The sequence below is a fragment of the Winogradskyella maritima genome (genome assembly GCF_042650215.1).
GTDB lineage: Bacteria > Bacteroidota > Bacteroidia > Flavobacteriales > Flavobacteriaceae > Winogradskyella > Winogradskyella maritima.
Genome location: NZ_JBHSAT010000023.1, coordinates 57,672 through 383,658 on the forward strand (window position 1 = coordinate 57,672; position 325,987 = coordinate 383,658).

Here is a 325,987-nt window from a genome sequence, read left to right on the forward strand (position 1 = left end):
AAATGAATTATTCGGGATAAACAAGAGCACCTCAGGAAGCATCAATATTCAGATTGAAGATAACGATATTGAGGAAATACGACTCATACAAAGCGTCGATGGGGAGATTCTACCTGAAGCCGACTTTCCCAAAAACGCACGAAAACTTAGAGGTTTTGATTGGCGCGAAGACGAACAACCAACGTCTGTGGAAGATTTATTTAAAGATGACCCGCCGTTGATTTTACCTATTATTAAAGGTTTGGAAGATTACGTGCCGCAAGAAGATTTCTTTGATGACGATTTAAATGAGCGCATTGAAGACGCCGGCAAAACGGCAGTTAACACACCGAATAAAGCGGCATGGCAATTACCAAAAAATGCGTCGGACTCCACCAAGACAAAGGTAAAGCCCGTTCCCAAGCAAAAGCCAAAACTTATAAAACCCGTGTCTAGCGAGGATAAGAAATCAGGGAATTAATGTTAGATGATTTTTTAAAATATCAAGCACAAACGACACCACATCCTTTGGCTATGGAAGTGTCGCATGCAGAAGGGTCATACATCTATGACACCACTGGTAAAGCATATCTTGATTTTGTAGCTGGTATCTCAGCATGTAGTCTCGGACATCGCTATCCCAAAGTGGTTAGCGCCATTAAAGACCAATTAGACAAATACATGCACGTCATGGTTTATGGTGAATATGCTCAGCAACCTGCTGTAGAATTATCAAAACTATTGGCAAGTCAGTTGCCAGAACAATTACAAACCACTTACTTAACTAACTCTGGTACCGAAGCCATAGACGGTGCCATTAAATTGGCCAAGCGCGCAACAGGCCGTAGTGAAATCATTGCCGCCAATCATGCGTATCATGGTAATACCATTGGCGCATTAAGTATAATGGGCTTTGAAGAACGAAAAAAATCATTTAGACCTTTAATGCCAGATGTTCGGTTTATTGATTTTAATTCTGAAGCGCAACTTTCTCAAATTACTGAGAAAACCGCTGGTGTCGTTTTAGAAACCATACAAGGTGGTGCTGGTTTTATTGAACCTATAAATAATTACCTTGAAAAAGTCAGAGCTCGATGTACCGAAATTGGTGCGCTGCTAATTTTAGATGAAATACAACCTGGTATCGGGAGAACCGGAAAGCTCTTCGGGTTTGAACATTATAGTTGCGTGCCAGATATTTTAGTTATCGGGAAAGGCCTCGGTGGCGGTATGCCTATTGGTGCTTTTACAGCGTCGGAAGAGTTAATGAGCCAATTGAGCGACAATCCTAAATTGGGCCACATCACTACCTTTGGTGGCCACCCAGTTATTGCGGCGGCCGCATTGGCAACGCTTCAAGAGATTATATCATCAGACCTCATGTCTCAAACATTAGAAAAAGAACAATTAATCCGAAAACACCTGCAACATAAACATATTAAAGAAATTCGCGGGCGTGGTTTAATGCTGGCTGCGATGACGGAATCTTCAGAAATTACCAATCAAGTCGTCCTTCAAGCTAAGGAAAAAGGATTGATTCTATTTTGGCTCCTTTTTGAACCAAAAGCTATAAGAATCACGCCACCCTTGACCATTTCAAACGAAGAAATTATCGAAGGTTGTTCAATAATGTATTCCATCTTGGATAGTATTTCTCAGTAATTCCGACGAATAAAACTTAAGCCACAATAAGGCTGAACGGCATTTCATAATGAAATGTTAACTACTTTGTTGAAAACAATGGCACTATAATTGACAATCTTCTATCTATAACTGTAAATTTATTTCAACCTAACAGACGCTTATGCAATACGACCCAAATAATGAACCTAACGATGTTTCGATTTCACGATTCGAATCTATGTTAAAAACAAATGATGTTTTATTTTTTGACTCTGGTGAATTTGAGTCCATCATTCATCATTATTTGGAAAATGGAAAAGTCGCTTTAGCTAAGAAAGCGATTAAAATGGGCTTGCAACAGCATCCAACTTCTATTAATCTTCAACTTTTTAAAATTGAAATCTTTGTTCTGGAAAATAAGTTCGATGAAGCCAATGCGCTTTTAGATGAACTTTATAATTTGGAACCTGGAAACGAAGAAATCTTTATTCAGAAAGCCAATGTACTGTCTAAGCAAGACTTGCATGAGGAGGCCATTCGCATACTTTTAATGGCTTTGGATTTATCGGAAAATCCTGATGAAGACAGCGATATTTTTGCATTGATTGGTATGGAATATCTCTTCCTCGACCAATTTGAAAATGCCCTACTCTACTTCAGAAAATGTATAGATGCCGACCCAACAGACTATGCTGCCTTACATAATGTCATCTATTGCTACGATTTCTTGGATAATAATGAAGAAGCAATTGATTTTTTAAATAATTACCTTGATGGCAACCCTTATTGCGAAGTGGCGTGGCACCAATTGGGGCGTCAATATTTTGCGACCAAGGACTATAAACGTGCAAGTGCAGCTTTTGACTTTGCCATCATTTCCGATGATACCTTTATCGGAGCCTATTTAGAAAAAGGCAAAGTGCTGGAAAAGCAAAACGAATATGCTGAGGCCATTGAAAATTACAAAATAACACTGGCTCTAGATGATCCAACATCTTTTGCACTATTACGCATTGGGCACTGTTATGAAAAATTGGGAAATGATGATTTGGCCGTGCAGTTTTTTGACCGCTGTGTAGAGGAAGACCCATTATTAGACAAAGGATGGATTGCCATCACTAAGTTTTATCTTAAAAAACAAGATTACCAAAAGGCTTTGTACTTCATAAATAAAGCAGTGAATATTGATGCCGATAATGTCTTGTACTGGAAATTATACGCCAAAATCAACCAACGCCTCAACTTTTTAGAAGAAGCTGAACGTGGCTACAAACGCACGTTAGAACTAGGTAATTACGAATTGGATACGTGGTTGAACAGAGCTGATATCCTAATCAGCCTTGGCGAATATGATGCATCTATATATAATCTGCTACAAGCTGTTGAATTCTACCCTGAATCTGCCGAAATTGAATATAGATTGGGAGGCCTTTATTTTAAAACGCTTCAAAGTGATAAAGGACGTTATCATCTTAAAAATGCCTTACGCCTCAATGACGAATATGACTTTATTCTATCGGAATTATTTCCGCACGTCATTAAAAAACCAATGGTTAAGGCAATAATTTCAAGTTCTAAAAAAAGAGCCGAGTAAAATCCATACCTTAGCAATCCTGTTTAAAACAAGATATGCAAAGAAACTTTTTGAATTATCTAGTCATTACGCTTAAAGGACTAGCCATGGGCGCTGCGGATGTTGTTCCTGGTGTTTCTGGTGGTACAATTGCCTTTATTTCTGGGATTTACGAAGAACTTATTGAAAGTATTGATAATCTCAATTTTGGGTTTTTCAAAGTTTGGAAAACTAAAGGCTTTAAAACTGCATGGACAAGTATCAATGGCAACTTTTTATTGGCCTTATTTACAGGAATTGCCATTAGCATTCTCTCATTGGCCAAACTGATAAAATGGTTGTTGCTGAATGAACCTGTTTTGCTATGGTCTTTTTTCTTCGGATTGGTTTTAGCTAGTATTTTGTACATCGGGAAGCAAATAAAAGGCTGGTCTCCAAAAATCGTTTTTGCCGTCATCTTTTTTGCCATCATCTCTTATTATATAACCTTAGCTGAACCCTTTGCTTCCCCTGAAAGTCCATTTTATTTACTGTTTTGTGGATTCATTGCCATTATCGCCATGATACTTCCTGGTGTTTCAGGCTCTTTTATTTTATTGATTCTCGGTGCTTATGAAACGGCTATCAATACTGTCAATAATTTGGTGGAAGGCGTCACCACTGGCAATATGGATTTATTAAAAGATGCGTTACTCAAATTTACCATGTTAGGTATTGGTGCTATTATTGGTATAAAGGTTTTTAGTCGTGCCTTGACGTGGATGTTCAAACATCATAAAAACTTAACCTTGGCGATTCTCACTGGTTTTATGATTGGTTCTTTAAACAAAATATGGCCATGGAAAGAAGTGCTTACAACCCGCATGAATTCCGAAGGCATTGAAGTTGCCTTGTTAGAAAATAGCGTATTACCCTCCAACTTTCCTGGAGAACCTAAATTGATGATGGCCCTTGTATTCATGCTCATTGGCTTCGTTCTTATTTTAGTATTGGAGCGTTTGGGCAGTAAAAAATCAGAAGTGTAAATGGAAAGCACCAGAAGTCTCAAAGACAAGATTTTTTTGGTGGTTAAAGGTTTGGCCATGGGTGCGGCCAACAAAGTTCCTGGTGTCTCTGGTGGCGTTGTCGCATTTGTAGCAGGATTTTACGAAGAGTTTATTTATAGCTTGCAACGCGTCAACAAAACAGCATTTAAACTTCTTTTGGGTGGTCGTTTCAGAAGCTTTTACCACTATGTCAACGGACGCTTTCTCGGATTACTCTTTCTTGGCATGGTCATTAGCTATTTCAGCGTTTCCAAAATACTGGATTACCTCATCGTTCACTATCAGCTCTATGTTTGGAGTTTATTTTTCGGAATGATTTTAGGCTCAATTTATTATATCAATAAGGATTTTAAAACGTGGAATCGGGCTACGGTTATTGCTTTAATTTCGGGAATTGTAGTCGGAATAGCCATTAGTTTGCTAGACCCCGCTAAAGAAAATGACAATCTTATTTTTGTATTTATCTGTGGCATTATAAGTGTTTCTGGGATGACTTTACCAGGGTTTTCTGGGTCATTTATATTGATTCTCTTAGGAAATTATGTATTACTCCTCGTCGATTCCGTAAATGCACTATTCGACACGATTTATGATATCTTTAAATGGGACTTCAGCTTTTTTAACGACCCCAAGCGAACACGACTCTTACAAGTCTTAGGCGTTTTTACCTTAGGTTCGGTAACTGGTTTGGTTACTTTTTCGCATGTATTGAACTACATTTTAAAGCATTACAAAGCTATCACCATGGCGACTATCATTGGATTTATCATTGGTTCTTTGGGCGTAGTTTGGCCGTGGAAAGAAACCGTATACAAAACAGATAATGAAGGCACATTGGTTTTGGATAGTGTTGGCAATCAGATTGTTGAGAATTACCATCGGTACATTCCAGAGTTAACAAATCAAACATTTATCGCCATCGCATTTATAATCCTCGGTATTTTCGTAGTATTGGCACTAGACTGGTATGGACAACGCACACAACGCATTACGATATAAATTTGGTTTGGTCGGGAAGAATATCGATTATTCGTTTTCCCGTGGCTATTTCGCACAGAAGTTCAAGACAGAAGCTTTACCGCATTCTTATGTCAATTTTGATTTAAACCATATCGAAGACATTATAACCGTTTTTGAATCCACCGAAAACCTGAAAGGTCTTAACGTTACCATTCCGTACAAAGAAACCATCATCCCATATCTAGACAGACTAAGCAAAAAAGCAAAGGCCATTGGCGCGGTAAACACGATTAGATTTACCAAAACCGGAAAGCGCATCGGTTACAATACCGATTGTTATGGGTTTAAAAAAGCCTTAAAACCACACTTAAAGAGTCATCATAAAAAAGCATTGATTCTCGGTACTGGCGGTGCTTCAAAAGCTGTGGCGTACACGCTGGGAAATCTTGGTATTGCTTTCAAGTATGTCTCCAGAACTTCAAAAGGGTCAAACACATTATCCTACGATTCGCTTTCAAACTCAATTGTAAAAGACCATCGAATTATTATTAATTGTACGCCTTTGGGGACATTTCCGAATGTGGAGGACTGTCCAAATATTCCGTATGAAGGCATTTCAGAACATCATATTCTTTTCGATTTAATCTACAATCCAGAAGTAACGTCGTTTATGCAAAAAGGCCTTCAGAATTATGCCACCGTCCTCAACGGTTTAGAGATGCTAAAAGGCCAAGCTGAAAAATCTTGGGCTATCTGGAACAGACCTTAGTCCTCGCCCACTTTGTAAGTCCTAGGCATTTGTTATCTTTAAGGCTCATTAAAATTTACGACGTATGTCAGAGCACGATAACCTGCAGGATGCAGATGGAAAAAACAAAGCGGATTTAGAAAAAAATGACGCTGTTGAAACACATGATATTCAATCAGATACCGCTGATGCAATACAAGCCGAATCGGAAAAAAAGACCGAGAAACTTGATTCAGATGCGATTGAATTGAAACATAAGGTGGAAGCGTCTATTGAAGATGATGCTGAAGACGACCTTGAAGTTGAAACCGAGGCTGAAGTTGAGGACAAAATTGAAAGTGAAGACGAAGCTGAAAGCGAATCGAAAACTGGTGAAGACCATGTTGATGAAATCGAAGCTTCAAACGCCGAAGACGCTGAGGATGAGTCTAATGCTGAGCGCCACACCATAGAAGACAAGGACTATTCTACCCTTTCTATGGAAAAGTTGGTTCAGGAGATGGAAGGTCTTTTGAAGCATCATAAGGTTCAAAATATTTCCAAAAAAATCAATGAGATTAAGTCGGAATTCAATTCAAAATTCTCTGCCCTTCTCGAAGAAAAGAAAGAAGAATTTATTGAAGCCGGTGGCAACATCATCGACTTTTACTATACCAGCGATGCCAAGAAGAATTTTGGGGCGGTTTATAAGAAGTACAAGCATGATATTAATGCGTACTACAACGACCGTGAAAAACAGCTAAAGGAAAACCTTAAAAATCGATTGGAGATTATCGAGAATATCAAAGGCCTTCTTAATGTTGAAGAACACATCAACACCACTTACAAAACCTTTAAGGATTTACAGGAACAATGGCGAAATGCCGGACCCATTCCGCGCGATAAGTATAATAATGCTTGGAATACATACCACCATCATGTAGAGCGATTCTACGATTTCTTACATCTCAACAGGGATTTAAGGGATATGGATTTTAAGCATAACTACGAGCAAAAACTGAAAATAATTGAGCAGGCCGAAGCTTTGGCGCAGGACAATAATATCAATCGTGCGTTCAGGGAATTACAAGTGCTTCATAAATTATGGAAAGAGGAGTTAGGACCGGTAGCCCAGGAATTCAGGGAAACCATTTGGGAGCGTTTTAGCGAAGCTACCAAAGCGATTCACGATAAACGCCAAGAGTACTATGCCGATTTAGACAAGGCTCATGAAAAGAACTTAGAGAAGAAAGAGGCGATTATTGAGCAGATACACGCGGTCAATAAAGATGAAAGCAATTCTCACGGCGCTTGGCAGAAGAAAATAAAGCAGATTGAAGCCCTGCGGGAAGAATTTTTCAACGCAGGTAAAGTTCCTCTAAAGAAAAACGAAGCGACATGGACCAAGTTTAAATCTGCGGTCAGAGATTTCAATAGGAATAAGAACAAATTCTATAAGAATCTGAAAAAAGACCAGTACGACAACCTTCAGAAAAAGTTAGACTTAATTAAAGTCGCCGAAGACAATAAAGATTCGGACGATTTTGAAACGGTAACGCCACTGATGAAGCGTATTCAAAACGAATGGAAAAAGATTGGCCATGTGCCAAGAAAAGACTCTGATAAAATCTGGAAGCAATTCAAAAATGCATGTAATGCGTATTTTGATAAACTTCATGCGGAGAAGAAGGCTGAAAATCAGGAATTGTATGACAATTTTGATAAGAAGTCAGCTTTATTGGACGAAATTAAAGCCTTTGAAACCACAGATGATGCTAAAGCAGATATTGAAACCTTAAAGGCTAAAGTCAACGCTTACCGAAGTATAGGTTACGTGCCACAAAACAAGCGTTTTATTGATGGAAAGTTCAATAAAGCCATAGATGGTGCTTTTGCCAAGTTAGATGTGGACAAATCGAAATTGGAGATGATTCGTTTTGACAATAAACTAAAAAACTTGTCGCAAGGCGAAGACACCAGATTGTTGGATAACGAGCAAAATTTTATCCGTAAGCGTATAGATGAAATCAAAGGGGAAATCACACAGTTGGAAAACAATCTTCAGTTTTTCTCTAATGTTGATGACGATAATCCTTTGGTTAAAGACGTCCATAAAAATATTGCCAACCACAAAAAAGACTTGGAGACATGGAAGTCTAAGCTAAAGAAGGTTAGGGATATGTATGCTTAATATGAATACCGAAACCTTATTACCAATTCTTACAATAACATTAACCCTGTTAGGTGGTGGTGTTGGGTATCTACTAAAAAGCTATTTTGAAAAAAAGAAATCTCTTACTAATGAAGTTACCAAAGAACGTCGCGAAATATACCAGCAGTACGTCAATCTTATAATTAGTCTTTTTGAAAATTCAAAATTAAAGAAGAGCGACTCATCAAACACAATGATGACAGAGCTTTATGAATTTTATAAAAAATATGTACTATATGCTTCTCCAAAGGTGATAAAAGCTTTTTCGGACTACTTCCAACTTATGTACCGCAGAATTGATGGAGAAGATATTAATACCAAATTACACCTTCAAGCAATGACAAAAATCATGCTTGAAATGAGAAATGATTTAGGCTTAAAAAATGATGGCCTAGGGTCAAATGGCGAGATGCTAATGAGAGCCCTGATTAAAGATTATGATTCAATTTGGAATCAATAATTCTAGATAAAAATATCAAAACCCACTTGCTTTAACAAGTGGGTTTTGCCCTAACTAAACTAAATTAACCTTTATTACAACCGCTTAATTCATAATAAAGATTCCTACTAAGATTATGAAACTTTGAAAGCTTCATACTCTATAAATACGTTGGGATTTAATTCTTGGATGTTTTGGATTGAAAAAAGTTTATTTTTTTCGATTTGGCGTTTGTATTTACTTTGGACTTCGACTGTTCTTACGCTAAAGCTTCAGCGACACGCGTGCGCTCTCCCGAAGTTTCGGGACTGACATCTAAACTATATTTGAAATTTAGTCTATTTCGAAAACAAACAAGTTTGAAATAAATCCTAAAGCTTTTTCGCTTCGTTCCAATACACATCCATTTCAGACAGGGTCATGTCCTTTAATGGCTTGTTGATTTCCTTGGATTTCGCCTCGAGGTATTGAAAACGCTTTATGAATTTTTTATTGGTTCGCTCTAGAGCATTTTCTGGATTCACATTTAAGAATCTCGCGTAGTTTATCATGGAAAATAGCACGTCGCCAAATTCGCTTTCAATTTTGTCTTGGTTGGCTGAAGCGACTTCGTCTTTCAATTCCTGCAGTTCCTCCTCCACTTTTTCAAAAACTTGATGCGACTCTTCCCAATCAAACCCAACACCAGCAACTTTATCTTGAATCCGGTTTGCTTTGACCATGGCAGGTAAACTTTTCGGAACGCCTTCTAAAACGCTCTTTTTGCCTTCCTTTAATTTTAATTCTTCCCAATTCCGCTTTACGTCTTCCTCGTCGTTTACTTTAACGTCGCCGTAGATGTGCGGATGGCGGTCGACTAATTTGTCGCAGATGGAATGGCAGACATCGGCAATATCAAAATCTTTGGTTTCGCTACCAATTTTAGCGTAGAACACAATGTGTAGCAAAACATCACCCAACTCTTTTTTAACCTCGTCTAAATCCTTTTCTAGGATAGCATCGCCAAGTTCATATACCTCCTCAATGGTAAGATGACGAAGTGATTCCATGGTTTGCTTTTTATCCCATGGGCACTGCTCACGCAACTCATCCATTATGGTGAGTAGACGGTCGAAAGCTTGTAACTGAGTAGTTCTATCGGCCATAGATTCAGGTTGAAAGTCCCCGACGACTCGTAAACTCGTGTCGGGGTTATTTATTCCTCTTCAGACGTATCAGCATCTTCGTCGTCAGCGTTTAAAGCGTCCAACAAATTGTTTTTCTGAAGAATATTGTACCACTGAATGATTTTTTTGATATCCGAAGCGTAAACGCGGTCTTCATCATAATCCGGAAGGACTTCAAAGAGATACTCCTCTAGCTTAATCTTACTGTCCTTGTGAGAAATCGACGTTAGTTCGCCGTTTTCCTTATCCATCACTTTTTTAAGAACGTCTTTTAATGGCACTTCCTCTGTTAAGGTATAGATAGCAATTTCACTTAAAATACTGATGTTGCTATGCGCTCCAACAGTAATTCGCTTACCATCTAAAAGTGATGCAACCACAGCACCGGTTCTGGTCTGGGTCACTATTTTATAAAGTCCTGGTTTTCCTGAAATGGAAAGTATCTTGTCTAATGTCATAATCTATGCTTAACGTTTTTTGCTCATGGCCGGAAAACGCATTCTGTAATCAATATTAATTTTTCCTTTTGAAATGTTTGTAAGCTTTCCTTTTATCAATCGTTTTTTAAATGACGATAGTTTGTCTGTAAAGAGCACACCTTCAACATGGTCATACTCATGTTGAATTACACGAGCAATCAACCCATCGAATTCTTTAACGTGGGTGTCGAAGTTTTCGTCTTGGAATTCAATCTTTATTTTTGGTTTTCTGAAGACATCCTCACGCACATCCGGAATACTCAAACAGCCTTCATTAAAGGCCCACTCCTCGCCTTCTTCTTCAAGAATAACAGGATTGATAAAGGTTTGCTTAAAGGTCCGTAGTTCTTCACGCTCTTCGTCGGATAGTTCTTCGTCATCAGAAAACGGCTCCGTATCCACCAAAAACAAACGGATAGCCAAACCAATCTGCGGTGCGGCCAAACCTACACCAAAAGCACCGTACATGGTCTCATACATATTATCTATTAGCTCAGAAAGCTTCGGATAATTCGCATCAATTTCCACCGCTTTTTTCTTTAAAACTGGGTCGCCGTATGCTACAATTGGTAAAATCATTTCTGTTTATTTTCGATTGCAAAAATACAATTCCTGCGGGTTTGGCAAGACGATTCTGAAATAAATTCGGAATGTAGTAGTCACAACCTCGTCATATAATTCTGAAGAATCAGCGTGGCGCTAATTTCATCAATCAAGGCTTTGTTTTGGCGTTGTTTCTTTTTTAATCCGGAATCTATCATCGTCTCAAATGCCATTTTGGAGGTAAAGCGCTCATCTACCCGTTCTATGGGCATATCAGGAAATTTAGCCTTTAACTTAGGCAATAGCTTTTGAATATCAGCTTCGCTTTCAGACACTGAATTGTCCATTTGTTTTGGCTCTCCGATAATGATGACATCCACGGATTCTTTTTCAAAATACTCAGAAAGAAACTGTATGACATCCGTAGTTTCAACCGTGCACAGGCCTGATGCAATAATTTGCAATTCATCCGTCACGGCAATTCCCGTGCGTTTTTTACCAAAATCCAATGCCAATAATCGTCCCATACAGCGCAAAAATACATATAAAAAACCTACCACACTTGTGGTGTCATAGTTTATCATATTATCGAAATTTTTAAGGCTGGTTGGTTTCAAATCATCAAAATAATTTTGATTGAAAGAATAGGGTTATAAGGAGTACATCTTTTTTTGAAAAAACTTTAGTCCCACTTTTTGAGGCTGTATATTTGTAATTCAATTTTTCAAAAATGAAACAATTACAATCCCTTATAGAAAAAGCTTGGGACGACCGTTCAGAGCTAAAAAACGAAGTTACCATTGAAGCAATTAGAAGCGTCATAGACCTTATCGATGAAGGTACGTTGCGTGTCGCTGAACCTACAGATGGAGGTTGGCAAGTCAACGAATGGGTGAAAAAAGCGGTAGTACTCTATTTCCCGATACAAAAAATGGAAACCTTTGAGGTCGGCATTTTTGAATACCATGACAAAATTCCATTGAAGCGAGACTATGCTACAAAAGGCATTCGTGTGGTACCACATGCCGTGGCTAGACATGGGGCTTATATTTCATCTGGGACAATTTTAATGCCGAGTTATGTGAATATTGGAGCTTATGTGGACGAAGGGACTATGGTAGATACCTGGGCTACTGTAGGGAGTTGTGCGCAAATCGGCAAGAAGGTTCACTTGTCTGGTGGCGTTGGTATTGGTGGCGTTTTAGAGCCGTTACAAGCTTCTCCAGTAATTATTGAAGATGGTGCATTTATTGGTTCTCGCTGTATTGTTGTTGAAGGTGTCCGTGTAGAAAAAGAAGCTGTTTTGGGTGCTAATGTAGTGTTGACCATGAGTACAAAAATCATTGATGTTACTGGTGACGAGCCAAAGGAAATGAAAGGCGTTGTACCGGCACGCTCTGTTGTAATTCCTGGAAGCTACACAAAGAAATTCTCGGCTGGAGAATATCAGGTACCTTGCGCATTAATTATTGGACAGCGTAAAGAAAGTACGGATAAGAAAACCTCTTTGAATGATGCTTTACGAGAATATGATGTGGCTGTTTAAGATTTAAATTTAGGGCGTCGACCCAGTTTTCTTAATTTTTTCGTATTCTTTTTTCGCTGGAAGGCTCTACTGCTTTCCAACAACATAGCGTACACTTTTTCGAAAGGCTCTTTAGTTAAGTCTGAATAAGCTTCAGCAATAATCTTTACCATAGTTTTAGACAACCATAAACGTCTAAAATTGTGTAAGCGTTCTTGAAGATTTAACGATTTGAAACGCATTCGATTTAAGTCAATCAGAAAGAAATTGTAATTTCCGTTACCTTTTGTCTTTATCAAGGTGTTTCCAGGAGAATGATCTAAAAATTCAATATTGTTCTCGTGAAGTTTAAAGGTAAATGCGGTAAACTGTCTTAGGATATTTTCACGATCGGGGAAATTCGGCTGATGGATTAAATCCCGAAAATCGAAGTCATAATCAATATGCTTACTGACATAATAGCTATCCCCCAAACCCCAAATTGAGGTGTCTTCAAAATAAGCTATCGGCGCAGGTGTTCCAATAGTTTTAGACTCCAATAGCTTGGCGTATTCAAAACTTCGTTTTGCTTTCGATTTTCGAATATGTCGATAGACCAATGCATTAAAGACATTGGGAGTTTTAAAGCGTTTAATGTTGATTTGGGTGCCTTCCAAGTCAAAGGACTTGATTTTATTACGATCACCATCGACAATAATCTCGCCTTGAGATTCAAAATTAGCTATAAGATCGAGCAATAATGCCCGATGATTTTTATAGTCTTTATGAACCTTTAATTTCTTCATTATTACTTTAAAAAGTATAGAATTTATAATACTTTGCGAATATACTTCGAACTTGTTAATGAAAAAAATACTGATCATTCAGAACAAGCGGATTGGGGATGTTCTGCTCTCTACCGTGATCGCTGATAACATTAAAAAAGTATATCCTAAAAGTCAGGTCGACTTCTTGGCTTACGACTATTGCACTGGTGTTTTAGATCATCATGCAAATATTGACAACATCATTTCCATTGCTGAAAAGGATCTAAAAGGATTGGGCAATTTACTAAAAATGGCGCGTCAAATTCGTAAAACGAAATACGACATTATTTTTGATCCTTATGCAAAATTCCAAAGCCGTGTGTTGTGCTTGCTCTCTGGTGCCAAACAACGCATTGGTTCTGTAAAAATCGGTAAATCTGAAAAATTGGGTGCCTACACACATCCTGTAACTCTATTGGAAAAAGCAACTTTAAATTGTGGTAAATCTTTGGAAGACCGTGTGCATTTGGTGACGTCACAATTCAATATTAAAGACCCTATTTACAAGCCAAAAATACACCTTGAACCTTTAGAATTAAGCCATGATAAAGTATCAAAAATTGATGAGCCTATTTTGGTCTTCGGAATTCTAGGAAGTAATCCAAAAAAATCAATGCCATTGGATTATGTATTGAATTTGGTAAATTATGTCACCGAACATTACAAGGCCAAAATTGTATTTAATTATGCGCCATACCAAAAGGAACAAGCAAAAACACTCTATGAGCGATGCGAACGAAAAGATCAAATTTTATTTGACGTTTATGAGGAAAACATTCGCGGTTTTGTACAATTGATGAATGCTTCGACCTTATTGGTAGCTAATGAAGGTGGTTCTGTACACATCGCTAAAGCACTAAACAAACCTACGTTTACAATCTATTCGCCTTATATTCTTCGTGAGTCTTGGGCCAGTTTTGAAGACGGTAAAACACATACATCGGTACATCTGTTAGACCATAAACCAGAGTTGTTCAAAACCGATCGCGCAACACGGAAAAACATTGAAGAGAATCCTCAATTAATGTACGAAGAATTTAAACCCGAATTGATTATTCCAGAATTGAAAGCCTTTTTAGATTATCATTTGGCCTAGGCTTTCTTTATGCCATAATCCGTCCACACCTTATTTTCGGTCTTGGTCGTTGCTCTAATTTGAAGATTTTTATCAATCGACTCCTGATTCTTATAACCGCGTTTATGATCTAAATGAATACAAACGGCACTATAGCGTATCTGTTTACTCTTAATACCATAGTTCATCAAACGCTCGCCCAATTCACGATCTTGACCACCGTATTGCATGCGCTCGTCAAAACCATTAATAGCGACAATATCGTCTTTCCAGCCCGAGGCGTTATGCCCATTCCAACTGGCATTGGTAGGTGTCACAGAATTTAAAAACCATGATTTAAATCCCGAAGACGTTAATTTATTGTTCTTAAAAGAACCTGATAAACCGTGTTTTTTTAGCCATGAAACATCAAAACAACGTTCTGAATAGATATCGTCTTTAGTAATGGTTTTAGAAGTTTCCATTGGTAACATAAAATAGCCCCCTGATAAAAAATGACCTTCTTCACGGTGTTTTACATGCACCTCAACAAAGTCTTTACGAGGGATGCAATCACCGTCCGACATTATTATATAGGGTGTTTTACAGGCAACAGTCGCTTTGTTTAAAATCTGCGATTTCTGAAAGCCATTATCCTCATGCCAGATATGATTAATCTCATAAAACAAATCGCCTTTTAGTCGTTCAATTAAATCAAAAGTTTCTTGGCCTGAGCCATCGTCTGCCAAGACCAATTCAAAATTGCGGTAGGTTTGATTGTTGTAGCCGTACAAGACTTTCTCAAGCCATTCGGGAGAATTATAGGTGCTTATTATGATGGAAGTATCTATCATACGGCGCAAAGATAACTTAATTTAATACATTTGTCTGGTAAAAATTCTATGGCAAAACTTAGCGTCATCATACCAACCTACAACGAGGAAGACTATCTAGAAGATGCTCTTAAATCCGTTAGTTTTGCCGATGAAATTATTGTTGTAGATTCCCTGAGTACTGATAAAACTGTTGCCATTGCAGAAGACTATAATTGCACTGTTTTATCTCGAAAATTCGATAATTTTTCAAACCAAAAAAACCATGCTATTGAGCATGCTACGGGCGACTGGATTTTATTCTTGGATGCCGATGAACGTATAACACATTCGTTGAAACTTCAGATTGAAGAAGCCATAAGTCAGAATGAATTTTCAGGTTATAAATTAAATTTTCCGCACTTTTTTATTAACCGATTTCTCTACCATCACAATAACGATGTTTTGAGATTAGTAAAACGAAAAGGGGTTCATTTTACAGGGTTAGTACATGAAAAACTGAATGTTGAAGGTAAAATATCAAAACTAGATGCTCCCGTTTTGCATTACACATATAAAGGCATTCGACATTACATTTCAAAAAAGGATAGCTATGCGTGGTTTCAGGCGGAACAACTCTTAAAAAAAGGCAAGAAAGTCACCTATTTTCATTTAGCCTTTAAACCCTTTTACCGCTTTTTCAGTAGCTATATTTTAAGAGGTGGCATTTTAGATGGCGTTGCAGGTTTAGCCATTGCAAGTATAAATGCTTATGGTGTGTTTTCACGCTATTCTAAACTAATACTTTTACAAAAGCAGATGAACTAATGAAGATTACTGCTTTAGCCATAACGTATAATGAAGCTACACATCTACAGCGCTATTTGGATGAGATGCAGTTTGCAGATGAAATCATCATCGTAGATTCTTTCAGTACAGACGATACATTAAAAATCGCCGAAGCTAATAATGCGAAAGTTATTCAACGAGAATTCAAAAATTTCTCCGATCAAAAGAATTTTGCTTTGTCTCAGGCTTCGCATGATTGGGTGGCATTTTTTGATCCTGATGAAGCTTTATCTGAAGACCTAATCAATGAATTAAAAAGCCTGAAATCCAAAACACCTGAAGCTGCTGCTTACTCCGTAAGACGCCAATACTACTTTATGGACAAAAAGATGAAATACAGTGGTTTTCAAACGGATTGGGTTGTTCGTTTTTTCAATAGGAAATATTGTAGCTACAATGGTAACTTAGTACATGAAACTTTGGATATCAACGGAACAACTTCAAAATTAAAGCATCGCTTAGACCATTACTCCTATAAAGGTTTTGATGCCTTCAATGATAAGTTAACGCACTATGCAACGTTACAGGCTGATAAGCTCTATGAAAAAAATGTGCGTCCCAATGCTTATCATTTTTTATTTCGGCCATGGTACCGCTTTTGGCATCAATATCTCATTCGTTTAGGTATTTTAGACGGCAAGGAAGGGTTTATTCTAGCGTACTGCCAAGCCTTTTCGGTTTTTAAACGCTACCTTATCTTATGGGCAAAATACAGACGACTCCATTAATATGAAACAGGTTTTCTTAGAATCACATAATATCAAAAACGCGTATTTCGGATTTGGGCAGTTTAACAAGCATTTGATTAAAGGCTTGTATCATGCCAATATTAATGATTTTAAGATGACACTTCATGCTAAAGACATTAAGCCTTTAAAACAGCAGTATGGTGAATATTTCAACTATAAAACCTACAAGTCCATTAGTCGGTATCCGTTGTTCAGAATCCGAAAAAAATATGATGTTTGGCATTGCTTAAATCAAAATATAAAGATTGAACCTTACCATGATATCCCTTATGTCTTAACAGTTCATGACGTGAATTTTATAGACGAAGTGTCTTCAGATTTAAACCATGAGCGCAACCAGCGTTTTATTGAAAAATTGAATCGTGCTTCCGCAATTACTTATATTTCAGAATTTGCAAAAACATCTACCCATCAATATTTTGATGTGCCCGATGTACCTGAATATGTCATTTATAATGGTAACCCGATTACAGAGAATAGCATTCCCACTGGTTACAAACCAAAACTGACCACAGAAAGGCCATTCCTTTTCAGTATCGGCGAATTCACCGAACGAAAGAATTTTAATGCTCTGGTAAAGATGTTGGTCCACCTAAAAGACTTAGACCTCATCCTCGCCGGAAACAGCAGTACCTCTTATTTTGAAACGGTTTTGAAACCTTCGATTGAAGCCTTGAATCTTTCAAATCGGGTTCATATAGCAGGAAAGATTTCAGAAGTAGATAAGCAATATTACCTGCAGCAGTGTACGGCTTTCGTATTTCCATCCTGGCGAGAAGGCTTTGGGATTCCGCCTATTGAAGCTATGCGATTTGGGACACCTGTGTTTCTTTCAAACAACACTTCTCTACCCGAAATTGGCGGACCACTCGCCTATTATTGGGACCGTTATGACCCAGAATACATGGCAGACGTTTTAAACGAAGGACTTTCAGATTTCTCAAAGAATGAAGAGCAACTCTCTAAGCAACTTATACAACGTGGCACTTCCTTTAATTGGGATACCGCGGCGCTTGAATATGCTGAGGTCTATCGCAGTCTTCTTTTCTAAATCTAGCATAGCTTATTTAAAAGTTTAATTTTGCACAAAACCATTGCGCAACATGAAAACACTGATCTACATATTTCTTGGTTTGGCCATTCTTACACCTTTGGTCATTAAATTTTTACAGCATAGACATTTGTATCCGTTTATGCCGTTTAAATATAATTTTAGAAGACGACGTGTAACATTCGCAAAAGTCTTGCGCCTCTTAAATGAGCGACAAGCCAAAAGCATTATAGAAACCGGCACATCCCGCAAAGGTTTAGATGGCACAAAAAGCGACGGTGCCGCAACGATTGTATTTGGAAAATGGGCCAAACGAAATGGCGCAAAAATGCATTCTGTAGACATCAGCGAAGATTCCGTTAAGGGCTCGCGAGCTGCAGTTGAAGAAAATGGATTGAGTGATGTGGTGACTGTGTATCTCGAAGACTCCCTTACTTTTCTGGAACGTTTTAATGAACAAGTTGACTTTTTGTATTTGGACAGTTATGACTATTCCAAAACCGATACCGAGATTCAGCATAAAAGTCAGGTGCATCATCTTGAAGAATTCAAGCTAATTGAAAACCAGTTACACCAGGATAGTATTGTGTTGATTGATGACTGTGGCTTGCCTGGCGGTGGCAAAGGAAAATTAGTGGTTGAATACATGTTGGAGCGCAATTGGAAAATCTTGATTGATCGCTATCAGATTTTGTTGGTTAGAAAGTAAGGCAAATGCAAACCGAAGTAGATAAAGCATTATCCGTTTTAAATGAAGCCCAAACCCTGCTCTATCCCACAGACACAGTTTGGGGATTGGGATGTGATGCCAAAAATCCTGAAGCCGTTTCAAAAATCTACACTATAAAACAGCGTGAAGAAAGTAAGGCACTAATCTGTTTGGTAAGCTCCATGGAAATGCTACAAAATTATGTTGGACAACTTTCAGAAGACCTTAAAACCCTAATTGAAACGGCCGAACGACCAACCACAATCATATATACCACTCCAACAGGATTCGCCCAAAACCTATTGGCTGAAGATGGCTCTATTGCTATACGACTGGTCCGGGATGGTTTTGCTCATGAGCTTATTGAAACCTTAGGCTCCCCAATCGTTTCAACCTCAGCGAACATTAGTGGTGAGCCAACTCCTAAAACCTTTAAAGAAATCGATACCCGAGTTTTAAAAAGCGTGGACTATGTCGTAAATTTGCCAAAGGAAAATAGCACCTCTGTACCATCACGAATTATCAAATACAATTCTGACGGTTCCGTGACTATTTTAAGGGATTAACGCGCATTTTTGCTTCGATGAACTACAAACAAGCACTTCAACATTCTGTTTTCAAAACCATCTCCGAAGTTGCCACAGCGCTAAACATGGACGCATATGTTATTGGCGGTTACGTACGCGATTATTTTTTGGAGCGAGGTACTGCCAAGGATATTGATATTGTTGCTATAGGTAGCGGTATTGACCTCGCCACAGCCGTCGCAAATGCTTTACCGAATAAACCCAAAGTACAGGTTTTTAAAACCTACGGCACAGCGATGCTTCGTTTTCAAGACATTGAACTTGAATTCGTTGGCGCACGAAAGGAAAGTTATTCTGAAGATTCCAGAAATCCCTATGTAGAGTCTGGCACTTTGGAAGATGACCAAAATCGACGTGATTTCACCATAAATGCTTTAGCATTAAGTCTGAAAAAAGACACATTTGGCGAGTTGCTCGATCCATTTAATGGTATGGCGGATTTAGATAAAGGCTTAATTAGAACACCTCTAGATCCTGTTATTACCTATAGTGACGATCCGTTACGTATGTTGCGCGCGATAAGATTTGCGACACAGCTCAATTTTAAGATTGAAAAGGCGTCTTTGGATGCTATCACAAAAAATAAATCCCGAATCAAAATCATTACTAATGAGCGTATTGTGACTGAGCTTAATAAAATTCTGGCTAGTGACGTACCCTCAATTGGTTTTCTGCATTTGGAAAAAACGGGATTATTAGACTATATCATTCCGGAGCTGACAGCGCTTAAAGGTATTGACGAAAAAGAAGGCCAACGCCACAAGGACAATTTTTACCACACCTTAGAAGTGGTTGATAATATTTCCAAAAACACGGATAATGTTTGGTTACGCTGGGCGGCGCTATTGCATGATATTGGTAAGGCACCAACAAAACGCTTTAGCAAAAAGGTAGGTTGGACGTTTCATAACCACGAATTTGTGGGTGCACAAATGGTCTACAAACTGTTTAAACGTTTAAAGATGCCATTAAATGACAAAATGAAGTTTGTTCAAAAAATGGTGTATATGAGTTCCAGGCCAATTGTCTTGGCGACTGAGGTAACCGATTCTGCGGTGCGTCGTTTAGTGTTTGATGCAGGTGATTATGTTGAAGACCTAATGACTTTATGTGAAGCAGACATTACCACTAAAAATCCCAGAAAATTCAAGAAATACCATAATAACTTTAAAAAAGTAAGGGATAAGATTGTAGAAGTTGAAGAACGCGATAAAGTGCGGAATTTTCAACCGCCCGTTTCTGGTGAAATTATTATGAAGACCTTTGATTTAAAGCCTTCAAAAGAAATCGGGATTATTAAAGAAAAAATTAAGGAAGCCATTTTGGAAGGTGATATCCCTAATGAATATGAGGCCGCCTATGATTTGATGCTCAAAGAAGGAAAGCAACTTGGTTTAACAATCTCTGATTAATGAAACGCTACTTTAGAAAAACAGCAAAGATTGCTTTGGTTTTGATTTATCTCGTCATCGTGGCAGGGGCTGTGGTCCGTATGACAGGTTCTGGTATGGGTTGCCCCGACTGGCCAAAATGTTTTGGATACTACATTCCACCAACAGAGCTTTCTGAACTACAGTTTAAACCCAATCATGAGTACAAGAAGGGTGTTGTTATTATTGTTGATGAAACTTTACAGGTGGCAACAAAAGATTTCACATCTTCAGAGATTAGAAATGTAGAAAATTGGGAAGCCTACACCGAACACGACTATGCCAAATTTAATCCATTGCATACTTGGGTGGAATACATCAACAGATTGATTGGCGCCTTGTCCGGAATTCCGATTTTGATGTTCACCATTATGAGCTTCTGGCTGTGGAAGGATAAAAAACGTTATCTCGTCCTATCGCTATCAACCGTTTTTGGTATGGCATTCCAAGCCTGGTTAGGGAAAACGGTTGTTGATAGCAACTTGGCGCCGTACAAAATTACCATCCATATGGTTATGGCCTTAGTGATTGTGGCTTTTATTTTGTACCTCATTTTCCTATCGAAGACCAGTTTTAAGAAACAACTGTTTCATTCAAAATTTAATACTATAATGGGTGTTGCGATTGTGTTGTCGCTGATTCAAATTGTATTGGGAACCCAAGTACGTGAGTATGTGGATGAGGAAGTGAAATTAGCTGGTACTTTAGAGATGCACAATACAAGCACCTTGCCTTTGAGCTTTTACATTCATAGGACATTCTCAATTGCCATTTTGTTGGTGAATGTTTGGCTATTCAGACTGAATAGAAAACTAGGCCTTGGTTACCGAAAAATCAACCTAGTTATGCTTTGCATCATTGCTGAGATTATCACCGGTGTTTCCATGTATTATTTTGAATTTCCATTCGGTACGCAACCGCTTCACATTGTGATTGCCACCATTATGATTGGGATTCAATTTTATATCTTTATGGAAAGCAGAAAACGTGAAGCGAAAATTGAAGCCACGACTCAAGTTTAATCGTATCTTTGCGCCGAATATTTAACTATGATTTACAGATTTAGAGTTGTTTTAGACAACAATACCGATGATGTCGACGTGTTTAGAGACTTGGAAATTAGAGAGTCGGACACTATGGAAGATCTCCACAATATCATTACCCAATCCTTCGGGTTTGATGGTATGGAAATGGCTTCGTTTTATGTGAGTGATGAAGACTGGAATCAAGGCGAGGAAATTGCCATGTTTGATATGAGTGAAGCAGATAATGAAGTGCGAATGATGAGTACAACTCAGATCAATGACATTGTACACGAAGCGTCTACAAAACTGATTTATGTGTACGACTTTTTAAGTATGTGGACGTTTTATGTAGAGCTGGCTGAAATAGTTGAAGAAGCTGAAGGCACCGACTATCCCAATCTTATGTTTGTTCAAGGGCAAATCCCAGACACGGCTCCCGAGAAGCAATTTACGGCTGATGAAAATCCTGAGGATTATAATGAGTTTGAGGAAGGCTTAGACCTTGACGATTACGAAAATCTCGATTTTGACGAGAACTGGAATTAAAACTTAAAGCTAAGGCATTTCAAAAATTTGAAATGCTTTTTTTTATCATTTGTATGTAACAAACTTCTCTTAGGTTCGTCTTACTCATAACAACCAATCAATCGCCTTGTTTACGTCCAAAATAAACGAGCGATTCTAAATCAATCACATTTGGAAACCATTCTTACCATAAATAACCTTACCAAAAAGTTCGGTTATCTCACTGCAGTTAAAGACCTAAGTTTTACCATTAATAAAGGTAATGTTTATGGCATTTTAGGCCCTAACGGAAGTGGAAAATCTACAACCTTGGGTATTGTCTTAAACGTTGTTAATAGAACCAATGGCGATTTTCACTGGTTTGACGGTAATACTTCGACACATGATGCCTTAAAAAAAGTAGGTGCTATTATTGAGCGACCAAACTTTTACCCGTATATGACGGCGGCGCAAAACCTTAAATTGGTTTGCCGAATTAAAGGTGTAGACCACAGTAAAATTGAAGAAAAATTGAAAGTCGTTGGTCTTTTAGACCGAAAAGATTCTAAATTCCGAACATTTTCTTTAGGAATGAAACAGCGCTTGGCCATTGCTTCTGCCCTTCTCAATGATCCAGAAATTTTAATTTTAGATGAGCCTACCAATGGTTTAGATCCTCAGGGTATTCATCAAATTAGACAGATTATAAAAGATATTGCCGCTGGTGGCACCACTATTTTACTGGCTTCGCATTTACTGGATGAAGTTGAAAAGGTGTGTTCGCATGTGGTGGTGCTTCGTAAAGGTGAAAAATTATATTCTGGGCGTGTGGACGAAATGATAAATAGTCATGGCTTCTTCGAATTAAAAGCAGACAAGCATGACGACCTATTGGCTCTATTGGAAAGTGACAGCAACTTCGGAAACGTAAAAGTTGAAGACGGGCTCATTACCGCTTTTTTAAACGAACCGATGTCGGCATCAGAATTTAATCAGCTTTTATTTTCAAAAGGCATCGTTTTATCACATTTGGTAAAACGAAAGGAAAGTCTCGAGGAGCAATTCTTACAGTTAACTGACAATTTAAACTAATCAATCATTTCTCTGGCTCCATTGTCAGAATAACCAATCATAACATGTTACGACTTATACAATTAGAATTACAAAAACTTTGGCTGAATAGAACAAGCAAAGTCCTAATCTTTATATCTTTTATACTACCACTTTTCATAGTCCTAATTTCTTCTTTTAAGATTCCTTTTTTTGGATATTTCACATTAGAATTGGGTGAATACGGACTATTTAATTTTCCATTAATTTGGCATTTAGTAACGTTCTTTGCATCCCAATTTAAATTCTTTTTTGCTATTGTGGTGGTAAGTATGATAGGCAATGAATACAGTAATAAAACACTTAAACAAAATTTAATTGATGGTTTGAGTAAGAGAGAATTTATATTATCAAAATTCTATACTATATCATTCTTCTCCTTGGTATCAACACTAATAATAGCAATAATGACCCTTTGTATTGGCTTCTTTTATTCAAGCTACACTGAGTTTGGAATTGTTACAAGAGACTTAGAGTTCTTAGTCGGATATTTTGTAAAACTCGTTGGCTTTTTTAGTCTTTGTTTGTTTTTTGGGATGCTAGCCAAACGCTCCGCTTTTGCTTTAGCTTTTTTATTTGTGTTGTATTGCTTAGAGTGGATTGCATATGGAATTATATGGAAATTTAGCACTGAAGAGCTTGCTACGAATATTCAAAATTTCTTTCCACTCAAATCAATGTACAAATTAATCGATGTTCCTTTCTTGAGAATTGCAGCCACTGTTGTTCCTGATAACAAAGAGTTAATTCATGACTACGCTGTACACTTCCATGAAGTGGCCATTGTTTTGGGTTGGACGGCAGTTTTTATCTTTTTATCCTATCGATTATTAAAGAAAAGAGATTTGTAATATATTTGATAGCTAGCGCTATCGGATATGACCTACAGGCATCTTAGTCTTTTATTAGTCTTCTTTTCATTTGTGTCCTTTGGACAGAATGAGGCTTCTAATTGGTATTTCGGACAAAACGCCGGAGTACAATTTGATTTAGATTCAGGAACAGTAACTGCTGTAACTAATGGTCAACTTAACACCTTAGAAGGTTGTACTTCAATATCTGATACCGATGGTAACCTTTTATTTTATTCGGACGGAATAACTGTTTGGAATAGAAATCATGTGGTGATGCAAGGCGGATTTGGTTTAAAAGGTGATCCTTCAAGTACTTCATCCGGGTTAATCGTTCCACAACCCCAAAATCCTGATTTATATTACATTTTTACCGTCGATGAACCCCATCATTGGAATACCTCATCTTTTCCTGGGCAGACCGATGGAGATGGTGTTAATGATGGGTTAATGTACACATTAATTGATATTACTTTAAATAGTGGGCTTGGTGCTGTCGTTGCAGGTCAAAAAAATGTTTCTCTTGTTACTTTTGACACTACCAATCCCTTACAGTCACAGTTAAAATGTTCTGAAAAAATCACTGCTGTAAAAGCTGATGATTGCTCCTCGATTTGGGTAATTACCCACTTTGTAGACCGATTTTATGCGTTTAAAATAGATGAAAACGGGGTTAATAATTCACCAGTAGAATCTGTAGTTGGCCCTATAGTACCTGCTGAAGGCTATCGACGTAATGCTCTTGGATACCTTAAAGCCTCTCCTGACGGCTCAAAATTGGTTGCTGCACATCAAGGTTTTGCGACATCTCTAGGCCAAGATACCCCAGGTGGTGTATATCTTTTCGATTTTGATAACGATACTGGAGTAGTAACAAACAGCATGGAGTTATATAATCCCAACAGGGGGAACAGCCCTTATGGAGTAGAGTTTTCAGCTGAAAACAGAAGAGTATACGCCACCATTGGAGGTGGACCTGGGGGCGGAGGGCCGAGTCAATTAGTTCAGTGGGATTTAGAAGCAACAGACATCCCCAATTCTTTACGCGTTGTAAATACTTCTAACACCATAAGTGCTGGAGCTATTCAGTTGGGCATTGATAAGAAAATTTATAGAGCGCAGCTGGCTTTTACGAATCCTTTTTCGTCTGATGAGTATCTTGGAGTAATCAATAATCCTGAATTACTAGGGACAGCTGCTAATTATAATCAATTTGGTGTTCTTTTGGATGTAAATGGAACAGGGCAAAATAAAAGTCGTATTGGCCTACCCCCGTTTATACAATCGTTATTCAATTCCCAAATCGATATTATTCAGAATGGTGAAAGCACAACCGAGCTTCTTCTCTGTGAAGGTGATACCTATACCTTAACTGCAGAAAATATTTTAGGTGCAGATTATGCTTGGACCAAAGATGGCTTGCCATTATCTGAAGATACATTTGAATTAGAAATCAATAATTCTGGGTTCTATGAAGTTTTTATAGAACCAAATAGTGGAGATTGTCCCATTGAAGGTAATGCCGTAGTTAATGTCTTTGATGTTCCAGTTGCAAATATGACAGAAGATATTATAATTTGTGATGATAATAATGATGGTATTTCAACATTTAATTTAACTCTAAAAAACAACGAAGTACTCGGACTACAAGACCCTTCACAATTTAGTATAGATTATTTTAGAACTGAAAGCGATGCTATAGATAATCAAAATCCTCTCAATCCCAACTACATTAACACCAATAACCCAGAAGAAATATTTGCTCGGGTCAGTAATACCGACAATCTAAACTGCTTCGATATTACTTCATTTAATATCCAAGTATTTGACACCCCAGTTATTACTTTACCAAGCGATACTTCATTTTGTGACACCAAGGATGACCCTTTTGACGGAATTTCCCTAATTGAACTCGATGCACTTTCAGCAACCATTTTAGGCCCTAACCAAAGTGATGCTGATTTTACGGTAAGCTACCACAATTCTATGGCTGAAGCTGAAACAAATACTGCACCGCTTGTAAGCCCATACTGCAATACCACAGCGTTTAGTGAAGCTATTTTTATACGTTTAGAGAATAATCTAAATACAGATTGTTTTGTAGTCGATAGTTTTACCATAACAATAAATCCCTCACCGCAAGCTACTGACGCAACAATTCTCCAATGTGATGAAGACGGTGTCCCAGATGGTAGAACTGTATTTAATATCACAGAAATAGAAAGTGACATTGCCAATGGCGAACCTACAAGTTCAGTGACCTATTTTTTATCACAAACAGATGCCGAATCAGATTTGGACGAAATAGACGGGACAAACTATCCCAACACAACCAATCCTCAAACGATAATTGCAAAAATTACCAATACCACTACGTCCTGTATTAATTATGCTGAAGTGACCCTACAAGTGAGTGTCACAGATTCTAATGACGCCACCATAGAACTATGTGATGACGATGGTACTGAAGATGGTTTTCGAGAATTTGATTTGTCTGAAGCAGATGCACAAGTACTTCAAAATTTACCAGCAGGATTAGAAACGGTCTATTACGGCACTAATGATGATGCGCTCTTGGAAGTAAATCCATTAAATAATTTGTTTGTCAACACTATCCCATTTGAGCAAACCATATACGTCCGTGTTGAAAATGACAATGCCTGTTACGGTATTAGTGAAGTTTTCCTAAGAGTGAAAGAATTACCAAACGTAGAAATTGAAAACGAAACCATCTACTGTCTCAATACCTTCCCCGAACGAATTACATTAACTGGAGGTATTATCGGTGATATTCCTAATAACTATTTTTATGATTGGTCTACGGGCGAAACCACATCTGAAATTCAAGTCAACGAAGCAGGAATTTACACTGTAAGAGTGACCAATGTTGAAGGCTGTTTTAAAGATAGAAGAATAACCGTGTTGGCTTCAAACATCGCCACAATTGAAGGTTTTAATGTAATGGATGCGTCTCAAAACAATACCGTTACAGTCTTAGTTAGTGGCGAAGGGGATTATGAATATGCTTTAGACAACGTTAATGGTCCGTACCAAGACAGCAACGTATTCGATGATGTAAGACCAGGCATTTATACGGTTTATGTTCGGGATAAAAACAATTGTGGTATTTCTGAAGATTTGGTTTCCGTAGTTGGTTTTCCAAGATATTTCACGCCAAATGGTGATGGCAATCACGACTTTTGGCAAGTTCAGGGCATTTCCTCACAGTTTCAACCAAACACCATCGTCTATATTTTTGATCGATTTGGGAAACTTCTTGCCGAAATAGATCCAACGGGTTCTGGCTGGGATGGGACATACAATAACAATCCAATGCCAACAAGCGATTATTGGTTCTCCGTAAAATTGGAAGATGGACGTGAGTTTTCTAGTCATTTTACTTTAAAACGCTAAACTCAGACTATGCCCCAATTGAAGATTATTCCATTATTACTGTTTTTTGTCTTTACTTCTTTTGCGTTTGCCCAACAGCCTAACGACTGCGCATTCTCTGTAACGGTTTGCGGAAATTCGAGTATAACTATTGATGTTGATGGTATCGGCACTCAAGAGTTATCAGGATCTAATACTTGCCAAAGCCAAGAAAATAATAGCATTTGGTTTAATATTACAATCGCGACCTCAGGAACTTTGGGCTTTGTGCTTACTCCAAATAGCACAGATATCAGCGAGGATTACGACTTTTTCATATTTGGCCCAAATAGAAGTTGTGGAAACATCGGCCAGGCCATTAGGTGCTCTACTACCAATCCACAAGCGGCAGGACAAGGCAATAATTTAACAGGAATGAACGCATCGGAAACTGATCCTACCGAAGGTCCTGGTGCCGACGGTAACAGTTTTGTTAGTGAGCTCCAAGTGACTGCTGGGGAAACCTATTTTTTGGTTATAGACAGACCTATCGGTAATAGTCCTTTTTCATTGGAATGGACCGGTACGGCAACCTTTCCTGATAATCCTGTAAATCCGGTATCGCAATCGCAATTAAATCTGGAAATCTGTGACAATAAAGCACCGTTTGATGATGGGATAGCTGATTTTGATCTTAGTAACCTTCAAAATCAAATTGAAAACAATCAATCTGATATAGAAGTCTCCTTTCATGAGAATGTTAGCGATGCCAACATAAATGACAATGTACTTCCGTCTGTTTATGAGAGCCTATCTGGCTCACAAAGTATTTATGTAAGGATTGAAAATAGCACTACGGGATGTTTTATTGTTAATCAGGTTGATCTTTCAGTTGTAGACTCACCAGAATTTAATACGCCAACAGATTTTTTGGTCTGTGATGATTTAGCCGATGGCGACGATACTAACGAATCAACAACTTTTGATTTTAACATTAAGACAGCCGAAATGCTTGCAGGTATTCCATCAGCAAACTATCAGATAAGCTACCATACATCACAAAACAATGCTCAAAACAATGACCAAGCCTTACCATTATTATATACAGTCTCTACACCAAATCCTATAGAAATATTTGTTAGGATTGAAGATTTAGATGCTGGCTGTGTGGGGTTTTCATCGTTCAATATTGAAGTTATTCCTGTACCTCTGGCAACTGATCTCTCGCTATTTCAATGTGACGAATTTGGCGCTCAAGACGGTATTGCACCATTTAATCTTTCTCAATCTGGTCCTATTATAACTGATATAACAGGAAGCATTTCCGTAACGTTTTATCGTTCGTTTGCTGAAGCTGAAACGCAGAGCAACCCTTTAAATGCTACAAATTACCTCAATAACCAGCCAAGTGAAATTGTATTCGCTAGAGTTACAAATACTGATACTAATTGTTTCGCCATATCTGAAATCAGTTTAGAAGTCAGCGTTACTTCTGCCAATGACGCTCTTCTACAAGTCTGTGATGCCGATGGCGTGGAAGACGGTTTCACGGAATTTGACCTCAGCCAAGCCAATGACCAAGTTTTAAATAATTTACCTCCCAACTTAACGCTATCCTATTTTGAAACCTTGGACAATGCTTTATTGGAAGAAAACCCATTAGACGTATTGTATACTAATACAGAAATCAACAATCAAATAATTTTTGTAAGAGTAGAAAATGACAATCAATGTTACGGAATCAATGAAATTGAGCTTGAAGTGTTAGATGTGCCAAATGTTATAATTTCTGAAAATGTCATTTATTGCCTCAACAGGTTTCCCGAACCAATAACTCTCAGTGGAGGCGTCATCAACGACTTACCCAATAACTATTTCTACAATTGGTCCACGGGCGAAACTACTTCTGAGATACAAGTCAGTGAAGCTGGCGTTTTCACCGTACGTGTATCTAACACTATCGGCTGTTTTATAGACCGAACGGTAACGGTTATCGCTTCAAACATCGCCACAATTGAAGGTTTTAATGTAATGGATGCGTCTCAGAACAATACCGTTACAGTCTTAGTTAGTGGCGAAGGCGATTATGAATTTTCTTTGGATAATGTTAATGGTCCGTACCAAGACAGCAACATATTCGACGATGTAAGACCTGGCATATATACGGTTTATGTTAGAGACAAGAACAATTGTGGTATTTCTGAAGATTTGGTTTCCCTAGTTGGTTTTCCAAGATATTTTACGCCCAATGGCGATGGTAATCATGATTTTTGGCAAGTACAAGGTATTTCCTCCCAATTTCAGCCAAAAACCATTGTCTATATTTTTGATCGTTTCGGAAAGCTATTAGCAGAAATTGATCCGACCAGTTCTGGATGGGATGGCACCTATAACGACAATCCCATGCCTACAAGTGATTATTGGTTCTCTGTAAAATTGGAGGATGGCCGTCAATTTTCGAGTCACTTTACTTTAAAAAGATGAAATTACAGTCGCGTCTCCTTCAGAATTCTTCCCTGGGATACCTCCTGTTTTTTCTGTTTTCTTTAGTGGCAATAAATTTTGGATTTGCACAAGACGTCTCACTTTTCAATCAACTCAATGGGCATTATGATTATGTAGCTATCGGAAATACCATGAATCTTCAGGAAAACGGATTGTTTTCAGATTGTATAATTCAAACTGAAAGCGCTTCAGAACTCAACTTAGAGGAAAATCAGAGTATCATAGCCGCCTATTTATATTGGGCAGGTTCAGGTAATGGTGATTTTGATATTAATTTGAATGAAACTGCTCTTCTTCCGAATCGAACATTTTCTGACAGCTTAGATGATACTCGAGTCTTTTTTGCAGCATTTGCTGATGTTACTGAACAAATTTCTACAACAGGAAACGGTACCTATACGCTATCTAATTTAGATGTATCAGCCGTCATTCCGCCATATTGCCCTACGGGAACCAACTTCGCCGGCTGGGCTTTGGTAGTTGTGTATGAGGATTTGAGTTTACCCTTGAATCAAATAAATATTTATGACGGATTACAGAGTGTTCCTGACACGCTTGAAATTAACCTTACCAACCTTAATGTTTTTGATAACGAAGACGCCAAAATAGGCTTTATCGCTTGGGAAGGTGACGATGCACTTGCCGTTAATGAACAACTGACAATTAATGGCAATGTGATTAGCAATGCACCTTTGAACCCGGCGAACAATGCTTTTAATGGCACCGATAGTTTTACTGGTCAATCAGATCTTTACAATATGGATATTGATGTTTACAATATTCAGAATAATATAGCCATTGGCGATACTTCTGCGACCATCAGTTTAACCTCAGGACAGGATTTTGTAATGATTAATTCTGTCATTACCGTGCTTAATAGTCAATTGCCTGATGCAAAAATAGTCATAGACAACATCAATATCACCTGTGGTTCGCAGGACATATCGATTGATTATACGGTTTTTAATACCAACAGCACAGCGAGTTTGCATGCAAATACACCAATTGCGTTCTATGCGGATACAAGTTTAGTGGGACAAACCCTAACACAATCCGAATTACCAATAGGCGGAAGCGAATCGGGAACCATAACGCTGACAATTCCTGAAACACTCAGCCCAAATTTTGAACTAGTTGCTGTTGTCGATGACAATGGTCAAGGCATGGGAATTGTAACCGAAACCAATGAGACTAATAATACGACCATGTCTCTGGTTGAATTACTCATCATTCCTGAGATACAAAACCTTCAAGATTTGTTGGCCTGCAATGAAGGTTTCAATACAGCAACTTTTAATTTATTTGATGCCTTGACTGATTCGGGTCTAGACGAAGCCAATGCAACGTTTTATGACAATTTGAATGATTTAGAAATGGCATCAAATTCAATTTTAAATAGTCAAGACTTTCAAAACTCATCGGACCCACAATTGATTTTTGTTCGATTAGAAACTGAGCTTTGTTATGAAATTTTTCAATTTATAATAGAAACCGAAAACTGTCCCCCAGAAATTCCCGAAGGATTCTCACCCAATGGTGATTCAAAAAATGATACCTTCAATATCAGAGGACTTTATGATATATTTTTAGAGCATCGCCTCTTCATTTACAATCGATACGGTACGCTTATTTTTGAAGGTGATAATGATTTACCATGGGATGGCACCATTAATAGAGGAATTGACAACAAAGGAAATCGTGTTCCAGTTGGCACCTACTATTTTGTTCTCAACTTGAATGATCCAGAATATGAAGCAATCTCAGGCTGGGTTTATGTTAATTATTAATAAAACTGCCTTACAATCTTATCAAATATTTGACGTTTTCTATACAGATAAAGAAACAGTAATATTACATTTAATCGTATTTTTTTGCATTTAGTCTAATATTTAGTTATGTTTGGCCGTAATCCGAGATTAATAGTCATTTTACAAATCTAAAAGAGGGATTATACTAGTACTTAACCGAAACTCTATGAGATGGAAGTCTTCCATTTTAGGTATAATCTTGTGTGCCTACTGCACTGTCGGTATGGCGCAACAAATTTCCGTTGACAATTCACAAACACCACAGCAACTTGTTGAAAATCATTTAATTGAAGGTTGTGTAGAGGTTTCGAATATAAATTCTCCCGTTAATGGGACTGCTAGTGGCTTAGGCAGTTTTGGTTATTTTGAACGTGCAGGTTCAAACTTTCCGTTTGAAAATGGTATTGTACTAACTACAGGAAACGCCTTATCAGCCGGAAATACTCAGAATACCAATGTTTTAAATGAAGGAACTCCAGCTTGGGGTACCGACGCTGATTTAGAAAATACCTTAGGCATTTCAAATACGGTTAATGCCACGACCATAGAATTTGATTTTATATCAGCATCCAACCAAGTACAATTCAATTATATCTTGGCATCTGAAGAATACTTTCAGAATTTTCCTTGCCTCTACTCCGATGGATTTGCCTTTTTGATTAGACCTTCAGGTTCAACCGCGCCATATACCAATATCGCTTTGGTACCAGGTACGGCAACTGCTGTTAATACAACGACTATTCGTCCTGAAATTACGGGTCAATGTAGCGCACAAAACGAACAATATTTTCAAGGCTATAATGTTGGTGACACCAATTATAATGGGAGAACAACGGTACTATCTGCTACAGCTAGCATTATTCCAAATACATCCTATCATATCAAATTGGTTATTGCTGACCAGACGGACCAAAACTATGATTCTGCCGTTTTTATTGAAGGTGCTAGTTTTAATTCTATTGTAGAATTGGGTGATGATATTTCTACATGTTTACCGATGGTGGAGTTAGATGCAGACATTAATAATCCACAAGCCACTTACGAATGGTTTTTAGACGGCGCTCCTCTCTCAGGGCAAAATGCGCCACAATTGAGTGCCAATGCATCAGGAACTTACTCAGTTAACGTTACTGTACCTTTAAATGGTGGACCTTGTACTATTTCAGACGATGTTAATGTATTGGTTAATGACAGCCAAACACCTACGGCCATTCCAGATTTAACCCAATGTAATTATAGCGGTGGCGGTCCTCAAGAAACCTTTAATTTAGATTTAGTCATTGATGACGCCATCAATTCCGTGACCGACGGTGATTATACCATTAGTTTTCATACGAGTCAAGCAGATGCTCAATCGGGAGCTTCTCCTGTTTCTGGTAATTATCAGAATACCTCAAATCCGCAGACGATTCATATTCGGATTGAGGAAAATGGTTCAGGTTGTGTCATTTTAAATACTGTTGACCTTGTTGTGAATCCATTACCGTTTGTAAACCAACCAGATACTTTAGTGGTTTGCGATGACCAAGTTGCAGACGGCTTCACAGAGATAGATTTGACCCAAGTCGATAACGAGATTACGGGCGGGCAGGCCAATCTAGAGGTCTCCTATCATTACACACAGGCGGATGCCGATATTGGCTCCAACCCTATTCCAATGCCTTATGTGAACGACAATCCCAATGATATGGTTTTTGTCAGCGTTCAAAACACAACAACGAGCTGTATCAATACCACAACCTTAGATATTGAAGTGCTCGAAACACCTCCCGTAAACACAGACACCAATCATTATATTGATGCGTGCGATAGTGAATATGATGGATTTTCAACCTTCGATTTAACCAGTATTGCTTCAGACATCATCATCGACGGAACAAATACTACGGTGACTTACCATACTACCGAAGCCGATGCCGAATCTGGAAACAACCCAATTGCCGACCCTTCAAATTTTTCAAACACACAACAAGATGAACAAATCGTTTTTATCCGTATTGAAGATAATACCACAGGTTGTATTTCTATTGTTCCTATTGAAGTCCATTCAAACTTACTGTTAACAGGAACTAATATTCTTAATTTTTCGCTTTGTGATGAAGGCAATGACGGCGTGGAAGCCTTTAATCTTGAAACGATTGCCGAGACGATAGCATTTGATATTCCAGATTTGACTATTTCATTTTATGAAAACGAGGATGACCGTGACAATCAAGTGAATGCTTTAGACCAAAGTCAGGAGTATTTCCCACCGAATAATCCGCAAACAATATATATTGAAATCAGTAGCCCAACCTGTACGGAAGTGTCCGATTTGGAATTGTCTCTAGACGCCATAGACACATTTCCGCCAATTGGAGACCAGCTCGTTTGTGACGAAGACCAAGATGGGATGACCATTGTAGACCTCACTCAATTTGATGCCTTAGCGACAAACAATACTGATGGATTTACGGTTAGCTATTATTTAACGGAGGAAGATGCTGATTCAAATTTGAATCAACTTCCAGATTTTTATTCAAACACTACCAATCCGTTTACGGTGTTTACTAGGGTTCGCTCCAGTGCTACTTTTTGTGCGGATATCAATAGTTTTCAGATTACCGTTGGTGAAGCGCCAATGACCAATCCTCCGAATAACATTGTGGTTTGTGATGATGACCAAGACGGGTTTTCAATTGTAAATTTAAATAGTGTGACTACTGATATTATAGGTTCTGACGCCGATAGAAGTCTGAGCTTCTTTAATACACCTGAAGATGCGGAAGCCAACACCAACGTCATCCCAACACCAGAGGCCTACAACGCACAAACCGAAACCCTAACCGTAAGGGTTGAAGACACCAACTCTGGCTGTTCTTCGCTTGAAACGTTAGAAGTCATTGTAAATACACTTCCTGTTTTCCCTAGTATTTCGCCATTAAATGTCTGTGAAAACGATACAGACGATTTTGCTGATTTTATTCTGAATGTAAAGGATGATGAAATCATAAATGGCGCTACAGATAAACAAGTGCTTTATTTTGAAAATCCTACAGATGCAGACACGGGGAACAATCCTATTGATAAGGATAACGCCTACCAAAACACCAGTAACCCACAAACCATTTATGTCCGTGTCGAAAATTTAACGGATGCCTCGTGTTATGGCACCAATTCTTTTGAATTGAATGTCGGTACAAACCCAGCATTTACGGAACCTACAGATATTTTCATTTGTGACGATATGTCTAACGACACGTTTGAAACCATTAACCTCAACGATAAACGAACCGAAGTACTCCAAGGTACTACTGAATCTGTAACGATTACGTTTTATGACAATGAAATGGATGCCATAAACGGCACCAACGCATTGGCAGACGACTACACCAATAGCGTAAATCCTCAGGAGGTTTTTGTAAAGATTGATAACGGCTCATTGTGTGCCTCCATCACCTCTTTTGCCATGACCGTTGTCCCAGTTCCGATAGTGAACAACGCAGACCCATTTTCACAGTGTGATACGGATTATGATGGCAGTGTTAATTGGGATTTAACCCTTGCAGAACTTAATATTCTAGATATAAGACAAGACAATATTGCCATTGCCTATTTCGAAAATTTTGATGATATCGATAGTAATTCCAATCCTATAGACACACCTGAAGATTTTGACAATACATCAAACCCACAAACGGTTTATATCAAGGTAACCAACACGGTTTCGGATTGTTATGTAGCGTTACCGATTGAATTAATTGTAAATCTCCCACCGGCATTCAATGATTTTCAGACCTATGAAATTTGCGATAATGAGGCAAACACCTTTAATCTCGAAGACATCAACGCTGTCATTGTCGACGATGCTTCAGATGTGGAGATTGTCTATTACCCGACAAATCAAGATGCGGAAGACCAGACCAACCCTCTCGATTTAAATTATACCTACACGACAAATAGCGACACAATTCATTCGCGATTAACGACTAATTCTACTGGTTGTTTCATAGTTTATCCTTTCCAACTTATCGTCAATCTTCCACCTGTCGCGAATATGCCTGAAGACATGGAGCAATGCGATGATGATTTTGATGGTTTCAACACTTTTGATTTAGATGACCAAGAAGCAAGTATTCTCGGCGGGCAACCAGCATCCGATTATTTTGTAACTTATCATGAAAGTTTAGAGCAAGCCAATTCTGGCGACAATCCATTACCACTTAGCTATAATGCTGAAAATGGACAAACCATATTTGTCAGGGTTGAAAATATAGCGACGACCTGCTACTCAACAACATCGTTTAACACGATTGTTCATCCATTACCGTTGATAGACATTCCGACTCAGACCATATGCCCGGAAAACTTCCCCCTTGTGGTCAGTGCAGAAACTGGCTTTGATACGGATACGTATTTATGGTCGACAAATGAAGCAACTTCAGAAATTGAAATCCGAGATATTGGCACCTATAGCGTTACCGTAACTACAGAAAACGGTTGCTCAATAACAAGCACTTTTGAAGTTATAGAATCTGAACCTGCCATGATTGACGTGGTAGAAGTCGTAGATTTTTCAGACCCAAATAACATTACGGTTACTATTAGTGGTACTGGTGACTATCTGTATCAACTTGATGATTTTGAACCTCAAGAATCCAATATTTTTGAAAACGTTGGTCTCGGCTATCACACCTTAACTATTATTGACAGAAATGGATGCGCCTCCGTTACTAAAGAAATATTGGTTATTGATGCACCAAAATTCTTTACGCCAAACGATGATGGTGATTTTGACACTTGGCATATCACGGGTGTACAAACATTGCCTGGCACGATAGTTTATATTTTTGACCGTTATGGCAAACTCCTAAAAGAATTACCTCATTACTCAAGAGGCTGGGATGGTATCTACAATGGAAATAAAATGCCCGCGACCGACTATTGGTTCTCTGCAGATGTAAAACGCGGGGATATTGCTTTTACCGTTAAGGGGCATTTTGCCCTGCGTCGCTAGACTGCTTTTAACCTTATACAGTCCGTTTTCAACATTACTTATAGTTATATTTGTAGTCGATTTTTAGCAATACATGAGATACACCCTTTTACTGTTTTCTTTCTTTTTCTTATCCATAAGTTTTGCCCAAAATATTTCTGTGGACAGCCAAAGTTTTACGCCACAGCAATTGATTGAAGATATCCTTATTGATAGTGATTGCATCACGGGTGTTTCTGTTACTAATGTCGTCGGTGGAAATTTCAATGGCACTGACCAGAGTTATGGCTTTTTTGATGCAACAGGAACGACCTTTCCGTTTCAATCAGGAATTGTTATGAGTACGGGCCGACTAGCAAATGTTCCTGGTCCAAACACCACCCTTAGTGACGATAATGCTTCAAATTGGGAAGGTGATAACGATTTAGAGACCATACTCAACGAAACGGGAACTACCAATGCCACAATCATAGAATTCGATTTTACAGCTGTAGCATCAGCAGTGTCTTTTAGATACATATTTGCTTCGGAAGAATACCAAGAAAATAACCCCAACAGCTGTAATTTCTCGGACTTATTCGGATTTCTCATTAGACCTTCAGATGGACAAAACCAGTTTGAAAATATCGCCTTGGTACCTGATACGGATATTCCTGTAAAGGCAACAACTGTAACGCCTGGTGTTCCTGGGTCCTGCCCGCCACAAAACGAAACCTATTTTGGAATGTACAATGGAAATGTATCTCCTATTAATTTTAATGGCCAAACCGCGATTTTAACGGCAAACGCCGAAGTCCTTCCTGGGGAATCCTACAGCGTAAAATTGGTAATTGCCGATGAACAGAATTTCAGGTTTGATTCTGCTGTTTTTTTAGAAGCAGGCAGTTTTCAATTGTCAACAGATTTAGGGCTAAATCGTTTGGTTGCAACAAACAATCCGGTTTGTGAAGGGGAAAGCGTAATCTTAGACGCAACACTTCCAGGCCAAAACGGATACGATTGGTTTAGGGATGGTGTTCTTGTACAATCAGACCCTATCGGTTGTACAGGCTGTGGTACTTTTACAGCGACCGAAGCAGGGTTTTACAACGTAGAAGTGACCTTGGCCAATAACTGTGAAGCCTTTGGGGAAGTGACTTTGGAATATGCTGAAAACCCCATTGCTACGGATACAGCCTTGACCGAGTGCGATTTTAATCAAGATGGGCTAACCACTTACGATTTAAACGACGCGTTTTCTGTGTTAACAGGTGATAATCCTAACCTTGTCGTTTCAGGCTATTTTACAAGTTTAGCCAATGCCATGAACAATGTTGATGTCATAACCAATGTCACTACGTTTGAAAATACCTCGCCTAATCAAATCATATATGCACGTGTGATTAATCAGGCGAATTGTTTTGATATTGGTGAAGTAGAATTGAGAATTAGTACAAACACGGTTGATATTCCAGATTTAGAAGTGTGTGACCGAGACGATATTGATGGAATTAGTATTTTCGATTTAACGGATATTCAACCTTCTATTCAAAATCAGATTCCACCTGATGCGTTTCTGACGTTTTATGAAACCGCACAAGATGCTGAGCTTGCCATAAATGCTCTAGGTACCGTTTATGAGAATACAGAGCCAAACCAACAGACTATTTTTGTACGCGTTGAAAACGACTTTCAGTGTTTTGCCATTTCCGAAGCCACTCTTGTTGTCCTATTTACACCTACCCTGATGCCCGATGAAACAGTGTTCTATTGTGTGGATACATTTCCAGAACCTATCGAACTTATGGGCGGTGTACTTAACGATTTACCAAACAATTACTTCTACGATTGGGAATTTAACGGTATGCCCACTGACCTAACAACATCAACTATTGAAGTCAATGAGACAGGTACTTACACGGTAACCGTGACAGACCCTAACGGTTGTTCTTCAAGCAGAACGATTATAGTTTTACCTTCTGAACGCGCCACGATTTCAGGGGTTAATGTTGATGGGATTGGTAATACCAATACAGTGACTATTTCAGTTACAGGGTCTGGTGATTATGAATTTGCTTTAGATAATCCCAATGGCGATTATCAAGATGAAAATACCTTTATCAATATAACACCAGGATTTCATACGGTATATGTGCGAGATAAAAACGGCTGTGGCATTACAGAACAAGTCATTTCAGTATTGGGCTTTCCAAAATACTTCACACCAAACGGCGACAGCAACCACGACTTTTGGCAAGTAGCTGGCGTCAATTTTGAATTATACCCACAACTCGTCGTCACTATCTTTGACCGTTTTGGTAAATTGATTCAAGTACAGAACAGCAGAAATTCGGGATGGGATGGCTCCTACAAAGGGCTGAATCTCCCTAGTTCCGATTATTGGTTTACGGCAGAATTTGGCGATGGGCGTAGCTTTTCTGGGCATTTTGCCTTGAAACGCTAAGCACTTTTTAGTCGCTGTTCTTTATTGTAACTTTGCTTTTATGCGATTTAAAATTGAGTCCGAATTCAAACCTACAGGCGACCAGCCACAAGCCATAAAACAGTTGGCTGATGGTATCAAGTCTAACGAAAGATACCAAACACTTTTGGGCGTTACCGGTTCGGGAAAAACCTTTACCGTTGCTAATGTTATCGAAGAAGTGCAACGCCCTACGTTGGTGTTGGCGCATAACAAAACTTTGGCCGCTCAGCTCTATTCAGAATTCAAGCAGTTTTTTCCTGATAATGCCGTAGAGTACTTTGTTAGCTATTATGATTATTACCAGCCTGAAGCCTACATTCCGGTTACTGGCGTTTACATAGAAAAGGATTTATCCATCAACGAGGAGATTGAAAAAATGCGACTCAGCACTACCTCTTCTCTATTATCGGGACGACGTGATGTTTTGGTGGTCGCCTCTGTTTCGTGTTTGTATGGTATTGGGAATCCTGTGGAATTTCAAAAAAATGTTATTACGTTAGAACGCGACCAAGTGATTTCGCGCACCAAGTTGCTACATCAACTGGTTCAAAGTTTATATGCGCGGACTGAAGCGGATTTTAAAAATGGGAACTTCAGGATAAAGGGTGATACCGTCGATGTATTTCCTGGGTATTCAGATAATGCATTTAGAATCCACTTTTTCGGCGATGAGATTGAAGCGATTGAAGCCTTTGATGTGCATTCCAACGAAATTCTCGAAGAGTATGACCGTTTGAATATCTATCCTGCAAACATGTTCGTGACCTCTCCAGATGTTTTAAATGGTGCGATAAAAGATATTCAGGATGACCTTGTAGCGCAACATGATTATTTTAAGGATATCGGAAAACACCTTGAAGCTAAACGTTTGAAGGAGCGAACGGAATTCGATTTGGAAATGATTCGCGAATTAGGCTACTGTTCTGGGATTGAAAATTATTCAAGATATCTGGATGGCAGAGCGCCCGGCACTCGCCCATTCTGCTTACTCGACTATTTTCCAGATGATTATCTTATGGTGGTTGATGAAAGTCACGTCACCATTTCGCAAATCCATGCCATGTACGGTGGCGATAGAAGCCGAAAAGAAAATTTAGTAGAATACGGCTTTCGATTGCCCGCCGCTATGGACAATCGCCCGTTAAAGTTTGAAGAATTCGAAATACTTCAAAATCAAATCATTTACGTTTCCGCAACACCCGCTGATTACGAAATGCAAAAAACTGACGGTGTTTATGTGGAACAGGTGATTCGCCCAACGGGCTTGTTAGACCCGATAATCGAAGTACGTCCAAGTCTTAATCAAATTGATGATTTAATTGAAGAGATTCAGACACGTGTAGAAAAAGACGAACGCACCTTGGTTACAACATTGACCAAACGTATGGCCGAAGAGTTGGTCAAATATCTGACCAGAATTTCCATCCGATGCCGTTACATCCACAGTGACGTAGACACTTTGGAACGCGTCGAGATTATGCAAGATTTGCGAAAAGGCATTTTTGATGTGTTGGTCGGTGTTAATTTGCTCCGTGAAGGTTTAGATTTACCTGAGGTCTCCTTGGTCGCTATTTTAGACGCGGATAAAGAAGGTTTTCTAAGGTCTAACCGCTCGTTAACTCAAACAGTCGGGCGAGCCGCACGAAATTTGAACGGTATGGCAATTATGTATGCCGATACCATCACCCAAAGCATGCAAAAAACCATTGATGAGACCAATTATCGTCGTGAAAAGCAGATGGCATACAACAAAGAACATTACATTACGCCAACAGCGCTGAACAAGAGTTTGGACTCAGCCCTTGCCAAAAATTCTGTAAGTACCTATCGCACCGAACTGGATGCGAAAATTGCCGCAGAGCCAGAAAGCAAATATTTGACAAAAAGCGAATTGGAAAAGAAGATTCGTGAAAAACGAAAACTCATGGAGCAAGCAGCCAAGGCACTCGATTTTATGGAAGCTGCACGCTTTAGAGATGAGATTACGGCGTATCAGGCTAAATTGGAGGAGTTGAAGGTGAAGTAATTTTAATTGTACTGCACCTTAAAAATATCAATCAAGAAATCTGGTGGCACAATTTTATTAGGAAAGCTTTCCATTAAGTCCAATACCCTATTTATTGCATCGTGATTAAGGCCCATTCGTAAACCAAAATTGTGAATTTTTGCGAGATGCTTACGGTCAATGTTCTTTCCGAGATTCATCAATAACACCAAACGGTGAAACTGCACAATGCGCTCACTGAACGATTTAAGATGCACATAGTTTACTGGGTGCTCAAATAGATAGTCAAAATCGGCTTGTGAAATTTCCAACTGTTTGGCTACACCTAATAAAAAATTATACTCGATGGATTTTATATTTTCGTCCGTCTGGGCGAAGGCTATCATTTCTGAGAGTAAACTGAGCTTTTCAACGCGATTAATCATATCAGTCTAAAAGGGATTAATTAATAATGTAAAGTTAGGGGACATCCCATTATTATTGTCGTTGATATGGTGTATCTTGTCGAAAAATTAGTAGCATTTAGTCGTGTTTTTTAAACGTTGGTCATCGCATTCTGAATATTTAAATCAGCCAAAAAGGTTGATTTTATTAGGAGTTGCTTTATTTTTTTTATTGCAATTAACTGCACAAGAATATGTTTCTGAAAGCCTTCACTCCTTCAGCATAAACGCATCAACACTTAACACCAACAAAACCATTTGGGTTTACCTTCCTAAAAACTATACTAAAAGCAAAGCGAAGTATCCAGTCATTTACATGCATGATGCTCAAAACTTATTTGATGCTAAGGCCTCATACGCTGGCGAATGGAAAGTTGACGATTATATGGATGGTTTAGGCATTGGAGAATCCATCGTTGTCGGAATAGAGCATGGAAACGACAAACGTATCGACGAATTAACGCCCTTTAAACACGATAAATATGGCGGTGGTCAAGGAGAGGCATACTTAGATTTCATTATCAATATCGTAAAGCCAAAAATTGAAGCTGATTATCGTGTTAAAACAAATCCTTCTGACACTACAATCATGGGCTCATCCTTGGGAGGCCTGCTATCCTTTTACGCTATATTGAAATATCCAGAAGAATTTGGAAATGCCGGTGTGTTTTCGCCATCATTTTGGATAAATCCTGAGATTTTTGACTTGGTGGAAAACACTGATATTCCTTCAAGTTCAAAATTTTATATTATGGTGGGTGGCAAGGAAGGTGAATCCATGGTTGAAGATTTTGAAAAGATGGTAGAGCTTTTAAAGTCTAAAGGTTTAAGTGCTTCAAATTTAACTTCGGAAATTATTCAAGACGGAGAGCATAACGAGAAATTATGGGCTTCACAATTTCCGAAAGCGTATCAATGGTTTAATTCTTCAAATTAATTATGACAAATAACGATATATTCAAAAAATTAAGAGTCGCCCACAAATTACGTGATGACGATATTGTTAGGATTCTGGCTTTGGTCGATTTCAGAATTTCAAAAAGTGAATTGAATGCCTTTTTCAGAAAGGAAGATCATCCAAAATACATGGAGTGTGGCGACCAAATTCTTCGAAATTTCCTTAATGGATTAATCATACATCTGCGGGGTCCAATGCCAAAACCGAAAAAAAAGGAGGCATAAATTAGTAATTCTTTAAAACTCAAGGTCATTTTTTAAATTTCAAACTGTCTATAGTATCTTGCGCTCTTAATCCGTAGGATGCATGTTTGAATTTGTTCCCAAAACGTCTGAAAATCCCATAATTTCTTCAGAAGAGATTGCATTGCTTAATAAGCGATACAAATCACTTTCTGCATCTCAACGTATTGAACAGCTCTACAAAGACTTTAAATTAGAAGATGTAATGCTGACCAGCTCTTTTGCGGCGACTTCGGCTTTTTTATTGAAACTGGTGTCTTCGGTAAATAAAGCGCAACCCGTCTATTTCATAGACACAGGTTACCATTTTGAAGATACGCTTCGTTATAAAGAACAACTTACAGAGACTTACGGTCTAAATGTCATTTCCGTTTCTGCAATAAAAGAAGAGCACGAATTTACCACCAAGGATCAAACCTGGACCAAAAACCCTGATTTTTGCTGTAGCATTAACAAAGTAAAACCCTTGGACGCCATAAAATCGGAATACAAAATCTGGATGTCTGGTTTAATGGAGTGGCAATCCGACCATAGAGCGTCTCTAGATATTTTCGAATTGCGTGGCGATATCCTAAAGTTTTATCCGCTCTTGGATATTTCCAAAGAATCACGAGATGCTTATATTGAAAAGCATCAACTGCCATTTCATCCCCTAGTTGCCAAAGGCTATCATTCTATTGGTTGTAAACATTGTACAGTTCCAGGAGAAGACCGTTCTGGCCGTTGGAACAACAACCCTAAAACTGAATGTGGGTTGCATCTATAAAAAAAGCGCCTAGAATCTAGACGCTTTTCAATATATCTCAATTGCCGCTTACGACAATACTTGCTGTACTTTATCTGCTGCTTCTTGAAATTCCGTAGCACTCATGACATCCAATCCTGAATTATCAATTAACTCTTTAGCTACATCGGCATTAGTGCCTTGAAGTCTTACAATGATTGGTACTTCAATGTTTCCTATACTTTTATATGCATCAATAACTCCTTGAGCAACACGGTCACAACGTACAATACCACCGAAGATATTAATCAAGATAGCTTTTACGTTAGGGTCTCTCAAAATGATTTCGAAGGCTGCCTCTACTCTTGCGGCATCTGCTGTTCCTCCAACATCTAAGAAGTTGGCAGGGTCACCACCAGCTTGTTTTATTAGGTCCATAGTCGCCATGGCCAAACCAGCACCGTTAACCATACAACCCACATTTCCATCTAAGTCTACATAGTTAAGACCTAATTTACCGGCTTCAACTTCAATAGGGCGCTCTTCACGTAAATCACGCATTTCAGCCAAATCTTTGTGACGGAACAACGCGTTATCATCTAAAGACACTTTGGCGTCCACTGCCATGATTTTGTCATCACTTGTCTTTAAAACCGGATTGATTTCAAACAACGACGAATCAGATTCTACGTAAGCACGGTACAAGGCCGCAACAAACTTGGTCATATCCTTAAATGCCGCGCCAGACAATCCTAAGTTGAAAGCGATTTTTCGAGCTTGAAAACCCTGCAAACCAACAGCCGGATCAATTTCTTCAGTAAATATTAAGTGTGGCGTCTCCTCTGCAACAGTTTCTATATCCATACCACCTTCGGTAGAATACATAATCATGTTACGACCAGTAGACCTATTCAACAATACCGACATATAGAATTCACTGGTTTCCGAATCACCAGGATAATATACATCTTCTGCCACCAATACTTGGTGTACACGCTTACCTTCGGCCGATGTTTGCGGTGTTACCAAATCCATCCCAATAATTTGATCAGAAATGGAACGTACCTCATCTAAATTCTTAGCTAGTTTTACGCCGCCACCCTTACCACGGCCACCTGCGTGAACTTGAGCTTTAATAACATGCCAACCTGTACCAGTATCTTCAGTCAATTTTTTGGCTGCTGCCACTGCTTCATCAGGATTTTGCGCCACAATACCACGTTGGATACGTACGCCAAAACTGCTTAATAATTCTTTGCCTTGATATTCGTGTAAATTCATTATGAATAGAAATTTTTTATGTCCGTAGTGACGCTTTTTCGTCACCAAATTTATGAGTGCAAAAATAAGGATAGTTATGCGTTTCTCAAATATATTTTAATGAAGACTTGTCTAATGCTTAAGTCTGAAGGTTCTTCAATTTTAATGTAAACAACCTATATCAGAAGTTCATATTCTTATGCTGATTAGAATTTGTTAATTATATAACAAATTGTTTTAAATGTGATTTTATATGATAATAAATACTTCAAAACGTGTTGAAACTCTATTTTTGGTAAAATTCTTAGCCATGAACGAGCAACTTTTACGCATTACAGAGACTTTTGGAAGTCCAGTCTATGTATACGATTCTGAAACCATAACACGTCAATATAATCGCCTTACTAGCGCTTTTTCAAACGTGAAAAGTCTAAAACTGAATTACGCTGTAAAGGCTCTCTCAAATATTTCAATTTTAAAATTGTTCAATACTTTGGGCTCAGGATTAGATACGGTGTCAATTCAAGAAGTGCAACTTGGCCTAAAAGCTGGATTCCAACCAGAAGACATCATATTCACTCCTAATGGTGTATCCTTGGAAGAAATTGAAACTGTCGCTAAACTTGGGGTTCAAATTAATATTGACAATCTTTCAATACTAGAACAATTCGGGACTAAGCATCCAGAAGTTCCGGTTTGCATTCGTATTAATCCACATGTTATGGCTGGCGGAAACACCAATATTTCTGTGGGGCATATCGATAGTAAGTTTGGGATTTCCATCCATCAAATTCCGCTATTACTTCGTATTGTAGAAAACACTAATATGAATATTAACGGTATCCACATGCATACGGGTAGTGATATTCTAGATATTGATGTCTTTCTTTATGCTAGTGAAATTCTGTTTGAAACGGCAAAAAATTTCAAAGATTTAGAGTTTATAGACTTTGGTTCAGGTTTTAAAGTCCCTTATAAAGAAGGCGATATTGAAACCAATATTGAAGAATTGGGCGAAAAATTAGGACAACGCTTCAACGACTTCTGTAAGGCTTACGGTAGGGACTTAACCTTAGCTTTTGAACCTGGTAAGTTCTTAGTTAGCGAAGCAGGTCAATTTTTGGTAAAAGTGAATGTAGTAAAACAAACTACCTCAACGGTTTTTGCGCAGGTCGATTCGGGGTTTAATCATTTGATTCGCCCAATGCTTTACGGCTCGCAACACCAGATTGTAAATATCTCAAACCCTGAGGGGCGCGAACGTTTTTATTCCGTGGTCGGTTACATCTGCGAGACCGATACCTTCGCTAATAACCGCCGAATCAATGAAATCAATGAGGGTGACATATTAGCCTTCAAAAATGCGGGCGCCTATTGTTATTCTATGGCCAGCAACTATAACTCCAGATACCGCCCAGCTGAAGTGCTTTGGCATAATGGCGAAGCCCATTTGATAAGACAGCGCGAAACGCTAGACGATATTCTTAAAAATCAGGTTGAGATTGACTTTAGAATTGATGCGGAACTCGCTTAAATATATAATAGGTGTATATATTGAATTTGTCACTCTCGAATTTTCGAAGTGTACAGTCGAAATGAATTAAAAACCGCTATTTTAATTTTCTCGACTCCGCTCGAAATGACAGAAAATAATACATTCAAAAAGCCTCTTTTTGTAACATTTCTGTTCTGAAGCTATCTTTATTAGAAAGATTTCAATTTAGTATGAAGCATATTTTACTTTTGCTACTGTTTATCAATTTGGTATGGCATAATTCAGAAGCCCAAGCACTAAAGGTCCGTAAATATCAAGATGCGGATAGTCTAAGGTTCAAGATTATTAATACTACTATTGTACCAATGAGTTTTGAGCTTCATGCTATAGATAGCGTTAAACAGTTTACCCGTGCAAATGGCGAATTTATTGTACCGGCAAAGGATACACTTATGAACATCGCTTCCATCAGTAACTTAAAAGTTATAGACACAACTTCTTTTAATTTTAACCATTTCTTTACCTACAAAGGCTATTACGGCGACCCATCAACTATTAAACCAGACCTCAATTACAAATACACACTTCCGTTTTCAAAAAGAAAAAAGGTAAAAATCAATCAAGGCTTCAATGGCAAGAAATCGCACCAATCTGTTCGGTCTAAATATGCGCTTGACTTCGGGTTAAAAATTGGAGATACCGTTGTCGCTTCTAGAGCTGGAATGGTAGTGCGGACTATAAGTCATTTCAAGGAGAGTGGTGATATTTCGTTCATTAACAAAGCCAATAAAGTTGTGATTATGCATACCGACGGCACCTTTGGCAACTACGTTCATTTAGATTTTGAAGGGGTTTTGGTTTCCGAAGGCGACCAAGTTTCTGTCGGACAGCCCATCGGGATTTCAGGCAATACGGGCTATTCCAGCGGACCACATTTACATTTTGTGGTTCGGCGTGAAAAGGATATTGCTATCCCTATTCAGTTTGAAGGCTATTCAACAATCAAGCAAGGCAAAAAATACAAGCGCAAAGATTAACGACATTTTTCTATCTTTAAAGGCCTCAAGTCTTTTGAAACCTCATCAATCAAACTTCAAAATGACAGTCCTTAAATCAAAACGAATTGAGTCCATCGATGTGCTACGTGGTTTAGCCATGGTTATAATGGCCATTGACCACGTTCGGGATTTCTTCCATAGTGAGGCTTTTTTATCCGACCCATCCAACTTGGAAACCACGACGCCAGAATTATTCCTGACGCGATTTGTAACCCATTATTGTGCGCCAGTCTTTATACTCCTTTCTGGAACTTCCGCTTTTCTATACGGGCAACGTAGAACGAAGAAAGCGCTTTCAAAATTTTTGTTTACACGTGGACTATGGCTGGTCTTTGTAGAAATCGTTATCATGAATTTCCTCTGGTGGTTTGACCCGACCTATAGTTTTTTAAACCTACAAGTCATTTGGGCCATAGGGTTGTGTATGATGGTGATGTCTGCTATCATTTACCTGCCTCTACGATGGATTCTTATACTCGGTCTACTCTTGGTTTTTGGGCATAATCTGTTAGATGGCATTACCGTTCAGGGTTCAAATTTCGGCGAAATCATCTATGGTATTTTGCATCAACCTTTATTCATTCCATACGGCGACGGTCGTGTCGTATGTTTCCTCTACCCTATTCTACCTTGGATTGGCGTGATGAGTCTGGGATTTTGTCTCGGGCAACTCTATGTGAAGTCTTTCGATGCAAAAATTAGAAAGCGAATCCTTATTAATTTAGGGCTTATTGCCATAGGGATTTTCTTGTTACTGAGAACCTTTAATATCTATGGAGAGCCAAACCATTGGTCACCGCAAGACAACTCTATATTCTCCATATTATCCTTTATTAATGTCACAAAATATCCGCCGTCTCTGCTTTTCTTACTAATTACATTAGGGCCTTCATTGCTACTATTGGCATTTGTTGAACCTATTAAAAACCGATTGACCAATATTTTACTGGTATACGGACGAGTCCCATTTTTCTACTATGTACTTCATGTTTTGGTCATACATCTAACGGCTATCGTCGGGCTTTTAATCACGGGTGAATCTTGGAAACGTATGATTTTGACTTCAGATGTTTTTATGGAAGGTAAACTGGCAGGTTACGGGTACTCACTGGGCATCACATATCTTGTATGGCTATTTGTGATTATTATAATGTATCCACTTTGCCGATGGTATATGAACTATAAATTGAAACATAAAGATAAATGGTGGCTGAGTTATTTGTAACTTTAAGCTCACATTCATCGTCAAACTAATCAAACAAAAATCAATCGAATACCATGACTTCTAAATTTTCTCTAAAACTGGCTTTCCTATTTACAATAGCCAGCATGTTTACTTTTGCCCAAGGCACACGCTTATTAAGACAACCTAGCCTAGGAAACAACCAAGTGACCTTCGTTTATGGTGGTGATATTTGGGTTTATGATATGGGTGATAATTCAACCATTCGTATTACAAGTACACCTGCAGTAGAATCACATCCGCACTTTTCCCCTGATGGAAAAACCATTGCTTTTACCTCTAACAGAACAGGTACAAATACTATTTACACTGTTTCTAATGAGGGTGGTGAGCCTACGAGAATTACATGGCATCCATCCAATAATCTCGTAAGAGGTTGGAGCAATGATGGAACCCAAATTTTATTTGCCAGCGATAGAAATACGGCGCCCCGCCCCTATAACCGCTTGCACAAAATAGCTAAGGATGGTGGTGTTGCTGAATTATTGACTAAGCAGTGGAGTAATGATGGCGCTTACGCACCAGACGGTAAACAATTAATCGTCGATAAAATGGACCGTTGGGATGTGGAATGGCGTGCCTATCGCGGTGGACAAAATACACCACTCTATATTTTAGATGTAGCGTCTCAGTCTGAAACCCTTTTACCCAACCAAAAAACCACAGACATACAACCCAATTGGATTGGTGATAACATCTACTTTTTATCAGACCGTGATTTAGTCATGAATATTTGGTCTTATAAACCGGCATCAAAAGCCATGGAACAGCTCACCAAATTTAAAGGCTCAGATGTAAAATGGTTACCAGGAAAAGGAAACGAACTCATTTTTGAACGTGATGGCTATCTGCATATTCATAACTTGAATACAAATGACACCAAACAACTAAATATCACGGTAGTCGGTGATTTCCCTTGGGCGTCTCCACAGTGGGAAGACGTTACAAATAGAGCACGCTCAGCATCATTATCACCTAATGGAAAGCGCGCCATAATGGAAGCGCGTGGTGATATTTTTACGGTTCCTGTAGAATTTGGCGACGCTAGAAATATTACGATGACATCAGGCACGGCAGACCGAGCACCAGTTTGGTCGCCTAAAGGGGATAAATTAGCTTGGTTTTCGGATGCTGATGGCAAAGGTTATGCGCTGATGATTTCAAATCAAGATGGTATGGATGACCCAGAAGTCATTTCTATTGGGGAATCTAAAATGGCATGGAATCCAACCTGGTCGCCAGATGGTTCCCATATTGCCTTTGTGGATGATGACGTAAGAATGCGACTTGTGAATCTTTCTAACAAAAAAATAAAAACCATTGATGTCGCTGGCAATAATTTAGAGCGAGGAAGCATTAATCTCAATTGGTCGCCAGACAGCAAATGGATAGCCTATGAAAAATCTGGGAACAACAGTTTTAGACAGATTTATATCTATAATGTAGATTCGGGCAAAACGCAGTCTATTACGGATCCATTTGCAGATTCATTCTCACCCGCTTGGGACCTCAACAAAAAGCAAATGTACTTTTTAGCCAGTACAGACGTGGCATTGGGCAGTGGTTGGGCCAATACAAGTGCCATGACATCCAACCCCGAATATGCAGGCTACGTCATTAACTTAGACGCTAATGATGAGTCGCCTTTTAAACCAAAAAGCGACGAAGAAGAGGTAAAAGAAGAAGATACCGACAATGAAGATGAGAAGAAAGAAGAGAAAAAAGAAGAGGACTCAAAAGATAAAAACGATGGATTAAAAATTGATTTTGAAGACAGCGGACGACGCACAATGGCTTTACCGATTCCGGTGAGAAATTACAGCTACATCATTGCAGGACCTAAAGGGTATGCCTTTATCGGTGAGCGCATTCCAAATAGCTTTGGAACCAAACTACATAAATTCAATCTGGATGACCAAGAATTAAAAGAGTTTGCACCGAGCGCAAGTGGTGTATCCATAACTCCGAACGGAAAGCACATGTTAGCCCGAATAAATGGTAATTGGAACGTCGTAAAAACCTCGGGAGCCAATGCTAAAGGTGGAAAACGCTTGAAGATTAATCTTCAAATGAACCTAGACCGTTATGCAGAATGGAACCAAATTTTTGAAGAAGCTTGGCGCTATGAGCGCGATTATTTCTACGACCCAGATATGCACGGCCGTAATTGGAACACTGTCTATAAACGTTATGCGCCGTTAATGCCTTACGTGAAACACAGAAGTGACCTTAACTATATTCTAGACCAAATGAATGGCGAATTGTCCGTTGGGCATAGTTTTGTCAGCGGAGGCGATTATCCGCAGGTTGACCGCTCTAAAGCCGGGCTTCTAGGTGCCGATTTTGAAGACGATAACGACCGTTGGAAAATTAAACGCATCTACACCACAGAAAGCTGGAATCCTGGTTTATCAGGTCCGCTCGATGCACCTGGATTGAATGTGAAAGAAGGTTATTTTATCGTTGGAATAAATGGTAAAGAACTTAAAGCCAATGACAATATTCACAAGCACTTGGACGGAACGTCTGGTATGCAAACCGTACTTCATATTAATAGTTCTCCAAAATTTGAAGGCCATTGGACCGAAATCGTTGAACCAATTCGAAGTGAAAATGCCTTACGTCAACGCGCTTGGGTGGAAGACAACAGAAGAATGGTTGACAAATTAAGTAATGGCCGATTAGGTTATGTTTGGGTGCCAAACACTGGTGGTCCTGGCTTTGTATCTTTCAATCGTTATTATTTTGCACAGCAAGACAAAGAAGGCGCAGTCATTGATGAGCGTTTTAATGGTGGAGGATTGCTTGACGATTATATGGTAGACCTTATGACCAGAAGTCTTAGAGCGGGATTGACCAACGAAGTGCCCAACGGAAACCCCATGAAATTACCTGCGGGTATTTTAGGTCCAAAAGTATTGTTGGTTAATGAATTGGCTGGCTCTGGTGGCGACTTTTTCCCATGGGTATTCAGACAACAAAACGCTGGGAAATTAATCGGGAAAACAACTTGGGGAGGCCTTGTTAAATCATCTACGCATTATCTCTTTGTAGATGGCGGACGAATGACAGCCCCGGACAATGCGGTTTTCGACCCTATAAACAACAAATGGATTGCCGAAAATGTTGGGGTTGCACCAGATATTGAAGTGCGCCAGGATGCCAAAGGTTTATCTGAAGATAGAGACCCACAACTAGAACGTGCTGTTGATGAATTGATGAAAGAATTGGGCGTTAAACGTAAAATCACGTATCCGAAATATCCGAAACCAGCGACAGGAAACTAAACTTTTATCTACATTTATATTATGAAATACTTCTCTCTCTTATTGCTACTTACTCTTTTTTCGTCCTGCAAAACACAAATGCAAGACGTACCACTAACTGACCAACAAATTACTGAAGCCACTGTCACAAAAGCAGATATAGAAGGTCATATCTATTTTTTAGCTGATGATTTGTTAAAAGGACGCGACACAGGCACACCTGAAAACAAAATCGCCGCATCCTATTTGGCAAATACCTTAAGAAGTTATGGTGTAAAACCGAATCCAAAATCGGGCGATTACTATCAAAAAATGACGTTAGAAATTCGTTCTCGCCGTGGAGAACCTGCTAAATCCGTGAACTCTCAAAATGTGATTGGTTATGTGGAAGGTACCGACCCTACATTGAAAAATGAATTTGTAATTTTCTCTGCGCATTATGACCATGTTGGTGTGCATAAAGTACCAAACAGCACGGATAGTATTTTCAACGGTGCTAGAGATAACGCTGTTGGAACAACAACAGTTTTAAGCATGGCTAAAAGTTTAGCCAAGCACCCTGGTAAGCGTTCAGCACTTTTTATTCTCTTTACTGGTGAAGAAAAAGGCCTATTGGGCAGTCGCTATTATGTGGAGAATCCTGTATTTCCTTTAAATCAGATGGTCTACTGTTTTAATAGTGATAACGGTGGTTATAACGATACGTCAATAACGACAATTATTGGTTTGGAACGCACTACGGTTGGACAACATATTAAAGATGCATCACAAGCTTTTGGACTCACCGCCATTGACGACCCAGCTGGGGAACAAGGCTTATTTGACCGTAGTGACAATGTCAATTTTGCCAAGAAAGGTATTCCTGCACCGACATTTTCCTTAGGCTTTCGTTCGTTTGATGGTGATGTCACCAAGTATTACCACCAACCGATAGATGAAGCGCATACCTTAGATTATGACTATTTGGAAAAATTCTTCAAAGCCTATGTATTATCTGGTCGAAAAATCATCAATGACCCTAAAACACCGACTTGGACTGCAGGCGATAAATACGAAGAAGCTTCAAGAGCTTTGTATGGGAAATAATTTATTTAAATTATACATGGTACGGTTTTTGAAAATTTAGAATCCAAATCATTTATTTGAATCTTTTCGCATGAAATTCAATTTACCCATCCTCTTATTAGTATTCATCTTTTCAACAGCTTACACCCAAGAAAACGGGTTTAAAGAAGTCCAGTTGACGGATAACAATTCAAACAATCGTTATTCGAGTTATAATAAAGAAGGTACTAAGATTTTGTTTGAATCGGACCGAGACGGTCGCTGGCAAATCTATATTATGGACATTGATGGTAATGGAGAGTCTCGCGTTTTAACTAGTACTTCAAACGACCGAAGACCAACGTGGCATCCGTTTAAAAACATGATTTTATTTGAATCGGACCGCTCCGGAACCAACGAACTCTACACTTACGATATCGATACAAAGGCATTGAAAATGGTGCCGATTCCTTTAGAAGGTCATAAGTCTTATGCTGAATTCTTTTCAAACGGCGTAGAACTTATTTTTTGCCTAGAAACAGAAAAAGGCAATAAGGATATTTATCGTGTTCATAAAAAAGGGAAGCTCCTTCGGAAACTAGTCTCAAATGAGCAAAAGAATAGGTATCCCAAAGCAAGTCGTCGAGGTGATTTCGTTTTGTATACTTCAGACAAGAATAATACACAAGATACGGATGTGATATACAATTATAGTGTCTTACAAAAGAGCAACAATAAGATTTCATTTTTTAAGGATGATTGCTCCGATGCCAGTTGGCCAAACGTTACTAATCGATTAGTTTTTAGCGGTTTGATTGACAAAGAAGACCACACAACCACCGAAATTTACACCATGCAAACGGATGGTTCACGAAAATTAAGAATCACCTACAATGAGCAAGACGATTCTCTCCCACATTGGTCGCCAAATGACATCAATATTTTAGTAACGCGTAGAATGCCGAATGGTGAACAGATTTTTAAGATTTTATTGAAAGAGCCGTTATAGGAATTACAAATCCCTATAATACACCAATCCATTGCTATCTAAGTCATAAAAGCCGAATTCCTTAGTGCCCCAAGGCGTTTCTTTTAGACTCGTGTTCTTATGAAATACGTCTTGAGTTTTGTACTCATTAAATAAAGCCGTTACATTTTGGGAATAGATTCTTAGCATAGGGCGGTCAATACCAGCCTCCCACTCTTTGGCGTCATGCCATTGCAAATGAATTTCAATAGCATCTCTACGTACGCCAGCATATTTTGGATTGTCACCGGCATCTTTAAATCCGAGCTGAAAGCCCAATTTGTTGACATAGTAATTTATAGCTTCGGTCACATTTTTAACCGGAAGGACGGGGTGTATGGCTTTTAAAATTCCTTTCTCTGACATGGCAACTTTTATTGACGCACTTTACCCGTAAAGTGATTTACCTTTGGATTGATAGGATTACCACTGGCACGCCGGCTTGTAGCCATCTGTCCACAATGCCAAATAGCATCGGCTATCGGTCCGTTCACTTGATTCCAAAACGGAATCTGTTGCTCGCCGAAAATGATTTTAAATTCTGAAATATCATCACTGGCTTTTAAAATATCTGAAGCCTTTTTAAGACTCATTAGAATAGCTTTTCGTTTTTCAACATAGGTCATTTCCTCTTTGGCGCCTCGGTCATTGGCTTTCTTTAAAGTTGAATTGACGATTATTTTAGACAAGTCATAAATATGGTCAATAGTTTCGCTTACAGAACGTCCGTCTTCATTGATTTTAAAATCTAAATCGGTTGCCTTCAAATCGTGCGAAGCCCAATAAAATCGGAAACCCAAGGCATCAACCATTCTTCCAGCAACGGTTCCTGCTGTAAAATCATCGGAATACTCTGGAATTTCATAGTACGGCAAATCCTCATGAATTTCTTGAGAAAATCCAAGAAATGACGATAAAAGTAGAACGGTTAAAATTTTCGTTTTCATGTCTAATCTTTAATTGGGGAGGACTGATTGAAACCATACTTATCCACCAAATAAATAAGGGACGTCATTGTTGCGGCACCTAGTTCCAATTCGCGCTTATTAACGGCGTCAAAGGTGTCGTTTGCGGCGTGATGATGGTCAAAATAACGTTGAGAGTCTGGTCGCAATCCAGCCAAAACATTGGTATCATTCTTTAGTGGACCGATGTCTGCACCACTACCACCCAATTCAAAATAATGAATGAGGTAGGGTTTAAACAAAGACTTCCATTCTAAAATTCTCTGATAATCCTGCTCTGAAGCCTGAATGGAAAAGCCTCTAGGTGTAAAACCACCTAAATCACTTTCTAAGGCAAAGACATGATTCTCACCCTTTTCTTTGGCAACACGTGCATACTCACGACCACCTCGTAATCCGTTTTCTTCATTCATAAATAACACCACACGAATGGTTCGTTTTGGTTGTATACCTGAAAGCTTCAAGAGACGCAAAACATCCATAGATTGAACCACGCCAGCACCATCATCATGAGACCCGTCACCCAAATCCCAAGAATCTAAATGGCCTCCAACTACAATGTATTCATCTGGATATGTACTTCCTGTGATTTCTCCGATAACATTGTAAGACAAGACATCATCCATCTGTTGGCATGTCTGTCTAAAGTGTAATTCTATATCTTCAGAAGTCTTAAGCACTTCGCTTAATGCATTGGCATCATTGGTTGAGATTGCCGCCGACGGAATACGTTTCTCATTCGGTAAATCAGCATACCCCATAGACCCTGTATGCGGTAAATCATCCTGGCGTAAACTCAATGAACGCGTGATTACCCCAACCGCACCATATTTTACGGCTTCTACTGCACCGGCATAGCGATAGCTTGAGCAACCGCTATAGGCTTCAAGTGTACTAATTAAATCGGCTTGCATTGGTCGGTTGTAAAAGACAATTTTTCCTTTTATGGCGTCTTCACCAAGCTGTTCTAATTGACTAAAATCAGTGACTTCTATGACCTCAGCACGCAAGCCTTCGTTTGGTGTAGGCACAGAACCACCCAAAGCACAGATATTGACAGGCACTTTTGTTCCGTCTTCTAAAAAGTAATATCCTGTTTCCTTATCGCCCCTTACCCACTTCGGTACCATCACTGGTTGTAACCAGACCTTATCCAAGCCTAATTTTTCCAGTTCTGCTTTAGTATACTGAACCGCTTTTTCTGCGTTTTCAGAACCTGACAATCGGCCACCAATGGCATTAGATAAGTGGTCTAACCATTGGTAACTGTAACCATTATTTAAGGAGGCACTGTAAATGGTTCGGACAGTTTCTTCATCTGTTTGTCCCGATACAATAACGTTGCATACCAATGCCATTGTAAGCATTATCTGCTTTACATTGAATCTATTCATTTTCTAATTCTTGTCTATAATTATCGATATTAGCTTTGTCCTTGGCTGGCAATTCTGGCTCCTTGATATCATCGTATTGCTTTAGTGTATCATATAAAATTTTGGCAACGATATATCTTGCCGTTGGTTTGTCATCCGCTGGAATGTTAAACCAGGGTGCGTGGGATTTAGATGTTGCATTTATGGCCTCTTCATAACACTTTTGATAGTCATCCCAAAGTCGCCGTTCCTTTAAATCATCTGCTGAGAACTTCCAATTTTTTGAAGGTTTGTTCAGGCGTCTTAATAACCTGTTCTTCTGTTCACCTTTTGAAAGATTCAAGAAAAACTTAAAAATAATGGTTCCATTATCGGCAATATGCTTTTCAAAATTGTTGATTTCCTGAAATCGGCGTTGCCAAAATTCTTGAGTAGCATCTTCAGGGGCGTTAAAGCCTGGCATATTTTCATACTTGAGATATTCAGGATGAACACGCGTCACCAAGACATTTTCATAATGGGTTCTATTGAAAATCCCGAATTTACCCCTAGCTGGAAGAGCGATATAGTGACGCCAGAGATAATCGTGCTTCAACTCCAATTCAGTAGGTTTTTTAAAGCTGTGCGCCACGATACCTCGGACATTGAACTCTTTAAAGACCTCGCGTATCATACTATCCTTTCCGGCTGTGTCCATGCCTTGAATACACATCAATACAGAATATTTGCCATGAGCATACATGGTGTTTTGAATGTCCGCCAGCTTCTTGCTCAGCTTAGTCATGGCTTTTTCAATCTCCTTTTCTTCGGCTTCAAGATTAAAATTTGTAGATAGGTTTTCGATCTTTATCTGAGACGAAATCTTGAATTCATCAATGCTAGGTTGTTTCATAGTAATCTATTTTGAAGCAAAAGCCTTTACATCGGCCTCGCTCACTTCTTGTCCCCCTAAGATAATCAATCGTTCTATAACGTTACGTAGCTCACGTATGTTCCCAGTCCAGTCGTAATTCTGAAGTAATTTAACCGCCTTATCAGAAAATGTTTTATTGGCCGTTCCTTGTTCTTCTGAAATTTTCTTGGAGAAGTAGTTAATTAAGAGAGGAATATCTTCTCGCCTGTCATTTAAAGCTGGTACTTCTATAAGAATAACAGCTAATCTGTGATACAGATCCTCCCTGAATTTACCATCTTCAATCTCTTTTTTTAGATTTTTATTTGTTGCGGCTACCACACGGACATTCACTTTGATGTCCTTGTCACTACCCACACGTTGTATACGACTTTCTTGAAGCGCCCTCAACACTTTTGCTTGGGCGGATAAACTCATGTCACCGATTTCATCCAAAAAAATGGTACCGCCATTGGCAGCTTCAAACTTACCAGCACGGTCTTTTGCAGCTGATGTAAATGCGCCTTTTACGTGTCCGAAAAGCTCACTTTCAATCAATTCGCTTGGAATAGCCGCACAATTCACCTCAATCATAGGGCCTTTACTGCGCTCGCTTTTTTGATGTAACCAGTGCGCCACTAGCTCTTTTCCGGTTCCATTTGGACCAGTAATCAAAACACGAGCATCGGTTGGCGCTACTTTATCTATCATGTCCTTGATGCGCTCAATTCCATCGCTTTCACCAATCATCTGGTAATTCTTGGAAACTTTCTTTTTAAGACGTTTGTTCTCTACAACGAGCTCTTTTCTGTCTAAAGCAATTCTAACGGTGTTGAGCAATCGGTTTAAATCTGGTGGTTTTGAGATGTAGTCAAACGCTCCTAGACGCATTGTGTTTACCGCCGTATCCAAATCCCCATGACCTGAAATCATGACCATAGGTGTTTCTGGCTTTATTTTTTTCACAGCTTCTAAAACCTCGACACCGTCCATTTTTGGCATTTTAATGTCGCAGAGCACCAAATCGTAATCGTCTTTCTTTATTTTTTCAATTCCGGCCAAACCATCTTCTGCTTCCTCAACGCTATAATCATCGCTTTCTTCGGAAAGAATTTTAACCAATACACGGCGGATCGCCGCTTCATCTTCTATGATAAGAATTTTCTTCATATTATATTTTGAATTTTAAGCCCGTTCGTAAATAAAAGGCATTAACATCATCTAATTTAAATATTTCTTCCCGGTCTTTATTTCGGAATACATTATTAAGTCTAAAGGTATATCCGAAATAACTATAGGCCACAAGGTGCTTGGTAAACTGATATTCATAGCCCAAACCACCAACAGCTACAGATAAAGAAATATGATCTACTGGGCGACCATTAAGGGTTGAGGGTTCTTGAATATGGGCGTAATAACCGTCTAAGGCAATAAATGCCTGAATATTTTGATTCTCCGTGACACTTCGCTTTAAATTCATTTTTGGCACTCCTAAAGTAAACGACCACCTATCATTTATATTCCTAAAATAGCTTACAAAAGGCAGTGGTATGGGTAATCCTACCGTAGTATTATAGGTTAATCCTAAAATGATTCGATATGGTCTTTTAATATCCGTAGCCTCTGTACGGTCTTTTATAAAATACACGCCACCGTTAAGAAATAAATCATCTGCAGAAATAGATTTCGTTAAGGTCGAAGCAATTCGAGGGTTGATTTTAGCACCAAACCGCCAATACTCACTCATTTTGAAGGTATAACCCACACTAAAATCAATAATGTGGAGCGTTTCTAAAGGCGCCGTTTCAAAATTATACTTGTCATCAAAATTTAGGATGATATGATTATACTCTCCACCTATGATTAAATAACTATCATTTTTAATTTCAATTGGGTAATTAATCAAAGCACGAAGGCGTGTATATTGGTCTTCGGACTTTCGTTTGGGAATAAAAGAATACTCCAACCTAGCTAAGTCTGTCAGCTGTGCTTCGGTTTGAAAGCAAAACATAAATACGAAAGCTACTACGCCAATAATCTTTATGTTTTGTCTCATATTTAAGTTGCTTATTTCTTTGGTTCTATGATATGAATATCGCGCTGCGGGAATGGAATGGAAACATTATTTTCCCGGAAAAGCCGATCTATTTCGAATCGAATATCACTTTTTGGGAACGTTGCCTTAAAGCTATCATTTAGTGTAAATACAATTCTGAAATTCAGCGAACTATCTCCAAAGTTCGTAAATAGTACTGTTGGCTCTGGCTCAGACAATACATCTTCGTTTGTACTGGCCGCCTGAATTAAAAGACGTTTTACCAATTGCACATCACTTCCATAAGCAACGCCCACGTCTACGCTTTCGCGCGTGAGAGTTCCATTCTGAGTCCAATTGTATAAAATATTGGTGAGATAGCGATGATTGGGAATGATAAGAACACGATTATCTATGGTTACAGCACGTGTTGTCCTCAACTTGATTTCTTCAACCCGGCCAACCTTACCATCAATCTCAATAATGTCACCGACGTGTACCGATTGGTCAATGAGAATAAAAACGCCAGAAATGATATCCTGAAAAAAAGTCTGCAAGGCCAAACCAATACCAATAAGAAGCGCCGCAGAGGCTGCAAACACGGCAGTGACATCAACACCAACTGAATTCAGAGTAATCAAGAATATGATAACAAACACCAACCAACGGAAATAGCCGAAAACCACACTGAATTTACTCTTATCATCCTCTGGTAATCTTCGGGTAAGAATTCTGAATAATATTCTTAAAACAATAGTTGTAATAAAAATTGCCGTTACTACAATCAGCAAATCAAATATAGAAACTGTAATATCATCGGTAAAGTCAATATGCTGATTAAGAAAACTTTTTATATTTTCCCAAGCCGAACTTTCTGAGATTTTATCGGTTAATTCTGAAATATCCTGATACGCCATGTACTTAATATTTTAACCATTTAAACAATTCTTTATACGTTGGTTTTTTACCATACATTAAAATACCAACTCTGTATATTTTAGCAGCAAACCAAACAGTAAGGGTAAATGTCCCGATTAAAATTACCAAAGAAAGTAATTGTTGCCAAATAGGTACCCCGAACGGAATCCTCATTAACATTACGACTGGCGAAGTCAATGGTATAAATGAGAAAACCGTCGACACTGTTCCGTGCGGATCTTCTATCACAGTAAACATTCCTACATAAACCGCCAGAATCAATGGCATTAAAATCGGTAGCATAAACTGCTGGGTATCCGTTTCATTATCAACGGCTGCACCAACGGCTGCATATAGAGAACTATATAATAGATAACCACCAATAAAGAAAAACATAAAGGCGATAACCAGATTGGTCATAGGCAAATTCCCTATTGAAGTAATCACCGTTTCGGCCATAGCCTGAGCGCCTTCTGATTTCATGGCCTCATTAACCAACTCTTGCTGTGGCGTATTCATCTGTGTCATGTCAATACCAAAAATGGCAGAAACTACGGTTAGCAAAACGCCACCCAAAACGACCCAAATTGCAAATTGCGTAATCCCAGCTAAAGACGTGCCAATGATTTTTCCCATCATCAATTGAATAGGCTTTACAGAGGAAATTATGACTTCTATTATTCGGCTGGTTTTTTCTTCAATAACACTTCGCATTATCATATTTCCATAGATTATGATAAACATGAAGAGTAAATACCCGGCAATTCCCCCAAAACTCAACTTTAAAATATTATCGATTTTTGATGTTTTCTCACCTTCAAAACTTTCTTGTGAAATATCAACGCTGGTGCGTGAAGATCGAATGACCTCGATGTCCATACCATTTTCAATAAGTTTGAGGTCGTTGATTTTTCGTTCAATTTTATTTTCCAAGCCCGAAATAAAAGTTAGAGACGGTGAATCTTCTGAAAAGAATTTTACATTCTTTGCTAAGTCTTCCAGTCGTTCTGTTCGTTCAATATACAGCAGACCGTAGGAATCATCTTCTTTAACCTTGGCCTTGGCCTCTTCTAAATCATAATCATCAAGAATTTGGTAAGTCGTTCGTTCTGTGTTTTCAAAAACTGATTCTACAATTCCAGTTTGGTCCAGAATGGCGATAGTTCGTTTTTTGTCATTGTTCAACTGTGACAGATAGGCTACAACAGCTATCAGAGCAATCATAATCAACGGACTAACAAAAGTCATGATAATAAATGCTTTGTTTCGAACTTTGGTGAGATATTCACGCTTTATGATTAATGGCAGATGGTTCATATCTCGTTGTCTTTATCTTGTACAGTTTGAATAAAAATATCATTCGCCGAAGGAATCAATTCCACAAAATGATTAACCTCAGCCATAGATGTTAAAAATGATAATAGTTGGTTTGGAGAGGTCTCGTCATTAATTCTTACATTCAATTTAATGTCATCATTCAACGTTTTGAAGGTTGCTGGCTTCACTTCGAATTTATTTTGAATCGCTTCCAATACAGAATCTTTATTATCTGCATGCAACCCAATTTCATAGGTATTCGATTTAAAGTTACGCTGAATATCAGTCAACTTTCCATCGAGAATTTTGTTCGACTTGTGAATCAAAGCAATATGGTCACAAAGTTCTTCTACAGATTCCATACGATGGGTTGAAAAGATAACCGTTGAACCTTCTTCTCGTAATTGTAGAATTTCATCCTTTATAATATTGGCATTAATCGGGTCAAAACCTGAAAAAGGTTCATCAAAAATCAACAATTTTGGTCGGTGTAAAACGGTTACGATAAATTGAATTTTCTGTGCCTGACCTTTACTCAGTTCTTGTATTTTCTTATTCCACCAATCGCCGATATCTAGTTTATCGAACCAGTGTTTCAATCGAGCTTTGGCTTCAGACTTAGACATACCTTTCAATTGTGCTAAGTACAAGGCCTGTTCTCCAACTTTCATTGACTTGTATAAACCACGCTCTTCAGGCAAATAACCAATATCCCTAATATGCTCTTGTTTTAAAGGCTGACCATCTAAAAACACCTTTCCGGTATCTGGCATGGTGATTTGATTGATGATTCTAATAAGTGTGGTTTTACCTGCGCCATTTGGCCCCAGAAGACCGAAAATACTGCCTTTTGGAACAGCGATTGACACATTATTAAGAGCCTTAAAATTTCCGAAACTTTTCGAAACCGACTCTGCAACCAGAAGGTTATCCATAGTGTAATTTATGCTTGCTTGATTAAGAAGTGTAAATATATTAAATGAAATACAGTCTAAGGTGCCATATGACTTAAAAGAATGGATGATTTTAAGAAGTTTGAACAGCAGATTAGTTTTATCTGAAGACCTATTTTAAAAAACAAAACCCACCCTTATTTTTACAACAAGGATGGGAAAAAATTGCTATGAAAAAGAAAAATTATCACTGAATAGCATCAGTGATAATTCAAATATAGTCTTTTTTGTGAAAAACCCTTAAATTTTAAGAAAACATATCCTTTACCTTCTCAAAAAACGATTTATCGCTTTTTTCGGGTTTGGGCTGAAAATGCTCATCGCTTCGCATGCTTTCAAAGAAATCTTTTTGGCTTTTATCTAAGGTTTTTGGTGTCCATACATTAACATGCACCAACAAATCACCCTTGCCGTAGCCGTTGATACTCGGTATACCTTTTCCTCGTAATCTCAAGATTTTACCAGACTGAACACCAGGTTCAACTTTGATTCTTACTTTTCCGGTTACAGTATCTATTTCAAGCGATGCACCCAAAACGGCATCTGGCATACTTACATATAAGTCGTAATGTAAATTGTCGCCTTCACGCTTAAGTGTTGCATGCTCTTTTTCCTGAATGACCACCAACAAATCACCTGCAATACCGTCACCAGGCGCCGCATTACCTTTTCCGGTCACCTTTAATTGCATCCCATCAACAACACCTGCCGGAATCTTTACAGATACCATTTCTTCTTTAGCAATCATTCCTTGCGCATCAGCATCCGAAGGTTTTTTGTCTAAAATTTGCCCTGCACCACCACATGTATGACAAGGCGCAGACGTTTGCATACGCCCTAAAATAGTATTTTGAATCTTAGTGACTTGGCCTGCACCGTTACAAGTACTGCAGGTTTTATAGGTAACGCCGTCCGCTTGGACTTTGCGCTTCACTTTGATTTTCTTTTCAACACCATTGGCAACTTCCTCCAGCGTAAGATTCACGCGGATTCTAAGATTGCTTCCTTTAACGACACGGCGACCACCGCCACCGAAACCGCCGAAGCCTCCGCCACCGCCAAAAGCGCCGCCGAAAATATCCCCGAATTGGCTGAATATGTCATCCATATTCATACCGCCGCCGCCGAATCCACCGCCACCTTCAAAGGCTTGGTGACCAAACTGGTCGTAACGTTGTTTCTTTTCAGGATTACTTAAGACTTCATAAGCCTCTGCCGCTTTTTTGAACTTTTCCTCAGCTTCTTTATCATCTGGATTTTTATCCGGATGATACTTCACAGCCATTTTACGATAGGCTTTTTTTATATCTGCATCGGAAGACGATTTATTGACTCCTAATATTTCGTAATAATCTTCTTTCATATGTACTGTCCGCAATAGCGGTTATCTAATATTTATTGTCCAATAACAACTTTTGGAAAACGAATGACCTTCTCGCCCAACTTATAACCGCGCTCTATGACGTCGACAATTTTCCCTTTTAAGTCATCAGACGGAGCTGGAACTTGTGTTACAGCTTCGTGGTTATCGGCATTAAAGGTATCGCCTTGATTGACTTCAATTTTAGACAAGCCTTTTTGCTCCAAGGTGGACATCAATTTTTGGTAAATCAATAGTACGCCTTTGCGCAATTCTTCGGCTTCCTTGTCTTCTTCAATATGGGTAAGGGCACGTTCAAAATCATCCAAAACAGGCAATATGGCCACCATAACATCCTGACTTGCGGTTTTAAATAAATCCACTCGTTCCTTACTGGTGCGTTTTTTATAATTTTCAAACTCCGCAAAAAGACGCATAAACTTGTCTTTTTCCTTAGCTAAATCTTCTTGCAGTTGCTCCTCAACTGAAAGTGCATCCTGAACTTCCTCTTGTGTTTCTTGCATATTCACCTCTATTTGAGGCTCTTCAACGGTTGTATCCTTATCTTTTTTGCTCATTGTAAAGCTTATCTTTAAATTAAATCTTCGATTTAGAGTTGGCAAAAGTACTGCCATTATTTGAATAATGTCAAAATGTCATTAACATATATTTAAACCTTTTTAGAGTAATTAATGGCTAATTTTGCGACAGAACCAAAAACAAAATTATAACCAATGAAAAAATTAGTATTTAGTTTAGTTGCTATCGCAACTTTAAGTTTAACAAGTTGTAACGACAAAGCAAAAGAAGCAGAAACATCTGAAGCCGAAGAAGCGGCCGTTGCCGAAGTGACTGCCACAGCTTACACTATTTCAACTGACGATTCTACAATTATGTGGAAAGGTTTTAAGCCAACTGGAACTCACAATGGTGAGATTGCAGTTTCTGGAGGTGATTTAAGTGTTGAAGATGGCATGATTAAGAGTGGTACGGTAACCATTGATATGGGAACCATTGAGGTTAAGGACATCCCTGCCGAAGAGGAAGGTAATGCAAAATTAAAAGGCCATTTAAGTAGCCCTGATTTTTTTGATGTAGAAACATATCCTACAGCAAAATTTGTAGTGACCGGCATGTCTGAAGCTGATGGGAAAACCATGTTACAAGGAAATCTTACTTTGAAAGATGCTACGAATAATGTGAGCATTCCCGTAAGTACTTCAATGAATGGAGATGTAATGACTTTAACCAGTGAAGCCTTTACAATTGACCGTTCTAAGTGGAATGTAAAATACGGGTCTAAATCGTTTTTTGATGATTTGGGTGACTCTTTTATCAACGATGATATTGAATTACAAATTAGCGTGAAAGCCAACAAAGCTTAACATTTGAATCGATTTACAGTATGAAAAAAGCCACGCAATGCGTGGCTTTTCTTTTCATAGCTATTAATTCCCATTAGTTAGGCATTACAACTGTATCGATGACGTGGATGACACCGTTACTTGCTTTCACATCGGTAGCTACAATCTCACTGTAGTTTCCGTTTTGGTCTTTCAACCAAATTTTTCCATCCTTAGACATTACAGTAAGTTCTTGTCCATTTAAGGCTTTCACTGTGACCTTTCCATTATTCTTTTTTAGAGCAGCAACAACATCACTCGCCATCAACTTTGATGGGATCACATGATACGTTAAGATGTTGGTTAAGGCTTCCTTATTCTCAGGTTTTAATAGATTTCCTAAAGTCTTTTGGTCAATCTTGGCGAAGGCCGCATTTGTAGGAGCAAATACTGTGAAGTCACCATCGCTACTTAAAGCGCCAACTAAGTCTGCAGCTTTGACGGCGGCTACTAAAGTTGAAAAATCATCGTTCCCAGCGGCAACATCTACAATAGTGTTTTGTGCAGTAGCGAACTGTGATAAGGTTAAGGCTACAACTGTGCTTAAAATAAATACTAACTTTTTCATTTTGTTTTGTTTTGGTTAAACTAATTAGTGCAACTCTTTTCTTTTGAGGTGCTTTCAATTATATTTACACTAGTCATTTCCTGATGGATGAGAAGTCTAGGATTTTTGTGAAATGTTTAACACTAATGGAAAGCGATTTAATCCACATAAAGCAACTTCAAAATAAAAACCAAGACGGTTTTTCTGAGCTTTACGATAAATACTCAGGAGCCATTTATATGGTGATTCTAAAAATGATTAGAAATGAGGTGGTCGCTCAAGAGTTGCTTCAAGACACCTTTATGACGGTCTGGAATAAAAGTCACCAATACAATTCAGACAAAGGCCGTTTCTATACTTGGGTTTATCGCATCGCACGAAATAAAACTTTAAATCACATAAGAAAAGAGAAAAACCTCATCCAAACGGAAGATTTAGGTGTATATACTAATAAAGAAGAAAGCGTTACCATAGACCCTGAAAACCCAGAATTGCAAGGGCGCATAAAACAGTTGCAACCGCATCATCAAAAAGCTATAGAGCTTGTTTATTTCAGTGGTCTCACGCATAGAGAGGCTCATAAAGAATTGGATGTGCCTTTAGGAACATTCAAATCTTATGTTCAGCAAGCCCTGCGCGAACTGCGCAACTTGTACAAATCCTCGATGGTTCTACTTTTTTTACTTTTGAAAATGATGCAATGATAGATAAGAAGCGAATTTTAGACGAAGGTCTGTTGGAACAATATGCTCTTGGCCATTTAAATGATAAAGACCAAGCACAGATTGAATTCGCCATAACCAACGATGCTGAACTAAAGAATGCGCTGGATGAAATTGAAGAGACTATAGAATTAGTTGCTTTAGAAAACACTCAGGAACCTCCAAAATCAATAAAAGACCAACTTTTACAGTCTACCTCTACTAAGGAAACAAAAGTCGTTTCCATCGCTCCTAACCCGAACAACACCTATAAAACATACCTCGGAATTGCAGTTGCGTTAGCAACTTTTCTTATGCTGAGTAACTTTTGGATGTATTCTGAAATGCAAGAGGCAAATCAAAATATTGAGGTAGTCAATGAGCAAAATAACCAACTGATTCAAGATTTAAAATCTTTGGAAAGTCAGTTTGAAGAGAACAACAAATGGATGGCAGTACTCTCTGACCCCAATGCTGAAACTTATGTATTAAAAGGTAATGACACAGCACCGACTGCGGAAATTGTGAGTTACATTAACCATGATAAAAAATCGGTAGTTATTAATGCGAAAACCCTTCCGGAGTTAGATGACGAGCACGACTACCAGATGTGGGCCGATGTTGACGGGGTAATGATAGATATGGGCATTATTCCAAAAGGTGAAAAGCTTATAGCAATGACCTATATTGAAAATTCAGAGTCTTTAAATGTAACCATTGAACCTGCCGGTGGTAATGACCACCCGACTGTGGAGCGTTTGATTACCAATGTGTATCTAAAATAAAAACCCCAACCTTTCGGCCGGGGTTCTTTCTCAAAAAGAGATTCCTACATAAAGTAAAAATCGGATTAATAGCCTCTTTATATATTGTTAATCCACATCGCTGTGGTATATTTCCTTTGTTCATCATACTTACGTAATTATCAGAGGGTTGGTTTTATAAATTTTGAATGTTTTGCATATGTATTCAGAAAGCTCCTATTTTAAATAGTCTACCTTTGCATAAAATCAGTGATAGTATGTCTTTTAAGGATTTTCAACTTATAAAACCTTTACTAAAATCTATTGAAGCTAGTGGTTATTCACAGCCCACTTTGGTGCAAGAACGCTCTATACCTATTATTTTGGAGGGAAAGGATTTAGTTGCTTCTGCAAATACAGGCACTGGAAAAACCGCCTCATTTGTATTACCGATTTTGCAACAATTGATAGATTTTCAGGATGCTCCGAAACGCGGAAAGAAAATTAGAGCACTGATTTTGAGTCCGACACGAGAATTAGCGGTACAAACCCAGGAAACGTTTAAAGTATTAGGGCAATTTACCAATCTACGTTCCATGGTAGTTTTTGGAGGCACCTCTATTGAACCACAAATTGAGCAACTCAAAAAAGGTGTGGATATTTTAGTAGCAACTCCAGGACGACTTCTTGATTTACATAAACAGGATTACATTAACCTTGATTATATACAAACACTGGTTTTAGATGAAGCCGACTTAATGCTAAACCTGGGTTTTCTGGACGACGTTAAAAAAGTGGAACGCCTCTGTCCTAAGGACAAACAGACGCTTTTGTTCTCAGCGACTATTCCCGAAAAAATAGAACAACTCGGCGACCAACTCCTCAAAAATCCTGAACGGGTTGATGTAACAACAGAAAACTCCACCGTAAAAGAAATCAACCAATCGCTCTATTACGTCACAAAACGAAACAAAATTAGTTTGTGTCAGCATTTGTTGCGCAACCAAATCAAAGGCAATGTGCTCATCTTTAGACGTACTAAATTCGGGGTAGAAAAGCTTGAAGAACGCTTAGCAGAAGTCGGGTATAAAGTCGACACGCTTCATGGCAATAAAAATCAAAGCGAACGCCAAACCGCACTCAACAAATTTAAAAATGGATATTCCAAAATTTTAATTGCGACGGATGTGGCTTCCCGTGGGATAGATATTGATTCCCTCGATAACGTTCTTAATTTTGATTTACCCAACGTCCCAGAAACCTACGTCCACCGCATAGGTCGCACAGGTCGTGCTGGGGAAACCGGAATGTCCTTTGCTTTCTGCTCTCCCGACGAAAAAAATTATGTCAAAGCAATTGAGACCTTTACGAATCAACCAATCCCTGTTGTGGATGACCATCCGTACCCGATGGACCCAAATACAAAATCAACCGTTCATAAAAAGAAAGGGAGCAAGTATAAAAAAGGACGAAAGGGCGAAGGTGCTAAGAGTCGGAAGAAGCGGTGGTATTAGAATATTTTCAAATTTCAATAACCAAATTCCAATCGTGTCTGGCAAATCTATCTGTCCGCAGACGGGAATTTAGGGTAGTGTGAAATATACCCACTTTTCACTAAATACTACAATTGAAAACTATTCAAACTTCATCTCAAAGAGTAAATAGTGTTCAATCCCGAAGCGTTTTCCCCAGTTCTCTAAATCCTTTCCGGCGGTGCCGACTTCGCACCAAGATTTAGAGCCGTCTTCACGCTCGTAAGGTAAAATGTAGGCTAATAAATAGAAGGGTTCGTTGTAGTTGAGTTCTAAATTACTTTCTTCGGCGATGTTTCGTAAGCTGTACTCGTCCGAGTCTATGGCATCATATGCCTTGGTAATGCTGAAGCGCGGGAATTTAAAAGTCATTTTCAATTTATTATCCTGTGTCCGTTTTGAAATAATGCGCATTTTCATCAATGATTCCTTTAGGGTTTCAAATTCTTTGACACCAAAATCTTTACTATCTAAAACCACGGATTCTGACTTTAGTTTTCCATTCCAAATTTCCTTCACTTTGATTTTATAGGACTTGCCTTTTAGCTTCTCGCCTTCAAATTTTAATTTTTGATAGTCTATGCCTTCAAACTGAAGCACATCACTCATTTCTGCATTGTTGGAGCCATAATCGACTTCCATTTTCAGCCCTGATGGATTGTTAAAATCTACCTGATAGCTTTGTGCTGTTAAACCGCTGAAGCAAATCAATGCAACAGCTACTGCTTGTAATTTTTTCATGATTATTTGTTTATTATTTTAATTGAATCGTTGTGTGAATAGATGATGCCATGAACCATATCGAAAGAAATTTTACCCGAGGACGGCTCTCCAGGATGTGGCTCTTTAGTCATCATGGTGAATTTTTGAGCTTTCTTGGTGGGTTGCATATTTATTTCCATCCCGTCACTCAACAAATTCTTTGTGTTGTTACCAACCACTTTAAAACTGTGGTTTTTTTCAGGGTAGAAAAAATGGATTTTAGAATATTCAGAAAACAAATCGAATCGATTAAATGATGCTCCCCAATTGTAAAACCAATACTCGCTATTAAAGTCTGTAATGGTGTTGTTTTTAGCAATCTCCCCAATTTTGACTTTAGAGAATTCCGATGTGATTTTTGAATTTGAAAGGCTTCCAATCTTACCTGAATAAACACTATTCAAGGTGTAATTTCCTCCTGTTATATTTTCCACTTCAAAGGCGAAGACATTTTTTAATTTAAATCTGTTATAGGGATTGCTTAGTGACTTAGCTCTAAAGACACCTGTCGTCAATTCCACATTAAGCTCATTTCTAACATCTGAATTCAAATAAATCTGTGAATTCTCTGCATTGATATTCAACTTAACGAATGGAGGTACTTTAATAATGAATTTACTTTTTAAGATATCTACTTTCTTTTTGCTGACTTGGTTATACATATTATTTCTTGAATTCCCTTTGAAGAAAGCAAACTGTTCAATGATATGTTCCAAACTCGGCTTGCGGTTTTTCCGAATCACGCTCAACAATGAATCCTTAGATATTTGAACTACTGAATCTGTTTTCTTCGACACCGATTGATTGGGCTTGAGTAAAAGGTTCTTGGTATCACCTACCGAAAAATTGATAGGGTTAATCGCAGTACTACTATTTGCAGTTAGACTGATATGATTTCCGCTATACGACACTTTGGCCGTAATCTCTTTAATTGCGCTTTTTATTTGCTTGTCCGTGTAGCCTTCAAAATCTAAGCGGTACATAAAATGAACTTTGCCATCCGTAGATTCTTCTATGCCTACGGTCGTGTTTTTCAAATTAAAAACAACGCTTTTTTCTTTATTCACTTCAATGCTTTCTGAAAGAATGACCCGTGTCTCTTGCCCATAAGCCCATACAGACATAATGAGCATCAGCGAATAGAATTTATATCGTAGTTTCATCTGGTGCTGTTTTTTTATTTAATATTTTAATGTGCTCTTGTATGTCTTTCAACAATTGCAATCTGGTTTGAAGATTTTGAATCAAGGATTCCACCACCAGAATATTATTGGTATCATTTTTAAAGGCTTCGGAAATCTCTTGGTAGTCAGCATCTAAATCCTTCAGTTTTTGATCGTAACGTTTTACTAAAACCTCATCGGTGGCGAGCTGTTTAAAATTTTGCCATTCGGTTTCTATGTTTTTAAGGTATTCTGCTTCAACCGCTTCCACTTGCGCTAATAAAGGCGAGGTCTCGGTTTGCGGCCCTTCCGATTTAAAAATGAAAAAACTTACCGTTAATGCTATGACCAAAACCGCCACTAGTCTTAACCAAATGTATATACTAGACTTGTTTTGCTTATTTTCTTTAAGCTTCGCCAAGAACTCTTCTCTATGATTATTTGGTAATTGTTTTGTACCGCTTTCGTCTTCCGACTTAAAAAGGTCTCTAATGTCCTGTTTCATAATATGCTGTATTTAACAGTTCCCGCACTTGCAATTTTGCGCGACGGAGCTGTGTTCTAGATGTTCGTTTTTCAATATTTAAAATGTTTGAAATCTCTTCATGGTCGTAACCTTCAATCAAGTATAGCGTTATAACCAATCTGTATTTTTCGGGCAAGGTGTCGATGGCTTTGAGAATATCTTGCTTAATAATGGTGCTTTCAAATTGCCAATCGTCATCATCCGTAATCTGAAGGTTTTCCGTTTCTAAAGACTCAGCTTTAAACTGACGTTTCTTTAATGCGTCAATACACTGATTGATGATAATCCGTTTTAACCACGCGCCAAAAGTTGCTGTTGTTTTGTACGTTTCAATATTCAAAAATGCTTTTAAAAACCCCTCTTGCATGGCGTCTTTGGCGTCATCTTCATTCTTAAGATATCTGCAAGCCACGTTAAACATAGCATCACAGTAACTATCATAAATCTGCATCTGTGCTTTTTGGTTACCGCGCTGGCACGCCTTTATTACTTGATTGGTATTCTGCATTAAGTTGGGTTAGGGTCGCTACTATTAAAAACGAGTAAAAATGAACAGCGTTTCAAAAAGAGTGAAAAAAACTTGAAATCCCTTCAATATCTTTAAATTTACTCTTCTATAAACCTCCGACCAATGAGTAACGATTACCAAAATCCGGCCTTTAAAAAGTTATTACAGAAACTACAGGAAGAGAGTTGGCAGTTGGAGTTGCTGATTTCGGGTTTTGCTATTTTGGGATTGTTTACGGCGTATCCATATTTAGATGTTGCGTCTACCGAAGCTAATTATGAGGATAAAACACTATTGCAGATTGTGCTTATGGTGGCTTTGGTTTCTTGCTCTATTCTTATACTAAATTTAATTCTGCATGTTTTACTTCGTGGCTTATGGATTGGTGCTCTCGGATTGCGCTACGTCTCGGGTGATATTGACTACGAAGTTCTTAATTACGGCAGAAAGTTTACAAAATTCCTCAAGAAAAAAGTTGGTTCGTTCGATCGATATATTGCCACACTAGAAAATTACTGTAGTGTTATTTTTGCCATTTCGTTTTTATTGATTTTTTATGTGCTTTCCTTCGCCTTTACTATCGGGTTTATTGCACTAATCATCAATTTTCTCTTAGATGATGAAGGTATATTGGGTGAGGCAGGAGTATATGTTGGCATTCCTTTAATGCTGTTTATTGTATTTGGTATGTTCCTGACCTTCATTGACTTTATCACCCAAGGCTGGTTAAAAAAGAAGAATTGGATTAGTAGAATCTACTTTCCGATTTATTGGGTATTTAGCTTTATAACATTGTCCTTTCTATATCGGCCAATAGTTTATAATTTCCTAGACAACAAATTTGGAAGACGACTGAGTTTTGCCTTGGTACCATTATACATTTTAATCTTGGTTGGCACGAGTTATACCTACCAAAAATCGAATTATTTTAGATTCGATGAAAATTCCAGCAAGATAGTTGCTAATGCCAGAAATTACGAAGACCAGCTTGTCGATGATGATGATTTTATTAAGGATGTTGCAATTTCCTCCAAAGTGGTATCTAATAACTACCTCAAAGTTTTTCTGCTTTTTGATGAGAGTATAGAAAATGATTTATACCGATTTAATCCCGAATTAAAGCCTAGTGAAGATGGCCGAGGGATACGTTCACAAATGAGTTTTACCAATAATGACAATTGGCGAGAGACTATGACCCTGCGCCCAATATACATGAAGACTTTAAATGATGTATACACCATACAAATAGATTCTACAGACTACGAGAGCCAATTTGTAGTTAGTCAATCCGTTAAAAAACAAAATGGATTTGAAACTTATGTCGGTATAAAAGACTTACCAGAAGGAAAACACCTTTTGAAGATTTTAGAAAAACGTATCAAAAAGCAAGACACCAACAAATACATCTATAAAAATATTCCGTTTTGGTATTTTCCGGATTAAAAGTTTAAACGATTGTTGAAATAATTCTTCAAAACACCGACTTGTACACCGACCATCAAAGCGAATAAGACAGCGCTATACATTATGGTTTGAGAAAATTCTAGATTGAAATTTTTAAACGGATTAAAACTATATTGTGATACATCCAAAGCATTCAAAATTTGGGAATCTCCCGAAGAATCATTTAGAATCGTATAAGCTACAATACCTAAAACAGCAGTAAATACCAGTGCCCAAACGGGTTTTGAAATCAAAGGTTTGTAAACCGTGGCGCTCTTGGCAGGCTGAGCTTCAATCTTCGCCATAAGATTATCCATAAAGGCGTCCGACGGTTTTTCTAACCCGTCATTCTTCATCAATCTATCTACAAAATCGTCTAACTTTTTCTTTTCAGGTGCCATAATTACTAATTGTTTCTGGTTCTAAATACCGTTGTAAAATGACGGCTAATTTTTTTCGTGCTCTAAACAACTTTACTTTTAAAGTGTTAGCTGAGGCACTCATTGTTTCTGCAATTTCTTCTAAAGATAAGTCTTCAAAATAAAATAAGGTCAATATATAGGCATCATCACTTGGCAATTTGTTTACGCAGGCTTTGATGGTGTTTTGCCGTTCTGCATCAATCATGTTGGTTAGGGCGTTGTCAATTGTTTCCAACTTATGCTCCGTAAATTCATTGATTGGCACATCAGCCAAATGTTTTTTGTTCTTCTTTATTCTATCCAAGCACGTATTATAAGCGATTTTATAAATCCAGGTGGATAATTTAGCATCGCCCTTAAAGCGTTGAATCGATTTATATACTTTTAAAAAAGCATCTTGCGACACTTCTTCGGCCTCTTCCCTATTTTTTAACATCCGAAATGCCAATGTAAACACCAAGTCCTTGTACTGATGCACCAATTGCGCATAGGCTTTGGTATTGCCCTCACAAATTTGTGCGATAAGTTGGTGGTCGTTGGTGGTCATTTGTTGTTAAGACGATTTTTTCTCCTGAAAGGTTACAGAAATAAAAAAATTATTTTTTATGTAACCTCAGTGAAACTTTGGTCGTCATAAGCTATGAAACAAAAAACGAACAATTAAATTATTAACCAATTAAATCAAACATTATGGATGAAGATATTTTAATCCCAATCAGTTTATTCTTAGCCGTTTTTGGCATTGTTTATCTCTATTTCTCAACCCGAAACAAAGAACGCTTAGCCCTTATTGAAAAAGGGGCGGATGCCAGTATTTTTATGAAAGGGAAGCAACACACGGCTCCTATTTGGAAAGTGCTTATTCTAAACCTCGCCTTACTATTAATGAGTCTTGGTATTGGTGTTTTTATTGCCTCAATAATGCATTATAATTTGGGTGTTCATGACGGAATAGCTTTTCCTGGCACTTTATTACTAATGGCAGGGATTGGTCTCTTTGTTGGGTTCAACATGACCAAAAATTTAGATAAAGAATAAACTCCAACCAATCAAGCAAACTCTAAACGCCCTTTTTGGGCGTTTTTTTATGCCGTATAAAACTGTATCTTTAAATCATGAGGTATAGTCTCTTTTTCATTCTACTCGTTTTATGCGGTGCATTCTGTAACTCGCAAATAAAAATTACTGATAGTACTACCAAATACCCAGTTTCATATGCCACGGTGTCTTTCGGCAACGGGCAAGGGATTTTTGCGGATGATGAGGGTGTTTTTGTTTTTAATAAAAAACTATATCCCGATGTGGATTCACTGTTCATTTCGGCTTTAGGTTATAAAAATCTTAACCTCTCTACTGAAAATCTAAAAACAGAGCTTATTCTGAAACCACAAATTGACAAGCTAGATGAAGTGGTGATTACCACGGTCATTACGAAAGACCGAAAGTTTAAAACCGAAGAGCTCAAACCTTACTTAGACGATGATTATTATAACTGTTGGCTCCCAACTATAGAATCTGAAATCGCTGTCTTCTTCCCCAATGAAAGTGACCAAACCACACGCTTGGAAGCTATTAAATTTCCAATTGCATTAGAATCCAAAGATTGGAACAACCGAAAAAAATCAAACAGCGACAAAAAGAAATTTTCTACGCTTTTTAAAGTGAATATTTACGCAAACGCTGATGGTATCCCAGGAGATGTTCTTACTTATGAAACCTTGGTATTTCGGTCTACGGAAACAGATGGGGATTATCATGAATTGAATGTTCAGGATTTAGATATCATCATGCCAGACAATGGGATGTTTGTATCCCTACAAGTCTTGGGTTATACTGATAAAACCGGAAAGCTTCTTCCTAACAAAAAATACAAGGAGATTAAGGGTCGGGAAGGCACCGTTAAAATCCCGACGAATTTTCGGCCACTTTTGCCATTTACGGATGAGATGGATGGCCATCGCACTTTCGTAAAACGTGTGTTTATCAATGGCAACGCTTGGCTCGCCTTTAAGCCCAACAACGGTTTTAATTCCTCACTACTCAAAAAAGAACTTTTCAATTATGGCATAGGACTAACACTAAACCGATTTAAAGATGAATGAACCATGGCACTTTTACGCAATGTCCGCCTTTTATATCATAGCTGGCATAACACATTTTATTAAACCAAAATGGTACGTTGGGGTTATTCCAAAATTTCTTCCAAGCCGAAAAACCTTGGTTCTAGGCAGTGGCGTTATTGAAATTTTGCTGGGAGTTGGCTTATTATTTGATGAAACACGGGAAATTTCACTTATCGGAATCATACTTATGTTGGCGCTCTTTTTGGTCGTACACGTGCATATGCTGAATGACGAAAAGATTCTTTCAAAATTCCCAAAATGGTTATTGATTGTTAGGATTCCGCTTCAATTTGTATTGATGTATTGGGCGTATTCCTATCTTTAATCTTGAAATTAAACACGAATACCCTTTTAGTTTGAATAACCATTAAAACTTTCCATCTTGAAAAATAAAACCGGACTCATCATTTCCATTATCGGCGTGCTCATCATATTAGCTGTTGTGATTTATCAGGCAAAGACAGGAGAATCTGCATTATTGTTTATACCGTTTGGATTGGCATTAAATATTATTGGATTAATCATCCACGTAAAGCAGAATAAAAAACCTTAATTATTTAATAGGAAAGTCAAAATACGTATTCGGAAATGGCTCGCCTCGCAACGTAAAATGCCACCATTCTTTAGAGTAGCTTCTAAAGCCATGTTTATTCATAACGGTTTGAAGCAATTGCCTATTTTTCTTTTGAGATTCGGTTAAATTCGGATGATTGACCCAAGATACTTCGCCAAAAAAGTCATACGGACTTCCCATATCCAATGGCTCATTGGTTTCGCCATCAATTATGGTTAAATCTAAGGTACTTCCTCGACTATGCCCCGATTTACTGGCAATGTAACCCAGTTTAAAAAGGTGACGCTTGTTGACGTTTGGGTAGAATTCAGATTTACTTACAGTATCATTGACCTGCTTTGCCCAACGCACAAAATGATTCACAGCACGTTGCGGACGATAGCCGTCATAGACACGCAAACACAAATTTTTCGTTTGTAGTTCATCTTGAACTTTTTTCAATTGCAATGCCGACGCCTTCGTAATGAATAATCGGTTGGCATGATAACCATCGATAGTATCGCCAACAAAATTATAGTCCGTGTAGTAGCGTAATTCCACATCCAAATCCGGAATAATGGTTTTGGCATCAACAAAGCTTTCTGGGATTTCAGACTGTGGTTGACTTCCAAATAAAAAGAAAACCACACAAAAGAGCAAGATGTAATTTTTGTATATCATGGGCTATTGCTAAATTAGAGAAAAAAAGCCTTGCAACTGTTTCCTGACACAAATGAGCACCTAATTCTTCCCAATGCGGAACTAATTTATGTACCCGATTTCTTTAGCTTGAAAGCATCTGACGCCTATTTTAACAGCCTTCAAAATGATACTCCTTGGCAACATGATGATATAAAAGTCTTCGGGAAGACCTACAAACAACCGCGATTGACGGCACTTTATGGCGAAGATGACCGACCTTATTCCTATAGCAATATTACTATGCAACCCCATTCGTTTTCTTCGGACTTAAAAATAATTAAGGACAAAGTTGAAGCGTTTAGCGATGCAACATTCAATTCGGTATTACTTAATTGGTATAGAGACGGACAGGATAGTAATGGCTGGCATGCCGATAATGAAGCGTCTTTGGGCCAAAATCCCATCATTGCCTCCGTCACGTTTGGAAGCGAACGTCCGTTTCATTTTGCACACAGAACACTAAAAGACCAACGCCACAGACTAATACTAAAACATGGAAGTTTATTGATAATGAAAGGCGAAATGCAACATTATTGGCTACATCAAATTGCAAAAACGAAGAAAGATATTGGCGGTCGGATTAATTTAACCTTCAGAAAACTTATCTAATCAAGACCGATATTAAAATAAAAAGCCGAGATCCCTCAATCTCGGCTTTTCTAATAATTTGCTTTTTTAAAATGTTAGTAGATTCAGGGTCTCTAATTCCATTAACATAAGGCAAATATTAATTAATTAATCCATTGAACTAAAAACTAAATTTTAGTACACGACAAATATATAAGCCTATTTGAATTTTACAGTTTAAATACATAATTAATCGATGAAATACATATTATTTTAACATTTATCGTCAAAATAATGAGTTTTATCGATGAAATACACTCAATTTTTAGATAATCCATTCCGAATGAAACAAAACTACATCCCTTTACGTTTCTATTTTTGGAACATTATTTGCTTTAACTTAGCGATTCAAATATCTCAAATCATATGAAAATTATTCTTGCTGTTTTACTTTTTATGAGTGTTCAATTTAGTTGGTCGCAAGAGCAACCGTTTTTGTCCATGGATATTGAAGTGACGGAATGGATTGACGGAACACTCTTTTTGCCTAACGCTGTTGAAAAACCAGATTTGGTTATTATCATAGCAGGCTCTGGACCTACTAACAGGAATGGTAATCAGAATTTTTTTAAAAACAATGCACTTAAAAAACTCGCAGAAGCGCTTTCCTCTAAAGGCATTGCAACATTTAGATATGACAAGCGTATTGTCAAACAAATTAAAATGGGTAAGGTTGATAAGGACATGAGCTTTGATGATTTTGTATCCGACGCTAGCGACGTTATCGACTATTTTAAAGACAAAGAAACCTATTCTAAAATTTATGTGGCCGGACATAGTCAAGGCAGTTTGGTCGGGATGTTAGCCGGAAAAGACCAATTGGACGGTTTTATTTCCTTAGCTGGAGCAGGTCAAAATATTGGCGATGTCATCATTGAACAAGTTGATAAAACAGCACCATTCTTTACCGAGTCTACAAAAAAGGTAGTAGCAAGCTTGAAGGATGGTAAAAAAACAAAAGACTATCCTAAAGAATTGGGAAGCATGTTTCGTGAAGACCTTCAAGAATTTATGATAAGCTGGATGAAATATAATCCCACAGAAGAATTAAAAGATTTAGACATACCCATTCTTATCATTAATGGAACTAAAGACCTTCAAGTTCCTGAAACGGAAGCAGTACTTCTAAAAGAGAGTAATCCCAAAGCGGAGTTGGTAATCATTGAAAATATGAACCATGTGCTCTTTGAAATTAAGGGGAATGACCTTGAAAATTCAAAATCTTACAATGAGTCTTTTCGCCCAATTTCAGAAGAATTGGTGTCAAGTATTCTAACCTTCATTGAATCAAACCAATAGGCCATTCAACGGCATTTCTTTGCGATGTTCAGCTATTTACAGTCTAAAACAGCTGATTATCGATAGTTGAAGGCGTCTTTGGAATTAAATTCTAATTTGAGACCCTGATTATCAACCAAATCTCAGATTATGAAATTTAAAGTCCTACTTATTGGTTTACTCCTTTTTGCTATGCCTATTACCCAAGCTCAAGAATTTGGTTTTGGGATTCGTGGCGGACTTAATACCTACAGTATTGGGGATATCAATTCTCGTGGCGGGTCGATTTCTAGCGGACAGCCAGATGAACTTTTTAGTCCTGTTAAGGATATGGGCTTTCAGGCTGGCGCCTATTTTGTAGCACAGTTCGGCAAGCTTTATGTTAGACCAGAATTGAATTATGTCTCTTCAAAAAACCATTACGATTTTCCACAGCAACAAGCCAATTGGACGACCTCAAAAATAGACCTTCCTATTTTGGTGGGCTATGATATTGTTGGACCAGTGTCTGTCTATGCCGGACCAGGATTCAATTTCTTTGGAGACACCGAAATTGATGGCGTACAGCAAACTTCATTTACAACAGGAACACCAGGACCCGATTTAGAAAAAACCACTTTCAATGTGAATGTTGGTGTGACCTTCAAATTTAAATACATCGGTATTGATTTACGCTACGAAATGGGTCAGGGAGAAACTGCTGAAGAATTGGAAGATTTTGTTCGCTCATCTTACGGCGTTAATTTGGCAGATTTAAGACCGTACAAACCAAACGTTCTTAGCCTAAGTATTTTTGTGGACTTATTTAGAACAGATACGGGCAATATTGGTAATTTCTTTACGGGATTATTCAAAAGCGATAAGTGCTACTGTCCTTATAATAAATAAGACAAAATCACATCTAAATACCGGTATGGATTTACAACAAAAAAAAAGCATCTCAATTTTTGAGATGCTTTTTTACTAACTAACCAACCAATTGTAATGACTGCGTTTGTAGTATATCGGTAACCAGCCGATAGTCGCTTATGTCATTACGCATTTATATATTCAAAAGCTGTGCCAAAAACTAAATGATATCCTTTTTTATATCGAAATAAAATTTATTTAAAAAGAAAAAGCACCTTCAATCTTGAAGATGCTTTTCTAACTAACCAACCAATGTAATGACTGCGGATTAAGAATGAACGGTAACCAGCCGTTCGGCGCATTATGCCATTACGCTATCATATATTCAAAACGCGTGCCAAACTTTTAAGTATCTGAATTTTAACAATTTAAGCAAGATTTAAAGAACTAATTTGATATTTAGAAGATTGATTCAAAAAGAAAAGCACCTTCATTCCGAAGATGCTTTTACTAACTAACCAACCAATGTAATGCTAGCGTTTAAGTAAATCGGTAACCAGCCGATTTTTGCCTATTGCATTACACAGTCAGTAAGTCAAAACCTGTGCCAAAATGAAGAGATTATTTTTTTATTTCGAAAATTTAATATATCTTTATGATATCAATTTAATATCAAACTAAATTATTAACCACCTAAACCAATTATTATGAAAGAAGAAAGAATCGTCGTCCCAGCCAATGGCTACCTTATGTTGTTGTTGTTTTTGGTTTTATTTTTCGGTGGTATCGTCGCCATCGTCTTAACCCAAACCGGTTGGCCAGTCTTTGCCATTGTAGCATCGCTAATCCTCATGTTTGGATTTGTTATGGTACAACCGAACAACTCTAGAGTACTTTTATTATTCGGAAAGTATGTTGGCACCATTAAAAAGAATGGGTTCTATTGGGTAAATCCATTTTACACCAAAAAGAAAATCTCATTAAGAGCTAGCAATTTTGATAGTGAACGTCTTAAAGTGAATGACAAACTTGGTAATCCTATTATGATAAGTACCATTTTGGTTTGGCGCGTTACCAATACTTATAAAGCCGCTTTTGATGTGGATAATTTTGAAAACTTTGTCCGTGTACAAACAGATGCTGCAGTTCGAAAATTAGCAAGCATGTATCCGTATGACAATTTTGCCGATGAAGGTCATGATGAAGACATAACGCTCCGTTCTAGCGTCAACGAAGTCAGTGAAGCCTTAGAAAAAGAAATTGAAGAACGCTTACTTATTGCGGGTATTGAAGTCTTGGAAGCACGTATCGGTTATTTGGCATACGCCCAAGAAATTGCCAATGCTATGCTGAAACGTCAACAAGCCACTGCCATCGTTGCCGCACGTCATAAAATTGTAGAAGGTGCCGTTAGCATGGTAGAAATGGCCCTAGAAGAGCTGAGCAAAAAAGACATTGTTGAGTTAGACGAAGAGCGTAAAGCCGCTATGGTTAGTAACCTTATGGTTGTATTGTGCAGTGATAAGGATGCTTCACCAATAGTCAATGCCGGAACGTTAAACCATTAATCATGAATTCTAGACAAACATACGCCTTACCCATTGGTACAGCACTTGGCACTAGTTTAGGCACCACAGTTGGCGCCGTTTTAGGACATGTCGCTTTTGGCGTGATTACAGGTTCTATTGTGGGATGCATAATCGGGGTCCTTTTGGCTATGTTTGTTTTTAAGAATGAAAACGAAACTTGGTATTGACATGGACACAACTAAAGAACGTTTCATTATGACGGATGGTTATATTTCTGTGAACAACGAAAAATTGTTTATTGAAGTGAACTCTTCAAAAAAGGATTATAAAGACCGAGGTGGTTGGCTGGGCATATTGCTTGCCTTGGTTGGACTGAGTATTTTTAGAACATTAAGACGGGACAAGTTATTTTCGAGTATTTCAGACTATGTGGATTTGAGCCTTCAAGTTATTGGTGCCGTTACAATCATTGGAATTTTATACTATATATTTTTCATGAGAAAATCTCCAAAAAATCTAGTTATCAACGAGCTGAAAAAAATCGAAATTGAAGCCAAAGATTTAGAAACTGAAGTCAGTTTAATTTTTAACGACAAACGACAAAAAGATTTGGAATTCAGAACGCATGAAAACCAGTTAGAACCGTTTCTTGAAGCCTTGAAGAAACGAAACACACGACTTGAGATTAAACACATATAAATAAACATGAGCAACAACAGACCCAAAATAAAAGTACCGTTTGAAACCGCGGATTACGTCATGGAATTTATATCTATTGCAGTGCTACTAATTATGTGGGGATTGGTTATCACCCAGATTGGCACATTGCCTGAAGAAGTTCCATCGCATTTTGGAGCTAACGGCAAGCCGGATGACTATAATTCAAAAATGACACTTTGGTTGCTCCCAATAATAGCCACAGCGACTTATATAGGACTATTTATCATAAACCGATATCCACACATTCATAACTACAGGGTAAATATCACAGAGGACAATGCATTAGTACAATACCGATTTAGTACTAGAATCGTTAGAATTATCAATCTATTTTGTGCCTTAACCTTTGGGTATCTTGTATATCAGCTCATAGAAGTAGCACAGGGCGAAGCCAATGGTTTAGGGCAATTATTTCTTTATATTGTTCTGGGCGGTAGTTTTATGATTCCGATAATTCTCTTAATCCTGCAAAACCGTTTAAACAAAAAACATGGCTAAGAAAAAAGCATTTGCATTACGGATTAACGAAGAGATGCTTAAGGCTATCGAAAAGTGGGCCTCGGATGAATTCCGAAGCACAAACGGGCAGATAGAATGGATGCTGATGCAATACCTTAAACAGAACAAACGAGACCCAAAACACAAAGGAAAAAGTGATTCAGATTGAATCACTTTTTTTGGGTCTTTATTTTTGTATTTTGCGTTTCTAATTCTACTTCCATGGAAAACCAACCTTTGATTACAAACGATGCCATCGTCTTCGGGCTACTCATGATTGCCCTCGGATTTGTCTTTTACACGGAATCCCGAAAAGAGGGCTTTTGGCCAAAATTCTATCGCATTGTTCCAGGGTTGTTAATGTGTTACCTCATTCCTGCGATATTTAATTCGGTGGGTTTGATTTCTGATGAAATTTCACAAACCTATTATGTTGCCAGTCGCTATTTCTTACCAGCATCCTTGGTTTTATTGACGTTGAGCATCGACTTAAAAGCTATTTTTAATCTCGGTTGGAAAGCCTTGGTGATGTTCTTTACAGGTACGGCAGGAATCATCATCGGCGGACCAATAGCCATTCTACTCATCTCAGCCGTTTCGCCAGAAACTGTTGGTGGAGCTGGATTTGATGCCACATGGCGAGGGCTTGCCACTTTAGCTGGAAGTTGGATTGGTGGCGGTGCCAATCAGGCCGCAATGCTAGAGATTTACGAATTCAACCAGGAACTCTACGGCGGTATGGTACTCGTTGATATTGTTGTGGCCAATCTTTGGATGGCCATCATTTTATTGGGTATTGGTAAACGCAAAAAGATAGATAATTGGTTAAAGGCGGATAATACGGCGATTGACGAGCTTCAAAATAAAGTACAAGCCTTTAGCGAAAAAATAACACGGATTCCAAGTGTCACTGACCTTATGATAATACTCGCTATTGCATTTTGTGCCGTTGCCATTGCGCATTTGGGCTCTGAATATATTTCAGGATTTTTAAAAGCTAATTTTGAAGTGGTCAGTGATCCAAAAAGTGCCCTATCCTCTTTTGGAAGTGGCTTCTTTTGGCTAATTACAATTGCTACAATTATTGGTGTATTATTATCATTTACCAAAGCAAAAAATTACGAAGGTGCGGGCGCAAGCAAAATTGGGAGTGTTTTTATCTACATCCTCGTAGCGACTATCGGCATGAAAATGGATCTCGGCAAAATACTTGAAAATCCAGGACTTATTTTCATCGGGATTGTTTGGATGACCATTCACGCTGGCTTATTAATCCTTGTCGCTAAACTTATAAAAGCACCATATTTCTTTTTAGCTGTTGGTAGCCAAGCTAATGTTGGTGGCGCCGCTTCTGCTCCAGTAGTTGCAGCTGCTTTCCATCCGTCACTGGCTACGGTTGGTGCACTATTGGCTGTGTTTGGTTATGTAGTCGGAACCTACGGTGCCATACTCTGTGCAGAACTCATGAAAATTGCCGCAGGTGGCTAGTAATTTTAATTTTTAAATGGCATATTTGCGCTTCAAATTTAAGATTTCATTTATGAAACATTTGCTTAAGAACGGATGCCTAGCCTTGATGCTTATCGCTTTATTTTCGTGTAACGTAGACAGTTCAAACTTTACACTAAAAGGAAAAATAAAAGGACTTAAAAAGGGCGTAGTTTACCTCCAAAAAGAAGTTGACACTACCATCATTAATTTAGATTCTTTAGAAATTAAAGGACAGCAAGAGTTTACCTTAAGCACAAATCTTGAAGAACCAATGGTGTTGTATCTGTCGCTTCAAAAGAATGATGGTAAGGAACATTACGTTCCGTTTTTTGCCAATATGGGTGAAATGGAAATCAATACTACGCTAGATGGTTTTAATTTTGATGCGGACATTAAAGGAAGCAAACAGCAAGATGCCTTAAACCAGTACCTGAAATTAATGAAAGGGTTTAACCAAAGAAATCTAGAATTGCTTGAAGAGAATTTTAATGCCATGAAAGACAATAACATTGCCCTTTCAGACTCTTTGCAAGAAGCTTCACAAACCTTGTTTAAGCGTAAATACGCAACGACGATAAACTTTGCATTGAACCACACGGACAATGAAATTGCGCCTTATTTGGCACTCTATGAAATCCCGAATGCAACAAAAAAATATATCGACACCATCTACAATAGCCTTACGCCAGAGATTAAAGCGTCTTATTACGGACGTGAGCTGAAAGAAGCTATGGCGCGTCGGGATAGTTTATAAAATTTTCTTTTGCTAAAAATAGCCTACCACCCTATCTACAGACACCCGTTACCCCTGGGGCACAGGTTTCCGATGGGCAAGTACGAGTTATTATACGAGCAATTATTACATGAAGGTACATGTACGCCAGACAATTTTTTTGAGCCCGAAAAACCGAATCACAAACACCTTGTTGCCGTTCACGAGCCAGAGTATTTTTACGATTTACTAAACATTACCTTAGACCAACGCAAAGCTCGAAAAATAGGGTTTCCATTGAGTGAACTTTTGGTTGAGCGCGAAATGATTATAGCCGATGGCACGCTTAAGGCCAGTGATTACGCTCTTAAGAATGGGATTGCCATGAATATTGCTGGTGGTACACATCACGCCTTTACCGATCGAGGCGAGGCTTTTTGCATGTTGAATGACCAAGCGATTGGTGCACGCTATCTTCTCGATAAACAAGCTGTTTCAAAAGTGTTGATTGTTGATTTGGATGTACATCAGGGCAACGGTACGGCTGAAATTTTTAGAAACGAGCCAAAAGTCTTTACCTTTTCCACGCATGGCAAGAGCAACTATCCTTTCAAAAAAGAAAAAAGTGATTTAGACATTGCGCTTGAGGATAATACCGATGACAACACCTATCTCTCTATTTTAAAAGACACTCTGCCTAAACTCATCTCTGATGTACAACCAGACATCATTTATTACCTAAGTGGTGTAGATGTTATCGGTACCGATAAATTAGGGAAATTGAATATGACGCTCGAGGGCTGTAAAACCCGCGACCAAATTGTACTTCAAACCTGTAAAGATGAAAACATTCCAGTGATGTGTTCCATGGGAGGCGGGTATTCGCCTGATATTAAAACTATTATTGAAGCACATGCCAATACGTTTAGATTGGCGCAGGATATTTTCTTCTGAAAAAACGTTCCCTCGATTAAAGCGTATCTTTGTCCGCAAATACTTCAAATTTGGCAAAACAGAATCCTCCTAAAGACACTAAATCCCGGCTTCACCCAAGAAGTGCACATCGTAATAATTATGATTTTGACGCTTTAATTGGAAAAGAACCAGAACTGAAACTCTTTGTCGCGCCTAATAAATATGGAACTCTATCCATTGATTTTTTTAATCAGGACGCCGTCCGAAGTTTAAATAAAGCCCTTCTGAAAACACATTACGGTATTGACGATTGGACACTCCCAAAGCAATACCTGTGCCCGCCAATTCCTGGGCGCGCGGACTATATTCATTATATCGCAGATTTAATTGGTCATATCGAGCCTAATCCATATATCAAAGGGCTGGACATCGGGACAGGCGCCAATTGCATTTATCCATTGATTGGGCAAAGTGTGTATCAGTGGAACTTCGTCGGATCTGACGTTGATTCCGTTGCCATCGACAGCGCGCAAGATATCATCAAATCGAATAGTCTTTCTGATTCCATTGAACTGAGGCTTCAAATCGAGGGGAATTTCAAATTCAAAAATATCATCAAGACCAATGAAACCTTCCATTTTTCTATGTGCAACCCACCATTTCATGCATCAGCGGAAGAAGCACGAAAGCAAAATCGAAAAAAGGTTCAGAATTTAAAAGATGACAAAAATGCTAAATCATCCTTGAATTTCGGTGGACAGAGTAACGAGTTATGGTGCAAGGGTGGCGAATTTCGGTTTATAAAAGATATGCTATTTGAAAGTCGACATTACAAACATCAGGTGGAATGGTTTACAACCTTGGTCTCTAAAGGCTCTAATTTGAAACCTCTAAAAACCTTTCTGAACAAGATTGAACCGAAATCCGTAGAAATCATAGAAATGGGTCAAGGTCAAAAATCGAGTCGTATTTTGGCTTGGTCTTTTGTGAAATAGTCTTCTTATTACATTTAGTATTTTCTGCAAATAAGCACCTGTTGTTCTTATTTTATTTCGAATTTTATCATCTAAACCAATTCCTTGTCAGTATCACTTCAACATAAAATCTACAATGCCCTTAACGGAGCTTCAGCCAACGATGACGCTTTGGGTATTAGCGAACGCGCATCAAAATACGGCCAAAGTAACTACTTTAAAATTTTGTTGGCACTGACATTCACCAAACTCGGCGATGCATTAAGTAATCCCAAAACCGTTTTGACTTGGCTTATGGCTTACGTAAGTGCCCCGGTGTATCTCATCAGCCTTATTGTACCTATAAGGGAATCGGGCTCCATGTTACCGCAAATCGCCATTTCAAACTATGTGAAAACTAAAGCCATCAGAAAATGGATTTGGGTTACAGGTTCTATTCTTCAAGCTATAGCTATTGCAAGTATAGGTTTAATAGCATTACATTTTGAAGGCGCTCTCGCCGGATGGTTAATCGTACTATGTTTGATACTATTTAGTTTAGCACGAAGCCTTTGTTCAGTCACTTCAAAAGATGTCACAGGCAAGGCCATAACTAAATCAGTCCGAGGAAAACTCAGTGGTTATACTGCGTCCGTTTCGGGTGTCTTGGTGTTATTGGCGGGTCTTTACATTATATACAAATCTGAGAGCGATGCCACAATTTCGTTTTATAGCACTTTGATATTTTTTGCGGCGTCAACGTGGATTATTGCCACTATTATCTACGCATCCATTAAAGAGTTTCCAGGTGAAACTGAGGTGGAATCTATTGAGGAAAATCCCGTTTCAAAATTCGCTCTACTCAAAAACGATAAAGATTTCAGGGATTTTGTCATCGCCAGATCGCTTCTCCTCTGCTCTGCCCTTTCAGCACCGTTTTATGTAATTTTGGCTCAGACCTATTTGGGTAATAGCAGTTCAGTCTTAGGTTATTTGATTGTTGCCAATGGTATTGCGTCCATCGTCAGTTCGCCATTTTGGGGAAAACTGGCTGATACATCGAGTAAAAATACTATGAGCTACGCGATTATTATTGCGTCTGTCTTAGGGACTGTGCTGTTTATCATTGTTTCTTTTTCTGAATCTATTCGGGAGGCACAATGGCTCTATCCTTTTGTATTTTTTGTTTTGGGTATTGCTCATGGCGGTGTACGTCTTGGTAGAAAAACATATGTCGTTAATATGGCAAAAGGCAACCAACGTACAGATTATGTAGCAGTAAGTAATACAGTAATTGGTATCATCCTTCTAATTACGGGAGGTCTGAGTGCTCTCACATCTCTGTTCTCTGTGGAACTCGTAATTTTACTGCTTTCTCTGTTTGGATTAATCGGCGCCTATAAAAGTTACAGACTTAAACAGGTTGAATAACTAATCGCCAAGTAGATTCTCCAATGCAGGCTCTAAGTGGTGGTATTTAAACTGAAAACCTTCACCTTCGATTTTTGATGCACTCACGCGTTGACTTTCAACCAATATGATATGCATCTCGCCAAGTGCTAATTTCATGGCAAACTTTGGGATATTTGGCAATATCAACGGTCGATTCATAACTCGTGCGGCAGTTTTAGTGAGTTCCGTATTTGTCACTGGGTTTGGTGCCACACCATTAAATACGCCCTCTAACTCTTCTGTAACTGCAAACACAAAAAGTTTTGCTAAATCTTCTACGTGTATCCAGCTTTGCCACTGTTTTCCGGATCCAAAGGCGGCGCCTGCACCAAATTTTATGGGTTGGGTAATTTTTGGTAGCGCACCATCTTCCGATGCTAATACCAAACCGATTCTTACTTTGGCAACCGAAAGACCTAAGTTTTTAAAGTTATCAACGGCATCCTCCCAAGCGTCGACTACTTCCCCTAAAAAAGTGTCCGCCACTGTAGGATAGTCTTCCTCGTAATATTTCACTAGCGATGTTGGGTAATAACCAATAGCACTTGCCGAAACAATCTGTTTAATCGGAAACTGATGCTCTTCAAGTTTTGAATAAAGCAACTGAGCCGTCTTAGTCCTGCTCTCTAAAATGATTTTTTTATTCTCATCCGTCCAGCGTTGCGCAATGGATGCCCCAACCAAATTAATGATGGCAGAAACACCTTCAAAACATGCAATGTCAATTTCGCCTTTGTTTGGATTCCAATAGAATCCTTTATAGTTGTCTTCGGACTTTAATTTTGATTTTGAAGTCGTTAAATAATGAACAGAAATCCCTTCTTTATGGCACTGCTTTACCACTTCGCCCCCAATCAAACCCGTTGCTCCTGTTATTAAAATCGTCATCTTAAATTACTTTTTGCAAAGATACTGGAGCTTGAAGTGCCTATCTCTGGTTTTAGTTAAGATTTAACGTTTGGGGTTCCCATCTGTCCGCTTATGGCGGACATCTTCCCAAAGGGAAGAAAGTTACATATGAATTTTTTTTTCCTTTTGAAATGCCAAGAGCTTTTCTAGGGAAGACATTTAGCTCCCTGACGGTCGCTTAATGCTAAGAGATTCTTTTGGAAGCTCTTAGCATTTCACGCTTTCCGGGAGGGCCGGGCAAGCGTTCTACGGAAAAGCCGACGGCTTCCATGGCGCGTCTTACACTTCCTTTTGCTGAATATGTTACAAGGATTCCGTTAGCCTTGAGTGCATTGAACATGATTTGAAAGATATCTTCGGTCCATAATTCAGGTTGAACACGAGCGCCGAAAGCATCAAAATAAATGATATCGAATTCAGATTGAACAGTAATATCTTTAAAGAATTTTTGTTCCTTCTTGAGTTCGAAATACTTAGAAATATCCTGAAAATCTTCCCATTCGGTCTTATGTATTTTAGTAAAAATATCTGATTCGCATTCAGGAATGATATCCGTGTAATTTAACTGCTCTATCTCGGAAGCTTCAACTGGATAGGCTTCAATACCCGTATATCCAATTTTGACGAATTCTTTTTCGGCTTCAATTTGAGTCAGAATCGCATTCAAACCCGTACCAAAACCGATTTCTAATATTCGTATTGATTTAGGTCTAAACAACCTCAAATAATGATGCAACCCTGTTTTTATAAACACGTGAAGCGCCTCTTGAAGCGCTCCGTGTATGGAATGGTATTGTTCATTCCAGTCTTTTATTTGGATGGTTTTAGAACCATCAGACGTTGTTATAATCTTTCGCTCCACTATTTTTTGAGCAAGACACCATCGGCCTCAAAAGCATACGTTTTTTCAGGCGCAGTAATGGCGTCGATTTCTTCTTTTGATTTTCCTGCATCCTCGGCATAGTGCTTTAAATCGGCCACAGAGGTTTCAGACACAAAAGCCTTTCCATTCACAATAACTTCACCCGAAGCATCTAAAGGCATGAAAAAACCATAATCCTTAAAAGTCACTCTCGCAGTCTCCCCGTTGCCGATATCCATAATCATCCAGCACCCTTTCTTGGCACAAACTTCTTTAATCTCACCTTTCATTTTGGCATTGATAGTATCACCAACCGACAAACCGGCGTAATGAGTCAACATACGGTCCGAAGCTAAGGCGTCATTTGCTGAAATCTCCATTCCTATTTTGGTATATTCAACTTGAGCAATTTCCTCAGACTGGTCAACATCAGTACTTAATTGATCATCTTTGTTCTCATCTTTACAAGCGAAACACAAGGCTAGTGCAAAACTTAATATCAGTATCTTTTTCATAATAAAATGTAGTAATTCAAATTTATTTAACTTCAAAAATACAATTTTTTGAGCACAATTTTTCCTTTAATTAGATATGGTATTTGTGTAATTTTGAAAAACTAAACCCAACGTAGATAATGAGTAAAACCACTTCAAATTCGATTCATATTACCAAGGCGACACAGTCTAAAATAGATACTGTAAATTTTGACGACCTACAGTTTGGGCGCGTATTTACCGATCATATGTTTGTTTGCGATTTTGAAGATGGCCAATGGCAAAGGCCAGAAATTAAGCCCTACGGCCCCATGACTATTGATCCTTCGGCACGAGTATTTCATTATGGCCAAGCGGTTTTTGAAGGCATGAAGGCTTATAAAGATAATGATGGTCGCGTATTTTTATTTCGACCTGATGAAAATTTTCAACGTATTAACAAGTCTTCTGCTCGAATGGCTATTCCTGAATTTCCGGAATCTTACTTTTTTGAAGGTTTGGAAACGCTATTGAAATTAGATAGTGCATGGATTAAGCCAGGTATTGGAAATTCGCTCTACTTGCGCCCATTTGTTATTGCTACGGAGCCTGCAATTTCCGCCTCACCTGCAGTAACTTATCGATTTATGATTATCTGCTCTCCTGCGAAGTCGTATTACAGTGATGCCGTTAAAGTAATCTTTGCACAAAAATATAGCCGATCAGCAGATGGTGGCGTTGGTTTTGCTAAAGCTGCCGGAAATTATGGCGCACAGTTTTACCCTACGACTTTGGCTCAAAAACGAGGCTATCAGCAAATCATTTGGACGGATGCCAACACACACGAGTATCTTGAAGAAGCTGGAACGATGAATATCTTCTTTAGAGTTGGCGATAAACTTATTACAGCTCCTAATAATGATCGGATTCTTGATGGTGTGACACGAAAAAGCATTATTCAACTCGCATCAGATATGGGCATAGCATGCGAAGTGCGACGCGTCAGTGTTCAAGAAATTAAAGATGCTGCCAAAAATGGTGAACTAAAAGAAATCTTTGGTGCAGGTACCGCTGCCGTAGTGAGTCCTATTTCAGCTTTTGAACATGATGGGCAAGAATATAAGATGGCGATGGAAGACGACTCATACGCCAAAATATTTAAATCTAGACTTCTAGGCATTCAGCATAACGAACAGGATGACACACATGGTTGGCGCCATGAAGTGGTTTAAGCTGTTAAAATAATCTCTATTTTTCTAAGATGGCTTCAATATTAGGCTTAAAATAGTTAGGGCCTTTTAGGACTTTCCCATCTTCTCTGTAAATGGGTTCACCGTCTTCACCAAGCTTACTCATGTTACTTCTTTGAATTTCTTCAAAAACCTCTTCAATCTTGTGTTGTAACCCGTGTTCTATAATAGTACCACACAAAATATAGAGCATATCGCCCAAGGCATCAGCTACCTCAACCAAGTCATTATCATTTGCCGCTTCTAGATATTCTTCGTTCTCCTCGCGCATTAGTTTGTAACGAAGCATATTTTTTTCCATGCCTAAATCGGCTTTTGGAGTTTCTCTATGTCCTATTTTAAATGCGGTATGAAATGCCTTTACGGCGTTAATTTTGTCTTGCATAATATGTATTCTTTTCAGTTCATTATCCTTATTTTTGTACTATAAAACCTGACGTTAAACGTCAAATTTTATGAGTCAGCTTCCCGCATTTGCGAGAATGACAAACCCAACGGAACTTCAATGCTTTACATTGAAGAACCATTTTGCACTAAAAATAAAACAATGTTTACGACTGGTCAATTAGTATTTGGACTTTTATTTTTTATCGTTTTCGCCATTATCATCGGCGTACAGTATCGCAAGGATTTAAAACTACACAAGCGCTACTACAAAGGCACAATCTGGGTGCTTTTGGCTTTTATTGGCTTCATCGGATTGATCGCTGTGGTGAAGTTTATGTTTATGTAAATCCATAAAAAAGCCTCGATCTCTCGAGGCTTTCTAAATCATTCAATATATATTCTAGTTTTTCTCGGGTAAAAAACTATAGGTTTTACTGTAGTCCAACATTTGCTGAGGAAAACCAACAGGTTGTGTGACTTTAATGGCTGTAATTTCACCGTTACCATCCATTTCTGGAACTAATTCTGGATTTACAAAACCACTATATGGCGCCGATGTAAATTGCTCGTTGCGCTCTAAAACCTCAGCGTGGATATCTTGGTCTACTTTTACGCCATAGCCTTCAACCAAAGCTTCCACGGCTTCGTAATCCCCTTCTGACTTAATACGTTGGGTTTCTCTCAACAATTCCCCAAATAGTTCACGCAACTTCTCATAATCATTAATATTGAAATAGGTCTTGCCATCTCTGGTCACCTTTTCAATGACGTTATCCGCTTTTCCTTTCTCATAGGCCCAAGCAGATACCCACTGACGGTTACGCATATGTGCTTCTTCTACATCATCACCTAAATTTAAGCGAATCAATTGAGTCATTAAACCATTTCGAATGTATCCATCAAAAGCGGCCTTACCGACAGCTTCCCAATCCTCTACCAAACCGAGCTCTTGTAATTTGGGGCTGTATAAATAGTAAAGTCCGACTAAATCCGCTCGCCCTTCTTCCAAAGTTGATGCATAGTTTTTCAAGGTTTCCTTGGTTTCACCAACACCAGGATTTAACTGACCCGAGGCATGGCCAATCACTTCATGAAGTGCTGTATGCAATTTGTCTGCTACTTGTCCGTGTTTTTCTTCCAACTCATATTCTTCATCATCGTGAACAAATTCCTTCAAACGGCCAGAACTTCCAGCATTATTGTAGGCTTCAATGATATTTCCTAGGGAAACAGATTTACTACCTACTTCTTTTCGTATCCAGTTGGCATTTGGTAAATTCACCCCAATTGGCGTACTTGGTGAGGCATCACCAGCCTCTCCGGCAACAGTTACCACTTTATAAGTTACACCCACAACGCTATCCTTTTTATGTTCGTTCATTAAAGGTGAGTTATCTTCAAACCACTGTGCGTTGTCTGACAAGACCTTCATTTTTTGAGACATGTCAAAATCATTAATTTGAACAATATTTTCGTAACTGCCTCGGTAACCTAAGGGGTCATTGTAGACTTCTATAAAACTATTGATGTAATCCACATTACCTTCGGTGGCTTTGGTCCAAGCAACATTATAATCATCCCAGGTCTGTAAATCGCCTGTGTTGTAATACTGAATTAAAAGTCCAATGGCATCACCTTGGGCTTGGTTTTCAGCAACGCCTTGTGCTTTTTCTAACCACTTAACAATTTCATCTATGGCAGAACCATAAAGGCCACCCGATTTATAAACACGCTCTTTCAATTCGCCATTTTCTTTTACCAATTGAGAATTCAGCCCGAAAGACAACGGGCGCTCAGGGTTTGGTGATTCTTTCATTTTGTAAAAAGATTCTACATTGGCATTGGTCACGTTTGGCCCATAAAAGTTTACGGCTGAAAGCGCCACATTATCCACGCCTTTGGCCTGATTCACTTTTTTAGTATCCTTGTCATTGAAAATCACGTCAAAGGCTTCACCTTCGAGCGTAGCACCAGTATCTACCAATAATTGCTTCAAATATTCTGAAGAAAATTCTGGCTTTAACTTATCGTTGCTGTAATGGTGATGGATACCGTTGCTGAACCAAATACGTTTAAGGTAGGTTTCAAACGCTTTCCAGTCGTCCGAAGTATTATCGCCTGAGTAGTTGGCGTACACCTTTTCCAAGGCATTACGGATGGCCAAATTATGACGGTAATTTTGGTCCCACATAATGTCCCTTCCAGCTAAACCTGCCTGAGTTAAATAGTAGACTAATTTCTGCTCTTTTAGGGAAAGTTTTTCCCAACCCGGAATTTGGTATCTTAAGATTTTAATGTCGGCAAATTGCTCCACATTATAATCAAATTCTGAGGTCACCGCCTCCTCTTGACTTCCTGTTTTTTCCACACTATCCTTCTCACCTACACAAGAATGGAATACCGAAGCAAAGATTAGAAGCGCAATTATAGATTTAAATTTCATTTTGAATGTTTTTTACGATTGTCGCCCAAATATAGTATTTAATGGACGTACCATAAAATGTGTATCTTTGATTTATAACTAAATCAACATCATATTTTAGCATGAAATATTTAAAGTACATCCTATTTTTACTGCTCATCGTAGTTATTGGATTGGCCATTTACATTGCCGTACAGCCCAATTCTTTTGAAGTTACGCGAAGCAAAACCATAAACGCACCCCAAGCAGTAGTCTACAATGAAGTTATTGACTTGAAAAACTGGGAAGATTGGTCTAGTTGGAAAGAAGCTGACCCAAGCATTACGATAAGCTATCCTGGAAAAACAGAAGGTGTTGGAGGGACTTACACCTGGGAAGATGAGGATGGCGTTGGTGTGATGACTACTTTGGAAGCCAATCCTAATGCAAGCATATCACAAGAAATGCAGTTTGCCGAATTCCCAAAATCTGATGTCAATTGGACGTTTGAACCTAATGATGATGGTAGTACCGAAGTCACTTGGACGATTTCAGGTAAAGATTTACCCTTTCAATTTAAGATGTTCTCCACTTTAATGGGTGGTATGGAAAAACAAATCGGGCCACATTACGAAAGAAGTTTAACCATGCTAGACAGTGTGGTTACCAACGATATGAAAACCTACAGCATCGACGTAAAAGGAGTTACCCAGCATAGTGGTGGTTATTACCTTTACAATACAGCCTCATCCAAAATCAGTGATTACCCCGCAAAGATGCAAGAGATGTTTCCTAAGGTTGGTGCTTATGCTTTAGCCAATAATATCACTTTTGCAGGTGCACCTTTTGTGTTGATTGAAAAGTGGGATGAAGAGAATGACGCGGTGATATTTTCGTCCTGTATACCTACGCAGAACAAAATTATTTCGAATGAAGCAGATATTTTAACCGGACAGTTGGAGCCATTGCCAATGGTATTGACAGAGCTGAAAGGTGATTATTCTAATTTGCCAGAAGCTTGGGAAAAAGCCATGGCCTTTTTTGAAACCTCATCTTACGAGTTAGACCCTAATGGGCCTATGCTCGAGGTTTACCCGACGGACCCGAGCCAAGTCCCTAATCCAAAGAATTGGTTAACTCAGATTTACCTTCCAATCAAGGAATAAATGAAACAACTGCTTTTGGTTTTTTTGGGCGGTGGTGCAGGTAGTGTACTTCGTTATATAGTCGGACGTTGGCTAAACAGTCCTCAAGACGGGATTCCTTACGGAACATTTTTGGCAAATATTTTGGGAAGCTTACTCATTGGAATCATCCTAGGATTAGCCACAAAAAATAATGCCTTAAACAGCAATCAGACCCTGCTATTGGCTACAGGATTCTGCGGTGGCTTTACCACCTTTTCTACCTTTGCTTATGAAAATCATGTATTCTTGAAATCGGGCGACTTTACAAGTTTTGCTTTGTACACGATTGCAAGTTTTGTGGTGGGGTTTTTGGCTGTTTTTGCCGGGTTGTATTTGGTTAAGTAGTTCCCATCTGTCCTGCGGACATCTTCCCGAAGGGAAGAATTAAGTTTGAATAAGTAGACTATGGCTTATTTTTTATTCAAGTTGTTTTAAAATTTGGAGACGTTGCACGGAGCTTCACAAAGAAACACGGAGTTGCACGAAGAAAGAAATCTTAGAAATTAACCGTCAATCATTTTTGGAATTTAGTCCCGAGGCTTCGGGATTGAGATTTGGAATTTCTGCTTTGCGCCCCTGTCTGCTGACAGGTAGATTAGCTAGCCATAAATCACTCTTTCTTATAATCCTTCATCCCAGCCTTTACCTCAATATCCATATAGTTGATGCGTGGTACAATGGGGCAAGAGTACCGCTTGTTATAAACGCAAAGCGGATTGTAGGACTTGTTGAAATCTACAATAATTTCGTTGCCTTTAGGAATACGTAAATCTATATATCGTCCTCCACCGTAGCTTGTAACGCCGTTGGTATTATCTAGATATGGCAAAAAAAGATAGTCCTCATAGCCTTCGGTTTGCATATTTTCCTTGCCTTGATAAACGTTTAGGGAAAAGGATTGGTCGCCAATTTCAAATTGTAGAATGCCATAGACACGCTCTTCGGACAGTCGGTCGGTTGTGGTTTTCATTTTAAACCATTCGGTATTTGGGGTACGTTCTAAAAATGCATTGACGACGTAGGTGGAATCAAATTCAAAAAAATCCAATCCTTCAAACGTGCGTAAATCCTTCTTGGTCAATGGCGAGGTACTGGCATCCTTAAACTGGGCGTTCTTCTCATTTTGCCATTCCGTATCGCCTTTAAGTTCCATTTTCTTTTGGCCACAACTCCACTGAGTCACTAATACTAAGAGGATTAGAAATCTTTTCATTTTGAAAAATTTAAATGCCTAAAATACAACTTCTCAGATTTTATTGTAGTTTAGCTAAAGAATTCGAATTAAATCATGCGAAACTACGTCACATATACATCAATTATCTGGACCAAGCAACAGCCTTGGCTTCGGACTGATTATCTATTGTGACAATATAACTATACCCATTAACAATATTTAAAAGTCCGACGATAACGTCGGACTTTTTATTTTTATACAACCACCAACATGAAAAAACTATACGCCAATTATATAGAATCCTTTCAAGGACTTTCACGCGAGATTTGGTATTTATCACTCATAAGCCTTATCAACAGAGCAGGAACCATGGTCATTCCTTTTCTGTCGTTATACCTTAAAAAAGATTTGGATTTTAGCATCAGTGATGTAAGCTGGATTTTTGTATTCTTTGGTATCGGCTCAGTAATGGGGTCATGGCTCGGTGGAAAATTGACCGATATTTTTGGGTTTTATAAAGTGATGACCGTAAGCTTATTCTTAACCGGCATTTGCTTTATCATCTTACAGCATTTAGATTCGTTTTGGTCTTTTTCTATAGGTATTTTATTAACCATGTCTATTGCGGACAGTTTTAGGCCGGCCATTTTCGTTGCGATTAAGGCTTACAGTAAACCCGAAAATCAAACACGCTCCATTGGCCTCATTCGTTTGGCCATAAATGCAGGTATGGGCGTTGGACCAACCGTAGCGGGACTCATCATTGTCCTTTACGGCTATCATCTCCTATTTTGGATTGACGGGATAACATGTATAGTCGCCATTTTATTGTTTGCAAACTTGGTTAAAGCTCCCAAAACAGAAATTCCCCTAGAAGAAACACAGGTTGAGCGACCAGATAAAAACGCTGTTTATAAGGACATGTCTTTCTGGATTCATTCAGCGATATGCTTTCTTTTCGGGATGGCCTTCTTTCAGCTTTTTACTACGCTTCCATTGTATTATGATGCTGTTTTTAAATTGAATGAATTCCAAATTGGAATCATCCTCTTTTTAAACGTGGCCATCATCGTAGTGTTTGAAATGCCTTTTTTGAATTTCTTGGAGAAAAAATCAATACCCGTGACTAAGTATATTTTAACCTCCTTACTCCTTTTGGGCATTAGCTTTGTAATTCTTTACAATAACTTTTGGCTCGGTATTCTCGTTATAAGCATTGCTTTTATGACTTTTAGTGAAATGCTGGGCTTTCCTTACACTAACAAATTCGCGCTAAAACGAGCAAAAAAAGGTTTGGAAGGCAGTTATATGGCCATGTATTCTATCTCTTTTTCTCTAGCTCATATTTTTAGCCCAAAAATAAGTTTAGGTATTGTTGACGTGTATGGTTACCAAGTTAATTGGTTAGTCACTGCTGGATTTTGCGCCATGGGTGTATTACTTTCGCATTGGCTATTTAAACGAGAACAACAAAATTTGTAATAGCTTTACAGAAGATGTCAAACACAAAAGAATTAGAGGTACTCATAATCGGCGCAGGTCCCATCGGCATTGCTTGCGCTTTAGAATGTAAAAAACGAAACTGGAATTATGTAGTCATTGAAAAAGGGGCACTGACCAATTCCTTATTCAATTATCCCTTGAATATGACCTTTTTTTCAACCTCTGAAAAATTGGAAATCGATGACATTCCGTTTATCAGTAATAATCCGAAACCCTCACGGACCGAAGCTTTGGAATATTATCGTCGGGTGGTAACGTCTAATGATTTGAATATTAATTTGTATGAAACTGTTTCAGGTATTTCAAAAAGCATTTCTGAATTTACAGTTAAAACGGATAAAGGCATGTACGGTACTAAACACGTTATTATCGCAACAGGGTTCTATGATATTCCAAATTATCTAAATGTCAAGGGTGAAAATTTACCCAAAGTGATGCACTATTATAAGGAAGCGCATCCGTTTACCCTTCAAAATGTAGCTGTGGTTGGCGCGAGCAATTCTGCTGTGGATTGTGCTTTGGAAATTTATAGAAAAGGCGGAAACGTGACCATGATTGTTCGCGATGACGCAATTGGCGAACGGGTTAAGTATTGGGTGCGCCCAGATATTATCAATCGGATTGAAGAAGGCAGTATCAAGGCTTATTTTAATTCTGAAATCACGGAAATCCGAAAACACGAGATTACTATTACCACACCTGAAGGGCCTAAAACACTACAAAATGACTACGTCATCGCATTGACAGGATACCGTCCAAATTTTGAATTTTTGGCCAATGCTGGTATCACATTTTCTAAAGATGAGAAGCATATCCCAACCTATAATGCTGAAACAATGGAATCTAATGTAGAAGGGTTGTATTTAGCAGGCGTAATTTGTGGCGGAATGGAAACGCACAAATGGTTTATCGAAAATTCACGGATACATGCGAAGCTTATTGCGGAACATATTGAAAAGAAAGTTAGCTAATGGATTTAAATCAAGTAACCATACCAGCCAAGGACGTAGCTTTATCAGTGAAATTCTATCAAAATTTAGGTTTAAAATTAATCGTTGACGCCTTACCTAGATATGTTCGTTTTGAATGTCCAATTGGAAACAGCACATTTTCAATTCATCAAGCTGACACGTCCGAAAATAAAAATGGAATTACCCTCTATTTCGAAGTCAAATCCGTAGAAGAAGTTGTTGCAAATTTGAAGGCAAAAGGTGTAAATTTCGATTCAGAAATCGTGGAAGAATCTTGGTTATGGAAAGAAATAAGACTCAGTGACCCAGACCAAAATCAAATTAAAATTTATCATGCTGGTAAAAATAGAAAATCGCCACCTTGGCGCATAAAAGACTAAAAAATGAGATATTTAATAGTATTTGCATTTCTGGCTAGCTTTAGCTGTCAAAATTCAAAATCATCTGATACAACCGAAGGTACATCAACTGAAAACACCTTTGTAGAAAAGACCTTTCCAAAGTTAGAACCAAATCGATATAATGTCGGTTTCTTAATTATGGATGGTAATTATAACACAGAACTCACGGCACCATTCGATATTTTTCAGCACACCATTTTTCGAGAAAATATCAAGGCGATGAATGTCTTTACTGTTGCCAATACTGACGAGCCTATCACCACGTTTGAAGGCATGCGCATTATTCCAGATTATAACTATCTATCTGATGATGTTCCACAGATTGATATTCTCGTCGTGCCGAGTGCAGAGCATCATTTAGATACCGATTTGGAAGATGAAGAAATGATTGAATTTGTCCAAAAGGTCGATAAAACCGCACAATTTGTAACCTCGCATTGTGATGGCGCCTTTGTATTAGCCAAAGCCGGATTACTCAATGGAAAAGTCTCTACCACCTTCCCAAGTGATATTGACAAGATGCGTGAGATGTTTCCACATTTAGATATTCGTAAAGACGTCCTTTTTGTTCACGACGGCAAATACATCACCTCAGCCGGTGGCGCCAAATCTTTTGAAGCCTCCTTATATTTAGCTGAGCATCTGTATGGAAAGGAAATCGCTAAATCGCTTTCTGGTGGATTGGTCATTGATTGGGATTTGGATACCGTTCCGCACACCATTATAGAGTAGAATATTTGTTTTATTTTTAAGAAACTAATCCGCTATGTCTTTCATCATGAAAAACCTGTTCCTTGTTTTTACTTTTTTTTTCTCCCTATTGCTCATTGCGCAAGACAATCATAAGGGTGAAGGTCCTTTTCCCCAATTAATTATTAGAGGGGTGACTTTAATCAATGGTGATGGCTCACCGCCTCGTGGCCCAGTGGATGTGGTTGTGGAGAACAATACCATTGTGGATATAAGAGTTGTTGGCTATCCTGGAGTCGCTATAAAGGAAAGTAGTCGGCCTAAGTTAAAATCTGGCGGAAAAGAACTTAATGCTTCGGGCATGTACTTGCTCCCAGGGTTTGTGGATATGCACGGACATATTGGTGGAAGCGCCCAAGGTGCCGACCCCGATTATGTTTTTAAACTATGGATGGCCCATGGTGTGACTACGGTAAGGCAACCCAGTGGTATCGATGCTTCAAACTTAAAAAAGCAAAGTGCTAAAAATACCATTGTTGCACCTCGCATTTTCGATTATGTAGGTTTTGGGTCAGGAAGCGATACTGCCATCAGTACGCCAGAACAAGCGCGCGAATGGGTAAGGCAAAATGCCAAAAACGGCGCGGACGGCATCAAATTCTTTGGGGCAGAACCTGAGATTATGGCTTCAGCCTTAGATGAAAACAAAAAATTGGGTTTGGGTTCCGCCTGTCATCACGCCCAATTAAGCGTCGCCCGTTGGAATGTCCTTCACTCAGCCAGAGCTGGACTGACCTCCATGGAACATTGGTATGGATTACCGGAAGCCCTGTTTGAAGATAGAACCGTACAGGATTATCCCTTGGATTATAATTACCAAAACGAACAACATCGATTTGAAGAAGCGGGAAAACTCTGGAAACAGTCCGCCAAACCATTTTCTGACCATTGGAATGCCGTAATGAACGAACTCATAGCGCTAGACTTTACGCTAGACCCTACCTTTAATATTTACGAAGCCAGCCGAGATTTACATCGGGCGAGACGTGCCGAGTGGCATGAAGACTATACTTTACCGTCGCTTTGGAAATTCTACGAACCCAGCAAAGTCAGCCATGGCAGTTATTGGCATTTTTGGGGCACGGAACAAGAGATAGCATGGAAAGAAAATTTCCGTTTATGGATGACCTTTGTCAACGAATATAAAAATCGTGGTGGTCGAGTTACGGCAGGCTCCGATTCTGGGTTTATCTATCAGCTCTACGGTTTCGCATTTATCCGCGAACTGGAATTGCTTAGAGAAGCTGGTTTTCATCCGTTGGAAGTGATACGTTCTGCAACGCTAAATGGCGCTGAAGCCTTAGGCTGGGATGATAAAATTGGAAGTATTCAAATCGGGAAATTAGCGGATTTCGTACTTATTGAAGAAAACCCTTTAGTGAACCTGAAAGTGCTCTACGGCACGGGCGCCATTAAACTGACCGATGATAATGAGGTCGTACGCGTTGGTGGTGTAAAATATACGATTAAAGACGGCATTATCTACGACTCTAAAAAATTGTTGGCGGAAGTAAAAGCACAAGTTGATGCTGAAAAGGCAAAGGCCAATTGGGAATTGAAGCAACCTGGAGTTAAGAATTAGAATTACTTCAAAGGCTGAATCGCGCTATTCTTCACAACGTGGGAGAGTACAATCTGTGTTTTACACTCGCCATAAACAATCAATTGGTCAATAAAACTTTCAAGATGTTTCTGGTTTGTTAAGACCACTTCCATTACGATGTTTTCGTTGCCAGTTATTCGATAACAATTAATAACCTCATCGTAGGTTTTCACTTTCTCAAGAAAGGGTTTTAGCATGCCCATAAATGCTCTTAAAGTAATGATGGCTTTGAGTTGATAACCCGCTTCAAACGGCGAAATTTCGGTATTGTATTCCTCAATGAGTCCGGCATCTTCCATCTTTTTAATCCGTTCTGCAACAGCAGGCGAACTGATACCCACACGCCTACCAATCTCTGCATTGCTAAGCCGTGCATTGGCTTGAAGGTGCTTTAAAATAGACCAGTTGAGCTTATCAATTATCATTTAAGGTAAATCTTTAATTTTCGTTATTAATTAAATCAAATATACATTTTTACCTTAAAATCGAAAGTTAAAATTTTAGATTCCGTCGTAATTTTGTTGAAAACGTTTAGAAAATGAATTACGCAATGCCATTGTATCTCTCTGATATGCCACTATATAGAAAGGCGATGGACATCATTTATCTATCGCGAAACATCTCCACCTATCTTCAGCACGATTTATCTTATCTATCTGAAGACGGGCAAGAAGACCCTAATATTTATTTTACGGGAGATATCATTCAACAGTCCAATTCTTTGGCTCCTGAAATCATTAACGCCGAGCGTGAAAAATTTTCAGACAACAAATACAAGCATGTTGAAGCTTTGGAGCGATTGACTTATCTCCTTAATCGCAACTGCAAACGTCTCGAAAAATCGAACAGTAACGGGCGGGATTATTTGCCTTTGTTACGAAGTGAGCTGAAAAAGTTTAGGAAGTTGCAACGCACTTGGATGCTGACGTTGTAGTATTAAGTCGCAGTCTCTTTTCTGCGCCAAATCTAATATTCCACTTTTTAATTTATAATTACAAGAACCCTTTGGTTAAATTTCTGTTGGACTAGTCTCTCTGGGCGATGGCTTCTATGTATTTTATTAGGTTGAATACGATAAGTCGAAAGCCATCAGTACAGTTGGGTCAAGGCAAATTTACAGTTATAATTGAGCTAGGCTTAGTTTAATGACCAATTGTCTACGCTCAGTGTCAACGTCCCCTAGAGTTTTACCCTAGAGATTCCTCGACAAGCTCGGGATAAGCGATTCACACGCTTTTTCAAAAAGAAAAAGCGGTTCTCTGAGATGCCGATGTTGCAATCGGCATAAGCGATATTCACAATTTTGAATGCGCTACGCTTTTCAAAATTGGAATCCTGAGACGCCCGACGCTTCGGTCGGGGTAAGCGATTCACACGCTTTTTCAAAAAAGAAAAAGCGGTTCTCTGCTTACATATTCCGGCGATACTGCCCTCCTACTTCGAATAAAGCAGATGTAATCTGACCCAAGGATGCTTTTTTACAAACCTCCATTAATGCTTCAAAAATGTTTTCGTTATTAATAGCTCTTTTCTGAAGGTCTTTAAGCAAATCAGACACATCATTTCGCTCATGAAGCGCTTCCAACATTTTAATCTGGTATTCCTTTTCGGTTTCTGTGGCTCTGATGACCTCAGCAGGTTGAACCGTTGGCGAACCTTTACTACTCAAAAAGGTATTTACACCGATAATCGGGAATTCGCCATTGTGCTTTAAGGTTTCGTAATACAAGCTTTCCTCCTGAATCTTACTACGCTGGTACATGGTTTCCATAGCACCTAAAACGCCACCACGTTCTGTGATTCTATCGAACTCTGTCAAGACAGCTTCTTCAACCAAATCGGTTAACTCTTCAATGATGAACGCCCCTTGAATTGGGTTTTCATTCTTCGCCAAGCCTAATTCTTTATTGATAATCAATTGAATGGCCATGGCACGTCTTACCGATTCTTCAGTTGGTGTGGTAATAGCTTCATCATAGGCATTAGTATGAAGCGAATTACAGTTATCGTAAATCGCATACAGAGCCTGAAGCGTGGTACGGATATCATTGAAATCAATCTCTTGGGCATGTAAACTTCGACCCGAGGTTTGAATGTGATATTTCAACATCTGAGCACGTGGGTTGGCACCGTATTTATGCTTTAAGGCTTTAGCCCAAATCTTTCGGGCCACACGACCAATCACCGCATATTCCGGGTCGATACCGTTAGAAAAGAAGAAGGATAAGTTCGGTCCAAACTTATTGATGTCCATTCCCCTCGATAAGTAATACTCTACATAGGTAAAGCCATTTGCCAAGGTAAATGCCAATTGAGAAATAGGATTCGCACCTGCTTCCGCAATATGGTACCCTGAAATAGATACCGAATAGAAATTTCGGATTTTATTAATGATAAAATATTCCTGAACATCACCCATCAATCGAAGTGCAAACTCTGTAGAAAAAATACATGTGTTCTGCGCTTGGTCTTCTTTAAGAATATCCGCCTGAACCGTTCCCCTAACCTGAGCAATGGTTTTGGTTTTTATGTCTTCATAAATATCTTTTGGTAATACCTGGTCGCCCGTTACACCCAAAAGCATTAGACCTAAGCCATCATTCCCTTCTGGAATGTCACCTTGGTATTCTGGTCGTTTTTTGCCTTCGTATAGTTTAACAATTTTAGCTTCAACCTCGTCTTCTAGACCGTTTTCCTTGATGTAGAATTCGCATTGCTGGTCAATAGCCGTATTCATAAAGAAACCGAGTAGCATCGGTGCGGGCCCATTAATCGTCATACTTACCGAAGTCATTGGGTCAGCTAAATTAAAACCTGAATAGAGCTTTTTAGCATCATCTAAACAGCAAATACTTACACCAGCATTTCCAATTTTTCCGTAGATATCCGGTCGGTAATCTGGGTCGTTTCCGTACAGTGTAACACTGTCAAAGGCTGTAGATAAGCGCTTGGCTGGCAATCCTAAACTTACGTAGTGAAAACGTCTGTTGGTGCGCTCTGGCCCTCCTTCGCCAGCAAACATCCTGGTTGGGTCTTCACCCGTACGTTTAAATGGATAGAGTCCTGCGGTATAAGGGAATTCACCAGGCACATTCTCTTGAAGCGTCCATCGCAATATGTCGCCCCAAGCTTCATATTTTGGTAAAGCTACTTTTGGTATTTGGGTATGGGATAGGGATTCCGTATGTGTATCTATTTTGATTTCCTTATCGCGTACCTTAAAACTGTAAACTGGACTTTTATAGGTGTTTATTTTGTCTTCCCAACCCGTAATGACTTCCCAATTAAATGGGTCTAGGTTCATTTTTACACGGTCGAATTCAGCTAACAATAATTTAATCAAGTCTTTGTTTTCGCCTGTTTTTGAACTGTCAGAATCGATGTTGATTCCCGCTTTATCCAGTTGAGGCGTCGAACCTGAAACAGATTCTAACGTTTTAAAAATCCCATATAATGTCTGAGCGACGTTAACCTGGGCATCAGCTGTTTTATCATACGCACGATTATTCTCAGCAATTTCAGACAAGTAACGTGTACGTGCTGGTGGAATGACGAAAATCTTCTCGCTCATTTCCTTAGAAATCTCAAAGTTCGATTTTAAATCTGTATCCGTTTTTTCAACCAGCTCATCCATTATCGCTTTGTAAAGCGTATTCATGCCTGGGTCATTGAACTGAGAGGCAATTGTCCCGAATACAGGCATTGTATCTGGGTCTTCGTGCCATAGATTGTGATTACGCATATACTGCTTTTTCACATCGCGTAGAGCATCTAAAGCCCCTCTCTTATCGAACTTGTTGATGGCAACGAGATCCGCAAAATCGAGCATGTCGATCTTTTCAAGCTGCGTGGCCGCACCGAATTCTGGCGTCATCACATATAAGGAGACATCAGAGTGCTCTAAAATTTCTGTATCGGATTGCCCGATTCCGGAAGTTTCTAAAATGATGATATCATATTTGGCCGCTTTCAAAACTTCAACCGCCTCATTTACATATTTTGACAAGGCCAGATTAGACTGACGTGTTGCTAAACTTCGCATGTAAACGCGAGGTGAATTAATGGCATTCATACGGATACGGTCACCCAATAAGGCACCACCAGTTTTTCGTTTTGAAGGGTCTACAGAAACGAGACCGATTGTCTTTTCAGGAAAATCGATTAGGAAACGTCTCACCAATTCGTCAACTAAAGATGATTTACCAGCACCACCAGTTCCGGTGATTCCTAGTACAGGACAAGCCCCATCTTCCCGAAGTGTCGGGATTCCCGAAGGGGAAGAATTTTCACTCAACTGGGTAAATAATTCTTCAAATTTGTCATGTTTATTTTCAGCAAATGAAATTAATCGCGCTATCGTATTAACGTCTTTATCTTTTAAACTCTGAGTTATTTCCTTCCCTTTGGGAAGAATTAAGGATGGGCTTTCATAATCTGATAGTTCAACCAAATCATTAATCATACCTTGAAGTCCCATTTCACGGCCATCATCTGGTGAATAGATTCTCGTAATGCCGTAATCCATGAGTTCCTTTATTTCTTCAGGAAGAATGACGCCGCCACCGCCACCAAAAATTTTAATGTGCCCAGCTCCTTTTTCCTTCAGAAGGTCATACATGTATTTAAAGTATTCATTGTGCCCCCCTTGGTAAGAGGTCATGGCAATTGCATTGGCATCTTCTTGAATCGCTGTATTGACGACTTCCTCAACACTCCTATCATGTCCCAAATGAATAACCTCAACACCAGTGGATTGAATAATACGACGCATAATGTTTATTGCTGCATCATGCCCATCAAATAATGAGGCTGCGGTAACGATTCTAACTTTATGTTTTGGCTTGTAAGGTGTGATTTGATTCATTCGTAAAATAGCTGGATTTTAATCGTGTAAATTTAAGGGTTTTTCAAAAATTTTAAGGAATAGTTGTGAATTGTTTAAGAAGACTAAAAACAATGCGCTTTATCGGTTTAAATATTAATTTTCTTACATAAAATGTTAAAAGTTTAACAATTTTTCATTAAATTTACTTCCCTATTTATCTACTAAACAGTTTTTTTAAGAAAATTTTTTTAACATTTCTTGACTTTATTGATAATCATTTGTCGATTGTCATTTATCAACTTTACCGCTTACTAATTGTGATTAAACATTCCAGAGTCAACTGGGAAATTTGATTTATATAACCATTAACTAATTACTATTATGAAAAAGCGATTATTATTCCTTGTTACCCTAATGGCCGGTTTTGGCTATGGTAACGCACAAGACCTACCTGCAAATCCAGACCCAGGTAAATGCTATGTGAAATGTATTACCAAAGACACTTTCAAAGAGGTGACCGAAACGATACAAACGAGTCCAGCTTATACAACACTAGAGATTGTACCTGCGACCTATAAAACTGTAGAAGAGCGTGTTTTAGTAAAAGAAGCATCAAAGAAGTATACTTATGTACCCGCAGTTTATGAAACGGTTGACGTTACTTACATGAAAAAAGAAGGACGTAATAATTTAAGTGTTGTTCCTGCAACATTTGGCTCGAGTTCACAACGATTTGAAACTTATCCGCAGACTTCGGGTTGGGAATATCGTATCTTAGAAGACTGCCCATCAGTTAATAAGGACGATTGTGTAGCGGCATGTTTTGTAGAGTACCCAGCACAATTTAGAGAAGTTAGCTTCACAACCTTAGCTACTGACGCATCAACTAATGCTTCTCCAGTACCAGAACAAATGGCAACCTATAAAAAACGTGTGGTGAAGACTCCTGCTCGTATGGAAGAAATTGAAATCCCAGCTGAATACACCACCATTACTAAGCAAGTTGTAGACACACCAGCTTCAACTAGAAGTAATACGGTGCCAGCACAAACATCAACTGTGACTAGAACTGTTTTAGACCAAAAAGGTGGTATCACAACTTGGGAGCCTGTAGATTGTGAATTACTAAATCCAACTGTTTTACCAGTGTTTTACGAATTAGGTAGCGCACGTTTAACAGCAGATTCTAAAAGAGTTATTGACGAAACATTATTACCTATTTTAAATGATTCTAATGTGAATGTTGAAATTATGTCACACACAGATTCTAGAGGTAATGACTCATTTAATCAATCCCTTTCCCAGCAACGTGCTAATTCTGTTGTAAACTATTTAGTTTCTCAAGGCATAAGCAGAAGCAGATTATCTTCTAGAGGTTTTGGTGAGACACGTTTAACAAACAGATGTTCTAACGGTGTTGACTGCTCAGAAGCACAACACGCTAGAAACAGAAGAACTGAATTTAGAGTGATTAATAACTAACCATCTCATTCTATATAATTAAAAAAGCGCCTTATGGCGCTTTTTTTGTGATTCTATATACGGGATAGTCTCCCATTTTTTTCTCTACCTCAATACCGAATGAGTCGCTGAGGTCCGCCTTCATCAGTTCAAAAAATTTGTAATGAATTCGCCAATCGTGATTCTGAAAACTACGTTCGTCTTCATTATTAATAATGACTGGAACATCCAATACAAAGGCCAATTGATATGCCATGGCTTTAAGGGTAGCGTTATCTGCTTCAATTTCAGAATCACCTACCAAAAACTTTCCCGACTGTGCGCCCCAATTAATTTGGTTGATATCCCAAAATCGTGGTTCTTTTAAGTCTAAAGTCAAAACCTCTCCTTTTTTCATAGAGCGTTCCACACCATAACCGAGTTCTTTAATGAACTTGAGTGCAAGATTCTCTGATGGATTCAAGGGTTTTTTAAATATAACCTCATAATTGGTATTGGCCTTAGCGTCTATATCAATCTGGTTTTTGTAGATTTTAGCCAAATAACCTACAATAGCTTTCAAATCCCCTTTAACTTTAAGATAGTTATTCGCATCTTCAACCTGTAAATCAAAAGCCCCAGCAGGTATTGGTTTAATCTCTAAATCTTTAGTTGGTATGTAATCCGAAATATCTTCCGAAGCCACTTCTTCAATAATATTAACAAACTCATTTAAAGAACTTCTGGTTCGTTCTTGACGCAAATATCTATTGATTAAATTGACTGTTAAATCTCCAGGACTTCCCTCCCAAAGTTTTTTGCCATTGGCATTAAACAGCATACCATTGGGCAATGCTCTCACTTTATATTTTTTGAAGGTCTCTCCGTAATTATCAATGGCTACAGCTAAATCTGATGGCCTTTTTTCCAAAAAGCGTTCTACGGTTACTGGATTTTCTTCAGAAAGCGATATAATATAAAAGTCGTTAGGCACTTGTCGTTGAATAGATGACAGGTATTTTTTAGCATGAATACAAGGCCCACACCAAGTCGCCCAAAAATCAACATAATAAAGCTTGTTATCATCAGCAGAAGCAATTTTGGATGCTTGCATGAATTCTGACACATTGATTTGCCCAACGGCATTGTGCGTGAATCCCATAACCATAAGGACCAGCAATACCGATTTTAATGTATTTACAATCATAATTTTATTGATTACGACACCATCCATTCAAATATCGTGCTAAATTTACGTTTAACACCAAATTCTTAAATAACAGATGAATTATTCGTCTGATATAAAACTAAATCTAATGAAAAAAATTGCATCATTCGTATTAACGTTATTTTTATTAAGCTCTTGTGCTGAGTTGAAACAGGTTGTCAGTCAGCTACCACAAGGCGGAGTTTCGGATATTGATATCTCTAATGGCCTAAGACAAGCCTTGGATTTTGGTATTGAAAAACAAGTGACTAAACTCACCCAAAAAGATGGTTTTTTTAGAAATGAATTGGTGAAAATACTGCTCCCTGATGAATTACAAAAAGTAGACAAGGCATTACGAGATATAGGATTATCTAGCTTGGCCGATGAAGGCCTTAAAGTGTTGAACCGTGCCGCGGAAGATGCCGTTAAAGAAGCTACGCCCATTTTTGTGGATGCTGTAAAAGGCATAACCTTTAATGATGCCCGAAATATTTTATTAGGAAGTGATGATGCCGCTACGCAATACTTAACCGGCCGAACGCAAAATGCACTTTACCAGAAATTTTCTCCCGTGATTCAAAATTCTTTTCAGAAAGTTGGAGCTGACCAAATTTGGGAAAACCTTATCAATCGATATAATAGCATTCCATTTACTGCTGACGTTAATCCTGACTTGACGGACTACGTAACGGGAGAAGCTCTAGAAGGCGTTTATACCATGATTGCTGTAGAAGAAAAAGAGATTAGAAACAAGATTTCTTCGCGGACAACCGACCTTCTGAAACGTGTTTTCTCTCTACAGGATTAAGCAATGTGCTCAATCGAATTCTTATGGATAATTTTTTAATTATCAGGTCTTTACATTAAAAAATAAATCTTATATTTATAGAGCGATTAAGAATATCAACCAATGTCCACCCAACCAAAATTAAGAGAAAAGCGAGATAAATTGAAGAACAAATATGCTCAGCTTGCAGAAGACGCTTACAATTTAAGACAGACCGACCATGCCCTTAGTGATTTGTTTGAATTTAAAGCCATGAAGGTGCTTCACAAATTAAGAAAATTGAGATTCTTAGAGCGCGACTTAGTGCGTTTCAATTAATTCCTTAGCCCTTCTTTTTATACAATCCATCAAATGCCACGGTCACTGGTTTTCGTTCCGTAAAAGTTTCCCATAATTGTCGCACACTACCATCCTCATTAGCCGTCCAAGTCACCTGATGATAAAATGTTTCCCCTGCTGTATTCTTCTCGTCATCCGTACGTAAAATCATTTGGTTTCCGACCCTTTTGCCTTTGAGATGCAAGGAGCCTCCACGATTATCTATCCAAATCTGCTCCCATTGTTTTGTTTTGGCATTGTAAAAATTATAGCTCGTACCTGTGTAACCGGCAGTGGCACTCGTCCAGTTTTCCTTAACAACGCAATTACCTTCCACCTTGGTGATTTGGTTGAATCCTGCTTTGCTACCGTTAGGGTTGGTGACATCCCATTCGCCAATCCAGAAGTCAAAATCATCATGGTGTTCGGTACAGCAACTGCATGTTTGCTGTTGTTGCGCTATAGACATTTGAAGCATAAAAACGGTACAGACTAAAACGTAAACGTATTTCATGATATAAAGTTTTTCACTAATCTATTAAAGTTGAATTAATTATCTCCTAATATTATCATAACATGAAGCCAAGGAATATTAGCGATATTTGAATATCGATTTAGTTAGTCCAAATTTTCGATTGGAAAAAGTTAGTGAAGACCATGGTGAAAGCTGTGGTCTTTTAGGTTAAGGTAAGGTCTTAAAATAAGGATATGACTTTAAAAGCCGGCTTCCATACCACGAAAATAACTCCCCGTCCACCACTCTAATCTCCTTGTCAGGAAAGCGGTTTTTTAATTCGTTCACATGCTTCTCCTTAAACGGAAAGGGCTCGCTAGACAGAAGAATACAATCCGCTTTCTCCAATTCTGAAGCCTCCAATGAAATTTCAGGATAGCGTTTCCGATTTGAAAATATATTTAAGAAACCAGCGTCCTGTAGCATATAATTAATAAAGGTATCACCACCTGCAACCATGTAGGGGTCTTTCCAAATAAAGTAGACAACTGATTTTTTAGTCTGAATTGAAATCGTTTGTTTGAAGTTTTGTCTTTCAGACTGGATATTAGCAGTTAAGCGCAATGCTTTTTCAGTAACATCAAACAATTCGCCATACATTTTTATCAGTTCGAAACAAGACTCCAAGTCATAAACATCACTGATATGAATAGGCGCAAGCTGTTGTAACTCTTCCACCATCATTTTGGTGTTTTCTTCCTTGTTGCAGAGAATGATATCAGGTTTAAGCGACTCAATCAAATCTAGCTTTACCTGTTTGGTACCACCGACGATTGTTTTCTCTTTTCGAAGCGTTTCGGGATGAACGCAGAATTTTGTAATCCCAACGATTGCATCTTTCAAACCTAAATCCACTAAGAGTTCGGTTTGGCTTGGCACCAGGCTGACGATTCGTTTTGGGGTTTCCTTAAATTCTAAAATTCTATGAAGTTGGTCTTTAATTTGCATGACCAAAATACTGGTCTAAAGCCGTGTGCATCTGTTGTTGCAAATCCTTAGCCTTTTCAGCCGAAGCTTCCGCAAAATCTTCGTCATTTGAAGCGTAGATGATACCGCGAGACGAATTTACCAATAAGCCTACATCATCATTCATACCGTATTTAGCAACTTCTTTTAAGCTACCACCCTGCGCACCAACTCCTGGCACCAACAAGAAATTATTTGGAATGATTTCTCTAATCTCAGACAAATATTCGGCTTTTGTAGCACCGACAACATACATTAATTGTTCGGCATTTTTGTACTGCTTTGTGGTTTCAAGAACGTGCTGGTATAACGGTTTGCCATCAACCGTTTTTGTTTGGAAATCGAAAGCTCCTTGGTTAGAAGTTAAAGCTAAGAGAATGGTGTGCTTATCCTTAAATTCCAGAAACGGTTCAACGGAATCTTTGCCCATGTAGGGTGCGACAGTAACACTATCGAATTCTAAATCCTCGAAAAAAGCTTTGGCGTACATACTGCTTGTATTACCAATATCTCCGCGTTTGGCGTCTGCAATGGTAAACTGCTCGGGATAATTCTCGTTAAGATATGAGATGGTTTTCTCAAGTGCTTGCCAACCTTTTAAGCCGTAGGCTTCGTAAAAAGCCGTGTTTGGTTTGTATGCCACACACAAATGATGTGTGGCGTCAATAATGGCTTTATTAAACGCAAAAATTGGGTCTTCCTCCTTTAATAAATGCTTTGGGAATTTATTTAAATCTACATCCAAACCTATGCAGAGAAAGGAGCTTTTCTTTTTTATTTGGGAGGTAAGTTCTTGAGTTTGCATATCAAAATATAGTCTTGTAGTCAATTGCACTTCGACTGCGCTCAGTGTGACAAAACATTAAATTAAAAGCCTCAACAGGAGGCTTTAATTTATAACACTTCATCGTTAGCTTTCAGCAATTCTGTATTCTCCGCCAACATTAATTCATCCACAATTTTCTGGATGTCACCATCGATAATATTAGACAAATCATAAAGTGTCAGGCCAATTCTATGGTCTGTGACACGTCCTTGTGGATAATTATATGTTCTAATCTTAGCACTTCTATCACCCGATGACACCATAGACTTTCGTTTGGCTGAATCTTCGGCGCGTTGCTTTTCCAGCTCTAAATCGTATAGACGCGTACGCAATACTTTTAAAGCTTTTTCTAAATTTTTATGGGATGATTTCTGGTCCTGACAACTCACAATCATTCCGGTGGGTTCGTGATGTAACTTAATAGCCGAATAGGTTGTATTTACCGACTGACCTCCAGGGCCTGTTGATGTGGTACGTTCAATTCGCACTTCGGTCATGTCCAATTCAAAATCTATTTCTTCGGCTTCTGGCAATACCATCACTGTGGCCGCGCTGGTGTGCACTCTCCCTTGGGTTTCTGTTTGGGGTACTCGCTGTACACGGTGAACGCCAGCTTCAAACTTCATGGTGCCGTAGACATCTTCGCCATTAACTTCAAAAATAACTTCTTTGAAACCACCAGATGTGCCTTCACTCATACTCACCACATCGGTAGACCAGCCTTTAGAACTGCAATACTTGGTGTACATGCGGTATAAATCGCCCGCAAAAATACTTGCTTCATCGCCACCGGTTCCTGCTCGGACCTCAACAACAACGTTCTTTTCGTCGTCAGGGTCTTTCGGAATTAACATAAAGCGGATATCCTCTTCAATCTTTGGTAATTCCTCTTTAGCTTCCTCCAATTGCATTTTGGCCATTTCTACCATTTCGGCATCGGAGCCATCGGCAATAATCTCTTCGGCTTCAGAAATATTATCTAATAATTCCTTATAGATTTCGCCCTTATCGACGATTTGCTTTAGGTCTTTATATTCTTTGTTCAGCTTTACATAACGCTTCTGGTCCGAAATAATATCGGGCTGAATGATAAGGTCGTTTACCTCATCAAAACGTTGCTTCACTATCTGTATTTTCTCTATCATTGAGCTCTAAAATTCTAGCTTCAAAAATACGATAATTTATCAATTCTATGTGCTAATGCGACATTTGCTTCCGCTTCAAAAATAAATGGGAAAGCCCTGCGTTAAAAGGGTATGATGCAACGATTCCTAACTATACTTGCATTTTACAAGCCGTTTGTGGTTTGGTCCTTTGCGATTAATGTGTTGCTCGGTTTTTTTAACCCGCACCTTATGCCCGTCATTGTGACCAAATTATTTCTTACGGTTTTTGCATGGTATTATGTGAACGAAACCAATGCCAAGCGCAAACTGACATTTTATAAAAATTTGGGGATTTCGCCATTGACGTTGTTTTCTTCCTTATTTTTAGTAGATATAACTTTAACCATTGGATTTCTAACTGTTTTTAAGGAATTCACTTAGCCCCACCCGAAATGGTCAGAAAAGACCATTCCGACCTCTCCAAAGAGAAGGTAAATAGGGTTGCCGATGCAAGTCGGAAAGGCTTGATATTTTAAAACATGTTATTTGAACTAGACAATGTAGAACTTTACTTTAAGAACAAACGAATTTTAAACGGTATTTACCTCAAAGCAGAAACTGGAAAAGTGACTGGGATTTTGGGTAGAAATGGCTGTGGAAAAAGTAGTTTGCTCAACATCGCCTTTGGTTCTCTTAAGGCGAAATATCAGTTGATTCGGCTAGATAACACACCCGTTTTAAAGCCCCTATACCAAACCAAAAGAGTAAAGTATTTACCACAATACCATTTTGTACCCAATAGTTTTAGGCTTGCCAAGGTCTTTAAACTCTACCAATTGCAATGGGAAGATTTTGCAAAACGCTTTCCGACGATGGCGCAATTTGAAAAACACCGCTTTAAAAATTTATCTGGTGGCGAACGCCGTTTAATTGAATCTTACATCATCTTAAAAAGCGATAGCCAAATAGTGTTGCTAGATGAGCCTTTTTCTCATTTGGCACCGCTTCATATCGACGTGGTAAAAGAACTAATTGAAGAAGAGAAGCAAAATAAAGCCATTATCATCAGTGACCATATGTATCGTCACATTATTGATATGTCTGATGATTTGTATTTGCTGAAAAATGGAACCACCAAATTAATAACCAACCTCACAGAGCTCGAAGATTATCACTACCTAAGCGAGGGCACTTTATCTAATTAGTTTCTTTGGTTAAACTAGATAAATCTACAACCACACCAATTCCAAGCAATTGTTTCCACTGCAGTTTTGGACCGGCAATTAAGGTTTGCCTGTTGGTCATTTCATCAGTTTCAACTTCAGATTTAATATCATTATCGTAACGTAAATGCGAGCCAAGGATAGCGTTGACGTATTTGTTTACCTTAAAGTCAAAGCTCACTTCCCACTCCAAATCTACGTTTCCGAAGCTATTAAGATAGTCCGTGTAGAGACGTAGAAGGCTATTCATTTTTACGTTTTCGAGAATCTCGTTTTCGTATTCGTTGGTTAATAAAATCCCGAATTCACGACGAATCATCTTCCCTGGTCTAAGCACATTACCCGCCATATCGTAAATGGCTGGGTCCACACCAAATGAACCTGCATTGGCCAAGTCTTGGTCCAAAACAAATGTGGTCTTTAATGTTAATGGCGAAGCATAAAAGGAAAATTTCTCAATATGGCGTCCATACTCAATTCCCGCACCCAAAAATAAATAGCCTGGTGCCATGAATTTTGAAATCGGCGTTTCCCGGTCGGGATAATTAAACCCGTTTGCATATTGGGTATTAAAACTGAAACGGGCGGAATAGAACCAGTTGCTTTCCTCATCGGTTTCATAGCCAAAGTTGGAAATAACAGAAAGTACATCCTCAGTTTTTCTGACACCCTGACTCTCTTGTTTGTTAATGCCATATCGCGTAAGCAAAGTGCTATTCCAAAAATAATGGTCTTGCTTTAGTCGTGCCGATGCTTTTCCCGAGATGATGCCCGAAATGGAATTGGCCCCACCAGCATTCCAATTGGTAAATGACACTTGGTTGATGTACAAACCCAATTCTTCTTTTAGTTTCCATCCAAAGTCTTCGATATTCGTTTCCTTTTCGGTCAGAAAAAGGGAATCTGGCTGGGCTAGAATATCTTCTATACCAGTTAGTGTCACGGCTAGCGCAACAAGCGTAATTTTAAAAAATCTCATGGTAGTTTAGTCTGAAGGAATCTCGGTAGTTTGGTGGTTTAGCGGTTTGGTTTAGAACAATAAATTATGTAACGTTGGTATTACATTTTGTTGTTCGGCAAATTTAGGAAAGACTGAAAACTAAGCAAAAGATAGACTTAGTTTATGCCATACTTTTTTCTTACCGTGTCAATCAGCTCGTTATCTGCCAAAGGGACTCCAGATTGACTCCCAAAAATTTGATGGCCTTCTTTGATACTGTAAATCCTGTCTAGCAACATTTTCAATGGCACAACATCGAGTTCTTTGGACTTTACGGCTTTATGAATAATCGGCAAATAGGTTTCCATCATTTCTATATTTGAGTGCTGAATGACAATCCACATTGTAGATGCATACTTATCGCCGACCAAGGATGCCCCAACGTAGGTATTGTATTTTTTGAAGAGTGAATCTACAACACGCTGATTTTCTAAATCTAACGGTCGTTGTTTGCTCCAATCCGTATCCGTCAACTTTCTAAATTTACCATCGGTTTTATTGATTTTATCCATGAGCCTGACTAAATCTTCATTTAAATCGTGCTTGGCGATATAATCTTCAAGATTAAAAACAGGAGCTTTAGAAGCACTTTTTGAAGCACGACAAATAGCTATGCGTTTTTCGATTTGAGGTCTTAAACCATCAAACTTTTTCGATTTAAAAAACCCTTCAATCAAAAAATAATCGCAACTATCCTTAGATTCATAAAATTTTTTGAAGGCCAAATTTATGTGTTCCTCACTTTCATTTAAGCTCAAAAATGCCGAAAGCACATTAAAATAATCGGCACAATTGAAGTTTTCAGGCTTATTCTCTGTCGCTTTTTTGATTTCATCAATTATCATTTTACCATAATTGAAATCCTTTTCAGACACTGAATTCTTTTCGGGCTGAAATGAAAGAATATCCTGTTCAAAATTTGAATCGCTCAGTGAGGTTGATTGCGCTTGAAGAAGTACAAATGACAAGAAAAATAACACGGATAAAATTAAAGTCTTCATAACGCTTAGCTTTTTGATTCCTTTCAAAATTACCCAGAAAATATCGATGCAATAGTTATTTAATGTTAAAGATTGTCATCTCAACATCAACGTATTACAAGCCGAGTCTATTCAGTTCGTTTAAAAACATCCTTAAAATAAACGGTCCATTCACCATTTTGAAAGGTCTCGCCATATTCTACAAACTGCCCTTCATCATTTATCCCAAAAATGAATCGTTTTGTTTCCGTTGGCCAAACAATGAGTTGTCCATCCTTAAACTCTGCCCTGTACTTAGCGCTTCCTGTTTTGTAAAATGGATTGTAATAAAAAGTATCATCCGTTTCATCGTAGTATATGACGGTATGTAGTTGCAAGGCCTCAGAATCTAAATCAATAGTGAGAATATGCCCGTCTAAGCCGTAACTTATTTTTTCAAAAGCGGGTACCGTTTTAATTGCTTTTCCACCTTTATAAGTTGTTGATTGGCCAATCCATTCACCGACTAACGGATTGAGTTGACTCATTTTTTCTTGTTGAATTGATTGTGAATAAACACAAATCCCAAATAAAAAGAGGATTATACTGACCTTGAAATTTAAGCTTGGCATTAAGATATTTAATATTTTAATTAACGTGATTTTGCAACAATAAATTTGTTGTAAGTTAAAGTATTGAAATTAAATAATGGTTTGCCTATACCTACAGTTCAGAATACTATTTACCTTATGTTCATTTTGCCTTGATGCAAAACGAACGAAAAAACACAATCAAAATATAGGGAATTGCTAAAGCACCATTCGCTTTCGGAATTACGTCCTTGAAGCTTCGCTTCGCATCTACATTCCTTCGCTCATTATTCCTGAATTTTGATGCTCAATTCTTCGAATTGATTTGGGGACTTGAATTTCGAAATATACTTTCTCGTTATTCTTTATTTCTTAACATCTTGCAACATAAACAATTGAGCCAGTATTCAATATCAGAGATTTTTGCCTTAATACTCAAACGTTCCGTACTCACTCTTTATAGTCAGCTTTTTTTCGCTTGATGCTTCAACACGTCCAATAATCTGCGCGTCGACATTAAAGGATTTTGAAATCGCTATTAATTCGTCAGCAACTTTAGGATTGACATACAATTCCATTCGATGTCCACAGTTGAAAACTTGGTACATTTCCTTCCAATCGGTTTTGGACTGTTCTTGAATCAATTTGAACAACGGTGGAATCGAAAAGAGGTTATCTTTTACAATATGATGCTCATCCACAAAATGTAGAATCTTGGTTTGCGCACCTCCACTGCAATGGACCATGCCGTGAATATCTTCAGAACTGTATTTTTCTAAAATAGCTTTTATAATTGGCGCATAAGTTCGGGTTGGCGACAAGACCAGCTTGCCCGCATCGATTGGAGAATCTTCAACGGCGTCCGTTAGTTTTGCTCCACCAGAATAAACTAGGTCTTCTGGCACAGAAGCATCAAAACTTTCAGGATACTTTTCTGCAAGATATTTACTAAATACATCATGGCGCGCGGAGGTTAAACCGTTACTGCCCATACCGCCATTGTATTCCGTTTCGTAAGTCGCCTGACCAAAAGACGCCAAACCTACAATGACATCACCAGCTTTGATGTTTGCGTTGTCGATAACATCACTTCGTTTCATACGCGCAGTGACTGTAGAATCCACGATAATTGTTCTAACCAAATCACCAACATCTGCTGTCTCGCCACCGGTGGAATGAATAGTTACTCCAAAGCCTTTTAAGTCCGAAATCAGTTCTTCTGTACCATTAATTATAGCTGATAAAACCTCGCCCGGAATGAGATTCTTGTTTCGCCCTATAGTAGATGATAACATAATGTCATCAGTAGCGCCTACACATAGTAGGTCATCAATATTCATTATGAGTGCATCTTGCGCAATACCTTTCCATACAGAGAGGTCACCAGTCTCCTTCCAATACATGTAGGCTAAGGACGACTTTGTCCCGGCACCATCGGCATGCATAATAAGACAGTAGTCATCATCACCCGTTAAATGGTCGGGTACAATCTTACAGAATGCTTTTGGAAATAGGCCTTTATCTATATTCTTTATAGCGTTATGGACGTCTTCTTTCTCGGCCGATACACCACGCTGTGCATATCTATCGCTTACAGGTTTGCTCATGGAATGGATTTTCAGTTACAAAAGTAAGAATACAAATTAATTAAAACTTACTTCGTAAAGAGTAACTCACGGTATTTGGTCAAAGGCCATAATTCGTCATCAATGAGCAATTCTAATTTATCGCAATGGTATCGTATCGTATCCATAAATGGCTTAACATTTTTACAATAGTCATCTGCACGTTTACCTAAGTCTGATTTTACATTGGCCTTTTTACGCATTTCCGTCATTTCCGTTACCGCAGAATTAATAGCTTCGATATGGTCCGAAATCTCTTCAATAAGACTCATTTGCTCTTTGGCCAATTTTTTAAATCCTGTACCGTAAATCTCCTTTAAGCCTTTTACGTTTTCAATAAGCATATTCTGGTAACGTACCGCTGTTGGAACAACATGATTACGAGCAATGTCGCCTAAAACTCGACTTTCAATCTGAATATGAAGAATATACTCTTCCATTTCAATTTCATATCGCGCTTCAGATTCAATCTTATTCATAACACCCAAGGATTCAAAAAGGGCGATGTTCTTCTTTAAGGTTTTGACTTTAAGTGCTTCAGGCGTATTTTTATTGTTACTCAAACCTCTCTTCTTCGCTTCCTTTTCCCATGCTTCACCATAGCCATTTCCTTCAAATAGGATGTCTTTGGACTGCTTGATGTATTCTCGTAATACATTAAATACTGCATCGTCCTTTTTCATGGCTTTTTCGTCGATTAACGTGTCTACTTCAGATTTAAATTCCATCAATTGCTTCGCGACAATGGAATTCAATACCGTCATAGGCTTAGCACAGTTAGCGGTTGAACCTACAGCCCTGAATTCAAACTTATTTCCTGTAAAGGCAAAGGGTGATGTTCTATTTCTGTCGGTATTGTCCAGTAGAATTTCAGGAATTTTACCAACAACATTCAGTTTCAAATCTGTTTTCTCCTGAGGGGACAATTTGCCTTTGGTGACACATTCTAACTCTTCCAAAACTTTGGTGAGCTGTGCTCCTATAAAGACAGAGACAATAGCTGGTGGTGCCTCGTTAGCACCTAACCTGTGGTCATTACTGGCCGATGCAATTGAAGCACGAAGCAATTCTTCGTTCTCCCGTACCGCTTTAATTGTATTTATAAAGAAGGTTAAAAACTGTAAATTACTCATCGGGGTCTTTCCGGGAGACAGTAAATTAACGCCGGTGTCTGTACTCAAACTCCAGTTATTATGCTTACCGGAGCCATTAACGCCAGCAAACGGCTTTTCATGAAACAAGACCTTAAAGTGATGACGCTCGGCCACTTTCTTCATTACGTCCATCAACAAGGAGTTATGGTCTACGGCTAAATTGGCCTCTTCGTAAATAGGCGCTAATTCAAACTGATTTGGTGCCACCTCATTATGGCGTGTCTTTACAGGAATGCCCAACAACATACACTCATGCTCCAAATCGCGCATGTAAGCCATCGCTCTGTTTGGAATAGTTCCAAAGTAATGGTCATCTAATTGCTGTCCTTTTGCAGAGGAATGGCCTAAGAGCGTTCGGCCTGTCAGCGTTATATCTGGTCTTGACGAAGCAAGACTACTGTCAATTAAAAAATATTCCTGTTCCCAGCCCAAGGATGCATTTACTTTTTTGACGTTTTTATCAAAGTACTTACAAACCGCTACCGATGCGTTATCCACGGCTTGCAACGCTCTAAGTAACGGTGTCTTATAATCTAAAGCTTCACCTGTGTAAGCCACAAAAACCGTAGGAATACATAATGTTGTTCCGTAAATAAATGCTGGTGATGTTGGGTCCCAAGCTGTATAACCGCGTGCTTCGAAGGTATTTCTTATACCGCCATTAGGAAAACTTGAGGCGTCTGGCTCTTGTTGCACCAATTGACCTCCACCAAATTTTTCAATGGCAAAACCATCGCCAATAGTTTCAAAAAAGGCATCATGCTTTTCCGCCGTAGCGCCTGTTAATGGTTGAAACCAGTGCGTATAATGTGTTACGCCTTTAGAAATGGCCCATTCTTTCATTCCAGTAGAAATATGGTCTGCCACCGAACGGTCAATTTTAGAACCTCTTGTTGTGGCATCCATAACACTCAAAAACGCTTCTTTGGTCAAGTATTGACGCATAGTCGCTTCATTAAAAACATTCTGGCCGAATAATTCTGAGCGACGACCATTTTCTTTAATCGATATAGGCTGGTGCTTATACGATTCTTTTAAAGCTTGAAATCTCAATGTGGACATATAATAAGGGCTATAATTAGTTAAAATAAAGTTTCAGGTTAGTATCTTCATATTCAATCCTGAAGATAACCATAATATCATGGGGCAAATTTATAATTTTTTGAATTAATCAACGAGCAACCCCTAAATTTTTTAGGGGTCAAATTAATTGTTGATAACATTTTAATCAAAATACCCCTTAAATTTTTGTTCAACTATCAGAAAAGTATAATATTTGTGCTTTCATTTTTAAAACTGATATTCAAAATGAGCAAATCCAAGTTAGAGTACATTTGGTTAGACGGCTACAAACCGACCCAAAACATGAGAAGCAAGACTAAAGTCGAAGACAACTTTAGCGGTAAATTAGAAGACTGCCCTATCTGGTCGTTTGACGGTTCGTCAACACGTCAAGCAGAAGGTGGTTCATCGGACTGTTTACTAAAGCCAGTAGCTATTTATCCTGATCCTGCGCGAAAGCATGGGTATTTAGTAATGACCGAGGTGTTAAATGCAGACGGTACACCACACGAGTCCAACGGTCGTGCTACGATTGAAGATGAAGACAATGATTTTTGGTTTGGATTTGAGCAAGAATATTTTATCATGGATCGCAAAACACAATTACCTTTAGGCTTCCCTGTAGGTGGTTACCCTGCGCCACAAGGTCTTTACTATTGCTCCGTTGGCGGTCGCAATACCCATGGCCGTGATTTGGTGGAAGAGCATGCCGATCTTTGTATTGAAGCTGGACTTAATTTTGAAGGTATCAACCAAGAGGTGGCTTCTGGGCAGTGGGAATTTCAATTGTTTGCCAAAGGTGCAAAAAAAGCTGGCGATGAAATTTGGGTAGCACGTTACCTATTGGATCGTTTAACCGAAAAGTATGGCTATTATATTGAATATCACCCTAAGCCATTAGGAAAAGATATGGATTGGAATGGATCTGGTATGCACGCTAATTTTTCAAATACTACATTGCGTACTTGCGGTAGCAGAGAAGTTTATGAAAAAATCTGTGAAGCGTTTAGACCAGTTGTAAAAGAACACATTGCTGTATATGGCGAATTTAACGATCAGCGTTTAACGGGAGATCACGAAACGGCATCTATAGATGACTTTAGCTATGGTGTTTCTGACCGTGGTGCGTCAATACGTATTCCAATCATTACAGTTGAAAAAGGCTGGAAAGGCTGGCTTGAAGATCGTAGACCAGCATCTAATGGCGATCCTTATAAAATTGCCGGACGAATCATTAAGACTGTGAAAAGTGCTAATGTTTCTTAAATTAGAAATAGATTTTTAGATTATAATAAATCCCGATTCAGTAGAATCGGGATTTTTATTTTAACCTATCTATTGTTTATGAAATTGCGTTTTTAAAAACACCTGCTTCCATTCATCATCTTCGTAGATGCCGACTTTAAAGTTATAGGTAGACTCATCAACATATTCCCACATATCGGTAACAACGGTTTCTCCATAACTATAGCGGTAAAACAGGTTTTTATCATCACAAATTACAGTGCCTTCGGTTAATCCTCCAAAGACATCAAACTCCCAAAATTTGATAGTATTTGACGATTTATCAAATTGGCGAATACCGTGATTACGATTGCCATATTTGGTTTGTGCTTCATCTGTATATCCCATAGCTTCAACCACGACAAGTGTACTATCAAGCGAATAGCTAAAAGTGATATCCTGCTTAAATTTTGAACCATTTCCCCAAGTGCCTTCCGCTGACCATGTCTTCCCAACTAGATTATCAAAAGCTTTTAATGGGTTTTGAGACAAAGCCAGATTAAACGTTACAAAAAGTAATATTAAGGCTGCTTTTGTTTTCATGTTTCATTCAATTAATTATAAATCTACTTCAACGCCAAATAAATAAATACAATATAAGCGCCGGTCAACACAAAACCTTTATAACGACTGATGATAAATCGTTTTGGAATAAAAACTAAAGGAATCAGTACCGCCGCAAAGGCAATCATCCAAAAGATATTGGTAGATAAAATTTTGGGAGAGTCAACGACGATGGGTTTTATCATGGCAGTTAACCCCAAAACGGAGGCAATATTAAAAATGTTAGACCCAATAAGATTTCCCAAAGAAATGGCTTTCTCCTTTTTAAGCGCGGCAATAACGGAAGCCGCCAATTCTGGCACAGAAGTCCCAATAGCAATAACCGTAACGGAAATGGCATAATCACTAATGCCTACTTGTGCCGCTAATGCTTTTGCACCATCGACCAACCACTCAGAACCAAAATAAAGACCCACAGCACCAATCAAAAGCCATATAGTAATTTTAAAGCCTGAAACAACGGCCAGGCTATCGTCAACATCTGCGACGTTAACTCTGTTCTGTTTTCGGGAGCGAGCAATCAATAAAAACAGAAAGAGAATAAGACCAATAAATAAACATGCCCCTTCAATAGCATCGAGCTTACCGTCATTTTTAAGGAAAAAATATAACGCAAAAGAGACGAGCATCATCATGGGCCAATTCAACTTATAAAATTCTTTATCAATGGCCAATGGCGAGATAATAGCGGTAATTCCCAAAACCAAACCAATATTTGCGATGTTGGAGCCTATGACATTACCTAAGGCTATATCAGAAATACCATCTAATGCGGCCTGCAAGCTCACCAACAATTCTGGCGCAGAGGTAGCAAAAGACACAACCGTCATCCCTATCACCAATTTTGAAATATTGAATTTAAAGGACAAGGCCACTGATGACCGCACCAAAAACTCCCCACCTACTACAAGCGCCAAAAGTCCAATAATAATATAAAAAACACTCATTGATTATTTCGTCTATTAATCGTTATGCGAATATAAGACAACCTACCTTCAGAATAAAAAAACTAAAATTTACGTTAAATAACGACTAATTTAGTTGTATAACTATAAAAATAGTTTTAAGTTTACTTCAAATTAGTTCATCATGCAAAAACTCACCAACAAAGAAGAAGAAATCATGCATATTTTATGGAAGCTCGAAAAAGCGTTTGTAAAAGATGTATTGGCCGAAATAGAATCCGAAAAGCCACACTACAACACCTTGTCTACCATCATCCGAAATCTTGAGGAAAAAGGCTATGTGTCCTACACGGCTTACGGAAAGACGCATCAGTACTTTCCGGTAGTAAGCAAAGAAGACTATAAAGCCAAGTTTATGACGCGCGCCATTGACAATTACTTTAACAGCTCGTATAAAAATATGGTCTCTTTTTTCGCCAAAGAAGAAAAAATCAGTGTGGACGAACTGAAGGAAATTATTGCACTAATAGAAAACAAGAAGTAATATGGACTATCTCCTAAAAGCATCGGTAGTAGCCTTAATTTTCTATGTGTGCTACCTCCTATTTCTAAAACGTGAAACCTTTTTTCAGCATAACCGATGGTTTCTACTCGCTGGTATTGTGACCGCTTTGGTGTTTCCGTTGATTGTTATTCCGAATTATATCGAAGTGACTCCCGTTGCTGTTGAAGCGACATCGTTCACTATGTACGAATCTTCGAACGAATCTATTGGGGTATTAGCAAATGTTGAAACCCCTTTTGATTGGTCAAACCTTTTATTGGCCATTTATTTAGTCGGATTGGCTTTTTTCCTGATTCGTTTTCTGCTTCAATTTGGTTCGCTGATTCAGTTGTTATTGAACAACCCGAAAAACAAATCGGGCTTCTTTACTTATATCATAGTAAAAAGTGATATATCGCCCTTTTCATTCTTCAAATGGATTGTCTATAATCCTGAATTGTTCGACGACAACGAGTTGCAACTCATACTTAATCACGAGCGCGTACATGCCAGGGAATACCATTCTTTAGACATCCTTTTCACCAATTTGGCCTGTGCCGTATTTTGGTTTAATCCTGTGATTTGGCTCTATAAAAAAGATTTGCAACAGAATCTGGAATACATCGCAGACCACAAAGCACAGCAATATTCTGAAAATGAAAAAGACTACCAACACCTGCTTTTAAAAACCAGTGTCGCTCATCAAAATCTAAGTCTCACGACGAACTTTTATAATTCATTAATCAAAAATCGAATTCTCATGTTACACAAATCAAAATCAAAAAATTACCAGAAATGGAAGTTTCTCTCGGTGCTTCCGTTACTCGCGTTCTTTTTAATGAGCGCCAATATTAAGGACATCTATGTTGAAGTGCCTAATACGGAAACATATACCGCCGTTTATAATGATATTCCCGAACGTTTGGAATTCGTTGTCACTAAAAATACAACTGAAGACGAACTGAATGAACTTGTTGCTATTGCAAAGAAAAATGGTGTAACCCTTCAATACGATTACATCACTAGAAATGACAAAAACGAGCTGACGAATCTTAACCTTAAATTAAATGGACGTAGCTACGGTGGTGGTACAGGAACCGAACCTATTGAATCATTCATAATTTACAAAGAGTTGGATGAAGCAGGTGGCGCTTATGTAGGCCGATTAGAAGGCGCAACACTTCATTTTGATGATAAAGAAAATTTAGATAGTAATGACGATAAACGCATTGAATCTCTCAGACAACGCGCCTCAAATGCCATTGTTCGCTTGGGAATTCAGGATGTTGCTGATGCCAAACATCGCACGTTGATGTTCCCAAAAAAATCCGAAGTCGACCCTATAAAAGTCACCTTCAATAAAAGCATGACCGATGCTCAATTGGAAGCCCATAAAAAAGAACTGAAATCTGAAGGTATTAGCATGAGCATCGACCGGGTTAAACGAAATGCCGATGGTGATATTACGAGCATTAAACTTAGCTTCACGTCAGACACTAGCTCCGTAAATTATGCAATTACCGACGACGAGGATGGTATTGACCCATTTACTTTTGAATCTAACAAAGACGGAGGGCTTTCCGTAAAAAGTACAAAGAGCAATACGTTTGAAATGCACTTTGATGATGAAGACCATGATGATGCGCCCCGTATCATTCACGACGATGATGACAATGTTTTTATTATAAAACGTTCAAAAGAAGATACGTTAAAAATGAACGGGAGAGTCAAAATTAATACCGTCGGAAAAAATATGATTATTACCGAAGCCGATACTATAATGATGGGTAATAATCAAGGTAAGGTAAAGTGGGTTTCACGACAAGACCAAAATGGTGAATATCACATCAATAATGACCCTAAATTTATAGTAAGGTCAGGTGGTTCTGAACCTCTCTACATTGTGGATGGCAAGATTATTAAAAAGAAAGACCTTAAGGACATTGACCATATGCTTATAGACCATGTGAACGTTATAAAAGATAAAAAAGCCACTGAGAAATATGGTGTTAAAGCCAAGAATGGTGTGGTAGAAATTTTTACCAAGGACCATCATCCAGAACGTCAAGTCATCAAAATACATGCAGACGACCAGCACAAAATGAAGAAAATAGTCACAAGAAATCATAACAATACTATAATTACCGCATATGCTCATTACGATGAGGGTACTCTTTATCACAACGAGGAAGAACACATCGCGGAAATCACAAAATATACCTCTGACGATGTTTTGGATGATTACAAGGCATACTTAAAAAAAGAGGGCATACACATGAAATACTCCAAACTTAAGCGAAATAATAACGGAGAAATTACACGTATTAAAATTTCAGTTAAAAACGATAAAGGCGCTTCGAGCAGTGCCAGCTACAACGATGATGACGGCATTCGTAACATCAGTGTCGGACAAAAAGGCGAAAGCTTAATTGTGACTACCAGTCGTATTTAAAACTAATTACAAGATTATAGAAAGCTCGAAATTCGTTTCGGGCTTTTTTAATCGACCATAATTTTAAAGGTAGATGAAGACCCTTCCGATGTTAACCTTAAAAGATAAAGTCCTGAGGCAACAGCGAGGTCAATCTCGTTGTTTCTGATGATAAAATCCTTCAAACGTTTGCCATCCAATCCATAAAGGGTTGCTTTGGCATCTATAGTCAATCCAACAACATTCAAAACACCTTCTGTAGGATTTGGATAAATGCTAACATTCAACAATTCATTTTCCGAAGTACTTAAGGACTGATTCCAAACCTGCCCCATTTGGTTACCCCAAATGTATTCCACCAATAAAGGCTGGTCTATAAATGGGTTTCGGTTGTTTTGCCAAAGATACACCACATTGTTTCTGTTCTTTTCAAAATCATCAACAGGGTCATAGCGGTGCCACTGTAACAAAGTCGCTAAATCTCCCAATTCGCCCATCGGATTGTTAAATTGATGTACCGGAAAACCGTTAACCACATTTAAGGCGTTATAACGCAAGTCCATATAAAGTACGCTTCTAGCAACGTCCCCTTTAAAACTTTCAGCATTTCCCGTTGGCCCGGTGTATTCGCCATAATTTTTGTTGCCTCGACTAGAATTTTCGGGGCCGTCCACAGCCCTTAAGGCATGCGCGTCGCTCATACCGTGTCGTGTAGAGTCAGCATTAGTGGTTATAAATTGACTGATGCCATCGGCAATTTCATCTGCTTCAATCTGAAAAAATCCACCACGCGATGCCGGAAAGGTATGCTCCCGATTCCAAAGTCCAACATTACTTCCTCCAGACGTCTGAAAATCAGCTTTAGAACGTGCTTGTTCCGTATAGACCAGCCACACCTGATTGGTATTTTCAGGGTTTTCATCGGCCTGTTTTAAAATATCAATCACATCCGCATAGGTTTGTGTCCTAACCGCAGTTGGGTCAGCAATAATCGCCGTAATGGCATGGCGCAACGCTTGGTCTTGCAAACCATCTAGACTATTATAATACCCCGTTGGCGTCGTACTAGCAACTTTATCTGTAGTCGGGTCTATTGGTGTGCCCCAAGCTCTTGTGATAATATCCAGGTCAACAATTCGGACTTTTACAAAATTATTAAATGCAATAATCGGCTCATTTAAGGTTGAAAATTTAATCTCCATATCCTCATCACCCTCATTTCCATCGTTAGCAATAATCTGAATGGCAGTAGACGTGGAGGTTTCCCCCATGGCGATACTTAAATTGGTTGAACCGGAATAATCCGAAGTAGCAAAGCCAAAGTTTGAAAGGCTCACACTAAAATCCAGCGTTTCGTCAACAGGTCTTTCGGCAGTAAAGGTCATTTGAACTGTCTCTCCTTCATCATAAATGGTTTTATCAGTTGAAATTTCTATCGGGTTGAAAACAATACCGGAACCATCATTGGTTTGGCGGGGATTTGGCGTTCCGGTTTCCCAACTTAAATCGGCCTGGCGTTGAATGGAATTGCTGTTATTTCCCGACCCTTCATTAATTTGTTGAATATCCGTAAATCTTGGGTCCATACTGAAAATACCAATAAGACCAGCGTCATCAGCATCGGAGGTATCATAAATCAGTACGTCGACCAAATTAGTGATGGTCGCCAATGTGCCTTCCGGAAAATCATCTGGTGTACCTTCGTAAATCGCAACAGCATCTGCTCCATTCTGAATAGTATTGCCCGAAATCAATAATTGCGGAAAAGGCGTCACACTGGTGCTACCAATTGTCAACAAACCATTTCCATCAGTCACCGCACCATCTAAATTCACAACAAAATAGCTAGAATCCATACCGTTTGGAGACCCATTGAAAAACACCAAAACTCTATTTGAAATCGTGAAATTTGGCGTCGGGGACTTGAGTTCTATAAATTCCAAGTCTTCTGAAATGGCAGAGTCACAGTCTAACTCATTAATTAGCAAATCTTGACTGTAAGCAAATGACAAACCAAAACACAACAAAAGGGTAAAATAGCGCATAGCATTAATTTTTTGCAAAGATAGGATTTAAGTTATCGTTTCACTGTTAAATTGTGGTTATGCTTTCGCTTCCTATCAACAAGAAATACCCAAAATACCAACCTTATTTTCTCTACTTCATTTTGAAAGTATGGCGCTGACAAAAAGATGAAAATCACAAAAAAGACCGCTTTTAAAGGATTTGCTCCCTACGATTTTAAAAATAGGTCTAAAAAGCCCCTACATTTATTATATATTTTCAATATATCATCCATTTATAATTACATATTATTACTTAATTGAAGACAAGTCACAAAATAATATAAGTCATTTCATTTTTTTACTTATAAACCCGAATTCAAATTCATTGATTTTCATTGATTCCCTTGGAAATAGGCTTGTAGCTCCCATATATTGAAAACTCAATCAAATAACGAAGTACAATATTAACCTCTTAACACCAAGAAATTATGATTACGCTAGCTAAAGTTCTTATCGAAATTTTAATCAACAGCCTTTAAGAACACAACCAACCAAAACGGAAAAACTTAGTCATCTCGACTAAGTTTTTTTATTTTTAGACTTCCTAATCCTCACAGATGAAAAAGTCGCTGTTTAAAACCTTGGCAAAAATCAATAAAGCCATTCTTCCTAGTTATACCAAAAAGCAGTTGGATTTATCTAAAGCTTCAAAATTACAATTGGCTATAATCGGATGGCGCGCTTATGTAACGATGCAGGCTTTGGATTGAAAGTTTAGAATGTATTTAAGGTATATCTAAAAATTGAAATAATTCCTTGCACCACATTTAATAAATATATTATATTTGCACCCACTTAAAAACGGCCTCGTGGCGCAACTGAATAGCGCACTTGATTACGGCTCAAGAGGTTACAGGTTTGAATCCTGTCGAGGTCACGAATAAATAGTTCAATAAGAAAAAACGCCAAGCTTGCTTGAGCGTTTTTTTGTTTGAAGTATTTTCAGCACGGAGCGCTAAGGATGCGACAGCAATCCTACTTAGCCTTGATTAATTGTTTTTTTGTTTAGACTTATTTTCAAAGTGAGTTTTATCAGGAATAACGACGTCAGTCTTATCTAGCTAACTAAAGATAAAAAGGTTAAAAAAGTTCAGCAAACGGCCACCAAAAACTAACTTATACAAAACACGCCCTAAAAGAGGGCGCTTTTGACTTAACACTTTTTATTCTAACTAATACATATTACGCAACGCTGTAATATCTTTTCCGTTAAACTCACCATCCTCGTTACTTGAGAAACAAGCGAGCATCACCGACGTTGAATCATAACCTGTTGGTGTACCAGATACATGGTTAGCTCCAACACCACCAGACCCTTCATTTACATTTTGCCCACAGCTTTGACGACTGAACCAATCCGTATGTCTAAATCCTACGGAATGACCAATTTCATGTGTAATGACGTGCTCCACAACATTAGTATCATAATTATTCAAACCATAAATCTGAACAAATTTATGTGGCAATCCACTACTCGTTGGGAAACCTGCACTTCCTCCTGCTCCCGATTCATTAGGATTATGGTAAACTACCATATCCTTGTTTTGATAATTTGTGCCATAGGTTAAGGTAAAGCTAATAGAAACGCCACTCAATCGGTTGTAGTTATTTACCGCCCATTGCAATGCTGTACGCTCCTTGCTACTTAAACCAAAACCACCGCCACCTGTGTAACCAATGATTGAAATATTACGGCCTTGGCTCACCAAATTATTGGTCGCATACTGTCGCCCTGCAATCTGACTCATGTAGCCACGTAACTCTTCTTCAGTGATGGAAATATCATCCTCCAGAAAAATACGTTTTTCACTTGTTCCATCCGGAAAGTAGAAATCTTTATACTCAACATAATCGCTGTTCATTTCCATGTCCTTCACATAATTGATGATGTCTTCAGGGACTTTCTCGTCTTGAGACATGGCAGTTCCCGAAAAAGGCTGTCCGTTTCGAGTCTCATTGGGTTCTACAAAGACATCTTCTTGTTCCAAGGCGAGGTCCGCCTGGTTCTGTGTTTCATCTTTTTCACAAGATGTAATTAAGACACCGCATAATGCAGTTGTCATCAAAATTTGACTTAATTTTTTCATCATAGATTTGTTAAAAATTCGTTAATAAAATTAAAACTCTATTACCGATTAACAGAAATATTAAACACTTTTTCGATGAAATACCTAAATTATTCTAAAATTAGTAAGAAAATGCTTCAAATATAATATTACCATTAATTATCATGAATTTCTTTTCTTTACATTAACAAAACATAATTTGTTCAATGCTTCAAACTAGTCAACTAAAGCAATTCGAATCCCTATTTAATACTGAATTCATTTCAAAAATCAGCGAAGTCGCTACGCTCCATCATTTTGAAAAGGACGATATCATTATTGATATAAATCAAGATTTAACGAGTATTCCATTATTGACAAAAGGTCTGATTAAAGTGACACGAGAAGACCAAGACTCCAACGAAATTCTGCTCTATCTTTTAAAAGAAGGTGATACCTGCGCGATGTCTTTAACCTGTTGTATGGCGGACCGGAAAAGTAAAATAAGGGCTATTGCCGAAACCGATGTGGACCTTAATATGATTCCTGTGGATTATATGAATCTCTGGTTCAGCACCGAACCCCAATGGCAACAGTTTATTCTCACGAGCTACCAATCCCGCTTTGACGAAATGCTCCAAACTATTGACACTCTTGCGTTTCTTAACATGGACGAACGTTTACTCAATTACCTTCAAACGCAAAGTCAATTGAAAAACAGCGAAACGCTCAATATCTCTCATCAAGATATTGCGTTAGACCTGAACACCTCTAGGGTAGTCATTTCCCGAGTTCTTAAAAAGCTAGAAAATCAAGGACACCTACTGCTTGGACGCAATCAAATCACACTTCACAAGGCTTAAGTAACAAAAGTCACATAGAGTCTTTTAATAAGTCCTATTTTTGTTCAAAATTTAAACAATGTCAGCAATTTTAGAACCCTGGCCATGGTATGTTTCTGGCCCGCTCATCGCTGTAGTGATGTTCGCCCTACTCTATTTGGGCAAAACATTCGGGATGTCCTCTAACCTTCGAACCCTATGTACTATTGGAGGTGCGGGGAAATTTTCAGAATTCTTTAAGTTCGATTGGAAGGCCCAACGTTGGAATCTTATTGTTGTCCTTGGTGCCATCATTGGCGGTTTTATCGCGCATCATTTATTATCAAATCCAACAGATATCGACTTAAATCCTGAAACAGTGGCTGAACTTTCCACCTTAGGTTTTGAGAATGCAGGAAAATCACTCTTACCGCCAGAACTATTTGATTGGGATGCCGTTTTAAGTTTGAAGGGCTTATCACTCCTCATCATCGGAGGCTTTTTGGTCGGTTTTGGGACGCGCTATGCAGGCGGATGCACATCTGGCCATGCCATTACTGGGCTGAGTAGTCTTCAAACGCCATCATTGATTGCCGTTATTGGCTTTTTCGCCGGTGGTTTAATTATGATTCATTTTATCTTCCCAATACTCTTTTAATATGGCAAAGTATATCAAATTTTTACTCGTCGGAATTGTATTCGGGATTGTATTGGTTAAATCCGAAGCCGTTTCGTGGTATCGTATTTACGAAATGTTCAAGTTTCAGTCTTTCCATATGTATGGCATTATTGGTACTGCAGTGACTACAGGCATTTTATTGCTTCAAATCGCAAAAGCAAAACGAACGAAAACTACGGAAGGTGATGAGCTTTCTGTACCGAAAAAACAACCAGGCTTTCTTCGCTATATCATTGGCGGTTCCATTTTTGGGTTAGGCTGGGCACTCTCTGGTGCTTGCCCAGGACCCATGTATATTTTAGTGGGTACTGGTGCATTTAGTATTTTAATCGTTATTGCATCCGCATTGTTAGGCACTTTTGTTTATGGAATTTTAAAAGATAAACTCCCCCACTAAATGGAACTGTTGGAAATACTTGGTTACATCGGCGCACTCATAGCTGGTATTGTTATGGGACTTATCGGTGGTGGCGGTTCTATTTTATCCGTTCCAATTTTGGTATATCTTATGGGCATCAACCCAATCACAGCGACAGCCTATTCCTTGTTTATGGTTGGGGCGTCGTCTGCCGTTGGAGCGATTAAAAACTTTTTTAAAGGCCAGGTAGACCTCAAAACCACCTTTATTTTTGCCATTCCGGCATTGACTTCGGTGTTTTTAACACGCCGGTATTTGGTACCCTTACTTCCTGATGTGATGTTTACCATTGGCGATTTTGAAGTGACCAATAACATTTTCATCATGCTGTTTTTTGCCGTCATCATGATTGCATCGAGTATTTCCATGATTAAAAAGGAAAAACCTATTGTTGAAAAGGAAAGCCAAGACAGCCCGACTTATAATTTTCCGGTTATTGCTATGCAAGGCTTAGCGGTAGGAATCATCACTGGTTTTGTCGGCGCAGGCGGTGGTTTTTTAAATATTCCTGTTTTGGTTTTGGTCATCGGTTTATCCATGAAAAAAGCCATTGGCACATCGCTCGCTATCATCGCTATAAAATCACTTATCGGTTTTTTGGGGGATATTACCAATATTGATATTGAATGGCCTTTTCTATTAATATTTACGGGAATTTCCATCATCGGGATTTTTATTGGCGTTTACCTTTCAAAATTCATTAGCGGGAAGAAATTAAAGAAAGGATTCGGCTACTTTATACTGGTCATGGCCACCTACATTATCTATAAAGAGTTATTTTAGTTTAGTAAATTTAAAGTCTTAAATTTTTGATTATGAAGATAGAACAATTATACACCGGATGTTTAGCGCAAGGCGCCTATTATATAGAGTCTGAAGGCGAAGTAGCCATTATTGACCCATTGCGCGAAACACAGCAATATATTGATAAGGCAAACGCCAACAATGCGAAAATTAAGTACATATTTGAAACCCACTTTCATGCCGATTTTGTGTCTGGCCATGTGGATTTAGCCCAAAAAACAGGAGCGACCATTGTGTACGGTCCAGGTGCTACAACAGACTATGATATTCATTCCGCCAAGGATAATGAAGAATTCAGAATAGGAAAACTGACCATAAAAGCGCTTCATACACCAGGTCATACGTTGGAAAGTACTACCTATCTTTTAAAGAACGAAGCAGGAAAAGACCATGCCATCTTCACAGGAGACACCTTATTTTTAGGCGACGTCGGAAGACCAGATTTAGCCATAAAATCCGATTTAACACAGGAAGACCTAGCCGGTATGCTTTATGATTCACTTCGGAATAAAATTATGCCCCTGTCGGATGATTTAATTGTTTATCCGGCACACGGTGCAGGTTCGGCTTGTGGTAAAAACCTCAGCAAAGAAACAGTCGGGGTTTTGGGAGAGCAAAAGCAGACGAATTACGCTTTACGTGCTGACATGACTAAGGACGAATTTATCGAGGAAGTTTTAGACGGCATTGCACCACCACCACAATATTTTGCCAAAAATGCCATGCTCAATAAAATGGGCTATGACAATTTTGAAACCGTATTAGAAACCGGTAACGTTCCCTTAACACCAGACGCTTTTGAAGCCATGGCCAATCACGAATCGGCTTTGGTATTGGATGTAAGACCACAATCTGAATTCATAAAAGGCCACATCCCGAATTCCATATTTATTGGCCTAAACGGTCAGTTCGCACCCTGGGTTGGTGCTTTGATTACCGATATAAAGCAACCAATTATTCTTGTAACTCCTGAAGGTAAAGAAGAAGAAGCCGTAACACGTTTATCACGTGTTGGCTATGATAACACTTTAGGTTATCTAAAAGGCGGTATCGAAGCATGGAAAAACTCCGGACGTGATGTTGAAATATTAGAATCGATTTCGGCTGAAGAATTTGCTAAGCGAGTCAATGAGGACGACGTCAATATTTTAGATGTCCGAAAAGATGGAGAATTCAGTTCCATGCACTTGGAAGATGCCCGACATTTTGCTTTAGACTATATCAATGAGAATATGAATGCCATAGACCGTAATAAAACCTATCACGTGCATTGCGCTGGTGGCTACCGTTCAGTGATTGCCATGTCCATTTTAAAAGCGAGAGGCTTTGATAATTTAGTTGATGTTGCTGGCGGTTTTGGTGCGATTAAAAAAACGGATTTAAAGATGACGGATTTTGTTTGTCCGTCGACGCTTTAAATACCTTTATACAGTTCTCAGACCTTGAAGGCTTTAAAAACCTGAGAGTTTCTGAAATTCAAAAAGACCTCACTGAATTAGAATATCCGTGAGGTCTTTTTCTTTATATAATTTTTAATTTTTCAAGCAATCTCCGCACTCAACCCCGCTTCCAAAAGCATGGAACAGCGCGGTTTTAAATCGTCATAAGAACCTGTCTTTACAGTACATTTTCCTTTGTAATGGACGATAATGGAGCATTGCTCAGCTTGTTCTGGTGTGTGGTCACAAGCGTAAATGAGTGTGTCAATGACGTGGTCAAAGGTATTGACATCATCATTGAATAAAATGATTTCATTCTGTTTTAAAACCTCTTCTTCGAGGAGTAATTCTGGCGATATCTGTTCTTTTGTTCCCATAATCAACAGTAATTCGTAACTAATTTATAAATTTTAACGATACCCAATCCCCTCTTTGTATCTGTTCTTCAAACTTTAACATTTGAACTTCGCAGGCCTCTGTTAGCATTGGGATATCTTCGGTATAAAATCCACTTAGAAAAAGCATGCCGTTAGGATTCAAACATTTAGCATAAGTCGGAATATCAGCCAACAAAATATTACGGTTGATATTCGCAATAATGACATCATACGCCTGATCGGCCAAAAGACTTGCGTCACCCTGATAAACCGAAATATGATGGCAATCATTGCGCTCTACATTCTCAAGACTGTTCAAATAACACCACTCATCAATATCTATCGCGTCTAATATTGAAGCCCCAACTTTTTCTGCCAAAATCGCCAAAACACCCGTACCGCAACCCATATCCAAAACTGATTTATTCTTTAAATCGTTTTTCAGGATATGTTGAATCATCATGTGGGTGGTTTCATGATGACCTGTACCGAAACTCATTTTCGGTTCTATGATGATATCGTATTTGGTATTTGTTTTTTCATGGAAAGGCGCTCTTACCGTACACAAACCATCGACTTCAATCGGTTTAAAGTTCTTTTCCCATTCGGCATTCCAATTGGTTTGGGTAATCTCTTCAAACGTATGTGTGATTGAAAATTCTTCTGACGTCAAAATGTGAATATCATCCAAAATAGAGTCATGCCAATCGTCCTTTTGAATGTAAGCTACCACCCCATCCGAAGTTTCAACAAAACTTTCAAATCCGGCATAGCCCAATTCAGCTATCAAGATTTCGGAAGCAGTTTGAAGTGGTTCAACTTTAAAAGTATAGCCTATGTAAATCTGGTCTGCCATATACGCTTAAATGGCGTTTACAATGGCAAAGAAATCGTCGGCCTTTAAGGATGCACCTCCGATTAAGCCACCGTCCACATCGGGATTGGAGAAAATCTCTTGGGCGTTGTTTGGCTTTACGCTTCCACCATAGAGAATTGAAATGTTGTCGGCTGTGTCATCGCCATATTTATCGGCAATCATTTTTCGGATGGCTTTGTGCATCTCTTGGGCCTGCTCCGGGGTGGCCGTTTCTCCTGTGCCAATCGCCCAAACAGGTTCATAAGCCAGAATGATATGTTTTAACGCATCAGCGTCTAAATGAAATAAGGCATTCTTGATTTGCGACTTCACAACAGCTTCGTGATTTCCTGCCTGGCGGTCTTTCAATTCTTCTCCAAAACAAAAGACGACTTCCATCTTTTTAGATAGGGCCATGTCTACTTTCTTGGCTAAATCGGCATCAGTTTCGTTATAATAGGCACGGCGTTCACTGTGGCCTAAAATCACGGTACTAATCCCCACACTTTTCAGCATGTCTGCGCTCACTTCGCCCGTATAGGCACCGTTTTCCGCAAAGTGCATATTTTGGGCAATCACTTCAATATCGCTTTCCCGTAGTTCCTCAAAGGCGTGGTACAAATTCACGTAAGCTGGCGCAATCATCACTTCAGCGTCTGAGGTTTTTTTAGCGTTTTTTAAATCCGTGATTAGGCCTTGCGTTCGAGGTAAATCATTGTTCATTTTCCAGTTTCCGGCGACTATTTTTCTTCTCATATTCCCATCCTAACCTTCCCTAAGGGAAGGGATTATTTTTCTTTAAATTAAAAATTGTTGAATTACAAAAATAACGCTTTCTGAAAGTGTCTCCTAGTCGATAAGGCAACATGTTTAAATCAAGGATAATCTAAGCCAATTTTACACGCGGGTCTAGCCAGGCGTAAATGATATCCACTAGAATATTGATGATGATAAAAAGTAAGGCAATGATGAGTACAGCGCCCATAATGACGGGTAAGTCTAGAGTGTTTAAAGCATTCACAATTTCCTTTCCCAAACCATTCCACCCGAAAATATATTCCACAAAAACGGCCCCAGCCAACATAGAGGCGAACCATCCCGAAATCGCAGTCACCACAGGATTCAAGGCATTTTTTATAGCGTGATTTTTTATGACGTTGAATTCGCTAAGCCCTTTTGCCCTCGCCGTTCTTATAAAATCTTGGCTCATCACTTCCAACAAGGAATTTCGCATTAACTGAATGACAACGGCCAAAGGACGAATCCCCAAAACAATGGCAGGGAGAATTAAATTTTTCCATTTAATGTTGACTTTTTCGCCAAAATCATCAAGCTCGTAGAGGCTTCCGGTCATTTCAAGATTGGTGTATTCGTGCAGTACAAATCCGAAAAACCAAGCAAATAAAATCGCACTAAAAAAAGACGGAACAGACATCCCAAAGGTACTTAACACCTGAATCAATTTATCGAGCCATTGGTCTTTATACAGAGCGGAAACCACACCGAGAATAAGCCCTAAAATCATAGCTATGATTATGGCTGACACTGCCAAGACTGCGGTATTTGGAAGTGTCTCTCCTATGACTTGACTTACGGGTTTTCCCTGTTTAGCAAAGGACTCGCGGAGGTATGGCCATTTTAAGGCGACGTCCGTTTGCCCAATTTGGAATAAGCGTGTTGCCGAATACTTATTGCTAGCCAAAGCCGTATAACTTTCGGAATCGGCAGAATGGAATGACAAGGGCGATAAGTCATTCAAATAATAGAGATACTGTGTGGAAATCGGTTTATCGAAGCCGTATTTTTTCTTTACCACTTCAACCTGTTCGGCGGTTTGGTTTTGCCCCAACATCATTTTAGCTGGGTCGCCAGGAAGTACCGTAAACAAAAAGAAAATCACCGTAACGACGCCAAAGAGTGTCAGCAGTGCGTAACCGATTTTATGTAGCAGATAACGCCCCAAATTAGAGTTCTAGGTCTTCGATATCCGTCCAATGCGCTTTGTTGGTTACGGTTCCTTTTTCAAGCAAAATCACACCGGGGTTTGCACGAACTATGGTTTTTACCACTTTTTCGTCACATAGGTAGATGTCAAAATCAAGATTATAATCTGTTTTGACTTGTTGCTTAGCTTCTTCTCCTGAGGCCGATAGACCAATGACTATGTAACCTGCTTTTTGAGCACGGTCAGCAAACGCTTTTATTTTCAACATACCTTCATTTTCGGCACTCAGCACATTGTACATCGCTACAATGGCGAGCTTGTCTTTTTCTAAAAAGTACGTGGTTAAATCTTCATCTTCAGACTCGATGGTAAAATCTTGAATTGGCGGAACGTAGCCTTCGTCAATCACTTGAGTATCTACACCTTTGAGAGTCTCTCTTGGGTATTCTGTTGGTTCAGAGCCATTGGTGACCACTTTTTTAACCTCACCATCTATCTCGTAGCTCCAGACATATTCATTGACAGGCCTTGGTGCATCCGCAGGAACATCCATTTGCTCTTGCAAATTATTCCCGATTTTATAGGCTCTAAAATCCACATGAGGTAAATGCATCAGTACATCATAAGCAATCCAAAGCGATACCAAGAATCCCAATAAAGCGATGATGGTTGTCGGTAAGGGTTTGAAAAACGGCTTAATGTATTTTCGTCCTGCAAACAAAAAGAGAACCAATACGAGAAGTACCACGTCTTTCCAGAAACTTTGCCATGGCGTTAGTTTTAGGGCATCTCCAAAGCATCCGCAGTCTTTCACTTTATCGAAATACGCTGAATAAAACGTTAGAAATGTGAAAAACAGAATCATTAACAGCAGACTCCAAACCGTAAATTTTGGTTTGTAGCCAATGATGAGGAAAACGCCCAAGACGACTTCGAACACCACAACGAAAATCGCAAGTGGCAATGCATAAGGCTCCAAAAACGTCAGATTCAAAACATCCGCACCGAAATATTCCTGTAGTTTATAAGAAAAACCAAGCGGGTCATTCAATTTTATCCATCCGGAGATGATGAATAGTATTCCGACGAAAATTCTGCTTATTCCAACTAAATATTTCATACTAATTTGTGTCATTCCTGCGAAGGCAGGAATCTTTTAAATTTATTTTTTCAGTGGATTCCAGCTACCGACACTTCGGGACAGGAATGACAATCGTTTATTCAGCTTCTCCCAAATGAATCATCGCAAAAACCGAATAATTAATCATGTCTTGATAATTGGCATCAATACCTTCGCTAACGATGGTTTTTCCGGCATTATCTTCAATCTGTTTTACGCGAAGCAACTTCTGTAAAATCAAATCCGTTAGGGAGCTTACACGCATATCCCGCCAGGCTTCACCGTAATCATGATTCTTATTCAACATTAAATCGCGCGTAATTTTAATGTGCTTATCATACAACTCAATTGCTGTATCCACATCCATATCGGGTTGCTCCACCACACCTTTTTCTAACTGAATCAGCGCCATGGTGCAGTAATTAATGATACCGATAAACTCACTCACTTCGCCTTCATCCACTTTGCGTTCGGCATTTTGTTGTAAACTACGAATACGCTGTGCCTTAATAAAAATTTGGTCAGTCAGCGAAGGTAAGCGTAATATGCGCCACGCACTCCCATAATCTTGCATTTTATTAAGAAAAAGTGACCGACACTTGTTGATGACAGCATCGTATTGTGAAGCAGTTTTTTGCATGTATTCCGTTATAATTTGCGTAAATTTCGCCATTATAATTCAATGTTCAAAGTTTAAGTTTCAAAGTTTTTGAAGCCAATGACGATAAACTGCAAAGGCCAACTTCTCGATTTAAGCACTCCAAAAGTGATGGGGATTTTAAATGTTACCCCAGATTCGTTTTATGACGGCGGTAAATTTAAAGGCGAATCTGACATTTTGAATCAGGTGGAAGTCATGCTCTCCGATGGTGCCACGTTTATTGATATTGGTGGCTATAGCTCTCGGCCTGGTGCGTACGAGGTTTCAGAAGATGAGGAAATTCAGCGTACAGCACCGATTACGGAACTTATTATAAAACATTTTCCTGAGACATCGATATCCATTGACACCTTTAGAAGTACTGTTGCTAAAAAGAATATCGAAGCCGGCGCATCGCTCGTCAATGATATTTCTGCAGGGTATTTAGACGAGAATATGCTTCAGACTGTAGCCGATTTAAGAGTACCTTATATTATGATGCACATGCGTGGAAATCCTAGGACCATGCAGAGTAAAACCGACTATTCAGACTTAACTGTGGAAATCAATCGGTATTTTTCAGAACGTATTGCGAAATGTCAAAGTCTTCAAATTAAAGATATCATCATTGACCCTGGTTTTGGATTTTCAAAAACCTTGGAACAGAATTTTCAATTATTGAATCAGCTTTCAGACTTAAAAATTTGTGATAAACCGATTCTTGCTGGTGTTTCAAGAAAATCGATGATTTATAAAAGCTTGGACATAACGCCTTCAGAAGCACTTAATGGCACTACGGCACTGAACATGGTTGCCTTAGAACACGGCGCATCCATTCTACGCGTTCATGATGTTAAAGAAGCTATGGAATGTGTGAGATTGCACAATCAATTAAAGGGTAACGGATAAATTTTGTGGTTACTTCTTATTTGTTAAATTAGCAGAAACCTACCGCCTTTGGATAATCTTCAGTTTTGGGATTTTAGATTTATAGATTTTGTCGACGTTTTTCTCGTCGCCATTCTCCTCTACTATATCTATAAGTTGGTGAAAGGCACGGTGGCCATCAATATTTTTATAGGGATTTTAATCATCTATTTTGTCTGGCGACTTACGGATTACCTTAACATGCAGATGCTCCATCGGATTTTTGATGGCTTTATGAAAGTGGGTATCATTGCATTAATCGTTGTTTTTCAACCCGAAATTCGAAAGTTTTTACTCATGGTCGGTTCTACGAATCTGGGTGGGAAACGTCGGATTTTCAAAAATTTTAAATTTCTGAAAAGTGATAGTGAAACCACAACAGATGTGGACGCTATTGTGAATGCCTGTACTAAAATGGGTACTTCTAAGACTGGAGCACTTATTGTTATAGAACGCAACAATAGCCTAGATTTTTTAACAGGCACTGGCGACGAGATGAACATTACTGTGACCCAACCCATAATTGAAAGCATATTTTTTAAAAATAGTCCATTACATGATGGCGCCGCCATTATTGATAACAATGTGGTTAAAGCCACACGAGTGATATTACCGGTCAGTAACGAAAAAAATATTCCCGAACGCTTTGGTCTTCGCCACCGTGCCGCCATAGGTATTACCGAAAAAACAGATGCCATTGCGATTGCCGTTAGTGAGGAATCCGGACAGATTTCATATATCAAAAATGGGGAATTTATGATGTTTAAAGATGCTGAAGAGCTGACGGAAAAAATAAAGAAGGATTTGATTTAATGGAGTGTAAAAATTGTAATACCCAACTTTCAGAAATGACCAACTACTGCCCAGAATGTGGGGCAAGGGTTATTAGAAATAGACTGACACCTCGGGTCCTCGCTGAGCAGATGAATGATGAAGTTTTGTCATTGGACAACAAGTTTCTGCGTACATTTATTGACCTTTTTAAGCGACCAGAAGCGGTTATCAACGGCTTTATCATTGGTGTTAGAAAGCGTCATCTTAATGTTATCAGTTATTGGGCCATTGCACTATCTGTACTTGGACTTCAGCTATTTATATTGAAAAGCTTTTTTCCTGAGTTTCTAGATGCTCAAAATGATATGTTCGGTATGACGAAAGTGGAAGGCGACAATCCTGTAAATACCTACAATGAGCTTGTTGGAAAAAGTATGAGTGAGTATCAAAATGTTATGTTTACGGTACTGATGCCATTTTTAGCCATTGGCACTTGGATTATTTATTTAGATAAGCGACGCTATAATTATACTGAACATTTGGTCATCAATCTCTACATAAATTCACAGTGGATTTTCGTTGGGATTGTTATAAATGTTGGCCTAGCATTATTCGGTGTTTCAAATATTATGATGGCTTCAATAATCGCAATGCCTTTAAGTTTGGCCTACGGAAGCTATGTATTTAAACGTTTGTATGGTAACTCCTTTTTAAATTCACTACTTCGTTACATAGCTGCATTTATTATTTACATGTTTGCTTTTTCTATTATAATGGTCATTTTCGTGATAGGGTTTTTCATCTATTTGTTTGCTACAGGAAAAATGGGTTAAATGAAGTGCAAGAACTGCCAAAAGGATATTATTGAAGAAAGTGATTACTGCAATTACTGTGGTGCACGTGTGGTTAGAAATCGCTTAACCATAGGAAATCTTATTAGTCATTTTTCTGAAGAATTTCTCAACTACGATAACCGCTTTATACAAACCTTTAAAAATCTATTTGTTAAACCTGAAGACGTTATCCGTTCTTACATTGATGGAACACGAAAAAAATATGTCAACGTTATCAGCTATTTTGCTATAGCCATTACCATCTCGGGGCTTCAACTGTTTTTGTTACAGCGCTTTTTTCCCGAATCTTTAAGTTTCGATTCGATTTCCCAACCTGGACTAGAAGAATTTAACAAAGGGGTTTTCAATTTTGTACGTGAGTATCAATCCCTAGCTATGATGCTTAATGTACCGATTTACGCACTCATATCTCGGATTGTGTTTATCAGGGAACGCCAATTTAAATACAATTATACGGAGCATTTGGTCATATTTATGTACTTACTGGCACAATTATCCATGGTCAACGTTATCCTAACCATCATAGGCGCCATGTTTGGCTTTGAAATGGGCGAGATGTCGATACTATTTGGGCCTCTACAATTACTTTTTTCTGGCTATTGCTTAAAACGTATTTTTAACCTAGACTGGCCAAATTTTATGCTAAGGTCATTGATTTTCTTTGGTGTGCTTGTGGTAATCTCAATCATCTTCAGCATCGTTTTTGCCATCATTGCCAAACAAACTGGGATGTTAGACGCCATTATAGAAGCGCAAAAACAAGCCATTGAAGCAAGTAAAAGTGGGCAATAATTAGGCTGATTCAGCAGAAAGAAACTGCACCTCATATAAGTTTTTGTAGTAGCCCGATTCTTTTTCAAGTAAAGATTCATGCGTTCCGACCTCCACTATTTCACCTGCGTCCATCACAATGATTTTATCTGCATTTTGAATCGTAGCCAAGCGATGCGCAATCACAATTGAAGTGCGTCCTTCGGTAATTTTTTCGGTTGCCTCTTGTATTAATTGTTCGGAATAAGAATCAACAGAAGACGTTGCTTCATCCAGAATTAATATACTCGGGTTTGAAACGTAAGCCCTTAAGAACGAAATCAATTGACGTTGGCCTGAAGATAACATCACCCCTCGCTCTTTCACATTATAATGGTAACCATTTGGAAGGCTTTCAATAAACTTATGAATACCTATGGCCTTGGCTGCCCTAACGACATCCTCTTCAGTAATGTCTTTGTTGTTTAGCGTAATGTTATTCAGAATGGTATCTGCAAATAAGAACACATCTTGAAGCACCACAGCAATCTGGCTACGAAGCGACTCCAAGGTTAAGTTCTTGATATTAATACCATCAATCTTAATCGTTCCTGAATCTATATCGTAAAATCGATTTAATAAATTGATAATGGTTGATTTACCTGCTCCTGTAGCACCAACAATAGCTATAGTCTGCCCTGACTTGATATCCAAAGAAATTCCTTTAAGAACTTCTTCGTCTTTGACATAGGAAAAACGGACATTTTCAAATTGAATATCGCCTTTAAAATTTGAAGCAATTTCAGTTCCTGTATCGTCAATTTGAGATTCAGTATCCAACACCCTAAATACACGGTCGGCCGCTACCATCCCCATTTGTAGGGTATTGAATTTATTCGCAATTTGGTTTAAGGGTCTAAACAACATTGGAATAAACATAATAAAGGCCATTAAATCTCCAGTAGAGGTATACGGCGAAATGGAAATCACATTGACAGCGCCAATCCAAATGACGACACCCATCGTTAATGATGACAGAAATTCTGCAATCGGAAAGAAAATAGAGTTATACCACACGGTTTTTAACCAGCCCTTTTTATGGCGCTCATTAATCTGTTTGAAGTTTCTGTACTCGGTAGTTTCACGTGTAAAAAGCTGTAAAATCTTCATTCCCGTAACGCGTTCTTGCACAAAGGAATTTAAGTTTGAAACTTCGGTACGTACTTCCTCAAACGCACGTTTCATGTACTTCTGAAAAATCTTTGTAGCAAATAATACTAGAGGAAGTGTTGTAAAGACGATTAAGCTCATCTTCCAGTTCATTGCCACCATAAATCCGCCAACTACCACCATTTTAAGGACGTCACTAAATATCATAAATAAGCCCTGCCCAAAGATATCCGCAATCCGTTCCATATCCGTTACCGCTCTGGTTATCAAAACACCGACCGAAGATTTATCATAATAAGTCATTTTAAATTTCAGCATATGCCGAAACAGTTTTACCCTAATGTCCTTTACGACTGACTGTCCCAACCAACTGGCATAATAGATAAACAATAATTGACAGACCACTTCAACAACAAGTAGAATGAGCATAAGCATAATGTAGAATAAAAAGCCTTCATATTCCTTAGGTGCGATTTGCTCATCAATAGCCACCTGAAGTACTTTTGGCCTTAGGGCTCCAAAAACCGCCAAACCTAAGACACAGAGAAGCGATATCACAAATACCGCACGATACGGTTTTATGTATTGCAACAGTCGTTTAAACAATCCGACATCGAATATTTTCTTGGATTTTTCTGCCATGCTTACTTTCCGCATAAACGGAACTTCGTTATTATTCTAATTTTATAGTTTCAGGATAAGTTATCTCTGACAAAAATAGGCCTTTTGCTGGGACTGAAAATCCTGCTTCCGAACGGTCTTTGGACTCAATAATGCTGTGCATCACTAATACATCTAATTTTCCCAGACCTATATTAATCAATGTGCCTACAATAGCTCTTACCATATTTCTTAAAAATCGGTCTGCCGTGATGGTAAAAATAAGTTGCTCTCCCTCAGTTTTCCACTGGGCAAATCGAATATCACAATTATAGGTCTTTACATCCGTATGTGCTTTAGAAAAGCATTTAAAATCTTTATAGTCCAATAAATACGTTGCCGCTTTATTCATGGCTTCAACATCCAAAGGTTGTAATACAGTATAAGACTGGTCATCTTGAAAAACATCCTTAGACGTAGATACCTTATAAAAATAGGTTCTTGAAGTAGCATCAAATCTAGCATGAGTGTCGTCCTTAACTCTAAATATATCTTTGATGGCTATATCAGGGGGCAAGTAAGAATTAAGACGATAAACAATATTGTCATCTTCAATGGAATTCGAAATGTCAAAATGCGCAAACATTTGGCTGGCATGCACTCCGGCATCAGTTCTACCAGCGCCCAATATGGAAATCGGTTCACCCAGAAGCAAGGATAATGCCTTATCCAATACTTCCTGAACGGTGACAGCATTTGGTTGTACTTGCCAACCGTGATACTGTTTGCCGTTGTATGCTAGTTCAATGAAATATCTCAAGTGAAAGTCCTATTTTTGCCAATGAAGCCACAAAGATAGGTCTTTTTAATGCTAAAGAAATCCTAAAACACGGCTATAGATTAATGACCAAAATCCTACTGCTTTCCGACACCCATAGTTATATAGATGATGCCATTTTAAGGCATGCTTCTGAAGCTGATGAAGTATGGCATGCAGGTGATATCGGTGAATTAAGAGTTACAGATTTGCTGTCTGAAAAAGCTAAATTAAGAGCAGTATATGGCAATATTGATGAAGCCAAAATCCGAGGCGAATATCCTGAGCACAACCGCTTTCATTGTGAAGATGTGGATGTATGGATGACCCATATCGGTGGCTATCCACCAAAATATAATTACAGAGTTAGAGATGAACTTCGCAATAATCCACCACGGCTTTTTATATGTGGGCATTCCCATATACTCAAAGTAATGCCCGACCCAAAATTAAACCTCATTCACATGAATCCCGGTGCGGTTGGAAAGCACGGATTTCATAAGGTACGTACTATGCTTCGTTTTACGATTGATGGAAAGAAGATTGAGAATTTGGAGGTTGTGGAGTTTCCGAAATAAAAACCCCAACATTTCTGTTGGGGTTTTTCGCACTAATACTACTAAGATTTTAGGTGTTTATCGTAATCTATCTACAGATTTTACAAGATCTTCGTCCTTTTTAATAGCCTTGTTTGCCAAGACCAAAAACACGATAGAAAAAATAGGAAGAATCATCCCAATACCTTTCTCAGAAACGTTAATTTCTCCAGATACACTTAGAGATTGATACACGAACACTCCTAGTAAAATAAAGTTCAATATTATATTTAGTCGTCCCAAGACAAACTGGGATTTCCTGTCTTTGTATCTAAAAATCGAAATTAAAGATAATAAAGCAGAACCCAAAAACAAACCTAGAATGTAATAATTATCCATGGCAAATACCTTTGCTCCTTCTTGATCTGTCCATAAATAGAACACAAAAGGAAGAGCCCCAGCAATGATTGCTGCTACCAAAAGATATAAAGTTTGAATTCTTTGAATCATTAGCTTTAAAAATTCGAAGGACAAAATTAATCGTTTATTTATAAAAATCAACCTGTAATTATAAATAAAATTGTATTATTGCAGTAGCGACGTGGTCATCAAAGACTTACTCGTATATTCTTCAGATTACCTTTCACTCTTTTCTTTTTTGAAAATCGATAACAGAAATTTTTGAAATAATCTCTATCAATTATTAAATACATTTTATACTTACATAATGTTTGAAATAGCTCAATTGAAAGCGAAAAAGCTTCCTGAATTGCAGGATATCGCTAAGCACCTCAAAGTTCCTAAATTCAGAACTTTAAAAAAATTGGATTTAGTCTATCAAATTTTAGATTATCAAGCCGCCAACCCAGAAGCGGTAAAGAGTGTGGTCAAGGAAGAAACTTCTTCAAAACCTGAACAGAAAGCTCAAAAACCACGTCAACCACGCCAAAAAGCACCGAATAAGGGGCAAGAGTCTAAGGACCAGCAGAAAATGGAATTTTCGGATTCCAAAACCAGCGAAAAAAAGGACGATAAGAAAGACGACAAAAAGGACGATAATAAGTCGGACAACCGTCAGAAAAATAATCGTGATAATTCTAGAAAGAACAACCAAGACAAATCTGGAAAAGACGATAACCAAAAGAACAACGATAAGCGCGATAACAAATCTCGTAACAACGATAACCGTAACGACAATCGCAACAACAATCGTAACAATAATAACAACCGCAACAACGGTAATAACGGCAATAAGGACAATCGTAATCGCTACAAGGAACCCGATTATGAGTTTGATGCCATTATTGAGTCCGAAGGTGTCTTGGACATCATGCAAGATGGCTACGGCTTCTTAAGATCTTCGGATTATAACTACTTATCATCGCCTGATGATATTTATGTATCACAATCGCAAATTCGCTTATTCGGATTAAAGACAGGAGATACAGTCTTAGGCCATGTTCGCCCACCAAAAGAAGGCGAAAAATATTTTCCTTTAATTAAGGTGAGTAAAATCAATGGTCAGAGCCCTCAGGTTGTTAGAGACCGAGTGGCATTTGAACATTTAACGCCATTATTCCCTAAGGAGAAATTTAATTTGGCAGAACGCCAGAGTACTATTTCTTCTCGAATTATGGACCTCTTCTCGCCTATCGGAAAAGGCCAACGTGGTATGATTGTATCACAGCCTAAAACTGGTAAAACCATGTTATTAAAGGATGTTGCCAATGCTATTGCAGCAAACCATCCTGAAGTATATCAAATGATCCTACTGATTGACGAACGTCCTGAAGAGGTAACCGATATGCAACGTAACGTCCGTGGTGAGGTAATCGCTTCTACTTTTGATAAAGAAGCACACGAGCATGTAAAAATAGCCAACATTGTTTTAGAGAAAGCTAAGCGTTTGGTAGAATGTGGCCACGATGTGGTTATTTTATTAGATTCCATTACGCGTTTAGCAAGGGCTTATAATACGGTACAACCTGCATCTGGTAAAATATTATCGGGTGGTGTGGATGCTAATGCCTTACACAAACCAAAGCGTTTCTTTGGTGCGGCACGTAATATTGAAAACGGTGGTTCTTTAACCATTATTGCTACAGCCTTAACCGAAACAGGTTCTAAAATGGATGAGGTGATTTTTGAAGAATTTAAAGGTACTGGTAATATGGAACTACAGTTGGATCGTAAGATTGCTAACCGTAGAATTTTCCCTGCTATCGACTTAACATCGTCTAGTACACGACGTGATGACTTGTTGTTGGATGAAGCTACGATTCAGCGCATGTGGGTAATGCGAAAGTATTTGGCCGACATGAATCCTGTAGAAGCTATGGAATTTATCAACGATAGATTTAAGCAAACCAGAAACAACGAAGAGTTCTTGATTTCAATGAATGGATAGTTCGAGACTTTAGGTTTTAGACTTTAGATAGAAAAAATGCTTCGCGATTGCGAGGCATTTTTTATCCTAAATCTTCAATAGCGTCTAAAAAGTCGTATTCATGTATAAGGCAAATATTATGTCCTGTTTTTCTCATATCCAAAGCTTTCTCGACTTTTCTTCCATAACACGCAAAAGCCCAAGCCTGGTTTCCATTATCACCTACAATTAAATAGTCTGTTTTTTTGAAACAGTTTTCGTTGGAATACCACCTGCGTCTTCAATTCTTCTTTCTAACTCGCGTCGGTTTCCACTTTGCAATACACCAGTTATGCAGAAGGTCTTACCGTCAATTTCAATATCCGGATCACTTGTACAGTGACCTGATATATTTACATTGTGGGTCTCATTATCAATTTTATCAGAAATATCTTTGGATTCTAGATTTACAAACTGATTTAAATATGCTTTTAAAACTAATCGCTCTTCATCATCTATTTTGCCATCAGATAGAATAGAAACAACTAAGCTCCTAATTTCATCATAAGGATAATAGGTGCTTAAATGAGTATTATTTTCCAACCATTTTTCTAAACTGACTATTTCTGCGTCTTCAATAATTCCATCAGATAAGATTCCATGACAAATACCTTGTAATGTTTGGAGATCAGCAGTTACAGCATCATAGTAGTAGCCTTCACTTTCATATTTTTGACAAAGCCAAAACATATCATCAACAGCCTCTCTAGATGGAACTTCTTTAGATGCGGTTGCATCTATAATTGACATAAATTCCCTAAAAGGGTTTCTATTAATTAAATCATGATGCTTAACAGACCATTTTTGTAATTCTGAAAATTCTTTTTCACTCACTTCATCATCCGAATTGATACCTAAAAGAATTCCCTTCAAAGAGTTTATTGCTTTATCTGCTCTAGCTTTTGAGGTAATTACATTCAACTCCCGTTGACTTAATTCATTCATAATCTATTATTTAGTCAGAATAAAAATAGAAAATATAATTAATAAAAAATAGAAAATAATTTATCGCTTCAAACTAAAATGCGCCGTAAACTCTTTGCGTTGACCTGTTTGTGGTTCATCATATTCTACTTTAAACCAGTAATCACTAGAGGGCATTAAATTACCGTTGTAGGTGCCATCCCAACCCGGACTGGTAGGACTTAATTCTTTCAGGAGTTTCCCATAGCGATCAAAAATATAGATGCGTGCCAATGGTTGTGTGTCGATTCCAACGATATTCCATGTTTCGTGATTGTTATCACCATTTGGTGTGAAGTACCTCGGATAATCGATAACTAAGACCTCAACGCTGTTGATACCGCAACCGTTAACGTCTCTAGCATAGACAGTGTGAATGCCTGCTGAGACATCTTCAAAACTGCCATTGTCTTGCCAAGCGCCATTATCCAAACTGAATTCATAGGTAGAAATACCTGTTGCCGTTGCTTCAACTCGGTGATTATCAGAAAACGCATCTGTGGTCACCTCTGCAGTAACAACAGGCGGTTCACTTTCGGTAACGATGGTTGTATCAGAACTCATACACATGGTAACCATTGAGGTTGATGTGTCCGTAACAATAACTTCATACGTACCACCTTGCATCGGTATTAGTCTTGGGCCAGTTTCCGTTGCAATTAAATCACCATTAAAAAACCAATCAAAGCTATAATCACCTGCAGGTAATTCTGTATCAATGACTGGTGGGACATCGACGACTTCAGAACCGTTAGTCGATAGACACAAAATGTATTCTTCGTCCAGATCAAATTCTGGTAACAGATTAACCTGAAGCGTCAATTCTGCAATTTCAAAACAGATATCTGGTGCAATATTATTACTTACTCGTGCATAGATAATTTGAGGATTAGTAAGATTCTCGTATAAGGTAGGAAGTGGCTCTACATTATTTAATGCATCATCCATACTATCATGATATGTCAGAGTAAAATCCATAGGATCTTGACCATCAAATATTTCGGCATCTTGTGTCGTTAAATCAAACTGAGCAAAACCGTCATTGTCGTTAACCTCATCACAGATTTCATATACAATAGGTTCACCGTCCTCATTGGCGTTGGCACCTTCAGTCACTTCAATCATAAAACTTTGTGTACTCACAGAACAGCCTGTATCATTATTTGTAATTGCTACAAAAATCTGTTGAGGATTTGAGGTATTCTCATAAGGATTCGGCAAAGCATCCATCAAATCGTCAGCATCCTGTTGCGAGTCATGATAAGTTACGGTAAACTGAAGCGGATCTTGCCCGTTTAATGCTTCTACGTCTTTGGTAGATAAATCAAAATCTGCCATGAAATCCGTATTGTTTTCACATAGTATATAATCTGAAATAACGCCACCTCCATCTGGTATAGGATTTACCATAATATCAAATTGCACGATGGCATAACAGGTCGTTGTATTATTCTGTACACGAACGTAAATGGTTTCCATTGGGTCCGTATTGGTATAAGCCATCGGCGTTGGTATAAAACCAATACCAAAGTTTGCCTCAGCCTCTGTTAAATAATAGGTGGCTGACACATTAGGGTCTCCATTAAAAATAAAAGCTTCGTTCTGGGTTAAATCAAAAGCTTCTTGTAAATCTCCTGGATTATTATCGTCACAAAGTTCTAAGTCATCCGGATCTAAATTTGGTGTAGGATTAACAGTTCGTAATCGCACGTGAACGCCCAAACCGACGCAATCATTATCAATATCACCATCCACACGGACATAAATTTCTTGTTCAAACGGTGAAGCATCGTTTCTATGGTTTGAAATATCAGGAATAGCATTGGATTCCGCCAAGGCATCTGCTTCTGTTTCGTAATAAGTAAAGGTTAAATTCTGGCCAGGTGGCAACATGGACTGTGCTCTAATTTGAGCTTCGGCATCTGTAAAATCGAAAGTTTCAATACCGTTGGTAATATCACCATCCACAGTTCCTGAATCACATATTTCGTATAAAATTTCAACGTCAGAAGGAATCTGAGTCGCTGAAACAAACAAATCTAACTGCGCCACACGAGAGCAACCATCAGCATTTTCAACACGTACAAAAAGCGTATCTGGGTTCGATGACGGGTCTGTATTGGTATACATAGTCGGATCCATAATAGCGCCATTACCTGTCATGGCATCTGCCATACTCGTGTGATAGGTAAATGTTTCATTTGCAGCGTTTGTAGAAATCAGTACATCTGCTTCCGTTAAGTTAAAAACCGAAAATCCATCGGAATCATCATCACACTGAATCAAATCAACGGCATTGGTAATTACTGGAAGTGCATTCACAACCAAGTCTAACGTCGTTGTTGCATAGCAATCAGGATTGTCAACATTTTCAACACGTGCAATCACCTGATCTGCATTGGCCACCATATTCACATAGGCATTTGGAAGTGGATTCATTCCAGAATCGGCTTCACCTTGAGTTTCGTAATACGTAACCGTGAACTGCATATTGTCTTGTCCATTCAAAATATTGCCGTCAACACTAGGCAAATTAAAAGTCGTTAACCCATTTGTGTCATCGCCATCGATTGCATCATCGCAGAGTTCGTATATATAGGCTGAGGCTGTGGGTTGGTCAAAAACATCGATTATAAAAGTCGATGTGTCAAAACACGCTGTATTATCCACATTTTCAACTCTTACATAAATGGTTTCTTCTGTGTAAGCCACCATATTTGTATAAGGACTTGTAATCGCCGCCATTGCTGTATCAGCATCATTTTGGCTAAAATGAAAACTAACATTGAATTCAGTCGTTGACTGACCATTCAAAGCATCGTCTTCTAATGCTGTAAAATCAAAATCCCATAAGCCATCATTATTATCATCACAAATGAGTTGATCGGGCACAGTGTTAGCTGTAGGTTGATTAAACACATCGATTATAAAATCTGTCAACGCATAACAATTAGTATTCACGTTATTTTCAATTCGCACCGTTATCGTTTCAGCCATATAGGCTGTCATGTTAGTATAGGTATCAGGCAATGCACTGGTATTGGCATCAGCATCCGCTGTACTAGGATGAAAAGTTACCGTGTAGTCTGTAGCTGACTGAGTCCCCAGCACAGTAGCACGAAGCGCATTTAAATCAAAATCCCAAAATCCATCGTTGTTGTCGTCACATATCAATTGGTCGCCCAAAGGATTTGCAATAGGTGTGTCAAAAACATTAATTTCAAAAGAACCAGTAGAAGCACAATCCGTATTAATAGTATTTTCAATTCTGATGAAAATCATTTCTGAAGTATAGGCCATAGCATTAGTATAGATTCCAGTTATGGGATCCATGTCCATTTCAGCATTATTAAGACTATTGTGGTAACTGACTTCCACATCCGTTTGGGTGCCGATGACAATGCTGTTTAAGACTGTAAAATCAAAATTTGCAAATCCATCATTATTATCGTCGCATATTAATTGGGGATCAACTGTGTTAGCGGTTGGTATTGGTGTTATTACTAAAGTTAAAACATCACTATCAGAATCGCCAGCGGTATCTGTAACTGTTACCTGATAATCACCTGCATCAGATACCGTAATGGTCGACATGCCGTCTGTACCAGGAATTGGCATAAAACCTGTTCCATCGTCATATTGCCAAGAATAATCCACAAAATCAGGGTCATTACTTGGGTTCGCATCTAAAGTTGTCGTTGACATGTCACAGATATTTTGGTCAGGACCTAAAATACCGTTCACGTCAATAATACTGCAGTCAGTTGAACCAGACCCTGGGCCGCCCAGATTATTTTGTACAATTTCAATTGAGCCAGATTGACCGCCCCAATTTGAAAGAAGCAAGAGATAGAACTCACCCGACTGAGCATTGGGAATATTAAAAGTTTCCGTTGCAGCTCCGGACCAACTACAATCTATAATATTAGAATTATCTAAATCATTAGGATAATAATTTGGGTTATCTACATTATCTGGACATGTGGGGCAATTAATATTTATGTTGCCACAATTTCCCGAATCAGAGGTAAATGGACCCCATGCGGCGAAATCTATATCGATGCCTGGCTCACCAGGTTCGTTAATTCCATTTCCATTAAAATCTTCCCATTGATTAATTATAAACGAAAGATCACCCGTTTGATCTATTTGAAGAAAAAACCATGATGGACGTGGCGCATTATTCATACAGGCAACTGCCGTATTAATGTTGGTTGAATTATCCGTATTGTTTTGAAAAACATAGGTTCCAGTATTATCAGAACAGATCGGTCCGGCTTCATCACATCGCGGACCTCCAGGAACATCTAACTGTGCGTAAGACCATAAGGAAATGAGCAAAAGAGCAATACTTAGTAGTTTTTTGAAATTCATTTTTTTGAAAATCTTTTTGAGAGATTGAGGGTAAAGTTAGTCAAAATATTCAATGGGTCTTTTTAGGGTATTACATTTTAAAACGTATAAAAACATATAACAAGTATACACCCTCATTTCCTACCCTAAAATCCTACAAATATTACTTATCTTTGCCTCTTGATTAAATCATAGTCATTCAAAAGTAGACATGAAATTAGATAACGAGTATAAAGACATTGACGCCTTTGGCGATGACCACGTTGGTTCTGCAAGTAAAACACCACTTAGAGCCGATGCTTTTAAACTAAGCAATGACGAAAAAATCGATGTCATAAAAGACGATGTGCGTCACATTATGGAAACCCTTGGCTTGGACCTCACGGACGACAGTCTAAAAGGCACACCAAACCGTGTGGCAAAAATGTTTGTCAATGAAATCTTTGGAGGTCTTGACCCTAAGCGTAAGCCAAGCGCATCAACATTTGATAATAAATACAAATACGGCGAAATGCTGGTAGAAAAGAACATCACCGTTTATTCTACGTGCGAGCATCACTTATTACCAATCGTAGGAAAAGCCCATGTGGCCTATATCTCTAACGGTACTGTCGTCGGATTATCTAAAATGAACCGAATTGTCGATTATTTTGCTAAGCGTCCACAGGTACAGGAACGATTGACCATCCAAATTGTGAAAGAACTTCAAGCAGTACTAGAGACTGAAGATGTGGCTTGTGTTATTGATGCCAAGCATCTTTGCGTGAATTCCCGTGGTATCCGCGACGTTGACAGTAGCACCATTACTTCAGAATTTGGCGGTAAATTCAAGGAAAAAGAAACCCGTCGTGAATTTCTGGATTATATTAAATTAGACACGCAGTTTTAGAAGTTAAGCTGTTTGTTGTTTATTTGTTTAGTCGAATGTGACTAACTTAAAACCACAAACCATAAACCCGAAACAAACCACAATGCTTTACACATCCCAAGACCTAAAAATCTACAACACGCTTTCTGGAGAGAAAGAAACCTTTAAACCCATCGAGGATGGCTATGTAGGGATGTATTGTTGCGGACCGACGGTGTATAGCAATGTGCATTTGGGGAACGTAAGAACCTTTATGTCGTTTGATGTGGTATTTCGTTATTTAAGGCATCTCGACTATAAAGTACGATACGTTAGAAATATTACCGATGCAGGACATTTAGAAAACGATGCCGATGTCGGCGAAGACCGTATTGCAAAGAAAGCCCGATTAGAAGCCATTGAACCCATGGAAGTGGTGCAGCGTTATACGGTGGATTTCCATAACATTCTCAATACGTTTAACTTTCTACCGCCAAGCATTGAGCCAACGGCAACTGGCCATATCATTGAGCAGATTGAAATCATCAAAACCATCATTGATAATGGACTTGCTTACGAAGTGAATGGCTCTGTTTATTTTGATGTGCTTAAATACAACGAATCAAAACCCTACGGTATTTTAAGCAAGCGTAAGGTTGAAGATTTAATACACAATACTCGTCAGTTAGATGGGCAATCGGACAAGAAGAATCCTCAGGATTTCGCGTTGTGGAAACGTGCCGAACCGCAACACATTATGCGTTGGCCATCGCCTTGGAGTGATGGTTTCCCAGGCTGGCATTTGGAATGTACAGCCATGAGCACCAAATATTTGGGCGAGCAGTTTGATATTCACGGTGGTGGCATGGATTTAAAATTCCCGCATCACGAATGTGAAATCGCACAGGCCGAAGCCAGCTGTGGCAATCCACCCGTCAACTTTTGGATGCACGCCAATATGCTGATTATGAACGGTAAAAAAATGGCAAAATCAACCGGAAACTTCATTTTACCCAATGAAATTTTTACGGGAGACAATGAACATATCACCAAAGCCTTTGCGCCAAGTGTTGCACGTTTCTTTATGTTGCAAGCACATTACAGAAGTATTTTGGATTTCACCAACGACGGCCTTTTAGCTAGTGAAAAAGGGTTCTACAGATTGATGGATGCGATAGATGCCATTGATGGTGTTAAACCGTCGTCAGAATCTAATTTCGATGTCAACGCATGGAAACAACGATGCTACGACGCCATGAATGATGATTTTAATACGCCCATATTAATTGCCAACTTGTTTGAAGGTGCTAAAGCCATCAACCAAACCAAAGACGGAAGCGTAACGCTTTCCAAGAACGACATCGCTTTACTCAAAGCTACGATGCACACCTTTGTATTTGACGTTTTGGGTTTAACCAATGAAGAGCAAAGTTCTGGTCAGTCTGATAAACTATCTGGTGCGGTAGAAATTTTAATCAACCTAAGAAAAGAAGCACGAATCAATAAAGATTTTGCCTTGTCTGACAAAATTAGAGATGAGCTAGCGGAAGTTGGTATCACTTTGAACGATGGACGTGAAGGCACGACGTTTTCGGTAAACTAGTCCCATCTGTCCGACAAGGTCGGACATCTTCCCAAAGGGAAGAATAACAACACAAATGTTTTGGGATTTTGTCCCGACGTTTCGGGATTGTATATTTGGAATTCAGGATTTTTATATGCCTAACGCATCAAGAAAATGATATCTTTTATTAGTCCCATAGTCAATAATTAAAGCCTTTTGCTAAAAAAAATCCTCACATACCCATTTTTACTTCTTATTCGTTTCTACCAAACGGCTATTTCGCCATTTACACCTGCGACGTGTCGTTATCAACCAACCTGTTCGCATTACACCAAAGAAGCTCTGGAAACCCATGGGTTATTTAATGGCGGTTGGTTAGGGATTAAACGGATTTTTAGTTGTCATCCTTGGGGTGGTTCGGGCTATGACCCAGTTCCTGAAAAGAATCCCGACGCTTCGGGAAAATAATTCTTAAGCCATTTAGCAATCTTTGCTAAAATGGTATATTTACGCATCAAAACATTGATATATGCACGCACTACAAATCGTTTGGGACCCTACCAAAGGCATTGATTTAGGTTTTATGACATTGCACTTCTACAGCATGATGTGGATTGTCGCATTTGTCCTAGGCTTTTTCATTATGAAACGTATTTGGAAAAACGAAGGCCAATCCAACGAATCATTGGATTCTCTATTTATTTATTCTGTATTGGGAATCATGCTCGGTGCGCGCTTGGGTCATGTGATTTTTTATCAGTCAGAATTAATCACCGAAGACTTCTTTAGCATCTTTTTGCCTTTCAGTTTTAAAGACGGTATACGCTTTACAGGCTTTCAAGGTTTAGCCAGTCATGGCGCCGCCATTGCCATGATTATTTCAATGTACTTGTTCAATAAAAAAGTATTGAAGAAAACCGTCATGTGGATTTTAGACCGTGTTGTTATTCCTGTGGCTTTGGGCGCCGTATTTGTACGAGTAGGAAACTTTATCAATTCTGAAATCATCGGAAAATTTACAGGCTCAGATTTCGGTGTTGTGTTTAAGCAATTAGGTGAAACCGAACCACGACACCCCGCACAACTATATGAAGCCTTTTGCTACATCTTCGTGTTTTTGGCTTTGTTTTATTTTTATTGGAAAACCAAAAAATCTGAGCAGGAAGGCTTTCTCTTCGGACTCTTTTTATTCTTATTAATGACCGTGCGCTTCTTTGTGGAATTTGTAAAAGAAGCTCAAAATCCTGAACGTGCCGATTGGTTATTGAATACCGGGCAACTCCTAAGCATTCCATTCATATTAGTCGGTTTGTATTTTATGTTTGTGTATAAACCGAAACAAAAAACAGCCAAATGAAACGCGCGTGGTTTCATATCGGTATTCTGGCATTAAGCGTCCTTAGCTGGTCGTGCAAAGACGAGTCGAAAAGCAGAGTGGTATCGGACATCAAATTCACACATGAAGCTAATCTTAGTTTACATAAAGCTGAAACAGATTCCATCGTCACCACTCTCGATATTGAAATTGCGGATGACGAATACCAAACCCAAACGGGATTGATGTACCGTAATATGCTTCAAGCTAATCACGGGATGCTATTTATCTTTCCGGATGAGGCCATGCGAAGCTTTTATATGAAGAACACACGCATTCCATTAGACATCATCTATTTTGATGCAGATAGTACGCTGGTGAGTATTCAAAAAAATGCTGTGCCTTTCAATGAAACTGGATTACCATCTGAAGCCCCTGCAAAATTCGTCCTTGAAGTCAATGCGGGTTTGACTGATGAATGGCAACTGGAAGTTGGGGATAAAATAAAGTTATCTGTGCTTGATTAGTTCTAATTCTTCTCTCTGCAAGCAATTAATCAAATCTTAAAGTTTTAAGTCCTATATTCATATTTAAACCACATTTATATGGAATGGATTTATAACATTAAAGACCCATTATGGGAAACATTGGTAGGTAGTTCACTTATCTTTTTGGTCATCATAGTACTCACTCGGCTGATAGGATTACGCTCATTCGCGAAATTTACGGCTTACGACTTTGCATTTACAGTGGCCATTGGTAGCATCATCTCCTCTACCCTGACATCCAGCACAACAATCGCCCATGGTGCAGTTGCCATAGCGAGTTTGCTTCTCCTAACTTTAATATTTTCAACGCTTCAGAGAAAATACAAATGGCTGAATAATGCAATCTCAAACCGTCCTTTATTACTAATGGATAAAGATGAGATTCTCTACGATAATTTAAGTTATGCACGTATCGATAAAGGACAATTGATCGCCAAACTTAGAGAAGCTAATGTTTTGGAATTTTCGCAAGTACAAGCCGTTGTATTAGAATCCACAGGAGCGATTTCCGTTTTACATAGCAATGATTCACAAGAAAAATTGAGTAAAGCCTTGCTCGAAGGTGTCAGACGCCATCCATAGTTAAATGCGAAAAAATCATAGAATAAAAAAACCTGACATTTCTGCCAGGGTTTATTACTTTATAGAGATTAAAAGCTTAAACTTCCTCCTCTTCTTCTACGACTTTCTTTTTCAATGATTCTGCCGCATCGCCTTTTTTGGCGGTGTCATACATAATCGGTGTTGCAATAAACAATGATGAATAGGTACCAACCAATACACCAACAATTAATGCGAACAAGAAACCTCTTAGAGAATCTGCACCCAAGAAGAACATCGCTAATAATACAACCAACGTTGTTAACGAGGTGTTCAAAGTTCTACTTAATGTACTGTTTAATGAGGCATTAATCGTTTTTCCGAACGGCCAACTTGTATGCTCATTCAAGAATTCACGGATTCTATCAAACACAACCACGGTATCATTCAGAGAGTAACCAATTACCGTTAATATGGCCGCAATAAATGCTTGGTCTATTTCCATACTAAATGGCATAAATTTGTAGGTCAATGAGAATATTCCCAATACAATCAATACATCGTGGAATACCGCCGCAACAGCACCCAATGAGAATTGCCATCTTTTAAATCGGATTAAGATATACAAGAAGACCACGACTAATGATCCTAGAATCGCCCAAAAGGATGACTTTTGAATATCATCTGCAATCGTCGGACTCACCTTGCTCGAAGACATCTTACCTATAGCCAAATCACCAGAACCATCTAAAAATTCTTGGTAGGTCATACCATCTGGAAGCAATGGCCTCAATGCATCAAATAGTTTGGATTGTACCTCCTCGTCTGCTTCTACAGTATTATCCTCAACTTTATATTTTGTTGAAATTTTTAATTGGTTGTCATCACCAATCGTTTTAACCTCAGCACTTCCAAATACTGCTGGGTCATTTAAAATAGATGTCACTTCCTCTGTACTTACTTGTTGATCAAATCGCACTTGATAGGTACGTCCACCAACGAAATCGATACCTGCATCCAATTTATTGGTGAATAAAGAGAATAAACTCGCCGCAATCAATAAGCCTGAAATGACATAAGCAATTTTACGTTTCTGCAAGAATTTGATATCTACATTTCTAAATAATCCTTTGGTCAAGGCTGTAGAGAATTCTAGTTTGCCACCTCGGTTCACATACCAATCTACCATTAAACGTGTAATAAAAATTGCTGTAAACAAAGAGGTTAAAATACCAATGATTAAAGTCGTTGCGAAACCTTTAATTGGCCCTGTTCCAAACAAGAATAAAATTAATGCTGTTAATCCTGTAGTAATATTTGCGTCTAAAATTGAAGACAAAGCATTTGCAAAACCGTCTTTAATTGCCGCTTTCTGATCTTTACCCTTATACAATTCTTCTCGGATACGCTCAAAGATAAGTACATTGGCATCTACCGAAATACCTATGGTTAATACAATACCTGCAATACCAGGTAAGGTTAAAACAGCACCTAATCCCGATAATACACCAAAGATTAAAAGAATGTTCAATAACAAGGCAATATCGGCAAATCCACCACCTTTTCCGTAATAGAAAATCATCCAGATTAAAACAAAAGCTAAAGCGATTAGGAAGGAACGCATCCCAGAATCAATAGCCTCTTGGCCTAAAGATGGTCCTATTTCCTCAGCTTGAATAATTTCAGCAGAAGCTGGTAATTTACCAGCACGCAATACGTTGGCTAAATCAATAGCCTCAGTCAATTTAAAACTTCCTGAAATCTGTGAGTTACCACCAGAAATTCCTCCAGGCGTAGTTACACCAGGCGCAGAATAAACGATGTTATCTAGGACAATAGCAATATTACCTTGTGTTTCATTAGCCTCTCGCGTCATTTCTTCCCAAATCTTTGCTCCTTTGGCATTCATCTGCATGGATACTGCCGGCTTATTGTACTGGTCATAGTCTTGACGTGCATCCGTAATAACGGAACCACTTAATTGAGGCTGGTCTTCTCTATTACTTTTTAAGGCGTAAAGATTTATAAATTCTGAAGCCTCATCTGCTGGTTTTTCCCAAGCAAAACGGGCATAACGATAATCAGGGCCTAATAAGTCACGGTTTTCTTCCAACTTCGCCAATACATAATCTCTATCCTTAGCTAAGAACGTTCCGATGATTGGGCCACCTTGTCCTAAGCCTTGAATACGTAAAGGGTTTTGGTCATTAGCATCTACGGCTGTAGAATCTTGCTCAATTTGTCCGGTCAACGCTTCAATAGCACTGTCTGTGGAATCAATTTCAGTCGTTGCTTCTTCTGTTTCATCAGTGTCTTCTACATTATTTGCGTCTTGTGCTTCAACCAATCTTTGGTTCACCTGTAGTAAGTAACCTGCTAAATCTTGGGTTTTAAAAGTTTCCCAGAACTGTAACTGAGCTGTAGTTGAAAATACTTTAATTGCTCTCTCCTTGTCTTTAACTCCAGGCAGTTCAATTAAAATTCGACCTGTATTGCCTAAACGCTGAATGTTTGGAGAGGTTACCCCAAAACCATCAATACGACTACGCAAGACTTCAAAAGCAGAAACGATAGACTCATCAACCTTACGCTCAATGATGGTCTTTACTTCGTCATCCGACATGTCAAATTCAATCTCCTCTAACGAACGGTTAGCAAAAATATCTGGAGAAGCCAATTTGGTATCGCCTTTAATCTCATCAAAAGCGCTAAAGAAGGACTCCAAATATGAATCCTGAGAATCTTTTTGGTCTTCACTCGCCTGCTCTAAGGCCTGATTAAAAACTGGGTCCTTACTATTATTGGCTAAGCCTTTTAAGATATCCTTTACAGAAATCTGAATAATAGCGTTGATACCACCTTTAAGGTCAAGACCTAGATTCATGGCGTTGTCTTTCACTTCATTGTACGTGAAGTTTTTCACCCCTAAATTGTATACTTCCGTGGTACTTATAGAATCTAAATACCGGGCTTCAGCATCGGCTCTAAGCGCTGGTTCTTCGTACTTGGCTTGCGCGAATTGCTCCGCTTCCGATTCTAATTGATTGGCCTTAAACGTAAAGCTCAACTGGTAAATACTTACCAATCCAAACAGAATCGCGAACAGTTTTACTATTCCTTTGTTTTGCATTTTGTGTTTGTTTTATGCCGATTTTATTTCGAATACATTTCGAACTAAAAACACGACAATGGTTTGATTTTAATTTTGAAATAATTGCTTTTCTAAAGTTTGAAAAGACTTGGTTTTGGTTTGAATTCGAAAGTTGAAGACATCTTCTATAGTTCGAATTTAAGCGATTGAAGGTCCAGCACGTGTCTCTGGAATCTGATAGGATTTATCATCAACATACTCATGATTTGAATATGCGTTATTTAAGTTTGAAGCAGTTTGAAACCCTGAAAAAGATACTACGTTCGAAGAGAACTCATTATCAAGGTCGTAGATTTTATGCCCTTCAAATCCTGGTTTGTATTCCACAACCTGAACACCATCCAGACTTCCGGCTGGCACCTGCTGAGCATATATTTGAGACACATTAACTGAAAAACGCTCAGTATTTGATTCGTCCGATTGCCTTTCCGAAGTCGATAATTCTAAAATATCTGACTGGCCAAGAACGGCTTCAATACTTGATACATTGGCTTGGCTATAGTACGCAATGGTTAATTGACCGCTATCCGATTTAGAAATGGAAAGCTCCGTAATGCCAACGGCACCGAGCTGTTTGGTCACCAATGCAATGGCATCAGAAGCATCTTGCGTTTCAGAAACGCTAACGATAATCTGTTGGTTAGGCGATTGGCTTTCGTTTTGGTGGATACCCACCACTAACAAAAGTGCAATCAATAGCCCTAAATGCCATTTTAATTTCATGCGCCAAATATAACAAAAAGAGGGTATTTGAGAAGTATTCTTAGCCTGTCATTCTGAATTTATTTCAGAATCTTCACGAACTTAGTTTTTGATTCTTATTAGAATCTGAAACGAGTTCAGATTGACAAAGGTTAAACTTTTCAAATACCCTCAAGATTGATATCTTTTAGAGTTTACTGCCCTATGTTTTTATAACCTTCAGGAGGTGTCATGTCTAACTTTGATTCATCAACTGATTCACTGACCATTTCTGTTATCTCAGTGGTAATCGTCATGTTAGTACCCTGTTGGTTCATTTTCATAACCATATACAATGGAAAACCATTCACCTTGCCTGCCAATACAGCAGTTTGCTGTGTTAAAATTGGCTTTATTTTTTCGGTTACAAATAATTCCATTTCAATAGTCTGGCCTTCTACGTCGGCACTGACCGTATACTGCTTGCACTCATACCCTAAAATGGTTTTTGTCTCTGTGCCTTTCTCGATTTTAATCGATTCTAAAGTCTCTTCAGTTGGTTTAACAGACTGCTTAGAGTACATTTTCCCTCCCGGTGTATCCATTATCATCAACATCTCATGTGCATCATTGTCAGTTATAACAGTGATATCTCCAGACATAGGGTTTGAGGTTTCAGTACGTGATTTACTCCCCTTAACATAAGTGGTACTTACAATGTCGCCTATTGACGCCATCATGGCACTCATTTGTTCGTTATCTGAAGTAATGGTTTGCTTAGAAATCATTTTACCTTCTTCAAACTTTTCCTGCGCCAATGCTGTAAAAGAGATTGACAATGCCATCACGGCAAATAGTATTTTTTTCATAATGTATTTAATTAAAAAGAAGTTCTTCAAAAGTAATTCATCAGTCATTTCGAGCGGAGTCGAGAAAATTTAATTTCTAATTTTCATTGCATTTCGACTGCGCTCAATGTGACAGAGCCAATGAATTATGACTTTTAAAAAGCCTCTTTAATTATTTATTAATATTAAAGCTCTAACAAGCCGTTGGTTTTCTTAACACCTTCGGCGCTTTCGCTCATGTGCGCTTTTTCAGCATCACTTAATTCTATTTCAACAATTTTCTCGATGCCGTTACGCCCTAAAATCACAGGAACACCAATACATAAATCGTCTAATCCGTACTCGCCAGCTAATAGCGTTGAACATGGATACATTTTCTTTTGGTCACAGGCAATCGCTTGCACTAATCCTGAAACCGCGGCGCCTGGCGCATACCAAGCTGAAGTTCCCAATAATTTGGTTAAAGTTGCCCCACCAACTTTGGTGTCTTCCTTTACTTGATTTAAACGTTCTTCAGACAAAAATTCCGAAACCTTTACAGAGTTACGCGTCGCATGTGCCGTTAATGGCACCATACCTTTATCACTATGGCCACCAATCACCATACCGTCAACATCCGAAATTGGTGCGTCTAAAGCTTCGGCCAAACGGTATTTGAATCGTGCTGAATCTAAAGCACCACCCATACCAATGATTCTATGCTTAGGCAAACCTGTTGTTTTGTGTACCAAATACGTCATAGTATCCATAGGGTTACTCACTACGATGATAATGGTTTCTGGTGAATGCTCAATTAAACTCGCAGATACAGATTTTACAATACCAGCGTTGATACCGATTAACTCTTCACGCGTCATCCCTGGTTTTCTTGGAATACCAGAGGTAATCACACAAATATCGCTACCTGCCGTTTTAGAATAATCACTTGTACTTCCTGTTATTTTGGTATCAAAACCGTTTAAAGAAGCGGTCTGCATAAGGTCCATTGCCTTTCCTTCGGCGTAACCTTCTTTGATATCCAACAAAACAACTTCTGATGCAAAATTCTTAATAGCAATGTACTCAGCGCAACTTGCACCTACTGCTCCTGCTCCAACGACTGTAACTTTCATTTAATTTTATGTGTTTGGTTCTTGTTCAATTTTAAGAATTGCAAAAGTACGAAATCCCCAAACCATTAAGAAGTTAAAAACTGTTAGAATTCTTTAGTTTGAAGGACTAAAGATTGTAATTGACACCAAAGGTAACATTAGCAAAATTCCCGAAAGTGAGCATAGAGCTAATGGAAAAATCGCCTAGGTCGTAATTGAGTCCTAAATCGGCTTTAAATACAGATTCTGAATTGCTGGTATTCTCTAGGACACCATTCAAAATAGACAAAATCAAATCGCCGTCACCACCTACCTGATAATCGAAATTCCCAGAAATAAGTCCAGCACCTCCGGAAATGGAAAGTTTATTCAATTGTTGCGAAGCATTTATTTGAAAGGTATACGAATCGCCTTGAACTGCAACGGAATTTAAATTACCAATGACCACATTGATATTACTGAAAGTATCTTCTACGTTAAAGTTTGAATAATTGGCCAAAACCGATAAGCTAAAGTCTGAATCATCGGCCATAAACCATTGCGAGAGATTATGGTGCAACCCAAATCCAAACGTATCATAACTGGTTTCCTTCACTTTTACTTTTGGCGAATACCGAACAATTATACTTGTGCCTTTCCAGAATGTCAAGGCCGCTTGAATGTTGGCTTGGCTCACAAAATCTTCATCAATACCTTCTGGTGCAGTAAATCTGAAAGTATCATCGTTTATCATACCTTCTAACTGCAACACATCCGTACCTCCAATCGAGGTTGGTAAATTTACAAACCGCTCTTCGGACAAAACGCGGAGATTCAGCAAGTCGTTTTGGTCTAACCTGAAGGTTTTAAATTTTTCGGGTAAAAATAATACACTCCCTTGCACAGACAGTTCTAGGTGCCATTGTTTACGCTTTTTTGCACTGGTATACCATGCCGATGAAGCCTGAATGGAAACACCTTCGGCCGCCGGATTTATATATTGTTGCGATAAAAAGATAAGATCGGTGACGACATTATCGATGTCCTCATTAGATTGTGAAAAAGACGAAAAACTGAAAAGAACGGCAACAAGAAACATTGCCCGTCTATAAACTGGTAGCATAGTTAGGTTTGATGATTAATAGCACTTAAAAGTACAAAATATTCTTAGCCTAGAATGAAAAATTCAATCCTAACGAGGCACTATTAAATTCAGCAATAGTATAGTCCGCATTGATACCAAAGAATCCGATTTTAACATTGGCGCCTACCGATGCTCTAATACCTGAAATATCTTTTTCGATAGAAAATGGGTCTGTAATTTCTTCAGAAAATAAAAATCCATCAGAAACTCTATAAGTTCCCAAAAAATCCGAATTTGATGTACCCGCCAAATAGCCTATACCGCCATAAAAATTAAAGACTTTCAATTTTGTACCTACAATCAATTGGCCCAAAAACGTACGGACATCTTTATCTATTTTCTGATTTTCGCCATCTATTGTACTTGTATCCGTAAAATCGTAAGTTGCATCGAGATGGGTATAGGACACCAACCCTGAAATAGCTACAGGGAAAACAGATTCCGCTGGTAGCCATTTGGTGAATTCTTGTTGAATACCAACACCGTATAAACCAATTTCAGCATCTTCGGATTCTACCTTTGGAAAAAATCGTGCCTTAAGTGCTGTACCATCAAAAATGTTAAAGCTCCCTTGCAAAAATGCTGTAGGAATGATATTTATATTTTCCGCTCCAATACCTGTTGGTAAGATTAATTCTACCTCACTTCCACCGAAAATAGGATCATCGTATTCTACGATTACGGTAATGTCAGGATCGTTATGACCCAAAGCGGTAGCCACATTTATAGACGGACTCCCATCAGGAAATCGAACATTATTATAATCAGCGACGTTTAAGCTAAATGTCTTATGCTCGTCTTTAATAAAATTGGCATTAGCAATAACCGACAACTGAAATTTAAATTGCCCACCAACCTCAGCGCTGTTAAACCAACCATTATTAATACCGTAGGCCAGTCCATCTGAAGCGGGATCTATATAATCTGAGGTAAATTGTTTTGCATCCTGGACACCTGCCGCTAATAAGTCATTCACATTTTGCTGTGCATTAGTCGTATATGCAACAAGGGAAAGTGCAATGAGAAGAAGTAATCGTTTCATTGAATTGGGGTTTTGAGTTTATAATATGCCTCAAATATAAAAGGCAATTACTTTATTTACGTAACTGCCTTTGAAATGGTTTTATTGTTATTGCTTATGCGTCAATATTCGCATAAATGGCATTCTTTTCAATGAATGCTCTACGTGGCGGAACTTCATCACCCATTAACATAGAGAAAATGCGGTCAGCTTCTACACCGTTATCAATCTGCACCAAACGCATGGTTCTAAATTCAGGATTCATAGTGGTATCCCACAATTGTTCTGCATTCATCTCACCTAAACCTTTGTAACGTTGAATCTTAGAGCCATCTCCAAAATTTTCGATGATTTCATCGCGTTCCTTATCTGACCAAGCGTATTGTTTCTTGGCACCTTTCTTTATTAAATAAAGTGGCGGTGTGGCAATATAGATATGGCCGTTCTCAACCAGCTCCTTCATATACCTAAAGAAGAAAGTTAAAATCAATGTAGCAATGTGACTACCATCAATATCGGCATCACACATAATCACAACTTTGTGGTAGCGTAATTTTGAAAGATTCAATGCACGTGGGTCTTCTTCGGTACCTATAGTAACACCTAATGCCGTAAAGATATTTTTGATTTCCTCATTTTCGAAAACCTTATGTTGCATAGCTTTTTCCACATTAAGAATTTTACCTCTCAATGGAAGAATCGCTTGAAATGCTCTATCTCTACCCTGCTTGGCCGTTCCACCCGCCGAGTCACCCTCAACTAGGAACACCTCGCATTCCGCAGGGTCTTGCTCAGAACAATCTGACAGTTTTCCTGGCAAACCACCAATACTCATTACTGTTTTACGCTGTACCATTTCACGGGCTTTCTGAGCCGCATGACGGGCTTGCGCTGCAAGGATTACTTTCTGAACAATGATTTTTGCATCATCAGGATTTTCTTCTAAGTAATCCGTTAACATTTCTGAAACCGCTTGAGAAACAGATGCTGAAACTTCTCTGTTACCCAATTTTGTTTTGGTCTGCCCTTCAAACTGAGGCTCTTGTACTTTTACAGATACAATAGCTGTTAAGCCTTCACGGAAATCGTCACCGGCAATGTCGAACTTTAACTTATCCAACATACCAGAACTGTCGGCGTATTTTTTAAGCGTATGTGTTAACCCACGACGGAAACCAGACAAGTGTGTTCCACCTTCGTGTGTGTTAATATTGTTTACATACGAATGTAAATTTTCGGCATAACTCGTATTATAAACCATTGCAACCTCAACAGGTACGCCATTTTTTTCGCCTTCAAAAGCGATAACGTTTTTCATTAAAGGTTCGCGATTACCATCCAAAAATTGTACGAATTCTGTTAATCCGTTTTCAGAATGAAACGTTTCGCCTTCAAAAGAACCATCTTCTTTCTTGTGACGTCTATCTACAAGATGCACCGTAATGCCTTTATTCAAAAAAGCCAACTCACGCATACGACTTGCTAAAGTATCGTAATTGTACTCTAAAGTCTGGGTAAATATTGTAGGGTCTGGTTTAAAGGTTACCGTTGTTCCGCGTTTATCAGTATCACCAACTGTTTTTACTGGATATTTTGGTTTTCCTCTTTCGTATTCTTGCTCCCAAATTTTACCTTCTCTGTAAACCGTTGCTTTTAAGCTTTCAGAAAGTGCGTTAACACAACTTACACCAACTCCGTGAAGTCCACCAGAAACCTTGTAAGAATCTTTATCAAACTTACCACCAGCACCAATTTTAGTCATAACAACCTCAAGTGCCGATACGCCTTCTTTTTTATGAAGACCTGTTGGGATACCACGACCATCATCTTCTGTGGTTATGGAATTATCTTCGTTAATAGTTACCGTTATATTGTCACAATGACCAGCCAAAGCTTCGTCAATAGAGTTATCTACAACCTCATAAACTAAATGGTGTAAACCTCGTGTGCCAACGTCTCCAATATACATCGAAGGACGCATACGCACGTGCTCCATACCTTCTAAGGCTTGGATACTATCAGCAGAATAGCCGTGTTCGTTAAAGCTTTCTTTTTTTTCGCTCATAAAAACTATTGTTTATTTCTATTTTTTATTAATTATCACTCATTTAAAAGAGTTCAAATGTTTCAATTTTAAATCCCATAAAAAAAGACGCTTTTGCGCCCTTTCTGAGTACTATCAAATATACGAAATAAAGCTTCTTTTTTAAAGCTTTTTGTCGAGTTTCGGTGATAATTATCAACATTTGTTAATTACCCAAAAGTGTCTTAAATCGTCTAAAAAGTAGCTTAAAATCGATTTTAGATGTTTTTTATGTATCCAGAAATTGTAATTTATTCTTGAAAGGCTTAGATATCATATTTCAACATTTCTTCTAACAAAAAACAGCGCTTAAAAGCGCTGTTTTATATGATTTTTTAAGACAACAATTATCAGTTAGAATCAGGTCTGTAACTGATTGTTTTATCCAACTTATACATATCCTCTGTGACATTTTTTATAGAGGCCGCGAGTTTAGATTGTATGTTCTTCAATTTATCAGCACCATGCTTTTCTGCATATATTTTCCATGGATTAAATTCATCCTCGCCCATGGCTTCAAAATTATCATAAAAGAAAACAACAGCAAACTCATGCTCTGCGCCACTTTTAGAAGCTAGCCAATGTGCATTGTAACCTTCCATATCTTTGACAGTGTTAGTAAGTTCAGCAATCAATGCGCTAAATTCAAAAGGATTCTTAACATCAAAAGTCATATAATTTACCACATTGCCAACCGGCGGTGTCTTGGCCGACCAATCTAATAATGGTGACATTAAGTAACTATGGTAGCTGGTAGATGCATCCATAATTTTTGGCATATGTTCATTTTGACATTTTTTTGTGACATCGGAAGATTCTTTATCCAAATCGGCAAAAGTATTCACATTTCTAACAAAATTAATTTGAGTCCCCTCGCCTTGTTGGCGCCACCAAGCATCATAACTGCCATCCCAGTTATTGGTTTTAAGACAGGCTGTATAGTCAGCCATGGCTTTGTAAAATGCTGGTTCATGACCGTGTTTTACATCGACCTCTATCATTTCAACCATTGCTGGAGCATTTTGCGCAAAGCCCAAGAATGGTAACAAACACATAAACATTACTAATTTTTTCATTGTATTGATTTTAAATTGGTTAATAGAAATCCATACGCATTAAGAAAAAGTCTTAGCGGAAATGAGGCACTCTTAAAAAATCGTGGGCTATAAATCTAACTGAAAGATAGTATAAATTTTAATAAAATATTCATTTAAGTGACTTATTGTCAATATTTTAAAAATCATATTTGTAAGATTATTCAATTTTAAAATATCACTATGTAAGAAAATAAATTCAGAAGCGTAGTTCTACGTACATGGTATCTAAAAACTAAAAAAGCCACGCTATTTGCGTGGCTTCATCCATTAAATTTAAGTGATGAGGCTTAGTAACTATCCTCATGTACTTGAGCTATTGCACGACCCGAAGGCTCATTCATACTTTTAAATGCTTCGTCCCACTCCAATGCTTTCGCCGTACTACAAGCTACGCTTGCTTCCTGTGGTACGCTTAAAGCAGCAGCGTCGCTAGGGAAATGCCCTTCAAATATGGTTCGGTAGTAATATTCTTCTTTATTTAAAGGTGTATTTATCGGGAATCTAAAGTGGGCATTAGCCATTTGCTCGTCCGTCACTTCCTGGTCAACGATATCCTTCAAGGTATCTATCCAGCTGTAACCAACACCGTCACTAAATTGTTCTTTTTGTCGCCATGCCACGCTTTCTGGCAACATATCTTCAAATGCTGTTCGGATGACCCATTTTTCCATACGCTCGCCATTTATCATTTTATCTTTTGGATTGATTCGCATAGCAACGTCCATGAATTCCTTATCCAAAAACGGTACACGTCCTTCAATTCCCCAGGCCATTAAACTTTTGTTAGCTCTTAAGCAATCATACATGTGCAATTTATCTAATTTACGAACCGTTTCTTCGTGAAACTCCTGTGCGTTAGGCGCTTTGTGAAAATACAGATAGCCTCCAAAGATCTCGTCGGCACCTTCTCCTGACAATACCATTTTTATCCCCATCGATTTAATAACGCGCGCCATAAGATACATTGGCGTGGACGAACGGATTGTAGTGATATCATAGGTTTCAATATTATAAATAACATCCTTGATTGCATCCAAGCCTTCCTGAATAGTAAACTTAATTTCGTGATGTACGGTACCGATATGGTCAGCTACTTTTTGTGCTGCGGCCAAATCTGGAGAACCTTCCAATCCTACTGAAAAACTGTGCAATTGTGGCCACCATGCTTTTTCCTTATCATCCGCTTCAATACGTCTCTCTGCATATTTTTTAGCAATCGCAGACGTCACTGAGGAATCTAGACCTCCCGACAACAGCACACCGTAAGGCACATCACTCATCAACTGTCTGTGTACCGCATCTTCAAGAGTCTGACGTACTTCCGCAATACTTGTTTCATTGTCTTTTACAGCTTCGTATTCCTTCCAGTCCCTTTTATACCATTCTATCAATGCACCATCTTTACTACTCATGTAATGCCCAGGAGGAAATAATTCAATCTTAGTACAAACGCCTTCCAAAGCCTTCAATTCTGAAGCCACGTAAAATGTACCGTGCTTATCCCAACCCATATACAGTGGAACAATCCCCATGTGGTCACGCGCAATGAAATATTCGTCTTTTTCAACATCGTATAGGGCAAATGCGAAAATACCGTTCATGTCATCTACGAAATCATATCCTTTTTCTTGATATAAGGCTAGAATGACTTCGCAGTCACTTTCCGTTTGAAATTCATAATTCGGAAATTGAGCCCTAAGCTTTCTGTGGTTATAGATTTCTCCATTGGCGGCCAAAATCAGTTTTTGGTCTTTCGAAAACAAGGGTTGTTTTCCTGACGCTGGGTCTACAATCGCCAAGCGCTCATGAGCCATAATTACTTTCTCATCGCTGTAAATACCGCTCCAATCTGGACCACGATGCCTAATGCTTTTCGCCATTTCCAAAACCTGAGGCCTTAATGTTTCTGAGGTTTGCTTTATATCAAATGCACATACTATACCGCACATAACTTTCTGTTTTTGTAATTAATATGAAGCAAATATGGATTTAAAGTTTCAATAATTAAACAGTAATACATTTAATGATTATAATTTAAAACATTAAAATGTTAATTTATTATATTATGAAAGAATTCAATAACAAAAACAGTGATTTACATTACATCTGTAAACTTTAATATTTCTTTACGACTCTTCAGACATTAAAACCTCTAATTTTAACCAATTCAAAAATTCAAAACTTATTATGAAAACTTCAAAACTTATAGCATCAGTTGCCTTTGCATTTATGATGTTAGTATCATTCAATTCAAACGCACAAAAATTTTCTGGATTAGATAAAAGCCCGATGGATGCGGCATCTTATCCTTCTGACTACAAAGTTTCTGACAAAGCGATTAAAGTGGTATATAGTCGTCCACAATTAAAAGGGCGTTCTATTGATAAACTAGCGCCTAAAGGAAAAGTATGGCGTTTAGGAGCCAATGAGGCGGCAGAATTGCATGTTTATAAAGACATGACGCTTAACGGCGAAAAGGTAAACGAAGGAACGTACACTTTATATGCTATGCCAGGTGATGGTGAATGGACAGTGATTGTAAGTGAAGACCTTAATGTTTGGGGAAGTTATTTCTATAAGGAAGAAAACGATGTGGCTAGAATCACTGTTCCTGTAACAGAAGATTCCGAATCCCTGGAAGCTTTTTCTATGGCTTTTACAGAATCTGAGGATGGCGTGCACTTACACATGGGCTGGGGCACTGCACGTGTTGCCGTACCTTTTGTTTTGGCTAAGTAAGTCTTACAACGTTATAAAATTCTAAAAGTCTCGATAATTTATATTGTCGGGGCTTTTTTATATGGTGCTATTTCTCGCTAAAGCACAAAGCTGAAAAGATAGACGGAACAGGGATTAACAAATACTACGGAATATTCAAATACTTGTGTGTCTGTAAACTGACTTTCCATTTAGGATTAGCCATAACGTAGTCGACAATCTGAGGTATCATTTTATCGCGCTTGGACCATTCGGGTTGCAAATAGAGTATGCAATCATTACCTACTTTCTCAGCTTGTTCTTCAGCGAATCTAAAATCATCCTTATTGTAGATGATGCATTTAAGCTCATTGGCTTTTGAAGAAACTTCTTCTGTCGGAAGTTTATTTTTTTTTGGCGAGAGGCAAATCCAGTCCCATTCACCTGTTAATTTGTATGCGCCAGAAGTTTCAATATGGGTTTGAACGCCTTTCGCTTTTAATTGCGTAGTCAAGGGATTCATGTCCCACATCAAAGGTTCTCCACCAGTGACGACAATCGTATTACTGTATTTTACGGCATTTTCGACAATCTTTCCGGTTTCGGTCGGAGGATGTAATTCTGCTAACCAACTTTCTTTGACATCGCACCAATGGCAACCGACATCGCAACCACCAATTCGTACGAAATAAGCAGCCGTTCCTTTGTGGTAGCCTTCGCCTTGTATGGTGTAGAATTCCTCCATCAATGGCAATAAAAAGCCTTTGTCTATTTGCTCTTGTCGTTCTCGTCTCGTCATAGCGGGCAAATATATTGATAAGTTTACAGTTTTCAGTAGCAGTTCTCAGTAAATCATGTGACAGAAACTAAGCCTGCCAATTGGAACTGTCAACTGAATACTACTTAGCTGCAATCACATCAATCTCAATACTCGCACCTCCTGCCAATCCTGATGCAGCGAAAGTCGTACGGGCGGGCTTTTTGGTGAAGTATTTTGTGTAAACGGAATTAAAGGCACTAAAATCATTAATATCCTTTAGAATCACAGTGCACTTTACAACATTATCCAATCCCAATCCGTGATGTTCCAAAACGTTTTTAATGTTTTCAATAACTTGTTTAGTTTCCGCTTCTATACCACCTTCAGCTAGTTTCCCAGCTTTGTGGTCTTTTCCGATTTGTCCGGTTAGAAAAAGTAAATCATCCGTTTCTACAGCATCACTAAATGGCACATTAGCACGACTAGGTTCATGCGATTCATGGAAAATAATTTCGCTTGAATCATTCTTACATGCCTGAAAACAAACACTTGACAAAATGGTTAATGCCAACAGATATTTCTTCATAATTCTTGTTTTAATCTTCCTTAAAATTACGCTATTTTTATACAAATATTAAGACGTATGAGCAAGCGCGATACTTTTTTTAAACATATTACAGAAGGTAATACCAACAAAGGAGAATTCATAACATTGGGTGCGGCGATGTTAGATGGCGAAACCATAAAAGATGCTTTTGTCAATGTTCCCTTAAAAACCATGAACAGACACGGTTTAATCGCTGGAGCTACCGGAACCGGGAAGACAAAAACGCTTCAGGTGTTGGCTGAGAATTTGTCCGAAAAAGGAGTCCCTGTTTTACTTATGGATATTAAAGGTGACCTCAGTGGTTTGGCGCAACCAAGTCCAGGACATCCAAAAATTGATGAACGTCATGAGAAAATAGGATTGCCATTTGACGCCAAAGCTTTTCCTGTTGAAATTATGACGCTTTCTGAACAAGATGGTGTGAGACTTCGTGCGACGATAAGTGAATTCGGGCCCGTTTTGATTTCAAGAATATTAGATGTTACAGAAACCCAGGCAGGAATCATTTCCGTCATCTTCAAATACTGCGATGACAATAAATTACCGCTTTTAGATATTAAGGATTTTAAAAAGATTCTTCAATACGCCACAGGAGAAGGCAAAAAGGAATTTGAAGAGGCTTACGGCCGAATTTCAACTGCGTCAACTGGAGCCATTTTAAGAAAATTAGTCGAGATAGAACAGCAAGGTGGTGATATTTTCTTTGGGGAAAAATCATTTGAAACGGATGATTTGCTTAGAGTAGACGAAAATGGTCGTGGGTATATTAACATCATTCGCTTAACTGATATTCAGGATAAACCGAAGTTGTTCTCCACCTTTATGCTGAGTCTGTTGGCTGAGATATATTCTACCTTCCCGGAGCAGGGCGATTCTGGTAGACCGGAACTTATCATGTTCATTGACGAGGCACATCTTATTTTTGATGAAGCCTCGAAAGCATTGTTGAGTCAGATTGAAAGTATTGTAAAACTCATAAGAAGTAAAGGCGTCGGTTTATATTTTGTGACCCAGAATCCTACAGACGTCCCTGAAGCAGTTTTGAGCCAACTTGGACTCAAAGTACAACATGCTTTGAGAGCGTTTACTGCCAAAGACCGAAAAGCCATAAAACTGACGGCTCAGAATTATCCAGATACCGATTATTATGATACAGCAGAAGTATTGACCTCACTCGGAATTGGAGAAGCATTAGTCAGTGCCTTAAATGAGAAAGGTAAGCCAACGCCGTTGGCGGCCACCATGATGCGCGCGCCAATGAGCAGAATGGATGTATTGACCAGCAAGGAGTTGAATCAACTGTTGTCAGACTCCAAACTCACCAAAAAATACAATGAAGAAATAGACCGCGAGAGTGCTTATGAAATGCTGAACGCTAAGATTGAAAAAGCCGAAGCCGAGGAAGCCAAAGAAAAGGCCCGAAAAGAAAAAGAAGCACTCAAAAAAGCAGAGTCCAAAAGAAAAGCCTCGACCAACCGTCGCAGAAGCACCAAACAAAACCCAATTATTAAAGTATTATCAAGCCCAACCGTGATACGTAGTGTCCTTGGTATCTTGACGAAAATGTTAAAGTAAATCCCATTCAAATTAAACCTAAATGAAAAAAACTCTTTTCAGCGTCATCGCTGTACTTTGCCTCATCATCAGTTGTTCTTCGGAACCTAAAGTTGACCCCTTCAACATTGGAAAAACAAATATTGGCTACCTCAACGATTCTACACAAGTCAAGGATTTGAATACCATTTTTAAGAACGATTCGCTCTTTAATTTTAAGGAAGATGATGGCTTTACTGGCAACATCAACAACATTGAAGTATTTGAAAAAAATGGCAATCCATTACTTATCATTACACCGTCTGAGGCTTTGGATTCCACGGCTGTATTGAGTAGTATTCGTATTATGGATTCTCGCTATGCTACTGATAAAGGTATTTCTACGATGAGCACTTTTAAGGACATTAAGGACGCTTATAAAATAAACAGTATTTCAAATCTAATTAGCACAATCGTCGTCAACGTCAATGAAATTAATGCCTCGTTTACTATAGATAAAAATGAATTACCCGCAAACATGCGGTTTGATATGGACATGACGATTGACCCGATTCAAATTCCGGATAACGCCAAAATAAAATATTTTATCGTACACTGGTAATACGGTATCTTTACAAAAATTAATAGCAGATTGAAGGCTGAAAAATATCACATTCAGGACAATCCGTTTCGTGTTCCTACGACGGATGGTAAAACCATTTTAGAACATTTTGGGAGGGCTTCAGACGGAAATTCGGACATCAGCATAGCACACATGATTGCACCTGCAGGTTGGTCAGAGCCGTTTCAAACCCCTGAATTTGATGAATACACTTTCGTCATTCGTGGTAAAAAGCAATTCATAATAGATGGTGAAACCATAGTCTTAGAAGCTGGCCAGTCCATTAAAGTGGCTAAAAATACGCGCCTTCAATATTCAAATCCGTTTACAGAGCCCTGTGAATATATAGCGATTTGTCGTCCTGCGTTTTCAATGGAATCCGTTAACCGAGAAGACGATTAAATGAGTGAACTAATTATTAAAAGTATTGGTGGAATTTTAAATACATCGAGTTTAATTTCGCCACGATTTGCCTCTATCCAAGCCTTAAACCTATTTACATCTCCAAGAAAAGGACGCTACACCTCTGAGCAGATTCCGTTCATTGAAAGCGCCTTTTTTGAAGAACTAGAATTTGACGGTGACACTGTTGCCACATACCGTTGGCCAGGGAAAAACAAGACCATTTTATTAGCTCACGGATGGGAAAGCAACTCGGAACGCTGGAGCTATCTTATACCGCTTTTAAGAGAGCAAGACTACAATATAGTTGCCTTAGACGCGCCTGCTCACGGGCGTTCTGGCTCAAAACGCTTTAACGCTATATTGTATTCTGAATTTATGGCGCAAGTGGTAAAAAAACATCAACCCGAAATCATCATTGGTCACTCCGTTGGAGGTATGGCAACTGTTTTTGGGATGCATAACCATAATTTTAAAAGCCTAAAGAAAATGATACTACTTGGCGCACCGGCACATTTTGTGGGGGTTTTTGGGCGCTACAAGAAAATGATGGGCTTTAATGAGCGTATCTCTTCTGGGTTAGACCAATTGGTTTTAGAGAATTTTGGTAAGACAACCGACTATTTTTCTGCATCAGATTTTGTAAGCACTTTTGAATTACGAAGCCTTATTATTCATGATAAAAAGGATAAAATTATACCTTTTTCTGATGGAGAATCTTATGCGAAAAATTTCAAGAATTCCGAATTTATAGCAACTGAAGGATTTGGCCATAGTTTGAAAGATGCTTCGCTAGCACCAAAAATCATCGCTTTTATAAACCAAGATTAATAAATGTCTGACAATTTAACACGCCTCAACAAATTCCTCAGTGAAGCCGGTTACTGCTCGCGCCGTGGTGCGGATAAGCTCATTGATGCGGGCCGTGTTACCATAAACGATGTCGTCCCAGAAATGGGGACTAAGGTTGCACCGGGCGATGTTGTGAAAGTTGATGGCGAAGTTGTCGGCGCACGGAAACAAGACTTTGTCTATCTGGCCTTTAACAAGCCTGTTGGTATCGTCTGTACCACGGACACCCGAGTTGAAAAGGACAATATTATTGATTTTATCAACTACCCAAAACGCATATTCCCCATCGGCCGATTAGACAAACCAAGTGAGGGTTTGATTCTATTGACTGATGATGGTGATATTGTTAACAAGATTCTCCGTGCCAGTAATAATCACGAAAAAGAATATGTCGTGACTGTAGACAAGCCTATTTCACAAACCTTTATAGACCGTATGTCTGGCGGGATTTATTTGGAAGAATTAGAACGACGGACAAAAAAATGTATCGTTAAAAAAATCGATAAATTCACATTTAGCATCATTTTGACTCAAGGTTTAAATCGACAGATTCGTCGTATGTGTGAGTATCTTAATTATGAGGTACAAAGCCTAAAACGTGTCCGTATTATGAACATTGTTTTGGACACACCTGTTGGTGAATATCGCGAACTGACCAAACAGGAATTTGATGAGCTAAGCGAATTAATTTCAGAATCCAAGAAGACCTTTGACCCTAAGAATCGTCAGCGTCAAGACCGTCGGAAACGTTAATTCACAAGTCCTTAACACCTTTCAGGTTGATTTATTTCTAATTTGAATTGCAACTAAAGCAATCAAACCATGAAATCAATCAGTATTACGTTTTTCTTTTTCAGTATGTGCTTTCTTCTTAATGCACAATACAACAACGAACCTTCCGAAGCATTTCCCTATGGCAAACCGCATGCTGAAGCTCCTCAACAAATAAAAGACTTTGCGCCAATGATAGGCAAAAGTAAATGCGAATCCTTTTCCAGAAAACAAGATGGGTCATGGAATGAGGCGGTGGATATGCTATGGACTTTTAAATATATTATGGATGGCAAGGCAGTTCAAGATGAAACCTTAAAAGCAGATGGGGCGCACTCAGGTAGTATACGGCAATTCAACGCCGATAGCAGTAAATGGTATGTGCATTATTATGCGTCTAATGGCGTACCAAAAGTTCTTCCTGCCTGGGAAGGCGAGCGCACCGAAAATAAAATTGTGCTCTATCGTGAGCAAAAAGCACCGAACGGCACGGATGGTTTTTACCGATTAACCTTTTATGATTTTGAAAACACAGGTTATAAATGGATTGGCGAATGGGTAGATAAAACCGAAAAAATAGTCTACCCTACTTGGAAGATAAATTGCACAAAACAGGAAGAAAATGACTAAAAAGAGTCAAGAAGTTGTCTAATTGCGACTAAATTTAACTGCTTTGCCCTAAAATATAGAACGACTTTAATTATTATCTAATTTTAAGCATAACCAATTAAAAGGAAGAAATTATGATTAAAGTATTAGCAATGATTATGACTGTAGGAGGAGCTATAGCTCTTGTTATGGGTGTTTAGGTATATTTGGAAATAATATGACAGCGTTGAGCCCTTATGCCTTGAGTATGCTTGGCGGTGTGTTTTTTATCGCTGGCGTGTCCATGTTAAAATATAGAAAAGATAGTCCTGCCCCAACAGACGGTGGTGGCGACTCGCAAAATTAAACAATGACTGAACTTAGACCTTTCCATTTGGCGATTCCTGTTGATAATCTCGAAAGCGCCCGAACATTTTATACCAATACATTAGAATTAGAGGAAGGGCGAAGTAGCGACCATTGGGTAGACTATAATTTTTTCGGTCATCAATTGGTCATACATTACAAAGATAAAATCAATGAGGCCTTGCGCACCAATCCGGTTGACGGAAAAGAGGTGCCAGTGCCTCATTTTGGTGTGGTTCTAGATTGGGACACTTTCCACAGCTTTGCAAAACAATTAAAATCTAAAGGCATTCAATTCATCATTGACCCCTATATTCGATTTGAAGGTAAGGTTGGCGAACAGGCCACCATGTTTTTTAAAGACCCCTGTGGAAATGCCTTGGAGTTTAAAGCCTTCAAGGATATGGGGCAGTTGTTTGCTAAGTAAACTATCATAAGTTACCATTACTTCTGTCCGTTCAAGCGGTCCCCAAGTGTCGGGAGAGAACTTCTAACTGATTACCTTTTTTCCTAAAATTTCATACTTCAGACCTGCCAGTCCCAACGTTTCGGGATTAAAACCTAACAGGTCTTATTTTATTGATGAGATTGCCACATCACGCTTGTGCGTGATTCGCAATGACGGCCGAAATGAACAGGACAAACAAATTCTATTGTTTCGTTTTTCTTTCTCTGAACAACAGAAAAATCAAAAAGAAATACGGCAATACAATCAATTCAATTTGAAGAATATAATAGGGCCATTCGGCTAAAAAGTCCATAGCGGAAGCAGATTCAGGTTTTCTACTTAAATAGGAATAATTGGCATTGAGCATCCAATTCAAAATTAAAATGACAACGGCATACACTTGAAGCGCCAAAAAGGATTTAAAGACACTCTTCAGTGTAGGGCGCATACCGAAGACAAACGTGGCATAAAGCATAATACTAACGAGACCGAGATGCACTATCCAATACCGAACGTAATCTAAACTGAGAAAACCTTCTGAAATATCTGGTGTTATGATGCCTTGTGTGGTTCCTGCAATGACCCAAAACAATAAAACTTCATAAAGCCAATAGCGTTTGGTTTGCGTAAAGACAGGAATTACAAGTGCCATAAAACTGCATAAAAACAGTGGTAAATCAGTTGCAAAATTATAGTTGCCAGCACTGATTTTATAAAAATGATAAACGATAATCGAACCCGAAATAAGGATGCCAAGCCAATTGAAAACTCGGTTTTGCTGTTGTTCATTTAAATATCGCTTAGAATACCGAATCCCGAAAACAGCACTTATAATGAATAGAAGAATTGGGGCGACATGAGGAAGACTACCAATGGTTACTGGTTCCGAAATTGCCAAATTTTGAAGGCAAAACATCCGTGATTAGTTACTTCTATGTTGCTCTCGCGCCAACAAGGTATTCTTTAACAACATCGCAATGGTCATTGGACCAACACCACCCGGGACAGGTGTGATATAACTTGCTTTTTTACTAACGTTTTCAAAATCGACATCGCCAGTAATGTAATAGCCTTTTTCGGAATCGTCTGGAACACGCGTAATACCAACATCAATAATCACGGCATCGTCTTTTACCATCTCGGCTTTTAAGAACTTAGGAATCCCCAAAGCTGAAATAATGATATCTGCTTGCGATGTAATCTGAGTGATATTTTTAGTATGACTGTGTGTAAGTGTTACAGTTGAATTCCCCGGAAAGCCTTTACGGCCCATTAAAATACTCATTGGGCGACCTACAATATGAGAACGTCCGATAACTACTGTATGTTTCCCTTTAGTTTCAACACCATAGCGGTCTAACAATTCTAAAATTCCAAACGGTGTTGCCGGAATAAACGTCGACATATCCAAGGACATTTTTCCAAAATTCATCGGATGAAAGCCGTCCACATCTTTATCGGGGTTTACCGCCATCAACACTTTCTGGGTATTGATTTGTGGTGGCAATGGTAATTGAATGATAAACCCGTCGATATTATCGTCTTCGTTTAGCTCTTCAATTTTATCTAATAACTCAATCTCGCTGGTAGTGTTGGACATACGAACCATTGTTGACTCAAACCCCACACGTTCACAAGCTCTAACTTTACTGCCCACGTAGGTTAAACTTGCGCCATCATTACCAACAATAACGGCGGCCAAGTGAGGCACCTTTTCGCCATCAGCTTTCATCTTATCGACTTCCGCCTTGATTTCGTTTTTAATTTCGTTACTTACTTTTCTTCCGTCTAGAATGGTCATGGTTTATTAGTTTTCTCGCTAAGGCGCAAAGGCGCAAAGCAATTTCTATAATTTATTTGCTAAATATTTCGTTTGTCTTCAAGCAAAACCAACTTTAAACTATAAACTTTAAACTTGGAACTATCTCGGCATCCCCTTCATCATCTGCATCATGCGTTTTCCGCCACCGCCTTGCATCATTTTCATCATCTTGCTCATTTGTGTGAACTGCTTCAATAACTGATTCACTTCTTGTACCGAAGTCCCAGAACCCTTGGCAACGCGTTTCTTTCGACTTGAATTAATCAATGATGGATTCGAACGCTCCGCTGGCGTCATAGAGTGAATAATGGCTTCTATACCTTTAAAGGCATCATCATCAATATCAATATCTTTCATCATTTTACCAGCACCAGGAATCATCCCAATAAGGTCTTTCATATTACCCATCTTCTTGATTTGCTGAATCTGTTTTAAGAAGTCATCAAACCCGAATTGGTTCTTGGCAATCTTCTTCTGAAGTTTTCGAGCTTCTTCCTCATCAAACTGCTCTTGGGCACGTTCAACTAACGAGACTACATCACCCATCCCAAGGATTCGGTCTGCCATACGTGCCGGATAGAAGACATCAATTGCTTCCATCTTTTCACCGGTACCGATAAACTTAATCGGCTTGTCAACCACCGATTTAATAGAAATGGCCGCACCACCACGGGTATCACCATCTAATTTGGTAAGGATAACCCCATCGAAATTTAAGATATCGTTGAACGCTTTTGCAGTATTCACCGCATCTTGACCTGTCATGGAATCTACCACAAACAAGGTTTCCTGTGGTTGAATGGCTTTATGAATGTTAGAAATCTCGGTCATCATGGCCTCATCAACAGCCAAACGACCAGCGGTATCTATAATCACCACGTTATGTCCGTTGGCTTTGGCGTGCGCAATTCCCGCTTGTGAAATAGCGACTGGGTCGTTATTTCCTCTATCACTGAATACCTCAACACCAATTTGGTCACCAACCACATGTAATTGGTCAATGGCCGCAGGACGATACACATCACAAGCCACTAAAAGAGGCTTCTTGGTTTTTTTATTTTTGAGATAATTGGCAAGCTTTCCAGAAAAGGTTGTTTTACCAGAACCCTGTAAACCAGACATTAAAATAACGCTTGGATTACCAGAAAGATTAATGCCTTCTGCATCGCCACCCATAAGTTCGGTTAATTCATCCTTCACGATTTTAACCATCAACTGTCCTGGCTGTAACGTTGTTAATACGTTAGCGCCCAGTGCTTTTTCCTTAACACGGTTGGTAAAATCCTTAGCAATTTTAAAGTTAACATCGGCATCTAAAAGCGCACGTCTCACTTCTTTTAAGGTTTCCGCAACGTTAACCTCAGTAATATTTCCGTGCCCTTTGAGGACGTGGAGCGCTTTATCTAACTTCTCACTTAAATTATTAAACATAGTGTTTCTGTATTCTTGGGGTTACTATTCTTTCAATTTGAAATTAAACCCTTCATATTTATCAAGTGGCAAATTTAAGAATTTACAAGCGATAAAGGAAGGCTCTCATTCAGAAATAAGAACAAAAAAAGAACTGCTTAATCAAGCAGTTCTTTCCTCAAAAGACTAGGGATTATACTAGCGGTTAATCAATCCTAGTTACAAACTTTATCCAAGGTCAATTGGTCATCCCCATTATGGAAAATTAATTGTTCAGATGTACATTCAACTAATTTATAATTGATGCCATTAAACACTTGCACATTACCTCCAGAAATGTCGGTCATTTCTAAATAGATATAGCCATCTAAAGCGGACGTCCAATTACCTGTGTAGGTTTCTGTTTCAGACATTATAGTTAATGAGCCATCGGCCATGAAGTTGATGTTGAAAATATCAAAACTTGTACTACCATTATACTCAGAAATAGTCCACTCACACGTCACAATATTAGCGTTGAAATCTTCGAATGAGCAACCACTATCCGAACAACCTACAACTGTTAAACCAATATCGTACAACATGTATTCGCCATTAGCATTTTCAATTCGTAAAATGACGAATCCATTGGCGCTCACATAAGTAGCAGGTTCCGCAATAGGATTTACATTGGTTTCTGCGTCTGCTACAGAAACGTGGAATGACCAGTTGAATTCGGCATCACAGTCCGCTTGTTCAATAATGCTTGTTAAATCGAATTTAGCCAAGTCATTATCAAATACTCCATCAGTATCATCACAGGCTTCTAGTACTGTTCCATCAAAACATTCAAATGGATTTTGCGTATTACATTGTTCAACGACAAGTTCTACAGGGTAAATAATATTGATATCTGGATGGTTGACTTTCTGAACCTTCACGTAAACCGTTTGAGGATTACTCAAGTTAGTGTATGCCGTCGCACCCTCTAGTATGTCTGAATCATTTTCAGCACCAGACAACGATGTATGGAATGTAATCATTACAGTAAAGCCAACATTACAATCTGGTACTGCTTCATAAATATTGAATTGCGCTGTGCCTGTGTTGTTTTCATCACATTTCACCAATTCATAGCCTTCTTCATTATAACATTCAAACGGATTAGCATCAAAACACTCTTGCTCTAACATCAATACATTATCGCCGTTGGCTAAGCTAAAATAATCATCATCACATTCGGTTACCGTCCAGAAACCTGTCAGGGCCTGATAAGGCGCGATAAGATTCAATTCTAACTTACGCTCCATACCGACAATAACAACAGCCCACTCGCCTATTTCAACAAACATATCTGTATCGTTGTTGAAATAGAATACTGTATTGTTTTCTGTAAATTTCAATTTGTTTGAAGCATCTCCTGGAAGTAAATTTGAAGTCGCATACCAGTAACATGTTCTCAATCGTTGCGTGATGTCTGAGGCCGAACAATTGATATCGGACTCACAGTTTCTATCTAAATCAACTTCTATGTCACCTTTGATTAATTCAAAATCATCATCGTCACATTCCGTAATTAAATATTCGCCACCTAAATCATCTTGAAAAGCAGACAGGTCTGAAAGTATCAGGTACGTTCCGTTATCGGTTTCTTCAACCGTCCAATTGCCAGTGACTTCTTCATTTAAGTTTTCACCCATAATCACGAAAGTAAAGTCATCATTGAAGGTAATCTCCAAATCATCTAACACCTCAACATCGTGGTCTATAGTCCAACTACATTCTTTTAAAAAGCTTTTGATATCATCAACGCTACATGTTATGTAATCGTCATCTTCACAATCGTCACCAGCCATGGCAATAGCATCGGCCAACTCCGCATTGGTATTAACGGTCGTTGTTTCGCCATTGGCATACTCTAAGGATACTGGGAAGTTAAGACTAACGATAAGTGTTTCGGACTCGTCTTCTAAGCGGTCTAAAAAATCGTATAACGCTTCGTCATCTTCAATAGTTATAGTATCCACCAACACAAATTGCGAATTGAATACCGAAAAAGATATAGGATAAATAAAATCAACACATTCAATAGTGTCGTCATCGTCAAAACATTGTTCTAAAAGGGCCTCAAATTGGTCTTGATTTTCAATCACCAGCTCTGTGTAATCGCTATAAATAATAGTAATTGGAAAAACAAATTCAGGTAAGTCCACCTCAAGGTCTTCCAATAAATCTTCTAAGTCTTCCAAGTCCTCTTCGGTGGTAATCGTAATGGTTATATCACTGACCACAACGGTTACGGGCAAATCCACCGAAAAGCAACTGGAATTATCCAAGACATTATCGCGTCGTACAGAATTAGCGGATGTACTACGCATCACATTAGCCAACATAGAATTGGCTTCGATAGTTTCGGTTTCACTAGGATTAATGATTTCCGTTTCTTCGTTCTGGCAAGAGAATAGGGTCATTAGGGCAAAAAAGGCGACCAGTAGGTAGTTTTTGATTTGGAATTTCATGATTAATAGGTTTTGGTTTTGTTATATAACAGTTCAAAATTAAAAACTCCTACCCTGCATTTAATTTTTTTTAAATTTACCCCAATTGACAACCCATGCCCAAACCGCTAAAAGACCATATTTGCGAAGCAGAAACCTTTGAATTGCTTTTTAAAAAGTATTCAAAATCCCTGCATGATTTTTTATACTACAAGTTTGGGGAGTTACACAACCCCAAGGATAAAGTACAAGATGCTTTTATAAAATTATGGGAAAATTGCGCCAAGGTTTCTCCAGACAAAGCGAAGAGTTTTCTATTTACCACAGCTAATAATTTAATGCTGAATGCCACGGCGCACCGAAAAGTGGTCTTGAAATTTCAGCAACAACCGCAGAAAACAGCAACCCAGGAAACCCCAGAATATAAGCTTGAAGAAAAACAATACCAAGAAAAAATTGAAAACGCCCTAGCCAATTTAACTGAGGCACAACGTACGGCATTTTTAATGAATCGGGTTGAGGGGAAACGCTTTAAGGAAATTGCTTCGTTGTTGGATATTTCGGTAAAAGCCGTGGAAAAACGCATTTACGGCGCGTTGAAAAAGTTGCGGGAGGATATTGAAGGTTTGTAGAGTGATGAGAACCGATTTAGAAATAACTTTAAACTTTAAACCAAAAATTTTGACTAAAGAGGTAGGAATTTTTTAACCTCACTTGTTATATAGATAGATGCATTAGTATGAAACGAGAAGAACTCATAAAAAAATGGCTAGATAACAGACTCTCCGCTGAGGAGCAGACTGCCTTTGAGGCATTGCCAGATTATAAAGAACTGACCCGTTTGTCGGCGCATCTCAAGACCCTTTCTGTCCCAGAATACAATTCCGAAGTTGAATTTGAAACATTAAAACCAAAACTAAATAAGACGCCAAGTTCCAATAATTGGGTGCGTCCATTATTGAAAGCCGTCGCCGTAATTGTAATTGGTTTGGTCGGCTTTTATTCGTTTCAGAATAAAGATTCCAAATTTACCACGGACTATGCCTCAAAAACACAAATTGAATTACCAGATGCATCTTTAGTAGACCTCAACGCGGATTCGCAGTTATCGTTTAATGAGAATAGTTGGTCAGAAGAAAGAGCGGTCAACCTCAATGGCGAAGCCTTCTTTAAAGTCGCTAAAGGCTCTAAGTTTGAAGTGATTACGGATGCAGGCACCGTTCAGGTATTAGGTACAGGATTCAATGTGATACAACGTCATAACTTTTTTGAAGTCACTTGTTTTGAAGGTCGGGTTGCGGTAATGCATCTCAAAGACACTATACTATTGAATCCAACACACAGATTTGCGGTTATTGATGGGAAAATCTCTGCTCATGAAAAAGAAAACAGCAGATTGCCTAAATGGCTTTCTGATGAAAGTAGCTTTACCAGCCGACCGCTTAAATTTGTGCTCAATGAGCTAGAACGTCAATACAACATTACGGTTAATGCAGACGCAATTGATAGCTCTCAATTATTTAGCGGGAATTTCACCCACAAAAATTTAGACCTTGCCCTCAAGTCTATTGCCTTACCATTGAATATAAGCTACACCGTTGATGGTAAAAACGTAGTATTAAAGTAGGGACAACTTGGCCAAACAACTATTCATTGCCATTTTTCTATCCATTTCTCTGGTGACATACGCTCAAAACACCAGTGACACCATACCGTTATCTCAATTTTTGAAACAAATTGAAGCCCAATTCAACGTTAGCTTTTCCTTTGCTGATAAGACTATTGCGAATAAAACGATAAAAATTTCAGAGCGCTTCACAACGCTTAAAGAGGCTTTAGATTATTTAAAGTCTGAAACCAAACTCAACTACAAACTATTGAACGAGAGGTTTATCACTATCTCCAAACCCTCGGAAATTGACCAAAATCCCACCTACAAACTTCAACGATTAGATGAAGTGGTAGTCAATAATTTTCTATCCCAAGGACTTTCAAAATCCATTAATGGCGCTATAACCATTGAATCTGATAAGTTTCAAATTTTACCAGGTTTGATTGAACCCGATATCCTTCAAACTATACAAGCATTGCCGGGTATTACCAGTGCGGAAGAACTTATTTCGGATATTAATATCAGAGGTGGTACGCACGACCAAAATTTGATTCTTTTTGACGGCATGCGTATGTACCAATCTGGACATTTCTTCGGATTGATTTCTGCATTTAATCCCTACCTCACGGAAACCGTGGATGTCACCAAAAATGGCACACAAGCCAAGCATGGGTCTGGCGTTTCGGGTTTAATTGATATCCAATCGAGTAATGACCGTGTTAAATATTTAGAATCTGGATTTGGTATAGATTTAATCAAAGCTGATGCTTTTGCCAAGATTCCTATCAACAAAAAATCAGAGCTTCAAATCGCAGGGCAACGCTCTTACACCGATGTGATTTTGTCCCCGACTTACGATTCTTATTTTGAGCGCATTTTTGATGATTCCGAATTAAATTCTGGAAGAACTATAACCAATGATGATGATTTTTTCTTCTATGATGTCACTGCCAAATACATTTATGACCTCAACAGTTCCACCAAAATAACAGGAAACTTTGTCACTATCTTCAATAGCCTAAACTATAAGCAAACCACACGGGAGTCTGACAATTCTGAATTGCAAACCGAAAGCGACCTCAAACAAACCAGCTATGCCGGAAGCCTTTCTTTTTCCAAAGCCTTCAATAAAAGTCTGAAAGGTTTTGCTCAAGTCTATTTTTCGAACTATCAACTCAATGGTTTTAATAACATCATTACCAACAACCAGTTGTTGACCCAAAGTAACACGGTAGATGATTTAGGCATTCGATTGGACTTGCTTAAAGCATTAGACAAAAACCTGAATGTAAATCTCGGCTATCAGTTTAATGAAGTCGGCGTTCGTAATCTTGAAGACGTGAACCGCCCGCGATTCAAAAGTTCCATAAAAGAAGTTATCCGCACACATGGGGTTTACACGGAGGCTGAGTTTACGTCAAATTCTAAAAACACATATGGTAGAATTGGGCTCAGAGGCAACTACATTGACAAGTTTGGGAGCATTTTTTTTGAACCCCGATTGTCTTTCAACCAAAAGTTTTTGGACCATTTTCGCTTAGAGTTATTGGCAGAAACCAAACATCAATCCATTAGTCAGATTATAGATTTACAGCAGGATTTCTTCGGGATTGAAAAACGCCGTTGGCAACTCTCCAATGATGAGGATGTTCCTATTATAAAAAGCAGTCAAGTGTCCGCCGGATTAAGCTATAACCGTAACGGTTGGTTGACCAGTATTGAAGGTTATTACAAGGTGGTCGATGGTATAAGTTCACGCTCTCAGGGCTTTCAGAATCAGTTTCAATTTACTCCTGCTACAGGAAAATACACTATAAAAGGTATAGATGTTTTTCTACAAAAGCGCTTTGATAATTGGAGTTCTTGGTTGAGTTACAGTTTTAGTAAAAATGATTATGAATTCGAATCCCTAAACAATGGGCAAGCTTTTCCGAGCAACATTGATTTACGCCATGTCGCCAATGTGTCTTTGAGTTATAATTTGAATAACTTTAGAATTGCTACCGGACTCAACTGGCATACCGGACGTCCGTATACCGAACCGTCAGACCTTCAAAATGAAAGAAACACCATCAGTTACAATACGCCCAATGAGGAAAGGCTAAACGATTATCTAAGATTGGATGTCTCGGCTTCCTACAAATTTCAGCTTGGTCTTAATACCACGATGCATTTGGCGACTTCTATATGGAATCTAACCAACGAAGCCAATGAAATCAATCGTTACTTCACGTTAAATAACAATAACGATATTGTAGAGAACACCAATTTTGCGCTTCGCTTTACGCCCAACTTGAATTGTAGGATTCATTTTAACTAGAAAAGACTTCCAATCGGAAGTCTTTTCTAGTTGTTATAGTATTTCTATTTCGGAATAAAACAATTAAAAATCAAAGCCTACATAGAACTGTAGCACTCTATTTCTAGGGTTGTTTTCCTCATAAATATCGCCTAGTCCGAGATGGTATCGCGCTCCGATATTCACACCAGAATTGGTCTTTATACCAGCACCAAAATTAGCGCCAAAATCGAAATTGTTCGGGTCGAATTCGGCTGTGCTATCAAATAAAGTGCCTTCAAATTCCTCTTTGTGCGAAATGGCCAATCCAATCTGTGGGCCAGCTTCGATAAAGAAACCATCAGTTAAATAGCCTTTAAACATCAAAGGTAAATTAATGTAATTCAGTTTTTGCGTAAATGTACCGCCATCACCTTCTAACTCATAGCCTTGTTGAGAGTATTGCAATTCTGGCTGAATGGAAAAATTATTGGAGATAAAGCTTTCGCCATACAACCCGATATGGAAACCGTGACGCTGACCTGTCTCTTCTTCGCCATCAAAGGTCACCGAAGCTAGGTTGTAGCCTCCTTTTAATCCTACTGAAGATTCTCTGGAGTTGTCTTGGGCTTGGGTTGTAAAAATGAGACCTAAGCACAGAGCCATAGATAAAATTTTAGTTTTCATTGTAATTTGGGTTTATTGATTTAATTGTTTTGGTTCGAAAATATTTCAAAGGAAAATTACCTTTTGTCTCATTTACGAAATTTCTTAACTCAAGGTTTTATTCGAAATAGTATCTTAATCCATCATTTCACCTTCAATCGAATATAAATTATGACTCATTCTCAACTACAGGATTTAAAGTACCCCATCGGCCAATTTGAAACGCCAGAAGTGATTACCAACGACCATATTGTAGATTGGATTAATGACATCAAAGCCCTGCCACAGGGTGTTATTGATTTAGTTGAGCATCTCAGCAATTCCGAATTAAACTATCCCTACCGACCAGAAGGGTGGACGATACAGCAGGTGGTACATCATTTGGCAGACAGCCACATGAACAGTATCATTAGATTCAAATTGGCGATAACAGAAGACAGCCCAACCATAAGACCTTATTTTGAAGACCGCTGGGCCACATTGAAAGATTATGACCAACCGATTGATTCCTCACTTTCAATATTAAATGGCGTGCACGAAAAGTTAGGGGTTTTGCTTTCTAGTTTTTCTGAAGAGGAGTTAGCCCGAGAATTTATCCACCCAGAACATGGCAAACGTTTCTCATTAAAGGAAACCATTGGTATGTACGCATGGCATAGCAACCATCATTTGGCGCATATCAGACAGGCTTTGACGTATAAAGGGGAATTTTAATTTTTATTTCCCGCCATTAGCCTGTAAATCGGCAATGCATAAGTCATCCAAAGTTGGGATGGTACCTCCGGAAACCGTGCCCATCATTCCTGAGCCAGTTTCTGCATTGGCTTGCATTAAGCAACCATCAACATTACAATGTCTATCGCTATCCGCATCCTCGTGAGGGGTTTGCATAGGTAAGTCTATATTCACCAATCCAAAGATGTGGGCAAATTCATGATGAATCACAGCAGTTTCCAATACCGATTGACTAGGTTGAGATAGGCCTCCCGACAAATCTTGAATCGTATTCTCATAAATGACAAAAGACGTATTTCTATACGCTGTTCCCAATGTAAATTGGTTGCTTGTATCGCCTTCAGCATTACCATCCGCAAAAAATGCCCAGACAGCAATTTGGCTTCCGTTATTGAATTTTGTTCGGTTATCGTTTTCAATGTCCACAATTTCGGCTGTAGTATATGGCGAGAAACCAGGCGATGGAATACTTCTAGATTCAATCACAATACCATCTGGTTTATGCGTTCGGTCTTCTAAAAAAGTTTTAAAATTGTTGATAGCTGTTTGCGTTGGCTCAAAGCCTTCCACATACACCAACTCTACGACCATGCTTGTAAATTCATCATCGGACAATAAATCAAGTGATGAACTTCCTAAAGCTTGCTGATTGGCCGTCACATCTGGACCAGAGTTTGTAGGGTTAGAACTGTCGTCTTCAGAACATGATATAATTAAAAATGCTATACATAAAAAGGAAAGAAATCGTTTCATTTTAGGGTCTTTTTGAATAATTCTGCTACTATTTTATTTACGAAAAATAGTCGCGATTGGTTTTATATAATTACAGAACGGAAAAAAGCGATGATTCTTTTACATCTGCTCAGGCACGTCAATACCCAATACCATAAAGGCATTTTTTATGGTTGTCCCCACAGCGTGTGACAAGGCAACTCTAAAGGTTTTTTCAGTTTCGGAATCCGCACCAAAAATGGAAACATTCTGATAAAATGAATTAAAATCCTTAACCAAATCGTAGGTATAATTGGCAATCAATGCCGGACTGTGTTGCTCGGCACCATTCTGAATCGTCTCTGGAAACAAAGCCAACTGTTTCAACAATTGCTTCTCCTTTTCGTGTAATTCAACCGTTTTTAAATCAGCTTCCGAAATGGACAATTGCTCTGCGCGCCTTAAAATCGATTGAATCCGAGCATATGTATATTGAATAAACGGTCCCGTATTCCCTTGAAAATCGATAGAATCCTTCGGGTCGAATAAAATGCGTTTCTTAGGGTCTACTTTTAAGATGTAATATTTTAAAGCACCTAAACCGATGGTTTTGTAAAGTTGCTTGCGTTCGGTTTCGGAATAATCATCCAACTTTCCAAGTTCTTTTGAAATATCTTCTGCCGTGTTGGCCATTTCTTCAATTAACTCATCAGCATCGACCACAGTACCTTCCCGACTTTTCATCTTTCCACTTGGTAAATCGACCATACCATAACTTAGGTGGAAGAGGTTTTTTGCCCAATCAAAACCGAGTCTTTTCAGAATAAGAAACAAAACTTTAAAATGATAATCTTGCTCATTAGCTACGGTATAAACCATGCCACCAACATCCGGGTAATCCTTAATTCGTTGAATGGCCGTACCGATATCCTGAGTCATATAAACCGCAGTTCCATCGCTTCGCAATACGATTTTCTCATCTAAACCTTCATCGGTTAAATCGCACCACACCGAGCCATCGTCTTTCTTAAAAAATACGCCCGATTTTAAGCCTTCGGCAATAAATTCCTTACCCAATAAATAGGTTTCGCTCTCGTAGTAATTTTTATCGAAATCAACTCCTATATTTTCATACGTCACGTCAAAACCGTCATAAACCCATTGGTTCATTGTTTTCCAAAGTGCAACAGTGTCTTCATCGCCGGCTTCCCATTTACGGAGCATGTCTTGGGCTTCCAACAAAATTGGTGCATTCTTTTTGGCATCTTCTTCAGATTGGCCTTGAGCCATTAATTCCGAAATCTCAGCCTTATACACCTTATCAAATTCCACATAATAATTCCCAACAAATTTATCGCCTTTCAAACCTGCAGATTCTGGTGTTTCTTCATTTCCAAAACGTTGCCATGCCAGCATACTTTTACAGATATGAATCCCACGGTCATTTATGATTTGGGTTTTATAGACTTTTTTACCGGACGCTTTTAAAATTTCAGAAACAGAGTAACCAAGCAATACATTTCTAACGTGCCCCAAATGCAGAGGTTTATTGGTATTGGGCGAGGAATATTCTACCATTACGGCCTTATCGCCCTCTTGTGGCGCTTTAAAACCATAGGTAGAATTACCTTGAATGGTATTAAAAAACTTCAAATAGTAGGCATCACTAATTTCAAGATTAAGAAATCCCTTAACCACATTAAAGGCTTTTACTTCCTCCACGTGTTCCACAAGATACTCACCCAATTGCTGACCAATTTGTACGGGATTTCCTTTAACCACGCGCAACATAGGGAATACCACTACAGTAATATCACCAGCAAATTCTTTGCGGGTCGCTTGGAATTCAACCGCATCTAACTGCGCATTGAACAAATTATTGAAAGCAATTTTTACCTGCTTTTCTAAAGTATCCTGAAGTGTCATCAACCTTGTATTTTAGCTCTTCTGCAAGCCGTTAAAAATGTTGACAAAGATAGGATATTTATTATTTTTTTATGTTTTATAAGTCTTCAAATTGTCTAATTTTAGGGTGCTATTAATTCGATTTAATTACGGAAAGAAATACTGTTTCTCTTGCGGGAAATCGGGTCATTCCAAAACAACAATAATCGACTTTTAAACTGTATATGAGCAGTTTAACAAAACGTGCATTTCATCGAGGAAAGTGTAGTTCTGCCTTGATTTTTGCCGTTAATCGATATGGAAATTTCGAAGATTTTTTTTGATGTCCATTTCGTCCGATTTTTTCGTAGTAAGTCTTAGAAATTAGCATAAACAATAACTAATTTTCATTTTTGAGTTGCTATTAATTAACGTCCCAAAACGTTTTATGACGCCAAGTCAAACATTAACAGTCATGTTTTTGTTTTGTGTGACCTCACTTTTCCCATCCCTCTCCGAAAGGTCGTATCACCGCTACAATACATTACGTTTTAATCGTATCCGCCTATGAAACAGTTTCTATTTGTTGCTGTGTTATTAGTGTCGGGCTGTCTGCTGTCTCAAAATGAGCGGATAGACCAACTGACGGTACAGTTGGCTTACCAAGAGCAAGATTCTACAAAAGTAGACACTTCCTTGCAGTTGATTGGCGAACTCTTTAAAGTCGAGGATTATAGTAAAGCCCTTCTTTTTATTAACCAAACCAACGATTTAGCCGAAAAGTTAGGTTACAAGAAAGGTCTTGCTAAAAGTCATTATTTTAAAGCTCAGATATATGCGCAACGCAAGGATTTTCTCAATGCTTTAAGCAGTTACCAAAAAGCGGGCGACTACTTTTCAGAAATTAACGACGCTTTGGGAACAGCTCGGGTTAATAATCGTATAGGGTTGATACAGATTGAGCGAGGCAATTATGCCGAAGGTTTGAAAAACTCACTTTCAGCAATCACCATCTTTGAAGACAATGATTTGAAGGAAGACCTCAGTTCGGCCTATAATAATTTGGCAGAAGCGTATACCTATACTGGTAATCTCGACAGTGCTTTAGACTTCAATAAAAAAGCCTTGGAGGTTCGTGAAGAATTGAATGATAGTGATGGTATTAAAATAACTTTAAGTAACATCGGGAAACTATATTCTGAGCAAAATGAATACCGACGTGCTTTGGACTACTATGAACGTGCCTTGGCGATGTTAAACCCAAATGTTGACATTGACCTACGAGGTAGCATTTTGAGTGATGTAGGTCTAGCCCATTTAAAACTCGGTAATCTAGACAGAGCAGGGAGCTTTTTGGCTCAAGGCCTACGTTATAATCGACGACAAAAAAATGAGCAAGGTGTACTCAAGTCTTTAAACGCCATTGGAAATCTCAACCTTCAGGAAAAAAGATATCGCACAGCGCAAAGTCAACTAAACGAGGCCAATAATTTGGCTAAGAAACTTAAGAATAATGAAGAACTATTAGAAAACTTTCGACTTTTTAAGGTGATGGATTCATCTAGAGGTTTCTATCAGAATGCGTTTTATTGGCAAAGCCAATATTTCAAATTAAAGTCTGAAATGACTAAAACTGATGCTGTGATACTTCCCCCTGCAGAAAGTGTTTCTATAGAAGATACATCCAAAAGCGAAACTGCAATTTTAGATAAACCTGAAGAGCTTTCAGCCACCAATGAGAAGAAATCACTTCTTACCTATGGACTTATCGCTGGATTGCTAATTAGTATTGCATTATTGATTTTCACCTTTTTAAGAAATACTAAAGACAAAAAGGATCTTAAAACATATGTAATAAAAACAGAGGATTTACAAAATGAAAAGAATTCATTAACTGAAAGAAATGCACAGCTCGAAGAGATCAACGCTGTTAAAGACAAGCTCTTCTCAATCGTGTCGCACGATTTAAAAGATTCCATTTCCTCCATAAAAGCCTTTTTGGATTTATTGAAAGATGATAATATAACCATAGAAGAATTCAATCAACTAATTCCAGAACTTAGTGAAAACGCTAATAATGCCTCGTCGCTCCTATTCAATTTATTAAATTGGTCTAAATCACAAATGCAGAACCTTCAACCGAAACCTGAGTTGTTTAATATTCAGGAGGTCTTTCAGACTAAAATGGCTTTGGTAGAAAAGAAGGTGACTGACAAAGGAATTTTATTGGTAGATGAATCCCGTCGCGATTTTGTCTATGCCGACCGCAGTATGCTAGAGATTGTGATTCAAAATTTAATTACCAATGCGGTAAAATTTAGTGGTAAAGGTGATGTCATTACGGTATCTAACCAAGATTATAACAATAATGCGCTGATCTGTGTGGAGGATACAGGAATCGGAATTTCTAAAGAGAACATCCAAAAACTCTTCAATGCCCGAAATAATTTCACCACCATTGGTACTCGAAACGAAAAAGGTACAGGCCTTGGCCTTACTATTTGCAAAGATCTAGTAGAGTTGAATAAAGGCCGTATTTGGGTTGAAAGTACCCCAAACATTGGTAGTAAGTTTTTTATTGAATTACCAAAAGGTTCACCAGGACCGCCACAAACAGTGGAAGATATTTTAAAAGCTAAGGTTGAGTAATATAAAATCACTCCTTTGGCAAAAACACCTCCGCCATCATACAGCGTGCGCTTCCACCACCACAGGTTTCTATGGTTTCTAAAGAACTAGATAAAATAGGGCAATGTTTTTCAATCTGCTCAACCTGAGCTTCGGTTAAACTATCGTGCGCCGACTGACTCATCACTAAATAGGTTTGGGCCTTCGCGCCTTTTACCTGAAGCATATTCCCTGCAAATTGATGCATCTGTGCTTCAGAAATATTGATGACGTCCTTGCCATCTTCCTTTAAATGCTTCAACACGTTTTTACGCTCTTTTTTGTCGTCAATGGAATCTAAACAAATCACACAAAAGTTTTCGCCCAAACACATCATCACGTTGGTATGGTAAATCGCCACACGCTCGCCATTTACGGTTTGGTTGGCCGTAAAGACGACGGGGAAATAATCAAAATCCTCACAGAATTCTATAAACAGTTCTTCATCGGCACGTGGCGACAACGCACAGTAGGCTTTTTTGTTGACGCGGTCTAACAACAAACTTCCAGTACCTTCCAAGAAAACACCTTCATCTTCAGCCGATGTGTAGTCAATGATATTATTGATTTTAAAACCTTCGCTTTCCAGTCGCATAAAGACTTCATCGCGTCTTTCCTTTCTTCGGTTTTCAGCAAACATCGGATACAAACCCACATCGCCATTACTATGGAAACTCACCCAATTGTTGGGGAAAATAGAATCTGGCGTATCCATTAATTTATCGTCCTCTTCCACAATCACATTTACGCCAACGTTGCGTAATTTCTCGACAAAGGCATCAAATTCCTCTTGGGCTTTGGCATTTATTTCAGCATTTTTCAAGTTTAAATCTTCCTGAAAATAGTTGTTGACGGCCGTTTGTTCGTTCATCCTAAAATTTACAGGACGAATCATTAATATGGTGTTTGTGGTCTGTGCCATTCGCTGAATTTTTTGAATCACAAAATTAGTCTTTTTATAGAATTATCAAGCCTCTCAAAAATGATTTGGTTTAACACGAATTGCTTAATTTTGAATACACAATTTCTGAATCCCAATTATGAAAAAATTAGTTGTCCTCTTCCTGCTCATCATATCCTGTGCCGATAAAAATCCTGAAACAGTCGAACGAGATTTTACGACTGTTTTTGAGAAAAGTGAAGGCACCGAAACAGCAACCTATGAGGAAACCATTGCCTATTATGAAGCCTTGGCAGATGCCTATTCTGAAATCTCCATCAAGGAAATGGGCATGACAGATTCTGGTAAACCCTTACATATTGTTACATTAAATATGGACGGTAATTTTGATTTACAGAGTGTAAAAAATACCGGAAATATTATCTTAATCAATAACGGTATTCACCCAGGGGAATCGGATGGTATAGATGCGACGATGATGCTTTTTAGGGATATCGCTGGCGGAAAAATTCCTGCTCCAGACCACACGACTTTAGTGACCATACCAATTTATAATATCGGTGGAAGCCTTAACAGGAATTCAACAACGCGGACCAATCAAAACGGACCGACATCCTACGGCTTTAGAGGTAATGCCCGGAACTATGATTTAAATCGCGATTTTATAAAAAGTGACACTAAAAATGCACGAGCTTTTGCAGAAATCTTTCATATTGTAAAGCCTGATGTATTTATTGACAACCACGTAAGCAACGGGGCAGACTACCAATATACATTGACACATTTGTTTACCCAACACAACAAATTGGGTGGTGTTGTTGGTGAATTTCTGCACACCAAAATGATGCCTCAGTTGGAGCAGAAACTGACTGAAAAATCATGGGATATTACACCTTACGTCAATGTCTTTAATAGCACGCCAGAATCTGGATTCTCACAGTTTATGGACTCGCCGAGATACTCCACGGGCTATACCACACTTTGGAATACACTAGGCATGATGGTTGAAACCCATATGCTAAAACCCTACAAGCAACGTGTTGAAGGTACTTATGAGCTCATGGTTTCAATGTTAGAATTGACTGAGGAACACGGCGAGGCTATCAAATCATTAAGAGTAGCTCAAAACGATGCGATGATGGCTTCAACCACCTACCCGATTCAATGGCAAATCGATACTACGCAGACCTCAACCTTAAACTTTAAGGGTTATGAAGGAACACGCTTACCAAGTGAAGTAACCAACGGCGACCGACTGTATTTCGATAAAGGGAAACCCTTTACCAAAGAAACAGAATACCGTAATTATTTTAAATCTAAAAAGGATATCGTTGTCCCAAAAGGCTACATTATTCCACAAGGCTGGCACAATGTTATTGACCTTTTAAAATTGAATGACGTGAGTATGACCGAATTCGAAAAAGACTCCACCATACTTGTTGAATCTTATAAAATAGACACCTATGAATCGCGTCGAGCGCCATACGAAGGTCACTATTTACATTACAATACTACCGTAAAAGCTAGTGAACAAAATATCACAGTAAACGCTGGAGATTATTACGTAGAGACACGTCAAGAATCTATGCGGTACATTATTGAGACACTAGAACCTGAAGCTGTAGATTCTTTTTTCAACTGGAATTTCTTTGATACCATTCTACAGCAAAAAGAGGGGTTTTCGCCTTATGTTTGGGAGGACAAAGCTAAATTGCTCCTTGCTCAAAATCCGCAATTACAAATCGATTTCAATCTTAGAAAATCCTTTGATGAAGATTTTGCGAAGAATTGGTATGCGCAATTAGATTGGCTACACAAACAATCTGATAACTACGAGAAAGCACATATGCAGTATCCTATTTATCGGGTTTTGGCAGAATAAAATACAGAGGTTTATTTTCGAAATCAACTACAATTATTAATACATACAACTCTCCTTCTTTCTAAGGAGGAGTGGTTTCGTCAGCTGTAAGATGATGAAAGCGAGATGGTTTTAATAAGTCGACCCTTCCGCCTTTATCCGTTCCAAACGGATAAACGCACCTTCTCTTTCTAAGGGAAAGAGCTTCCAAGCGATAATATCTCAGCACGAATTTTTAAAGTTCAGCTTGCTGAACGTCATTGCGAATCACGCCCGAGCGTGATGTGGCAATCTCATAAATCAAAAAAAGCTTATCCTCATGAGATGACCACGTCGCTAACTCCTCGTCATGACAGATTAAAAAACCACTAAAATTTCAATTAAGAATTTCTAAAACAACAACTTAATATTGGCGTAGCTATTATGCAAAGCATCTTCCGATGATTTGGAATTTAGCCATTCTACTTTTGTGATACCCTCATTTTCTTCAGGATGTAGTGGGCCAGTGTAGTCGGTTTTCATTTCAAACCAATGGGTAATCTTAACTTTATGTCGTCCGTTGCGTTTAAAAATGTGATAGGTCTTCGGTAAAGGCTTTACAATCTTTAAGTCTTTTACTCCTGTTTCCTCCTCCACTTCTCGGATGGCCGAATCCTCAATTGATTCTTTCTTTTCGGTTTTTCCTTTGGGCAAATCCCATTTATCATTCCTGTAAATGAATAAAATGTCCCCCTTAGCATTAAATACCTTGCCTCCTCCAGCAGTGACCTTTGGTAATTTTTTCAGAAAGCGTTTTAAGAGTTTATCCACGTTTTTATCTACCAAACGCACTTCAGCAATGTCCGTTTTGTTGAGAAGCTTAATGACTTTCCCCATTTTTACGGACTTCAGTAAGAAGGTTTTGGAGTTGTCCTCCTCTTTAAAATCAGTGGTTAAGACAATAGGCTTATCTCCAACATAGACGGTATATTCAGACATATGGGCTCTCTTAAACATGGTAACACATTTGCTCCAAATTTAATAGGAAATACCTTATCTCATGTGCTCCATCGCAAAATTGTTCAGTTTTCGAACCTTACTGTTCGTAATTTAGCCGTTTCAAAAGTGTCAGGATTTCAAAATTCATTAATTTTGCACCATGATTTTCAAGACCGACACTGCTAAAAAAACTGCTGAACTTTTACTTCAGATTAACGCTATAAAATTACAACCAGACGACCCGTTTACTTGGGCTTCCGGCTGGAAATCACCTATTTATTGTGATAATAGGGTTGTATTATCGTATCCCGTGATTCGGAATTATGTTCGCGAAACCTTAGCGCGTCATATCGAAGAATTATATGGAAAGCCAGATGTTATTGCTGGCGTTGCTACGGGCGCCATTGGCATTGGTGCTTTGGTAGCGGATTATATGAATCTTCCTTTTATCTATGTTAGGCCAGAAGCGAAAGGCCATGGACGCAAAAACCAAATTGAAGGTTATATTGAAAAAGGTCAAACCGTCGTTGTAGTTGAAGACCTTATCAGTACCGGGAAAAGTAGCTTGAATGCGGTAAAAGCCTTAAACGAGGCGGAGGTGCAAATTAAAGGCATGGTCGGGATTTTCAATTACGGATTTGATGTCGCCAAAGACAATTTTAAAAACGCTGACATTGAGCTACACACCTTGAGTAATTACGACAACCTCTTGGAGCAAGCTCTAGATACACACTACATTACTAAAGCCCAACAAGACATTTTAGCAGATTGGAATGCCAATCCTAGCGAATGGAACGCTAATTGATTACTTGATGTGGATGCGTTTATTTGTTTATGCTTTATATCGAAAAACTATATAACGGAAATCATTTCCAAATAAACGAATCAACAAAAAAACAAATACACACTTAAAATGAACTTAGAATCCCCAAAAGTAAGCCTAGATAAATCTGCAGAAGAGACGTTTAATTTTCTTTCGGACGTCAAGAATTTTGAAAGCCTTATGCCCGAAAATATTTCAAAGTTTGAAGTCTTAGACGATGACAAATTTTTATTCGCGTTAAAAGGCATGCCCGAAATCGTGTTGAAGAAGAAAGAAGCCATCCCAAACAGTAAGATTGTTTTGGGCGCCGCAGGCGGAAAGTTGGATTTTTCTTTGATAGGTCATATCACGGAAACGTCAATGGATACTTCGGATGTGCAATTGCAGTTTGAAGGCGAGTTCAATGCCATGATGGCGATGATGATTAAAGGCCCTATTTCAAAATTTATTGAAACGTTGGTAACCAACATGAAAACTGCAATTTAGTATTGTAGTTCTATTTCTTTTAAATCATAAGTTTTGATGATTTGGTCTTCGACTAGAACTTCGAGTTTGCCATCATCAGAAATCCCGTTGATGTAACCGGTAAAAATACCTTCAGACAGCGTTCTAAAGGTTGAAGGTTTGTGTTTTCTAAATAACAAGGCTTCGTATTCAGATTTAATGGACTTGTAGTTTTTGGCTTCAAAAATTTCAAAATAATGCTGGATGCCTTCAAGAATAGTCATCATCAATTCCTCAATACTATAAAGTTTTCCTGTTAAAATGTGTAGGGATGATGCTTTAGGAAGGTTGTTGAAGAATTTTTGGTTGACATTGAGACCAATGCCTATGACGGAAAAGGACAATTGGCCTTGTTTTATACTATTTTCAATAAGAATGCCACCAATTTTTTTTCGCTCTGCCAAAATGTCGTTAGGCCATTTAATAGCCAACTTAGGAATTTGTAGTGTTTTTAAAGCCTTTGTGACACCCAAAGCTACAGCCATACTAATGTAAAATTGGTGTGTATAAGACACAAAATCTACATGCTTAAAGATACTGAAGGTAAGGTTTTTAGAGGGCTCAGCATCCCATTGTGTTCCCATTTGTCCTCTACCCTCTTTTTGATGTTCGGCAATGACAATGGTGTAATCTTCCAAGGTGCCTGTAATCTGCTTTCGCTTTAGATAGGCATTGGTAGAGTCAATGGCATTAAGTTTGATTATACGCATAGCAACGCAAAGGTAGATTTTATCGTTTTCTTATGACAATAATGAGGACAGAAGAACTAAAAAAATAATAACTTTGCATAAATTTAAATTTAATTAATGACGAAAGACAAAGGCAATGCAGACCAACTGATTACTACAATTTTGGCTGGTATAGAAGAGGTCAAAGGAAAGGAGATAGTAATCCTAGATTTAAGAGAGATAGAAAATACGGTTTGTGATTATTTTGTTATTTGCGAGGGGACTTCAAACACTCAGGTCAACGCCATCGTTAATTCCATACAAAAACTAGTTAGTAAAACCATCAAAGACAAGCCTTGGCATATCGAAGGAACCGATAATGCCGAATGGGTATTGATGGATTATGTCAATGTTGTGGTTCATGTATTTCAAAAACACATACGTGAATACTATGATATTGAGAGTTTATGGGGCGACGCAAAAACAACCGAAATAGAAACAAGTTACTAAGAAGAGAAGCTAAACATGGCAGACGATAAAAAGAATAAAAATATAAACCCAAAGAAACCTAAACTAAATCCATATTGGATTTACGGTGTCATCATCGCCGCTTTTATAGCAATACAGGTGATTGGTGGTAGTGCGTTCAACAGCACCAAAGAAATTACTAATTCTGAATTCTACAACTATTTAGAAGTCGGCGACATCAAAGAGGTTGTGATTGTAGGTAATACAAAAGTCGCAAAGGTATTTTTAACCGATGAGGCTCTAAGTAAACCTGAGCATAAAAACTCCAAAGGCACAAGTATAATGGGAGGCAATGAAATCCCAAATTATACTTTGATTTTTGGTGACCTTTCTAATTTTGAAGATAGAATAGAAGAAACTATTGAGGCTAATGAACTTACAACTACGGTTGATGCTGATATAGAAAGCAATGCTTGGGGAGACTTCCTTTTACAATTATTGCCTTTTATTTTAATCATTGGGGTTTGGATATTTATTATGCGTCGTATGTCCGCTGGTGGTGGTGGCGGTGCAGGAGGTCAGATTTTCAATATCGGAAAGTCGAAAGCCAAACTGTTTGATGAAAAAAGCGACACCAAAACATCATTTAAGGATGTCGCCGGATTAGAAGGTGCCAAAGAAGAAGTTCAAGAAATTGTAGACTTCCTAAAATTCCCAGAAAAATATACCTCTTTAGGTGGTAAAATACCTAAAGGCGCATTATTGGTTGGCCCTCCAGGAACTGGTAAAACCTTATTGGCAAAGGCCGTTGCAGGAGAAGCCAAAGTTCCTTTCTTTTCACTTTCAGGTTCTGACTTTGTAGAGATGTTTGTTGGTGTTGGCGCCTCGCGTGTAAGAGATTTGTTTAAGCAGGCTAAAGAAAAGTCACCGTCTATAATTTTTATTGATGAGATTGATGCTATTGGCCGTGCAAGAGGAAAGAATAATTTTTCGGGCTCAAATGATGAGCGTGAAAATACCTTGAACCAACTCTTAACAGAAATGGATGGTTTTGGCTCAAACACCAATGTTATTGTATTGGCCGCTACCAACCGTGCTGATGTTTTGGATAGCGCCTTAATGCGTGCTGGTCGTTTTGACCGTCAGATTTACGTGGACCTTCCAGATGTAAGAGAGCGTAAAGAAATTTTTGAGGTTCACCTTCGTCCACTAAAGAAAGAAGAGACTTTAGATATTGATTTCTTGGCCAAGCAAACTCCAGGGTTTTCAGGAGCGGATATTGCAAATGTCTGTAACGAAGCCGCTTTAATTGCCGCTCGTAAAGGTAAAAAAGCAGTCAACAAACAGGACTTCTTAGATGCTGTAGATAGAATTGTTGGGGGTCTTGAAAAGAAAAATAAAATCATTACGCCAGACGAAAAACGTGCTGTTGCTTTTCACGAAGCGGGTCATGCCACAGTAAGCTGGATGTTAGAACATGCCGCACCGTTGGTCAAGGTAACTATTGTGCCTCGAGGTCGTTCTCTTGGTGCCGCTTGGTACTTACCAGAGGAACGCCTTATCGTAAGGCCAGAACAAATGTTGGATGAAATGTGTGCCGCTCTCGGTGGACGTGCCGCGGAGAAAGTGATTTTCGATAAGATTTCTACCGGAGCTTTAAGTGACTTAGAAAAAGTAACAAAGCAAGCCAGAGCAATGGTAACCGTTTATGGGCTGAGTGATAAGGTCGGGAACCTGACTTATTATGATTCGTCAGGACAATCAGAATACGGTTTTACAAAACCATATAGCGAACAAACGGCTGAACTTATTGATAAAGAGATTTCTAGTATTATTGAAGAGCAATACCAACGCGCTATCAAGTTGTTAGAACAGCATAAAGATAAACTGACCAAACTTGCTGAAGTCCTATTGGAAAAAGAAGTAATATTTAAAGATAACCTTGAAAAAATCTTTGGAAAACGGGCATTTAAAAAAGATGAAATTATAGCAGACGAGGAAGAGTAAAAAGTATTACAGTCATTGAAAAAACTTAAATTGACCTAGAGTTAATTTAAGTTTTTTTATATTTGAAAAGCACGTAAGAGGCGATTATTAATAGCAACACTTTAATGAGCTTATTCAGAAAAATCTTCGGAGGTAAATCAGACCGTTCCGAAGACCATATTCCAAATGAAGAGCGCGGGAAATATATGCCTGACGTTAAGCTCCCTGTTGATGAACGTTTTACTATAAATTTTAAAGCCAACGGCGGTAAATTTTTATACTGTGAGAATATTCAAGAGGTTAGAAAATCCTTAGAAAATATTCTTGTTGAAAACGATTGGGAAGGCAAAACCGTAATGTGTCTTGATGAGCGTTTAAATGAACTTTTCAGTAATTTTGAATTTAAAACCTCTAAAAAAACGTCCGAAAGTACTTTTTTCTTGACCACTTGTGAATATTTGATTTCTGATGATGGGTCCCTGTTAATTTCATCAAATCAAATAGCTGAGAAAAAACTTAAAGAGTTGCCCGGAAACTTCATCGTCTATGCAACGACAAGTCAGCTAGTAGAAAATATTGGGGAAGGCCTAAAAGGTATTAAGGAAAATAACCGTTCTAGAATCCCAACAAACATAACGACTATTAAGCATTTTAAGACTGTCGACGCCAAAGATTTTTTGACGTATGGCAGTAGTTCCAAAAATCTATACCTACTTCTTTTAGAAGACCTATAAATGAAAGAATTCGGAACACGGGCTATTTCAGGATTGTTGTATGTCGCCCTTCTCATCGGCTCACTTTTTCTGTCTGAAGCATTTTTAATCCTGCTCTTCTTATTTGGTTTGGTGTGCATGGCCGAGTTTAGCAAACTCATAAAGTTAAAAGGTATCAGCCAATATTTCATTTTTGCCATTATGTATATCGGCTATTGGCTGTGGACTTTTAAATTAGACATCAATCAAGGTATTAATGAAGCTGTACAAATTTTATTGGTCGTAACCATCTTTGTCAATCTTATTCTCATCAAGGACTTATTTGCTGAAAAACGCATTCCGTTGTTCGAATCCAAACGCTACATTGTTACAACGTTCTATTTATCGAGCGGATTTGTTTTTATACTGCTTATAGCCAATTATGGCGATGTATTTACACCCCTACTAATTTTGGGGACATTCCTACTCGTTTGGATAAATGATAGTTTTGCCTACATCACAGGAAAGAATTTTGGAAAACAAAAACTCTTCCCAAGTATCTCACCGAAGAAAACGGTTGAAGGCTTTTTGGGCGGTTTGTTTTTTGCCTGTGTTGGTAGTTATTTTATTGCCACTTATACCGAAACGCTCAACTCCACATCTTGGTTGTTTTTAGCCATAATAGTGAGTGTATTTGGGACGTTGGGCGATTTGATAGAATCAAAATTTAAACGTCAGGCCGAAGTCAAAGACAGTGGTGTTATTATGCCAGGTCACGGTGGTCTTATGGATAGGCTAGATAGTATTATCTTTGCATCACCATTTATTTATTTATTTCTTATAATAGCTACTTATGTTTCATAAAGAAGGTCAGAAAATCATATTAATCACACTCGTAGTCGTGGTCGTTTCATTCTTTGTCATTGACAGAACCATTGATATTGAATGGCTCAGAAAAACACTGATGATTTTTGTTCTCGGATTCTTTTTACTGATTTTACAGTTCTTCAGAAATCCGAAACGAAATACCCACGCTAATGAAATGCAAGCCCTTTCGCCTGTAGATGGAAAAGTGGTTGTGATTGAAGAGGTTTTTGAAAAAGAGTATTTTAAAGACAAGCGTTTACAGGTCTCCGTATTTATGTCTCCGATAAACGTTCACGTTACGCGTCACCCTATCTCAGGAAAAGTAGCGTACAGCAAATACCATCCGGGTAAATATTTGGTAGCTTGGCATCCTAAAGCTAGCGAAGAAAACGAACGAACTACGGTTGTTGTGGAGAATGATTCCTTCGGAAAAGTACTCTACCGACAAATTGCTGGAGCACTTGCAAAACGTATTGTCAATTATGCCGTTGAAGGCCAAGATGCCAAGCAAGGTGCCGATTCTGGGTTTATTAAGTTTGGCTCTAGAGTAGATTTATTTTTACCTTTAGATGCCGATATTAAAGTAGAACTTAATCAAAAGGTACGCGGTGGCGAAAGTGTTATTGCAGAAATGGGATGATTTCTAAAGAATTAGATAAAGAATTTGATATCGCGGTAGAACGCGTCAATAAGTACACGGAACCGTTTCCTGCCGATTTTCTTTTAAGGCTCTACGCCTATTATAAAAAGGCCACCAATAATTACGAACGCCCAGGAAGTTCAAAACCCATTATCAATGCGTTTAAGACCAACGCACTATTTCAGGTTAAAGATATTTCTGAAGATGAGGCCAAACGTGAATATATCGACCTCGTCAACAACTACTTTCTCTATAGAAAATAAGCATGACTGTTAAAGCCTTAGCATCACGTCTTGAAGAACTTTTCATCAATGGCACTTGGATTGCCAATACCAATTATAACGAAATTTTAGAAGACGTCACTTGGCAAGAATCTGAAAGAAAGATAGGCAACCACAATAGTATAGCATCGGTTACTTTTCATATCAACTACTATCTGGAAGGCGTATCGGAAGTGTTTCTTAATCGTCCGTTGACCATCAGGGATAAATTCAGTTTTGATTGTCAGAAAATAACTTCTGAAGATGAATGGAAAACCCGAAAAACAGCTTTAGTATCGAACGCCAAAACCCTAATTGGGTTGGTTAAGCAATTACCCGAAGACAAACTACAGCACGGCTTTGTAAAACCTGAATACGGAACGTATCTAAGAAACATAAATGGTTTGATGGAACATAGCTACTACCACCTGGGGCAAATCAGCTTAATTAAAAAATTGATTCGGGAATCGTCTAATCTCTAATTAAAGGCAAAGTACTGCAACGTAGTAAGCCTTCCTGCTTGGAAATTTCAAAATAAGGCACTTCTTCAACGGTATAGCCTTTTGAGCGCAACCAAGTATTCAATCGGGTGAAATTGCGTTCAGAAATAATCACATCTTCAGAAATTGAAAAGATGTTACTATTCATAAAGTACATTTCCATTTTATCAATTTCGAAACAATTGTCCTTTCCGAAGTAATCTACCAACCACTGATATTCTTCTTCCTCTAAAAATCCATTTTTATGAATGATACATCGCCCATGTCCAATAGGTTGAAAACAGCAATCTAAATGTAATGCGTTGTCTTCAGGGATGGTGTTGCTCTTTCTTAAATTGAAGGATTTCACGGTTTTATTTGGAAAGCACTTTTGAAGATAGTCAACAGCCTGCGTATTGGTTCTGGCTGTGATATAATCTGGATAATCTTCACCTCGATAGGTTCCTACAAAAATATAATCGCCATGAGGCATGACGTCACCACCCTCTACATGAGCTTCCTCCGGAAAAATGATTCTATTCGCTTTGGGGATTTGAGACCACACATGTTCAATGGCTTCAAACTCACGTTCGCGGTCAGGTAGGATATTCGATTTGCAGAATTTATCCTCAATTACGAAGCCTATATCTCGTGAAAAAATCTGGTTGTAATCGGGAATTAATTCTGGTCGAAAGACTTCGACATCATACTTTTTAAAAACTTGAGCTACAGCTTCCATTTCGGCAATCATATCTTCTTCCTCAGGATAGGTGCCTTCCATGATATGCTTGGCTGATTTTGGGTCGTAAGCCTCTTCAAGCTTAGGTGTAGGGCCATTACCCTTTGCACGACCTAAAACCACAGCGCGCAATCTCGAAAATTCGTCGGTTATGTTCAGTTTCATTGTTGGTTAGTGTAGAATGAACAGAAAAAAGCTCCATAGTAGATATGAAGCTTTTTCAAATTTATCTTTTATCAATCGCTTTAAATTCGCGATGTGTTTCCCCAATGTATAATTGTCTTGGACGACCAATTGGCTCTTTACGAAGTCTCATTTCCCTCCATTGTGCAATCCAACCTGGCAAACGACCGAGCGCAAACATTACGGTAAACATTTCCACTGGGATGCCCATAGCTCTATAGATAATCCCTGAATAGAAATCTACATTAGGATACAATTTACGATCTACAAAATACGGATCATTTAATGCTTCTTGTTCCAATCCTTTAGCGATATCTAATATTGGATCTTCAACCCCTAAATCGGCCAATACCTCATCCGCCGCTTTCTTAATGATTTTGGCGCGTGGGTCAAAATTCTTGTACACACGGTGTCCAAAGCCCATCAAGCGGAAAGAATCTGACTTGTCCTTGGCCTTAGCCATATATTTTTTAGTGTCACCACCATCTTCCTTAATCGCTTCCAACATTTCCAAAACCGCTTGGTTAGCGCCACCATGTAATGGTCCCCAAAGAGCAGAAATACCTGCAGAAATTGATGCAAACAAACCGGCATGAGAAGACCCAACAATTCTTACCGTAGAAGTAGAACAGTTTTGCTCGTGGTCTGCGTGAAGAATCAATAATTTATCTAAAGCATCTACTACAATCTGATTTTGAACGTACTCCTCATTTGGCTTTTTCATCATCATTTTAAGCACGTTCTCTACGTAGCCTAAGCTGTTATCACCATAATCCAATGGAAGGCCTTGCTTTTTTCTTAACGTCCAAGCAACCAATACCGGGAATTTTCCCAATATTTTAACGATGGCTCTATACATCTCTTCTTCAGAATCTACATTAACCGAAGTAGGATTAAATGCAGTTAATGCACTAGTCAAAGAGGACAACACACCCATAGGATGAGCCGACTTAGGAAATGCGTCTAAAATTTTCTTAATATCATCATCCACTACAGATTTAGACTTGATGTCAGCATGAAATTGGTCTAATTGCTCCTTTGTTGGCAATTCCCCAAAAATGAGAAGATAAACAACTTCAAGAAAGTCTGCTTTTTCAGCTAGTTCCTCAATAGAATAGCCTCTATAACGCAAAATGCCTTTTTCACCGTCTAGAAATGTAATGGCACTTTCACAGCTTCCGGTATTTTTATACCCAGGATCAATAGTAGTAACACCTCCTGTTGCACCTCGTAAGGTTTTAATATCGATGGCTACTTCATTTTCTGTACCAGTAACGAGCGGAAATTCATGCTTCTGTCCGTTAACTTCTAATATGGCTTTATCTGACATTATAATTGGTTTTCTTTAATTTTTAAGGATTACAAAAGTACGAAATCTCCATCGATTTCGTGAATAGATTTAGAACCGTTTTAACAGTTTAGAAATGCCGATTTTTCTAAATAGAAAAGCGACTGTAGTTTAAACAGTCGCTTTTAAAAGTCGTGATTTGTAATCCTAACTTATTTTAATTTGAATGCATTTTCTTTTGGAAAGTAGGCTACTTCTCCCAATTCCTCCTCTATGCGCAATAACTGATTGTATTTGGCCATACGGTCGCTTCTTGACGCTGAACCCGTTTTAATCTGTCCTGTATTTAATGCAACAGCTAAATCTGCAATGGTATTATCTTCAGTTTCTCCTGAACGGTGAGACATTACTGAGGTGTAACCCGCATTATGCGCCATGTTTACCGCAGCTATGGTTTCGGTTAAGGTTCCTATTTGATTCACCTTAATTAAGATTGAATTTGCTATACCTTCATTGATGCCTCGTCCTAAACGTTCTACATTGGTAACAAATAAATCATCGCCAACCAACTGTACTTTGTCTCCAATTTTATCGGTAAGGTATTTCCAACCGTCCCAATCGTTTTCATCCATACCGTCTTCGATAGAGATAATTGGGTATTTTGAAGCTAGATCAGCTAAATAATCGGCTTGTTCTTGGCTTGTTCTTACTTTGCCAGAGTCGCCTTCAAAAATGGTGTAATCGTATTTGCCGTCTTTGTAAAATTCTGCGGCCGCACAATCCAAAGCAATCATCACATCGTCACCTAAAGTGTAACCGGCGTTAGACACCGCTTTTGCAATGGTTTCTAAGGCATCTTCTGTACCACCTTCTAAATTCGGTGCGAAGCCACCTTCGTCACCAACTGCGGTACTCAAGTTTCTATCGTGCAATACTTTTTTTAGGTGATGAAAAATTTCAGTCCCCATTTGCATGGCGTGTGTGAAATTTTCAGCCTTAACTGGCATCGCCATAAATTCTTGAAATGCAATCGGTGCATCACTATGAGATCCACCGTTGATGATGTTCATCATCGGAACTGGTAACGTGTTTGCTGATACCCCACCGACATAGCGGTATAATGGCATGTTCAACTCATTGGCTGCCGCTTTTGCAGTCGCCAAAGACACTCCCAAAATAGCATTGGCGCCCAACTTGGATTTGTTTGGTGTTCCATCGATTTCACACATCAGCTTATCGATATAGTTTTGCTCAAACACAGACACACCCATCAATTCTTGCGCAATAATGTCATTGACATTTTTAACGGCTTTAGAAACACCTTTGCCCATAAATGCCGAACCTCCATCTCTTAATTCAACGGCTTCGTGTTCTCCAGTGGATGCTCCAGACGGAACGGCAGCGCGTCCGAGAATTCCGTTTTCGGTGATCACGTCTACCTCTACGGTTGGATTTCCTCTTGAATCTAAGATTTGTCTGGCATGAATGTTAATGATGATGCTCATATTATTTTATTTTCTATTCTGTATTATTTATTGTTTTGCGAATTTACGAAAATCGAGAGCCTTTAAATAGGGGCCCATCCATTATTACATTAAAATTTTACGAAAACGAATTCGGGATAGAAAAAAAGCATCAAAATTTGAGTTTTGATGCTTTATCTGTATTTAGTTATTTTGAATATTCTCTATAAACTGGTCAAAGAGATAGGTGGAATCGTTTGGTCCAGGACTAGCTTCTGGATGATATTGTACCGAAAAAACGTTTTTGCTTTTCATTTTAATGCCTGCAACCGTATGGTCGTTAAGGTGCACGTGTGTAATATCAACATCGTCATGGCCTTCTGTTTCTTCTCTGTTAATCGCAAAACCGTGATTCTGGGAGGTTATTTCACCTTTGCCAGTTTCGAGATTTTTTACGGGGTGATTGATACCCCTATGACCGTGGTGCATCTTATAGGTAGAAATACCATTGGCCAGTGCAATGACTTGGTGACCTAAACAAATCCCAAACAAGGGTAAATTTCTATCAATGACTTCTTTAGCAACAGCCTGGGCTTCCACCAAAGGTTCCGGATCGCCAGGGCCATTAGATAGAAAATAACCGTCCGGTTTAAAAGCTTCCAAGTCTTCAAACTTAGCGTTGTATGGAAATACCTTAACGTAAGCATCTCGCTTGGCTAAATTTCTTAGGATGTTTTTCTTAATCCCAATATCCAAGGCTGAAATCTTATACTTGGCATTTTCGTCACCGTAGAAATATGGTTCTTTAGTAGATACTTTTGAAGCCAACTCTAACCCATTCATATCTGGAATATCAGCCAACTGTTTTTTTAAGCCTTCGATATTATCCACATCTGTAGAAATCACCGCATTCATAGCACCATTATCTCTAATGTGTCTTACCAAGGCTCTTGTATCTACATCAGAAATCGCCATTTTATCATGCGCGTCAAAAAAAGCCTCTAAGGACCTATCGGCACCTGGTCGAGAATATTCAAAACTGAAGTTTCGACACACTAATCCTGCAATCATAATATCATCAGATTCTACTTCGATATCTTTTGTTCCGTAGTTACCAATATGAGCATTGGTGGTCACCATAATCTGCCCAAAATAAGACGGGTCTGTGAAGATTTCTTGATATCCAGTAGTCCCTGTATTAAAACAGACTTCGCCAAAGGCAGTACCTTCTTTTCCGATGGATTTACCATGAAATATGGTGCCATCAGCCAATAGAATTAAAGCTTTTTTTCGTTGTTTGTACTTCATGTTGTGTTGTTACTTGTTTTACAAAATTCCAAAAAAAAAGGATAAACTGAAACAGCTTATCCTTTATACTTATTAATGCTTATTAACATCATTGTTTACTCTTCTTCGTTAGATGCTTGAGTTTCGGTAGCAGGTGACGCTGCCGCTTTACTTCCACCTCTTCGGCTACGTCTTGTTGTTTTCTTAGCTGGTTTCCCCGCATTATACAACTCGTTGTAGTCCACTAATTCTATCATCGCCATATCAGCGTTATCACCTAATCGGTTACCCAATTTAATAATACGTGTGTAACCTCCTGGACGATCTGCAACCTTAGCGGCTACATCTCTAAACAACTCAGCTACGGCTTCTTTTTGTCTTAAGCGAGACATTACAATACGTCTGTTGTGTGTTGTGTCTTCTTTAGACTTAGTAATCAAAGGCTCAACAAATTGCTTTAAAGCTTTTGCTTTTGCAGTTGTTGTGTTAATACGCTTGTGCTCAATTAATGAACATGCCATATTAGCCAACATTGCTTTTCTGTGCGCCGTTTTTCTACCTAAGTGATTAAATTTTTTTCCGTGTCTCATGACTTTTACTTTATCATCTTGCTACCAAATCCAAACATTCATTGTCCGGAGAGCAAAATATGATTATTTAATTGTGTTTAAACCGATTGTGACATCGGTCTTTTTTATCGGGTGCAAATTTAGGGCTTCATATTGAATAATCCACCCTAATTTTTCACTTTTTAGTCTTTGTCTAATTTATACTTGCTTAAGTCCATTCCGAAGTTAAGACCCTTAACGTTTACTAGTTCTTCCAGCTCAGTTAAAGATTTCTTACCGAAGTTTCTGAATTTCATTAAGTCATTTTTGTTGAAAGATACCAAGTCACCTAAAGTATCTACCTCTGCCGCTTTTAAACAGTTTAAAGCACGTACAGACAAGTCCATATCAACCAATTTGGTTTTCAATAACTGTCTCATGTGAAGTGATTCTTCATCATAAGTTTCTGTCTGTGCAATCTCGTCCGCCTCTAAAGTGATACGCTCATCAGAGAATAACATAAAGTGGTGGATTAAGATTTTAGCTGCCTCAGTCAACGCATCCTTAGGATGAATAGATCCGTCAGTGATGATTTCGAAAACTAATTTTTCGTAATCGGTCTTTTGCTCTACACGGAAATTCTCGATGCTATACTTCACATTTTTTATTGGTGTGTAGATAGAATCTGTAAAAATAGTTCCGATTGGTGCAGATGCTTTTTTGTTCTCTTCAGCAGGAACGTATCCTCTACCCTTTTCAATAGTTAACTCCATATTGATGTTAACTTTTGGGTCTAGGTTACAAATCACCAAGTCTGTGTTTAATACTTGAAAACCAGAGATGAACTTTTGAAAATCACCAGCAGTGATTTGCTCTTGTCCTGAAATTGAAATAGTAACCGTTTCGTTATCTACTTCATCAATCTGACGCTTAAAGTTCACTTGTTTTAAGTTAAGGATCATTTCAGTCACATCTTCTACAACACCTGAGATGGTAGAAAATTCGTGATCAACACCTTCGATACGTACCGATGTGATGGCGAAACCTTCTAAAGACGATAAAAGTACACGTCTAAGTGCATTCCCTACTGTTAATCCGTAACCTGGTTCAAGAGGTCTAAATTCAAACTTACCTTCAAAGTCATTTGAGTCAATCATTATGACCTTGTCTGGTTTCTGAAAATTTAATATTGCCATTGTTTTCTTCGTTTTAATTGTTATTTAGTTGCGCGGTCTACTGATTTGAAGAACTTCAATACACCCTTTGGCCAAATACCAATGTGATTAATTATTATTTAGAGTACAATTCAACGATGTTTTGCTCGTTGATGTTCTCTGGAATTTGGATTCTTGCAGGAACAGATACATAAGTACCTTCTTTGTTCTCATTGTTCCAAGTGATCCACTCGTAAACGTTGCTTGAGTTTGCCAATGAGTTAGTGATCGCCTCTAAAGATTTAGATTTTTCTCTAACGCCAACTACATCTCCAGCTTTTAATTGGTAAGAAGGAATGTTTACTTTCTCTCCGTTTACAGTAATGTGTCTGTGAGATACTAATTGTCTTGCAGCGCTACGTGATGGAGCAATACCCATTCTGTAAACCACGTTGTCTAAACGAGACTCACATAATTGTAGTAACACCTCACCTGTAATACCAGGAGCAGCTGTTGCTTTTTTAAACATGTTTCTGAATTGCTTCTCTAAAATACCGTAGGTATATTTAGCTTTTTGCTTTTCCATTAACTGGATAGCGTATTCAGATTTTTTCCCACGACGACGGTTGTTACCGTGTTGCCCTGGAGGGTAATTTCTTTTTTCGAAGGCTTTGTCTTCTCCGAAGATAGCTTCGCCAAACTTACGGGCGATTTTAGTTTTAGGACCAGTATATCTTGCCATTTTAAATTTGTTTAGAAAGTGAGTCTTGAATTAAGGTCTTAATCTTATCCTTCAAAATTCGTTGATCTTTCAATTAATACTTGTTGTTAAATATATAATTTGAAAAGACCCTTACGCAAAGCAAGGGTTTGTATTCAATGATTATACTCTTCTTCTTTTTGGTGGACGACATCCATTGTGTGGCATTGGCGTTACATCAATGATTTCTGTAACCTCAATCCCTGAGTTGTGAATAGATCTGATAGCAGATTCTCTACCATTACCAGGACCTTTTACATACACTTTTACTTTCTTAAGTCCAGCTTCTTTTGCTACACCAGATGCATCTTCTGCAGCTAATTGAGCAGCGTAAGGTGTGTTCTTTTTAGAACCTCTAAACCCCATTTTACCAGCTGATGACCAAGAAATAACGTCACCTTTTTTATTTGTTAAAGAAACGATGATGTTGTTGAAAGAAGCTGTGATGTGCGCCTCACCCATTGCATCAACTATTACTTTACGTTTTTTTGTACTTGACTTTGCCATATTATTTAGTTTATAGTTGTCAGCTTTTAGTTGTTAGAATCCTAAACTTTGACATTTCAAACAGATTCATCTAACGTCTAATCACTAATGACTAATGTCTTGTTATTATTTAGTTACTTTCTTTTTGTTAGCAACTGTCTTACGTCTTCCTTTACGTGTACGAGAGTTGTTCTTAGTACGCTGACCTCTTAATGGTAAACCAGCTCTGTGACGAATACCTCTGTAACATCCAATATCCATTAAACGCTTAATGTTCAATTGAGTTTCAGAACGTAATTCACCTTCGATCTTAAATGTACCAACAGCCTCACGGATAGCTCCGATTTCGTCGTCCGTCCAATCTTGAACTTTTGTACTTTCATCTACCTTAGCAGCAGCTAAGATTTCTTTTGCTCTACTTCTACCGATTCCGTAGATGTAAGTTAAAGAGATGACCCCTCTTTTTTGTTTTGGTATATCTACACCTGCAATTCTTGCCATATTGTTTTAGTTTCTAATTAGTTGTTAGAATCCTAAACCTTTCGATTTCGAACAGATTCATTTCAGTCTAATAACTAACAGGTTTGTTTTTATCCTTGTCTTTGTTTGAATCTTGGATTCTTTTTGTTGATGACGTATAGTCTTCCTTTACGACGTACCAATTTACAATCGGCACTTCTTTTCTTTACTGATGCTCTTACTTTCATCTGTTCCTTATTATTTTGTTATTACTGTCAGATGGAATCTTACGATTTCATCTTACTAGTATCTATAAGTTATTCGAGCCTTAGTTAAATCGTAAGGACTCATTTCTAATTTTACTTTATCTCCTGGTAACAACTTAATGTAATGCATACGCATTTTACCTGAGATGTGTGCAGTCACAATATGACCGTTTTCTAGTTCTACACGGAACATAGCATTAGATAATGCCTCTATAATTGTTCCGTCTTGCTCTATTGCTGCTTGTTTTGCCATAGTTTAAATATTTAGCGGGTTATTGCGCTACCGCTTTTCTATTTTTACCAGTTTTCATTAAGCCGTCATAGTGCTTGTTCAACAAGTAACTATTTACTTGTTGCATCGTGTCAATAGCAACTCCAACCATAATTAAAAGTGATGTACCTCCGAAGAACAATGCCCAACCTTGTTGAACACCCATTAACTTTACAACAAATGCTGGGAACACAGCAATCAATGCTAAGAAAATAGATCCCGGTAAGGTAATCTGTGACATAATCTTGTCTAAATATTCTGAAGTTTCTGTACCAGGACGAATCCCAGGGATGAAACCACCACTTCGTTTTAAGTCGTCTGCCATTTTGTTAGTCGGAACTGTAATCGCCGTATAAAAATACGTGAATACAATAATCAAGAGTGCAAATACTACATTGTACCATAATCCGAAGATATCAGAGAAATTAGCTTGCATCCATTGACCAGTTTCAGTCCCTTCTAACCATGATGAGCCACCTATCAGAGCAGGCACAAACATAATTGCCTGAGCAAAGATGATCGGCATTACACCTGAAGCGTTAAGCTTTAACGGTAAAAACTGGCGTGATCCAAATACATTCTTCTCATAACCACCAGAAGCAGTTCTACGAGCATATTGTACTTGAATCTTGCGCACTGCCATTACAAGCAAAACTGATGCCAAGATTATTAGGAACCAAATCACCAACTCTATTAAGATCATCATAAACCCACCGTTACCAGAACCTTCTGTTCTAGAAGCTGCGTTTAGCAACCAAGATTGTGGCAATGTAGCAATGATACCTACCATAATTAAAAGTGAAATACCGTTTCCGATTCCCTTGTCAGTAATCTTTTCACCTAACCACATCGCGAAGACACAGCCTGTTACTAAGATTATTACAGAAGAGAAATAGAACATTGTACCCGTCCCTAATAAAAAGGCACTTGGTGGAATACCCAGTGACGGTAAACTTGCCAAATAACCTGGTGCTTGCACCAAACAGATAGCAATAGTTAACCAACGGGTAATCTGGTTGATTTTTTTACGTCCGCTTTCTCCTTCTTTTTGAAGTTTCTGTAAATAAGGAATGGCTATTCCCATTAACTGAACCACAATAGATGCAGAGATATAAGGCATAATACCTAATGCAAAAACTGATGCATTGGCAAAAGCACCACCAGTAAATGCGTTTAATAATCCTAATATACCACCGTCAGTAGAATCTTGAAGACCTCCTAACTGTGCTGCATCTATTCCAGGTAAAACTACCTGTGCTCCAAAACGGTACACCAATAATAACCCAAGGGTTAAGATGATACGGTCTTTAAGCTCGGTAATTTTCCAGACGTTTTTTAATGTTTCTATTAATTTCATTCTATACAGTCTTATAAAGTTACAGCTTCACCACCAGCAGCCTCGATAGCAGCTTTTGCTGTAGCAGTAAATTTATGAGCAGTTACTTTTAGTTTTGATTTTAATTCTCCTCGTCCTAAGATTTTTACTAGCTCATTTTTGCCAGCTAAACCTAATCCGACGAAAGTTTCAAAATCAACAGTGTCCTTGATTTTCTTCTCATCAACCAATTGTTGTAAGGTATCTACATTGATCCCTTGGTACTCGATACGGTTAATGTTTGTAAAACCAAACTTAGGCACACGTCTCTGTAAAGGCATTTGACCACCTTCAAATCCTACTTTTTTAGAATATCCAGAACGTGACTTAGCACCCTTGTGTCCTCTTGTGGCAGTTCCTCCTTTTCCAGATCCCTGACCACGACCAACGCGCTTTCCTTGTTTTTTTACTGAACCTTCTGCAGGTTTTAAATTACTTAAATCCATTATTAAGATTGTATTTTTAAGCTTCCTCTACAGAAACCAAATGTTCTACTTTATTGACCATACCAAGGATGTTTGGTGTGGCATCATGCTCAACAACTTGTCCGATTCTCTTTAAACCTAAAGATTCTAAAATTCTCTTTTGGTTTTGAGTTCTGTTGATGGCACTCTTTACTTTAGTTACTTTAATCTTTCCCATGTTGTTCTATCGATTATCCGTTAAATACTTTCTCTAGAGAAATACCTCTTTCTCTAGCGATAGATCCAGCATCTCTCAATTGTAATAAAGCATCAAATGTTGCTTTCACCACATTGTGAGGGTTAGACGATCCTTGAGATTTAGAAAGTACATCATGTACACCAACGGCTTCAAGTACAGTTCTTACAGCACCACCAGCAATTACCCCTGTACCAGGAGCAGCAGGTATGATGTTTACTCTAGCACCACCGAATTTTCCTTTTTGCTCGTGAGGTAATGTTCCTTTCTGCAACGGAATTCTTACTAAATTTTTCTTTGCATCTTCAACGGCTTTTGCGATTGCCGTAGCAACGTCTTTAGATTTTCCTAATCCGTGACCTACAACACCATCTTCATCACCAACTACAACGATAGCTGAAAATCCGAAGGCTCTACCACCTTTTGTTACTTTGGTAACACGTTGAACGCCAACCAAACGATCTTTTAATTCTAATCCGCCTGGTTTAACTAATTCTGCGTTTTTATATTTTTGATACATAATGTCTTAAAATTTAAGTCCTCCTTCTCTAGCACCTTCTGCTAATGATTTTACTCTACCGTGGTATAAGTACCCACCTCTATCAAAAGAAATGGTTTCAACACCAGCCTTTGTAGCTTTTTCAGCAACAGCTTTACCAACCATAGCGGCGATTTCACTCTTGTTTCCTTTAGCGTCAGCAATGCCTTTGTCTCTTGAGGATGCAGCAGCAATAGTTTTACCAGTTACATCATCTACGACCTGAGCATAAATTTCTTTATTACTTCTAAAAACAGATAATCTTGGTCTTGCGTCAGTACCAGATACCGTCTTACGGATTCTGTTCTTAATTCTTTGTCTTCTTTCGTTCTTTGTCAATGCCATAACTTAACTATTAAGCTGATTTACCTGCTTTTCTTCTAATTTCTTCACCAACAAACTTCACACCTTTTCCTTTGTACGGCTCTGGCTTACGGAAACCTCTGATTTTCGCAGCGACTTGACCTACTAATTGTTTATCATGTGATGTTAACTTAACGATAGGGTTCTTTCCTTTTTCTGAAATTGTTTCAACCTTCACTTCCGGAGCAAGGTCAAGTACAATATTGTGAGAAAAGCCTAAAGCTAAATCTAATTTTTGGCCTTGGTTAGATGCTCTATAACCAACACCTACCAATTCTAGTTCTTTGGTCCATCCTTTGGATACACCTTCAATCATATTAGCAATTAAGGCGCGGTATAAACCGTGCTTTGCTCTATGATCTTTTTTGTCGGAAGAACGCTCTAGCGTAATTGTTCCGTCTTCGATTTTTATATCGATGTTTGAATATTCCTGAGTTAATTCGCCTAACTTACCTTTTGCGGTAATGACGTTATCCTTAACTTCTACAGTTACACCTTCAGGAATTGTGATTGGGTTTTTACCTATTCTAGACATAATTTCCTGTTTTTAGTATACGTAACATAATACCTCGCCACCAACGTTTTCTCTTTGCGCTTGCTTCCCAGTCATCACACCGTGAGACGTAGAAACAATAGCAATACCCAAACCATTTAAGATTCTTGGCATTTCGTTAGCACCGGCATACTTACGTAGACCTGGTTTACTGATTCTTTGAATTTTTTTGATGACAGACTCTTTAGTGTCTTTGTTGTACTTCAAGGCAATCTTAATTGTTCCTTGAGCCGATGAGTCATCAAATTTGTAACTTAAAATATATCCTTGGTCGAATAATATTTTAGTCATTTCCTTTTTTAAGTTAGATGCTGGGATCTCCACAACTCTGTGGTTAGCTTTCACTGCATTTCTAACTCGCGTAAGATAATCCGCTATTGGATCTGAATACATAGTTATTAATTTGCGGTAGCGGTTTTCGGACGTTGGTTGCCCGAACCTGAAACCAATTTATAATTTTACCAACTTGCTTTTCTAACGCCAGGTATTAACCCTTGGTTAGCCATTTGTCTGAACATAACTCGAGAGATTCCAAACTGTCTCATGTATCCTTTAGGTCTCCCAGTAAGTTTACATCTGTTGTGTTGACGGATTGGAGAAGCGTTCTTTGGCAACTTTTGCAATGCTTCGTAATCACCAGCTTCTTTTAAAGCTTTGCGCTTAGCCGCATATTTTGCAACAGTTTTAGAACGTTTTACCTCACGGGCCTTCATTGATTCTTTAGCCATAATTAATTCTTTTTAAATGGTAATCCTAGTTCTGTTAATAATGATTTTGCTTCCTTGTCTGTATCAGCAGAGGTCACAAAAGTAATATCCATACCCGAAATTTTATTGATCTTGTCAATGTCAATCTCTGGAAAGATAATTTGCTCAGTTACACCTAAGTTATAGTTACCGCGACCATCAAAACCTGTAGCTTTGATACCGTTAAAATCTCTAACTCGTGGTAATGCAGAAGTTATTAAACGATCTAAAAATTCGAACATTTGCTCTCCTCTTAAAGTTACTTTGGCTCCGATTGGCATACCTTTACGTAACTTAAATGAAGCAACATCCTTTTTAGATAACGTAGCTACTGCTTTTTGTCCGGTGATTTTAGATAACTCATCCACTGCGTGATCAATTAACTTTTTGTCTGCAACTGCGGCACCAACTCCTCTAGATACTACGATCTTTTGAAGTTTAGGTACTTGCATTACATTCTTATATCCGAATTCTTCTGTAAGAGCAGGAACAACTTTTTCCTGATACTCTTTCTTTAATCTTGAAACGTAAGCCATAACTAAATTACTTCATTTGATTTTTTAGAAAATCTCACTTTATTATCGCCATCCATGCGGTAACCTACACGTGTAGTCTCACCTTTACCTGTCAATAAAGACAAGTTAGAAATGTGAATAGCTGCTTCCTTCTCAACAATACCGCCTTGTGGGCTCTGTGCAGATGGCTTAGTGTGTTTCTTTACCATATTTACACCCTCAACGATGGCTTTGTTCTTATCTATTAATACCTTAAGTACTTTACCTTCGGATCCTTTGTGATCTCCAGATATGACTTGTACAGTATCTCCTGATTTTATTTTAAGCTTTGTCATCTTAATTAGTTTTTAGTCGCTAGTTTGTAGTTTGTAGTTTGTAGAAATATTTCTACCCTCTAATAACTAAAGACTATCGTCTTATTTAAAGCACCTCTGGTGCCAATGATACAATCTTCATGAATTGTTTATCACGAAGTTCTCTAGCAACAGGTCCAAAAACACGTGTTCCTCTCATCTCCCCTTGAGGATTTAATAGTACACAAGCATTATCATCGAATCTAATATAAGATCCGTCTGGACGTCTTACTTCTTTTACAGTACGCACAACAACAGCTGTAGAAACAGCTCCTTTTTTAACACTGCCGTTAGGTGTTGCAGACTTTACAGAAACTACAATCTTATCTCCGACAGACGCGTAACGTCTTTTTGTTCCACCTAATACACGGATCGTTAATACTTCCTTTGCACCAGTGTTATCAGCTACTTTTAATCTTGATTCTTGTTGTACCATAATTACTTCGCTCTTTCAATTATTTCTACTAATCTCCAACATTTGGATTTACTCATAGGTCGTGTTTCCATGATCTTTACAGTATCTCCTTCGTTGCAGTCGTTTGTTTCGTCATGAGCGACATATTTCTTTGTCTTCAAAACGAATTTTCCATACATAGGATGCTTTACTTTCTTTACTTCAGCAACAACAATAGATTTCTCCATTTTGTTACTAGTAACAACTCCTATACGTTCTTTTCTTAAGTTTCTTTTTTCCATCTTTCAGCAGAATACGGTTATTGTACGTCGTCTCTTTTAGTTAACTCAGTTGCTAAACGTGCAACATTACGTCTTACATCACGTAATTGAATCGGGTTCTCCAATGGAGATACCGTGTGAGCCATCTTTAGGTCCGCGTAACTCTTTTTAGTTTCACTAAGTTTCTCTTGTAACTCAGCTGTAGATAGCTGTTTAATTTCTGATTGCTTCATAATACTTTTTATTAAGCTTCGTAATCTCTAGCTATTACAAATTTGGTTTTCACTGGAAGCTTTTGTGCGGCCAAACGCAATGCCTCTTGGGCAGTTTCTAATGGCACACCACTTACTTCAAATAATACACGACCTGGTTTAACTACAGCTGCCCAATATTCAACGGCACCTTTACCTTTACCCATACGTACTTCAAGAGGCTTTTTTGTGATTGGCTTGTCTGGAAAAATTTTAATCCAGATAGACCCTTCTCTCTTCATGTAACGAGTAGCGGCAATACGCGCTGCTTCTATTTGACGTGCCGTAATAAACGAAGAATCCAAAGATTTGATTCCGAAGGTACCATTTGATAACAAATGACCTCTCCCAGAATTACCTTTCATACGACCCTTCTGCTGCTTACGAAATTTTGTTCTTTTAGGTTGTAACATTGTTCTTGTTTCCTTTTAAAAAATTACTTTCTTCGACGTTGGTTTCCTCTCTTGTTGCCTCCTGCTTGACGTCCACCTTTGCCTTTTTGCTTAGATAAACCGACCAATGGAGATAACTCACGCTTTCCATAAACCTCGCCTTTCATGATCCAAACCTTCACACCCAATCTACCATAGGTAGTGTGTGCTTCTACAAGAGCGTAATCGATATCTGCTCTAAAAGTAGATAACGGAATACGTCCTTCTTTGTAGTGCTCAGAACGTGCCATTTCAGCACCGTTTAAACGACCACTAATTTGAATCTTGATCCCTTCAGCATTCATACGCATTGCAGCAGCAATAGCCATTTTAATAGCACGTCTGTATGAAATTCTACTTTCAATTTGACGAGCTACACTGCTAGCAACCAAAAACGCATCTAGTTCAGGTCTCTTAATTTCAAAGATGTTCAACTGAACTTCTTTTCCTGTAATTTTCTTAAGCTCTTCTTTTAGCTTGTCTACCTCTTGGCCACCTTTACCAATAATGATACCTGGTCTTGCCGTAGTGATAGTAACGGTTACAAGTTTAAGCGTACGCTCAATAATTACTCTAGACACACTTGCTTTAGATAAACGAGCGTGAACATACTTTCTAATCTTATCGTCTTCGGCTAACTTGTCTCCATAGTCATTACCACCGTACCAGTTAGATTCCCATCCTCTGATAATACCTAAACGATTTCCGATTGGATTTGTCTTTTGTCCCATATCTCTATCTTAGCTTTGTGTTTTGTTTAATGCATCCACCACGATAGTGACGTGATTAGATCTTTTTCTTATTCTATGTGCTCTTCCTTGAGGTGCAGGACGTAAACGCTTAAGCATTGCGCCACCGTCAACTCTAATTTCTTTCACATATAATTTTGCTTCTTCAATATCAGCATCCTCGTTTTTAGCTTGCCAATTTGCAATCGCAGACAATAACAATTTCTCTAAACGACGAGACGCTTCCTTCGGGCTAAATCTAAGAATCTGAAGAGCTCTATCTGCCTTCTCTCCTCTTACCAAATCCGCAACTAAACGCATCTTACGAGGTGAAGTAGGACAGTTATTTAGCTTAGCAAAAGCAACCTGCTTTTTCTCCGCCTTAATGGCTTCTGCCATTTGTTTTTTACGACTTCCCATGATTCTTATTTTTTACCTTTATTCTTAGCACCAGCGTGACCTCTAAATGATCTTGTTGGTGAAAATTCTCCTAACTTATGACCTACCATGTTCTCTGTTACGTAAACAGGAACGAATTGTCTTCCATTATGAACAGCAATCGTTTGACCAACAAAGTCTGGAGAGATCATAGATGCTCTTGACCAGGTTTTGATTACTGTCTTTTTGTTTGAAGCTACATTCTCTGCAACTTTTCTCTCTAATTTATAATGGATATAAGGTCCTTTTTTTAATGAACGTGCCATACTATCTTAATTATTTCTTTCTACGTTCTACAATGTACTTATTACTCGCTTTTGTCTTAGAACGCGTTCTATAACCTTTAGCAGGAATACCGTTTCTAGATCTTGGGTGTCCACCTGAAGATTTACCTTCACCACCACCCATTGGGTGATCTACTGGGTTCATTACTACTGGTCTTGTTCTTGGACGTCTTCCTAACCATCTGCTTCTACCTGCTTTACCAGATACAAGTAATTGATGGTCTGAATTAGAGATAACTCCAATAGTCGCCATACAAGCCGCAAGAATCATTCTTGTCTCACCAGATGGTAACTTAACGGTAGCAAACTTTCCGTCTCTTGCCATTAACTGAGCAAATGCACCGGCACTACGCGCCATAACAGCACCTTGACCAGGACGTAACTCAATACAAGAGATGATTGTACCTAATGGAATTTCACTTAAAGGCATAGCGTTACCAATTTCTGGTGCCACACCACTTTCTCCAGACACGATTGTTTGCCCTACTTGCAAACCATTCTGAGCGATAACGTAACGTTTTTCACCATCTTGGTAATTGACTAAGGCAATAAATGCGGTTCTGTTTGGATCGTACTCAATCGTCTTAACTTCTGCAGGAATTCCTGTTTTGTTACGTTTGAAATCGATAATACGATACTTTTTCTTATGACCACCACCAATATAGCGCATGGTCATTTTTCCTTGACTGTTTCTACCACCAGATCGTTTTTTCGGAACGAGCAAACTCTTTTCCGGCTTATCAGTAGTAATGGCGTCAAATCCATTTACTACTCTAAATCGCTGAGCTGATGTGATCGGTTTTAATTTTCTAACTGACATTTACTTTTTATTACATGTTAGCATATAAGTCGATAGACTCACCTTCCGCCAGTTGTACAATCGCCTTTTTAACAGCGTTTGTTTTACCATGTTGAATACCAGTTTTTGTAAACTTGGTCTTTCTTTCTGGACGGACATTTATTGTGCGAACTTTTTCAACAGAAACTCCATAAGCAGCCTCAACCGCTTTTTTGATTTCTACCTTGTTCGCCTTCGTGTTCACTTCAAACGCATATGCATTAAGCGTTTCGCTCTGCATGGTTGCCTTTTCTGTGATGATAGGTTTTATTAAGATACTCATCGTTGTTCTATTTACTTAAATTCGATTCAATTCCTTCTAGTGCACTCTCCATCAAAATAACTTTATTTGCATTCATTATTTTGTAAGTACTTAATTCTGAGTTAGTTACAACTTCAGACGTCTTTAAATTGCGTGCCGACAAATATACATTATTATTCGGCTCGCCCAACACTATTAGAGATTTTTTGTTTTCAACCTCTAAAGCCTTTAAAACATTGGTAAAATTCTTAGTCTTTGGAGCGTCGAAACTTAAGTCTTCCATCACTACAATTGACTTGTCATTTGCCTTTATGCTTAGTGCAGATTTACGTGCTAATCGCTTTACATTTTTGTTTAATTTAAAACCGTAATTTCTTGGTCTTGGACCAAACATACGACCACCACCTTTAAATACACCAGACTTGATAGAACCTGCACGTGCTGTACCTGTTCCTTTTTGTTTCTTGATCTTACGTGTACTTCCGGTAATTTCTGCTCTTTCTTTTGCCTTGTGCGTTCCCTGTCTTTGGTTTGCTAAGTATTGCTTAACATCTAAATAGACAGCGTGATTATTAGGCTCTATTCCGTATACCTCTTTAGAAAGCTCTACTTTCCTTCCGGTATCTTTTCCGTTTATATCTAAAACTGCTACCTTCATTACTTCTTAATGATTACATAAGAATTCTTGTGACCAGGAACACATCCCTTAACAACAAGCAAGTTCTTTTCTGGAACTACTTTGTAAACTCTTAAATTTTGAACTTTAACTGTTTCGCCACCCATTCTTCCGGCCATCTTCATGCCTTTGAATACTCTCGCAGGATAAGAAGCCGCACCGATAGAACCTGGTGCTCTTAAACGGTTGTGTTGACCGTGAGTTGCTTGTCCTACACCACCGAAACCGTGACGCTTTACAACACCTTGAAATCCTTTACCTTTTGAGGTACCAGCGATATCAACGAACTCACCTTCAATAAAGTGCTCAACTGTGACAGCGTCACCTAATTTGTACTCCGTATCAAAACCTTTGAATTCAGCAACTTTGCGCTTCACAGAAGTACCTGCCTTCTTAGCGTGACCGATGTCCGCTTTGGTAGCACTTTTCTCTGTCGCGTCATCGAAACCTAACTGCACAGCATTGTAGCCGTCCACTCCTTCAGTTCTGACTTGGGTAACGATACATGGTCCAGCTTCGATTACTGTACATGGAATGTTTTTTCCATTTTCATCGAAGATGCTGGTCATACCGATTTTTTTTCCAATTAACCCAGACATATTTATTATTTATTGATTATTAATTATTCTTATTTAAAACTCAAGGCTGAATACACTTCAGCCTTGAATTGTATTTTTCCGTTTTTCCCTCGCCCGCAGCTCAGGACATGTTTGTGTTCTAATTACACTTTAATCTCTACCTCAACACCGCTTGGTAATTCAAGCTTCATTAACGCGTCAATCGTCTTAGAAGATGAAGAGTAAATATCCAATAATCTCTTGTAAGAGCTTAATTGAAATTGTTCTCTAGACTTCTTGTTTACGTGTGGTGAACGCAATACAGTGAAAATCTTTTTGTGTGTTGGTAATGGAATTGGACCCGTTACAACAGCACCAGTACTTTTTACTGTTTTTACAATCTTATCAGCAGACTTGTCAACTAAATTATGATCGTAAGACTTTAATTTTATTCTAATTTTCTGACTCATTTTCTTTTAGTTTTAAGCTTCTACGCCTTTTGCTGCTTTTATTACTTCTTCTGATATGTTTGATGGTGTCTCTGCATAGTGAGAGAATTCCATAGTTGATGTTGCTCTACCTGAAGACAATGTTCTCAGTGTAGTTACATAACCGAACATTTCAGATAATGGAACAGTTGCTTTTACGGTTTTTGCGCCAGCTCTGTCTCCCATGTCACTTACTTGTCCACGTCTTCTATTTAAATCACCAACAATGTCACCCATGTTTTCTTCTGGTGTAATCACCTCAAGTTTCATGATTGGTTCCATGATTACCGCTTTAGCTGCTTTTGCTGAATTTTTAAATCCAAGCTTAGCCGCTAACTCAAACGATAATTGATCAGAATCCACATCGTGATAAGAACCATCCGTCAACGTTACTTTCATAGCGTCAACTTCGTATCCTGCAAGAGGACCATTGATCATTGCCATTTTGAATCCTTTTTCAATTGAAGGGATAAATTCCTTAGGAACGTTACCACCTTTAATTTCTGAAACGAATTCTAAACCAACTTTGCCTTCTTCAGCTGGCTCTAATGTAAATACGATATCAGCAAATTTACCACGTCCACCAGATTGTTTCTTGTAAACTTCTCTGTGTTGTGCACGTTGTGTAATAGCTTCTTTGTACTCTACTTGTGGCTGTCCTTGGTTTACCTCTACCTTAAACTCACGCTTAAGACGGTCAACAATAATATCTAAGTGAAGCTCACCCATACCAGAGATAATGGTTTGGCCAGAAGCCTCATCAGTTCTCACGGTAAATGTTGGATCCTCTTCAGCTAATTTTGCCAAAGACATACCTAACTTATCAACATCTGCTTTAGTCTTAGGCTCAACCGCAATACCGATTACTGGATCCGGGAAGTCCATAGATTCCAAAACGATAGGGTGTTTTTCATCCGTCATGGTATCACCAGTCTTTATGTCCTTAAATCCTACTGCTGCTCCAATATCTCCTGCTTCGATAAAATCGATAGCATTCTGCTTATTAGAGTGCATCTGGTAAATACGAGAGATACGTTCTTTTTTACCTGAACGGTTATTCAAGATATAAGAACCTGCATCTAAACGACCAGAGTACGCACGGAAGAATGCCAAACGTCCTACGAAAGGATCGGTAGCAATCTTAAATGCCAAAGCCGCAAATGGCTCCTTTACATCTGGCTTACGGATTTCTTCTTCCTCAGTATTTGGGTTAACACCAATGATACCTTCCTTATCCACTGGAGAAGGTAAGTAACGACAAACAGCGTCCAATAAAAACTGAACCCCTTTGTTTTTAAATGCTGAACCACAAATCATTGGAATGATAGACATATCCATTACAGCGGCTCTAAGTGCAGCGTGCACTTCGTCTTCTGTAATAGAGTCTTCATCCTCCATATATTTTTCTAACAGATTCTCGTCATAAGCAGCAACCTCTTCAATAAGTTTACCTCTTAATTCTGCAGCTTCTGCTTTTAATTCTTCAGGAATATCGATAACATCAAATGTCGCCCCTTGAGTTTCGTCATGCCATACAATAGCACGGTTCTTCACTAAGTCAACAATACCTTTAAAATCAATTTCGTCACCAATGTTCATAACAATTGGCACAGCGTTGGACCCTAACATGTCCTTAACTTGCTGGCAAACTGCCATAAAGTTAGATCCTTGACGGTCCATTTTGTTTACGAAACCAATACGTGGTACTTTATAGTTATCAGCAAGTCTCCAGTTAGTTTCAGATTGTGGCTCAACACCATCAACTGCACTAAACAAGAATACTAAACCATCTAATACACGTAAAGAACGATTTACCTCAACGGTAAAATCAACGTGACCAGGAGTATCGATAATATTAAAGTGGTATCCTTTAGTCTCATCTGTAGGCTGGCCATTTTCCATAGGGAAATTCCATGTACAGGTTGTCGCTGCAGAGGTAATGGTAATACCACGCTCTTGCTCTTGCTCCATCCAGTCCATAGTCGCTGCACCATCGTGTACTTCACCAATTTTGTGAGATACACCAGTGTAATAAAGAATACGTTCTGTAGTTGTTGTTTTACCGGCATCAATGTGCGCGGCAATACCTATATTTCTTGTATATTTTAAATCTCTTTGTGCCATTACTTATTAAAATCTAAAGTGTGAGAATGCTTTGTTTGCTTCGGCCATTTTGTGCGTATCCACTCTTTTCTTAACCGCTGCACCTTCTTCTTTGGCCGCAGCCAAAATTTCTGAAGATAATCTTTGGGCCATAGATTTTTCGTTTCTCTTACGCGCATAGCTGATCAACCACTTCATTGCAGTTGACACTTTACGATCTGGACGAATCTGCATTGGGATCTGAAATGTTGCACCACCAACTCTACGGCTACGTACTTCTACGTGAGGCATAACGTTAGAAAGGGCTTCTTTCCAAATTTCTAATGCTGTCTTTTCGTCATCATTCTTTTTCTCTTCTACAATGTCAATAGCATCATAGAATACTTTAAACGCCACAGATTTCTTTCCATCCCACATCATCATGTTAACGAAACGAGTTACTAACTGATCGTTAAAACGTGGATCTGGTAAAAGAGGTCTCTTTTTAGCTTGTCTTTTTCTCATGTCTTCTTCTTAAAGTTGTTTGATTACTTCTTAGGGCGTTTAGCACCATACTTAGATCTACGTTGTGTTCTTCCAGATACACCTGCTGTATCTAAAGCGCCACGAACGATGTGATATCTAACACCTGGCAAATCTTTAACCCTTCCACCTCTAACCAATACTATCGAGTGCTCTTGTAGGTTGTGACCTTCTCCACCGATGTATGCATTAACCTCGTTTCCGTTTGTTAAACGAACCCTTGCTACCTTACGCATTGCTGAGTTAGGTTTCTTAGGCGTCGTTGTATAAACACGAGTACATACACCACGTCTTTGAGGACACGAATCTAAAGCAGCCGATTTACTCTTCTTGGTTATTTTGGCTCTTCCTTTTCGTACTAATTGTGAAATTGTTGGCATATAATTATACTAAATTGTTTAAAACCCTCACTTTTGAGGGCTGCAAATGTATGAATTAATCTTTATTATTCAAACACTTGGATACATATTTTACAAAGAAATCCACATATACCGCCATTCTACATATTGAATGGTTTATTTTTACGTTATATCACCAAAATTCATCGGTATTTCTTAATGCAATTATTTAGGTCAACTTTTCTTCTTTTTCTCACGCTGTTTTTTGCACTTAAGTCTGAAGGGCAATCCCTAAAATTGAAAATCTCCGCCGAAACCAAAGACAAATCCCAACAGATTGAAAACCTCAATTACTTAAAGACGCACGAAAATTACAAGTCGATTGAAAACACTGTAAGCAAAACGAAAAACGAATTAGTAAAACAGGGATACATCGATGCTATTGTAGAAATAATTTCCAAAACCAATGACAGTGTGTTTTCAGCCCAATTAAATCTTGGAGCTAAGATTGAGACCATTGTTATTGCTGTTCCGGAAATTTATAAAGATGTGTTTTATAAAACATCAAGCCAGAATCAAGGCGACAGCATTTCTTTAAGGTTTACTGAAACCGAGGCACAGCTAAAAAAATGGAACGGACTAATTGCAGAAAAAGGCGACCCGTTTTCGACTTTACAATTAGCCAATATAAATCGAATTAATGATACCACGCTCGCAGCAGAGCTTCAAATTAAAACGAATCAAAAACGAACGCTAGATAAGATTGTGGTAAAGGGCTATGAGAAATTTTCTGGAACATATTTAAAGCGCTTTCTAAAATTAGAGCCTGGAGAAACCTTCAACCTCAACGATATAAAAAAACGCTCAGCAAGATTGGACAATCTTAGATTTGCAAGTCAACAAAAAGAACCCGAAGTTTTGTTCACCAATGACTCTACAATATTATATATATATCCCCAAAAAAAAGCCAGCAACAATTTTGACGGCTTCCTAGGATTTGGCACCAACGAAAATACCAATAAGATTGAATTTGACGGCTACCTCAATCTCAACCTTATCAACAACTTAAACTATGGGGAATCATTAAACCTTATATATAAAAGTGATGAGATCGACCAGCAGACCATTTCGGTAAGAGCAGATTTACCTTATTTATTTAAAACGCCGCTTGGGCTGGAGTTAGAACTGAACCTCTTCAGAAAAGATACTACGTTTTCAAACGCAAGGCAATCGGTAAAACTCAAATATCAGATTGATGGCAACCAATATCTTGGCGCAGGGATTCAAGCAATTTCTTCGAGCAACTTGTTAGATGCTAATACCGCAATTCTTCAAGATTACGATAGCAATTTCTATACGGTAAACTACAATTACCAAACTCCAAACGCCAATGACCTATTATTCCCATTGAATTTTTGGCTCGATATTTCAGCAGGATTTGGAAACCGGGAAACAGCATCTTCAGACCAAAAGCAGAATCAGTTCGCGTTAACCACTTTTAAAATTTTCAACCTAAACGACAAAAACAGCATTTACACAAAACTAAGCGGTGCTAGCTTAGTGTCCGATTCCTATTTTGACAATGAGCTCTATCGTTTTGGAGGCATCAATTCTGTTCGTGGTTTTGAAGAAAACAGTTTAGTCGCCAATCTATTCGGCGTACTCAATACAGAATACCGCTATCGCCTAAGCAACACCATATATATAAACTCCATTTTAGATGCTGCATATTCAGAAAATGATCTTACGGATGATAAAACAAAATTCTTCGGTTTCGGTTTTGGTTTTGGGCTATTGACCAACTCGGGGTTGTTCAAACTTAATTATGCTTCAGGAAAAACTGAAGATCGGCCATTTCGGCTATCGGACTCTAAGGTTCATATTAGTTTAACGGCGACGTTCTAGTGTATTTTTTCAAACGTTAAAAAGATGTGAAAATTCAAATTATTTATTAGGTTTGCGAGGCTATGTTTAAAAAGAATACCGACGAATGAAAAGAATTTTACTCCTTATAATATCGATTTTAAGTTCAGGCTTTATAAGTTTTTCACAGAATACTTTAGGAAATACATTACAAACAGCATCTTCCGCACCAGGCTATACGCTTTTTACTGCCTCCACAGAGACTTATTTGATAAACAATTGTGGTGAAGTTGTTAATCAATGGTCTAGCACTTTTCCTCCTGGTAATGCAGTTTATCTAAGAGAAGATGGTAGCATTCTTAGGGCAGGACGAACGAGTAGCTCTGATATCACTTTTGGAGGCCAAGGCGGCGTGATTGAGATATTTGACTGGGACGGCACAATGACTTGGCAATATTTTTATGACACTCCTCAAATTCCAGGGGTTAGACAGCACCATGATATTTATCCTATGCCAAATGGTAATGTCTTAATCTTGGCTGCCACAATTGTTTCTGAATCTGAAGCTCTTGCTTTAGGAAGGGATCCGAGTCTATTACCGGAAGGGCGATTATACAATGAACGAATTTTAGAAGTTACACCATCTGGGTTGAATGGAGCTACAGAAGTATGGCAATGGAATATTATAGATCACGTTGTAAGCGATTGTGATGATATGGGCACGAATTGCGGGATGGTTGCTGACAATCCAAGAAAATTGGATATTAATTTTGTAAACGGCGGATCAGGAGGCGCAAATTGGCTACACATAAATTCAGTTCAATATAATGAAAACTTGGACCAAATAATCTTGAGTTCACGAAATCTAAGCGAAATCTATATCATTGACCATTCAACAACAACAGCAGAAGCCGCAACAAGTTCTGGTGGTACATATGGACAAGGCGGTGATTTTTTGTGGCGCTGGGGTAATCCACAATCCTATGACCAAGGCACAGAAGCTGATAGGCAATTATTCGGTCAACATTATCCACATATTATTCCGGATGGACTAACAGATGCTGGAAAATTAATAATTTACAACAATGGTAATGGTAGAGACCCTCTTTTCTCTGAAGTTGATATATTGTCATTACCTCAAACCGTAACTGGATTTTATGACTATACTCCAGGAACAGCCTATGGACCCACATCTCCAGATTATACGTATGAAGACCCTACCGATCCGACAGATTTCTTCTCGGCCATTTTAAGTAGTGCCCAGCGTCTTCCAAATGGCAATACACTCATTTGCGAAGGCATCAATGGTCGTTTTTTTGAAATTGATGCTATGGAAAACATGGTCTGGGAGTATATTAGTCCAGTAAACAGCAATACAGGAGCCATTGCTTCTCAAGGTGATGATCCTGCGTCTATTGCAAATCTGTCTTTTAGAGCTTTAAAATACGATCCGTCTTATACGGCATTTGACGGAAGAGACCTTACGCCAGGAAACCCTATTGAAAACAATTCATCCTCCAACGTTTCTTGTACATTGAATGAAAGTAGTTTTGATTTGGCCAATATTTCGATATATCCTAATCCAATAGTAGATTACTTGAGCATTGAATCTTCAATTATTATTGAGGACGTAATAATTTATGATTTAAGAGGTACAAAAGTTCTCTCAAAAAGATTCCATTCAAAAATTGATCTCAGCTTTTTACCATCAGGTATTTATATCCTAAAACTGATTTCGCAAAATAAGAGTATCACAAAGAAGATAGTAAAGCAGTAAAACTTACATTATAAATCCGAGAATTTTATAAGCTGTTTATAACAATTAGTTTTTAAATGATTAGTCAGAAGACTTCATTCTACTTTATTAAAAGTTTAACATTTGTCTTGGTTTCTTAACTTTTTATTTAGACTTTTACGAGGACTAACTTAATTCAATTTTTATGAAATCAAACTACAATAGACTTTGTACTGTTGTAATGGTATTATTTGCGCAATTTGTTTTTGCCCAAAATATGACCATTACCGGTAAGGTAACTGACAATGATGGCCTTCCTTTGCCTGGCGTCAATATTCTTATTATTGGAACGACGTCGGGTACCCAATCAGACATCGATGGAAACTACAGCTTAAATGTGGAGAACGGAAGCTCAGTTCAATTCAGTTATATTGGATTTAAAACTCAAACCATATTAATATCTTCAGCGAAATCGGTTTACGATGTTTCTTTGCAAGAAGACAATTCTCTGGAAGAGGTTATCGTTATTGGCTATGGCTCAACCAATAAAAGGAAAGTAAATGGTAATATTGCTTCAGTAACTTCTGAAGATATTAAAGAAATACCTGTTTCTAACTTCCAAAATACACTTGTTGGTAAATTGGCGGGTGTTCAAATTACTCAGGTTAACGGTAAAGCAGAGTCAGGCGTTAAAATAAGAGTTCGTGGTGTATCCACTGTGAATCAATCCCAAGAACCTCTTTATGTGATTGACGGGATACCAATTACAAATATTGATAACAACATCAATGATTCCCCTGTTAATCCCTTGCTTGGATTAAATCCATCCGACATTGAATCTATCCAAATTTTGAAGGATGCGTCTGCAGGAGCGATATATGGATCACGGGCTACTAACGGTGTCGTTTTGATCACCACAAAATCTGGAAAGGAAGGAAGAACTAAAGTATCTTTGAATTCTTCTTATGGATGGAGTGAAGCAACAAACCGCAGAGATTGGCTAAATACAGAAGAGTATGTTGAATTATTTGTAGAAGCCAACTTAAATGCTGGTTTTACTGAACAGCAAGCATTTAACAGACTTAACTTTTTTACAGATAATGAAGCAGATTGGAGAGAAGGTTTGGTTGATGTTGATTGGCAAGATTTTGCTTTGGTTGACGGATCTGTCCAAGATGTGAATGTTAGTGTTTCTGGTGGAAATGCAAAAACTAAATATTTTATATCTGCAGGGTACAATAAAACTGAGGCGATTATTAGAGGCAACACTCTAGAGCGCTATAATCTAAGAACCAACATTGACCACGATGTTTCTGAAAAATTTAAAATTGGAACCAATATTGGCATCTCAAAATCTCAAATTTCCCGATTGAGTAACGATAATGCTTTTGCTACCCCTTTACAAGCAGTTGCACAGGTGCCCTATAGTAGTCCATATCTAGAAGATGGTATAACGCCAAATGGCGGAACATTGTATTACAATTTTCTTTTTCAAGAATTCAATGCAGATCACAATGTTAATATCTGGAGGAATTTTGTAAAAATCTATGGAGAGTATAAAATTTTAGATGAGCTTAAGTTCAGAAGTGAAATTGGTTATGATGTTACAAACCAGACAGAAGATCGTTTTTTTGGAAGCCTTACTGAGTCGGCATCAACCAATGGTTTCGCAGACGCATATTCTTTTGTAGATGAACGCTATGTGTTAAATAATTTCTTTACCTATGATAATGTTTTCTTTGAAAAATTAAACACGAATTTTATTTTGGGGATGTCATTTGAAGATACTAAGAGTAGGATAAGATTTGTTGAAGGGCAAAACTTTGCTTCAGATGATTTACAAACTGTGGACAGTGCTGGAGAGATTGTTGGTGGTGGATCAAATATTACTGAATTTAACTTCTTATCCTATTTCGCACGATCATCCATGAATTATGATGGTAAATATTTTCTTGATCTAAGTGCGCGTATTGATGCATCCTCAAGATTTGGTACTGATACAAGGTATGGAACTTTTCCCGCTGCATCTGCTGGTTGGATTGTTTCAGAAGAAGACTTTTTTGATTCAATCAGCTTTTTACAATATTTAAAGGCAAGAGTGAGTTGGGGAATCACAGGTAATGGTGGGATTCCAAATTTCGCTTCTAGAACTTCTATAAATGGAGGAAGAACCTATAACCAAAATCCAGGGTTACAAATAGGGCAATTAGGCGATAGTAGCTTAAAATGGGAAGAAACAACTCAGACCAATTTTGGATTAGATTTTGGTTTCCTCAAACGCAGATTGAATTTAAGTCTAGATTATTACAATAAACAGACAACAGATTTACTTTTAGGTGTACCAATCCCAGGAACTAACGGAGGGGGAGCATCACTTTTAACCAACGCAGGTGACATGGAAAATAAAGGTCTGGAAGTAGCGCTTAGTGCTGCAATTTTCCAAAATGATGATTTTTCATGGGATGCCTCATTTAATTATGGACTAAACAAAAATGAAGTACTAAGTTTAGGTGTAGATGACGCAGATATCATTAATGGACAAAATATAGCAAGAGTTGGAGAGCCGGTGAGTTCTTTTTATTTGGTAGAATATGCTGGTGTTAATCCAGCGAATGGAGATGCACTTTTTTACAGAAATAACGTGCTTTCCGATGGAAGTATTGATAGGTCTCTTACCAGTAATTTTGGAGAGGCATCACGAATAATTGCAGGCAACCCTTACCCTGAGACCATTCTAGGAATTACCAATACATTCAGGTATAAGCAATTTGATGCTTCGTTTACATTCCAAGGTCAGTTTGGTGCATCTATCTATAATAATGGTGGTCGCTTTCAATCCGCGAATGGTGATTTTTACGATAACCAATCTAGAGATCAGCTGAATCGTTGGCAACAACCGGGTGATATTACCAGTGTTCCACAAGCGAGATTTTTTGGGGGAAATGGTACTCAAACGTCGACAAGATATCTGCAAAATGCAGATTTTGTACGATTGCGTAATTTGAGTTTCGGCTATACTTTGCCAAAAACTGTAACAGATAATATTAAATTAGATCGTTTGAGAGTTTATCTTACAGCAGTTAATTTGTTGACGTTCACTGATTATGACGGTTGGGATCCAGAAGCAACCGCAGATTTTAACGCCAACAATAGTTTAAGAGCGGGTATAGATTTTTATTCAGCACCACCAGCTAAAACAATTACCTTAGGTGTAAACGTAGATTTTTAAAAAACTTATTATGAAAACTGAAAATATATTCAAATTATTGTCGATTTTATGTCTTCTCAACTTTTTGGGGTGTGATAATAATTTAGACGTACAACCTGCAGATTTTTTAACTCCAGAATCCGTATTAGCCAATGGGGGTAATCTTCAAAATATTTTAATTGCGGCATATGATCTTCTAGGCCAAGACGAAGTCTTAGCGGGGCAAACCCAGTTAGCTTCAGAATTATTGGCAAACTCGGGAGAACTAGATTGGCGAGGTACATTTGCCGATCCTGCAGAATTTAACAGAAAAGAAATGACCGCTGTAAATGGTTTCGCTGCTGGGTTTTGGGATAGTGCTTATGAAGGTATTAATCTGACCAATATTATATTTGACAATTTAGAGCTTATAGAAGACAGTTCTGAACGTAACAGAATTGAAGCTGAAGCTAAATTTATTAGAGGCACTCTTTATTTTGAACTTGCTCGCTTTTTCAGCTTACCATACAACAATTCAGGAAACAATTCACAATTAGGTTTACCAATTGTTTCAGAAGGTGTAGTCTCATCCGCACAACTAAGTTTTCCTAGCAGAAATACTTTGGAGGAAACGTATGACCAAGCCATAAATGATCTAAGCGAGGCTTATGCTGCGCTACCTGCCAGTAATAGTATTTTTGCTGATAAATATGCCGCTCAGGCAGTTCTTGCACGTTTATATCTGCAACAAGGAAATTTTCCCTCAGCCAGAGATGCTGCTCATGATGTTTTAGAGAATAGCGGACACAGTTTAGCTTCGACATATGCTGGTGCATTTAATAATGATTCTGATGGTACAGAAGACATATTTATGCTTCAAATTACAACACAAGATGGAATTAATGATTTTAATACATTTTGGGCAACGCGTGACTTTGGAGGCAGATCAATAACTGGCGATGTTACGGTTGAAGCACCTTTTTTCGAAATCTTTTCGGGTGACGATGACAGACAGGATTTCACCTATGAAGGCGTTGCGAGTATTGTGACTACTAAATGGCAATCTCAGTTTGCTAATGTGCCTTATTTAAGAATTGCAGAAATGCATCTCATCCGTGCCGAAAGTAATTTTAGGGAAGGAAGCTCCTTAGGTCTTTCGCCAGATGCGGAAATTACTGCATTGAGAAACAGATCTAATGCCGATCCAATCATTGGATTAACTCTAGATGATATTTTAGAAGAGCGCAAAAGGGAATTAGCTTTTGAAGGGCATGCACTCCATGACCTTAAGCGACTACAAGGAACTGTTGACGGTATCCCGTTTAATTCCGATCTTTTAGTCTTTCCTATACCACAAGGCGAATTAGATTCTAATCCTAACTTAGAACCAAATCCAGGTTATAATAATTAGAATCCATATCAGTATTAATTCTAAACCATCCCAAATTCTGGGATGGTTTTTTTATACCTTTACCCCATGATAAAAGACACGTCCATTTACGGTATCCGAGCCATTATAGAAGCTATAAAAGCCGAAAAATCTATTGATAAAGTGTTTCTCCAAAAAGGGCTTCGAGGTGATTTGTTTGGCGAGCTGGAAGCGCTCACTCGTTCCGAAAATATCAATACAAGCTATGTGCCCATTGAAAAACTACAACGTCTCTCCAAAGGGGGTAATCACCAAGGCGCTGTGGCTCAGATTGCTCCTATTACTTTTGTAGAGATAGAAGATTTAATGCTTCAAGCTTCCGAATCGGATAAGGCGCCTTTGTTTCTTTTATTGGATCAGTTGAGTGATGTCCGTAATTTTGGCGCTATCGTAAGAACTGCAGAGTGCACTGGCGTAACTGGCATTATTATTCAGAAAAAAGGAGGTGCACCAATTAATGCAGACGCCATAAAAACAAGCGCTGGTGCTATTTTTAAAATCCCAATCTGCAAAGTTGACCATATTAAGGATGCCATATATCATATGCAAGCTTCCAACATAAAAGTCATTGCCGCAACAGAAAAAGCAACTTCAACAGTTTATGACGTTTCATTTAAAGAACCCTGTGCCATTATTATGGGGTCTGAAGGACGAGGTATCAATCCTTCTGTAATAAAGGCAGCAGACGAACTTGCCAAACTCCCCATATTAGGTTCCATAGAATCTTTAAACGTTTCGGTAGCTTGTGGCGCTTTTTTATATGAAGCAGTGAGACAACGCCTTTAATCGTCTTTTGATTTGTAGATATAGTTAATATTGGTGTTGCGCTTTTGACCTTCTAATTTAGAAGCGGATTCATCTTCAAGTTCAATCTCGGGTTCTAAATTTTCAATAAAATTACCGTCTTCATCAAAATGCTTCATGAAAGGATCATCCTTTTCATTGTAGCTCGGTTTTTCCCATAAGTAACGTTCAGGTTTGGCTATATTATTTCGAAATATAACCGCAAAAATCAAACCGGTCAGCAAACCGCTTAAATGGCCTTCCCAAGACATGCCATCTTTAATTGGGAAGACATACCAAATCATACTACCATAAAGAAATATAACCAATAAGGATACGGCAATAAGCCTAAAATGCTTCGCCATGACCCCTTTAAAAAAGATAAAACTCACAAGAGCATAAACCACACCACTAGCTCCAATATGATTGCCTTTATCAGCAATAAGCCAAGTCAATAAGCCCGTAATCAAAACAGAGAACAGCAGCACTTTCCACGCTATTCTTCGATAAAAGTAAAATAAGGCTAAACTAAGTACAAAGAGCGGGATACTATTGTGATAAATATGATTAATGTCTCCATGAAGAAATGGACTGGTAATGATACCCAAAAGCCCTTCAACTTTTTGAGGATGAATACCATAATTCTTTATACCAGAATCCACCCTAACCTGAAACCAAAATACCAGCCAAATACTGAACAAGATCAGCAATGGGTAGATAATGACGCTTGGCGAATATTTAAAATGTTTATCTGAAGACATACGGCGTATTGTTCAAATTTAATTCCAATCCTCCTTTTAATGCAAAATTGTCAGAAGATCGAAAGTATTAAAGTACAATTATGATTTGGCTTTTCGTAATTTTGAACTATGAATACGCCATTGGCAGAACGCCTTAGACCGAAAACCCTAGACGCATACCTTAGCCAAACCCACTTGGTGGGTAAGGATGGCAGTCTGTACCAGCAAATAAAAAAAGGTGTCATACCATCTATGATTTTCTGGGGACCGCCCGGAATTGGAAAGACGACTTTGGCTCATATTATTGCTAATGAATCTGACCGTCCTTTTTTTAAGCTAAGTGCTATTAACTCTGGTGTAAAAGATATTAGAGAAGTCATAGATAAGGCAAAAAAAAGTGGAGGCCTCTTTACGGCTAAAAATCCGTTATTGTTTATTGACGAGATTCATCGCTTTAGCAAGTCACAGCAAGACTCGTTGTTAGAAGCTGTTGAAAAAGGTTGGGTCACGCTCATCGGCGCAACTACGGAAAATCCAAGTTTTGAGGTTATACCTGCCCTCCTATCCCGTTGTCAAGTCTATGTTTTGGATTCGTTTTCTAAAGCTGATTTAGAACAACTTTTAGAGCGCGCCATGACAGAAGATGATATTCTCAAAACCAAGAATATCATCTTAAAAGAGACTTCAGCTTTGTTGCGGTTATCTGGTGGAGATGCACGCAAATTGCTCAATATTTTTGAATTGATTGTCGCCTCATTTGAAGGTGACGATATTATAATCACCGACGAAGAAGTCACAAAACGAGTACAACAAAATACGGTACGCTATGATAAAACTGGTGAGCAGCATTATGATATCATTTCAGCCTTTATTAAATCCATAAGAGGAAGTGATCCAAATGCCGCTGTCTATTATTTAGCACGTATGATTGAGGGCGGTGAGGATGTAAAATTCATTGCAAGGCGTATGTTGATTTTGGCGAGTGAAGATATTGGTAATGCCAACCCAACGGCTTTGGTTATGGCCAATAGTACATTTCAGGCAGTATCAGTAATCGGAAATCCAGAATCACGGATTATCCTCAGTCAGTGTGCCACCTATTTAGCAAGTTCTCCAAAAAGCAATGCGGCATACGAAGCCATAGGAAAAGCACAACAATTGGTAAAACAAACCGGTGATTTATCTGTGCCATTAGGCTTACGTAATGCTCCGACAAAATTGATGAAAGAGTTGGGTTACGGTGACGAATATAAATATTCACACAGCTACGATAACAACTTTGCCGCGCAAGAGTTTTTACCCGAAGAAATTTCCAACACAAGATTATACGAACCAGGAAACAATCAACGCGAATTAAGCCAGCGTCAATACCTCAAAACCCTTTGGAAAGACAAATACGGCTACTAGAATTTAATGTTTAAATTCTTCTTGATTTTTGAAGTTCCCGTATTTTCGGAATAAACCCAATTACCGTCTTCCTTAAATACAATAGCATCTTTTCCTTTGACACTGTAAACATCAGGCGCAGCGGTTTTTAAAAGAATCATGACTTTCTTTGGTTCTGAATCTACCAACTGATAACCACCTTCTATTTCTTGGGCATAGAGTAAATCCGAAGTCTTGGATACTTCTGATTTTACATCTTGTTTTTCTTCTACAATCATTTCGGCCTCACGTCTAAGATCGTCCATCTTTTTCTTGGCTTGATCTTGTTCTTTATTAGCTTTTAATTCGGCCTGCTTTTTAGCTTCAGCTTCTTCTTTGGCTACTTTTTCTTTTTCAAGCTTCAGTTCTTCTACTTCCTTTTGAAGTCTTTTTAACTCTGCCTCTTTGGCTTCGGCATTGGTAGCTTCTGAAGCTGTGGTCGAATTTACTACAACGTCCTCAGCAACTCTCGGCTCATATCTATATTCTAAATATTTTAAAGTTTCAAAGGCTTTTTTTAAGGCAATAGCATAGGCTTTATCAAATTGTTTTTCCTTGGTACTCCCTAAATCAGATTCAACAATGAGATTACCAAAACAATCTTTGATTTCAATTTGTAAGTTCGTCTTTAAAAAACCTCCTTTCACCTTTTTAACATTTCCGTACATAGCCTTGCAGCGATCTTTAAAGAGATCTTCTGGAAGTTGCTCTTCATCAAAAAATACAGTAAATCCTTCTTCTTTGAATAGATAGCGTGTTAACGAATTGAGACGATATTGATCCTTACCTTTTAAAAAATCATATTGAAGGGGCAATATCAAATATTGGTAATCATTGATGCTTTTTTGAGAAAACCCTTTAACACTTAAAAGGCATATGGCAATAAGAATGATTTTTTTCATTTTGAATTTTTCCTTTAGTTTACAAATACTGCGCCAAAGCACTTAGTTTATTAATCTTATCATAGCTGGCATTATCATACTTTTTGGTATAATCAAACAGAATTGTCTTCATTCCAACATTGGCGGCGCCTTGTATGTCAGCTTCAAGATTATCACCAATCATTATACTTTCGTGCGTTTTGGCATTGGCCAAATCTAATGCAAAATTAAATATTTTTGGATTGGGCTTTTTTACGCCGACCATTTCAGAATTTGTAACAGTTTTAAAATAATGTCGAATGTTGGATGTCGTCATTTTTTTCTCTTGAATCTCTTCGAATCCGTTGGTTATGATATGAAGTGTGTATTTATCTTGAAGGTATTTAAGAATGTCTTCCGTACCGTCAAACAAATGATTGTAATCCCCTAGATGCTTTATATAATCTTCCGATAAATTATGAATAAGATTATCGCTGACTTCAAAATGCAAGGCATCAAAGGCATCCTTTAATCTTCCATAGCGCAAGTTCGGTTTGTCGATTCTCTCTTCACGGTACAATTTCCAATATTTGAAATTTATGGGTTCATACACCTCTAAAAATTCAGGAAGCCCAATGCCCACATTATGCTTTTTAAAAATAAAATCGAACGTCAATCCTGAGTTTTTTTCAAAATCCCAAAGGGTATGGTCCAAATCAAAAAATACGTGTCTTATGGTATCAGTCATTTGCCGATTCTAAAATTAGGTTGAATAGTTTTCGAAAGCCTTTCCAACGTATATGATTTCCGAAGGAATAATTATGAAACACTGGTGTAAATGTACCATTAACCGCCTTTATTTTTTCGATAAACCGTTCTAAATGCTCCGTACGGTCTAACTGTGAATTGTGTTTTAGCAAGGCATAATCCATCATGTGATAAGGATGTACGCGTAAGGGTGTCTGCACTTCATAATCTAAATCATAAAACTGAAATGGTGTGCACGTCCCCGCCCTAAACCCAAGTTCGTTAACATAACCCATGGTGTAGTCTTCCATAATTTCCAATTCCAAAAGGTTTCTGTAGGTCTTTGGAAGATTTAATTTTGAAAATGAGTTTCTAACGGCAATCAAATCGAGATTGGTCACCGCTTCCATTTTCTGTTTTTCGGATTTTAAAATCTTCATATTGTCCAAAGCAAAAAAGGAAGCCTTTAACCCAACCGTACAATAGTCACCGACGGATTTTATCAGCGACACAAATTTCTTCTTGGTAATACTTATGTTTTTATCGTAAGTAGAATAAGCGCCTATTAGAAAAAAAACCTTAAACTTAAACGGGCTTTTCTTCTGGCGATTAATAATCCATTTAAAGGTATCGTAAGGGTCTCGTTTAAAACCGAAGAGCACTGATAAGCGTTGATATAAATCCCTGAATCTAAATCGGACGAGGTCGCTAAATGAGCCTCCAACGGTTCTTAAGAAGCCTTTTTGCTTAAAATGAAATGCTGTAGGCACATCGATTATAGGCTCTATTTTATAGGTTCTTACTGGAAATTGAAACTCGGGGAAACGCTCTTGTAATACAGTCTTGAATTTATAGGCCCAAATGTCCACCACAGGCTGATCCAAAAATCCATTTTTCTTGGCCAAACTTTCTGAAGCCATAAAACGTCCGTAATCATCTCTAACTTGTGGCAGATATTCCTCGTATCTTGAAATAAGATAGAATGTTGCCGCAAAAATATCGTAAGGCAATTGACTCCGTTCACCAGTAGGAAAAAAACCTTTGGTGTCCTCCCAATCTTGAACATTAATATCGACGTCTGACAACCCTTGCTCAAATAACAACTCGTTAGTTTTTACAAAAATCTCATTACTCAGCGGTTGCTTGGTGTAAGACATCTTTAAACTGTTGTGCGCAATAAAATCCTCAACTTTAGAGGTGAACCCAACGTCAATCCCCAAAATACGTTTGCAGATGTGCTTAAACGTATAGGTTAATCTTGGCGTTATTTTATGGGTATATACAAGTAACATGAAAGGGGAAATTCCAAAAAACTAAATTAAGAAATTCAATCACCAAACTTAGATATCTTGGGTTTTATTCTAAACTGTGTTTGGGCTGGGTTATTTGGAATTTAAGTACAATCTACAAAAGCCCTTCATCCGCAAAGCTGAAATAACTTTTCTCTGTTACGATAAGGTGATCCAAAACATTGATATCTAATTGAAGTGCAGCATTTTTTAATTTTTGTGTGATATCCTTATCGGCCTTGCTTGGTTTTAAGGTTCCTGAAGGATGGTTGTGCGCCAAGATTAAAGCAACGGCGCCTTCTTCAATGGCCGTTTTTAAGACCAATCTTACATCGACTAAAGTCCCTGTTATGCCACCTTTACTAAGTTGTGTTTTCTTGAGTACTTTATTTGAATTATTAAGATAAAGTATCCAAAATTCTTCGTGTGGCAGTTCACCTAAAATGGGTTGCATGATGTCAAAAACAGAACGACTTGAAGATATCTTAGCTTGTACTTCGCTCTCCTCTAAACGACGTCTACGACCTAACTCTAACGCCGCAGAAATGGTTATGGCCTTTGCCTCGCCAATCCCTTTATAAGCCATAAGTTGTTTAAGGGACAATTTCCCCAAAGCATTCAGTTTATGATCTACATCAGCCAAAATACGTTGTGAGAGTCCAACTGCACTTTCCTCTCTATTCCCCGAACCAATGATGATAGCAATTAATTCCGCATCGCTCAAAACGGCTTTGCCTTTGTCTCGTAATTTCTCGCGAGGCTGATCGTCTTGCGACCAATGTTTTATGGAAAATGAATTCGGTTTTTCTGCCATAAGCTAAAGATAAAAAATTGTAAATTTCAGCAACGGTAAAATTGTATAATTCCATTAGTATGATTAAATCTTATTTCGACGAGGGCGCGCATGAAGAAATTACAACGCGTATTCAAAAACTAAATGCAGATATGAAACCTGGCTGGGGACAGATGAATGCGGGACAAATGGTTCATCATTGTCAAATACCACTAAACGTCATACTCCAGACCAAAGATTACGGTCTAAAACCCAATTGGCTAGCAAAAACCTTTTTTAAGAAAGCCATGTACAGTGATAAATTATGGCGAAAAAACTTGCCAACAATGCCTAATTTTAGAGTTACTGAAGACAAAGATTTTAATACGGAAAAGCAAGAGTTATTGCGACTTCTCAATGAACTCTACAGTCAACGCCAACGAGAGGAATGGCAAGATCATCCTACTTTTGGAAAACTGACCAAAGACCAATGGGGACGAATGCAATACAAACATCTAGACCACCACTTGAGACAGTTTGGGGTTTGATAGGATTCCCACATAAAAAATCAGAAGTCAAATATTGTAAATCGCAAATCACGTTGTATCCACCGCCAAAACACCAAGAGGACAATAAAGATCATCTCATAGAAGTCATAAAAACCTATCCATTAGCGACCATTATTTCTGTAAAAGATAATGAACCTTTAATTACTCATTTACCATTGATTTGGGGTGACGGTAAACTCATAGGCCACATTGATATTTACAATCCGCAAGCCAAACTCCTTAAAGGAGGAAACGACATTACGGTATTGTTTTATGGCCCGCAATGTTACATTTCTCCGAGTGTCTACACCACAATACAGCTACCAACATGGAACTACATTCGAGTACATCTCAAAGGAAAGGTCACCGCGATTGAAAGCAAAGACGCTTTAAAGCAATCCCTGATTACGATGACCGAATTCCTAGAAGCTCCAGAACATAAATACATTTTAGAACCAGACAATCCTCGTATGGATCGAAATCTCGATTATATTGAAATGTTTGAAATAGAGATTACCGATTTGGAAGGCAAATTTAAACTCTCGCAAGACAAAAATCCTAAGGATATTAGAGCGGCGCGGGAGGAATTATTACGGGCTAATCAGGAAAGTATAAAGGCGTTTTTGGATAGGGTGTTTTAAGTTAATCAGCTAATCTGTAAGATGCCAAGGTTTTGATACCGATTGGGTTTTCAATCGAAATAAAAGAGATGGTTTCATAGATTAAACCTACACCATAAGAGTAATAAAAGTGGTCCGTTGCGTTTGAGCGTTGTCCGTCATTAAAAATGGCATAACGTTGCATGTAAGAACTTTCAAATTCTCCAGCCCCAACCATTACAGTTTCTTGGTTTGAAATAAGCTCATCATAAATAAGCCCGAAGCTTTCTTCAAAAATCACCCTCGGCGTAAAATTATTGTTTGTAAATTTCACACTGCCATCTGGCCTAATTAAATATCCCGTAGAATCTCGCAGTAATTCAAACTCTTCACCGTTTGAATTGGCGAAGGGATGATCATTAGCATTTCCTGTGGTCTTTGTTCGAAATCGAAAGAACACTTCTCCGTCTACAAGCTCTTTATTCACGATACTAACCGAATCCACTACGTTTGTTTCGACGTATTCTTGAGTATTAATGTTATACCTCAAATTAGTATACACCCAACTGTTTCCTACAGCCAAAGCATAAAAATTGATTTCAGGGTTTTCTTCAGGACTTACATCATCGGACGATGAACATGACATATGAATAAACCCAATAAAGATTATTAAGCATATACTTAGAACACTAAAATGTTTGGTTGGATATTGCATATAAAGTTGGTTAGGTTAAATTGATTCTGAATCTAGAACGAAAATTGAATTGAATTATTTCAAAATTAGAGTCTTACCTATATTTTAATTGCAATATTCAGTTTTTTCAAAATTACTGAATCAATCCCTCAACCTCCCCAAAATCCAAACCGCCATAATTCCCAGAACTCATTAAGAGTAGAGACTTATCCTTCAAGTTTTCGGAAAAAAGAAAATCCTTAAAATCGTCTGGATTGGTATAGATGATTAAATCGTCTCGCTCAAAAGCTTCTGCGATTTGTTGATGCGTGATGGTTTCCAATTTTTTAATTTCAACCGCATGTGGTGAATAAAATACTACGGCTTTGTCAGCAGCATCCAATGCGCCTTTGTATTGTTTCAAAAATTCAGCGTTAAGGCTAGAATACGTGTGCAACTCTAAACAGGCGACCAAATCTCTATCAGGAAATTGCTGTTTTAAAGCTTCAGTTGTTGCTTTTACCTTGCTCGGCGAATGTGCAAAATCCTTATAGGCGACAGCTGTTTTGGTCTCCGCAATTTTTTCCAAACGCTTGCTTGCGCCTTTAAATGTAGCAATAGCTTCATAAAAATCCTCTTCGTCAATACCCATGTGCTGGCAAATCCATTTAGCTCCAGCCAAATTATTTAAATTGTGTGTACCAAAAACCTCGATCGGCATTGGGCCATCTGGAGTTTCCAAGAAGGTTTCACCATCTTCAACCGAATAATCTGGTGTCGTATACGGAATCTTTCTAATTTGATTTTCCGAAGCTTCCACCACCCGTTTGACCTCAGCATCTTCTTCGTTATAGTTGATGCTACCGCCACGTACTATAGAGTCCACAAAAATGCTAAACTGCTCTACATAATTCTCATACGTTGGGAAGACGTTAATATGATCCCAAGCAATACCACTGAGTAGAGCTATATTCGGTTTGTATAAATGAAATTTTGGACGACGGTCAATAGGAGAACTCAAATATTCATCGCCTTCCAATACTATAAAATCATTGTCTTCCGTAAGTTTTACCATCACATCAAAACCTTCAAGCTGGGCACCGACCATATAGTCCACGTCCCTTTCATGATAATGCATCACATGCAAAATCATAGAAGTAATTGTTGTTTTTCCGTGGCTTCCGCCAATAACGACACGGGTTTTATCTTTGGCTTGTTCGTACAGAAATTCAGGGTAACTGTAGATTTTCAAGTCTAATTCTTGGGCTTTGAGCAATTCTGGATTATCGGCCTTAGCATGCATTCCCAAAACGATGGCGTCTAAGTCTGACGAGATTTTCTCTGGAAACCAGCCAAATACTTCAGGTAGTAAACCTTTGGCTTCCAATCTTGATTTTGACGGATCAAAAATAGTATCGTCACTACCCGTGACCTTGTAACCTTTATTGTGTAATGCAATAGCGAGATTGTGCATGGCCGCACCGCCTATTGCTATAAAATGTACGTTCATGTAACAAATATCATTCTACCAGTGGGAAATTCCAAGCGCCAATCCCTAAATTCCAAAAATCAACTCTTTATAATGTGTCCGCTGGATAATGAGGCTTATTTTATTCAGGATTAATCGCCAAGGTCTTAAACAACTTTGCTTTGGTCTTAAAGAATTTATTCTGAAGTTCGATAGCTTTTAATTGACCATCAATAAATTTAGATTCACGCGAGTTGACCAAAAACAAAGAACTTTCGCCGAGTTGGAATTTCCGTTCTTCCGCCGTTAGCATCAACGTGTAATCATCGACCATTTGACCGTTAATCCGATTCTGTATTTCGTAGGATTCCAACTCCTGAACAATAGCGTCTATTTGATTAGATAGATTAACCCGGGTTGCATCAATTTCGAACTCCGTATCCTGAACTTTTATTTTTGCTAAGCGTAAATCACCTCGCTCCTTTCTTAGGAATAAAGGTACGCGTATGTTAACACCTGCTTTATATTCTGCAGTATTAAAACTCCTAGCGATATCTGGCGTCGTCGACAAAAAGTTATATTGCAAGTCTACCCGAGGCAACAGGTTGTTGGTTTTCAAACGTTCTTCAACTTCAAGGTTTTGAAGTTTATAGTCCAAACTCTGAAGTTTAGGGTGTTCTTCGAGATTTAGAAAATCACGTTGCAAAGTTTCAAAATTAAAGGCGTTATCGATACTTGCACCGCTTTCCACTTGTGGAATAACATCGTCTTGTAATTCTAAAGGGATATTATTTTCTAACCATAGATAGTTGGATAATTCCAATCGTGACTTTAAAAACTTAATCCGGGTTTGCTCTACGCCCAACAACCGACTATTGACTGCAATGCGGGCTTCAATAGAATCTATGGCGGCGTTCTCGCCTACTTCAACGTTACGCTTTACCCCTTCGAAACGTTGTTGGGCATTTTGTAATACTGTTTGAAACACCAGATTTTCTCGGTAGGCTTGCAACCAATTAAAGTAGACCAAAGAGGCTTCGTACAAAATGGTATTGACCAAAATATCGCGATCTGCTTTGGCTTGTTCCCTGTATAATTTGGCCTGTTTTAAAGCCGCCATTCGGTCGTTAATCAATAAATCTCGTGCGGCGGAAACACTAACTCCAGCAGAGTACAAACCGTCAATTGGAACATTGGCTTCTGGATTTAAAAACTCACCTGTATTTTCTTCAAAATTAGCCTTGAGTTCTATCCCGTACCACGTTGGGACTTTAAAGGTAGCGTTTAATCTATCGAAATATTCTGTGCCTTTAAATTTTTTCCTGTCGAAATCTACATCGATTTTTGGGTCGAAGGCGCCTCGTGACTTTAAAAGTTTTGCTTGGCTTTCATCAATAACTAAATTGGCCTGCTTTACAATAGGGTGATAAGCTTTAACGTAAGCTATGTACTCTTCAAACTGAAGCACATTGGTCAATGGTTCCGTTTGGGCATAGAGTGTTCCAACAAAGACTAAAAACAAGAATTTCAACTGTTTCATTTCTTAGAATTTGCTGCTTTTTCATCCAAAACTGGCTGATAATAATTTGGTGGAAAACCATTCAATTTTCGCCATAACTCAAACCAAATAGGGACGTCATCTAACAATGCCATTGTAAATGCACCAGAGCCGGCACGAATGTCTTTCGGCCAAGGATGGTCTTCGGAATTTGGTGCTAGCAACACGCGGAATTTTCCATTATCGCTGATAAAATTCTCAATGGCAACCACTTTGGCACCGTAAGTTCCATAACTCACATTGGGCCAACCCGAAAATATAATAGCCGGCCAACCATCAAACTGAACACGGACTTCTTCACCAATGTGCAACAAAGGCAAATCAATAGGCTCAACAAATGTTTCTACGGCCAAATCAACCTTTGCCGGCATAATGCCTACCAAGGATTCGCCTTCTTTAAACGTCTGCCCAATCCCGGATTTTATGGCTTTGTTGATATAGCCGTCATACGGAGCACGGACATACATTAACTCGTTTCGACGCTCATAGTTGGAATATTCGTTATCTAACTTGGAGACTTGGGCTTCCGTATCAAACTGACTCGATTGCGCAGTAAATCGATCGCTCTGGGCCTTCGAAATTTTATCGGAATACTCCGCATTGATTCGGGACAACTCTATTTGCGCATTGATAACGTCATTTTTACTTGCTAATAACTTGTTTTCTTGAGCAATCAATTTCGCCTCGGTTTCTTGAAGTTTTAAGCGCTTGTCTTCAACATCTCTAGTGGCTTTAAAGCCTTCACTTTCTAAAGTCACCGTTCGGTCATATTGGCGCTGTGCAATAGTCTTGTTTGTTTTTGCTGCTTCTAAATCAATGCTGTCGCTCTGCACCTTCAACTTTGATTGCATCAACTTATTTTCAGCCTGACTCAGCTTTAGACGACGTTCTTGACTTAACGCACCAACTTGCCGGTCTAAGGCTTTAACCTTAGAAGCATAGGATCTTACGGATTGCGCTTTGGCATCACGTTGTTGTTCTGTTCGTCCAAGAAGATTAGGGTCAAAATACTCACTTTTTATTTCAGAAATATGGAGAATAGTATCACCTTTATTTACATAGTCACCTTCACGAACAAACCACTGCTCTATTCTGCCGGGAATCTGAGATTGGATGGTCTGTGGACGCTGGTCTGGCGTCAACGTTGTAACCAAACCACGACCCGTGATATTTTGTGTCCAAGGCAAGAACAGTATGATAATCCCAACGATAGCAAAAGCTCCCAAAAAGCGATTAAAATACTTGTAATAGTCTTTGTTGAATACCAAACGACCCGATTTGGAATCCGTGATATCTACCGACTTATGAAGTTGATTATTTGAAATATTCAGCATCGTTTTTTATTGAATAAGTTTACCATTATCTAAAGTTACAACACGAGTGCAATGTTGTTCCCAAGATTTGTTAGTACCTACAACCACCAATACCCAAGGGCGCTCTGGCGCCGACAAAAAGTCAATAACCTTCTGAGCTTCGTCTTGCTCAAAATGCTCTAAAGGATCTTCCAGAATCAAGATTTTTGGTTCATTGAGAATCGCTCTGGCTAATATTAATTTCTTGGCAACAGTAAATGAGGTACGCTTTCCTTCAGGATATAAAACTGTTTCTAACCCTCTAGGGCTTTCTTTTACAAAATCCCGTAAGCCGATTTTATCGATAACCCAATTTAATCGAGTCTCGTCAACATGTTTACTCCCAAAAGTGATATTCTCTCTTATTGTACCTTCAAATGGGGTTTCTCCGGCTAACGAAAGGCCTAAGTGTCCTCGATAATGATTGAGGTTAATGGCATTGAGATTAGTCTCATTTACAAAAACATAGCCTTTTGAAGGCTCTATTACACCTGCAATAAGGCGCAACAGAGTCGACTTTCCGGAACCACTAATTCCTTTAATCAATAAGCGACAAGTTGATGTGATACTTAAATTAATGTCAGAAAGTATTGGTGTCTCCCTATCTGGTACCTCATAAGTGACTTCTTTAAATTCTAAATTAAAACCTTCTGTAAATTTAGGTTTTGCACCGCCTTGATCTTCTAATGGTTTATCCACGACCTGACCCATTTTTTCGAGCGAGGTCAATACATCATAAAACGCTTCGAGTCCAAGAATTAATTTTTCTACAGAATTGATGACTAAAAGAATGATGATTTCCGCCGCAACAAATTGCCCAATGTTCATTTCCTGATTTAAAACCAACAAGCCACCAATAATTAAAAGTCCGGCAGTAACAATCACCTTAAAGCCTATCATTTGAATAAACTGAAGCATCAAAATCTTAAAATGTGATTCTCTGGCTTTTAAATAATCTTCTACCAGAACATCATTCTTGTCGATGGCTAAGCGGGTTCGACCAGATAATTTAAAACTTACCACAGCTCGCGCAACTTCCTGAATCCAGTGCGCGACACGATACTTGTGCTTCGATTCCTGTAAACTGGTTTCCATACCACGTTTAGCCGTATAACGAAAAACCACGTAAATGAGCAAAAGCAATAGTATGCCAAAAGCGATGAAAAATGGATGATAGAATGATAATAATATTAAAGCAAAAATAATCTGAAGCACTGCGGCAGGGACATCAATTAAAATTTTTGCCAACCCTTTTTGAATATTTAACGTATCGAAGAAACGATTCGCCAACTCAGGCGGGTAATAGTGACGCAATTCTTGCATCTTTATTTTGGGAAAACGATAGGTAAACTCAAAAGACGCTCTGGTAAAAATGCGTTGTTGTATGCTCTCAATAATCCGAAGTTGCATCAATTGAAGAATACCAACAAACACAACACCTAAGGTTACCAGACTTACCAATACTATCCAAGAGGTACTAACCTGTGCACCTTGAATTAAGTTGATAATGGCCTGAATTCCCAATGGCAAGGTCAAAGCCACTAAACCAGAGAAAATAGCATAGTAAATGACTTGGATCACGTCTTTTCGTTCTAATTTTAAAAGACCGACGAGGCGTTGCCAAGGCGTCATTATTGGTTGGTTATTGTTCATTCTGCAATAGTTTTACTAATACGATGATTAGATTTAAAATTATTAATTGCAAATATAATAGTATTACTATTAATTAATAATATTTAATAGATTTTTAACAGCTAATATAGCTGTAATAGAGCTTGGCAATAACAAAAATAGTGAATTCTAAAGTGCTAAAATTTCAGACTTAGTTGATTTAGCCTGTTTAAAATCGTGTTTTAGCTCCAAAGCTTTATCGATATACTGAAGTGCTTTGTCTTTATTCTTTTTATGCTGATAGATTTGTGCCAATCGATAGTAGGCCCATTCTTTTGGAACACCATCAGCCGCAGAATGATTTTTTAGATAGACCAAAAGACATTTCTCACCACGGTCTAACTGCACGCCATAATCGGCAGACACTTTCCCAATTTGGTAATGCAAGGCATTCCGTTGGTGCTTTTGCTCAGCTTCGACCAAGGTGGAGATAGCATCATCTGGCTTCTTTTCCGACTCATAAAGATTGATTAACTTTTCATAACAATTGATGGAACCACCAACCTGTATGGCTTTTTTGTAATAAGCTTCGGCTTTTTCTGGTTCATCGTCGTATTCGTAAATATAACCTTTGGCCAAATAGCCATCGACTTTAGACAAAGCTTCAAGTTCATTGGCATATTTCAAGGATTTTGATTTGCTACCACCAACAATGCCTGGTAAGGACATGTACAATTCAACCAACGCCCAACGCGCATCAATATGTTTGGGGTCGAGCTCGGCCGCTTTCAAAAATTCCCGTTTTACATCGCCTATAATTCCGACTGCCTTAAATTTACTAATGCTTAAGGCCTTCATACCCAAAGCACCACCGTATTTATAATGATAGTTGGCGCTACTTGGTTTAAGGGTTGCCAATTTTTTATATTGTTCAATGGCTTCATCCCACTTTTTTTGGTGACCATAAGCATCTCCCAATAACTCAATGGCTTTTATATCCTCTGAATCCTCGTCAACATAAGGCAACAACAAATTAACAGCCGACTTAAACTGCTTTTTTTCAATCAGTTGTTCCGCTTTTTCATAAGGAATTTGTGCCAATGTAAAGATGGGCAAGAGTAAAAAGATAAAGAGGACTTTGAATTTCATAGCGTTCAAAAATAAGATTTCTATTCCGAAGTTTTAGAACATGCAAAATAAATGCCAATTTATATGTCGTCCATTTCATGTCACTCATAAAATGGCTAACTTAACGCATCCAAACCCTTACTTTACCCAACGGCGCTATTTTTGGAATAGCTTTTGAAGGACTTTTGAAGTAAATCTCATTTCAATGAAAAACGTTATTACTTTAGTTATGTTGCTCTGCTTTTCTGCTTTTACCAATGCCCAATCCGACGATTATAAATCGCTTTGGGAAAAAGTAACAAAGCTCGAAAACGAAGGCTTAACCAAATCGGCATCCAAGGTCGTTGACCAAATATACCTACGAGCAAAATCCGAAAACAGTTCTACGCAACTCATAAAAATCTTGGTGTACCAGAGTAAGTATCTCCTCATTCTTGAAGAAGATGCCCAACTTAAAGTTGTCAACCGTTTCAAGTCTGAAATTGAAAACACCGACGACTTACCGCGCAAACACCTTTTGGAAAACATGCTCGCTACCTTGTATTGGCAGTATTTTCAACAGAATCGTTATCGGTTTTATGACCGAAGTAAAAGCGTAGAAAAAGCGAGTGAGGATTTTAGGACATGGGATTTAGAAACACTTTTCTCCGAAATCCATAACTATTACCAACGCTCATTGGAAAATGGGTTGATTATTCAACAGGAAAAAATCAGCGACTATGATTACCTTTTAATTAAGGTTGAAAATTCTAAGACCTATCGCCCGACTTTATACGATTTGTTGGCACAGAACGCACTTCAGTTTTATAAGACCGATGAAAACAGCATTAGTAAACCCGCCTATAAATTCACTTTGGATAATCCTGAGTTTATTTCCGATAGCGAAACGTTCATCGACTTGCAGTTAAAGGCAAAAGATACGCTGTCCCAACAATTCAATGCGCTAAAAATCTACCAGAATCTTTTAAAACTTCACAGAAAAAACAAAGCGTCTGAAGCCTTTGTCAATGTAAATATTGAACGCCTGAATTTCGTCAATCAGAATGCTAGCTTCACAAACAAAACAGAATTACATCTTAAAGCGCTAAACGTTGATGGCAATGCTATTTCGTCGGAAGCCACTTCGGGCTTATATCAATTTGAAAAAGCCAAAATCCATCAAAGCATCGGTAACAGCTATTCTGGCGACCACACATCTGAAGCTGACAAAGTATCAAAACGCTGGGAGCTTAAAAAGGCTGTTGACATTGCAAATGGCATCATTTCAGAATTCCCAAATAGTGATGCTTCGTCTAAAGCTGAAATCCTGAAACAACAGATTCAGCAACCTTGGTTATCAGTTTGGGCAGAATCGCACCTACCGACCAATGCACCTTCAAAAGTATTGGTGAAATACAAGAATATTCAATCACTAGATTTCCAGGTTTACAAAGTTTCAAAATCAGAATTAGATGCCTTCAACCGAATTTACAGACCTGAAGAGAAATCTGCCTATTTCAAAAAATTAAAAGCTCAAGTGAGTTGGAGCGAAACTTTAAAGGATGAAGGCGATTTCCAAGTGCATGCTTCGGAATTTTTAGTCCCTAAGTTTCAAAATGGTTTGTACATTATAAAAATTACTACGTCCGAAAGTGATACCGTTTTTGCAATGACGCATTTTCAAGTGACCGATTTAGCCTTGGTTGAACAGCAAATCAACGACGCTGTGCATTACCAAGTTATAGACCGAAATAATGGACAACCAGTAACAAACGCTTCCGTAGAATTTTGGTATTTAACAAACCGTGACAACAGGTTGAAAAAAGAATTCACAACTGATAGTAAGGGCTTTTTTCAAATTAAAAAGAACAAGACCAACTATCGTAATATTAAAATAACCGTTCGCTCCAATGGCGAAACGGGCTATTTTGGCGACTATTATATCAGCAGAAATTACGACCGAAACAGGCCGAACAAAACACGTTACAACAAATACATTTTTACGGACCGAAGCATTTATCGTCCCGGCCAAACACTCTATTTTAAAGGTATTGTAACGCGGGTAGAAGACGAACAAACCAGCGTTGCCGAGAATGAAACCATAACGATTACACTGACAAACGTCAATGGCGAAACGCTGAGCACACTTCAGAAAAAAACCAATGACTTTGGGTCGTTACATGGCGAATTTGTACTGCCAACTGGCGGGTTAACGGGTAATTACCATTTGAGAATTCATTCCGATAGAACAGGAAGCGAATACCATTATTTTTCGGTGGAAGAATACAAGCGTCCAAAGTTTCAAACCACGTTTGATGATATTACAGATACCTTCCGCGTCAACGAAACCATTAGCATCAAAGGTAAAGCCGAAGCCTATGCCGGAAGCAACATTACGGACGCCAAGGTCGTCTACCGCGTGAGCCGAAAAGTACAGTATCCACGTTGGTACTACTGGAGGTTCCCGTACTATAATTCCGAACCTCAAGAAATCACTAACGGTGAAACTACTACGGATGCTTCGGGCGCATTTACCATTGATTTTAAGGCCATCCCAGACGAGAGTATCGACAAGGCCAATCTCCCGATTTTCAATTACGAAATCACGGCCGATGTGACCGACCTCAACGGTGAAACCCGAAGTGCCACAACCATAATCCGTGTGGGTTACCATGCCATGACGGCGACTATTGAATCACCAAGTACTGTAAAACAAGAAGATAAAACCTTCGACTTGTCCATAGACGCTAAAAATCTCAACGGCCAAAGCATTGAGGCTTCAGGGACGCTAGACATTTATAAACTTGAAGCGCCCGAAAACGTTCTAAGAAAACGTCCTTGGGAAGCACCAGATTACAAATGGTGGACGGAGGCCGAATTCAAAACCTTATTTCCGCATGAAGCTTATGACAATGAGCATCTGCTCACGAATTGGGAGCGTGGCAAAAAGGTTTACAGCACCAACTATGACACTTCAGAAAGCAAGTCCGTCACGGTAGATAAAATCAAGAATTGGGAACTCGGACAATATATCATAGTTCTAAAAAGTAATGACCGATTTGGACAAGAGGTTAAAGATGAAACTTATCTCAATCTATCGTCCGAAGATGCTAAAGAAGTCGCCGACAATCAATTGTTTACGTATTCGTTAGACCAAACTAATTATAATATTGGAGATACCGCTACTTTGAGTTTTGGTTCTGCCGTAGCGGAATTGTTTGTGACCATTGCTATAGAAAAAGAAGGCAAACTTATCAGCAGAAAAATCTACCAAATAAACGATAACATCAAGACCATAAAAATCCCAGTCAATAAGGACGACCTCGGCGGGTTTAGCATCCATTATAGTTTTGCGTCGTTTAATGGCTATCAGCGCGGAAGCATTTCAGTTTCAGTGCCATACCCATCCACCGATTTAGAGATTGAAACCACAACGTTTAGAGATAAACTTAAACCCGGACAAGAAGAAACCTGGAGTTTTAAAGTCAAAGGTCCAAAAGGCGATAAAGTGGCCACAGAACTATTGGCCAGCATGTACGATGCGTCCTTGGATGCTTTTAAACCACATCAATGGAATTTCAATCCTATCCAGAGAACTAATTACTATGCACAACTCGGCACGAATAGCTCTCGTAGTTTTGGAACAACGACCTTAAGAAATTTCTATCAGTTTGAAAGGCCGGCCTCCTACCCATTTCAAAATTTTGACCAATTGAATTGGTTTGGGCTTTATTTTGGGCAGAATTATCGTTTTAAAAATGAAAAAGTTTACTTAAGAGGCGCTGTTAGTGCTGTCGCTGTTGAAGAATCAGAATCACTTGATGAAGTTGTCGTAGTTCAGGATGATGTAGAAGTACTTAACAAGGTATCTAACTTAGATGGCGCAGGTTTAACTGAGCCTAAAACTGAGGAATCTAGCAACAAAGAAGAAGTACCAATCCAAATCCGAAAAAACCTTGAAGAAACCGCCTTTTTCTTTCCAGATTTAACCACAGATGCCGAGGGTAATGTTAACTTTAGCTTTACTACACCAGAAGCCTTAACCGAATGGAAATTGCAACTCCTGGCGCACACCAAAACTTTGGAAAGTCAAACCGCACAATTCACTACTGTGACGCAAAAAGAATTGATGGTTATTCCCAATGCACCACGCTTTTTGCGTGAGGGTGATAATATTTCAGTAAGTACAAAAATCGCCAACCTCACAGACAAAAATCTTTCAGGCGAAGCGGTATTGACGTTGAAAGATGCGGTGACGGGCGATATGGTACACTCAGAATTCGGGCATAGAGAAAACACCAAAGTATTTTCGGTTGATGCCGAGGGCAATACGAAAGTGTCTTGGGATTTGAGTATTCCTGAAAGTATTCAAGCTGTAGAATATACCATCACGGCAAAGAGCAATGCCTTTAGTGATGGGGAGCAAAGTGCGCTTCCTATTTTAAGCAATCGCAAATTGGTGACGGAGACCCTACCGATGTGGGTGCGTTCTAGTCAGACCAAGACCTTTACACTAGATAAGTTGAAGAACCTTCAAACGAACGGCAATTCAACCCTAAAGCATCACAAGCTGACTTTGGAGATGACTTCCAATCCGGCGTGGTATGCGCTTCAGGCCTTGCCGTACTTAATGGAATACCCCTACGATTGCAATGAGCAGATTTTTTCAAAATATTATTCCAACGCCATCGCACAACATGTGGTGAATTCCAACCCTAAAATCGCTAAGGTTTTTGACCAATGGAAAGCCAATGGCAACCTTCAAAGTAATTTGGAGAAAAATCAGGAATTAAAAGAACTCTTAATTCAAGAAACACCATGGTTACGCGATGCACAATCCGAAGCGGAGCAGAAAAAACGTATCGCTTTGCTCTTCGATTTAAACACAATGAAAAACGAATTGGCCGGTGCTAAACGCAAGTTGAGAAACAATCAAATGGATTCTGGGGCTTGGGCGTGGTTTAATGGCGGACGTGCCAATCGTTACATTACACAGCATATTGTATCGGGCTTTGGTCATTTAAAGCAGTTGGAAGTCGCCGACAACAACGATGAGCGTGAGATGATTGAAAAGGCCATTCGTTATTTAGATGCGGAATTCATTCAACAGTACGAAGACATCCGCAAATACGATAGTACGGTCGATTTAACCAAAGACCATTTGGCCTACACGCAATTGCATTATATGTATGCCCGAAGTTTTTATTCGAATATCAGTACATCGAAAAAACTTGAAGAAGTTATGGATTATTACCTCGGGCAGATGGAAACCTATTGGTTAAAACGTTCGTTGTATGCCAAAGGGTTGATGGCATTGACCTTATCCAGAAATGGTAAAACAACGACGGCTGGAAAAATTCTAAAGTCGCTGAAAGAGAATAGCATCAATTCCGAAGAGCTTGGCATGTACTGGAAGAGCAATACCAATTCGTGGTATTGGTATCAAGCTCCGATTGAAACCCAAGCTTTGATGATTGAAGCATTTTCTGAAGTCGGAAGCACCATTCAATCCATTGAAGCTACTTTAACAGATATTGACAATCTGAAAATCTGGCTACTCAAAAACAAACAAACTAACCGTTGGAAGAGCACCAAAGCAACTACCGAAGCTATTTACGCCTTATTACTTCGCGGTAGCGATTGGCTCGATGTTTCAGAAATGGTTGATGTAGAAGTTGGCGCTATAAAAGTGTCGCCCGAAACACTAGAGGAAGTGAAAGTCGAAGCCGGAACAGGATATTACAAAACCAGCTGGAATGGTTCAGAAATTAAACCAGAAATGGGCGAAGTCACTATTTCCAAGAAAAGTGATGGCATCGCTTGGGGCGGATTGTACTGGCAGTATTTTGAAGATTTAGATAAAATTACGTCGGCGGAGACCCCTTTAAAATTATCGAAAACCTTGTATTTAAAAACCAATGGCGACCGAGGTGAGGAATTGTCAAAAGTAGAAGATAACACTAAACTTAAGGTCGGTGATTTAGTGCGTGTCCGAATAGAATTACGCTCCGACCGAAACATGGAATTTGTGCATTTAAAAGATATGCGAGCCTCTGGCTTAGAGCCTATCAATGTATTATCGCAATACAAATGGCAAGATGGCTTGGGCTATTATGAAAGTACCAAAGACGCCTCCACCAATTTCTTTATGGATTACTTACCGAAAGGTATTTACGTGTTTGAGTACGATTTACGTGTCACCAATAAAGGAAAAATGAGCAATGGTATCAGCATCATACAATCTATGTATGCGCCTGAGTTTAGCAGTCATTCGGAAGGGCTTAAGATTACGGTTAAATAATCAAATCTGTTAGTTAGGTGAACCTATCTCGACAAACCCCAAAATTGTGTTGACTTATCAACGCAAACTATCTAACTAAAATATATTGATTATGAACCCAAAAGTATTTTTGGTCTTAAGAATTTTACTAGGCCTTTTTGTGTTGGTTTTCGGAGCCAACAAATTCCTGAATTTTTTACCACCGTTTGAAGGCCTATCCACAGATGCACAAACCTATTTTGGTGCTTTAACCCAATCTAAAACCTTAATGCTCGTCGGTCTTGTGGAAGTCGTGGCTGGTTTAGCCTTAATCTTTAACAAGTTCGGGGCGCTACTCGCTATCATTTTAATGAGTGTTTCGATAAATGCGGTTTTATTTCACGCTACATTAGACCCAGGGAATATTGTACCTGCATTAGTGTTATTAACACTTAATGTTCTTGTGCTTTTTGGATACAGGGATGCGTATAAGGGTTTGTTAGCTTAGTCAAACGACATAGTTGACAATCTGAACTTGTTTCAGATTCTAATTTGAATAAAACTAGAATTACAAAAATTCTGAAACGAGTTCAGAATGTCAGCCAAATTTATATCCGCTTAGAAATCATTGCCAACTGCCCCATGTGGTTAGCTTGGTGTTCCATAACATGAAACCACGCCCAATGGTTGGTCATGGAACCATTAGATTCTGCAAACCAGGCGTCATCTTTCTCCATAAGCATCTTTTTGGTGTCCTTCCGTACCTTATCAAAAATTTCTAAGTAGTACTTTATAGGCTTTCCTGTGAATTTCTTTCGAGCATCTTCGCCTAGACTTAAAGCTGTACCCCACTCGGCTTGCTCTTCGGCATTAAACTGTCGGCCTTCAAAGGTGTAAACCTGATAGTACTTTTCCGTCGCGGCCAAATGGTAAATCATGGCACCAGGTGTATTAGCATTTTCATCCAATAAAAAATCCGTGCCTTCTTGATCCATACGTGAGACTATGCGTTCCACTCGACCTTTTAAATCATCGAGCATAGACACCATCTGTCCAATGTCTCGGGAATAACCTTTTGGTGCTTTAATGTCGTACTGCGCAAAGCTTATTGATGGTAAAATCAGTAGAGCAATTAATAAGCCTAAATGTAGTTTTTTCATTATTGATTGATTTTAAGTTGAATCACAAATTACATCAAGAATAAATCAAATGCCTATAGCTTAACGGAAGATTAACGCTTTACTACTTACTTGGCGGTGTGGTTGGTCGCACTTCAATCTTACTTGGTAATGTTCTCGGATTCATTTGGAGCAGGTCCACCACCATTTGCCCAATATCTTCAATCTGGATTTTCCACGCATCAGATTCGTCGGGTTCATTGCCATTGAAATGCGTGGATACAGACCCTGGCATAATCGTGGTAACTTTGATGCCGTGCTTTCGTAAATCTAGCATCACAGCCTGCGTAAAACCAGTAACGCCAAACTTACTCGCATTATAGGCCGAACCGCCCGCAAAGAAATTAGTCCCTGCCAAACTCGAAATAGTAAGGTAGTAGCCTTTCGTTTTTTTCAATTCGTCCACACTAGCCTTGATGGAATTAAAAACACCAGTCAAATTGGTATCAATAACAGCGTTCCAGTTGTCTTCGGTCATGTCTTCGATACTTGCAAAATGCCCCAAACCGGCATTGGCAATAACAATATCCAACTTCCCGAATTTTTCAATCGTCGCTTCTACGGCGTTTCGTTGACTATCTAATTGTCGAACGTCAGCTTCTAACCCTAAAATATCATCTTCGTGTGCTAATTTTTTACAAGTCACTTCGGCACTCGCTTTTTGCCTGCTGGTGATGGCCACTTTTGCGCCTTGTTTTAATAAGGCTTCCGCAATTCCGTAGCCGATGCCTTTTGTGCCTCCCGTAATAAGGGCGACTTTATTTCTTAGTTGTTCCATGTTTTAGTTTGAATTATTGAACGTGTGTTTAATAAAATGAGTTGATTTACATTTGAATTATAATAGTAAACGTGTGTCAGGTTGAACGCAGTCGAAACCTTCCAAATTGGTTTTTCAAAAAGACCTTTCGACTGCGCTCAAGGTGACATAAACTTTAATTATGTGAAGAACCTGTGCGCTATTTCGTTTTCGGCGGATACTTGCTCATCATTTTTTCCACCACTTTACTGAAATAAGCCTCACGTTGGTCTGGCGTTGCCCTGTTATTAAATTGACTCTCGCTGACCACTTGCCAAAACATACCATTTTTAGAATCGTCGACAAATTCAATAGATAGTTCTCGCGTCGCTGATTGCCGTCCAACGGGTATACCCACAGAAATACCACCGCCAACATTGCGCCCACCGCCACCAAGACCGACGCCAACCGTACTTCGGTTTGGCCCAGTAAATTCTTGTGATTTTAAATCAATCCGAAAATCCGGAGTGTCGGATTTTTGAAGTCCCATAGTTCGAAGTTGCGCGTCCAAGGTTCGTATTAAACGTTTTTCGTCCAATTCACTTAAACCCGAAGACATATCCGTAAAATAATTGTAGGTCTTATAGTTTGAAAAATCTGTAGATTTCTCATAGTCGTAATCCACAGCGACCCCACAGGATGCCAGAAAAACAGTCGAAAATATGATTATTACATACCGCTTCATCTTTTTTATTTAAAGATAAGCATAATCGGAAAGACAGATGTGCTCTATTCCTTCTTCTCTTCAACCACTTTGGTTAAGGACGAGGAAATGATTCCGGTGGGAATAGCAACAATACCCAAACCAATTAAAAGAATAAAGAAGGTAAACATTTTACCACCCATGGTTATCGGGTAGACATCGCCGTAACCGACGGTCGTTAATGTGATAATCGCCCACCACAAACTATCGAATATGGACGAAAAATGTTCGGGTTGGGCTTCATTTTCAAAATAATAAATACCAACAGCTGAAAAGTAAATAAGTATAAGGGTGACACCCATGAACAAGACGATTTGCTCCTTGGCCAATATCATGGCTTTAGTGAATTGAAGCATCGCACGATTATAACGTACCAATTTCAATAATCTGAATAAACGGAACAAGCGTAACATCCTTAAGGACCTTAAGTCAATTCCGAAGGAAAGGTAAAATGGAAGAATAGCCAGTAAATCGATTATCCCGAAGAAGCTAAATATAAATTTCAGCTTTTTGGGTGCGACGTAAATGCGCATTAGATATTCCAGAGTAAAGACTAAAACGCAAAACAGTTCTATGGCATTAAGAATTTGTCTTTGGGTGTCAGACAAATCCGGAAGTGTTTCCAACGAAAAGGAAATAACCGAAACAATGATGAGAAACTGTATGAAAAACCCAAAATACCTACCTTGCCAACTTTTATTGTTATCAATGAGATTTCGAATGTTCTCTTTCATTCAGTAATTTTTAACAACGCCAAATAACATGAAGGCTTCTTATTGCTTAATTATTTTGAACATATGGGTAGAAGATTCCTCATCACTAACGCTTAAAAAGTAAAGCCCTGACTGATAGCTTGACAAGTCTAAATGACTATTCACAGATAAAGGCTTAATTTCAATTAATTTACCTGAAATATCATATATATACGCTTCATTTAAAGCCAAATCCTTATTAAATTTTATGAAATCTTTGAATGGGTTTGGGTATACAGCCAAATCATGATGGTCAAAATTATTATTAGACAATGTACCTGCTTCTCTTAAAGTTATCTCAAATGGACCTACAGCTCGCCTTCCAGAATCACTATTGTTTGACCAAACTTGCGCATAATAATTTGTATTTGCTGTTAGCATAACATTTTCTAAAATGCCTGCTCCACATGAATTCGAAACTTGTGTTGGTTCACCGCATTGTCCTTCCCATAACTGCAAAAAATAACCATCTGACACCTGTAAATCAACCGTTATATCGCTATTAAAATTAAGCCAAAACCAGATATCTTTTCGGTCTGGACTATCATTACAAGAAGGTGCAAGATTTGATAATGTTGAGTATGTATTTGATACGTCTAATGTATTCCCTAAACTCAATTCTGGAAAGGATAAATAACTCGTACAACTAAGAGAATCATTAAATGGTGGTATCTGACAGATATCGGTTATTTCAAACACTGAATCACATCCACTAGCGTTGTTTGACACCTCGAATACGTCCAACATTGGAGTCGCATCACAAAGCCAAAGCGAATTACATACAGAAAGCAAGGGATTATTTTCTATCGTTACACGTGCGCCACAGCTAAACTCATACATATCTTGAAATCCATCAATATCTGATAGATTATCATTATCCTTAATAACAAACCCGCATAGAGGGTTTACTGCGTTTAAATCTGAAAACGAACTCATTGTATCATTATTAATTAAATACAAGGTGCCTAATGTTGTAAGATTAGCCAATCCATTAAAACTAAAAAGATTGCTATTATTCTCTATATATAAATCTTCAATAAGTTCAAAACCACTTAAGCCAGTAAAATCGGAAAGTCCATTATTGTTTATTATGTTAATATTGTAGCCTGTTGGTCCCATTCCCTGAAGGCCATCAAGATTCAATAAGGAAGGATTGTTGACAACATTCACATCTATTGGCTGATTTGTAGACCCATTTGACAAACCAGACAGACTGTTCAACAGTGGATTATTTTCAAATAAGAAGAAAAAACTTGACTCTAAGTTATAAGAGGTAACTGAACTCAAACCGTCTAAATTCGTTAAAAGAGGATTATCCTTAACAATAATTGCGTTGAAACTATTTAAGCCATTTAAACCGTCAACATTGGTAATGTCATTACCACTTATAATTAAATTGAAAGTGGTGTCTGTACAGCCTAGATAGTTGGTTAAAAAATCATCTATTTGCTGTTGCGAACTAAATGTAAAATCCGATTGAGAAGTTGGGCATTGTGACAATAGAACATAGATATTCAAAAAGCAACAGCCTAAAAGTAATTTGTATTTCATTTAACCAATTGATTAGTAACAGCATAAAGCTACAACAAAAAACTAATTATTCAATAACTGCCACAATTTATCCTTCAAAGGTTGAAGACCTTGTTGTGCAACCGAAGATATAAAAAGATAATCAACTGGCAATGTGCCATCTAGTTCAGACTTTAATTCGGCTTTTAACTCGTCATCCAACATATCGGATTTTGAAATGGCGACCAATCGGTCTTTGTCAAGCATTTCAGGATTATAGCGTCGTAGTTCATCCAATAAGATGTCATACTGTTCTTTAATGTCCTTGGCATCCGCTGGAATTAAAAACAGTAAAATTGAATTTCGTTCTATATGACGCAAAAAGTAGTAGCCCAAACCTTTGCCTTCAGCGGCCCCTTCGATAATTCCAGGGATATCTGCCATCACAAACGATTGGTAATCGCGATATTCCACAATACCTAAATTAGGTTTTAGTGTGGTAAATTCGTAATCAGCAATTTTAGGTTTTGCTGATGTCAACACAGAAAGTAAGGTTGATTTTCCTGCATTTGGAAATCCGACCAGACCAACGTCCGCCAAGACTTTCAGCTCAATAGTAATATTTCTTTCTTCCAGCGGAATTCCAGGCTGTGCATAGCGTGGGGTCTGATTGGTAGAGCTTTTAAAGTGCCAGTTACCACGACCACCCATACCACCTTCAGCGACGATTTTTTCCTCGCCATCCTCGATAATTTCAAATAAAATTTCTTCTGTTTCAGAATCGCGCACAACGGTACCCAAAGGCACATCGATGTACATATCGTCACCATCGGCACCAGTACTCCGCCCACTACTGCCATGTGCGCCGTGACCCGCTTTGACGTGACGCTTAAATTTTAAATGCACCAGAGTCCACAGATTAGAATTCCCACGAATAATAACATGACCACCACGACCACCATCACCACCATCGGGACCGCCTTTGGCGATGTACTTTTCGCGATGCAAGTGTGCCGAGCCTTTACCTCCGTTTCCGGAAGAGACATGCATTTTAACGTAGTCTACAAAATTGCCTTCAGTCATGTGTACTTCCCGCGAAGGCGGGAATCTTATTAAGTTATTCGAAAGTCTGATGAGATTCCTGCCTACGCAGGAATGACACTATAAATTATCAATCACAGCACTCAATCGCTCGGTGATATCTTCAATACTTCCGACGCCATCGACACCAAAATACTTGTCTTGAGCTGTGTAATAGTCTTTTAAGATTGCGGTTTCTGCGTAATAGACCTTGATACGGTTTCTAATCACATCTTCATTGGCATCATCCGCTCTTCCGCTCGTTTTTCCACGTTCCAATAAACGACCGACCAAGACATCATCTTCAACTTCCAAAGCTATCATGGCATTGATTTGTGAATCCTTAGACTGCATCAACTCGTCTAAAGCTTTGGCTTGCGCGTCGGTTCTTGGGAACCCATCGAAAATAAACCCATTAGCATCGGCATTTTTCTCTACCTCAGCATTTAGCATTTTTATGGTCACCTCGTCTGGCACCAAGTGGCCTTTGTCCATATAAGACTTAGCCAACATACCGAGAGCGGTTTCGTTTTTTATGTTATAGCGGAACACATCTCCCGTAGAAATGTGAACCAAATCGTATTTTTCCTTTAGAAAATTGGCTTGCGTTCCTTTTCCGGCTCCTGGAGGGCCAAAAAGCACCAAATTTGTCATGTGTTGTGTTGTTTTGAGTTGATATACTTCAGGTAAATCACGTCCCAATCCGTTATAATCCAAGCCGTAACCGACGATGAATTTATTAGGGATTTCCAATCCGACGTAATCTAATTTATAGTCTTTCTTGTAAGCTTCGGGCTTGTAAAACAAGGTCGCGATAAGGAGCTGTTTTACATTTTCGTTTTTAAAAATACGGTGAACTTCTTCGAGCGTGTTTCCGGAGTCGATAATATCTTCTAGAATGACGATGGTTCTTCCCGATAAATCCTGCGTCAACCCAATAAGGCGTTGAATATCCTCGGTGGATTTCACCCCTTCGTATGACGCCAATTTTATAAAAGTAACCTCGCAAGGATGTGGATACTTCTTCACAAAATCACTGACAAACATAAAAGAGCCATTCAAAATACCAATAAAAACAGGCATGTCGTCTTTTAAATCTTCAGCAATTGCATCCACCATTTTTTGCACGGCACCCTCGAGGGTCTCGGCATTAATGAAGGGTTTAAATTGTAAATCGTGAAGCTGTATCAACGGTTATATTTTTAAAAATGCAAAGATAACCAATAGATTGGGGATTCGTGGCTTTTGAATTCTTAATTTGAATGGGATTCCCATTAATAACCGTATTTTTGTGATGGAAATGAGTATTAACTTAAAGTTTTCCGTTGTCACGGAAAGTCAACATGAATTACTTCTCTTCAGATTTTACCCTCGGCATATTAGGCGGTGGCCAATTGGGCAAAATGATGCTCTACACCACCAGAAAATTCGATATTAAAACCAAAGTAATAGACCCTTCAGAATCTGCGCCATCTCGATTGGCCTGTGATGATTTTGAAACGGGGGACTTAATGGACTTTGATACCGTCGTAAATTTTGGGCGTACGGTTGATGTGTTGACTTTTGAAATTGAAAATGTCAATGTGGACGCTCTTGAAACCTTAGAAGATGAAGGTATAAAAGTGTTCCCAAGTTCGAAGACGTTAAGAACCATTCAGAATAAAGCGACGCAGAAACTGTTTTATAGAGATAATGACATTCCTACATCGCCATTTTCGCGTTTTGCCTACACGTCTGAAATTAAGGATGCAGTGGACAATGGCGGACTCTCCTACCCCTTTGTTTGGAAAAGTGCACAGTTTGGCTACGATGGTATGGGTGTAAAAATAGTACGTCGCTATACCGATTTGATTGATTTACCAAATGTGGAATGCATTGCCGAAGAATTGGTGCCCTTTAAGCACGAATTGGCTGTAATAGTCGCTAGAAATGAAGATGGGGATTTGAAAACCTATCCGGTGGTTGAGATGGAATTTCATCCTGAAGCCAATCAAGTAGAGTATGTGATTTGTCCGGCAAGGATTCCTGATACAATCGCTAAAAAAGCAGAATTGGTGGCGTTGAGAACAGCCTCAGCTTTTGAGCATGTAGGTTTGTTGGCAGTGGAAATGTTCCAGACACAAGACGATGAGATTTTGGTTAATGAGGTGGCACCTCGTCCTCATAACTCAGGACACTACAGTATTGAAGGCAGTTACACTTCGCAATTTGAACAACAGATTAGAGCCATACTTAACTTACCTTTGGGTAAAACCGAAAGTACTGTTGCCGGCGTGATGGTGAACTTAGTCGGTGCAGAAGATTATACCGGCGATGTGGTTTATGAGAATATAGAAAAAATCATGACTATGGAAGGTGTAACACCGCACATTTATGGAAAGAAACAAACGCGCCCGTTTAGAAAAATGGGACACGTCACTATTGTGAATTCTGATGTAAACGAAGCAAGACGTATAGCTGAAGAGGTGAAGAAAACGATAAAAGTAATTAGTGCAACAAATACCAAATGACAACCCCCGATTACATCGGGACTAAATTCCAAAAACCTAATGATTGGAATTTTGGTTCCAAAGTTTCGGAATAATAAAATTGAAAATTGATGAATAAAGTAGCCGTAATCATGGGAAGCAAAAGTGACTTGCCTGTAATGCAAGACGCGATTGACATTTTAAAAGGTTTTGATATTGAGGTAGAAGTGGATATTGTTTCTGCGCACCGTACACCAGAAAAATTATTCGATTTTAGTAAGAATGCTCATGAGCGAGGCATCAAAGTCATTATTGCCGGCGCCGGAGGCGCGGCCCACTTACCGGGCATGGTGGCTTCTTTATCCCCTTTACCTGTGATTGGTGTTCCTGTAAAAAGTAGCAATTCTATAGACGGCTGGGATTCTGTGCTGTCCATTTTACAAATGCCAGGTGGTGTGCCCGTAGCAACAGTTGCCTTAAACGGTGCCAAAAATGCGGGGATTTTAGCGGCACAGATTATTGGGTCTAGCGATACTTGTGTGCTTGACAAGATTAAAGTCTATAAAGAAGGTTTAAAGGCGAAGGTTATGGAGTCTGCTAAGGATTTGAAATGATTCTCTTGAAGTTGACTGTCTGGTCGAGCGCAGTCGAGACCTCGCTATGAAAAACCATTTCATATATATAATTCAATGTTCAGATGGATTACTGTATACAGGATTTACAAACAATATTAAGAGACGGCTCGATGAGCATCAACAAGGCTTAAACAAATCCTGCTTTACCTATAGAAGACGACCACTTCAACTTATTTTCCATCAAGAATTCAATGATGTCAAGCAAGCCATATACTTCGAAAAAAAGATTAAACGATGGAGTGCTAAAAAGAAACTAGCCTTAGTCTGTAATGATTTTGATATGCTTCAGATTTTATCTGAATGTAGAAATCAAACCCATGCAAAATACAGACCCACAAACGAGGAGGTCTCGACTGCGCTCGACCAGACATATCAAGATTAGGATGAGAACTTAAACGAAGTAATCAATCTTTCGCATTAATAAGCCACATATTTAAAGTCTAAAATTGATATTTTTGTTATTCAGAATAGGCACTCATCTGTTGACTATTTTTACATCAAATTCAATATAATGACCATCCTCAACAAACCTTTCAATACCCCATACAACACAGCACCGTTTTCAAAAATCAAAACGGAAGATTTTAAGCCTGCATTTGAATTAGCTATTAAGCGCGCTAAAGCAGAAATTGATGCCATTGCGCAAAATAAAGAAGGCCCAACGTTTCAAAACACCATCGAGGCCTTAGATTACAGCGGGGAAGAATTGGATAGATTATCTAGCATCTTCTTTAATTTGAATTCCGCTGAAACCAGTGATACTATTCAAAAGATTGCACAAGAGGTTTCCCCTTGGCTATCAGATTTCAGTAATGATATTACGTTGAATGAAGACTTATTCAAACGCGTAAAATCGGTTTACGACTCAAAATCAGAGTTGCATCTCACAACCGAGCAACAAACTCTTTTAGATAAAAAATATAAAGGTTTTTCTAGAAACGGTGCCAATCTTAACGAGTCTGACAAAGAAAAACTCCGTGCGATTGACAAAAAATTGAGTCAGTTAAAACTGAAATTCGGGGAGCATATTTTAGCAGAAACTAATCGTTATAAAATGCATTTAACGAATGAAGATGACCTTGCCGGCTTACCAGATGGCTCAAAAGAAGCGGCGAAACAACGTGCAGAAGCAGGTGGTAAAGAAGGTTGGTTGATAACCTTGGATTATCCGAGCTACATTCCGTTTATGACTTATGCAGATAATCGCGAATTACGTAAAAAACTGTCGATTGCTTTTGGTCGGAAAGGTTTTCAGAATGATGAACTGGACAATCAAGATATCGTTCTAGACATCGCTAAACTTAGAAACCAGCGCGCAAAACTTTTGGGGTATAATACCCACGCCCATTTTGTATTGGAAGAGCGTATGGCCGAAACACCAGATAATGTTAAGTCCTTTTTAAATGAACTTTTAGATAAAGCCAAGCCTGCGGCGGAAGATGAGTTTAAAACCCTCAGTGCCTTTGCCAAAGAAACCGGTGGTATAGAAACGCTTCAAAAATGGGATGGGGCTTACTATTCCGAAAAACTGAAACAAAAATTATTTCAGTTGGATGATGAACAACTCAAACCGTATTTCAAACTTGAAAACGTGATTGATGGTGCGTTTACAGTGGCTACAAAATTATTCGGACTTCAATTTAAGGAGGTAGATACCATTGATAAATATCACGAAGATGTGCTGACGTATGAAGTTTTGGATGTCAACGGTGACTTAGTTTCCGTTTTTTATGCAGATTTCTTTCCAAGAGCAGGAAAACGAAACGGTGCATGGATGACCTCGTTTAAGCCACAAATGATTAAGGATGGTATTAATGAAAGACCGCACGTTTCCATCGTTTGTAATTTCACAAAGCCTACAAAAAGCAAGCCGTCATTGCTGACCTTTAATGAGGTCACAACCTTATTTCATGAGTTTGGACATGCGTTGCACGGCATGTTAGCCAATACAACCTATCCAAGTCTATCTGGCACTAGCGTCTATTGGGATTTTGTGGAATTGCCAAGTCAGATTTTAGAGAATTGGTGTTATGAGGAAGCGACGCTAAAATTATTTGCCAAGCATTATGAGACGGGCGAAGTCATTCCGATGGAACTGGTAGAAAAAATAAAAGCTTCAGCTACATTTCAAGAAGGAATGCAAACGCTTAGACAATTAAGTTTTGGGTTATTGGATATGAGCTGGCATGCCAACGAATCGCCAGAAAAAATCACCTCTGTAAAGGCACATGAATCTGAAGCCTTTAAAGGCACCAAGCTCTATCCAGATGTTGAGGAAAATTGCATGAGTACCTCATTTGCCCATATCTTTCAGGGTGGCTATTCTTCGGGGTATTACAGTTATAAATGGGCCGAAGTCTTGGATGCCGATGCCTTCGAATATTTTAAACAGGAAGGCATTTTCAATAAAACGGTAGCGGATAAATTTAAAAATCATGTGTTGTCGCAAGGTGGCACAGAACACCCCATGACACTTTACAAACGCTTTAGAGGACAAGAACCAAAGCCTGAAGCTTTGTTACGACGAGCGGGGTTGATTAATTAGATACTTCCGTTTTTTTAAGACCTGTCAGGTTTTGGAAACCTTACAGGTCTTTACTATCTATTAATATAAACTTTCAATAATTATTGAAAGTTTAAAATTTATTGTATATTTGTGTTATGGAATATCACGAAGCAAAAAATAAATTTATCAGCACTTGGGGAAGTCTCGGGAGTTTGTGGGGCATCAACAAGGCTATGGCACAAATACAAGCGCTTCTTTTTATCTCAACCGAGCCACTGTCTATGGAGGACATTATGGACGATTTAAAAATCTCTCGTGGTAATACGAGCATGAATCTCCGTCAATTGATTGACTGGGGCATCGTAACAAAAGTTTTGGTTACAGGTGAACGCAAGGAATTCTTTACCACAGAAAAGGATGTTCAAGAATTGGCCAGAATTGTTGCAAAAGAACGAAGCCGACGCGAAATTAAACCTGTGATTAAAGTCTTGAATGAGGTCTCTTCCATTAAGGACGACGGCAAAAAAGAAACCAAGGAACTCATAAAACAAACCAAAGCCCTCAAAACGCTAACGGAAGATTTAGACATCTTAATGAATAAAATGATTGACCAAAAACAAAATTGGCTGACTAAATCGGTCTTTAAACTGTTGAAATAATTTTTTTAAAACAAACTTTCAATTTTTTCTGAAATTTTAAAATATAAAAACCATGAAGCATATTTATCAAACCAACAAAATATTAACCATTGCACTCTTACTTATTTCATTGACATTTTGGGGTGGTCTAATTGCCCTTCCAGTCTTAGGATTGACACAAATTATAATGTGCATCATCATATTTCGGAATCTCTCAAAGCTAAATAAAAAAACTAGAAGTATTTTTATACTTATATCATATTGACCATTGTATTAGCAATCACTTTTAAACTTCTACAACTTTGTGGTTTTGAAACCTTGGTACTTCTATTTATATGGATGTTTGTTTCCGCATTCTTAGCATGTTTTCATTTATACAGTACCTATAAAATCAATACTCAATTATGAACTATCAAACACCAAATTGGCTCATCATCCTTGGTGGATTCGGCCAAATCTTTACAGCATTAATCTATCCTTGGATTAGACATCGCGTTTTTGATTGGTATACAGACGTTAAACAATTAAAGCCATTGAATCAAGAGATTGCCAAAACCTACGGAAGATATATTCAAGGTTTAAATTTCGCTTTCGGGCTTATCGCTATTTTAATACCAAATGATTTAAAAAACGGGACCAATCTTGCCATAGCAATGACAGCACTTATTGGCGCTTATTGGGTCGGTAAGGTTGCTACTCAAATTGCCTACTATCCGATGTATCAAATTCCACAAAAGACCATATTCAAAATAGGAAGCTATTTCATGAATATACTTTTTACTCTTTTCGCCATTGTCTACACATGGTTATTCATTTTAAATATTACATCATGAAAACAACAACACTCCCATTTAACCAAACCCTAGACCAAAACAAATTAGACATTACTAATTTCTATAATGAAGCTACGGAAGATTACGAGTTTTGGAGTAGCGATTTTAATATGCACTTTGGGTATTTTATTCCGTTTAAAACGAATCCGTTCAGTAGAGATGTCATGCTAAATCAGATGAATCATCAAGTATTGAAGCGTCTAAAAATCAATTCAGGAAAACACCGTCTTATCGATTTGGGCTGTGGTATGGGCGGGACAATGCGTTATGCCCTTCGCCATTGTAAAAACATAATTGCTTATGGCGTCACGTTGTCAGACTTTCAGGTAACACAAGGCAACGATTTACTCAAGGGTGAAAATGGCATCATTATAAAGGAAAATTATAATAAGACCTCGTTTCAATCCAACTCCTTTAATTCGGCGGTTGCTATTGAGAGTTTCTGCCATTCGGGTCACGAAAAACAATCCGTACAAGAAGCTTTTCGCTTGTTAAAACCTGGCGGGCGATTGGTAATTGCCGATGCCTTCCTTAAAAAACCAGTCTCACAATTGTGTTACGGCTCTAAATACGCTTATAACAAATTGTGCAATCATTGGAGTTTAAAACGCTTAGAGACCATCAGCAACATGACCAAATATCTAAAAGAATCAGGATTTAAAACCGTTACAGTTGAAGATGTCTCTTTTAGAGTAGCACCTTCCGTACTTCATGTCCCTTTTGCTATCATCGGGTTTATTCTGAAAAAACTATTAACCTTCAAACCGTTAAAAAAAGAAAGTTTACACAACCTTGGCGGGTCGTTTTACGCTTTACTTTCGGGCTTACACATGAAGAGTTTTGGCTATTACCTCATAACAGCGGAAAAGTAGTTGAATCGTTTGCCTAAAATGTATTATTTTTAGCCCTTAATTGTCTCAAACGAGCCACATGGCTAAACACCAATTAGACCCAAATCAGTGGGTAAAACTTTATTCGGATTACCTCTTCAACTACACCATTACGCGTGTTAATGACCGGGATATGGCCAAAGATTTGGTGTCTGAAACCTTTTTGGCAGGCCTCAAATCCATGGCTAATTTTAAAGGCGAAGCGAGTGAACGCACTTGGTTGATTTCGATTTTAAAACGAAAAATCATTGATTATTATCGTAAAATCAATTCAAAGAAAGGCAAAGCCGAAGTACGCATGTCCTACAATAGCGATTCTGAGTCTGAAGGCGATTGGCTAGAAGAGCGCGTCGCCGACCCTTTTGATAAAACAGCTGAGGATGATATGGAAAATTCGGAATTAGGCTCGGCAATTCACGATTGTCTATCTAAATTACCGGCTAAACAAGCGGAAGTATTTAAGATGAAAACCATTTTAAATTACGAAACCGAAACAATTTGTAATGAATTGAATATTACAGCGTCTAACCTTTGGGTAATCATCCACAGAGCACGTACTGCCTTGGCTGATTGCATGGAAAAAAATTGGTTTTAAATTAATATGAGTAAGTTATTCGTAAGCTGTGATGAAGCAAATCACGTGTGTGATAAGAATCAGTATAAAGAAGCAAGTCTTTGGGAAAAGGTTAAGCTGAATATACACTTGATTTATTGTGGTGCCTGCAGAAAATATTCCAGCAGAAACGGCAAACTGACCAAGCTTTTTAAGTCGGATAAGGTTGAAGTAATGCACAATGCTGAACGCGAGAAACTACAATCCGCATTTGAGCAAGAGTTAGCCAAGCATCACAATCAAGGCTAACCAAAATATTGGAATGGCCTCGACCCAAAAGGCACTGTAATACCCAGATTGTTCTTTCTTAGAGAACAACAGAAAAAATAAGGTTATACAAATTAAAATTAAGCTCGAAAGGATGGTAGACACATCCAATTCGTCTTTAAAAAATTCAAGCATAAAAAATAGAATCAAAACCAAAGCACCAATAGCTTTGGTTTTTTTTATGCCAATGGTTTGCGGTAAGGTTGCCAGTTTTATGCTGTCGTAGTTCAAATCTCTGATTTCAAACGGCAACATCAGTACAACGACAAGCAGATAGCGTTGAATGCCACAAATTATCACATCCCAAGTCAAGCTTGAAGCCGTTTCCAACACAGGAAGACCTACCGTCACCAAAGCCCAAACTAAAGCGATGATATAAATTTTCAGGCCTCCAATATTTCTGAGATTCTGATGTTCATCTATAAAATGCCGTTTTGGAATAAGCGGGATAGCATATAAAAATGTAATACTACCCAAAACAGCCAAAAATACCAGACTTTCAAATTGAAGCTGAAGTGCAAAATACCCCATAAAACCAATACAGATAAAAGAGAATATCTGTATGACTTTTAACCAAGTCGCCAAACTCCGATGATGAAACTTGGCCAAACCAAAATACTTCACAAAGTTGTAACCAGTAATCGTTGCAAAAAAGACAAAATATAATAACTGTTGTTCCAGCTGTTTTTCAATCTGAATCCCCGTCACAAGCACCAAAGCCGTCAAACTCAAAGCTACGTGGATACTGCTGTTTAAATAGAAATTAAAAAGAGCTTTAAGCGGTTTCATACTATAAAAATAATCAAAGTGTTAATAACGCTTAGATTCGGTTAAAAACTTTAAAAAAGCCCCACATTAAAACACCTCTATTTCCTTAACTTTGCATATCGAAAAAATTTAGCTTTCTACAGCATGAACACAACATCTTTCGCCTTAAGACACATCGGCCCAAACGCTGAAGACCAAAAGGCAATGCTAGACGCCATAGGCGCATCGAGTATCGACAAATTGATTTCTGAAACCATTCCGCACGGCATACGTTTAGAAAACGATTTGGATTTAGACCCAGCCATGAGTGAGCAAGAATATTTGTCTCACATCTATGAGCTATCTAACCTCAATAAAATATACAAGTCTTACATCGGCATGGGTTACCACCCGTCTAATCTACCATCGGTTATTCAACGTAATATTTTAGAAAGCCCAGGATGGTATACAGCCTATACGCCTTACCAAGCTGAGATTGCGCAGGGTCGATTGGAAGCGCTTCTTAATTTTCAAACCATGGTGATTGACCTCACAGGAATGGAAATGGCTAATGCCTCTCTTCTCGACGAAAGTACAGCGGCTGCAGAAGCTATGAGCTTATTGTTTGCCGTTAGAGAAAGAGCCCAAAAGAAAGATGGTGTCAATAAATTCTTTGTTTCTGATTTAGTACTGCCACAAACCATTGATTTATTGGAAACACGTGCAAATCCAATAGGTATTGAATTAGTCATAGGTAACGAAGCAGATTACAATTTAACCGATGATTTCTTCGGAGCATTGCTACAATATCCAGGAAAAAATGGCCAGGTGACAGATATCAAGGATTTTATTGAAAAGGCAAATGCTCATGCTATAAAAGTGGCTGTAGCAGCTGATATTTTAAGTCTAGTTAAGCTTGAAGCTCCTGGTAAATTTGGTGCGGATGTTGTTGTCGGCACTACTCAACGATTCGGAATCCCAATGGGTTACGGTGGGCCTCACGCGGCTTATTTCGCTACAAAAGAAGCCTATAAACGTGATGTACCTGGACGAATTATTGGCGTGACTAAAGATGCAGATGGAAACCGTGCGCTGCGTATGGCATTACAAACCAGAGAACAGCATATTAAAAGAGACAAAGCGACATCAAACATCTGTACGGCGCAAGTATTATTGGCTGTTATGGCGGGGATGTATGCTGTCTATCATGGCCCAAAAGGCTTGGATTTCATTGCCACAAAAGTGAATGATTCAGCATCCACTTTAGCAAAGTCTCTAGAGCACCTTGGTTTAGAACAAGCGAACCCTTATTATTTTGACACCCTTCAGATTAAGGCTGATTCCGTTAATGTAAAGTATGAAGCCGAAAAACGTAATGTCAATTTTTATTATCCAGATAATAATACAGTAACCATCTCCTTAAACGAGACAACAAACATTAATGACCTTAATGAGATTATTGAAATTTTTGAAGCGGTTACCGAACAAAAAACAGAAAAAATCAAAACGCTTTCTGAAGACTACACCATTCCATCGGAATTGAGTCGTACGTCGGACTATTTAAGTTTCGAAGTATTCAATTCCTATCATTCTGAAACTGAATTGATGCGTTATATTAAGCGTTTAGAGCGAAAAGATTTGGCGTTAAACCACTCCATGATTTCTTTGGGCTCCTGCACCATGAAGCTGAATGCGGCATCAGAAATGCTACCTCTGAGTTGGTATAGTTGGGGGAATATGCACCCGTTTGTTCCAACCTATCAAGCAACGGGTTATAAACTGATGCTCAATGAGCTTGAAAACCAATTGACAGAAATTACCGGATTTGCAGGAACATCATTACAACCAAACTCTGGCGCACAAGGCGAGTTTGCGGGACTTATGGTAATCAAAGCCTATCACGAATCTCGTGGCGATCACCACAGAAATATCTGTTTAATTCCTTCATCAGCACACGGTACCAATCCAGCAAGTGCAGTTATGGCGGGTATGAAAGTCGTAGTGACCAAAGCGACCGAAGATGGTAATATAGATGTAGATGATTTAAGAGAGAAAGCTGAATTGCACAAAGACAACCTTTCAGCATTAATGGTGACCTATCCATCAACACATGGTGTTTACGAATCTGCTATAAAAGAAATTACGCAAATCATACATGATTTTGGTGGTCAAGTTTATATGGACGGTGCCAATATGAATGCGCAAGTTGGCTTAACCAACCCAGGGAATATTGGTGCTGATGTATGTCATCTCAACTTGCATAAAACTTTTGCCATTCCCCATGGCGGTGGCGGACCGGGCGTTGGCCCTATCTGCGTGGCAGAGCAACTCGTTCCTTTTCTGCCTGGAAACCCAATCGTGAAAACTGGTGGACACCAATCCATTACTGCAATTTCTGCAGCACCATTTGGTTCAGCATTGGCCTGTATTATTTCTTACGGTTACATTAAAATGTTAGGCGCCAAGGGGCTTAAAAAAGCAACAGAAGTTGCTATTTTAAATGCTAACTACATCAAAGAAAGATTGCAGGATTATTATCCGACGCTATATACTGGTGAAAACGGTAGGGCAGCACACGAGATGATTATAGATTGTCGCGATTTTAAAGCCAATGGCATAGAAGTTACCGATATCGCTAAACGCTTAATGGATTATGGTTTCCACGCACCAACGGTATCATTTCCGGTTGCAGGCACCATGATGATTGAGCCTACGGAAAGTGAAAGCAAAGCAGAAATGGATCGTTTTTGTGACGCCATGATTTCAATCCGAAAAGAAATTGACAGAGCGACTAAAGACGACCCAAACAATGTTCTAAAAAATGCACCACATACTATGGCGCTTTTGACTTCGGATGATTGGTCAATGCCGTATTCTAGACAGGAGGCCGCATTTCCATTAGACTATGTCCAGGACAATAAGTTTTGGCCTAGTGTACGACGTGTAGATGATGCTTACGGAGACAGAAATCTCATTTGTAGCTGTGCTCCTATTGAAGCATATGCAGAAGCCTAAAGCAAGCATTTGTACTTAAATAAGCGCCTCATTAGGACGCTTTTTTTGTGTTTTTTTTCGGAATAACCGTTATTTAGTGAGAATACTGGAAAAATTCAATTTTTAAATTATAAAGGCTAACCTAGAATCATTAAATTAGTTAGATTCGTAAATTAACTTGAAAGGTTCACGCCATGGGGATTAGAATATCAGGAACAGGAAGCTACATACCAAGTAGTGTTGAGAAGAACGCCGATTTTAAAGAACATCAATTTTTGAATACAGATGGTTCTGAGTTTCAACAAGAAAATAATGTGATTATTGAAAAATTCAAAGCCATTACAGGTATTGGTGAGCGACGCTATGCGGACCACCAACTCACGTCTTCGGATCTTGCTGTTTTAGCCGCTGAAAAAGCCATAACCAATGCTGGCATTGACCCAGAAACTATTGACTACATTATCCTTGCACATAATTTTGGTGATGTAAAACATGGCACCATTCAGAGCGATCTTCTACCATGTTTGGCCTCTAGGGTTAAGCATAGTTTACGAATAAGAAACCCTAAATGTGTGGCCTACGATATTTTGTTTGGCTGTCCAGGATGGGTAGAAGGAGTCATCCAAGCCCAAGCCTTTATTAAATCTGGAATAGCAAAACGATGTTTGGTTATTGGCTCCGAAACACTTTCTAGGGTTGTAGATAAGCACGACCGTGATAGTATGATTTACTCAGACGGTGCCGGCGCAACAATCATCGAAGCATCGGAGGAAGATGATGGTATTCTATCGCATGAAACGGCTAGTTTCACCTACGATGAAGCTTACTATTTATTTTTCGGAAAGTCGAACAACCAAGATTTGTGTCCAGATACACGTTACATAAAGATGGATGGGCGAAAAATTTACGAGTTTGCTTTAAAGCATGTTCCACTCGCTATGAAAACCTGCCTGGATAATAGTGGATGTGATATCAAGGATGTTAAAAAAATCTTTATCCATCAGGCGAATGAAAAAATGGATGAAGCTATTTTAAAGCGATTTTATCGATTGTACAAAACTGAAATCCCTGATGGCATTATGCCAATGAGTATCCACAAATTCGGAAATAGTTCTGTAGCAACAGTCCCAACACTTTTCGATTTAGTGAAAAATGGACAACTTAAAGGCCATGAACTCAGAAAAGGCGACATTATTATGTTTGCTAGTGTTGGCGCGGGTATGCATATCAACGCAATTACCTATAAATATTAGATTTTTTCGTAGCTCATGTATAAAACCATTCCTCATCGACGCTACGGAATTACGCTTGATTTTCTAAAAAAACACATCTCTAAAGAACAGTCGATTCTGGACTTGGGTGTACCCAATCCGTTTTCGGACATTATGGTGTCTGAAGGCTATACGGTTGAGAACACTAAAGGTGAAGACTTAGACGAAGACACCTCAACTATAGACAATTCAACTGCAGAGGTGGTTACTGCTTTTGAAATTTTTGAACATCTTCTCTCCCCATACACGGTTTTAAAAGCTATTAAAACGGACGAGCTGATTATCAGTGTGCCTCTAAAATTATGGTTCGCTTCAGCCTACCGAAGTAAGACCGACATGCGAGACCGGCACTATCATGAATTTGAAGATTGGCAACTAGATTGGCTATTGGAAAAAACAGGTTGGGAAATTAAAGATTGCATAAAATGGACCAACCCCACGTCTAAAATTGGACTTCGTCCATTGTTACGACGCTTTGTCCCTCGTTACTATATGGTATATGCCACAAAAGTCAAATAACCATCATTCATAAGGCATTCCCTATATTTACACTGCTTCAACATAAGGAAGCTTTTTTAGCATGAATTTCTGTATCATCATTCCCGCACATAACGAAGCTACCGTGATTGCTCAGACCTTAGAATCTTTGGTCAATCAGACGGTTTTGCCTTCGGAATTAATTGTGGTCAATGATAATTCAACCGATGGCTCACAAAAAATCATTGAAGGCTATATTGAAAGATACAATTGGATAACGCTGGTAAATTCAAGTTCGTCGGATAAACATCTACCTGGTGCCAAGATTATCAATGCGTTTTACAAAGGCTTTGAGCACATCAGCAAACCTTACGATATCATCTGTAAGTTTGATGCAGATTTAATTTTTTCTGAAAGTTATTTGGAAACCATTGCGAAGCACTTTCAAACGAATGAAAAACTCGGCATGGCTTCGGGTTTTTGTTATATTCAAAATAAAAGCGGAGAATGGATTCTTGAGAACCTTACCAACAAAGACCATATCCGAGGTGCTTTGAAAGCCTACCGCAAAAAGTGTTTTGAAGATATCGGCCAATTAAAACGCTCAATGGGTTGGGATACGGTTGATGAACTACTCGCTAAATTTCATGGATGGCAGATTATAACTGATGAAAGCCTTCATGTAAAACATTTGAAACCGACAGGACAATTCTACAACAAAGCTTCAAAATATTTGCAGGGCGAAGCGATGTACAAAATGCGATACGGATTCTGTATTACGTTGTTGTCAGCCTTAAAATTGGCTTTCAAAAAGAAGAATATCAATTTGTTTTTTGATTATATGTCGGGATATTTTCGTGCTAAAAAACAGAACTTGGCTTTTTTAGTCTCTGAAGAAGAGGGCAAATTTATAAGACAGTTGCGCTGGGACGGCATCAAAAATAAAGGGAGACGATAATTGTCTCCCTTTTCTGTTATACAACTATTAATAGCGCTTAGTTGATAACGACTCTCAAAATCTCTGGTTGTCCCGAATCACCTTCAACTCGAAGGAAATACAAACCTGGACTTAAATTCTGAATATTTAATTGTGCCTTCTGCTTTGTCGTACTTGTCTCAATAACGGGTTCGTTAGACATATTGAATAATTGTAATGACACACCTTTTTTGGATGGATGACCCAGTTTTACATTTAATACATCGGAGGCTGGATTTTCAATTATTGACGATCGCCCTGCATTGCCTTCATTACGGATAACACTAATAGAGTTTGATAAGTCGAAACAAAAATCGAATTCGCCAACGTTGCTAAATGTCGATAAATCCACATCGCCTGCGTAACGCATGTACCACAGCAGGCATGTTCCTGGTCCAGCACCATCAAAATTAGGAGCTGAAGCTGTTGGTGGTAATCCTAAGATATTAAGATCTTCATCTGTCACCACCCAGGTTGCATTTTCGCCAGAACTACCTTCTATAGTTACTGCGCCTTCAGCGATTTGGTCTGGCTGACCGTCTCCAACCGTGTTGAACGTAAATGTGTTGTTGTCTCCACCTGTAATTGTACCGCCTTCTGGTTGATTACGTACAACATCAATACCATTAGACAAGTCGTAACAGCCTGAAATATCAGCAATATTTGAACCTGCCGTGGCACCTTCCACTTCGCCAAAAGCACTTAAATGGTAAACCACACAGGTTCCGTCACCGGCACCATCAAAATCGACTACAAAAGGATTTGGTGGTGTTCCTAAAATCATGCCCTCACTATCCGTGACAATCCATTGGGAAAAATTGCCGACATTTCCAGATAAAGTAATGTCACCTTCAGGGATATTATCTGCTTCGCCGTCGCCCACACAATATTCAAAAGAACCCCCTTCCAAAATACCACCATCCGCTTCATAACGGATCACGGTAATTGGGTTAGACAATTCAAAGCAACCCTCTAAATCGCCAGCGTTGGTAACATCCAAAAAAGTTTCGGGATCGCCTTCAAAACTTAAATGCCAAACAAGACAGGTTCCTGCTCCTGCGGCATCAAAGTTAGGCGCGGATGGCGTCGGTGGTAATCCAAGAATATTTAAGTCTAAATCCGTAACAACCCATACCGAATTAGACCCTATATTTCCTTCTAAGGTAATGGCGCCTTCAGGAATATTATCCGCTTCTCCATCAACACAAAACGTAAAGATGTTGTTTTCACCTCCCGTGAGTGTGCCGCCTTCTGGTTTTAGATTTCGAACGACTTCTATATAATTTGAAAGGTCGTAACGTCCTCTTAGGTCGGAAAGGTTTTTTAATTTTTTAAATGGAGGAATACCATTATAGGACAAATGCCAAATACGACAAACACCAGGCCCGGCACCATCCAAATTAAACGGTGGTGCTGGTGGCAATGCCAAAATATTGTTTTGGTCATCGGTAATAATCCACTGTTTTAGTCGACCTGAAGCACCTTCAACGGTGACGTTAATTGGATCTGGAAATCCATCAACACAAATCGTGGTTTCATCTTCTGTGCTGATAAAACCACCATCTACATTACTATTGGGATTTTGAGCCATTAAAAATGAGGATCCTAATAGCGCTAAAACAAAAAAGAAGGAAAAATTTAGAGTAGTTCTGGGGAACTTAAAAGGTAAAATAGTTTTCATTGCCTTACTTTTTTATGATTAGAAAGGCAAGTTATACTGAATAAAAACTATAAAATGTTAGCTAGCTGACATTTATCTAAAAAGTAATTACTTATCTATTAAAAACTCCAGTTTTTATAAGAAGACTGACGCTCTAAGGTATTCTCAATTTTGTCATTGAGTTGCGGAAAGAAATCGATGCCAGTAAGTTCTTCAATTTGATCGACAGGAACCACAAATTTGTACAGGGCTTCGTTACTATTTTCGTGAGGAATTAAAAAGCCCAACATTTTTGGGCTCTTACTCGATTGGTCATAGATGATTTTATAGAAATACTCAGGGATGGCAACATGTTCTTCTCCAATAGTCTTCAGCTCATCAGAAAGAATTCCACCAGTTACTACAAACACACCATCTTTTCGTTTGGCCCAATAGCGTACTTTTTGTTCAAGACGATTCCAAATACCTGAATTAAACTCGTGCTCCTGCGGTGAAATATTGCTGGTAAGAAAGGTTTCATCATGTGCTTCTTTTGAAAACTTACGGTCGCCAGCCGGACATAAATGCCCACGGTCATAGCCCGAATTTTTATAATTCCGCCAATGCGCGCCTTCTGTTTTCACGCTTTTATCAATCTGAAAATAAGGTCTTTTGTGATTGGTAGAAACCACTTGATTGGCTTTTAATTCATAAGCTACCCATTCTGCTTGTTCGTGTGCTTCACTATATGATAAGGAGTAAAATTTGTGATGAACAACAGAATTAGTGGTGCTTGTCGGTAAAAAATAGGTGTTGGTGTTTTCTTTTTCTGTTTGCCCTTCAGAAATAATAACATCCTGTGTTTCCTTTTCCTGAAGATATTCAAAAGAAAACACTGCAATTAAGATGATTACGGCAATTAGCGATAGAAGGTTTCTTCGTTTCAAGCTTAATCCAATATTTCAGTTAGCGGTCGCCCAGTTGAAGCATTAGGGAATGAAATCCCAAGCATCGCAGAAATAGTTGGTGCGATATCCGGGATGACTGTTCGCTCATAAGACGCTCCCTTTTTGATACCCTTTCCGTAGAAAAGCAAAGGAACATGCGTGTCGTAATTTAAGCCACTACCATGTGTAGACCCGGTTTTACCATAGCTGATAAACGCGGTTTCTGGCACCAAGATTATGTCACCCGATCGCTTTTGATGATAGCCATTTTGCAGAAGCGACTCAATACCTGTAGTGAAATTAAAATTAATCATCGCCTCAGCCGTATACACCTTATCAACTCTATCGTAGGCAATAAGCTCGTTAGCAATATCCCGTCGGATTGCTGTTATATCCAAATTACGTGACACTACCTCTGCTTTATTTAAAAAGACTTGATTGTTGCTCACATTTTCTACCAAACTTTCAGAATTGAATTTTGATTTGATGTATTCTCCAAATCGTGTTCTGGTCTTTTGATTATTCAAATATCCTGAAGGTATCCTGTTTTTATCAAGATAGGCAGGCACATTGATGGCACCATGATCTGCCGTTAAAAAAACAACATACTCACCCGCACCAACTTCAGTATCTAAAAATTGAAAAAATCGTTCTAAATCTGCATCTAAACGGATATAGGTATCTTCAATTTCTTTGGAATTGACTCCAAAATTATGGCCAACATAATCCGTGCTAGAAAAGCTCACTGTAAGAACATCCGTAGTAGCGTCCTTACCCAATTGTTCACCTTTAATAGCGGCCATGGCAAAATCTGCGGTTAAACTATTACCATAAGGTGTGGCCTTAAGAATATCGTAATTGCCATTCTCAGCCTTCAATGCATTAAGGTCATAAGGGAATGCGGCTGTATCTTTTCCGTTAAATCCTCCTTCAAAATTATTTTCATCTGAACCACTTTCTGAATAGGTAGATAGTTCTTTGAATGTGTCCCAAGTTTTAAAATATTGTTCCGCCTTGTCTGAAGCATTAAAAGTCTCCACCCATTCTGGTAATTCGCTAATATAAAAGGAACTGCTAATCCAAGCGCCTTCATCTTTACCATGAAACCAGTATGCCCCATTTGCAGTATGTCCTGCAGGCAAAATAGCACCTCGGTCTTTTAGGGAAATACCTATAGACTTGCCTTTCATTTGCGTGAACAGACGATTCTCATCCGCAAATGTGGTGGTTAGCATTCTGTGAGGGGACATTTTACCTGCGTTATGGGTTGTACCAACAGATGAAACACTCTCATCCCCTGCACAATACACAGTTTCTTTTAAGACTTTATCATACCAATTGTTACCTATAATACCGTGATATTTTGGTGTTGTTCCCGTAAAAATAGACGCATGTCCGGGACCCGTATATGTTGGTATATAGTTATAATGGTTGTTTTTAAAATTGAAGCCTTTACCAGTTAAGCGCTTAAACCCATCATCGCCAAATTGGCTTTCAAATCGGGTGAGATAGTCGTAGCGCATTTGGTCTACCACGATTCCAACGACCAATTTGGGCTTGTCAATCGGAGTGACTTCTTTTTTGTGTTCGCATGATAGCATCAAACAAAAAAAGACTACTAAAATGGCATATATCTTGAGTGGTGTCTTCATTATAAATAAAACATTTAAAGAATGTTCAAAAATACAGATTTAAAGACATCTTAACTTTAAGTTTGGGTTAATAACCATTCAAATTTTCATAATTTAGCGTTGAAGTTTAGTTGTATTTACAATTGACTGCCAACTAAAACACTTCCGAAACAAAATTGCCCATGAGCTACCTTCATAATATTGGGACCTATTTCCTAATGGTAAAGGATATTTTTTACAAGCCCACCAAGTGGTCTGTGATGCGCAAGTTGATTTTTAAAGAAATAGACGACCTCATTATCGGCTCGTTAGGCATCGTGGCATTTATTGCATTTTTTGTTGGCGGGGTAGTTGCAATTCAAACATCTTTAAACATCAGTAATCCACTGATACCAAAATATTTGGTGGGTTTCGCTACACGACAATCCATAATTTTAGAATTTGCCCCAACATTTATCTCCATCATCATGGCCGGTAAAATGGGCTCGTTTATTACCTCCAGTATAGGTACAATGCGGGTGACGGAGCAAATAGATGCGCTAGAAGTAATGGGTATCAACCCAATTAATTATTTGGTGTTTCCAAAATTTATAGCGCTTTCACTTTATCCGTTTGTAATTTCAATTGCTATGTTTTTGGGAATACTTGGAGGCATGGCCGCTTGTGTTTACGGAGGCTACGGCACGCTCGAAGATTATTTATACGGCATCCAAGATGATTTTCAGACCTTTCATTTGGTCTATGCTTTTATAAAAACTTTTGTTTTTGCATTTATATTGGCTACAATCCCATCGTATTACGGTTATTTTATGAGAGGTGGCGCTTTTGAAGTTGGAAAAGCAAGTACTACGGCATTCGTTTGGACCAGTGTGGTCATTATATTATTGAATTACATTTTAACCAGTACCATGTTAGGCTAATGATTGAAGTAAAAGACTTACATAAATCCTTTGGTGACGCCCATATTTTAAAGGGTATCAACACCACGTTTGAGCAAGGCAAGACCAATCTCATCATTGGGCAGAGTGGCTCTGGAAAAACCGTTTTTTTGAAATGCTTACTTGGTCTATTTAAATATGAAAAAGGGACAATTTCTTACGAAGGGAAAGTCTTTCAGAATTTAGATAAAGACGAACAAGGCGATTTGCGTGCGGAAATAGGCATGGTTTTTCAAGGTAGTGCACTCTTTGATTCCATGAACATTCTAGAAAACGTCATGTTCCCGCTCCGCATGTTTACAAAACTCAGCAAGAGTGAAATGCAGGACCGAGCCGATTTTGTATTAAAGCGTGTACAGCTAGAAGATGCCCATTTTAAAAAGCCTAACGAAGCTTCGGGTGGTATGCAGAAACGCGTCGCCATTGCTCGCGCCATAGTCAACCGTCCAAAATATTTGTTTTGTGATGAGCCTAATTCTGGTCTCGACCCCAAAACAGCCATTGTTATTGACAACCTCATTAAGGAAATTACGGAAGAGTTTAATATCACTACGGTGATTAACTCTCACGATATGAATTCCGTTATGGAAATCGGTGAAAAAATTGTCTTTCTTAAAAATGGTTTAAAAGCTTGGGAAGGCTCCAAACATAATATATTTAGTACCGATAACGAAGCTGTCACTGACTTTGTCTATTCGTCTAATCTCTTCAAAAAAGTAAGACGTATGTACAATGAGGATTTACTTTAAGTTATTGTCTTAAAATCAAGACCTTGTCACTTCCTAATTTCTGAATCAACCAAGTGTTTAAGTCTTTTTCCTGAATGGTTTGAAGACTATCAGATAAAGCCGAATTCCACTTAACACTAATCACTTTTACCGTATCTACTTTAATAAAGTCTGACGATTGAAGCATTTCCGCAAACCCGAAATATTGTAAGTCCTTAAATCGTATTTTGGCATCTTTAGATAAGTCTGAATAAGCCTTGAGTTGCGCATCCGATTTGTAAGTAGCTAGCTCTTGGGTTAAACCCGTTGTTGTTCGTCGTAACGAGTCCAATTGATTTTGAAGGCCTTCGATCACGTAATCTTTTTGCTCTATATCTATTGTAGCTTTGTCATAAAGTTCCAAGATTCGGTCAGAGCTTTTATTGGAATTACTAATAATATTTAAATCAAAGTTGTCTATTTTATTATACCCTTTCAATTCATTCTCAAGATCATTTAATGTGGCTTCAGAGATGTCTCCATTAAAATATAATGAAATGGTCTGGTTATCCACATCCATATTCTCACGTTGCAACCATAAAGATTGGTTAGCTTCAATTTCATTTTTAAGAAATGATTTATAAGCCATTTCATACCTGCTGTTTTTCAATACATTCAAAAATGTGAATACCGCAGGAATCATAACAAGTAAAGCAATGAGGTACGCAATTCTAGATATAAATCGTCGTCTTTTTGAATTGGCGTACCGCAACATTGGAAAACGTAAAATCTTCAACACTAAAAATGTTGCAAAGGCAATGAAAATAGTATTAATAATAAAAAGGTACATAGCACCTCTAAAAAACACCCAATTTCCTTGAGCTAAGCCATAACCTGCAGTACATAAAGGAGGCATCAATGCAGTGGCAATAGCAACACCAAAAATAACCGATGCAATAGTGCCTTTTTTAGTTCGTGCAATAATCAATGCCAAACCACCAAAAAATGCAATTAAAACATCCCGAACATCAGGTTGGGTTCTACCGAGTAACTCGTGTAAATCGTAAATATCATTGGTAACTGGGAAGAAATAGAAGAATAAAAATGCAGTTAATAAACTTAAAACGATCATGGTCGCCAAGTTGATTAAAGATCGCTTCAAAGTCTCTATATCATTGACCGCTATAGAGAGCCCTACACCTAAAATCGGCCCCATAAGCGGTGAAATTAACATGGCTCCAATCACTACTGCCGTAGAGTTGGCATTTAAACCAACAGAGGCTACAAAAATAGAGCAAATGAGAATCCATGCTGTGGCACCTTTAAAAGGGATATCTGCTTTTATAGCCGCAATAGTTGCATCCCTATCTGTGTCATGTCTAAAATCTAGTAACTCACTCAGAAAATCGCTAATACTTTCAAAAAGTCCCTTAGCATCCTTACGGACGTTTTCTTTCTTTTCCTCAACGAGTTTTGCTTTGTCATGAGCTTCCTCAGATTCCGAAAAATTAAATTTATTTTCTTCCATTAACTATACACATTCTAAACCTTTCGGTCAGAACTAATTTATTCAATAAATACCATTTTTAGGTTAAATGATCGCCAAACTTGTCCCTAACGCTACCTGAAACCTGTTTTATATCTTGTTCCTTGGATTTTGGATAAATCATTAAAACATCGTCCTTATCCACAATGATGTAATCCTTTAGACCATCTACGACGACAAGTTTTCCATCCTTGGTTCTTATCATATTTCCTGTAGCGTCTTCAGCTAATACCTTTCCATTAACTACGGCATTGTCACTGTCATCTTTATCGAGTTTATCGTAGAGACTTCCCCAGGTACCAAGGTCATTCCAATCAAACGTAGCGGGAATCACATAGATATTATCACTCTTTTCCATAACGGCATAGTCCACTGAAATGTTTTCAGCCTTAGGGTAGTTTTCTTCAATAAATGACCATTCGTCTTCAGTATTGTAAACATCAATACCGCTTTCAAAAAGATGAAACAATTGAGGTTGGTTATTTTTAAAAGCATCGATAACGGTCTCAACATGCCACATAAAGATGCCTGCATTCCAAAGAAAATTTCCTTGTTTTATAAAGGATTGTGCTGTCTGGTAATCTGGCTTCTCTCTAAACTGTGCTACTTCTTTAATTCGGTCTTGATTAGAATCATTAAATTCTATATAGCCATAGCCTGTATTGGGAAATGTCGGCTCAATGCCTAAAGTCATCAGGGCTTTATGCTCTGTACAAAAATCAAAGGCAGATTTTACATTCTCGGTAAATGCATCTTCGTCTTCTATCCAATGATCACTAGGCGCCACGATCATTACTGCATCTTCGTTTTTTTTCTTAATCTTTAGTGAAGCATAAAGGATACAAGGCGCTGTATTTCGCATCGCGGGTTCTAGTACGACCTGCTCCTCAGTAATCTTCGGTAAATTTTCCAAAACCAAATCTTTGTAACGCTCATTAGTAAGAATATAAATATTCTCTTGTGGAATTAATTTAGACAATCTTGAAAACGTCTTCTGTATTAAAGTTTCACCTGTTCCCAACATATCATGAAACTGCTTAGGGTTGTCTTGCGTGCTTACCGGCCAAAATCGGGAGCCTACTCCACCTGCCATTAATATTGCGTAATAATCTTTATTCATGAATTGAAAACGTTAAATTAAATCAACCTCCGCATTTGGATTGAAGAGGTAAATTTTTCCCGTGGCAATCTCTAAACACTCTATTCTTACACGGCGTTTTATTCCTCGTTTAAAAATTCTACCGTTATACAGTCTGAAAGATGCGCCTTCTGGAACTTCAAAAATAAAGGTTTTATCGTTGGGTTCATCAAATTGTTTTAAGGCCAAAGCAAGAGCTTTATCAGAATCGCTAGACGCTTTTGGGTTTTTAAAATGTTTTGCCAAAAGCGGTAGAATGTCATCAGGAAATATTTCAGGACGAATAAATGGTAACATTAAATGCTGAAAAGTTTGCTTCCACTCTTTACCATGAGGTTTAATAAACTTGCCATACTTATCGTAAGCTTTAAAATGCGCAATCTCATGAACCAATGTCATTAAAAAACGAAAGGGATTCAAATTGGAATTTATAGTGATCTGACTTTCCCCGTTTGGCAATTGCCTAAAATCACCATGACGTGTTTTACGTTCCTTTTTGATTTTTATATCGAATGCATTCTGGCTTAACAAGTCTTCAACCAAGTCCCATGATGCTTTTGGTAGTTGTTGTTTAAGAGCTTCAGACATCATTACTTACTCACCACAACCATTTTAGCCGTTTCATTTATAGAAACCATATACAAACCTGAAGCTGTTGTACTTGGCAACTTTATCGTCGTGGTTAGGTTGTTTTCGTTATAAGATCTGCGTTCAATATCAATTTTCCGACCACGGAGATCGTATACAAAAATAGCGTCCGTACTTTGGGTTCCAGTGATGTTCAACTCTTTGGAAGTAGTAGGATTTGGATAAATACGTAATTCCGTAATGGGTTCTTCAAAATCATCAATTGAGTTTGAAGAAAAATAGGGTACAGCAAAATCAAAGGTATCATCGGCTACTTTCTGACCGATAAATCGGCCTGGTAAATCATCGGCTGGTGGGTGGATTCCACCCCAAATACGAGATAAACTAGTTTGGTCGGAAGCATCCCTGTACGTCGCCCACTGCAAAACAACATCTTGTGAAGGTCCTTCTTCAAACACCAAAAACTCATTCTTTTTTGCTACAAATTCACCAACACCACCAGGGAAAAATGGGTCGCCAGTGATTTTTGTCAATAGCTCAGAAGCGGTTCTGGAAAATGTAGAATGACCAGAAACATAGCCCGCAAAAGGCGGTGTCACAAATGTTGGACGTTGGTATGGATACCAATCTTCAGCCAATATCCAACCAACACCTGCTTGATCAACTTCGGTATCATCAATAAAGTCATGACCTTTCCACGTGTACAATTTAATCTTCCCAACATTTTGATTGAAAAATCCCGCCAAAGGATCGCCTTCTTCAACTATTTCAATATAACCATCTATCAATTCTATACCTGAAACACTGTAGTTAGGCAATGTTGGGTCTGAACTTTGCCCTTGTTCATCGGCCATATATCTAATCGCTGAAATTGGACGAATATAATCATACCAACCTTTGACACTCCAAGCAGATATTGCCGCATCGTGCATACCGCCGCCCAAGATAAAATAGGATTTTACGTCCCACTCTAAGCCATCAAGGACTTCACCTTCTCCTTGAAAACGTTTTTCCAATTGAGGATGGTCATTCACGTAATTTAAAATGGTGAACCAATGCCCTGGAGGAGTTTCAGAATCTGGTCCATCTGCCCAAAATTCAGCTAAGACTCTAGCGTAATCACCTCGAGGTACCAAATTTGGTTGGTATGGGCTTTGCGTTGCAGGGTTTATGGTATGACCTTGACTTCCATCACCACCGTCAAAGAAACTATAGAAGCTTGGATAGTCTGAAAAATTGGTAGGGAAATTATTTATATCGGTATTGCCTAAAGCACCTGGAGAAATATCCCACATAACCCCATCCGTAGGATCTAAATGACTTTGCCAAACCGAAACCATGGAAAATCCCCATTTGTATTGTTCGCTTTGGGCGTCTTCTTCAGAAGTATTTAATTGTGGTGGCGCACCGGGATCGTGAAATACTCTATAGGTATCTCCGTTTCTATTGAACTCAGTGACATCATCTTCAGAAAGGGCAAAGGCTTTTACGTTACCCCATTCAGGACCTAAAAATTCAGGAACATTACCATCAACCACGTTGCCACCTTGATCGATAAAAATATCAAGTCCTAATGGTTGCCAACGGTTAGGGTCATTTATTGGAGGATTATTTGGCGCATCTAATCCATAGGGCTCATTCACTGGCTCATAATAAGCATTATCGAATCCTGTTAGCTCTCTGGAACCATCGGCAAGTCCATAATCCAAAATCACCTGAGCTACATAGTTGCCTAAGGCTTTGGCGTTTCCAAATTCATATAATATTGAAGAAAATGTCGTGTCATAACCTAACTTATCCATTAACAAATCCAATCGATGCTGATGTTCTGTAGCGCCTGGTGAGTTTTCAAATCGTTTTGATAATGTACGGTACATAGCATAACTTATGGCTTCGGAAACCGATGTCTCTTTATCTTCAATAGGAATAAATTCCTCAAGCGTACTCGAAAAACCTTGCACCTCATTTCCAATAAGATAAGGTCTTGCTTCTTCATCGTAAATGGCCCAAATGTCATACATCGCCACACTCGTATGAAAAAGATTTCTAGCATGCACGGTCGGCCTTGCAAAGTCACCACGGATGGCTTGTAGCAAAACTTCATTCCATAATCTAGCTACCGAAATGTTGTCTGGTAAATTATTGGCGGTTAATTCCACAGTTATTGAGACTGGTAGGCTAGAACACTCGGCACCAACTTCTACAACACTTATAGAACCCTGCTCTTCAATTTCCCATAAAACAGATATGGTATTTGTGCCTTGTCCACTTAAAATTTCGCCACCAGATACGGACCAATTTGCGGTAGATCCGTTCGCAATGTTATAAGTATAATTTTCGTTGGCATATACCGAAGCCGAAAGACTACCTTGTATACTTGATGATTCTAGATAAGTACATGAGCCATCATCTAATGTGGCCTCAGGATTAAAAGAACAGGACTGTGGATCCCGGCAACCATATATTTTTGGACTTGGTTGCACATCTAAAACCGTTAAACCCTGACCTTCAACAGCCTTTGAAATGGCATTTATGGCTACATCCGTGTATGTTTCCACCAAACCTGATGGCCATTGTATTTCCAGTTCTTCAATATCAGCGTCCGTATTTAAACCAAAATGCACCGGCTGTAAACTCTGACTTAAAAAGCCAACACCCGAATGATAACGGATAAAGTCACCGCTTATGGTTTTAATTTTAACTATTGTCCCGATGGCGTTTCTATTGGATGTAGTACCTTCTAAACTTAATTTAAACCAATTCTTGGCAGGTGTTTCATCATCAAAATTGAGCAATGTATTTTCATATAAAAAGGTCTTGCCGTCATTATTAGTGATCAATAAATCAATATCACCATCATTATCATAATCAAAATCTATGGCTTCAACGCTAATAGTCTGCTCATCTAAACCTAGAATAGCTGATTGGTCCATAAACTTGTTTTGTCCTTCAACCGTCATATTCTGAAAGTAGAAATTTGGTTCAAAATCTCTATTCTCAAAGTCATAGCCATTGGCGACAAACAAGTCTTCATCACCATCTAAGTCAAAATCGGAAAACCGTGTTCCCCATGCCCAGAGTGTATTACCCACATTCATAGCATCGGCCGTCTCCGTAAAGGTATTATCTCCGTTATTGGTTAGTAAAAAATTATCATCAATAGCGGTGATGAAAATATCAAAAGCCCCATCTAAATTATAGTCCCCAATAGTAATACCCATATCATCACCCATGGTATCGACACCAAAAGTCTGCGCTTGATTGGAAAAACTGGAACCGTTAGAACTAATAAACAAACTATTAGGCTCATCAAAATCATTGGACACATACAAATCCATAAACCCATCTTGATTAAAATCAAAAGGCAAAGCTGTGTAACTTGCTAAACCTGTCTGTGCTTGAATACCGGAAGAAACTGTAACGTCTTCAAATGAGCCATTGCCTCTATTTCTGTATAATTGATTACTTGCGCATTCGTCCCAATCACTGATGTAGATATCCAGAAAACCATCATTATCATAATCGAACCAAGTGGCCCCTGTGTTACGGCATTCATTTGTAGTATCAAATCCAGCAATGCCAGTTACGTTAGCAAATGTGCCATTGCCTAAATTACGCCATAGCTGTACTTTATAAGAATAGGTTAAAAACAAATCCGGGAAGCCATCATTATTATAATCACCCCAAGAAGCTCCACTCTTTTGGCCATCCAGACCAAACCAATCATCACCACCTTCTTCTTGAGACAACAGATTATCTAAACCTGCAAATTCCGTGACATCAGTAAAAGAACCGTTATTATCATTTCTAAATAAACGGCTAAAAGTTTTTGGACTATTAGGATCATCTTTTGCTTTTGCCACCACAAAAATATCCAAGTCGTTATCGCCATCATAGTCAGCAACAGCTACGCCATTATTATCTTCAAGAATGTCTAGACCTACAACGGCCTCAACTCTATTAAAATTTTGTCCGTAGGATAGCCCTGAAATAAATAGGATGAACAGACAAAAACATGGATGAAACGGTACTTTTTTAAGCATCGAACAATTTTTTTCTAAATATAAAAATTACTCTTAAAAAATCGTTAAATCGAGTGTTAATCTGTTTAGGAAATATGAGTCGTCAATTTGAAGAAATCTTAATTCTTAATTGAAATCTCTAAGGCGTAGAATTTGCCACCTGAAGCAACTTACCATTGTAAAACTGTTGCCCGTTTAAAGCAAAATCACCGATATAAGATGCCATTTGTTCTGCGGATACTGGCGCTAGATAGCCCGGAAAAGCTTCCTCCAACATTTCAGTTTGTACAGCACCCAAAGCCAAAACATTAAAACTGATGCCCGCTTCTTTGTATTCCTCTGCCAATAATTCGGTTAAGGTAATGACTGCGCCTTTGCTAGAACTGTAGGCCGACAAGCCAGGAAACTTCGCACTTCCTTGAACACCACCCATAGAACTGATAGTCACAACATGCGCTCCTTTTTTCAAAAAGGGAATCACTTTTCGGGTTAATTCTGAAACACCGAAAACGTTAGTTTTATAGATTTTTTCAAAGTCGGACCAAGTGGTTTCGGCAAATGCCTTATTCAAAAGTTGACCCGCGTTATTGATGAGTATGTCAACCTGTTGCCAATTCGCTTGTACAAAAGACTCTACTAAACCATAGGCTTTTGAATCACATAAATCAAAATTAAATGCTTCCACGTTTGATAAATTCAAGGAGGCAATGGGCTCAGCATTTCTTGACAATGCCAAAACGTTGTGACCTTGTTTTGCAAATAACTTTACCAATTGAAAGCCTATACCTCGACTTGTTCCAGTAATAATGATGTTTTTCATGTGTCTAAGATAAAAAATCCCGTTTCCAATCGATTAAAAATCGAAGAAACAGGATTTAAATATTCTGAATAAATAAGTTCTATAATAACATCGTTATTGGGTTTTCAATATACCCTTTCAACGTTTGAAGGAATTGTGCGCCCGTTGCACCATCAACTGTTCTGTGGTCACAGGCCATAGTTAATTTTATGGTATTACCTGCAACAACTTGACCCTCTTTAACCACTGGTTTTGATACAATGGTACCGACTGATAAAATAGCAGAATTTGGTTGATTAATAATTGAAGTGAAACTTTCAATACCGAACATACCTAGATTTGAAATGGTAAAAGTACTGCCTTCCATTTCTTCCAAGGTCAATTTTTTATCCCTTGCCCGTGAAGCATAATCTTTTACCGATGCGCCTATTTGAGGCAGGCTCTGCTCGTTGGCAAAACGAACCACAGGCACCACCAAACCATCTGGTACAGCAACGGCAACACCGATGTGCACATGATTGTTGAGTTGCATTCTATCGTCAAACCATCTTGAATTGACTTGCGGATGCTGTTTTAATGCTAAAGCACAGGCCTTGACAATCATATCATTATAAGATATTTTTGTGTCTGGCATAGAGTTATATTGCGCTCTAAACGCTATTGCATTTTCCATATCAAACTCCACATTGAGGTAATAATGTGGGGCTGTGAATTTAGACTTCGCTAGATTCTTGGCAATCGCTTTACGCATGTTTGAATTTGGCACCTCATCAAAATCTTCTTGACCTGTAGGTACAAACTTACCAACTGGTGCACCGGCTGATGATGGTGTATAATTTTCGATATCACGCTTTACGATTCTACCATTTTCACCAGAACCGTTGACTTGTGATAAATTGATGCCTTTTTCTTCTGCCATTTTTTTGGCGAGTGGTGAGGCAAAAACACGGCCATCATTTGATGAAGACGTCTCGACTGCGCTCGACGTGACAGCAGGTTTTGAAGATTCTTTTTTCTCTTCCTTCTTTTCTTCTTTTTTAGGTGTTTGCTTCTTTGATTCTTCCTTTTTGGCTTCTGGTTTGGCTCCGCCAGCTTTAAAGTTCTTGGCAATCCCAGAAACATCCGTTCCCTCAGGGCCAATAATCGCCAAAAGCGAGTCTACTTTTGCGGATTCGCCTTCTTGTAAACCAACATGTAACAATGTACCTGATTGGAAGGATTCAAACTCCATAGTCGCTTTATCCGTTTCTATTTCAGCAAGAATATCGCCTTCTTCTACATCGTCACCAATATGTTTTAACCAAGATGCTACGGTACCTTCTTCCATGGTATCAGATAATCTCGGCATGGTAACCACGATTACACCTTCAGGAATATCTGCAGTTTCAGTAGTTTCGTTTTCCTCTTCAGATGTCTCTTCGTTAGCTTCAGAATCGTCAGAATCGTCACCATCTTCTTTTTTCTCTTCTGATGTATCTTCAGACTTAGATCCTCCATTCAATAAGTCAGAAATATCTTCCCCTTCCTCACCGATAATCGCCAAAAGCTCATCAACCTTGGTCGTTTCACCTTCCTGTACACCAATATGAAGCAAGGTTCCTTCGTGAAAGGATTCAAACTCCATTGTCGCTTTATCCGTTTCAATTTCAGCAAGGATATCACCTTCTTCAATTTTGTCACCAACACTTTTCAACCAAGAGGCTACTGTGCCTTCTTCCATGGTATCCGATAATCTCGGCATATTAATTACTTCTGCCATAGCTTATATTTTATGTTGTATAAATGGGTAATCCTCCTGCTCGTAAACGGCATCGTACATTACGTTTTTCTCTGGATAAGGTGATTCTTCTGCAAACTTTTCGCACTCCTTTACCAAGTCTTTAACACGTTTATCAATCACCTTGATATCATCTTCTGTGGCGTATTTCTTAGCTAAAATAATATCCTTTACCTGTGTGATTGGATCTATTTTCTTGTATTCTTCAACCTCATCCTTAGTTCTGTAATGCTGTGCATCAGACATGGAATGTCCTCTATAACGATAAGTCTTCAATTCCAAAAAGGTAGGCCCACCACCCTTTCTAGCGCGTTGAATGGCTTCATCAAAAGCCTCAGCAACTTTCACGGGATTCATGCCATCTACAGGACCACATGGCATTTCATAACCTAAACCAAGTTTCCAGATTTCGGTATGGTTTGCTGTACGCTCAACCGACGTTCCCATAGCGTAACCATTGTTTTCACAAACAAAAACCACAGGTAAATTCCAAAGCATTGCTAAGTTAAAGGTTTCATGAAGCGAACCTTGTCTAGCCGCACCATCTCCAAAACAGCAGAGTGTTACAGCATCACTATCATGATATTTATCACCAAATGCAATCCCAGCACCTAATGGAATCTGGCCACCAACAATTCCGTGACCACCATAAAAACGGTGTTCTTTTGAAAAAATATGCATAGAGCCACCTAGACCTTGTGACGTTCCCGTAGCTTTTCCGTACAATTCTGCCATAACACGCTTTGGGTCAACACCCATACCGATAGGCTGTACGTGGTTTCTATACGCCGTAATCATTTTATCTTTGGTCAAATCCATAGCATGCAACGCACCTGCCAACACAGCTTCTTGACCGTTATATAAATGAAGAAATCCTCTGACTTTTTGTTGAATGTATACGGCTGCAAGCTTGTCTTCGAACTTACGCCAGAATAACATATCCTCGTACCACTTAAGGTAGACTTCTTTTGTTATTTTTTGCATTTAGTTGATTTATTTAGGAAAATCGTTAGGTACAATTATTTATGGATAACAAAAATAAGACTTTAAGCTAAAACTAAGAACCCGAAAAGCTCAAAAAAATAACCTTAAAATTCCTTAAAACTACGAAAACGTTATAGCACGGAACTTTCAAAAATCAAAGGCAAGAGATTTGCTAGTGAATAGGACTTCACCACTTTTCCTTCTGCACCCATAAAATAAATTTCTATAGGCTGGTCTTGTTTCGTTTCATATTCTGCAATGGCTTGTCTACAGGCGCCACAAGGTGGAATAGGTTTTTTGGTAACTTGATTTTGAGAAGCTGCTGTCAATGCCATCCTTAAGATTTTTACATTTGGGTATTGTGCTCCGGCATAGTAAATCGCGGTTCGTTCCGCACAGAGACCAGATGGATAGGAGGCATTTTCTTGATTACTCCCAGTAACGATTTCCCCATTCTCTAATAAGATGGCCGTCCCAACATGGAAGTTTGAATATGGTGCATAGGCTTTTTTGCGCGCTTCAACAGATTTTTCCATCAATTGCTGAATGTCTTTTGGAAGCTCATGGATATCTTCATAAACCGTAAGTGTCGTCTCTAGCTTTACTTCTTTCATATTACTGAAATGTCTTTAGACAAAAAAACTACTGCGTTTCCACAATAGTTCTTTGTTGTATTATCGATTAAATATACGATTAATATTCGGTATACTCTCCATCTCCAAAATTGAATGTTAGTGAGAAGCGAAGCGTATTTTCTAGCGGACTCTGTACTTTTGAAGCTGAAAATAAGTACGATAAATCTAAATTAATAGTGGTGTACTTAAAACCTGCACCGATAGCAAAAAACTTTCGCGCCCCTTTCTCTTCGGCTTCATTAAAGTAACCTGCTCTAAGCGCAAACGACTCTTGATACATGTATTCCGCACCCAATGCCCATGTAAACTCTTTAATTTCTTCACTGAAACCACCTGGTGCATCTCCGAAGGATTGAAAGATTCCTGATAAAAAGCCTACATCATTATCTTTACCTTGAGCAATAATTGTTGGCTCGTCAGCATCTTGCTCTTGGTCACCATCAGTATCCACAAAACCTAATAATGGTGGTGTTGGCACCAATAATTTAGTCACCTCAGCTGTTACTCCAAGCTTACTATTTTGGTCAAAAATAAAATCAAATCCGCCACCCAATCTTAAGTTAGTAGGCTGAAAATTTTCTTGGCCTGCATCATCATATTTGAATTTTGGACCAATATTCTGAATGGCAAAACCAGCTCTCCAGCGTCCATTAAAATCGTTATAAGCCTCTTCTTCACTTTGGTAATACCCAGTGATATCGGCACTAAAAGAACTTGCTGGTTGCGCATTAGAATTTGGCACCTGCTGAATTCTTAAATCCGAACGTAAATAACGAAGCCCGATAGACATCCCAAATTGATCTGCTAATCGTAAGGTATAGGCAATATCAGCCGTAAATTCATTTGGTTTAACCTGAATACCAGGATCGTCTTCACCTTGGGTCAATGTAATTTCACCCAAACTGAAATATTTAAAACTCGCAGACACAGCGCTTTGCTCATTGATTCTATTGAAATATGTGGCATAAGCTATGGAAATGTCATTCACCAAACGGCTTAAATAAGGTGTATAACTCAGTGAAAGTCCAGATTTAGCTTCAGAAAAAACATATTTTGAAGGGTTCCATTGTTGTGAATAGCCATCTACAGAAGTGGCAACGCCCATGTCTCCCATAGATGCCGCTCTCGCGTCTGGAGCAATCAACATAAAAGGAACACCTGTTGTAATTACTGAAGATTGATCAGGAAAAATAATGGTTTCCTGTGCCGTAGCTGTATGGATAAGCGCGACAGATAAACATAAAAATGTCGCTTTTTTTAAGTTTGAAAATGTAGTCATATGTAGTGTTAGATAGCTTCTAAGGTTGACAAATATAAATGTTTCTTATAGGATGACAAGTTTTTGAATCTTTTCAACCTGCTTATTTAAACGTTGAGATTTCACTTTTAGTTTATAAACGTACACACCTTTTCCGATTTTATCGCCAAAATCATCCCGACCGTCCCAAACCAAATCGCGAGATAAGGTACTTGTAGACTTACCCGATGTGTTGGTTTGCCCGTTTATAGTTTTTACTAATTTCCCTGATACTGTAAAAATTTGAACCGATACATCCAAAACATCAGCACTGTTATGGTTAAACCAAAACTCTGTGTAATCTACAAAGGGATTAGGATAATTTAAAACATTATCGATAACCAGCTCTTCATTGTTGTTAAACACCAAAAATTGGATTTCAGAACTCGATGAATTATTATAGACATCCCAAGCTTTAAACGTCAGCGTATGCAATCCAGGTTCAATATCCCTTAAAGCATAAGTAACCGTACCACTGGTAAAATCATCCACCGATGCGGTATAATAATCATTAAGTACTATAGGATTAGTTTCGTCACCATCCAAAATTGCGGTAATATCATGCCCTATACCACTCGCTGTATTTATTCCATTATCATCCTGAAGTTTTGCCAAAATAGAGGGCGCTTCATTAGTGATACCGCCAGAGACAAAATTCTCGTCATTCATAAACAGATTAATTACAGGACCAATATTATCCTCTTCAGCATTTTCATTAATACCACCAACTTGTATATCAAAATTAGACCCTGCTTGATCCTTTAACACACCATTTTGCTTGGCATAAAAACTTACTTTACCATTACCAACTGGGATACCAATATCTTTAGGAACCACAAAATTGACATCAAAACGACCATTCGTGACCGTAGCCTGGCCGTTGAATATTGTTTCACCCAATGTGGTAAAATCTAAAACAATCAATGAGTTATCAGATTCACGTCGAGTACCGTCATTCGCTAAGGTGCTTCGTTCTATTTCCTTATCAAAAACCGTTGTGGTAACAATACCATTATAATTAGTAAGTAAATTACCGTTTGCATCAGTCACTTCTCCTGACAATTTTACCCTGTCCAAGGATTCTAAAATATCCGGATTTTGATTCAATGCCACATCGTTAATTTGCGTCAGCCGAATATTGGGTTGTGGTACGGCCAATTTCATAGCTGGATCACCGATAAAAAATACGAGTCGCTTTTGAAAGTCACCAGACAACAAAGGGTCTTGCTTTGTCTGCCTTAAAGCTTCAGCAATTGAAGGATAGTCATTAGAACCGTAAGCAAATAAGTAATCTTCTAACGCCGTATTGTATCGAGTTCCTGTACCCACGAAAATCTGGCGTGTTGTTGTTATCAAACTTACCGCACCTCCTTTTTTATTCCAAAAAGTAAATTCACCAGCCGTATCTCTACCGGGGTCGTCAAATTTGGTATACTCACAGGTTACTGTAATAAAGCAGTTAAAGCGACAATTATTATTGACTTGTTGGGCATCAATTCTATCGAAAATACGTTCCCCAGCCAATCCATCTTCGCCTCCATGACCAAAGTAATTAACAACTAAAGCACCTACATTTATGGCATCTTTTATGGCATCCGTAGCTTCAGGATAGCGATCGCCTCCCGCAGAAGACTGTTGTTGAAATGAGTCGGAATGTACTTTTATAACATTAAAAAATGGTTTTTGATCCTCAACTTCTTCAGCAATCTGATCCGTTGTGGCCTGTAACACTTCTTCAAACGGAGCATCTACATCATCAGAAATCAATAATAGGTTATTTCGCCAGCTACCAAAAGATTCCGGTTGGTAATAGGCTTCTATTTTATCAACAATGTCCTTAGCGCGTTCTAAATTTTCAACTAAAATCCGACCGGTGGCTAAATCCAATCTATCTGAAATAGTCATGCCACCTTCTCCCGGGTCTAATATGCCAAAGTAATCATCAGAAATGAAGGATGCGACTAAACTAAAGCTGTTGTTAGAAAACCAAGAAGGCACAATGTTGGTATTGTTTCGCAATCTATCCTTATAGTCATATGATGCATCTCCAAACAGACACAAATATTGAATCCGCTGATCGGGCGAACTCGCATTATCGTAAACGTATCTTATAAAATTTCTTATGGCAGCGATATCCTGATTACCCGTACTGAATTCTGAATAAATTGAACTCAGACTCACCACCTTTACATTTAAATTGTATTGTTGGCGATTAATGTTGGCCAAGCGTTCTGCCTGCGATCTTAAAAACTCGGGTGTTAAGATGATGTAATCTATATCTTCAAACTGTCCTTGGGCATTGTTAAAAATAGTGCCCTTTAAATTTTGATTTGCTACTCTACTTGTATTGTCTCGCTGTGGTTCTAATGTGTTATTTTCTGAAAACGCAATGTAACGACGTGCTTCCCCTGCAGTGGCTTTTATGGAGAAATCTGAAGCGCTTTCAGAATTAGTAGATGACCTAATATTAAACCGATCCGTTACATCCCAAACCTGATCGATATTGCCCGAATTGCTCAAGGTATATTGAGCGATACCCGTTTGGGAGGCTACGTCTAGCTTAGTAAAAATGAGTTGCTCGCCTTCATACTGCAACTGACGCGTTGCCCTTACATTAATATAATCCAAAAAAGATTCTGCTGAGGGATTTCCATTATTATTATACGTCAAATCAACCTTTACCACATCGGATGAAGCATTGACATTGCCAAAATAAGCACCACCACTTGCTAAATTTGAAGAGCTTAAATCAACACTCGGAAAATTAACCGTAGACTCCAAAGCACCATTGACTGTGACATCCATTGAAGTCGGCGATTCTGAAATAGACCCAAAAGTCGCTTGAATATTCACAGGCTCTGAAGTAACGAGGTTTGGAAATTCAAATTCATAGGAGCGCTCGGTAACTATGTCAAACTTTTCAGAAAACCAACGTCGTCCCAGTTTTGCAATGTTAATCTCGTCTATTTCGTAATACTGATAGGCGTCAAAGGTTGTAATGTTATTGACTGGAGAACCTTCAGGCTGTACCAAATTTTGAATGCGTTTACCGCTCCCAGAGGTCAATGCAACGTAATAATAAACTTTGTCGGTATATAAATTAAGATTTGTATTACTTTCTTGAGACCATTGGTCTGGCCCTTCCGCATAAAACAAAATATAATCATTGTTATCTATGCTCCCGTCGTCTTCGCCCACAAACTGAATGGCATTTTCTTCCGCTTCAATTCTATTTTCTGCCGCATTAACCAAGGGCAACATACGACCACCAAAGCCATATATTTTTACATTTCTGGGATCGGCATCATTTACATTTAGACCTAACTGACTTAGAAAATTACGGGACAAACGATAAACACCAGTTTTTTCAACGTAAAATCGAAACCAGTCACCGTTACTTAATCTAGCATCAGAAATGGGTTGATTTCGAGATGAAGACACCAATCTATTTGTGGAAGATTGATTATAGGATACAGAAAAACGCTCTACCTTTTTAAGGACACCATTATCATTTATAATTGGAGACACCTGTAAGACTGCGGAGGTTTTGTTTCGTGCCTGCGCAGTTTTAAGGCTGTAGTTTAAGCTTGAAGGAATCGTCTTAACATCTAAATCTTTCAATTCAGATTTAGATATTGGTGAATAACTCACGTTAGAGATAGTAAGGGAGGCGTCGTCAATGGATCCCGAAATTGCCCACTCATCATAATACGTCAATCCAATCTCTGGATGATAACTAAAATGACGATCCGAAAAATGTGGAACAATCATTTTACCATATTCATTTTGAAGAACAGTTGTGCCATCCCATTGAATTGTAAAATCCTTTTGTTGGGCAAAACCTAAAAAAACAAAAAAGAGAAATACTAGGGTAAAGTTCTTTTTCATGATACAATAACGCCATCAGTTGACCCTTATTATGAAGCCTTAAATTTTATTTCAAAAGTACAACAATAATTCAATTTGGTTCACGTTATCATAGGGCAAAATAGGGCGTTGAAACGGCAAAAAGTCCGTTGTAATGTTTAAAAAAAAGGATGAAATGCATATTTTTTGTCGAATTCATCGATAAAAAGCTTGCGCGTTTACCTTTAATTACTATATTGCACGTCTAAAATAATTGAACTTACTTAAACCTATGGATATGAATTATGTATCAAACCTAAAATTATTTGTCGTTGCCGCCCTAGCGATGACGGTAGTTGGCTGTAGCAAAAAAGGCAGCTCTAGTAACGTTGATAGCGCAACAGGTTGGGCCATCAACGACAAGCAAGGTGGTTTTCAATACAACACTAAATTTAAGGAGCAAGAAACGCCTCCAGGAACCGCATTTGTAGAAGGTGGTACTTTTACAATGGGTAAGGTACAAGATGATCCAATGCACGATTGGAACAACACACCAAACCAACAACATGTTCAGTCCTTTTATATGGATGAAGCTGAGGTGACTAATCTTAATTATCTATACTATTTAGATTATCTAAAAAGTGTATATCCTCCTGAAGATCCAAATTATGCCTCTATATATAAAGGAGCATTACCAGACACTTTGGTTTGGAGAAACCGTTTGGGCTACAATGAAATGATGACCGAGAATTACTTACGTCATCCGGCTTATGCCAATTACCCTGTTGTAGGTGTAAGTTGGATCCAAGCTGTTGAGTATGCCAACTGGAGAACAGACCGTGTGGCTGAAATGGCCTTACAAGAAGCTGGTTACCTAAAGCGTGATGCACAGTATACGGATTTAAATGCTGATAGTTCATTTAGTACAGATACATATATCAATGCGCCGTCTCAGACGTATGGCGGAAATGAAGATGTACTTAAAGGTGGTAAGCGTAAGCCAATGGTTGATGCTGATGGGAATGAATATAATGTATATGCTTCTAGAGAGACAGGAGTTATTCCTGTAAAATTCAGACTTCCAACAGAAGTTGAGTGGGAATATGCCGCATTAGGGCTTAGCGAATTAAGAAATTATAACACCTACAGAGGACGTAAAAAATATCCTTGGGATGGACAGTATACCAGATCTGGTAAGCGTGCAAATCGTGGGGATCAGTTAGCTAACTTTAAGCAATCTGATGGTGATTACGGTGGTATTGCAGGATGGTCTGATGATGGTGCTGACATTACACAAGAAGTAAAGTATTACGAGCCTAATGATTTCGGTCTTTACGATATGGCTGGTAATGTTGCAGAATGGGTTGCTGATGTTTATCGCCCAATAGTAGACGATGAATTTAATGACTTCAACTACTTCCGTGGTAATACTTATTATAAAAATGCCTTGAATGAAGATGGTACAGTTAAAATTGTAAATGAAGTTGTTTACGATACTCTAAGTAATGGTAAAATCGTTGCTAGAGTCTTACCAGGAGAAATTGAGCAAGTAGCAGTTGATGATAACGAAACATATCTAAGAACCAACTTTGACAGAGCTGATAACAGAAACTTTCGAGATGGTGACAAAAAATCGTCTAGATACTATCGTGACAATTTTGATGAGGAGGAAGAGTTTGGTACACGTAAAATGTACAACTCTCCAAAGCATAAGATTCAGAGAGATTCAGCAAGTGGTGAATTGATTAAAGAATATGATACTTCTAACAGAAAAACTTCGCTTATCAATGATGAAGTAAGAGTTTATAAAGGAGGGTCTTGGAAAGATCGTTCGTACTGGATTGACCCAGCACAGCGTCGTTACTTCCCACAAGATATGGCTACGGATTACATCGGATTTAGATGTGCAGTATCCCGTGTCGGTTCTAAAGCGGATAGCGATAAGAAAACAAGAAACTAAAATATATCCCTTTTTGATACTAAAAGTCCTAACAATCGTTAGGACTTTTTTATTTTTATAACATGAATAACGAAGACCTACACCATAAGTTTTTGGAGTGCTCTGGCGTCAGTACAGACACCAGAAAAATCGAACCAAATAATATGTATTTCGCCCTAAAAGGCGATAATTTTGACGGCAATGCTTTTGCAAAACAGGCCCTAGAAGCTGGTGCAACTTATGCTGTGGTTGATGATGCCAGTATTGTTTTAGATAAAGAGCGTTATATTTTGGTTGATGATGTTCTACAACGTCTTCAAGAATTAGCTAATCATCATCGCCATAGTTTAAATATCCCAATCATTGCGCTTACCGGAAGCAATGGAAAAACAACTACCAAAGAATTAATACACGCCGTATTGTCTACCACTTACACTGTTGGCGCTACTAAAGGTAACCTCAACAACCATATTGGAGTCCCCCTGACGCTTTTAAGTTTTGACAGTAATTTAGATTATGGTATTGTTGAAATGGGCGCCAACCATCAAAAGGAAATTGAATTTTTATGTTCCATTGCAGTACCAAATTTTGGGGTGATCACCAACTTTGGCAAAGCACATATGGAAGGCTTTGGTGGTATTGAAGGCATCATAAAAGGTAAATCCGAACTTTATGATTATCTAAAAAGCCACAACGGGTTAGCGTTTATAAATTCTGAGGACCCAAAGCAAATGGAGCAACTTGGTTCTTACGGTAACAGATACACCTTTGGGCCAAAAGGAGCCGATACACAAGTTGCTTTTAGTCATGCCAATCCTTTTGTGACAGGAACTTATAATCAAACTGAATTCTCTAGTCAATTAATCGGGGGTTATAATTTTACCAATATTGCCATTGCCATTTCCATAGGCGAATACTTCGACGTGCCTGAAAGCTCTATCATAAAGGGCATTGAATCATATACACCGACCAACAACAGGTCACAAATTATGGACAAAGGCTCTAACCATATAATTTTAGACGCCTATAATGCCAATCCTACTAGTATGAAGGCCGCCCTACACAATCTATTTCAATTAGAAGCGTCCCATAAAGTAGTTTTTTTAGGCGATATGTTTGAACTTGGTGATTATGCTAAAGAAGAGCATCAAGCCATTGTGAACCTTTTGGAATCTGAATTTGATGGTACAATTTTCTTAGCTGGAGAGAATTTCTATGATACCGAAAGGCAAGGAAACACTAAAGCCTTTAAAACTTTTGAGGACTTAAAAAATGAAATAAACGATATTGAATTTGAAAATGCTACAATCTTAATAAAAGGATCGCGAGGTATGGCTTTAGAGCGTGTTTTAGATTTTATCTAGACAGATAATTTGCCTATAAATATTTTGATTCTCTACGACCATACTGATTTAACCCGCTCCTGAAAATAAAAAATCCACATCTTACGACGTGGATTTTCTGTTTGATGTGGGTCATACTGGATTCGAACCAGTGACTTCTACCCTGTCAAGGTAACACTCTAAACCAACTGAGTTAATGACCCATTAGTGGATGACAAATGTAAAGATTTCTTTCAGCTTCGCCAGTATTTCTTCGAAATAAAATGAATTCTTCTATTGGTTAAAAAATAGTTAAACTATTAAAATTCAATAGTGTTACTACTGTTTTTGTATATTTGTCTTTTATGCAAAACCTTCCAGTACATATTACCATAGACAGTGCATTGTACACTAAGGATCCAAATTCTTCAAAATTGGGTCAAAATATTGTATCGCATAGTATTGATATGATTGACGAATTAGGTTTTGAAGCTTTTACCTTCAAAAAGCTAGGAACACGTATTGGGTCTAATGAAAGTTCTATCTATCGCTACTTTGAAAGTAAGCACGTTCTATTGGTTTATCTGATTTCGTGGTACTGGAGTTGGGTGGAATACACTATGGTTTTTTCTACAAGTAACATTGCTTCACCCGTAGAACGTTTAGAAAAATGCATATATATTTTAACTAGAAAAATTGATAAAGACAATGATTTCTCATACATCAATGAGATTAATCTTGGAAATATTATTATTTCCGAGTCGTCTAAAGCCTACCATACCAAAGCCGTAGATAAAGAAAATAAGTTAGGTTATTTTAAAACCTACAAGCGCGTGGTGCAGCGTGTCAGTGACATTGTTTTAGAAATAAATCCTACTTACGATTTTCCGCACATGCTAATTTCTACTGTCATTGAAGGTGCTCATCAGCAACGCTACTTTTCTGAACATCTCCCCTCATTAACCGATGTTAAAAAAGGAAAAGATACTGTAGTAAATTTTTATACTCACCTCGTATTTAGAGCTATTACATGATAAAGAAACAACTAAATACCTGTATTCTTTTTAGAACATTGGTACTCAGTGTTCTTATAATTGGGCTGCTTTCTAACCCTATTTCTATAACCCTAAACGCATTTTTTGGTTGTGACAATGAGATAACTCTTGCGGTATCAGACTCCGAAAACGAACAAGAAGAAGAGCAACAAGAAAAAAATGAAAAACAAGATGAAAAACTGACGTTTGAGCAGTTTAATTTTGTGTCTCTTAATTTACGTTGGTCATCAAACACTACATTTTTAGGCTTAACGACCATGTACGATTCCATTGATTTGGATCAGTTTATTCCGCCTCCGGAAGCATAATCATTTATGCTATTCTTAATTTCAGAATAAGTATTCTGACCATTAACCATTAATTGCCCTTTGTGGGCTCAACCTTTTATTTATTACTTAATGAATTCTTCAAATCCTTTTAAAAATTTTAAATCAGACATACCTGCGAGTATTGTCGTTTTCTTTGTAGCCCTACCACTCTGTTTAGGTATTGCATTGGCCAGTGGCGCACCACTATTTTCAGGTTTAATTGCTGGTATAGTTGGCGGTATCGTCGTCGGTGCACTAAGTGGTTCCCATGTTGGTGTCAGTGGCCCTGCCGCAGGTTTGGCAGCTATCGTCCTTACCGCTATTAGTACCCTTGGCGGGTTTGAGAACTTTCTCCTTGCTGTGGTCTTGGGTGGTATTATTCAAATTTTGTTTGGTGTACTCCGCTTAGGGATTATAGGTTATTATTTTCCATCGTCGGTCATTAAAGGTATGCTTACGGGTATTGGTATCATTATTATTTTGAAGCAAATTCCTTACTTCTTCGGTCTGGATAAAAATCCAGAAGGCAATTTTGCATTTCTTCAGATTGATGGTGAGAATACGCTTTCAGAATTACTTAAAACCTTAAATGCAATCATAAGTGGTAATATTGATTATGGTGCTACTATAATTGCTTTTGTTGGAATTTCCATTCTAATTTTATGGAGCAATGTCTTGAGTAAAAAAGGGAAAATTTTCAACCTCATTCAAGGACCACTAGTGGCTGTTGTGGTAGGGATATTGTTCTTTATTTTTACGAAGGACAGTTCTCTTGCTTTGGCGCCAGAACATTTAGTATCAGTGCCTGTACCAGACGGATTCGATTCTTTTCTAGGTCAATTTACAACACCTAATTTCTCATTAATCGGGAGCACCCAAATTTGGATTACGGCATTTACAATTGCATTAGTAGCGAGTTTAGAAACACTATTATGTGTTGAAGCAACGGATAAACTAGATCCAAGAAAACGTGTAACACCGACTAACCGTGAGCTTTTGGCGCAGGGTACAGGAAACATTGTTTCTGGTATGATTGGTGGATTACCAATAACACAAGTTATCGTTAGAAGTTCTGCCAACATTCAATCTGGTGGAAAAACAAAAGCTTCAGCTATAATCCATGGTTTTTTATTAGTAATTGCCGTTATATTAATTCCGCGATTAATTAATAAAATTCCGTTGTCCGTTTTAGCGGCCATACTCTTCATTGTTGGATATAAATTGGCAAAACCAGCTCTATTTAAAAAGATGTACGATTTAGGTTGGAAACAATTCCTACCGTTTGTGGTCACTGTTCTTGGTATCATTTTCACCGATTTATTAATCGGGATTGGCCTAGGGCTTGCCGTTGGTATCGCTGTAATTTTGATTAAGAGTTTCCAGAATTCTCACTTCCTTCATATTGAAGACAAGAGCAACGGAAAACACAAAATTAAAATGACCTTGGCAGAAGAGGTAACTTTCTTTAACAAAGGTGCAATTTTAAATGAATTAGACAGCCTTCCAAGAGACACGTTCTTAGAGCTTGACGTGAGAAAAACAAGATATCTAGATAATGACATCATTGAAATTCTTGAAGACTTTTCAGAAAAAGCCCGAAACCGTAACATAGATATAAAACTGATTTCAGAACGTGGTATCGTAGAGAACCCAGACAGTTTTATAGAGTTCTTTCAACTGCGACCAAAAGACGCATAAAATCAAAACAAGATGAAAACTTCAAATAAAAATATCTTGGTTTTATTAGACCTAAACAAAAAAAACGACCACGTAATTGACAACACAATTAAACTAGCAAAAGACAATTGCTCTTCTGTTGAGTTTTTGAGTGTAAAATCAAAGCTGAGACTTTTAAAAGGGGACAATCAACTTTCGGCAAAACGTCAATTAAATGATGAGCTTAAGGCTGAACACAGCATCCAGAGAAAAATCAAGGAATTGCGTAGTGAGTGTCCATCCTTGAGTATAAAGCAAACCGTCACCACTGGCAGTCCTAAAGCAACCATTAAAAATCACTTAAAGAAAAACGACTATGACGTAGTGGTTTTAGGAAAACGACAAGTAAAGCCAATTCATTTATTCGGAAACAATGTTACTAAAACAGTCGTTTCAAACTATGATGGTGACCTATTTATAACGGACAGCACCAATAATTTAAATCAAATCGAAAATAAGTCTATCGGAGTTTTGGAGCGCCCTTCGCTAACAGAAGTACCTTCAAATCCGCTTGAAGCCATAGTAAAAGAGAAGCCTGTAAAACGTTTCAGAATTTTGGGAGAGAAAGCTACATTAAATGCCGATACTTCCAACGAAGTTGTCAAAGGCTATGAGTTTGAAGAAAATGACAAAACCTTTAATACGTTGTCTAACTATATCAAAAAAGATAATGTGGGTGTGTTGTGTTTGGCAAAGCCAGAAAAGAAAAATGCTAGAGCCAAGTTCAATTCAGATTTAAATAATGCCATGAAGAAATTTAACTGTTCTTTATGGATTAGTAATCTTGATACAGCACAATAATCATTATTTTTAATAATAACTTTAACAAAAACCATAAAAAATGAACGCACATACTAAAGAGACCCAAGCGGGCATCAGCCCAGATAAAGCTATAGATTTACTTAAAGAAGGTAACCAACGTTTTCAAAACAGAAAAGCCCACAATAGAGATTTGTTATTGCAAGTTGACCAAACAAGTACGGGTCAATATCCTTTTGCAACGGTATTGAGCTGTATCGATTCTAGAGTTTCTTCCGAGTTAATTTTCGACCAAGGTATTGGTGATATTTTCAGCGTACGTATCGCTGGGAACTTCGTTAACGAAGACATTTTGGGAAGCATGGAATTCGCTTGTAAATTAGCGGGGACTAAAGTGATTCAGGTATTGGGTCATACCAGCTGTGGTGCAGTAAAAGGCGCTTGTGACCATGCAAGACTAGGCAACTTAACAGCGCTTATCAACAAAATTGAGCCAGCCGTTGAAGCGGTTAAAGAACCAGCTGATGAGTCGCAACGAAATTCAAAAAACATTGATTTTGTGAATGAAGTAGCACTAAAGAATGTTGAAATGACCATCAATAATATTAGAAACCGTAGTTCTGTTTTAAAGGAAATGGAAGACAACGGAGAAATTAAAATTGTTGGCGGTATGTATGATATTTCTAACGGTGCCGTGACTTTTCACGAGTTCTAAGAAAGTAATATATTTTGAAGGAAAGCCCGACGTTTTGCGTTGGGCTTTTTGTTTTCTAAATATTGGCATGGAACGTGAATCATAAATTAAAACCAAACAGAGGCAACTAAATTACCTTTGGAGTTAACCTAAATTTAATTAAACAGTACTTTTACAGCATCAATCGTCAGACATGTTTTTTAAAAATCAAATCACAGTTCTATTCGCTTTTGTAATACTACTTTTCTTTCATTCTACAGGAAGAGCACAACATATCACCGCCAAAAAAGGGAGTTTTGGTGTTGATGAAACACATAAGCTCATCGTTTGGCATCATTCCAATTTGGATGCCCTCAACGGAAAAAAGGCTAAAACTATCAATTTTAACGATACGTTTGAAATAGCCGATAATACTACTGACTTTTCATATTCCACATCGTTTAAAGTCTCTAAAAGTGGTGAAATATATGACCTATACATTACAAGATTGCCTTTGGTTCACATCGCTTTAGATACCACAGTGATGACGAAGGACAAAAAGCGTCCAGGGCACTTTACTTATTTTAACAAGAACACTTATCAAGAAAGTGCAATGGGGATTCGTATACGCGGTAATTTGTCACTGACCTTTCCCAAAAAATCCTACGATATTGAATTCCGTACTGATACCATATCGAAAATCTCAAAAGACTTAAAATTTGAAGGCATGCGGTCCGATGATGATTGGATATTGGATGGTCTTTATAACGAACCACTTAAATTAAGGTCTACCATCGCCACAGGACTGTGGTCTGATATCCATAAACCTTATTACCAAACTAAAGAGCCTAAAGCCCAAAACGGATTTGATGTTGACTATGTTGAACTTTTTAGAAATGGTGAATATGTGGGATTGTATGCCTTGTCTGAATCCGTTGACAGAAAACAATTAAAATTAAAGAAGAATAAAGGCAGTACCGTTCGGGGCGAATTATTCAAAGCCAACTCCTATGATGGTGGTCCTGAATTTAAAAAAATAACAAAAGCCTACGATAACCTTTTTCCTCATTTTACAGGCTTCCGGATGGAATATCCTATAATTGATTACAAATCGTACTGGGATGATTTGGCACAGCTTCTAGACCTAGTAATTAATCAATCAGATGCTGTTTTTTCAGAACAGATTGAAGAAAAATTCAATGTAACTAACGCCATTGACTATTTCATTTTCGTCAATGTAATGCGAGCGTCGGACAACCTTGGTAAGAATTATTATCTGGCGAAATACGACACTAAAGAACCGTATTTCTTTGTGCCTTGGGATTTAGATGGATCTTTCGGTGTAATTTTGGAAGGTCGACGCGTTCCAAATACCAAGGGTCTTTTAAGCAACGGACTTTTCGACAAATTGATGGCAACTGACACCAATGATTATAAGAACAAGCTTAAAACTCGATGGGCGTCATTAAGACAAAACGAACTTAGTACAGAACGTCTTCTTCAACTTTTTCAAACGCGTTATCAGCAATTTACAAATGAAAAGATTTACGAACGAGACCAGCGTTTATGGCCGAAACAAACTACAAATGAAGAGGATTGGGACTATTTAAAATCGTGGTTAAATGAAAGAATGTCCATTCTAGATACAGAATTCAGCAACCTTGATTAATCCTCCAACTCTGTTTTAGAGCCTTTGGCGTCCACGATATATTCGTCGCCATCTTCAATCAAAAGTCCTTGGGTTTTACCTGAAAATTTTTTGTCCCCATGTTTTACATCCGTCCGGATGATTTTACCATCAAAATCTGAAGAAATTGTTTTAACAACCGTATGACCGATGACTATTTTTTTGGCATCATAGTAATCGAGTAGGTCATCGAGTTGGTCTTCGTCAATTTGGGAATAGCGCTTTGTAGAGGTCACTAAACCACGATACCAAAATGGACCTAATCGACCATATAAAAATTGGGTGGATTTATCGAGATTGTCTTCAAATCCAAAATACTGCTTTCTAACTTTGGCATTAATGTCTTTTAGGCTCAACTTAAACGCTAAAAGCTCAGGGCTCAATCCTGCATGAACAAATAGATAGTCCCCTATTTTTTCAATAATATTTTTACTGGCAAGCCATTTTCCCAATTCAGAATTTTTGGAATACAGGTATTTAATCGCCTCCTTTTCGTCTCCTTGTCTACTGATATCTTGGGCTACTCGTATGTATTTCCCGAGATTGTATCTGAAGTCTCCATGAAAGTTCATCACTTCGTGATTTCCTAGGATAAAGTGTACCATCCCTCCTGCTTTTTTGGCTTGATGGTCTAAATTATATATGAGCCAAAGTACCTGCGTTACATTCTTGCCTCTATCTACAAAATCCCCAACGAGCACCAATTTTCCATTGCCGTATATCCAATTATGCTCTTCATCTATGACTTTATTTGCATAAAGGAAACTTGAAAAGGCATTAAAATTCCCTTCGATATCAGAAATCACAATCATTTTTTCTGATTCCTTGTGAACACTTTTGGGAACCTCATAATCTTTATGAAGCGTTAGATAAAATTCATCGTCATGACTATTATCGACACGAACAACCAAAGAGTCTCTACGGAAACGAGGTGTCCCTATGAGCTTATTTTCAGCAGTTACGACGAATAGTGTATCGCCTATAATGTATGGCCCATCCTTTCCATTAAGTTGAAGGGATTTTCCCTTGTTTGTTATTGAACTTTTCTTTTTAGAAGTTTTTGAATCGGACTCATTTTGAGATAATAGTAGTGCTGAACTAAGCATGCATAGTATAAGTAAGCACAATGTTTTTGTGCAGGTAGTTCTAATATTTACTTTAACCTTATTCATTGTATTGACGGCCATGATTCATAGCTATTGTAATATAGCATTTATCTTGCCAGAAGCGAAGTAATTAGGAATTCATTTGGCTTTAAAAATTAAGGCGGGATTTGATTTGCAGAAATACTTCGAACCTTTAATATTCGGAGATTAAATATCCCGGAGCGAAACCGCTCCTGCAAATTAAATCCCGTGACGCTATCGCGTCACTTGGTATTTTTGTTTTTTAAAAGTGCTCCAAACCTTTGGTTTTGCACTTTTGAAAAACAAAAATCCCGATTTGCAATTGCAAATCGGGATTCATTTGATGTGGGCGCGAAGGGATTCGAACCCCTGACCCCTTGGGTGTAAACCAAGTGCTCTGAACCAACTGAGCTACGCGCCCGAAAATGTTTTTTTCGGGATTTGAGAACTGACCCCTTGGGTGTAAACCAAGTGCTCTGAACAACAGAGCCCTGTCTGCCGACAGGCAGGTACGCATGCCCTCAAATTGGATTGCAAATATAGATTAGTTTTTAAAACCTCAAAAGGATTTTTAAAATAATTTTAGAGAATTTCAGCGACTACAAACGTGCTTCCGCCTACATAAATACAATCTGAATTCTTTGCATTTTGAAGTGCTTTTTTATAAGCTTCAGAAACAGATTTGTAGGCATTTCCTATAAAGCCGTTTTGTATAAAATAATCCTTGAGTTCCTTAGCATCCTTTCCGCGTTGCACATTAGGTTTACAGAAATAATAGTTCGCCTCTTTTGGCATTAAATGAATAATAGAATCCAAGTCCTTATCCTTAACCACACCGAAAACGATATGAAGGTTTATAAAGTCTTCCTTTTGAAGTTGATTCATGGTTATGGCAAGGCCTTCCTTATTATGCGCCGTATCACAAATCACCTTAGGGTTTTCATTTAGAATTTGCCATCGCCCTTGAAGGCCTGTATTGGCAACGACATTAAGCAAACCTTTTTTAATATGGCTTTGATTGATTATATAACCTTTCACTTTAAGAATTTCTAAAGCCTGTATAGCTGTATTCAAGTTTTCAGTTTGATAATTGCCTAGCAAATCAGTTTCAAACTGAGGTTTTGGCACTTCAGTATCCGCAAAAATGATTTCCGAATTTGTGCTTTTGGCCTTTTCAACAAAAATAGGTTTTGTTTCTTTTTGGGTTTTGCCAATCACCACGGGGATTTCAGGTTTTATGATGCCTGCCTTTTCAGATGCAATTTCTTCCAACGTTTCGCCTAAAAATTGCTGGTGGTCATAACCGATGTTTGTGATAATCGATACTTCTGGTGTGATGATATTTGTAGAATCTAAACGCCCACCCAAGCCCACTTCGATAACGGCGATATCAACTTTTTGCTTTGCAAAATAATCGAATGCCATACCCACGGTCATTTCAAAAAAGGAGCAGGAATTGGATTCAAAAAATGCTTTATTCCGACGTACAAAACCCATTACAAATTGCTTAGATACTATTTGGCCATTGATTTTAATGCGCTCCCTAAAATCCTTTAAATGGGGCGAAGTATACAGTCCAACCTTGTAGCCAGCTTCTTGAAGTACGGATGCCAGCATGTGCGAGGTTGAGCCTTTCCCGTTGGTACCACCGACATGAATGGATTTGAATTGTCTTTCAGGATTATTAAGCTGTTTGGAAATTTTAAGGGTATTGGTCAGGTCTTTTTTAAAGGCTGTTTTTCCCTTGTTCTGATACATTGGAAGTTGACCAAATAACCAATCTAAAGTCTCTTGGTAATTCATCTCTATTGAGACACATCAAAGTTGATACTCACAAAACCAATTTGTCGAGCTGGTGCATTGGAGTCTGCTGGCCATTTATGGGACATCGCAATTTTTTTTGCAGGCTCCAACAAACAAGGATGTGTATTGGTTGTTCCTCTCACACCAGGTGACGCAGAAACAACACTACCACTACGATTGACTTCAATCTTAACCACAACCAATCCGTATTCATTACATTCTTGCTTATAGATTTGTCGTGACGGGCGACCTCGTCCACCTAGTCCATAGCCAACGCCACCTTTTCCAGGGCCAGAACCACCAAAGTAACTTGGCGCATAAGGGTCGCCTTCTGGTCGTCCTTTATTACCTGCCTGTCCGTCTGGGCCTTCGCCACCATCTGTATTTCCGCTAGAATTTTTAACGCCTCCGATTAAGTCATCTAAGCTCTTACGCTTTTCAGCTTCTTCACGTCGTCTGCGTTCTTCTGCTTCACGCTTTTGACGTTCTACACGTTCGGCATCAGCCTTTGCTTTCGCCTCTGCTTCCTTTTGTTTTCTTATGGCAATCGATTCAGCAGTTTCGCTGGTCAAGACATCTTCAGCTTTAGGTGTTTTTTGTTGGGGCTGTATCTTTGGTTCTTGAGGTTTAGGTTGCTCAACAGGCTTCGGAATATCTGCTTTTCTAGGATTGCTTAACGGTTTGTTTCCGCTTCCGTAATCTGTTGTCCCGAAATTTACGGCGACGCCATATTCTTTCGGCGGGTCTAAATATTGAGGGCCAACAACAAACAGAAGCAACAATAGGATAATGGTCAATAGACCGGTTATCCTTGCTGAATTACGTTCGTGTTTTGTCTCGAAATATTTCAAACTAAATAGGTTTTAAACTGATGGTTTCAAAAACAATGCCGTTTAATTGGGTTGTACGGCTAAAATGACTTTGAATTTATTTCTATTGGCAATGTCCATGACTTTAACCACATTTTCTACAGGTACTGTTTTTTCCGCACGCAAAACAATGGTTGGCTCACTTTGGTCGGCCAATAAATCCACCAATTGATTTTCCAATACGCTTACACCCACTCGTTTTTGGTCGATGTAATAGGTCAAATCCCCTTTGATACTCACAGCAACCGAACGTTTGTTTTCGGTCTTACCGCTTGCCTTGGGCAAAATAATGTCTATGGCACTGGTACTCACTAAAGTCGATGCTATCATAAAGAAAATCAACAGCAAAAAGACAATGTCCGTCATGGACGACATATTGAACTCTGGCGTGACCTTATTTCTTCCTCTAATATTCATATTAGACAGGTTCGTTTAAGTGGTCTAAAAACTCTACAGAATTAGCCTCCATTTGGTAGACCACTTTATTGGTCTTAACGACTAAATGGTTGTAAGCGATATAACCGACAATACCAACAATTAAGCCTCCAACGGTAGTTGTCATTGCAGTATATAATCCGCTGGCCAGTGTATCCATCTCTATGGTGCCGCCTGCATTGGCCAATTCAAAAATGGCAATTATCATCCCAATTACGGTTCCTAAGAATCCTATCATTGGTGCCGCGCCCGAAATTGTGGCAAGGACACTCACATTTTTCTCTAACTCATAAACTTCGAGTCTTCCTGCATTTTCTATAGCAGTGTTGATGTCTTCGAGCGGTTTTCCGATTCTTGAAATTCCTTTTCCGATTAAGCGAGACACGGGAGAATTTTGTTGTGCACAAAGGATTTGAGCCGATTCAATCTTACCATTACTGACATGATCTTTAATCTGATTCATAAAGTTTGAATCCACTTTCGACGCCGCTTTTATGGCAAAAAGACGTTCAAAATATATATAAGTAGCCACAACCAGCAACACGAAAAGGATACCGATGATTACCATTCCGGCGGTGCCACCACTTCCAATTAATTCAATTATGGATAATGTTTTTTCAACAGATTCGCCATCTACAGGCAATTCTGCTCCGTCTTGGATATTATCTTGTAATATCATAGTTTCAATAAAAGGTTTAATTCAACTAGATTAATAACGCCAGCTTTCTGAGTTAAGTATATTAGAACAACGTTCGGGTGACCATAAAGGCTGCAGCACCGGCGATAAATCCGACTAAGGCAAGCCACGCAATCTTTTTAAGATACCAGAAGAAATCAATTTTCTCCATACCCATAGCAACAACACCTGCAGCTGAACCGATAATCAGCATACTACCTCCTGTACCAGCAGAATAGGCAATAAAATGCCAAAGCTCATTATCTAGAGGTTCACTAAACATCCCTAAACTTGCCGCAACTAGTGGCACGTTATCGATGACCGCAGAACCAACTCCGAGTAATAAGACTACCAAATCCGAAACGCCTCCAGAATGCATTTCTGTTCCCATTCTAGGCATAGTGTCTTGAAGCGTATTTGCAAAACCGAATAAAATACCTAAAGATTCCAAAGCAGCAACTGCCATTAAAATTCCGAGGAAGAATAAAATACTTGGCATTTCAATTCTTGATAAAGAACGGTGAATTGGACTGTGATGTGATGAGTCTATTTGTTCACCCAGTTCCACTTGAGCCATGCTAAAGCGTGAACTCGTGTAGATTTCAGCAAAAATGGCGACTGCACCTAAGGACAACATCATGCCAACATATGGTGGTAAATGTGTAATCACTTTGAAGATTGGAACGAAAATTATAGCGCCTAAACCAAGATATAACATGGTTGAGCTAAATCTATTTTTTGGCTTCTCTTCTACTTCATCAGGAATATCTAAATTCCCCTGGAAAGGTTTTAGGAACGACGCAATAAAAGTTGGTACAATCATGCACAATAAAGATGGAATAAAAAGATACAGGAACAACTTACCTGTAGACACCTTATCGGCAATCCAAAGCATGGTCGTCGTCACATCACCTATAGGCGACCATGCACCACCTGCATTGGCCGCAATGATGATTAAACCGGCATACCAGATTCTAACAGAACGATCTTTAACTACTTTTTGTAGAATGGAAATCAATACAATGGTTGCCGTTAAATTATCGATGATAGCAGAAAGAATGAAGGCTAAAATGGCAAAAATCCATAGGATATTCTTCTTCTTTTTTGTTTTAATAAAGCCTTTTATTGTTGAGAATCCATCAAAATAATCGATGATTTCAACGATAGTCATCGCACCTAATAAAAACACTAGAATCTCAGCAGTTTTACCTAAATGATGCAACAAGGATTCTTCCATGATATGCATTTTCTCTTCATGGCCTAAGGCACCAAAATTCTCTAGCAGTGTGTGCTTAGCCGAATCAAACCACTGAGGGAAAGCATCTATACCAAGAGATATTAATGCCCAACTCACCGCCATCATAACCAATGCAGGAATAAGCTTATCAATTTTAATACTGTGCTCTAAAGTGATGGCCAAATAGCCAAAGACAAAAACAAGAATTATAATGGTTTCCATATATCTTAAATAAGTTGTTTCAATGCAATTTCAAAGGCGGTTGCACTTATGCCTGTATTAGTTCTATTTTCTTCATGTACGTTTTTCAATGCGGTTTTTATGACTTCTGAAGTATCATTAAAAATAGCTTCATCCGTCATCTGTACTTTACGCTCCATAAAATAAGCGAAAACCCTTGCCATACCACAGTTTGAAATAAAATCTGGTATAAGGCTCACCTTGCTATCCGTATGTTCCATGATGGGTCCGAAGAAAATTTCTTTGTCCGCAAACGGTACATTTGCACCACAGGAAATAACTTCCAATCCTGTATCTATAAGTTGGTCAATCTGGTTTTGGGTTACAAGTCTTGATGCCGCACAAGGCGCAAATATTTCTGCCTTTAACGACCAGATTTTTTCATTGATTTTTTCAAACGGAATTAAGTTTTCTGCAATAAGGGTGTTCCCGGTTTTATCTAGAAATAATTGGGTAATCTCTTTAAAAGAAAAGCCGTCTTCATTAATAAGCCCTCCGACTCTATCGATAATTCCAACCACTTTAGCACCCATTTGTGCCAAATAAAATGCTGCGGCGGCACCAACGTTTCCAAAGCCTTGTACTATTGCTTTCTTACCCTTAATTGAAGTTCCTTTTATTTCGTAAAAGTGCTTTACGGCTACAGCGACGCCATAACCGGTAATCATATCGGCAACCGTATACTTCCTTGAGACATCTGGTGAATACTGTGCATTCTCAATCACTTTAATTACCCCATGCCTCAGTTGGCCAATACGATTGATTTTATCAGCATCCGTGGGTTTAAAATGGCCTTCAAAAACGCCTTCTTGCGGGTGCCAAACCCCAGATTCTTCGGTAATAGGAATGACTTCGTGAATTTCGTCCACGTTTAAATCGCCTCCCGTGCCGTAGTAACTCTTTAGTAAAGGCGACACAGCAGCGTACCAACGTTCTAAAACACCTTTTTTCCTTGGGTCTTGTGGGTTAAAATTAATACCTGATTTAGCACCACCAATGGCTGGGCCAGATACCGTAAACTTTACCTCCATCGTTTTTGCTAATGAGAGTACCTCATTCATATCCAAGCCTTCACGCATTCGGGTTCCCCCTCCAGCAGCACCTCCTCTTAGTGAATTAATGACCGTCCAACCTTCTGCTTCGGTCTCTGGGTCTTTCCAATTAAATACAATTTCAGGATCCTTATTCTCGTATTTTTGGAGTAAATCTTTGATTAATGTCATAGTTAGTCAGTTGTAACAAATATAAAAAACTCCCTAAGGTTTTTGAAGCGCTTGCTTTAATTTGTGGGAATAAAAATCTTTCCTGATGAATGGTCCATTTCAGCACCCGTGACACTACTCAAACAATTAACCTCATTTCTGTCTCTAAGAACACCTAGAAATGCGAAAATCAACGCCTCCTTAAATTCAATAATTTTTTTATCTGGAATAATTAATTCTGAAGTTGAATAGGCTTCAATCCTTGACATCAAAAACGAGTTAAAGACACCTCCACCTGTAACTAAACACTTTGAGTTTTCCTGATTTAAAACATTCCCGATTTGAAATCCTACATGTTCAACCCACGTACGCAAAGTATCTTTAAGAGGTAACTTATAGTTTAAAAGTATTGGAAAGATAGTCTCGTCAACCCATTCCAAACCTAATGATTTGGGAGGGTTTTCGGAATAAAATGAAATTGTATTCAAATCATCAAGTAATTCAGTATTTACTTTACCTGAAGACGCTAATTGTCCATTATCGTCAAAATCTAACCCTATTTCAGAAACCAGTTTGTTCATTACAATATTAACCGGACAAATATCAAAGGCAAGTCGCTCCCCATTATCTTCATACGATACATTAGCGAAGCCTCCTAAATTTAAACAATAGTCATAATCTGAAAATAAATGTCGGTCACCAATAGGTACTAATGGCGCACCTTGCCCACCGTATTCCATATCTTGAACCCTGAAATCGCAAATGACTTTGAGATTTAACTTGTCCGACAAAATTTGTCGATTCCCAATTTGATAGGTCAATCCTTTTTCAGGTTGATGTAAAGCCGTATGGCCATGTGAAGCCACAAAATCTATATCTTCTATTTGGTGTTTTTTAATAAAGTCCGAAATAATTCCAGCTAAATACAACGAATAATCATCATCGATATGGCTTAACCCATCAGCTGAAAAATTGGTTAAATGTTTTAAAGTTTGCTCCCAATTTTCATCGTAAGGAACGGTTTCTGATTTCAAAATATCGAAGGTCCATCGCTCTTTAAATTGAAATGTTGCATATACCAAATCAATACCATCGAGGGAGGTTCCCGACATTAGTCCAATAACTTTATAGTGATTAGTTATCATATTCGTAAAATTAGTATTCCTTATTGAAAATACGCTATTAATAAATTATCTTTGCACGACATTTTTAACAATTCAATAATTTCTTTTACCGATGGATTTCAGCTTAACAGAAGAGCATTTAATGATACGCGATGCGGCACGCGATTTTGCACAAACGGAATTACTGCCTGGCGTTATAGAACGTGATGATAAACAGACATTCCCACAAGAATTGGTTCGCAAAATGGGCGAACTTGGCTTTATGGGCATCATGGTCGACCCAAAATACGGTGGTAGTGGCATGGACACAATTTCGTATGTGTTGATTATGGAAGAATTGTCTAAAATCGATGCTTCTGCTTCTGTTATGGTTTCTGTGAACAATTCATTGGTATGTTATGGATTGGAAGCATACGGCACTGAAGAGCAAAAACAAAAATACCTTACCAAACTAGCAACAGGCGAGCAAATTGGCGCCTTCTGTTTGAGTGAGCCAGAAGCCGGTAGTGATGCCACGTCTCAAGCTACCACCGCGATTGACAAAGGTGACCACTACATTTTAAATGGCACAAAAAATTGGATTACTAATGGTGGACGCTCAGACGTTTACTTAGTGATAGCGCAAACAGACAGGGAAAAAGGGCACCGAGGTATCAACGCATTTATTGTTGAGAAAGGTATGGAAGGTTTTGACATTGGGCCGAAAGAAGATAAGCTTGGTATCCGTGGTAGTGATACACACACACTTCAATTCAATGACGTAAAAGTGCCTAAAGAAAATAGAATTGGTGAGGATGGCTTCGGGTTTAAGTTTGCTATGAAAACTTTATCTGGTGGACGAATTGGAATTGCCGCACAAGCCTTAGGTATTGCCTCAGGCGCTTATGAGTTGGCTTTAAAATATTCTAAAGAGCGAAAAGCTTTCGGAACTGAAATCTGTAACCACCAAGCTATAGCCTTTAAATTGGCAGATATGTACACAGAGATTGAAGCCGCAAGAATGCTCGTTATGAGAGCCGCTTGGGATAAAGACCAAGGGAACAACTATGATATGTCCAGTGCTATGGCTAAATTATACGCTAGTAAAGTGGCTATGGAACAATCGGTTGAGGCTGTACAGATTCACGGAGGCAATGGTTTTGTAAAGGAATACCATGTAGAACGTTTAATGCGTGATGCAAAGATTACCCAGATTTATGAAGGGACTTCTGAAATTCAGAAAATTGTAATTTCTAGAGGCGTTATTAAAGGCTAAAAATCGAGTTTCAAAAATTAATAAAGGCTTCAATTCATTTTGAAGCCTTTTTAAGTTTTAGCCAATTCCTCAAGAACCAGTCGAAGTTCGCCATAAGAATATTTCTCATCGAGCTGATGTTTTAAGTCGGAAAGATTTTCAAATTTATGTTTAGGTATCAATTCTTTTAATTCTTTATAATTACGTTCAGACATCAAGTCCAAAATAGTGACTTCGCCCGAAGAAATGTAACTGGCCAAGTGTCCGAAAATTGTATTTACATTCAATTCTCGCTCAAAAGCAATTTGCTCAATTGATTTTCCTGATTTGAATAAATCTAAGGAGATTTTCTTGGTATCGCCCTTTTTCTTCTTTGGTTTTTTGTCTTTAAATATTTCAGTGGCCTTAGCCATTTCTATGTCATTCTCCTCGCAATAATCCCGAATCACCTTTAAAATGGCATCGCCGTATTTCTGAACTCGGACCTTACCAAAACCATTAACCTCCAAAAGTTCTTGGGTATTGGTCGGTAGGGTTTCGCACATTTCATAAAGTGCCTTTTGGGTAAATACTTGATAGTGGATGATGTCTTTTTCGCTGGCAATATCGTTTCGTAATTCTCTTAGCAACTCGAACAACTCAACATTTGCCGTGCCATCATAAACTTGCTTGCGAGGCTTTTTCGGCTTCTCCTTTGCCAAGAATACCGCTTTAGCTCTGGCTTCGAGATATATTGAGACATTAAAACTATCTTTTAATTTTGAAAAATAGAGTTGCTTGGTGCCTATCAGTTCTTCAATCGTGTCTAGTTGCTTAATGATATCTTTTTCAATCGCTTTATTGTCTGTTGAAAATGAAAATGACTTGTATGATTCTACGATATTCGAATTGAAACTTTCACTGAAATAGGCCATCCCTTTTTTGAAGCGTTCTTGTATTTCTGAATGCTCTTCGGGTGTTTCATCATTGATAGATAACGACTTAAGCTGTGCTTTGAAACCGTTGGCTACCTTAAGGAGGTTAGTAACACAATCCTTAATAGACGTTAAAGGTGTTTCGAGATTGCCTTCAATACTGCCTCGATTTTTATAGTAAATATCCAAGAGCCTATTAACTGGATAAAGAAAACTATAAAAATTGAAAATCTCTGCGATGAGATTCAGCTGAAATTCAGATTTTGACGCTTGAAGAATAGCTTCATCAGGTTGATTTTCTTCTGCCTGTTCACTAAACGTTTGTACGTTACTGTCACTAATAATTTGACTAGAATTTATTCTGTTCTTCAAAACCAAGCCTTCCAGACTTTTGCAACGGCTTAACGCAACATAAGTTTGTCCGTGAGCAAAAGCACCTTGCGCGTCAATGATGGCTTTTTCAAACGTCAAACCCTGGCTCTTGTGAATGGTAATTGACCAAGCCAATCTTAAAGGCATCTGAGTGTAAGACCCTATTTTGTTTTCACTTATGGCTTTGGTCTCTTTATCGACTGTGTAGTTGATATTCTCCCATTCTTCTGGCGTAGTCACGATATTGAATTCGTCGTCTGGGCATTTAACTATGACTTCGTCTTTGTCTAAAAGAATCACTTTTCCGATTTTTCCATTGAAGTAACGCTTTTCGGGCGAGCTATCGTTCTTGATGAACATCACCTGGGCACCCACCTTTAGTGTTAATTCTTCTTTATTTGGATAGGCGTATTCTGGAAACTTTCCTTCAATCTTTGCTTTGTAAACATGAGCTTTGGACTTAAGCTTTTCTAATTCCGAAGTATTTGTTTGCTCTGCTCTATTGTTATGTGTTGTAAGGGAAATATAACCCTCGTCCTTATCAGGGGTGAAATCGGGATTATAGCGTTTATTTAATTCGTCAGCTGACACTTGGGACAAGCTATTTGTTCTAATCTCATTGAGAATATTGATAAACTTTGGGTTGTCTTGACGATAAATGTGTCTTAGCTCAACGGTTATAGCATTACAGTTTTGATAGGCATTACTACTGAAGAAAAATGCATTCTTATAATGTTGTTTCAACAAAAACCACTCATCTTCCTTAATTACAGGCGACAGTTGCTGTAAATCACCAATCATTAATACTTGAACTCCTCCAAAAACTTTGGTCTTATCCCTATAGCGTCTTAACGTTTGGTCAATACCATCCAACAAATCAGCACGTACCATACTGATTTCATCAATAATCAGTAAATCGAGAGATTTAATAATGTTGATTTTCGTTCTGTTGAACTTTCTATTAAAACCTGAAGAATTATTAGTCTCTTGATTAGGTAGAATTGGCCCAAATGGCAATTGAAAAAACGAATGAATGGTAACGCCCTTGGCATTAATGGCCGCAACACCAGTTGGAGCAACAACAACGATACGTTTAAGAGATTGGTGTTTTAACTTATGAAGAAATGTTGTTTTACCTGTACCAGCCTTCCCCGTTAAGAATACGTTTCTATCCGTATTATTAACGAAGTTCCAAGCAAGTTCAAGTTCTTTGTTCTTCAAGGCTGTTAATTGTGTATGCTAAACTAAATATTAATCGCTAAAGGATAAAGAGTATATAAACAAAAAAACCCTGACGATTCATAAGAATGTCAGGGTTGAAAAAGGCGGCGACCTACTCTCCCACAGTAAGCAGTACCATCGGCGCTAACGGGCTTAACTTCTCTGTTCGGAAAGGTAAGAGGTGAGCCCCGTCGCTATAACCACCTTAAAACTTCCTGCGAAAGCAGGAATCTCTTTAGATCCCGTCTGCTTTCTGCAGATCCCCACCTTCGCGGGGATAAATATCTTAACATATTGAAAACTATACATGATCGTTGCGTAACCTATAAAAAAACGGCCGTACAATAAGCCTATGGGTTATTAGTACTACTCGGCTATGACATTGCTGCCTTTACACCTGTAGCCTATCGACGTGGTCATCTTCCACGACCCTTTAAAGAAATCTCATCTTGTG

General features: G+C 38.5%; 309 protein-coding genes, 3 tRNA genes and 2 rRNA genes (1 of these 314 running past the window's edge). 152 read left to right on the top strand and 162 right to left on the bottom strand.

Annotated features, from left to right (window positions below):
- The 8 genes from ACFOSX_RS13365 to ACFOSX_RS13400 form a co-directional block, all read left to right on the top strand.
- Positions 1 to 460, top strand: the 3' portion of a protein-coding gene (locus ACFOSX_RS13365) for an OstA-like protein (protein WP_386102178.1). 1,409 nt of this gene lie to the left of the window's left edge; only the last 460 of its 1,869 coding nucleotides appear in the window; its start codon lies off the left edge, out of view; it ends in the stop codon at positions 458 to 460.
- Positions 460 to 1,641: an aspartate aminotransferase family protein gene (locus tag ACFOSX_RS13370; protein ID WP_386102181.1), complete on the top strand. Its 1,182-nt coding sequence runs from the start codon at positions 460 to 462 to the stop codon at positions 1,639 to 1,641. Before ACFOSX_RS13365 ends, ACFOSX_RS13370 begins: the two co-directional genes overlap by 1 nt.
- A gap of 142 nt (positions 1,642 to 1,783) precedes the next feature.
- Positions 1,784 to 3,196 (top strand): tetratricopeptide repeat protein, encoded by a 1,413-nt coding sequence (locus ACFOSX_RS13375; RefSeq protein WP_386102184.1) that lies wholly within the window; start codon positions 1,784 to 1,786, stop codon positions 3,194 to 3,196.
- Positions 3,197 to 3,231: 35 nt separating this feature from the next.
- On the top strand, positions 3,232 to 4,200 hold the full coding sequence (locus tag ACFOSX_RS13380; protein WP_386102187.1) for a DUF368 domain-containing protein: 969 nt from the start codon (positions 3,232 to 3,234) through the stop codon (positions 4,198 to 4,200).
- On the top strand, positions 4,201 to 5,220 hold the full coding sequence (locus ACFOSX_RS13385; protein ID WP_386102190.1) for a DUF368 domain-containing protein: 1,020 nt from the start codon (positions 4,201 to 4,203) through the stop codon (positions 5,218 to 5,220).
- A complete protein-coding gene (locus ACFOSX_RS13390; RefSeq protein ID WP_386102193.1) occupies positions 5,189 to 5,950 on the top strand; it encodes a shikimate dehydrogenase family protein in 762 nt (253 codons plus the stop codon). Before ACFOSX_RS13385 ends, ACFOSX_RS13390 begins: the two co-directional genes overlap by 32 nt.
- Before the next feature lie 64 nt (positions 5,951 to 6,014).
- Positions 6,015 to 8,099 (top strand): DUF349 domain-containing protein, encoded by a 2,085-nt coding sequence (locus ACFOSX_RS13395; protein ID WP_386102196.1) that lies wholly within the window; start codon positions 6,015 to 6,017, stop codon positions 8,097 to 8,099.
- Between the two features lies 1 nt (position 8,100).
- Entirely contained in the window at positions 8,101 to 8,580 is a 480-nt protein-coding gene (locus ACFOSX_RS13400; RefSeq protein ID WP_386102199.1) for a hypothetical protein, read from the top strand.
- Positions 8,581 to 8,930: 350 nt separating this feature from the next.
- On the opposite strand, the gene mazG is transcribed toward ACFOSX_RS13400, so the two are convergent.
- The 4 genes from mazG to ruvX form a co-directional block, all read right to left on the bottom strand.
- The gene (mazG, locus tag ACFOSX_RS13405) at positions 8,931 to 9,704 is read right to left on the bottom strand and encodes a nucleoside triphosphate pyrophosphohydrolase (protein ID WP_386102202.1); all 774 of its coding nucleotides are present in this window, start codon (positions 9,702 to 9,704) and stop codon (positions 8,931 to 8,933) included.
- A gap of 50 nt (positions 9,705 to 9,754) precedes the next feature.
- Entirely contained in the window at positions 9,755 to 10,183 is a 429-nt protein-coding gene (locus ACFOSX_RS13410; RefSeq protein WP_386102205.1) for a DUF5606 family protein, read from the bottom strand.
- A gap of 9 nt (positions 10,184 to 10,192) precedes the next feature.
- Positions 10,193 to 10,783: a peptide deformylase gene (gene def / locus ACFOSX_RS13415; RefSeq protein WP_386102208.1), complete on the bottom strand. Its 591-nt coding sequence runs from the start codon at positions 10,781 to 10,783 to the stop codon at positions 10,193 to 10,195.
- Positions 10,784 to 10,863: 80 nt separating this feature from the next.
- Positions 10,864 to 11,274 (bottom strand): Holliday junction resolvase RuvX, encoded by a 411-nt coding sequence (gene ruvX, locus ACFOSX_RS13420; RefSeq protein WP_386103051.1) that lies wholly within the window; start codon positions 11,272 to 11,274, stop codon positions 10,864 to 10,866.
- Between the two features lie 203 nt (positions 11,275 to 11,477).
- Here ruvX and ACFOSX_RS13425 point away from each other — a divergent pair, with 203 nt between their 5' ends.
- The gene (locus tag ACFOSX_RS13425) at positions 11,478 to 12,293 is read left to right on the top strand and encodes a 2,3,4,5-tetrahydropyridine-2,6-dicarboxylate N-succinyltransferase (RefSeq protein WP_386102211.1); all 816 of its coding nucleotides are present in this window, start codon (positions 11,478 to 11,480) and stop codon (positions 12,291 to 12,293) included.
- Here the strand turns inward: ACFOSX_RS13425 and ACFOSX_RS13430 are convergent.
- The gene (locus tag ACFOSX_RS13430; RefSeq protein WP_386102214.1) at positions 12,290 to 13,057 is read right to left on the bottom strand and encodes a lipopolysaccharide kinase InaA family protein; all 768 of its coding nucleotides are present in this window, start codon (positions 13,055 to 13,057) and stop codon (positions 12,290 to 12,292) included. The two genes, ACFOSX_RS13425 and ACFOSX_RS13430, sit on opposite strands and share 4 nt — an antisense overlap.
- 58 nt (positions 13,058 to 13,115) lie before the next feature.
- Here ACFOSX_RS13430 and ACFOSX_RS13435 point away from each other — a divergent pair, with 58 nt between their 5' ends.
- On the top strand, positions 13,116 to 14,174 hold the full coding sequence (locus ACFOSX_RS13435; RefSeq protein WP_386102217.1) for a glycosyltransferase family 9 protein: 1,059 nt from the start codon (positions 13,116 to 13,118) through the stop codon (positions 14,172 to 14,174).
- Here ACFOSX_RS13435 and ACFOSX_RS13440 read toward each other — a convergent pair.
- The gene (locus ACFOSX_RS13440) at positions 14,171 to 14,986 is read right to left on the bottom strand and encodes a glycosyltransferase family 2 protein (RefSeq protein WP_386102220.1); all 816 of its coding nucleotides are present in this window, start codon (positions 14,984 to 14,986) and stop codon (positions 14,171 to 14,173) included. The genes ACFOSX_RS13435 and ACFOSX_RS13440 overlap by 4 nt on opposite strands.
- Before the next feature lie 48 nt (positions 14,987 to 15,034).
- Between ACFOSX_RS13440 and ACFOSX_RS13445 the strand changes: the two genes are divergently transcribed.
- The 16 genes from ACFOSX_RS13445 to uvrB all read left to right on the top strand — a co-directional run bounded on the left by ACFOSX_RS13445 (position 15,035) and on the right by uvrB (position 40,959).
- Positions 15,035 to 15,772 carry a glycosyltransferase family 2 protein gene (locus ACFOSX_RS13445; protein WP_386102223.1) on the top strand — a complete coding sequence of 246 codons (738 nt, stop codon included), beginning with the start codon at positions 15,035 to 15,037 and terminating at the stop codon, positions 15,770 to 15,772.
- Positions 15,772 to 16,521, top strand: coding sequence for a glycosyltransferase family 2 protein (locus ACFOSX_RS13450; RefSeq protein WP_386102226.1), 750 nt, complete (start codon positions 15,772 to 15,774; stop codon positions 16,519 to 16,521). Before ACFOSX_RS13445 ends, ACFOSX_RS13450 begins: the two co-directional genes overlap by 1 nt.
- 1 nt (position 16,522) lies before the next feature.
- Positions 16,523 to 17,593: a glycosyltransferase family 4 protein gene (locus ACFOSX_RS13455; RefSeq protein WP_386102229.1), complete on the top strand. Its 1,071-nt coding sequence runs from the start codon at positions 16,523 to 16,525 to the stop codon at positions 17,591 to 17,593.
- A 52-nt stretch (positions 17,594 to 17,645) separates the two neighbouring features.
- Positions 17,646 to 18,302, top strand: coding sequence for a class I SAM-dependent methyltransferase (locus tag ACFOSX_RS13460; protein ID WP_386102232.1), 657 nt, complete (start codon positions 17,646 to 17,648; stop codon positions 18,300 to 18,302).
- A gap of 5 nt (positions 18,303 to 18,307) precedes the next feature.
- Positions 18,308 to 18,868, top strand: a complete 561-nt coding sequence (locus tag ACFOSX_RS13465; RefSeq protein ID WP_386102235.1) for an L-threonylcarbamoyladenylate synthase — start codon at positions 18,308 to 18,310, stop codon at positions 18,866 to 18,868.
- Between the two features lie 17 nt (positions 18,869 to 18,885).
- Positions 18,886 to 20,301, top strand: coding sequence for a CCA tRNA nucleotidyltransferase (locus tag ACFOSX_RS13470; protein WP_386102238.1), 1,416 nt, complete (start codon positions 18,886 to 18,888; stop codon positions 20,299 to 20,301).
- Positions 20,301 to 21,341 carry a COX15/CtaA family protein gene (locus ACFOSX_RS13475; protein WP_386102241.1) on the top strand — a complete coding sequence of 347 codons (1,041 nt, stop codon included), beginning with the start codon at positions 20,301 to 20,303 and terminating at the stop codon, positions 21,339 to 21,341. The genes ACFOSX_RS13470 and ACFOSX_RS13475 overlap by 1 nt, the downstream gene beginning before the upstream one ends.
- 27 nt (positions 21,342 to 21,368) lie before the next feature.
- The gene (locus ACFOSX_RS13480; RefSeq protein WP_386102244.1) at positions 21,369 to 21,890 is read left to right on the top strand and encodes an IS1096 element passenger TnpR family protein; all 522 of its coding nucleotides are present in this window, start codon (positions 21,369 to 21,371) and stop codon (positions 21,888 to 21,890) included.
- 150 nt (positions 21,891 to 22,040) lie between these two features.
- Complete coding sequence (locus ACFOSX_RS13485) at positions 22,041 to 22,940, top strand: ABC transporter ATP-binding protein (RefSeq protein ID WP_386102247.1); 900 nt, start codon at positions 22,041 to 22,043, stop codon at positions 22,938 to 22,940.
- A gap of 44 nt (positions 22,941 to 22,984) precedes the next feature.
- Positions 22,985 to 23,809: an ABC transporter permease gene (locus tag ACFOSX_RS13490; protein WP_386102249.1), complete on the top strand. Its 825-nt coding sequence runs from the start codon at positions 22,985 to 22,987 to the stop codon at positions 23,807 to 23,809.
- A 27-nt stretch (positions 23,810 to 23,836) separates the two neighbouring features.
- On the top strand, positions 23,837 to 27,223 hold the full coding sequence (locus ACFOSX_RS13495; RefSeq protein WP_386102252.1) for a T9SS type B sorting domain-containing protein: 3,387 nt from the start codon (positions 23,837 to 23,839) through the stop codon (positions 27,221 to 27,223).
- A 9-nt stretch (positions 27,224 to 27,232) separates the two neighbouring features.
- On the top strand, positions 27,233 to 29,665 hold the full coding sequence (locus ACFOSX_RS13500) for a T9SS type B sorting domain-containing protein (protein WP_386102255.1): 2,433 nt from the start codon (positions 27,233 to 27,235) through the stop codon (positions 29,663 to 29,665).
- Positions 29,662 to 31,473, top strand: coding sequence for a T9SS type B sorting domain-containing protein (locus tag ACFOSX_RS13505; RefSeq protein ID WP_386102258.1), 1,812 nt, complete (start codon positions 29,662 to 29,664; stop codon positions 31,471 to 31,473). Before ACFOSX_RS13500 ends, ACFOSX_RS13505 begins: the two co-directional genes overlap by 4 nt.
- Before the next feature lie 187 nt (positions 31,474 to 31,660).
- A complete protein-coding gene (locus ACFOSX_RS13510; protein ID WP_386102261.1) occupies positions 31,661 to 36,490 on the top strand; it encodes a T9SS type B sorting domain-containing protein in 4,830 nt (1,609 codons plus the stop codon).
- Positions 36,491 to 36,563: 73 nt separating this feature from the next.
- Positions 36,564 to 38,912, top strand: coding sequence for a choice-of-anchor L domain-containing protein (locus ACFOSX_RS13515; protein ID WP_386102264.1), 2,349 nt, complete (start codon positions 36,564 to 36,566; stop codon positions 38,910 to 38,912).
- A 40-nt stretch (positions 38,913 to 38,952) separates the two neighbouring features.
- Complete coding sequence (gene uvrB / locus ACFOSX_RS13520) at positions 38,953 to 40,959, top strand: excinuclease ABC subunit UvrB (RefSeq protein WP_386102267.1); 2,007 nt, start codon at positions 38,953 to 38,955, stop codon at positions 40,957 to 40,959.
- A gap of 2 nt (positions 40,960 to 40,961) precedes the next feature.
- On the opposite strand, the gene ACFOSX_RS13525 is transcribed toward uvrB, so the two are convergent.
- A complete protein-coding gene (locus ACFOSX_RS13525; RefSeq protein WP_386102270.1) occupies positions 40,962 to 41,363 on the bottom strand; it encodes a TerB family tellurite resistance protein in 402 nt (133 codons plus the stop codon).
- 190 nt (positions 41,364 to 41,553) lie between these two features.
- On the opposite strand from ACFOSX_RS13525, the gene ACFOSX_RS13530 reads away from it, so the two are divergent.
- The 3 genes from ACFOSX_RS13530 to ACFOSX_RS13540 all read left to right on the top strand — a co-directional run bounded on the left by ACFOSX_RS13530 (position 41,554) and on the right by ACFOSX_RS13540 (position 43,347).
- Positions 41,554 to 42,318, top strand: coding sequence for an alpha/beta hydrolase (locus ACFOSX_RS13530; RefSeq protein WP_386102273.1), 765 nt, complete (start codon positions 41,554 to 41,556; stop codon positions 42,316 to 42,318).
- A 2-nt stretch (positions 42,319 to 42,320) separates the two neighbouring features.
- Positions 42,321 to 42,563, top strand: a complete 243-nt coding sequence (locus ACFOSX_RS13535; protein ID WP_386102276.1) for a DUF1456 family protein — start codon at positions 42,321 to 42,323, stop codon at positions 42,561 to 42,563.
- A gap of 82 nt (positions 42,564 to 42,645) precedes the next feature.
- Positions 42,646 to 43,347 carry a phosphoadenylyl-sulfate reductase gene (locus tag ACFOSX_RS13540; RefSeq protein ID WP_386102279.1) on the top strand — a complete coding sequence of 234 codons (702 nt, stop codon included), beginning with the start codon at positions 42,646 to 42,648 and terminating at the stop codon, positions 43,345 to 43,347.
- Positions 43,348 to 43,395: 48 nt separating this feature from the next.
- Here ACFOSX_RS13540 and sucC read toward each other — a convergent pair whose 3' ends face one another.
- Positions 43,396 to 44,586 carry an ADP-forming succinate--CoA ligase subunit beta gene (gene sucC, locus ACFOSX_RS13545; protein ID WP_386102282.1) on the bottom strand — a complete coding sequence of 397 codons (1,191 nt, stop codon included), beginning with the start codon at positions 44,584 to 44,586 and terminating at the stop codon, positions 43,396 to 43,398.
- A 289-nt stretch (positions 44,587 to 44,875) separates the two neighbouring features.
- Between sucC and lysA the strand changes: the two genes are divergently transcribed.
- The 6 genes from lysA to ACFOSX_RS13575 all read left to right on the top strand — a co-directional run bounded on the left by lysA (position 44,876) and on the right by ACFOSX_RS13575 (position 53,680).
- Positions 44,876 to 46,099, top strand: coding sequence for a diaminopimelate decarboxylase (gene lysA, locus ACFOSX_RS13550; protein WP_386103054.1), 1,224 nt, complete (start codon positions 44,876 to 44,878; stop codon positions 46,097 to 46,099).
- Positions 46,100 to 46,290: 191 nt separating this feature from the next.
- A complete protein-coding gene (locus ACFOSX_RS13555) occupies positions 46,291 to 47,097 on the top strand; it encodes a M23 family metallopeptidase (protein ID WP_386102285.1) in 807 nt (268 codons plus the stop codon).
- Between the two features lie 61 nt (positions 47,098 to 47,158).
- Positions 47,159 to 48,343, top strand: coding sequence for a DUF1624 domain-containing protein (locus ACFOSX_RS13560; RefSeq protein ID WP_386102288.1), 1,185 nt, complete (start codon positions 47,159 to 47,161; stop codon positions 48,341 to 48,343).
- Positions 48,344 to 48,396: 53 nt separating this feature from the next.
- On the top strand, positions 48,397 to 51,648 hold the full coding sequence (locus ACFOSX_RS13565; protein WP_386102291.1) for a S41 family peptidase: 3,252 nt from the start codon (positions 48,397 to 48,399) through the stop codon (positions 51,646 to 51,648).
- Between the two features lie 78 nt (positions 51,649 to 51,726).
- Positions 51,727 to 52,713 carry a M28 family peptidase gene (locus ACFOSX_RS13570; protein ID WP_386102294.1) on the top strand — a complete coding sequence of 329 codons (987 nt, stop codon included), beginning with the start codon at positions 51,727 to 51,729 and terminating at the stop codon, positions 52,711 to 52,713.
- Between the two features lie 70 nt (positions 52,714 to 52,783).
- Complete coding sequence (locus ACFOSX_RS13575; protein WP_386102297.1) at positions 52,784 to 53,680, top strand: hypothetical protein; 897 nt, start codon at positions 52,784 to 52,786, stop codon at positions 53,678 to 53,680.
- Between the two features lie 3 nt (positions 53,681 to 53,683).
- Here ACFOSX_RS13575 and ACFOSX_RS13580 read toward each other — a convergent pair whose 3' ends face one another.
- The 11 genes from ACFOSX_RS13580 to ACFOSX_RS13630 form a co-directional block, all read right to left on the bottom strand.
- Complete coding sequence (locus ACFOSX_RS13580) at positions 53,684 to 54,064, bottom strand: glyoxalase/bleomycin resistance/extradiol dioxygenase family protein (RefSeq protein ID WP_386102300.1); 381 nt, start codon at positions 54,062 to 54,064, stop codon at positions 53,684 to 53,686.
- A gap of 8 nt (positions 54,065 to 54,072) precedes the next feature.
- The gene (locus tag ACFOSX_RS13585) at positions 54,073 to 54,645 is read right to left on the bottom strand and encodes a hypothetical protein (RefSeq protein WP_386102303.1); all 573 of its coding nucleotides are present in this window, start codon (positions 54,643 to 54,645) and stop codon (positions 54,073 to 54,075) included.
- Positions 54,646 to 54,647: 2 nt separating this feature from the next.
- On the bottom strand, positions 54,648 to 56,057 hold the full coding sequence (locus ACFOSX_RS13590; RefSeq protein ID WP_386102306.1) for a M20/M25/M40 family metallo-hydrolase: 1,410 nt from the start codon (positions 56,055 to 56,057) through the stop codon (positions 54,648 to 54,650).
- Positions 56,050 to 56,928 carry a PPK2 family polyphosphate kinase gene (locus ACFOSX_RS13595; RefSeq protein WP_386102309.1) on the bottom strand — a complete coding sequence of 293 codons (879 nt, stop codon included), beginning with the start codon at positions 56,926 to 56,928 and terminating at the stop codon, positions 56,050 to 56,052. Before ACFOSX_RS13595 ends, ACFOSX_RS13590 begins: the two co-directional genes overlap by 8 nt.
- A gap of 6 nt (positions 56,929 to 56,934) precedes the next feature.
- The gene (locus ACFOSX_RS13600; protein ID WP_386102312.1) at positions 56,935 to 58,098 is read right to left on the bottom strand and encodes a sigma-54-dependent transcriptional regulator; all 1,164 of its coding nucleotides are present in this window, start codon (positions 58,096 to 58,098) and stop codon (positions 56,935 to 56,937) included.
- A gap of 1 nt (position 58,099) precedes the next feature.
- Positions 58,100 to 58,984, bottom strand: coding sequence for a DUF6268 family outer membrane beta-barrel protein (locus ACFOSX_RS13605; protein ID WP_386102315.1), 885 nt, complete (start codon positions 58,982 to 58,984; stop codon positions 58,100 to 58,102).
- Positions 58,985 to 58,995: 11 nt separating this feature from the next.
- A complete protein-coding gene (locus ACFOSX_RS13610) occupies positions 58,996 to 59,880 on the bottom strand; it encodes a mechanosensitive ion channel family protein (protein WP_386102318.1) in 885 nt (294 codons plus the stop codon).
- 4 nt (positions 59,881 to 59,884) lie between these two features.
- Entirely contained in the window at positions 59,885 to 61,198 is a 1,314-nt protein-coding gene (locus ACFOSX_RS13615) for an ABC transporter permease (protein ID WP_386102321.1), read from the bottom strand.
- Positions 61,195 to 62,133, bottom strand: coding sequence for an ABC transporter ATP-binding protein (locus ACFOSX_RS13620; protein ID WP_386102324.1), 939 nt, complete (start codon positions 62,131 to 62,133; stop codon positions 61,195 to 61,197). Before ACFOSX_RS13620 ends, ACFOSX_RS13615 begins: the two co-directional genes overlap by 4 nt.
- 265 nt (positions 62,134 to 62,398) lie before the next feature.
- The gene (gene dnaJ / locus ACFOSX_RS13625; RefSeq protein WP_386102327.1) at positions 62,399 to 63,514 is read right to left on the bottom strand and encodes a molecular chaperone DnaJ; all 1,116 of its coding nucleotides are present in this window, start codon (positions 63,512 to 63,514) and stop codon (positions 62,399 to 62,401) included.
- A gap of 32 nt (positions 63,515 to 63,546) precedes the next feature.
- On the bottom strand, positions 63,547 to 64,089 hold the full coding sequence (locus ACFOSX_RS13630) for a nucleotide exchange factor GrpE (protein ID WP_386102330.1): 543 nt from the start codon (positions 64,087 to 64,089) through the stop codon (positions 63,547 to 63,549).
- A gap of 156 nt (positions 64,090 to 64,245) precedes the next feature.
- Between ACFOSX_RS13630 and ACFOSX_RS13635 the strand changes: the two genes are divergently transcribed.
- Positions 64,246 to 64,896, top strand: a complete 651-nt coding sequence (locus ACFOSX_RS13635) for a YceI family protein (protein WP_386102333.1) — start codon at positions 64,246 to 64,248, stop codon at positions 64,894 to 64,896.
- Between the two features lie 73 nt (positions 64,897 to 64,969).
- Here ACFOSX_RS13635 and ACFOSX_RS13640 read toward each other — a convergent pair whose 3' ends face one another.
- Positions 64,970 to 65,482, bottom strand: a complete 513-nt coding sequence (locus ACFOSX_RS13640) for a fasciclin domain-containing protein (protein ID WP_386102336.1) — start codon at positions 65,480 to 65,482, stop codon at positions 64,970 to 64,972.
- A 125-nt stretch (positions 65,483 to 65,607) separates the two neighbouring features.
- Between ACFOSX_RS13640 and ACFOSX_RS13645 the strand changes: the two genes are divergently transcribed.
- From ACFOSX_RS13645 to ACFOSX_RS13655, 3 genes are all read left to right on the top strand, one after another.
- Positions 65,608 to 66,165 (top strand): RNA polymerase sigma factor, encoded by a 558-nt coding sequence (locus ACFOSX_RS13645; RefSeq protein ID WP_386102339.1) that lies wholly within the window; start codon positions 65,608 to 65,610, stop codon positions 66,163 to 66,165.
- On the top strand, positions 66,162 to 66,947 hold the full coding sequence (locus ACFOSX_RS13650; RefSeq protein WP_386102342.1) for an anti-sigma factor: 786 nt from the start codon (positions 66,162 to 66,164) through the stop codon (positions 66,945 to 66,947). Before ACFOSX_RS13645 ends, ACFOSX_RS13650 begins: the two co-directional genes overlap by 4 nt.
- A gap of 236 nt (positions 66,948 to 67,183) precedes the next feature.
- Positions 67,184 to 68,419, top strand: a complete 1,236-nt coding sequence (locus ACFOSX_RS13655; RefSeq protein WP_386102345.1) for a DEAD/DEAH box helicase — start codon at positions 67,184 to 67,186, stop codon at positions 68,417 to 68,419.
- A gap of 120 nt (positions 68,420 to 68,539) precedes the next feature.
- Here ACFOSX_RS13655 and ACFOSX_RS13660 read toward each other — a convergent pair whose 3' ends face one another.
- The 4 genes from ACFOSX_RS13660 to ACFOSX_RS13675 are packed head-to-tail and all read right to left on the bottom strand — an operon-like array spanning position 68,540 to position 71,396.
- A complete protein-coding gene (locus ACFOSX_RS13660) occupies positions 68,540 to 69,178 on the bottom strand; it encodes a hypothetical protein (RefSeq protein WP_386102348.1) in 639 nt (212 codons plus the stop codon).
- Positions 69,179 to 69,180: 2 nt separating this feature from the next.
- Positions 69,181 to 70,362: a hypothetical protein gene (locus tag ACFOSX_RS13665; RefSeq protein ID WP_386102351.1), complete on the bottom strand. Its 1,182-nt coding sequence runs from the start codon at positions 70,360 to 70,362 to the stop codon at positions 69,181 to 69,183.
- Positions 70,346 to 70,867, bottom strand: a complete 522-nt coding sequence (locus ACFOSX_RS13670; protein ID WP_386102354.1) for a hypothetical protein — start codon at positions 70,865 to 70,867, stop codon at positions 70,346 to 70,348. Before ACFOSX_RS13670 ends, ACFOSX_RS13665 begins: the two co-directional genes overlap by 17 nt.
- Complete coding sequence (locus ACFOSX_RS13675) at positions 70,851 to 71,396, bottom strand: RNA polymerase sigma factor (protein ID WP_386102356.1); 546 nt, start codon at positions 71,394 to 71,396, stop codon at positions 70,851 to 70,853. Before ACFOSX_RS13675 ends, ACFOSX_RS13670 begins: the two co-directional genes overlap by 17 nt.
- Before the next feature lie 123 nt (positions 71,397 to 71,519).
- Here ACFOSX_RS13675 and ACFOSX_RS13680 point away from each other — a divergent pair, with 123 nt between their 5' ends.
- Positions 71,520 to 72,839 carry a hypothetical protein gene (locus tag ACFOSX_RS13680; RefSeq protein ID WP_386102359.1) on the top strand — a complete coding sequence of 440 codons (1,320 nt, stop codon included), beginning with the start codon at positions 71,520 to 71,522 and terminating at the stop codon, positions 72,837 to 72,839.
- Here ACFOSX_RS13680 and ACFOSX_RS13685 read toward each other — a convergent pair.
- Positions 72,836 to 73,240 (bottom strand): hypothetical protein, encoded by a 405-nt coding sequence (locus ACFOSX_RS13685; protein ID WP_386102362.1) that lies wholly within the window; start codon positions 73,238 to 73,240, stop codon positions 72,836 to 72,838. The two genes, ACFOSX_RS13680 and ACFOSX_RS13685, sit on opposite strands and share 4 nt — an antisense overlap.
- On the bottom strand, positions 73,230 to 73,808 hold the full coding sequence (locus ACFOSX_RS13690; RefSeq protein ID WP_386102365.1) for an RNA polymerase sigma factor: 579 nt from the start codon (positions 73,806 to 73,808) through the stop codon (positions 73,230 to 73,232). The genes ACFOSX_RS13685 and ACFOSX_RS13690 overlap by 11 nt, the downstream gene beginning before the upstream one ends.
- A 143-nt stretch (positions 73,809 to 73,951) precedes the next feature.
- On the opposite strand from ACFOSX_RS13690, the gene ACFOSX_RS13695 reads away from it, so the two are divergent.
- The 4 genes from ACFOSX_RS13695 to ACFOSX_RS13710 all read left to right on the top strand — a co-directional run bounded on the left by ACFOSX_RS13695 (position 73,952) and on the right by ACFOSX_RS13710 (position 75,937).
- Positions 73,952 to 74,299 (top strand): DUF6249 domain-containing protein, encoded by a 348-nt coding sequence (locus ACFOSX_RS13695; protein WP_386102368.1) that lies wholly within the window; start codon positions 73,952 to 73,954, stop codon positions 74,297 to 74,299.
- Between the two features lie 77 nt (positions 74,300 to 74,376).
- Positions 74,377 to 75,363: a hypothetical protein gene (locus ACFOSX_RS13700; protein WP_386102371.1), complete on the top strand. Its 987-nt coding sequence runs from the start codon at positions 74,377 to 74,379 to the stop codon at positions 75,361 to 75,363.
- The gene (locus ACFOSX_RS13705) at positions 75,356 to 75,709 is read left to right on the top strand and encodes a DoxX family protein (RefSeq protein WP_386102374.1); all 354 of its coding nucleotides are present in this window, start codon (positions 75,356 to 75,358) and stop codon (positions 75,707 to 75,709) included. The genes ACFOSX_RS13700 and ACFOSX_RS13705 overlap by 8 nt, the downstream gene beginning before the upstream one ends.
- A 57-nt stretch (positions 75,710 to 75,766) precedes the next feature.
- Positions 75,767 to 75,937, top strand: coding sequence for a hypothetical protein (locus ACFOSX_RS13710; protein ID WP_386102377.1), 171 nt, complete (start codon positions 75,767 to 75,769; stop codon positions 75,935 to 75,937).
- Here the strand turns inward: ACFOSX_RS13710 and ACFOSX_RS13715 are convergent, their stop codons facing one another.
- On the bottom strand, positions 75,938 to 76,618 hold the full coding sequence (locus ACFOSX_RS13715) for a M15 family metallopeptidase (protein ID WP_386102380.1): 681 nt from the start codon (positions 76,616 to 76,618) through the stop codon (positions 75,938 to 75,940). It abuts the gene before it with no gap.
- A 30-nt stretch (positions 76,619 to 76,648) separates the two neighbouring features.
- Here ACFOSX_RS13715 and ACFOSX_RS13720 point away from each other — a divergent pair, with 30 nt between their 5' ends.
- From ACFOSX_RS13720 to ACFOSX_RS13780, 13 genes are all read left to right on the top strand, one after another.
- Positions 76,649 to 77,248, top strand: coding sequence for an alpha-ketoglutarate-dependent dioxygenase AlkB family protein (locus ACFOSX_RS13720; RefSeq protein ID WP_386102383.1), 600 nt, complete (start codon positions 76,649 to 76,651; stop codon positions 77,246 to 77,248).
- A 384-nt stretch (positions 77,249 to 77,632) separates the two neighbouring features.
- A complete protein-coding gene (locus ACFOSX_RS13725; RefSeq protein ID WP_386102386.1) occupies positions 77,633 to 78,565 on the top strand; it encodes an alpha/beta hydrolase family protein in 933 nt (310 codons plus the stop codon).
- Between the two features lie 129 nt (positions 78,566 to 78,694).
- Positions 78,695 to 79,432, top strand: a complete 738-nt coding sequence (locus ACFOSX_RS13730; protein ID WP_386102389.1) for an outer membrane protein — start codon at positions 78,695 to 78,697, stop codon at positions 79,430 to 79,432.
- Between the two features lie 668 nt (positions 79,433 to 80,100).
- Complete coding sequence (locus ACFOSX_RS13735; RefSeq protein ID WP_386102392.1) at positions 80,101 to 80,961, top strand: SPFH domain-containing protein; 861 nt, start codon at positions 80,101 to 80,103, stop codon at positions 80,959 to 80,961.
- A gap of 2 nt (positions 80,962 to 80,963) precedes the next feature.
- Positions 80,964 to 81,149, top strand: a complete 186-nt coding sequence (locus tag ACFOSX_RS13740) for a hypothetical protein (RefSeq protein WP_386102395.1) — start codon at positions 80,964 to 80,966, stop codon at positions 81,147 to 81,149.
- A complete protein-coding gene (locus ACFOSX_RS13745; protein ID WP_386102398.1) occupies positions 81,127 to 81,621 on the top strand; it encodes a hypothetical protein in 495 nt (164 codons plus the stop codon). The genes ACFOSX_RS13740 and ACFOSX_RS13745 overlap by 23 nt, the downstream gene beginning before the upstream one ends.
- Before the next feature lie 6 nt (positions 81,622 to 81,627).
- Entirely contained in the window at positions 81,628 to 82,140 is a 513-nt protein-coding gene (locus tag ACFOSX_RS13750; protein ID WP_386102401.1) for a DUF1648 domain-containing protein, read from the top strand.
- Positions 82,133 to 82,309 (top strand): Arc family DNA-binding protein, encoded by a 177-nt coding sequence (locus tag ACFOSX_RS13755; protein ID WP_386102404.1) that lies wholly within the window; start codon positions 82,133 to 82,135, stop codon positions 82,307 to 82,309. Before ACFOSX_RS13750 ends, ACFOSX_RS13755 begins: the two co-directional genes overlap by 8 nt.
- Before the next feature lie 53 nt (positions 82,310 to 82,362).
- Positions 82,363 to 83,628 (top strand): DUF819 family protein, encoded by a 1,266-nt coding sequence (locus ACFOSX_RS13760; protein WP_386102407.1) that lies wholly within the window; start codon positions 82,363 to 82,365, stop codon positions 83,626 to 83,628.
- A gap of 52 nt (positions 83,629 to 83,680) precedes the next feature.
- Positions 83,681 to 84,385, top strand: a complete 705-nt coding sequence (locus ACFOSX_RS13765; RefSeq protein ID WP_386102410.1) for a DUF4369 domain-containing protein — start codon at positions 83,681 to 83,683, stop codon at positions 84,383 to 84,385.
- A gap of 9 nt (positions 84,386 to 84,394) precedes the next feature.
- Positions 84,395 to 85,297 carry a histone deacetylase family protein gene (locus tag ACFOSX_RS13770; RefSeq protein WP_386102413.1) on the top strand — a complete coding sequence of 301 codons (903 nt, stop codon included), beginning with the start codon at positions 84,395 to 84,397 and terminating at the stop codon, positions 85,295 to 85,297.
- Positions 85,298 to 85,347: 50 nt separating this feature from the next.
- Positions 85,348 to 86,253 (top strand): 23S rRNA (adenine(1618)-N(6))-methyltransferase RlmF, encoded by a 906-nt coding sequence (rlmF, locus tag ACFOSX_RS13775; RefSeq protein WP_386102416.1) that lies wholly within the window; start codon positions 85,348 to 85,350, stop codon positions 86,251 to 86,253.
- An 84-nt stretch (positions 86,254 to 86,337) separates the two neighbouring features.
- The gene (locus ACFOSX_RS13780) at positions 86,338 to 87,642 is read left to right on the top strand and encodes an MFS transporter (protein WP_386102419.1); all 1,305 of its coding nucleotides are present in this window, start codon (positions 86,338 to 86,340) and stop codon (positions 87,640 to 87,642) included.
- On the opposite strand, the gene ACFOSX_RS13785 is transcribed toward ACFOSX_RS13780, so the two are convergent.
- From ACFOSX_RS13785 to ACFOSX_RS13795, 3 genes are all read right to left on the bottom strand, one after another.
- Complete coding sequence (locus ACFOSX_RS13785; RefSeq protein WP_386102422.1) at positions 87,643 to 88,551, bottom strand: TIGR01777 family oxidoreductase; 909 nt, start codon at positions 88,549 to 88,551, stop codon at positions 87,643 to 87,645.
- Between the two features lie 205 nt (positions 88,552 to 88,756).
- Positions 88,757 to 89,434 carry a tRNA (5-methylaminomethyl-2-thiouridine)(34)-methyltransferase MnmD gene (gene mnmD, locus ACFOSX_RS13790; RefSeq protein ID WP_386102425.1) on the bottom strand — a complete coding sequence of 226 codons (678 nt, stop codon included), beginning with the start codon at positions 89,432 to 89,434 and terminating at the stop codon, positions 88,757 to 88,759.
- Positions 89,434 to 89,949, bottom strand: a complete 516-nt coding sequence (locus ACFOSX_RS13795; RefSeq protein ID WP_386102428.1) for a DUF4920 domain-containing protein — start codon at positions 89,947 to 89,949, stop codon at positions 89,434 to 89,436. Before ACFOSX_RS13795 ends, mnmD begins: the two co-directional genes overlap by 1 nt.
- Positions 89,950 to 90,068: 119 nt before the next feature.
- Between ACFOSX_RS13795 and ACFOSX_RS13800 the strand changes: the two genes are divergently transcribed.
- Positions 90,069 to 91,139, top strand: a complete 1,071-nt coding sequence (locus ACFOSX_RS13800; RefSeq protein ID WP_386102431.1) for a branched-chain amino acid aminotransferase — start codon at positions 90,069 to 90,071, stop codon at positions 91,137 to 91,139.
- Positions 91,140 to 91,155: 16 nt separating this feature from the next.
- Here the strand turns inward: ACFOSX_RS13800 and ACFOSX_RS13805 are convergent, their stop codons facing one another.
- Positions 91,156 to 91,542: a pyrophosphohydrolase domain-containing protein gene (locus ACFOSX_RS13805; protein WP_386102434.1), complete on the bottom strand. Its 387-nt coding sequence runs from the start codon at positions 91,540 to 91,542 to the stop codon at positions 91,156 to 91,158.
- Positions 91,543 to 91,704: 162 nt separating this feature from the next.
- On the opposite strand from ACFOSX_RS13805, the gene ACFOSX_RS13810 reads away from it, so the two are divergent.
- Positions 91,705 to 91,890: a hypothetical protein gene (locus tag ACFOSX_RS13810; RefSeq protein WP_386102437.1), complete on the top strand. Its 186-nt coding sequence runs from the start codon at positions 91,705 to 91,707 to the stop codon at positions 91,888 to 91,890.
- A 54-nt stretch (positions 91,891 to 91,944) separates the two neighbouring features.
- Here the strand turns inward: ACFOSX_RS13810 and ACFOSX_RS13815 are convergent, their stop codons facing one another.
- Complete coding sequence (locus ACFOSX_RS13815; protein ID WP_386102440.1) at positions 91,945 to 93,987, bottom strand: dipeptidyl-peptidase 3 family protein; 2,043 nt, start codon at positions 93,985 to 93,987, stop codon at positions 91,945 to 91,947.
- A gap of 101 nt (positions 93,988 to 94,088) precedes the next feature.
- Here ACFOSX_RS13815 and ACFOSX_RS13820 point away from each other — a divergent pair, with 101 nt between their 5' ends.
- Both ACFOSX_RS13820 and crcB read left to right on the top strand, forming a co-directional pair.
- Positions 94,089 to 95,111: an SRPBCC family protein gene (locus ACFOSX_RS13820; RefSeq protein WP_386102443.1), complete on the top strand. Its 1,023-nt coding sequence runs from the start codon at positions 94,089 to 94,091 to the stop codon at positions 95,109 to 95,111.
- A complete protein-coding gene (crcB, locus tag ACFOSX_RS13825) occupies positions 95,112 to 95,477 on the top strand; it encodes a fluoride efflux transporter CrcB (RefSeq protein ID WP_386102446.1) in 366 nt (121 codons plus the stop codon).
- Between the two features lie 265 nt (positions 95,478 to 95,742).
- Here the strand turns inward: crcB and ACFOSX_RS13830 are convergent, their stop codons facing one another.
- Complete coding sequence (locus ACFOSX_RS13830) at positions 95,743 to 96,345, bottom strand: DUF1684 domain-containing protein (protein WP_386102448.1); 603 nt, start codon at positions 96,343 to 96,345, stop codon at positions 95,743 to 95,745.
- A gap of 231 nt (positions 96,346 to 96,576) precedes the next feature.
- Between ACFOSX_RS13830 and ACFOSX_RS13835 the strand changes: the two genes are divergently transcribed.
- The 5 genes from ACFOSX_RS13835 to ACFOSX_RS13855 are packed head-to-tail and all read left to right on the top strand — an operon-like array spanning position 96,577 to position 101,513.
- Positions 96,577 to 97,788 carry an MFS transporter gene (locus ACFOSX_RS13835; protein ID WP_386102450.1) on the top strand — a complete coding sequence of 404 codons (1,212 nt, stop codon included), beginning with the start codon at positions 96,577 to 96,579 and terminating at the stop codon, positions 97,786 to 97,788.
- A gap of 14 nt (positions 97,789 to 97,802) precedes the next feature.
- On the top strand, positions 97,803 to 98,780 hold the full coding sequence (locus tag ACFOSX_RS13840; RefSeq protein WP_386102453.1) for a YpdA family putative bacillithiol disulfide reductase: 978 nt from the start codon (positions 97,803 to 97,805) through the stop codon (positions 98,778 to 98,780).
- The gene (locus ACFOSX_RS13845) at positions 98,780 to 99,160 is read left to right on the top strand and encodes a VOC family protein (RefSeq protein WP_386102456.1); all 381 of its coding nucleotides are present in this window, start codon (positions 98,780 to 98,782) and stop codon (positions 99,158 to 99,160) included. Before ACFOSX_RS13840 ends, ACFOSX_RS13845 begins: the two co-directional genes overlap by 1 nt.
- 3 nt (positions 99,161 to 99,163) lie before the next feature.
- On the top strand, positions 99,164 to 99,913 hold the full coding sequence (locus ACFOSX_RS13850; protein ID WP_386102459.1) for a DJ-1/PfpI family protein: 750 nt from the start codon (positions 99,164 to 99,166) through the stop codon (positions 99,911 to 99,913).
- A gap of 46 nt (positions 99,914 to 99,959) precedes the next feature.
- Positions 99,960 to 101,513: an amidohydrolase family protein gene (locus ACFOSX_RS13855; protein WP_386103057.1), complete on the top strand. Its 1,554-nt coding sequence runs from the start codon at positions 99,960 to 99,962 to the stop codon at positions 101,511 to 101,513.
- A 2-nt stretch (positions 101,514 to 101,515) separates the two neighbouring features.
- Here ACFOSX_RS13855 and ACFOSX_RS13860 read toward each other — a convergent pair whose 3' ends face one another.
- A complete protein-coding gene (locus ACFOSX_RS13860; RefSeq protein WP_386102462.1) occupies positions 101,516 to 101,959 on the bottom strand; it encodes an Lrp/AsnC family transcriptional regulator in 444 nt (147 codons plus the stop codon).
- Between the two features lie 113 nt (positions 101,960 to 102,072).
- On the opposite strand from ACFOSX_RS13860, the gene ACFOSX_RS13865 reads away from it, so the two are divergent.
- Positions 102,073 to 102,468, top strand: a complete 396-nt coding sequence (locus ACFOSX_RS13865; RefSeq protein WP_386102465.1) for a hypothetical protein — start codon at positions 102,073 to 102,075, stop codon at positions 102,466 to 102,468.
- Positions 102,469 to 102,942: 474 nt separating this feature from the next.
- Here ACFOSX_RS13865 and ACFOSX_RS13870 read toward each other — a convergent pair whose 3' ends face one another.
- Positions 102,943 to 106,398: a methylmalonyl-CoA mutase family protein gene (locus ACFOSX_RS13870; RefSeq protein ID WP_386102468.1), complete on the bottom strand. Its 3,456-nt coding sequence runs from the start codon at positions 106,396 to 106,398 to the stop codon at positions 102,943 to 102,945.
- A 342-nt stretch (positions 106,399 to 106,740) separates the two neighbouring features.
- On the opposite strand from ACFOSX_RS13870, the gene ACFOSX_RS13875 reads away from it, so the two are divergent.
- Complete coding sequence (locus ACFOSX_RS13875) at positions 106,741 to 107,841, top strand: OmpA family protein (protein ID WP_386102471.1); 1,101 nt, start codon at positions 106,741 to 106,743, stop codon at positions 107,839 to 107,841.
- A 31-nt stretch (positions 107,842 to 107,872) separates the two neighbouring features.
- On the opposite strand, the gene ACFOSX_RS13880 is transcribed toward ACFOSX_RS13875, so the two are convergent.
- A complete protein-coding gene (locus tag ACFOSX_RS13880) occupies positions 107,873 to 109,006 on the bottom strand; it encodes a TlpA family protein disulfide reductase (protein WP_386102474.1) in 1,134 nt (377 codons plus the stop codon).
- A gap of 109 nt (positions 109,007 to 109,115) precedes the next feature.
- Between ACFOSX_RS13880 and ACFOSX_RS13885 the strand changes: the two genes are divergently transcribed.
- Both ACFOSX_RS13885 and ACFOSX_RS13890 read left to right on the top strand, forming a co-directional pair.
- Positions 109,116 to 109,817 (top strand): DUF4197 domain-containing protein, encoded by a 702-nt coding sequence (locus ACFOSX_RS13885; RefSeq protein ID WP_386102476.1) that lies wholly within the window; start codon positions 109,116 to 109,118, stop codon positions 109,815 to 109,817.
- A 102-nt stretch (positions 109,818 to 109,919) separates the two neighbouring features.
- A complete protein-coding gene (locus ACFOSX_RS13890; protein ID WP_386102478.1) occupies positions 109,920 to 110,114 on the top strand; it encodes a Lacal_2735 family protein in 195 nt (64 codons plus the stop codon).
- A 4-nt stretch (positions 110,115 to 110,118) separates the two neighbouring features.
- Here ACFOSX_RS13890 and ACFOSX_RS13895 read toward each other — a convergent pair whose 3' ends face one another.
- The 4 genes from ACFOSX_RS13895 to prfA all read right to left on the bottom strand — a co-directional run bounded on the left by ACFOSX_RS13895 (position 110,119) and on the right by prfA (position 113,565).
- Positions 110,119 to 110,628 (bottom strand): hypothetical protein, encoded by a 510-nt coding sequence (locus tag ACFOSX_RS13895; RefSeq protein ID WP_386102481.1) that lies wholly within the window; start codon positions 110,626 to 110,628, stop codon positions 110,119 to 110,121.
- Positions 110,629 to 110,796: 168 nt separating this feature from the next.
- The gene (locus ACFOSX_RS13900; RefSeq protein ID WP_386102484.1) at positions 110,797 to 111,576 is read right to left on the bottom strand and encodes an ABC transporter substrate-binding protein; all 780 of its coding nucleotides are present in this window, start codon (positions 111,574 to 111,576) and stop codon (positions 110,797 to 110,799) included.
- Entirely contained in the window at positions 111,566 to 112,399 is an 834-nt protein-coding gene (gene pyrF / locus ACFOSX_RS13905) for an orotidine-5'-phosphate decarboxylase (RefSeq protein ID WP_386102487.1), read from the bottom strand. Before pyrF ends, ACFOSX_RS13900 begins: the two co-directional genes overlap by 11 nt.
- A gap of 89 nt (positions 112,400 to 112,488) precedes the next feature.
- On the bottom strand, positions 112,489 to 113,565 hold the full coding sequence (gene prfA / locus ACFOSX_RS13910) for a peptide chain release factor 1 (RefSeq protein WP_386102489.1): 1,077 nt from the start codon (positions 113,563 to 113,565) through the stop codon (positions 112,489 to 112,491).
- Between the two features lie 114 nt (positions 113,566 to 113,679).
- Between prfA and ACFOSX_RS13915 the strand changes: the two genes are divergently transcribed.
- Both ACFOSX_RS13915 and ACFOSX_RS13920 read left to right on the top strand, forming a co-directional pair.
- Positions 113,680 to 113,967, top strand: a complete 288-nt coding sequence (locus tag ACFOSX_RS13915) for a hypothetical protein (RefSeq protein WP_386102492.1) — start codon at positions 113,680 to 113,682, stop codon at positions 113,965 to 113,967.
- A gap of 98 nt (positions 113,968 to 114,065) precedes the next feature.
- On the top strand, positions 114,066 to 114,731 hold the full coding sequence (locus tag ACFOSX_RS13920) for an ATP-binding cassette domain-containing protein (RefSeq protein WP_386102495.1): 666 nt from the start codon (positions 114,066 to 114,068) through the stop codon (positions 114,729 to 114,731).
- Here ACFOSX_RS13920 and ACFOSX_RS13925 read toward each other — a convergent pair.
- The 5 genes from ACFOSX_RS13925 to ACFOSX_RS13945 form a co-directional block, all read right to left on the bottom strand.
- On the bottom strand, positions 114,724 to 115,728 hold the full coding sequence (locus ACFOSX_RS13925; RefSeq protein ID WP_386102498.1) for a DUF3078 domain-containing protein: 1,005 nt from the start codon (positions 115,726 to 115,728) through the stop codon (positions 114,724 to 114,726). The two genes, ACFOSX_RS13920 and ACFOSX_RS13925, sit on opposite strands and share 8 nt — an antisense overlap.
- A gap of 137 nt (positions 115,729 to 115,865) precedes the next feature.
- Positions 115,866 to 116,750, bottom strand: coding sequence for a DUF6624 domain-containing protein (locus ACFOSX_RS13930; protein ID WP_386102501.1), 885 nt, complete (start codon positions 116,748 to 116,750; stop codon positions 115,866 to 115,868).
- 107 nt (positions 116,751 to 116,857) lie between these two features.
- Positions 116,858 to 117,256 (bottom strand): hypothetical protein, encoded by a 399-nt coding sequence (locus ACFOSX_RS13935; RefSeq protein ID WP_386102504.1) that lies wholly within the window; start codon positions 117,254 to 117,256, stop codon positions 116,858 to 116,860.
- A 470-nt stretch (positions 117,257 to 117,726) separates the two neighbouring features.
- Positions 117,727 to 118,905, bottom strand: a complete 1,179-nt coding sequence (locus ACFOSX_RS13940) for an AIR synthase related protein (RefSeq protein WP_386102507.1) — start codon at positions 118,903 to 118,905, stop codon at positions 117,727 to 117,729.
- Positions 118,906 to 118,952: 47 nt separating this feature from the next.
- Positions 118,953 to 121,139, bottom strand: coding sequence for a glutamine synthetase III family protein (locus ACFOSX_RS13945; protein WP_386102510.1), 2,187 nt, complete (start codon positions 121,137 to 121,139; stop codon positions 118,953 to 118,955).
- A gap of 246 nt (positions 121,140 to 121,385) precedes the next feature.
- Here ACFOSX_RS13945 and ACFOSX_RS13950 point away from each other — a divergent pair, with 246 nt between their 5' ends.
- On the top strand, positions 121,386 to 122,405 hold the full coding sequence (locus tag ACFOSX_RS13950) for a glutamine synthetase beta-grasp domain-containing protein (protein WP_386102513.1): 1,020 nt from the start codon (positions 121,386 to 121,388) through the stop codon (positions 122,403 to 122,405).
- Positions 122,406 to 122,474: 69 nt separating this feature from the next.
- On the opposite strand, the gene ACFOSX_RS13955 is transcribed toward ACFOSX_RS13950, so the two are convergent.
- A complete protein-coding gene (locus ACFOSX_RS13955; protein WP_386102516.1) occupies positions 122,475 to 122,966 on the bottom strand; it encodes a hypothetical protein in 492 nt (163 codons plus the stop codon).
- Between the two features lie 23 nt (positions 122,967 to 122,989).
- The gene (locus ACFOSX_RS13960) at positions 122,990 to 123,934 is read right to left on the bottom strand and encodes a calcium/sodium antiporter (RefSeq protein WP_386102519.1); all 945 of its coding nucleotides are present in this window, start codon (positions 123,932 to 123,934) and stop codon (positions 122,990 to 122,992) included.
- Positions 123,935 to 124,076: 142 nt separating this feature from the next.
- On the opposite strand from ACFOSX_RS13960, the gene ACFOSX_RS13965 reads away from it, so the two are divergent.
- Positions 124,077 to 124,436: a BlaI/MecI/CopY family transcriptional regulator gene (locus ACFOSX_RS13965; RefSeq protein ID WP_386102522.1), complete on the top strand. Its 360-nt coding sequence runs from the start codon at positions 124,077 to 124,079 to the stop codon at positions 124,434 to 124,436.
- 1 nt (position 124,437) lies between these two features.
- Positions 124,438 to 126,888, top strand: coding sequence for a M56 family metallopeptidase (locus tag ACFOSX_RS13970; protein ID WP_386102525.1), 2,451 nt, complete (start codon positions 124,438 to 124,440; stop codon positions 126,886 to 126,888).
- A gap of 47 nt (positions 126,889 to 126,935) precedes the next feature.
- Here the strand turns inward: ACFOSX_RS13970 and ACFOSX_RS13975 are convergent, their stop codons facing one another.
- Complete coding sequence (locus ACFOSX_RS13975; protein ID WP_386102528.1) at positions 126,936 to 128,912, bottom strand: endonuclease; 1,977 nt, start codon at positions 128,910 to 128,912, stop codon at positions 126,936 to 126,938.
- 578 nt (positions 128,913 to 129,490) lie between these two features.
- Between ACFOSX_RS13975 and ACFOSX_RS13980 the strand changes: the two genes are divergently transcribed.
- Positions 129,491 to 129,643, top strand: a complete 153-nt coding sequence (locus tag ACFOSX_RS13980; RefSeq protein ID WP_386102531.1) for an SsrA-binding protein — start codon at positions 129,491 to 129,493, stop codon at positions 129,641 to 129,643.
- A 93-nt stretch (positions 129,644 to 129,736) separates the two neighbouring features.
- Positions 129,737 to 129,810 (top strand) — tRNA-Arg (locus ACFOSX_RS13985).
- Positions 129,811 to 130,105: 295 nt separating this feature from the next.
- Here ACFOSX_RS13985 and ACFOSX_RS13990 read toward each other — a convergent pair.
- Positions 130,106 to 131,020 carry a M57 family metalloprotease gene (locus ACFOSX_RS13990; protein WP_386102534.1) on the bottom strand — a complete coding sequence of 305 codons (915 nt, stop codon included), beginning with the start codon at positions 131,018 to 131,020 and terminating at the stop codon, positions 130,106 to 130,108.
- A gap of 185 nt (positions 131,021 to 131,205) precedes the next feature.
- Between ACFOSX_RS13990 and ACFOSX_RS13995 the strand changes: the two genes are divergently transcribed.
- Genes ACFOSX_RS13995 through ACFOSX_RS14015 form a run of 5 tightly spaced genes read left to right on the top strand, consistent with a single transcriptional unit; the run spans position 131,206 to position 135,118 of the window.
- On the top strand, positions 131,206 to 131,841 hold the full coding sequence (locus ACFOSX_RS13995; RefSeq protein WP_386102537.1) for a Crp/Fnr family transcriptional regulator: 636 nt from the start codon (positions 131,206 to 131,208) through the stop codon (positions 131,839 to 131,841).
- Positions 131,842 to 131,899: 58 nt separating this feature from the next.
- Positions 131,900 to 132,457, top strand: coding sequence for a YeeE/YedE family protein (locus ACFOSX_RS14000; protein WP_386102540.1), 558 nt, complete (start codon positions 131,900 to 131,902; stop codon positions 132,455 to 132,457).
- Between the two features lies 1 nt (position 132,458).
- Complete coding sequence (locus ACFOSX_RS14005; protein ID WP_386102543.1) at positions 132,459 to 132,875, top strand: DUF6691 family protein; 417 nt, start codon at positions 132,459 to 132,461, stop codon at positions 132,873 to 132,875.
- On the top strand, positions 132,876 to 133,679 hold the full coding sequence (locus ACFOSX_RS14010; protein ID WP_386102546.1) for a sulfite exporter TauE/SafE family protein: 804 nt from the start codon (positions 132,876 to 132,878) through the stop codon (positions 133,677 to 133,679).
- 32 nt (positions 133,680 to 133,711) lie between these two features.
- Entirely contained in the window at positions 133,712 to 135,118 is a 1,407-nt protein-coding gene (locus tag ACFOSX_RS14015) for an MBL fold metallo-hydrolase (protein ID WP_386102548.1), read from the top strand.
- A 122-nt stretch (positions 135,119 to 135,240) separates the two neighbouring features.
- On the opposite strand, the gene ACFOSX_RS14020 is transcribed toward ACFOSX_RS14015, so the two are convergent.
- From ACFOSX_RS14020 to ACFOSX_RS14045, 6 genes are all read right to left on the bottom strand, one after another.
- Positions 135,241 to 135,516 carry an ATP-dependent Clp protease adaptor ClpS gene (locus tag ACFOSX_RS14020; RefSeq protein WP_386102551.1) on the bottom strand — a complete coding sequence of 92 codons (276 nt, stop codon included), beginning with the start codon at positions 135,514 to 135,516 and terminating at the stop codon, positions 135,241 to 135,243.
- Positions 135,517 to 135,535: 19 nt separating this feature from the next.
- Positions 135,536 to 136,372 carry a 50S ribosomal protein L11 methyltransferase gene (prmA, locus tag ACFOSX_RS14025; protein ID WP_386102554.1) on the bottom strand — a complete coding sequence of 279 codons (837 nt, stop codon included), beginning with the start codon at positions 136,370 to 136,372 and terminating at the stop codon, positions 135,536 to 135,538.
- 6 nt (positions 136,373 to 136,378) lie between these two features.
- Positions 136,379 to 137,128: a triose-phosphate isomerase gene (tpiA, locus tag ACFOSX_RS14030; RefSeq protein WP_386102557.1), complete on the bottom strand. Its 750-nt coding sequence runs from the start codon at positions 137,126 to 137,128 to the stop codon at positions 136,379 to 136,381.
- A gap of 130 nt (positions 137,129 to 137,258) precedes the next feature.
- Positions 137,259 to 138,335 (bottom strand): ABC transporter permease, encoded by a 1,077-nt coding sequence (locus tag ACFOSX_RS14035; protein ID WP_386102560.1) that lies wholly within the window; start codon positions 138,333 to 138,335, stop codon positions 137,259 to 137,261.
- Between the two features lies 1 nt (position 138,336).
- A complete protein-coding gene (locus tag ACFOSX_RS14040; protein ID WP_386102563.1) occupies positions 138,337 to 139,437 on the bottom strand; it encodes a BT_3928 family protein in 1,101 nt (366 codons plus the stop codon).
- 97 nt (positions 139,438 to 139,534) lie between these two features.
- Positions 139,535 to 140,077, bottom strand: coding sequence for a DUF1599 domain-containing protein (locus ACFOSX_RS14045; RefSeq protein WP_386103060.1), 543 nt, complete (start codon positions 140,075 to 140,077; stop codon positions 139,535 to 139,537).
- 78 nt (positions 140,078 to 140,155) lie between these two features.
- Here ACFOSX_RS14045 and folP point away from each other — a divergent pair, with 78 nt between their 5' ends.
- Genes folP through ACFOSX_RS14065 form a run of 4 tightly spaced genes read left to right on the top strand, consistent with a single transcriptional unit; the run spans position 140,156 to position 143,424 of the window.
- A complete protein-coding gene (gene folP / locus ACFOSX_RS14050; RefSeq protein ID WP_386102566.1) occupies positions 140,156 to 140,986 on the top strand; it encodes a dihydropteroate synthase in 831 nt (276 codons plus the stop codon).
- A 48-nt stretch (positions 140,987 to 141,034) separates the two neighbouring features.
- The gene (gene cdaA, locus ACFOSX_RS14055; RefSeq protein ID WP_386102569.1) at positions 141,035 to 141,817 is read left to right on the top strand and encodes a diadenylate cyclase CdaA; all 783 of its coding nucleotides are present in this window, start codon (positions 141,035 to 141,037) and stop codon (positions 141,815 to 141,817) included.
- 35 nt (positions 141,818 to 141,852) lie between these two features.
- Positions 141,853 to 142,611, top strand: coding sequence for a DUF3667 domain-containing protein (locus tag ACFOSX_RS14060; protein WP_386102572.1), 759 nt, complete (start codon positions 141,853 to 141,855; stop codon positions 142,609 to 142,611).
- The gene (locus tag ACFOSX_RS14065) at positions 142,612 to 143,424 is read left to right on the top strand and encodes a DUF3667 domain-containing protein (protein ID WP_386102575.1); all 813 of its coding nucleotides are present in this window, start codon (positions 142,612 to 142,614) and stop codon (positions 143,422 to 143,424) included.
- On the opposite strand, the gene ACFOSX_RS14070 is transcribed toward ACFOSX_RS14065, so the two are convergent.
- Positions 143,425 to 145,194 carry an ABC transporter ATP-binding protein gene (locus tag ACFOSX_RS14070; protein WP_386103063.1) on the bottom strand — a complete coding sequence of 590 codons (1,770 nt, stop codon included), beginning with the start codon at positions 145,192 to 145,194 and terminating at the stop codon, positions 143,425 to 143,427.
- Positions 145,195 to 145,225: 31 nt separating this feature from the next.
- A complete protein-coding gene (gene truA / locus ACFOSX_RS14075) occupies positions 145,226 to 145,972 on the bottom strand; it encodes a tRNA pseudouridine(38-40) synthase TruA (protein ID WP_386102578.1) in 747 nt (248 codons plus the stop codon).
- Positions 145,973 to 146,055: 83 nt separating this feature from the next.
- Between truA and ACFOSX_RS14080 the strand changes: the two genes are divergently transcribed.
- Positions 146,056 to 146,547 carry a metallophosphoesterase family protein gene (locus ACFOSX_RS14080; protein WP_386102581.1) on the top strand — a complete coding sequence of 164 codons (492 nt, stop codon included), beginning with the start codon at positions 146,056 to 146,058 and terminating at the stop codon, positions 146,545 to 146,547.
- A gap of 57 nt (positions 146,548 to 146,604) precedes the next feature.
- On the opposite strand, the gene ACFOSX_RS14085 is transcribed toward ACFOSX_RS14080, so the two are convergent.
- Entirely contained in the window at positions 146,605 to 147,015 is a 411-nt protein-coding gene (locus tag ACFOSX_RS14085; RefSeq protein ID WP_386102584.1) for a DUF4293 domain-containing protein, read from the bottom strand.
- A gap of 217 nt (positions 147,016 to 147,232) precedes the next feature.
- Here ACFOSX_RS14085 and rho point away from each other — a divergent pair, with 217 nt between their 5' ends.
- Positions 147,233 to 148,912, top strand: a complete 1,680-nt coding sequence (rho, locus tag ACFOSX_RS14090; protein WP_386102587.1) for a transcription termination factor Rho — start codon at positions 147,233 to 147,235, stop codon at positions 148,910 to 148,912.
- Positions 148,913 to 149,119: 207 nt separating this feature from the next.
- Here rho and ACFOSX_RS14095 read toward each other — a convergent pair whose 3' ends face one another.
- Positions 149,120 to 149,875 (bottom strand): BRCT domain-containing protein, encoded by a 756-nt coding sequence (locus ACFOSX_RS14095; protein ID WP_386102590.1) that lies wholly within the window; start codon positions 149,873 to 149,875, stop codon positions 149,120 to 149,122.
- 60 nt (positions 149,876 to 149,935) lie between these two features.
- Positions 149,936 to 154,267: a T9SS type B sorting domain-containing protein gene (locus ACFOSX_RS14100; RefSeq protein WP_386102593.1), complete on the bottom strand. Its 4,332-nt coding sequence runs from the start codon at positions 154,265 to 154,267 to the stop codon at positions 149,936 to 149,938.
- A 190-nt stretch (positions 154,268 to 154,457) separates the two neighbouring features.
- Between ACFOSX_RS14100 and folE the strand changes: the two genes are divergently transcribed.
- The 6 genes from folE to ACFOSX_RS14130 all read left to right on the top strand — a co-directional run bounded on the left by folE (position 154,458) and on the right by ACFOSX_RS14130 (position 159,102).
- On the top strand, positions 154,458 to 155,135 hold the full coding sequence (folE, locus tag ACFOSX_RS14105; RefSeq protein ID WP_386102596.1) for a GTP cyclohydrolase I FolE: 678 nt from the start codon (positions 154,458 to 154,460) through the stop codon (positions 155,133 to 155,135).
- Between the two features lie 82 nt (positions 155,136 to 155,217).
- Positions 155,218 to 156,696, top strand: a complete 1,479-nt coding sequence (gene cysS / locus ACFOSX_RS14110; protein ID WP_386102599.1) for a cysteine--tRNA ligase — start codon at positions 155,218 to 155,220, stop codon at positions 156,694 to 156,696.
- A 177-nt stretch (positions 156,697 to 156,873) separates the two neighbouring features.
- Positions 156,874 to 157,125 (top strand): membrane protein insertion efficiency factor YidD, encoded by a 252-nt coding sequence (yidD, locus tag ACFOSX_RS14115; protein WP_386102602.1) that lies wholly within the window; start codon positions 156,874 to 156,876, stop codon positions 157,123 to 157,125.
- Positions 157,126 to 157,186: 61 nt separating this feature from the next.
- The gene (gene lgt / locus ACFOSX_RS14120) at positions 157,187 to 158,014 is read left to right on the top strand and encodes a prolipoprotein diacylglyceryl transferase (protein ID WP_386102605.1); all 828 of its coding nucleotides are present in this window, start codon (positions 157,187 to 157,189) and stop codon (positions 158,012 to 158,014) included.
- Positions 158,011 to 158,499 carry a DUF192 domain-containing protein gene (locus tag ACFOSX_RS14125; protein ID WP_386102608.1) on the top strand — a complete coding sequence of 163 codons (489 nt, stop codon included), beginning with the start codon at positions 158,011 to 158,013 and terminating at the stop codon, positions 158,497 to 158,499. The genes lgt and ACFOSX_RS14125 overlap by 4 nt, the downstream gene beginning before the upstream one ends.
- A 78-nt stretch (positions 158,500 to 158,577) precedes the next feature.
- Positions 158,578 to 159,102: a DUF421 domain-containing protein gene (locus tag ACFOSX_RS14130; RefSeq protein ID WP_386102611.1), complete on the top strand. Its 525-nt coding sequence runs from the start codon at positions 158,578 to 158,580 to the stop codon at positions 159,100 to 159,102.
- 76 nt (positions 159,103 to 159,178) lie between these two features.
- On the opposite strand, the gene secDF is transcribed toward ACFOSX_RS14130, so the two are convergent.
- The 9 genes from secDF to asnB form a co-directional block, all read right to left on the bottom strand.
- Positions 159,179 to 162,190, bottom strand: coding sequence for a protein translocase subunit SecDF (gene secDF / locus ACFOSX_RS14135; protein WP_386102614.1), 3,012 nt, complete (start codon positions 162,188 to 162,190; stop codon positions 159,179 to 159,181).
- Between the two features lie 159 nt (positions 162,191 to 162,349).
- Positions 162,350 to 162,934, bottom strand: a complete 585-nt coding sequence (locus ACFOSX_RS14140) for a hypothetical protein (RefSeq protein ID WP_386102617.1) — start codon at positions 162,932 to 162,934, stop codon at positions 162,350 to 162,352.
- Positions 162,935 to 163,107: 173 nt separating this feature from the next.
- Positions 163,108 to 163,761 (bottom strand): hypothetical protein, encoded by a 654-nt coding sequence (locus ACFOSX_RS14145; protein WP_386102620.1) that lies wholly within the window; start codon positions 163,759 to 163,761, stop codon positions 163,108 to 163,110.
- A gap of 164 nt (positions 163,762 to 163,925) precedes the next feature.
- Positions 163,926 to 164,852, bottom strand: coding sequence for a malate dehydrogenase (gene mdh / locus ACFOSX_RS14150; protein WP_386102623.1), 927 nt, complete (start codon positions 164,850 to 164,852; stop codon positions 163,926 to 163,928).
- 106 nt (positions 164,853 to 164,958) lie between these two features.
- The gene (locus tag ACFOSX_RS14155; RefSeq protein WP_386102626.1) at positions 164,959 to 165,933 is read right to left on the bottom strand and encodes a DUF6588 family protein; all 975 of its coding nucleotides are present in this window, start codon (positions 165,931 to 165,933) and stop codon (positions 164,959 to 164,961) included.
- A 49-nt stretch (positions 165,934 to 165,982) separates the two neighbouring features.
- Positions 165,983 to 166,996: a DUF6588 family protein gene (locus ACFOSX_RS14160; protein WP_386102629.1), complete on the bottom strand. Its 1,014-nt coding sequence runs from the start codon at positions 166,994 to 166,996 to the stop codon at positions 165,983 to 165,985.
- Between the two features lie 94 nt (positions 166,997 to 167,090).
- The gene (gene gyrB, locus ACFOSX_RS14165; protein ID WP_386102632.1) at positions 167,091 to 169,040 is read right to left on the bottom strand and encodes a DNA topoisomerase (ATP-hydrolyzing) subunit B; all 1,950 of its coding nucleotides are present in this window, start codon (positions 169,038 to 169,040) and stop codon (positions 167,091 to 167,093) included.
- Between the two features lie 368 nt (positions 169,041 to 169,408).
- Positions 169,409 to 170,134 carry a hypothetical protein gene (locus ACFOSX_RS14170; RefSeq protein WP_386102635.1) on the bottom strand — a complete coding sequence of 242 codons (726 nt, stop codon included), beginning with the start codon at positions 170,132 to 170,134 and terminating at the stop codon, positions 169,409 to 169,411.
- A gap of 308 nt (positions 170,135 to 170,442) precedes the next feature.
- Positions 170,443 to 172,104, bottom strand: coding sequence for an asparagine synthase B (gene asnB, locus ACFOSX_RS14175; protein WP_386102637.1), 1,662 nt, complete (start codon positions 172,102 to 172,104; stop codon positions 170,443 to 170,445).
- A gap of 238 nt (positions 172,105 to 172,342) precedes the next feature.
- Here asnB and ACFOSX_RS14180 point away from each other — a divergent pair, with 238 nt between their 5' ends.
- Positions 172,343 to 172,894: a DUF2911 domain-containing protein gene (locus ACFOSX_RS14180; protein WP_386102640.1), complete on the top strand. Its 552-nt coding sequence runs from the start codon at positions 172,343 to 172,345 to the stop codon at positions 172,892 to 172,894.
- A gap of 124 nt (positions 172,895 to 173,018) precedes the next feature.
- Here the strand turns inward: ACFOSX_RS14180 and ACFOSX_RS14185 are convergent, their stop codons facing one another.
- Positions 173,019 to 173,651, bottom strand: a complete 633-nt coding sequence (locus tag ACFOSX_RS14185; protein WP_386102643.1) for a 7-carboxy-7-deazaguanine synthase QueE — start codon at positions 173,649 to 173,651, stop codon at positions 173,019 to 173,021.
- Between the two features lie 100 nt (positions 173,652 to 173,751).
- Positions 173,752 to 174,198: a RidA family protein gene (locus tag ACFOSX_RS14190; protein WP_386102646.1), complete on the bottom strand. Its 447-nt coding sequence runs from the start codon at positions 174,196 to 174,198 to the stop codon at positions 173,752 to 173,754.
- 57 nt (positions 174,199 to 174,255) lie between these two features.
- Here ACFOSX_RS14190 and ACFOSX_RS14195 point away from each other — a divergent pair, with 57 nt between their 5' ends.
- The 8 genes from ACFOSX_RS14195 (at position 174,256) to ACFOSX_RS14230 (ending at position 179,780) form a co-directional block, all read left to right on the top strand.
- Positions 174,256 to 175,794 (top strand): helicase HerA-like domain-containing protein, encoded by a 1,539-nt coding sequence (locus tag ACFOSX_RS14195; RefSeq protein ID WP_386102649.1) that lies wholly within the window; start codon positions 174,256 to 174,258, stop codon positions 175,792 to 175,794.
- 22 nt (positions 175,795 to 175,816) lie between these two features.
- Positions 175,817 to 176,374, top strand: a complete 558-nt coding sequence (locus ACFOSX_RS14200) for a hypothetical protein (RefSeq protein ID WP_386102652.1) — start codon at positions 175,817 to 175,819, stop codon at positions 176,372 to 176,374.
- A gap of 30 nt (positions 176,375 to 176,404) precedes the next feature.
- A complete protein-coding gene (locus ACFOSX_RS14205; RefSeq protein WP_386102655.1) occupies positions 176,405 to 176,776 on the top strand; it encodes a cupin domain-containing protein in 372 nt (123 codons plus the stop codon).
- On the top strand, positions 176,777 to 177,607 hold the full coding sequence (locus tag ACFOSX_RS14210) for an alpha/beta hydrolase (RefSeq protein ID WP_386102658.1): 831 nt from the start codon (positions 176,777 to 176,779) through the stop codon (positions 177,605 to 177,607).
- A 3-nt stretch (positions 177,608 to 177,610) separates the two neighbouring features.
- Positions 177,611 to 178,381 carry a 23S rRNA pseudouridine(2604) synthase RluF gene (gene rluF, locus ACFOSX_RS14215; protein WP_386102661.1) on the top strand — a complete coding sequence of 257 codons (771 nt, stop codon included), beginning with the start codon at positions 177,611 to 177,613 and terminating at the stop codon, positions 178,379 to 178,381.
- 69 nt (positions 178,382 to 178,450) lie between these two features.
- Positions 178,451 to 179,029 carry a hypothetical protein gene (locus ACFOSX_RS14220; RefSeq protein WP_386102664.1) on the top strand — a complete coding sequence of 193 codons (579 nt, stop codon included), beginning with the start codon at positions 178,451 to 178,453 and terminating at the stop codon, positions 179,027 to 179,029.
- 196 nt (positions 179,030 to 179,225) lie between these two features.
- A complete protein-coding gene (locus ACFOSX_RS14225) occupies positions 179,226 to 179,354 on the top strand; it encodes a hypothetical protein (protein ID WP_386102667.1) in 129 nt (42 codons plus the stop codon).
- A 3-nt stretch (positions 179,355 to 179,357) separates the two neighbouring features.
- On the top strand, positions 179,358 to 179,780 hold the full coding sequence (locus ACFOSX_RS14230; protein ID WP_386102670.1) for a VOC family protein: 423 nt from the start codon (positions 179,358 to 179,360) through the stop codon (positions 179,778 to 179,780).
- A 223-nt stretch (positions 179,781 to 180,003) separates the two neighbouring features.
- Here ACFOSX_RS14230 and ACFOSX_RS14235 read toward each other — a convergent pair whose 3' ends face one another.
- From ACFOSX_RS14235 to ACFOSX_RS14250, 4 genes are all read right to left on the bottom strand, one after another.
- Entirely contained in the window at positions 180,004 to 180,717 is a 714-nt protein-coding gene (locus tag ACFOSX_RS14235) for a YwaF family protein (RefSeq protein WP_386102673.1), read from the bottom strand.
- 6 nt (positions 180,718 to 180,723) lie between these two features.
- Positions 180,724 to 181,602, bottom strand: coding sequence for a bifunctional 5,10-methylenetetrahydrofolate dehydrogenase/5,10-methenyltetrahydrofolate cyclohydrolase (locus ACFOSX_RS14240; RefSeq protein ID WP_386102676.1), 879 nt, complete (start codon positions 181,600 to 181,602; stop codon positions 180,724 to 180,726).
- Between the two features lie 120 nt (positions 181,603 to 181,722).
- On the bottom strand, positions 181,723 to 183,054 hold the full coding sequence (gene ffh / locus ACFOSX_RS14245; RefSeq protein WP_386102679.1) for a signal recognition particle protein: 1,332 nt from the start codon (positions 183,052 to 183,054) through the stop codon (positions 181,723 to 181,725).
- A 194-nt stretch (positions 183,055 to 183,248) separates the two neighbouring features.
- Positions 183,249 to 185,531: a hypothetical protein gene (locus ACFOSX_RS14250; protein WP_386102682.1), complete on the bottom strand. Its 2,283-nt coding sequence runs from the start codon at positions 185,529 to 185,531 to the stop codon at positions 183,249 to 183,251.
- A 95-nt stretch (positions 185,532 to 185,626) separates the two neighbouring features.
- Between ACFOSX_RS14250 and ACFOSX_RS14255 the strand changes: the two genes are divergently transcribed.
- The 3 genes from ACFOSX_RS14255 (at position 185,627) to ACFOSX_RS14265 (ending at position 189,442) form a co-directional block, all read left to right on the top strand.
- A complete protein-coding gene (locus ACFOSX_RS14255; protein ID WP_386102685.1) occupies positions 185,627 to 186,142 on the top strand; it encodes an RNA polymerase sigma factor in 516 nt (171 codons plus the stop codon).
- Positions 186,143 to 186,249: 107 nt separating this feature from the next.
- Positions 186,250 to 187,137, top strand: a complete 888-nt coding sequence (locus ACFOSX_RS14260; protein WP_386102687.1) for a FecR family protein — start codon at positions 186,250 to 186,252, stop codon at positions 187,135 to 187,137.
- A 7-nt stretch (positions 187,138 to 187,144) separates the two neighbouring features.
- Complete coding sequence (locus ACFOSX_RS14265; protein ID WP_386102690.1) at positions 187,145 to 189,442, top strand: TonB-dependent receptor domain-containing protein; 2,298 nt, start codon at positions 187,145 to 187,147, stop codon at positions 189,440 to 189,442.
- Between the two features lie 63 nt (positions 189,443 to 189,505).
- Here the strand turns inward: ACFOSX_RS14265 and ACFOSX_RS14270 are convergent, their stop codons facing one another.
- Positions 189,506 to 190,087, bottom strand: a complete 582-nt coding sequence (locus ACFOSX_RS14270; protein WP_386102693.1) for a porin family protein — start codon at positions 190,085 to 190,087, stop codon at positions 189,506 to 189,508.
- Between the two features lie 150 nt (positions 190,088 to 190,237).
- Here ACFOSX_RS14270 and ACFOSX_RS14275 point away from each other — a divergent pair, with 150 nt between their 5' ends.
- A complete protein-coding gene (locus ACFOSX_RS14275) occupies positions 190,238 to 190,780 on the top strand; it encodes a YfiT family bacillithiol transferase (protein ID WP_386102696.1) in 543 nt (180 codons plus the stop codon).
- Positions 190,781 to 190,783: 3 nt separating this feature from the next.
- Here the strand turns inward: ACFOSX_RS14275 and ACFOSX_RS14280 are convergent, their stop codons facing one another.
- Both ACFOSX_RS14280 and argS read right to left on the bottom strand, forming a co-directional pair.
- Positions 190,784 to 191,554, bottom strand: a complete 771-nt coding sequence (locus ACFOSX_RS14280; RefSeq protein WP_386102699.1) for a membrane metalloprotease — start codon at positions 191,552 to 191,554, stop codon at positions 190,784 to 190,786.
- A gap of 99 nt (positions 191,555 to 191,653) precedes the next feature.
- Positions 191,654 to 193,438 carry an arginine--tRNA ligase gene (argS, locus tag ACFOSX_RS14285; protein ID WP_386102702.1) on the bottom strand — a complete coding sequence of 595 codons (1,785 nt, stop codon included), beginning with the start codon at positions 193,436 to 193,438 and terminating at the stop codon, positions 191,654 to 191,656.
- Between the two features lie 525 nt (positions 193,439 to 193,963).
- Here argS and ACFOSX_RS14290 point away from each other — a divergent pair.
- Positions 193,964 to 196,045: an ATP-binding protein gene (locus ACFOSX_RS14290; RefSeq protein WP_386102705.1), complete on the top strand. Its 2,082-nt coding sequence runs from the start codon at positions 193,964 to 193,966 to the stop codon at positions 196,043 to 196,045.
- Between the two features lie 7 nt (positions 196,046 to 196,052).
- Here the strand turns inward: ACFOSX_RS14290 and ctlX are convergent, their stop codons facing one another.
- A complete protein-coding gene (gene ctlX / locus ACFOSX_RS14295) occupies positions 196,053 to 196,985 on the bottom strand; it encodes a citrulline utilization hydrolase CtlX (protein ID WP_386102708.1) in 933 nt (310 codons plus the stop codon).
- A 118-nt stretch (positions 196,986 to 197,103) separates the two neighbouring features.
- Between ctlX and ACFOSX_RS14300 the strand changes: the two genes are divergently transcribed.
- The gene (locus tag ACFOSX_RS14300; protein ID WP_386102711.1) at positions 197,104 to 198,846 is read left to right on the top strand and encodes a M14 family metallopeptidase; all 1,743 of its coding nucleotides are present in this window, start codon (positions 197,104 to 197,106) and stop codon (positions 198,844 to 198,846) included.
- A gap of 369 nt (positions 198,847 to 199,215) precedes the next feature.
- On the opposite strand, the gene ACFOSX_RS14305 is transcribed toward ACFOSX_RS14300, so the two are convergent.
- Positions 199,216 to 199,803 (bottom strand): NUDIX hydrolase, encoded by a 588-nt coding sequence (locus ACFOSX_RS14305; protein WP_386102714.1) that lies wholly within the window; start codon positions 199,801 to 199,803, stop codon positions 199,216 to 199,218.
- 160 nt (positions 199,804 to 199,963) lie between these two features.
- On the opposite strand from ACFOSX_RS14305, the gene pyrE reads away from it, so the two are divergent.
- The gene (pyrE, locus tag ACFOSX_RS14310) at positions 199,964 to 200,608 is read left to right on the top strand and encodes an orotate phosphoribosyltransferase (RefSeq protein ID WP_386102717.1); all 645 of its coding nucleotides are present in this window, start codon (positions 199,964 to 199,966) and stop codon (positions 200,606 to 200,608) included.
- Positions 200,609 to 200,716: 108 nt separating this feature from the next.
- Positions 200,717 to 201,112, top strand: a complete 396-nt coding sequence (locus tag ACFOSX_RS14315; RefSeq protein WP_386102720.1) for an SRPBCC family protein — start codon at positions 200,717 to 200,719, stop codon at positions 201,110 to 201,112.
- Here the strand turns inward: ACFOSX_RS14315 and ACFOSX_RS14320 are convergent.
- On the bottom strand, positions 201,109 to 201,840 hold the full coding sequence (locus tag ACFOSX_RS14320; protein WP_386102723.1) for a biotin--[acetyl-CoA-carboxylase] ligase: 732 nt from the start codon (positions 201,838 to 201,840) through the stop codon (positions 201,109 to 201,111). The two genes, ACFOSX_RS14315 and ACFOSX_RS14320, sit on opposite strands and share 4 nt — an antisense overlap.
- 96 nt (positions 201,841 to 201,936) lie before the next feature.
- Between ACFOSX_RS14320 and rsfS the strand changes: the two genes are divergently transcribed.
- From rsfS to ACFOSX_RS14355, 7 genes are all read left to right on the top strand, one after another.
- Positions 201,937 to 202,308, top strand: coding sequence for a ribosome silencing factor (rsfS, locus tag ACFOSX_RS14325; RefSeq protein ID WP_386102726.1), 372 nt, complete (start codon positions 201,937 to 201,939; stop codon positions 202,306 to 202,308).
- A gap of 15 nt (positions 202,309 to 202,323) precedes the next feature.
- Positions 202,324 to 204,273, top strand: a complete 1,950-nt coding sequence (ftsH, locus tag ACFOSX_RS14330) for an ATP-dependent zinc metalloprotease FtsH (RefSeq protein WP_386102728.1) — start codon at positions 202,324 to 202,326, stop codon at positions 204,271 to 204,273.
- Between the two features lie 104 nt (positions 204,274 to 204,377).
- The gene (locus ACFOSX_RS14335; RefSeq protein ID WP_386102731.1) at positions 204,378 to 204,986 is read left to right on the top strand and encodes an LUD domain-containing protein; all 609 of its coding nucleotides are present in this window, start codon (positions 204,378 to 204,380) and stop codon (positions 204,984 to 204,986) included.
- Positions 204,987 to 205,808 (top strand): phosphatidate cytidylyltransferase, encoded by an 822-nt coding sequence (locus ACFOSX_RS14340; RefSeq protein WP_386102734.1) that lies wholly within the window; start codon positions 204,987 to 204,989, stop codon positions 205,806 to 205,808. It begins immediately after the preceding gene.
- Positions 205,798 to 206,451: a phosphatidylserine decarboxylase family protein gene (locus ACFOSX_RS14345; RefSeq protein ID WP_386102737.1), complete on the top strand. Its 654-nt coding sequence runs from the start codon at positions 205,798 to 205,800 to the stop codon at positions 206,449 to 206,451. The genes ACFOSX_RS14340 and ACFOSX_RS14345 overlap by 11 nt, the downstream gene beginning before the upstream one ends.
- Positions 206,448 to 206,714 carry an acyl-CoA-binding protein gene (locus ACFOSX_RS14350; protein WP_386102740.1) on the top strand — a complete coding sequence of 89 codons (267 nt, stop codon included), beginning with the start codon at positions 206,448 to 206,450 and terminating at the stop codon, positions 206,712 to 206,714. The genes ACFOSX_RS14345 and ACFOSX_RS14350 overlap by 4 nt, the downstream gene beginning before the upstream one ends.
- A 2-nt stretch (positions 206,715 to 206,716) precedes the next feature.
- Entirely contained in the window at positions 206,717 to 207,193 is a 477-nt protein-coding gene (locus tag ACFOSX_RS14355) for a DUF1572 domain-containing protein (RefSeq protein WP_386102743.1), read from the top strand.
- Here ACFOSX_RS14355 and ACFOSX_RS14360 read toward each other — a convergent pair.
- The 36 genes from ACFOSX_RS14360 to rpsL form a co-directional block, all read right to left on the bottom strand.
- On the bottom strand, positions 207,183 to 208,094 hold the full coding sequence (locus tag ACFOSX_RS14360) for a dimethylarginine dimethylaminohydrolase family protein (protein WP_386102746.1): 912 nt from the start codon (positions 208,092 to 208,094) through the stop codon (positions 207,183 to 207,185). The two genes, ACFOSX_RS14355 and ACFOSX_RS14360, sit on opposite strands and share 11 nt — an antisense overlap.
- Before the next feature lie 61 nt (positions 208,095 to 208,155).
- The gene (locus ACFOSX_RS14365; RefSeq protein ID WP_386102749.1) at positions 208,156 to 209,442 is read right to left on the bottom strand and encodes a citrate synthase; all 1,287 of its coding nucleotides are present in this window, start codon (positions 209,440 to 209,442) and stop codon (positions 208,156 to 208,158) included.
- Between the two features lie 170 nt (positions 209,443 to 209,612).
- Positions 209,613 to 210,905 (bottom strand): phosphopyruvate hydratase, encoded by a 1,293-nt coding sequence (gene eno / locus ACFOSX_RS14370; RefSeq protein WP_386102752.1) that lies wholly within the window; start codon positions 210,903 to 210,905, stop codon positions 209,613 to 209,615.
- Positions 210,906 to 211,067: 162 nt separating this feature from the next.
- Positions 211,068 to 212,171, bottom strand: coding sequence for a glutamine-hydrolyzing carbamoyl-phosphate synthase small subunit (gene carA, locus ACFOSX_RS14375; protein WP_386102755.1), 1,104 nt, complete (start codon positions 212,169 to 212,171; stop codon positions 211,068 to 211,070).
- Between the two features lie 95 nt (positions 212,172 to 212,266).
- Complete coding sequence (gene rplQ / locus ACFOSX_RS14380) at positions 212,267 to 212,740, bottom strand: 50S ribosomal protein L17 (protein ID WP_386102758.1); 474 nt, start codon at positions 212,738 to 212,740, stop codon at positions 212,267 to 212,269.
- 161 nt (positions 212,741 to 212,901) lie between these two features.
- A complete protein-coding gene (locus ACFOSX_RS14385; protein WP_386102761.1) occupies positions 212,902 to 213,894 on the bottom strand; it encodes a DNA-directed RNA polymerase subunit alpha in 993 nt (330 codons plus the stop codon).
- Positions 213,895 to 213,988: 94 nt separating this feature from the next.
- Entirely contained in the window at positions 213,989 to 214,594 is a 606-nt protein-coding gene (gene rpsD / locus ACFOSX_RS14390) for a 30S ribosomal protein S4 (RefSeq protein WP_386102764.1), read from the bottom strand.
- 141 nt (positions 214,595 to 214,735) lie between these two features.
- Entirely contained in the window at positions 214,736 to 215,119 is a 384-nt protein-coding gene (gene rpsK / locus ACFOSX_RS14395; RefSeq protein ID WP_386102768.1) for a 30S ribosomal protein S11, read from the bottom strand.
- Between the two features lie 105 nt (positions 215,120 to 215,224).
- A complete protein-coding gene (rpsM, locus tag ACFOSX_RS14400) occupies positions 215,225 to 215,599 on the bottom strand; it encodes a 30S ribosomal protein S13 (RefSeq protein WP_386102771.1) in 375 nt (124 codons plus the stop codon).
- 89 nt (positions 215,600 to 215,688) lie between these two features.
- Positions 215,689 to 215,805, bottom strand: coding sequence for a type B 50S ribosomal protein L36 (ykgO, locus tag ACFOSX_RS14405; protein WP_008269159.1), 117 nt, complete (start codon positions 215,803 to 215,805; stop codon positions 215,689 to 215,691).
- A 55-nt stretch (positions 215,806 to 215,860) separates the two neighbouring features.
- Entirely contained in the window at positions 215,861 to 216,076 is a 216-nt protein-coding gene (gene infA / locus ACFOSX_RS14410; protein ID WP_007094967.1) for a translation initiation factor IF-1, read from the bottom strand.
- 19 nt (positions 216,077 to 216,095) lie between these two features.
- Positions 216,096 to 217,451: a preprotein translocase subunit SecY gene (gene secY, locus ACFOSX_RS14415; protein WP_386102774.1), complete on the bottom strand. Its 1,356-nt coding sequence runs from the start codon at positions 217,449 to 217,451 to the stop codon at positions 216,096 to 216,098.
- An 11-nt stretch (positions 217,452 to 217,462) separates the two neighbouring features.
- Positions 217,463 to 217,915 (bottom strand): 50S ribosomal protein L15, encoded by a 453-nt coding sequence (gene rplO / locus ACFOSX_RS14420; protein WP_386102777.1) that lies wholly within the window; start codon positions 217,913 to 217,915, stop codon positions 217,463 to 217,465.
- Positions 217,916 to 217,931: 16 nt separating this feature from the next.
- Positions 217,932 to 218,111: a 50S ribosomal protein L30 gene (gene rpmD / locus ACFOSX_RS14425; RefSeq protein WP_386102780.1), complete on the bottom strand. Its 180-nt coding sequence runs from the start codon at positions 218,109 to 218,111 to the stop codon at positions 217,932 to 217,934.
- 13 nt (positions 218,112 to 218,124) lie between these two features.
- Positions 218,125 to 218,649 carry a 30S ribosomal protein S5 gene (gene rpsE, locus ACFOSX_RS14430; RefSeq protein ID WP_386102782.1) on the bottom strand — a complete coding sequence of 175 codons (525 nt, stop codon included), beginning with the start codon at positions 218,647 to 218,649 and terminating at the stop codon, positions 218,125 to 218,127.
- Positions 218,650 to 218,655: 6 nt separating this feature from the next.
- A complete protein-coding gene (gene rplR, locus ACFOSX_RS14435) occupies positions 218,656 to 219,012 on the bottom strand; it encodes a 50S ribosomal protein L18 (protein ID WP_386102785.1) in 357 nt (118 codons plus the stop codon).
- Between the two features lie 10 nt (positions 219,013 to 219,022).
- Positions 219,023 to 219,565, bottom strand: coding sequence for a 50S ribosomal protein L6 (gene rplF / locus ACFOSX_RS14440; RefSeq protein WP_386102788.1), 543 nt, complete (start codon positions 219,563 to 219,565; stop codon positions 219,023 to 219,025).
- 12 nt (positions 219,566 to 219,577) lie between these two features.
- Entirely contained in the window at positions 219,578 to 219,976 is a 399-nt protein-coding gene (gene rpsH / locus ACFOSX_RS14445; protein WP_386102791.1) for a 30S ribosomal protein S8, read from the bottom strand.
- Between the two features lie 65 nt (positions 219,977 to 220,041).
- Entirely contained in the window at positions 220,042 to 220,311 is a 270-nt protein-coding gene (gene rpsN, locus ACFOSX_RS14450) for a 30S ribosomal protein S14 (RefSeq protein WP_386102794.1), read from the bottom strand.
- Positions 220,312 to 220,313: 2 nt separating this feature from the next.
- Complete coding sequence (gene rplE, locus ACFOSX_RS14455) at positions 220,314 to 220,865, bottom strand: 50S ribosomal protein L5 (RefSeq protein WP_386102797.1); 552 nt, start codon at positions 220,863 to 220,865, stop codon at positions 220,314 to 220,316.
- A 2-nt stretch (positions 220,866 to 220,867) separates the two neighbouring features.
- Entirely contained in the window at positions 220,868 to 221,179 is a 312-nt protein-coding gene (gene rplX, locus ACFOSX_RS14460) for a 50S ribosomal protein L24 (RefSeq protein WP_386102800.1), read from the bottom strand.
- 85 nt (positions 221,180 to 221,264) lie between these two features.
- On the bottom strand, positions 221,265 to 221,633 hold the full coding sequence (gene rplN / locus ACFOSX_RS14465; protein ID WP_386102803.1) for a 50S ribosomal protein L14: 369 nt from the start codon (positions 221,631 to 221,633) through the stop codon (positions 221,265 to 221,267).
- 2 nt (positions 221,634 to 221,635) lie between these two features.
- Entirely contained in the window at positions 221,636 to 221,893 is a 258-nt protein-coding gene (gene rpsQ / locus ACFOSX_RS14470) for a 30S ribosomal protein S17 (RefSeq protein WP_155089962.1), read from the bottom strand.
- Positions 221,894 to 221,910: 17 nt separating this feature from the next.
- Entirely contained in the window at positions 221,911 to 222,105 is a 195-nt protein-coding gene (rpmC, locus tag ACFOSX_RS14475) for a 50S ribosomal protein L29 (protein WP_386102807.1), read from the bottom strand.
- An 11-nt stretch (positions 222,106 to 222,116) separates the two neighbouring features.
- Positions 222,117 to 222,536, bottom strand: coding sequence for a 50S ribosomal protein L16 (gene rplP / locus ACFOSX_RS14480; RefSeq protein WP_386102810.1), 420 nt, complete (start codon positions 222,534 to 222,536; stop codon positions 222,117 to 222,119).
- A 23-nt stretch (positions 222,537 to 222,559) separates the two neighbouring features.
- Positions 222,560 to 223,285, bottom strand: coding sequence for a 30S ribosomal protein S3 (rpsC, locus tag ACFOSX_RS14485; RefSeq protein WP_386102813.1), 726 nt, complete (start codon positions 223,283 to 223,285; stop codon positions 222,560 to 222,562).
- A 9-nt stretch (positions 223,286 to 223,294) separates the two neighbouring features.
- Positions 223,295 to 223,702 carry a 50S ribosomal protein L22 gene (gene rplV / locus ACFOSX_RS14490; protein WP_386102816.1) on the bottom strand — a complete coding sequence of 136 codons (408 nt, stop codon included), beginning with the start codon at positions 223,700 to 223,702 and terminating at the stop codon, positions 223,295 to 223,297.
- Positions 223,703 to 223,707: 5 nt separating this feature from the next.
- Positions 223,708 to 223,986 (bottom strand): 30S ribosomal protein S19, encoded by a 279-nt coding sequence (gene rpsS, locus ACFOSX_RS14495; protein ID WP_386102819.1) that lies wholly within the window; start codon positions 223,984 to 223,986, stop codon positions 223,708 to 223,710.
- Positions 223,987 to 223,996: 10 nt separating this feature from the next.
- A complete protein-coding gene (rplB, locus tag ACFOSX_RS14500) occupies positions 223,997 to 224,824 on the bottom strand; it encodes a 50S ribosomal protein L2 (RefSeq protein WP_386102822.1) in 828 nt (275 codons plus the stop codon).
- A 10-nt stretch (positions 224,825 to 224,834) separates the two neighbouring features.
- On the bottom strand, positions 224,835 to 225,125 hold the full coding sequence (rplW, locus tag ACFOSX_RS14505) for a 50S ribosomal protein L23 (protein WP_386102825.1): 291 nt from the start codon (positions 225,123 to 225,125) through the stop codon (positions 224,835 to 224,837).
- A gap of 7 nt (positions 225,126 to 225,132) precedes the next feature.
- Entirely contained in the window at positions 225,133 to 225,762 is a 630-nt protein-coding gene (gene rplD / locus ACFOSX_RS14510) for a 50S ribosomal protein L4 (RefSeq protein WP_386102828.1), read from the bottom strand.
- Positions 225,762 to 226,379 carry a 50S ribosomal protein L3 gene (rplC, locus tag ACFOSX_RS14515; protein ID WP_386102831.1) on the bottom strand — a complete coding sequence of 206 codons (618 nt, stop codon included), beginning with the start codon at positions 226,377 to 226,379 and terminating at the stop codon, positions 225,762 to 225,764. Before rplC ends, rplD begins: the two co-directional genes overlap by 1 nt.
- 122 nt (positions 226,380 to 226,501) lie before the next feature.
- Positions 226,502 to 226,807 carry a 30S ribosomal protein S10 gene (rpsJ, locus tag ACFOSX_RS14520; protein ID WP_007650482.1) on the bottom strand — a complete coding sequence of 102 codons (306 nt, stop codon included), beginning with the start codon at positions 226,805 to 226,807 and terminating at the stop codon, positions 226,502 to 226,504.
- Positions 226,808 to 226,819: 12 nt separating this feature from the next.
- Positions 226,820 to 228,949, bottom strand: a complete 2,130-nt coding sequence (fusA, locus tag ACFOSX_RS14525) for an elongation factor G (RefSeq protein WP_386102834.1) — start codon at positions 228,947 to 228,949, stop codon at positions 226,820 to 226,822.
- Positions 228,950 to 228,955: 6 nt separating this feature from the next.
- Positions 228,956 to 229,432 carry a 30S ribosomal protein S7 gene (gene rpsG, locus ACFOSX_RS14530; RefSeq protein WP_386102837.1) on the bottom strand — a complete coding sequence of 159 codons (477 nt, stop codon included), beginning with the start codon at positions 229,430 to 229,432 and terminating at the stop codon, positions 228,956 to 228,958.
- Positions 229,433 to 229,455: 23 nt separating this feature from the next.
- Positions 229,456 to 229,830: a 30S ribosomal protein S12 gene (gene rpsL / locus ACFOSX_RS14535; protein ID WP_019386263.1), complete on the bottom strand. Its 375-nt coding sequence runs from the start codon at positions 229,828 to 229,830 to the stop codon at positions 229,456 to 229,458.
- A 255-nt stretch (positions 229,831 to 230,085) separates the two neighbouring features.
- Here rpsL and ACFOSX_RS14540 point away from each other — a divergent pair, with 255 nt between their 5' ends.
- The 5 genes from ACFOSX_RS14540 to rlmB all read left to right on the top strand — a co-directional run bounded on the left by ACFOSX_RS14540 (position 230,086) and on the right by rlmB (position 238,788).
- The gene (locus tag ACFOSX_RS14540) at positions 230,086 to 231,693 is read left to right on the top strand and encodes a hypothetical protein (protein ID WP_386102840.1); all 1,608 of its coding nucleotides are present in this window, start codon (positions 230,086 to 230,088) and stop codon (positions 231,691 to 231,693) included.
- 85 nt (positions 231,694 to 231,778) lie between these two features.
- Positions 231,779 to 233,428 (top strand): aryl-sulfate sulfotransferase, encoded by a 1,650-nt coding sequence (locus ACFOSX_RS14545; RefSeq protein WP_386102843.1) that lies wholly within the window; start codon positions 231,779 to 231,781, stop codon positions 233,426 to 233,428.
- A gap of 163 nt (positions 233,429 to 233,591) precedes the next feature.
- The gene (locus ACFOSX_RS14550; RefSeq protein ID WP_386102846.1) at positions 233,592 to 236,615 is read left to right on the top strand and encodes a SusC/RagA family TonB-linked outer membrane protein; all 3,024 of its coding nucleotides are present in this window, start codon (positions 233,592 to 233,594) and stop codon (positions 236,613 to 236,615) included.
- A gap of 10 nt (positions 236,616 to 236,625) precedes the next feature.
- Positions 236,626 to 237,984, top strand: a complete 1,359-nt coding sequence (locus tag ACFOSX_RS14555) for a RagB/SusD family nutrient uptake outer membrane protein (RefSeq protein ID WP_386102849.1) — start codon at positions 236,626 to 236,628, stop codon at positions 237,982 to 237,984.
- A 66-nt stretch (positions 237,985 to 238,050) separates the two neighbouring features.
- Positions 238,051 to 238,788 (top strand): 23S rRNA (guanosine(2251)-2'-O)-methyltransferase RlmB, encoded by a 738-nt coding sequence (rlmB, locus tag ACFOSX_RS14560; protein ID WP_386102852.1) that lies wholly within the window; start codon positions 238,051 to 238,053, stop codon positions 238,786 to 238,788.
- Here the strand turns inward: rlmB and ACFOSX_RS14565 are convergent.
- Positions 238,785 to 239,546: a rhomboid family intramembrane serine protease gene (locus tag ACFOSX_RS14565; protein ID WP_386102855.1), complete on the bottom strand. Its 762-nt coding sequence runs from the start codon at positions 239,544 to 239,546 to the stop codon at positions 238,785 to 238,787. The genes rlmB and ACFOSX_RS14565 overlap by 4 nt on opposite strands.
- Before the next feature lie 108 nt (positions 239,547 to 239,654).
- Here ACFOSX_RS14565 and ACFOSX_RS14570 point away from each other — a divergent pair, with 108 nt between their 5' ends.
- The gene (locus ACFOSX_RS14570) at positions 239,655 to 240,932 is read left to right on the top strand and encodes a replication-associated recombination protein A (protein ID WP_386102858.1); all 1,278 of its coding nucleotides are present in this window, start codon (positions 239,655 to 239,657) and stop codon (positions 240,930 to 240,932) included.
- Here ACFOSX_RS14570 and ACFOSX_RS14575 read toward each other — a convergent pair.
- The 4 genes from ACFOSX_RS14575 to radC form a co-directional block, all read right to left on the bottom strand.
- On the bottom strand, positions 240,929 to 241,852 hold the full coding sequence (locus ACFOSX_RS14575; RefSeq protein ID WP_386102861.1) for a hypothetical protein: 924 nt from the start codon (positions 241,850 to 241,852) through the stop codon (positions 240,929 to 240,931). The two genes, ACFOSX_RS14570 and ACFOSX_RS14575, sit on opposite strands and share 4 nt — an antisense overlap.
- A 19-nt stretch (positions 241,853 to 241,871) precedes the next feature.
- Positions 241,872 to 242,558 carry a YjjG family noncanonical pyrimidine nucleotidase gene (locus ACFOSX_RS14580; RefSeq protein ID WP_386102864.1) on the bottom strand — a complete coding sequence of 229 codons (687 nt, stop codon included), beginning with the start codon at positions 242,556 to 242,558 and terminating at the stop codon, positions 241,872 to 241,874.
- Positions 242,551 to 243,849 carry a polysaccharide deacetylase family protein gene (locus ACFOSX_RS14585; RefSeq protein WP_386102867.1) on the bottom strand — a complete coding sequence of 433 codons (1,299 nt, stop codon included), beginning with the start codon at positions 243,847 to 243,849 and terminating at the stop codon, positions 242,551 to 242,553. Before ACFOSX_RS14585 ends, ACFOSX_RS14580 begins: the two co-directional genes overlap by 8 nt.
- Before the next feature lie 112 nt (positions 243,850 to 243,961).
- Complete coding sequence (radC, locus tag ACFOSX_RS14590) at positions 243,962 to 244,660, bottom strand: RadC family protein (protein WP_386102870.1); 699 nt, start codon at positions 244,658 to 244,660, stop codon at positions 243,962 to 243,964.
- A 59-nt stretch (positions 244,661 to 244,719) separates the two neighbouring features.
- On the opposite strand from radC, the gene ACFOSX_RS14595 reads away from it, so the two are divergent.
- Together ACFOSX_RS14595 and ACFOSX_RS14600 are read left to right on the top strand one after the other, a co-directional pair.
- Positions 244,720 to 245,166, top strand: a complete 447-nt coding sequence (locus ACFOSX_RS14595; RefSeq protein ID WP_386102873.1) for a DUF1569 domain-containing protein — start codon at positions 244,720 to 244,722, stop codon at positions 245,164 to 245,166.
- Complete coding sequence (locus ACFOSX_RS14600) at positions 245,163 to 245,807, top strand: FMN-binding negative transcriptional regulator (protein ID WP_386102876.1); 645 nt, start codon at positions 245,163 to 245,165, stop codon at positions 245,805 to 245,807. Before ACFOSX_RS14595 ends, ACFOSX_RS14600 begins: the two co-directional genes overlap by 4 nt.
- Position 245,808: 1 nt before the next feature.
- Here the strand turns inward: ACFOSX_RS14600 and ACFOSX_RS14605 are convergent, their stop codons facing one another.
- The 6 genes from ACFOSX_RS14605 to ACFOSX_RS14630 form a co-directional block, all read right to left on the bottom strand.
- A complete protein-coding gene (locus ACFOSX_RS14605; protein WP_386102879.1) occupies positions 245,809 to 246,480 on the bottom strand; it encodes a hypothetical protein in 672 nt (223 codons plus the stop codon).
- Between the two features lie 112 nt (positions 246,481 to 246,592).
- Positions 246,593 to 247,948, bottom strand: coding sequence for a UDP-N-acetylmuramate--L-alanine ligase (locus tag ACFOSX_RS14610; protein ID WP_386102882.1), 1,356 nt, complete (start codon positions 247,946 to 247,948; stop codon positions 246,593 to 246,595).
- A gap of 100 nt (positions 247,949 to 248,048) precedes the next feature.
- Positions 248,049 to 249,446: a TolC family protein gene (locus ACFOSX_RS14615; protein WP_386102885.1), complete on the bottom strand. Its 1,398-nt coding sequence runs from the start codon at positions 249,444 to 249,446 to the stop codon at positions 248,049 to 248,051.
- Positions 249,443 to 250,798, bottom strand: coding sequence for an HlyD family secretion protein (locus tag ACFOSX_RS14620; RefSeq protein WP_386102888.1), 1,356 nt, complete (start codon positions 250,796 to 250,798; stop codon positions 249,443 to 249,445). The genes ACFOSX_RS14615 and ACFOSX_RS14620 overlap by 4 nt, the downstream gene beginning before the upstream one ends.
- A gap of 6 nt (positions 250,799 to 250,804) precedes the next feature.
- Positions 250,805 to 252,469 (bottom strand): peptidase domain-containing ABC transporter, encoded by a 1,665-nt coding sequence (locus tag ACFOSX_RS14625; protein WP_386102891.1) that lies wholly within the window; start codon positions 252,467 to 252,469, stop codon positions 250,805 to 250,807.
- A gap of 147 nt (positions 252,470 to 252,616) precedes the next feature.
- Complete coding sequence (locus tag ACFOSX_RS14630) at positions 252,617 to 253,576, bottom strand: tetratricopeptide repeat protein (protein WP_386102894.1); 960 nt, start codon at positions 253,574 to 253,576, stop codon at positions 252,617 to 252,619.
- Between the two features lie 184 nt (positions 253,577 to 253,760).
- On the opposite strand from ACFOSX_RS14630, the gene ACFOSX_RS14635 reads away from it, so the two are divergent.
- Together ACFOSX_RS14635 and ACFOSX_RS14640 are read left to right on the top strand one after the other, a co-directional pair.
- Positions 253,761 to 259,835, top strand: a complete 6,075-nt coding sequence (locus ACFOSX_RS14635) for an alpha-2-macroglobulin family protein (RefSeq protein WP_386102897.1) — start codon at positions 253,761 to 253,763, stop codon at positions 259,833 to 259,835.
- Between the two features lie 91 nt (positions 259,836 to 259,926).
- The gene (locus tag ACFOSX_RS14640) at positions 259,927 to 260,301 is read left to right on the top strand and encodes a DoxX family membrane protein (RefSeq protein WP_386102900.1); all 375 of its coding nucleotides are present in this window, start codon (positions 259,927 to 259,929) and stop codon (positions 260,299 to 260,301) included.
- 100 nt (positions 260,302 to 260,401) lie between these two features.
- On the opposite strand, the gene ACFOSX_RS14645 is transcribed toward ACFOSX_RS14640, so the two are convergent.
- From ACFOSX_RS14645 to ACFOSX_RS14675, 7 genes are all read right to left on the bottom strand, one after another.
- Positions 260,402 to 260,953, bottom strand: a complete 552-nt coding sequence (locus ACFOSX_RS14645; RefSeq protein WP_386102902.1) for a DinB family protein — start codon at positions 260,951 to 260,953, stop codon at positions 260,402 to 260,404.
- Positions 260,954 to 261,035: 82 nt separating this feature from the next.
- Positions 261,036 to 261,749, bottom strand: coding sequence for an SDR family oxidoreductase (locus tag ACFOSX_RS14650; RefSeq protein WP_386102905.1), 714 nt, complete (start codon positions 261,747 to 261,749; stop codon positions 261,036 to 261,038).
- A gap of 178 nt (positions 261,750 to 261,927) precedes the next feature.
- Positions 261,928 to 262,452: a DUF4136 domain-containing protein gene (locus tag ACFOSX_RS14655; RefSeq protein WP_386102908.1), complete on the bottom strand. Its 525-nt coding sequence runs from the start codon at positions 262,450 to 262,452 to the stop codon at positions 261,928 to 261,930.
- Positions 262,453 to 262,496: 44 nt separating this feature from the next.
- Positions 262,497 to 263,204 (bottom strand): ion transporter, encoded by a 708-nt coding sequence (locus tag ACFOSX_RS14660; RefSeq protein ID WP_386102911.1) that lies wholly within the window; start codon positions 263,202 to 263,204, stop codon positions 262,497 to 262,499.
- A gap of 39 nt (positions 263,205 to 263,243) precedes the next feature.
- Positions 263,244 to 264,773 carry a T9SS type A sorting domain-containing protein gene (locus tag ACFOSX_RS14665; protein ID WP_386102914.1) on the bottom strand — a complete coding sequence of 510 codons (1,530 nt, stop codon included), beginning with the start codon at positions 264,771 to 264,773 and terminating at the stop codon, positions 263,244 to 263,246.
- 42 nt (positions 264,774 to 264,815) lie between these two features.
- On the bottom strand, positions 264,816 to 265,814 hold the full coding sequence (obgE, locus tag ACFOSX_RS14670; RefSeq protein WP_386102917.1) for a GTPase ObgE: 999 nt from the start codon (positions 265,812 to 265,814) through the stop codon (positions 264,816 to 264,818).
- A gap of 78 nt (positions 265,815 to 265,892) precedes the next feature.
- Positions 265,893 to 267,002, bottom strand: coding sequence for an adenylate kinase (locus ACFOSX_RS14675; protein WP_386102920.1), 1,110 nt, complete (start codon positions 267,000 to 267,002; stop codon positions 265,893 to 265,895).
- A gap of 152 nt (positions 267,003 to 267,154) precedes the next feature.
- Here ACFOSX_RS14675 and purK point away from each other — a divergent pair, with 152 nt between their 5' ends.
- The 9 genes from purK (at position 267,155) to ACFOSX_RS14720 (ending at position 274,643) form a co-directional block, all read left to right on the top strand.
- Positions 267,155 to 268,321 (top strand): 5-(carboxyamino)imidazole ribonucleotide synthase, encoded by a 1,167-nt coding sequence (gene purK, locus ACFOSX_RS14680; RefSeq protein ID WP_386103066.1) that lies wholly within the window; start codon positions 267,155 to 267,157, stop codon positions 268,319 to 268,321.
- A gap of 89 nt (positions 268,322 to 268,410) precedes the next feature.
- Positions 268,411 to 268,893, top strand: a complete 483-nt coding sequence (gene purE, locus ACFOSX_RS14685; protein WP_386102923.1) for a 5-(carboxyamino)imidazole ribonucleotide mutase — start codon at positions 268,411 to 268,413, stop codon at positions 268,891 to 268,893.
- Between the two features lie 46 nt (positions 268,894 to 268,939).
- Complete coding sequence (locus ACFOSX_RS14690) at positions 268,940 to 269,296, top strand: GIY-YIG nuclease family protein (RefSeq protein ID WP_386102926.1); 357 nt, start codon at positions 268,940 to 268,942, stop codon at positions 269,294 to 269,296.
- Between the two features lie 129 nt (positions 269,297 to 269,425).
- Complete coding sequence (locus tag ACFOSX_RS14695; protein WP_386102929.1) at positions 269,426 to 271,459, top strand: M3 family metallopeptidase; 2,034 nt, start codon at positions 269,426 to 269,428, stop codon at positions 271,457 to 271,459.
- A gap of 116 nt (positions 271,460 to 271,575) precedes the next feature.
- Complete coding sequence (locus ACFOSX_RS14700; protein ID WP_386102932.1) at positions 271,576 to 272,079, top strand: GbsR/MarR family transcriptional regulator; 504 nt, start codon at positions 271,576 to 271,578, stop codon at positions 272,077 to 272,079.
- Positions 272,080 to 272,462: 383 nt separating this feature from the next.
- The gene (locus ACFOSX_RS14705) at positions 272,463 to 272,891 is read left to right on the top strand and encodes a hypothetical protein (RefSeq protein WP_386102935.1); all 429 of its coding nucleotides are present in this window, start codon (positions 272,463 to 272,465) and stop codon (positions 272,889 to 272,891) included.
- Positions 272,888 to 273,763: an SAM-dependent methyltransferase gene (locus ACFOSX_RS14710; protein ID WP_386102938.1), complete on the top strand. Its 876-nt coding sequence runs from the start codon at positions 272,888 to 272,890 to the stop codon at positions 273,761 to 273,763. Before ACFOSX_RS14705 ends, ACFOSX_RS14710 begins: the two co-directional genes overlap by 4 nt.
- A gap of 58 nt (positions 273,764 to 273,821) precedes the next feature.
- The gene (locus ACFOSX_RS14715) at positions 273,822 to 274,376 is read left to right on the top strand and encodes a sigma-70 family RNA polymerase sigma factor (protein ID WP_386102941.1); all 555 of its coding nucleotides are present in this window, start codon (positions 273,822 to 273,824) and stop codon (positions 274,374 to 274,376) included.
- A 6-nt stretch (positions 274,377 to 274,382) separates the two neighbouring features.
- Positions 274,383 to 274,643, top strand: a complete 261-nt coding sequence (locus ACFOSX_RS14720) for a hypothetical protein (protein ID WP_386102944.1) — start codon at positions 274,383 to 274,385, stop codon at positions 274,641 to 274,643.
- Here ACFOSX_RS14720 and ACFOSX_RS14725 read toward each other — a convergent pair.
- Complete coding sequence (locus ACFOSX_RS14725) at positions 274,617 to 275,450, bottom strand: hypothetical protein (RefSeq protein WP_386102947.1); 834 nt, start codon at positions 275,448 to 275,450, stop codon at positions 274,617 to 274,619. The two genes, ACFOSX_RS14720 and ACFOSX_RS14725, sit on opposite strands and share 27 nt — an antisense overlap.
- Before the next feature lie 123 nt (positions 275,451 to 275,573).
- Here ACFOSX_RS14725 and gcvP point away from each other — a divergent pair, with 123 nt between their 5' ends.
- The 4 genes from gcvP (at position 275,574) to ACFOSX_RS14745 (ending at position 281,108) form a co-directional block, all read left to right on the top strand.
- Entirely contained in the window at positions 275,574 to 278,423 is a 2,850-nt protein-coding gene (gene gcvP, locus ACFOSX_RS14730) for an aminomethyl-transferring glycine dehydrogenase (RefSeq protein ID WP_386102950.1), read from the top strand.
- A gap of 173 nt (positions 278,424 to 278,596) precedes the next feature.
- Positions 278,597 to 279,655 (top strand): 3-oxoacyl-ACP synthase III family protein, encoded by a 1,059-nt coding sequence (locus ACFOSX_RS14735; protein ID WP_386102953.1) that lies wholly within the window; start codon positions 278,597 to 278,599, stop codon positions 279,653 to 279,655.
- Between the two features lie 15 nt (positions 279,656 to 279,670).
- Positions 279,671 to 280,192 (top strand): methyltransferase, encoded by a 522-nt coding sequence (locus ACFOSX_RS14740; RefSeq protein ID WP_386102956.1) that lies wholly within the window; start codon positions 279,671 to 279,673, stop codon positions 280,190 to 280,192.
- 61 nt (positions 280,193 to 280,253) lie between these two features.
- The gene (locus ACFOSX_RS14745; protein ID WP_386102959.1) at positions 280,254 to 281,108 is read left to right on the top strand and encodes a glycosyltransferase family 2 protein; all 855 of its coding nucleotides are present in this window, start codon (positions 280,254 to 280,256) and stop codon (positions 281,106 to 281,108) included.
- A 37-nt stretch (positions 281,109 to 281,145) separates the two neighbouring features.
- On the opposite strand, the gene ACFOSX_RS14750 is transcribed toward ACFOSX_RS14745, so the two are convergent.
- The 3 genes from ACFOSX_RS14750 to pafA form a co-directional block, all read right to left on the bottom strand.
- A complete protein-coding gene (locus ACFOSX_RS14750) occupies positions 281,146 to 282,807 on the bottom strand; it encodes a T9SS type A sorting domain-containing protein (RefSeq protein WP_386102962.1) in 1,662 nt (553 codons plus the stop codon).
- Between the two features lie 98 nt (positions 282,808 to 282,905).
- A complete protein-coding gene (locus ACFOSX_RS14755) occupies positions 282,906 to 283,712 on the bottom strand; it encodes a DNA/RNA non-specific endonuclease (RefSeq protein WP_386102965.1) in 807 nt (268 codons plus the stop codon).
- Between the two features lie 2 nt (positions 283,713 to 283,714).
- Positions 283,715 to 285,364 carry an alkaline phosphatase PafA gene (gene pafA / locus ACFOSX_RS14760; RefSeq protein WP_386102968.1) on the bottom strand — a complete coding sequence of 550 codons (1,650 nt, stop codon included), beginning with the start codon at positions 285,362 to 285,364 and terminating at the stop codon, positions 283,715 to 283,717.
- Between the two features lie 161 nt (positions 285,365 to 285,525).
- On the opposite strand from pafA, the gene ACFOSX_RS14765 reads away from it, so the two are divergent.
- On the top strand, positions 285,526 to 286,263 hold the full coding sequence (locus ACFOSX_RS14765; protein WP_386102971.1) for an MlaE family ABC transporter permease: 738 nt from the start codon (positions 285,526 to 285,528) through the stop codon (positions 286,261 to 286,263).
- Complete coding sequence (locus ACFOSX_RS14770; protein ID WP_386102974.1) at positions 286,263 to 287,030, top strand: ABC transporter ATP-binding protein; 768 nt, start codon at positions 286,263 to 286,265, stop codon at positions 287,028 to 287,030. The genes ACFOSX_RS14765 and ACFOSX_RS14770 overlap by 1 nt, the downstream gene beginning before the upstream one ends.
- A 1-nt stretch (position 287,031) precedes the next feature.
- On the opposite strand, the gene ACFOSX_RS14775 is transcribed toward ACFOSX_RS14770, so the two are convergent.
- The 10 genes from ACFOSX_RS14775 to porU all read right to left on the bottom strand — a co-directional run bounded on the left by ACFOSX_RS14775 (position 287,032) and on the right by porU (position 303,662).
- Complete coding sequence (locus ACFOSX_RS14775) at positions 287,032 to 288,516, bottom strand: DUF389 domain-containing protein (RefSeq protein WP_386102977.1); 1,485 nt, start codon at positions 288,514 to 288,516, stop codon at positions 287,032 to 287,034.
- A gap of 58 nt (positions 288,517 to 288,574) precedes the next feature.
- Complete coding sequence (locus tag ACFOSX_RS14780; RefSeq protein ID WP_386102980.1) at positions 288,575 to 289,654, bottom strand: mannose-1-phosphate guanylyltransferase; 1,080 nt, start codon at positions 289,652 to 289,654, stop codon at positions 288,575 to 288,577.
- Positions 289,655 to 289,666: 12 nt separating this feature from the next.
- Positions 289,667 to 290,260, bottom strand: coding sequence for a SprT-like domain-containing protein (locus ACFOSX_RS14785; protein ID WP_386103069.1), 594 nt, complete (start codon positions 290,258 to 290,260; stop codon positions 289,667 to 289,669).
- A gap of 2 nt (positions 290,261 to 290,262) precedes the next feature.
- Positions 290,263 to 294,303, bottom strand: a complete 4,041-nt coding sequence (locus tag ACFOSX_RS14790; protein WP_386102983.1) for an FG-GAP-like repeat-containing protein — start codon at positions 294,301 to 294,303, stop codon at positions 290,263 to 290,265.
- A 118-nt stretch (positions 294,304 to 294,421) separates the two neighbouring features.
- On the bottom strand, positions 294,422 to 295,102 hold the full coding sequence (locus ACFOSX_RS14795; protein WP_386102986.1) for an SDR family NAD(P)-dependent oxidoreductase: 681 nt from the start codon (positions 295,100 to 295,102) through the stop codon (positions 294,422 to 294,424).
- A gap of 79 nt (positions 295,103 to 295,181) precedes the next feature.
- The gene (locus ACFOSX_RS14800; RefSeq protein ID WP_386102989.1) at positions 295,182 to 296,840 is read right to left on the bottom strand and encodes a pyruvate dehydrogenase complex dihydrolipoamide acetyltransferase; all 1,659 of its coding nucleotides are present in this window, start codon (positions 296,838 to 296,840) and stop codon (positions 295,182 to 295,184) included.
- 3 nt (positions 296,841 to 296,843) lie between these two features.
- Entirely contained in the window at positions 296,844 to 297,842 is a 999-nt protein-coding gene (gene pdhA / locus ACFOSX_RS14805; RefSeq protein WP_386102992.1) for a pyruvate dehydrogenase (acetyl-transferring) E1 component subunit alpha, read from the bottom strand.
- Between the two features lie 131 nt (positions 297,843 to 297,973).
- Complete coding sequence (cdd, locus tag ACFOSX_RS14810) at positions 297,974 to 298,456, bottom strand: cytidine deaminase (protein ID WP_386102995.1); 483 nt, start codon at positions 298,454 to 298,456, stop codon at positions 297,974 to 297,976.
- 79 nt (positions 298,457 to 298,535) lie between these two features.
- Positions 298,536 to 299,756, bottom strand: coding sequence for a type IX secretion system outer membrane channel protein PorV (gene porV, locus ACFOSX_RS14815; protein WP_386102998.1), 1,221 nt, complete (start codon positions 299,754 to 299,756; stop codon positions 298,536 to 298,538).
- 45 nt (positions 299,757 to 299,801) lie between these two features.
- Entirely contained in the window at positions 299,802 to 303,662 is a 3,861-nt protein-coding gene (gene porU, locus ACFOSX_RS14820; protein ID WP_386103001.1) for a type IX secretion system sortase PorU, read from the bottom strand.
- A 250-nt stretch (positions 303,663 to 303,912) separates the two neighbouring features.
- On the opposite strand from porU, the gene gldJ reads away from it, so the two are divergent.
- A complete protein-coding gene (gene gldJ, locus ACFOSX_RS14825) occupies positions 303,913 to 305,580 on the top strand; it encodes a gliding motility lipoprotein GldJ (protein WP_386103072.1) in 1,668 nt (555 codons plus the stop codon).
- A gap of 62 nt (positions 305,581 to 305,642) precedes the next feature.
- Positions 305,643 to 306,923: a UDP-N-acetylmuramoyl-tripeptide--D-alanyl-D-alanine ligase gene (locus ACFOSX_RS14830; protein ID WP_386103004.1), complete on the top strand. Its 1,281-nt coding sequence runs from the start codon at positions 305,643 to 305,645 to the stop codon at positions 306,921 to 306,923.
- A 107-nt stretch (positions 306,924 to 307,030) separates the two neighbouring features.
- Here ACFOSX_RS14830 and ACFOSX_RS14835 read toward each other — a convergent pair.
- Positions 307,031 to 307,105, bottom strand: a tRNA-Val gene (locus tag ACFOSX_RS14835).
- A 141-nt stretch (positions 307,106 to 307,246) separates the two neighbouring features.
- On the opposite strand from ACFOSX_RS14835, the gene ACFOSX_RS14840 reads away from it, so the two are divergent.
- From ACFOSX_RS14840 to ACFOSX_RS14865, 6 genes are all read left to right on the top strand, one after another.
- Positions 307,247 to 307,915, top strand: coding sequence for a TetR/AcrR family transcriptional regulator (locus ACFOSX_RS14840; RefSeq protein WP_386103007.1), 669 nt, complete (start codon positions 307,247 to 307,249; stop codon positions 307,913 to 307,915).
- Positions 307,912 to 308,244 carry a hypothetical protein gene (locus ACFOSX_RS14845; RefSeq protein WP_386103010.1) on the top strand — a complete coding sequence of 111 codons (333 nt, stop codon included), beginning with the start codon at positions 307,912 to 307,914 and terminating at the stop codon, positions 308,242 to 308,244. Before ACFOSX_RS14840 ends, ACFOSX_RS14845 begins: the two co-directional genes overlap by 4 nt.
- A 90-nt stretch (positions 308,245 to 308,334) precedes the next feature.
- Positions 308,335 to 309,942 (top strand): SulP family inorganic anion transporter, encoded by a 1,608-nt coding sequence (locus ACFOSX_RS14850; RefSeq protein ID WP_386103013.1) that lies wholly within the window; start codon positions 308,335 to 308,337, stop codon positions 309,940 to 309,942.
- A 12-nt stretch (positions 309,943 to 309,954) separates the two neighbouring features.
- On the top strand, positions 309,955 to 310,761 hold the full coding sequence (locus tag ACFOSX_RS14855; protein ID WP_386103016.1) for a universal stress protein: 807 nt from the start codon (positions 309,955 to 309,957) through the stop codon (positions 310,759 to 310,761).
- A 40-nt stretch (positions 310,762 to 310,801) separates the two neighbouring features.
- Positions 310,802 to 311,434 (top strand): carbonic anhydrase family protein, encoded by a 633-nt coding sequence (locus tag ACFOSX_RS14860; protein ID WP_386103019.1) that lies wholly within the window; start codon positions 310,802 to 310,804, stop codon positions 311,432 to 311,434.
- A 172-nt stretch (positions 311,435 to 311,606) separates the two neighbouring features.
- On the top strand, positions 311,607 to 313,061 hold the full coding sequence (locus ACFOSX_RS14865; protein ID WP_386103022.1) for a CotH kinase family protein: 1,455 nt from the start codon (positions 311,607 to 311,609) through the stop codon (positions 313,059 to 313,061).
- Here the strand turns inward: ACFOSX_RS14865 and ACFOSX_RS14870 are convergent.
- The 9 genes from ACFOSX_RS14870 to ACFOSX_RS14910 form a co-directional block, all read right to left on the bottom strand.
- The gene (locus tag ACFOSX_RS14870) at positions 313,058 to 314,185 is read right to left on the bottom strand and encodes a metallophosphoesterase (RefSeq protein WP_386103025.1); all 1,128 of its coding nucleotides are present in this window, start codon (positions 314,183 to 314,185) and stop codon (positions 313,058 to 313,060) included. The genes ACFOSX_RS14865 and ACFOSX_RS14870 overlap by 4 nt on opposite strands.
- Positions 314,186 to 314,552: 367 nt before the next feature.
- Positions 314,553 to 314,627, bottom strand: a tRNA-Val gene (locus ACFOSX_RS14875).
- 161 nt (positions 314,628 to 314,788) lie between these two features.
- A complete protein-coding gene (locus ACFOSX_RS14880; protein WP_386103028.1) occupies positions 314,789 to 316,009 on the bottom strand; it encodes a bifunctional folylpolyglutamate synthase/dihydrofolate synthase in 1,221 nt (406 codons plus the stop codon).
- A 2-nt stretch (positions 316,010 to 316,011) separates the two neighbouring features.
- Positions 316,012 to 316,860, bottom strand: a complete 849-nt coding sequence (locus tag ACFOSX_RS14885) for an energy transducer TonB (RefSeq protein WP_386103031.1) — start codon at positions 316,858 to 316,860, stop codon at positions 316,012 to 316,014.
- 42 nt (positions 316,861 to 316,902) lie between these two features.
- Positions 316,903 to 317,295 carry an ExbD/TolR family protein gene (locus ACFOSX_RS14890; RefSeq protein WP_386103034.1) on the bottom strand — a complete coding sequence of 131 codons (393 nt, stop codon included), beginning with the start codon at positions 317,293 to 317,295 and terminating at the stop codon, positions 316,903 to 316,905.
- 1 nt (position 317,296) lies between these two features.
- Positions 317,297 to 317,992 carry a MotA/TolQ/ExbB proton channel family protein gene (locus tag ACFOSX_RS14895; protein WP_386103037.1) on the bottom strand — a complete coding sequence of 232 codons (696 nt, stop codon included), beginning with the start codon at positions 317,990 to 317,992 and terminating at the stop codon, positions 317,297 to 317,299.
- Between the two features lie 61 nt (positions 317,993 to 318,053).
- Complete coding sequence (nhaD, locus tag ACFOSX_RS14900; protein ID WP_386103040.1) at positions 318,054 to 319,448, bottom strand: sodium:proton antiporter NhaD; 1,395 nt, start codon at positions 319,446 to 319,448, stop codon at positions 318,054 to 318,056.
- Positions 319,449 to 319,453: 5 nt separating this feature from the next.
- Positions 319,454 to 320,680, bottom strand: coding sequence for a Glu/Leu/Phe/Val dehydrogenase dimerization domain-containing protein (locus tag ACFOSX_RS14905; protein ID WP_386103075.1), 1,227 nt, complete (start codon positions 320,678 to 320,680; stop codon positions 319,454 to 319,456).
- Between the two features lie 65 nt (positions 320,681 to 320,745).
- On the bottom strand, positions 320,746 to 321,813 hold the full coding sequence (locus ACFOSX_RS14910) for an anhydro-N-acetylmuramic acid kinase (protein ID WP_386103043.1): 1,068 nt from the start codon (positions 321,811 to 321,813) through the stop codon (positions 320,746 to 320,748).
- 91 nt (positions 321,814 to 321,904) lie between these two features.
- Here ACFOSX_RS14910 and ACFOSX_RS14915 point away from each other — a divergent pair, with 91 nt between their 5' ends.
- The gene (locus ACFOSX_RS14915) at positions 321,905 to 323,047 is read left to right on the top strand and encodes an acyl-CoA dehydrogenase (protein ID WP_386103045.1); all 1,143 of its coding nucleotides are present in this window, start codon (positions 321,905 to 321,907) and stop codon (positions 323,045 to 323,047) included.
- 50 nt (positions 323,048 to 323,097) lie between these two features.
- Here the strand turns inward: ACFOSX_RS14915 and ACFOSX_RS14920 are convergent, their stop codons facing one another.
- The 3 genes from ACFOSX_RS14920 to ACFOSX_RS14930 form a co-directional block, all read right to left on the bottom strand.
- A complete protein-coding gene (locus ACFOSX_RS14920; protein ID WP_386103048.1) occupies positions 323,098 to 325,533 on the bottom strand; it encodes a helix-turn-helix domain-containing protein in 2,436 nt (811 codons plus the stop codon).
- Positions 325,534 to 325,632: 99 nt separating this feature from the next.
- Positions 325,633 to 325,741 (bottom strand): 5S ribosomal RNA (gene rrf / locus ACFOSX_RS14925).
- A gap of 132 nt (positions 325,742 to 325,873) precedes the next feature.
- Positions 325,874 to 325,987, bottom strand: a 23S ribosomal RNA gene (locus ACFOSX_RS14930); the annotation flags it as partial.

Coding starts and splice junctions, on each gene's coding strand:
- ACFOSX_RS14715 (WP_386102941.1), top strand. CDS start 273,822: ATGGCTAAACACCAATTAGACCCAAATCAGTGGGTAAAACTTTATTCG.
- ACFOSX_RS14220 (WP_386102664.1), top strand. CDS start 178,451: ATGAAATCAATCAGTATTACGTTTTTCTTTTTCAGTATGTGCTTTCTT.
- ACFOSX_RS13535 (WP_386102276.1), top strand. CDS start 42,321: ATGACAAATAACGATATATTCAAAAAATTAAGAGTCGCCCACAAATTA.
- ACFOSX_RS14850 (WP_386103013.1), top strand. CDS start 308,335: ATGAATTCTTCAAATCCTTTTAAAAATTTTAAATCAGACATACCTGCG.
- ACFOSX_RS13815 (WP_386102440.1), bottom strand. CDS start 93,987: ATGAAATTTAAATCTATAATTGCGCTTCTAATCTTTGCTTCGGTATTC.
- ACFOSX_RS14350 (WP_386102740.1), top strand. CDS start 206,448: ATGATTTCTAAAGAATTAGATAAAGAATTTGATATCGCGGTAGAACGC.
- ACFOSX_RS14140 (WP_386102617.1), bottom strand. CDS start 162,934: ATGAAATTAAAATGGCATTTAGGGCTATTGATTGCACTTTTGTTAGTG.
- ACFOSX_RS14855 (WP_386103016.1), top strand. CDS start 309,955: ATGAAAACTTCAAATAAAAATATCTTGGTTTTATTAGACCTAAACAAA.
- ACFOSX_RS14200 (WP_386102652.1), top strand. CDS start 175,817: ATGAAAAAAACTCTTTTCAGCGTCATCGCTGTACTTTGCCTCATCATC.
- ACFOSX_RS13885 (WP_386102476.1), top strand. CDS start 109,116: ATGAAAAAAATTGCATCATTCGTATTAACGTTATTTTTATTAAGCTCT.
- ACFOSX_RS13855 (WP_386103057.1), top strand. CDS start 99,960: ATGAAAAACCTGTTCCTTGTTTTTACTTTTTTTTTCTCCCTATTGCTC.
- ACFOSX_RS14000 (WP_386102540.1), top strand. CDS start 131,900: ATGTCAGCAATTTTAGAACCCTGGCCATGGTATGTTTCTGGCCCGCTC.
- rplQ (WP_386102758.1), bottom strand. CDS start 212,740: ATGAGACACGGAAAAAAATTTAATCACTTAGGTAGAAAAACGGCGCAC.
- ACFOSX_RS14610 (WP_386102882.1), bottom strand. CDS start 247,948: ATGAACGTACATTTTATAGCAATAGGCGGTGCGGCCATGCACAATCTC.
- pdhA (WP_386102992.1), bottom strand. CDS start 297,842: ATGCAAAAAATAACAAAAGAAGTCTACCTTAAGTGGTACGAGGATATG.
- ACFOSX_RS14915 (WP_386103045.1), top strand. CDS start 321,905: ATGGATTTCAGCTTAACAGAAGAGCATTTAATGATACGCGATGCGGCA.
- ACFOSX_RS14605 (WP_386102879.1), bottom strand. CDS start 246,480: ATGCAATATCCAACCAAACATTTTAGTGTTCTAAGTATATGCTTAATA.
- rplE (WP_386102797.1), bottom strand. CDS start 220,865: ATGGCTTACGTTTCAAGATTAAAGAAAGAGTATCAGGAAAAAGTTGTT.
- ACFOSX_RS14275 (WP_386102696.1), top strand. CDS start 190,238: ATGACTCATTCTCAACTACAGGATTTAAAGTACCCCATCGGCCAATTT.
- folE (WP_386102596.1), top strand. CDS start 154,458: ATGAAATTAGATAACGAGTATAAAGACATTGACGCCTTTGGCGATGAC.
- ACFOSX_RS14640 (WP_386102900.1), top strand. CDS start 259,927: ATGAACCCAAAAGTATTTTTGGTCTTAAGAATTTTACTAGGCCTTTTT.
- dnaJ (WP_386102327.1), bottom strand. CDS start 63,514: ATGAAAGAAGATTATTACGAAATATTAGGAGTCAATAAATCGTCTTCC.
- ACFOSX_RS13925 (WP_386102498.1), bottom strand. CDS start 115,728: ATGAGATTTTTTAAAATTACGCTTGTTGCGCTAGCCGTGACACTAACT.
- ACFOSX_RS13450 (WP_386102226.1), top strand. CDS start 15,772: ATGAAGATTACTGCTTTAGCCATAACGTATAATGAAGCTACACATCTA.
- ACFOSX_RS14130 (WP_386102611.1), top strand. CDS start 158,578: ATGGAATGGATTTATAACATTAAAGACCCATTATGGGAAACATTGGTA.
- ACFOSX_RS13950 (WP_386102513.1), top strand. CDS start 121,386: ATGAGCAAATCCAAGTTAGAGTACATTTGGTTAGACGGCTACAAACCG.
- ACFOSX_RS14790 (WP_386102983.1), bottom strand. CDS start 294,303: ATGCTTAAAAAAGTACCGTTTCATCCATGTTTTTGTCTGTTCATCCTA.
- ACFOSX_RS14780 (WP_386102980.1), bottom strand. CDS start 289,654: ATGAATAAAGATTATTACGCAATATTAATGGCAGGTGGAGTAGGCTCC.
- ACFOSX_RS13970 (WP_386102525.1), top strand. CDS start 124,438: ATGGACTATCTCCTAAAAGCATCGGTAGTAGCCTTAATTTTCTATGTG.
- rplX (WP_386102800.1), bottom strand. CDS start 221,179: ATGACAAAGCTTAAAATAAAATCAGGAGATACTGTACAAGTCATATCT.
- ACFOSX_RS13700 (WP_386102371.1), top strand. CDS start 74,377: ATGAGGTATAGTCTCTTTTTCATTCTACTCGTTTTATGCGGTGCATTC.
- ACFOSX_RS13850 (WP_386102459.1), top strand. CDS start 99,164: ATGAGATATTTAATAGTATTTGCATTTCTGGCTAGCTTTAGCTGTCAA.
- ACFOSX_RS14580 (WP_386102864.1), bottom strand. CDS start 242,558: ATGACTGATACCATAAGACACGTATTTTTTGATTTGGACCATACCCTT.
- ACFOSX_RS14695 (WP_386102929.1), top strand. CDS start 269,426: ATGACCATCCTCAACAAACCTTTCAATACCCCATACAACACAGCACCG.
- rpsE (WP_386102782.1), bottom strand. CDS start 218,649: ATGTATCAAAAATATAAAAACGCAGAATTAGTTAAACCAGGCGGATTA.
- ACFOSX_RS14270 (WP_386102693.1), bottom strand. CDS start 190,087: ATGAAAACTAAAATTTTATCTATGGCTCTGTGCTTAGGTCTCATTTTT.
- ACFOSX_RS13990 (WP_386102534.1), bottom strand. CDS start 131,020: ATGAAAAAATTAAGTCAAATTTTGATGACAACTGCATTATGCGGTGTC.
- ffh (WP_386102679.1), bottom strand. CDS start 183,054: ATGTTTAATAATTTAAGTGAGAAGTTAGATAAAGCGCTCCACGTCCTC.
- ACFOSX_RS14355 (WP_386102743.1), top strand. CDS start 206,717: ATGACTGTTAAAGCCTTAGCATCACGTCTTGAAGAACTTTTCATCAAT.
- ACFOSX_RS14070 (WP_386103063.1), bottom strand. CDS start 145,194: ATGGCAGAAAAATCCAAGAAAATATTCGATGTCGGATTGTTTAAACGA.
- pyrE (WP_386102717.1), top strand. CDS start 199,964: ATGATTTTCAAGACCGACACTGCTAAAAAAACTGCTGAACTTTTACTT.
- ACFOSX_RS14630 (WP_386102894.1), bottom strand. CDS start 253,576: ATGAAATTCAAAGTCCTCTTTATCTTTTTACTCTTGCCCATCTTTACA.
- purK (WP_386103066.1), top strand. CDS start 267,155: ATGAATTACTTCTCTTCAGATTTTACCCTCGGCATATTAGGCGGTGGC.
- ACFOSX_RS13505 (WP_386102258.1), top strand. CDS start 29,662: ATGAAATTACAGTCGCGTCTCCTTCAGAATTCTTCCCTGGGATACCTC.
- ACFOSX_RS13635 (WP_386102333.1), top strand. CDS start 64,246: ATGAAAAAATTAGTATTTAGTTTAGTTGCTATCGCAACTTTAAGTTTA.
- cysS (WP_386102599.1), top strand. CDS start 155,218: ATGCTTTACACATCCCAAGACCTAAAAATCTACAACACGCTTTCTGGA.
- ACFOSX_RS13445 (WP_386102223.1), top strand. CDS start 15,035: ATGGCAAAACTTAGCGTCATCATACCAACCTACAACGAGGAAGACTAT.
- ACFOSX_RS13865 (WP_386102465.1), top strand. CDS start 102,073: ATGAATTACGCAATGCCATTGTATCTCTCTGATATGCCACTATATAGA.
- ACFOSX_RS13585 (WP_386102303.1), bottom strand. CDS start 54,645: ATGAAAACGAAAATTTTAACCGTTCTACTTTTATCGTCATTTCTTGGA.
- ACFOSX_RS13875 (WP_386102471.1), top strand. CDS start 106,741: ATGAAAAAGCGATTATTATTCCTTGTTACCCTAATGGCCGGTTTTGGC.
- ACFOSX_RS14335 (WP_386102731.1), top strand. CDS start 204,378: ATGAGCTTATTCAGAAAAATCTTCGGAGGTAAATCAGACCGTTCCGAA.
- gcvP (WP_386102950.1), top strand. CDS start 275,574: ATGAACACAACATCTTTCGCCTTAAGACACATCGGCCCAAACGCTGAA.
- ACFOSX_RS14750 (WP_386102962.1), bottom strand. CDS start 282,807: ATGAAAACTATTTTACCTTTTAAGTTCCCCAGAACTACTCTAAATTTT.
- ACFOSX_RS13490 (WP_386102249.1), top strand. CDS start 22,985: ATGTTACGACTTATACAATTAGAATTACAAAAACTTTGGCTGAATAGA.
- ACFOSX_RS13915 (WP_386102492.1), top strand. CDS start 113,680: ATGCAACGATTCCTAACTATACTTGCATTTTACAAGCCGTTTGTGGTT.
- porU (WP_386103001.1), bottom strand. CDS start 303,662: ATGAAAAAGAACTTTACCCTAGTATTTCTCTTTTTTGTTTTTTTAGGT.
- ACFOSX_RS13955 (WP_386102516.1), bottom strand. CDS start 122,966: ATGAAAACAAAAGCAGCCTTAATATTACTTTTTGTAACGTTTAATCTG.
- ACFOSX_RS13400 (WP_386102199.1), top strand. CDS start 8,101: ATGAATACCGAAACCTTATTACCAATTCTTACAATAACATTAACCCTG.
- def (WP_386102208.1), bottom strand. CDS start 10,783: ATGATTTTACCAATTGTAGCATACGGCGACCCAGTTTTAAAGAAAAAA.
- ACFOSX_RS14895 (WP_386103037.1), bottom strand. CDS start 317,992: ATGATATTACAAGATAATATCCAAGACGGAGCAGAATTGCCTGTAGAT.
- ACFOSX_RS14700 (WP_386102932.1), top strand. CDS start 271,576: ATGGAATATCACGAAGCAAAAAATAAATTTATCAGCACTTGGGGAAGT.
- ACFOSX_RS13745 (WP_386102398.1), top strand. CDS start 81,127: ATGAAAACGAAACTTGGTATTGACATGGACACAACTAAAGAACGTTTC.
- ACFOSX_RS14595 (WP_386102873.1), top strand. CDS start 244,720: ATGATTAAATCTTATTTCGACGAGGGCGCGCATGAAGAAATTACAACG.
- ACFOSX_RS13540 (WP_386102279.1), top strand. CDS start 42,646: ATGTTTGAATTTGTTCCCAAAACGTCTGAAAATCCCATAATTTCTTCA.
- ACFOSX_RS14250 (WP_386102682.1), bottom strand. CDS start 185,531: ATGAAATTCCAAATCAAAAACTACCTACTGGTCGCCTTTTTTGCCCTA.
- folP (WP_386102566.1), top strand. CDS start 140,156: ATGACGATAAACTGCAAAGGCCAACTTCTCGATTTAAGCACTCCAAAA.
- ACFOSX_RS13930 (WP_386102501.1), bottom strand. CDS start 116,750: ATGAAGACTTTAATTTTATCCGTGTTATTTTTCTTGTCATTTGTACTT.
- ACFOSX_RS13920 (WP_386102495.1), top strand. CDS start 114,066: ATGTTATTTGAACTAGACAATGTAGAACTTTACTTTAAGAACAAACGA.
- ACFOSX_RS13455 (WP_386102229.1), top strand. CDS start 16,523: ATGAAACAGGTTTTCTTAGAATCACATAATATCAAAAACGCGTATTTC.
- ACFOSX_RS14830 (WP_386103004.1), top strand. CDS start 305,643: ATGAATAACGAAGACCTACACCATAAGTTTTTGGAGTGCTCTGGCGTC.
- ACFOSX_RS13465 (WP_386102235.1), top strand. CDS start 18,308: ATGCAAACCGAAGTAGATAAAGCATTATCCGTTTTAAATGAAGCCCAA.
- crcB (WP_386102446.1), top strand. CDS start 95,112: ATGAAACAACTGCTTTTGGTTTTTTTGGGCGGTGGTGCAGGTAGTGTA.
- rpsC (WP_386102813.1), bottom strand. CDS start 223,285: ATGGGACAAAAGACAAATCCAATCGGAAATCGTTTAGGTATTATCAGA.
- ACFOSX_RS14570 (WP_386102858.1), top strand. CDS start 239,655: ATGAATACGCCATTGGCAGAACGCCTTAGACCGAAAACCCTAGACGCA.
- rpsQ (WP_155089962.1), bottom strand. CDS start 221,893: ATGGAAAAAAGAAACTTAAGAAAAGAACGTATAGGAGTTGTTACTAGT.
- ACFOSX_RS14690 (WP_386102926.1), top strand. CDS start 268,940: ATGAAAAACCATTTCATATATATAATTCAATGTTCAGATGGATTACTG.
- ACFOSX_RS13890 (WP_386102478.1), top strand. CDS start 109,920: ATGTCCACCCAACCAAAATTAAGAGAAAAGCGAGATAAATTGAAGAAC.
- ACFOSX_RS14615 (WP_386102885.1), bottom strand. CDS start 249,446: ATGAAACAGTTGAAATTCTTGTTTTTAGTCTTTGTTGGAACACTCTAT.
- ACFOSX_RS14065 (WP_386102575.1), top strand. CDS start 142,612: ATGAAGTGCAAGAACTGCCAAAAGGATATTATTGAAGAAAGTGATTAC.
- ACFOSX_RS14080 (WP_386102581.1), top strand. CDS start 146,056: ATGACCAAAATCCTACTGCTTTCCGACACCCATAGTTATATAGATGAT.
- ACFOSX_RS14575 (WP_386102861.1), bottom strand. CDS start 241,852: ATGAAAAAAATCATTCTTATTGCCATATGCCTTTTAAGTGTTAAAGGG.
- ACFOSX_RS13670 (WP_386102354.1), bottom strand. CDS start 70,867: ATGAAACAGGACATTAGAGACCTTTTTAAGTCGGAAGACGAAAGCGGT.
- rplW (WP_386102825.1), bottom strand. CDS start 225,125: ATGAGTATCTTAATAAAACCTATCATCACAGAAAAGGCAACCATGCAG.
- rplP (WP_386102810.1), bottom strand. CDS start 222,536: ATGTTACAACCTAAAAGAACAAAATTTCGTAAGCAGCAGAAGGGTCGT.
- ACFOSX_RS14210 (WP_386102658.1), top strand. CDS start 176,777: ATGAGTGAACTAATTATTAAAAGTATTGGTGGAATTTTAAATACATCG.
- ACFOSX_RS14665 (WP_386102914.1), bottom strand. CDS start 264,773: ATGAAATACAAATTACTTTTAGGCTGTTGCTTTTTGAATATCTATGTT.
- ACFOSX_RS14010 (WP_386102546.1), top strand. CDS start 132,876: ATGGAACTGTTGGAAATACTTGGTTACATCGGCGCACTCATAGCTGGT.
- ACFOSX_RS14045 (WP_386103060.1), bottom strand. CDS start 140,077: ATGCAAAAAACTGCTTCACAATACGATGCTGTCATCAACAAGTGTCGG.
- ACFOSX_RS13590 (WP_386102306.1), bottom strand. CDS start 56,057: ATGAATAGATTCAATGTAAAGCAGATAATGCTTACAATGGCATTGGTA.
- rplD (WP_386102828.1), bottom strand. CDS start 225,762: ATGAAGGTAGCAGTTTTAGATATAAACGGAAAAGATACCGGAAGGAAA.
- ACFOSX_RS14230 (WP_386102670.1), top strand. CDS start 179,358: ATGACTGAACTTAGACCTTTCCATTTGGCGATTCCTGTTGATAATCTC.
- ACFOSX_RS13500 (WP_386102255.1), top strand. CDS start 27,233: ATGCCCCAATTGAAGATTATTCCATTATTACTGTTTTTTGTCTTTACT.
- infA (WP_007094967.1), bottom strand. CDS start 216,076: ATGGCAAAACAAGCAGCAATAGAGCAAGACGGAACAATTATAGAGGCA.
- rlmB (WP_386102852.1), top strand. CDS start 238,051: ATGATAAAAGACACGTCCATTTACGGTATCCGAGCCATTATAGAAGCT.
- ACFOSX_RS13750 (WP_386102401.1), top strand. CDS start 81,628: ATGAGCAACAACAGACCCAAAATAAAAGTACCGTTTGAAACCGCGGAT.
- pafA (WP_386102968.1), bottom strand. CDS start 285,364: ATGAAGACACCACTCAAGATATATGCCATTTTAGTAGTCTTTTTTTGT.
- argS (WP_386102702.1), bottom strand. CDS start 193,438: ATGACACTTCAGGATACTTTAGAAAAGCAGGTAAAAATTGCTTTCAAT.
- ftsH (WP_386102728.1), top strand. CDS start 202,324: ATGGCAGACGATAAAAAGAATAAAAATATAAACCCAAAGAAACCTAAA.
- prfA (WP_386102489.1), bottom strand. CDS start 113,565: ATGATAGAGAAAATACAGATAGTGAAGCAACGTTTTGATGAGGTAAAC.
- ACFOSX_RS14280 (WP_386102699.1), bottom strand. CDS start 191,554: ATGAAACGATTTCTTTCCTTTTTATGTATAGCATTTTTAATTATATCA.
- ACFOSX_RS14645 (WP_386102902.1), bottom strand. CDS start 260,953: ATGAAAAAACTACATTTAGGCTTATTAATTGCTCTACTGATTTTACCA.
- rpsG (WP_386102837.1), bottom strand. CDS start 229,432: ATGAGAAAAAGACAAGCTAAAAAGAGACCTCTTTTACCAGATCCACGT.
- ACFOSX_RS13570 (WP_386102294.1), top strand. CDS start 51,727: ATGCAAGACGTACCACTAACTGACCAACAAATTACTGAAGCCACTGTC.
- rpsK (WP_386102768.1), bottom strand. CDS start 215,119: ATGGCAAAGTCAAGTACAAAAAAACGTAAAGTAATAGTTGATGCAATG.
- ACFOSX_RS14240 (WP_386102676.1), bottom strand. CDS start 181,602: ATGACCATTCTAGACGGAAGAAAAGTAAGTAACGAAATTAAAAACGAA.
- ACFOSX_RS14315 (WP_386102720.1), top strand. CDS start 200,717: ATGAACTTAGAATCCCCAAAAGTAAGCCTAGATAAATCTGCAGAAGAG.
- ACFOSX_RS13395 (WP_386102196.1), top strand. CDS start 6,015: ATGTCAGAGCACGATAACCTGCAGGATGCAGATGGAAAAAACAAAGCG.
- obgE (WP_386102917.1), bottom strand. CDS start 265,814: ATGACTGAAGGCAATTTTGTAGACTACGTTAAAATGCATGTCTCTTCC.
- ACFOSX_RS13560 (WP_386102288.1), top strand. CDS start 47,159: ATGACAGTCCTTAAATCAAAACGAATTGAGTCCATCGATGTGCTACGT.
- cdd (WP_386102995.1), bottom strand. CDS start 298,456: ATGAAAGAAGTAAAGCTAGAGACGACACTTACGGTTTATGAAGATATC.
- ACFOSX_RS13640 (WP_386102336.1), bottom strand. CDS start 65,482: ATGAAAAAGTTAGTATTTATTTTAAGCACAGTTGTAGCCTTAACCTTA.
- ACFOSX_RS14340 (WP_386102734.1), top strand. CDS start 204,987: ATGAAAGAATTCGGAACACGGGCTATTTCAGGATTGTTGTATGTCGCC.
- rpmC (WP_386102807.1), bottom strand. CDS start 222,105: ATGAAGCAATCAGAAATTAAACAGCTATCTACAGCTGAGTTACAAGAG.
- nhaD (WP_386103040.1), bottom strand. CDS start 319,448: ATGGAAACCATTATAATTCTTGTTTTTGTCTTTGGCTATTTGGCCATC.
- ACFOSX_RS13655 (WP_386102345.1), top strand. CDS start 67,184: ATGTCTTTTAAGGATTTTCAACTTATAAAACCTTTACTAAAATCTATT.
- ACFOSX_RS13820 (WP_386102443.1), top strand. CDS start 94,089: ATGAAATATTTAAAGTACATCCTATTTTTACTGCTCATCGTAGTTATT.
- ACFOSX_RS14020 (WP_386102551.1), bottom strand. CDS start 135,516: ATGGGAACAAAAGAACAGATATCGCCAGAATTACTCCTCGAAGAAGAG.
- ACFOSX_RS13810 (WP_386102437.1), top strand. CDS start 91,705: ATGTTTACGACTGGTCAATTAGTATTTGGACTTTTATTTTTTATCGTT.
- porV (WP_386102998.1), bottom strand. CDS start 299,756: ATGACTACATTTTCAAACTTAAAAAAAGCGACATTTTTATGTTTATCT.
- ACFOSX_RS14040 (WP_386102563.1), bottom strand. CDS start 139,437: ATGAAATATTTAGTTGGAATAAGCAGAATTTTCGTCGGAATACTATTC.
- rpsM (WP_386102771.1), bottom strand. CDS start 215,599: ATGGCAAGAATTGCAGGTGTAGATATACCAAAACAAAAAAGAGGGGTC.
- ACFOSX_RS14155 (WP_386102626.1), bottom strand. CDS start 165,933: ATGCTACCAGTTTATAGACGGGCAATGTTTCTTGTTGCCGTTCTTTTC.
- lgt (WP_386102605.1), top strand. CDS start 157,187: ATGCACGCACTACAAATCGTTTGGGACCCTACCAAAGGCATTGATTTA.
- ACFOSX_RS13515 (WP_386102264.1), top strand. CDS start 36,564: ATGAGATACACCCTTTTACTGTTTTCTTTCTTTTTCTTATCCATAAGT.
- ACFOSX_RS13880 (WP_386102474.1), bottom strand. CDS start 109,006: ATGATTGTAAATACATTAAAATCGGTATTGCTGGTCCTTATGGTTATG.
- ACFOSX_RS14145 (WP_386102620.1), bottom strand. CDS start 163,761: ATGAAAAAAATACTATTTGCCGTGATGGCATTGTCAATCTCTTTTACA.
- rpsL (WP_019386263.1), bottom strand. CDS start 229,830: ATGCCAACAATTTCACAATTAGTACGAAAAGGAAGAGCCAAAATAACC.
- ACFOSX_RS14860 (WP_386103019.1), top strand. CDS start 310,802: ATGAACGCACATACTAAAGAGACCCAAGCGGGCATCAGCCCAGATAAA.
- ACFOSX_RS14305 (WP_386102714.1), bottom strand. CDS start 199,803: ATGTCTGAATATACCGTCTATGTTGGAGATAAGCCTATTGTCTTAACC.
- ACFOSX_RS14195 (WP_386102649.1), top strand. CDS start 174,256: ATGAGCAAGCGCGATACTTTTTTTAAACATATTACAGAAGGTAATACC.
- rplR (WP_386102785.1), bottom strand. CDS start 219,012: ATGGCATTGACAAAGAACGAAAGAAGACAAAGAATTAAGAACAGAATC.
- ACFOSX_RS13410 (WP_386102205.1), bottom strand. CDS start 10,183: ATGACATTAGACAAGATACTTTCCATTTCAGGAAAACCAGGACTTTAT.
- ACFOSX_RS13975 (WP_386102528.1), bottom strand. CDS start 128,912: ATGCGCTATTTTACCCTTTTGTTGTGTTTTGGTTTGTCATTTGCTTAC.
- ACFOSX_RS13615 (WP_386102321.1), bottom strand. CDS start 61,198: ATGAACCATCTGCCATTAATCATAAAGCGTGAATATCTCACCAAAGTT.
- ACFOSX_RS14765 (WP_386102971.1), top strand. CDS start 285,526: ATGAGCTACCTTCATAATATTGGGACCTATTTCCTAATGGTAAAGGAT.
- ACFOSX_RS14740 (WP_386102956.1), top strand. CDS start 279,671: ATGTATAAAACCATTCCTCATCGACGCTACGGAATTACGCTTGATTTT.
- ACFOSX_RS13575 (WP_386102297.1), top strand. CDS start 52,784: ATGAAATTCAATTTACCCATCCTCTTATTAGTATTCATCTTTTCAACA.
- rplO (WP_386102777.1), bottom strand. CDS start 217,915: ATGGATTTAAGTAATTTAAAACCTGCAGAAGGTTCAGTAAAAAAACAA.
- rplF (WP_386102788.1), bottom strand. CDS start 219,565: ATGTCTAGAATAGGTAAAAACCCAATCACAATTCCTGAAGGTGTAACT.
- secDF (WP_386102614.1), bottom strand. CDS start 162,190: ATGCAAAACAAAGGAATAGTAAAACTGTTCGCGATTCTGTTTGGATTG.
- ACFOSX_RS14745 (WP_386102959.1), top strand. CDS start 280,254: ATGAATTTCTGTATCATCATTCCCGCACATAACGAAGCTACCGTGATT.
- ACFOSX_RS14160 (WP_386102629.1), bottom strand. CDS start 166,996: ATGAAACGATTACTTCTTCTCATTGCACTTTCCCTTGTTGCATATACG.
- ACFOSX_RS14625 (WP_386102891.1), bottom strand. CDS start 252,469: ATGAACAATAACCAACCAATAATGACGCCTTGGCAACGCCTCGTCGGT.
- eno (WP_386102752.1), bottom strand. CDS start 210,905: ATGAGCATCATCATTAACATTCATGCCAGACAAATCTTAGATTCAAGA.
- ACFOSX_RS14870 (WP_386103025.1), bottom strand. CDS start 314,185: ATGCTTAGTTCAGCACTACTATTATCTCAAAATGAGTCCGATTCAAAA.
- ACFOSX_RS13695 (WP_386102368.1), top strand. CDS start 73,952: ATGGATGAAGATATTTTAATCCCAATCAGTTTATTCTTAGCCGTTTTT.
- ACFOSX_RS13675 (WP_386102356.1), bottom strand. CDS start 71,396: ATGCAGAATACCAATCAAGTAATAAAGGCGTGCCAGCGCGGTAACCAA.
- ACFOSX_RS14705 (WP_386102935.1), top strand. CDS start 272,463: ATGAACTATCAAACACCAAATTGGCTCATCATCCTTGGTGGATTCGGC.
- ACFOSX_RS13740 (WP_386102395.1), top strand. CDS start 80,964: ATGAATTCTAGACAAACATACGCCTTACCCATTGGTACAGCACTTGGC.
- ACFOSX_RS13630 (WP_386102330.1), bottom strand. CDS start 64,089: ATGAGCAAAAAAGATAAGGATACAACCGTTGAAGAGCCTCAAATAGAG.
- ACFOSX_RS14290 (WP_386102705.1), top strand. CDS start 193,964: ATGAAACAGTTTCTATTTGTTGCTGTGTTATTAGTGTCGGGCTGTCTG.
- ACFOSX_RS13935 (WP_386102504.1), bottom strand. CDS start 117,256: ATGAGTCAACTCAATCCGTTAGTCGGTGAATGGATTGGCCAATCAACA.
- ACFOSX_RS14660 (WP_386102911.1), bottom strand. CDS start 263,204: ATGAAAGAGAACATTCGAAATCTCATTGATAACAATAAAAGTTGGCAA.
- ACFOSX_RS13660 (WP_386102348.1), bottom strand. CDS start 69,178: ATGAAAAAATTACAAGCAGTAGCTGTTGCATTGATTTGCTTCAGCGGT.
- rsfS (WP_386102726.1), top strand. CDS start 201,937: ATGACGAAAGACAAAGGCAATGCAGACCAACTGATTACTACAATTTTG.
- ACFOSX_RS14015 (WP_386102548.1), top strand. CDS start 133,712: ATGAAGATAGAACAATTATACACCGGATGTTTAGCGCAAGGCGCCTAT.
- ACFOSX_RS14125 (WP_386102608.1), top strand. CDS start 158,011: ATGAAACGCGCGTGGTTTCATATCGGTATTCTGGCATTAAGCGTCCTT.
- purE (WP_386102923.1), top strand. CDS start 268,411: ATGAATAAAGTAGCCGTAATCATGGGAAGCAAAAGTGACTTGCCTGTA.
- ACFOSX_RS14100 (WP_386102593.1), bottom strand. CDS start 154,267: ATGAATTTCAAAAAACTACTAAGTATTGCTCTTTTGCTCATTTCCTTA.
- ACFOSX_RS14785 (WP_386103069.1), bottom strand. CDS start 290,260: ATGTCTGAAGCTCTTAAACAACAACTACCAAAAGCATCATGGGACTTG.
- ACFOSX_RS13900 (WP_386102484.1), bottom strand. CDS start 111,576: ATGCAAATTAAAGACCAACTTCATAGAATTTTAGAATTTAAGGAAACC.
- ACFOSX_RS14170 (WP_386102635.1), bottom strand. CDS start 170,134: ATGAAAAAATTAGTAATGTTTATGTGTTTGTTACCATTCTTGGGCTTT.
- ACFOSX_RS14320 (WP_386102723.1), bottom strand. CDS start 201,840: ATGCGTATAATCAAACTTAATGCCATTGACTCTACCAATGCCTATCTA.
- ACFOSX_RS14800 (WP_386102989.1), bottom strand. CDS start 296,840: ATGGCAGAAGTAATTAATATGCCGAGATTATCGGATACCATGGAAGAA.
- ACFOSX_RS13605 (WP_386102315.1), bottom strand. CDS start 58,984: ATGAGACAAAACATAAAGATTATTGGCGTAGTAGCTTTCGTATTTATG.
- ACFOSX_RS14345 (WP_386102737.1), top strand. CDS start 205,798: ATGTTTCATAAAGAAGGTCAGAAAATCATATTAATCACACTCGTAGTC.
- ACFOSX_RS14620 (WP_386102888.1), bottom strand. CDS start 250,798: ATGCTGAATATTTCAAATAATCAACTTCATAAGTCGGTAGATATCACG.
- carA (WP_386102755.1), bottom strand. CDS start 212,171: ATGAAGTACAAACAACGAAAAAAAGCTTTAATTCTATTGGCTGATGGC.
- ACFOSX_RS14550 (WP_386102846.1), top strand. CDS start 233,592: ATGAAATCAAACTACAATAGACTTTGTACTGTTGTAATGGTATTATTT.
- ACFOSX_RS13870 (WP_386102468.1), bottom strand. CDS start 106,398: ATGAATCAAATCACACCTTACAAGCCAAAACATAAAGTTAGAATCGTT.
- ACFOSX_RS13725 (WP_386102386.1), top strand. CDS start 77,633: ATGAAAATTATTCTTGCTGTTTTACTTTTTATGAGTGTTCAATTTAGT.
- ACFOSX_RS13525 (WP_386102270.1), bottom strand. CDS start 41,363: ATGATTAATCGCGTTGAAAAGCTCAGTTTACTCTCAGAAATGATAGCC.
- ACFOSX_RS14840 (WP_386103007.1), top strand. CDS start 307,247: ATGCAAAACCTTCCAGTACATATTACCATAGACAGTGCATTGTACACT.
- pyrF (WP_386102487.1), bottom strand. CDS start 112,399: ATGCAAACTCAAGAACTTACCTCCCAAATAAAAAAGAAAAGCTCCTTT.
- ACFOSX_RS13980 (WP_386102531.1), top strand. CDS start 129,491: ATGAAAAAGTCGCTGTTTAAAACCTTGGCAAAAATCAATAAAGCCATT.
- tpiA (WP_386102557.1), bottom strand. CDS start 137,128: ATGAGAAGAAAAATAGTCGCCGGAAACTGGAAAATGAACAATGATTTA.
- ACFOSX_RS13510 (WP_386102261.1), top strand. CDS start 31,661: ATGAGATGGAAGTCTTCCATTTTAGGTATAATCTTGTGTGCCTACTGC.
- fusA (WP_386102834.1), bottom strand. CDS start 228,949: ATGGCACAAAGAGATTTAAAATATACAAGAAATATAGGTATTGCCGCG.
- prmA (WP_386102554.1), bottom strand. CDS start 136,372: ATGGCAGACCAGATTTACATAGGCTATACTTTTAAAGTTGAACCACTT.
- ACFOSX_RS14735 (WP_386102953.1), top strand. CDS start 278,597: ATGGGGATTAGAATATCAGGAACAGGAAGCTACATACCAAGTAGTGTT.
- ACFOSX_RS13665 (WP_386102351.1), bottom strand. CDS start 70,362: ATGAAACTACGATATAAATTCTATTCGCTGATGCTCATTATGTCTGTA.
- ACFOSX_RS14235 (WP_386102673.1), bottom strand. CDS start 180,717: ATGTTTTGCCTTCAAAATTTGGCAATTTCGGAACCAGTAACCATTGGT.
- ACFOSX_RS14770 (WP_386102974.1), top strand. CDS start 286,263: ATGATTGAAGTAAAAGACTTACATAAATCCTTTGGTGACGCCCATATT.
- rplC (WP_386102831.1), bottom strand. CDS start 226,379: ATGTCTGGGTTAATTGGAAAAAAAATCGGTATGACCAGCATCTTCGAT.
- secY (WP_386102774.1), bottom strand. CDS start 217,451: ATGAAATTAATAGAAACATTAAAAAACGTCTGGAAAATTACCGAGCTT.
- ACFOSX_RS13425 (WP_386102211.1), top strand. CDS start 11,478: ATGAAACAATTACAATCCCTTATAGAAAAAGCTTGGGACGACCGTTCA.
- ACFOSX_RS13645 (WP_386102339.1), top strand. CDS start 65,608: ATGGAAAGCGATTTAATCCACATAAAGCAACTTCAAAATAAAAACCAA.
- ACFOSX_RS13805 (WP_386102434.1), bottom strand. CDS start 91,542: ATGCAAGACAAAATTAACGCCGTAAAGGCATTTCATACCGCATTTAAA.
- ACFOSX_RS14005 (WP_386102543.1), top strand. CDS start 132,459: ATGGCAAAGTATATCAAATTTTTACTCGTCGGAATTGTATTCGGGATT.
- ACFOSX_RS13440 (WP_386102220.1), bottom strand. CDS start 14,986: ATGATAGATACTTCCATCATAATAAGCACCTATAATTCTCCCGAATGG.
- rpmD (WP_386102780.1), bottom strand. CDS start 218,111: ATGGGAAAGATTAAAGTAACTAAAGTAAAGAGTGCCATCAACAGAACT.
- ACFOSX_RS13680 (WP_386102359.1), top strand. CDS start 71,520: ATGAGTAACGATTACCAAAATCCGGCCTTTAAAAAGTTATTACAGAAA.
- rpsJ (WP_007650482.1), bottom strand. CDS start 226,807: ATGAGTCAGAAAATTAGAATAAAATTAAAGTCTTACGATCATAATTTA.
- ACFOSX_RS14655 (WP_386102908.1), bottom strand. CDS start 262,452: ATGAAGCGGTATGTAATAATCATATTTTCGACTGTTTTTCTGGCATCC.
- ACFOSX_RS14845 (WP_386103010.1), top strand. CDS start 307,912: ATGATAAAGAAACAACTAAATACCTGTATTCTTTTTAGAACATTGGTA.
- ACFOSX_RS13555 (WP_386102285.1), top strand. CDS start 46,291: ATGAAGCATATTTTACTTTTGCTACTGTTTATCAATTTGGTATGGCAT.
- ACFOSX_RS13460 (WP_386102232.1), top strand. CDS start 17,646: ATGAAAACACTGATCTACATATTTCTTGGTTTGGCCATTCTTACACCT.
- ACFOSX_RS13840 (WP_386102453.1), top strand. CDS start 97,803: ATGTCAAACACAAAAGAATTAGAGGTACTCATAATCGGCGCAGGTCCC.
- ACFOSX_RS13470 (WP_386102238.1), top strand. CDS start 18,886: ATGAACTACAAACAAGCACTTCAACATTCTGTTTTCAAAACCATCTCC.
- ACFOSX_RS13705 (WP_386102374.1), top strand. CDS start 75,356: ATGAATGAACCATGGCACTTTTACGCAATGTCCGCCTTTTATATCATA.
- rplN (WP_386102803.1), bottom strand. CDS start 221,633: ATGGTACAACAAGAATCAAGATTAAAAGTAGCTGATAACACTGGTGCA.
- ACFOSX_RS14360 (WP_386102746.1), bottom strand. CDS start 208,094: ATGAAACTGAACATAACCGACGAATTTTCGAGATTGCGCGCTGTGGTT.
- ACFOSX_RS13895 (WP_386102481.1), bottom strand. CDS start 110,628: ATGAAATACGTTTACGTTTTAGTCTGTACCGTTTTTATGCTTCAAATG.
- ACFOSX_RS14085 (WP_386102584.1), bottom strand. CDS start 147,015: ATGATTCAAAGAATTCAAACTTTATATCTTTTGGTAGCAGCAATCATT.
- ACFOSX_RS14300 (WP_386102711.1), top strand. CDS start 197,104: ATGAAAAAATTAGTTGTCCTCTTCCTGCTCATCATATCCTGTGCCGAT.
- mazG (WP_386102202.1), bottom strand. CDS start 9,704: ATGGCCGATAGAACTACTCAGTTACAAGCTTTCGACCGTCTACTCACC.
- ACFOSX_RS13650 (WP_386102342.1), top strand. CDS start 66,162: ATGATAGATAAGAAGCGAATTTTAGACGAAGGTCTGTTGGAACAATAT.
- uvrB (WP_386102267.1), top strand. CDS start 38,953: ATGCGATTTAAAATTGAGTCCGAATTCAAACCTACAGGCGACCAGCCA.
- ACFOSX_RS14260 (WP_386102687.1), top strand. CDS start 186,250: ATGAAACGAGAAGAACTCATAAAAAAATGGCTAGATAACAGACTCTCC.
- ACFOSX_RS13435 (WP_386102217.1), top strand. CDS start 13,116: ATGAAAAAAATACTGATCATTCAGAACAAGCGGATTGGGGATGTTCTG.
- rpsD (WP_386102764.1), bottom strand. CDS start 214,594: ATGGCAAGATATACTGGTCCTAAAACTAAAATCGCCCGTAAGTTTGGC.
- ACFOSX_RS14095 (WP_386102590.1), bottom strand. CDS start 149,875: ATGAATGAATTAAGTCAACGGGAGTTGAATGTAATTACCTCAAAAGCT.
- gyrB (WP_386102632.1), bottom strand. CDS start 169,040: ATGAGCGAAAAAAAAGAAAGCTTTAACGAACACGGCTATTCTGCTGAT.
- ACFOSX_RS14545 (WP_386102843.1), top strand. CDS start 231,779: ATGAAAAGAATTTTACTCCTTATAATATCGATTTTAAGTTCAGGCTTT.
- radC (WP_386102870.1), bottom strand. CDS start 244,660: ATGGCAGAAAAACCGAATTCATTTTCCATAAAACATTGGTCGCAAGAC.
- ruvX (WP_386103051.1), bottom strand. CDS start 11,274: ATGGGACGATTATTGGCATTGGATTTTGGTAAAAAACGCACGGGAATT.
- ACFOSX_RS13390 (WP_386102193.1), top strand. CDS start 5,189: ATGGACAACGCACACAACGCATTACGATATAAATTTGGTTTGGTCGGG.
- ACFOSX_RS13620 (WP_386102324.1), bottom strand. CDS start 62,133: ATGGATAACCTTCTGGTTGCAGAGTCGGTTTCGAAAAGTTTCGGAAAT.
- ACFOSX_RS14710 (WP_386102938.1), top strand. CDS start 272,888: ATGAAAACAACAACACTCCCATTTAACCAAACCCTAGACCAAAACAAA.
- ACFOSX_RS13480 (WP_386102244.1), top strand. CDS start 21,369: ATGATTTACAGATTTAGAGTTGTTTTAGACAACAATACCGATGATGTC.
- lysA (WP_386103054.1), top strand. CDS start 44,876: ATGAACGAGCAACTTTTACGCATTACAGAGACTTTTGGAAGTCCAGTC.
- ACFOSX_RS13610 (WP_386102318.1), bottom strand. CDS start 59,880: ATGGCGTATCAGGATATTTCAGAATTAACCGATAAAATCTCAGAAAGT.
- ACFOSX_RS13715 (WP_386102380.1), bottom strand. CDS start 76,618: ATGATATACAAAAATTACATCTTGCTCTTTTGTGTGGTTTTCTTTTTA.
- ACFOSX_RS13800 (WP_386102431.1), top strand. CDS start 90,069: ATGAGTAAAACCACTTCAAATTCGATTCATATTACCAAGGCGACACAG.
- ACFOSX_RS14910 (WP_386103043.1), bottom strand. CDS start 321,813: ATGATAACTAATCACTATAAAGTTATTGGACTAATGTCGGGAACCTCC.
- ACFOSX_RS13785 (WP_386102422.1), bottom strand. CDS start 88,551: ATGACGATTTTAATAACAGGAGCAACGGGTTTGATTGGGGGCGAAGTG.
- ACFOSX_RS13960 (WP_386102519.1), bottom strand. CDS start 123,934: ATGAGTGTTTTTTATATTATTATTGGACTTTTGGCGCTTGTAGTAGGT.
- ACFOSX_RS13735 (WP_386102392.1), top strand. CDS start 80,101: ATGAAAGAAGAAAGAATCGTCGTCCCAGCCAATGGCTACCTTATGTTG.
- ACFOSX_RS13565 (WP_386102291.1), top strand. CDS start 48,397: ATGACTTCTAAATTTTCTCTAAAACTGGCTTTCCTATTTACAATAGCC.
- ACFOSX_RS13475 (WP_386102241.1), top strand. CDS start 20,301: ATGAAACGCTACTTTAGAAAAACAGCAAAGATTGCTTTGGTTTTGATT.
- ACFOSX_RS14795 (WP_386102986.1), bottom strand. CDS start 295,102: ATGAAAAACATCATTATTACTGGAACAAGTCGAGGTATAGGCTTTCAA.
- ACFOSX_RS14385 (WP_386102761.1), bottom strand. CDS start 213,894: ATGGCAATATTAAATTTTCAGAAACCAGACAAGGTCATAATGATTGAC.
- ACFOSX_RS13995 (WP_386102537.1), top strand. CDS start 131,206: ATGCTTCAAACTAGTCAACTAAAGCAATTCGAATCCCTATTTAATACT.
- ACFOSX_RS13860 (WP_386102462.1), bottom strand. CDS start 101,959: ATGATAATTGATAAGCTCAACTGGTCTATTTTAAAGCACCTTCAAGCC.
- rplB (WP_386102822.1), bottom strand. CDS start 224,824: ATGTCAGTTAGAAAATTAAAACCGATCACATCAGCTCAGCGATTTAGA.
- ACFOSX_RS13595 (WP_386102309.1), bottom strand. CDS start 56,928: ATGAAACAACCTAGCATTGATGAATTCAAGATTTCGTCTCAGATAAAG.
- ACFOSX_RS14565 (WP_386102855.1), bottom strand. CDS start 239,546: ATGTCTTCAGATAAACATTTTAAATATTCGCCAAGCGTCATTATCTAC.
- ACFOSX_RS13495 (WP_386102252.1), top strand. CDS start 23,837: ATGACCTACAGGCATCTTAGTCTTTTATTAGTCTTCTTTTCATTTGTG.
- ACFOSX_RS13760 (WP_386102407.1), top strand. CDS start 82,363: ATGGAAAACCAACCTTTGATTACAAACGATGCCATCGTCTTCGGGCTA.
- rpsH (WP_386102791.1), bottom strand. CDS start 219,976: ATGTATTCAGATCCAATAGCGGATTATCTTACGCGAGTTAGAAATGCA.
- asnB (WP_386102637.1), bottom strand. CDS start 172,104: ATGTGCGGTATAGTATGTGCATTTGATATAAAGCAAACCTCAGAAACA.
- ACFOSX_RS13600 (WP_386102312.1), bottom strand. CDS start 58,098: ATGAAGAAAATTCTTATCATAGAAGATGAAGCGGCGATCCGCCGTGTA.
- ACFOSX_RS14635 (WP_386102897.1), top strand. CDS start 253,761: ATGAAAAACGTTATTACTTTAGTTATGTTGCTCTGCTTTTCTGCTTTT.
- ACFOSX_RS13765 (WP_386102410.1), top strand. CDS start 83,681: ATGAAACATTTGCTTAAGAACGGATGCCTAGCCTTGATGCTTATCGCT.
- rpsN (WP_386102794.1), bottom strand. CDS start 220,311: ATGGCTAAAGAATCAATGAAGGCCCGTGAGGTAAAACGTTCTAAAACT.
- ACFOSX_RS13430 (WP_386102214.1), bottom strand. CDS start 13,057: ATGAAGAAATTAAAGGTTCATAAAGACTATAAAAATCATCGGGCATTA.
- rho (WP_386102587.1), top strand. CDS start 147,233: ATGTTTGAAATAGCTCAATTGAAAGCGAAAAAGCTTCCTGAATTGCAG.
- ykgO (WP_008269159.1), bottom strand. CDS start 215,805: ATGAAAGTAAGAGCATCAGTAAAGAAAAGAAGTGCCGATTGTAAATTG.
- ACFOSX_RS13830 (WP_386102448.1), bottom strand. CDS start 96,345: ATGAAAAGATTTCTAATCCTCTTAGTATTAGTGACTCAGTGGAGTTGT.
- ACFOSX_RS14365 (WP_386102749.1), bottom strand. CDS start 209,442: ATGTCAGATAAAGCCATATTAGAAGTTAACGGACAGAAGCATGAATTT.
- ACFOSX_RS14060 (WP_386102572.1), top strand. CDS start 141,853: ATGACCAACTACTGCCCAGAATGTGGGGCAAGGGTTATTAGAAATAGA.
- ACFOSX_RS14185 (WP_386102643.1), bottom strand. CDS start 173,651: ATGACGAGACGAGAACGACAAGAGCAAATAGACAAAGGCTTTTTATTG.
- ACFOSX_RS13580 (WP_386102300.1), bottom strand. CDS start 54,064: ATGTCAGAGAAAGGAATTTTAAAAGCCATACACCCCGTCCTTCCGGTT.
- ACFOSX_RS13685 (WP_386102362.1), bottom strand. CDS start 73,240: ATGGCACCTGAAAAGAAAAAGTTAGACGATTTTGTAGATAGATTGATG.
- mdh (WP_386102623.1), bottom strand. CDS start 164,852: ATGAAAGTTACAGTCGTTGGAGCAGGAGCAGTAGGTGCAAGTTGCGCT.
- ACFOSX_RS13945 (WP_386102510.1), bottom strand. CDS start 121,139: ATGTCCACATTGAGATTTCAAGCTTTAAAAGAATCGTATAAGCACCAG.
- ACFOSX_RS13375 (WP_386102184.1), top strand. CDS start 1,784: ATGCAATACGACCCAAATAATGAACCTAACGATGTTTCGATTTCACGA.
- ACFOSX_RS13940 (WP_386102507.1), bottom strand. CDS start 118,905: ATGAGCAAACCTGTAAGCGATAGATATGCACAGCGTGGTGTATCGGCC.
- ACFOSX_RS13795 (WP_386102428.1), bottom strand. CDS start 89,949: ATGAAAAAGATACTGATATTAAGTTTTGCACTAGCCTTGTGTTTCGCT.
- ACFOSX_RS13690 (WP_386102365.1), bottom strand. CDS start 73,808: ATGACCACCAACGACCACCAACTTATCGCACAAATTTGTGAGGGCAAT.
- ACFOSX_RS13965 (WP_386102522.1), top strand. CDS start 124,077: ATGCAAAAACTCACCAACAAAGAAGAAGAAATCATGCATATTTTATGG.
- ACFOSX_RS13755 (WP_386102404.1), top strand. CDS start 82,133: ATGGCTAAGAAAAAAGCATTTGCATTACGGATTAACGAAGAGATGCTT.
- ACFOSX_RS13380 (WP_386102187.1), top strand. CDS start 3,232: ATGCAAAGAAACTTTTTGAATTATCTAGTCATTACGCTTAAAGGACTA.
- ACFOSX_RS14255 (WP_386102685.1), top strand. CDS start 185,627: ATGCCCAAACCGCTAAAAGACCATATTTGCGAAGCAGAAACCTTTGAA.
- rplV (WP_386102816.1), bottom strand. CDS start 223,702: ATGGGAAGTCGTAAAAAACAAATGGCAGAAGCCATTAAGGCGGAGAAA.
- rpsS (WP_386102819.1), bottom strand. CDS start 223,986: ATGGCACGTTCATTAAAAAAAGGACCTTATATCCATTATAAATTAGAG.
- ACFOSX_RS14190 (WP_386102646.1), bottom strand. CDS start 174,198: ATGAAGAAATATCTGTTGGCATTAACCATTTTGTCAAGTGTTTGTTTT.
- ACFOSX_RS14555 (WP_386102849.1), top strand. CDS start 236,626: ATGAAAACTGAAAATATATTCAAATTATTGTCGATTTTATGTCTTCTC.
- ctlX (WP_386102708.1), bottom strand. CDS start 196,985: ATGGCACAGACCACAAACACCATATTAATGATTCGTCCTGTAAATTTT.
- ACFOSX_RS14890 (WP_386103034.1), bottom strand. CDS start 317,295: ATGAATATTAGAGGAAGAAATAAGGTCACGCCAGAGTTCAATATGTCG.
- ACFOSX_RS14880 (WP_386103028.1), bottom strand. CDS start 316,009: ATGAATTACCAAGAGACTTTAGATTGGTTATTTGGTCAACTTCCAATG.
- ACFOSX_RS14180 (WP_386102640.1), top strand. CDS start 172,343: ATGAAAACTTCAAAACTTATAGCATCAGTTGCCTTTGCATTTATGATG.
- ACFOSX_RS14865 (WP_386103022.1), top strand. CDS start 311,607: ATGTTTTTTAAAAATCAAATCACAGTTCTATTCGCTTTTGTAATACTA.
- ACFOSX_RS13845 (WP_386102456.1), top strand. CDS start 98,780: ATGGATTTAAATCAAGTAACCATACCAGCCAAGGACGTAGCTTTATCA.
- ACFOSX_RS14775 (WP_386102977.1), bottom strand. CDS start 288,516: ATGGAAGAAAATAAATTTAATTTTTCGGAATCTGAGGAAGCTCATGAC.
- ACFOSX_RS13730 (WP_386102389.1), top strand. CDS start 78,695: ATGAAATTTAAAGTCCTACTTATTGGTTTACTCCTTTTTGCTATGCCT.
- ACFOSX_RS14650 (WP_386102905.1), bottom strand. CDS start 261,749: ATGGAACAACTAAGAAATAAAGTCGCCCTTATTACGGGAGGCACAAAA.
- ACFOSX_RS13835 (WP_386102450.1), top strand. CDS start 96,577: ATGAAAAAACTATACGCCAATTATATAGAATCCTTTCAAGGACTTTCA.
- ACFOSX_RS14225 (WP_386102667.1), top strand. CDS start 179,226: ATGACAGCGTTGAGCCCTTATGCCTTGAGTATGCTTGGCGGTGTGTTT.
- sucC (WP_386102282.1), bottom strand. CDS start 44,586: ATGAATTTACACGAATATCAAGGCAAAGAATTATTAAGCAGTTTTGGC.
- ACFOSX_RS14585 (WP_386102867.1), bottom strand. CDS start 243,849: ATGTTACTTGTATATACCCATAAAATAACGCCAAGATTAACCTATACG.
- gldJ (WP_386103072.1), top strand. CDS start 303,913: ATGGATATGAATTATGTATCAAACCTAAAATTATTTGTCGTTGCCGCC.
- ACFOSX_RS14725 (WP_386102947.1), bottom strand. CDS start 275,450: ATGAAACCGCTTAAAGCTCTTTTTAATTTCTATTTAAACAGCAGTATC.
- ACFOSX_RS13370 (WP_386102181.1), top strand. CDS start 460: ATGTTAGATGATTTTTTAAAATATCAAGCACAAACGACACCACATCCT.
- ACFOSX_RS13385 (WP_386102190.1), top strand. CDS start 4,201: ATGGAAAGCACCAGAAGTCTCAAAGACAAGATTTTTTTGGTGGTTAAA.
- ACFOSX_RS14720 (WP_386102944.1), top strand. CDS start 274,383: ATGAGTAAGTTATTCGTAAGCTGTGATGAAGCAAATCACGTGTGTGAT.
- rluF (WP_386102661.1), top strand. CDS start 177,611: ATGTCTGACAATTTAACACGCCTCAACAAATTCCTCAGTGAAGCCGGT.